439 protein-coding genes, 2 tRNA genes, 2 pseudogenes and 1 riboswitch (2 of these 444 only partly in view) are annotated in these 448,040 nt (G+C 67.6%); of the genes and pseudogenes, 167 read left to right on the top strand and 276 right to left on the bottom strand.

Annotated features, from left to right (window positions below; genetic code table 11):
* The 4 genes in view from WDLP6_RS03560 to WDLP6_RS03545 are tightly spaced (at most 12 nt apart) and all read right to left on the bottom strand, a layout consistent with a single transcriptional unit that may run on beyond the window.
* Positions 1–702 carry the start of a glycosyltransferase family 4 protein gene (locus WDLP6_RS03560; protein ID WP_162591237.1) on the bottom strand. Its footprint begins 1,446 nt before the window's first position, so 702 of the gene's 2,148 nt are visible here — the first part of the coding sequence; it begins with the start codon at positions 700–702; the stop codon falls past the left edge of the window.
* Complete coding sequence (locus WDLP6_RS03555; protein ID WP_162591236.1) at positions 692–1,651, bottom strand: GDP-L-fucose synthase family protein; 960 nt, start codon at positions 1,649–1,651, stop codon at positions 692–694. Before WDLP6_RS03555 ends, WDLP6_RS03560 begins: the two co-directional genes overlap by 11 nt.
* 12 nt (positions 1,652–1,663) lie before the next feature.
* A complete protein-coding gene (locus WDLP6_RS03550; RefSeq protein WP_162591235.1) occupies positions 1,664–2,785 on the bottom strand; it encodes a glycosyltransferase in 1,122 nt (373 codons plus the stop codon).
* Positions 2,786–2,790: 5 nt separating this feature from the next.
* A complete protein-coding gene (locus WDLP6_RS03545; RefSeq protein WP_162591234.1) occupies positions 2,791–5,109 on the bottom strand; it encodes a glycosyltransferase in 2,319 nt (772 codons plus the stop codon).
* 396 nt (positions 5,110–5,505) lie between these two features.
* On the opposite strand from WDLP6_RS03545, the gene gmd reads away from it, so the two are divergent.
* Genes gmd through WDLP6_RS03485 form a run of 12 tightly spaced genes read left to right on the top strand, consistent with a single transcriptional unit; the run spans position 5,506 to position 18,144 of the window.
* Entirely contained in the window at positions 5,506–6,543 is a 1,038-nt protein-coding gene (gene gmd / locus WDLP6_RS03540) for a GDP-mannose 4,6-dehydratase (RefSeq protein WP_162565819.1), read from the top strand.
* Positions 6,521–7,459, top strand: coding sequence for a hypothetical protein (locus tag WDLP6_RS03535; protein ID WP_162591233.1), 939 nt, complete (start codon positions 6,521–6,523; stop codon positions 7,457–7,459). Before gmd ends, WDLP6_RS03535 begins: the two co-directional genes overlap by 23 nt.
* Positions 7,456–8,088: an acetyltransferase gene (locus WDLP6_RS03530; RefSeq protein WP_162565817.1), complete on the top strand. Its 633-nt coding sequence runs from the start codon at positions 7,456–7,458 to the stop codon at positions 8,086–8,088. Before WDLP6_RS03535 ends, WDLP6_RS03530 begins: the two co-directional genes overlap by 4 nt.
* 4 nt (positions 8,089–8,092) lie before the next feature.
* Positions 8,093–9,196: a DegT/DnrJ/EryC1/StrS family aminotransferase gene (locus tag WDLP6_RS03525; protein WP_162591232.1), complete on the top strand. Its 1,104-nt coding sequence runs from the start codon at positions 8,093–8,095 to the stop codon at positions 9,194–9,196.
* Complete coding sequence (locus WDLP6_RS03520; protein WP_162591231.1) at positions 9,193–10,227, top strand: glycosyltransferase family 4 protein; 1,035 nt, start codon at positions 9,193–9,195, stop codon at positions 10,225–10,227. Before WDLP6_RS03525 ends, WDLP6_RS03520 begins: the two co-directional genes overlap by 4 nt.
* On the top strand, positions 10,224–11,261 hold the full coding sequence (locus tag WDLP6_RS03515; protein ID WP_162591230.1) for a glycosyltransferase family 4 protein: 1,038 nt from the start codon (positions 10,224–10,226) through the stop codon (positions 11,259–11,261). The genes WDLP6_RS03520 and WDLP6_RS03515 overlap by 4 nt, the downstream gene beginning before the upstream one ends.
* Complete coding sequence (locus WDLP6_RS03510; protein ID WP_162591229.1) at positions 11,258–12,580, top strand: glycosyltransferase family 4 protein; 1,323 nt, start codon at positions 11,258–11,260, stop codon at positions 12,578–12,580. The genes WDLP6_RS03515 and WDLP6_RS03510 overlap by 4 nt, the downstream gene beginning before the upstream one ends.
* Positions 12,577–13,668: a DegT/DnrJ/EryC1/StrS family aminotransferase gene (locus WDLP6_RS03505; protein WP_162591228.1), complete on the top strand. Its 1,092-nt coding sequence runs from the start codon at positions 12,577–12,579 to the stop codon at positions 13,666–13,668. The genes WDLP6_RS03510 and WDLP6_RS03505 overlap by 4 nt, the downstream gene beginning before the upstream one ends.
* An 11-nt stretch (positions 13,669–13,679) precedes the next feature.
* Complete coding sequence (locus WDLP6_RS03500; RefSeq protein WP_162591227.1) at positions 13,680–14,615, top strand: glycosyltransferase family 2 protein; 936 nt, start codon at positions 13,680–13,682, stop codon at positions 14,613–14,615.
* A 4-nt stretch (positions 14,616–14,619) separates the two neighbouring features.
* Entirely contained in the window at positions 14,620–15,570 is a 951-nt protein-coding gene (locus WDLP6_RS03495; protein ID WP_162591226.1) for a WxcM-like domain-containing protein, read from the top strand.
* Positions 15,571–15,578: 8 nt separating this feature from the next.
* Entirely contained in the window at positions 15,579–15,950 is a 372-nt protein-coding gene (locus tag WDLP6_RS03490) for a GtrA family protein (protein ID WP_162591225.1), read from the top strand.
* A gap of 28 nt (positions 15,951–15,978) precedes the next feature.
* A complete protein-coding gene (locus WDLP6_RS03485) occupies positions 15,979–18,144 on the top strand; it encodes a hypothetical protein (protein ID WP_162591224.1) in 2,166 nt (721 codons plus the stop codon).
* Positions 18,145–18,269: 125 nt separating this feature from the next.
* Here the strand turns inward: WDLP6_RS03485 and WDLP6_RS03480 are convergent, their stop codons facing one another.
* The 19 genes from WDLP6_RS03480 to rfbB all read right to left on the bottom strand — a co-directional run bounded on the left by WDLP6_RS03480 (position 18,270) and on the right by rfbB (position 38,552).
* On the bottom strand, positions 18,270–19,922 hold the full coding sequence (locus WDLP6_RS03480; RefSeq protein WP_162591223.1) for a hypothetical protein: 1,653 nt from the start codon (positions 19,920–19,922) through the stop codon (positions 18,270–18,272).
* A 40-nt stretch (positions 19,923–19,962) separates the two neighbouring features.
* Positions 19,963–22,902, bottom strand: a complete 2,940-nt coding sequence (locus tag WDLP6_RS03475) for a tetratricopeptide repeat protein (RefSeq protein ID WP_162591222.1) — start codon at positions 22,900–22,902, stop codon at positions 19,963–19,965.
* A 103-nt stretch (positions 22,903–23,005) separates the two neighbouring features.
* Positions 23,006–24,142 carry a non-hydrolyzing UDP-N-acetylglucosamine 2-epimerase gene (gene wecB / locus WDLP6_RS03470; protein ID WP_162591221.1) on the bottom strand — a complete coding sequence of 379 codons (1,137 nt, stop codon included), beginning with the start codon at positions 24,140–24,142 and terminating at the stop codon, positions 23,006–23,008.
* A gap of 5 nt (positions 24,143–24,147) precedes the next feature.
* The gene (gene wbjC / locus WDLP6_RS03465) at positions 24,148–25,275 is read right to left on the bottom strand and encodes a UDP-2-acetamido-2,6-beta-L-arabino-hexul-4-ose reductase (RefSeq protein ID WP_162591220.1); all 1,128 of its coding nucleotides are present in this window, start codon (positions 25,273–25,275) and stop codon (positions 24,148–24,150) included.
* Positions 25,276–25,279: 4 nt separating this feature from the next.
* The gene (locus WDLP6_RS03460) at positions 25,280–26,332 is read right to left on the bottom strand and encodes a polysaccharide biosynthesis protein (RefSeq protein ID WP_162591219.1); all 1,053 of its coding nucleotides are present in this window, start codon (positions 26,330–26,332) and stop codon (positions 25,280–25,282) included.
* A gap of 101 nt (positions 26,333–26,433) precedes the next feature.
* Positions 26,434–27,582 (bottom strand): dTDP-4-amino-4,6-dideoxygalactose transaminase, encoded by a 1,149-nt coding sequence (rffA, locus tag WDLP6_RS03455; RefSeq protein ID WP_162591218.1) that lies wholly within the window; start codon positions 27,580–27,582, stop codon positions 26,434–26,436.
* A 40-nt stretch (positions 27,583–27,622) separates the two neighbouring features.
* Positions 27,623–29,221, bottom strand: coding sequence for a hypothetical protein (locus WDLP6_RS03450; RefSeq protein WP_162591217.1), 1,599 nt, complete (start codon positions 29,219–29,221; stop codon positions 27,623–27,625).
* On the bottom strand, positions 29,214–29,591 hold the full coding sequence (locus WDLP6_RS03445) for an EamA family transporter (protein WP_232076950.1): 378 nt from the start codon (positions 29,589–29,591) through the stop codon (positions 29,214–29,216). The genes WDLP6_RS03450 and WDLP6_RS03445 overlap by 8 nt, the downstream gene beginning before the upstream one ends.
* Entirely contained in the window at positions 29,588–30,511 is a 924-nt protein-coding gene (locus tag WDLP6_RS03440; protein ID WP_162591215.1) for a hypothetical protein, read from the bottom strand. Before WDLP6_RS03440 ends, WDLP6_RS03445 begins: the two co-directional genes overlap by 4 nt.
* On the bottom strand, positions 30,508–31,173 hold the full coding sequence (locus WDLP6_RS03435; RefSeq protein ID WP_162591214.1) for an acetyltransferase: 666 nt from the start codon (positions 31,171–31,173) through the stop codon (positions 30,508–30,510). Before WDLP6_RS03435 ends, WDLP6_RS03440 begins: the two co-directional genes overlap by 4 nt.
* Complete coding sequence (locus tag WDLP6_RS03430; RefSeq protein WP_162591213.1) at positions 31,170–31,808, bottom strand: class I SAM-dependent methyltransferase; 639 nt, start codon at positions 31,806–31,808, stop codon at positions 31,170–31,172. Before WDLP6_RS03430 ends, WDLP6_RS03435 begins: the two co-directional genes overlap by 4 nt.
* On the bottom strand, positions 31,801–32,622 hold the full coding sequence (locus WDLP6_RS03425) for a methyltransferase domain-containing protein (RefSeq protein ID WP_162591212.1): 822 nt from the start codon (positions 32,620–32,622) through the stop codon (positions 31,801–31,803). The genes WDLP6_RS03430 and WDLP6_RS03425 overlap by 8 nt, the downstream gene beginning before the upstream one ends.
* A 13-nt stretch (positions 32,623–32,635) precedes the next feature.
* Positions 32,636–33,460 (bottom strand): phytanoyl-CoA dioxygenase family protein, encoded by an 825-nt coding sequence (locus WDLP6_RS03420; protein ID WP_162591211.1) that lies wholly within the window; start codon positions 33,458–33,460, stop codon positions 32,636–32,638.
* Entirely contained in the window at positions 33,457–34,401 is a 945-nt protein-coding gene (locus WDLP6_RS03415; protein ID WP_162591210.1) for a glycosyltransferase family 2 protein, read from the bottom strand. The genes WDLP6_RS03420 and WDLP6_RS03415 overlap by 4 nt, the downstream gene beginning before the upstream one ends.
* On the bottom strand, positions 34,398–35,096 hold the full coding sequence (locus tag WDLP6_RS03410) for a WbqC family protein (RefSeq protein WP_162591209.1): 699 nt from the start codon (positions 35,094–35,096) through the stop codon (positions 34,398–34,400). Before WDLP6_RS03410 ends, WDLP6_RS03415 begins: the two co-directional genes overlap by 4 nt.
* A 16-nt stretch (positions 35,097–35,112) precedes the next feature.
* Complete coding sequence (gene rfbC, locus WDLP6_RS03405; protein ID WP_162565792.1) at positions 35,113–35,670, bottom strand: dTDP-4-dehydrorhamnose 3,5-epimerase; 558 nt, start codon at positions 35,668–35,670, stop codon at positions 35,113–35,115.
* The gene (gene rfbA, locus WDLP6_RS03400) at positions 35,667–36,554 is read right to left on the bottom strand and encodes a glucose-1-phosphate thymidylyltransferase RfbA (protein ID WP_162591208.1); all 888 of its coding nucleotides are present in this window, start codon (positions 36,552–36,554) and stop codon (positions 35,667–35,669) included. Before rfbA ends, rfbC begins: the two co-directional genes overlap by 4 nt.
* 31 nt (positions 36,555–36,585) lie before the next feature.
* Positions 36,586–37,476: a dTDP-4-dehydrorhamnose reductase gene (rfbD, locus tag WDLP6_RS03395; protein WP_162591207.1), complete on the bottom strand. Its 891-nt coding sequence runs from the start codon at positions 37,474–37,476 to the stop codon at positions 36,586–36,588.
* Positions 37,473–38,552 (bottom strand): dTDP-glucose 4,6-dehydratase, encoded by a 1,080-nt coding sequence (gene rfbB / locus WDLP6_RS03390; RefSeq protein WP_162591206.1) that lies wholly within the window; start codon positions 38,550–38,552, stop codon positions 37,473–37,475. Before rfbB ends, rfbD begins: the two co-directional genes overlap by 4 nt.
* A gap of 226 nt (positions 38,553–38,778) precedes the next feature.
* Between rfbB and WDLP6_RS03385 the strand changes: the two genes are divergently transcribed.
* The 5 genes from WDLP6_RS03385 to WDLP6_RS03365 all read left to right on the top strand — a co-directional run bounded on the left by WDLP6_RS03385 (position 38,779) and on the right by WDLP6_RS03365 (position 43,061).
* The gene (locus tag WDLP6_RS03385) at positions 38,779–40,527 is read left to right on the top strand and encodes a hypothetical protein (protein WP_162591205.1); all 1,749 of its coding nucleotides are present in this window, start codon (positions 38,779–38,781) and stop codon (positions 40,525–40,527) included.
* Positions 40,528–40,603: 76 nt separating this feature from the next.
* Complete coding sequence (locus WDLP6_RS03380; RefSeq protein WP_162591204.1) at positions 40,604–41,116, top strand: phasin family protein; 513 nt, start codon at positions 40,604–40,606, stop codon at positions 41,114–41,116.
* A gap of 113 nt (positions 41,117–41,229) precedes the next feature.
* Complete coding sequence (locus WDLP6_RS03375) at positions 41,230–41,904, top strand: TetR/AcrR family transcriptional regulator (RefSeq protein ID WP_162591203.1); 675 nt, start codon at positions 41,230–41,232, stop codon at positions 41,902–41,904.
* 11 nt (positions 41,905–41,915) lie between these two features.
* Positions 41,916–42,746, top strand: a complete 831-nt coding sequence (locus tag WDLP6_RS03370; protein WP_174259843.1) for a hypothetical protein — start codon at positions 41,916–41,918, stop codon at positions 42,744–42,746.
* 60 nt (positions 42,747–42,806) lie between these two features.
* Complete coding sequence (locus WDLP6_RS03365; protein ID WP_162591202.1) at positions 42,807–43,061, top strand: acyl-CoA-binding protein; 255 nt, start codon at positions 42,807–42,809, stop codon at positions 43,059–43,061.
* Between the two features lie 16 nt (positions 43,062–43,077).
* Here the strand turns inward: WDLP6_RS03365 and WDLP6_RS03360 are convergent, their stop codons facing one another.
* From WDLP6_RS03360 to WDLP6_RS03345, 4 genes are read right to left on the bottom strand one after another with little or no spacing between them, the layout of a single operon-like run.
* Positions 43,078–44,319 carry a CaiB/BaiF CoA transferase family protein gene (locus tag WDLP6_RS03360; RefSeq protein ID WP_162591201.1) on the bottom strand — a complete coding sequence of 414 codons (1,242 nt, stop codon included), beginning with the start codon at positions 44,317–44,319 and terminating at the stop codon, positions 43,078–43,080.
* Positions 44,316–44,660 carry a polyhydroxyalkanoic acid system family protein gene (locus WDLP6_RS03355; protein WP_162565783.1) on the bottom strand — a complete coding sequence of 115 codons (345 nt, stop codon included), beginning with the start codon at positions 44,658–44,660 and terminating at the stop codon, positions 44,316–44,318. Before WDLP6_RS03355 ends, WDLP6_RS03360 begins: the two co-directional genes overlap by 4 nt.
* Entirely contained in the window at positions 44,653–45,810 is a 1,158-nt protein-coding gene (locus tag WDLP6_RS03350; RefSeq protein WP_162591200.1) for an aminopeptidase, read from the bottom strand. Before WDLP6_RS03350 ends, WDLP6_RS03355 begins: the two co-directional genes overlap by 8 nt.
* Positions 45,807–47,864, bottom strand: a complete 2,058-nt coding sequence (locus WDLP6_RS03345) for a molybdopterin-containing oxidoreductase family protein (RefSeq protein ID WP_162591199.1) — start codon at positions 47,862–47,864, stop codon at positions 45,807–45,809. Before WDLP6_RS03345 ends, WDLP6_RS03350 begins: the two co-directional genes overlap by 4 nt.
* 48 nt (positions 47,865–47,912) lie before the next feature.
* On the opposite strand from WDLP6_RS03345, the gene WDLP6_RS03340 reads away from it, so the two are divergent.
* Entirely contained in the window at positions 47,913–49,040 is a 1,128-nt protein-coding gene (locus WDLP6_RS03340; RefSeq protein ID WP_162591198.1) for an ABC transporter substrate-binding protein, read from the top strand.
* Here the strand turns inward: WDLP6_RS03340 and WDLP6_RS03335 are convergent.
* On the bottom strand, positions 49,037–50,143 hold the full coding sequence (locus WDLP6_RS03335; protein WP_162591197.1) for a M14 family metallopeptidase: 1,107 nt from the start codon (positions 50,141–50,143) through the stop codon (positions 49,037–49,039). The two genes, WDLP6_RS03340 and WDLP6_RS03335, sit on opposite strands and share 4 nt — an antisense overlap.
* Positions 50,140–51,324 (bottom strand): M20 aminoacylase family protein, encoded by a 1,185-nt coding sequence (locus tag WDLP6_RS03330; RefSeq protein ID WP_162591196.1) that lies wholly within the window; start codon positions 51,322–51,324, stop codon positions 50,140–50,142. The genes WDLP6_RS03335 and WDLP6_RS03330 overlap by 4 nt, the downstream gene beginning before the upstream one ends.
* Before the next feature lie 82 nt (positions 51,325–51,406).
* Here WDLP6_RS03330 and argE point away from each other — a divergent pair, with 82 nt between their 5' ends.
* Together argE and WDLP6_RS03320 are read left to right on the top strand one after the other, a co-directional pair.
* The gene (gene argE, locus WDLP6_RS03325) at positions 51,407–52,615 is read left to right on the top strand and encodes an acetylornithine deacetylase (protein ID WP_162591195.1); all 1,209 of its coding nucleotides are present in this window, start codon (positions 51,407–51,409) and stop codon (positions 52,613–52,615) included.
* A gap of 47 nt (positions 52,616–52,662) precedes the next feature.
* Positions 52,663–53,835: a DUF445 domain-containing protein gene (locus WDLP6_RS03320; protein WP_232076948.1), complete on the top strand. Its 1,173-nt coding sequence runs from the start codon at positions 52,663–52,665 to the stop codon at positions 53,833–53,835.
* On the opposite strand, the gene WDLP6_RS03315 is transcribed toward WDLP6_RS03320, so the two are convergent.
* The gene (locus WDLP6_RS03315; protein WP_162565776.1) at positions 53,832–54,605 is read right to left on the bottom strand and encodes a type III pantothenate kinase; all 774 of its coding nucleotides are present in this window, start codon (positions 54,603–54,605) and stop codon (positions 53,832–53,834) included. The genes WDLP6_RS03320 and WDLP6_RS03315 overlap by 4 nt on opposite strands.
* 123 nt (positions 54,606–54,728) lie before the next feature.
* Here WDLP6_RS03315 and lysM point away from each other — a divergent pair, with 123 nt between their 5' ends.
* Positions 54,729–55,202, top strand: a complete 474-nt coding sequence (lysM, locus tag WDLP6_RS03310) for a peptidoglycan-binding protein LysM (protein ID WP_162591194.1) — start codon at positions 54,729–54,731, stop codon at positions 55,200–55,202.
* A gap of 120 nt (positions 55,203–55,322) precedes the next feature.
* Here lysM and WDLP6_RS03305 read toward each other — a convergent pair whose 3' ends face one another.
* On the bottom strand, positions 55,323–55,739 hold the full coding sequence (locus WDLP6_RS03305) for a rhodanese-like domain-containing protein (protein ID WP_162591193.1): 417 nt from the start codon (positions 55,737–55,739) through the stop codon (positions 55,323–55,325).
* Positions 55,740–55,838: 99 nt separating this feature from the next.
* Here WDLP6_RS03305 and WDLP6_RS03300 point away from each other — a divergent pair, with 99 nt between their 5' ends.
* The 3 genes from WDLP6_RS03300 to gorA are packed head-to-tail and all read left to right on the top strand — an operon-like array spanning position 55,839 to position 60,010.
* The gene (locus tag WDLP6_RS03300; RefSeq protein ID WP_162591192.1) at positions 55,839–56,801 is read left to right on the top strand and encodes an extracellular catalytic domain type 1 short-chain-length polyhydroxyalkanoate depolymerase; all 963 of its coding nucleotides are present in this window, start codon (positions 55,839–55,841) and stop codon (positions 56,799–56,801) included.
* A gap of 42 nt (positions 56,802–56,843) precedes the next feature.
* Positions 56,844–58,601, top strand: a complete 1,758-nt coding sequence (locus WDLP6_RS03295) for a DUF6600 domain-containing protein (protein ID WP_162591191.1) — start codon at positions 56,844–56,846, stop codon at positions 58,599–58,601.
* A 56-nt stretch (positions 58,602–58,657) separates the two neighbouring features.
* Entirely contained in the window at positions 58,658–60,010 is a 1,353-nt protein-coding gene (gene gorA, locus WDLP6_RS03290; protein ID WP_162591190.1) for a glutathione-disulfide reductase, read from the top strand.
* A gap of 21 nt (positions 60,011–60,031) precedes the next feature.
* On the opposite strand, the gene WDLP6_RS03285 is transcribed toward gorA, so the two are convergent.
* Together WDLP6_RS03285 and WDLP6_RS03280 are read right to left on the bottom strand one after the other, a co-directional pair.
* Entirely contained in the window at positions 60,032–60,934 is a 903-nt protein-coding gene (locus WDLP6_RS03285; RefSeq protein ID WP_162591189.1) for a ketopantoate reductase family protein, read from the bottom strand.
* Positions 60,931–61,893, bottom strand: coding sequence for a LysR substrate-binding domain-containing protein (locus WDLP6_RS03280; protein WP_162565769.1), 963 nt, complete (start codon positions 61,891–61,893; stop codon positions 60,931–60,933). The genes WDLP6_RS03285 and WDLP6_RS03280 overlap by 4 nt, the downstream gene beginning before the upstream one ends.
* Positions 61,894–62,077: 184 nt before the next feature.
* Between WDLP6_RS03280 and WDLP6_RS03275 the strand changes: the two genes are divergently transcribed.
* The 6 genes from WDLP6_RS03275 to WDLP6_RS03250 are packed head-to-tail and all read left to right on the top strand — an operon-like array spanning position 62,078 to position 67,940.
* The gene (locus WDLP6_RS03275; RefSeq protein WP_162591188.1) at positions 62,078–62,842 is read left to right on the top strand and encodes an ABC transporter permease; all 765 of its coding nucleotides are present in this window, start codon (positions 62,078–62,080) and stop codon (positions 62,840–62,842) included.
* A gap of 58 nt (positions 62,843–62,900) precedes the next feature.
* Entirely contained in the window at positions 62,901–63,929 is a 1,029-nt protein-coding gene (locus WDLP6_RS03270) for an ABC transporter ATP-binding protein (protein ID WP_162591187.1), read from the top strand.
* A gap of 37 nt (positions 63,930–63,966) precedes the next feature.
* Positions 63,967–65,046 (top strand): extracellular solute-binding protein, encoded by a 1,080-nt coding sequence (locus WDLP6_RS03265; protein ID WP_162591186.1) that lies wholly within the window; start codon positions 63,967–63,969, stop codon positions 65,044–65,046.
* Positions 65,047–65,052: 6 nt separating this feature from the next.
* Positions 65,053–65,874 carry an ABC transporter permease gene (locus tag WDLP6_RS03260; protein ID WP_162591185.1) on the top strand — a complete coding sequence of 274 codons (822 nt, stop codon included), beginning with the start codon at positions 65,053–65,055 and terminating at the stop codon, positions 65,872–65,874.
* Positions 65,825–66,373, top strand: a complete 549-nt coding sequence (locus tag WDLP6_RS03255; protein ID WP_162565764.1) for a TIGR00725 family protein — start codon at positions 65,825–65,827, stop codon at positions 66,371–66,373. Before WDLP6_RS03260 ends, WDLP6_RS03255 begins: the two co-directional genes overlap by 50 nt.
* Positions 66,374–66,422: 49 nt before the next feature.
* Positions 66,423–67,940, top strand: coding sequence for an AMP nucleosidase (locus WDLP6_RS03250; RefSeq protein ID WP_162565763.1), 1,518 nt, complete (start codon positions 66,423–66,425; stop codon positions 67,938–67,940).
* Between the two features lie 12 nt (positions 67,941–67,952).
* Here the strand turns inward: WDLP6_RS03250 and WDLP6_RS03245 are convergent, their stop codons facing one another.
* Entirely contained in the window at positions 67,953–68,645 is a 693-nt protein-coding gene (locus WDLP6_RS03245; RefSeq protein WP_162591184.1) for an ArsR/SmtB family transcription factor, read from the bottom strand.
* 51 nt (positions 68,646–68,696) lie between these two features.
* On the opposite strand from WDLP6_RS03245, the gene WDLP6_RS03240 reads away from it, so the two are divergent.
* Positions 68,697–69,848, top strand: coding sequence for a cytochrome P450 (locus WDLP6_RS03240; RefSeq protein ID WP_162591183.1), 1,152 nt, complete (start codon positions 68,697–68,699; stop codon positions 69,846–69,848).
* Positions 69,849–69,870: 22 nt separating this feature from the next.
* On the opposite strand, the gene WDLP6_RS03235 is transcribed toward WDLP6_RS03240, so the two are convergent.
* A complete protein-coding gene (locus WDLP6_RS03235; RefSeq protein ID WP_162591182.1) occupies positions 69,871–70,845 on the bottom strand; it encodes a pyridoxamine 5'-phosphate oxidase family protein in 975 nt (324 codons plus the stop codon).
* Positions 70,842–71,486 (bottom strand): glutathione S-transferase family protein, encoded by a 645-nt coding sequence (locus WDLP6_RS03230; protein ID WP_162591181.1) that lies wholly within the window; start codon positions 71,484–71,486, stop codon positions 70,842–70,844. The genes WDLP6_RS03235 and WDLP6_RS03230 overlap by 4 nt, the downstream gene beginning before the upstream one ends.
* Before the next feature lie 109 nt (positions 71,487–71,595).
* Between WDLP6_RS03230 and WDLP6_RS03225 the strand changes: the two genes are divergently transcribed.
* From WDLP6_RS03225 to WDLP6_RS03210, 4 genes are read left to right on the top strand one after another with little or no spacing between them, the layout of a single operon-like run.
* Complete coding sequence (locus tag WDLP6_RS03225) at positions 71,596–72,486, top strand: LysR family transcriptional regulator (protein WP_162591180.1); 891 nt, start codon at positions 71,596–71,598, stop codon at positions 72,484–72,486.
* Between the two features lie 25 nt (positions 72,487–72,511).
* The gene (locus tag WDLP6_RS03220) at positions 72,512–73,456 is read left to right on the top strand and encodes an ATP-binding cassette domain-containing protein (protein WP_162565757.1); all 945 of its coding nucleotides are present in this window, start codon (positions 72,512–72,514) and stop codon (positions 73,454–73,456) included.
* 1 nt (position 73,457) lies between these two features.
* Positions 73,458–74,267 carry an ABC transporter permease gene (locus WDLP6_RS03215; protein WP_162591179.1) on the top strand — a complete coding sequence of 270 codons (810 nt, stop codon included), beginning with the start codon at positions 73,458–73,460 and terminating at the stop codon, positions 74,265–74,267.
* A 12-nt stretch (positions 74,268–74,279) separates the two neighbouring features.
* On the top strand, positions 74,280–75,491 hold the full coding sequence (locus WDLP6_RS03210; RefSeq protein ID WP_162591178.1) for a low temperature requirement protein A: 1,212 nt from the start codon (positions 74,280–74,282) through the stop codon (positions 75,489–75,491).
* A 14-nt stretch (positions 75,492–75,505) separates the two neighbouring features.
* Here WDLP6_RS03210 and WDLP6_RS03205 read toward each other — a convergent pair whose 3' ends face one another.
* Complete coding sequence (locus tag WDLP6_RS03205) at positions 75,506–76,735, bottom strand: DEAD/DEAH box helicase (protein ID WP_162591177.1); 1,230 nt, start codon at positions 76,733–76,735, stop codon at positions 75,506–75,508.
* A 37-nt stretch (positions 76,736–76,772) separates the two neighbouring features.
* On the opposite strand from WDLP6_RS03205, the gene WDLP6_RS03200 reads away from it, so the two are divergent.
* From WDLP6_RS03200 to WDLP6_RS03185, 4 genes are all read left to right on the top strand, one after another.
* Complete coding sequence (locus WDLP6_RS03200; RefSeq protein WP_162565753.1) at positions 76,773–76,988, top strand: DUF3820 family protein; 216 nt, start codon at positions 76,773–76,775, stop codon at positions 76,986–76,988.
* 230 nt (positions 76,989–77,218) lie between these two features.
* Positions 77,219–77,638 (top strand): RNA recognition motif domain-containing protein, encoded by a 420-nt coding sequence (locus WDLP6_RS03195; RefSeq protein ID WP_162591176.1) that lies wholly within the window; start codon positions 77,219–77,221, stop codon positions 77,636–77,638.
* A gap of 183 nt (positions 77,639–77,821) precedes the next feature.
* On the top strand, positions 77,822–78,310 hold the full coding sequence (locus tag WDLP6_RS03190; RefSeq protein WP_162591175.1) for a tripartite tricarboxylate transporter TctB family protein: 489 nt from the start codon (positions 77,822–77,824) through the stop codon (positions 78,308–78,310).
* 10 nt (positions 78,311–78,320) lie between these two features.
* A complete protein-coding gene (locus WDLP6_RS03185) occupies positions 78,321–79,832 on the top strand; it encodes a tripartite tricarboxylate transporter permease (RefSeq protein WP_162591174.1) in 1,512 nt (503 codons plus the stop codon).
* Positions 79,833–79,849: 17 nt separating this feature from the next.
* Here WDLP6_RS03185 and WDLP6_RS03180 read toward each other — a convergent pair whose 3' ends face one another.
* Together WDLP6_RS03180 and purT are read right to left on the bottom strand one after the other, a co-directional pair.
* Positions 79,850–80,800 (bottom strand): alpha/beta hydrolase, encoded by a 951-nt coding sequence (locus WDLP6_RS03180; protein ID WP_162591173.1) that lies wholly within the window; start codon positions 80,798–80,800, stop codon positions 79,850–79,852.
* Between the two features lie 24 nt (positions 80,801–80,824).
* Positions 80,825–82,027, bottom strand: a complete 1,203-nt coding sequence (gene purT, locus WDLP6_RS03175) for a formate-dependent phosphoribosylglycinamide formyltransferase (RefSeq protein WP_162591172.1) — start codon at positions 82,025–82,027, stop codon at positions 80,825–80,827.
* 157 nt (positions 82,028–82,184) lie between these two features.
* On the opposite strand from purT, the gene WDLP6_RS03170 reads away from it, so the two are divergent.
* From WDLP6_RS03170 to WDLP6_RS03150, 5 genes are all read left to right on the top strand, one after another.
* Positions 82,185–83,033: a 3-hydroxybutyryl-CoA dehydrogenase gene (locus WDLP6_RS03170; RefSeq protein ID WP_162591171.1), complete on the top strand. Its 849-nt coding sequence runs from the start codon at positions 82,185–82,187 to the stop codon at positions 83,031–83,033.
* A 12-nt stretch (positions 83,034–83,045) separates the two neighbouring features.
* Entirely contained in the window at positions 83,046–83,861 is an 816-nt protein-coding gene (locus tag WDLP6_RS03165) for a crotonase/enoyl-CoA hydratase family protein (RefSeq protein ID WP_162591170.1), read from the top strand.
* A 122-nt stretch (positions 83,862–83,983) separates the two neighbouring features.
* Positions 83,984–84,436: a MarR family winged helix-turn-helix transcriptional regulator gene (locus tag WDLP6_RS03160; protein ID WP_162565745.1), complete on the top strand. Its 453-nt coding sequence runs from the start codon at positions 83,984–83,986 to the stop codon at positions 84,434–84,436.
* Between the two features lie 32 nt (positions 84,437–84,468).
* On the top strand, positions 84,469–84,894 hold the full coding sequence (locus WDLP6_RS03155) for an organic hydroperoxide resistance protein (RefSeq protein WP_162591169.1): 426 nt from the start codon (positions 84,469–84,471) through the stop codon (positions 84,892–84,894).
* Between the two features lie 105 nt (positions 84,895–84,999).
* Complete coding sequence (locus WDLP6_RS03150) at positions 85,000–86,109, top strand: DUF2855 family protein (protein WP_162591168.1); 1,110 nt, start codon at positions 85,000–85,002, stop codon at positions 86,107–86,109.
* 96 nt (positions 86,110–86,205) lie between these two features.
* Here WDLP6_RS03150 and WDLP6_RS03145 read toward each other — a convergent pair whose 3' ends face one another.
* The 10 genes from WDLP6_RS03145 to WDLP6_RS03100 form a co-directional block, all read right to left on the bottom strand.
* Positions 86,206–87,663, bottom strand: coding sequence for a hypothetical protein (locus WDLP6_RS03145; protein ID WP_162591167.1), 1,458 nt, complete (start codon positions 87,661–87,663; stop codon positions 86,206–86,208).
* 153 nt (positions 87,664–87,816) lie between these two features.
* Complete coding sequence (locus WDLP6_RS03140) at positions 87,817–88,752, bottom strand: winged helix-turn-helix transcriptional regulator (RefSeq protein ID WP_162591166.1); 936 nt, start codon at positions 88,750–88,752, stop codon at positions 87,817–87,819.
* A gap of 10 nt (positions 88,753–88,762) precedes the next feature.
* Entirely contained in the window at positions 88,763–89,980 is a 1,218-nt protein-coding gene (locus tag WDLP6_RS03135) for an acetyl-CoA acetyltransferase (protein ID WP_162591165.1), read from the bottom strand.
* Entirely contained in the window at positions 89,977–90,975 is a 999-nt protein-coding gene (locus WDLP6_RS03130; protein ID WP_162591164.1) for an NAD(P)H-dependent flavin oxidoreductase, read from the bottom strand. The genes WDLP6_RS03135 and WDLP6_RS03130 overlap by 4 nt, the downstream gene beginning before the upstream one ends.
* A gap of 12 nt (positions 90,976–90,987) precedes the next feature.
* Positions 90,988–91,977, bottom strand: a complete 990-nt coding sequence (locus tag WDLP6_RS03125) for a Bug family tripartite tricarboxylate transporter substrate binding protein (RefSeq protein ID WP_232076947.1) — start codon at positions 91,975–91,977, stop codon at positions 90,988–90,990.
* Positions 91,974–92,699 carry an alpha/beta fold hydrolase gene (locus WDLP6_RS03120; RefSeq protein ID WP_162591163.1) on the bottom strand — a complete coding sequence of 242 codons (726 nt, stop codon included), beginning with the start codon at positions 92,697–92,699 and terminating at the stop codon, positions 91,974–91,976. Before WDLP6_RS03120 ends, WDLP6_RS03125 begins: the two co-directional genes overlap by 4 nt.
* A complete protein-coding gene (locus WDLP6_RS03115) occupies positions 92,696–94,438 on the bottom strand; it encodes a class I adenylate-forming enzyme family protein (RefSeq protein WP_162591162.1) in 1,743 nt (580 codons plus the stop codon). Before WDLP6_RS03115 ends, WDLP6_RS03120 begins: the two co-directional genes overlap by 4 nt.
* The gene (locus WDLP6_RS03110) at positions 94,438–95,883 is read right to left on the bottom strand and encodes a carotenoid oxygenase family protein (protein WP_162591161.1); all 1,446 of its coding nucleotides are present in this window, start codon (positions 95,881–95,883) and stop codon (positions 94,438–94,440) included. The genes WDLP6_RS03115 and WDLP6_RS03110 overlap by 1 nt, the downstream gene beginning before the upstream one ends.
* Before the next feature lie 11 nt (positions 95,884–95,894).
* Positions 95,895–97,619 carry a phenylacetic acid degradation protein PaaN gene (gene paaN / locus WDLP6_RS03105; RefSeq protein WP_162591160.1) on the bottom strand — a complete coding sequence of 575 codons (1,725 nt, stop codon included), beginning with the start codon at positions 97,617–97,619 and terminating at the stop codon, positions 95,895–95,897.
* Positions 97,616–98,086, bottom strand: a complete 471-nt coding sequence (locus tag WDLP6_RS03100) for a lipocalin-like domain-containing protein (RefSeq protein ID WP_162591159.1) — start codon at positions 98,084–98,086, stop codon at positions 97,616–97,618. Before WDLP6_RS03100 ends, paaN begins: the two co-directional genes overlap by 4 nt.
* Positions 98,087–98,173: 87 nt before the next feature.
* Between WDLP6_RS03100 and WDLP6_RS03095 the strand changes: the two genes are divergently transcribed.
* Positions 98,174–99,226, top strand: a complete 1,053-nt coding sequence (locus WDLP6_RS03095; RefSeq protein WP_443083390.1) for a serine/threonine protein kinase — start codon at positions 98,174–98,176, stop codon at positions 99,224–99,226.
* A gap of 7 nt (positions 99,227–99,233) precedes the next feature.
* Here the strand turns inward: WDLP6_RS03095 and WDLP6_RS03090 are convergent, their stop codons facing one another.
* A complete protein-coding gene (locus tag WDLP6_RS03090) occupies positions 99,234–99,479 on the bottom strand; it encodes a hypothetical protein (RefSeq protein WP_162565734.1) in 246 nt (81 codons plus the stop codon).
* 32 nt (positions 99,480–99,511) lie between these two features.
* Positions 99,512–100,390, bottom strand: coding sequence for a LysR family transcriptional regulator (locus WDLP6_RS03085; RefSeq protein ID WP_162565733.1), 879 nt, complete (start codon positions 100,388–100,390; stop codon positions 99,512–99,514).
* 103 nt (positions 100,391–100,493) lie between these two features.
* Between WDLP6_RS03085 and WDLP6_RS03080 the strand changes: the two genes are divergently transcribed.
* From WDLP6_RS03080 to WDLP6_RS03070, 3 genes are read left to right on the top strand one after another with little or no spacing between them, the layout of a single operon-like run.
* Positions 100,494–102,209, top strand: coding sequence for an acyl-CoA dehydrogenase family protein (locus WDLP6_RS03080; protein WP_162591158.1), 1,716 nt, complete (start codon positions 100,494–100,496; stop codon positions 102,207–102,209).
* 34 nt (positions 102,210–102,243) lie between these two features.
* Positions 102,244–103,218: a Bug family tripartite tricarboxylate transporter substrate binding protein gene (locus WDLP6_RS03075; RefSeq protein WP_162591157.1), complete on the top strand. Its 975-nt coding sequence runs from the start codon at positions 102,244–102,246 to the stop codon at positions 103,216–103,218.
* Positions 103,219–103,234: 16 nt separating this feature from the next.
* Positions 103,235–104,356, top strand: a complete 1,122-nt coding sequence (locus tag WDLP6_RS03070) for a CaiB/BaiF CoA transferase family protein (RefSeq protein ID WP_162591156.1) — start codon at positions 103,235–103,237, stop codon at positions 104,354–104,356.
* Positions 104,357–104,477: 121 nt separating this feature from the next.
* Here WDLP6_RS03070 and htpG read toward each other — a convergent pair whose 3' ends face one another.
* The 4 genes from htpG to WDLP6_RS03050 all read right to left on the bottom strand — a co-directional run bounded on the left by htpG (position 104,478) and on the right by WDLP6_RS03050 (position 109,222).
* A complete protein-coding gene (gene htpG / locus WDLP6_RS03065; protein WP_174259842.1) occupies positions 104,478–106,520 on the bottom strand; it encodes a molecular chaperone HtpG in 2,043 nt (680 codons plus the stop codon).
* Between the two features lie 260 nt (positions 106,521–106,780).
* Positions 106,781–107,098 carry a hypothetical protein gene (locus WDLP6_RS03060; protein WP_162591154.1) on the bottom strand — a complete coding sequence of 106 codons (318 nt, stop codon included), beginning with the start codon at positions 107,096–107,098 and terminating at the stop codon, positions 106,781–106,783.
* Positions 107,099–107,207: 109 nt separating this feature from the next.
* Positions 107,208–108,566, bottom strand: a complete 1,359-nt coding sequence (locus tag WDLP6_RS03055; protein ID WP_162591153.1) for a sensor histidine kinase — start codon at positions 108,564–108,566, stop codon at positions 107,208–107,210.
* Positions 108,563–109,222 (bottom strand): response regulator, encoded by a 660-nt coding sequence (locus WDLP6_RS03050; protein WP_162565721.1) that lies wholly within the window; start codon positions 109,220–109,222, stop codon positions 108,563–108,565. Before WDLP6_RS03050 ends, WDLP6_RS03055 begins: the two co-directional genes overlap by 4 nt.
* Before the next feature lie 149 nt (positions 109,223–109,371).
* Between WDLP6_RS03050 and WDLP6_RS03045 the strand changes: the two genes are divergently transcribed.
* Positions 109,372–109,899 (top strand): DUF3761 domain-containing protein, encoded by a 528-nt coding sequence (locus WDLP6_RS03045; protein ID WP_162591152.1) that lies wholly within the window; start codon positions 109,372–109,374, stop codon positions 109,897–109,899.
* Positions 109,900–110,022: 123 nt separating this feature from the next.
* Here WDLP6_RS03045 and WDLP6_RS03040 read toward each other — a convergent pair whose 3' ends face one another.
* From WDLP6_RS03040 to kdpF, 7 genes are all read right to left on the bottom strand, one after another.
* Positions 110,023–110,790: a pseudouridine synthase gene (locus WDLP6_RS03040; RefSeq protein WP_162591151.1), complete on the bottom strand. Its 768-nt coding sequence runs from the start codon at positions 110,788–110,790 to the stop codon at positions 110,023–110,025.
* A 130-nt stretch (positions 110,791–110,920) separates the two neighbouring features.
* Positions 110,921–111,613 (bottom strand): two-component system response regulator KdpE, encoded by a 693-nt coding sequence (gene kdpE / locus WDLP6_RS03035; RefSeq protein ID WP_162591150.1) that lies wholly within the window; start codon positions 111,611–111,613, stop codon positions 110,921–110,923.
* 11 nt (positions 111,614–111,624) lie between these two features.
* Complete coding sequence (locus WDLP6_RS03030) at positions 111,625–114,375, bottom strand: DUF4118 domain-containing protein (protein WP_162591149.1); 2,751 nt, start codon at positions 114,373–114,375, stop codon at positions 111,625–111,627.
* Between the two features lie 86 nt (positions 114,376–114,461).
* Entirely contained in the window at positions 114,462–115,037 is a 576-nt protein-coding gene (kdpC, locus tag WDLP6_RS03025) for a potassium-transporting ATPase subunit KdpC (RefSeq protein ID WP_162591148.1), read from the bottom strand.
* Positions 115,038–115,048: 11 nt separating this feature from the next.
* On the bottom strand, positions 115,049–117,148 hold the full coding sequence (gene kdpB / locus WDLP6_RS03020) for a potassium-transporting ATPase subunit KdpB (RefSeq protein ID WP_162591147.1): 2,100 nt from the start codon (positions 117,146–117,148) through the stop codon (positions 115,049–115,051).
* A gap of 8 nt (positions 117,149–117,156) precedes the next feature.
* A complete protein-coding gene (gene kdpA / locus WDLP6_RS03015; RefSeq protein ID WP_162591146.1) occupies positions 117,157–118,959 on the bottom strand; it encodes a potassium-transporting ATPase subunit KdpA in 1,803 nt (600 codons plus the stop codon).
* A 2-nt stretch (positions 118,960–118,961) separates the two neighbouring features.
* Positions 118,962–119,060 (bottom strand): K(+)-transporting ATPase subunit F, encoded by a 99-nt coding sequence (gene kdpF / locus WDLP6_RS03010; protein ID WP_162565713.1) that lies wholly within the window; start codon positions 119,058–119,060, stop codon positions 118,962–118,964.
* Between the two features lie 329 nt (positions 119,061–119,389).
* Between kdpF and WDLP6_RS03005 the strand changes: the two genes are divergently transcribed.
* Complete coding sequence (locus WDLP6_RS03005) at positions 119,390–119,659, top strand: hypothetical protein (protein ID WP_162591145.1); 270 nt, start codon at positions 119,390–119,392, stop codon at positions 119,657–119,659.
* Between the two features lie 109 nt (positions 119,660–119,768).
* Positions 119,769–120,731 (top strand): Bug family tripartite tricarboxylate transporter substrate binding protein, encoded by a 963-nt coding sequence (locus WDLP6_RS03000; protein WP_162565711.1) that lies wholly within the window; start codon positions 119,769–119,771, stop codon positions 120,729–120,731.
* 92 nt (positions 120,732–120,823) lie between these two features.
* On the opposite strand, the gene WDLP6_RS02995 is transcribed toward WDLP6_RS03000, so the two are convergent.
* On the bottom strand, positions 120,824–121,588 hold the full coding sequence (locus tag WDLP6_RS02995) for an SDR family NAD(P)-dependent oxidoreductase (RefSeq protein ID WP_162565710.1): 765 nt from the start codon (positions 121,586–121,588) through the stop codon (positions 120,824–120,826).
* Positions 121,589–121,688: 100 nt separating this feature from the next.
* On the opposite strand from WDLP6_RS02995, the gene WDLP6_RS02990 reads away from it, so the two are divergent.
* Positions 121,689–122,330 carry an SOS response-associated peptidase family protein gene (locus WDLP6_RS02990; protein ID WP_162591144.1) on the top strand — a complete coding sequence of 214 codons (642 nt, stop codon included), beginning with the start codon at positions 121,689–121,691 and terminating at the stop codon, positions 122,328–122,330.
* Positions 122,331–122,349: 19 nt separating this feature from the next.
* On the opposite strand, the gene WDLP6_RS02985 is transcribed toward WDLP6_RS02990, so the two are convergent.
* Positions 122,350–123,090, bottom strand: a complete 741-nt coding sequence (locus WDLP6_RS02985; protein WP_162591143.1) for a Crp/Fnr family transcriptional regulator — start codon at positions 123,088–123,090, stop codon at positions 122,350–122,352.
* A gap of 86 nt (positions 123,091–123,176) precedes the next feature.
* Here WDLP6_RS02985 and WDLP6_RS02980 point away from each other — a divergent pair, with 86 nt between their 5' ends.
* The 7 genes from WDLP6_RS02980 (at position 123,177) to WDLP6_RS02950 (ending at position 131,739) form a co-directional block, all read left to right on the top strand.
* Positions 123,177–125,147 carry an AMP-dependent synthetase/ligase gene (locus WDLP6_RS02980; protein ID WP_162591142.1) on the top strand — a complete coding sequence of 657 codons (1,971 nt, stop codon included), beginning with the start codon at positions 123,177–123,179 and terminating at the stop codon, positions 125,145–125,147.
* Between the two features lie 73 nt (positions 125,148–125,220).
* A complete protein-coding gene (locus tag WDLP6_RS02975) occupies positions 125,221–126,006 on the top strand; it encodes an ABC transporter ATP-binding protein (protein ID WP_162591141.1) in 786 nt (261 codons plus the stop codon).
* Between the two features lie 138 nt (positions 126,007–126,144).
* The gene (locus tag WDLP6_RS02970) at positions 126,145–127,074 is read left to right on the top strand and encodes a branched-chain amino acid ABC transporter permease (RefSeq protein WP_162565705.1); all 930 of its coding nucleotides are present in this window, start codon (positions 126,145–126,147) and stop codon (positions 127,072–127,074) included.
* Between the two features lie 2 nt (positions 127,075–127,076).
* Positions 127,077–128,141, top strand: coding sequence for a branched-chain amino acid ABC transporter permease (locus WDLP6_RS02965; RefSeq protein WP_162591140.1), 1,065 nt, complete (start codon positions 127,077–127,079; stop codon positions 128,139–128,141).
* A 114-nt stretch (positions 128,142–128,255) separates the two neighbouring features.
* The gene (locus WDLP6_RS02960) at positions 128,256–129,575 is read left to right on the top strand and encodes an ABC transporter substrate-binding protein (RefSeq protein ID WP_162591139.1); all 1,320 of its coding nucleotides are present in this window, start codon (positions 128,256–128,258) and stop codon (positions 129,573–129,575) included.
* Positions 129,576–129,682: 107 nt separating this feature from the next.
* Complete coding sequence (locus tag WDLP6_RS02955) at positions 129,683–130,495, top strand: ABC transporter ATP-binding protein (protein WP_162591138.1); 813 nt, start codon at positions 129,683–129,685, stop codon at positions 130,493–130,495.
* Entirely contained in the window at positions 130,492–131,739 is a 1,248-nt protein-coding gene (locus WDLP6_RS02950; RefSeq protein WP_162591137.1) for a phenylacetate--CoA ligase family protein, read from the top strand. Before WDLP6_RS02955 ends, WDLP6_RS02950 begins: the two co-directional genes overlap by 4 nt.
* A 313-nt stretch (positions 131,740–132,052) precedes the next feature.
* Here WDLP6_RS02950 and WDLP6_RS02940 read toward each other — a convergent pair whose 3' ends face one another.
* Entirely contained in the window at positions 132,053–133,492 is a 1,440-nt protein-coding gene (locus WDLP6_RS02940) for an MFS transporter (RefSeq protein ID WP_162591136.1), read from the bottom strand.
* Between the two features lie 75 nt (positions 133,493–133,567).
* Here WDLP6_RS02940 and WDLP6_RS02935 point away from each other — a divergent pair, with 75 nt between their 5' ends.
* Positions 133,568–134,446 (top strand): class I SAM-dependent methyltransferase, encoded by an 879-nt coding sequence (locus WDLP6_RS02935; protein ID WP_162591135.1) that lies wholly within the window; start codon positions 133,568–133,570, stop codon positions 134,444–134,446.
* A gap of 10 nt (positions 134,447–134,456) precedes the next feature.
* Here WDLP6_RS02935 and WDLP6_RS02930 read toward each other — a convergent pair whose 3' ends face one another.
* Entirely contained in the window at positions 134,457–135,251 is a 795-nt protein-coding gene (locus WDLP6_RS02930) for a DUF899 domain-containing protein (RefSeq protein WP_162591134.1), read from the bottom strand.
* 85 nt (positions 135,252–135,336) lie between these two features.
* On the bottom strand, positions 135,337–136,611 hold the full coding sequence (locus tag WDLP6_RS02925) for an MFS transporter (RefSeq protein WP_174259841.1): 1,275 nt from the start codon (positions 136,609–136,611) through the stop codon (positions 135,337–135,339).
* Between the two features lie 140 nt (positions 136,612–136,751).
* On the opposite strand from WDLP6_RS02925, the gene WDLP6_RS02920 reads away from it, so the two are divergent.
* Complete coding sequence (locus WDLP6_RS02920; RefSeq protein WP_162591133.1) at positions 136,752–137,303, top strand: GNAT family N-acetyltransferase; 552 nt, start codon at positions 136,752–136,754, stop codon at positions 137,301–137,303.
* A 1-nt stretch (position 137,304) separates the two neighbouring features.
* Here WDLP6_RS02920 and WDLP6_RS02915 read toward each other — a convergent pair whose 3' ends face one another.
* On the bottom strand, positions 137,305–138,765 hold the full coding sequence (locus WDLP6_RS02915) for an NAD-dependent succinate-semialdehyde dehydrogenase (RefSeq protein ID WP_162591132.1): 1,461 nt from the start codon (positions 138,763–138,765) through the stop codon (positions 137,305–137,307).
* A 195-nt stretch (positions 138,766–138,960) separates the two neighbouring features.
* Here WDLP6_RS02915 and WDLP6_RS02910 point away from each other — a divergent pair, with 195 nt between their 5' ends.
* Entirely contained in the window at positions 138,961–139,935 is a 975-nt protein-coding gene (locus WDLP6_RS02910; RefSeq protein WP_162565694.1) for a tripartite tricarboxylate transporter substrate-binding protein, read from the top strand.
* A 3-nt stretch (positions 139,936–139,938) separates the two neighbouring features.
* Here the strand turns inward: WDLP6_RS02910 and WDLP6_RS02905 are convergent, their stop codons facing one another.
* The 4 genes from WDLP6_RS02905 to xylF are packed head-to-tail and all read right to left on the bottom strand — an operon-like array spanning position 139,939 to position 144,123.
* Positions 139,939–141,093, bottom strand: a complete 1,155-nt coding sequence (locus WDLP6_RS02905) for an ROK family transcriptional regulator (RefSeq protein WP_162591131.1) — start codon at positions 141,091–141,093, stop codon at positions 139,939–139,941.
* Positions 141,094–141,105: 12 nt separating this feature from the next.
* Positions 141,106–141,897 (bottom strand): ATP-binding cassette domain-containing protein, encoded by a 792-nt coding sequence (locus WDLP6_RS02900; RefSeq protein WP_162591130.1) that lies wholly within the window; start codon positions 141,895–141,897, stop codon positions 141,106–141,108.
* Positions 141,894–143,084, bottom strand: coding sequence for a sugar ABC transporter permease (locus WDLP6_RS02895; RefSeq protein ID WP_162591129.1), 1,191 nt, complete (start codon positions 143,082–143,084; stop codon positions 141,894–141,896). Before WDLP6_RS02895 ends, WDLP6_RS02900 begins: the two co-directional genes overlap by 4 nt.
* 7 nt (positions 143,085–143,091) lie before the next feature.
* The gene (gene xylF / locus WDLP6_RS02890) at positions 143,092–144,123 is read right to left on the bottom strand and encodes a D-xylose ABC transporter substrate-binding protein (protein ID WP_162591128.1); all 1,032 of its coding nucleotides are present in this window, start codon (positions 144,121–144,123) and stop codon (positions 143,092–143,094) included.
* Positions 144,124–144,295: 172 nt separating this feature from the next.
* Here xylF and WDLP6_RS02885 point away from each other — a divergent pair, with 172 nt between their 5' ends.
* From WDLP6_RS02885 to WDLP6_RS02875, 3 genes are all read left to right on the top strand, one after another.
* On the top strand, positions 144,296–144,853 hold the full coding sequence (locus tag WDLP6_RS02885; protein WP_232076946.1) for a DUF3037 domain-containing protein: 558 nt from the start codon (positions 144,296–144,298) through the stop codon (positions 144,851–144,853).
* A gap of 349 nt (positions 144,854–145,202) precedes the next feature.
* Positions 145,203–146,246: a DGQHR domain-containing protein gene (locus tag WDLP6_RS02880; RefSeq protein WP_162591126.1), complete on the top strand. Its 1,044-nt coding sequence runs from the start codon at positions 145,203–145,205 to the stop codon at positions 146,244–146,246.
* Positions 146,247–146,248: 2 nt separating this feature from the next.
* On the top strand, positions 146,249–147,259 hold the full coding sequence (locus WDLP6_RS02875; RefSeq protein ID WP_232076945.1) for a hypothetical protein: 1,011 nt from the start codon (positions 146,249–146,251) through the stop codon (positions 147,257–147,259).
* Positions 147,260–147,461: 202 nt separating this feature from the next.
* Here WDLP6_RS02875 and WDLP6_RS02870 read toward each other — a convergent pair.
* The 10 genes and pseudogenes from WDLP6_RS02870 to WDLP6_RS02825 form a co-directional block, all read right to left on the bottom strand.
* Positions 147,462–147,602, bottom strand: a pseudogene (locus WDLP6_RS02870) (transposase); the annotation flags it as partial.
* 233 nt (positions 147,603–147,835) lie between these two features.
* Positions 147,836–148,687: a DNA adenine methylase gene (locus WDLP6_RS02865; RefSeq protein WP_162591124.1), complete on the bottom strand. Its 852-nt coding sequence runs from the start codon at positions 148,685–148,687 to the stop codon at positions 147,836–147,838.
* A gap of 42 nt (positions 148,688–148,729) precedes the next feature.
* Positions 148,730–150,049 carry a hypothetical protein gene (locus WDLP6_RS02860; RefSeq protein ID WP_162591123.1) on the bottom strand — a complete coding sequence of 440 codons (1,320 nt, stop codon included), beginning with the start codon at positions 150,047–150,049 and terminating at the stop codon, positions 148,730–148,732.
* Between the two features lie 341 nt (positions 150,050–150,390).
* Positions 150,391–151,473 (bottom strand): DUF4365 domain-containing protein, encoded by a 1,083-nt coding sequence (locus WDLP6_RS02855; RefSeq protein WP_162591122.1) that lies wholly within the window; start codon positions 151,471–151,473, stop codon positions 150,391–150,393.
* A 242-nt stretch (positions 151,474–151,715) separates the two neighbouring features.
* Complete coding sequence (locus WDLP6_RS02850) at positions 151,716–152,066, bottom strand: hypothetical protein (protein ID WP_162591121.1); 351 nt, start codon at positions 152,064–152,066, stop codon at positions 151,716–151,718.
* A gap of 157 nt (positions 152,067–152,223) precedes the next feature.
* Positions 152,224–152,613, bottom strand: coding sequence for a VOC family protein (locus tag WDLP6_RS02845; protein WP_162591120.1), 390 nt, complete (start codon positions 152,611–152,613; stop codon positions 152,224–152,226).
* An 11-nt stretch (positions 152,614–152,624) separates the two neighbouring features.
* Positions 152,625–153,653, bottom strand: a complete 1,029-nt coding sequence (locus WDLP6_RS02840) for an aldo/keto reductase (RefSeq protein ID WP_162591119.1) — start codon at positions 153,651–153,653, stop codon at positions 152,625–152,627.
* Positions 153,654–154,047: 394 nt separating this feature from the next.
* Positions 154,048–155,031: a Bug family tripartite tricarboxylate transporter substrate binding protein gene (locus tag WDLP6_RS02835; protein WP_162591118.1), complete on the bottom strand. Its 984-nt coding sequence runs from the start codon at positions 155,029–155,031 to the stop codon at positions 154,048–154,050.
* Positions 155,032–155,059: 28 nt separating this feature from the next.
* Entirely contained in the window at positions 155,060–156,325 is a 1,266-nt protein-coding gene (locus WDLP6_RS02830; RefSeq protein WP_162591117.1) for a DUF1254 domain-containing protein, read from the bottom strand.
* Positions 156,326–156,342: 17 nt separating this feature from the next.
* Positions 156,343–157,551 (bottom strand): CaiB/BaiF CoA transferase family protein, encoded by a 1,209-nt coding sequence (locus tag WDLP6_RS02825; protein ID WP_162591116.1) that lies wholly within the window; start codon positions 157,549–157,551, stop codon positions 156,343–156,345.
* Between the two features lie 89 nt (positions 157,552–157,640).
* Here WDLP6_RS02825 and WDLP6_RS02820 point away from each other — a divergent pair, with 89 nt between their 5' ends.
* Positions 157,641–158,600, top strand: a complete 960-nt coding sequence (locus WDLP6_RS02820; protein ID WP_162591115.1) for a LysR family transcriptional regulator — start codon at positions 157,641–157,643, stop codon at positions 158,598–158,600.
* A gap of 34 nt (positions 158,601–158,634) precedes the next feature.
* Here the strand turns inward: WDLP6_RS02820 and WDLP6_RS02815 are convergent, their stop codons facing one another.
* Entirely contained in the window at positions 158,635–159,477 is an 843-nt protein-coding gene (locus WDLP6_RS02815) for a LytTR family DNA-binding domain-containing protein (RefSeq protein ID WP_162591114.1), read from the bottom strand.
* Positions 159,478–159,587: 110 nt separating this feature from the next.
* Between WDLP6_RS02815 and WDLP6_RS02810 the strand changes: the two genes are divergently transcribed.
* Positions 159,588–161,390 (top strand): FAD-binding protein, encoded by a 1,803-nt coding sequence (locus WDLP6_RS02810; RefSeq protein ID WP_162591113.1) that lies wholly within the window; start codon positions 159,588–159,590, stop codon positions 161,388–161,390.
* On the opposite strand, the gene WDLP6_RS02805 is transcribed toward WDLP6_RS02810, so the two are convergent.
* Together WDLP6_RS02805 and WDLP6_RS02800 are read right to left on the bottom strand one after the other, a co-directional pair.
* Positions 161,371–161,841: a VOC family protein gene (locus WDLP6_RS02805; protein WP_162591112.1), complete on the bottom strand. Its 471-nt coding sequence runs from the start codon at positions 161,839–161,841 to the stop codon at positions 161,371–161,373. The genes WDLP6_RS02810 and WDLP6_RS02805 overlap by 20 nt on opposite strands.
* A gap of 101 nt (positions 161,842–161,942) precedes the next feature.
* A complete protein-coding gene (locus WDLP6_RS02800; RefSeq protein ID WP_162591111.1) occupies positions 161,943–162,839 on the bottom strand; it encodes an RNA polymerase sigma-70 factor in 897 nt (298 codons plus the stop codon).
* Positions 162,840–162,869: 30 nt separating this feature from the next.
* Here WDLP6_RS02800 and WDLP6_RS02795 point away from each other — a divergent pair, with 30 nt between their 5' ends.
* Together WDLP6_RS02795 and WDLP6_RS02790 are read left to right on the top strand one after the other, a co-directional pair.
* Complete coding sequence (locus WDLP6_RS02795; protein ID WP_197910132.1) at positions 162,870–163,832, top strand: SDR family oxidoreductase; 963 nt, start codon at positions 162,870–162,872, stop codon at positions 163,830–163,832.
* Positions 163,829–164,254 (top strand): nuclear transport factor 2 family protein, encoded by a 426-nt coding sequence (locus WDLP6_RS02790; protein WP_162591110.1) that lies wholly within the window; start codon positions 163,829–163,831, stop codon positions 164,252–164,254. The genes WDLP6_RS02795 and WDLP6_RS02790 overlap by 4 nt, the downstream gene beginning before the upstream one ends.
* Here the strand turns inward: WDLP6_RS02790 and WDLP6_RS02785 are convergent.
* Together WDLP6_RS02785 and WDLP6_RS02780 are read right to left on the bottom strand one after the other, a co-directional pair.
* Positions 164,203–164,799, bottom strand: coding sequence for a dihydrofolate reductase family protein (locus WDLP6_RS02785; RefSeq protein WP_162591109.1), 597 nt, complete (start codon positions 164,797–164,799; stop codon positions 164,203–164,205). The genes WDLP6_RS02790 and WDLP6_RS02785 overlap by 52 nt on opposite strands.
* Before the next feature lie 85 nt (positions 164,800–164,884).
* Positions 164,885–165,115, bottom strand: a complete 231-nt coding sequence (locus WDLP6_RS02780; RefSeq protein WP_162565671.1) for a hypothetical protein — start codon at positions 165,113–165,115, stop codon at positions 164,885–164,887.
* Here WDLP6_RS02780 and WDLP6_RS02775 point away from each other — a divergent pair.
* Together WDLP6_RS02775 and WDLP6_RS02770 are read left to right on the top strand one after the other, a co-directional pair.
* Positions 165,057–165,626, top strand: coding sequence for a hypothetical protein (locus WDLP6_RS02775; protein WP_162590689.1), 570 nt, complete (start codon positions 165,057–165,059; stop codon positions 165,624–165,626). The genes WDLP6_RS02780 and WDLP6_RS02775 overlap by 59 nt on opposite strands.
* A gap of 168 nt (positions 165,627–165,794) precedes the next feature.
* Entirely contained in the window at positions 165,795–167,063 is a 1,269-nt protein-coding gene (locus WDLP6_RS02770) for a D-alanyl-D-alanine carboxypeptidase family protein (protein WP_232076943.1), read from the top strand.
* Positions 167,064–167,086: 23 nt separating this feature from the next.
* Here the strand turns inward: WDLP6_RS02770 and WDLP6_RS02765 are convergent, their stop codons facing one another.
* Complete coding sequence (locus tag WDLP6_RS02765) at positions 167,087–168,007, bottom strand: LysR family transcriptional regulator (RefSeq protein ID WP_162591108.1); 921 nt, start codon at positions 168,005–168,007, stop codon at positions 167,087–167,089.
* A 56-nt stretch (positions 168,008–168,063) separates the two neighbouring features.
* Here WDLP6_RS02765 and WDLP6_RS02760 point away from each other — a divergent pair, with 56 nt between their 5' ends.
* Positions 168,064–169,584, top strand: coding sequence for an MFS transporter (locus WDLP6_RS02760; RefSeq protein ID WP_232076942.1), 1,521 nt, complete (start codon positions 168,064–168,066; stop codon positions 169,582–169,584).
* Between the two features lie 341 nt (positions 169,585–169,925).
* On the opposite strand, the gene WDLP6_RS02755 is transcribed toward WDLP6_RS02760, so the two are convergent.
* Positions 169,926–170,324: an FAD-dependent oxidoreductase gene (locus WDLP6_RS02755; protein ID WP_197910131.1), complete on the bottom strand. Its 399-nt coding sequence runs from the start codon at positions 170,322–170,324 to the stop codon at positions 169,926–169,928.
* A 39-nt stretch (positions 170,325–170,363) separates the two neighbouring features.
* Between WDLP6_RS02755 and WDLP6_RS02750 the strand changes: the two genes are divergently transcribed.
* Together WDLP6_RS02750 and WDLP6_RS02745 are read left to right on the top strand one after the other, a co-directional pair.
* Entirely contained in the window at positions 170,364–171,041 is a 678-nt protein-coding gene (locus WDLP6_RS02750; protein ID WP_162591106.1) for a methyltransferase family protein, read from the top strand.
* Between the two features lie 115 nt (positions 171,042–171,156).
* Positions 171,157–172,386: an MFS transporter gene (locus tag WDLP6_RS02745; protein ID WP_162565667.1), complete on the top strand. Its 1,230-nt coding sequence runs from the start codon at positions 171,157–171,159 to the stop codon at positions 172,384–172,386.
* A gap of 14 nt (positions 172,387–172,400) precedes the next feature.
* Here WDLP6_RS02745 and WDLP6_RS02740 read toward each other — a convergent pair whose 3' ends face one another.
* On the bottom strand, positions 172,401–173,321 hold the full coding sequence (locus WDLP6_RS02740; RefSeq protein WP_162591105.1) for an aminotransferase class IV: 921 nt from the start codon (positions 173,319–173,321) through the stop codon (positions 172,401–172,403).
* A gap of 77 nt (positions 173,322–173,398) precedes the next feature.
* On the opposite strand from WDLP6_RS02740, the gene WDLP6_RS02735 reads away from it, so the two are divergent.
* The 5 genes from WDLP6_RS02735 to WDLP6_RS02715 all read left to right on the top strand — a co-directional run bounded on the left by WDLP6_RS02735 (position 173,399) and on the right by WDLP6_RS02715 (position 177,499).
* Positions 173,399–174,169: a TetR/AcrR family transcriptional regulator gene (locus WDLP6_RS02735; RefSeq protein WP_162591104.1), complete on the top strand. Its 771-nt coding sequence runs from the start codon at positions 173,399–173,401 to the stop codon at positions 174,167–174,169.
* A 41-nt stretch (positions 174,170–174,210) separates the two neighbouring features.
* Complete coding sequence (locus WDLP6_RS02730; protein WP_162591103.1) at positions 174,211–174,909, top strand: HAD hydrolase-like protein; 699 nt, start codon at positions 174,211–174,213, stop codon at positions 174,907–174,909.
* Between the two features lie 93 nt (positions 174,910–175,002).
* Positions 175,003–176,022: a thiamine pyrophosphate-dependent dehydrogenase E1 component subunit alpha gene (locus tag WDLP6_RS02725; protein ID WP_162591102.1), complete on the top strand. Its 1,020-nt coding sequence runs from the start codon at positions 175,003–175,005 to the stop codon at positions 176,020–176,022.
* The gene (locus WDLP6_RS02720) at positions 176,019–177,026 is read left to right on the top strand and encodes an alpha-ketoacid dehydrogenase subunit beta (RefSeq protein WP_232077402.1); all 1,008 of its coding nucleotides are present in this window, start codon (positions 176,019–176,021) and stop codon (positions 177,024–177,026) included. The genes WDLP6_RS02725 and WDLP6_RS02720 overlap by 4 nt, the downstream gene beginning before the upstream one ends.
* Entirely contained in the window at positions 177,023–177,499 is a 477-nt protein-coding gene (locus WDLP6_RS02715) for a MarR family winged helix-turn-helix transcriptional regulator (RefSeq protein ID WP_162591101.1), read from the top strand. Before WDLP6_RS02720 ends, WDLP6_RS02715 begins: the two co-directional genes overlap by 4 nt.
* Positions 177,500–177,504: 5 nt before the next feature.
* Here WDLP6_RS02715 and WDLP6_RS02710 read toward each other — a convergent pair whose 3' ends face one another.
* Entirely contained in the window at positions 177,505–178,281 is a 777-nt protein-coding gene (locus WDLP6_RS02710) for an SDR family oxidoreductase (protein WP_162591100.1), read from the bottom strand.
* Between the two features lie 111 nt (positions 178,282–178,392).
* Between WDLP6_RS02710 and WDLP6_RS02705 the strand changes: the two genes are divergently transcribed.
* Both WDLP6_RS02705 and WDLP6_RS02700 read left to right on the top strand, forming a co-directional pair.
* On the top strand, positions 178,393–179,316 hold the full coding sequence (locus WDLP6_RS02705) for a LysR family transcriptional regulator (RefSeq protein WP_162591099.1): 924 nt from the start codon (positions 178,393–178,395) through the stop codon (positions 179,314–179,316).
* Between the two features lie 122 nt (positions 179,317–179,438).
* Positions 179,439–180,455, top strand: a complete 1,017-nt coding sequence (locus WDLP6_RS02700) for a Bug family tripartite tricarboxylate transporter substrate binding protein (protein WP_162591098.1) — start codon at positions 179,439–179,441, stop codon at positions 180,453–180,455.
* Between the two features lie 112 nt (positions 180,456–180,567).
* On the opposite strand, the gene WDLP6_RS02695 is transcribed toward WDLP6_RS02700, so the two are convergent.
* Positions 180,568–180,894, bottom strand: coding sequence for a DUF1840 domain-containing protein (locus WDLP6_RS02695; RefSeq protein ID WP_162591097.1), 327 nt, complete (start codon positions 180,892–180,894; stop codon positions 180,568–180,570).
* Between the two features lie 6 nt (positions 180,895–180,900).
* Entirely contained in the window at positions 180,901–182,169 is a 1,269-nt protein-coding gene (locus WDLP6_RS02690; protein ID WP_162591096.1) for a class I SAM-dependent methyltransferase, read from the bottom strand.
* 99 nt (positions 182,170–182,268) lie between these two features.
* On the opposite strand from WDLP6_RS02690, the gene WDLP6_RS02685 reads away from it, so the two are divergent.
* Genes WDLP6_RS02685 through WDLP6_RS02660 form a run of 6 tightly spaced genes read left to right on the top strand, consistent with a single transcriptional unit; the run spans position 182,269 to position 189,163 of the window.
* The gene (locus WDLP6_RS02685; RefSeq protein ID WP_162591095.1) at positions 182,269–184,632 is read left to right on the top strand and encodes a bifunctional salicylyl-CoA 5-hydroxylase/oxidoreductase; all 2,364 of its coding nucleotides are present in this window, start codon (positions 182,269–182,271) and stop codon (positions 184,630–184,632) included.
* On the top strand, positions 184,633–185,109 hold the full coding sequence (locus WDLP6_RS02680) for a MarR family winged helix-turn-helix transcriptional regulator (protein WP_162591094.1): 477 nt from the start codon (positions 184,633–184,635) through the stop codon (positions 185,107–185,109).
* Positions 185,106–185,960 (top strand): enoyl-CoA hydratase family protein, encoded by an 855-nt coding sequence (locus WDLP6_RS02675; RefSeq protein WP_162591093.1) that lies wholly within the window; start codon positions 185,106–185,108, stop codon positions 185,958–185,960. The genes WDLP6_RS02680 and WDLP6_RS02675 overlap by 4 nt, the downstream gene beginning before the upstream one ends.
* A 4-nt stretch (positions 185,961–185,964) precedes the next feature.
* Positions 185,965–187,164 (top strand): acyl-CoA dehydrogenase family protein, encoded by a 1,200-nt coding sequence (locus WDLP6_RS02670; protein WP_162591092.1) that lies wholly within the window; start codon positions 185,965–185,967, stop codon positions 187,162–187,164.
* Positions 187,161–188,774, top strand: a complete 1,614-nt coding sequence (locus tag WDLP6_RS02665; RefSeq protein ID WP_162591091.1) for an AMP-binding protein — start codon at positions 187,161–187,163, stop codon at positions 188,772–188,774. Before WDLP6_RS02670 ends, WDLP6_RS02665 begins: the two co-directional genes overlap by 4 nt.
* Positions 188,771–189,163, top strand: a complete 393-nt coding sequence (locus tag WDLP6_RS02660; protein WP_162565651.1) for a RidA family protein — start codon at positions 188,771–188,773, stop codon at positions 189,161–189,163. The genes WDLP6_RS02665 and WDLP6_RS02660 overlap by 4 nt, the downstream gene beginning before the upstream one ends.
* 22 nt (positions 189,164–189,185) lie before the next feature.
* On the opposite strand, the gene WDLP6_RS02655 is transcribed toward WDLP6_RS02660, so the two are convergent.
* Entirely contained in the window at positions 189,186–189,686 is a 501-nt protein-coding gene (locus WDLP6_RS02655; protein WP_162591090.1) for an Lrp/AsnC ligand binding domain-containing protein, read from the bottom strand.
* Positions 189,687–189,757: 71 nt separating this feature from the next.
* On the opposite strand from WDLP6_RS02655, the gene putA reads away from it, so the two are divergent.
* The gene (putA, locus tag WDLP6_RS02650) at positions 189,758–193,537 is read left to right on the top strand and encodes a trifunctional transcriptional regulator/proline dehydrogenase/L-glutamate gamma-semialdehyde dehydrogenase (RefSeq protein WP_162591089.1); all 3,780 of its coding nucleotides are present in this window, start codon (positions 189,758–189,760) and stop codon (positions 193,535–193,537) included.
* A gap of 84 nt (positions 193,538–193,621) precedes the next feature.
* Here the strand turns inward: putA and WDLP6_RS02645 are convergent.
* From WDLP6_RS02645 to rplN, 19 genes and pseudogenes are all read right to left on the bottom strand, one after another.
* Positions 193,622–193,698: transfer RNA gene (locus WDLP6_RS02645), tRNA-Met, on the bottom strand.
* Positions 193,699–193,716: 18 nt separating this feature from the next.
* Positions 193,717–194,118: a 50S ribosomal protein L17 gene (gene rplQ / locus WDLP6_RS02640; protein ID WP_162565648.1), complete on the bottom strand. Its 402-nt coding sequence runs from the start codon at positions 194,116–194,118 to the stop codon at positions 193,717–193,719.
* A gap of 79 nt (positions 194,119–194,197) precedes the next feature.
* A complete protein-coding gene (locus WDLP6_RS02635) occupies positions 194,198–195,187 on the bottom strand; it encodes a DNA-directed RNA polymerase subunit alpha (RefSeq protein WP_162565647.1) in 990 nt (329 codons plus the stop codon).
* 130 nt (positions 195,188–195,317) lie between these two features.
* Positions 195,318–195,941, bottom strand: coding sequence for a 30S ribosomal protein S4 (gene rpsD / locus WDLP6_RS02630; RefSeq protein WP_162565646.1), 624 nt, complete (start codon positions 195,939–195,941; stop codon positions 195,318–195,320).
* A 131-nt stretch (positions 195,942–196,072) separates the two neighbouring features.
* Entirely contained in the window at positions 196,073–196,477 is a 405-nt protein-coding gene (gene rpsK, locus WDLP6_RS02625; protein ID WP_162565645.1) for a 30S ribosomal protein S11, read from the bottom strand.
* A gap of 12 nt (positions 196,478–196,489) precedes the next feature.
* Complete coding sequence (gene rpsM / locus WDLP6_RS02620; RefSeq protein ID WP_019653977.1) at positions 196,490–196,855, bottom strand: 30S ribosomal protein S13; 366 nt, start codon at positions 196,853–196,855, stop codon at positions 196,490–196,492.
* A 23-nt stretch (positions 196,856–196,878) separates the two neighbouring features.
* On the bottom strand, positions 196,879–196,992 hold the full coding sequence (rpmJ, locus tag WDLP6_RS02615; RefSeq protein WP_038201958.1) for a 50S ribosomal protein L36: 114 nt from the start codon (positions 196,990–196,992) through the stop codon (positions 196,879–196,881).
* A gap of 34 nt (positions 196,993–197,026) precedes the next feature.
* A pseudogene (gene infA, locus WDLP6_RS02610) lies at positions 197,027–197,096 on the bottom strand (translation initiation factor IF-1); the annotation flags it as partial.
* A gap of 9 nt (positions 197,097–197,105) precedes the next feature.
* Positions 197,106–198,416 carry a preprotein translocase subunit SecY gene (gene secY / locus WDLP6_RS02605; RefSeq protein ID WP_162565644.1) on the bottom strand — a complete coding sequence of 437 codons (1,311 nt, stop codon included), beginning with the start codon at positions 198,414–198,416 and terminating at the stop codon, positions 197,106–197,108.
* A gap of 21 nt (positions 198,417–198,437) precedes the next feature.
* The gene (gene rplO, locus WDLP6_RS02600) at positions 198,438–198,869 is read right to left on the bottom strand and encodes a 50S ribosomal protein L15 (RefSeq protein ID WP_162565643.1); all 432 of its coding nucleotides are present in this window, start codon (positions 198,867–198,869) and stop codon (positions 198,438–198,440) included.
* A 24-nt stretch (positions 198,870–198,893) separates the two neighbouring features.
* Positions 198,894–199,079, bottom strand: coding sequence for a 50S ribosomal protein L30 (rpmD, locus tag WDLP6_RS02595; protein ID WP_009124818.1), 186 nt, complete (start codon positions 199,077–199,079; stop codon positions 198,894–198,896).
* Positions 199,080–199,093: 14 nt separating this feature from the next.
* Positions 199,094–199,612 (bottom strand): 30S ribosomal protein S5, encoded by a 519-nt coding sequence (gene rpsE / locus WDLP6_RS02590; RefSeq protein WP_028250822.1) that lies wholly within the window; start codon positions 199,610–199,612, stop codon positions 199,094–199,096.
* Between the two features lie 19 nt (positions 199,613–199,631).
* Complete coding sequence (gene rplR, locus WDLP6_RS02585) at positions 199,632–199,997, bottom strand: 50S ribosomal protein L18 (RefSeq protein ID WP_162570318.1); 366 nt, start codon at positions 199,995–199,997, stop codon at positions 199,632–199,634.
* Between the two features lie 14 nt (positions 199,998–200,011).
* A complete protein-coding gene (rplF, locus tag WDLP6_RS02580; protein ID WP_162591088.1) occupies positions 200,012–200,545 on the bottom strand; it encodes a 50S ribosomal protein L6 in 534 nt (177 codons plus the stop codon).
* 23 nt (positions 200,546–200,568) lie between these two features.
* Complete coding sequence (gene rpsH, locus WDLP6_RS02575) at positions 200,569–200,964, bottom strand: 30S ribosomal protein S8 (RefSeq protein ID WP_162591087.1); 396 nt, start codon at positions 200,962–200,964, stop codon at positions 200,569–200,571.
* Between the two features lie 20 nt (positions 200,965–200,984).
* A complete protein-coding gene (gene rpsN / locus WDLP6_RS02570) occupies positions 200,985–201,290 on the bottom strand; it encodes a 30S ribosomal protein S14 (protein WP_038118843.1) in 306 nt (101 codons plus the stop codon).
* An 8-nt stretch (positions 201,291–201,298) separates the two neighbouring features.
* Positions 201,299–201,838, bottom strand: a complete 540-nt coding sequence (rplE, locus tag WDLP6_RS02565; protein WP_162591086.1) for a 50S ribosomal protein L5 — start codon at positions 201,836–201,838, stop codon at positions 201,299–201,301.
* A gap of 12 nt (positions 201,839–201,850) precedes the next feature.
* Positions 201,851–202,168 (bottom strand): 50S ribosomal protein L24, encoded by a 318-nt coding sequence (rplX, locus tag WDLP6_RS02560; RefSeq protein ID WP_162565640.1) that lies wholly within the window; start codon positions 202,166–202,168, stop codon positions 201,851–201,853.
* 13 nt (positions 202,169–202,181) lie between these two features.
* Entirely contained in the window at positions 202,182–202,550 is a 369-nt protein-coding gene (gene rplN / locus WDLP6_RS02555; protein ID WP_093105273.1) for a 50S ribosomal protein L14, read from the bottom strand.
* A gap of 283 nt (positions 202,551–202,833) precedes the next feature.
* On the opposite strand from rplN, the gene WDLP6_RS02550 reads away from it, so the two are divergent.
* Both WDLP6_RS02550 and proC read left to right on the top strand, forming a co-directional pair.
* A complete protein-coding gene (locus WDLP6_RS02550; protein ID WP_162591085.1) occupies positions 202,834–203,925 on the top strand; it encodes an esterase-like activity of phytase family protein in 1,092 nt (363 codons plus the stop codon).
* 3 nt (positions 203,926–203,928) lie between these two features.
* Positions 203,929–204,786, top strand: a complete 858-nt coding sequence (gene proC, locus WDLP6_RS02545) for a pyrroline-5-carboxylate reductase (protein ID WP_162591084.1) — start codon at positions 203,929–203,931, stop codon at positions 204,784–204,786.
* Between the two features lie 15 nt (positions 204,787–204,801).
* On the opposite strand, the gene ubiA is transcribed toward proC, so the two are convergent.
* The 3 genes from ubiA to WDLP6_RS02530 all read right to left on the bottom strand — a co-directional run bounded on the left by ubiA (position 204,802) and on the right by WDLP6_RS02530 (position 207,418).
* Positions 204,802–205,641 (bottom strand): 4-hydroxybenzoate octaprenyltransferase, encoded by an 840-nt coding sequence (gene ubiA, locus WDLP6_RS02540; protein ID WP_232077394.1) that lies wholly within the window; start codon positions 205,639–205,641, stop codon positions 204,802–204,804.
* Between the two features lie 112 nt (positions 205,642–205,753).
* Entirely contained in the window at positions 205,754–206,347 is a 594-nt protein-coding gene (locus tag WDLP6_RS02535; RefSeq protein WP_162565636.1) for a Dps family protein, read from the bottom strand.
* 105 nt (positions 206,348–206,452) lie between these two features.
* Complete coding sequence (locus WDLP6_RS02530) at positions 206,453–207,418, bottom strand: LysR substrate-binding domain-containing protein (RefSeq protein WP_162591083.1); 966 nt, start codon at positions 207,416–207,418, stop codon at positions 206,453–206,455.
* Positions 207,419–207,520: 102 nt separating this feature from the next.
* Between WDLP6_RS02530 and WDLP6_RS02525 the strand changes: the two genes are divergently transcribed.
* A complete protein-coding gene (locus WDLP6_RS02525) occupies positions 207,521–208,513 on the top strand; it encodes a LysR family transcriptional regulator (RefSeq protein WP_162591082.1) in 993 nt (330 codons plus the stop codon).
* A 68-nt stretch (positions 208,514–208,581) separates the two neighbouring features.
* On the opposite strand, the gene WDLP6_RS02520 is transcribed toward WDLP6_RS02525, so the two are convergent.
* A complete protein-coding gene (locus tag WDLP6_RS02520; protein ID WP_162591081.1) occupies positions 208,582–209,514 on the bottom strand; it encodes an alpha/beta fold hydrolase in 933 nt (310 codons plus the stop codon).
* Positions 209,515–209,875: 361 nt separating this feature from the next.
* On the opposite strand from WDLP6_RS02520, the gene WDLP6_RS02515 reads away from it, so the two are divergent.
* From WDLP6_RS02515 to WDLP6_RS02500, 4 genes are all read left to right on the top strand, one after another.
* The gene (locus WDLP6_RS02515) at positions 209,876–210,835 is read left to right on the top strand and encodes a Bug family tripartite tricarboxylate transporter substrate binding protein (protein ID WP_232076941.1); all 960 of its coding nucleotides are present in this window, start codon (positions 209,876–209,878) and stop codon (positions 210,833–210,835) included.
* A 2-nt stretch (positions 210,836–210,837) separates the two neighbouring features.
* Positions 210,838–211,662: an alpha/beta fold hydrolase gene (locus WDLP6_RS02510; protein ID WP_162591080.1), complete on the top strand. Its 825-nt coding sequence runs from the start codon at positions 210,838–210,840 to the stop codon at positions 211,660–211,662.
* 154 nt (positions 211,663–211,816) lie between these two features.
* Positions 211,817–212,623: an enoyl-CoA hydratase/isomerase family protein gene (locus WDLP6_RS02505; protein WP_162591079.1), complete on the top strand. Its 807-nt coding sequence runs from the start codon at positions 211,817–211,819 to the stop codon at positions 212,621–212,623.
* Positions 212,624–212,753: 130 nt separating this feature from the next.
* Complete coding sequence (locus tag WDLP6_RS02500; protein ID WP_162591078.1) at positions 212,754–213,980, top strand: acyl-CoA dehydrogenase family protein; 1,227 nt, start codon at positions 212,754–212,756, stop codon at positions 213,978–213,980.
* Between the two features lie 50 nt (positions 213,981–214,030).
* On the opposite strand, the gene WDLP6_RS02495 is transcribed toward WDLP6_RS02500, so the two are convergent.
* Positions 214,031–215,002 carry a Bug family tripartite tricarboxylate transporter substrate binding protein gene (locus WDLP6_RS02495; protein WP_162591077.1) on the bottom strand — a complete coding sequence of 324 codons (972 nt, stop codon included), beginning with the start codon at positions 215,000–215,002 and terminating at the stop codon, positions 214,031–214,033.
* Between the two features lie 203 nt (positions 215,003–215,205).
* On the opposite strand from WDLP6_RS02495, the gene WDLP6_RS02490 reads away from it, so the two are divergent.
* Together WDLP6_RS02490 and WDLP6_RS02485 are read left to right on the top strand one after the other, a co-directional pair.
* Positions 215,206–216,435, top strand: coding sequence for a CaiB/BaiF CoA transferase family protein (locus WDLP6_RS02490; RefSeq protein WP_162591076.1), 1,230 nt, complete (start codon positions 215,206–215,208; stop codon positions 216,433–216,435).
* 11 nt (positions 216,436–216,446) lie between these two features.
* Positions 216,447–217,052 carry a glutathione S-transferase family protein gene (locus WDLP6_RS02485; RefSeq protein ID WP_197910130.1) on the top strand — a complete coding sequence of 202 codons (606 nt, stop codon included), beginning with the start codon at positions 216,447–216,449 and terminating at the stop codon, positions 217,050–217,052.
* Positions 217,053–217,072: 20 nt separating this feature from the next.
* On the opposite strand, the gene WDLP6_RS02480 is transcribed toward WDLP6_RS02485, so the two are convergent.
* The 3 genes from WDLP6_RS02480 to recG form a co-directional block, all read right to left on the bottom strand.
* Positions 217,073–217,894: an amidohydrolase family protein gene (locus tag WDLP6_RS02480; RefSeq protein WP_162591074.1), complete on the bottom strand. Its 822-nt coding sequence runs from the start codon at positions 217,892–217,894 to the stop codon at positions 217,073–217,075.
* Positions 217,891–218,463, bottom strand: a complete 573-nt coding sequence (locus WDLP6_RS02475; protein ID WP_162591073.1) for a carboxymuconolactone decarboxylase family protein — start codon at positions 218,461–218,463, stop codon at positions 217,891–217,893. The genes WDLP6_RS02480 and WDLP6_RS02475 overlap by 4 nt, the downstream gene beginning before the upstream one ends.
* 125 nt (positions 218,464–218,588) lie before the next feature.
* Positions 218,589–220,697: an ATP-dependent DNA helicase RecG gene (recG, locus tag WDLP6_RS02470; protein WP_162591072.1), complete on the bottom strand. Its 2,109-nt coding sequence runs from the start codon at positions 220,695–220,697 to the stop codon at positions 218,589–218,591.
* Between the two features lie 47 nt (positions 220,698–220,744).
* On the opposite strand from recG, the gene queA reads away from it, so the two are divergent.
* From queA to WDLP6_RS02455, 3 genes are read left to right on the top strand one after another with little or no spacing between them, the layout of a single operon-like run.
* Complete coding sequence (queA, locus tag WDLP6_RS02465) at positions 220,745–221,785, top strand: tRNA preQ1(34) S-adenosylmethionine ribosyltransferase-isomerase QueA (RefSeq protein WP_162591071.1); 1,041 nt, start codon at positions 220,745–220,747, stop codon at positions 221,783–221,785.
* A 2-nt stretch (positions 221,786–221,787) separates the two neighbouring features.
* Positions 221,788–222,960, top strand: coding sequence for a tRNA guanosine(34) transglycosylase Tgt (gene tgt, locus WDLP6_RS02460; protein ID WP_162591070.1), 1,173 nt, complete (start codon positions 221,788–221,790; stop codon positions 222,958–222,960).
* A gap of 20 nt (positions 222,961–222,980) precedes the next feature.
* Entirely contained in the window at positions 222,981–223,760 is a 780-nt protein-coding gene (locus WDLP6_RS02455; protein WP_162591069.1) for an SDR family NAD(P)-dependent oxidoreductase, read from the top strand.
* Here the strand turns inward: WDLP6_RS02455 and WDLP6_RS02450 are convergent.
* The 7 genes from WDLP6_RS02450 to WDLP6_RS02420 form a co-directional block, all read right to left on the bottom strand.
* Positions 223,733–224,812 carry a zinc ribbon domain-containing protein gene (locus WDLP6_RS02450; protein WP_162591068.1) on the bottom strand — a complete coding sequence of 360 codons (1,080 nt, stop codon included), beginning with the start codon at positions 224,810–224,812 and terminating at the stop codon, positions 223,733–223,735. The genes WDLP6_RS02455 and WDLP6_RS02450 overlap by 28 nt on opposite strands.
* Before the next feature lie 37 nt (positions 224,813–224,849).
* Positions 224,850–225,641, bottom strand: coding sequence for a DUF2145 domain-containing protein (locus tag WDLP6_RS02445; RefSeq protein WP_162594941.1), 792 nt, complete (start codon positions 225,639–225,641; stop codon positions 224,850–224,852).
* Positions 225,642–225,730: 89 nt separating this feature from the next.
* Positions 225,731–226,198: a hypothetical protein gene (locus WDLP6_RS02440; RefSeq protein WP_232076940.1), complete on the bottom strand. Its 468-nt coding sequence runs from the start codon at positions 226,196–226,198 to the stop codon at positions 225,731–225,733.
* An 11-nt stretch (positions 226,199–226,209) separates the two neighbouring features.
* Positions 226,210–226,695: a YiaA/YiaB family inner membrane protein gene (locus tag WDLP6_RS02435; RefSeq protein ID WP_162591067.1), complete on the bottom strand. Its 486-nt coding sequence runs from the start codon at positions 226,693–226,695 to the stop codon at positions 226,210–226,212.
* A gap of 103 nt (positions 226,696–226,798) precedes the next feature.
* On the bottom strand, positions 226,799–227,458 hold the full coding sequence (locus WDLP6_RS02430) for a phosphatase PAP2 family protein (protein ID WP_162591066.1): 660 nt from the start codon (positions 227,456–227,458) through the stop codon (positions 226,799–226,801).
* Positions 227,458–229,410: an MFS transporter gene (locus WDLP6_RS02425; RefSeq protein WP_162591065.1), complete on the bottom strand. Its 1,953-nt coding sequence runs from the start codon at positions 229,408–229,410 to the stop codon at positions 227,458–227,460. Before WDLP6_RS02425 ends, WDLP6_RS02430 begins: the two co-directional genes overlap by 1 nt.
* A 21-nt stretch (positions 229,411–229,431) precedes the next feature.
* Positions 229,432–230,277, bottom strand: coding sequence for a hypothetical protein (locus tag WDLP6_RS02420; protein ID WP_162591064.1), 846 nt, complete (start codon positions 230,275–230,277; stop codon positions 229,432–229,434).
* Positions 230,278–230,397: 120 nt separating this feature from the next.
* On the opposite strand from WDLP6_RS02420, the gene WDLP6_RS02415 reads away from it, so the two are divergent.
* Both WDLP6_RS02415 and WDLP6_RS02410 read left to right on the top strand, forming a co-directional pair.
* Positions 230,398–231,132, top strand: a complete 735-nt coding sequence (locus WDLP6_RS02415; protein ID WP_162565620.1) for a helix-turn-helix domain-containing protein — start codon at positions 230,398–230,400, stop codon at positions 231,130–231,132.
* 153 nt (positions 231,133–231,285) lie between these two features.
* Positions 231,286–231,393: riboswitch (glycine riboswitch) on the top strand.
* Between the two features lie 72 nt (positions 231,394–231,465).
* On the top strand, positions 231,466–232,710 hold the full coding sequence (locus tag WDLP6_RS02410; RefSeq protein WP_162591063.1) for an FAD-dependent oxidoreductase: 1,245 nt from the start codon (positions 231,466–231,468) through the stop codon (positions 232,708–232,710).
* A gap of 22 nt (positions 232,711–232,732) precedes the next feature.
* On the opposite strand, the gene WDLP6_RS02405 is transcribed toward WDLP6_RS02410, so the two are convergent.
* From WDLP6_RS02405 to WDLP6_RS02380, 6 genes are all read right to left on the bottom strand, one after another.
* Positions 232,733–234,001 carry an FIST signal transduction protein gene (locus WDLP6_RS02405; RefSeq protein WP_162591062.1) on the bottom strand — a complete coding sequence of 423 codons (1,269 nt, stop codon included), beginning with the start codon at positions 233,999–234,001 and terminating at the stop codon, positions 232,733–232,735.
* Between the two features lie 39 nt (positions 234,002–234,040).
* Complete coding sequence (locus WDLP6_RS02400; RefSeq protein ID WP_162591061.1) at positions 234,041–234,754, bottom strand: PhaM family polyhydroxyalkanoate granule multifunctional regulatory protein; 714 nt, start codon at positions 234,752–234,754, stop codon at positions 234,041–234,043.
* Positions 234,755–234,821: 67 nt separating this feature from the next.
* A complete protein-coding gene (locus WDLP6_RS35440; RefSeq protein WP_162591060.1) occupies positions 234,822–235,718 on the bottom strand; it encodes a copper chaperone PCu(A)C in 897 nt (298 codons plus the stop codon).
* A gap of 26 nt (positions 235,719–235,744) precedes the next feature.
* Positions 235,745–238,036 (bottom strand): TonB-dependent receptor, encoded by a 2,292-nt coding sequence (locus tag WDLP6_RS02390; protein ID WP_162591059.1) that lies wholly within the window; start codon positions 238,034–238,036, stop codon positions 235,745–235,747.
* 87 nt (positions 238,037–238,123) lie between these two features.
* Positions 238,124–238,486, bottom strand: coding sequence for a DUF2946 family protein (locus tag WDLP6_RS02385; protein WP_162591058.1), 363 nt, complete (start codon positions 238,484–238,486; stop codon positions 238,124–238,126).
* A gap of 27 nt (positions 238,487–238,513) precedes the next feature.
* Complete coding sequence (locus WDLP6_RS02380) at positions 238,514–239,380, bottom strand: TraB/GumN family protein (protein WP_162591057.1); 867 nt, start codon at positions 239,378–239,380, stop codon at positions 238,514–238,516.
* A gap of 270 nt (positions 239,381–239,650) precedes the next feature.
* Between WDLP6_RS02380 and WDLP6_RS02375 the strand changes: the two genes are divergently transcribed.
* Positions 239,651–240,817, top strand: a complete 1,167-nt coding sequence (locus WDLP6_RS02375) for a toxin-antitoxin system YwqK family antitoxin (protein WP_162591056.1) — start codon at positions 239,651–239,653, stop codon at positions 240,815–240,817.
* A gap of 135 nt (positions 240,818–240,952) precedes the next feature.
* Here WDLP6_RS02375 and WDLP6_RS02370 read toward each other — a convergent pair whose 3' ends face one another.
* The 3 genes from WDLP6_RS02370 to WDLP6_RS02360 are packed head-to-tail and all read right to left on the bottom strand — an operon-like array spanning position 240,953 to position 243,949.
* Positions 240,953–241,927, bottom strand: coding sequence for a Bug family tripartite tricarboxylate transporter substrate binding protein (locus WDLP6_RS02370; protein WP_162591055.1), 975 nt, complete (start codon positions 241,925–241,927; stop codon positions 240,953–240,955).
* 43 nt (positions 241,928–241,970) lie between these two features.
* Positions 241,971–242,198, bottom strand: coding sequence for a DUF2783 domain-containing protein (locus WDLP6_RS02365; protein ID WP_162591054.1), 228 nt, complete (start codon positions 242,196–242,198; stop codon positions 241,971–241,973).
* Entirely contained in the window at positions 242,195–243,949 is a 1,755-nt protein-coding gene (locus tag WDLP6_RS02360; protein WP_162591053.1) for an FAD-dependent monooxygenase, read from the bottom strand. The genes WDLP6_RS02365 and WDLP6_RS02360 overlap by 4 nt, the downstream gene beginning before the upstream one ends.
* Positions 243,950–244,023: 74 nt before the next feature.
* On the opposite strand from WDLP6_RS02360, the gene WDLP6_RS02355 reads away from it, so the two are divergent.
* A complete protein-coding gene (locus tag WDLP6_RS02355; RefSeq protein WP_162591052.1) occupies positions 244,024–244,791 on the top strand; it encodes a helix-turn-helix domain-containing protein in 768 nt (255 codons plus the stop codon).
* 46 nt (positions 244,792–244,837) lie between these two features.
* Here the strand turns inward: WDLP6_RS02355 and WDLP6_RS02350 are convergent, their stop codons facing one another.
* Positions 244,838–245,854 (bottom strand): fumarylacetoacetate hydrolase family protein, encoded by a 1,017-nt coding sequence (locus tag WDLP6_RS02350; RefSeq protein WP_162591051.1) that lies wholly within the window; start codon positions 245,852–245,854, stop codon positions 244,838–244,840.
* Between the two features lie 99 nt (positions 245,855–245,953).
* Between WDLP6_RS02350 and WDLP6_RS02345 the strand changes: the two genes are divergently transcribed.
* The 3 genes from WDLP6_RS02345 to WDLP6_RS02335 all read left to right on the top strand — a co-directional run bounded on the left by WDLP6_RS02345 (position 245,954) and on the right by WDLP6_RS02335 (position 248,435).
* Entirely contained in the window at positions 245,954–247,156 is a 1,203-nt protein-coding gene (locus WDLP6_RS02345) for a DUF3108 domain-containing protein (RefSeq protein WP_162591050.1), read from the top strand.
* Positions 247,157–247,278: 122 nt separating this feature from the next.
* On the top strand, positions 247,279–247,557 hold the full coding sequence (locus WDLP6_RS02340; protein WP_174259916.1) for a BTH_I0359 family protein: 279 nt from the start codon (positions 247,279–247,281) through the stop codon (positions 247,555–247,557).
* Between the two features lie 50 nt (positions 247,558–247,607).
* Complete coding sequence (locus WDLP6_RS02335) at positions 247,608–248,435, top strand: ChaN family lipoprotein (protein ID WP_162591048.1); 828 nt, start codon at positions 247,608–247,610, stop codon at positions 248,433–248,435.
* On the opposite strand, the gene WDLP6_RS02330 is transcribed toward WDLP6_RS02335, so the two are convergent.
* Complete coding sequence (locus WDLP6_RS02330) at positions 248,419–249,753, bottom strand: aminotransferase class III-fold pyridoxal phosphate-dependent enzyme (RefSeq protein WP_162591047.1); 1,335 nt, start codon at positions 249,751–249,753, stop codon at positions 248,419–248,421. The genes WDLP6_RS02335 and WDLP6_RS02330 overlap by 17 nt on opposite strands.
* An 86-nt stretch (positions 249,754–249,839) precedes the next feature.
* Between WDLP6_RS02330 and purU the strand changes: the two genes are divergently transcribed.
* From purU to WDLP6_RS02310, 4 genes are read left to right on the top strand one after another with little or no spacing between them, the layout of a single operon-like run.
* Complete coding sequence (gene purU / locus WDLP6_RS02325; protein ID WP_162591046.1) at positions 249,840–250,688, top strand: formyltetrahydrofolate deformylase; 849 nt, start codon at positions 249,840–249,842, stop codon at positions 250,686–250,688.
* Positions 250,689–250,723: 35 nt separating this feature from the next.
* Positions 250,724–252,229, top strand: coding sequence for an FAD-linked oxidase C-terminal domain-containing protein (locus WDLP6_RS02320; protein ID WP_162591045.1), 1,506 nt, complete (start codon positions 250,724–250,726; stop codon positions 252,227–252,229).
* 12 nt (positions 252,230–252,241) lie between these two features.
* Positions 252,242–252,583: a CidA/LrgA family protein gene (locus WDLP6_RS02315; RefSeq protein WP_162591044.1), complete on the top strand. Its 342-nt coding sequence runs from the start codon at positions 252,242–252,244 to the stop codon at positions 252,581–252,583.
* Between the two features lie 4 nt (positions 252,584–252,587).
* On the top strand, positions 252,588–253,316 hold the full coding sequence (locus WDLP6_RS02310) for an LrgB family protein (protein ID WP_162565599.1): 729 nt from the start codon (positions 252,588–252,590) through the stop codon (positions 253,314–253,316).
* 43 nt (positions 253,317–253,359) lie between these two features.
* Here WDLP6_RS02310 and WDLP6_RS02305 read toward each other — a convergent pair whose 3' ends face one another.
* The 13 genes from WDLP6_RS02305 to WDLP6_RS02245 all read right to left on the bottom strand — a co-directional run bounded on the left by WDLP6_RS02305 (position 253,360) and on the right by WDLP6_RS02245 (position 269,457).
* Positions 253,360–254,733, bottom strand: coding sequence for an FAD-dependent oxidoreductase (locus WDLP6_RS02305; protein WP_162591043.1), 1,374 nt, complete (start codon positions 254,731–254,733; stop codon positions 253,360–253,362).
* Between the two features lie 50 nt (positions 254,734–254,783).
* Complete coding sequence (locus tag WDLP6_RS02300) at positions 254,784–255,863, bottom strand: ABC transporter ATP-binding protein (protein ID WP_162591042.1); 1,080 nt, start codon at positions 255,861–255,863, stop codon at positions 254,784–254,786.
* Between the two features lie 57 nt (positions 255,864–255,920).
* Entirely contained in the window at positions 255,921–256,754 is an 834-nt protein-coding gene (locus WDLP6_RS02295; RefSeq protein ID WP_162591041.1) for a carbohydrate ABC transporter permease, read from the bottom strand.
* Positions 256,751–257,671, bottom strand: coding sequence for a carbohydrate ABC transporter permease (locus WDLP6_RS02290; protein WP_162565595.1), 921 nt, complete (start codon positions 257,669–257,671; stop codon positions 256,751–256,753). The genes WDLP6_RS02295 and WDLP6_RS02290 overlap by 4 nt, the downstream gene beginning before the upstream one ends.
* A gap of 2 nt (positions 257,672–257,673) precedes the next feature.
* Positions 257,674–259,059: an ABC transporter substrate-binding protein gene (locus WDLP6_RS02285; RefSeq protein ID WP_162565594.1), complete on the bottom strand. Its 1,386-nt coding sequence runs from the start codon at positions 259,057–259,059 to the stop codon at positions 257,674–257,676.
* 86 nt (positions 259,060–259,145) lie between these two features.
* A complete protein-coding gene (locus tag WDLP6_RS02280; RefSeq protein ID WP_162591040.1) occupies positions 259,146–260,480 on the bottom strand; it encodes an MFS transporter in 1,335 nt (444 codons plus the stop codon).
* Between the two features lie 64 nt (positions 260,481–260,544).
* On the bottom strand, positions 260,545–261,147 hold the full coding sequence (locus tag WDLP6_RS02275) for a DAK2 domain-containing protein (RefSeq protein WP_162591039.1): 603 nt from the start codon (positions 261,145–261,147) through the stop codon (positions 260,545–260,547).
* On the bottom strand, positions 261,147–262,145 hold the full coding sequence (locus tag WDLP6_RS02270) for a dihydroxyacetone kinase subunit DhaK (protein WP_162591038.1): 999 nt from the start codon (positions 262,143–262,145) through the stop codon (positions 261,147–261,149). The genes WDLP6_RS02275 and WDLP6_RS02270 overlap by 1 nt, the downstream gene beginning before the upstream one ends.
* A 38-nt stretch (positions 262,146–262,183) precedes the next feature.
* Positions 262,184–263,086, bottom strand: a complete 903-nt coding sequence (locus tag WDLP6_RS02265; protein ID WP_197910129.1) for a dihydrodipicolinate synthase family protein — start codon at positions 263,084–263,086, stop codon at positions 262,184–262,186.
* Positions 263,087–263,312: 226 nt separating this feature from the next.
* On the bottom strand, positions 263,313–264,113 hold the full coding sequence (locus WDLP6_RS02260) for an IclR family transcriptional regulator (RefSeq protein WP_162591037.1): 801 nt from the start codon (positions 264,111–264,113) through the stop codon (positions 263,313–263,315).
* Between the two features lie 206 nt (positions 264,114–264,319).
* Positions 264,320–264,688: a YXWGXW repeat-containing protein gene (locus tag WDLP6_RS02255; protein WP_162591036.1), complete on the bottom strand. Its 369-nt coding sequence runs from the start codon at positions 264,686–264,688 to the stop codon at positions 264,320–264,322.
* 97 nt (positions 264,689–264,785) lie between these two features.
* Positions 264,786–266,084, bottom strand: coding sequence for an SGNH/GDSL hydrolase family protein (locus tag WDLP6_RS02250; RefSeq protein WP_162591035.1), 1,299 nt, complete (start codon positions 266,082–266,084; stop codon positions 264,786–264,788).
* Positions 266,085–266,148: 64 nt separating this feature from the next.
* The gene (locus tag WDLP6_RS02245) at positions 266,149–269,457 is read right to left on the bottom strand and encodes a carboxyl transferase domain-containing protein (RefSeq protein WP_162591034.1); all 3,309 of its coding nucleotides are present in this window, start codon (positions 269,455–269,457) and stop codon (positions 266,149–266,151) included.
* A gap of 149 nt (positions 269,458–269,606) precedes the next feature.
* Between WDLP6_RS02245 and WDLP6_RS02240 the strand changes: the two genes are divergently transcribed.
* On the top strand, positions 269,607–270,263 hold the full coding sequence (locus WDLP6_RS02240) for a TetR/AcrR family transcriptional regulator (RefSeq protein WP_162565586.1): 657 nt from the start codon (positions 269,607–269,609) through the stop codon (positions 270,261–270,263).
* A gap of 96 nt (positions 270,264–270,359) precedes the next feature.
* Positions 270,360–273,587, top strand: a complete 3,228-nt coding sequence (locus WDLP6_RS02235) for a bifunctional cytochrome P450/NADPH--P450 reductase (RefSeq protein ID WP_162591033.1) — start codon at positions 270,360–270,362, stop codon at positions 273,585–273,587.
* Here WDLP6_RS02235 and WDLP6_RS02230 read toward each other — a convergent pair.
* The 4 genes from WDLP6_RS02230 to WDLP6_RS02215 all read right to left on the bottom strand — a co-directional run bounded on the left by WDLP6_RS02230 (position 273,584) and on the right by WDLP6_RS02215 (position 276,182).
* On the bottom strand, positions 273,584–274,363 hold the full coding sequence (locus WDLP6_RS02230; protein WP_162591032.1) for an esterase/lipase family protein: 780 nt from the start codon (positions 274,361–274,363) through the stop codon (positions 273,584–273,586). The two genes, WDLP6_RS02235 and WDLP6_RS02230, sit on opposite strands and share 4 nt — an antisense overlap.
* Before the next feature lie 72 nt (positions 274,364–274,435).
* Entirely contained in the window at positions 274,436–275,068 is a 633-nt protein-coding gene (locus tag WDLP6_RS02225) for a TetR/AcrR family transcriptional regulator (RefSeq protein WP_162591031.1), read from the bottom strand.
* A gap of 26 nt (positions 275,069–275,094) precedes the next feature.
* A complete protein-coding gene (locus WDLP6_RS02220; protein WP_232076939.1) occupies positions 275,095–275,556 on the bottom strand; it encodes a phasin family protein in 462 nt (153 codons plus the stop codon).
* A gap of 80 nt (positions 275,557–275,636) precedes the next feature.
* Positions 275,637–276,182: a hypothetical protein gene (locus WDLP6_RS02215; protein ID WP_162591029.1), complete on the bottom strand. Its 546-nt coding sequence runs from the start codon at positions 276,180–276,182 to the stop codon at positions 275,637–275,639.
* Between the two features lie 235 nt (positions 276,183–276,417).
* Here WDLP6_RS02215 and rocF point away from each other — a divergent pair, with 235 nt between their 5' ends.
* The 3 genes from rocF (at position 276,418) to WDLP6_RS02200 (ending at position 278,210) form a co-directional block, all read left to right on the top strand.
* Positions 276,418–277,329 carry an arginase gene (gene rocF, locus WDLP6_RS02210; protein WP_162591028.1) on the top strand — a complete coding sequence of 304 codons (912 nt, stop codon included), beginning with the start codon at positions 276,418–276,420 and terminating at the stop codon, positions 277,327–277,329.
* A gap of 112 nt (positions 277,330–277,441) precedes the next feature.
* Positions 277,442–277,675, top strand: coding sequence for a hypothetical protein (locus WDLP6_RS02205; RefSeq protein ID WP_162591027.1), 234 nt, complete (start codon positions 277,442–277,444; stop codon positions 277,673–277,675).
* Between the two features lie 139 nt (positions 277,676–277,814).
* On the top strand, positions 277,815–278,210 hold the full coding sequence (locus tag WDLP6_RS02200) for a response regulator (protein WP_162591026.1): 396 nt from the start codon (positions 277,815–277,817) through the stop codon (positions 278,208–278,210).
* A gap of 8 nt (positions 278,211–278,218) precedes the next feature.
* On the opposite strand, the gene WDLP6_RS02195 is transcribed toward WDLP6_RS02200, so the two are convergent.
* The 3 genes from WDLP6_RS02195 to WDLP6_RS02185 all read right to left on the bottom strand — a co-directional run bounded on the left by WDLP6_RS02195 (position 278,219) and on the right by WDLP6_RS02185 (position 281,064).
* On the bottom strand, positions 278,219–278,863 hold the full coding sequence (locus WDLP6_RS02195) for a DUF2242 domain-containing protein (RefSeq protein ID WP_162565578.1): 645 nt from the start codon (positions 278,861–278,863) through the stop codon (positions 278,219–278,221).
* Positions 278,864–278,982: 119 nt separating this feature from the next.
* The gene (locus WDLP6_RS02190) at positions 278,983–280,254 is read right to left on the bottom strand and encodes a Glu/Leu/Phe/Val family dehydrogenase (RefSeq protein WP_162591025.1); all 1,272 of its coding nucleotides are present in this window, start codon (positions 280,252–280,254) and stop codon (positions 278,983–278,985) included.
* A gap of 123 nt (positions 280,255–280,377) precedes the next feature.
* Positions 280,378–281,064, bottom strand: coding sequence for a YggS family pyridoxal phosphate-dependent enzyme (locus WDLP6_RS02185; RefSeq protein WP_162591024.1), 687 nt, complete (start codon positions 281,062–281,064; stop codon positions 280,378–280,380).
* A 39-nt stretch (positions 281,065–281,103) separates the two neighbouring features.
* On the opposite strand from WDLP6_RS02185, the gene WDLP6_RS02180 reads away from it, so the two are divergent.
* From WDLP6_RS02180 to WDLP6_RS02170, 3 genes are all read left to right on the top strand, one after another.
* Positions 281,104–282,147 (top strand): type IV pilus twitching motility protein PilT, encoded by a 1,044-nt coding sequence (locus WDLP6_RS02180; RefSeq protein WP_162591023.1) that lies wholly within the window; start codon positions 281,104–281,106, stop codon positions 282,145–282,147.
* A 152-nt stretch (positions 282,148–282,299) separates the two neighbouring features.
* A complete protein-coding gene (locus tag WDLP6_RS02175) occupies positions 282,300–283,436 on the top strand; it encodes a PilT/PilU family type 4a pilus ATPase (RefSeq protein ID WP_162591022.1) in 1,137 nt (378 codons plus the stop codon).
* A 40-nt stretch (positions 283,437–283,476) separates the two neighbouring features.
* Entirely contained in the window at positions 283,477–284,394 is a 918-nt protein-coding gene (locus WDLP6_RS02170; RefSeq protein WP_162591021.1) for an NAD(P)-dependent oxidoreductase, read from the top strand.
* A 107-nt stretch (positions 284,395–284,501) separates the two neighbouring features.
* Here the strand turns inward: WDLP6_RS02170 and WDLP6_RS02165 are convergent, their stop codons facing one another.
* The 3 genes from WDLP6_RS02165 to WDLP6_RS02155 form a co-directional block, all read right to left on the bottom strand.
* A complete protein-coding gene (locus WDLP6_RS02165; protein WP_162591020.1) occupies positions 284,502–285,239 on the bottom strand; it encodes a BON domain-containing protein in 738 nt (245 codons plus the stop codon).
* Entirely contained in the window at positions 285,236–285,850 is a 615-nt protein-coding gene (locus tag WDLP6_RS02160) for an SIS domain-containing protein (RefSeq protein ID WP_162565571.1), read from the bottom strand. Before WDLP6_RS02160 ends, WDLP6_RS02165 begins: the two co-directional genes overlap by 4 nt.
* Positions 285,851–285,935: 85 nt before the next feature.
* A complete protein-coding gene (locus tag WDLP6_RS02155) occupies positions 285,936–286,298 on the bottom strand; it encodes a YraN family protein (RefSeq protein ID WP_162594938.1) in 363 nt (120 codons plus the stop codon).
* A 34-nt stretch (positions 286,299–286,332) separates the two neighbouring features.
* Between WDLP6_RS02155 and rsmI the strand changes: the two genes are divergently transcribed.
* Entirely contained in the window at positions 286,333–287,271 is a 939-nt protein-coding gene (gene rsmI, locus WDLP6_RS02150; RefSeq protein ID WP_162565570.1) for a 16S rRNA (cytidine(1402)-2'-O)-methyltransferase, read from the top strand.
* A gap of 7 nt (positions 287,272–287,278) precedes the next feature.
* Here the strand turns inward: rsmI and WDLP6_RS02145 are convergent, their stop codons facing one another.
* Positions 287,279–288,007 (bottom strand): glutathione S-transferase, encoded by a 729-nt coding sequence (locus WDLP6_RS02145; protein WP_162591019.1) that lies wholly within the window; start codon positions 288,005–288,007, stop codon positions 287,279–287,281.
* Positions 288,008–288,105: 98 nt separating this feature from the next.
* The gene (locus WDLP6_RS02140; RefSeq protein WP_162591018.1) at positions 288,106–289,311 is read right to left on the bottom strand and encodes an ATP-grasp domain-containing protein; all 1,206 of its coding nucleotides are present in this window, start codon (positions 289,309–289,311) and stop codon (positions 288,106–288,108) included.
* A gap of 181 nt (positions 289,312–289,492) precedes the next feature.
* Here WDLP6_RS02140 and WDLP6_RS02135 point away from each other — a divergent pair, with 181 nt between their 5' ends.
* The 8 genes from WDLP6_RS02135 to WDLP6_RS02100 all read left to right on the top strand — a co-directional run bounded on the left by WDLP6_RS02135 (position 289,493) and on the right by WDLP6_RS02100 (position 297,934).
* On the top strand, positions 289,493–289,843 hold the full coding sequence (locus tag WDLP6_RS02135) for a hypothetical protein (RefSeq protein ID WP_162591017.1): 351 nt from the start codon (positions 289,493–289,495) through the stop codon (positions 289,841–289,843).
* Between the two features lie 244 nt (positions 289,844–290,087).
* Positions 290,088–290,858, top strand: a complete 771-nt coding sequence (locus WDLP6_RS02130) for a methyltransferase, TIGR04325 family (RefSeq protein WP_162591016.1) — start codon at positions 290,088–290,090, stop codon at positions 290,856–290,858.
* Between the two features lie 140 nt (positions 290,859–290,998).
* A complete protein-coding gene (locus WDLP6_RS02125) occupies positions 290,999–292,030 on the top strand; it encodes a LacI family DNA-binding transcriptional regulator (protein WP_162591015.1) in 1,032 nt (343 codons plus the stop codon).
* 38 nt (positions 292,031–292,068) lie between these two features.
* A complete protein-coding gene (locus tag WDLP6_RS02120) occupies positions 292,069–293,679 on the top strand; it encodes an FAD-dependent oxidoreductase (RefSeq protein ID WP_174259839.1) in 1,611 nt (536 codons plus the stop codon).
* A 41-nt stretch (positions 293,680–293,720) separates the two neighbouring features.
* Positions 293,721–294,992, top strand: a complete 1,272-nt coding sequence (locus tag WDLP6_RS02115) for an ABC transporter substrate-binding protein (RefSeq protein WP_162591014.1) — start codon at positions 293,721–293,723, stop codon at positions 294,990–294,992.
* A gap of 39 nt (positions 294,993–295,031) precedes the next feature.
* Positions 295,032–295,970, top strand: coding sequence for a carbohydrate ABC transporter permease (locus WDLP6_RS02110; RefSeq protein WP_197910128.1), 939 nt, complete (start codon positions 295,032–295,034; stop codon positions 295,968–295,970).
* Positions 295,960–296,802: a carbohydrate ABC transporter permease gene (locus WDLP6_RS02105; RefSeq protein ID WP_162591013.1), complete on the top strand. Its 843-nt coding sequence runs from the start codon at positions 295,960–295,962 to the stop codon at positions 296,800–296,802. The genes WDLP6_RS02110 and WDLP6_RS02105 overlap by 11 nt, the downstream gene beginning before the upstream one ends.
* Positions 296,803–296,824: 22 nt before the next feature.
* Complete coding sequence (locus tag WDLP6_RS02100; protein WP_162591012.1) at positions 296,825–297,934, top strand: ABC transporter ATP-binding protein; 1,110 nt, start codon at positions 296,825–296,827, stop codon at positions 297,932–297,934.
* A gap of 48 nt (positions 297,935–297,982) precedes the next feature.
* Here WDLP6_RS02100 and WDLP6_RS02095 read toward each other — a convergent pair whose 3' ends face one another.
* The 7 genes from WDLP6_RS02095 to WDLP6_RS02065 form a co-directional block, all read right to left on the bottom strand.
* Entirely contained in the window at positions 297,983–298,879 is an 897-nt protein-coding gene (locus WDLP6_RS02095; protein WP_162591011.1) for an aldo/keto reductase, read from the bottom strand.
* A gap of 152 nt (positions 298,880–299,031) precedes the next feature.
* The gene (locus WDLP6_RS02090) at positions 299,032–299,760 is read right to left on the bottom strand and encodes an SDR family NAD(P)-dependent oxidoreductase (RefSeq protein WP_162591010.1); all 729 of its coding nucleotides are present in this window, start codon (positions 299,758–299,760) and stop codon (positions 299,032–299,034) included.
* A complete protein-coding gene (locus WDLP6_RS02085) occupies positions 299,757–300,527 on the bottom strand; it encodes an SDR family NAD(P)-dependent oxidoreductase (RefSeq protein ID WP_162591009.1) in 771 nt (256 codons plus the stop codon). The genes WDLP6_RS02090 and WDLP6_RS02085 overlap by 4 nt, the downstream gene beginning before the upstream one ends.
* Position 300,528: 1 nt before the next feature.
* A complete protein-coding gene (locus WDLP6_RS02080) occupies positions 300,529–301,467 on the bottom strand; it encodes a polysaccharide deacetylase family protein (protein ID WP_162591008.1) in 939 nt (312 codons plus the stop codon).
* 19 nt (positions 301,468–301,486) lie between these two features.
* Entirely contained in the window at positions 301,487–302,404 is a 918-nt protein-coding gene (locus WDLP6_RS02075) for a polysaccharide deacetylase family protein (RefSeq protein ID WP_162591007.1), read from the bottom strand.
* A 22-nt stretch (positions 302,405–302,426) separates the two neighbouring features.
* The gene (locus WDLP6_RS02070; RefSeq protein ID WP_443083389.1) at positions 302,427–304,028 is read right to left on the bottom strand and encodes an ABC transporter substrate-binding protein; all 1,602 of its coding nucleotides are present in this window, start codon (positions 304,026–304,028) and stop codon (positions 302,427–302,429) included.
* Between the two features lie 41 nt (positions 304,029–304,069).
* Positions 304,070–305,605, bottom strand: coding sequence for a M81 family metallopeptidase (locus tag WDLP6_RS02065; RefSeq protein WP_162591005.1), 1,536 nt, complete (start codon positions 305,603–305,605; stop codon positions 304,070–304,072).
* A 131-nt stretch (positions 305,606–305,736) separates the two neighbouring features.
* On the opposite strand from WDLP6_RS02065, the gene WDLP6_RS02060 reads away from it, so the two are divergent.
* Positions 305,737–306,735: a LysR family transcriptional regulator gene (locus WDLP6_RS02060; protein WP_162591004.1), complete on the top strand. Its 999-nt coding sequence runs from the start codon at positions 305,737–305,739 to the stop codon at positions 306,733–306,735.
* Positions 306,736–306,771: 36 nt separating this feature from the next.
* Here the strand turns inward: WDLP6_RS02060 and WDLP6_RS02055 are convergent, their stop codons facing one another.
* The 4 genes from WDLP6_RS02055 to WDLP6_RS02040 all read right to left on the bottom strand — a co-directional run bounded on the left by WDLP6_RS02055 (position 306,772) and on the right by WDLP6_RS02040 (position 308,407).
* Positions 306,772–307,092, bottom strand: coding sequence for a hypothetical protein (locus tag WDLP6_RS02055; protein ID WP_162591003.1), 321 nt, complete (start codon positions 307,090–307,092; stop codon positions 306,772–306,774).
* Between the two features lie 147 nt (positions 307,093–307,239).
* The gene (locus tag WDLP6_RS02050; RefSeq protein WP_162591002.1) at positions 307,240–307,440 is read right to left on the bottom strand and encodes a hypothetical protein; all 201 of its coding nucleotides are present in this window, start codon (positions 307,438–307,440) and stop codon (positions 307,240–307,242) included.
* A 208-nt stretch (positions 307,441–307,648) separates the two neighbouring features.
* Positions 307,649–307,723: transfer RNA gene (locus tag WDLP6_RS02045), tRNA-Arg, on the bottom strand.
* A 33-nt stretch (positions 307,724–307,756) separates the two neighbouring features.
* A complete protein-coding gene (locus WDLP6_RS02040; RefSeq protein ID WP_162591001.1) occupies positions 307,757–308,407 on the bottom strand; it encodes a TetR family transcriptional regulator in 651 nt (216 codons plus the stop codon).
* Positions 308,408–308,571: 164 nt separating this feature from the next.
* Here WDLP6_RS02040 and WDLP6_RS02035 point away from each other — a divergent pair, with 164 nt between their 5' ends.
* The 4 genes from WDLP6_RS02035 to WDLP6_RS02020 all read left to right on the top strand — a co-directional run bounded on the left by WDLP6_RS02035 (position 308,572) and on the right by WDLP6_RS02020 (position 315,272).
* Positions 308,572–309,852, top strand: coding sequence for an efflux RND transporter periplasmic adaptor subunit (locus WDLP6_RS02035; protein ID WP_162591000.1), 1,281 nt, complete (start codon positions 308,572–308,574; stop codon positions 309,850–309,852).
* Between the two features lie 13 nt (positions 309,853–309,865).
* Positions 309,866–313,027: an efflux RND transporter permease subunit gene (locus tag WDLP6_RS02030; RefSeq protein WP_162590999.1), complete on the top strand. Its 3,162-nt coding sequence runs from the start codon at positions 309,866–309,868 to the stop codon at positions 313,025–313,027.
* Entirely contained in the window at positions 313,020–314,525 is a 1,506-nt protein-coding gene (locus tag WDLP6_RS02025; protein ID WP_443083388.1) for an efflux transporter outer membrane subunit, read from the top strand. Before WDLP6_RS02030 ends, WDLP6_RS02025 begins: the two co-directional genes overlap by 8 nt.
* A gap of 114 nt (positions 314,526–314,639) precedes the next feature.
* On the top strand, positions 314,640–315,272 hold the full coding sequence (locus WDLP6_RS02020; protein WP_162590998.1) for a c-type cytochrome: 633 nt from the start codon (positions 314,640–314,642) through the stop codon (positions 315,270–315,272).
* A gap of 68 nt (positions 315,273–315,340) precedes the next feature.
* On the opposite strand, the gene WDLP6_RS02015 is transcribed toward WDLP6_RS02020, so the two are convergent.
* From WDLP6_RS02015 to WDLP6_RS02000, 4 genes are all read right to left on the bottom strand, one after another.
* Positions 315,341–315,883, bottom strand: coding sequence for a DUF2946 family protein (locus WDLP6_RS02015; RefSeq protein WP_162590997.1), 543 nt, complete (start codon positions 315,881–315,883; stop codon positions 315,341–315,343).
* A gap of 4 nt (positions 315,884–315,887) precedes the next feature.
* Positions 315,888–316,871: a YheT family hydrolase gene (locus WDLP6_RS02010; RefSeq protein WP_162590996.1), complete on the bottom strand. Its 984-nt coding sequence runs from the start codon at positions 316,869–316,871 to the stop codon at positions 315,888–315,890.
* Complete coding sequence (locus WDLP6_RS02005; RefSeq protein WP_162565507.1) at positions 316,871–317,317, bottom strand: YybH family protein; 447 nt, start codon at positions 317,315–317,317, stop codon at positions 316,871–316,873. Before WDLP6_RS02005 ends, WDLP6_RS02010 begins: the two co-directional genes overlap by 1 nt.
* A 94-nt stretch (positions 317,318–317,411) precedes the next feature.
* Complete coding sequence (locus WDLP6_RS02000; RefSeq protein WP_162590995.1) at positions 317,412–318,179, bottom strand: hypothetical protein; 768 nt, start codon at positions 318,177–318,179, stop codon at positions 317,412–317,414.
* 45 nt (positions 318,180–318,224) lie between these two features.
* Here WDLP6_RS02000 and WDLP6_RS01995 point away from each other — a divergent pair, with 45 nt between their 5' ends.
* From WDLP6_RS01995 to WDLP6_RS01985, 3 genes are all read left to right on the top strand, one after another.
* Positions 318,225–318,821 (top strand): LemA family protein, encoded by a 597-nt coding sequence (locus WDLP6_RS01995; RefSeq protein ID WP_162590994.1) that lies wholly within the window; start codon positions 318,225–318,227, stop codon positions 318,819–318,821.
* 87 nt (positions 318,822–318,908) lie between these two features.
* The gene (locus WDLP6_RS01990; RefSeq protein ID WP_162590993.1) at positions 318,909–319,847 is read left to right on the top strand and encodes a TPM domain-containing protein; all 939 of its coding nucleotides are present in this window, start codon (positions 318,909–318,911) and stop codon (positions 319,845–319,847) included.
* 2 nt (positions 319,848–319,849) lie between these two features.
* Positions 319,850–320,368 (top strand): TPM domain-containing protein, encoded by a 519-nt coding sequence (locus WDLP6_RS01985; protein ID WP_162590992.1) that lies wholly within the window; start codon positions 319,850–319,852, stop codon positions 320,366–320,368.
* 21 nt (positions 320,369–320,389) lie between these two features.
* Here WDLP6_RS01985 and WDLP6_RS01980 read toward each other — a convergent pair whose 3' ends face one another.
* From WDLP6_RS01980 to WDLP6_RS01970, 3 genes are all read right to left on the bottom strand, one after another.
* Complete coding sequence (locus WDLP6_RS01980; RefSeq protein WP_162590991.1) at positions 320,390–320,965, bottom strand: Crp/Fnr family transcriptional regulator; 576 nt, start codon at positions 320,963–320,965, stop codon at positions 320,390–320,392.
* Positions 320,966–321,166: 201 nt separating this feature from the next.
* A complete protein-coding gene (locus WDLP6_RS01975; RefSeq protein ID WP_162590990.1) occupies positions 321,167–321,703 on the bottom strand; it encodes a DUF3617 domain-containing protein in 537 nt (178 codons plus the stop codon).
* A 100-nt stretch (positions 321,704–321,803) separates the two neighbouring features.
* A complete protein-coding gene (locus tag WDLP6_RS01970; RefSeq protein ID WP_162590989.1) occupies positions 321,804–326,642 on the bottom strand; it encodes an NAD-glutamate dehydrogenase in 4,839 nt (1,612 codons plus the stop codon).
* A gap of 110 nt (positions 326,643–326,752) precedes the next feature.
* Here WDLP6_RS01970 and WDLP6_RS01965 point away from each other — a divergent pair, with 110 nt between their 5' ends.
* On the top strand, positions 326,753–327,772 hold the full coding sequence (locus tag WDLP6_RS01965; protein WP_162590988.1) for a class I fructose-bisphosphate aldolase: 1,020 nt from the start codon (positions 326,753–326,755) through the stop codon (positions 327,770–327,772).
* 4 nt (positions 327,773–327,776) lie between these two features.
* Here WDLP6_RS01965 and WDLP6_RS01960 read toward each other — a convergent pair whose 3' ends face one another.
* From WDLP6_RS01960 to WDLP6_RS01915, 10 genes are all read right to left on the bottom strand, one after another.
* The gene (locus WDLP6_RS01960; protein WP_162590987.1) at positions 327,777–328,343 is read right to left on the bottom strand and encodes a YbhB/YbcL family Raf kinase inhibitor-like protein; all 567 of its coding nucleotides are present in this window, start codon (positions 328,341–328,343) and stop codon (positions 327,777–327,779) included.
* A 52-nt stretch (positions 328,344–328,395) separates the two neighbouring features.
* The gene (locus WDLP6_RS01955) at positions 328,396–329,028 is read right to left on the bottom strand and encodes a class I SAM-dependent methyltransferase (RefSeq protein ID WP_162590986.1); all 633 of its coding nucleotides are present in this window, start codon (positions 329,026–329,028) and stop codon (positions 328,396–328,398) included.
* Between the two features lie 14 nt (positions 329,029–329,042).
* The gene (locus WDLP6_RS01950; protein WP_162590985.1) at positions 329,043–329,483 is read right to left on the bottom strand and encodes a CBS domain-containing protein; all 441 of its coding nucleotides are present in this window, start codon (positions 329,481–329,483) and stop codon (positions 329,043–329,045) included.
* A gap of 167 nt (positions 329,484–329,650) precedes the next feature.
* Entirely contained in the window at positions 329,651–330,805 is a 1,155-nt protein-coding gene (locus WDLP6_RS01945; protein ID WP_443083387.1) for a Gfo/Idh/MocA family protein, read from the bottom strand.
* A 144-nt stretch (positions 330,806–330,949) separates the two neighbouring features.
* Positions 330,950–331,912: a substrate-binding domain-containing protein gene (locus WDLP6_RS01940; RefSeq protein ID WP_162590983.1), complete on the bottom strand. Its 963-nt coding sequence runs from the start codon at positions 331,910–331,912 to the stop codon at positions 330,950–330,952.
* A gap of 74 nt (positions 331,913–331,986) precedes the next feature.
* Entirely contained in the window at positions 331,987–333,003 is a 1,017-nt protein-coding gene (locus tag WDLP6_RS01935) for an ABC transporter permease (RefSeq protein WP_162590982.1), read from the bottom strand.
* Positions 332,996–334,543, bottom strand: a complete 1,548-nt coding sequence (locus tag WDLP6_RS01930) for a sugar ABC transporter ATP-binding protein (RefSeq protein WP_162590981.1) — start codon at positions 334,541–334,543, stop codon at positions 332,996–332,998. The genes WDLP6_RS01935 and WDLP6_RS01930 overlap by 8 nt, the downstream gene beginning before the upstream one ends.
* Positions 334,540–335,709: an ROK family protein gene (locus WDLP6_RS01925; RefSeq protein ID WP_162590980.1), complete on the bottom strand. Its 1,170-nt coding sequence runs from the start codon at positions 335,707–335,709 to the stop codon at positions 334,540–334,542. The genes WDLP6_RS01930 and WDLP6_RS01925 overlap by 4 nt, the downstream gene beginning before the upstream one ends.
* 145 nt (positions 335,710–335,854) lie before the next feature.
* The gene (locus tag WDLP6_RS01920; protein ID WP_162590979.1) at positions 335,855–336,766 is read right to left on the bottom strand and encodes a TauD/TfdA dioxygenase family protein; all 912 of its coding nucleotides are present in this window, start codon (positions 336,764–336,766) and stop codon (positions 335,855–335,857) included.
* 46 nt (positions 336,767–336,812) lie between these two features.
* Complete coding sequence (locus tag WDLP6_RS01915) at positions 336,813–337,790, bottom strand: Bug family tripartite tricarboxylate transporter substrate binding protein (RefSeq protein ID WP_162590978.1); 978 nt, start codon at positions 337,788–337,790, stop codon at positions 336,813–336,815.
* 140 nt (positions 337,791–337,930) lie between these two features.
* Between WDLP6_RS01915 and WDLP6_RS01910 the strand changes: the two genes are divergently transcribed.
* Positions 337,931–338,950: a LysR family transcriptional regulator gene (locus WDLP6_RS01910; protein WP_162590977.1), complete on the top strand. Its 1,020-nt coding sequence runs from the start codon at positions 337,931–337,933 to the stop codon at positions 338,948–338,950.
* On the opposite strand, the gene WDLP6_RS01905 is transcribed toward WDLP6_RS01910, so the two are convergent.
* From WDLP6_RS01905 to WDLP6_RS01860, 10 genes are all read right to left on the bottom strand, one after another.
* Positions 338,929–339,720 carry an HpcH/HpaI aldolase family protein gene (locus WDLP6_RS01905; RefSeq protein WP_232076938.1) on the bottom strand — a complete coding sequence of 264 codons (792 nt, stop codon included), beginning with the start codon at positions 339,718–339,720 and terminating at the stop codon, positions 338,929–338,931. The genes WDLP6_RS01910 and WDLP6_RS01905 overlap by 22 nt on opposite strands.
* 137 nt (positions 339,721–339,857) lie before the next feature.
* Complete coding sequence (locus WDLP6_RS01900) at positions 339,858–340,277, bottom strand: F0F1 ATP synthase subunit epsilon (protein ID WP_162565487.1); 420 nt, start codon at positions 340,275–340,277, stop codon at positions 339,858–339,860.
* A gap of 12 nt (positions 340,278–340,289) precedes the next feature.
* Entirely contained in the window at positions 340,290–341,705 is a 1,416-nt protein-coding gene (gene atpD / locus WDLP6_RS01895) for a F0F1 ATP synthase subunit beta (protein ID WP_162590975.1), read from the bottom strand.
* Positions 341,706–341,751: 46 nt separating this feature from the next.
* Positions 341,752–342,627: a F0F1 ATP synthase subunit gamma gene (gene atpG, locus WDLP6_RS01890; RefSeq protein WP_162590974.1), complete on the bottom strand. Its 876-nt coding sequence runs from the start codon at positions 342,625–342,627 to the stop codon at positions 341,752–341,754.
* 24 nt (positions 342,628–342,651) lie between these two features.
* Positions 342,652–344,205, bottom strand: a complete 1,554-nt coding sequence (gene atpA / locus WDLP6_RS01885) for a F0F1 ATP synthase subunit alpha (protein WP_162590973.1) — start codon at positions 344,203–344,205, stop codon at positions 342,652–342,654.
* 36 nt (positions 344,206–344,241) lie between these two features.
* Positions 344,242–344,775 carry a F0F1 ATP synthase subunit delta gene (locus tag WDLP6_RS01880; RefSeq protein ID WP_162590972.1) on the bottom strand — a complete coding sequence of 178 codons (534 nt, stop codon included), beginning with the start codon at positions 344,773–344,775 and terminating at the stop codon, positions 344,242–344,244.
* Positions 344,776–344,780: 5 nt separating this feature from the next.
* Positions 344,781–345,251: a F0F1 ATP synthase subunit B gene (locus tag WDLP6_RS01875; RefSeq protein ID WP_162565482.1), complete on the bottom strand. Its 471-nt coding sequence runs from the start codon at positions 345,249–345,251 to the stop codon at positions 344,781–344,783.
* A gap of 69 nt (positions 345,252–345,320) precedes the next feature.
* Positions 345,321–345,584: a F0F1 ATP synthase subunit C gene (atpE, locus tag WDLP6_RS01870; protein ID WP_162565481.1), complete on the bottom strand. Its 264-nt coding sequence runs from the start codon at positions 345,582–345,584 to the stop codon at positions 345,321–345,323.
* 59 nt (positions 345,585–345,643) lie between these two features.
* On the bottom strand, positions 345,644–346,531 hold the full coding sequence (gene atpB / locus WDLP6_RS01865) for a F0F1 ATP synthase subunit A (protein WP_162590971.1): 888 nt from the start codon (positions 346,529–346,531) through the stop codon (positions 345,644–345,646).
* A gap of 4 nt (positions 346,532–346,535) precedes the next feature.
* On the bottom strand, positions 346,536–347,036 hold the full coding sequence (locus WDLP6_RS01860; RefSeq protein WP_162570306.1) for an ATP synthase subunit I: 501 nt from the start codon (positions 347,034–347,036) through the stop codon (positions 346,536–346,538).
* Between the two features lie 172 nt (positions 347,037–347,208).
* Here WDLP6_RS01860 and WDLP6_RS01855 point away from each other — a divergent pair, with 172 nt between their 5' ends.
* The 8 genes from WDLP6_RS01855 (at position 347,209) to WDLP6_RS01825 (ending at position 354,967) form a co-directional block, all read left to right on the top strand.
* Positions 347,209–348,114 (top strand): D-amino acid aminotransferase, encoded by a 906-nt coding sequence (locus WDLP6_RS01855; protein WP_162590970.1) that lies wholly within the window; start codon positions 347,209–347,211, stop codon positions 348,112–348,114.
* Entirely contained in the window at positions 348,111–348,416 is a 306-nt protein-coding gene (locus WDLP6_RS01850) for a YbeD family protein (RefSeq protein WP_162590969.1), read from the top strand. The genes WDLP6_RS01855 and WDLP6_RS01850 overlap by 4 nt, the downstream gene beginning before the upstream one ends.
* An 8-nt stretch (positions 348,417–348,424) precedes the next feature.
* The gene (gene lipB, locus WDLP6_RS01845; protein WP_443083441.1) at positions 348,425–349,093 is read left to right on the top strand and encodes a lipoyl(octanoyl) transferase LipB; all 669 of its coding nucleotides are present in this window, start codon (positions 348,425–348,427) and stop codon (positions 349,091–349,093) included.
* Positions 349,094–349,110: 17 nt separating this feature from the next.
* Positions 349,111–350,109 carry a lipoyl synthase gene (lipA, locus tag WDLP6_RS01840; RefSeq protein WP_162590968.1) on the top strand — a complete coding sequence of 333 codons (999 nt, stop codon included), beginning with the start codon at positions 349,111–349,113 and terminating at the stop codon, positions 350,107–350,109.
* A gap of 225 nt (positions 350,110–350,334) precedes the next feature.
* On the top strand, positions 350,335–351,381 hold the full coding sequence (locus WDLP6_RS01835) for a threonine ammonia-lyase (protein ID WP_162590967.1): 1,047 nt from the start codon (positions 350,335–350,337) through the stop codon (positions 351,379–351,381).
* 70 nt (positions 351,382–351,451) lie between these two features.
* Positions 351,452–352,996, top strand: coding sequence for a class I adenylate-forming enzyme family protein (locus WDLP6_RS34965; RefSeq protein ID WP_162590966.1), 1,545 nt, complete (start codon positions 351,452–351,454; stop codon positions 352,994–352,996).
* Positions 352,977–354,104, top strand: coding sequence for an SLC13 family permease (locus tag WDLP6_RS01830; protein ID WP_232076936.1), 1,128 nt, complete (start codon positions 352,977–352,979; stop codon positions 354,102–354,104). The genes WDLP6_RS34965 and WDLP6_RS01830 overlap by 20 nt, the downstream gene beginning before the upstream one ends.
* An 8-nt stretch (positions 354,105–354,112) precedes the next feature.
* Entirely contained in the window at positions 354,113–354,967 is an 855-nt protein-coding gene (locus WDLP6_RS01825; protein ID WP_162590964.1) for a DMT family transporter, read from the top strand.
* 6 nt (positions 354,968–354,973) lie between these two features.
* On the opposite strand, the gene WDLP6_RS01820 is transcribed toward WDLP6_RS01825, so the two are convergent.
* The 23 genes from WDLP6_RS01820 to WDLP6_RS01710 form a co-directional block, all read right to left on the bottom strand.
* Entirely contained in the window at positions 354,974–356,005 is a 1,032-nt protein-coding gene (locus tag WDLP6_RS01820; protein WP_162590963.1) for an NADP-dependent oxidoreductase, read from the bottom strand.
* Positions 356,006–356,108: 103 nt separating this feature from the next.
* The gene (locus tag WDLP6_RS01815; protein ID WP_162590962.1) at positions 356,109–357,413 is read right to left on the bottom strand and encodes a HAMP domain-containing sensor histidine kinase; all 1,305 of its coding nucleotides are present in this window, start codon (positions 357,411–357,413) and stop codon (positions 356,109–356,111) included.
* Positions 357,414–357,419: 6 nt separating this feature from the next.
* On the bottom strand, positions 357,420–358,103 hold the full coding sequence (locus tag WDLP6_RS01810) for a response regulator transcription factor (protein WP_162590961.1): 684 nt from the start codon (positions 358,101–358,103) through the stop codon (positions 357,420–357,422).
* Between the two features lie 163 nt (positions 358,104–358,266).
* On the bottom strand, positions 358,267–358,713 hold the full coding sequence (locus WDLP6_RS01805) for a Spy/CpxP family protein refolding chaperone (protein ID WP_162590960.1): 447 nt from the start codon (positions 358,711–358,713) through the stop codon (positions 358,267–358,269).
* A 133-nt stretch (positions 358,714–358,846) separates the two neighbouring features.
* Positions 358,847–360,208 (bottom strand): sigma-54-dependent transcriptional regulator, encoded by a 1,362-nt coding sequence (locus tag WDLP6_RS01800; protein ID WP_162565468.1) that lies wholly within the window; start codon positions 360,206–360,208, stop codon positions 358,847–358,849.
* A gap of 7 nt (positions 360,209–360,215) precedes the next feature.
* Complete coding sequence (locus WDLP6_RS01795; protein ID WP_162590959.1) at positions 360,216–362,015, bottom strand: sensor histidine kinase; 1,800 nt, start codon at positions 362,013–362,015, stop codon at positions 360,216–360,218.
* 52 nt (positions 362,016–362,067) lie between these two features.
* A complete protein-coding gene (locus WDLP6_RS01790) occupies positions 362,068–363,063 on the bottom strand; it encodes a cytochrome d ubiquinol oxidase subunit II (RefSeq protein ID WP_197910205.1) in 996 nt (331 codons plus the stop codon).
* Positions 363,064–363,068: 5 nt separating this feature from the next.
* Complete coding sequence (locus WDLP6_RS01785; protein WP_174259838.1) at positions 363,069–364,478, bottom strand: cytochrome ubiquinol oxidase subunit I; 1,410 nt, start codon at positions 364,476–364,478, stop codon at positions 363,069–363,071.
* 36 nt (positions 364,479–364,514) lie between these two features.
* Positions 364,515–365,261, bottom strand: coding sequence for an acetoacetyl-CoA reductase (phbB, locus tag WDLP6_RS01780; RefSeq protein ID WP_162565465.1), 747 nt, complete (start codon positions 365,259–365,261; stop codon positions 364,515–364,517).
* A 34-nt stretch (positions 365,262–365,295) separates the two neighbouring features.
* Complete coding sequence (locus WDLP6_RS01775; RefSeq protein WP_162590957.1) at positions 365,296–366,480, bottom strand: acetyl-CoA C-acetyltransferase; 1,185 nt, start codon at positions 366,478–366,480, stop codon at positions 365,296–365,298.
* 58 nt (positions 366,481–366,538) lie between these two features.
* Complete coding sequence (gene phaC, locus WDLP6_RS01770; protein WP_162590956.1) at positions 366,539–368,029, bottom strand: class I poly(R)-hydroxyalkanoic acid synthase; 1,491 nt, start codon at positions 368,027–368,029, stop codon at positions 366,539–366,541.
* Positions 368,030–368,063: 34 nt separating this feature from the next.
* Positions 368,064–369,398, bottom strand: a complete 1,335-nt coding sequence (locus WDLP6_RS01765) for an NAD(P)/FAD-dependent oxidoreductase (protein WP_162590955.1) — start codon at positions 369,396–369,398, stop codon at positions 368,064–368,066.
* Positions 369,399–369,423: 25 nt separating this feature from the next.
* A complete protein-coding gene (locus WDLP6_RS01760) occupies positions 369,424–370,821 on the bottom strand; it encodes a dicarboxylate/amino acid:cation symporter (RefSeq protein ID WP_162590954.1) in 1,398 nt (465 codons plus the stop codon).
* Complete coding sequence (locus WDLP6_RS01755; protein ID WP_162590953.1) at positions 370,805–371,377, bottom strand: hypothetical protein; 573 nt, start codon at positions 371,375–371,377, stop codon at positions 370,805–370,807. The genes WDLP6_RS01760 and WDLP6_RS01755 overlap by 17 nt, the downstream gene beginning before the upstream one ends.
* A gap of 7 nt (positions 371,378–371,384) precedes the next feature.
* Positions 371,385–373,682, bottom strand: coding sequence for an NADP-dependent malic enzyme (locus tag WDLP6_RS01750; RefSeq protein ID WP_162590952.1), 2,298 nt, complete (start codon positions 373,680–373,682; stop codon positions 371,385–371,387).
* 42 nt (positions 373,683–373,724) lie between these two features.
* Positions 373,725–374,525, bottom strand: coding sequence for an alpha/beta fold hydrolase (locus tag WDLP6_RS01745; RefSeq protein WP_162590951.1), 801 nt, complete (start codon positions 374,523–374,525; stop codon positions 373,725–373,727).
* A 9-nt stretch (positions 374,526–374,534) separates the two neighbouring features.
* Positions 374,535–376,295: a dihydrolipoyl dehydrogenase gene (lpdA, locus tag WDLP6_RS01740; protein ID WP_162590950.1), complete on the bottom strand. Its 1,761-nt coding sequence runs from the start codon at positions 376,293–376,295 to the stop codon at positions 374,535–374,537.
* A gap of 17 nt (positions 376,296–376,312) precedes the next feature.
* Positions 376,313–377,605 carry a dihydrolipoyllysine-residue acetyltransferase gene (locus tag WDLP6_RS01735; protein ID WP_162590949.1) on the bottom strand — a complete coding sequence of 431 codons (1,293 nt, stop codon included), beginning with the start codon at positions 377,603–377,605 and terminating at the stop codon, positions 376,313–376,315.
* Positions 377,606–377,613: 8 nt separating this feature from the next.
* Positions 377,614–380,286, bottom strand: coding sequence for a pyruvate dehydrogenase (acetyl-transferring), homodimeric type (aceE, locus tag WDLP6_RS01730; protein ID WP_162590948.1), 2,673 nt, complete (start codon positions 380,284–380,286; stop codon positions 377,614–377,616).
* Between the two features lie 257 nt (positions 380,287–380,543).
* The gene (ptsP, locus tag WDLP6_RS01725) at positions 380,544–382,355 is read right to left on the bottom strand and encodes a phosphoenolpyruvate--protein phosphotransferase (protein ID WP_162590947.1); all 1,812 of its coding nucleotides are present in this window, start codon (positions 382,353–382,355) and stop codon (positions 380,544–380,546) included.
* Positions 382,352–382,621, bottom strand: coding sequence for an HPr family phosphocarrier protein (locus tag WDLP6_RS01720; RefSeq protein WP_162565453.1), 270 nt, complete (start codon positions 382,619–382,621; stop codon positions 382,352–382,354). The genes ptsP and WDLP6_RS01720 overlap by 4 nt, the downstream gene beginning before the upstream one ends.
* Positions 382,590–383,045: a PTS sugar transporter subunit IIA gene (locus tag WDLP6_RS01715; RefSeq protein ID WP_162565452.1), complete on the bottom strand. Its 456-nt coding sequence runs from the start codon at positions 383,043–383,045 to the stop codon at positions 382,590–382,592. The genes WDLP6_RS01720 and WDLP6_RS01715 overlap by 32 nt, the downstream gene beginning before the upstream one ends.
* A 77-nt stretch (positions 383,046–383,122) precedes the next feature.
* Positions 383,123–383,656, bottom strand: coding sequence for a hypothetical protein (locus WDLP6_RS01710; protein WP_162590946.1), 534 nt, complete (start codon positions 383,654–383,656; stop codon positions 383,123–383,125).
* A gap of 103 nt (positions 383,657–383,759) precedes the next feature.
* Here WDLP6_RS01710 and WDLP6_RS01705 point away from each other — a divergent pair, with 103 nt between their 5' ends.
* Positions 383,760–384,257, top strand: coding sequence for a TlpA family protein disulfide reductase (locus WDLP6_RS01705; protein WP_162565450.1), 498 nt, complete (start codon positions 383,760–383,762; stop codon positions 384,255–384,257).
* A gap of 31 nt (positions 384,258–384,288) precedes the next feature.
* On the opposite strand, the gene WDLP6_RS01700 is transcribed toward WDLP6_RS01705, so the two are convergent.
* Positions 384,289–384,738 carry a c-type cytochrome gene (locus tag WDLP6_RS01700; RefSeq protein WP_162590945.1) on the bottom strand — a complete coding sequence of 150 codons (450 nt, stop codon included), beginning with the start codon at positions 384,736–384,738 and terminating at the stop codon, positions 384,289–384,291.
* A gap of 181 nt (positions 384,739–384,919) precedes the next feature.
* Between WDLP6_RS01700 and WDLP6_RS01695 the strand changes: the two genes are divergently transcribed.
* Positions 384,920–385,609 (top strand): cytochrome b/b6 domain-containing protein, encoded by a 690-nt coding sequence (locus tag WDLP6_RS01695; protein ID WP_162590944.1) that lies wholly within the window; start codon positions 384,920–384,922, stop codon positions 385,607–385,609.
* Entirely contained in the window at positions 385,606–386,190 is a 585-nt protein-coding gene (locus WDLP6_RS01690) for a GNAT family N-acetyltransferase (RefSeq protein WP_162590943.1), read from the top strand. Before WDLP6_RS01695 ends, WDLP6_RS01690 begins: the two co-directional genes overlap by 4 nt.
* Here WDLP6_RS01690 and WDLP6_RS01685 read toward each other — a convergent pair whose 3' ends face one another.
* The 22 genes from WDLP6_RS01685 to WDLP6_RS01580 form a co-directional block, all read right to left on the bottom strand.
* Positions 386,191–387,018, bottom strand: coding sequence for a hypothetical protein (locus WDLP6_RS01685; RefSeq protein WP_332105431.1), 828 nt, complete (start codon positions 387,016–387,018; stop codon positions 386,191–386,193). It lies immediately after the preceding gene.
* A gap of 74 nt (positions 387,019–387,092) precedes the next feature.
* On the bottom strand, positions 387,093–387,599 hold the full coding sequence (locus WDLP6_RS01680) for a peroxiredoxin (protein ID WP_162590941.1): 507 nt from the start codon (positions 387,597–387,599) through the stop codon (positions 387,093–387,095).
* Positions 387,600–387,665: 66 nt separating this feature from the next.
* Positions 387,666–387,935 (bottom strand): 30S ribosomal protein S17, encoded by a 270-nt coding sequence (gene rpsQ, locus WDLP6_RS01675; protein WP_162565445.1) that lies wholly within the window; start codon positions 387,933–387,935, stop codon positions 387,666–387,668.
* Positions 387,936–387,944: 9 nt separating this feature from the next.
* The gene (gene rpmC / locus WDLP6_RS01670) at positions 387,945–388,154 is read right to left on the bottom strand and encodes a 50S ribosomal protein L29 (protein ID WP_162570302.1); all 210 of its coding nucleotides are present in this window, start codon (positions 388,152–388,154) and stop codon (positions 387,945–387,947) included.
* A gap of 60 nt (positions 388,155–388,214) precedes the next feature.
* The gene (gene rplP / locus WDLP6_RS01665; protein WP_028250943.1) at positions 388,215–388,631 is read right to left on the bottom strand and encodes a 50S ribosomal protein L16; all 417 of its coding nucleotides are present in this window, start codon (positions 388,629–388,631) and stop codon (positions 388,215–388,217) included.
* 28 nt (positions 388,632–388,659) lie between these two features.
* Positions 388,660–389,586: a 30S ribosomal protein S3 gene (gene rpsC / locus WDLP6_RS01660; RefSeq protein WP_162590940.1), complete on the bottom strand. Its 927-nt coding sequence runs from the start codon at positions 389,584–389,586 to the stop codon at positions 388,660–388,662.
* 15 nt (positions 389,587–389,601) lie between these two features.
* Entirely contained in the window at positions 389,602–389,934 is a 333-nt protein-coding gene (gene rplV / locus WDLP6_RS01655; protein ID WP_019657678.1) for a 50S ribosomal protein L22, read from the bottom strand.
* Positions 389,935–389,943: 9 nt separating this feature from the next.
* On the bottom strand, positions 389,944–390,222 hold the full coding sequence (gene rpsS, locus WDLP6_RS01650) for a 30S ribosomal protein S19 (protein WP_007838132.1): 279 nt from the start codon (positions 390,220–390,222) through the stop codon (positions 389,944–389,946).
* A gap of 11 nt (positions 390,223–390,233) precedes the next feature.
* Positions 390,234–391,058, bottom strand: a complete 825-nt coding sequence (gene rplB, locus WDLP6_RS01645; protein ID WP_162565443.1) for a 50S ribosomal protein L2 — start codon at positions 391,056–391,058, stop codon at positions 390,234–390,236.
* A 2-nt stretch (positions 391,059–391,060) separates the two neighbouring features.
* Positions 391,061–391,387 (bottom strand): 50S ribosomal protein L23, encoded by a 327-nt coding sequence (gene rplW, locus WDLP6_RS01640; protein ID WP_174259914.1) that lies wholly within the window; start codon positions 391,385–391,387, stop codon positions 391,061–391,063.
* 5 nt (positions 391,388–391,392) lie between these two features.
* Complete coding sequence (gene rplD / locus WDLP6_RS01635) at positions 391,393–392,013, bottom strand: 50S ribosomal protein L4 (RefSeq protein ID WP_162565441.1); 621 nt, start codon at positions 392,011–392,013, stop codon at positions 391,393–391,395.
* A gap of 12 nt (positions 392,014–392,025) precedes the next feature.
* Positions 392,026–392,703 (bottom strand): 50S ribosomal protein L3, encoded by a 678-nt coding sequence (rplC, locus tag WDLP6_RS01630; protein ID WP_162565440.1) that lies wholly within the window; start codon positions 392,701–392,703, stop codon positions 392,026–392,028.
* A 225-nt stretch (positions 392,704–392,928) separates the two neighbouring features.
* Complete coding sequence (gene rpsJ, locus WDLP6_RS01625) at positions 392,929–393,243, bottom strand: 30S ribosomal protein S10 (RefSeq protein ID WP_028250951.1); 315 nt, start codon at positions 393,241–393,243, stop codon at positions 392,929–392,931.
* Between the two features lie 23 nt (positions 393,244–393,266).
* Complete coding sequence (gene tuf, locus WDLP6_RS01620; protein ID WP_162565439.1) at positions 393,267–394,460, bottom strand: elongation factor Tu; 1,194 nt, start codon at positions 394,458–394,460, stop codon at positions 393,267–393,269.
* A 239-nt stretch (positions 394,461–394,699) separates the two neighbouring features.
* Positions 394,700–396,799 (bottom strand): elongation factor G, encoded by a 2,100-nt coding sequence (fusA, locus tag WDLP6_RS01615; protein WP_162565438.1) that lies wholly within the window; start codon positions 396,797–396,799, stop codon positions 394,700–394,702.
* Between the two features lie 86 nt (positions 396,800–396,885).
* The gene (gene rpsG, locus WDLP6_RS01610; RefSeq protein ID WP_093104188.1) at positions 396,886–397,359 is read right to left on the bottom strand and encodes a 30S ribosomal protein S7; all 474 of its coding nucleotides are present in this window, start codon (positions 397,357–397,359) and stop codon (positions 396,886–396,888) included.
* 149 nt (positions 397,360–397,508) lie between these two features.
* Positions 397,509–397,886 (bottom strand): 30S ribosomal protein S12, encoded by a 378-nt coding sequence (gene rpsL / locus WDLP6_RS01605; RefSeq protein ID WP_028249584.1) that lies wholly within the window; start codon positions 397,884–397,886, stop codon positions 397,509–397,511.
* Positions 397,887–398,261: 375 nt separating this feature from the next.
* The gene (locus WDLP6_RS01600; protein WP_443083440.1) at positions 398,262–399,374 is read right to left on the bottom strand and encodes a D-alanyl-D-alanine carboxypeptidase family protein; all 1,113 of its coding nucleotides are present in this window, start codon (positions 399,372–399,374) and stop codon (positions 398,262–398,264) included.
* 83 nt (positions 399,375–399,457) lie between these two features.
* Positions 399,458–400,090: an alpha/beta hydrolase gene (locus WDLP6_RS01595; protein ID WP_162590938.1), complete on the bottom strand. Its 633-nt coding sequence runs from the start codon at positions 400,088–400,090 to the stop codon at positions 399,458–399,460.
* Between the two features lie 10 nt (positions 400,091–400,100).
* Positions 400,101–400,454 carry a (2Fe-2S) ferredoxin domain-containing protein gene (locus WDLP6_RS01590; protein ID WP_162590937.1) on the bottom strand — a complete coding sequence of 118 codons (354 nt, stop codon included), beginning with the start codon at positions 400,452–400,454 and terminating at the stop codon, positions 400,101–400,103.
* A 24-nt stretch (positions 400,455–400,478) separates the two neighbouring features.
* Positions 400,479–401,591, bottom strand: a complete 1,113-nt coding sequence (locus WDLP6_RS01585; RefSeq protein WP_162590936.1) for a VanZ family protein — start codon at positions 401,589–401,591, stop codon at positions 400,479–400,481.
* Between the two features lie 5 nt (positions 401,592–401,596).
* Positions 401,597–402,025, bottom strand: a complete 429-nt coding sequence (locus WDLP6_RS01580; protein WP_162565433.1) for a CopD family protein — start codon at positions 402,023–402,025, stop codon at positions 401,597–401,599.
* A gap of 328 nt (positions 402,026–402,353) precedes the next feature.
* Between WDLP6_RS01580 and hemB the strand changes: the two genes are divergently transcribed.
* Both hemB and WDLP6_RS01570 read left to right on the top strand, forming a co-directional pair.
* Positions 402,354–403,358 carry a porphobilinogen synthase gene (gene hemB, locus WDLP6_RS01575; RefSeq protein WP_162590935.1) on the top strand — a complete coding sequence of 335 codons (1,005 nt, stop codon included), beginning with the start codon at positions 402,354–402,356 and terminating at the stop codon, positions 403,356–403,358.
* 33 nt (positions 403,359–403,391) lie between these two features.
* Complete coding sequence (locus WDLP6_RS01570; protein ID WP_162590934.1) at positions 403,392–404,534, top strand: magnesium transporter CorA family protein; 1,143 nt, start codon at positions 403,392–403,394, stop codon at positions 404,532–404,534.
* 70 nt (positions 404,535–404,604) lie between these two features.
* On the opposite strand, the gene WDLP6_RS01565 is transcribed toward WDLP6_RS01570, so the two are convergent.
* Positions 404,605–404,970, bottom strand: coding sequence for a DUF4148 domain-containing protein (locus WDLP6_RS01565; protein WP_162590933.1), 366 nt, complete (start codon positions 404,968–404,970; stop codon positions 404,605–404,607).
* 222 nt (positions 404,971–405,192) lie between these two features.
* Complete coding sequence (locus tag WDLP6_RS01560) at positions 405,193–405,543, bottom strand: alpha/beta hydrolase (protein WP_162590932.1); 351 nt, start codon at positions 405,541–405,543, stop codon at positions 405,193–405,195.
* Between the two features lie 212 nt (positions 405,544–405,755).
* Between WDLP6_RS01560 and WDLP6_RS01555 the strand changes: the two genes are divergently transcribed.
* Complete coding sequence (locus tag WDLP6_RS01555; protein WP_162590931.1) at positions 405,756–406,691, top strand: LysR family transcriptional regulator; 936 nt, start codon at positions 405,756–405,758, stop codon at positions 406,689–406,691.
* Between the two features lie 31 nt (positions 406,692–406,722).
* Here WDLP6_RS01555 and WDLP6_RS01550 read toward each other — a convergent pair whose 3' ends face one another.
* Together WDLP6_RS01550 and WDLP6_RS01545 are read right to left on the bottom strand one after the other, a co-directional pair.
* Positions 406,723–407,406 (bottom strand): dienelactone hydrolase family protein, encoded by a 684-nt coding sequence (locus tag WDLP6_RS01550; protein ID WP_162590930.1) that lies wholly within the window; start codon positions 407,404–407,406, stop codon positions 406,723–406,725.
* 2 nt (positions 407,407–407,408) lie between these two features.
* Entirely contained in the window at positions 407,409–408,029 is a 621-nt protein-coding gene (locus tag WDLP6_RS01545; protein ID WP_162590929.1) for a 2-hydroxychromene-2-carboxylate isomerase, read from the bottom strand.
* A gap of 74 nt (positions 408,030–408,103) precedes the next feature.
* On the opposite strand from WDLP6_RS01545, the gene WDLP6_RS01540 reads away from it, so the two are divergent.
* Together WDLP6_RS01540 and WDLP6_RS01535 are read left to right on the top strand one after the other, a co-directional pair.
* Entirely contained in the window at positions 408,104–408,850 is a 747-nt protein-coding gene (locus tag WDLP6_RS01540; protein WP_162590928.1) for an SDR family oxidoreductase, read from the top strand.
* Complete coding sequence (locus tag WDLP6_RS01535) at positions 408,850–409,512, top strand: MarC family protein (RefSeq protein WP_443083386.1); 663 nt, start codon at positions 408,850–408,852, stop codon at positions 409,510–409,512. The genes WDLP6_RS01540 and WDLP6_RS01535 overlap by 1 nt, the downstream gene beginning before the upstream one ends.
* A gap of 10 nt (positions 409,513–409,522) precedes the next feature.
* Here WDLP6_RS01535 and WDLP6_RS01530 read toward each other — a convergent pair whose 3' ends face one another.
* From WDLP6_RS01530 to WDLP6_RS01510, 5 genes are read right to left on the bottom strand one after another with little or no spacing between them, the layout of a single operon-like run.
* The gene (locus WDLP6_RS01530; protein ID WP_162590927.1) at positions 409,523–409,999 is read right to left on the bottom strand and encodes a metallophosphoesterase family protein; all 477 of its coding nucleotides are present in this window, start codon (positions 409,997–409,999) and stop codon (positions 409,523–409,525) included.
* 12 nt (positions 410,000–410,011) lie between these two features.
* The gene (locus WDLP6_RS01525; RefSeq protein ID WP_162590926.1) at positions 410,012–410,689 is read right to left on the bottom strand and encodes an ABC-type transport auxiliary lipoprotein family protein; all 678 of its coding nucleotides are present in this window, start codon (positions 410,687–410,689) and stop codon (positions 410,012–410,014) included.
* A gap of 11 nt (positions 410,690–410,700) precedes the next feature.
* Positions 410,701–411,687: an MlaD family protein gene (locus WDLP6_RS01520; RefSeq protein WP_162590925.1), complete on the bottom strand. Its 987-nt coding sequence runs from the start codon at positions 411,685–411,687 to the stop codon at positions 410,701–410,703.
* 5 nt (positions 411,688–411,692) lie between these two features.
* Positions 411,693–412,559 (bottom strand): ABC transporter ATP-binding protein, encoded by an 867-nt coding sequence (locus WDLP6_RS01515; protein WP_162590924.1) that lies wholly within the window; start codon positions 412,557–412,559, stop codon positions 411,693–411,695.
* Positions 412,556–413,725 (bottom strand): MlaE family ABC transporter permease, encoded by a 1,170-nt coding sequence (locus tag WDLP6_RS01510; RefSeq protein WP_174259836.1) that lies wholly within the window; start codon positions 413,723–413,725, stop codon positions 412,556–412,558. The genes WDLP6_RS01515 and WDLP6_RS01510 overlap by 4 nt, the downstream gene beginning before the upstream one ends.
* A 166-nt stretch (positions 413,726–413,891) precedes the next feature.
* Between WDLP6_RS01510 and WDLP6_RS01505 the strand changes: the two genes are divergently transcribed.
* The gene (locus WDLP6_RS01505) at positions 413,892–415,520 is read left to right on the top strand and encodes a GMC family oxidoreductase (protein WP_162590923.1); all 1,629 of its coding nucleotides are present in this window, start codon (positions 413,892–413,894) and stop codon (positions 415,518–415,520) included.
* Positions 415,521–415,752: 232 nt separating this feature from the next.
* Here WDLP6_RS01505 and mrdA read toward each other — a convergent pair whose 3' ends face one another.
* The 4 genes from mrdA to WDLP6_RS01485 all read right to left on the bottom strand — a co-directional run bounded on the left by mrdA (position 415,753) and on the right by WDLP6_RS01485 (position 420,474).
* Positions 415,753–417,717 (bottom strand): penicillin-binding protein 2, encoded by a 1,965-nt coding sequence (gene mrdA / locus WDLP6_RS01500; protein ID WP_162590922.1) that lies wholly within the window; start codon positions 417,715–417,717, stop codon positions 415,753–415,755.
* A 54-nt stretch (positions 417,718–417,771) separates the two neighbouring features.
* Positions 417,772–418,293 carry a rod shape-determining protein MreD gene (gene mreD, locus WDLP6_RS01495; protein ID WP_162565418.1) on the bottom strand — a complete coding sequence of 174 codons (522 nt, stop codon included), beginning with the start codon at positions 418,291–418,293 and terminating at the stop codon, positions 417,772–417,774.
* A complete protein-coding gene (gene mreC, locus WDLP6_RS01490) occupies positions 418,290–419,279 on the bottom strand; it encodes a rod shape-determining protein MreC (protein WP_162590921.1) in 990 nt (329 codons plus the stop codon). The genes mreD and mreC overlap by 4 nt, the downstream gene beginning before the upstream one ends.
* 151 nt (positions 419,280–419,430) lie before the next feature.
* Positions 419,431–420,474, bottom strand: coding sequence for a rod shape-determining protein (locus tag WDLP6_RS01485; protein ID WP_162565416.1), 1,044 nt, complete (start codon positions 420,472–420,474; stop codon positions 419,431–419,433).
* Between the two features lie 227 nt (positions 420,475–420,701).
* Between WDLP6_RS01485 and gatC the strand changes: the two genes are divergently transcribed.
* Genes gatC through gatB form a run of 3 tightly spaced genes read left to right on the top strand, consistent with a single transcriptional unit; the run spans position 420,702 to position 423,978 of the window.
* Entirely contained in the window at positions 420,702–421,001 is a 300-nt protein-coding gene (gene gatC, locus WDLP6_RS01480; protein ID WP_162565415.1) for an Asp-tRNA(Asn)/Glu-tRNA(Gln) amidotransferase subunit GatC, read from the top strand.
* A complete protein-coding gene (gene gatA, locus WDLP6_RS01475; RefSeq protein ID WP_162590920.1) occupies positions 420,998–422,491 on the top strand; it encodes an Asp-tRNA(Asn)/Glu-tRNA(Gln) amidotransferase subunit GatA in 1,494 nt (497 codons plus the stop codon). The genes gatC and gatA overlap by 4 nt, the downstream gene beginning before the upstream one ends.
* A complete protein-coding gene (gene gatB / locus WDLP6_RS01470; protein ID WP_162590919.1) occupies positions 422,488–423,978 on the top strand; it encodes an Asp-tRNA(Asn)/Glu-tRNA(Gln) amidotransferase subunit GatB in 1,491 nt (496 codons plus the stop codon). Before gatA ends, gatB begins: the two co-directional genes overlap by 4 nt.
* 38 nt (positions 423,979–424,016) lie before the next feature.
* Here the strand turns inward: gatB and WDLP6_RS01465 are convergent, their stop codons facing one another.
* Together WDLP6_RS01465 and pyrE are read right to left on the bottom strand one after the other, a co-directional pair.
* A complete protein-coding gene (locus WDLP6_RS01465) occupies positions 424,017–424,688 on the bottom strand; it encodes a DUF4124 domain-containing protein (RefSeq protein ID WP_232076934.1) in 672 nt (223 codons plus the stop codon).
* Between the two features lie 25 nt (positions 424,689–424,713).
* Positions 424,714–425,415, bottom strand: coding sequence for an orotate phosphoribosyltransferase (pyrE, locus tag WDLP6_RS01460; protein ID WP_162590917.1), 702 nt, complete (start codon positions 425,413–425,415; stop codon positions 424,714–424,716).
* A 13-nt stretch (positions 425,416–425,428) separates the two neighbouring features.
* Here pyrE and WDLP6_RS01455 point away from each other — a divergent pair, with 13 nt between their 5' ends.
* Entirely contained in the window at positions 425,429–426,232 is an 804-nt protein-coding gene (locus WDLP6_RS01455; RefSeq protein WP_162590916.1) for an exodeoxyribonuclease III, read from the top strand.
* Here WDLP6_RS01455 and WDLP6_RS01450 read toward each other — a convergent pair.
* Positions 426,214–427,359, bottom strand: a complete 1,146-nt coding sequence (locus WDLP6_RS01450) for a flavin-containing monooxygenase (protein ID WP_162590915.1) — start codon at positions 427,357–427,359, stop codon at positions 426,214–426,216. The genes WDLP6_RS01455 and WDLP6_RS01450 overlap by 19 nt on opposite strands.
* Positions 427,360–427,447: 88 nt before the next feature.
* On the opposite strand from WDLP6_RS01450, the gene WDLP6_RS01445 reads away from it, so the two are divergent.
* Together WDLP6_RS01445 and WDLP6_RS01440 are read left to right on the top strand one after the other, a co-directional pair.
* Positions 427,448–427,909 (top strand): GNAT family N-acetyltransferase, encoded by a 462-nt coding sequence (locus tag WDLP6_RS01445; RefSeq protein WP_162590914.1) that lies wholly within the window; start codon positions 427,448–427,450, stop codon positions 427,907–427,909.
* Positions 427,910–428,132: 223 nt separating this feature from the next.
* Positions 428,133–428,588 (top strand): hypothetical protein, encoded by a 456-nt coding sequence (locus WDLP6_RS01440; protein ID WP_162590913.1) that lies wholly within the window; start codon positions 428,133–428,135, stop codon positions 428,586–428,588.
* Here WDLP6_RS01440 and WDLP6_RS01435 read toward each other — a convergent pair.
* Entirely contained in the window at positions 428,560–429,465 is a 906-nt protein-coding gene (locus tag WDLP6_RS01435) for a LysR family transcriptional regulator (RefSeq protein ID WP_162590912.1), read from the bottom strand. The two genes, WDLP6_RS01440 and WDLP6_RS01435, sit on opposite strands and share 29 nt — an antisense overlap.
* A gap of 110 nt (positions 429,466–429,575) precedes the next feature.
* On the opposite strand from WDLP6_RS01435, the gene WDLP6_RS01430 reads away from it, so the two are divergent.
* The 4 genes from WDLP6_RS01430 to WDLP6_RS01415 are packed head-to-tail and all read left to right on the top strand — an operon-like array spanning position 429,576 to position 434,892.
* A complete protein-coding gene (locus WDLP6_RS01430; protein ID WP_162590911.1) occupies positions 429,576–430,835 on the top strand; it encodes a flavin-dependent oxidoreductase in 1,260 nt (419 codons plus the stop codon).
* A gap of 46 nt (positions 430,836–430,881) precedes the next feature.
* A complete protein-coding gene (locus WDLP6_RS01425; RefSeq protein WP_162565404.1) occupies positions 430,882–431,844 on the top strand; it encodes a tripartite tricarboxylate transporter substrate binding protein in 963 nt (320 codons plus the stop codon).
* 5 nt (positions 431,845–431,849) lie between these two features.
* The gene (locus WDLP6_RS01420) at positions 431,850–433,289 is read left to right on the top strand and encodes an alpha/beta hydrolase (protein WP_162590910.1); all 1,440 of its coding nucleotides are present in this window, start codon (positions 431,850–431,852) and stop codon (positions 433,287–433,289) included.
* A gap of 16 nt (positions 433,290–433,305) precedes the next feature.
* Positions 433,306–434,892: a tannase/feruloyl esterase family alpha/beta hydrolase gene (locus WDLP6_RS01415; protein ID WP_162590909.1), complete on the top strand. Its 1,587-nt coding sequence runs from the start codon at positions 433,306–433,308 to the stop codon at positions 434,890–434,892.
* Here the strand turns inward: WDLP6_RS01415 and WDLP6_RS01410 are convergent.
* The 11 genes from WDLP6_RS01410 to WDLP6_RS01360 all read right to left on the bottom strand — a co-directional run bounded on the left by WDLP6_RS01410 (position 434,889) and on the right by WDLP6_RS01360 (position 446,425).
* Positions 434,889–435,638: a GntR family transcriptional regulator gene (locus WDLP6_RS01410; protein ID WP_162590908.1), complete on the bottom strand. Its 750-nt coding sequence runs from the start codon at positions 435,636–435,638 to the stop codon at positions 434,889–434,891. The two genes, WDLP6_RS01415 and WDLP6_RS01410, sit on opposite strands and share 4 nt — an antisense overlap.
* A gap of 10 nt (positions 435,639–435,648) precedes the next feature.
* Entirely contained in the window at positions 435,649–436,314 is a 666-nt protein-coding gene (locus WDLP6_RS01405; protein ID WP_162590907.1) for a cysteine hydrolase family protein, read from the bottom strand.
* Positions 436,315–436,334: 20 nt separating this feature from the next.
* On the bottom strand, positions 436,335–437,975 hold the full coding sequence (locus tag WDLP6_RS01400) for an ABC transporter ATP-binding protein (RefSeq protein ID WP_162590906.1): 1,641 nt from the start codon (positions 437,973–437,975) through the stop codon (positions 436,335–436,337).
* Between the two features lie 14 nt (positions 437,976–437,989).
* Positions 437,990–438,697 carry a biuret amidohydrolase gene (gene biuH, locus WDLP6_RS01395; protein WP_162590905.1) on the bottom strand — a complete coding sequence of 236 codons (708 nt, stop codon included), beginning with the start codon at positions 438,695–438,697 and terminating at the stop codon, positions 437,990–437,992.
* Between the two features lie 8 nt (positions 438,698–438,705).
* A complete protein-coding gene (locus tag WDLP6_RS01390) occupies positions 438,706–439,749 on the bottom strand; it encodes a formamidase (protein ID WP_162590904.1) in 1,044 nt (347 codons plus the stop codon).
* Positions 439,750–439,767: 18 nt separating this feature from the next.
* On the bottom strand, positions 439,768–440,688 hold the full coding sequence (locus tag WDLP6_RS01385) for an ABC transporter permease (RefSeq protein WP_162590903.1): 921 nt from the start codon (positions 440,686–440,688) through the stop codon (positions 439,768–439,770).
* Entirely contained in the window at positions 440,685–441,770 is a 1,086-nt protein-coding gene (locus tag WDLP6_RS01380; protein ID WP_162590902.1) for an ABC transporter permease, read from the bottom strand. The genes WDLP6_RS01385 and WDLP6_RS01380 overlap by 4 nt, the downstream gene beginning before the upstream one ends.
* 27 nt (positions 441,771–441,797) lie before the next feature.
* Positions 441,798–442,910, bottom strand: coding sequence for a BMP family ABC transporter substrate-binding protein (locus WDLP6_RS01375; protein WP_162590901.1), 1,113 nt, complete (start codon positions 442,908–442,910; stop codon positions 441,798–441,800).
* 116 nt (positions 442,911–443,026) lie between these two features.
* Positions 443,027–443,407 carry an oxalurate catabolism protein HpxZ gene (gene hpxZ / locus WDLP6_RS01370; RefSeq protein WP_162590900.1) on the bottom strand — a complete coding sequence of 127 codons (381 nt, stop codon included), beginning with the start codon at positions 443,405–443,407 and terminating at the stop codon, positions 443,027–443,029.
* Positions 443,404–445,122 (bottom strand): allophanate hydrolase, encoded by a 1,719-nt coding sequence (gene atzF, locus WDLP6_RS01365; protein WP_162590899.1) that lies wholly within the window; start codon positions 445,120–445,122, stop codon positions 443,404–443,406. Before atzF ends, hpxZ begins: the two co-directional genes overlap by 4 nt.
* Before the next feature lie 82 nt (positions 445,123–445,204).
* Entirely contained in the window at positions 445,205–446,425 is a 1,221-nt protein-coding gene (locus WDLP6_RS01360; protein ID WP_162590898.1) for an MFS transporter, read from the bottom strand.
* A gap of 140 nt (positions 446,426–446,565) precedes the next feature.
* Here WDLP6_RS01360 and WDLP6_RS01355 point away from each other — a divergent pair, with 140 nt between their 5' ends.
* Positions 446,566–447,930, top strand: a complete 1,365-nt coding sequence (locus WDLP6_RS01355) for an AmpG family muropeptide MFS transporter (protein ID WP_162590897.1) — start codon at positions 446,566–446,568, stop codon at positions 447,928–447,930.
* A 22-nt stretch (positions 447,931–447,952) separates the two neighbouring features.
* Positions 447,953–448,040, top strand: partial view of a FitA-like ribbon-helix-helix domain-containing protein gene (locus WDLP6_RS01350; protein WP_162590896.1) — the beginning only. 233 nt of this gene lie beyond the right edge of the window; the window shows 88 of its 321 coding nt (coding positions 1–88); it begins with the start codon at positions 447,953–447,955; its stop codon lies beyond the right edge, outside the window.

Here is a 448,040-nt window from a genome sequence, read left to right as displayed (position 1 = left end):
CGCGTAGGCGAGCATCAGTTCGCGCTCGGGATCGTGCGCGGCGTCGAGAAACAGCCACCAGACCTCCTCCAGCCGAAGCTGGCATTCGTCCCTGCCAGTGCGCATGAACCATCGAAAGAGGCGGCGCATGCCGGCCGGCGTGAGGCCGTGCGGCAGGACGGACCCGATGCGCTCGTGCGCCAGATAGGCCTGGCGCGCCCTCTTGCCCGGGCCTGCGTCCAGCGCATCGGCGAGGTGCCTGGCGGCGTCTTCACCGAGCTCAGTGGCGCCATCGCGCCGAAGCCACAGTCCGAGCGCCTCGGGGCTGCCGCCGATCGGCGCTCCCGGGCAGCGCGCCTGGAGATCACCGCGTCCGCGCCGGAGATCGATCAGAAAACGTGCCGCGGACTCAGGGTCGCGGACGTCGCCAGGCGAGAGCGGCGCCCAGAGCAGCGCGCCGAGAGGCAGGCCTGCGGCATCGGACACATCGTCGTCGGAGAAGAGATCGAGCACGCGGTCCGGCGCAACGCCTTCGCCTCGCCGCCGCGTGGCCGCGCGTGCCTCCTCATGCCGAACGAGCAGCCGCAGCTCGGCCGTGCCGGCCGCGGCGATCGCCTGCCTTCGCCTGAAAGCGAGCCGCTCACGCAGGCGCCATGGCGTCGCCAGCCACCACGCCCCTTTCGCCGCCTTGAGCACATAGCGGACGACCGGGCTATGAGGCATGGTGCTGCAGATAGGCGGCGTAGGCCGCTCGAAGGCCTGTGTCGAGGTCCGTCGAGGCTTTCCACCCCAGTTCGGACATGCGGCTGACGTCGAGCAGCTTGCGCGGCGTTCCGTCGGGCTTGCTGGCGTCGAACGCCAGCTCGCCCCGGTACCCGACCGTCGCCCTGATGCGTTCCGCCACCTCGCGGATCGTGACGTCTTCGCCCACACCGATGTTGATCAACGGCGCCTGTTCGGGACGCGTCAGGTGCGTGAACTGCGGATCCGGCAGCGCGAGCAGGAAAGCGATGGCATCGCCGATGTCCGAGGAGAACATGAACTCTCTTCTCGGCGTGCCGGAACCCCAGACCGTCACGGACGGATCGCCCCGGACCTTGGCCTCGTGGAAGCGCCGGATGAGCGCCGGCAGGACATGCGAGTTCTGCGCGTGAAAATTGTCGCCCGGCCCGTACATGTTGGTCGGCATGACGGCGAGAAAGCGGCGGCCGTACTGGCGGTTGAATGCCCAGCAGGACTCGACACCCGCGATCTTGGCCAGCGCATAGGGCCGATTGGTGGCCTCCAGCGGCCCGGTCAGCAGATATTCTTCCTTGATCGGCTGCGGACAGTCGCGGGGATAGATGCACGAGGAGCCGAGAAAGATCATTCGATCGACGCCCGCCTCGTAGGCGGCGTCGAAGACGCTGAGCTGGATGCCCAGGTTCCGGTGCAGGAAGTCGACCGGCTCGTTCGAGTTGGCAAGGATGCCGCCCACCTTGGCCGCGCACATCACGATGTGATCGGGCCGCTCGTCGAGGAGGAACGCGCGGGTCGCGCCGCGGTCCTCGAGGTCGAGTTCGGCATGCGTGCGGGTCAGCACCTGCAGGCGCGGATCGCCGCTCAACGCACGCAGCGTGGCGGAACCCACGAGCCCCGAATGACCGGCAACGAATACTTTCCTGGTTTCCATGAAGAGCCTCCGTCAGTGCCCCGAGAGCTGCCGCATCCAGCGGACCATCGGGTGCCAGATGAATCGCGTGCAACGAAAGACCGCATAGCGCTGCGCCGCGCCGCGCAGGCCGCCGACGGCCGGCGTCTGCACCGCCTGCCGCGCTGCGACACCGGCGAACGAATGCTGGTACTTCCCGTGGTACAGCGCCTCGCTCGGCGTCAGCAGGAAGCGCACGAGTTCGGCCTCTGCAGCCTCCCAGCGCGCACGGCCCGTGGCTGCACTGTCCCTGCCACGCGCGCCCAGCTCGGCCGCCGCAGAGAAATCGAGCGGCCGCGGATCGTGGACGTCGTAGAGCAACCCGTTGAGCCCCGGCACGATGTACTCGTTCATCGTGCCCTGGTTGGGCGCCACCACGCATTGGCCGCGGCCCATCGCCTCGAGGAATGACTGCCCGATGCCCTCTTCCGGGCGCGGCGCGAAGAAGACGTTGGCACGGTCGAGCACGGCCTCGAGATCCGCCTTGTCGTCGAACCATGTCGACAGGGTGATGTGGTGCTTCGCGATGTCCTCGGCCGTCGGCGGTTCCGGCGGCGGGGTGCCCGGATCGGTCGCCAGATGGACATGGAAGCTGTCGAATGCTTCGTTTTCGATCAGCTTGCGAATCGACCGCCAGGGCAGCTCCAGTTCGCGGCGCACCCAGAAGAAGCCATGCAGCCCTTCGGCCGGCGGCGGAGGCCGCTCGCGCGCAGGCTGGTAGTAGCGCACGAAGTGGCTGGCGATGCCGAAGGCCTGCGTCATGCAATGCGCGGCATTGGAGAAATTCAGGACCTTGGAACCCTGGAACGGCTCCCAGAAACCGGAGAAGTCGTGGTGCGGTCCGTTCCAGAACCCGAACTGATCGAGCATGGGCACGTACACGACGTTCGGATGCCTGTGCCTGAAGTACCGGCCCTCCGGCGGGCAGTAGGACTGGAACATGATCACGGCATCGTGCGATGCCACGTCCGCGAAGCGCACCGGCGCGCCTCCGCGCCAGGCCTCGTCCCAGAAATGGTCGACCGCATGGCCGTGGCGCGTCAGCAGGTCCGGCAGGAAAGCGGTCGAGAGCGTGGTTTGATGAAAGGAGTGATCGACATAGGCGATGCGAGCCATCCCGGTCACCCCTTCAATCGACGATACCCGCCTGCGGCAGCGTCGTAGAGCCAGGGATACTTGCCCAGCACGCTCTTGGCAGCGTCCTTGAGGGCTCGCGCGATGGAGGATTCGTCCCTGGCGGTGTCGACCGTCGGCGCGTCGAGCGGATGCTTCAGCGTCGTGATGGATGCCCAGCCGAAGGCATTCAGCAGCTCGGGCTTGTCGCTGTACTTCGTGAAGAGGGCCTGCAGGAAGTGAATGTGATCGACGGTGCGATCGGACCGGGTGCCAAGCTCCACGCCCGGCAGCGAAAAGAAGCAGTCGTAGAGGCCGTCGACCTCGGCGGGCAGGAGACAGGGAAAGCGATCCGCCACCACCCGCTTGCACTCGATGCTGTGCCTGCCGGTATCGCTCGATGTGCCGCCCAGCGAGTAGTTGACGGTCGCCTCCTTCGAATAGACGAATCTCACGCCGGCGTCCAGGCACGCCATGATCCATTTGAAGTCGGCCGCGATCTTGTAGGAGGCGTCGTAGGGCCCCGTGCGTTCGTAGGCCGCGCGGGTCGCGTAGATCGCATTGTGGCAATCGTGCGCGCAGGTGAAGTAGCTGCCCGGATGGACGAATGCGGGCGGCCACGGGTGGAGGACATCGCTGGCCTCCACGAGTGCGGCAGACAGCAGCATGGCGGGCTGCGAACTCTCCGCGCGCATCCGGTGGGCCGCGATTTCCGCCGCATCCGGCTCCAGCCAGTCGTCCGAATTCAGAACGCAGATCAGTTGCCCGCGCGCCAGCGGTATGACCTTGTTGAGCGCGTCATAGAGCCCGCCATCGGGTTCCGATGCAAAGTAGTCGAGCCGGTCGGCATGCTGCTTGATGAGTTCCAGCGTGCCATCGGTCGACGCGCCATCCAGCACGATGTGCTCGACGTTCGCGTAGCTCTGCAACTGCACGCTCTCGATGGTTCGAGCCAGCGTTGCCGCGTTGTTGCGCACGATGGTGACATAGCTGACCAGCGGTTCGTCCGGCGTGCCTCGCTTCAGCTGTCCTCGCATGCGCAAGCCGCCCTCCGTCCGGTGAGGTGGGCACGGGGCGGCCAACCCATGGCGCCAGAGCGGCCAGGCGCCGTCGCACCGATCGGGCACAGCCGGGCCGCAGGCGGCAAAGGCGGGTCCCCTGCTACCGTTCTTGTAACCGGAGAAGCCGGCTTCATGATGGGAAGGCTGGGCGGCATGGCGCGCGTAGGCGGCGGCGAGCGTGTCGGCCACGATCTGCGCGCAGCGATCCCAATCGAAGAGCCGCGCTCTCCGGAGGCCCTTGCGAGAGAGTTCGTCCCTGAACAGGTCCGAGCCCGCGATGCGCTGGATGCCTTGCGCGGCCGCCTCCACGTCGTCGGCATCCACGGCGATGCCGGCATCGCCGACGACCTCGGGCAGCGACGAGTTGTCGGCACAGATCACGGGCGTACCGCAGGCCATCGCCTCCAGCGGCGGCAGGCCGAAGCCTTCGTAGCGCGACAGGTAGATGAAGCAGGTCGCATCGCTGTAGAGCGGCGAGAGTTCGGCATCCTCGACGAAGCCGGTCAGGATGATCCGGTTGCGCCACGTGCCCGCGGCGGCCAGGGCTTCGTTCAACTTCTCGAGCTTCCAGCCCGACATGCCGGCCAGGACCAGGCGCATGGCACTGGTCGGATTCAGCTCGAGAAAGCGGACGAAGGCGCGCACCACCTGGTCGAGGTTCTTGCGGATCTCCAGCGTCGCGAGGCTCAGGACGTAAGGAACATCCGAAGGAATTCCGTGCTTGGCGCGTACGGCGGCCTTTTCGCTGCGGTCCTCGCAGGGCTTGAACCAGGCGCCGGCGGCGAGCGGGATCACGGTGACCTGCTCGGGGCGAAGGTCCGGCCGATAGGCGAGCAGTTCCTCCCGCGTGTGCTCGGAGATCGCGAAGATGACGGTTTCTTCGTCCAGGCTGGCGATGATGCCGCGGACCTCGGCCGAGGCCTCCGGGGTGAAATAGTCCGGCCGATGGATCGCGATCAGGTCGTAGACGAGGTGCGCCCGAAGCAGCTGCGCATCGTCCAGCCATGGGCGCGGCGCCACCCCGAAGGGCGAGAAGAGGATGTCGGCATCAGCAGGCTTCGCGGCGCGATCGGCGCGCAGGCCCTTCGCTTCGATGTACTCGGCGGCACGGTCTTCGTCGCCCTCCCGGATGAGCGTGCGGACATCGAAGCGCGGCGACGCCGCCAGGCGTGCAAAGAGTTCGTCGCAGACCCGGTAGACGCCCGTCTTGATGCCCTGGGCCAGCACGTACATGTCCAGCGCAAGCCGTGGTTTGTATTCGCTCATCATCGAAAAATAGTCATCTCAAAAGCATAGAGGATCGAAGCCGAGCGCGCGTCCACCAAATGGGGAAAGAGACGCCACGTGAGGCGCCAAACCACAAGGATGGAAAAAAATGTATCCAGCGGTGAGGAATGAAGCGCTGTGGCTCATTCCGGCTCGGACCGGGTCGCAGTCCGACGGATTGCCGCATGAAGGCCGCTCTCCCGTCGAAGGACTGACGCACCTGCACGAGCTCCCCCAGAAGCATTCCACCGGATTTTACGGTGGCCCATCCGGGTGTCTGTCAGCCTCCGCGCCGCGTTTCAAGGGTCCCGGGGTGAAAGTACCCTGCCCGCTTCAGGCAAAATCCCCGGGTTCGGCGTCGCGCAGGCGGCGCTTCGTCCCTATCGGAAAGTCTTCATGAAGAAACGCGCAGTAGTCACAGGTATCACCGGCCAGGATGGCGCCTATCTGGCCGAGCTCCTGTTGAGCAAGGGCTACGTGGTCTATGGCACCTATCGCAGGACCAGCTCGGTCAATTTCTGGCGCATCGAGGAACTGGGTATACAAGACAACCCTGACCTGCATCTGATCGAGTACGACCTCACCGACCTCGGCAGCTCGATGACGCTGATGAAGGAGGCCGTACCCGACGAGGTGTACAACCTCGCCGCCCAGAGCTTTGTCGGCGTCAGCTTCAACCAACCCGACGCCACGGCGCAGATCACGGGCATGGGCGCGCTGCATCTGCTCGAGGCCATCCGCCTGACCAATCCGAAGATCCGCTTTTACCAAGCCTCCACTTCCGAGATGTTCGGCAAGGTGCAGGCCATTCCGCAGGTCGAGGAGACGCCCTTCTACCCCCGCAGCCCCTATGGCGTCGCCAAGCTGTTCGCGCACTGGATGACCATCAACTACCGCGAGAGCTACGACATCTTCGGCTGCAGCGGCATCCTGTTCAACCACGAAAGCCCGCTGCGGGGACGCGAGTTCGTGACGCGCAAGATCACCGATGGCGTGGCGAAGATCAAGCTGGGCAAGCTCGACGCGCTCGAACTCGGCAATCTGGATTCCAAGCGCGACTGGGGCTTTGCCAAGGAATACGTGGAAGGCATGTGGATGATGCTGCAGGCCAAGGAGCCCGACAGCTTCGTGCTCGCCACCAACCGGACCGAGACGGTTCGGGAATTCGTCGACATGGCCTTCAAGGCCGCGGGCTACGAACTTCGCTTCGAGGGCGCGGAACAGAACGAAGTGGGCATCGACGTCAAGACCGGCAAGACCCTGGTGAGCGTCAATCCCAAGTTCTATCGGCCGGCCGAAGTGGATCTGCTGATCGGCAATCCGGCCCGGGCCAAGGAAAAGCTGGGCTGGGAGCCCAAGACCACGCTGGAAGAGTTGTGCGCGATGATGGTGAAGGCCGATCTGCGCCGGAATGCCGAGGGGCGTTCGTTCTAGGGCGTCGCTCGGGTTGCCAGCATCGATGGGGAGCCGCGGCCAGGGTGGCGCGCGGGTGGGTCTCATGTTTTGTGCCGCAACAGGCGTTTCGATGGAGACCATGAAGAACACTGAAAGAACCGGCGTGGACATCCGCGTCGCGCTGTCGTCGAGAGCCAAGGCAATTTCCGCGCAGGCGCATCACCTGCGGGCCGGCAGCGCGGCGCAGGCCGGCACAGGTGCTGGCGGCCAGGGTTTTCGCGCGCGAATCAAGCGCTGGATCAAGCCCTTCGCGCGAGGGGTCTACAAGATCTTCCGCCCCGTGGGCAGCCCCCTCGCGTTCCGCACCCGCGCCTATCTCATGGCGCCTCTGGTCACGGAGATCCACCAGATTCGCCAGCAGATCGCCAAGGATCTGGCTACGCACAAACGCGCCCAACAGGAAGCGACGGAACGCCTGCTGTCGGCGCACACCATGAGCGTCAAGCGCGAACTCAAGGCATCGCAGGACGCGCTGCGCTCTCGCCTCGCAACTCGCGCCACCAGCGCCCTGATTCAAAACCTGCTGCAGCCGGCCGGAACGTTCGCCGAATTCGGGGCCCATGCGGAGGTGCAAGGCGCGATCGCGGTGCTGAAGATCGATGCCGCGCGTTTCGAACAGGGCATGCTGGACGAGATCGCATCGATCGTGTCCCGCAACCCGCACATGGCGCTGATCGTCGCCTTCGATGCATCGCATCATCCCAACGCACGGCATTCGAATCCCGACTGGCCACGGGTGTTCGCACACCTGGGCCTTGTCGCCAAGGCGATCGACCCTGAATCCGGTGTCCTGCAGGACGCCTCGATGCACAGCGCGGACGATGCGCTGCCGCACAACCTGCTCCTTGCCCGCGAGGGCGCAAATGCCTGGCGCCGGGCACAAGGCGCGCTGTGAGGCAGGATGTCATCGTCATTGGCGCGGGTGGCCATGCCAAGGTGTGCATCGAACTGCTGCGCGCCATGGGGGTATCGGTGGCCTGCTGCATCGGCGGTGCCGAAAGCGGCGACCGATGCCTGGACGTGCCGGTGCTGCGCGGCGACGAGCACCTTGCCCGGCTGCGCGCGGAGGGCCACGCCCTTGCCTTCGTCGCGATCGGCGCCAACGCGATCCGGCAGCGCCTGGCGGCGTCGGTGACTGCACTCGGCTACGAACTGGTCAATGCCATCAGCCCGGCTGCCGTGCTGTCCCCGACCGTGCGGCTCGGCAAAGGTATCGCGATCATGGCCGGCGCGGTCGTCAACGCGGACACAACGATCGCCGACCTCGCGATCATCAACACGTCGGCGAGCGTCGACCACGATGGCCGCATCGGCGAGGCGGCGCATGTCGCGCCGCAATGCGGACTCGCAGGCAACGTCACCGTCGGCCCACGCGCGTTCCTGGGGATCGGCAGCAAGGTCATTCCGGGCGTGTCCATCGGGCCCGACGTGGTGGCAGGCGCAGGTTCCATCATCATCTCGGACATCGAGCCGAACATCAGAGTTGCCGGCGTGCCTGCGAGACAAATAAACCGAAGAGGGTAGACCTATGAACCGAATCGCAGTGGCCCAGCCGAAACTGGCAGGCAATGAACGCAAGTACGTGCTCGACTGTCTCGACACCAGCTGGATCTCGTCGAACGGCAAGTACATTGCCGCCTTCGAGGAATCCTTTGCGGCGTTCTGCGGCGTGAAGCACGCGGTCGCCGCCAACAACGGAACGACCGCGCTCCATCTCGCGCTGGTCGCGCTCGATCTGAAGCCGGGCGACGAGGTCATCGTTCCCACGGTGACCTACATCGCCACCGCCAACGCCGTCAAGTACTGCGGCGCGACGCCGGTGCTCGTCGATGTGAGCGCCGACACGATGAACATCGATCCGAATCAGATCGAACGCGCCATCACGCCCCGCACGCGCGGCATCATTCCGGTGCATCTCTACGGACACCCGGCCCAGATGGAGGCGGTGATGGCGATCGCGCGCAAGCACAAGCTCTGGGTGCTCGAAGACGCCGCCGAAGCCCACGGCGCCGAAGTGAACGGCCAGCGTGTCGGGGGCATCGGCGACTGTGCGATCTTCAGTTTCTTCGGCAACAAGATCGTCACGACCGGCGAGGGCGGCATGGTGACGACCAATGACGACGAGATCGCAGCCAGGCTGCGCCTCTATCGCGGCCAGGGCGTCGACCCGAAGCGACGCTACTGGTTTCCGGTGATCGGCTACAACTACCGCATGACGAACATCCAGGCTGCGATCGGACTGGCGCAGATGGAGACGATCGATGCGGCGCTGAGCGAACGCCAGGCGCTCGCGCGCATCTATGACAAGGCACTTGCCCCACTCGCCGACGCCTTGGTGTTGCCGACCACGCAGCCAGGCATGCAGCATGTCTACTGGATGTACACGGTCTACCTGCGTGAAGGCGGCGAAGAGCGGCGCGACGCGGTCATGCGGGCACTCGACGAACAGGGCATCGAGACGCGGCCGGTGTTCTACCCGATGCACGTTCTGCCGCCCTATCTGGAAGACAAGACCTATCCTGTGGCCGACGAGTGGGCTCAGCGCGGCATCAACCTGCCGACGCACCAGGACCTGACCCAAGACGACGTCAACCGCATCGCGGCTGCGTTGCGCCAAGCCGTGGGCCGATGAAGATTGCGCTTTGTTCGTCCTTCGTTCCATTCGTCAACGGCGGCTACAGGAACATCGTCGAATGGCTCGAGGCCATGCTTCTCGAAGCAGGGCATCGGGTCGAGCGCGTCTATCTTCCCGAGGCGGACGAGCCGGAATTGCTCTTCAAGCAGATGGCGGCCTATCGCTTCGTCGACCTTTCCGCGGCAGACCGGATCATCTGTTTTCGGCCGCAGTCCCATCTGATCCCGCATCCGCACAAGATCGTCTGGTTCATCCATCACCTGCGCGTGTTCTACGACTTGTGGGACAGTCCCTACCGCAGCTTCCCCGATGATGCGAAATACCGCGGGATCCGCGACGCATTGCGCGCCGCCGATACCGCGGCGCTGGCCGAGGCGCAGCGTGTCTTCTCGAATTCGAGTGTCGTGTCGGAACGCCTGCGTCGCTACAACGGTGTGGACAGCGAGCCGCTCTTCCCTCCCGTCTACAAGCCGGAGCGCTTTCATCACCGGTCGATGAACGACGAGATCGTCTGCATCTGCCGCATCGAGCACCACAAGCGCCAGCATCTGTTGATCGAAGCCCTGAGCCAGTGCAGGACGCCCGTGCGACTGCGCATTGCGGGACGCAGCAGCGGGCCGGACTACCCGCAGCAACTGGCACGGCAGGTTGCGGCACACGGCCTCGGCGACAGGGTCGTGCTGGACGAACGCTGGATCAGTGAGGAGGAAAAGGAGAACCATCTCGCCGACTGTCTTGCCGCCGCCTATGTGCCGCTGGATGAGGACTCGTACGGCTATCCGATCCTGGAGGCCGCGCATGCACGCAAGCCGATCCTCACCACCACCGACGCCGGGGGACCGCTCGAGTTCGTGAGACACGGGCATGACGGACTGGTGTCCGATCCGGCCCCCGACGCCCTCGCGGCGGCCATGGACCGGCTCTACGCGGACCGCGCTGAAGCACGCCGCATGGGCGAAGAAGCGAATGCGAGGATCGACGCCCTGCACATCGGCTGGCCGCACGTGCTCGAAAGGCTTCTCGCGTGAAGGTCCTCGTCGTCAACAACATGGCGCCCTTCGTCTCCGGCGGCGCCGAAGCCATGGCCAGCCATCTGCAGCGGCAGCTCCAGATCGCGGGCCACGAGGCGGAGGTGCTGCGCATTCCTTTCCAGTGGGAGCCGGCGACCCGCATTCCCTCGCAGATGCTGATGGCACGTGCCTTTGAGATCCCGAATGTCGACCATGTGATCGCATTGAAATTCCCGGCCTACCTGGCACCTCATCCGCGCAAGACGATGTGGCTGGTGCACCAATACCGGCAAGCCTACGATCTCTACGATGCAGGCCAGACGAACCTGCCCGCGGGCGAACTCGGCGACGACATCCGCCGATTGATACGGAACGCCGACGACGAGTGCTTCAGAAGCGCGCATCGCATCTTCTCGATCTCGGACGTGACCCAGAAGCGCCTGGCGCACTACAACGGCTTCCGGTCGGAGGTGTTGCGCGCACCGATCAATGATCCGGAAATCTTTGTCGGCGGTGCAGCCGATGGCTATGTCTTCGCAGGTGGCCGCGTCAACGGCGCAAAGCGCCAGCACCTGCTGGTGGAAGCCATGGCGCACGCGGCCGCGAACGTGCGGCTCGTCGTCGCCGGTCCGCCCGACACGGACGCCGACGCCGAACGCCTGCGATCGACGGTCGAGCGTCTCGGCATTCAGGACCGGGTGCGCCTGGATCTGCGTTTCCTCACGCGCAGCGAATACGCGGACTACGTCAATCGGTCGTCGGCCGTCGCGTCGCTGCCCTTCGACGAGGAATCGTTCAGCTACGTGGCCATGGAAGCCGCGACTGCGTGCAAGGCACTGATCAGCACCACCGACAGCGGCGGCGTGCTCGGCCTGGCAAGGGATCGCGAGACCGGCTGGGTGGCCGAGCCTTCAGCGCAGGCGCTGGCGCAAGCGATGAGCGCTGCCTGCGCCAATGCCGCGCGCTCGCGCGAGTTCGGCCAGGCCGCGCACGCGCGCTGGAAGAGCTTCGGCATCGACTGGCCTTCGACGGTGCAGGCGCTGTTGTCATGAAGCTGGTCTTCTTCACGCCCTTCGGAACGGCCTCGGCGATCGGTCGCGTGACGGCGCTGCTCCTGACCAGCCTCGAGCGTCTGGGCCACACGGCCATCATTGTGCGCACGGAGCGCGACGACCTGCTCGACACCGTGCCGCATGCATGCACGGTCCCGGTGCTGCGGTGGAACGACGAAGCCGACGTGGAAGAGGTGACGCGCGATGCCGATGCGCTCGTCTACCAGATCGGCAACAACTACGCCTATCACTGCGGTGGTCTGCACTGGCTCGGCCGCCTGCCCGGGATCGTGTGTCTGCATGACTTCCTCTTGGCACACATGTTTTCGGAATGGTCGCATCGCCGACCCACAGAGGCCGCGTCGGTGCTCGAACGTTGGTATGGAGAACAGGCCCCCCTCGAGTTCTTCGAGGCCTCGGCCTCGACGCCACAAGCCTTCATGGACATGGCCAGCCAGCTCTATCCAATGACCGAATGGGTCTGCGCGGAAGCCCTGGCGGTCGTGTCGCACAGCCACTGGGGAATGCACCGCGTGGCTGCGTCCTGCGCCGGGCCGCTGAGCGTGCTGGCGCTGCCCTACGACGCGCCCGGTGCGGTGCCGGCTGCCATACGCGACGACGAAAGACTGCGCATCGTGACGGTCGGCCATGTCAATCCCAACAAGCGGGTCGACAGCGTGATCCGCGCGATCGGTACCAGCGAACGCTTGCGCGAGACGGTCAGCTACCGGCTCTGCGGCCTGATTCAATCGCACGTCGCGGACGAGCTCTCGGCATTGGCACGGACGCTCGGCGTCGACTTGACCATCTCGGGCGAGATGAGCGACCCTGCGCTGCAGCAAGCGATGGCAGAAGCCGACGTGGCATGCTGCCTGCGCTGGCCCAGCTTCGAAGCCGCCTCCGCCACCACGATCGAGGCACTCCTCTATGGAAAGGCTGTCGTGGTCACCGACGCCGCCTTCTACAGCGAGCTGCCCGACGATTGCGTGCGCAAGGTCGCACCGAGCAGCGAGATCGCCGACCTGCGGGCCGTTCTCGAGGAACTTGCGGCCGACACCGGCGCAAGGCGAGGGATGGCGCGGCGCGGCCAGGCGTGGGCCAAACGGACCTTCAGTGCCGATGCCTACGTTGCCAACCTGATCGAAATGTCGCGACTCGCCGCTGCGGCGCGGCCGGTGCTCGCGATGGTGAAGACGATGGGCGAGTTACTCGGCGGCTGGCAGGCCTCGCCCGCACTGCTCACGGCCGACGAGATCGCCGAGCCGCTGGCATTGTTCCAGACTACCCCCAGGCTCCCAAGTCCAGAAAACATTCCATGATTCCCCTCTTTTCTGCCAAGGCCGCGAACGCAGGCCTGGATCTCGAGTCGGCCCTGCTTCGCGTTCTCCGGAGCAACTGGTATGTCCTGGGCGCTGAGGTCACTGCGTTCGAACAGGAGTTCGCCGCCCATGCCGGCGCGGCCGAGTGCGTGTCGCTCGCCAACGGTACCGATGCGCTCGAACTTGCACTGCGCGCCGTGGGCGTCGCAGCCGGCGACCACGTCGCCTGTGTCGCCAACGCCGGCTTTTACGGGAGCACGGCGATCCATGCCATCGGCGCCAAACCGCTGTATGTCGATATCGACGCAAAGACATTGAACATGTCGGCCGCCGCGTTCGAGCGGGCCATCCAGCAAGGCCCCAAGGCCGTCATCGTGACCCATCTCTACGGCCAGATGGCCGACATCGAAGCGCTTGCGGCGATGGCGAGCAAGGCGGGCATCAAGCTGATCGAGGACTGTGCTCAATCGCACGGTGCCCTGCGCAACGGCCGCCGGGCGGGCAGCATCGGCGACATCGGCTGCTTCAGCTTCTACCCGACCAAGAACCTCGGCGCGTTGGGCGACGGTGGTGCGGTCGTCTGCAACGATCCCGCCATCGCGAAGGCCGTGCGCACGCTGCGCCAATACGGCTGGTCGACCAAGTACCACGTCTCGACGCCACACGGCGGCAACAGCCGCCTCGACGAAGTTCAGGCCGCGGTGCTGCGCGCGAAGTTGCCGCATCTCGACGCCGCCAACAACGAAAGGCGCCAGATCGCGGCCCGATACAACGCGGCCTTCGCCGACTTGCCGCTCGGCCTGCCGCCGTCGACGCAGGAAGACTATGTCGGCCACCTGTACGTCGTGCGCATCGATGGGCGGGATGCGTTCCGGGAGCATCTGCGCTCGCGGGATGTCGCGACCGACGTTCACTATCCGCTGGCCGATCACCTTCAGACCGCCTATCCCGATGCGCAGGTTTCCGGCACGCTCGAGCAGACCGAACGCGCGTGCGACATGGTGGTTTCGCTGCCGTGCTTTCCCGGCCTTGCCGACAGTGAGGTCACTCAGGTGATCGACGCGGTACGCGCGTTCTTCGCGCATTGAGGTCGACGGGCATGCTGACTCTCGTCATCCCCGTGTATCGCAATGAAACGTCTATCCCGGACCTGCTCGATGCGGTGAGCGGTCTGCACCGCGACCTGCACGGCGAGATGGAAGCGGTCTTCGTGATCGACGGCAGTCCCGACCGGTGCTTCGAGCTGCTGCGCGATGCACTTCCCGCACGCCCGTTTCCGTCCAGGCTCGCGCTCCTGTCGCGCAACTTCGGTTCCTTCTCTGCCATTCGCGCCGGCCTGGAACTGGTCGAAAGCGATCGCTATGCGGTGATGGCGGCCGACCTGCAGGAGCCGCCGGAACTCGTGCTCGAGATGGACAAGGTGCTGCGCGAAGAGCCGGTCGATGTCGTGGTCGGCACGCGTGAGAGCCGCGAGGATCCGCTGATGAGCCGCCTGCCCGCCCAGATGTTCTGGTGGCTTTACAGGAAGTACGTGGTGCCCGAGGTACCGCCCGGCGGCGTCGACGTCTTCGGATGCAACCGGGAGTTCCGCGACAACCTGCTGCGCCTCGACGAACGCCACAGCTCGCTGATCGCCCAGCTTTTCTGGCTCGGCTTCCGTCGCAAGCTGATCCACTATTCGCGCAAGTCCCGGCAGCACGGGAAGTCGGCGTGGACACTTCGCAAGAAGGTCAACTATTTGATGGACAGCGTGTTCTCGTTCACGGACCTGCCGATCCGGTTGCTGGTACGCGGAGGGGGCATCACCGCTGCGCTCGCCGGCCTCCTCGGTGTCATCGTGGCCATCGGCAGGCTGGCCGGACTCATTTCGGTGCCCGGCTACGCGATGACCATTCTCACCATCGTCTTTCTCGGCGCAATGAATCTGTTCGGGTTGGGTGTTGTCGGCTCGTATGCCTGGCGCACCTACGAAAATACGAAAGGCCGGCCGCACACGGTCATGATGCGAATGCACGAATTCAATCAGGCGGAATAAGACCATGGATCACTTCGCGCATCCCAATGCGCTCTGCGAAAGCAGCCAGATCGGTGCCGGCACCCGGGTGTGGGCCTTTGCGCACGTGCTGCCGCAAGCGCGCATCGGCGGCGAATGCAATATCTGCGATCACGTCTTCATCGAGAACGACGTGGTGATCGGCGATCGTGTCACCATCAAATGCGGCGTTCAGGTCTGGGACGGCGTGCGGATCGAGGACGATGTCTTCGTCGGCCCCAACGTCACCTTCACCAACGACCTCTTCCCGCGCAGCAAGCAATACCCCGAGGCCTTCGGCCGCACCACGATCCAATCGGGTGCCTCGCTGGGCGCCAATTCGACGATCCTTCCCGGCATCACGGTCGGCCGCAACGCGATGGTCGGCGCCGGCGCGGTGGTCACGCGATCGGTGCCGCCGAATGCGATCGTGGTCGGCAACCCGGCGCGCATCACGGGCTACGTGGACGCGGCTGCACGCACGGTCGCCGCGAGCGATCCACAACAGGGCATCAGGGCACCCGGCGTAACCTCCACATCGGTCCGGGGCGTCACGCTGCACACGCTGCGCGCGGTGCCCGACATGCGCGGCAGCCTTTCGGTCGGCGAATTCGAACGCGAGATCCCATTCAAGCCCGCGCGCTACTTCATCGTCTACGACGTGCCCACGGCCGAGACGCGCGGAGAGCATGCGCACCACAAATGCCATCAGTTCCTGGTCGCGGTCAAGGGCGAGGTGAGTGTGGTCGCAGACGACGGCCTGAAGCGCGAGGAATTCAAGCTCGACAAGCCCTCCGTCGGCATCTACCTGCCGGCGATGACCTGGGGCATCCAGTACCGGTATTCGGCGGATGCCGTCTTGCTCGTGTTCGCATCCGACTATTACGACGGTGCCGACTACATTCGCGATCACGCGGAGTTCCTGCGCCTCAAGCTCGGCGACGCGAACCGGGCCTGATTGCGCCCATGGTCGCGAGACAGATCACTTCCCCTTTCGTTCGGTTCCTGGTTTCTGGGGGGGTGAACACCTTCGGCACTTACCTGCTGTACCTTGCGTTGCTTCAGGTTCTGCCGTACTGGCAGAGCTACGCGATCGCATTCGTATCGGGCATCGCGCTCGCGTACGTGCTCAACAGGTTCTTCGTCTTCGGCGCGCCGCGCAGCGAGAAGAAGGCGGCGATGCTACCGCTGGTCTATCTTGCGCAATACCTTCTGGGTGCGTTGATCGTCTATCTGTGGGTCGACCTGCTGCATCTGCCGGTGGCGTTGGCACCCGTGGCGAGCATCCTGATCACCATCCCGCTGATTTTTGCGGCAAGCCGATGGCTGTTCCGCTGATACAAGACACATTGCAAATCGTCGCTCGATGAATTTCTTGAGAAGATCCTGGCTCGGCTTTGCCCTGCCGTCCGCCATCCTCGTGCTGCTGCTCTGGCTGCCCTTCGGCTTCAGGCTTCACGGATTGATCGAGGAATGGGGCGTGCTCGGGATCTTCTCGAACATCGGCCCCGTGCTCTTCGTGAAGTCGCACACGGCCCTGGAGGCGCACCGGCTCCGGCCGCTCACGGTGTTCGCCCATGCCATCGGCTTCCTGCTGGATCGCGATTCGTTCGATGGCTGGCATTGGGTGCTGATCGCGACGCTCGTCCTGAAAGGCGCAGCCGCCTCGTACCTCGCCGCTTTCGCCACGCGCTCGCCACGCTGGGGCGTCTTCTTCGGACTGCTCGTGCTCCTGTACCCGGCCGACACGATGCAACTGTCGTTCCGCAGCCAGCATATCAACCTGTCTCTGGCAGCGCTGATGCTGGGCGCTGCGCTGTTGGTTCGCGCGCAGGGTCAACGCACGGGATGGGTTCGATGGATCAGCGTACTGGTGGGCGCCTCGTGCATCCTGGCGGCGCAGATGATGTACGAAGTCGCGCTGATGATGGTGGTACTGCCGCTCTTCGTTCTCTGGTGTCGCATTGGAACCCGGCCGACCTGGCTCGAGGTGCGGAAGAATCCCGCGCCGACCCTGGCGTGGATCGCCGCAGCGCTCGCGTACGTGCTCTTCGTTCTCTACGCTTCCGCGTCGGGCGGAGCCGCCTATCAGGAGACCATCACCGACCGCCACTCCCCGTTCAAGCTTCTCTTTCACGCGCTTCCGAGGCTCTTCGACGTAGCGCTCGTGCGGGCCCTGGTCGGAGGGTGGTACGACGCCTGGGGCATGGGTGTCAAGGAATTCCATCGCTACGGGTACCTCTTCGCCTTCGGCTTGATCTGTTCGGCCTGCGTTGTCGTTTTTCCCCGCAATGAGCAGACAGCTCCGCCTGCCGACGGCGTCGCGGGAACGTTCAGCGAGCGCTATTTGCGGCTTCGCCTTGTCATCTCCGGCCTGATCCTGCTGATGCTTGGCTATGTGCCGTATCTGTTCTCGGGCTCGCACGTCCTCATCTCCCAGCGCACCTTCCTGTTCGCGACCTTTGGCGCGGCCTTGGTGGTCGTGGCCGTGGTGATGAGCCTGGCGAGAGTGTCGAAGCTGCTGGCCTGTGCCGCCGTGGTGTTCTTCATGACGGCCGGTGCGGCAGCACAGCTGTATCAGTTCCATCACTACGTGAACATTTCGGAGGCGCAACGCAAGGTCTTGCGCGCCATCGTCGAGAACTTCGACGGCGACACGCAAGGCGGCAAGACACTGGTGATCCTTGACCATTCGGACCAGCTGTCCCATACCTGGCTCCTGCGCGACAACCTCGATTCGGCGCTGACCTATCTCTACGCAAGGCCCATTTCCCTGCCCGACATCTGCTTGATGCCCGACGGCGACTGGCAGCGGCTGGATTCCATAGGGCGCTCCGGTCGTTGTATCGAAGACTCGCAGAATTGGACCTTCAAGGCTGCGGGTCCACTACCGAACACGGCCACCCCGCCTGCCGCGGACATCGTGCGGCCCAGGTCGCGTGTGATCCAGATCGTGATCAATGAGGATGGCAGTGTGGTTCCCGACAGGGCGCTGGACGCGTACCGCGAGCAACTCGCATCGGCCGATACGCCCGCAGCGAGGCGCTACCGCAATATCTTGAATCCCGCGTCACAGAGGGTGCATCTCGATCTGTTCAAGGTTGCCACACTCGGCGCGAGCTATCGCTGGGATTTCGGAGATTGGTGGAGCCTCGAGCAACCGTTTCGAGGCAGCGGCTGGCGGGAGGCAGACTGGACCCCTACGGGCTATTTGCACCACGACGCGGCCGCCTGGAAGTCGCAGGAGAAGTCCAGGCTGCTCTTCGACATATCGCCTGTTGGCAAGATGTACCGGCTGACGGGACACTTCGACATGATTCGCAATGCCGCGATCAAGGACAGCATGCGCGTACGCATCAACGACGTTGAGGTGCCGCTGGTCTGGTCGCCGCCTTTCGGATTCAGCGCAGCCGTTCCAAAGGGAACGCTGCACGGCGGCACCAATTCAGTCGAATTCGACTCGGCCATCGACAAGACCTTCTACGGTCTTTCGGCGAGGCTGAGCGACATCGATATCCGGCCCGCAGACTAGGAAGGTCCAGTGATTTTTTCCGCCCCTGGCAAGCCACTCAATTCAGACGGAGCTTTGCAATCGAACCGGCCGGTCGCCTGCCTCACGCAGTTGACTGGATGGCGTTGCAGCAGGCGCCATTGGCGCTAGCGTAAAGCTGCTCTGGGTACACAGCACATCGACCCGGAGTGCGTGGCCCGCTCCAGGAGTTCTGCCGGCAGGTATTCGCAGCGGGCGACGACGCCGGCGCTGCTTTTCTGCGCAAGGAACTCGGGCAGACGACTGCCGATGTCGCCACCAAAGGCATAGCTCGATACGTAGAGCACATTGATGGGCTTTTGCCCATGCTGGAAAGCGAAATAGCCGGAGCCGTCGATCATCAGCCGGTCGTCGCCATCCCGGATGCGGCACTGCGCCGCGAGGCGCTGCATATCCGACCGCCGGGCTTTGCTCAAAAAGACCGGCGTCGACAAAGGCTGCCCCGCGATCACGAAATCGTCGGCGCGCGCAACCTGCACCAGGCGTGGCGTCACCACGCCGAGCAGGAGCGCCAGGCTTGCGACAGCGAGCACCCAGACCCAGCAGGCGACCGCGCGCGCGCCGATGCGCATCCAGCGCATGTTGCCGACAGGGCGATGCAGCACGAGCATCAGCAACAGGATCGCTGCGGGGACGATCAGCCCCGGGGTGTAGAAATGCCAGATGGCAGGGCTGTAGACGCTCGCATGAATCATTAGCGACGCGAGCAGCGCCAGCGCCAGCCAGGTCGCTTCGTTGGCGTGGAAGTGCCGCCACGACGACAAGGCCCGAAAGATCACGCCGGCGATCAAGAGCAAAAGCCCGCCCCACAGGCTGAACTTGAGCACCTGCCCGAAGACGGTCAGGACGGCTCCCGCCGATGCATTGTCGAGGGTCGGCAACCAGTTTGACTGGAAGCTGATCGTGACTGGCACGCGATCGATGACGAGCCTCGGCGCCGCGATGAGGTTGTGCAGGGCCGCGGCGACGAAGGCCGAGGGGTCACGCCCGATGAGGCTCAGGTCCAGCGTCTGCTGCGTCAGCATCTGCGACACGACCGGAGCGTTGGCGCACACGCCGATCGTCCGAGCGTGCTGAAAGGTCTGCGCGATCATGAAGCCGGTGATGAGCACCATGCCCATGCACAACCAGCGGTCGCGACGAAATACCAGCCAGCTGGACAGCAACATCATTGGCGCAAAGAACAGGGCCTTCGGATGCGCCATGAGAAAGACCGAATGCAGCGCAATGAAGAGCACCGTTTTCGCGGCCTTGCCGGCTGCGCCATCACGCGTGTCCACGGCGGCGTATAGCGGCAGCAGCCCATATGCGGCCAAGGCGATGACCATCAGTTGCTCCGATCGCGCGAGCACCAGGAGGAGCGGCATGACACCGAGCAGATTGAGCGACACCACCAGCGCCTGAAAACCTCGACGCGAAAGAAGCGTTTGGGGATGCCGGCCCGCCCAGATCCACAGCAGCGCCATCCAGACCAGGCACAGCGCGATACCGCGCAGGCGCAGGCCCCATTCGCTCGCGCCGGCATAGAGCAGCGCGTTCAGCACGGCGCCCGGTATCCAGGAGATCGGTACGTCCTGCCACACGTCGCCGCATTGCGGCAACAGACCGAGCAGATGGCCGCCTTCGGCGAAATAGCGCGAGCGGGCCATCTGCATCGCGATCTCGTCCGAATACAGCGGAACAAGAAACCCGACCGCGACAGCCAGCGCCGCCATCACGAGCACGGAGAGCGCGGCCCAGGTGCCGACTCGCGGGTTCATTGCGGATTCACGGTCGCAACGCCAGGCCTGCCCGCCGAATTCACTGCCAACGGCCATCCATCCAGTGCGCCGGCGGCGCCCCGGACGCGGCGCGGTCCCACGCCTGCAGCAGGAAGGACTGGAATTCGTCGCTGCTGGCCACGCTTTCCACGAACCTGGACGACTTCTCGCGAATCTCGGAACCGATGCGCGACCGCCAGGCCTCGTCGGAGGCCAGCCGCAGGGCGATGTCGACATACTCGTCGCGGCTTTGCGCCGTCAGCCCCTCGACCCCGATGTAGTCATAGATCGCCGCGGTCCAGTTGCCGAAGGGAATGCCTGATGGCAGGGTCACCGTCGGGATGCCCAGCATGGCGCCATCGAAGCTCGAAGACATGCCGCAGAGCGGGTACGAATCGATGCAGCAGTCCACCGATTGCAGCAGCAAATGGGCGTCGTCTTTGCCCATGGTCGTCAGAAAGACGACCCGCTCGTAGGCCGGCCCGAGCTTGTGCCTCAGCCGGCTACGCAGGGTCTTCGCAGGCGGGTACTCGCCGCGCAACAGAACCAGGATGGCATCCTGGTCGCGTCGCAGAATCTCCAGGAACATGGCGTCCATGTCGGGGTGGATCTTGGGCGGCGTATTCGCACAGAGATAGATGTGCGCGTCGGGCCGCGCGTTCAGCAGCCGCTTGCGAGTGGCGGCCCGCTCCTCAGGTGCGATCGGCCCCTTCTCCCGGAGCTCGGGCTTTTCGATCCAGTAGGGTGGATGCTCGAAATAGGACACCTTGGTCCGGTAGTAATCGGATGGTTGCGCAGGCTCGGCGGGCTTCCAGGAGATGTAATAGTCCGCATGGGACAACCCGTCGGTCCAGTTGGGTTCGAGCAGGACCATCTGCAGCGGCGCCAGCCGCGCCATCATCGGGTAATACACGGCCGCGATCGAGGGGCCTGACACGATGATGTCGAGTTCCTCGGCAGCGATCGTGCGGATCGCCGCGTCCATGTCGGAATCCGAATACTGGACCGTCTTGCCCGCGCGCTCGATCCAACCCTTGGCGGCCAAAGACTTGCCCGGCTTGCCGGGACGCAGGAAGACCGTCTCGAAGCGCGCGCTGTCCAGGCGCGGCAGGAAGCCGGACATCATCGGCATCGAATCATGGACGATGAAGCCCACCCGCAAACGCCGCTGCGCGCTGCGCGCCCGCGTGGCATCGGCGACATGCGGCGCCACCTGCTTCAGTTGGGGCCAGGTCCTGAAAGCCACTTGTTCGAAGGCGCTGATGGCCCGCCCGTAGGATTCGGGGGCGACCAGGCAAAAGATGTATTGCCAGGGGGTCCAGTTGTTGGTCATGTCTGCGATCGGCCCAGTGAGCTCGACCGCATCGACGGACAGCCGCAGCGCCGCGTCCGTGAAGGCGTCCACCACTTCGCTGGCATCGATCGGGTGGGCTGGAATCATGGGCGGCGTCATCTGGTGCAGGATCCGCAGCGACTGATGTTCCTGGCCCCGCGCCGGGAAATTCGCCTGCAGGGCGTCGAAAACACCCGCGCCGAATTCCGCAGGCAGGTGCAAGTACCCGCAGAAGAACACCAGCACCCGGGAGATCTTGATGGACTGAGGGAACTTTCGCAGGTAGGCGACGAAATCCTCCTGCAGTACCGCGAACTCGGCACCGGCCAGTCTCAATTCGATGTCCTGCAGATTGATCACGAAGTCGACAGGCGCACTCATGCTGGCCCGGTAGAAGTCCAGCATCGATCCCGGCTCGGGCATGTTCGGGGATTTCAGGGCGGCGAGGAAATCTCGATAGCGGTCGTACTCGAAGCGCTTGGCGCAAATCTTCATGTACAGCGACAGCAGTCTTCCTGCGGCCGGGTACGTGACCAACCCCTCTTCGAGCCGGACCAGACATTCATCCAGCTTGGACAAGCAGACATAAGCCAGACTGGAAAGGTGGAAATCCTCTTCGTCCTTGGCAACCCGTTCGGCCAACTTCCGATGGATCGCGTTGGCTTCCTCGATGCGCTCGAGCCTCAGCAAAAGTTCCGAGACCTGCCACAGGGCAAGGCTGTTGTCGGAGTGGTTCCTGATCCTGTCGATCTGAACTTCTGCAAGGCGATCGAACCCGACGGTCAGGCAATGGTCGATCAGAGCCACACTGATTTGCGGATCCGCGAACCGTTCGAAAAGCGCTTTGCAGGCTTCCTCCTCCGACCCGGCGCCGGGCGCTACAACGCGGATGAGGCGCGGCAGCTGGCCGAGCTGAGCGCAGATCAGCGCGTAGTGATCGACCAGTTCGGCGGCCTGGGGGAAGCGCTGAATACCGCTTTCGAACATGTCGGCGGCGCGAGCGAGTTGGCCCAGACGGAACGCAGCGAGCGCGGTATGCACAACGCCCAACGCGCTGTCGGCTGCCCGGCCGGAAAGCTGCCGGTAAATCTGCATGGCTTCATGATTGCGCTCGTGCAGCAACAGCACATCCGCCAATTGCCAAAGCAGGACGGAGTCAGCTCCACGCTCTAGCAAGCCTTCGATTTGCTGTTCGGCGAGGTCAGGGATGCCCTGCCGCAGGCAATAGGCGATGAGGCTGCATTGGACGTGGTAGTCACCAAAACGCTCGAAAAGCTCCAGGCACACGCGCCGTTCGTCGTCCTTCTCGACAGCCTCGCGCTTGATTACCCGGGCAATGTGCCCCCCCTCGGAACAGATTCGCACATAGTTGTCGAACAACGCTGGCACACCCGGAAACTTGGCAAGACCCGTCTCCAGCGTCTCGAGCGCTTTCGCCGGCCGGTTCAGCCGCAGTTCGGAAAGACCGGCATAGAGGAAATCCTCTGGGGTGATTCGCCGGCGGGCGGCCAATGCGCGACGGATCGATGCGGCCTTTTGCGCATCGCCGTCGGCCAACGCAGCATCCGCTTGCGCCCAACGCTCCGTCGGACTCGTCGATCGCCGGAACCACGGACGCAACCAGGACTTGATTTTGGGATGGATCATGTTTCGATGCGGGGGAAGCAAGACAGTGCAACAGACCCGGGCGGTTGCGAACACCGCTCGCGCAAGCCCTGCAGCAAGCGCAAATTTGGAGACTGTGGGCGCCTCAATATTTCTTCCACACGACGCGATTCACATAGTCGACATAGCTGTGAATGATCCGCAGCACCTTCTCCGACACGTTAGGCATGCTGTAGTCGGCCACCAGACGCAAGCTGCGCTGCTCCCCACGCGACTGCGAGGCGAGAATCGCAAGACCCTGTCGCACGCGCTCGGGCTCGAGCCCGACCATCATCACGGCCGCCTCCTCCATGCCTTCGGGCCGCTCATGGGCCTCGCGCAGGTTGAGCGCCGGGAAGTTGAGGATCGACGATTCCTCGTTGATGGTGCCGCTGTCCGACAACACGGCCCGTGCCGACTTCTGCAGCTTCACGTAGTCGTGAAAGCCCAGCGGCTTCAGCAACCGCACCCGGGGATGGAATGCGACCGCCATCGCGTCCACGCGCTTCTGCGTGCGCGGGTGCGTCGAGACGATGACGGGCAGGCCATAGTCTTCTGCGACGGCGTTGAGGGTGGCGACCAACTTCCCGAAGGAGCGGTCGGATTCAATGTTCTCTTCGCGATGCGCGCTGACCACGAAGTACTGGTCCGTCGTCAGCGACAGGCGCTGCAGGACATCGGATGCATCGATCTGCGGCAGATAGTGGTGCAACACCTCGTACATGGGGCTGCCGGTCTTGATGATCTGGTCCGGCGGCAGGCCCTCGCGCAGCAGATAGTCGCGCGCGATGGTGCTGTAGGTCAGGTTGATGTCCGAGGTGTGGTCGACGATCCGGCGGTTGATCTCCTCGGGCACGCGCAGGTCAAAGCAGCGGTTGCCGGCCTCCATGTGGAAGATAGGGATCTTGCGCCGCTTCGCGGGAATGACAGACAGGCAGCTGTTGGTGTCGCCCAGCACCAACACGGCCTCGGGCTGTTCCCGCGCCAGCACGCGGTCGACCTCGATGATGAGGTTGCCGATGGTGTGCGCCGCGCCCGTGCTGTTGGCCGCGCTGTTCAGGAAATGATCGGGCTTGCGGATCTTCAGATCGTCAAAGAAGACCTGATTCAGCTCATAGTCGTAGTTCTGGCCCGTGTGCACCAGCACGTGCTCGCAATGCGCATCGAGCGCCGCGAACACGCGCGACAGGCGGATGATTTCGGGCCGGGTGCCGACCACGGACATGACTTTGAGTTTCTTCATGGGATTCACACCGGGCAGGCGAAAGTGTCGGGCCGTTCGCGGTCGAAGAGCTCGTTGGCCCAGAGCATGACGACCATCTCGTCGTCACCGATGTTGGTGATGTCGTGGGTCCAGCCCGGTACGGTCTCGACGATCTCGGCCTTGTCGCCGCTCGTGACCAGTTCGTAGGTCTCTTGCGTCTGGATCTGGCGGAACTTGAATCGCGCCCGGCCCTTGATGACCAGGAACTTCTCGGTCTTGCTGTGGTGGTAGTGACCGCCGCGCGTGATCCCCGGATGGGCCGTGAAGTAGGAGAACTGGCCGCTGTCAGGGGTTCGCAGCATTTCGACGAAGACACCCCGCGGATCTCCATGACTGGGCACAGCGTACTTGAACTCTTCCACGGGCAGCGCGCTGACATAGGTGCTGTAGAGAGCTCGCACCAGGCCACTGCCGACGCGCTCCGTGACCAGTGTTTCCCTGCTTTTCCTGAATCGCTGGATCAGATCGGCGATCTCGCCCACGGTGGTCGTGTACTGCGGGGCTACCGTCGAGAACCCTTCGGCATCCACCGCGGCATCGGCGCCATCGAGCAGTTGGATAAAGCGCGCCACCAGGTCGTCGATGTACACCAGCGTGAGGGGCGCTGCAGGATCGCGCACCGTGATGGGCAAGCCGCGCGCGACGTTGTGGCAAAAAGTGGCGACGGCCGAGTTGTAGTTGGGGCGACACCACTTGCCGAACACGTTGGGCAGTCGAAAGACGTGCGCCTTGAATCCGTGGCTCGCGGCGGCCGCGATGACCGCTTGCTCGGCGCCCAGCTTGCTCTGGCCATAGGGATTGTCCTGCGCGGCCTGGATCGAAGAGGTTAACGCCACCGACACCTTCTTGCCGCCGGCGTCGATCTGGCGGCAGATCGCATCGCACAGCGCCTCGGTCAGGCCGCGGTTGCCGATGGCAAATTCCTTGGGATCCTGGGGCCGATTCACCCCAGCCAGATGGAAGACAAAGTCCACGCCCTGCAGCATCGCAGGCAACTCGGCCACATCGTTGTCGGCCTCGAAGGACACGAACTCCACGTCCTGGCGCTCCGCCAGGGCCTGGCGCAGGTTCTTTCCAATGAAGCCGTCGGCCCCCGTGACCAGTACCCTCACTGCCTTAGCCCTCCAGGATGGCGGGCTCGCCGCGCGTCACCTTCTGCATGAAATCGAGCTTGAGCAGCAATTGCTTCATGCCTTCCACATCCAGGCGAGTGGTATTGTGGGAGTTGTATTCTTCGCCGTGCAATGCACGCGTGATGCGGCTCTCGCCCTCCTCGACGAACTTGGCGTAATTCAGGTCTCGGCCATCGGGCGGCACGCGGAAATAGTCACCCAGATCCTCGGCGCAGGCACGCTCTTCCTTGCTGAGAAGAGATTCGTACAGCTTCTCGCCGTGGCGCGAGCCGATGATGTCGACCGGATGTTCCTTCTTTCCCATCAAGTCCAGGATGGCTTTGCTCAGGATCTCCATCGTCGCAGCCGGCGACTTTTGCACGAAGATGTCACCATTGCCCCCATGCTCGAAAGCGTAGAGCACCAGATCGACCGCGTCGGCCAGCGTCATCATGAACCGGGTCATCGCGGGGTCGGTGATGGTGATCGGGTGGCCCTCCATCACCTGCTGCACGAAGAGCGGGATCACGGAACCACGTGAAGCCATCACGTTCCCATAGCGCGTGCCGCAAAGGACAGTGCCCGTGCCTTCAAGATTGCGGCTGGCGGCGACCATCACCTTTTCCATCATCGCCTTGCTGATGCCCATGGCATTGATGGGATACACGGCCTTGTCGGTGCTCAAAACGACCACGCGCTTGACGCCCGCGTTGACGGCATGTTCGAGCACGTTCTCGGCACCCAGCACGTTGGTGCGCACCGCCTGCATGGGATAGAACTCGCACGACGGCACCTGCTTGAGCGCTGCCGCATGGAAAACATAGTCGACGCCGCGCATGGCAGAGACCAGGCTGCGGCCGTCGCGCACGTCGCCGAGGTAGAACTTGAGCTTGGCGTCGCTGTAACGCTTGCGCATGTCGTCCTGCTTTTTCTCATCGCGGCTGAAGATTCGGATCTCGCCGATGTCGGTGGTCAGAAAGCGCTTGATGACAGCGTTGCCAAAAGATCCAGTTCCTCCGGTGATCAGGAGGGTCTTCTTGTTGAATGGCTTTTGCATTTCTGTGTTCAGGAGGCTGTGATGAGAATTTCGGGCGGATTCTCACTTTAACTGAAGCGGTGCTCGGTACTTCACGCTGAGGCTCGCACCGCGGCGAGGCATCAGGAGCATGTCGATAACGCTTGCTCAAGCACGCCCACGACCTTGTCCTGCTGCTCTTTCGTCAATCCTACCCAGAGAGGCAGACGAATCAGACTCTCCGATTCCCGTTCGGTGATCGTCAGGTCACCGTGCGCACGGCCAAAGCGCCGACCAGCGGGCGAGGAATGGAGCGGAACGTAGTGGAACACGGCCGAAACATCGGCTCGTTTCAACGCATCGAGCACCCGCTGGCGATCGATGCTCGGTTCCAGAAGCACGTAGTACATGTGCGCGTTGTGCTGGCATCCCTCAGGCACCGTCGGCCGTCTAAGGGCGCCACGGGCCTCCAGCGGCTGCAACATGGCGTGGTACCGGCTCCATACGTCGAGCCGGACCTGCGTGATGCGCTCGGCCTCCTCAAGCTGTGCCCAAAGAAAGGCAGCGACCAGTTCTCCGGGCAGGAAGGACGAGCCGAGGTCCTGCCATGTGTATTTGTCGACCTCTCCGCGAAAGAAGCGGCTGCGATCGGTACCTTTTTCTCGAAGAACCTCGGCGCGAAGGGCCAGCGCCGGATCGTTGACCAGCAATGCGCCGCCTTCGCCGGAGATCACATTCTTGGTCTCATGAAAGCTGAAGGCTCCGAGGTCGCCGATGCTGCCCAATGCGCGCCCTTTGTAGCTGGCCATGACGCCCTGCGCCGCATCCTCGACGACCTGCAATCGATGCCGCGCAGCGATCGCCATGATCGCGTCCATCTCGCACGCGACACCGGCATAGTGCACCACTGCGATGCCTCGCGTACGTGCAGTGATCGCATCCTCGATCAGCTTTTCATCGATGTTCAGTGTGTCGGGCCGGATGTCTACGAACACCGGAACACCGCCACGCAGCACGAAGGCATTGGCCGTCGACACAAACGTGTACGAAGGCATGATGATCTCATCGCCGGGCTGGATATCGAGCAGCAGCGCGGCCATCTCGAGCGCCGCGGTACACGAATGGGTAAGCAGCGCCTTGTGGCTGCCGGTGCGCTCTTCGATCCACCGGTGGCAGCGCGCTGTGAAGGGCCCATCGCCGGCGAGGCGGCCGTTGAAATGCGCCTCTGCGATGTGGTAAAGCTCCTTGCCCGTCATGTGGGGCCAGTTGAAGGGAATCCTGTTGCTCGTCATGTAGTGTCCTGCTCGTCTGGATGTCGATCGCGTGGCGCCGCTACTGTACGGCGCAACGATAGTGCGGCGGCTGTGAGCCGAGCTGCACCTCCCGGTCGACCCGTTGCAATTCGCTGCGATGGTGTTCGCGGCAATAGTCGCCAAGCAAACGCAGCGACTTGTCGGTGGCCAGCAGCGGCACGCCCTCGGTGCTCAGGAGCCGCGCAACCATGCCGCGGCCGCGCCGCTCCTCGGCGCTCGCCACCGAGAAGGGCGCCAGCGTGGAGACGCCCAGGCCATATAGCTGGTAGTGCATGGCTTCCTGCGAGGCGCCGAAAACCCGGTAGACCGCCTCAAAGGGAAATCCTACGCCCCAGATCACCACGGGGTCGGTCGGAAAGCCGGCGATCTGGCTCCGGGCGGCCGCGTCCGCCGTCCGGGTCGCGCGCGATTCGTCGAGCACTTGGACGGCGTTCGCAACCGTCGCCAGCGCCAGGGCCGTGCTGAAGACCCGCCCGCGCACCCCTTGCAGTCGGACGCCGCGCAGCATCGGCGCGAGTGCCAAAAGACCGACGGCCGGCAGATAGACACGGATGATTCCTGGCCGGCCGAAAAAGCCGATCGCAACGATCGCGGCGAGGAAGACCGCCCAGGCCAGCAGCATCCGGCGGCTGGGCCACAGCACCGTGCCGAGCACCGCGACGAGCACCAGCATCCGGAGGGCGCCGTGCCCCAGGGCCTGCATGCTGGCGTCCACATGGAAGCGATCGTGCGCCGGGCGCTCCGAGGCATCTGCCAAGAGGGCTTTCAGGCGAGCCGGATCGGCGATCTTCGGATCGACGAAGAACCATTGCTCCACGAGTTCGACGTCGTTCAGGCTGTAGCCGTGCCGTGCGGCGATCTCCGGATGCTCGCGCAGCGAGTCGCCGGCATGGAAGTCCGTCAAGCGCGCCCGCGCCGGGTTGAGAGCATTGAAGGGCTGCCAGGCCTCGACGCGGTAGGACGCCTCGTCGATCCACACGGCGGCGCCTATCGCACACATCACCACCACGATCGCAAGTCGTGCGGCGCCAGGGCGCAGCATGCGCCAGGACAGCAGGGGCAGCGCCACGGCCAGCACGAGCATGAACTCCTGGCTGCGGATCAGGAAGCTCGCGAAGGCCAGCAATACCGCGGCCGCCAGCAGCCAGCGCCGGCCATCGACCGCGAAGGCCAGCCATAGCGCCAGCGCCGCGATCGCCAACAGGCCGGCGTTGAGCGTGAACTGCGGAAAGAGGATCGGCCGCGCAAAGACCAGCGCGGCAGCGGCCAGGCTGGTCCAGGCATCGATGCCGAGCCTTCGCAGGCCGTACAGCAGGCCGGCGCAGGCCAGGAAGATGACGGCGATCGTCGCGATCGAATAGCCGAGCAGGCCGCCGACCGTCGGGATGCTGCGGGCCAGGTAGCCCCACAGCAGGTTCGAGAACATGAGCTGCGGCGCAGCGCCCGGTGCGGCGATGCCGTAGCCGTGGACGATCATGGACATCGCAACGTCGTCGTTGGTCTCCCAGCGCGGCGCGCACAGGCTCCAGAGCACGCCCATCAGCGCGGCCGCCAGGGCAAGCCCCAGCGCCAAATCGACGTGCTCGGAGCGCCGGCTCTCCGGCCGGGAACTAGCCACGCGCAATGACCACCGTGCCGACCACGATCAGGGCCATGCCGACGAGCTTGGCTGGCGTGACGGGCTCGTTCAGCAGCCAGGCGCTCAAGACCAGCACCACGACGAAGTTCAGGCTCATGAACGGATACGCATGGCTGAGCTCGAACTTGGTCATCGCCGCGATCCAGGTCAAGGATGCGAGGAAGGCGGCCGCCAGGCCCGAGACGATCCAAGGGTCGATCAGGACGCCGAAGATATAGCTCGTCTTGTCGGCGAACTCCAGCGGCAGCGGCCCGTGCGAAGCCACGCGCCACTTGAGCACCAACTGGCCGTAGACGGTGAACGCGATCGTGGCGGCGATGTAGAGATAGTCGGCGAGCCGGGCCATCATGCAGCGTCCTGGATGGCGAGGCCGAAGCCGGTGCGGCCGTAGCCGTTGCCGTTGTAGAACATGTAGCGCGCGCCGCCATGCTCCAGCACGAAGGGGTATTCGATCATCTCGGCATCCCAGCCCGCGTCGGACACGTCGATGCCGGTGTCCTGCAGGCGCAGCGTCCAGCCCTCCCCGTCCGCGCTCCAGGCATAGCCGATGCGGTAGCTCTCGCCCGCGCCGCTGCGGTACGAGAACCACATGTGCCAGCCGGCGGCGTCCCGGGCCACAGTGGGCCGAGAGAAGGCCTGCGCCTCCCCCAGCGCATAAGGGACGGCCAGGCCCCCGCGCTGCCAGCGATCGCCATCGTCGGATACGGCCCCCTTGATCACATGCACCATCTCGCCGTTGCCGCTGTCCCAACTCTCGGTGGAGCCGTACCACATGCGCCACCGGGCATTCGGCTCATCATGCAGCACCCAGGGATAGGAAAGACTCACCGAATCATCGGCATCCAGCGGCATGAAGGGCCCGTCGCCGTCCAGCGTCAGCCGCAATCGGTCGTCGACCCGCAGACGCCCGATCTCGCCGCGCCAGTGCCCGTCGGGCGGGTTCAGCCAGCCCATGAAGAGGATGTAGCGGCCCGTGGGCGTGCGGTAGCAGTTGCCGATGCTGACGCCATCGGCATGGAAGCTGCCAGCCGGGCCGTGCTCGAAGAAGGGCTCCGCATGCTCGTGCACGATCCGGCGGGCCACGATGTCGATGTCGACCGCACCCACCGACGAACGGTTGGCCGCATCGCGCCCGCTGTAGAACACGCGGTAGACGTCGCCGTCGAGCTGCACAGGCAAAGGGTTTGCAGCATGCGTCGAGAGCTTCGGATGGCGCCCCTCGCGCTGGGGATCGTAGAGCAGCCCGAGCTTTCTCCAGGCGCCCGTCATAGGCCGCGCAACCGGTGGCTCGGCACTTTCGAGCGCTCGGTGGCGGCGCCGAGGTACACCCCGCCGGCTTCGGCATCGGCGAGCATCAGCGCACCGGCACCGATCACGCAGCGCTCTCCGATCGTGATGTGGTCCCGCAACGTGGCATTGACTCCGACAAAGCATTGCTCACCGATCACCACCCCACCCGACACCACGATGTGCGAGGCCAGGAAGCAATGGTCGTGGACCACCGAATGGTGCCCGATGTGATTGCCGCTCCATAACGTCACGTTGTTGCCGATCTGCGCGAACGGCTGAATGGTGTTGTCCTCGAGGATGAAACAGTTTTCGCCTACTCGGCCGTCATTGAGCACAGTCGCCTGGGGGCTCACATAGCTGGCGATGACGTAGCCCTTGGCTTTCGCGGCCAGATACTTTTCCTTCCGGACTGCATTGAGCTTTGCATAGCTCAGGGCCACGAACATCGCGTGGTTGCCGGGTGGACATCGGTCCACGATGTCTTCGAACGGGATGACCGGCAATTCGCAGAACCGCGAGGCGTCCATGTAGGCCGCATCGACCGTGAACGCGACCACCTCGAATCGGGAATCCCTCTTGAAGTAATAGTGAGCCAGCTGAGCGATCTCGCCGGTACCGAAGATCACGAGACGCTCGGTCATACGAGCTTCCTCACCAGGATCGTAAATTCGTAAAGGCCGTAATCATGAAGCAGGGCAACGTTCCTGGCGTAACGCCGCTTGCAGCGATCGAAAAGCTGGCACGGGTCCGCGTAGTAGAGGTCTGCCCGCATCCGCTCCGGGTCCGAATAGGACGTCAGACAATTGAACGCGAAGCCCAGCCGGCTGCCGCGATCGAGCTGGTCGAGCGTGTCTTCGATGTAAGCCCGCCATTCTGCGTCGGTGCGCCCGAGCTTCACGTTGAAGATGCCGCTCGCAATGCTGTAGTCGCTCACGTCGTCCGCCGAGTTCGCCTGCAGCAGTCTCACCTTGGCGCGAGCTTGCAGGCGCTCGCGCGCCGCCTGAATCATTGATTCAGCGACATCCACACCCAGATAGCTGAAGTTGTGACCTTTGGCGACCAGATGGTCATGGAGGGCGCCGTAGCCGCAGCCCAGATCGGTCACCGAGTAGGGTCGGCCGCCGTCTATCACACGGCATAACTCCTCGAAGCGCGCCCTCTGCCCTTTCTCGTCATTCCAGTCCACGCCGCAAGGACTTTGGCCGTGCTCGTCCAGCTTGCTCGAATAGTAGCTTGCCACCTCCGACAGGATCCCCATTCTTTCGGACTCAGCCATGAATTGACTCCTCGCTCGGCTTGGCTTCGAAGTATAGGACGAGCGCACTGTCCGAACGCGCAAACAACTTCTGGAGCCAATGCAGCGGACTCATAGTCACGCGGTTGAGGACCATGCCAAGCACCGTCGGAAATTTCGTCTTGAAACTGACTTCGCGTCGCCCGGATTGCTTGGTCCGCTCCAGCGCCGACAACGTCAGCTTCGCGCTCTCGCTCTTGCGGACCAGGTAGTTGGACAGCGGCAGCAACAAGTTGGAAACAGGAAAAGTTAGGCCCGCCATGTGCAGGATTCTCCATCGGTTGCTCGCCGTGAGCTCGGCAAAGCTGGATCGGGTATACCTTCTGCAGTGCCCGGCTATGTCGTCCTCGATGCCCCAGTGCGACGGCGAGCCCGGCACGAAACCGATCATCAAGCCGGCCGGCCTCAGGATGCGGCTCGCGACCCCCATGAACCGAGCCTCCGCAGCTTCGTCGAGATGTTCCATGACCATACACGAGATGACAAGGTCAACGGGTTCTAGCTGGCCGGTCGGCAAACTCAGGAAGTCGTCGTTGATCGCGGCGAAACGCTGCTGAGCAATCTCTTGAGCGAATCGCGCATCCAGCATGGCAATGGTTCCGGAATCCAGATCGTAAGAACTTCCGCTCCAACCTCTGTCCAGCAACACCTGCGTGATCTCGCCGCTGCCCGGGCCAATCTCGACGAAACGGCCCGGCGTAAGCGGTGCGAGCCTCTCTTCGAGGTACATCAGCTGAAGGAGCGTACCGGGCGGAAGAACCGCAGGGCGATGGTTGCGCGAAATGGGGGGCGTCATCGGAGCCTCTTCTTCAGCGCTTGCGCTCGGCAAGAAATTCGGCCACCGACGCAGGCTCCTGGAACTTGAACCCCAAGAGCTCCTGCTCGAAGGGCGAGAGTCCGGCGACATCCAGGTTGCCGGGGATGCGGATCTGCTGCTTGAAATACGGAATGTTGAAGACGTGGTTGACCGCCCGCCGCTCATGGTCACTGCCGTTGAATCCGCCGGAATGGAAAACCATGGCATCCAGCAGAATGAATTGGCCGGCCTTCGCTTCGATCTGCACGGCATTCTTACGGATGTACTCTGGCGAAGCCAATGCGGCCAGCTTGTGCGACGCCGGAAGCACGAAAGTTGCACCGTTCTCCCGCGTGAAGTCATCGATGCAATACAGTGCATTGACCGCGAGCGGCGTGGACGATACGAAATGCTGATAAGGCAGATCTCGATGCCAAGCCCCTTGGTTGTAGCGCTCCTTCGGGGGATTGACGACGCCGTTCTGCTGGTTCAGCACGAACTTTCCGACGATGAGCTGTTGCACGGCACGAAGAAGGATCGGATTCGTGGCCAAACGCAGGAAGATCCCGCCTCCGTGGCTCACCAGCAAACGGATGTTGTTGTATTCGTCGATCTCCCGCAGCAGCGCTGCGCCGTGGTGCCTTACGTAGCTCTCGCGAACGATTTCGAAGGCGTCGGCAATGTGCTTTATTTCTTTCTCGGCGTATTCGGCATCGATGACCGCATAGCCGAGCGCACGAACCTGCTCGATGGCTTCATCAAGCAGCGTGTCGACCTTCGATTGCTGCAAGACGCCATAGAAGTCCGATGGAACATTCTCGAAAGTTCGGACGCTCATCGAATGGTCCCTCGTTCCGGGTTCGAGGCAATGATCTCTCGAACAATGGTGTAAGGACGCTGCTTGACCTCGGAGAAGATCTTGGCAATGTAGATACCTTGTACACCCAGGAAGGAAATGATGAGACCTGAAAACAGCCAGATCGACGCAACGATCGAGGTGTAGCCATCGGGTGGAGACGAGGCCGAGAAGTAGCGCAACAACAGATACAGGATATAGACCAGCGCGGAGACCGAGATCAGCAAGCCTGAATAGAAAGTAAAGACCAGCGGCAGGCTGCTGAACGCAGTGACCGCATTGACCAGGTGACTGATTTTTCGCGACAGCGAATAGGTGGTCGGGCTCGACGAACGCTTCTGGACCATGCGACGCGTTTGCCGGAAACCCGTGATGATCCAGAGCCCGCCGATGTTCAGCTCCCGCTCGCGATGCCGAAGAAGGGCATCGACATATCGACGAGTCATCAGGCGTGCAGTCACGATGTTGTCAGGTTGCGCAATGCCGGTGAGCAATCGGAACAGCTTGTAGAACGCCGCTCCCGTCACCCGCTCAACGCTGCCGCCCTTGCGTTTCGCTTGCACTCCATAGACCACATCGCTGGCATCCTCAGCCAACTGGCGCGAAAAGGACAAGAGCCATTCGGGCTCCTCCTCTAGATCGCTGTCAATCAGGAAGACGAAGTCTCCGATGGCTACATCAAGTCCGGTCATCATGGCCTTGTGATGCCCGAAGTTGCGCGACAAGTCAATGACGACTACATGCGAGTCCTCTTGAGTGAGCTGCACCGCCATATCGAGGCTTCGGTCTGGAGATCCGTCATTGACGAGGACGATTTCGTAGTCCTCGCCAGCGATCTCGTGCGCAGCAGCGCTCGCGCGCTGGTGGAATTCAGCGATATACGGCTCGGACTGATAGAGCGTTGCGACGATGGACAGCTTCATTTGCCGATGTACCTCATGAAGCCCGGCGCTTCCCGACCGCAGTTGAACAGAAGGTCGAGTATGGTCACCTCGTGCGTGAATTCGCCCCACAGTTGTGGATACTCGCCATAGCCCGAATAGTCGAACCAATGCAAGCCGATGCCACGCTGCGCAAAGATCGATTCGTCGACATAGTCCCTTGCGGACGGACCTGAGAAGTATTCGCTGGCGCCAGCCTGAACGCAAATGTCCGCCAGCCGTTCGGTCTTGCCTTCGCTCAGCGCGTAGTCGGACGAACTGCTGATCTTGGTCTCGATCTTAAGATAACCGCAGATCGCCTCGATCAAACGGCGATTGAGGACCGACAAGTGCGTCGGCACATCGCTGGAAAAATAGTATGGCGCAAGCCAGTCTGCAACCTCGTTGAAGCAGGCCGCGCGCTTGTAGTTTTGCTCGAAGGCTTTCCAATGAAGTTCGGCCCATGCCGTGCCATCGATCTCGGTGTCCTTGATCTTTTGCGTGTACTTGCCCTTGGCTATGACGGGGACGGTAAGCCAGTGGAGGCCTTGCGGCGTCTTGATCTGATTGCGATTGCGCCAGTCTCGACGCGTGTACTGCATGTCGTCGTACAGCACGAATTCGTCGACCCGCGCAATCAGATCGAAGTATCCCTTCCAGGGGATGTAATTGGATTGAACGATTGCGATCTTTCTCATTGTGTCGATTGCAATCTCATCTAATTTCAACGAAGTGCTCGGCAACTTCAAGCGTCACCGCCTGTTGATCTTTCGCTGACAGTTGCGGGGGCGCACCCGTATCGGGCCATTGAATACCCAACTTGGGATCGTTCCAGCGAATCGCGCGCTCGTACTGCGGGGCATAGAAGTCCGTCGCTTTGTACAGAAAGTCCGCTGACTCGCTCACCACCAAGAAGCCATGCGCGAAGCCTTCGGGCACCCACAGTTGCTTCTGGCTCTCCTCGCTCAACTCGACCCCCACCCATTGCCCGAAAGTCGGCGACGACTTGCGAATGTCCACCGCCACGTCATACGCAGCCCCGCGCACGACCCGCACCAGCTTCCCCTGCGTTTGCTTGATCTGATAGTGCAACCCTCTCAGCACACCCTTGGCAGATCGCGAATGGTTGTCCTGCACGAACTCCACATGCCGCCCGATCGCCTCGTCGAATGCCTTCTGATTGAAGCTCTCGAAAAAGAATCCGCGCGCATCGCCGAACACCTTGGGCTCGATGACGAGCACGTCCGGAATCGCGGTAGGCGTCACTTTCATGACCGGACCTCTTCAGCCAAAAGGTGGTTCAGGTACTTGCCATACCCGCTCTTCTCCAGCGGCGCGGCAAGCTTCGTCAATTGCTCTGCATCGATGAACCCATGCCGCCACGCAATCTCCTCCGGGCAAGCAATCTTCAACCCCTGCCGATGCTCCAGCGTCGCGATGAATTGCCCGGCCTCCAGCAGGCTCTCGTGCGTCCCCGTATCCAGCCACGCATAGCCGCGCTGCATGATCTGCACATTGAGCTGATCGCGATCGAGATACGCCTGGTTCACCGCCGTGATTTCCAGCTCGCCCCGCGCACTCGGCTTCACGGCCTTCGCAATGTCGATGACCTGGTTGTCGTAGAAATAGAGCCCCGTCACCGCATAGCTGCTCTTGGGCCTGGCTGGCTTTTCCTCGATGCTGCTGGCCTTGCCGTTGGCATCGAAGGCCACCACGCCGTAGCGCTCGGGATCGTGCACGTGGTAGGCGAACACGGTGGCGCCGGCCTGCTTCGTATCGGCATCGGAGAGCAGATGCACGAAGTCATGTCCGTAGAAGATGTTGTCCCCCAGCACCAGCGCGCTCGGCGCATCCCCGATGAACTTGTCGCCGATGAGGAAGGCCTGCGCCAGGCCGTCCGGGCTCGGCTGCACCGCATATTGCAGGTTGATGCCCCATTGGCTGCCGTCGCCCAGCAGCTGCTGGAAGCGCGGCGTGTCCTGCGGCGTGCTGATGATCAGGATGTCGCGCATGCCGCCGAGCATCAGGGTGCTCAGCGGGTAGTAGATCATCGGCTTGTCGTACACCGGCAGCAGCTGCTTGCTCATCGCGAGCGTGGCGGGATGCAGCCGCGTGCCGGAGCCGCCGGCCAGGATGATGCCTTTGCGTTGCGTCATGTTGTCGTGGTCTTCTCTGTCTGCGTGAAGCTCAGAGCGTCTCGCGCAGCATGCGCGCGACGCCTTCCTGCCAGGGCGGCAGGCGGAGTCCGAAGGTCGATTGGAATTTGCTCGTGTCGAGCCGCGAATTGTGCGGGCGCACTGCCGGCGTCGGAAAGGCGCTGGTCGGCACGGGGTCTACTGCGGCGGGCGATGCCTTGAGCGCAACGCCCGCGGCCTCGGCCTGTTCGAGCACGAAGCGCGCGTAGCCATGCCAGGTGGTCTCGCCGTCGGCGACCACGTGATAGAGCCCTACTTTGGCCGGATCGCGCAAGATGTCCCGGATCGCATGGGCGGTCACATCGGCCAGCAGTTCGGCGCCGGTCGGCGCGCCGAACTGGTCGTCGATGACGGTGAGCCGCTCGCGCTCCTTGGCCAGTCGCAGCATGGTCTTGGCGAAGTTGCCGCCGCGCGCCGCGTAGACCCAGCTGGTGCGAAGGATCAGATGCCGTGCACAGTGCGCGGCCACCAGTTGCTCGCCTTCGAGCTTGGTGCTGCCGTACACGCTCAGCGGGCCGGTGGCATCGTCTTCGCGCCACGGCGTGCTGCCGCTGCCGTCGAACACGTAGTCGGTGGAATAGTGAACCATCAGGGCACCGACCTGCTGCGCCGCTTCGGCGACCACGCCCGGCGATGTCGCGTTGAGCTTGCGCGCGACATCGGGCTCGCTCTCGGCCTTGTCGACGGCGGTGTGCGCCGCGGCATTGACGATCACGTCGGGCCGCACCTGGCGCACGGTGTCCGCCAGTTGCTCGGGATGGCTGAAGTCGGCGTGCAGCTCGGTGCTGTCGAAATCCAGCGCCACCAATTCGCCCAGCGGCGCCAGGCTGCGCTGCAGCTCCCAGCCGACCTGGCCGCCCTTGCCGAGCAGCAGCAGCTTCATGCCGCGGCCTTTGCGGGTGCCGCGTCGTAGTGCTTCTGCACCCAGTCGCGGTAGGCGCCGCTTTGCACGTTGCGCACCCATTCGCCGTGGGCCAGGTACCACTCGACGGTCTTGCGGATGCCGGTGTCGAAGGTCTCGGCCGGCTTCCAGCCGAGTTCGCGTTCGAGCTTGCGCGCGTCGATCGCGTAGCGGCGGTCGTGGCCGGGACGGTCGGTCACATAGGTGATCTGTTCGCGGTAGGGCTTGCCGTCGGCGCGCGGGCGCAGTTCGTCGAGCAGCGCACAGACCGTGTTGACGATGTCGATGTTGGGCTTCTCGTTCCAGCCGCCGACGTTGTAGGTCTCGCCGAGTCGGCCCGCTTCGAGCACACGGCGAATCGCGCTGCAATGGTCCTTGACATAGAGCCAGTCGCGCACCTGCATGCCGTCGCCGTACACCGGCAGCGACTTGCCGGCGAGCGCGTTGACGATCATCAGCGGGATGAGCTTCTCGGGGAAATGGAAGGGGCCGTAGTTGTTGGAGCAGTTGGTCGTGAGCACCGGCAGGCCGTAGGTGTGATGCCAGGCGCGCACCAGGTGGTCGCTCGCGGCCTTGCTGGCCGAGTAAGGGCTGTTGGGCTCGTACTTGTTCTCTTCGGTGAAGGCAGGGTCCTTGGCGGACAGCGAACCGTAGACCTCGTCGGTCGAGACATGCAGCAGGCGGAACGCCGCTTTCGCATCGGCCGGCAATGCGCTCCAGTGGCCGCGCACGGATTCGAGCAGGCGGAAGGTGCCGAGCACGTTGGTCTGCACGAAGTCCTCGGGCCCATGGATCGAGCGGTCGACATGCGACTCGGCCGCGAAGTTGACGACCGCGCGCGGCCGGTGCTCGGCCAGCAGGCGGTCGACCAGGGCGCTGTCGCCGATGTCGCCCTGCACGAAGACGTGCTTCGGGTTGTCCTTCAGCGACGCCAGGGTCTCGAGATTGCCGGCATAGGTGAGCTTGTCGAGGTTGACGACCGCTTCATCGCCGTGGGCGAGCCAGTCGAGTACGAAATTGGCGCCGATGAAGCCGGCGCCGCCGGTCACGAGGATCATGCGGATTCCCTGCAGTTTGGAATGAACGACCGCCCGCCGACGATCGGGCGGGATTATCTCATCGCCCTCGGGATGGGCCGCCACGCTGACGGCATTGTCAGGCTCGCGTCATTGGAGGCGGCCCTTGGTTAAGCAACGGTAAAGCCTGGAACTCGATGCATCGGCGCCGGCTCCGAAATTGCAAAGCCGTGAAAAACGGCGAAGACCGACCTTCGAGGATGGAACCATGAGCGGCATGCGCTTCGACGAAATCGTGTTCGTCGACAATTTCTTTCGCTCGCCCGACAACGCATTGCCGTCGTATCCGGCGAACCGGCAATTTCTTTTCAAGGCCTTCGGGCTGCCGGCCGGACGGCTCGGCCTCCAGTGCCGGGAGGTCCATGCCCGCTCCGAAGGCGGTACGCTCGACGTCGGCGCGATGATGGATGCGCTGGCGCTGCCGCGCAGCGCGGCGGGCTGGGCCCGCACCTGCGCGGCGGACCTGGCGCCGCTGCTGGACGCGGGACTGCTGCCCCGGCTCGCGCCGCGCCAGTTGGTGATCGGCTGGGGCATGCCGCCCTCCCTCATGCATTGGGTCGACCGGCAGGGCGCCTCCTTCATCGACATCGAGATCTCGCCGGTCCGTTTCGCATCGCACCTGGCCTTCTGCGCGCGCACCAACGATCGGCAGATCGAAGCCGTACTCGCGGGCTGGCGCATCGACGAGGAAGCGTTCTGGAACGAAGCCACCGCGACGCACGGCTACTTCTCGCGCCGCAGCGCCTCGCAGCTCTTCCACCGCGGGCTGCGTGTCGGGCTGTTCTGCGGCCAGAGCGCGATCGACCTGGCGCTGGTGCGCGACGGCAGGATCGCGCGCCCGATCGAGGTGCTCGACCCGGTGCGGGAGCTGGCCCGGAGCGTCGATCTCCTGGTGATCAAGCCGCACCCCTACGAGCCCGACCTGCGGCACCTCGCCGAACTCGCGGCCCCGATCCCCAACACGGCCTGGACCGACGCCAACATCTACGCGCTGCTGTGCGCGGACAACGTCGAATTCGTCTGCGGACTCTCGTCGGGCGCGCTGCACGAGGCGACCTACTTCATGAAGCCGGCCGTGCACCTGATTGCCTCCGACAGGAACAGCCGCGGCCACCTGCCGGCAAGCTGCTCGGACTGGATGCCGGTCGGCCCGGGCATCATGTCGCTCGAAGCGCTCGCCGGCATCGTCGCCGGCGCGTCCGACATGCCGCCGCGCGCATCCCGCTTTCCGGACGACGCGCTGGACCGCGCGTTCGCCCTGCGCTGGGGGCGGGATGCGCAAAACCCGGGGCTGGTCACGCCACCCGTGCCGACGCTCGGCGCGGTCCACGATCTGCGGGCCGCCGGACCGGCGCGGAACTGGCTCAGCTTCGGCTGGCGCACGATCGACGGCGTCGGGGTGCTGACTGCCGGCGAACGCGCCTGCGTCGTCATCCCGCTGGAGGCCGGATCCCTGGCCGGCGCCTCTTTTCTTCACGCGCATGTCGAAGGCCTGCTGTCCGCGCCGGCAGCGGCACGGCGGCCGCTCGTGCGTGCCTGGATCGACGGGCACCGTGCCGACGTGCAGGCGATGCCGGGCGGCGGCGTGCGAGCCAAGGTGCGCCTCGACCTCTCGATCCGCCTGAATGCGGACCCTGCGCCGCGCGTGCTCGTGCTCGAGTTCGAGATGGCCGGCGATGGACGCGCAAGCTTCGAGCTGCAGCGCCTGGGCGTGCGGCCGACCGCAAGTCCGGCGGCCAGCGCCGCGATGCCCTCGGCCGCCTCGGCCATCGCGGTCATGGCGGCGCTCATCTTCCTGGGCGTGTTCAGCTCTGCGCTGCTGCGCGCCAGCAGCGCCGATCCCGAAGCCGAAGTGACCGGCGCGGCGCAATGGACCCAGATCAAGAGCACCCTCACGACCCCGGTCGAGTGGGTCCGCGACGACCTCCATCTGCTGCTGCGGCAGCATCGCGGCTGACGCATGGGCATCCCGCTCTAACAATGGGCCGCCCCGTGGCCTAAAGTCGAATGCTTCGCCCACCGAGATCACATCCATGGAAAAGCCCAACCCCAAGAACGAAGAGGCCACCGCGGCCGCCGATCGCATCAAGGACTCGGCCCAGCAGATCTGGCTGGCCGGCCTCGGCGCCTTCGCCAAGATGCAGCAGGAAGGCAGCAAGGCTTTCGAAGCGCTGGTGAAAGACGGCGCCGGCGTGCAGAAAAAGACCCAGCGCGCCGCCGAGGAAACGCTGGCCCAGGCGCAGGCCCGCATGGCCGGCCTCGCCAGCGAGTTCGGCACCAAGGCCGCGGGCGGCTGGGGCAAGCTCGAGACCATCTTCGAAGACCGCGTGGCACGCGCGCTCGACAAGCTCGGCACGCCTTCGGCCGAGCAGATGGCCGCGCTGCAGGCGCGCGTGGAAGCGCTCGAAGCCCAGCTGCGGCGCACGGATACGGCGGGCCATGCAGCGCCTCGACCGGCACGCAAGACCGCGGCACGCAAGTCGAGCGATGCCGCCGCGGCCAAGCCCCTGCGGCGCCGCGCAACGCGCGGCAGTTCGGGTACCTGAGGCGTCCTGAGCATCGCCTGACTGTCCCCGGCCGCCATCGACCTTCGACATCGATTGCCCGGCCGCCCGGGACTTGCGCTAGAGTGCCCCCAGAGACAACCAGGGGCTACGACATGGCCAAGAAAGCGCCACGCCGCACTGCGCAACGCATCCTCGAAGCCGCGCTTGACCTGTTCAACCGCTTCGGGGAGCCGAACGTCTCGACGACGCTGGTGGCGGGCGAGCTCAACATCAGCCCGGGCAATCTCTACTACCACTATCCCGCCAAGGACGAGCTGATCAACCGGCTCTACGAGGGCTACGAGACCGAGCTCAACGAGTTGCTGCACGCAAGCGAAGGCGTGCACGACGTCGAGGATGCGTGGTTCTTCATGCACAGCCTGTTCGAGCTGATCTGGCGCTACCGCTTTCTCTACCGCGACCTGAACGACCTGCTGAGCAAGAACCGGCATCTCGAGACCCAGTTCCAGCTGGTGCTGAAGAACAAGGCGCGCGCCATCCGCGCCTTGCTCGCGGGCATGAGCCACGCCGGGCACCTCGACATCGATGTGCACGAGGTCGACCCGCTGGCTCAAAGCATGGTGGTGGTGCTGACCTACTGGCTCAGCTACGAGTACGTGCGCAATCCGCGCGAGGCGCTGGAGCCCGCGCACGCGCAGGGCGCGCTGCTGCGCGGCGCGCACCATACGCTGCACCTGCTGGCGCCCTACCTTGCGACCGAACAGCGGCGGCATCTGCTGACGCTGAGCAATGCCTATTCCGGCGAAGATCAACCTGCAACGGTCTGACACGTCCACGCATGCCCCCTCCGGATCTTCAACCTCTCTCGCTGCTGCCGGCCGACCAGGCGGCCGATGCCCAACCGTGGACCCGGCTCCCATACCAGGACGTGCCCCGCTTCGACGCCGCCTCGCTGCTCGCGCAATGGACGCGGCTGCACGCAGGCCAGGGCCTGCAGCCGCCCGCGCCCGGACCGCTGGCGGAGGGCTGGGCCCACTACCACGGCGGCGACTTCGAGCGCGCCGCCGCCATCGGCCTGCAGCACGGCCACGACGGGCTCGCGCTCGCCAACCAGGCGACGGCCATCTATGCCAACTACCTCGAGCCGCGCGAAGCGGTGCGGCTGGCGCTGTTCAGGCAGGTGGCCGAACGTGCCACCGCGCAATCCGGCGAAGAGCCCGAGAACTGCCAGGCGCTCTACTGGCAGGCCTACGCGCTGGGACGCTACAGCCAGGGCATCAGCGTCGCGCGCGCGCTGGCGCAGGGCCTGGGCGGCAAGGTCAAGAATGCACTCGAACGCGTGATCGCGCTGCAACCGCACCACGCCGACGCGCACATCGCGCTCGCCTCGTTCCACGCCGAGGTGATCGACAAGGTCGGCGTGCTGGTGGGCCGCATGACCTACGGCGTGCGCACCGAGACCGCCATCCAGCTCTTCGAGCGCGGGCTGCAGCTCCATCCCCATTCGGCCTGCGCGCTGATGGAGTACGGCCGCGGCCTGCTGATGCTGCACGGCGATTCGCGCATGGCCGAGGCCACGCGGCTCTACGAGCGGGCCTCGGCGCTGGAGCCGGCCGATGCGCGCGAGCGGCTCGACGTGGAACTGGCGCGCGCCGGGCTCTTCGACTGAGTTCGATCGGCGGCGGCAGCGCCTTAAGATGCGGCTCCTTTTCCTGACGACGATGCCCGCATGTCCGATCTGAACGCCCTGTTCGAAACCGCCCAGGCCAACGCCAAACTGCTCGCCGAGCGCCCCGACAACCCGACGCTGCTCAAGATCTACGGGCTCTTCAAGCAGGCCACGGCCGGCGACAACACCGAGAAGAAGCCGAGCTTCGGCGACATCGTCGCGCGCGCCAAATGGGAGGCCTGGACCACCCGCAAGGGCCTCGGCGCCGACGAGGCCAAGCAGGCCTACGTGGACCTGATCGAGTCGCTGCGCTGACGCGCGCCGCGGCGCGCTAGCCGACGATGCCCCGCTCGCGCAGCGCGGCGATCTGCGCTTCGCTCAATCCCACTTCGCGCAGCACCGCATCGGTGTCTTCGCCCAGTGCCGGCGCGTTGCGCCGATGCGCGGCCGGCGTCAGCGAGAGCTTCGGCACGAAGCCCGGCACCGCAAGCGCACTGCCGTCGGCCATCTCGACCTGCCGCAGCATGCCGCGCGCCGCGTAGTGCGGATCGGCGGCGATGTCGGCGATGGTGTAGATGCGGCCGGCCGGCACCTGCGCCGCGGCCAGGGCATCGAGCACGGCATCGACCGTGCGCGTGGCGGTCCAGGCGCCGATCGCCGCGTCGAGCGTCGCCACCTGCGCCACGCGGCCCGCGTTGTCGGCCAGCGCGGGGTCGGCTGCCAGATCGTCGCGGCCGATGCAGCGCATGAGCCGGCGGAAGATGCTGTCGCCGTTGCCCGCGACGATCGCGTAGCCGCCGTCGGCACAGCGGTAGGCGTTGGTCGGTGCGATGCCCGGCAGCGCGCTGCCGGCGGCCTCGCGCACGGCGCCGAACGCGCTGTACTCGGGCAGCAGGCTTTCCATGCAGTTGAAGACGGCCTCGTAGAGCGCGACATCGATCACCTGTCCGCATCCGCGCGGATGCTGCACGCTCACCGTCGCGCGGCGATGCTGCAGCGCCAGCAGCACGCCGATCACGCCGTGCAGCGAGGCCAGCGTGTCGCCGATCGAGACGCCCACGCGCACCGGCGCACGGCCCGGCTCGCCGGTGAGATGACGCAGCCCGCCCATCGCCTCGGCCACGACGCCGAAGCCGGGCCGGTCGCGGTACGGGCCGGTCTGACCGTAGCCGCTGATGCGCAGCATCACCAGCGCCGGGTTGGCCGCCAGCAGTTCGTCGGGGCCGAGCCCCCAGCCCTCCATCGCGCCCGGGCGGAAGTTCTCGATCAGCACGTCGGCATCGGCCGCCAGCTGACGCACGATCGCCTGCGCCTCGGGCTCGCGCAGGTCGAGCGCGAGCGAGCGCTTGTTGCGCGACTGCACCTGCCACCAGACCGAGGTGCCGTCCTTCAGCAGGCGCCACTGGCGCAGCGGGTCGCCGCCCCGCGGTGCCTCGATCTTGATCACCTCGGCGCCGAAGTCCGCCAGCGTGCGGGCCGCGAAGGGGCCGGCGATCAACTGGCCGAGCTCGATCACCTTGAGCCCGGCGAGCGGCCCGGCCGCGGGGGGCGCCGTTGCGGGGCTGCTGTTCACTTCCAGTCTTTGTCGTTGTAGGCGTCGTCGTCGACGGATGCGTCGTCGGTGCCGGTGCCCATCAGCGCGTCGAGGTTCTGCGTCAGGCGCTGCTCGATCTGCTCGCTGAAGCTGCTGTAGAGAAAGCCCAGCGTCGCACGGAGGGTGATGGTGTCGGCCGTGACCTCGCAGGTGCCGTCGATGCCGGCGCGCGAGAACCGGGCGAGGTCGCAGCGCTCGCCTTCGTCGTAGCTGCATGCCACACCGTAATCCTGCTCGGCCTTCTGCACCCATTGCCGGGCGATGCCGCGGGCGGCAGCCAGTCCCAGCGTGTGCTGTCGTTCGATGTGGATATCAGGCACCGGGGCCTCCATGGTTGTTGTGGTTGTCGGAATCCGGGGCCGGCCGCGCGGCCGTGGACGCGGCGGCGGTCTCCGCCTTCAGCGCCGGCACGCGCTCGTCCTGCGGCAGCGCCGCCAGGCGCTTGACCTCGGCATAGAAGCGCGGCCAGTTCTCGTCCTCGTGCTCGAACAGCGCTTCGAATGCGGGCACCAGGTCGTCGTAGGCGGCCTGGGCGCCGAACAGGGCGTTGTTGGCGCGCGCGACCCAGCCATCGTAGGCGCCCTGGCGCGGGCCGGTCCAGGCGGCGCGCAAGGCGGCGTAGCGGCGGCGGAACGCGTCCATCGCGGCCTTCTTGCGGGCCTCGACGGCCGGCCAGTCCTGCGCCTTCGCTTCCCTGGAATCGTAGATGCCGGACAGCACGCGCCGCGTGTCGGCGGCCAGCGCGCGGAACTGCTGGCGCTGCGCATCGAACTGCGCGTATTCCGCGCGCGCGGCCTCACCGGCCTGGGTGCGCAGCCAGCGTGCGCCGCCAATGCGTTCGACCGCGGTCGCGTAGGACTCGTTGAACACGGTGTCGCCGGGCACGTACAGCACCTGGTGCGCCAGTTCGTGGAACACGATGCGCGCGAGCTCGCCCTCGGGATAGCCGATGAAGGTGGACAGGAGCGGATCACCGCCGAGCCAGTTCATCCAGCCGAGCGTCGAATAGGCCGGCACGGGATAGACGACGGCCTCCAGGCCCTGCGTCGTCTGGGCCGCCGCCTCGGCCTTGGCGGCCGCCTCGTCGTAGTAGCCGCGGTAGCCGACGCAGCCCACGATCGGAAAGCACCAGGTCTTGAGCGTGAGCGAATACGGCGGCGCGGCGACCACGTTCCAGACCGCGGCGGCCCGATGCAGATCGGCATAGCGGGTGTAGCTCGCGTTGTCGGGCAGGCCGAGTTCGGTGACGGCGAAGCGGCGGATGCGTTGCGTGAGCTCCAGCTTGGCCTTCAGCGCCGCCGAGGTGGACGGATCCTGCAGCCACTGCGGCACCGGGCGCGCGGCCCGCATCAGGTTCAGATGGCCGCTGGCCGACTGCCAGCAGTAGCTGGCGTCGGCACAGCCCGCGAGCAGCGTCGCGCACGCAACGCCGGCCAATGCCGCTGCGGCAGCCCAGCGGCGACGACTCATGATGCGGCGGCCTCGACCTGCACCAGGCAATCGTAGAAGGTCGGCCCGCGGCCGATGTCGGTCAACCGCTGGCTGGTGAGCTGGTTGACGTTGGTGCCATCGAGCCCGAGCTTGCGCCACCAGACGCCGAGGCCGTGCACCACGCCCGGCCGAGCGCGGCGCGAGATCTCGGCGCGGCAGCGGTACTCGCCGCGCGGGTTGAAGACGCGCACCGTCGCACCGTCCTCGATGCCGCGCGCCGCGGCGTCGGCCTCGTTGATCTCGAGCAGCGGCTCGCCCTCGATCGCGCGCAGGCTGCGCACATTGACGAAGGTCGAATTGAGGAAGTTGCGCGCCGGCGGGGAAATCATCGCCAGCGGAAACTCGGTGGAACTGCCCGCCGGCTCATGGTTGGGCACGTGGTCGGGCAGGCCGTCCTGGCCCTGCGCGGCCAGCCGCGCGCTGAAGAATTCGCAGCGGCCCGAGGGCGTGGGGAAGCGGCCTTCGGCATACGGCGCATCGGGCAGGTCCAGGCGGACGAAGCCTTGCGCCATCAGCTGGTCGAAGTCGATCGAGGCCTCGCGCGCGAACGCGAGGCGGCACAGCGTCTCGTCATCGTCGGAGAAACATGGCTCGACGAAGCCCATGCGCCGCGCCAGCTCGCGGAACACCCAGGTATTGCTGCGCGCCTCGCCGCGCGGCGCCAACGCGGGCCGGTTCAGCATCACGTCGGTGTGGCCATAGCTCGTGTGGATGTCCCAGTGCTCGAGCTGCGTGGTGGCCGGCAGCACGTAGTCCGCATAGTCGGCGGTGTCGGTCTGGAACTGTTCGAGCACCACCGTGAACAGGTCCTCGCGCGCGAAGCCCGCCACCACCTTGCCCGAATCCGGCGCCACGGCGACGGGGTTGCTGTTGTAGACCACGAGGGCGTCGACGGGGTTCGCCGTATCGAGCAACGCATCGCCGATGGCGCTCATGTTGAGGGTGCGCGGCCGCCGGCCCGCGAGCAGGTCGGGCCGCTGCAGCGCGGCGCGGTCCACCGGGAACTGGCCCGAGCTGCTCAGCAGCAGGCCGCCCGCCCGATCCCGCCATGCGCCGACCAGCGCGGGCAGGCAGGCGATGGCCCGCGCGGCATTGCCGCCGCCGTGCACGCGCTGCATGCCGTAGTTGAGGCGGATCGCCGCCGGCTTCGTGGTGCCGTAGGCGCGCGCCAACGCCGCGATCTGCGCCTCGGGCACGCCGCAGACCGCCGCCGCGCGGGCCGGCGGCCATTGCAGCGCACGCGCGCGCAGCGCGTCCCAGCCCAGGGTGTGGCGCGCGATGTAGTCGGGGTCGAGCCAGTCGTTCACGATCAGTTCGTGCATCAGCGCCAGCGCCAGCGCGGCGTCGGTGCCCGGCAGCAGGGCCAGGTGCTCGTCGCACTTGTCGGCGGTCTCGGTCCGGCGCGGGTCGATGCACACCAGCCGGGCGCCGGCGCGCTTGGCGGCCTGCGCATGGCGCCAGAAATGGAGATTGCTGGCGATCGAGTTGCTGCCCCAGATCAGGATCAGCTTCGCCTCGGCGAAGAACTCGACCCGCATGCCGACCTTGCCGCCGAGGGTGTAGCCCAGGGCCTCGCCGCCGGCGCTGGAGCAGATCGTCCGGTCCAGCAGCGAGGCGCCGAGCTTGTGGAAAAAGCGACGATCCATCGACTCGCCCTGCACCAGGCCCATGGTGCCGCAGTAACTGTAGGGCACAATCGTTTCGGGATTTTTACGTCTGTGGCGCTCCAGCTGCGCGGCGATGTCATCCAGCGCGGACTCCCACGAGACGGGCTCGAAGCGTCCACTGCCCTTGGGGCCGGAGCGCTTCAGCGGTCGAACGATGCGCTCCGGGTGGTCGTTGCGCTCGATGTAGCGCGAGACCTTGGTGCAGAGCACGCCGGCCGTGTGCGGATGCGCGGGGTTGCCCTGGAGCTTGACGGCGATCCCGTCCTGCACGGTCGTCACGAGCGCGCAGGTGTCGGGGCAGTCATGGGGGCAGGCGCCCCGTACTTGGATGAGGGAGTTCATGGCGTCGACCGGGGCAAGAACCATCGGGCGAGTCTAAGTTGTGCGTCGCGGATGCGCGTGAAGGGGTTTTCGATGATGGATCGCAGGCACTTTTCACTCGCCGTGGGCGCAGCGGCGCTCGGGGGCTTCGGCATCGCGCGGGCACAGGCCGAGACGCCGATCGTGCTCGGCCAGTCGGCGCCGTTCACCGGGCCGGCCGCGCAACTCGGCATCCAGTTCTACCAGGGCGCGAAGCTCTACCTCGATCAGTACAACGCGCAGCCGGGCCACCGCGAGGTCGTGATCAAATTTCTGGACGACGGCTACGAGCCCGATCGCTGCGCCGCCAACACGAAGAAGTTCATCGACGACGACGTGTTCTCGCTGTTCGGCTACATCGGCACGCCCACCAGCCTCGCCGCGCTGCCGCTGGCCGTCGATGCGAAGCTGCCCTTCATCGCGCCCTTCACCGGCGCCATGGCCCTGCGCGACCCCTTCCACAGAAACGTGTTCCACCTGCGCGCCTCGTACAACGACGAGACCGCCGTGATCGTGAAGCAGCTCACCAACCTCGGGCTCAGGAAGATCGCGGTGTTCTACCAGAACGACGCCTACGGCAAGGCCGGGCTGGACGGCGTGAATCTCGCGCTCGCCCAGCTCAACCTGAAGCCCATCGCGCTGGCCACGGTCGAGCGCAATTCGGTCGATGTCGCGGCGGCGGTGGCGACCATCACGGCCAAGGGCCCGGATGCGGTGGTCCAGGTGGGCGCCTACAAGGCCTGCGCCGCCTTCATCCGGGCGGCGCGCAAGGAGGGCTATGGCGGCACCTTCTTCAACGTGTCCTTCGTCGGTACCCAGGCGCTGGCGGACGAACTCGGCAAGGACGGCGCCGGCGTGGTCGTGACGCAGGTGGTGCCCTCGCCCTACAGCCCGGCCAACGCGATCACGCGCGAGTTCGTCGAGGCGGCGAGCAAGACCGACGGCGCGACCAAGGCCAACTACTCGAGCATGGAAGGCTATCTGGCCGCCAAGGTGCTGGTCGAAGGCCTGCGGCGCGCGCCCTCGGGCAAGGTCTCGCGCGACGGCTTCATCGCCGGGCTGGAAAGCATCGACCGCCAGCAGTTCGGCGGCTTCGAGGTGTCGTTCTCGCCGCGCAACCACGTGGCCTCGAAGTTCGTCGAGCTGTCGATGATCACGGGCGACGGAAGAGTCCGGACCTAGCCTGCCGCGCTCCCGGCGAGGCCGTCCACCGCCTGGAACATGGCCTGCCGGGCCTGGCTGATGATCTGGCCGCGCCAGGCGTCGCTGTCCGTGTAGAACGCCTCCAGCATCCGCGCGCGGATCGACGCGGCCAGTTCCGCCGGCGCCTCCGGATGCTTGTGCAGCCAGTGGTCGGCCCGCAGCGCGCCGGTCACCTCCAGGATCGGCAGGGTGCCGTATTCGAGCGCGATGCCGGTGTATTCGGCGCGCGGGCATTCCTCGTAGATCGCCGTCCACATCAGCCCGGTCAGGAAGGCCGAGGTCGAGGAGCCGTCGTAGATCGAGGTGACCGGCGCGGCGGGCGTGCCCCACCAGGCATTGGCGCGCTGGTAGGCCGGCTTGTCGTCGCTGCAGGCGAAGATGCGCTCGCCGACGCCGCTGGGGCCAAGACCCGTGTGCAGGTCGATCCAGGCCAGCCTGCGCGCGGCCTGCGCCTCTGCGCGCAGCACCTCGCGCAGCGTCGCGTTGCTCCAGGTCGGCGACTTGCCGCCGAAGAAGAGGCCTTCCTCGAACTGGTACTGGCCGCCGCTCACTGCGGCCTGGTAGGCGGTCACGCCGTGCTGCCCGATCCACGCCGAGATCGCGGCCTGATTGCCGGCATCGGGCGGCCACACCTCGGGCAGCAGCAGCGCGTGCAGTTCCGCATAGGCGGCGTTGACCGGCGCGGGCCGGGAGAAATCGATGAAGTTGCGGTTCAGGTCGACGTTCTCGTTCGTCACGCGCCGCCCATGCGAGAAGCCGTGGGGATTGAGGGCATGCACGTACAGCACCGCCACGCCTTGCGCGCGGGCCTTCTCGCGCCATTCGGCGTCGTGCAGCGCGAACACCTGGACGCCGCTGCCGCAGTAGCCCTCGACGCCGTGGCAGGCGCTGGTGACGATCAGCAGGCGCTCGGCATCCGCGTCGCCGTCGAGCGCGACATCCATCGCCAGCGCTTCGCCGTCGCGGCCCTTCAGCGGATGGGCATGCGAGCGCACGGCCAGCCCCGCGTCGGCGCAGGCCTGCAGGAATTTCTGGCGCGCCTGGGCATAGCGCGACGAGAAGGCTTCGGCAATTCCGATCATTGGAGGAACTCCTCGGCCAGCCGCACCCAGCAGGTGGCGCCCAGCGGGATCAGATCGTCGTTGAAGTCGTAGCTCGCGTTGTGCAGCATGCACGGGCCGCCGCCGTGCTGCGCGGCGCGGTGGCTGCCGTCGCCGTTGCCGATGAAGGCATAGGCGCCGGGCTTGGCCAGCAGCATGAAGGCGAAGTCCTCGGCCGTCATCGCCGGGTCCTGCACCAGCACGTTCTCCTCGCCGACGATGCCGGCCATCACGCGGCGCGCGAAGTGGGCCTCGTCGGCGGAGTTGAGGGTCGGCGGGTAGTTGCGGTGGAAGCGGAACTCGCACTGCGCGTCGTGGGCGGCGCACACGTGCTCGGCGACCTGGCGCATGCGCGCCTCGATCAAATCGAGCACCTCCAGCGAGAAGGTGCGCACCGTGCCCTGGAGCTGGCAGGTGTCGGGAATGACGTTGGTGGCCTCGCCCGCATGGATCATGGTGACCGAGATGACGCCGGCATCGGTCGGTTTCTTGTTGCGCGTGATGATGGCCTGGAAGGCCTGCACGATCTCGCAGGCCACCAGCACCGGATCGACGCCCGTGTGCGGCAGCGCAGCATGGCCGCCCTTGCCCCGGATGGTGACGAAGAACTCGTTGCTCGACGCCATCGCCGGCCCCGGGCTGACCGCGAACTGCCCGACCTTCATCCCCGGCCAGTTGTGCATGCCGAACACGGCGTCCATCGGGAACTGCTCGAAGAGCCCCTCCTTGACCATCTCGCGCGCGCCGCCGCCGCCCTCCTCGGCCGGCTGGAAGATCAGGTAGACCGTGCCGTCGAAATTGCGGTGCTTGGCCAGATGCTGCGCCGCCGCCAGCAGCATGGCGGTGTGCCCGTCGTGGCCGCAGGCGTGCATCTTGCCCTTGTGCTGGCTCGCATGGGCGAAGGTGTTGAGTTCCGTGACCGGCAGCGCGTCCATGTCGGCGCGCAGCCCGACGGCGCGGCCGCTGCTGCCGTTCTTGACGATGCCGATGACGCCGGTGGTGCCGAGCCCGCGATGGATCGGAATGCCCCACTCGGTGAGCTTGGCCGCCACCACGTCGGCGGTGCGGACCTCCTGGAAGCAGAGTTCGGGATGGGCGTGCAGATCGCGTCGGACCGCAGCGATGCCTGCCGCCTGGGTGACGAGGGAATCGATGAGTTTCATGGGCACAGTCTAGGCCCACTCCCACACGAAGTGGGTAGGTCTGGGGTGTGCGAAGAGCTTTGGGGTGTGCCAAGATGGTTTTATGGCCCATCCGCTTTCAGCCCGCAGCCTCGAATTCGCGCAGACCCTGGTGCGCATGAACACCGTCAGCGCGAACAGCAACCTCGAGCTGATCGACTTCGCGCGCGACCACCTCGCCGGGCTGGGCATCCGAAGCCGGCTCACCTACAACGCCGACCGCACCAAGGCCAACCTGTTCGCCACGCTCGGCGCCGGCAAGCCGGCCGGCGTGATTCTCTCGGGCCACACCGACACCGTGCCGTGGGACGGCCAGGACTGGAGCGTCGACCCGCTCTCGGCCATCGTGCAGGACTGGCCGCAGGACAACGACGACGACGAAGCAACTGCCGTGGAGCCACGGCTCTACGGACGCGGCGCGGCCGACATGAAGAGCTTCATCGCGATCGCGCTGGCCAATGCCGAACGCTTCATCGAAAGCGACTCGCCCTTCGCGGTGCACTTCGCCTTCAGCTACGACGAGGAGGTCGGCTGCTTCGGCGTGCGCGAGCTGATCGCCGACATGAAGGACCAGCGCATCCAGCCGCTGGCCTGCATCATCGGCGAGCCGACCCACATGGTGCCTGCGATCGCGCACAAGGGCGTCTACCGCTACCGCTGCTGCGTGCGGGGCAAGGAGGCGCATTCGTCGCTCACGCCGCAGTCGGTCAACGCCATCGAGATGGCCGCGCGCGTGGTCGGCAAGCTGCGCGACATGGCCGACGGCTTCGAGCGCGACGAGCCGCGCTACGAAGGCTTCGACGTGCCCTACAGCACTGCCAGCGTCGGCCAGTTCCACGGCGGCATCGCCGACAACGTGGTGCCGCGCGACGCCGAGTTCCGCTACGAATTCCGCAACCTGCCCACCGCCGATGCGCTGCTGATGCAAAAGGAGATCGCGGCCTATGCCGCCCGCATGGAGCCCGGCATGAAGAAGGTCGCGCCCGATGCCGGCTTCAGCTTCGAGACCCTCTGCGAGGTGCCGAGTTTCCTGGGCTCGGCCAGCGCCCCGGTGACGCGGCTCGCGCAGCGCCTGGCCGACGAGCCGCGCACCACGCTGGTCGCCTTCGGCACCGAGGCCGGTATCTTCAAGGGCGCGGGCATCCCGACCGTGGTTTGCGGCCCGGGCAGCATCGTGCAGGCACACCAGCCGGACGAGTTCGTGACGCTGGCGCAATTGGCACGCTGCGAGACGTTCCTTCAGCAGCTTGCGAAGACCAAGGAGATTCGCTGAAACGGATCGCACTGGGCCTGCTGTGCGCCGCCGCGCTGCTCTACGCGGTGGCAGCGGCGCTCGAAGCCAGGCACCCGGCCTGGGGTTACATCGCCGCCTTCGCCGAAGCGGCAATGGTCGGCGCGATCGCCGACTGGTTCGCGGTGGTGGCGCTGTTTCGCCATCCGCTCGGCCTGCCGATACCGCACACCGCGATCATCCCGGCCAACAAGGACCGCATCGGCGCCAGGCTCGCGGGCTTCATCGTCGACAATTTCCTCAGCACGCCGCAGGTGCTGGCCAAGCTCGCGCAGTTCGATCCCGCCGCGCGGCTGGCGGACTGGCTCGCGCGGCCCGAGCGCGCGGCGAAGCTGGGCGAGCTCGTGGTGGCTGCAGCGCGCTACGGCCTCGGCGCCTTCGACGATGCGCGCGTGCGCGACTTCCTCGGCCGCATCGCGAGCGCGGGGCTGGCGCAGGTCGACGTCGCGAAGCTGGCCGGCCAGGCGCTCGATGCGCTGACGGCCGGCGGGCGCCACCAGGCGCTGCTCGACGACGTGCTGGCGCAGGTCGTGCAGGTTGTCGAAGGCGACGACGTGCAGACGCAGATCGCCGACGCGATCGCGCGTGAGATCAAGGCGCTGCGCTACGTCGGCCTCGACCAGGTCGCTGCACGCCTGGCCACGCGCAAGATCGTCGCCGCGGCGGCGCGCACCATCGCCGAGCTGGCGGCCGAGCCCGCGCATCCGCTGCGGCTGCGCTTCGATGGCTACATGACGGATTTCGTCGAACGCCTCAAGACCGATCCGGATTTCCAGCGCCGCGGCGAGGCCATCCGCGACGAGCTGCAATCGCACCCGGCGCTCGGCGACTACCTGCACGGCTTGTGGAGCGAGCTGCTGGCCTGGCTGCACGACGATCTGGCCCGCGACGATTCCAGCATCCGCCAGCGCATCGTCGCGATGGCGGGCGCGCTGGGCGCACGGCTGCAGGCGGACCCCGCGATGCGGCGCTGGATCAACGAGCAGATCGTCGATGCCGCGCCGCGCGCGATCGAGCGCTACCGCGAGGACATCCGGCGCTACATCGTCGAGCGCGTGGCCGAATGGAACACCGGCGAGATGACGGTCGAGCTGGAGCGCCACATCGGGCGCGACCTGCAGTTCATCCGCGTGAACGGCACGCTGGTCGGCGGCCTGGTGGGGCTGGGCATCCATGCCCTGACCCAGGTCTGGAAGGGCTAGGAGGCGAGCGAACGCTGCTCGGCGATCACCAGCAGGCCGTCCATGATCAGGCCGTCGACGAGTTCGAAATCGCCGTTCATGCTGGGCGCCATCTTCCAGCCCGCGCCGCCGGTCATGTAGCAGGCCGGCTCCGCCGCGCAATGCGCCCGCACGTGCTGCACCATGCGCTCGACGGCGCCCGCAATCGCATAGGTGCCGCCGCTGGTCAGCGCATCGCTGGTGTTGGTCGGAAAGGGCCGCACCTCGCCGGTCGGGACATGCAGGCCGGCCGTGCCCGATTCGAGCGCGCGCAGCATGATGCCGTGGCCCGGCAGGATCAGGCCGCCCATGAACCGGCCGTCGGCGTCCACGGCCTCGACGGTGACCGCGGTGCCGATCATCACCACCACCATCGGACGCGCCGGCCCCTGCTGGAGCATGCGGTGGCGCGCGCCGATCATCGCCACCCAGCGGTCGGCGCCCAGGCGCGTCGGATGGTCGTAGCCGTTGACGATCCCGGCCTCGGCCGCGCTGGCGACGACCCACTGCGGCGAGCAATCGAAGCGCTCGCCCAGCTGTTCCTCCGCCCGGCGCCGCACCGCATCGCCGGCCACCACGCAGCCCAGCACGGACGCCGGCGCGGGCAGGTCGGCCCAGGGGCCTTCGGCCAGCCGCTCGATGTGGTCGAGGAACTCGGCCCCGTGCGCCTGCAGCACGGCGCCCGGCCGCGCCGCGTCGTAGAGGGACCACTTGAGGCGGGTGTTGCCGATGTCGATCGCGAGGAATGCCATGCGCGGGATTATTGCGAGTTGTGCTTACGGGCGCTTGCACATCGGAGAGCCGCCTGCGCGCAGCCGTCATGTTCAGACGTTAAAGTGCCTGCTCAACCTCAACCACGGCGCAAGGAGAACACCATGGGTTTGCTGAGTTTCATCAAGGAAGCGGGAGAAAAACTGTTCGGCGGCTCGACCGCCCAGGCCGCGGAACCGAGTCCGAATGCGGAGCAGGTGGCGGCCACGGCCATCAAGACCTACATCGAAACCCAGAACCTCGGCCTGACCGGCCTCGAGGTGGCCTATGCCGCCGCGACCGGCGTGGTGACGCTCTCGGGCCAGGCGCCTTCGCAGGAAGCGAGCGAGAAGGCTTCGCTCGCCGCGGGCAACGTGCACAACGTGACGCAGGTCGACAACAACCTGACGGCACCCGAGGCCGCTCCGGCGCAGTACCACGACGTGGTCCGGGGCGACACCCTGTCGGCGATCTCGAAGCAGTACTACGGCGATGCCAACAAGTACAACGCGATCTTCGAGGCCAACAAGCCGATGCTCACCAGCCCCGACAAGATCTACCCCGGCCAGAAGCTGCGCATACCTCCACTGGGCACGTAAGCACACGGGCCACCATTCGCCCCTTTCGTGGAACACCGCGGAACCGGCTTCGCCGGGCCGCAGGTGTTGCCCCCTGCAAGGGGGTTGGCGAAGCGACACGCAGTGCGCGAAGCCTGGGGGTTAGCTTTGTTTCCAGGGGAGACCTCGGAGGCGCCAGCCGCCTTTGCGGCCACGATGGCCCTCTGCATCGGCGTCGCCCTCGAAGCCTTCGAGGATGTTGTAGGCCTCGATGCCCAGCTCGGTGGCGCGCTTCGCGGCGGCGATCGAGCGCACGCCGCTGCGGCACAGCAGCACGGCCTTCTTGCCTGCCGGCACGGCGGCGCGAATGCCCTCGTCGAAGCCGGCGTTCGGCGCCATGCCCGGCCATTGCTTCCATGCGAGCGCGACCGCGCCCGGCACATAGCCGACCCATTCGCGCTCCGCGTCGCTGCGCACGTCGACCAGCACCGCCTGGCCGCTGTGCATCCACTCGGCGGCCTGCTCGGGCGTCACGTCGCCGGCATAACCTTGGGCCGGCTTCGAATTCTGCGTTGTCATGGCGATTCCCATCCTGATGGATCCTTGCGTTCATTGAGACTGCCGATTCTCGGCCCTTCATGAAACCCTCCCCGCCTCTCCACCCTTCCCACGCCTGCGATGAATTCATTTCTTGAACGCCTGGGCCGCGCGATCCGCCGCCTGCTGTCCGGCCTCGGACGCGCCGCGCCGCCGCTCGGCCCGGACCAATGGACCGACGGCACCTTCTCGCAGCAAGGCCGCGCCATCGCCTACAAGCTGTTCGTGCCGGCGCGAGGCACGGGCACGCCGCGGCCTCTGGTGGTGATGCTGCACGGCTGCACCCAGAACCCCGAGGACTTCGCCACCGGCACCGGGATGAACCGGCTGGCCGCCGAGCGCGGCTTCCTGGTCCTGTATCCGGCGCAGTCGCCGCGCGCCAACGCCGGCAAATGCTGGAACTGGTTCATCACCCAGCACCAGCGCGCGGATCGCGGCGAACCCGCCCTGCTGGCGGCACTCACGCGGGAGGTCATCGACCTGCACGCGGCCGACCCCGGCCGCGTCTACGTGGCCGGCCTGTCGGCGGGCGGCGCGATGGCCGACATCCTCGGGCGCACGCACCCCGAGCTCTTCGCCGCGGTCGGCGTGCATTCGGGCCTGACGGCCGGCGCGGCGCACGACCTGATGTCCGCGCTCGCCGTGATGAAGGACGGGCCGGCCGCAGCGCCGGCCGACGCCCCGGCCGTCGGCCCGGCGCCGCCGACCATCGTTTTCCACGGCGATGCCGATGGCACGGTGCATCCCCTCAACGGCGAGCGCGTGGTGGCGGCCGCGCTCGCACAGCGCGAGGGCGGCGCGGCGGTGCCGCAGCAGAGCGAAGGCCGTTCGCCGCAGGGCCAGGCCTTCACCCGCCGCCAATATGCCGATGCCCGCGGCCGCATCGATGTCGAAGCGTGGCTGCTGCACGGCGCGGGCCACGCCTGGGCCGGCGGCAGTGCCGCGGGCTCGTTCACCGATCCGGCCGGGCCGGACGCGAGCGCCGAGATGCTGCGCTTCTTCCTCGCGCATCCGATGCCGAAGCGCGCCGACAAAGACCGATAGGCCGACTCGCGCGTTGCATCCGCAGACAGGAAGGATCCGTCGATGCATCACCCTCTCGCTTCGAAGCCGCGACCGCGCACGGCATGGCTGCTCGGGCTCGCGCTGCTCTTCACCGGCCTGCAGGCCTTGGCGCAGCAGGATCCGCCCGGCCGCGTCGCCCAGCTGAATTTCCACCAGGGCACGGTGAGCTTCTCGCCGGCCGGCGACGACAGCTGGTACGACGCCGCGCCCAACCGGCCGCTCACCACCGGCGACCGGCTCTGGACCGACCGCGGCGCGCGCGCCGAGCTGTACATCGGATCCACCGCGGTCCGGCTCGACGACCAGACCGAACTCGCGCTCTCCGAGCTGAGCGACGACACCGCGCGCCTCACCGCGCTGCAGGGCAGTGTGGCCGCGCGGGTGCGCGACGATCTCGCGGGCCGACGCTTCGAGATCGACACCGGCAACCTCGCCGTGGTGATCGACGCAGCGGCCGACCTGCGCATCGATGCCGATCCGGACTCGGACATCACCCACGTCGCGGTCGCCTCGGGCAACGCGACGCTGTACGGAGAAGGCGGCGAATCCCTGCAGCTCGGCGGCCGCCAGCAGCTGACCGTGTCGGGCCGCCATCTCGCGGCCGTGAGCGGCACGCCGGTGCAGGCCGGCGCCGACGCCTTCGAGCGCTGGGTGGCCGAGCGCAGCCGGCTCGAGGACCAGTCGGTCTCGGCCCGCTACGTCTCGCGCGAAGTGGCCGGCTACCAGCAGCTCGACAACCACGGCGACTGGCAAAGCGATCCGGACTACGGCGAGGTCTGGTATCCGCGCGACGTCGACGCCGACTGGGCGCCCTACCAGGACGGCCAATGGGTCGACGTCGCGCCCTGGGGCTGGACCTGGGTCGACGCGGCGCCCTGGGGGTTCGCGCCCTTCCACTACGGACGCTGGGCGCGCATCGGCCGGCGCTGGTGCTGGGTGCCGGGCCGCCCGAACGCGCGGCCGGTGTATGCGCCGGCGCTGGTGGGCTTCATCGGGGGTGCCGGTGCTGCCCTGTCGATCGGCGGCGGCCGCAATGGCGTGGGCTGGTTCCCGCTCGCGCCGGGCGAAGCCTGGCAGCCGGGCTTTCGGGCCAGCCAACGCTACATCGACGAGGCCAACCGCTCGCTCGCCGCGAACCGCCAGGCCGCGGCGCGCAATGCCGAGTTCGCGAACCAGCGCGCACCGGGCGCGGTCACGATCGTGCCGTTGGACCTGTTCGGCCGCGCGCCGATCACGCGCCGCGACATCCTCCGGCTGCCGGATGCGCGCGTGCCGGCCATCGCGGCGGCCACGGCGCCGCCGGTTCCGCTGCGCGGCGAGCGCGGCACGGGCGCCCCCGGCCGTCCGGCCGGCGCGCTGCCGCCGGGCATCGCGCAGGGCCGGACGCTGCAGAGCGGCGGCCCGCCGCCTGGCCCGCTGCGGCTGCCGCCTGCGCCGCGGCCGCCACAGCTTCAGCCACGCGAAGCGATGCGGCAACAGCAGGAATTGCAGCAGCAGGCGGCGCAGATGCAGGCTCGGCAAATGCAGCTTCAGCAACAGCAGGCTCAGCAGATCCAGCTGCAGCAGCAACAAGCCCTGCGCGCGCAGCAGCAGATGCAGCAGGCCCAGCAGATGCAACAGCTGCAGCGGCAGAACACGCTTCGCCTGCCGCCCGGCCTTGCACCGCCCCAGCAACCGCCGCAACCGCGCGAACCTCAGCAGCAACAACAACAGCAACGTCGACCCGGCGACACCCGTTTCCAGAACGGCGCACAGGGCCGCGAACCGGGCGGCTCGTAGCCCTCCACGAGCGCGCGGGCCCGCGGCGCCGGTACAGTCGGTGCCAAGGAGCATCCATGCGCACATTCGACTTCGACCTCTTCGTGATCGGCGGCGGCAGCGGCGGTGTCCGCGCCGCGCGCATGGCGGCCCAGCGCGGCGCGCGCGTCGCGCTGGCCGAGTGCGCCGAGCTCGGCGGCACCTGCGTCAACGTCGGCTGCATCCCCAAGAAGCTCTACAGCTACGCGGCCGGCTATGCCGAAGCCTTCGAGGAAGCGGCGGGCTTCGGCTGGTCCATCGGCGAACCGCGTTTTGACTGGGCCACGCTGAAGGCGAACCGCGCGCGCGAGATCCGACGGCTCAACGGCATCTACCGCGGCCTGCTCGACGGCGTGGGCGTGACCCTCATTCAAGGCTGGGCGCAGCTGGCCGATCCGCACACGGTGCAGGTCGACGACAAGCGCTACACGGCGCGCCACGTGCTGATCGCCACCGGCGGCATGCCCTTCGTGCCCGAGCTCAGCGGCCGTGAGCACGTGGTCGTCTCGGACGCGATGTTCGACCTCGATCCCTTTCCGAAGCGGCTTGCGGTGGTCGGCGCGGGCTACATCGCCTGCGAATTCGCATCGATCTTCAATGGCCTCGGCGCGCAGGTCACGCATCTGTGCCGCGGTGCGCATCTGTTGAACGGCTTCGACGATGATGTGCGCCATTTCCTCGCCAAGGAGATGACACGCACCGGTATCGACATCCGCTTCAACACCGAGATCAACATGATCACGCGGCAGAAGGACGGCCTGTGCGCGATGCTGTCGCGCGGCCAGCGCGTCGAGGTCGACACCGTGCTCTATGCCACCGGGCGCGTACCCAACACCCAGGGGCTCGGCCTCGAAGCAGCGGGCGTGACGCTGGACGCGAAGGGCCGCGTGGCGGTCGATGCGCACTACCGCAGCTCGGTGCCTTCGGTCTACGCGGTGGGCGATGTGTCGACCCGCCAGCAGCTCACGCCGGTCGCGCTGGCCGAGGCGATGGTGGTGGTCGACACCCTGTTCGGCAAGGGCCGGCGCCAGCTCGACTACGAATTCACGCCGACCGCCGTCTTCACGCATCCGAACATCGGCACCTGCGGCTACACCGAGGCCGCGGCACGCATGAAGTTCGGCGAGGTCACGCTCCACTCGAGCGAATTCCGCGCGCTGCGGCACACGCTCTCGGGCAGCGGGGAGCGCACCTTCATGAAGCTGGTGGTCGACAAAGCCAGCGACCGCGTGGTCGGCCTGCACATGGTCGGCCCGGATGCGGGCGAGATCGTGCAGGGCTTCGCGGTCGCGATGCGCGCGAGCGCGACCAAGGCGATGTTCGACAGCACCATCGGGATTCATCCGACGGTGGCGGAGGAGTTCGTGACGATGCGCGAGCCGATGCCGTGAACAGGCTCGCCAACAGGCTGATCAGCGCGTTTGCTGCTTGCCTTCGAGCAGCTTGACCATCACGAACAGCACGCGGTTCGCGGGCGTGGGCACGCCGAGCGCCTCGCCGCGCCGCACGACCAGGCCGTTGAGGTGGTCGATCTCGCTGAGCTTGCCGCGTGCGAGGTCTTGCGCGGTCGATGAGTACTGCGACGGCATGGACTGCGCAATGCCGCGCACGGCCGCATCGATGTCGCTCGGAATGACGATGCCTTCGGCCTTCGCGACGGCCAGGCATTCGGCGACCACGTCGCGGATCACATCGCTCACGCCCACGCCCTTCACGAGCACGCCGTAAGGCAGCTGCGACACGGCCGACAACGCGTTGTACGCGCAATTCAGGATCAGCTTGGCCCAGAGCGAACCGCGCACGTTGTCGGACATCTGCGCGGGCACGCCCGCGGCGACCAGATGCCGTGCGATCGTCTCGCTGGCGTGGGACGACGCAATCACCAGCTCACCGCGGCCGTGGTGCTTCACGTGGCCCGGACCGGCCATTTCGGTGGCCACATAGACCACGGCCGCAATCACCGCGTTGGCGGTCAACACCGAACGCACGCGCTCGTCGTTGTCGACGCCGTTCTGCAAGACGAGCACCAGCGCACCGGGTGAGAGATGCGGCTTGATCTGCGCTGCGGCCGATTCGCTGTCCGTGGACTTGACGCAGAACAGCACGAGGTCGGCGCCCTGCACCGCGCTCGGCTCGGTGCTCGCATCGAGCCGCAGGTGTTCGTCGAAAGCCTTCGTCTCCAGCCGCAGCCCGTTCGCACGAACAGCCTCCACATGCAGGGGCCGGCCGATCAGCACCACCTCGTGACCCGCGCGCGCCAGCATGGCGCCGTAGTAGCAGCCGACTGCGCCGGCGCCCATGACTGCGACTTTCATCGATGCACTTCCCTGGTTGTTCGGTTTTCGAGGCTGACGGCGACCGGCACTTCACGCTTGCGCCCCCGCGACTTCAGCCCCTCGTCCATCAGCCATTCGCGAAAGGCCACGAAGGCCGGCAGGTCGAGCCGGTCCGGCCGGTAGCAGAGGTAGTGCCCCTGGTCCACGCTGACCGGCGTGCCGCAGGGGCTGATCAGCGCGCCTTCGGCCAGCTCTTCCTGCACCAGCAGCCTGGGCACCAGCCCGATGCCCAGGCCGTTGAGCGCCGCCTGGATCAGCGCCGAATATTGAGCGAAGCGCGGCCCCGCCATGGTCTTGACTTCGGGCACGCCGTGCTGCGCCGCCCATTGCCGCCAGGCCATCGGCGCACCCTCGTGATGCAACAGCGTGCGGCCCGCGATATCGGCCGGCTGCGCGATGCGATGGCGCCCTTCGACCAGCGCGCGCGCCGCGATCAGCACGAACTCGCGCCCTGCGATGTATTCGGAGACCACGCCCGGCCAACCGTCGGGGCCGTAACGGATCGCGGCATCGACGCCGGCCGGAATGCCGTCGTTCGGCTCCAGGTGGCGGCTGAAGCTCAGCATCACATGGCGGCTCTTCTGGCTGAAGGCCGGCAGGCGCGGAATCAGCCACTTGGTGAGGAAGGTGGGCACGCTCGCGAGCGTGAGCAGACCGGCGCCGGCATCGCCCGAGCGCGCCTCGAAGCTCGCGGTCTCGATGGCGCGCAGACCGCCCGAGATCTTCTGCCAGTACACGCGCCCCTGCGACGTGAGCTGCACGCCGCGGCCGTTCTTCTGCAGCAGCTCGCGGCCCAGGAAGGCTTCGAGCCCCGCGATCTGCTTGCTGACCGCGCTCACGGTGATGCACAGGGCGCCGGCCGCGAGCGTGATGCTCTGGTGGCGCGCCACGGCGTCGAAGGCCAGCAGTTCCTGGATGGTGGGGCAGTCGCGCTTCATGCAGGGCTCCGATGGATGAAAGCGTCGTGAAAAACACTGTCTGATTGCTCAAGCGTCGTCATCCAACTTTCACCCATGCGTTCGCTGTTGCTTCCTAGAATTCCCGGCAAGCGGCGGCTGGCCGTGCGCAAAAAGTAGAGCATCCGGAAAGTATGCCGATTGCACAAGACTTTTGGAGACAAACTTGGTTCGCGGCATCTCGCTCATCTACGGCCTGTACCTGCTGCTGCCGATCGCCCTGCTGCTGATCGGCAGCTTCGGCGGCAACTGGACCAACACGCTGCTGCCCACGGGCGTCACCGGACAGTGGTACCTCGACCTGTGGCTCGACACCTCGTTTCGCAAGGCGTTCGCGAGCAGCCTCGCGGTGGCCCTGTCGGCCTGCGTGATCAACACGGTGCTCGCACTGCCCCTGGCCTACGCGCTGTACCACGGCGCCCGGCGCGGCGGCAGCCTGGCCGCACGCGTCGTGAGCGCCACGCCGGTCGCGGTGCCGACCATCACGCTGGCCTTCGGCTACATGATCGCGTTCAACACCGACCTCACGCCCTGGCTGGGTTCGATGCCGCTGCTGATCGCGGCGCACGCGATCCTCACGCTGCCCTACCTCACCAACACGCTGCTGGCCGATCTGCGCCATCTGAACCTCGGGCGGCTCGAACAGGCGGCCGCGACGCTCGGTGCCTCGGGCTGGCAGCAGTTCACCGGCATCGTGCTGCCGAGCCTGCGGCAGAGCCTGATCAGCGGGCTGGTGATGGTGGCGGCCATTTCGGTGGGCGAGTTCGGGCTGTCGAACCTGCTCACGAGTTTCCAGAATCGCACCTACCCGGTGGTGCTGTTGCAGGCCTTCTATGGCGCGACGGGTTTTGCCTGCGCGGCGACCGTCATCCTTCTCGTGCTGGCGAGCGCGTCGGCCCTTCTTTCTTCCTCTCTGGTGAAGCAGCCGTGAGCCGCCGGGCCGCTCCCAAGGCGAACACCGCAGCGCGCAGCGCGAAGGTTACCCATCCATGAGCCTCCTTTTCGACAACGTCAGCTACAACTACCCGGGCAGCTCGCACGGCCTGCACGATGTATCGCTCGATGTGCGCACCGGCGAGCTGGTGGCGGTGATCGGGCCGAGCGGCTCGGGCAAGTCGACCATGCTCAAGCTGGTGTCGGGCCTGGAGACGGGTCACACCGGCCGCATTGCGCTCGGCGGCGAAGACATGTCCCGCACGCCGGTGCACGAGCGGCACATCGGCATGGTGTTCCAGAGCTATGCGCTGTTTCCGCACCTGAGCGTGCTGGACAACGTGGCCTACGGGCTCAAGTTGCGCAAGGTGGCCACGACCGAAAGACGCCGCCGCGCGCAGGAGTTGCTCGACATCGTGGGGCTGGGTGAATACGCCCAGCGCGCGGTCGCTCAGCTCTCGGGCGGCCAGCAGCAGCGCGTGGCCCTGGCCCGCGCGCTCGCCATCGACCCGCGCGCGCTGCTGCTCGACGAACCGCTCTCGGCGCTCGACGCCGGCGTGCGCGGCCACCTGCGCGACCAGATCCGCGCGATCCAGCAGCGCTTCAACGCGACCACCTTGCTGGTCACCCACGACCAGGAAGAAGCGCTCGTGATGGCCGACCGGGTGGCGATGCTCAAGGACGGCCGGCTGCTGCAGATTGCCACGCCGCGCGACATCTACGAGAACCCCGCGAGCCGTGCGGTGGCGGAGTTCGTCGGGCTCTCGACGATCCTGCCCGCGAAGGTGGCCGCGCCGGGTCGGCTGGACCTGGGCTTTGCCGAGCTTTTCGCCGCCACCGGCAGCCGCCCGTCCGGGACCGCGGTGCATCTGCTGGTGCGTCCCGAACACATCCGGCCCGACCCCGCGCCCGACAGCGTGAACCGCCTCGCGGGCCGCACCGGCGCGCAGCGCTACCTGGGTGCGCTCACGCGCTACGACTTCGAAGTGGCTGGCGCCCCCAAGGCCTTCCTCGCCGAGTCGGCTGCGCCGGCTGCCGAGGCCATTGCCATCGCCCCCGAACACCTTCGCCTGCTCGACCACTGAGCCGGCCCCTTTCGTCCTGTCTCTCCAAGGAGCCACCATGCAACGCAGACATCTGATCCAGGCCGCCGGCGCACTGCCGCTGGCCACGCTCGCGGTCCGCACCGCCTTCGCCTTCGACGGCCCCGAGCTCTATGCGGGCGAGAAGGCGCTGTACGCCGAGGCGCAGAAGGAAGGGCTGTGCGTCTCCTTCGACACCGGTCCCGAATGGGCCAACTGGAAGTCGCTGTTCCGCGACTTCAAGAAGCGCTACCCCGAGATCGAGCTGACCTACAACGACATCGGCTCCGCCGCCACCGTGGTCGCGCTGGAGAAGACCAAGCGCCGCCCGCAGGCCGACACGGCCTACTACTTCGCCGCCTCGGGCGTCGATGCCGCGAAGAAGGACGTGGTCGCACCCTTCAAGCCCGTCAACTTCGACAAGCTGCCGCCCGTGTTCCGTGAGGCCGAAGGCCGCTGGTTCACCATCCACACGCTGAACATCGCCTTCCTGGTCAACAAGAAGCTGGTGAAGAACGTGCCCACGAGCTGGGCCGACCTGCTCAAGCCCGAGTTCAAGAGCACGGTGGTCTACCTCGACCCGCGCTCCACCGGCATCGGCCAGGTGCTGGCCTTCGCCGCGGCCTACGCCAACGGCGGCAGCGTCGACAACGTGCAGCCCGGCACCGACTACCTCGGCAAGCTGCATGCGGCCGGCAACGTGCTGCGGGTGGAAGGCACCACGCCGTATGCCAAGTTCCTCAAGGGCGAGATCCCGGTGTGGATCAGCTACGAGAACGACGGCCTCAAGGCCAAGTACGTCGACGGCATGGGCGATGCGGTCGAAGTCGTGATTCCGAAGGAAGCCAGCGTGGCCGCGCCGTATGCGATCAGCCTGGTGAAGAACGGGCCGAACCCGAACGCAGGCAAGCTGTGGCTCAACTTCACCATGAGCGAGGCCGGCCAGTCGCTGTTCGCGCAGGGCTTCGTGCGTCCGGCCGTGCCGGGCACGCCGCTCAGTGCCGATGTCGCAGCGAAGATGCCGGCCGCACCGCAGATCCGTCCGCTCGACGTGGTGAAAGCCTCGGAGCGCAAGGCCGACGTGGACAAGCTCTGGGCGCAGGCCGCGCTGGGAAAGTAAGCCGCCATGCGACGCTTTGGCGCCTGGCCCGCATGGGCCTTCATGGCGCTGTTCTTCGCGGTGCCGCTGGCGGCCCTGCTGCCCGAGGCCTTTGCCGAGGGTGGCAGCGCCTTCGGGCGGCTGTTCGGCAATCCGCTGTTCCTGGGCGCGCTGCGCAACACGCTGGGCCTGGGCCTGGCGGCGGGCGCGATCTCGGCGCTGGTGGGCACCTGCATCGCCATCGAACTCGCGCGCCAGCCCGAAGGCCGGCACCAGTGGATGATGACCCTGCTGGGCCTGCCGCTGGCCTTCTCGGGGTTGGTGATCGCCTACGGATTCATCCTGGCCTTCGGGCGCGCGGGCTTCGTGACGCAGCTGCTCGCGGGCCTGGGCGCCGACCCGGCGGTCATCGGCAGCTGGATCTACAGCGTGTCGGGCCTGGGTTGCGCCTATGCCTACTACCTGATTCCGCGCGTGGCGCTGTCGCTGTACCCCGTGTTCGCGAACCTCGACCTGCGCCCGGCGCAGGCGGCGCGCACGCTGGGTGCTTCGCGTGCACGGGCCTTCCGGGACACGGTGGTGCCCGAGGTCATGCCCTCGGTGCTGTCGAGCGCCTGCATGGTGGCGGCGATCGCGATGGGCACCTATGGCACGGCACTGGCACTGGTGGGCACGCAACTCAACATCCTGCCGCTGATGCTGCTCGCGCAGCTGGGCGACGGTGGTTCCGATTTCTCGGTGGCGGCGGCCTTGTCGCTGGTGCTGATGGTGGCGTGTGTGATCGTGATGGGAGTGGGCGATGTCGTTACGCGAAGGCGCGAGCGCGGTGCTGTCGGCACCGGTCACTGAGGCGCTGACGCGCCTCGCGCAGAAACAACGGGGGCCGGCCCGCCACCGCCAGCCCGTGGCCATCCTCGGCCCGGGCGACGGCGGCCCGGCCGAATGCGAAGCGGCCTACGCCGTGGCGCATGCACTGGCCGGTGCAGGCATGGCGGTGATCTGCGGCGGGCGCGGCGGCGTGATGGCCGCAGCCTCGCGCGGCGCCACCGCGGCCGGCGGCATTGCCGTGGGCATCCTGCCCGAAGAGGATGACCGCAACGCCAACGACTGGCTCAGCGTGGCCATTCCCACCGGCATGGGCGAAATGCGCAACGCGATCATCGCGCGCAGTGGCGTATGCCTGCTTGCCATCGGCGGCAACATGGGCACGTTGTCGGAGATGGCCATGGGACTCAAGTGGGGCAAGCCGGTCTTCGTGATGCATGGGGATGTGGCGCTGCCGGGCGCGGTGCAGACTGCCGACGTGAACGACATGCTCGCCAAGGTGCTGGACTGCCTGCTCGCCTGAGTCCCGCAGCGACAACGTGGCCGACACAGCCGCATTGCACAATGACGGCATGCCCTACATGCCCGCCTTCGTCGCCCCCGCCCGCTTCACCGATCCCGACGCCGCGTTCGAACAGGTGCGACTCATCTACGACGGCGGCCTGCAGCACCTGCGCGAGGCGATGCTGCGCTTCGTGGCGGGGGACAGCCTCACGGGGCGGGTGCGGGCCTGTTATCCCTTCGTTCGCGTGCACACGCACACGGTCTCGCGCCGCACGCCGGTGGCCAACGCGGGCCTGAGCTACGGCTTCGTGTCGGGGCCGGGGCGCTTCGAGACGACGCTCACGCGGCCCGACCTGTTCAGCCGCTACTATCGCGAGCAGTTCCGGCTCTTGCTCGAGAACCACCAGGTCGAGCTCGAGATCGGCACCAGCACGCAGCCGATCCCGATCCACTTCTCCTTCGCCGAGAACGACCACATCGAAGGCAACATGAGTGCCGAGCGCCGCGCACTGATGCGCGACGTGTTCGACCTGCCCGACCTCGGCGCGATGGACGACGGCATTGCCAACGGCACCTTCGAGGCGCGGCCCGGGGAGGCGCAGCCGCTCGCCCTCTTCACCGGCGCGCGCGTCGACTACTCGCTGCACCGGCTGCGCCACTACACCGGCACCGCGCCCGAGTGGTTCCAGAACTTCGTGCTGTTCACCAACTACCAGTTCTACATCGACGAGTTCGTGCGGCTCGGCCTCGAGGCGATGACCGACGCGCACAGCGAATACGTCGCCTTCATCCAGCCCGGCAACGTGATCACCCGCCGGCGCGGACTGGCCGCGGGGTCGAGCAAGACCTTCGGTGCCCTGCTCGACGGCACGCAGGGCACGCCGCCGCCGCGGCTGCCGCAGATGCCGGCCTACCACCTGGTGCGCGAGGATTGCAGCGGCATCACGATGGTCAACATCGGCGTCGGCCCGGCCAATGCCAAGACCATCACCGACCACGTCGCGGTGCTGCGCCCGCATGCGTGGATGATGCTCGGCCATTGCGCCGGCCTGCGGCAGGGGCAGCAGCTGGGCGACTACGTGCTCGCGCATGCCTATGTGCGCGAGGACCACGTGCTCGACGAGGAGCTGCCGCTGTGGGTGCCGATCCCGGCGCTGTCGGAGATCCAGCTCGCGCTCGAGAAGGCGGTGGCGCAGGTCACCGGCACCGAGGGGCCCGAGCTCAAGAAGATCATGCGCACCGGCACCGTCGCGAGCACCGACAACCGCAACTGGGAGCTCTTGCCCGGCAACCGGCCGCAGCGCCGCTTCAGCCAGAGCCGCGCCGTGGCGCTCGACATGGAAAGCGCCACCATCGCCGCCAACGGCTTTCGCTTTCGCGTGCCCTACGGCACCCTGCTGTGCGTGAGCGACAAGCCGCTGCACGGCGAGATCAAGCTGCCCGGCATGGCCAACCAGTTCTACCGCGAGCGCGTCGAGCAGCACCTGCGCATCGGCATGGCCGCGATCGACGTGCTGCGCAGCGAAGGCACGAGCCGGCTGCACAGCCGCAAGCTGCGCAGCTTTGCCGAAGTGGCGTTCCAGTAGCCGGCGAAGCGCTCAGTTCGATTCGAAGAGTTCCGGCATTTCGCGCTGCGCCTTGGGCGTGAGCGTCAATGCGCGGCCATCGAGTTCCTGCCGCACCCAGCCGCGCCGCAGCGACAGCTGCAGCCAGGCCGCGCCGAGCGCGCCGCCCAGGTGCGCACGCCGCTCGCTCCAGTCGAGACAGGCGCAGGCAAAGCGGCGGCGCGAACCGCGCGCACCGTCGACATCGATGCCCAGGCTTTCGAGCGCGACCGCACCGTCGGGCGTGAGTTCGTAATCGCCGTCCTCGGCCTTCTGCTGCAGCCAGCCCTGTGCATGCAGCCGGTCGTGCAGCGCGACGCCGGCCATGCCGGCGATGTGGTCGTAGCAGGTGCGCGCCGCGCGCAGGCGGCTCGGCGCGGTGGGCTTGAATTCGCCGCGCGGCGCACCGGCCACCACCAGCAGGCCTTCGAGCGCGGCGCCGACCTCGGGGCTGGCGAGGCGGAAGTAGCGGTGCTTGCCTTGCGCGACCGATTCGACCAGCCGCTGCTCCCTGAGCCTTGCCAGATGCGCGCTCGCGGTCGAGGCGGCGACCTCGGCCACGGCCGCCAGCTCGGTCGCCGTGCGCGCATGGCCGTCGAGCAGGCAGCACAGCATGCGCGCGCGCGCCGGCTCGGCGATGGCGCCGGCCAGGCGCGCGAGGTGGGTGTCGGCAGTGATTGCATCCATACTTCGATGCTAAACGAAGTGTGAACGCAAAGGAAGCGGCACACTGCAGGCATGAAACCGCCCGCCTCGCCCGCCGACGTGATCGCCGCCGTCACGCATCCGAATCCCTATCCCTGGTATGCGGCCCTGCGCAACGGGCCGCCGCTGGTCTTCGACGAGCACCTTCGGTTGTGGGTCGCGAGCCGCGCCGAGGTCGTGTGCGAGGTGCTCGCGTGCGAAGCACTGCGCGTGCGCCCGCCGGCCGAGGCGGTGCCGCGCGCCATCGCGGGCACGCCGGCCGGCGAAGTATTCGGCCATCTGGTGCGGATGAACGACGGCGCGCCACACGTGGCGCACCGGCCGCCGCTGCAGCGCGCACTGGCCGGGCTCGACCGGCAGGCCGTGCACGCGGCGGCGCTGAAGATTGCGGCCGGGCTGCCTGCTGCGCCGGTGTCGGATCTCTGCTTTGCCATGCCCGTCTGCGCCGTCGCGCACCTGCTCGGGTTCGCCGACGACATGCTGCTGCGCGTGACGGACTGGATGCGCGACTTCGTCGCCTGCCTTTCCGCGCTGTCGAGCGTGCCGCAGCTGCAGGCCGCGAGCGAGGCCGCTGCCGCGCTGATGATGCGCTTCGAACAGCTGGTCAGCGCTCAGCCGGCAACCGGCGCCAGCCTGCTCGCCGCGGTGCAGGCCGAAGTGCCGGGCGATGGGTCCCGTGTGACGCTGGCCAATCTGGTCGGCCTGCTGTCGCAGACCTGCGAAGCCACGGCAGGCCTGCTCGGCAACAGCCTGATCGCACTGACCCGCGAGCCTGGGCTGCGCCGCAAGATCGGGTCGCGCGCCGAACTGCTGCAGCCGCTGGTGGACGAGGTCGCGCGGCACGATCCTTCGGTCCACAACACGCGCCGCTTCGTGGCCGAGCCGACGGTCCTCGCCGACACGCCGCTCGCGCCCGGCGACGCCGTGCTGGTGGTGCTCGCCGCGGCGAATCGCGATCCCTCGCTCAACCCGGCGCCCGCGACCTTCGAGTTGCTGCGCGCCGAGCGCCGGATGCTGGGCTTCGGCCATGGCCCGCACGCGTGCCCCGGCCAGGCCCTGGCCTGCACCCTTGCGGCGGCTGGCGTACAAGCCCTCCTGGCCGACGGACTCGACATCGACATGCTGATGGACCGCGGCTGGGACTACCGGCCTTCGGCAAACGTCCGCATTCCCGTCTTCCGCTGAGGGCCGCGACGCGCGGGCCCGGTCAGGCCGCCTGCGCCCAGCGCCCGGTCGCCTCCAGATGCGGCGACATCTGCGCGCGCCCCCAGCGCAGCGGCAACGCAGCCGGCATGCGCCGCGCCGCCAGCACCTGCATCCGAAGCAGCCGGCGCGCGCCCTCGAAGGCGTCCACCTCGGGTCCGTTCCAGATGACTTCGGCGCTGACTGCGACTTGCAGCAGGTCGCCGGTCTCGAAGTCGATGAACAGCAGGCCCGCGCGCGGATGCACGACGATATTGCCGAGCGTGTTGAAGAAGAGATTGCCGTCGAAGTCCGGCACCGTCAGCGTGCCCTCGCCGCTCAGTCCCACGAAACCGGGCCGGCCACCGCGATGCGACACGTCGACGCCATGCGACGGCTCGCCGTCGACGCCCGAGCCGGCCACCGACGGGTAGGCAGTGGCGATGAAGAAGGTGTCTGCATGGGTCACCATCCGCCTCGCATTCGCGTCCAGCCGACCGCCGAGCTGCACGACCTTTGGCGCGGCGTCGCACGGCACGAAGACAGCCTCCCGCGCCTGGATGTACCGGGGGCAGTTGCCGAAGCTTTGCCGCACCTCGACCGAGAAGCCTTCTGCATCGACCACGTCGATCACGCCGTTCATGCGGTTGCGGCGGCGCGTGTGCGGCTCGATGCCGAGCAGGCCGATCGATGCGCCCGGGACGAGGGCCGCAGCCAGCGGATCGCCGGCAAGCGGCCGCGCGTCGACGCGCAGATGCTGCGGATCGGGCGAATGCACGAAGCCGGGTGGCGCGGCCAGCACGCTGGCCCAGGGTTGATGCCGGTCATCGATGCTCCCCGCCACCAAAAAGGGCAGTTGCGGGAAGAAGAGCCGATGCTGTTCGGGCATGTGGTCGCGCAGTACGCGCGGTCCGAGCTCCGCCATCCGCTCGCCGACGCCGGCGAGATTCTGCAGGGCGCGCTCGCCCTCGTGCCACGGCACGCGTTCCGGCGCGTTCATGCGGCCAGCCCGATCCGCTGCGGTGCCATCGGCACGAAGCCCGGCAGCGCCTCGATGCGCGCCAGCCAAGCGCGCACCTGCGGATAGGCGTCGAGCGAGACATTGCCTTCGGGCGCATGCGCGACGTAGCTGTAGTTGGCGATGTCGGCCAGCGTCGATTGCCGGCCGGCGAGGAAGGGCCGCCCGGCCAGCTCGGACTCCATCACGCGCAGCAGGTCGTGCGAGCGCGCGATCGCCTCGGCCGGTTCCCGGTGCAGACCGAACATCACGATCACGCGCGCCACCGAAGGCCCGGACGCCAGCTGTCCGGCCGCGACCGAGAGCCAACGCTGCACGCGCGCCGCGCCGAGCGGATCGCGCGGCATCCAGCGCGCCGGGTCGGGCGCATAGCGCTCGTTGAGATAGGCCAGGATCGCATTGGAATCCGGCAGGGTCACTTCGCCATCCTCGATCACCGGCACCTGGCCGAACGTGTTGCGACGCAGGAACTCGGGCGTGCGCTGTGCACCGGCGCGCAGGTCGACCTCGATGGTCTCGAAGGGCAAGCCGAGCAGCGAAAGAAAAAGCCGCACCCGGTGCGAATGGCCGGACACGGACGAGCCGTAGACCTTGATGGGCTGTGCGGGGCGAGCGGCTGTCATGGGGTTTCTCCGGAGGTGTGGCTGTGGGAGTCGATTCTGTGTTGCTCCATCTTTCGAAGTAATGGCATCAGTCGTATTTGACTGCTCCGATTTCCGGTTTAATCACGCCATGGACCGCCTCAAGGCCATGCACACCTTCATACAGATCGCCGAGCAGGGCAGCCTGACCCGCGCGGCCGACGTGCTCGACAGTTCGCTGCCGGCCGTGGTGCGTGCGCTGGCGGCGCTGGAGGCGCACCTCGGCGTGCGGCTGTTCCACCGCACCACGCGCCGCATCTCGCTGACCGAGGAAGGCCGGCACTACCTGGACAGCGCACGCGAGGTGCTGGCCGCGGCCGACGCCGCCGATCGCGCGCTCGCGGTCGAGGCGGCCGAGCCGGCGGGCCGGCTCACGGTCACGGCGCCCGTGCTTTTCGGGCACATGTACGTCGCGCCCGCCATCGTGCGTTTTCTCCAGCGTCACCACAAGGTGCGTTGCAGCGTGCTGCTGCACGACCGCACGGTCAACCTCCTGGAGGAAGGCATCGATGTCGGCATCCGCATCAGCGCACTGGAGGACTCGTCACTGGTCGCGCAGACGCTGGGCAGCATCCGCCGCGTGGTGGTCGCGAGCCCGGCGTATCTGAAGCAGCACGGCACGCCGGCGCATCCGCGCGAACTGCTGGACGCCAACTGCGTGTGCCTGCAGCCCGGCAGTTCGGCGCACTGGGCCTTTCGCGAACAGGGCCGGCCGCTGAAGATCGCGGCCCGGGGCAACATCGACTTCAACCACATTGCACCCGCGGTCGAAGCCTGCGCGGCGGGGCTGGGCTTCGGCAACTTCTTCTCGTACCAGGTACTGCCGATGGTGGCGCAAGGCCGGCTCGCGATCGTGCTCGAAGACTTCGAGCCGCCGCCGCGGCCGGTGAGCGTGATCTATCCCCATGCACGGCTGCTGCCGGCGCGCGCGCGTGCGTTCATCGAATGGATGAAGGCGGAGTTCACGGGGCTGCGGCTCTGAGCGTCACGGGCAGGATCTGCAGCGCATGGGCCACAATGCCCCGGTGCCGACGCCCCTCTTCCACGCCAGCCATCTGCGCAAGCACTACGGATCGACCCTCGTGGTCGACGACCTCTCCTTCGAGATCGCACCCGGCGAATGCCTCGGCGTGATCGGCCCCAACGGCGCGGGCAAGACCACCACCATCCGCATGTGCCTGGGCCTCACCACGCCCGACAGCGGCACGATCGAAGCGCTCGGCGGGCTGTCGATGCCGCGCGACGCGCGCGCGATCAAGGCGCAGCTCGGCGTGGTCAGCCAGTTCGACACGCTCGATCCCGACTTCAGCTGCGCCGAGAACCTCAGGGTCTACGCACGCTACTTCGGCATGCGCCGCGCGGAGATCGCGCCGCGCATTCCCTATCTGCTCGACTTCGCGGCGCTGACGCACAAGGCCGATGCGAAGCCCGGCGAGCTCTCGGGCGGCATGCGCCGGCGGCTGTCGCTCGCGCGGGCGCTGGTCAACGATCCGAAGCTGCTGATGCTGGACGAGCCGACCACCGGCCTCGATCCGCAGGCGCGGCACCTGATGTGGGAGCGGCTGCAACTGCTGCTGCAGCAGGGCAAGTCGATCCTGCTGACGACGCACTTCATGGACGAGGCCGAGCGGCTGTGTTCACGCCTGCTGGTGCTGGACCACGGCCGCAAGATCGCCGAGGGCCGGCCGCGCGACCTGATCGCCGAGCACCTCGAGCCCGACGTGGTCGAGGTGTACGGCAACGGCGCGCTCGCGCTGGCCGAATCGCCACTCAGGCAGTACGCGGCACGGGTCGAGGTCAGCGGCGAGACGGTGTTCTTCTACACGCAGGATGCGCGCGGGCTGATGGAGGCGCTGGCCGGCCACGCCGGGCTGCGCACCTTCCACCGACCGGCCAACCTGGAAGACCTGTTCCTCAAATTGACGGGCCGGCAGATACGAGAGGACGGATAGCATGACGCCCACTCCTGGCCCCTCGGTCTGGCGCCCGCCCGAGCTCTCGATGCGCTGGTGGCCGGTGTTCCTGCGCAACCTGCTGGTGTGGCGCAAGCTCGCGATCCCGAGCCTGATCGGCAACATCGCCGAGCCGCTGATCTGGCTGGTGGCCTTCGGCTACGGCATGGGCGCGCTGGTCGGCCGGATCGAGGTCGACGGCATCAGCGTGCCCTACATCCTGTTCCTGGCCAGCGGCTCGGTGTGCATGAGCGCGATGAACGCAGCGTCGTTCGAGGCGCTCTATTCGGCCTTCTCGCGCATGCATGTGCAGAAGACCTGGGACGGCATCATGAACGCGCCGGTGGGACTGGACGACGTGGTGCTGGCCGAGATGCTGTGGGCCGGCTTCAAGGCGATCTTCACGACCACGGCCATCCTGTTCGTGATGCTGGCGCTGAACATCAGCCACAGCCCGAAGCTGTTCGTCGCCTGGTTCGTGCTGGTGGGCGTGGGCATCACCTTCTCGTGCATCGCGCTGATCTTCAACGCGCTGGCGAAGGGCTACGATTTCTTCACCTACTACTTCACGCTGTTCATGACGCCGATGATGTTCCTGTCGGGCGTGTTCTTTCCGCTCGAGCAGTTGCCCACGGTGGTGCGGCGGATCGCGGACTGGCTGCCGCTGGCGAACGCGGTGGCGCTGGTGCGGCCCTTGTTCATGGACCGCTGGCCCGGCGACTGGGAACGCCATGCGCTCGTGCTGGTGGCCTACACCGTGGTCGCGTTCTGGATCGCGCTGGGGCTCACGCGCAAGCGCTTTCGGGCTTGAGGGAGAACCTGCATGCATGACCCGTCGAAGGTGGCCGAACCCGCAGCCTTGCGGCAGCGCGACGGCGCCGAGGCCAGAGTCACCTACGAAGAGCTGTTCTTCGATCTGGTCTATGTCTTCGCGGTCACCCAGCTGTCCCACTACCTGCTCGGCCACCTGACGCCGCTCGGCGCGCTGCAGACGCTGCTGCTCTGGTTCGCGGTCTGGCTGGGTTGGCAATACACCTGCTGGGTGACGAACTGGTTCGACCCGCGCTCGGCACCGATCCGGTTGCTGCTGTTCGGCGTCATGCTGGCGGGGCTGGTGATGTCGGCGGCCATTCCGGGCGCGTTCGCCGAGCGCGGCGTGGTGTTCGCGGTCGCCTTCGTCGCGATCCAGGTCGGGCGCTCGGCCTGCGTCTGGCTGCTGCTGCGGCGCGAACGCCATGCGCTGGCGGCGAACTTCGCGCGCATCCTCGGGTGGAATTGCATCGCAGCGGTGTTCTGGATCGCCGGCGCCGCGACGGCGGGCGGTACCCGCATGGCCTGCTGGGCCGTCGCGGTGGCCTGCGAGTACGTGTCGCCGATGTTCGGCTTCCGGCTGCCGGGTCTGGGACGCTCGCGCACCGCCGACTGGACCATCGAGGGCGGCCACCTGGCCGAGCGTTGCCAGCTGTTCGTGATCGTGGCGCTGGGCGAATCGATCCTGCTGATCGGCGACACCTTCGCCAGGACGCAGACCTTGACCAGCCTCTCGACGCTCGCCTTCCTGATCGCCTTCGCGGGCAGCCTCGCGATGTGGTGGCTCTACTTCGACGCCGGCAGCGAGGACGGCAGCCACGCGATCGCGCATTCGGACGATCCGGGCCGCATGGGCGCCTATTTCCACTACGTCCACGTGCTGATCGTCGGCGGCATCATCGTCACCGCGGTGGGCAACGAGCTCGTGATCGCGCATCCGCATGGCCATCTGGATCTGCCGGGCATCATCGTGATGCTCGGCGCGCCGGTCGCCTACCTGTTGGGCAACGGCATCTACCGGCGCATCGTGTATGGGTCCTTCCCTGCTTCGCACGTCGCCGGCGTGGCCGTCGCCGCGGCGCTGCTGGCGCTCGTTGCCCGGATCGATCTGCTCACGCTGAACGGGCTGACCACGCTCGTGATGCTCGGCGTGGCTGCGTGGGACACGCTGCGCGCGCGATCGGGTGCGGTCCGCCGCAACGCGTCGCACGCGCGCAAGGCCTGAGCCCGGGCCGGGGTTCAGCGCGCGGCCGCGGCGCGCAGCTTGTCCTTCTTGCTCGGACGCTTGCCCTTGATGCCGCCCGTGCCCTTGTCGGCGGGCGGCGCGGCCTCGACGGGCTCGAAGCCCGGCACCTGCTCGCGCGGCACGTTCAGGCCCTGGCGTTTCTCGATCAACCTGAAATGCGCGTCGGTCGCGCCGCTGACGAAGCTGACGGCGACACCGCGCTCCCCGGCCCGCCCGGTGCGGCCGATGCGGTGCACATGGTCGACCGCCGAGCGCGCGAGGTCGTAGTTCACCACCGCCGGCAGCTGCACGACGTCGATGCCGCGCGCAGCGAGGTCGGTGGCGATCACCACCTGCACGCGCGAGGCCTTGAAGTCGGCGAGCACCTGCGTGCGCTTGCCCTGGCTGAGCAGGCCGTGAAAGGGCTCGGCATGGATGTCGGCCTTGCGCAGCTTGTCGGCCACGATCTCGGCCGCATGCTTGGTGGCGACGAAGACCAGCACCCGCGCCCAGCCCTCGTCCCGGACCAGATGGCGCAGCAGCTGCGTGCGGCGTCCGGGATCGACCTCGATCGCGCGCTGGGCGATGTCGGGTTGCCCGGCCGCTTCGGACTGCACCTCGACCCGCACGGGGTCGTGCAGCAAGGCCTCGGCGAAGGACTGGATCGCCGGCGGGAAGGTCGCCGAGAACAGCAGGTTCTGCCGCCGCGCGGGAAGCAGCGCGAGGACGCGCCCGAGTTCGTCGGCAAAGCCGAGGTCGAACAGGCGGTCGGCCTCGTCCAGCACCAGCATGTCCACCGCGTCCAGCCGCACTGCGCGATGGTCGATCAGGTCCAGCAGGCGGCCCGGCGTGGCGACCATGATGTCCGCGCCGCCGCGCAGCGCCATCATCTGCGGATTGATGGAGACGCCGCCGAAGGCGACCGCGATCCTGGGCGGCGCCGTCAGGTGCTGCGCGAGACCGCGCATCGACTCGCCGACCTGCGCCGCGAGTTCACGCGTGGGCACGAGGATCAGCGCACGCAGCCGGCGCGGCGCGTGCCGGCCCCCGGCCGCCACGCGTTGCAGCAGCGGCAGCGCGAAGGCCGCCGTCTTGCCCGAGCCGGTCTGCGCTGCGCCGAGCAGATCGCGGCCCTGCAGAATCGCGGGGATGGCTTCGGCCTGGATGGCCGTGGGCGCGGCATAGCCTTTGTCGGTGGCGGCGCGCACCAGGGCGGGGTCGAGGCCCAGGGAATGGAATGGCATGGAATGAAGATCGCGAAGATGAAGGAGCATAGCCAGCATGAACCCCGATGACCTCGAACGTCTGCTGACCCGCGAGATGCCCTTCGGCAAATACAAGGGCCGGCTGATCGCCGACCTGCCCGGCAACTACCTGAACTGGTTTGCCCGCGAGGGCTTCCCCGAGGGAGAGATCGGCCGCCTGCTGGCGCTGATGCACGAGATCGACCACAACGGGCTCAAGGGGCTGCTGGAGCCGCTTCGCAAGAGGCGCTGAACGGGCCGCCAGTGACGCTTTTCCGCCTCATTTCGGCCCGGTCTGCCTAAAAATCAAAGCATTTCACCCAAAAGTCAAATAGTGAACGACAATGCCGGAGCGATCCAGCGGCCCTGCTGCCTGGTTCGCGATCCGGTGATCGGTCAGTTTCGCGCCACAGCGCCTGTTTAGTTTGTTGTGATACTGGGACTCCATCGCTTTGTTTTTTTGGTTTGATTAGGAGTCCCTCCATGGGCAAGAAACTCTACGTAGGCAACCTCGCTTACTCCGTGCGCGACAACGATCTGGAGCAGGCTTTCGCCGCTTACGGCTCGGTCGCCAGCGCCAAGGTCATGATGGAACGCGACAGCGGTCGCTCCAAGGGCTTCGGCTTCGTCGAAATGGGCACCGATGCGGAAGCACTCGCTGCCATCGAAGGCCTGAACGGCCAATCGCTCGACGGCCGCAGCCTGACCGTCAATGAAGCCCGTCCGATGGAGCCCCGTTCGCCCGGCGGCTTCGGCGGTGGTGGTGGTGGCCGCAGCGGCGGTGGCGGCGGCTACGGTGGTGGCGGCGGCGGCGGTGGTTACGGCGGCGGCGGCGGTGGTGGCGGCAATCGCAGCGGCGGTGGCGGCTACGGCGGCGGCGGCGGTGGCCGCGGCGGCTACTAAGCCCTTCCGGCATCCAGCACAAGGCTCCTTCGGGAGCCTTTTTCTTTGGCTGAACCGGCTCCCTCGGGCGCCTTTCCTCATGGGGCACGGCCCCCTGGTACGTGGAAGTCCGTACAGTCCTGGTCAGCAACCAGTCAGTCTCAGGCGACGACCCTCGATGCCACTACAACGAGGAGCGAGACAATGCGCATCAAGAGTCAGGCCGACTTCTTTTCAGGAGTCATGTTCGCTGCGGTCGGGGGCGCCTTCGCCGTCGGCGCCACCACCTACAACATCGGGGACGGCGCCCGCATGGGGCCCGGTTACTTTCCGCTCATGCTGGGGATCCTGCTGGCGATCCTCGGCGCGGCGATCATGTTCCAGGGGCTGGTGGTCGAGGCCCTCGACGGCGGAAAGATCGGCAAATGGGCCTGGAGGCCGCTGGCCTTCGTGCTCGGCGCCAACCTCGCGTTCGGCGTGCTGCTCGGCGGATTGCCGAGCATCGGCCTGCCGGCCATGGGGATGATCCTCGCGATCTACGCACTGACCCTCATCTCGAGCCTGGCCGGTGAGCAGTTCAAGCTGCGCGACGTGCTGGTGCTCGCGACCATCCTGGCAGCAGGCAGCTACGTGGCCTTCATCTGGGCGCTCAAGCTGCAGATCCAGGTCTGGCCGACCTTCATCACGGGTTGAGGAGCGCGCCATGGATCTGATTCACAACCTGAGCATCGGCTTCGGTGTCGCCTTCACCTTCACCAACCTGCTGTACTGCCTGATCGGCTGCATCCTGGGCACGCTGATCGGCGTGCTGCCGGGCATCGGCCCGGTGGCCACCATCGCGATGCTGCTGCCGGCCACCTATGCGCTGCCGCCGGTGTCGGCGCTGATCATGCTCGCGGGCATCTACTACGGCGCGCAGTACGGCGGCTCCACCACCGCCATCCTGGTCAACCTGCCCGGCGAATCCTCGTCGGTGGTGACTTGCATCGATGGCTACCAGATGGCACGACAGGGCCGCGCCGGCCCCGCGCTCGCCGCCGCCGGCCTGGGCTCCTTCTTCGCCGGTTGCGTGGGCACCTTGATCCTGGCGGCCTTCGCGCCGCCGCTGACCGAGCTGGCCTTCAAGTTCGGGCCGGCCGAGTACTTCTCGCTCATGACGCTGGGCCTGATCGGTGCCGTCGTGCTGGCCTCGGGCTCGCTGCTGAAGGCGGTCGCGATGATCGTGCTCGGTCTGCTGCTGGGCATCGTGGGCACGGACGTCAACTCCGGCGTGGCGCGCTTCAGCTTCGACATCCCGGAGCTGACCGACGGCATCGGCTTCGTGGTGATCGCGATGGGCGTGTTCGGCTACGGCGAGATCATCGGCAACCTGTCGCAGCCCGAGGACGAGCGCGAGGTGTTCACCGCCGACGTCAAGGGCCTGTGGCCCACGCGGGACGACTTCAAGCGCATGACGCCGGCCGTGCTGCGCGGCACCGCGCTCGGCTCGGCCCTCGGCATCCTGCCGGGCGGCGGCGCGCTGCTGGCAGCCTTCGCGGCCTACGCACTGGAGAAGAAGATCCGGATGAAGCCCGGCGAAATCCCCTTCGGCAAGGGCAACATCCGCGGCGTGGCCTCGCCCGAATCGGCCAACAATGCCGGCGCGCAGACCTCCTTCATCCCGCTGCTCACGCTGGGCATTCCGCCCAACGCGGTGATGGCGCTGATGGTGGGCGCGATGACCATCCACAACATCCAGCCCGGCCCGCAGGTCATGACCAGCAACCCCGAGCTGTTCTGGGGCCTGATCGCTTCGATGTGGATCGGCAACGCGATGCTCATCGTGCTCAACCTGCCGCTGATCGGCATGTGGATCAAGCTGCTGACGGTGCCCTACAGGTTCCTGTTCCCGGCGATCGTGCTGTTCTGCGCGATCGGCGTGTACTCGACCAACAACAACACCTTCGACGTCTGGATGGTCGGCGCCTTCGGCTTCATCGGCTACCTGTTCCTCAAGCTCAAGGCCGAGCCGGCGCCGCTGCTGCTGGGCTTCATCCTCGGGCCGATGATGGAGGAGAACCTGCGCCGTGCGCTGCTGCTGTCGCGCGGCACCTGGAGCGTGTTCGTCACGCGGCCGCTGTCCGCCGGCCTGCTGTTGGCGGCCTGCCTGCTGCTGGGCATCGTGCTGCTGCCTTCGATCAAGGCCAAACGCGAAGAGGCCTTTGTGGAGGAGTAGCTCGCCCCAGAGGCGTGTTAGCGGCGAGCGGAGGTCAGGGCGCGGCGCAGTTCGACCGCGCACAGCGCCACGGCGGTGTTCGCCTCGTCGAGCACCCGGCCCATCGTGATGAAGCCGTGGATCTGGCGCTCGAAGCAGACGTAGCTCGCGCGGTTGCCGGCCGCGGTCAGCGCACGCGCGTAGTCCAGCCCCTCGTCGCGCAGCGGGTCGTAGCCGGCGGTGAGCACCAGTGCCGGCGGCAGGCCCGCGAGCTTGTCTTGCAGCAGCGGCGAGGCACGCCACTCGAGGTCGTGCTTCGGATCGGCGATGTAATGGTCGTGGAAATACGTGATCGAATCGCTGGTGAGCAAATAGCCCTGGCCATTGGTGGTGTGCGACGCGTGGCCGCGGCGCATGTCGGTCGCGGGATAGATCAGCAGCTGGAACGCGATCGGCAGGTCGCCCGCATCGCGCGCCGCGATCGCCACCACGGCGGCCAGGTTGCCGCCGGCGCTGTCGCCGCCGACCGCGAGCCGGGTGGCATCGAGCCCGAGCGCGCCCGCTTCCTTGCGCACCCAGCGCGTGGCGGCGAGCACGTCGTCGACCGCGGCGGGAAAGCGGTGCTCCGGACCCATGCGGTAGTCGACGGCGACCACGGCGCATCCCGACAGATTGGCGAGCTCGCGGCACAGCGTGTCGTGCGTGTCGAGGTCGCCGATAACCCAGCCGCCGCCGTGGTAGTAGACCAGCACCGGCAGCAGCGCCGCACGGCTCGTGCCCAGCGGACGATAGAGCCGCAGCGGGATCGTGCCGTGCGGGCCGGTCGCGGCGAGTTCGCGCACCTCGGCGACCTCCCCGGGTTCGGGCTGCGTGACGCTGCGCCGTTCGCGGTAGAAGGCGCGCGCGTCGGCCGGCGACAGGGTGTGGGTCGGCGGGACGCCGCGCTGTTCCATGAGGTCGAGCAGCGCGCGGGCTTGAGGGTGCAGCATGGGGAGTCTCCGGAGGTGTGAAGTTCAGGCCCGGCGAGGGCGGATGCGCGACGCGGCTTCCTTGGCATTGCGGCGCGCGGTGTCGATGTCGGCCGCATGCGCCACCGCCACGCCCATGCGGCGCTTGACGAAGCTCTCGGGCTTGCCGAACAGGCGCACATCGGTGCCGGGCACGCGCAGCGCATCGGCCACGCCGTCGAAGACGATGCCGGCCGCATCCACGCCGCCGTAGACCACGGCGCTCGCGCCCGCGCTCTTGAGCGTGGTGTCGACCGGCAGGCCGAGGATCGCGCGCGCATGCAGCTCGAACTCGTTCTGCCACTGGGTCGCCAGGGTCACCAGGCCGGTGTCGTGCGGCCGCGGGCTGACCTCGCTGAACCAGACCTGCTCGCACTTGACGAACAGCTCGACGCCGAAGAGTCCCTGCCCGCCGAGATCGGCCGTCACCGCCTGCGCGATCTGCTGCGCCTTTTGCAGCGCGGCCGGCGCCATCGGATGCGGCTGCCAGCTCTCGACATAGTCGCCATGGACCTGCAGGTGGCCGATGGGCTCGCAGAAGCGGGTCTGCACGGCGCCGGCCTCGTCGAGCGCGCGCACCGTGAGCAGCGTGATCTCGTAGTCGAAATCGATGAAGCCCTCGACGATCACGCGGCCGTGGCTCACCCGGCCCCCGGCCATCGCACAGTCCCAGGCCTTCTGGACGTCGGCCGGCCCGTCGATCTTGCTCTGGCCCTTGCCCGAGCTGCTCATCACGGGCTTGACGATGCAGGGATAGCCGATGCCTTCGTCGATCGCCGCCTGCAGCTGGGCCAGCGAATCGCAGAACTTGTAGGGGCTGGTCGGCACGCCCAGCGTCTCGGCGGCCAGGCGGCGAATGCCTTCGCGGTCCATCGTGAGGCGCGCGGCGCGCGCGGTCGGGATCACGCGCACCACGCCGGCATCCTCGAGCTGCTGCAGCACCGGCGTGGCGATGGCCTCGATCTCGGGCACCACCAGCAGCGGCCGCTCGGCCTCGATCAGCGCTTTCAGCTGCACGGGATCGCTCATCGTGAGGGTGCGCGCATGGTGCGCCACCTGCTGGCCCGGCGCATTCTCGTAGCGGTCGACCGCGATGGTTTCGACGCCGAGGCGCTGCAGCGCGATCAGCACTTCCTTGCCGAGCTCGCCCGAGCCGAGCAGCATCACACGGGTGGCGGAAGGAGACAAGGGGGTGCCGAGGGTGGTCATGGGTACGGGTTCGTGCAGAAGAAGGAGACGGGTACGCAGGACTGTAAATCAAGCCCGCTGTCACACGCGGCAATGCGGCGCCCGCGCGCGTGTTTCACAATGCCGTGATGGGCGACTTCGGAGCGTCCCTCCCTTTTTTTCTTCAGGAGCATTTCTCATGGCAATCCACACAGTCGGCATCATCGGCGCGGGCACGATGGGCAACGGCATCGCGCAGGCCTGCGCCGTCGCGGGCGTCAAGGTCGTGATGGTCGACATCGCGCAGGCCGCGGTCGACAAGGGCCTCTCGACGGTCGCCGGCAGTCTCGACAGGCTGATCAAGAAGGACAAGCTCAGCACGGCGCAGAAGGATGCCGCGCTGGCGCTGATCAAGGGTTCGACGAACTACGACGAGCTCAAGGCGGCTCAACTCGTGATCGAGGCGGCGACCGAGAACCACGCGCTCAAGCTCAAGATCCTCCAGCAGGTCGATGCCCTGCCCCCGCCCGAAGCGATCATCGCCTCGAACACCTCGTCGATCTCGATCACCCAGCTGGCGGCGGCCACCTCGCGCGCCGACCGCTTCATCGGCATGCACTTCTTCAACCCGGTGCCGATGATGGCGCTGGTCGAGATCATCCGCGGCTACCTCACCAGCGACGCCACGCACGATGCGGTGAAGGCGCTGGCGGTGACGCTGGGCAAGTCGCCGATCACGGTGAAGAACGCGCCCGGCTTCGTGGTCAACCGCATTCTGGTGCCGATGATCAACGAGGCCTTCTTCGTGCTGGCCGAAGGGCTTGCGACGGCCGAGGACATCGACGCCGGCATGAAGCTGGGCTGCAACCAGCCGATCGGGCCGCTGGCACTGGCCGACATGATCGGGCTCGATGTCTGCCTGGCCGTGATGGAGGTCTACCTCGAACAGTTCGGCGACTCCAAGTACCGGCCCTGCCCGCTGCTCAAGGAGATGGTGGCGGCCGGACAGCTGGGCCGCAAGACGGGCCGCGGCGTCTACAGCTACTGAACGAGGTCGTCCATGACCGCCACGCCCACCACGCCGCCGCCCGAAGGCTGCATCGACACCCAGGTGCTCGACCACGTGCTGCTGATCGGCATCAACCGCCCGACCAAGCGCAACGGCTGGACGCCGCGCATGTTCCGCGAACTGGCCGAGGCCTACACGCGGCTCGACGACGATCCGGCGCTGCGCGTGGGCGTGCTGCACGCATTCGGCGATCACTTCACCGCCGGGCTGGATCTGCCCGCGGTGGCCGAGTACATGAAGCGCGGCGAGAAGGCGATTCCCGCAGGACTGGTCGAGCCGCACGACTACGGCCTGCCCGGCTACCGGCGACGCAGCAAGCCGATGGTGGTGGCGGTCAAGGGGATCTGCTTCACGGTCGGCATCGAGCTGATGCTGGGCGCCGACATCGTGGTCGCGGCCGACAACTGCCGCTTCTCGCAGATGGAAGTGCAGCGCGGCATCATGGCCACCGGCGGCGCGACGCTGCGCATGGCGGAGCGCGCGGGGCTGGGCAACGCCATGCTGCATCTGCTGACGGCCGACGAGTTCGGCAGCGCCGAGGCCTTCCGGCTGAACTTCGTGCAGAAGGTGGTGCCGGCCGGGGAGGAACTCGACGAGGCTTTGCGCATCGCGCAGCGCATCGCGGCGCAGGCGCCGCTGGCGGTGGTGGCGACACGGCTCAATGTAGTGAAGGCGATCGAACAGGGGCCGGCGGCAGCCGTCGCGGATTTCATTCCGGTGCAGCAGCGGCTGGCGAACAGCGAGGATGCGGCCGAAGGGGTACGGTCCTTTGTCGAGCGGAGACCTTCGCGGTTCAGTGGGCGATGAGGGGGCCTTTGCGGAGGTCCGGCGCGCTCACCCCAGCCCTCTCCCGGAGGGAGAGGGGGGCAAGACAACAATTCTCACAAATTACATTGCACACAATTTAATTGGAGGCTATACTTCCGGCCATGCGCACCCAGCCCCCATCGACCGACGAGATGCTCCGGCTCGACAACCAGCTCTGCTTCGCGGTCTACTCCGCCTCGCTGGCGATGACCAAGCTCTACAAGCCGCTGCTCGACAAGCTCCATCTCACCTACCCGCAATACCTCGTGATGCTGGTGCTGTGGGAGCGCGACGGGCTCATGGTGTCCGAGCTCGGCGAGCGACTCTCGCTCGATTCGGGCACGCTCACGCCCTTGCTCAAGCGGCTCGAAGCCAGCGGCCTGGTGGCGCGCATCCGCGATGTCGATGACGAGCGCCGGGTCCGCGTCACCCTCACCGCCGCGGGCCGCAAGCTCAAGGCGCGCGCCGCCGGCGTGCCGGGCTGCCTGATGGCCGCCACGCAGTGCTCGGTGCCCGAACTCATCGCCCTCACGCAGCAGATCCAGACCCTGCGCGATCGCGTCAAGGCTGCCTAGTCTTTTTCCCCCAACCAACCGAAGGAACCACCATGGTCAAGAAACTCGACAAAGTGCTCTACACCGCGCAGTCCCACACCATCGGCGGCCGCGACGGCGCCGGCAAGACCAGCGACGACGCGCTCGACGTCAAGCTCAGCTCGCCCGGCACCGGCAAGCCCGGCACCAACCCCGAGCAGCTGTTCGCGGTCGGCTACTCGGCCTGCTTCATCGGCGCGATGAAGGCGGTCGGTCCCAAGATCAAGGTCAAGGTGCCGGACGACGTGGCCATCGACGCCAGCGTTTCCCTCGGCCCGACGGACGGCGGCGCGGCCTACGGCATCGCGGTCAAGCTCGCGATCACGCTGCCGGGCCTGGACGATGCGCAGAAGAAGCAGCTGGTCGAGGCCGCGCACCAGGTGTGCCCGTACTCGAACGCCACGCGCGGCAACATCGACGTCGAACTCTCGATCGTCTGATCGCGGCCGGCCCGTTTCGCGAAAGGCCCGGTGCGGCGTCGCCCATGCGACGCGGCACCGGGCTTTTTTCAAGCAAGCGACGCAGGTCTGCGGTAACGTGATTTCATGAGCACCATCGAACTGCAGATCCGCAAGGACGATCTCTCGATCACTCGCCTTCACGAGGCCGATGACACGCGCCTGGCCGACGGCCAGGTCCGCGTGCGGATCGACAGCTTCGCCCTCACGGCCAACAACATCACCTACGCCGCCTTCGGCGAGGCCATGAACTACTGGCAGTTCTACCCGACCGGCGAAGACGGCTGGGGCACCATCCCCGTGTGGGGTTTCGCGACCGTCACGCACTCGCTGCATCCGGGCGTCGCGGTCGGCGAGCTCCTGTACGGCTACTTCCCGATGGCCTCGGCGGTCGTGCTCACGCCCGAGCGCCTGTCGCCGGAGCGCTTCGCCGACGGCACCGCCCACCGCGCCGCGCTGCCCGCGGTCTACAACCAGTATTTCCGCAGCCAGGCCGACCCGCTCTACACCGCCGGCACCGAAGACATCCAGGCGCTGCTGCGCCCGCTCTTCATCACCTCGTGGCTGATCGACGACTTCTTCGCCGACAACGATTTCTTCGGCGCCGATCCCGGCGTCGCGTTGCTCTCGAGCGCATCGAGCAAGACCGCCTACGGCACCGCCTTCCAGCTCGCGCAGCGCGACGGCATCGAAGTGGTCGGCCTGACCTCGGCCGCCAACAAGGCCTTCTGCGAATCGCTGGGCTGCTACGAGCGCGTGCTGGCCTACGAGGAACTCGACCAGCTGGCGGCCGACATGCCGTGCGTCTACATCGACTTCGCCGGCAATGGCGCGCTGCGGCACGCCGTGCACACGCGCTTCACCCGGTTGAAATACAGCGCCTCGATCGGCGGCGCGCACGTGGACCAGCTCGCGCCCAGCGGCGCGGGCCGCGACCTGCCCGGCCCGCGCGCCACGCTCTTCTTTGCGCCGGCGCAGATCAAGAAGCGCAGCGCCGAATGGGGCGCAGAGCGCTTCGGCGAACGCATGGCGCTGGCGTGGAACGCCTTCACCACGCAGGTGACGGATCCACGCGCGCCCTGGCTGCGCGTCGAGCACCATCACGGCGCTGCGGCGGTGCAGGCGGCCTACGCGGCGGTGCGCTCGGGCCGCGGCGATCCGCGCAGCGGCCACATCCTTTCGCTCTCGCGCGGCTGAGCGGCGCCCGCTGGCCGCCGAAGGACGGCGACCCATCGCCGCACCTCACCGGCCGCCGGGCGCCCCATCCGGACGCTGCGGCTCGTCCTGCCGCCGTTATTCGTCCTGCTGCCGCTTCTTGTCCCAATCCTGCTTGGCTTCTTCGGCATCCGCCCAGGCTGCCCTGTTGAGGACGGCCAAATGAAGGGCCGACTCCCGGTCTAGCTCGTATGCCACCGTGGCCGCAAAGTTGGCGAGATCTTCATACATCCGAACCTGACCACTGTTCAGCAGCACCCCCATGCCACCCTGTATATAAGAAACGTTAGGAACTTTCATCCGCTGGTACATCAGCTCGCGATTGCGGTGGCCATATGCCTGGAGCTGCTGCACCTCCTCCGGATGTCTTTCCGCGTCGAGCACGTTGATTTCCTGCAGGGTTTCGTTGAACTCCATGGCCTCCATCAGAAGCTTGACGCCTTCGGCATTCCAACTGATCGTGAGCCGGGTCAGCGTCGTGTTCTGTTTCAGAGCGATCGCCAGTTCTTGGAAACAAAGAGGGCCTGCGGCGGTTCGATACAGGTTCAACTCCCGCAACTTCGTCTTGCCGTCTCGCAGCATCTGGACAGTCTGCGCCAGGATCGAGTCATGTATGTAATAGTTGTTCTTGAGATTAAGTACGCGAAGACCGTTGATTTGCGTCAGTCTGGCGAGGTGGATCGTTTTGTCGCCGAGAGCGTCGGAAACGTCGGCGTCCTCCAGCGAAAAACTGGTCAGCGAGTTCGCGTTCTTCTCACAGACGTCGATCAGCAATTTGACGGGCTCCGGGAAGCAGCTGGCAGGAGCCCACCAGAGCGCCTCGATCCCTTGCTGGTGCTCCTTCAGCGCTTGGACCACATGGAGCTGTGGAACATCGTTTAGGTCGCAGCCATGCATATTCAACTCGCGAAGCTGGGTTTTCTCCACGATTTTGAGCACCATGAGTTCCGATTTATATCCACCGTAGACATCGAGCAGGAGGGGCTTGCTCAGACACAGACAATCCACACCCTCGAAGTCTTTGTCCTGCAGCGTCACCTTGAATAAACGGATGTTGTTCAAGGCAGGCATTCGATGCATGACCTCGAACACTACCTTGCACTGGGAGCCGTCGATGGTCGTATTGGCGATAAAAAAATTGGGGGCAGCGAAATCCTTTGGCAGCGCATCCCGCAATGTTTCCCAGCCCTGCAGCGACATGCCTACTTTCCTGCCGTAAACGCCGAGTGTGTTGATCCGCTCGTTCGTGAGGAGAATATGAAGCGCCTCGGTCTCGCCATGAAGCATGCATTCCGAGATCACCGTCGCCAGCAGCTCTATTCGATATACCTGATCTTCTTTCGAACCTTCCGGCGAGTCTGGCGACAGCTCCATATAACGGGCAACCAGCCCATTGAAGCCGCGCTGCCTGAAATGGGAATTGGTCTTCAATGCCGAGAGAAATTCAATCTTGAAATCCGACGACGACCTTGATCCGACCGCGATCTGCGTCGTGGGAGACGGGCGGATTCCGAAAATGTTGCGAAAGGCATCCATGTATTGCTTCCTTTGACTGTGAGTGACGTTCCTGGACCGGAACCGTCATGAGTCACGTTGGCACGCCGGCCGTGAGCGTGCTGATCTCGCCGATCGTGAAAAATGTCTCGATCGCACGGGAAGCCACAGGCGGCGAATGGCCATCGCCGCGCCTCACGGCGCGCTCGCCTCGAAGCGGACCTCGCGCGCTTCCAGCACCCGCCGGCAGTGGCTGCACACGACCTCGGGTACGAACGGATGTCCGCAGGCCCGGTGCGTGGGGCGGATCGAGCTCGGCTCCTGGAAATGATGGCGCGCCGCCCAGCTCGAGAAGCAGAGGATGTAGCCGAACAGATCGCGGCTCGCCGGCGTGAGCCGATAGACCCGGCGCCGCCCGTCGACCAGATCGTCCTGGCACAGCAGCAGCCCGGCGTCGACCATGTCGCCCAGACGGCGCGACAGCACGCTGCTGCCGATGCCCAGCACGTGGCTGAGTTCGTCGAAATGGTGGCAGCCGAGCAGCACGGCCGAGATGATCAGCAGCGCCCAGCGGTCCACGCGCAGGCCCCTGCTCGAGCCGTCGCCTTCGGCCTGCGCGAGCCGGGGCGCGCGGCCGCGGGCGGGCGCGCGCGCGCGCAGCGCCGCGTTCGGCTGCAGCGTGAAGCCCAGGTCGCCGATGCCGACCTTCTCGTGGCAGGCGCCACAGGCGAGCCAAGGCACGAAGGCGTGGCCGCAGCCGGCGTGCACCAGCCGCTGCGGCAGGTCGGTCGCGCGCGTGCCCCAGCGCCGCTCCCACGACCACATCATCAGCACATGCGGATAGAGCGACAGGCCCTTGGCGGTGAGATGGTAGGCATGGCGCAGCGGCCGTTCCTGATACGGCCGCTGGCGCAGCAGGCCGAGCGCGGTCAGCGCGCGCAGGCGCTGCGCCAGCGTATGGCGCGGTATGGCGAGCCGGCTCTGCCATTCGTCGAAGCGGCGCACGCCGAGGAAGGCGCCGAGCACGACCGCCATGGTCCAGCGGTCGCCGAGCAATTGCAGGCCGTGGTCGAGCGTGCTGGTGGCCAGCGCTTCGCGGCGCAGGTCGAGTTCTTCCGGGGTGAGTGCCACCGCAGGATTGTCAGCGCTCGACCACGAAGCTGACGACGGTCGCGCAGGAGCCGCCGATGTTCAGCGTCTGGATGCGCCGCGCGCCTTCGATCTGGCACTCGCCCGCCTCGCCCGTCACTTGCCGCGCGGCATCGAAGAGCATGCGCGTGCCGGTGGCGCCGACCGGATGGCCGCAGCCGATCAGGCCGCCGCTCATGTTGACCGGGCAACGCCCGCCGGGATCGATACTGCCGTCCTCCACCGCCTGCCAGCTCTGCCCCGGCGTGCTGAGGCCGAGGTGGTCGATGGCCATGTACTCGGTGGTGGTGAAGCAGTCGTGCGTCTCCACGCCGTCCATCGCGTCGATGCCGCCGACGCCGGCGCGCCGCCACGCGTCCTCGATGGTCTCGCGCACATGCGGGAACACATAGGCCGCACCGCGGCTGCGCTCCAGCTTGTCGAGCAGGCGCAGGCCCGCGGTGCGATGGCCCCAGCCCGCGATGCGCGGCGGCGCGGCGCCGTCGCGCCGGTGTTCGCGCAGGAAGTGGCCCGAGGCCAGCACCACGGCGCAGGCGCCGTCGGTGACCTGGCCGCAGTCCTGCCGGCGCGTGCCGGGCTCGATCAGCGGATTGGCCTCGTCGTCGTCGGTGAAGCTGCGTTCGTCGAACTGCCAGCGCCGGGTCTGCGCCAGCGGATTGCGGCGCGCGTTGGCATAGTTGAGTTCGGCGATGCGGTTGAGATGGCGCCGGTCCAGCCCGTAGCGCTCTTCGTATTCCTGCGCCACGCGGCCGAACGCGGCCGGCCACATGAAGGTGCAGGGGATGTCCTCGCGGCCCTGCCAGGCGGCGGCATTCTGGTTCTGCGAGGCGAGGTTGCCCGGCAGGTTCTTGAACTCCTCGACGCCGAGCACCAGCACACAGTCGTAGCGGCCGGCCTCGATCTCGGCCATCGCGGCGAGCACGCCGAGCGAGGACGAGGCGCAGGCGCCCTCGTGCCGCATCGCGGGCACGCCCCATAGTTCGGGCACCACCTGCGACACCATCGCACCCAGGTGCGCCTGCTGGCGCTGCAGCTCGGCGAAGGCATTGCCGACATGGATGCTCTGGATCTGCGCCGCATCGACCCGCGCCGCGGCGAGTGCGCCGAGCGTGCCCTCGCGCACCATGTCCGAGATGTCCTCGCCGGTGCGCGACCAGGCCTTGGCGAAGTCGGTCTGGCAGCCGCCGAGGATGTAGACGGGTTCGGTCATGCAGCTCTCCTCCAGGCCGCCGTCTCCTGCGACGGCGGATAGCGAAGCCCGGCGAAGCGCGCGGCGGCCTGCGCGTACTCGCGTTCGAGCCGGTCCACCACGGCGGCCACCGGCTCCACCTCGCGGATCGCGCCCACGCCCTGCCCGGCCGCCCACACGTCCTTCCAGCGCTTGGCCGCGATCGACTGGCTGCTGTCGTACTGCCGCGCGGGCGCGTCGGGCATGTGATCGGGGTCGAGCCCGTTGGCGCGCAGCGAGGGCTTGAGCCAGCTCGCCGGCGTGCCGGTGATGCCGGCGCTCACCACCAGGTCATCGACCGTGCTGTCGACCAGCATCTGCTTGTAGGCCTCGGGCGCCAGGCTCTCGGCCACCGGGATGAAGCGCGTGCCCATGTAGACGAAGTCCGCGCCGGCCGCGATCGCGCCGGCCACGCCCCAGCCGTCGCTGATGCCGCCGCCGGCGATCACATGGCCGTCGAAGAATTCGCGCACCGCACTCACGAAAGCGAAGGGCGAGAGAAAGCCCGTGTGCCCACCGGCGCCGGCCGACACGCAGGCCAGCCCATCGGCGCCGGCCGCGACCGCCTTGCGCGCGAGCTGCAGGTTGATGACATCGGCGAACACCAGCCCGCCATAGCGGTGCACCACCTCGATCGCCGGCTTGGGACTGCCCAGCGCCGTCACGACGATCGGTGGCTTGTACTTGGCAACGAGTTCGAGGTCTTCCGGCAGCCGCGTGTTCGACGAATGCGTGACCAGGTTGGCGCACCACGGGCCGAGGGTCGACGCGGGTTGCTCGTCGCGCGCGCGGGCCAGCCCTTCGGTGATCTCGCGCATCCATGCATCGAGCGTCTCGATGGGGCGCGCATTGGGCGTGGGAAAGGCGCCGACGATGCCGGCCCTGCAGGCGGCGAGCACCAGCGCGGGGCCGGAGATCAGGAACATGGGCGCCGCGAAGACGGGCAGCCGCAGCGCAAAGGGAATGCGTGAGTTCATGAGGGTCATCGACTACTCGCTGGCCTTGAAACCGGAAATCTTCACCGCCTCGGCCCAGCGCTTCGAGTCGGCCCGTTCGAACTGCGTGAACTCCTGTGGCGTGGACGGCAGCGGCTCGAAGTCGAAGACCTTCCACTTCTCCCGGATCTCGGGCGTGCGCAGGATCTTCACGAACTCGGCGTTGAGCCGGCCGATCGCCGCATCGGGCGTGGCCGCGGGCGCGACGATCGCGGCCCAGATGTAGATGTCGAGGTCCGGATAGCCCTGCTCGCGGAAGGTCGCGACCTGCGGCAGCTGCGGCGAGCGCTGCGGACTGGTGACGGCCAGCACCTTGACCTTGCCCGCATCCACATGCGGCTTGACGGCCTGCAGCGGCAGGAAGGCCGCATCGACCTCGCCGCCGACCAGGTTGGTCACCGCCGGCGGCGTGCCGTTGAAGGGCACGTGGAGCATGTCGATGCCCGCGCGCTGGTTAAGGATCACGCCCGCGAAATGCGAGGAGTTGCCGGCGGTGAACGAGGCGAAGGACACCTTGCCCGGCCGCGACTTGGTCCAGGCGACGAACTCCTTGATGTTGTTCGCGGGCACGTTGTTGTTGACCGCCATCACCATCGAGGCGCCGAGGAAGTTCGTGACCGGACGGAAGTTCTTCTCGGGGTCGTAGGGCAGCTTCGAGAAGGTGTGCGGATTGATGGTGAACATGCTGGTGTTGGCCAGCAGCAGCGTGTAGCCGTCGGCCGGCGCCCCCATCACGTTCTGCGCGGCGATGATGCCGGAGCCGCCCGGCCGGTTGTCGATCAGGAGCGGCTGCCCGGTGTTCTTGTCGAACACCTCGGCCACCTGGCGCAGCGCCGTGTCGAGCGTGTTGCCCGCCGCGAAGGGCACGACGATGCGCACCGGCTTGTCGGGAAAACTGCCCTGGGCCTGCGCGCGGGCGATGGGCAGGCTGCCCAGCAGCGCGAGCGCGCCGAGCTGCCGGAAGGTGTCGCGTCGGTTCATCATGGTGTGTCTCCTTGGGTCATGTCGAGCAGCGATGCGAGCAGCGCGGCCACGCGCGCGGGCTGCTCGATCGGCGTCATGTGGCCGGCGTCATCGATCCATTCGAGGCGCGCGGCAGGCATCAGCGCGGCCAGTTCCTCGGACAGCGCGGGCGGCGTGATGCGGTCGTTGCGCCCGCACATGACGAGCGTCGGAAGACGCAGCGCTGCGAGCGCGCCGCGATGGTCCGCGCGCGCGACGATGGCGCGGTTCTGCCGGATCGCGGCCTCGGCGCCGATCTCGCGCAGCAGCGCGCGCAGCGCGGCCATGAAGTCCTCGTCGCCATGGCGCGCGGGATCGGTGGCGAACTGCGCGACGCCGGCGCTCACCTTGTCGAAGTCGCGTTCGATCGCGGCGATGGTCTTCTCGCGCAGGGCGGCGCCTTCCACGCTCTCGGGCCGGCACGAACTGTCGAGCAGGCCGAGCGCACGCACCGGCCGGCCGCCGCGCGCCAGCATCTCGATCGCGACATAGCCGCCCATCGAGAAGCCGCAGAGCGCGACCGGCACATGGTCGGGCACGTCGGCGATGCGCGCCCAGGCATCGCGCGCCATCGCGGCGATGCTGTCCTGCGTCTGCACGTCGGCGATGCGCACTTCGGCGCGGCCTTCGAGCAGCGGCGTCACGCGGCGCCAGACCGCGGCCGTGTTGAGCATGCCCGGGATCAGCAGCAGCACCGGCTTCATGCGGCCGCCTTCGCCGTCGCGGCGAGCGTGCGCGCACGGTCGCGCAGCTCGCGCTTGAGGATCTTGCCCACCGGGTTGCGCGGCAGTTCGGCCAGCGGCAGCAGGTACTCGGGCAGCTTGTAGACCGCCACGCGCTTGTGCTCGCGCAGGAAGGCCGTGATCGCGTCGAGCGTGACGGCCGGCGCGCCTTCGGCCGCGACGATGCAGGCGCAGAGCTTCTCGCCCAGCAGCGCGTCCGGCACGCCGACCACGGCCGCCTCGCGCACGCCGGGACAGGCCATCAGCAGGTTCTCGATTTCTTCCGAGGAGATGTTCACGCCGCCGCGGATCACCAGGTCCTTCGAGCGGCCGACGTAGTGGTAGTACTGCGCGCGGTCGCCGGCGATCTCGAACAGGTCGCCGGTCTTGTAGAAGCCCTGGGCGTCGAAGGCGCGGCGGCTCAGTTCCGGCGCGTTGTAGTAGCCGCTGAAGATGGTCGGGCCATCGAAGCGGATCTCGCCGGGGCGGCCGGTCTCCTCGATGTCCTCGCCGGTCTCGGTGTCGACCAGGCGCGTGCGGATCTTGCGCGTGGTCGAGATGCTCCACGCGTGCCCCGGCACGCCGGCGCGCGGAAAGAACTGGGCGCGCAGCCCGGGGTCGGGGATGTCGACGTGGTTGCCCGACAGCGCCGCGCCCTCGTTGGAGCCGAAGTAGTTGACGATCTGCACGCCATGCTTCTCGGCGAAGCCGCGCACCATCCAGTCCGACAGCGGCGCCGAGCCCGAGCCGATGCGCGCGAGGCGCGCGAAGTCGATGCCGGCGAGCAGTGCGTCGTTCTGCAGCAGCATGTTGAGAATCGCCGGCGGCGCCACCGTGTAGTCGATGCGCTCCTCGCGCAACTGCTGCAGGAAGATGGGCAGCGCGAAAGGCTGGTGCTGCACCACGGTGCCGCCCAGCACCAGCCAGGCCGCCATGGCGGTGGAGAAGCCCGCCATGTTGACCAGCGGGAACGGATTGAGCAGGCGCGCATGCAGCCGGATCTCGCCGGCCTCGATGATCGAGGGCGCGATCACCAGCCATTCGTTGTGGCTGCGCGGCACGCCCTTCGGCGTCGCCTCGGTGCCGGAGGTCCAGCAGATGGTGAGCACGTCGTTGGCCGTGACGGCCGCCTCGCGCTCGGCCTGCGCGAGGCGCTCGAGGTCGGGCGCGGCGCGCAGCTGCGCGGCGACGTCGACCACGCCAGCGTCCACGGTGTCGCCCCAGGCCAGCACCACGCGCAGCGAAGGATGCGCGGCGCGCAGCTCCGCGAACATGCGCGCCGCCGCGTGGCCGCTGTCCGGCTTGCCGATGCGCGAGAAGCTCACCGCCGCGACGGCGCGCGTGATCTCGAGGATGTGCGCCAGCTCGTGCTCGCGGTACTGGATCGGCACCGGCGTCACCACGATGCCCAGGCGCGCGCAGGCGAGGTAGACGACGAACTGCTCGACGCCGTTGGGCATCTGCACCACCACCACCTCGTCGCGCCGGATGCCGGCCGCACACAGCAGCAGCGCGAAGCGGTCGACCTCGTCGCCGAGCTGCGCCCAGGTGAGCCGGCGCGGCGCGCCGTGCGCGAAGTCGGCGCGGTTCGGCGCGTCGACCACGGCCTCGTCATCGGGCCGCTCGCGCCGGTGGCGCGCGAACAGCGAGCCCATGGTTTCGCTGCCCCACCAGCCGCGCGCGGTGTAGGCGTCGATCTTGTCTTGCGGGACCAGGATCATCAGTAGCCTCGTGCGAGGCGCTCGCCGCTGACCCAGGTGGCATGGAAGCCGTTCGGCACGCGGTGCGGCAGGCGGATGCGCGCGACCGGGCCTTTCGCGATGTCGCTCGCATCGAACACCGTGACGAAGGAGGCCTTCTTCTCGTCGTCCCACAGGAAGCCGACCAGGTAGCCGTCGTCCTCGGCCTGCCAGCGGTCCTTCGGCGCGAAGGGCGCCTCGCTGAACCACTTGTGCACGCCCTCGTGGTAGCTGGTGCTGATGCCGCGCTCGAGGTCCTGCCGCACGAAGCCGCAGAAGCGCGGATCCTCGGCGCGGTTGCTGCGGCCCATCAGCACGTTCCATGCGTAGCGCGTCTTGCGCCCCTGCATCCACGAGTTGATGACCGGGAACTCCTGGTTGACGATGTCGTCGAGCACGCGCTCGCGCGTCTGGCCGGTGCGCAGGTTGAAGCGCCACTCGTAGAACATGAAGTCGTGCTCGAGGTTGGCCAGCATCTTCGGGAAGCGGTCGACCTCGACGTTGCCGCGCCAGTCGCGCGGCAGCCGGAAGGGCGTGCCGGTCATGACGATCTCGGTGCCGCCGCGGCCGTCGTCCTCTTCCCACGCATTCGACACGTGGTACATGTAGGTCGGGCTGGCCTCGAACCAGCGGATCTGCTCGGGCGTGCCGTGGCGCGGGATGACGCCGAAGCGCGACGGCAGCGTGTGATGGAACTTGAGCTTGTGGCGGCCGGCCGCGAACGCGTCCATGTCGTAGAACAGCGGCAGGTCGTGCACCACGGTGTAGTTGGGCGTGATCGCCATGTCGTGCGGCAGGCGCGGGCCGGGCAGCTGCACCGGCATGAAGGTCTGCAGCGCGCCGTGGCGGTCCATCACGCCGTAGTGCATGTAGGGCGCTTCCTTGCCGTAGGCGAAGAACAGGAATTCGCCGGTGCGCTCGTCGACCTTCGAATGCGCCGACACCGGCAGGCCCTTCATGCGCGGATCGAACTCGAGCTTGCCGAGCGTCGAGAGGTCGTCGGGGCTGCAGCGGTAGACCGAGCCGCCGAGGTACCACATCGACACCAGGTTGCCGCCGTAGAACTTGACGTCGGTGTTCGAGGTGTTCTTCACCGGCATGTCGGGCCGGTCCTTGCGCGGCGGATCCTTGATGCCCTGCCACAGCGCGCTGCCGGCCGCGAGCTCTTCCTGCAGGCTGTCGGTCATGACCCAGCGGTTCAGGTACTGCACGCGGCCGCCCTCGAAGCGCACCGCATGCAGCATGCCGTCGCCGTCGAACCAGTGGTAGCGGCCGGGCGCCTCGAAGCGGCGGTTCGGGCCGTTGCGCACGTGCATGCCGGTCAGGTCCTTCGGCACCTCGCCCTCGATGTCGGTGAGGTCCAGCGTGACTTCGCGCTCGATCGGCGCGAAGCCGCCGGTCAGCACCGGAATGTCGTTGTGTCCCATGCGTGTCTCCTTCAGGTCGATGAGGTGTCGGGCGCCGCGGGCCGGCGCGATTGCGAGATGCGGAAACGCCCGGCAACGAAGGCGAGGTCGGTCAGGCTCGCGTTGCCGGCGGGATTGAGGCCGGTGACGTGGTAGTCGCTGTAGGCGGCCGCGAAGTTGAGCGGCATCGGCCCGGTGAGGTTGATGGTGAGCTGCGCGCCGGCCTTCGCGTAGGCCGCTTCGGCGGACGCGATGCAGGTCTCGTCGGTCGAGTAGAGAAAGGCTGTGAGGCCGCCGAACTGCTTCACGTCGCGCACGGCCTGCGCGAGCGCATCGGCCGCGTCGTCGCAGGCGATCACGAAGCTGATCGGGCCGAAGCGTTCCGCGCCGTAGAGATCGCGCTCCGCCTTGCCGACCTTGAGCATCAGCGGCGTGCTGGTGCGCGCGTCGGGATACTCGGGATGCAGGTAGCGCTTCGGCCGCAGCAGAACCTGGCCGCGCTGTTCGCCCTCCTCGGTCATCTGCGCCAGCAGCGCGAGCGTCTGCGGCGACTGCAGCGTCGCGAGGATCATCGCGGCCTTCTTCGCATCGCCGGTCAGCGCGGCCACCGCATCGGCCAGCCGGCGCGCGACCGCGTCGAAGGCCACCACGCCCTGGGGCGTGCGCACGCCCTGCGCCGGCACGTAGATGTTCTGCGGGCTGGTGCACATCTGGGCGCTGAACATGCACAGCGTGGTGGCCAGGCTGCGCAGCGCGGCATCGAGGTCGTCGGCCGATTCGAGGACCACGGTGTTGCAGCCCGCGGTCTCGGTGAAGACCAGCGCCGGATGCGCGTTGCGCTCGACCCACTGGCCGAAGGCGACGCTGCCGGTGAAGTCGACGATCGCCGTCTTCGGATGCTGCACCAGCCGCTTGCCGATGGGTTCTGCCGAGGTGTCGAGCGCCAGCGTGACGAGGTTCGGATCGAAGCCCGCGGCGGCCAGCACGCGGCGGAACGCGCGCACCGAGATCGCCATCGGCAGCACCGTGGCCGGATGCGGCTTGACGATCACCGCGTTGCCGGTGGCCAGGCTCGCGAGCATCGAGGGCCAGGCGTTCCAGGTCGGAAAGCTCGCGCAGCTGAAGCACACGGCGACGCCGCGCGGCACCAGGCGGTAGGTCTTGTCGAGCGCGATCCGCGCGCTGCCGAAGGCGCGCTCCCAGCGGGCCGTGGGCGCGATGGCGTCCATCGCCTGCTTCGCATGGACCAGGGCCTCGATGCCGCGGTCGAGCGCGTTGACGCCCGAGCCCGCGTAGGCCATGTTGAAGCTCTGGCCGGCGGTGTGCATCACCGCGTGCGCGATCTCGAACAGGTGCTCGCGGTAGATCGTGTCCAGCGCTTCCATCAGCACGCCGATGCGGGTGTCGACGCAAGCCGCGGCCCAGTCGTCGATCGCGGCTTCGGCGGCATCGAACAGCGTGTCGATGTCGGCCTGCGGATAGCGGATGCGAAGCGCCTGCTGCGTACAGGGCGAGATCTCCTCGCCGGCTTCGCCGACGGCGCCCGGCTGGTCGAGCGCGAAGCGCTGGCCGAGGTGCGCGCGGAACGCCGCGGCACCGTCGGCCTGGGCCTGCGCCGCATTCGGGTACTTGGCGGGCAGCTCCGGGTACGGACTCCAGCAGTGCCGTTCGCGGCAGGCCAGCGCGGCGCGCTCGAAGGTGGCGCGATGGCGCTCGAACAGCGTGCTTGCCGCGGATGCCTCGCGCACCGCGCTCACGCCGCCGCTCCCTGCGCGCAGCGCGCCCAGATCAGGCGATGGTGGCGCGCCACCGCGCTGCCCGGCACGGTGTCCGAGGCCGACAGCGTGAGCCGGCCCTCGGTGTCGAAATGCATGTCGCGCACCTGCTGCGTGCCGACGAAGTTCGGATTGAGCGACTGCGTGACGCTGTGCACCACCTGCTGGCGGCCGGGCTCGCCGCGGACTTCGTAGCGCCCGGCGTACTGGAAGAAGCTGCCGAAGGCCGCGAGCCGCTCGGATTCCGGCGCGCTGCGCATGCTCTCGCTGGACAGCGGCGGCCGGCCGGCGCGCGCGATGCAGGCGTTCATCCAGCCGTCGTGGCTGTAGAGGATCAGGCCGGTCGCCGCTTCGCCGAAGGGCAGCGTGGCCGGTCGCCCGTCGCCATAGGCGATCTCCCAGCGAACGAGTTGCCAGGTGCCCATCAGGGGGTTGTCGCGAGCCGCCACGCCGTCTCCTTTTCACTTTCTTAATTGAACTTAGTTTAGGCCGCTTGCCGATCTCCTGCAACAGGGCCGACCCGCGACAATGTCGCCGTGGTGTCACCTCCTTCCTTTTCTCCCGACGAACCGGCGCACGCCGGCCATCCCTACGAATCGCTCACGCCCGACGTGGTGCTGGACGCGCTCGCCACACTCGGCCTGCACGGCGACGGCCGGCTGATGGCGCTCAACTCCTACGAGAACCGCGTCTACCAGGTCTACCTGGAGGACCGCAGCGCCGTGGTGGTGAAGTTCTATCGCCCCGGGCGCTGGAGCGATGCGGAGATCCTCGAGGAACACGGCTTCGCGCTCGAGCTCGCCGCCGCCGAGGTGCCCGCGGTGGCGCCGCTCGTGGTCGAGGGCAACACGCTGCACCGGCATGGCGGCTTCGGCTTCAGCGTCAGCCCCTACCGCGGCGGGCGCGCACCGGAGCTGGACGACTTCGAGGTGCTCGAATGGGTCGGCCGCTTCCTCGCGCGCATCCACGCCGTCGGTGCGCAGACGCCTTTCGCGGCGCGGCCGGCGCTCGACCTGCAGAGCTTCGGCATCGCCTCGCGCGACTGGCTGCTGGGCCACGAGCGGGTGCCGCTCGATGTGCAGCGCGAATGGGAGACGGCCTGCAACGCGGCGTTGGACATGATCGCCGCGACCGCCCTCTCGCCCACCCACGCGAGCGACAGCGAGACGCCGGCGCGCAAGATCCGGCTGCACGGCGACGTGCATCCCGGCAACATCCTCTGGACGCCGACCGATCGTCCCGACGGCGGCCCGCACTTCGTCGACCTCGACGACGCGCGCACCGGCTTCGCGGTGCAGGACCTGTGGATGCTGCTGTCGGGCGATCGCGCGCAGCGCACCGCGCAGCTGAGCGGCCTGCTCGACGGCTACGAGCAGTTCCGCGACTTCGACCGCCGCGAGCTCGCGCTGATCGAGCCGCTGCGCACGCTGCGCCTGATCCACTACAGCGCCTGGCTGGCGCGGCGCTGGGAAGACCCGATCTTCCCGATCAACTTTCCCTGGTTCGGATCGAGCGACTACTGGAAAGGGCAGATCCAGATGCTGCAGGACCAGTGCGAGGCGATGGCGGAAGCGCCGCTGTACGCCTGACGGCGGTTCAGTCGCGATCGATCGCGATGCCCGCGCACAGCGCGAAGCCGAGCAGGTAGAGCAGCCAGGTCTGCGGCACCACGTAGGGATAGAGCATCAGCGCGAGGCCGAGCCACCGGGTGCGCGGCCGCCCGACGCGCTTGCCGTAGCGCCAGGCCACGATGCCCGCGATGCCGAACAGGAGGGTGCCGGCGATGTAGGCCGGGCTCGGCAGCGAGATGCCGAGGGTCTGCAGGGCTTCCAGGTTGTCCATGTCGTTCGGGTGCTTCGGCGACGGATTGTCGCTCAGGGCCGGCCGCGCACATCGCGCAGGAAGCCCTGCACCACCGCATTGACCGGACCCTCGCGCCAGACGCCGTACGTGTCCGAGCGCGCCACCTCTTCCTCGAGCGGACGGAACACCGCGCCGCGCAGCGCCGCATGGCGAAGCGCGCTGGGCACCAGTGCGACGCCCATGCCCTGCGACACCAGCGACACCACCGACAGCCAGTGGCGCACCTCATGGCGCACCTCGGGCCGGAAGCCGGCGCCGGCGCAGATGGCGAGGATGCGCTCGTGGTAGTCGGGCGAGGCGCTGCGCGAGAACAGCACGAAGGGCTCGCCCTGCAGGCTGGCCACCGCCACCGTGCGCCGCCGCGCCAGCTTGTGGCCGACCGGCAGGCAGGCCACGAAGGCCTCGGACACCAGCAGCGCATGGCACAGCTCGGCCGGCATGCGGCTGGTGTGCACGAAGCCGAGGTCCAGGCGGTCGTGCAGCAGCTCGGCGATCTGCTCGCCGGAGTTGAGTTCGGCCAGCGTGACGCGCACCGCCGGATGCCTGGCCTGGAACTTGCGCAGCGCCTGCGGCAGCCCGCGGTAGAGCATCGCGCCGACGAAGCCGATGCGCAGTCGGCCGGCCGCGCCCTGCGAGACGTCGCGCGCCTCCAGCGCGGCCTCTTCGGCTTGCTTCAGCAGCAGGCGCGCCGAACTCTGCAGCGCCTCGCCGGCGGGCGTCAGCCGCACCTCCTTGCTGTTGCGCTCGAACAGCCGCGCGCGCACCGACTCCTCGAGCTGGCGAATGGCCACGCTCAGCGGCGGCTGCGAGATCGAAAGACGGCGCGCGGCGCGGCCGAAATGCAGCTCCTCGGCCAGCACGACGAAATAGCGCAGGTGACGCAGCTCCATGCCGTTCTCCATCGATAGCCAGATCGGATCGACCCAGTGTTATTCGATATTAGACAAGAATCATCGAGCGATTGAAAAATACGGCGACAAGGAGACCAGAGACATGACCAGCACCGCTTCGCCCACGGCCGACACCGCCGTCCATCCCGTGCCCGACCGCCACGGGCAGAACCTCTACGCCACCGACGGCGAGCTGCAGCGGCTGCTGGCGCTCTACCTGCCGCCCGAGCTGCTGCGCCACATGCAGCCGCACTTCGAACGCCTGGGCGCGCTGGCCGGCGGCCCGCTCGACGAGCTCGCACACACGGCCGACTGCAACCCGCCCACGCTGTCGCTGCGCACGCGCACCGGCATCGACGACCAGCGCGTGATCAAGCACCCGGCTTACGTCGAGATGGAGCGCCTCGCACTGAGCGAATTCGGCCTGGCCGCGATGTCGCACCGCGACGAGACCCTCGGCTGGAAAGGCAAGATGCCGCCGCTGGTCAAGTACGTGCTGACCTACCTCTTCGTGCAGGCCGAGTTCGGCCTGTGCTGCCCCGTGTCGATGACCGATTCGCTGGCGCGCACGCTGAAGAAGTTCGGCAGCCCGGCGCTGGTGCAGCGCTTTCTGCCGCGCTTCCAGTCGCTGGACTTCGACGCGCTCGCGCAGGGCGCGATGTTCATGACCGAACAGGCCGCCGGCTCCGACATCGCCGCCACGCTCACGCAAGCGGCGAAGGACGCCGACGGCCAGTGGCGCCTCTCCGGCGACAAGTGGTTCTGCTCCAATCCCGACGCCGACTTCGCGATGGTGCTCGCACGCGTGGAGGGCGATCCGGCAGGCATGAAGGGCGTGTCGCTGTTCCTGCTGCCGCGCGAGCTCGACGACGGCACGCACAATCACTACCGCATCATCCGCCTCAAGGACAAGCTGGGCACACGCTCGATGGCCAGCGGCGAAATCCGGCTCGAGGGCGCCATCGCCTACCTGATCGGCGAACAGGGACGCGGCTTCGTGCAGATGGCCGACATGGTCAACAACTCCCGCCTCTCCAACGGCGTGCGCGCGGCCGGCCTGATGCGCCGCGCCTGTGCCGAGGCCGAGTACATCGCCGATGAGCGCCGTGCTTTCGGCAAGCGGCTTTCCGACATGCCGCTGATGCAGAAGCAATTGACCAAGCTGCGCCTGCCGGCCGAGCAGGCGCGCACCATGGTATTCCAGACCGCGCTCGCGCTGGCGCGTTCCGACGGCGGCGATGCGTCTGCCTATCCGCTGCTGCGCATCCTCACGCCGCTCATCAAGTTCCGCGCCTGCCGCGATGCGCGCAAGGTGACCGGCGACGCGATGGAAGTGCGCGGCGGCTGCGGCTACATCGAGGAATGGGCCGACCCGCGCCTGGTGCGCGACGCGCACCTCGGATCGATCTGGGAAGGCACCAGCAACATCGTCGCGCTGGACGTGATCCGCGCGGTGAAGCGCGAGGCCTCGCTGCCCGCGCTGCAGGCGCACTTCGGCGCGCTGCTCGACGAAGCGGCACTGGCGCCTGCCTTCGCGACCGCGCTGCGTGATGCACTCGCGCGCGCGTCGGCATTGGCCGGCACCGCGGCGCAGGAAGGCGGCGACGTGATCGCGCGCCAGGCCGCCTCGGCGCTCTACCACACCTGCAGCGCGATCGCGATGGCGTGGGAAGGCGCGCGCACCGGCTCGGCCCAGCGCATCGAATGGGCGCAAGGGGTGCTGCTGCACCGCGTGCTGCCGCGCGATCCGCTCGCGCCCGCCACTGTGCCGGCCGGCTGGAACGCGAACACCGCTTCATCGGCGCTCGCCGCGGCCTGACTTTCATTCCATCGATTCACAGGAGACAAACCCCATGCGACTGCTCGCCACCCTCGTCCTCGCCTGCGCCGCGGCCCTGCCGCTGCTGCCCGCCGCGCACGCCGACACCTTCCCCGACAAGCCCATCACGCTGGTGGTCCCGTTCCCGCCGGGCGGACCGACCGATGCGATGGCGCGCACGCTCGCCGCGGAGATGAAGAACACGCTCGGCCAACCCATGATCGTGGAGAACCGCGCCGGCGCCGGCGGCAACATCGGCGCCGAGTACGTGGCCCGCGCCACGGCCGACGGGCAGACACTGCTGTTCGGCACCTCGGGGCCGCTGGCCATCAATGCCAGTCTCTACCGCAAGATCGGCTACGACCCGGTCAAGAGCTTCGCGCCGGTGATCCAGGTCGGCCATCTGCCGAACATCCTGGTGGTGCATCCCTCGGTGCCCGCGAACAACGTGAAGGAACTGATCGCCTACGCGAAGGCGCATCCGGGCAAGCTGAGCTATGCCTCGTCCGGCAACGGCGCCTCGTCGCATCTGGCGGGCGTGCTGTTCAACGCGATGGCCGGCACCGACCTGCAGCACGTGCCCTACAAGGGCACCGGCCCCGCACTCAACGACCTGCTGGGCGGACAGGTCAGCATGAGCTTCACCGACGTGCTCACCGCGCTGCCCTATGTGAAGGCCGGCAAGCTGCGCGCGCTGGGCGTCGCCACCGCGGCGCGCTCGCAGGCGCTGCCCGATGTGCCGACCATCGCCGAGCAGGGGTTGCCCGGCTACGACGTGAGCGTGTTCTTCGGCATCGTGGCGCCGGCCGGCACGCCGGCAGACCGCATCGCGAAGCTCAACCAGGCCTTCGTCAAGGTGCTGGCCTCGCCCCGCGTCAAGCAGCTCTTCGCCGCGCAGGGCCTGGAGCCGGCGCCGGCCTCGACGCCCGAACAGCTGGGCCAGTTCATCCCGGTGCAGATGCACAAGTGGGCGGCCGTGGTGAAACAATCGGGCGCCCAACTCGATTGAACCGCAGGACATCGTCATGACCACCCCTCCCGGCACCGGCGCCCTCGCGGGCATCCGCGTCCTCGATCTCTCGCGCATCCTGGGCGGCCCTTACTGCGGCCAGGTGCTCGGCGATCACGGCGCCGACGTGCTCAAGATCGAGCCGCCGCAAGGCGACGACACGCGCACCTGGGGCCCGCCCTTCAGGGACGGCGTGGCCTCCTATTACCACGGGCTCAACCGCAACAAGCGCGTGCAGCACCTGGACCTCGGATCTGAAGAAGGCCGCGCCACGCTGATGGCGCTGCTGCCCGAGGCCGACGTGCTGATCGAGAACTTCAAGACCGGCACGATGGAGCGCTGGGGCATCGGCTACGAGCAGCTCTCGCAGCGCTTTCCGCGGCTGGTGTGGTGCCGCGTCTCGGGCTTCGGCGCCGACGGCCCGCTCGGCGCCTTGCCGGGCTACGACGCGGCGGTGCAGGCGATGACCGGGATCATGAGCATCAATGGCGAAGCCGACGGCGGTCCGCTGCGCGTGGGCCTGCCGGTGGTGGACATGGTGACCGGACTGAACGCCACCATCGGCGTGCTGCTGGCGCTGCAGGAGCGCACCCGCAGCGGCCGCGGGCAGTTCATCGAGGCGGCGCTCTACGACAGCGGGCTGTCGCTGCTGCACCCGCACGCCGCCAACTGGTTCATGGACGGCGCGACGCCCAAGCGCACCGGCAATGCGCATCCCAACATCTACCCCTACGATGCGCTCGCCACAGGCACCGACCCGGTCTTCGTCGCCGTCGGCAACGATCGCCAGTTCGCGAGCTTCTGCCGCTGCATCGGCGAGCCGGCGCTGGCCGAGGATCCGATGTACCGCGACGCCCGTTCGCGCTCGGTGAACCGCGAAACGCTCAAGCCGAGGCTCGAGGCCCTGCTGGCGAAGTTCGACGGCCGCGCGCTGGTCGAGACGCTGATGGCCGCCGGCGTGCCGGCTGCGCCCGTGCTGCCGGTGGACGCGGCACTCGCGCATCCGCACACCGCGCACCGCGGCATGGTGGTCGAGCTCGAGGGCGGCTACCGCGGCATCGCCTCGCCCGTCAAGCTCAGCCGCACGCCGGCCAGCTACCGGCATGCGCCGCTGACCCCCGGAAGCAAGTTCGACTGAGGCCGGCCGGCCCAGCCAGGCCCCTTCGTGAAACACCGCGGAACCGGCTCCGCCGGGCCGCTGGTGTTGCCCCCCGAAGAGGGGGAAGGCGAAGCGACACGCAGTGCGCGCAGCCTGGGGGTCAGACCAACAATGCGTTGACGCGCCGCACGTAGGCCGCCGGATCCGCCGGCAAGCCGCCCTCGGCCAGCAGCGCCTGATCGAACAGGATGTTCGCGAGGTCGTCGAAGTGCGCCGAGCTTTCGAGCTTGCGCACCAGCGGATGGTCGGCATTCACCTCCAGCACCGGCTTCAGGTCGGGTGCCGGCTGGCCGGCCTGCTTGAGCATGCGCGCGAGTTGCGTGCTCATGCCGCCGTCCTGCACCACCAGGCATGCGGGTGAGTCGACCAGGCGCGTGGTCACGCGCACGTCCTCGGCCTTGTCCTTGAGCGCTTCCTTGAGGCGTTCGAGCATCGGCTTGAAGGATTCGGCCGCTTCCTCGGCCGCCTTCTTCTCGGCCTCGTCCTGCAGCTTGCCGAGATCGACCGCGCCCTTGGCCACGCTCTGCAATGGCGTGCCGTCGAATTCGGTGAGGTAGTTGAGCGCCCACTCGTCGACCCGGTCGGTCATGAGCAGCACCTCGATGCCCTTCTTGCGGAAGATCTCGAGCTGCGGGCTGTTCTTCGCGGCCGCCGGCGTGTCGGCCGTGATGTAGTAAATCGCGTCCTGCCCTTCCTTCATGCGCGACTTGTAGTCGGCAAAGCTCACGCTGACCGTGTCGCTGGTGCTCGACGCGAAGCGCAGCAGCTTGGCGATGCGCTCGCGGTTGCCGAAGTCCTCGCCCAGGCCTTCCTTGAGGACCGCGCCGAACTCGGCGTAGAACTTGGCGTACTTGCCCGATTCGTCGCTGTACTCGGCCGCGGCCTCGGCGGCGGGCGTGGTGTCGGCGGCCTTCTTGTCGACCACGTCGGTCACGCCTTCGGTCGGCGCGGGTGCGGGCACCGATTCGCCGGAGCCGACGTCGATCTTGCCCTCGATGCTGTCACCCGTGGTCTTCTGCTTCTTCGCCAAGTCTTCGAGCGTGCCGAGCACGCGGCGGGTGGAGCCTTCGCGGATCGCCTTCACGTCGCGGCTTTCCTGCAGCAGCTCGCGGCTCACGTTGAGCGGCAGGTCGGCCGAATCGATCACGCCCTTGACGAAGCGCAGGTAGCTCGGCAACAGCGCTTCGGCATCGTCCATGATGAAGACGCGCTTGACGTAGAGCTTGACGCCCGCGCTCTTGTCGCGGTTCCACAGGTCCATCGGCGCCTTGGCCGGGATATAGAGCAATTGCGTGTACTCGGTCGAGCCTTCGACGCGGTTGTGGCTCCAGGCCAGCGGCGCTTCGAAGTCGTGGCTGATGGTCTTGTAGAACTCGGCGTACTGCTCGTCGGTGATGTCCTTCTTGGGCCGGCTCCAGAGCGCGTTGGCTTGATTGACCGGCTCCCATTCGCCGGTCTTGACCATCTCGCCGCCCTTGCTGTCTTCACCCTCTTTCCACTCTTCCTTTTCCATCAGGATGGGCAGCGAGATGTGGTCGGAGTACTTGCCGATCACGGACTTGAGCTTCCACGCGTTGAGGTACTCGTCGGCATCGTCGCGCAGGTGCAGCGTCACGCCGGTGCCGCGCTCGGCGCGCGTGATGGTGTCGACCTCGAAGTCGCCTGCGCCGCTGCTCGTCCAGCGCACGCCCTCTTCATTCGGCAGCCCCGCACGGCGCGATTCGACGGTGATCTTGTCGGCCACGATGAAGCCCGAATAGAAGCCCACGCCGAACTGGCCGATGAGCTGCGCATCGGCCTTCTGATCGCCCGAGAGCTTGCTCATGAATTCCTTGGTGCCGCTCTTGGCGATGGTGCCGAGATTGTCGATGGCTTCCTGCTCGCTCAGGCCGATGCCGGTGTCGGTGATGGTGAGGGTCTTGGCGGCCTTGTCGAAGGCCACGCGCACCTCGAGCTTCGGCTGGTCGCCATAGAGGTCGGGCTTGTCGATGGCTTCGAAGCGCAGCTTGTCGCAGGCGTCCGACGCGTTCGAGATCAGCTCGCGCAGGAAGATTTCCTTGTTGGAGTAGAGCGAATGCGTGACGAGGTGAAGCAGCTGGGCGACTTCGGCCTGGAAGGGGAGTTTGGTCTTGGAAGTGGTCATGACGAAAGCGGTCGGAATGGACATTCGCCACATGGGGCGAACCAGCGACTTTACAAGACGCAGCGGGCATCAGCCAACGAGAGAAGGCACGCAGTTCGAGCCCGCCATGACGCAAGGCGCGGCGGCGTGATGGGGGCCCAAGCAACGGCGGCTGCGAACTTTTGTCAACGAAAGTGCAGAGAGAACATTTCGCGCCTCGAGAGCGCCAACGTGCGTGTGAACTGGCCGATCTGCCGCTGCCGTGGAGCAGCCCCGGGCCCTCAGTCGATGCCCGTGTCCACCCGCCCGGACGGGATCTGCCCGTCGCGCTGCGCCTCCTCGGCCGCCGCGGTGACGCCCGCGCGGTCCAGGCCGGAGCGCTCGGTCGGCGGCGCGGTCTCCTGCGACAGCAGCGGCGCGGTCGTGGCATTGCGCGTCGCATCGAGCGCGCCCGCATGCAGGTCGGCGCGCGAGAGCTCCGAGTGAAAGCGCAGCACGTGCTGCGAGCCATCGGCTTCGTCGGCACGCGCGGCGGCCGGGCCGAGTGCGACGGCAGCGCCGAAGGTGCAGGCGAAAAGGAGCTGGAAGGATTTCGGCATGGGGATTCCTTGCGATGTCGGGGTCTCGCGCCGCCTGCCGCATGCAGAACGGCGGACCCGCCACCACTCTAGGAAGTCCGACTGAGCACAGCTTGAGCGAAAACTTCGCTCAGGATGAGCCGCCGCGCAGATGCACGCGCGCGATCAGGCCGGGGCCGTCGGTGCGGTTCGCGAGCACGATGCGCAACCCATGCCGCGCCGCCACCGCCTGCGCGATCGCCAGGCCGAGCCCGCTGCCGCCGACGGGCGCGCCCGAGACGCGGAAGAAACGATCGAACACGCGGCCGAGCAGTTCGGGCGGAATCCCCGGCCCGTTGTCCACCACGTCGACCACCGCATGCCCGCCGACCTCGTGCAGCCGCACGTCGACCACGCCGCCCTCCGGCGCATAGCGCACCGCGTTGTCGATCAGGTTGTCGAACACGCTGCGCAGCTCCGCGGCCGATGCCGACAGCACCGGCGCGATGCGGCCCTCGAAGCCGATGTCGACGCGCCGCTGGTCCGCCAGCGCCATCAGCTGGCCGACGCTGTCGCGCAGCAGCGCGGCGACATCGACCGTGCTCGGCGGCCCGATTTCCGGCGCCGCGTGCCGGGAGAGGCTCAGCAGCTGCTCGATCAGATGCTGCGCACGCGTCACGCCGCCTTCGAGCTGCGCGAAGCGCTCGGCGGCATCGCCCGGCGGCACGTGGGCGCGCAGGTTCTCGATCTGCAGCCCGATCGCGGCCATCGGCGTGCGCAGCTCGTGCGCCGCGTCCTGCATGAAGTGGCGCTGCATCGACAGCGTGTTGCGCAGCCGCGCGAGCAGGCTGTTGAAGGCAGTCACCAGCGGCGCGATCTCTTCGGGCACCCGCGCGACCGAGAGTTCGTCGATGCTGCCTTCGTCCTGCGCCGCCACGTCGCGGGCCACCGCACGCAGCGAGCGCGAGACCGCCGAGACGATGCCCCAGAGGATCAGCAGCGTCACCGGCAGCAGCAGCAACAGCGGCAGGCTCTCCAGCAGCGCGCGGCGAACGATGCGGTTGCGCCGGAAGGCGCCGTTCTGCACCACCTGCACGCGCGGCGCGTCGGCCAGCTCGCCGCGCGGGGCCGTGTAGACGCGCCATCGGTCTTCGTCGGCGGCGCCCGTGCGAACCTCGCCGAAGCCCATCGCCGGTTGCAGCGCAACGCCGAAGCCGGGCCAGGAGGCGGCCAGCAGCGTGCTGCCGTCGGCGCTCCAGATCTGCACGACGAAGGCGCCGCGCCGCAGCGCGTCCTCGCGGCTCACGGGCTCCAGCGCCGGCAGCCGGTGATGGGTCGCGTGCGACTCCGCCACCAGCCGCATCTGGTCGTCCATGAAGTTGTTGACCAGCCGGCCGTAGGCGACGTAGGAGAACCAGGCCGTGGTCGCGATCGCCACCAGGTACAGCGCGATCAGCCACACCAGCAGCTGGCCGCGCAGCGAGGCTCGCCGCAAGCCAACGACGCTCATCCCGCCGCGACCCGCCAGCCGAGCCCGCGCACGTTGCGAATGGCGTCGGCGCCGAGCTTGCGTCGCATGCCGTGGATCAGCACGTCGACGGCATTGCTGGTGACCTCCTCGCCCCAGCCGTAGATGCGGTTCTCCAGCTGCTCGCGCGACAGGATCGCGCCGGGCCGCTCGAGCAGCGCATGCAGCAGCGCGAACTCGCGCGCGGTCAGCACCTCGCGCACGCCGTTGACCAGCACGTCGCGCGTCGTCAGGTCGAGTTGCAGCGCGGCGGTACCGATGAGCGAATGCGCGGCGCCGTCGCGGCGGCGCACCACGGCGCGCATGCGCGCGAGCAGTTCGCGCAGCGCGAAAGGCTTGAGCAGGTAATCGTCGGCGCCGAGATCGAGCACGTTGATGCGGTCGTCCAGGCCGTCGCGCGCGGTCAGCACCAGCACAGGCGTCGCATCGCCGCGCTCGCGCGCGCGGCGCAGCACCTCGGTGCCGTCCTGGCGCGGCAGGCCGAGGTCGAGCAGCACGCAGGTGTAGTCGCCGTCGGCGAAGGCGCTGTGCGCCAGCGCGCCGTCGCGCACCCAGTCGACCGACCAGCCGGCGCCCTCGAGCGCCTGCATCAGGCTGCGGCCGATCATTTCGTCATCTTCCACCAGCAAGGCGCGCACACGGTCTCCTTGTGCCCCGGGCACAGTTCTCACTGAGGCTACGCCCGATTTCTTAGACGCGCATGAGCGGCAGCCCGGATGGTCAGCTTGTGCTGGGATCGGATCCGCACCATGATCAACTCTTCATACAGTTTTCAGGAGTATCCAGGATGAATCTCTCCCTCAAGGCATTGCTGGCCGCGGCCGGTCTTCTTGGCGCGCTCGCTGCCCAGGCACAAGCGCTGCCGGCCGACGCGCCGGCCGGCACCACGGTCCAGTGCAAGGACGGCAGCTACGCCGCGCCCGACAGCAAGTCGGGCGCCTGCCGCGGCCACAAGGGAATCAAGACCTGGTTCGGCAAGGCCGGCGCTGCCGCACCCGCGGCGGCCGCGGCACCGGCGGCAGCCGCGGCACCGACCGCCCCAGCCGCAACCCCGCCGGCAGCAATGAGCAAGGCCGGCGCCGCACCGGCGGCCGCCACCGCGGCGGCCAAGACGACCGCGCGCCCCGATCCCTCGACCATGGCCGCCGCACCCGGCGGCGGCGCGGGCAAGGTCTGGGTCAATGAGTCGAGCAAGGTCTACCACTGCATGGGCGACCGCTATTACGGCAAGACCAAGAAGGGCGAGTACATGAGCGAGGCCGATGCCAAGGCCAAGGGCGCGCACGCATCGGGCGGCAAGGCTTGTGCTGCATAGGCTCGCCCCCAGGCTTGCTCACTTCGTGTAGCCGCCCACCCCCTGCCGGGGGCAACACCGGCGGACCGGCGAAGCCGGATCCGCGGTGTTTCGCGAAGGGGCCTGGCTGCGCCGGCCAGGCGGCTAGAAGCGCTCGTCCGGGCCCAGGTAGCGCCACTGGCCGACGGGCAGCCGGCCCAGCAGCACGCGACCGATGCGGATGCGCTTGAGGCCGACGACCTTGAGCCCGACCAGCTCGCACATGCGGCGGATCTGGCGCTTCTTGCCTTCGGTCAGCACGAAGCGCAGTTGCTCGGGGTTCTGCCATTCGACCTGGGCCGGCTTCAGCGGCTGGCCGTCGAGGCTCAGGCCGTGGCGCAGCCTGGCGAGCCCTTCGCGCGGGAAGGCAGCCTGTGAATTCTCGGCCACCGGTCCGTAGGCCACGCGCACCAGATACTCCTTCTCCATGCCGGAGTCCTCGCCGATGAGCTGGCGCGCGACGCGGCCATCCTGCGTGAGGACCAGCAGCCCCACCGAATCGATGTCGAGCCGGCCCGCCGGTGCGAGCCCGCGCAGCTGCGGCGGCGAGAAGCGGTTGCGGCTCGGGTCTTCGCGCCAGTGCGTGCGCGGGTTGATCAGCACCACCGCGGGCTCGTGCCCGTCCTCGGCCTGGCCGCTCACATAGCCCATCGGCTTGTGCAGCAGGATTGTGACCTGTTGCTGCTGCTGGTTCTGCGCCTGGCGGTCGACCTCGATGCGATCGGCCGGCAGCACCTTGACGCCCATTTCGGCGACCCGGCCGTTGACCTTGACCCAGCCCTGCGCAATCCACTCGTCCGCTTCGCGGCGCGAGCACAGGCCAAGCTCGGCCATGCGTTTGTTGAGACGGGAAGGTGCGGCGGCGTCGGTCATAGAGACGAATTGTCGCGGACCACGGACCAGGCCAGGAACACCGCGGAACCGGCTTTGCCGGGCCGCTGGTGTTGCCCCCTGAAAGGGGGTTGGCGAAGCGACACGAAGTGCGCGAAGACTGGGGGTTCGCTTAAGCCACCAACCGGTAGCCGACGGCGGTCTCCGTCAGCAGGTGCCGCGGCTGCGCCGGATCGGCCTCCAGCTTCTGCCGCAGGTGCCCCATGTAGATGCGCAGGTAGTGGCTCTGCTCGGCATGCGAAGGCCCCCACACCTCGCGCAGCAGCTGGCGTTGCGTGAGCACGCGCCCGGCATTGGCGATCAGCACCGACAGCAGCCGGTACTCGGTGGGCGTGAGATGCACCTCGCTGCCCGCGCGCCGCACCAGCCGTGCGCTGCGGTCGACCTCGACCTCGCCGAAGCGGAACACCGGCTCGGGCTCATCGCCGCCACCGGACGCGCGCGGCCGGCGCAGGTTGGCGCGCACGCGCGCCAGCAGTTCGCCGGTGCCGAAGGGCTTGGTCAGGTAATCGTCGGCGCCGGCATCGAGTGCGGCGATCTTGTCGGCCTCGTCGGTGCGCGCCGAGAGCACGATGATCGGCACGCCCGACCAGCCGCGCACGTCGCGGATCAATGCGACGCCGTCGCCATCCGGCAGACCGAGGTCGAGCACCAGCAGGTCGGGCTGCCGCGTGCCGGCCGCCGCCAGGCCTTCGCGCAAGGTGCCGGCCTCATGCACCAGCCAGCCCTCGGCCTCGAGCGCGCCGCGCACGAAGCGGCGGATCTGCGGTTCGTCCTCGATGACGATGGCGGTGGGAGCGGGCATGGACGTGGCGATCAGTCGCCGCTGTCGGCCACCGGTTCGGGCGGCTCGCGGCGCGGCAGCGTGACCGCGAATTCTGCACCGCCATCGACGGCGTTCGTGGCCGCGATGTCGCCGCCGTGCGCGCCGACCACCGCCTTGCAGATGGCGAGGCCCAGGCCGACGCCCGGCGTGGCCGACTCCGCCTGGCCGCGGGTGAATTTCTCGAACAGCAACTGTTCCTGGCCCTGCATCGACGGCGGCAGGCCCGGCCCGTGGTCGCGCACCGTGAGCACCAGCGTCTTCGGCGTGACGCGCGCGCCGACCACGACGGGCGGCCGGCCGTACTTGGCCGCGTTCTCCAGCAGGTTGACCAGCACGCGCTCGATCAGCACGGCGTCGAACTCGACCAGCGGCAGCTCGGCGGGCAGATCGGTCCGCACCGGCATGTCGCCGAGCGCGGGCCGTGCCGCGCGGATGGCGGCGCCGACCACCTCCTCCACCGACTGCCATTCGCGGCGCAGGTTGACCGCGCCGCCGGCGATGCCGCTTTCGAGCCGCGCCATGTCCAGCAGGTTGTTGACCAGCGCGTGCAGCTGGTGCGCCTGCGCGACGATGGCGCGCGCCACCGCGCGCGGATCGGCCGCGGCATCGGACGGCGCCTGCAGCGATTCGGCCAGCGCGATGAGCGCGGTCAACGGCGTGCGCACGTCGTGTGAGATCGCGCCCAGCAGCGCGTTGCGCAGCCGCTCCGATTCCATCTCGACCAGGGCCTGCTGCGCCACCTCGACATAGTGCACGCGCTCCAGCGCGATCGCGATCTGCCGCGCCAGCGTGTCGAGCTGCTGCACCTGCTCGGGAATCAGCAGCCAGCGCGGCCGTGCGGGCTCGAGCGCGAGCACGCCGCGCACCCGCATCGGCGCCTTGAGCGGCACGTAGTGCCAGGGCTGCGCCGCCAGCGTCGCAGTCGCGAGGCCGGCCGGCTGCCCCTGGCGAAAGGCCCAATCGGCCACCGAGGCATCGAAACCCGCGGGCGGCTCGCCGGGCATCACGAGCCGGTCGCCGGCATCCGGCACCAGCACCAGCGCCTGGCCGCCGAAATGGCTTTGGACCGCCGCCGCGCCGAGCGCGATCACCTGCGTGCTCTGGAGCGCGGCCGACAGTTCGCGCGTGAGCTCGAACAGCGATTGCGCGCGCCGCTCGCGGCTGGCCGACACGCCGGCCGCGAAGCGCAGCCCCGCGGTGAGCTGGCCGACCAGGAGGCCGACGCCGAGCATGACGACGAAGGTCAGCAGGTACTGCACGTCACTGACGCTGAAGGACAGCCGCGGCGGCACGAAGAAATAGTCGAAGGCCGCGACGTTGAGCAGCGCCGCGAAGGCCGCCGGCCCGCGCCCGAAACGCAGCGCCACGCCGACCACGCCGAGCAGGAACAGCATCACGATGTTGGTCAGCTCCAGCACGTGCGACAACGGCGTCGCCAGCAGCGTGATCGCCACGCTGATCGCCGCGGTCCACGCATAGCCGGGCCAGCGCGCCCGGGGTCGGTCGGCATCCTCGACATCGTCGAGCTCGCCACTGCGCCGGCCGGCCTGTGCATGCGCGAGCCGCCGCGCGCTGTCGGCGCGCGCGACCTCGACGATGTCGATGCCCGGCGCATGGCGCGCGAGTTCGCCCGCCAGCCCTTTGGAAGGCCACCAGCGCCGCCATCCGCCCGCCGGCTCGGCGCGGCCCACGACCAGTGTCGCGCAGTTGAGCCGCTGCGCCTGGCGGGCCAGCTCCGCCGCGACATCGATGCCGGTCAGCACCGCCGTCGCCGCGCCCAGCTCCTCGGCCAGCTTGAGCAGCGCGAGGATGCGGTCGCGCTGCGCCGCGTCGAGCCGCTGCAGGCGCGGCGTCTCGACGTAGGCCGCATGCCAGCGCACGTTGAGCTGGCCGGCCAGGCGCGCCGCAGTGCGCACCGTCTGGCCGGCGCCCTCGTGCGGGCCGACGCACGCGAGGATCGCGCCCGAGGTGTTCCAGGCCGGCGGCCCGGCATCGCCGCGCGCGCCGGACTGCTCGACGCGCCAGCCGCGCACGTCGTCCTCCACGTGCTCGGCGGTGCGGCGCAGCGCGATCTCGCGCAGCGCGATCAGGTTGCCCTTGCGGAAGAAGTTCTGCGCCGCGCGCTCGGCCTGCTGCGGCAGGTAGACCTTGCCGGCCGCCAGCCGCGCAGTGAGTTCGTCGGGCGTGACATCGACCAGCACCACCTCGTCGGCCTCGTCGAGCACGCTGTCGGGCACGGTCTCGTGCACGCGCACGCCGGTGATCGCGCCGACCGTGCCGTTGAGGCTTTCCAGATGCTGCACATTGATGGCCGACCAGACATCGATGCCCGCGGCCAGCAGCTCCTGCACGTCCTGCCAGCGCTTCGCATGGCGCGAGCCGGGCGCGTTGGTGTGCGCGAGCTCGTCGACCAGCAGCACCGCGGGATGGCGCGCGAGCGCGGCATCGAGGTCGAACTCGGCCAGCGTGCGGCCGCGGTACGCGATCTCGCGAAGGGGCAGCGTGCCGAGCCCGGCCAGCAGCGCCGCGGTCTCGCTGCGGCCATGCGTCTCGACCACGCCGACAGCCAAGTCGCGGCCCGCCGCGCGCTCGCGCTGCGCCGCGCTCAGCATGGCCCAGGTCTTGCCGACGCCGGCGCTGGCGCCGAAGTAGATGCGCAGCTTGCCGCGCCGCGTGCGCTCGTCCTCGGCGCGCAGCTGCGCCAGCAGCGCGTCGGGATCGGGGCGAACGGCGTCTTGCATGGACAGGACAGGTTAGCGCACTGCCGGGTCCTTGCGCCGGCCATGGCGGCGCTCGTCGGGCGTCAAGCGGGCAAGCCTGGGGTGTTTCATCTGGCTGCCTGGTCGAGCGCCAGGTTGAGCGCGAGCACGTTCACGCGCCGCTCGCCGAGCAGGCCGAGGAATGCACCCTCGGTGTGGTCGTCGATCAGCTGCTCGACGCGATCGGGCGGCAGCTTGCGCAGCCGCGCCACGCGCGCCGCCTGGTAGCGCGCGGCGGCCGGGCTGATGTGCGGATCGAGCCCGCTGGCCGAGGCCGTGACGAGGTCCGCCGGCACCGGCGCGGTGTTGCCCGGATCGGCGGCGCGCAAGGCCTCGATGCGGCCCTTGACCGCGTCGACCAGCGCGGGGTTCGACGGCCCCAGGTTGGAGCCGCCCGACGCGGCCGCGTTGTAGGGCATCGGCGCGGTGGCCGATGGACGGCCCCAGAAATGCCCGGGGTCGCTGAAGTTCTGGCCGATCAGCGTCGAGCCGATCGCGTGGCCGTCGCGCACGACGAGGCTGCCCGCGGCCTGCGACGGAAAGACCGCCTGCGCGGCACCGGTGACGACCAGCGGATAGACCAGCCCGGTGAGTGCGCTCAGCAGCGCGAAGAGCACGAGCGCGGGACGAAAGATGCTTGTCATGATGAAGATCCTCAGACGAGACCGACCGCCACCAGCAGCCAGTCGATGAGCTTGATGCCGATGAAAGGGACAACCAGGCCGCCAAGGCCGTAGATCGCCAGATTGCGCCGCAGCAGCACCGCCGCGCCGACCGGCCGGTAGCGCACGCCCTTCAACGCCAGCGGGATCAGGAACACGATCACCAGCGCGTTGAAGATCACCGCCGACAGGATCGCCGACGACGGGCTCGCGAGCCGCATCACGTTGAGCGCGCCGAGCTGCGGGTAGGTCGAGACGAAGATCGCCGGGATGATCGCGAAGTACTTGGCGACATCGTTGGCGATCGAGAAGGTGGTGAGCGAGCCGCGCGTCATCAGGAGCGCCTTGCCGGTCTCGACCACTTCGAGCAGCTTGGTCGGATTGGAGTCCAGGTCGACCATGTTGCCGGCCTCCTTCGCGGCCTGCGTGCCGCTGCCCATCGCCACCGCGACATCGGCCTGCGCGAGCGCGGGCGCGTCGTTGGTGCCGTCGCCGGTCATCGCGACCAGCCGCCCTTCGGCCTGGTACTGGCGGATCAGCGCCAGCTTGTCCTCGGGCGTCGCCTCGGCGAGGAAATCGTCGACGCCGGCCTCGGCCGCGATGGCCGCAGCGGTGAGCTTGTTGTCGCCGGTGATCATCACCGTCTTGATGCCCATGCGGCGCAGCTCGGCGAAGCGTTCCTTGATGTCGGTCTTGACGATGTCCTTGAGCTCGACGATGCCGAGCACGCGGCTGCCCTCGGCCACCGCCAGCGGCGTGCTGCCGCGGCGCGCCACCGCATCGGCCGCGCGCATCACCTCGGTCGCCATCGCGCCGCCGAGCGCCTCGACGTGGCGGCGCAGCGCGTCGACAGCGCCCTTGCGCAGGGTGACGAATTCGGCATCGAGGCTGTTCGCGGCCGGCGGCAGGTCGACGCCGCTCATGCGCGTCTGCGCGGTGAAGGGCACGAAGCGCACGCCCTCAACCGGCGCGTCGTCGGTGCCGCCGCGGCGTGCGAGCTCGACGATGCTGCGGCCTTCGGGTGTCTCGTCGGGCAGCGAGGCCAGCAGCGCGGCGCGCGCCAGGCGCTCGGCCGTGACGCCGGGCGCCGGCAGCATCGCGCTGGCCTGGCGATTGCCGTGCGTGATGGTGCCGGTCTTGTCGAGCAGCAGCACGTCGACGTCGCCTGCGGCCTCGACCGCGCGGCCGGAGGTGGCGATCACGTTGGCCTGCATCATGCGGCTCATGCCGGCCACGCCGATGGCCGACAGCAGGCCGCCGATGGTGGTCGGGATCAGGCACACCAGCAGCGCCACCAGCGCGGTCAGCGACACCACCGTGCCCGCGCCCGCCGCGCCGACGCTGAACACCGAGTACGGCAGCAGCGTCGCGGTGACGATCAGGAACACCAGCGTGAGCGCGACCAGCAGGATGGTGAGCGCGATCTCGTTCGGCGTCTTCTGGCGCTTGGCGGCCTCGACCATGCCGATCATGCGGTCCAGGAAGGATTCGCCCGGGTTGACCGTGATGCGCACCACCAGCCAGTCCGACAGCACGCGGGTGCCGCCGGTGACGGCCGAGAAGTCGCCGCCCGATTCGCGCACCACCGGTGCGGATTCGCCGGTGATCGCGCTCTCGTCGACCGAGGCGACGCCTTCGATCACCTCGCCGTCGAGCGGAATCACGTCGTGCACTTCGACCAGCACCACGTCGCCCTTGCGCAGGTTGGGCGCCTGCTCCGGCAGGAACGTGGCGCCATGGAAGGGCTCGACGAGTTTCTTGGCCCAGGTGTCCTTGCGCAGGCCGCGCAGCGAGGCGGCCTGTGCCTTGCTGCGCCCTTCGGCCAGCGCCTCGGCGAAGTTGGCGAACAGCACGGTGAACCAGAGCCAGACCGCGACCGCGAGCACGAAGGCCGGCGGCATGCCGGTGTCGCCCGGAAAGCTGCGTGCATGCACCCACAGCAGCGTGGTGAGGATGCTGCCGATGTAGACGATGAACATCACCGGGTTGCGCCATTGCACGCGCGGATCCAGCTTGGTCACCGAAGCCCACAGCGCGGGGCGCAGCAGCGCTGCATCGAACAGCGAAAGAGGAGAAGCAGTCTTGCCAGTCATGATCGATTTCACTTCCACAGCATCAGGTGCTCGACCATCGGGCCCAACGCGAGCGCCGGGACGTAGTTGAGCAGGCCCACCAGCAGCACGGTGCCGATCAGCAGCGTGACGAACAGCGGCCCGTGCGTGGGCATGGTGCCGGCCGTCACCGGCAGCCGCTTCTTGGCCGCGAGCGAGCCCGCGATGGCCAGCACCGGCACGATCACGCCGAAGCGGCCGAACCACATCACCACGGCCAGCAGCGCGTTGTAGAAGGGCGTGTTGGCCGAGAGCCCGGCGAAGGCGCTGCCGTTGTTGTTGCCGGCCGAGGTCAGCGCGTAGAGGATCTCGGAGAAGCCGTGCGCGCCGGGGTTGGCGATGCCCGCCTTGCCCGCGTCCGCGATCACGGCGGCGGCCGTGCCGGCGAGCACCAGGATCGGCGTCACCAGGATCGCGATCGAGGTCAGTTTCATCTCGTAGATCTCGATCTTCTTGCCGAGGTATTCGGGCGTGCGGCCGATCATCAGCCCGGCGATGAAGACCGCGAGCACGGCGAAGATCAGCATGCTGTAGAGCCCCGTGCCGACGCCGCCGAAGACGACCTCGCCGAGCTGCATCAGCACCATCGGCACCATGCCGCCGAGCGGCGTGAAGGAGTCGTGCATCGCATTCACCGCGCCGCAGGACGCAGCGGTGGTGATGGCCGCGAACAGCGCCGAGGCGTCGATGCCGAAGCGCACTTCCTTGCCTTCCATGTTGCCGCCGGCCTGCAGCGCGCTCGACATCTGGTCGACACCGAGCGGTGACAGGAGCGGATTGCCGGCCTGCTCCGCGGGCGTGACCACGATCACCGCGACCACGAACATCAGCGTCATGGCCGCCAGGATGGCCCGGCCCTGGCGCGGGTCTCCCACCATGCGGCCGAAGGTGAAGCACAGGGCGGCGGGGATCAGGAAGATCGCGAGCATCTGCACGAAGTTGGCGAGCGCGGTCGGGTTCTCGTAGGGATGCGCCGAGTTGGCGTTGAAGAAGCCGCCGCCGTTGGTGCCGAGCATCTTGATTGCTTCCTGCGAGGCGACCGGGCCCATGGCCAGCGTCTGCGTGGTGGCCTTCGCGTCTTCCGTCACCGGGTTGCCCTGCGCGTCCTTGAGCGGCTGGCCCGCGGCATCCAGCTTGGGGTTCTGGTAGGCCGTGGCCTCGACCGTGGTCACGGTCTTGTAGGCATCGAAGTTCTGGATCACGCCCTGGCCCGCCAGCAGCATGGCGATGACGAACGAGAGCGGCAGCAACGCCCACATGGTGATGCGCGTCAGGTCGACCCAGAAGTTGCCGACGAAACCGCGGCCGTCGGTGCGTCGCGCCGCGAAGCCGCGCGCCAGCGCGAACGCGACCGCGATGCCGGTCGCGGCGGAGAAGAAGTTCTGCACCGTGAGCCCGAGCATCTGCGTGAGATAGCTCATCGTCGATTCGCCGGCATAGCCCTGCCAGTTGGTGTTGGTCACGAAGGCGACCGCGGTGTTGAAGGACGAGTCGGGCGACACGGCCGTCATGCCGGCCGGATTGAGCGGCAGCAGCGCCTGCAGGCGCTGCAGACCGTAGACGGCGAAGGCGCCGATCGCATTGAATGCGAGCAGCGCCAGGGCATAGCTGCGCCAGTGCATGGCGTTGCCGGGCGCAACGCCCGCGAGCCGGTAGAGCGGCGCTTCGACGCGCAGCATCCAGCGCGGCAGATGGCCTTCGGAGAGCGCCGCAAGGTAGCGCCCGAGCGGCCATGCGAGCAGCAGCAGCACGACGAGGTAAAGGGCCAGCAGACCCCAGGCCGACGTGTTCACGGTCAGAATTCCTCGGCGCAGATGAGCGCGAACACGAGGTAGGCGAACAGGATCACGGCGATCAGTCCGGCGAAACCGTAGAGGACGTCGAGGCTGATCACGAGCGCGCTCCCCTCGGCGCGTCGAGCTTGTGCAGCCCGACCGCCATCCCTGCCATCACGACCCACATCGCCGCCATGGCGACGATCCAAACGATGTCCATCTCATCACTCCTGCACACGAAACAAGGACACCAGTCTCGGCAGGCGCGCGTAAAAACAGGGAACAGAGTGGAGGGGGCGCCGTAAAGAAAGCGTAAAAACGCGCGCCGTGCGTTTTGCACACAAGCGCCCGTTTTCCGGATGCCGTGCGCCGCGTTGTGAATTCGTTGCTATCCGTTCGTCTGCTGCGTGCGTACAACCGATCACACGCAACGAACGAAAGGCAAATCATGGACGCGGAAGCCATCGCACTGGTCGTGGACGAACCGATCGACGGCCATTTCTACTGGGTGCTGCAAAAGCAGGACGGCGCCAGCTGCCGGCCGATCGATGCGGCCGAAGGGCCGATGCCGACCTATGGCGCGGCGATGATGGCCGGCATCGCCGCCCTGCAGCGCCGCGCCGATGCGCGCGGACCCTGCGCGGCGGCGCGCAGCGTGCCCGTGGTGACGGCCTTCGTCAACCGGGATGCCGACTGCGGCCCGGCAACGCTGCACTGAAACGGCCGCCCCTTCACGGGGACTCGCGATTCGATACGACGCTCATCTCGAATTGCGACTTCTTCGCTTGCCCCGTTCCGGCACACTCGCCGCAACCAGAGACAAGCCCATGATCCGCAAACTGCTTTCTTCTTTCGCGCTCGCGCTCGTGTTCACCGCCGCGCAGGCGCAGCCTTTTCCCGCCAAGCCCGTGCGGCTGATCGTGCCCTTCCCGCCCGGCGGCGGCACCGACATCCTGGCGCGGCTGGTGGCCAGCAAGCTGACCGAGGTGGACAAGTGGACTGTGGTGGCCGACAACCGCGCCGGCGCGGGCGGCACCATCGGCATCGCCGAAGCCGCGCGTGCAGCGCCCACCGGCTACGACATGGTGATGGGCCAGAAGGACAACCTCGTCGTCGCGCCCTGGATCTACAAGCACCTGAGCTACGACCCGGTCAAGGACCTGACCGCGGTGGCGCATGTGGCCTACACGCCGGTGGTGATCGTGACCCGCGCCGACTCGCGCTTCAAGACGCTGGCCGACGTGGTGAACGCGGCGCGCGCGGCACCCGACCAGATCACCTTCGGCTCGCCCGGCAACGGCACCACCATCCACCTGGCCGGCGTGATCTTCAACGACGCGGCGCACATCAAGATGCGGCATGTGCCCTACAAGGGCTCCAACGCCGCGATGATGGACGTGCTGGCCGGCAACGTCGACCTGATGGTGTCGTCGATTCCGTCGGCGATGGGCCAGATCAAGTCGGGCAAGCTGCGCGCGCTGGCCGTGACCTCGGCGCGCCGCAGCAGCTCGCTGCCCGAGGTGCCGACCGTGGCCGAGTCGGGCTACAAGGGCTTCGACGTCAGCACCTGGTACGGCCTCTTCGTGCCGGCCGGCACGCCGAAGGCGATCGTGACCCAGGTCAATGCCGAAGTGAACAAGCTGCTCGCCACGCCCGAGATGAAGGCCGCGATCGTGGCCCAGGGCGCGGAGCCGCAGGCGATGACGCCGGAGCAGTTTGCAGCGCTGCTGAAGACGGACTACGAGAAGTGGCGCAGCATCGTCGAGGCTTCCGGAGCAACCATTGAATGACCCCCAGGCTTGCTCGCTTCGCGTAGCCGCCAACCCCCTTTCAGGAGGCGCTGCCTGCGGCCCGGCATAGCCGGTTCCGCGGCAGCTTGCGATCAGGCCGGGTCCCGCACATCGGCAACGGGATTGCTGCCGAAATCCTTTCGCGCCAGATACTTCAGCACTTTCTCCGCCGCCGTGGCCGGGCTGTCGAGCAGCCCCTCGGCCTTCATGCGCTCGAAGCGCACGCGGTCGGGGAACATGTCGGCCTCGCTCTCGCGCAGCTGCACCTGCATGTCGGTGTCGATGACGCCGGGCGCCAGCGAGACGATCGCGGCGCCGTTGGGCGCGGCCTTCTCCTCGAGTGCGACGGCGCGCGAGAAATGATCCATGCCGGCCTTGGCCGCGCAGTACGGCGCCTGGCTGCCCATCGCATGGCGGCCCAGGCCCGAGGAGATGTTGAGCACCTTGCGCTGCGCGCGCCAGGCCTTGGTCGCGCCCAGGAATGCGGAAGTCAGCAGCATCGGCGCCTCCAGGCCGATGCGCAGCGCCTGCGCCAGTTCCGCGGCCACGGCCTCCGACAGCGGCCGCGTGCGCCCGACCGTGCCGGCATTGTTGATCAGCGTGGCGCTGTCGAAGGCCTGTGCATCGAGGCCCTGCAACCATGCCGCCAGGCGCGCCGCCGCAGCCACCGGATCGGCAAGATCCTGTCGCCATTGCTCCAGCGTGGCACCGGCCTCGCGCGCCTGCGCGGCAAGTGAGTCGTCGCTCTGGCGCGAGATGCACAGCACGAAGCGTCCGGGCTGCAGCAATTGCTCGGCCATGGCACGGCCGAGGCCACGCGATGCGCCGGTGATGATGGCGAGGTGGGATGACGTCATGGGCGGTCTCGTGAACAAATCGTCGCAGCGCAGCGGCGCCGCAGCCCTCCATGGTATCGGCGAGTTGACGAAACTCCGCCCCCCTTCTTAAAGTCACCCCATGCCGATCCAATACCAACCCGCCACCGAACGACGCCACTTCAAGGACCGGTTCGATCTGTCGTGCGGCGCGGAGACCGGCGTCGTGCGGCCCGGCGAACAGGGCGTTTTCGTGCGCCGGCCGCGTGCCGACGGGCTGGGCACCAACGCATCGGCACGCTACGAGGCGGCCTCGGGCCGCTGGGGCCTGATCCCGCTGTTCTCCAAGGACGGGCAGGATGCCGGCACGGCCGAGGCGCGCAGCGAGAGCGCGGCCACCGAGCGCAATTTCTACCAGCCGTGGAAGCGCGGCCATCGCTGCGTGGTGCTGGCCGACGCGCTGATCCGCCACGGCAACAGCGACGACGAGGTGGTGCGCGTCTCGCGCGCGGACGGGCAGCCGCTCGCGATCGCCGGCCTGTGGAACGGCTGGCGCGCGCCCACCGGCGAATGCGTGGAGAGCTTCGCGCTGCTGACCCTGGCCGCTGCGGACCAGCCCGGGCGGCGCTGGGCCGCGTTCCTTCGCGATGCATGGGTCGACGACTGGCTGCATTGCCCGGTCGAAGAGACCGCGGCCTTCCTGCGCCCTTACGCGCTCGACAAGCTGGTGCGCGAGACGATGCCGCGCGAGACGCTGATGCCGGCGGCGACGCTGGCCGGCTGAGTCCGGCGCGCGGCCGCCGCTACAGCGCGCCCTTTCCCGCCATGCCATTGGCCCTGAGCGCCGCGAGATCGAGCACGCGCAGGCCGCCGTATTCGACCCGCAGCACGCCCTGCTGCTCGAGCGAGCGCAGCGCCTCGTTGACGCGCTGGCGCGAAAGCCCGATCAGGTAGGCCAGCTCCTGCTGCGTGATGCGCAGCACTTCGCCGACGCGAGGAAACAGCACCGGGTTGAACAACGCCGCGAGGTTGCGCGCCACGCGCGCGTCGGGATTGTTCAGGCGGTCGATCTCCAATGCCGCGATGAACTGGCCGAGCCGCTCGTTGAGCTGATTCATCACGAAGCGGTTGAAGCCGATCGAATGGTCGAGCAGCCAGTGGAAACTGTCGATCGGCAGCCCCGCCACCACGCTGCGCCGCAGCGCCTGGATGTTGTAGCGGTAGGGCTCGCGCTTCATTGCCGTGCCTTCGCCGAACCAGCCGCCGGGCGGCACGCCGGTGTAGGTGACCGAGCCGCCGTCGGCGTTGTCGTTGCTCATCTTGAGCAGGCCTTCGATGACGCCGAACCAGTAGGTCGGCGGGCGGCCGACGCGGCACACGAGGTCGCCGATCTCGGCCTCGCCGACCACGATCGCCGATTCGGCGCGGCGCCGCTCGGCGGGCGCGAGCGCATCGAGCCACGGGATGCCTTCGAGTTCCGCCGCCGTGGCCGGCCTGACGCGGTCGCGAATCGAATTGCCGGCGGGTACGGCGCGGGAAGCCATCGGGTAAGTCCGGGGGAGTAGTCTCCCTTAGATTGTCGTCGGAACGACAACATGGCGTCAAAGTTGGTCCTACAGTCCGCCCCATCGTGCAGACCACCGCCACCACCTTTCCCCGCCTGCTGCTCGCCCACGCGGCCAGGCAGCCCGACGCGCCGGCCGTGCGCGAGAAGGATCTCGGCATCTGGCAGACCTGGAACTGGACGGCCGTCGCGCGCGAGGTGCGCGAGTTCGCCTGCGGGCTCGCGAGCCTGGGCTTCGAAGCCGGCGGCAACCTCGCGATCGTCGGCGCCAACCGCCCGCATCTCTACATGGCGGTGCTCGCGGCGCAGAGCCTGCGCGGCGTGCCGGTGCCGCTCTACCAGGACGCGGTGGCGAGCGAGATGGTCTTCATGCTGGAGGACGCGTCGATCGAGTTCGTGATCGCGGAAGACCAGGAGCAGGTCGACAAGCTGCTCGAATGCCGCACGCTGATGAAGAACGCATCGGGCCTGCGGCACATCGTCTACGACGATCCGCGCGGGCTGCGCCATTACGACCAGCCGGGCCTGATCGGCTACGAGCAGCTGCGCGAACTCGGCCGCGCATGGGATGCGGCCCACCCCGGCTTCTTCGACCAGAGCGTGGCCGCCGGCGAGCCCGGCGACGTGGCGGTGATCCTCTACACCTCGGGCACCACCGGCCGGCCCAAAGGCGTGTGCCAGACGCACGCGAGCTTCATCGCGGCCGGCCGCGGCGGCGTCGAGACCGACCGCCTCGGCCCCGGCGACAACATCATGAGCTACCTGCCGATGGCCTGGGTCGGCGACCATCTGTTCTCGGTCGCGCAGTGGCTGGTCGGCGGCTTCACGCTCAACTGTCCGGAGTCGACTGCGACGGTGATGAACGACATGCGCGAGATCGGGCCGAGCTACTACTTCGGCCCGCCGCGCACCTTCGAGGGCCTGCTCACCACCGTGTCGATCCGCATGGAAGATGCGGCCGCGCCCAAGCGCTGGCTCTATGCGAAATTCATGGCGCTGGCGCGGCGCGTGGGCGCGGACATCCTCAACGGCGCGCCGGTCGGCCTCGTCGATCGCTGGCTCTACGCGATCGGCAACCTCGTGGTCTACGGGCCGCTGCGCAACGTGCTCGGCATGAGCCGGATCCGCGTCGCCTACACGGCCGGCGCGGCCATCGGGCCCGACCTGTTCCGCTTCTACCGCTCGATCGGCGTCAATCTCAAGCAGTTCTACGGCCAGACCGAGACCTGCGCCTACGTCTGCCTGCAGCAGGACGGCAAGGTCAAGCTGCAGACCGTGGGCAGCGCGGCGCCGGGCATCGAGCTCAAGATCGCGCCCGACGGCGAGGTGCTGGTGCGCGGCGTGTCGGTGCTCAAGGAATACTACAAGCGGCCCGAGGCGACCGCCGAGGTGCTCGATGCCGACGGCTACTTCCACACCGGCGATGCCGGCGTGCTCGACAGCGAAGGCCATCTGCGCATCATCGACCGCGCCAAGGACGTCGGCCGCATGGCCGGCCCGGGCGGCAGCTGCGCGGGCGCGATCTTCGCGCCCAACTACATCGAGAACAAGCTCAAGTTCTTTCCGCAGATCAAGGAGGCCGTGTGCTTCGGCCACGAGCGCGATCAGGTCTGCGCCTTCATCAACATCGACTACGAAGCCGTGGGCAACTGGGCCGAGCGGCGCGGCCTGGCCTACGGCGGCTACGTCGATCTCGCGGGCAAGCCCGAGGTGCTCGCGCTGGTGGCCGACTGCATCGCGCAGGTCAACGCCGACCTCGCGAGCGAGGACGGCATGGACGAGACGCAGATCGCGCGCTTCCTGGTGCTGCACAAGGAACTCGACCCCGACGACGACGAGCTCACGCGAACGCGCAAGGTGCGGCGCGGCTTCATCGCGCAGAAGTACGGCGTGCTCGTCGACGCCTTGTATGGCGGCAAGGCGGAGCAGTACGTCGAGACGCAGGTCAAGTTCGAGGACGGCCGCACGGGCGTGGTGAATGCGACGCTGAAGATGGTCGAGGCGAAGACCTTTCCGCCGGTGAAGGCTGCAGCATGAGCGCCGCGCCGGGCCGCCCCGAGCAAGCTCGCTCCCGCCTGGCGGGAAGGCGCGAAGCGCCAAGGGTGCACCAATGATTTCCCGCAAGGTCGGCGACGTCATCCTCGACGTGCAGAACATCTCGCTGCGCTTCGGCGGCGTCAAGGCGCTGACCGACATCAGTTTCGACGTGCGCGAGCACGAGGTGCGCGCCATCATCGGCCCCAACGGCGCGGGCAAGAGCTCGATGCTCAACTGCATCAACGGCGTCTACCAGCCGCAGGAAGGCTCGATCACTTTCCGCGGCCGGCAGTTCAGGCACATGAACTCGCGCCAGGTGGCCGAGATGGGCGTGGCGCGCACCTTCCAGAACCTGGCGCTGTTCAAGGGCATGAGCGTGCTCGACAACATCATGACCGGGCGCAACCTCAAGATGAAGAGCGGCCTGCTGGCCCAGGCGCTGCGCTGGGGGCCGGCCGAGCGCGAGGAGCTCGCGCAGCGCGAATTCGTCGAACGCATCATCGATTTCCTCGAGATCCAGCTCTACCGCAAGACGCCGGTGGGCCGCCTGCCCTACGGGCTGCAGAAGCGCGTCGACCTCGGCCGCGCGCTGGCGATGGAGCCGCAGGTGCTGCTGCTCGACGAGCCGATGGCCGGCATGAACGTGGAGGAGAAGCAGGACATGAGCCGCTTCATCCTCGACGTCAACGACGAGTTCGGCACCACCATCGTGCTGATCGAACACGACATGGGCGTGGTGATGGACATCTCCGACCGCGTGGTGGTGCTCGACTACGGCAAGAAGATCGGCGACGGCACGCCGGATGAGGTGCGCAACAACGAAGACGTGATTCGCGCCTATCTGGGAACAGAACATTGAACCCGCTCGCACACGTTCCGGGGCGTTGCTCCTTCCCCCTCCGGGGGAAGGCCGGGATGGGGGCGCGTCACCTTGCGCGCGCCGCTGGCCCCCACCCCAACCCTCCCCCAAAGGGGGAGGGAGAAAGAAGGAACTGACATGGGCTTTTTCCTCGAGACACTGTTCGGCGGCCTCATGGTCGGCATGCTGTATTCGCTGATCGCGATCGGCTTCGTGCTGATCTACAAGGCCTCGGGCGTCTTCAACTTCGCGCAGGGCGCGATGGTGCTGTTCGCGGCGCTCGCGATGGCGCGCTTCGCCGAGTGGTTTCCGCTGTGGTTCGGCTTCGAGAGCCTGATCCTCGCCAACGTGCTGGCCTTCATCGCGGCGATGGCGGTGATGGTCGCCGTCGCCTGGCTGATCGAGCGGCTCGCGCTGCGCCGGCTGGTCAACCAGGAAGGCATCACGCTGCTGATGGCCACGCTGGGCATCGCCTACTTTCTCGACGGGCTGGGCCAGACGCTGTTCGGCAACGACATCTACAAGATCGACGTCGGCATGCCCAAGGAGCCGATGATGGTGCTGCAGAACGTCTTCGAGGGCGGCCTGCTGCTGAGCGGCGAGGACCTCGTCGCCGCCCTGATCGCGGCCGCGCTGGTCGCGGTGCTCGCGCTGTTCTTCCAGAAGACCGCCACCGGCCGCGCGCTGCGCGCGGTGGCCGACGACCACCAGGCCGCGCAGTCGATCGGCATTCCGCTCGGCCGCATCTGGGTCATCGTGTGGTCGGTCGCGGGCTTCGCGGCGCTGGTGGCCGGCATCATCTGGGGCTCCAAGCTCGGCGTGCAGTTCTCGCTCTCGCTGGTGGCGCTGAAGGCGCTGCCGGTGGTGATCCTCGGCGGGCTCACCTCGATCCCGGGCGCGATCCTCGGCGGCCTCCTGATCGGTGTCGGCGAGAAGCTGTCGGAGATCTATCTCGGGCCGATGCTGGGTGGCGGCATCGAGATCTGGTTCGCGTATGTGCTCGCGCTGGTCTTCCTGATCGTGCGCCCGCAGGGTTTGTTCGGCGAGAAGATCATCGATCGGGTCTGACCATGCTTTATAGAGAAAACGGTCAGTTCAAGTCGACCTACCGCGCCGACCAGCAGATCTTCCCGATCCTGCAGGACCGCGTGCTGATGCTCGCATTCCTGGCCTTCGCCTTCGTGGTCGTGCCGCTCGCGGTGTCGGAATACTGGTGCCGCGCGATCCTGATCCCCTTCCTGATTCTTTCGCTCGCGGCGCTGGGCCTCAACATCCTGGTCGGCTACTGCGGCCAGATCTCGCTCGGCACCGGCGCCTTCATGGCCGTGGGCGCCTACGCGGCCTACAACTTCCACGTGCGCATCGACGGCATGCCGCTGATCGTGTCGCTGCTGCTGGGCGGCCTGTGCTCGACCGTGGTCGGCGTGCTGTTCGGCATTCCGAGCCTGCGCATCAAGGGCCTCTATCTCGCGGTCGCGACGCTGGCGGCGCAGTTCTTCGTCGACTGGGCCTTCCTGCGCATCAACTGGTTCACCAACAACTCGTCCTCGGGCTCGGTCAGCGTGTCGGGGCTCAACGTGTTCGGGCTGCCGATCGAGAGCCCGGCGCAGAAGTACCTGTTCTGCCTGGCCTTCGTGGTGGTGTTCGCGGTGCTGGCCAAGAACCTCGTGCGCAGCGCGATCGGCCGCGAGTGGATGGCGATGCGCGACATGGACGTGGCCGCCGCGGTGATCGGCATCCGGCCGGTCTACGCCAAGCTCACGGCCTTCGCGGTCAGCAGCTTCATCGTCGGCGTGGCCGGCGGGCTCTGGGGCTTCGTGCACCTGGGCGCGTGGGAGCCGGCGGCCTTCAGCATCGACCGCTCGTTCCAGTTGCTCTTCATGGTGATCATCGGCGGGCTGGGCTCGATCATGGGCAGCTTCTTCGGCGCCGCCTTCATCGTGCTGCTGCCGCTCTTTCTCAACCAGCTGCCGGGCTGGCTCGGCTTCTCGATCTCGACCGCGCTCGCCTCGCACCTCGAATTCATGATCTTCGGCGCGCTGATCGTGTTCTTCCTGATCGTCGAACCGCATGGCCTCGCGCGCCTGTGGTCCACCGCCAAGGAGAAGCTGCGCCTCTGGCCTTTCCCGCACTAGATATGCACCCCCAGGCTTGTTCACTTCGTGTAGCCGCCAACCCCCTTGCCGGGGGCGGCGCTGCTTGACGACGTTTTTGCGTGACCCTTCCTTTCATCCAATGAGGAGACAACCATGAAGCTGAAGTCCATCGCCATCGTGCTCGCCGCAGTGTCGGCATTCACGGGCGCCGTATCTGCGTTCGCGCAAGCCAAGGAGCAGTTCTTCCCGCTGCTGGTCTATCGCACCGGGCCCTATGCGCCCAACGGCACGCCCTGGGCCAACGGCAAGCAGGACTACATCAAGCTCGTCAACGCGACCGGCGGCATCAACGGCGTGAAGATCGGCTACGAGGAATGCGAGACCGGCTACGCGACCGACAAGGGCGTCGAATGCTACGAACGGCTGAAGAGCCGGCCCGGCGTCGCGCTCTTCGATCCGCAGGCCACCGGCATCACCTTCGCGCTGACGGACAAGGTACCGGCCGACAAGATACCGCTGATCACGCTGGGCTACGGCCTGGCCGCATCGCAGGACGGCGGCGTGTTCAAGTGGAATTTCCCGCTGATGGGCTCGTACTGGACCGCGGCCGACATCCTGATCCAGCACATCGCCAAGAAGGAAGGCGGCGAAGACAAGCTCAAGGGCAAGAAGATCGCGCTGGTCTACCACGACTCGCCCTTCGGCAAGGAGCCGATCCCGCTCCTGCAGGAGCGCGCAAAGATGAACGGCTTCGAGCTCTCGCTGATCCCTGTCACCGCGCCCGGCGTCGAGCAGAAGTCGGCCTGGCTGCAGGTGCGCCAGCAGAAGCCCGACTACGTGCTGCTGTGGGGCTGGGGCGTGATGAACTCGACCGCGCTCAAGGAAGCGGTCGCCACCGGCTACCCGCGCGAGAAGATGTACGGCGTGTGGTGGGCCGGCGCCGAACCCGACGTGAAGGACGTCGGCGCCAATGCCAAGGGCTACAACGCGCTGGCGCTCAACACCGCGGGCACACAGCCGAAGGTGATCCAGGACATCCTGAAGAGCGTGCACGACAAGGGCCAGGGCACGGGGCCGAGGGAGGAAGTCGGCTCGGTGCTCTACACGCGCGGCGTGATCATCCAGATGCTCAGCGTCGAAGCCGTCAAGCGCGCGCAGGAACGCTTCGGCAAGGGCAAGGTCATGACCGGCGAGCAGGTGCGCTGGGGCCTGGAGAACCTGGCGCTCGACCAGAAGAAGCTGGATGCACTCGGCTTCTCCGGCGTGATGCGGCCGATCAGCACCTCCTGCCAGGACCACATGGGATCGACCTGGGCCCGCATCGAGACCTGGGACGGCGCCAAGTGGAACGTCGCGCCCGAGTGGTACCAGGCCGATGAGCAGATCATCAAGCCGATGGTGAAGACTGCGGGCGAGAAGTACGAGGCGGAGAAAAAGTTGAGCAAGCGCGACGTCGCGGACTGCAGTTCCTGACGCTCGCCCCCAGTCTTCGCGCACTTCGTGTCGCTTCGCCAACCCCCTACCGGGGGCAACACCTGCGGCCCGGCAAAGCCGGTTCCGCGGTGTCCCCGGCTAACACCATGAACGCATCCAAAGTCTTGCTCGAAGTCAACGGCATCGAGGTGATCTACAACCACGTGATCCTCGTGCTGAAAGGCGTGTCGCTCACGGTGCCTGAGCGCGGCATCGTGGCGCTGCTCGGCGGCAACGGCGCGGGCAAGACGACCACGCTGCGCGCGGTCTCCAACCTGCTGGCGGGCGAACGCGGCGCGGTGACCAAGGGCAGCATCGAGCTGCGCGGCGAACGCATCGAGGCGCTCACGCCCTCGGAGCTGGTGCGCCGCGGCCTGATCCAGGTGATGGAAGGACGCCATTGCTTCGCCCACCTCACGATCGAGGAGAACCTGATGACCGGCGCCTATACGCGCAGCGACGGCAAGGCCGCGGTCGCGCAGACGCTCGACAAGGTCTACGCCTACTTCCCGCGCCTGAAGACGCGGCGCGCGTCGCAGGCCGCCTACACCTCGGGCGGCGAGCAGCAGATGTGCGCCATCGGCCGCGCGCTGATGGCCAATCCGAACATGGTGCTGCTCGACGAACCCTCGATGGGCCTCGCGCCGCAGATCGTGGAGGAGGTGTTCGGCATCGTGAAGGATCTCAACGAGAAGGAAGGCGTGACCTTCCTGCTCGCCGAGCAGAACACCAACATGGCACTGCGCTATGCCGACTACGGCTACATCCTCGAGAACGGCCGCATCGTGATGGACGGCGAGGCGAAGAGCCTGCGCGAGAACGAGGACGTGAAGGAGTTCTACCTCGGCGTCGGCGGCGCCGACCGCAAGAGCTTTCGCGATGTCAAAAGCTACAAGCGCAGAAAGCGCTGGCTCGCATGACCGACTACTACGACAAGCTCGAGGTGCGCGATCCCGAAGAGCGCGAGCGCGACCTGCTCGCGGCGCTGCCGAAACAGATCGCGCAAGCGCAGACGGCAGCGCCGGCCTTTGCGAAGATTCTCGACGGCGTTGCCGCGGCCGATGTCGACAGCCGCAATGCCCTCGCGAAGCTGCCGGTCACGCGCAAGTCCGAGTTGCTCGCCCTGCAGCAGGCGCATCGCGCCGAAGATCCCTTCGGCGGCTTCTCCGCGATCGCGCGCGGGCCTCGCATGCTGCGCATCTTCGCAAGCCCCGGCACGATCTACGAACCCGAGGGCGAGGCACGCGACTACTGGCGCACGGCACGCGCGCTGCATGCGGCCGGCTTTCGCGGCGGCGATCTCGTGCACAACAGCTTCAGCTACCACATGACACCGGCCGGCGCGATCATGGAAAGCGGTGCACGCGCCCTCGGCTGCACCGTGTTCGCGGGCGGCACCGGACAGACCGAGCAGCAGATCGAAGCGATCGCCGACCTGCGGCCCGCGGGCTACGCCGGCACGCCGAGCTTCCTGAAGATCCTGCTCGAGAAAGCCGCCGAGAAGAACATCGCGCTGCCGACGCTGACCAAGGCGCTGGTCTCCGGCGAAGCCTTCCCGCCCTCGCTGCACGACTGGATCGCCGAGCGCGGCGTGGCCGGCACGCAGTGCTACGCGACGGCCGACCTCGGCCTCGTGGCCTACGAAACCAGCGCGCGCGAAGGGCTGGTGCTCGACGAGGGCGTGATCGTCGAGATCGTGCGCCCCGGCACGGGCGATCCGGTGCCCGACGGCGAGGTCGGCGAGATCGTGGTCACCACGCTGAACCCCGACTACCCGCTGATCCGCTTCGGCACCGGCGACCTCTCGGCCGTGCTGCCGGGCCGCTGCCCGACCGGCCGCACCAACCGCCGCATCCGGGGCTGGCTCGGCCGTGCCGACCAGACCACCAAGGTGCGCGGCATGTTCGTGCACCCGGGCCAGGTCGCCGACATCGCGCGCCGCTTCGCCGAGGTGCGGCGCGCGCGCCTCGTGGTCAGCGGCGAGACCGGCGACGACCGCATGACGCTGCAGCTCGAATGCACCGGCGACCTGCAGGGCCTGCGCGAACGCGTGGCCGAGGCCGCGCGCGAAATCACCAAGCTGCGCGCCAGCATCGAGTTCGTCGCAGTGGGTGCGCTGCCGAACGACGGCAAGGTGATCGAGGACGCGCGCAGCTATCGGTAAGCGGCGAAGGCTCCTGCCGACCCAATGGCTTGTGGCTCGGCTGTGCGCCGCATTTCTCTTTGCGGCTCACCCCCGATCCGCAACCGTCTGCCACCCTTCTTCCCGCGCCGTGCAAATTCGAATCCTTGCACCCGTTTCTGGACGGCAATGGCCAGGTGGGCCGGATGCTGGTGCCGCTGTACCTGTGGCATCGACAACCGATACGGGCACCGCTGTTCTACGTGAGTGCACGCGCTGGATTGGATGTTCGCGCGTCCGATTTTCAAGAGCACCGACTTCGTGGCGAACGCAGGCATTCCCCCGCCCAGCCAGGTCAGGCCGGCGCGCTGCTGCGATGCCCGCTCACGCGCGCACCGGCATCGTGCGGCAGCGCGAACGCGTCGAACAGCGCCACGAGTGCCAGCACCGTCACCAGGCCGAAGGCGATGCGGAAATCCGCGACGCCGGGCGTGCCGGCGTGGCCCGTGAACTGTTCGGCCAGGCGCAGCGCGATGGCGCCGAAGGCGATGCCGATGCCGGCGCTCAACTGCTGGCACATGCTGAACAGCGTGGTCGCGCCGCTGGTCTGCGTCGGCGTGATGTCGCAGAACACCAGCGTGTTGAAGCCGGTGAACTGCATCGAGCGGCAGACGCCGCTCGCCACCATCACCACGATCATCACCCAGAGCGGCGTGTCGGGCGACAACGCCGCGCAGGCGGCGAAGCCGAGTGCCACCAGCACGCCGTTGCCAAGCAGCGTGCCGCGAAAACCGAAGCGCCGCAGCACGAAGCTGGTGGCCGGCTTGATGCCGAGGTTGCCGGCGAACAGCGCCAGCATCAGGAAGCCCGAGGCCACCATGCTGAAGCCGAAGGCCAGCTGGAACATCAGCGGCAGCAGGAAAGGCGCGCTGCCGATCGCGATGCGGAACAGCGAGCCGCCCGCCACCGAGGTGCGGAAGGTGCGCACGCCGAAGACCGAGAGGTTGACCAGCGGATGCGCGGCGCGCCGCATGTGCCACAGCGCATAGCCGAGCGCGCAGCTGCCGATCACCGCGAGCGCGCCGGCCATGGCCCAGTCGATGGGCGAATGGCTCATCAGGTCGAGGCCGTACATCAGCGCGGCGAGTCCGACACCGCTGGCGACGAAACCGGGCCAGTCGAAGGGCCGCCGGCCGCCCGGCGCGCCGTCGATCCAGCGCAGCGCGAAGAAGATCGCGCAGGCGCCGAGCGGCACGTTGAGGAAGAAAATCCAGTGCCAGCTCCAGGTGCTCGCGATCCAGCCGCCCAGCGGCGGCCCGAGCACCGGCGCCGCGAGGCCGGGCCAGGTGATGGTGGCGATGGCCTTGACCAGTTCGCTCTTCGGCGTGCTGCGCAGCACGATCAACCGCCCGACCGGCACCATCAGCGCACCGCCGACGCCCTGCGCGATGCGCGCCGCGACGAACATCGGCAGGCTCTGCGACAGGCCGCAGGCCACCGAGGCCAGCGTGAAGATGAGGATGGCGGTGGCGAACACCTGGCGCGGGCCGAGGCGGTCGGCCACCCAGCCGCTGACCGGAATGAAGACCGCCAGCGCCAGCAGGTAGGCGCTGATGCCGGTGGACAGCGCCACCGGCGCGACGCCGAAGCTCTGCGCCATCGCAGGCACCGCGGTGGTGATGACCGTGGCGTCGAGGTTCTCCATGAAGAAGGCGGCGGCGACCAGGAACGCGATCCAGCGGCCGTGGGAAGGAAAGGATTCGGCCGCCGGATGCAGGGGAGAGGGTGTGGGCATAGACTGGGAGCGGAGCGCCGGCGCCGCGGGCGCCGCGCACGTCCACATCATATGGAAGCCTGCCAGGCCGAGCCGATGCCCCTCTCCCTTTCCCCTCTTCGACGCGCCGCCCGCGCAGCCGCCCTGATCGGCGCCGCCTGCGCGCTCGCCGCCTGCACGGCCCCCGGGCCGCGCGCACCCGCGCAGCCGGTGCTGTCGCACGCCCGCATTGCCGAGATCGTCGCCAGCCCCGACCGCAGCGAGGCCGACCGCCGCAACGACGTGCGCCGCAAGCCGCAGGAGATGCTGGCCTTCATCGGCGTGCGCCCCGGCATGGTGGCGCTCGACCTGAGCGCGGCCGGCGGCTACACGACCGAGCTGATCGCGCGCGCCGTCGGCCCGACCGGCCGCGTCTACGGACAGAGCCCGCCGCGTCCGCCAATGAGCCGCCCGGCACAGCCCGAAGGCGCCGCCGCGCCGATGATGCCGATGCCGATGGGCGCCGCTGCCGCGCCCGCCGGCGCGCCGCGGCCCTCACCGGTGGCGCTGGCCGAACGCGCGAAGAATCCGAACGCGGGCCACATCGTGGCCGACGTGCGGCCCTTCGAGGATCCGGTGCCGCCGGAGCTCGCATCGAACGGGCTCGACCTCGTCACGCTGATGTTCAACTACCACGACTTCGGCCACATGGGCGTGGACCGCGCGGCGGTCAATCGCGCCGTGTTCGCCGCGCTCAAGCCCGGCGGCATGTACGTCATCGCCGACCATGCGGGACGCCCGGGCACGGGCATCTCGGAATCGGGCACGCTGCATCGCATCGAGGAATCGTTCCTGCGCGCCGAGGTCGAGCAGGCCGGCTTCAAGCTCGCGGCCGAGGGCACGTTCATGCGCAACCCCTCGGACCCGCGCGATCGCAACACACCCGAGCCGCCGCAACCCAAGGACGAGTTCGTGCTGAAGTTCGTCAAGCCCTGAGCGCGGGGGCTCAGGGCTTCGCGCTCGTGCTCTCGTCGCGGAAGGCCTTCTCTCCGGCGTCCGACACCTCGACCCATTTCTTGTCGGGCGCTGCGCCTTCCGCATAGCTGTCGTGCCAGTTCCACCACTTGTAGGTCGGCGTCTGCGGATAGCCTTCGGGTGAATCTTCCCAGAGCTCCTGCCGGCCCAGCGGGGTGATGTCGAGGTAGTTCCAGGTGCCGCCCATCTGCTCGTCGCCGCGGCTCTTGATGAAGTAGGTGCGGAACACGCGATCGCCGTCGCGAAAGAACACGTTGGTGCCGTGCCATTCGTCCACGCCGAAGTCGGCATCGAAGCTGTCGGTGACGGTGAACCACGGCATCTTCCAGCCCATGCGCGCCTTCAGCCGCGCGATGTCGGCCTGCGGTGCGCGCGAGACGAAGACCAGGGTGGTGTCGCGCGCATTCAAGTGCGCGACATCGGCGACCTGGTCGGCCACCATCGAGCAGCCGCGGCAGGCATGGTCGGGCCAGCCGAACACGCCGGGCTCGAAGAAGGCGCGGTAGACGATCAGCTGGCGCCGGCCATCGAACAGATCGAGCAGGCTGCGCTTGCCCTGCGGCCCGTCGAATGCATAGCGCTTGTCCACGGCCATCCATGGCATGCGCCGGCGCTCGGCGGCCAGTGCGTCACGCGCGCGGGTGTGGATCTTCTCCTTCACGAGCAGTTGCTCGCGGGCTGCTTCCCATGCCTGCGCCGACACGACCGGTGGTGTGTGCATGGCGGGTTGTGCGCCTTGTCGTGCGCTCTCGGTGGACGTCGTCATGGTTGAAATCTCCTGGGTGGGTGAAGCGAGTTTGGCACCGGGAGCCGGACGTCGGGAGTAACAAGTTTGGCGGGATTCCGGGGCGCTATCCCTCTTCGTGCACGGCCGGGTCGCGCGGCCTGCGCGCGCGCCAGTTCCAGGCGGCACCGATGGCCAGCAGCACGCAGGTGCCGAGGAACACGGCGCGCATGCCGTAGTGCCCGCCGACGAAGCCGCCGAGCAGCGGCCCCGCGACCTGCCCCGCGTACTGTGCCGAGATCGAGTAGCCGAGCATCTGGCCGGCCACAGCCACGGGCACGTTGTGCCGGATCACGCTCGCGATGCAGGGCAGGAGGCCGCCGAGCGCGAGCCCCATCAGGAAGCGCAGCGCCACCAGCTGCCAGCCGGCATCGACGAAGGCCTGCGGAATCAGCAGCAGCGCCGACACCGCGAGGCAGCCGGTGATCACGTTCCAGTGGCCGACGCGATCGGCCAGCCGCCCCAGGCGCGCCGCCGACAGGATGCTGCCGAGGGCCGCCGCCGCCATCACCAGCCCCGCGACCATCGTGACGTGGACCGGGTTGGCGACCAGCTGCGCGACGTAGACGGTGATGATCGGCTCGATCGACATGTTGGCCAGCATCAGCAGCATGCCGGTGAGGTACATCGCGATCACGGGGCGCCGGTCGCCGATCGCGGCCCAGCCGCCGCGCGGCTTGGGGCTGCCCTTCGGCACGGCCGGGCGGCGCTCTTCGCGGACCAGGAAGGCGGTCGCCAGGAAGGCGGCGAAGATGACCGCGCCGGCGGCGAAGAAGGTCCAGCGGATGCCGATCAGCGGCGGCAGCAAGCCGCCGACCAGCGGCCCGACGAGGTTGCCCGCCATGATCGCGGAGGACAGCGTGCCCAGCGCCCAGCCGGAGCGCTCCTTGGGCGTCTGCGTCGCGATCAGCACCATCGAGCCGGACGCATAGCCGCCGAGCAGCCCGGCCAGCAAGCGCAGCCCGACCAGCTGCCAGACGTCGTGCGCCATGCCGATCAGCGCCATGGCCAGCGCCATGCCGAGACTGGCGCGGATCAGCATCAGCTTGCGCCCGTAGAGATCGGCCAGCCGCCCCCACAGCGGCGCGACCAGCGCGGCCGAGAAGAAGGTGGCGCCATAGGCGACGCCGGACCATTGCACGATCGCCGCCGAATCCTTCACGCCGAGCTGCTCGACGTAGAGCGGCAGGAAAGGCAGCAGCAGCGTCATTGCCACGATGGTGGTGAAGGAGCCGAACATGCACACCACCAGGTTGCGCCGCCAGTGCAGCGAGGCCGCGTGTTCGGGCGGAGCGGTGGCAGCGGGATCGACGCGGGTCGATGGCGTGGTGGACAGCTTCATGCGGAAGCCGCCATTGTCCTGCCGCGGCACCTCGCAGAGCCTTGCCGATTCGCGCTGACCCCCATCGCGCCGCTGCGGCGACCGGCGTATTCTGCAAGGCCGCCGACCGCATCCGCTCGCTTTGATGGAGGCACAGGCTCATGACGAGCGACAAGAAGCGCGACTACCCCGCGCACCTGATCGAGGACTTCGCCTTCGCCGACGGCACGCCGGTGCGCATCCGGCCGATCCGCGCCGACGACCTGGCCTCGCATGCGCGCTTCGTCGGCGGCCTGTCCTTCGAGACCGGCTATGCGCGCCTGCTCTCGCCGCGCAAGCCGCAGCCGGACGAACTGCGTCGCATGACCGACATCGACTACGACGCCGAGCTCGCGCTGGTCGCGACCGTCGTGCAGGACGGCGTCGAGCAGGAGATCGGCGTCGCCCGTTTCGTGAAGAGCGAAACCAGCGATGCGGAAGTGGGGAGCGCCGAGTTCGGCATCGTGATCGCCGATGCATGGCAGCGCCGCGGCCTCGCCGAGAAGCTCATGCGCAGCCTGATCGCGGCCGCGGCCGGCGCCGGCGTGCGCGTGCTCTCGGACATCACGCTCTACGACAACCGCGCGATGCTGGGCCTGGCGCGCAAGCTCGGCTTTCGCCTGCGGCGCGATCCGGGCAACCCGAACCTGACGCGCCTGACCCTTTGGCTCTGAGCTACTTGTCGAGCCCCGCGAGGCACACGTACTTGATCTCGAGGAAATCATCGAGCCCGTACTTCGAGCCTTCGCGTCCGAGGCCCGACTGCTTGACGCCGCCGAAGGGCGCCTCGGCCGTCGAGATCAGGCCGGTGTTGACGCCGACGATGCCCGATTCGAGCGCCTCGGCCACGCGCATGATGCGGCCGATGTCGCGGCTGTAGAAGTACGAGGCCAGGCCGAACTCGGTGTCGTTGGCCGCCGCGATCGCCTCGGCCTCGGTGTCGAAGGCGAAGATGGGCGCCAACGGGCCGAAAGTCTCTTCGTGCGCGAACAGCATGTCGGGCGTGGCGCCGCCGATCACGGTCGGCTCGTAGAAGCGCCCGCCCAGCGCATGCCGCTTGCCGCCGGCCAGCACCTTGCCGCCCTTGGCGAGCGCATCGGCCACGTGCTCCTCGATCTTGGCCACGGCCTTGTCGTCGATCAGCGGCCCCTGCGTCACGCCGGCCTCGGTGCCGTCGCCGACCTTGAGCGCGTTGACCTTGGCGACCAGCTTCTGCGTGAAGGCTTCCAGCACGCCGCGCTGCACGTAGAGGCGGTTGGCGCAGACGCAGGTCTGGCCGGTGTTGCGGTATTTGGAGACCATCGCGCCCTCGACCGCGGCGTCGATGTCGGCGTCGTCGAACACGATGAAGGGCGCATTGCCGCCGAGTTCGAGCGACAGCTTCTTGATGGTGTCGGCCGATTGCTTCATCAGCATGCGGCCGACCTCGGTCGAGCCGGTGAAGGTGAGCTTGCGCACGATCGGGCTGCGCGTCATCTCGCCGCCGATCTTCGAAGCCGAGCCGGTGAGCACCGACAGCAGCCCCTTGGGCACGCCGGCGCGGTCGGCGAGCTCGGCGAAGGCCAGCGCCGAGAACGGCGTCTGCGTCGCCGGCTTGACGACCATCGCGCAGCCGGCGGCCAATGCCGGGCCGGCCTTGCGCGTGAGCATCGCGGTCGGGAAGTTCCACGGCGTGATGGCCGCGGTCACGCCCACCGGCTGCTTGAGCGCGAGGATGCGGCGGTCGGCCTGCGGCGCCGGGATGGTGTCGCCGTAGACGCGGCGCGCCTCCTCGGCGAACCATTCGATGAAGGAGGCCGCGTAGGCGATCTCGCCCTTGGCCTCGGCCAGCGGCTTGCCCTGCTCGGTCGTCATGATCAGCGCGAGGTCGTCGACATTGGCCAGCATCAGGTCGTTGAGCTTGCGCAGGATGGCCGAGCGCTCCTTGGCCGGCACCCTGGCCCAGGCCTTCTGCGCCGTCTCGGCCGCGGCGATGGCGCGCACGGTCTCGTCGGTGCCGCACATCGGCACGGTGCCGATCTGCTGGCCGTTGGCCGGGTTGATGACGGGAACGGTCTCGCGGTTGTCCGCGTCCGCCCATTCGCCGGCGATGAAGACCTGCTGGCGCAGCAGGGTCGGGTCTTTCAGTTTCAGCATTTCGCGCACTCCATGGTCTCTGTGGGTTCGATGGCGGTCGCCGGGCAGCAGGTGCGGCTGCGCGCTGCGAACGTCGCCGGGCAGCACGATACCCGCGATAGGCGCCTGCCATTCTTCTTAAGGGCAATTCGCTAGAAGCCAGGGCAGCGCAAGCCGATAAGATCGCGGCTCTTTTGTGTAACCAGTGGAGAGTCAATGAGAAAATTGTTAATTCTTGCAACGCTCGCGGTCTCGGCATTCGGCGCTCAGGCACAGGACTATCCGGCCGGCCGACCCGTGACGCTTGTCGTGCCTTTCGCAGCCGGCGGCCCGACCGACCACGTCGCACGGGACTTGGCCCAGGCACTCCAGAAAACGCTGAACACAACCATCGTCATCGAGAACACCGTGGGCGCCGGAAGCTCCATCGGCACGGCCAGGGTCGCGCGCGCCGCACCGGACGGCTACACGCTGCTGGTCAATCACATCGGCATGGCGACCATGCCCGCGCTCTACCGCAAGCTGCCCTTCAACGTCGAGACCGACTTCGAAGACCTCGGCATGATCAACGACGTGCCGATGACGCTGATCGGCCGGCCCACGCTGCCGGCCGGCAACTTCAAGGAACTCCAGGCCTGGATCAATGCCAACAAGGGCAAGATCAACCTCGGCAATGCCGGACTCGGCGCGGCCTCGCACCTGTGCGGCCTCTTGTTCCAGAGCGCGATGAAGGTCGAGATGACGCCGGTGCCCTACAAGGGCACGGCACCCGCGATCGCCGATTTGATGGGCGGCCAGATCGACCTGCTGTGCGATCAGACCACCAACACCACCTCGCAGATCTCGGGCAAGACCGTCAAGGGCTATGCCGTGACAACGCTGCACCGCCTGAGCACGCCGGCGCTGAAGGATCTGCCGACGCTGGACGAATCCGGCCTGAAGGGCTTCGAGGTCACGATCTGGCACGGCCTCTACGCGCCCAAGGGCACGCCGCCGGCCGTGACCAAGAAGATCAACGACGCGCTCAGGGCCGCGCTGAAGGATCCGAAGTTCATCAAGAGCGAGGAAGACCTGGGCGCGGTCGTGATGACCGACAAGCGCCTCGATCCGGCCGAACACAAGAAATTCCTCTCCGCCGAAGTCGCGAAGTGGGGTCCGATCATCAAGGCGGCCGGGGTCTACGCCGACTGAGGACTACGCCGCCGCGTCCGCTGCCGCGCGCTCGCGGCGCGCTTCCGAATTCGGATGCAGCGGACGCAGGTACTCGTGCAATGCGAGTGCCGCGGCCCCCACCGCCGGCGCCCACGCGCCGTAGCGGGCCCCGCGCACGATGGGCGGCGGCATGCCGGCGGATTCGGCATAGCGCTGCACGGTCGCGATCGCCTCGGGCAGGAAGCCCGCATGCGCCGCGCACGACTTGCCGCCGACCACGATCGCGCGCGGCTCGAAGGTGACCCACAGGTTCTGCAGCAGCACGCCGAGGAAGCCGGCAGCGCGGCGCAGGTCGGGCGCCTCGCGGTCCAGCACGCGCGAGCCGAGGAAGACTTCCGCGCAGCCGTGGCGGCCGCACGAGCAGCGCGGCCCGTCGATCTGCAGCACGGTGTGGCCGATCTCGCCGGCCATGCCGCGGGCGCCGATGAACAGGCGGTCGTTGAGCACGATGCCCGCACCGACACCGACGTCGCAGCTGACGAAGATCAGCGGGTCCTCGCCCTCGCCGTCCGAGAATTCGAATTCGCCGAGCACCGCGGCATCCGCATCGTTCTGCAATTGCACGGCCGCGCCCGCCAGGCCTTCGGCGGCCAGCGCGGCGGTGAGCCCGGGCAGCAGGTTCACGTCGCGCCAGCCGAGGTTGGGCGCGAAGCGCACGATGCCGGTCGCATCGTCCACCGCGCCCGGCACGCCGACGCCGATGCCCGAGAGCTGCAGTCCCGAGGCCAGCAGATGCCGGTGCGCCGCGACCACCTGGCGCGCGACCTGCGCGCAGACCGCAACCGGCGCATGGTCGCGCAGCGGCTGCGCATCGGCATGCAGCACCTCGCCCTGCAGCGAGACGCAGACCACGCGCACTACCTCGATCGCGATCTCGACGCCGATCAGCGCGCGCAGCCTGACGTTGATCTGCAGCGGGATCGACGGCCGGCCGAGGCCATCGACCGCGCGCGCGCCGGCCTCGTCGAGCCAGCCGTCGTCGAGCAGTTCGCGCACCAGCCCGCTCACGGTCGATTTGGTGAGCCCGCTTTCGGCGGCCAGCTGCGCACGCGAAAGCCCGGGCCGCGCGCGCAACAGGCGCAGCAGCACGCTGCGGTTGATGCGCTTGACCAGCTGCTGGTCGCCGATGGTCTTCATCGCGGCCCCAGTTCAGGCCGTCGCGTGTTCGGCCTGCGCCTTGCCCTCGGGCCGCTTGCCGGCAATGATCATGCCGAGCACCTCGTCCTCGGTCACGTCCGCGGTGCGGTAGGTGCCGACCAGCCGGCCGTTCTTCATCACCGCGAGGCGGTCGCTGAGGCCGAACACGTCGGGCATGTCGTGCGTGATCAGGAAGATGCCGACGCCATCGGCCTTGAGCTGCTTCACCAGCCCGCCGACCATCGCCGTTTCCTCCGGCCCGAGCGCGGCGCAGGGCTCGTCCATGATCAGGATGCGCGCATTGAAGTAGAGCGCGCGCGAGATCGCCACCACCTGCCGCTGGCCGCCCGACAGGCGCCGCACCGGCACGCGGATGTTGGTGAAGTTCTTGTTGAGGCGCTGGAACACACGGCGCGCCTGCTTCTCCATGAAGTGGTCGTCCAGCGTGCGCCAGGGCGTGAGCTTCTCGCGGCCGAGGAAGAGGTTGGACACCGAATCGAGGTTGTCGGCCAGCGCCAGCGTCTGGTAGATGGTCTCGATGCCCTGCGCCTGCGCGTCCGAGGGCGTGCGGATGTGGACCTTCTCGCCCGCGATCAGCGTGTCGCCCGAATCGACCGGGTAGGCGCCGGCCAGCATCTTCATCAGCGTCGACTTGCCGGCGCCGTTGTGGCCGAGCAGCGCGACCACCTCGCCGGGATAGAGATTGACGCTCACGCCATCGACCGCCTTCACGCCGCCGAAGGCCTTGCGGATCTCGCGCAATTCGACCAGCGGTCCGGCGGTGGTGTTGGTGGCGGTGCTCATGAGCTCTCGCCCACGTACTTGCGATAGAGCACGTCGAACACGACGGCCACGATCAGCACCTGCCCGATGATCACCATGCGCTTGCCGATCGGCACGTCGAGCAGCAGCATGCCGCTGTCCAGCGACTGCATGATCAGCGCGCCCAGCACCGAGCCGAAGATCGAGCCGCTGCCGCCCGCGAGCGCCGTGCCGCCGATCACCGCGGCGGCGATCACGTAGAGCTCCATGCCGGTGCCGAGCGAATTGGTGCCGGCGTTGAGCCGCGCGATGGAGACGATCGCCGCGATGGTCACCAGCACCGCGAGCAGCGCGAACAGCATCAGCGTCACGCGCTTGACCGGAATGCCGACCAGCGCCGCCGCATCCGGGTTGCCGCCCATCGCGAACACATAGCGGCCGAAGCGCGTGCGGTGCACGAGGAAGGACAGCACCACCGCCACCACCGCCCAGATCAGCACCGGGATCGGAATGCCCTGCGGCGCGGTCTTGGACGGGATCTGGTAGTGGTTCATGGTCGCGGCGAAGGCGATCACCACCGCCACCGGCACCGCCGTCAGCAGCACATCGAGCCACAGCGGCTCGACCGCCATCTCGTGCCGCTGGCGCGCGCTGCGCTTCTGCAGCATGCGCGCGAACAGCGCGAGGCCGACCAGCGCGGCGAGCACCCAGGTCGCGGTGACGCCGATGCCGCCGTCGTAGCCGCCGCCGAGGGTCTGGAAGAACTCGTCGTTGACCGGCTGCGTCTTGCCGTCGGCCACCAGAAAGGCCGCGCCGCGAAACGACATCAGCCCGCCCAGCGTGACGACGAACGAAGGCACGCCCAGCAGCGCGGTCAGCCCGCCTTGATAGAGCGACACCAGCAGCGCCACCGCCAGCCCCGCGAGACAGGACGCCGGCCAGGACCAGCCGGCCGTGTACTGCAGGTAGGCGATCAGCACGCCGACGAAACCCATCACCGAACCGACCGACAGATCGATGTGGCGCGCCACGATGATCAGCACCATCACCGTCGCCACGACGCCGACCACGGCGGTCTGCTGCGCGAGGTTGTAGAGGTTCTCGGGCGTGAGGAACAGGCCGCCCGACATCACGTGGAAGACGATCGCCATCACGACCAGCAGCACGCTCATCAACAACAGGCGCAGATCGACACCGCTCCTGCGCCAGAGCCCGGGAGAGTCGCTCATCGCGAACCTACTTGCAGGCCGCAGGCGCCTTGTCGCCGGACACGCCCTTGCAGAGTTCGTCCTTCTTGATCCAGCCGGCCTTGACCACGACATCGAGGTTGTCGCGCGTGATCGCCACCGGCGTCAGGAAGCGCGACGAGATCGAGATCTTCTTCTGGCCCTGGTTCCAGTTGACCGCCTTCTCGGCCGGCTTGCCTTGCGCCAGCGCGACGGCGGCGGAGGCGGCGTCCTTGCCGAGTTCGCGCGAGTCCTTCCACACCGTGACGGTCTGCGTGCCGAGCGCGACGCGGTTGAGCGCCGCGAAGTCGGCGTCCTGCCCCGACACCGGAATGCCGCGAATGCCCTTGGCCGAGAGCGCGGCCACCACCCCGCCGGCCGTGCCGTCGTTGGCCGCCACCACCGCATCGACCTTGTTGCCGACCTTGGTGAGGATCTGCTCCATGTTCTTCTGCGCCACCTCGGGCTTCCAGCCTTCGGTGTACTCGTCGCCGACGATCTTGATGTCGCCCTTCTTCACCGCGTCGGCGATCACCTCCTGCTGGCCGGCGCGCAGGAAGTCGGCATTGGGATCGCTCGGCGAGCCCTTGATCATCACGTAATTGCCCTTGGGCTGGACCTTGTAGACCGCGCGCGCCTCCATGCGCCCGACCTCGACGTTGTCGAAGGTGATGTAGAACACGCCGGGCGTCTCGATCAGGCGGTCGTAGGCCACCACCGGAATCTTCTCCTTCAGCGCCTTGTTGACGGCCGGCAGGATCGCGTCCTTGTCCATGGCGAGCACGATCAGCGCCTTGGCGCCCTTCGAGATCAGCCCATCGATGTCGCCGAGCTGCTTCTCGGGCGAGCCGCCGGCATCGGCGCTGATGTACTTGGCGCCGAGCTTCTCGAGCTGCGCCTTGATCGCGGCCTCGTCCGTCTTCCAGCGCTCTTCCTGGAAGTTGGACCAGCTCACGCCGACGACGGTCTGGGCGGCGGCGCCGATGGCGGTCAGGCTCAAGGCCAGGGTCGCCGCGGAAGACAGGATGCGATTGAGCTTCATGAGTGCGAGCCTCCAAGGGAGTTAGTTCGAGTGCCGAACTAACTATGGCAGGCGGCGCGGGGGGCGGGTATCGGGGGAATCCCTGCGGGCGAAGGCGTTACACCCGGGTTGGAACGCGTTGGTCTACGTTATTCGTAGAGCGGGCGGGCGGGCGTTCCTTCAACATCGACGAATGATTGCAAGGACTGGGAAAGCCACGACACCGTTGTTCGGCACGCATCTTCACGAAGCGCGTGAGTTGGCCGGCATTTCCGAGCAAACCGCGATGGTGGACGGTTCCTATACCTACACGGTCCTGCGCTATGTGCACGATATCGGCACTGGCGAATTCCTCAACGCAGGTGTTGTGGTCGCGTCGTGCGATGCGCCTTCCATCGCGGCAAAGTTCAATACGACCTGCAATCGCATTCAAGGCGCCTTCCCGTCTCTGGACGCCGAGATTTTTCTCGTCCGCATGAGGCGTCTACAAGCGTGCTTTGACGGCATTGACGCGGCCCAGTGCGCTGAGCTCCACGCTCGCGAGGGCCCGTCCATCGCCGCATGGATTCGTTTTGTGCTGCCTGTGGAGGACCGCGCACTTTACTGGTCGCCGCCCGGCAACGGCGGCGGCGGCCCCCTGGCTGCGACGCTGCACTCGCTGTACGAGCGTTGCGTCATTCGCCATGACAGGGCATGCGTCGCGACGAGCATCTCACTTGAATCGCGAGCTAGGTCATACCGACGGCTCTAGCGCAGATAGTTCGATGAGCGATTGCGTCGAAGATAGCGCAAGGCTTAGAGTCTGCTTCCAATCAAAAGCTGCCGGTCGCCAAGGTCAGGTATCCGGCGACTCACCGACCGATTTTCGAACAGTGCGGCGTCCTCACCCGGCGGCGACGTTCCCTGGTTAGCGGACCTCGGCAGTGTCTAAATGGCCGTCGGCAAGCGGTTGAAATACCTCGCGGCCACCGCGCCAAGCCCGTTCGCCGCCTTGCTTTCGCTACGCAGGCGCGCAAACGTCAGCGAGCCTGAAGTAGCATGCCGGTCGCGAGCCCGGCGCCGAAGCTAGCTCTTGTAGACTGCTCTCAACAGAGCGCCAGATGAACTGCGTGCTGAAGGAGAAGAATTTGGCAACCCAATCCGCATCCGCGCCGACAAAGAAGATTGCCCGGAAGAAGGCGACGACCTATCCCGCCTTGCTGATGACACAGAATAAGCATCGGTTCTACTTCACAACAATCCCAGTCGACGATCTATTCAAGTACTGCTTCGTGGCAAAGCGAGACGAGGATCCTGTGGCAGGATTTCAGCGCGCCCTGAATGAGTCGCGTGCCGACGACATCGCAAGCTATCTAGCTGCTGGCACTGGATCTATTCCGAGCAACATCGTCTTGTCTGCTCAACCGAATGCCGCCTTCGTCTACGACCGGAAAACAAAGTCTATTTCCTTCGCGCGTCAGCCGTCAGTCTTCTTGGTTCTGGACGGGCAACACAGACTTTGGGGGTACCAGAAGTGCTCTGTTCGCCACAGAGTTCCGGTCGCGATCTATGAAGGCCTGACGCGTGCAGAAGAGACGAAGCTATTCATCGACATCAACACAACGCAGAGAGGCGTACCTGCAGCGCTACTGCTTGACATCAAAGAACTCGCTGACGTCGAGGACGCAAAAGAGCATACCTTACGCCAGATTTTCGACAGATTGAACACCGATTCGCAATCACCACTCGCTGGAAAACTTAGCGCATCCAAGTCGCTTGCCAAGCGTATCTCGAGGGTAACGTTCAACCGCGCGGTGGGCCCGATTCTGACTTCGGGTGTTGCGCTCGACGCGGGCGCGGAGAACAGGTACAAGCTGATTCTGAACTTTCTCAACGCTTGGGATGCCGAAGTTCCGGACAAATCACTGCTTCTGCGGTCGGCCTTTTTTGAGTCAATATTTGAACTCTTTGGCGAAGTGATTCAGAGCACGCTGAGCTCGAAGCGAAGCGCTAAGCAGGTCATGATCCAGGCAACCATTCGACCCTTGGCCCGCCTTAGCTACTTCGGAACAGGTGGCAGGGTATTGTTGTCTAAAAAATCGATCGTTGCGATCATGCAGTCCACCCTGAGAAAAACGGCGCCCATTTCTGCTGAAATGCTGTGAGCTTGCCTCAAAGCGCTCTTTGGCAGCGAGTTCGCCAACGAGCTTTAGACGCTGTACCGCCCGGGGCGAACGTTGATTTCAAGAGCCCACTGACGCTGGCTGCGTGGCAAGCGCGCGGCACTTATACAGTCGCGTCAACGACAGCAACCAAGTTCACGATCGCCGCCTCTCCGACGGATTTTGGTGGGGCATTGATCTCTGATGCTGCGTACCACTTGGATCATGCGCTTGAGCATCAGGTTTCGCTGATGAAGACTTTGGCGAGCCCAGCATGGAACAGCCCAGCGTGGCAAGCAGTTACGTTCTACTACTGGGCATACTTTGCAGCGATGGCCTTTTCCAGAATGCTTGGACATGCTCTCTGGTTCGTCACTTCCGACGTCGCCAAGCAATTCACCAAGCTTGCGCCGGCGGGCGCAGCCTCAATGGGCAAAGGAACCTATGAGGTCATCTGTGGCCCCGCGATGAGCGCTGGAACACGCAGTATTCTTCTCGTGAAGCGTCAGCGTCGCATTCACGAACAACTTTGGACCACTGTCTTCGGACTGTTCAGTGAAATCTACGCGGAGGTCGGAGCAGGCGTAGCCTCTCCCCAAGAGGAGAGGCTTTTTATGGCGATCATCGCGTCTGCGGCAGTTCTTGGAGACGACTGGCCAAGCGCGCTGCGCAATGTCGTCAACTACAGGCCTGGATTTGCATATGCCGCGCCGCGCTTCAAGAGTAGCCTGGATACGTTCACCTACCTTTCCACGGGAGCGCAAACCGTCGATGGGCTAGTTGATCGATTGGAAAACAACACGATTTTGATGCGGCTCGATCCGAGTATTGAGCGGCAGCCGAAGCTCGCGGCGAGGATGCTCATAGATCTGACGATTCTCTTGAGTCGTATTGCGCATTCGCTGCATGACGAGATCGTCGACCGAAGTGGTCTAGATCGGCGCTGGCTTGTTAGCAAGAACCGGTTCGCACAACAACGTGGACTGATCACTGCCGGCGCGCCATGGCCGTGTTGACATAACATGTCATCACGGCTTGTAGAAAGTAGATCAGTGGACTGGGGAAGGTCTGCAAAACACGTGCAGCATGAGCAATTGAAGCCAATGACCGAGCATGAAGCAAAGTCGCATTGAGGAACACGCAGATCTGGAGTCTGCATGTCGCAGAACATGGCGCTCGCGATGCCCGCGCTGTGCGATTGGCGCGTTTCGAACGCACTCATCCCCGCGCTCCCATCAACTTCCTTCGCGCCATCCAAAGATTCGACAGCGCGAACAGCGTGACGAGTTGCGCTGTATTCTTGGCGAGTCCGCGGTAGCGCAACTTCTTGAATCCGAACTGCCGCTTAATCACTCGGAAGAGCTGGTGCTCTCGACCACAGGTACCGGTCGAGATCGGATGCAGTCGTCCCGCTGCCAAACGTCCAGATTGGCGGCGTGCTATCGGCTCAGTTGGATGGCGGTCACAAGCGTCATGGGCACCTGCCAAAGGCCGCAGGGATCTGGGCTCAGGAAAGGTGCGCCCTTAGTCAGCCAGGAGCCACGGTATCCTGCGGTCTGATCGATTTCATCAGTCGGAAATACACTGACGACTCACGCAGCCTGCTGATAGAGGCTCTGAGGGGCCGCGAGCGCTGGCGCCAGCACCACTAGTTCATTGGCTCGACGCTTGACCTGAGCATAGTAAATGAGTCCCTTGCGATACATCGGCATTCCCTTATATAGCCGCTCAATGTCTTCGACGTCGTCGTAAGTCAACATCCAAGGGCACTTCAATTTCCGAATCATGACCGACAGATCCCTGTGGTCAGACCCAGTGTAGAAGTTAGTGTAGAGACCCCGACCTTTGGCAAAGTAAGGCGGATCAATGTTCATCAAGCCGCGCTTGGGCATCTCGTTCGCCCATTTTGGGATGCAGAGCATGGCATCAAGGCGAGTCAGCGTAACCACATCGCGGTATGAGGCAATGCGTCGAATTCTCTCGATCAAAGCCGCACGATTGAATCGGCAGTCGAGCTTGTAATTGCCGGTTTGATCCTTGCCTCCGATCACACCGCCGCTGATGATGCCAGAGCGATTGGTGCGGTTGAGGAACAGCGCGGCGAACCCCAACTTGAGCGGGCCGACACGTCCTCTGCCCATGATCCCACGCTGACGATGCCACTCCTCCATGTTCACAGGCGTTGTCTCAATCAACTCGCATAGGTCGTCCGTCTGATTGAGTACAGAGTGCCAAAATCCGTAGATTGCGGGGTCAATGTCGTTGAGCCAGACCTCAGAAACATGGCCTGCGAGAAGGAGGCGCCAAGCCAGACCAGCCCCACCTGCAAAGGGCTCGGCATAGACGCCGCCAAGTAGTCGGTTTGCTCTGAGCAGGTCGATGACGAATGGTGCAAGCTGCGTTTTGCCGCCAGGGTAACGCAATGGTGTTTCTGTCGTAGGCATGAGCTGAGGTTATCGAAATCGCATCACTTTGGCCAGCCCTACCTACAGCCGATCTAGCATATGACGCACCGTCGGCGCCCAGTTGTCCCACACGGCGATCAACCCCTTTCGTGTAGGCAAGTGCGCGGCGTGCACCGCGGCGCCGAGCGTCTGGAGACTCAAGGGCGAGTCGTCGGTCGAAAAAGCGATGCGCAGGTTCTTTAACTCATGCGAACTGACGCCAGAGGCTTCCAACGCGCTGTTGCATGCACGAGTAAGCGCTCTGTCATCCAGGTTCTGCTTCCAGACACCGGCCTTCTTCGCGTAAAGGACCATGACGCGCTCAAGGACGGCGCGAAGCAAGTAGTTCGCCGCGAAGGGAAACCCATCGTCAGGTCTGATGCCCTTGAGTTCGGCGGTCAGCCGTTGGAGTGCGGGATCCCTGTGTTTGACCACGAAGTCCGATGGCATGACGTTTGGGCGCTTGTCCGGGTGCCGCGGACCACGCGCTCTTGGCGTTACGGTCTTGGTGGGCGCCGGCGGGACAACAGGGCCTGGCAGAGCGGTTGTGGGTGAGAAGCCCTCCGTGTGTAATTGGCGTCCGTAGGCTTTCCAATCGGCTGCTTTCGTCCGCGAGTTGACCGGCGCCTCGGTACCGCCCTTGCGTGGGATGGCATCGGTGACGAACTTCTTGAGGGCGACGTCGACCTCCGCCGGTTCGTGCGTGAACGTTAGGTTGCCACGTTCTCCGATGCCGAGCGCGGTCCGCACCACAGGATTTCCGAGATACCGCGTCAGCGTCGTGATGCCAATCTTCTTCCTTGTTTCAGCGTCGATCCATCCAGCCGCTTCGGCTCGTTCCAACACTGCCAGGGCGAGAGTATCCGGCGAGGCGCCGCGGGAAAAGCGAGTCTTCTGAACAGCATTCCAAGACTTCATTCCCGCGCCATCTTGCGGCCCCAAGTGCCGCAGTTCCATCCAGGGCCTCGCAGCCTCCTTGTCTGGAAACACGACAACCGAGAACTTCTGCGGTAGGCTGGCTCTCTGAACCAACGATTGAAAGTACTTTTGAGCCGTGATGGAAGGCGCCTTCTTTGGGTCGTTCAAGACCTTGAGGGCGCAAGTGCGTCGATTGCCCTCGGCAACAATGAAGTGCCCGGGGTTGTCCGCCATCTCGACTACACCAATCGCATCAAGTGGGCTGATCCCGCCGTTCTCTACGATGCTCTTCGCTAGCGCCTGTACCTTCTCCGTCCGCATTAAGTGGCCGATGATCTTGTCTTCGTCCTCGATCGGATCGTGGCGAGGGTTCTCGGGGTCGAGATGAAGTCTCGCCAAAGAGATCCCATCGCGTCGCTCATATTGGCGTGCAGCAGTTACCATATTGTTTTCCCCTTTTTTTGGTCCGATTGCAGCCCCAATTGCATTAGCTTCGGCTTGAGGTGACTTTGCGCATCTGCAACTCGATTGTAGTCGGCGATGCTCGCGATGCATCCGCAGCCTCAGGTCGATAACTTCGAGTTCATTTTTCTGAATTGTGCAATCGAGCAGCAAAGGCGAAAACGCGGCATAGCTGTTCCCCTAGGAAAAGGGATTTCGGGTCCGGGCTTCGAATTCCGTTTCCGTGGGTAGTTCGCGCAGTGCATGACGTCCTACTCACCTGATGCCAGTCCAGCATTCGTCGCTTGAAACGGATGTCGACCCATTTGCCACCGCCGCCAAGTCTAGTAGAACGATACGCGGCCGTACTGCATCAGATCGCCTGCCAACCAGTCGACCACGGCGCGCAGTTCGTCATCGCTGGCAATTGAAACCCGTATTCGATCCAAGAGATCAAGAGCGACCGCAGGGGATTGCCATTGGGCCGAGTCGGTTGCGAATAGGATCGCGCTGTGCCGAACGCGCTCACTCTGACTCTGATCGATTGCAATCGATTCCATCACTGCCGGCACATCTGCCATGGTGTCCACCAGCGCGTGTACCGCCTGCCCGATGGTTCCCCGGTCAATGCCCGAATCGTCGATCACCGAGAGCATGGTGAGCGCGTCCCTGCGGTCAAACAACTGGTGCATTAGTCGAAGTGCCTCCTGACGGACCTCTGCGTCGATGATGTTCTGTTGGCTCCAGAAGATGTCTCCATGCGCGGGGATATGGCAGAGACATGCAACGAGAGGGCGCAGGACTCTGTGCCCCTGGCAGTTGGAGAGACACGAGATCAGGTAATACCAGGTAGCTACCTGCTGCCTATGGAACGCAAACAGTGCCCGTAGTCCGTCAAAGCAGCGTTCATTGTCCGCTCGATCGGCAAAGGCCGTCAAAGCCCTCCCGAAGTTCTGCTCGCGACTGTATGGGTCGAGGTAGGTCAGGCAGTGCTGCCGAAACTCAGCAAACGAAGACGCTGAAAAGCCTTGGTCAGCGTAAATGCTGAAGGGTCCTTCCTTAACCGCCGCAGGGTTGCGTCGAAGATGGTCGGTGATGTCAACCCAGGCCGCCCTGCTCGCTTCGGGGTCGACAATGATTGCAAGCACGGGCAGCGTGTGAGAGGCCCAGTACTCGAAGTGGTCGCTATCGGACTGGAACCCGTAGCGTCCACCGGCAGCGCGGTATGAAGAACCCGACTTTATTTGCAGCGCTACGCAGCAACCCGTAGCACTTTCCTCGGCCACAAACTCGACGTACGCATCGTTTCCAAGGTCGTTTTGTAGATCGATCTCTTGGAAGGTGCAGTTATGGCGCTCGACCAGCGTACGCACGAAGTTGATCCCGTCTCGGCTGGTCGCCTGGGAACGCTTTCTCTTGGTAGTCATATCCCACCATGCATCAGCATGTCCCTCAGGTCCAACGCCCGGAAGCTCGCCTCTTTCTGGAAGTGCATTAACTTCTCCAACTGGACTTGGACTTGCCCCGTTTCCACGGACGGTTGTTGGCTTGATTCTCAAGCGTGAATCGGACGCGCCGGCCATAAGTTGGCGTTGCGCGGCGGAAAGTACGGCTCATGTGTTCAGCAGGCCCAGTTCTCGCGCCGAACCACGCCAGCGAAGTTCGGCGTTCATCGGTTCGACAAAGGTTGCGATCCCACGTCTTGACGGTTGCCGAGAGGAACCAAGGCCAATAAGAATGGGTATCGCTCGTTGTAGCAAATTTCGACGCGATCGCCCATCTTGAGTTTTCGAGATCCATAGATGAGCTTCGAGTATCTCGAACTCTCGGACGCACCGAGCGGAGTAAAGCTGAATACGATGCACTGGCTCTTGCCGCCCCCACCCGTTGAGTACTCGAGAATTTCTGCGGACGTTCGTTTTCCGGTTGCCATCAACTTGGCAATCTCCTTTCGCCTCGCTGCCCTTTCGACAAGGAGAGGGATGCCCATCAGCATGAACAGGGCCAGGATCATCAGCATCAGGCCGATGGCTCCGCTATGTTGACTCATAGGTTCAAAACGTGCAGATGAATAATATCGGTCGCGCAGCCAGGACGACTTCGGCCAAGCGGATTTTCAATCGATGCATGGGGCGATGTGCTTCTTGCCGGCGACGCCTCATTCGCCATCCTGATCATCAAGCAGTGATCTCGATCCGATTGCCATCCGGATCGAGCACCACGCTCTCGTAGTACCCATCTCCAGTCTTGCGAGGCCCATCCAGCACCGGATACCCATCGTCCTTCAACCGTCGAGTGAGCTCATCAACCCGCCCCTGCGACCCCAGCGACACCGCGAAATGCGCGAGCCCCATCCGCTGCGCTCCCGGCTCGATGACCAGCGGATGCAGCGTCGTCGTCTTCATCACTTCGATCCGCGCGCCCTCCTTGAAACTCAGAAAGCACGACTCGAATCCCTTGGCCGCATTGACATACCCGCTGCCGGGCCGGGCGTCGAAATAGCGAATGTAGAACTGCTTGCAGCGTTCGAGGTCGTCGGTCCAAAGGGCAATATGTTCGATGCGCATTCGGGTCTCGATCACACCGGGTTGGGATTGCGCTCGAGAAAGCCCTGTTGATGCCAGTAGGGATAGGCCCGCGTCGTCGTGCTTGCCGCGTCGAGCTCGGCCACCTGCGCCTGCGTGAGGTTCCAGCCCACCGCGCCGAGGTTCTGGCGCAGCTGTTGCTCGTCGCGCGCACCGATCACGACGCTGGACACGGTCGGGCGCTGCAGCAGCCAGTTCAGCGCGACCTGCGGCACGGTCTTGCCGGTCTCGCCGGCGATCTTGTCGAGCGCGTCGACCACGCGGTAGAGCAGCTCGTCGGGCACCGGCGGCCCCATGTCGGCCGTCACGTGCAGGCGGCTGTTGGCGGGCAGCGGTTGGCCGCGCCGGATCTTGCCGGTGAGCCGGCCCCAGCCGAGCGGACTCCACACCACCGCGCCCACGCCCTGGTCCTGCCCCAGCGGCATCAACTCCCATTCGTAGTCGCGGCCCACGAGCGAGTAGTAGGCCTGGTGCGCGACGTAGCGCGGATAGCCGTAGCGCTCGGCGACCGCCAGCGACTTCATCAGGTGCCAGCCCGAGAAGTTGGAGGCGCCGACGTAGCGCAGCTTGCCGGCGCGCACGAGATCATCGAGTGTGGAGAGCGTCTCTTCCACCGGGGTGGCGGCATCGAAGCCGTGGAGTTGGAACAGGTCGATGTAGTCGGTGCCGAGGCGCCGCAGCGCCGCGTCGACCGTGCTCACCAAGTGGTGGCGCGAAGCGCCGATGTCGTTGGCGCCCTCGCCGCTGCGGAAGGTGGCCTTGGTGGAGATCAGCAGCTTGTCGCGGGGCCGGCCCTTGATCGCCTCGCCGAGCACCGACTCGGCCGCGCCGCCGGAGTAGATGTCGGCGCTGTCGAACATGTTGACGCCCGCCTCGAGGCAGATGTCGATCAGCTTGCGGGCCTCGGCCACATCGGTGTTGCCCCAGGCCTGGAAGAACTCGCCCTTGCCGCCGAAGGTGCCGGTGCCGAAGCTCAGTGCCGGGACGCGAAAGCCTGATTTGCCGAGAAAGCGGTATTCCATGGGGTACTCCGTGTGGGGAATCGACCGAATGGGTCTGGCGCCGAAGCCGCGTTCGCCGTGCTCTGGCGGCTCCTCCCCGATTCGACGGGTTTGGTCACTTTTCGGCACTGGGGAAGCGGCGATCGGCCCGATTCTAGGCAGACCGAACGCGTGCTGTCGCCGGTGACCAATCACCGCGTCTTCCAAGGTTTCTCGACCAGGCGCTGCATGAATTCGGGTTAACCCTGACAATTGCCCCTCTGTTAGGGAAACTCCGATGCTCGTCTTGCTTTTCGTTTTGGGTGCCGCCGGCGGCCTGGTGGCGCATGGTCTTTACATCTCGGATTCGACCAGTTTCTAGGCGCTTCGCTGGTCGCGACAATGGCCAGCGCCACCCATGCCAAACGCCGGGCGATCACTCGGCCGTGATGTTCGCGACCTTGATGATCTGCGCCCACTTGCGCGTTTCGCTGGAGATGAAGGCGCTGAATTCGGCTGCGGTGCCACCCCGCAGTTGCAGTCCCGCGGCCTCCGCCTTGCGGCGGACCTCCGCGTCGGCCACTGCGGCATTGATCTCCGTATTCAGCCGCTCGACGATATTGGCCGGCGTTCCGGCGGGCGCGAGCATGCCGTACCAGCCGTAGCCCACGACCGATTGGAGCCCCTGCTCGCGGAAGGTCGGCGCGTCGGGGTAGAGCGGCGTGCGCTCTTCATTGGCGACGGCCAGCACCCGCAGCTTGCCGGCCTGTATGTGGGGGACCGCGGTCGAGATGGCCGTCAAGGTGGCGTCGATTCGCCCGGCAAGCAACTCGGTGTAGGCCGGCGCATCGCCGCGGTACTGCACGACGATGCCTTTCGCACCGGAGGCACGCAACAGGAGTTCGGCCGTCAGGTGCGGCGCGGAGCCTGCCCCGGGCGAGCCGAAGGTCAAGCCCTTGGGGTTCGTCTTGCCGTACTGGACGAACTCCGCGAGCGTCTTGTAGGGTGCTTGTGCATTGACGATGAGGAACAAGGGCGCGATCGCCGTGCTGCCGATCGACGTGAAGCTCTTGTGCACGTCGTAGGGCAGGTCCTTGTACAAGGCCTCGCCGATCGCGATCGGCGCTGCGGCATGGAGCAGCGTATAGCCGTCGGGCGGCGCCTTGGCCACGAAGTCATTGGCAATGCGCGTACCGGCGCCCGCCTTGTTCTCGACCACGACGCCCTGGCCCAGCTTGCGCCCGAGGAACTCGCTGAGGACACGCGTCAGGATGTCGTTCGAGCCGCCGGCGTTGTAGGGCGACACCATGCGGATGGACCGTGCCGGCCATGTCTGCGCGTGACTCGATGCGCTCCAGGGCAGCGCGAGGCCGGCTGCGGCGGCCGTGAGAAGGTGTCGGCGGTTCAGGTTCAGTGTCATGCTGGCTTGTCTCCGTTGTGTTGGGGTCTCAGATCGGCTGGATCGGCGGATAGTCGAATCGCAGTTCCAGGTGGTCGGCATGCGGTTGATAGAGCCGCAGGACGACGTAGAACAACTCGCCCCCCGGCGCCGGAAGCCAGTTGAGGCCAGGGCCCGGGTCCTCGGCCTGAAGGCGGATGGCGAGGCTGCCATCGGCATCGTGGCGCAAGCCGGGCGTGCGATCGCCGATCGAGTAGCGGTGGATGGGGTTGGCGACGAAAAGGCAGTCGCTGCGGCGGTACATGGTGAGCGACCAGAAGGCGCCGACCTTGAGGCCCCTGCCCGGCGCGAACCGCAACTCATAGCGCTTCGATCCATCCAGCGGCGCGCCGTGCGCGTCGACCTCCGCCGTGGGATACATCGCCTCCTCGACGCCCAGCGCGCCGATGAAGTTGCGAGCGATGCGGGCGCGCGTCAGGTGGTCGTCGCCCCAGTGGGTCTTCACCAGGACCGGGATCGCCCAGCCTCCGCCCAGCTCGTGCGGCTGATGGCCCGTTCGCAGCCGCTCGTAGACGGCAGGCAGCGAGGCCGCGAGATCAACGGCCGCGCCAGGCCAGGCCAGGCGTTCGCCCGGCAACGGCGGATTGCGCCGCAGCGCGGCGCTCACGGTGGACAGATAAATGTCCGCAGACGGGATGCCGGTGTCGCGGCCATCGATCCAGGTGTCCACGCGCAGGGCTGCGTCGGTGCCGCCGAGGCGAACGAGCCGCATCGCGGACTGCGACTTGCGCACGCGCGCAGCATCCTCGCCGTCGTCCTCGACGAGGTGGCGGCCGATCAGCCACACGTCGTCGCCCGGCGCGGCCACCGTCCCCGTGATGTCCGGCGGGACCGCACCGTGCCAGCCGGGTCCATGCACCAGGGTGCGCTGGGGCCGGTTGCCGGTCGTCCGGCGCCCCACGTAGGCGAAGGGATTGGTCCAGGCATCCAACAGCCCGAGGGTCCAATAGCGCTCGCCCATGTCGGGCGTGTCGATGATGACCGGTCCTTCGGAGAGGTCCAGCCAGGCATTGCTGTAGACCGTGTCGTTGTTCGGGCTGACGACCTCCTTGTCCTCTGGCCCGAGTCGACGGTGGGTATGGGTAAAGAGGTTGACCCATCGCAGCGTGGATTGCGGATTCGGCGCTGCGAAGCCGAGAACGGGGTGGCGGCGCGGGGTGGTCGCCGCGCGCATGCGCATCATCTCGAACAGCGGCAGCGTCTGGATCACCACGGCCTCGCATCCGTGCGCGACGGGATTCGTCTTCGAATTCATGGGCATCTTCTCCGGGGTCACGCGACGGCGCCGGCACGGCGAAGTTCGTCGATCTCGTGCGCCGCGAGTCCGAGTTCGGCCAGCAGCCGATCCGTGTCCGCGCCGCACGCAGGCGCAGCCGGCGGCCTGGCACGGGGCGCATCACCCAGCCGATAGGGCAATGCCAGGGACGGATAGGCGCGGCCATCGGTGTCCATGGCATCGACCAATATTCCGCTGGCCTGGACATCGGCACTTTGCAGCACCTGCCGGTAGCTGCGAACAAAGCCGACCACGATCTGGTTGCGGCTCAGCAGCGCCACGCATTCCTCGCTGGTGAAGGCCGAGAGACATTCACGCAACACCGCGCGAAGTTCGGCGCGGTGCTGCACCCGCAGGGCGTTGGTGCAAAAGCGCGGGTCGGTCGCGAGCGGCTCGCGCCCCATCACGCGACAGAAGCGCACCCAGTGCTCGTCCGCGTAGGCCGACAGAACGATGTGCCCGTCGCGCGTGGGCACCACCTCCGCGGCGGGCGCATTGTTGGGCTGGCCGTCGCCGATGCGCGTGGGCTCGGGGGCGCCGCCCAGGTAGTCGCACCACGTGGTGGCCTGAAGATGCATGGCCACCTCGAGCAGCGAGGTACGCAGCGTCTCGCCGGTCCCCGTCCGCTCGCGGCCGTAGAGCGCGGCCAGCACCGCCTGCGCGCCGAGGTGCGCAGCGGCCGCGTCGATGATCGGCACGCCCACCTTCTGCGGCAGGCGGTCCGGCTCGCCGGTGACCGACATCAAGCCGCTCTCGGCCTGAGCGGCGATGTCGTAGCCGGGACGTTCGCTCGACGGTCCCAGGTCCCCGAAGCCCGAGATCGACAGGTAGATGACCCTGGGGAATCGCTCGCGCACGGCGGACGGCCCCAGTCCCAGTGCCTCCACCGCGCCGGGGCGCAGGTTCTGGATGACGATGTCGCTTTTCTCGATCAGGCGCCACGCGATCGCCCGGCCGGCCTCGCTCTTCAGGTCGAGCGCGATGGACTGCTTGCCGCGGCTGTAGGCGCGGATCATCGACTCGCCGTAGCGGCCGATGTGCCGGGCCTGGTCGCCTGCCGGCGGTTCGATCTTGATCACCTGCGCGCCCAGCTCGGCCAGGACCATGGCCGCGCCGGGGCCGGCGATGTATTGGCCCAGGTCGATCACGCGCACGTTCCTCAACGGGACGGCGGGCCCGGTTGCCTCTTCGGATTCGAATTTCATTGACGCGAAGTTAGCGCTTTCGCCGATGCTTGAAAATTCGAGAATCGTGAGGGGGCGATCACGATTGGCTATATCCTTCGGGCACTGAAATGGACACGAAGACAGACCGTCTCATCCGCAAGCTGCGCCTGCGGCATCTCGAGCTGCTCGTGACGCTTTCAGAGACGCCCACGATGCGCGGCGCAGCGGTGCGGCTGCACCTGAGCCAGCCCGCGATCAGCAAGATGCTCGGCGAAATCGAAGACTGTTTCGCAGCCCGGCTGTTCGAACGCAGCCATCAGGGGATCGTTGCGAACGCGCTGGGTGCGAGTGCCGTATTTCGCGCCCGCGCCGTGCTGAATGAACTGGCCCGCGCCACCGAGGACGTCGACGCCATGCAAAGCGGCGTGACGGCGGTTCTGCGCGTGGGTGCGCCCTCGGTCACCGCCGCCGTTCCGGCCGCCATCGTCAGGCTTCGCAAGCGGATGCCGGGAGTCGCCGTGCAGTTGCGCGAGGGCCGCGTCCACGAGCTCATTCATCGCCTGCTCGAAGGGGAGCTCGACTGCGTCTTCGGCGCCATCACGCCCGAGCTGATCGCCAGCGACATGATCCCCTTGCTCGAACCCGTCGTGCTGCTGAAGGACGCGTTGTGTGTGCTGGCTTCCGCTTCGAACCGGAGCGTCGCGGGACGCAGAAGATGGCAGTGGGCCGATCTGCAAGCCGCGGCGTGGGTGGTGCCGCCCAAGGAGACACTGGTCAGGCAGGCCTTCATCACGGCCTTCCTGAACAGCGGCGTGACGCCGCCCGAGCCGGTCATCGAGGCCATGTCCTCGGTGACGATCGGCACCGTGCTTCGCAAGGATCCCTCGCTGCTGTGCGCGGTGCGGCTGGAGCATGCGCTGGACGAAGTCGCCAGGGGCGGCGTGCTGAGGATCAAGGTCCTGCCGCAGGTCGTCCTGCCGTCGTTCGGCCTTTTCTTTCGACGAGACGGAATGGCAAGGCCCGCGATCCTCACGGAGTTCGCGGATGCAATCCGGTCCGTGAGCGGAGCCATCGCCTCGAAGAGATGACCGGCGACGCAACGCTTTTGGATTGCGGGCGGGTTCAACCCGCCAGCACCAGCCGCAGCACCTCGGCCCGCCGGCTCTCGCTCAGCGGCGCGATGTCGCCGCCGCTGAGCCGGACGCCGAGTTCGCCGTGCTCCGGCGGAATGATCGCCTGCATGCGCTGGCGATTGACCAGGGCGCGGCGGTGGGTGCGGATGAAGCCGTGCTCGCGCAGCCGGGTCTCCATCTCGGACAAGGTCTGGCGCAGCAGGCGCGTGTCGGCGCCGACATGCAGCGCCACGTAGTTGCCCTGGGCCTCGATCCAGTCGATTTCGTCGGTGCGAACCAGCACGTCGCCCTGGGTCGCGGTCCTGACCATGAAGGTCGGCGGCGGCGGCGACGCGGGCGCGGCCGGTGGTGGCGGCGCGTCCGCCGGCACCGGCCGCTGGCGTTCGCGCAGCAGGCCCAGCACGGTCGCGGCGGTCAGCATCAACGCGAAGGTCAGGACGTCCTTGCGATATTCGTAGAGCAGGCCGGGCAGCCAGGGACCGAAGCCGTAGGACCGGCCCATCGCCTGGTAAGCGAGGTGGCGCAGCGCCACCATGGTCAGCACATGGCCCACGCAGAACACGACGCTGGCCGGCACCACGAGCGGCAGCCGGCGCGCGAACCCGGGCCGCCGGAACTGCAGGCGACCGGCGAACCACAGCGTGGGGATCAACCAGATCAACAGGGCCAGGGCGCTGCTGAATTCCCAGATCCAGGGTTCGATGGGCTGGAAGGCAATGCCGCGGCGCGTGAGGTCGCTGGTCACCGAGGCGCTGTTGACGCTCGCCTGCACGGCCATCCAGCCGGCCGCCAGGACGAAGACCCAGGCCCAGCCCGGGCGCCGGCCGGTCACGGGAGGGGCGGGGTTCGTCCCGGATTCGGCGGGTTTGGTCACTTTCGGCACGGTGGAGGCGGCGATCGGCCCGATTCTAGGCAGACCGATCGATTCACGAGGCCTTTCCCATGGACCGAAGACGACTCCTTCAAGCCGCCGCGGCGGCGCCCTTTTTCATCACTTCGACCCGGGGTGCCGCGGCCGCCACCGGCGTCCCGGCCCTGCGCCCGCGCGTGCGGCCCGGCGACGCCGACTGGCCCGACCCGGCGCGATGGTCCGAGCTCGACCGGGCCGTCGGCGGCCGCCTGGTCAAGGTGGAATCGCCGCTGATCGCGAGCCGGAGCGCCGACGCCGCCAGCCGCGACGCGCTGTTCGCCACGCTGCGCAACCCCTGGTTGCTGGGCGACAGCGTGGGCCTGACGCAGACCCTCGCATGGGTCGATGCCTGGACCTCGCAGCCGAGCGCCTACGCGGTCGCCGCCACGTCGTCGGCCGACGTGGCGGCGGCGGTCGACTTCGCGCGCCGCCATCGCCTGCGGCTGGTGGTCAAGGGCGGCGGGCACAGCTACCAGGGCACGTCGAACGCGCCCGATTCGCTGCTGGTCTGGACGCGGGCGATGAACCGCATCGAGCTGCATGAGGGCTTCGTCGCGAGCGGCTGCGCGGACGCGCCCCAGCCCGCCGTGACGGTGGGCGCCGGCGCGGTCTGGGGCCCGGTGTACGACGCGGTCACAACCCGGGGCGGGCGCTACGTGCAAGGCGGCGGCTGCCTGACGGTCGGCGTGGCCGGGCTGGTGCAGAGCGGAGGCTTCGGCAGTTTCTCGAAGGGCCACGGCACGGCGGCCAGCAACCTGCTGGAGGCCGAGGTGGTGACGGCCGACGGCCAGGTCCGCATCGTCAACCGCTGCCGCGAGCCCGAGCTGTTCTGGGGCCTCAAGGGCGGTGGCGGCGGCAGCCTCGGCGTGGTGACGCGGCTGACCTTGCGCACCCATCCGCTGCCGGACGGCTTCGGCACGGTCAACATGCGCATCGCGGCGAGTTCGGACGCGGCGTACCGGCGGCTGGTCGGGCGGGTGGTGGCCCACTGCCGCGACCACCTGGTCGACCCGCACTGGGGCGAGCAGATCATCTTCCGGCCCGGCAACGTGCTGTCGGTGGCGATGCTGTTCCAGGGCATCGGCCGGGGCGAGGCCTCGGCGATCTGGCAGCCTTTCATCGACGCGGTCATGGCCGCGCCGGGCGACTTCCGCTTCGAGGCCGCGCCCTTCATCCTCGGCCTGGATGCGCGCCGCTTCTGGGATCCCGAGCACTGGCGTCCGCCGGGCGTGGTGGTGCGCGACGCGCGGCCCGGCGCACCCGCATCGAACATGGCCTGGAGCGGCGACGTGAAGGATGCGGGCCAGGTGCTGAATGGCTACCAGTCGGCCTGGTTGCCGGCCGCGTTGCTGCGGGAAGGGAACGGCACGGCCCTCGCCGAGGCGCTTTACCGGGCGAGCCGCCAATGGGGCTTCGCGCTGCACCTGAACAAGGGCCTGGCCGGCGCGCCGACGTGGGCGCTCGACGCCACGCGGGACACGGCCACGAACCCCGCCGTGGTCGATGCCTTCGCGCTGATGATCTGCGCCTCCAATGCGCCCCCGGCCTACCCCGGCGTGCCGGGCCACGCGCCCGACACGGCCGCGGCGCGCGGCCATGCCCGCGCGGTCGCCGCCGCCATGGATCCGATCCGCCGCCTCGTGCCCGACGCCGGCGCCTACGTGTCGGAGAGCGACTATTTCCAGCCCGACTGGGCCCGGGCCTTCTGGGGTGCCAACCACCCGCGGCTGCAGGCGGTCAAGGCGCGCCATGATCCGGACGGCCTCTTCTTCGTCCACCACGGCGTGGGCAGCGAGCGCTGGCAGGACAACGGTTTCACGCCGGTGATCGAATAGGTGCCGCAGAAGATGGCGCGCCGAGCTGCTCGGCCAGCCCGACAAGGATGCCCTCGGGCCCGCGGAGATAGGCCAGGCGGTACGTGTCCGCGTACTGCATTTCGCCAATGAGCTCGGCCCCGTGGTCGCGCATGCGCGCGACGAGGGCGTCGATGTCATCGACGGCGAACATGATGCGTCGGATGCCCAGCGTGTTCACCGGCAGGTCCACGGGACCCCACCTGATCGCATCGGGCGTGTGGAACTTGTCCAGCTCGATGCCCTGTCCATCGGGCGTCCGCATCATCGCGACGGTGGCGCGGACATCCTTGAGCCCGATCAGCTGTCCGACCAAAGGCCCTTCGACTGTCGTTTCGCCCTCGAGCCTGAGGCCCAGTTCGATGAAAAACGCCTTGGTGGCTTCGAGATCGTCGACAACGATAAGGACGTTGTCCATGCGTCTGAGCGTCATACCCTTTCTCTCCTCACTTCACTTCATTGATGAGGCCGTTGCCACAGGTGGTGTCATTGGAGCTCGAGGCGCGTCGAAGTCGACTTTCGCCACGCACCCACCTATGCCCCAGCCAAAGCCCGATCGGCCACCCCACTCATCTTCCCCGGATTCGCCACAATGCCGATGGACAGGATCCGATCCCCAGCCGTCTCGAACGCAAGCACCGAATGCGGCACGTCATTGAAGAGCCGCAGCAAACCCAACTCGCCATTGACCCGCACCAGCCGATGGTCGAGTCGCGCGCCATGCGCGGCCACCTGGCGGGCGACCGCGTGGAAGAGCCGCGCAATGCGGTGCGCTCCGTGCAGAGGCTTGAACACCACGCGCGCCTTGCCGCCGCCGTCTGCCACGAGCTGCGCATCCTCCGACAGGAGCGCGACGACGCGGTCGATGTCGCCGGCGGTCGTGGCGGCGACGAACTGCTCCAGCAGCGCGCGATGCTGGGCTGGTGATGGACGGAACCGGCCGCGGGCCTCGCCCAGCCGCTGCCTGGCACGGTAGACCAGCTGACGGCAGGCGCCCTCGCTGCGTTGAAGCGCGTCGGCGATCTCGGCGTAGTCGAAGTCGAGCACCTCGTACAGCAGAAAGGCGGCGCGCTCTTCCGGACTCAGCCGCTCCAGCATCAGGAGAAAGGCAATGGACAGATGCTGGGCCTTCTCCAACTCGGCCTCGGGCGACGTCACTTCCGCGACGATGGGCTCGGGCAGCCACGGCCCCACATAGGCCTCGCGCTCGACCTTCAAGCTGCGCAGGCGATCGATGCACAGGCGCGTCGTCACGCTCACGAGCCACGCTTGCGGCGAACGCAGGCTGCGGGCATCGGCCTCGCGCCACCTGAGGTACGCCTCCTGCACGGCGTCTTCCGCGTCCTGCGTGGTTCCGAGCATCCTGTAGGCGATGCCGAACAGGCGCGGCCGCAGGTCCAGAAAGGTCTGGGTCTCTGAGGGTGGTGACAAAACTGCAGCCTCGAACGTCTTGGAGGAATGATGAAGGGAATCACCGAAGGCTCTTCGGCGAGGACCCGGGTTCGATCAACCTTACTGCGGGAAGGAAAGATGATCCAGCAAACCAGCGTTGATGAAGAGCGCATTCTTGTCACCGGCGGCACCGGCCACCTGGGGCGCGACATCGTGAGCCAGTTGCTCGATCGGGGCAAACGGGTGCGCGTCCTGGCGCGGCTGCCGGGCACGGATCCGAGCGTCGAATGGGCGCGCGGCGATCTTTCGACAGGCGCCGGCCTGCGCGAGGCGCTGGCCGGCATCACCACGGTCATCCATGCCGCGACCTTCTCTCCGATCGCGCAGCGCGGCGGGATCCGGCCCGTGGACTTCTTCACGACGCCCTCGGCCGTCGACGTGGACGGAACTCGCCGCCTTCTGGCGGAGTGCCGGCGCGCAAGGGTGCGGCACTTTCTGCACGTGTCGATCGTCGGCCTGGACGGAGCCGCTTCCCTTCCCTACAGCAAGGTGAAGCTGCAAGGCGAGACCCTGGTTCGGCAGTCGGATCTGCCCTGGTCGGTGGTGCGCGCCGGCCCGTTCTACTACCTGCTGGCACGGCTCTTCGGCGGCATGCGATGGATGCCCTGGTGGATCCTGCCCCATGCCGTCATGGACGCCGTGGACACCGCCGACGTGGCGTCGTATCTGATCGAGTGCGTCGACGACGGCAGGCTCGGCCTGCGCGAAGAGATCGGCGGCCCGGCGGCGCTGCCGCTCCCGGCGCTTGCGCGCGAGTATCTGCAGGCGCGCGGACTGAACAGGCGCGTGATCGGCATCAACGTCGCGCCCCGGACAGCGGCCCGGCTGGGCTTTGCCGAAGCGCGCGGCCGCAAGGGCGTCACCACATGGCGCGAGTGGCTCGCTGCCAACGCCGACGAGCCGAAGGGCCGCGTCAGGCACAGGCCCTTGCCTGCCACCGCATTCACTCCCAACCGACGAGGTGCAAATTGACGGCCAACCCTCTTGAAACCTGGCATCGCATCGTGGTGACCCAGGATCCGAGCGGCCTGCAAGACCTGCTCGCGGACGACGTGGTGTTCCACTCCCCCGTCGTCCACACGCCCCAACGCGGCAAGCAGATCGTGACACGCTACCTGGACGCGGCATTGCATGCGTTCTTCAGCCCGAGCTTTCGCGTCACCCGCAAGCTCTTCGGCGACACGGACGCCATGCTGGAATTCGAAAGCGAGATCGATGGCGTGATCCTCAACGCCGTGGACATCGTCCAATGGAACGACGCGGGCCAGATCATCGAGTTCAAGGTGATGGTCAGGCCGCTCAAGGCGATCGGCGTGGTGCAGCAGAAGATGGCGGAGCGGCTTCAGACCGGTGCGCAAATGGCACGCGATGGCGAGGGCCCCGCGGCCTTGTAAACACTGAGGATGACGCCGGACGGCATGGCCTTGGTGCTGACGAGTTCGAAGGCGCGTGCCGGGGATCCCTCGGCAAAGAAGCGCTTCCCGGCGCCCAGCAGGACGGGATAGACGATGAGCATGACCTCGTCCGCGAGCCCATGTTCGAGCAGCATCGACGTCAGCGTGGAGCTGCCCCAGAGGACAAGCTTCGGACCATCCTGCGACTTGATGCGACGTATGCCCTCGACGATGTCCGGCCCGACGCCCTCGAACGGGCCCCATTCGAGACTTTCCGGGCGATGGGTCACCACATATTTGGTCGCCGCGTTGATGCCGTCGGCCATCGGACCGCTCGGCGCCTTCGGCCAGTAGCCCGACCACATGTCGTAGGTGCGACGGCCGAGCAGCAGGTCGAAGCGCTCGCCGTGCGCAGCGAGGACTTCATCCCGGCCGGCGGGGGTCCGATAGGGCACGGTCCAGTCGGCGTAGGGGAAATCGTCTTCGCCGGAGGACTGGATCACGCCGTCCAGCGAGATGTGTTCCATGATCTTGAGCTTTCTCATCGAGGTCTCCGTGCTGGGGGTTGGAATCAGCGGAACGCAGCCGTGTCACGGCTCGGACGTACCGTAGCAGGCTTGTTCACGGCCGTCAGTGGATCTCGTCCGCGACGCAGACTGCATCACGGCCGGACTGCTTGGCCTTGAGCATGGCGAGGTCCGCGCGGTGCAGCGTTTGCAGGACGGATTCGTCGACTCGCATGCCGGCGACGCCGGCCGAAACGGTCAGCCGCCCGTCGGGCCTCGGCACCGCGGCCAGCAGGATGCGCAATCGATCCGCCAGCGTCCGGACCAGGGCTTCGCCCTGGTCGGGCAACAGCACGCAGAACTCTTCCCCGGCCGGACGCGCGCGCACTGGCAGCCGCCTTTTCGGCCTGCTGGAGGAACTCGGCTCGGCTGAGCGCACCGGTGAGCGTGTCGGTGACGGCGAGTTCGGCGAGTCGGCACTCCTGATCGTAGGCGCGGCGTTGGGAGTCCTGTATTCGCAAGTGGCTGACAAAGCCCGTGACCAGCGCCATCGCCGCGAACAACAGGCTGAAAACCGTGTCGGCCCGGTTGGCTGCGTGATCGACCACGAAGGGCAGGAAGAAGGCATGGCAGGCCAGCGCGCGGACGATGATGTAGGCGAACAGCGCCGTCAACGGCAGCAGCAGCAGGCGCAGCCCAAGGTATTCCGGCGTGGGGATCAGGAGCCGCGCCAGGAGAGCGACCGCCGAGCCCAGCACGGCCGTCACGCCCATCTTCTCGAGGGCAGTGAGCTGCAAACGCCTGAGCGTCTGCTCGCGACAGGCGCCGCCCCGATCGGCGGCAACGGGCTCGTGGGATCTCAATGACACGCTTCACTCCGTACGAGACATGGATTCCGCCAGACGCGCGGCAAGCGGTCGCTGGCAATCATAAAATCAGGGCCAACCCCGGGCTCACCGCTCGATGAGCTCCACACCCGCCGAAGCCGCCTCAGCCTCGGCGTCCACGCCCACCCCCACAAACGATCCGCCACAATGTTCGTTTTGCCCCTGATCATCGTGCAAACCAAGCGCCTCACCACCCTGTCTCTCGCCCTCGCAATCTCCGCGGGAGCCCTTGTACCGTACTCGGCGTCGTACGCGGCCGCGAACCATGCCGCCAAGCCCGCAGCCCACCACAAGCCCGCGGCTCGCGCGCCTGCCTCGGCGCCCGCGGCAGCACCGGCCACCGCGGGCGGCGGCCTCCCGGCGCTGCCCGCCAAGGCATGGCTGCTGATGGACTTCGACTCCGGCGAAGTGCTCGCCTCGGACAACCCCGACGAACCGCTGCCGCCGGCCTCACTGACCAAGATGATGACCAGCTTCCTGGTCGAGCAGGCACTGCGCTCGGGCAAGCTCAAGAAGGAAGATCTTGTGTCGGTCAGCCAGAACGCCTGGTGCCGCGGCTCGAGCACCGAGTCGTGCATGTACCTGCCGCTCAACAGCCAGGCCACGGTGATCGACCTCCTGCGCGGCATCATCATCCAGTCCGGCAACGACGCGTCCAAGGCGATCGCCGAGCACATGGCCGGCTCCGAAGAGAACTTCGCCAAGCTCATGAACGCCGAAGCCCAGCGCATCGGAATGACGCACACGCATTTCGTGAACGCGACGGGCCTGCCCGACCCGGAGCACAAGTCGTCTGCGCGCGACCTCGCGATCCTGGCGCGCACCATCATCCGCGACAGCGCCGACTACTATCCGATCTACGCGGAGCGCGAATTCAAGTACAACAACATCAAGCAGGGAAACCGCAACGCCCTGCTCTACACCGATCCCACGGTCGACGGACTGAAAACCGGCCACACCCAGGAAGCGGGCTACTGCCTCGTCACTTCGTCCAAGCGCAACGGGATGCGCCTCATCACGGTGATTCTCAACACCAACAGCGCGCAGGCGCGTGCCGACGAGACGCGCACGCTGCTCGGGTGGGGCTACAGCAACTTCGAGAAGGCCACCCCGATTCAACCGAACACGGTGGTGACGGCGGCCAAGGTCAGCTTCGGCAAGGCCGACACGGTGCCCGCGGTGCTGCAGTCGGCATGGTCGGTGACCGTGCCGCGCGGCCAGCAAGTGCAGACCTCGGTGCAGATCAAGCCGGACCTGGAAGCGCCGGTGACCAAGGGCACGGTGATCGGCAAGGTGGTCGCGAACGCGAATGGCAAGCCGGTGGGAGAAAGCCCGCTGGTCGCGCAGGCCGATGTGGAGCGAGCGGGGCTGATGCTGCGTTCGTGGCAACACGTGACCAGGTTGTTCGGCAAGTGAACGCAGCGCCGGCGAGGCAATATTCAGGGCCCCTTCGCGCCGTGATGGCGGCACACCTCGAGCACGACGCCGCGCAGCCATCGGTGCGCTGAATCTCGATCGAATCGGGGGTGCCACATCTGCGAGATGGTGATGTGCTCGGTCGGCACCGGCAGCTCGAACGAGCGCAGCGCGGTGCCTGCTCTCTGGTATTCGAAGTACGAGGCGGGTATCAGCGCCACCATGTCGGTGGCGGCCGCAGTCGACAGCGCAGTGCCGAAGCTGGGAACGACGACCGCGACGTTGCGCGTCAATCCAGCGGCGGCGAGGGCGTTGTCCACGGGACCCGCGATCTGTCCTCGGCGTGAGGTGACCACATGGTCGCAAGCCGCATATCGCTCCGGCGTGATCTCGCCTTCTGCCAGCAGCGGGTGCCCCTGTCGCACGACGGCGACGAAGTGGTCGCGGTAGAGGGATTGAATGCGCACCTCGGGGCCCGACTCGCCAAGAACGCCGACGTCGAGATCGATCAATCCCTCCCGGAGCGGTCGCACGTCCTTGTCGGGCTTGGGTGCGAAGCGCAGGCGCACACCGGGCGCTTCGCGCGCGGTGCGCGCCACGAGCAGATGCGCAAAGGCCTCGGTGAAGCCGTCATTGGCCCGCACGGTGAAGGTCCGCTTGAGCGTGCCCAAGTTCAGGTCGGGGCCGGCCGGCTGCAGTACGGCATTGGCTTCGTCGACCAGCGCCTTGACGCGGTCGCGCAGCGCCAGCGCCCGCGGTGTGTGGACCATGGCCCGGCCCGCACGCACGAGGAGTTCGTCTCCCGTCGCTTCACGCAGTCGCGCCAGCGTGCGACTCATGGCCGATTCACTCAGGCCCAACCGCTCGGCCGCTCTGGAGACGCTGCCCTCGGAGAGCAGGGCGTTCAACGCGATGAGAAGGTTGAGGTCGGCATCCGCGGGCATGGGCTGAAACTAGCACGATTCGTGAGCGCGGGACGGGCGCCGCATGCAGGAACAAGATGCGCGCCACGCTCTGTGCGGGCCAGGATCGTCGACCTATGCTGAGGTGGCGCAATCGAGCGCGCCCTCCGGTCCTCCACATGCTGTCACCTGTCCTCGAACCCAATGCCCCCACGGTCTCTCGCCGCACCGGATCCGGCACGGAAGACGAGCTCGATGGCCTGCCACTGCCGCGGCGCTACGCAGCCGTCGCCGCGATCCTCGGCGCGGTCGTGCTGGTGGTGCTCGACGGCGCGATCGCCAACGTGGCATTGCCGAGCATTGCGCAGCAGTTGCACGCTGCGCCGGCCGACGCGGTCTGGATCGTCACCGCCTATCAGCTCGCGGTCGTGATGTTCCTGCTGCCCGCTGCCGCTGTGGGCGAGAGACTGGGCTATCGCCGTGTTTTCGCCGCGGGCATCGCGCTGTTCACCGCGGCGTCGGTGTTGTGCGCGCTGGCGCCGTCATTGCCATGGCTGGTGGCGGCAAGGTGCCTTCAGGGCCTGGGCAGCGCTGCGGTGATGTCGCTGGGTCTTGCGCTGTTGCGCTTCACCTATCCGCGTCGATTGCTGGGTCAGGCGATTGCGTGGAACGCGCTGGTGATCGCAGGCGCCTCGGCGGCCGGGCCGGCCGTCGGCGCAGGCTTGCTGTCCGTCGCGAGCTGGCCGTGGCTCTTCGCGGTGAACCTGCCGCTCGGCGTGCTGGTACTGGCCGCCTGTGCCGGGTTGCCACGTCCGCAAGTCAGCGGGCGTCGCCTCGACGTCGTGAGCATCGCGCTCAACGCGATCATGTTCGCCGCCTTCGTGCTGGGCAGCGACCGGCTGCCGTCGTCTCCGTGGTACGGCGCTGCATTGTTGGCCGCGTCGGTCGTCTCCATGGTTCTGCTGGTGAGGCGCGAGATGCCGAAATCGGCGCCGTTGATCCCGCTGGATCTTCTTCGGGTGCCGTCGTTTCGGGTGTCGATCGTCGCGTCGGTGTGCTGCTTCACCGGGCAGATGATGGGCTATGTGGCGCTGCCGTTCTACTTCCAGCACGAGCTGGGTCTGAGCACGATGGACACCGGCCTCCTGATGACACCGTGGCCCCTGGCGGTGATGGTGGCTGCGCCGTTGTCGGCGCGCCTGGCCAGGCGCGTGCCGACCGGGTGGCTCTGCGCAGTCGGCGGTGGGTGCCTCGCGCTCGGCCTGGCGCTGTGCGCCGCGTGGCCGATTCACGGCAACGCCTGGCTGCCGATGGCGATCTTCACAGGTCTGGCAGGTCTCGGCTTCGGATTCTTTCAGACACCCAACAATCAGAACATGCTGTTCTCCGCGCCCAAGGAACGCAGTGGAGCGGCTGGAGGTGCCCAGGGCACCGCGCGGCTGACCGGGCTGACGCTCGGCAGCCTGTGGATAGGACTCCTGTTCGCGCTGTTGCCCTCGCTGCGCGCCGTGCACTGGGGCTTGACGTTCGCGGCATTGGCTGCACTGGCCGGTGGAGCGGTGAGCCTGCTGAGAATCGACTGGCCGCAACCGCTGCCAAGACGCAGTTCGTGGCCTTAGGCCAGGGCGCGAGTTCTGCGCTGACCTCACCGAGCAGCGCCGTCCCGCCGATCCGGCCCAGTTCGTCCGAACACTTCGCGCTCTTGCCGTAGCAGCCGAATGCAACGGCCACGCGCGCGGACAGAAGTCCGATGCGGGGCAGGCCCGAGTCGCCAAAGGTGGCCATGCAAGGCACGACGCGGCGTTCTTCGAAATGGAGGTCGCGAATGCGATCGAGGATTTGTTCTTGAAGGCCATCGGCAACGTGGACAGATCCGCCCGAACGGAACCAGTCCCTGATGTCCGTCTCGCTTTCGAGCGGAGTGTCGACCGGATCGCTGTCGTCGATCTCAAAACGGAAATCACTCTGCGAGCCCTGCTGCATCGTAGGCTTCGCAAAGGATCCCGGCCTCGGCGGCAACTTGGCCAATCGTTGCAACGTCGCTGCTTTCGCGAGGGCCGACATGAAGCACGCCGACTTCCCGGTAGAACGCCATACCGCTTTCCGCCGCGATCTCGCCGTAACGCGAGATCGCAGCGCGGTTCGCTTGCATCCAGAACGGGTTCGAATCCAGACTCCGCGTGATACGGCCCTCGTCGTAGTGGCTTGCGAAGACGCCGCCGTGGCGCGAATAATCTGCCGGCTCATCGGGCCCGATCAGTGCGACATCGTGGCCCATCCTGGACAGATGTCGCGCAGCCACCGACCCGATCAGACCACGTCCGATCACCGCAAGTCTGGCCGCCTTACGATGGCTCACTCTCGACTCCGATCCCCGGCGTCTGCTCGACACGTATCCATGGATCCGCTCTACAAGAAAGCCATCGCGCATGGGGTTGCGGGGATGGCCGTGTTCGTCGCCTTCATTTTCCTGCCCGCGGGCACGTGGCGGTACTGGCAAGGCTGGCTTTTTATCGCCGTCTTTTCCGTCTCGACCATCGGCTTCACCGTCTATCTCGCTCTCTACGACAGGCCGCTTCTCGAGCGCCGCATGAATGCCGGACCACAGCATGAGAAAGAGTGGTCGCAGAAGATCATCGTGTCGCTCATCATCTTCGCGTTCTTTGTTTTCATTATCCTGCCTCCGCTCGATCACCGCTTTGGCGTCTCGCCGGTGCCCGCGTACCTGTCCCTTGCAGGGAACATCGTGGTCGTATTGTCATTCCTCTTTATCTTCTGGGTGCTGAAGGTCAATAGCTATGCAGCAGCCAACATCAGTGTCGCGGACGATCAAAGAGTGATCGACAGCGGCCCCTACGCGCATGTGCGTCATCCCATGTACGCCGGCGCACTCTGGCTTTTCATCGGCATGCCGCTGGCACTCGGCTCGTGGCTCACGATCTGTCTCGTCCCGCTCGTCCTGCCGGTGCTTTTCTGGCGGCTTCTTGATGAGGAAAGGGTCTTGCGCCGCGATCTTCCCGGCTACAGCGACTACGCAAGCCGTGTGCGCCATCGCCTCATTCCGTATGTCTGGTAGGCGGGGGGGGCGGCCATTCCGAACTCGACGCTTCAGTCGAGTGAGATGACCGAAGCCTCCGATGGGTTATCGCTGAAGACAATAAAATAAGGGTTAACCCCAGGATCACCGCTCAATGAGCCCCGCACCCGCCGAAGCCGCCTCCCCCTCCGCGCCCACCAGCGAATCCCGCATGCTGCGGGCGATCCTCGCCCTCGGCGTCGGCGGTTTCGCCATCGGCACCGGGGAGTTCGTCATCATGGGCCTGCTGCCGGAGGTGGCGCGCGACATCGGCGTCAGCATCCCGCAGGCCGGCCATGCGATCAGCGCCTATGCGATGGGCGTGGTGATCGGCGCGCCCGTGCTGGCGGTGCTGGCCGCCGGATGGGGCCGGCGCAACCTGCTGATGGCTTTGATGCTGGCCTTCGCGATCGGCAACTTCGCGAGCGCGGCGGCGCCCGGCTACCCTTCCCTGCTGTTGCTGCGCTTCGCCAGCGGCTTGCCGCACGGCACTTACTTCGGCGTGGCGGCACTGGTCGCAGCCGCGTTGGCACCGCCCGGGCGGCGCGCGCGCGCGGTCGGGCTGGTGATGCTGGGGCTCACCGGTGCGACGCTCGCGGGCGTGCCGATCGCGGCCTGGCTCGGGCAGCACTACGGGTGGCGCGCCGCCTTCGTCTTCGTGGCGGTGATCGCGTTGCTGGCGGTGGCGATGATCTGGCGCGACGTGCCGAACCTGCAGCCGACGCAGGGCGCCAGCCCGCTGCGCGAGCTGGATGCGCTCAAGCGCAAGCAGGTCTGGCTCACCCTGGGCATCGGCGCCATCGGCTTCGGCGGCATGTTCGCGGTGTTCAGCTACATCAAGCCGACCCTGACCGAGGTGGCGGGCATGAGCGTGGAGCATGTGCCGCTGGTGCTGGCGCTCTTCGGCGTCGGCATGGTGCTGGGCAACCTGGTCGGCGCGCGCCTGGCGGACAAGGCGCTGATGCGGACCATCGGCGGCGTGATCGTCTATTCGGCCGTGGTGCTGCTGGCTTTCATCTGGTCGTCGCACCACTGGCTCACGGCATCGATCAACGTGCTGCTGCTCGGCACCATCGTCGCCATCGCGCCGGCCTTGCAGATCCGCCTGATGGACGTGGCCGGCGACGCCCAGACCCTGGCCGCGGCGCTCAACCATTCGGCCTTCAACCTGGCCAATGCGCTCGGCGCATGGCTGGGCGGCGTGGCCATCGATGCCGGGCTTGGCTGGACCTCGACCGGCTGGGTCGGCGCGCTGCTGGCGGTGGCGGGCATGGGCGTCTTTGCATGGGCCGTGACGGATGCGCGCGGTCGGCGCGGGGCGGACTTGGCGAGTGCGGGGGCTTGAGAATGTGACGCGCCTCACGCGGCGTAGTCCACCGGGTCGCTGAAGGCGGGCTCGTCGTGCAGGGCCCAGTAGCCGTCTCGAAGGCGGGCGGTGACGGGACCGGGAAAAGCAGGCAGCGGCCGTCCATCGATCTTCGCGATGGGCAGCACGCCGCCGCCGCTTGATGTGAGGAAGACCTCGTCCGCGTCGCGCAGCAAGGCCACCGGCAGAGGCTCGATGCGAAGCGGAATGTCCAGGCGCCGACACAGCTCGATGGCGGTTCGGCGCGAGATGCCTTCCAGCACACCGCGCCCGGCCGTGTGCACCACGCCGTCCTTGACCGCGAAGACATTGAATCCCGGGCCTTCGGTGACGTTGCCGGCGGCGTCCAGCACGCAGCTGGTGTCGTGGCCACGGTCGTAGGCGTCGAACATCGATTGCACCAGGTCGATCCAATGGTAGTTCTTGACCGTCGGATCGACCGACTCGGGAGCGATGCGCAGGCGTTCGCTCACATGCAGGTCGATGCCGGCCTGCTGCTTCTCGCGCGACGCGATCCAGACGTAGGGCAGCGCATAGGCATAGAAGCGGTTCTGCGCCTGCCGGGGATCGCGCGCGCCACGCGGGGGCACGCCGCGCGTGCAGACCATCGCCACGTAGGCATCCTGGAGGCCGCCGGCGCGCACGCAGCCGTGCAGGATCTCGCGCAGCTCGGCACGGTCGAAGGGTATTGCCAGATGCATCTTGCCCAGGCTCTCGAAGAATCGGTCCATGTGCGCGTCGAGGCGGAAGAAGCTGCCGCGCCAGGCGGTCGCGACGTCGTACGTGACGTCGGAGCGCGTGAAGCCCCAATCGAACATCGAGATCTTGGCTTCCGAGAGCGGCGCGTAGGCGCCGTCGATGAAGACGCAGCCGCCATCGAACTGATGGACCGGCAGCTTGGGTGGCACTGGCATGGCGGGACTCCTTCATGTGAATTGAACGAAGTTCAATTAAAATTGAACACGGCTCAATAAGCAACTAGAATCGACCGATGCCGGCCACCGCCACCAGAAAGAAGAAGCCGCCGCGAGCCGGTCCGGGCCGCCCGCGCGCGGATGCCAATGGGCCGAGTCTCGGTCGCGATCGCATCCTGCATGCAGCGCTGGCGCTGATCGGCGAGAAGGGCCTCGCCAACTTCGGCATCCGCGATCTGGCGGCCGCGCTGGGCGTCTTCCCGGCCGCCATCTACTGGCACGTGCCGAACCGCGAAGCGCTGGTCGCCGGCGCCATCGGCATCGCACTCGAAGGCGTGGCCGACGATCTGCCGGCAGGCGATTGGCAGCTTCGGCTGGGCGCGCTGCTGAGGAAGTTCCGCGCCGCGCTGCGCCGCCATCCGACGCTGGCGCCTGCGGTGGCCAGCCAGTTGGCGTACAACGCCGCATTCGACGCGCCACTGCTGGAACATGTGGTCGCAGCGCTGGAGGATGCGCGCTTCGAGGGTGACGCACTGGTCGACGCCTTCAATGTCGTGATCGCCGCGATGTGCGGCTTCGCGACCCTCGAGTTGTCGACGGCGCCCGACGGCGCGGACGCGTCGTGGGAAGCCGATTGCCGCGCGCGGATCGACGCCATCGACCCGCTGCACCATCCGCGGCTCGGCGAACATGCGGCGACGCTTCGCAATCGCACCTTCCTGCTGCGTTGGTCGAGCGGTCAGGAGCGGCCGCTCGACAGCAGCTTCGACGCCTGGGTCGATGTCGTACTCAGGGGATTGGAATCGCGCAGCCGTGCCTTGCGCAGGATGACGCCCCGGGCACGCTGAGGCCGAAGACGAGAGCGGTTGACTCACCTACAGGAGCTGACATGGACAAGTGGATCACGTTCGACTGCTACGGCACGCTGGTCGACTGGCGCACCGGCATGGGAAATTCGCTGGAGATCGTTGCACCTGGCCGAGGTGCCGACATGCTCTCCCTGCACCGGAAGATCGAAGGCGAGATCGAGATGCAGGAGGCTTACAGGCCCTACCGCGAGGTCCTCGCGGAGTCGGTGCGGCGCATGGCCCGAAGCCTTCAGCTGCCGCTGGGCCCAGGCGACGAAGAGATCCTGGCCGCGACCCTGCCCTTCTGGCCCGTCTATCCCGACACCAACGAGGCATTGCTCGAACTGAAGCGGGCGGGGTGGAAGCTGGCGATCCTGTCCAACGTCGATCGCGACCTCATCACCGGCACGCTCAGGCACTTCAGCTGCCTGATCGACCTGGTCGTGACCGCGCAGGACGTGCGGTCCTACAAACCGGCCGATGCGCACGCGAGAAGATTTCTCGAGCTGACGGGCGTCTCTTCCGATCGCTGGCTGTACGCGGCCGTGAACCTCCAGTACGACTTGAGGCCGGGCAGGGCGCTGGGGGCGAACTGTGTCTGGATCAATCGGGAGCGCGAACCGATGCCGGACGATCCGGACATCCTGTTCGGCGAGTCGGCAGGCATGTCGGGATTGCCGGGGATTGCTGCGCAATTCGAGATGAGCAGGTCGGTGAGCCAAGCCGGCGAGAGGAAATAGACCATTCCCTGCGGGTAAATGCGCTACGGCGCGCTCGGTCACGGCCGATACGATTTGCAGCCGAACGCCCACCGGGCGTACCCCGGAAACAGGATGGACTTCGCGAATTCCGCTGCCGAGTGGCTGGCGCTCTACCGCACGATGGCGCGCATCCGCGCCTTCGAGAACGCCGCCGAAGCCGCCAGCCAGGGCGGCGTGAGCGCCTATGGCCAGGAGGCCGCGGGCGTGGCCAGCGTGCGCGGGCCGCTGCATCTGTCCACCGGCCAGGAGGCAGTGCCGGCGGGCGTCTGCGCCCATCTGCGCATCGCCGACTGCATCACCTCGACCCATCGCGGCCACGGCCACACGCTGGCCAAGGGCGCCGACCTCGCGCGCATGATGTGCGAGCTGTTCGGCAAGGCGACCGGCTTCAACGGCGGCAAGGGCGGCTCGATGCACATCGCCGATTTCTCGGTCGGCATGCTGGGCGCCAACGGCGTGGTCGCGGCTGGCCTGCCGATCGCGGTCGGCGCGGCGCATGCACAGAAGCTGCAGAAGAAGGACGCGATCACGGTCTGCTTCTTCGGCGACGGTGCGATCAACCGCGGACCTTTTCTCGAATCGCTGAACTGGGCGCGCGTCTACGCGCTGCCGGTGCTGTTCGTGTGCGAGGACAACCGCTGGAGCGCGACCACCGCCAGCGGCCCGATGACCGCCGGCGACGGCGCTTCCGCGCGTGCGGAGGCATTGGACATTGCCGCCACGCAGGTCGACGGCAACGACGTGTTCGCCGTGCATGCGGCCGCGCGACAGTTGATCGCCGAGGTGCGTGCCGGGGCAGGCCCGCGGCTGCTGCATGCGCTGACCTATCGCGTGAAGGGCCACGTCTCGGTCGATCCCGCGGGCTACCGCGATGCGGGCGAGCTGGCCGCTGCGCTCGAGACCGATCCGATCGCGCGGGCACGCAGGCGGCTGATCGCCGATGGCATCGATGCGGCGTCGCTCGATGCGCTCGAGCACGCGGCGCATGCCGAGGTCGAGGCCGCGCTCGCGGTCGCCGATGCCGCGCCCTGGCCGGATGCGAGCACGGCCTTCACCGACGTGCAGACCACGGGAGCCGGGCAATGGACATGAGCAGCGGCATGGCGGAAGAGCGTACCGGTCGCGCGGCGATGGCCACCGTCCACGAACTCAGCTATGCCGACGCGGCCATGCTCGCATTGCGGCGCGAGATGGAAGCCGATCCGCGCGTGGTCGTGCTCGGCGAGGACGTCGGGCGCGGCGGCATCTTCGGGCAGTACCGAGGTCTGCAGCAGCACTTCGGCAGCGAGCGCGTGATCGACACACCGATCTCGGAAGCCGCGATCATGGGCGCCGGCGTCGGCATGGCGCTCGCGGGGCTGCGCCCTGTGGTCGAGATGCGCGTGGTCGACTTCGCGCTGTGCGGCATGGACGAGCTGGTGAACCAGGCGGCCAAGAACCGCTTCATGTTCGGCGGCCAGGGCCGCGTGCCGCTGGTGGCGCGCATGCCGGGCGGCATCTGGGATGCGTCGGCGGCGCAGCATTCGCAATCGCTCGAAGCCTGGTTCACGCATCTGCCGGGCGTGGTGGTGGTATGCCCCTCGACGCCGCAGGACAACCATTCGCTGCTGCGCGCCGCGCTGCAATGCGGCGACCCGGTGGTCTACATCGAGCACAAGACCTTGTGGAATGTGCGAGGCCCGGTGAGCGAAGCGGTCGAGGTGCCGCTCGGCAAGGCCGCGCGCGTGCGCGAAGGCGATGCGCTGACCCTCGTGAGTTGGAGCAGGCAGATGCAGGCCTGCAGCGCCGCCTGCGAAATGCTGGCGGCCGAAGGCATTGCCGTCGACCTGATCGACCTGCGCACGCTGTGGCCCTGGGACCGCGACACGATGCTCGATTCGTGCGCCCGCACACGTCGTCTGCTGGTGGTGCACGAGGCGGTGCAGGCCGGCGGCTTTGGCGCCGAGATCGCGGCCAGCGCGGCCGAAGCGACCGGCTGTCGTGTCGCGCGCCTGGGTGCGCCGCGGATTCCGGTCGGCTACTCGCCCGTGCTCGAAGCGCAGTCGCGCGTGAGCGCGCAACAGATCGTGAAAGCGGCCCGGGCCCTGCAGCCATGAGCACCGAAAAAGCCACCGGCTCGGATGCAGCGCCCGAGCGCAGGGCCGAGGACTCGGTCTTCTTCAAGCTGGTGCGTGTGGTCAACCTGACGGCGCGTCCGTTCCAGCAGCGCGTCGGCCGCCAGCATCAGCTCACGCTCAACGAATGGCGCACCATGGCCGTGCTGGGCAAGCAGCCGGGTCTCACGGCCACGCAGGTCGCGGAACTGACCGGCCTGGACAAGATGGCGGTGAGCCGCGCACTGGCAGGACTGCAACGCCACAGGCGGCTGCATCGCCACGAGGATCCGGCGGACCTGCGCCGCAGCCGGCTCTATCTGAGCAGCATCGGCAAGGCGCTGTTCGCGGTGCTCGGCGTGCAGGCCCGCGAGCGCGAGGCCGAACTCTTCAGCGGCGTCGAGGCCGAGGAACTGCGGCAGTTGAACACGACGCTGGACAAGCTGATCGCATCCATCTCCGAAAACGCCGAGTAGGAGGCTCAGGCCGCGAAGCCGCCGTCGATGCTCAGGCTTGCGCCGGTCACGAAAGCCGCTTCGGGGCTCGCGAGGTACGCGACCATGCCGGCGATCTCGCCGCCGCTGCCATGACGCTGCAGCGCCATGAAGCTGTGCATGGTGGCCGCCATCGGGCCATCGGCCGGGTTCATCTCGGTGTCGACCGGGCCGGGCTGCACGTTGTTCACCGTGATGCCGCGCGGCCCCAGATCGCGCGCGAGTCCGCGGGTCAGGCCGGTGATGGCGGACTTGCTCATCGCATAGGCGGCGCCGCCCGCGAAAGGCATGCGCTCGGCGTTGGTGCTGCCGATGGTGATGACGCGGCCGCCCTCGCCCATGTGGCGCACGGCCGCCTGCGTGGCGACGAACACGGCGCGCACGTTGACGTCGAGCGTGCGGTCGAGGTCTTCGAGCGACATCGCGTCGATCGTGGCCAGCTTGAGCACGCCCGCACTGTTGACGAGGATGTCGATGCGGCCGAGCGTCTTCGCCGCCTGGTCCACGGCCGCGACCAGAGCCGCCGCATCGGCGCTGTCGACGCGCAGGGGCAGCGCGCTGCCGCCGGCCGCTTCGATGCTGCCGGCGAGTTCGCGGGCCGCGGCCTCGTTGCTCGCGTAGGTGAAGGCGACGGCAGCGCCATCGCGTGCCAGCCGGCGCACGATGGCGGCGCCGATGCCGCGCGATCCGCCGGTGACGAAGGCGGCCTTGCCGGCAAGCACCGGCTGCGAAGAAGATGAAGTAGACGAAGTGGAGAGTGACATGGCGGGCTCCTGAAGTGGTGTGGCGATGGCTTCAGTGTCGGGTTTCCACTGCCCTTCGAATAGCCGCCCGAGTGCCCTATCACATTCAACCCTGGGTTGAAAATAAGCGCCATGCAGCCCTTGAGCCATCTCGAATCCTTCGTCCGCAGCGCCGAGGCCGGCAGCTTCTCCGCCGCCGCGCGCCAGCTCGGGCTGACGCCGGCCGCCGTGAGCAAGAACGTGGCGCGGCTCGAAGCCGGCCTCGGCGTGCGCCTGTTCCAGCGCAGCACGCGCCGGCTGACCCTGAGCGAGGGCGGCGAGCGGCTGCTGCGCGAGATCGGCGGCGCGCTGAGTACGCTGTCGGATGCGGTGGCCAGCGTGGCCAAGGACGATGGCCAGCCGGCCGGCACACTCAAGGTCAGCATGGGCCAGGCTTTCGGGCGTGACTACGTCGTGCCCTTGCTCGACGGATTTCTCGCGCGCTATCCGGCGGTGCTGCCCGACTGGCATTTCGACAACCGGCAGGTCGACCTGATCGGCGAGGGTTTCGACGCGGCCATCGGCGGCGGCATCGAGCTCACGCCGGGTGTGGTGGCGCGCGAACTGGCGCGCATCCACATCGTCGCTGCGGCGGCACCCGGCTACATGGCGGGCAAGCCGATGCCGCGGCGCCCCTCGGACCTGGCCGCGTTCGACGGCATCGTGCGGCGTTCGTCCCCCACGGGACGCATACGCAGCTGGACCCTGCGCAACAAGGCCGGCGAAGAGGGCGCCGTCGACACCCGGGCGCGCGTGATCTTCAGCGACCCCGAGGCGATGGCCCAGGCGGCCGTGATGGGCCTGGGCATCGCGCTGCTGCCGATGCCGTTCGCGCTGCCGCGGCTGCAAAGCGGCACGCTGGTGCGCGTGCTGCCCGGGTGGTGGGCCGACTCCGGGCCGATCTCGCTCTACTACCCCAGCAAGAAGCTGTTGCCGGCGAGGACACGCGTGTTCGTCGATTTCGTGGTCGAGCATTTCCGCAGCCGGCACTTCGCGCGCGACATGCAGGGCAATTGAGCGCACGGGGTTTTCACCCGCGACGAACGGGGCACGCGCCTGTACAACACAGCGCCATGCGGGCGACTTCCTGCGTGATGGTCACGCGTCACCGAAGACCGCCGGCCCACCAAGGAAAAAGCATGCCCGTCCTGTCCCTGCCCCGCCGCCGCACCGTGCTCGCGCTCGCCGCCTTCGGCACAATGGTGTTCGCCGCCCACCCCGCGGGCGCGCAAGCCGCCTGGCCGACCAAGCCGGTGCGCATCGTGGTGCCCTTCGCGCCGGGCGGCACCACCGACATCCTCGCGCGCGCCGTGGCGCCCGAACTGGCGAAGGCCTTCGGCCAGCAGTTCTTCGTCGACAACCGCGCGGGCGCGGGCGGCAACGTCGGCGCCGAGATCGTGGCCAAGGCGCCGAACGACGGCTACACGCTGCTGATGGGCACCGTCGGCACGCACGGCATCAACCGCGCGCTGTACCCGAAGCTGCCCTTCGATCCGATCAAGGATTTCGCGCCGATCACGCTGGTGGCGGCCGTGCCCAATGTGATGGAGATGAACGCCGACAAGGCCCGCGCGCTGAAGATCAACAACGTCGCCGACTTCGTGGCCTATGCCAAGTCGCATCCGGGCAAGCTCAACATGGCGTCGAGCGGCAGCGGCACCTCGATCCACCTGGCCGGCGAACTCTTCAAGAGCATGACCGGCAGCTACATGGTGCACATTCCCTACCGCGGATCGGCGCCGGCCCTGCTCGACCTCGTGGGCGGCAATGCCGATGTGATGTTCGACAACCTGCCCTCGTCGATGGCCCAGATCAAGGGCGGCAAGCTCAAGGCGCTCGCTGTGACCAGCGCCCAGCGCTCGCCGGCGCTGCCCGACATCCCGACCGTCGAGGAAGCCGGCGGCCCGGCCCTCAAGGGCTACGAGGCCAGCTCCTGGTTCGGCCTGCTCGCGCCCGCCGGCACCTCGCCCGACATCGTCAACCGCATCCAGCAGGAAGTCGCCAAGTCGCTCGGCACTCCGGCCATCAAGGAGAAGATGCTGGCCCAGGGCGCCCTGCCGAGCGGCAACACCCCCGCCGAATTCTCGAAGCTCATCGCCAGCGAACACGTCAAGTGGGCGAAAGTGGTGAAGGCGTCCGGCGCAACCGTCGACTAGCCTGCGACCCCTTCCAGGAATACCGCGGAACCGGCTGGGCCGGGCCGCAGGTCTTGCCCCCGGTAGGGGGAAGGCGAAGCGACACGAAGTGCGCGAAGTCTGGGGGCGAGCTCTAAACCCCCCAGACGATGTCCTTGCTCTCGGCCTGGGAGCGCTTGAGCATGTCGATCAGCGGCGCGGCGCGCTGGTGCAGGCCCACGTGCTGCAACTCGGCCTCGCTCGCATGGTTCTCCACCGCGAAGGCATCGTGGTTGTGGCGGTTCTGGACGGCATCGTCCTTGATCGCCGCTTCGAGCGCGGACACGGCGGCCGACATCTGGTCGACCGTGATGATGCCCTTGGGCGCGGAAGACTTGCCGATGATCTCCAGCAACTGGCGGGCATTGGCTTCGAGCATCACGACATCGGCGGTCGCTTGTGATTTGAATCGATAGAGCATGGCGGCTTAGTTGTAGATGTAGTCCCGGACAAAAGGGTACACCGATTGTGAGCCGCGCAGCGTACGACCTTGCGCCTTGCCATCGGGCCGGGTCGACAGCATCTGGTGCAGCGAGATCCAGCCCTGCTCGAAGCTCATCGCCGAACCCGCCAGGTACAAACGATAGGCCCGCAGGATGCGCTCCGCGTTGGCGCCCTGCCGGCCGCCGGCGCGCTGCAGCACCTCGCGCGCCTGGTCGAGCTTGGACTCGAGCGTGTCCGACCACGCCCAGAGCGTGCGCGCATAGTGCGGTCGCAGGCTCTCGGTATCGACCATCTCGAGGCCGGCCGCCGCCGTGTCGCGCAGCAGATGCGTCACGTGCAGCAGTTCGCCGCCCGGGAAGATGTACTTCTCGATGAAATCGCCCATGCCGGCGCCGAGCTGCCGGTAGTCGAGTTGACCCGAGGTGATGCCGTGGTTGAGCACCAGCCCGCCGGGTTTGAGCAGCGCATGGAGCTTGCCGAAGTAAGTCGGCATGTTGGCGCTGCCGACGTGCTCCAGCATGCCGACCGAGGAGATCTTGTCGAAAGGCCGCGCTTCGTCGAGCTTGCGGTAGTCGAGCAGTTCGACACGCACGCGGCCCTGCAGGCCCTTCTCTTCGATCAGGCGCTGCACGTGCGCGTGCTGGTTCTTGGAGAGCGTGATGCCGGTCGCGTCGACGCCGTAGTGCTCGGCCGCCCACAGCAGCAGGCCGCCCCAGCCTGAGCCGACGTCGAGATAGCGGTCGCCCGGCTGCAGCATGAGCTTGCGGCAGATATGGTCGAGCTTGGCCTCCTGCGCCTGCGCCAGCGTCAACTCCGGCTCGCGGAAGTAGGCGCAGGAATAGACACGCCGCGGATCGAGCCACAGCGCGTAGAAGTCATCGGAGACATCGTAGTGGAACTCGATCTGCGCCGCATCCTTGCGCAGTGAGTGCGCACCGTGGGACTTGGCACGCCGCTGAAGGCGGGACCACCAGCCGGTGTTGGTCTCGGCCGGATTGCCCGGCAACATGCCAACCGTGGCGTCGATCAGGTCGCGCATCGCGCCCTCGATCTGGACCCGGCCTTCGACATACGCCTCGCCGATCGCACCGACCTGCTTGGCCGCCAGCTTGGCGAGCACGGACCATTCGGTGAAGGCCAGGGTGACGCGCGAGCCCGGCTTCGCCACCCGTCTGCCATCGGGCAATTGCAGCGTGATCGGCACCGGCAGGGATGAAAGCTGGGACTCTATTTTTGGTATCAGGCTTTGCATGCCGGGGATTTTTCCCAGCGCGCGGGCGCTCGTCAACCGGCCCCTTCAAAAGACCTTTTGACGTTGACATTTGATTGTTTAGGTCTAAACTATTTATCCATGAATAGCTCAACGGCAGAACTCCAGCGTGTCCTGTGCATCGGTGGCGGCCCCGCCGGCCTCTACTTCGCGCTCCTGATGAAGGCGCGACGACCCGAGTTGCAGGTCACCGTCATCGAGCGCAATCGCCCCTTCGACACCTTCGGCTGGGGCGTGGTGCTGAGCGACCAGACGCTGGCCAACCTCGCGGCCGCCGATGCCGAGACCGCGGCGATCATCGGCCGGGAATTCCATCACTGGGACGACATCCAGGTGTTCTTCAAGGGACGGCAGGTGCGCTCGGGCGGCCACGGCTTCTGCGGCATCGGCCGCAAGCGCCTCCTGAACATCCTGCAGGAGCGCTGCCTCGCGCTCGGCGTCGACCTGGTGTTCGAGACCGACGCGACCGACGACCAAGCGCTGGCCGCGCAGTACGGCGCCGACCTCGTGATCGCCAGCGACGGCCTCAACAGCCGCATCCGCCAGCGCTACCAGGAGGTGTTCCAGCCCGACATCGATCTGCGCCAGTGCCGCTTCGTGTGGCTCGGCACGCACCAGACCTTCGATGCCTTCACCTTCGCGTTCGAGCAGACCGAGCACGGCTGGTTCCAGGCGCATGCCTACCAGTTCGACGACAAGACCTCGACCTTCATCGTCGAGACGCCCGAAGCGGTGTGGCAGGCGCATGGCCTCGACAAGATGGAGCAGCCCGAGGCGATCGCGTTCTGCGAGCAGCTGTTCGCCAAGTACCTCGACCGCCATGCGCTGATCAGCAATGCCACCCACCTGCGCGGCTCGGCCAACTGGATCCGTTTCCCGCGCGTGGTCTGCCAGCACTGGACGCACCGCGTCGACGTCGGCGGCAGGTCGGTGCCCGTGGTGCTCATGGGCGATGCGGCCCACACCGCGCACTTCTCGATCGGCTCGGGCACCAAGCTCGCGCTCGAGGATGCGATCGACCTGGCCGGCGAGTTCGAGCGCGGCGGCAGCGTCGACCAGGTGCTCGAGGCCTACGAGGCGCGGCGCAGCGTCGAAGTGCTCAAGATCCAGAACGCGGCGCGCAACTCGACCGAATGGTTCGAGAACGTGCCGCGCTACACCGGCATGCAGATCGAGCAGTTCGCCTATTCGCTCTTGACGCGCTCGCAGCGCATCAGCCACGAGAACCTGCGCCTGCGCGACACGCAATGGCTGGGCGGCTACGAGCAATGGCTGGCCGGCGGCAAGCCGCTGGCACCGATGTTCATGCCGCTCACGGTGCGCGGCCTCACGCTCAAGAACCGCATCGTCGTCTCGCCGATGGCGACCTACAGCGCGGTAGACGGCGTGCCGCAGGACTTCCTGCTGGTGCACCTGGGCGCGCGCGCGCTCGGCGGCGCGGCGATGGTGTGCGTCGAGATGACCAGCCCGACCCCCGAAGGCCGCATCACGCCGGGCTGCACCGGCCTGTACAACGACGCGCAGTCCGCCGCCTTCAAGCGCATCGTCGAGTTCGTGCACACGCAGTCGAGCGCGAAGATCGCCATGCAGCTCGGCCACAGCGGCGCCAAGGGCTCGACGCGCCTGGGCTGGGAAGGCACCGACGAGCCGCTGGAAGAAGGCAACTGGCCGCTGCTGTCCGCCAGCGCATTGGCCTACGGCGAACAGAACCAGCTGCCCGCCGAGATGACGCGCGCCGACATGGACCACCTGCGCGACCAGTTCGTCGACTCCACGCGGCGCGCGGCCGAGGCCGGCTTCGACTGGCTCGAACTCCACTGCGCGCACGGCTACCTGCTGTCGTCCTTCATCAGCCCGCTGACCAACCTGCGCAGCGACAAATACGGCGGCGACATCGGCAACCGCTGCCGCTATCCGCTCGAGGTGTTCCGCGCGATGCGCGCCGTATGGCCGGCCGAGCGGCCGATGAGCGTGCGCATCTCGGCCCACGACTGGGCGCCCGGCGGCAACACCGATGCCGACGCGGTCGTGGTCGCGCGCCTGTTCAAGGAAGCGGGCTGCGACTTCATCGACGTGTCGTCGGGCCAGACCACGCGCGCGGCCAAGCCGGTGTACGGGCGCATGTACCAGACGCCCTTCGCCGACCGCATCCGCAACGAGGTCGGCATCGCGACCATCGCGGTCGGCGCCATCACCGACGCCGACCAGGCCAACAGCATCATCGCGGCCGGCCGTGCCGACCTGTGCGCGATCGCGCGGCCGCACCTGGCCGACCCTGCATGGACGCTGCACGAAGCCGCCAAGCTGCAGAGCCACGATGTCGAGTGGCCGAAGCAGTACCTGAGCGGCCGCGACCAGATGTACCGCGAGATCGCCAAGCAGCAGGCGCTGGCGGCGGCCATGGCCGACGCAGCCCCGCAGCGCAACACCGAGGAGGAACACTGAATGGACCTCGAAGCAAGAGCCCACAGCGAACACCCCGACGAGTTGCGGCTCTGGCTGCGCCTCATGACCTGCACCCAGCTGGTCGAGAAGCAGGTGCGCAACGGCCTGCGCGAACAGTTCGCCACCACCCTGCCCCGCTTCGACCTGATGGCGCAGCTGGAGCGCTCGCCCGACGGCCTGAAGATGAACGAGCTGTCGCGCCGGATGATGGTCACGGGCGGCAACGTCACCGGCATCACCGACCAGCTGGTGGCCGAAGGACTGGTCGAGCGCGTGGATGTCGCGGGCGACCGCCGTGCATGGCGGGTGCGCCTCACCTCGCGCGGCCGCAAGCTCTTCAACGACATGGCACAAGCGCACGAGGACTGGATCGTCGATGCCTTCGCGGCGCTGAACGGCAAGGAAATCGCGCAGCTGCACCGGCTGCTCGGCAAGGTCAAGCAACACTCCCATCAACAAATGGCGGAGGCCACATGAAGCATTACATCGGCGCGGACAATCCCATGCGCGCCCAGTTCGAACCCAAGGCCGGCTATGCGGCGAAGCATTTCTCCTGGTCCTTCGACGCGGGCGTGGGCACGGTCACGCTGAACCGCCCCGAACGCAAGAACCCGCTGACTTTCGACTCGTACGCCGAACTGCGCGACCTGTTCCGCGCGCTGAACTACGCGACCGATGTGAAGGCGATCGTCGTCAACGGCGCCGGCGGCAACTTCTGCTCGGGCGGCGATGTGCACGAGATCATCGGGCCGCTGACGCGCATGCGCATGCCCGAGTTGCTCGAGTTCACGCGCATGACGGGCGACCTGGTGAAGGCGATCCGCCATTGCCCGCAGCCGATCGTCGGTGCGATCGACGGCGTCTGCGCCGGCGCCGGCGCGATGATCGCGCTGGCCTGCGACCTGCGCTATGGCACGCCTGCCACGCGCACGGCCTTCCTCTTCACGCGCGTCGGGCTGGCGGGCGCCGACATGGGCGCCTGCGCGCTGCTGCCGCGCGTGATCGGGCAGGGCCGCGCATCGGAGCTGCTCTTCACCGGCCGCGCGATGACGGCGCAGGAAGGCCATGCCTGGGGCTTCTTCAACGCGCTGCACGAAAGCGATGCGCTGCTCGGCGCCGCGACCGCGATGGCGCGCGAACTCACCGAAGGCCCGGGCTTCGCGCACGGCATGACCAAGACCATGCTGGCGCACGAATGGGCCATGACCATCGACCAGGCCATCGAGGCCGAGGCGCAGGCGCAGGCGATCTGCATGCAGACCGAGGACTTCAAGCGCGCCTATGAAGCCTTCGCGGCCAAGCGCAAGCCGGTGTTCGGCGGAGACTGACGCGATGGCTGCTGCGGCTTTCGACCCTTCGACGGCGCACCTCGCGCTGCCCTTCTTCGACGATGCGCACCGCGAGCTCGCGCGCACGCTGCTGCCCTGGGCCCGTTCGCAATCGGTGGACGAGCGCGACGACCGCGCGGCCTGCCGCGACTGGGTGCGGCGGCTGGGCGACGGTGGCTGGCTGCGCTACTGTGTGCCGGCGGCTTCGGGCGGCGCGCTGGAGCGGCTCGATTCGCGCGCGCTCGTGCTGCTGCGCGAGACGCTGGCCTTCCACTCGCCGCTGGCCGACTTCGCTTTCGCGATGCAGGGGCTGGGCAGCGGCGCCATCACGCTGGCCGGCAGCGCCGAACAGCAGAAGAACTACCTCGCGCCCGTGGGACGCGGCGACAAGATCGCGGCCTTCGCGCTGAGCGAGCCCGAGGCCGGTTCCGATGTCGGCGCGATGGCGATGCGCGCCGAAGCCACCGCCGACGGCTGGCGCCTCGGTGGCGAGAAGACCTGGATCAGCAATGGCGGTATCGCCGATTTCTACTGCGTGTTCGCCAAGACCGATCCGGCCGCCGGCTCGCGCGGCATCACGGCCTTCATCGTCGACGCGGCGACACCTGGCCTCGATACCTCGGCGCACATCGAGGTGATGGCACCGCATCCGCTTGCCACGCTGCGCTTCGACGGCTGCGTCGTGCCGCGCGACGCGCAACTCGGCGAACTGAACGGCGGCTTCAAGCTCGCGATGCGCACGCTCGACATCTTCCGCGCCTCGGTGGCCGGGGCCGCGCTCGGCATGGCGCGCCGCGCGCTGGCCGAGGCGATCCACCATGCGCAGACGCGTCGCATGTTTGGCCAGACGCTGGCCGACTTCCAGCTCACGCAAGCGAAGCTCGGCGAGATGGCCGCGCTGATCGACAGCGCCGCGCTGCTGACCTACCGCGCCGCCTGGATGCGCGACGACAGCGAGCGCCGCGGTGCACCCGCGGTCGGCGATCTCACGGCCGCGGCCGCGATGGCCAAGATGTGCGCGACCGAGAACGCAAGCCGCGTGATCGACATGGCGCTGCAGATGCACGGCGGCCTCGGCGTGAAGGTAGGCACCAAGGTGGAAAGCCTCTACCGCGACATCCGCTCGCTGCGCATCTACGAAGGTGCGACGGAGGTCCAGCAACTGATCATCGGCAAGGCCGTGTTGAGGAGCCCCCAAGCATGAGCGCGCAGATCGACCGTTTCGTCCATGACCGCCTGCCGCCGGCAGCGCAGTTGCCCATCTTCCGCTACGACCTGCCCGAGCTCCAGTTGCCAGACCAGTTGAACCTGGTGGAGGAATTGCTGGACAAGGCCGCGGCCAAGGGCTTCGCGGACAAGCCGATGCTGCGCTCGCCGGGCCGCACGCTGAGCTATGCAGAGGCCGGTGTCGAAGTCGACCGCATTGCGAAAGTGCTGGTCGAAGACCTCGGGCTGGTGCCGGGCAATCGCGTGCTGCTGCGCGGCGGCAATTCGATCGGCATGGCGCTCGCGTGGCTCGCGGTGGTGAAGGCCGGCCTGATCGCGGTCGCCACCATGCCGTTGCTGCGCGCCAAGGAACTCGGCGACATCATCGAGAAGTCGCAGCCCGTGGCCGCGCTGTGCGACGGCAAGCTGCAGGACGAACTGCGCATTGCGCAGCAGGCACATCCCGTGCTGAAGGCGATCGTCGCCTTCAACCAGCCCGATGCGCCCGATTCGCTGGAGTCGCGCGCCGCCACCAAGCGCGGCGTGTTCGCGCCTTGCCCGACTGCGGCCGACGACATCGCGCTCCTGGCTTTCACCTCCGGCACGACGGGCAAGCCCAAGGCGCCGGCGACCACGCACCGCGACGTGCTCGCGATGTGCGAGACCTGGCCGCGCCACATCCTGCGCGCGACCCCCGACGACATCGTGATCGGCTCGCCGCCGCTGGCCTTCACCTTCGGCCTCGGCGGGCTGCTGATCTTCCCGATGTGGGCCGGTGCCTCGGTCTACTACGCCGACGGGCCCTACACGCCCGAGTCGATGGTCAAGGCGATCCGCGACATCGGCGCCACCCTCTGCTACACGGCGCCCACGTTCTACCGGCAGATGGCACCCTTTGCCAAGGCCCTCGGCGTGCCGACGCTGCGCATCAGCGTGAGCGCGGGCGAGGCGCTGCCGGATGCGACGCGGCAGCTGTGGAAGGAGGCCACCGGCATCGAGATGCTGGACGGCATCGGCGGCACCGAGGTGTTCCACATCTACATCTCGGCCGCGGGCAACGAGGTGCGCCGCGGTGCGGTCGGCAAGGCGGTGCCGGGCTTCACCGCCAGGGTGGTGGACGACGAAGGCCGCGAGGTGCCGCGCGGCACCGTCGGCAAGCTGGCGATCATCGGACCGGTCGGCTGCCGCTACCTCGACGATCCGCGCCAGGCCAACTACGTGAAGGACGGCTGGAACTATCCGGGCGACGCGTTCGTGCAGGACGAGGACGGCTACTTCTTCTACCAGTCGCGTGCCGACGACATGATCATCACCTCGGGCTACAACGTCGGCGGGCCGGAGGTGGAGGATGCGCTGCTGAAGCATCCGGCCGTGGCCGAATGCGGCGTGATCGGCAAGCCCGATGCGGAGCGCGGCATGATCGTCAAGGCGTTCTGCGTACTGAAGCCAGGCCATGCGGGCGATGCCGCACTGGTCAGGGCGCTGCAGGACCACGTGAAGGCGACCATCGCGCCCTTCAAATACCCGCGCGAGATCGAATTCGTCGCGAGCCTGCCGCGCACGGAAACCGGGAAACTCCAACGATTCAGACTGAGGCAATCCACATGATCAAACTCCTGCAACCGCCCGGCTGGGCAGCTCCCAAGGGCTATGCGAACGGCGTGGCCGCGCGCGGCACGATGGTGTTCGTCGGCGGACAGATCGGATGGAACGCGCAGCAGCAGTTCGAGTCCGACGACTTCATCGAGCAGACCGGGCTGGCGCTGCGCAACATCGTCGAGGTGCTGCGCGAAGCGGGCGCCGGACCGGAGCACATGGTTCGCATGACCTGGTATGTCGTCGATCGCGACGAGTACACCCGCCGGCTCGCAGAGCTGGGGCCGGTGTACCGCGATGCGATGGGACGGAATTTTCCGGCGATGACCTGCGTGCAGGTCGCTGCGCTGGTGGAGCCGCGCGCCAAGATCGAGATCGAAGTGACGGCCGTAGTTCCTTAGCTCGCCCCAGGCTTGCTCGCGGCTATCGCGGCAGGTGCAGGTGCGTCGAGTTCTTGACCTCTTCCATCACCGCGTAGGTGCGGGTTTCCCGCACGCCCGGGAGTTGCCACAGCACGTCGCCGGCGAAGCGGCGGTAGTCGTTCATGTCGGCGCTGCGCGTCTTGAGCAGGTAGTCGAAGCCGCCCGCGACCATGTGGCATTCCAGGATCCCTGGCTGCACCTGCACTGCGGCCTTGAATTGATCGAAGACGTTGGGGGTCGTTCTGTCCAGCAGGACTTCCACGAAGACCAGCATGCCGGCCCCGAGTTTCCGCGGGTTCAACCGTGCCTCATAACCCAGGATGTAGCCGTCGCGCGTCAGGCGCTGGACCCGCGCCAGCACCGCGGTCGGCGACAGGCCGATCGCTTCGGCCAGCTTGAGGTTGGCGATGCGGCCGTCTTCCTGCAGGCTGCTCAGGATGCGCAGATCGATGCGATCGAGACCCAGCCGCTCGGCAGCCGCCTCTAGTGAATTGTTCGGCATAGGCAGTCGATTTCGAACAGTAAGTCGATAAATGTAGCTGCATCATCCAACATGTCACCACAGAGGTTCACATGTCGGATCTTGCCATCGCACCCGCTCTCCACCGCCCGTTCGAGGCCTTCGCCGACGGCATGGGCGAACGGTCGTCGCTGCGGGAGCAGATCACCGGCGCATGCCGTCTGCCCGAGGAAGAGGTGCTTCCGGCCTTGCTCGAGCAGGCACGCCTGCCGGGCGGCAAGGCGAGCGAGGCGCACGCCCTCGCCCACCGCATCGCTGGACAACTTCGCACCCGCAAGGCCTCCACGGGCCGGGCCGGGCTGGTGCAGGGCCTGTTGCAGGAATATGCGCTGTCGTCCCAGGAAGGCGTGGCGCTGATGTGTCTGGCGGAGGCGCTTCTTCGCATTCCCGACACCGCGACGCGCGACGCATTGATCCGCGACAAGATCGCGCACGGCCAGTGGCAGTCGCACACGGGCCGCAGTCCGTCCGTGTTCGTGAATGCCGCCACCTGGGGATTGCTGCTGACGGGCAAGCTGGTCGCCACGCACAGCGAGGCCGGCCTGTCCGCGCTGCTCACGCGCCTCATCGGCAAGGGCGGGGAGCCGCTCATCCGCAAGGGCGTCGACATGGCCATGCGCATGATGGGCGAGCAGTTCGTGACGGGCGAGACGATCCGGCAGGCGGTGGATCACGCGAGGCTTCTGGAGTCGCAGGGATTTCGCTATTCCTACGACATGCTCGGAGAAGCGGCGTTGACCGCGCACGATGCCGAGCGATACCGCGTCGCCTACGAGCAGGCCATCCATGTGATCGGCAAGGCGTCCGCGGGCCGCGGCGTGTACGAAGGGCCCGGCATCTCGATCAAGCTGTCGGCGCTGCATCCACGCTACTGCCGCGCACAGTACCGGCGCGTGGTGAACGAGCTCTATCCCGTGCTGCGCGATCTCGCCTTGCTCGCGCAGCGGTACGACATCGGCCTCAACATCGACGCCGAGGAAGCGGATCGCCTCGAGCTCTCGCTCGATCTGCTCGAGCGCCTGTGCTTCGAACCCGGCCTGGCCGGATGGGATGGCATCGGGTTCGTGATCCAGGCGTACCAGAAGCGCTGTCCATCCGTCATCGACTTCGTGATCGACCTCGGGCGCCGCAGCCGGCACCGGCTCATGATTCGGCTGGTGAAGGGCGCCTACTGGGACAGCGAGATCAAGCGCGCACAGGTCGACGGGCAGGCGGGCTATCCCGTCTACACCCGCAAGGCCTACACGGATGTCTCGTACCTCGCCTGCGCGCGTCAGTTGCTCGCGGCGCCGGAAGCCGTCTATCCGCAATTCGCCACGCACAACGCGCACACGCTGTCGGCGATCTACGTGATGGCGGACCCGGCTGCATACCAGCCCGGGGAGTACGAATTCCAGTGCCTGCACGGCATGGGCGAGCCGCTCTATGAACAGGTCGTCGGCCGCGCCGAAGCCGGCAAGCTCGGACGGCCGTGCCGCATCTATGCGCCGGTCGGCACGCACGAAACCCTGCTCGCCTACCTGGTGCGAAGGCTGCTCGAGAATGGCGCCAACACCTCGTTCGTCAACCGCATCGCCGATCCCACGATCTCGCTGGAGACCCTGGTCGAAGATCCGGTGCTGACGGTCGAACGCATGGCCCTGGCGGAAGGTGCGATCGGCAAGCCGCATCCTTCCATTCCATTGCCAGCGGACCTGTACGGAACGCGGCGCCGCAACTCGAAGGGGCTCGATCTTTCGAGTGAAGCGTCGTTGCGCGAACTGGGGCACGCGCTGGCGGAGAGCGCCCACGCGGCATGGACTGCCGAGCCCATGCTGGCCTCGGCGTCACCGGGTGCGCTCGCGGCAGATGCATGGCATCCGGTGCTGAACCCGGCCGATCATCGCGATGGGGTCGGCCAGACGCGGGACGCGAGCGACACCGAGGTCGACGAGGCGCTGGACCATGCCCAGGCCGTTGCCGAGGAGTGGGCCGCCACGTCGCCGACGCGCCGCGCCGACTTGCTCGACCGCACTGCCGCTCTGCTGCAGGCGCGCGAGCAACAGCTGCTGGGCCTGCTCGCGCGCGAGGCGGGCAAGACCTTTGCCAACGGCATTGCCGAAGTCCGCGAAGCCATCGACTTCCTGCGCTTCTATGCCGCGCAGGCACGCAACGATTTCAGGAACGAGACCCACCGCGCGCTCGGCCCCATGGTGTGCATCAGTCCCTGGAACTTCCCGCTGGCGATCTTCGTCGGCCAGGTCGCTGCGGCGCTGGCTGCCGGCAATCCGGTCCTCGCCAAGCCGGCGGAGCAGACACCTCTGGTCGCCGCCGAGGCAGTCCGCCTGCTGTGGGAAGCAGGCGTTCCTCGCGCGGCGGTTCAGCTGCTGCCCGGCCGCGGCGAAACCGTGGGCGCCAGGCTGGTGGCCGACGCACGCACGCAGGGCGTGATGTTCACCGGATCGACCGAGGTCGCGCGGATTCTGCAGAAGACGCTCGCCACGCGGCTCGGAGCCGGTGGCGAGCCGATTCCGCTGATCGCCGAGACCGGCGGCCAGAACGCCATGATCGTCGACTCCTCGGCGCTGATCGAACAGGTGGTCATGGATGTGATGGCATCGGCGTTCGACAGTGCCGGGCAGCGCTGCTCCGCGCTGCGCGTGCTCTGCGTGCAGGAAGAAGCGGCGGACCGGCTCATCGACATGCTCAAGGGCGCGATGGCGGAGGCCTGTCTCGGCGATCCCGCACGGCTGTCGGTGGATGTCGGCCCGGTCATCGATGCAGAGGCCCGCGCCGGGATCGAGCAGCACATCTCGGAGATGCGCAAGCGCGGTCGCCACGTGCACCGGCACGGGCGCGAGCTGGATCACGCGACGCAGCACGGCACTTATGTCCTGCCGACGCTCATCGAACTGGAAAGCCTTTCCGAACTCCGGCGCGAAGTGTTCGGCCCCGTGCTGCATCTGGTCCGCTACCGCCGCCGCGACCTGGGCGCGCTGCTGGGGCAGATCAATGCCACGGGCTATGGATTGACCCTGGGCGTTCATACGCGCATCGACGAGACGATCGCACAGGTGGTGGACGCGGCGAACGCCGGCAATGTCTACGTCAACCGCAACATGGTGGGCGCGGTCGTCGGGGTGCAACCGTTCGGCGGCGAGGGCTTGTCGGGCACCGGCCCCAAGGCCGGCGGGCCGCTGTACATGTACCGCATGCTGGCAGCGCGTCCGGACGACGTGCTCGCGCGCGCACTCGACGATGCAGATCCCGGACATGCCGCGGACATTGCGGGCCACGTCAGCCATCCCGCGCTCGATGCATTGGCCGCGTGGGCTTCGGCCGCAGGAAAGCCCGATCTCGCCCGGACATGCGATCGCTTCAGGCGACTCACCCGCAGCGGTCGTGCGCGCACGCTCGCGGGTCCGACCGGCGAGCGCAATGTCTATACGCTGCATGCACGCCATGCCGTGCTTTGTCTGGCAAGCAACGATGTCGATCGGCTGACCCAGCTTGCCGCCGTGCTCGCCGTGGGCAGCACCGCGCTGTGGCCGGCAGGCCAAGGCACGGACGCGCTGCTCGCCACGCTGCCCGCTGCGGTCCGACCGTCGATCGTCATCGCTCAGGACTGGGCTGCGCCGACCGTGACCTTCGATGCCGTGCTCCATCACGGCGATGCCGGGACATTGGCTACGGTGGTCCGCCGTGTGGCGGAGCGCGACGGCCCCATCGTGAGTGTCAGGGCCTTCCGGCCCGGGGCCATCGACGTCCCGCTCGAAGCGCTGGTCGTCGAGCGTGCCCTCAGCGTGAACACCGCAGCGGCCGGCGGCAACGCCAGCTTGATGACGATCGGCTGAGCCTCGGAAGGCCGCAAGTGAGGCACAAAGCAAAACGCCCACATCAAAGTGGGCGTTTTGTGTCAGCGGAGACCGCTGTCGTGTTGGTTGCGCGAGCAAGATTTGAACTTGCGACCTTTGGGTTATGAGCCCAACGAGCTACCAGGCTGCTCCATCGCGCGGCAAGATGGAATTATAGCTTATTCGGCACCGTTCTGCTCATCCGCAGCGGCTTCATTCACCTCGGGGCGATCGACCAGTTCGACCAGCGCCATCGGTGCGTTGTCGCCCACGCGGAAGCCCATTTTCAGGATGCGCGTATAGCCGCCCGGACGTGCCTGGTAGCGCGGGCCGAGTTCGGCGAAAAGCTTGACGACGCTGTCGCGGTCGCGCAGACGGTCGAAGGCAAGGCGCTTGTTGGCAACCGTGGGCTTTTTCGCCAGCGTGATCATCGGCTCGATGACGCGACGCAATTCCTTGGCCTTGGGGACCGTGGTCTTGATCGCTTCATGTGCGATGAGCGAGTTCATCATGTTCTGCAGCATCGCGAGGCGGTGCGAGCTGGTGCGGTTGAGTTTGCGGAGTCCGTGTCCGTGACGCATGGTGCTTTTCCTTTACTTTATAAAAACAGGCAGCCGTGTCAGGTACTGCCTGGTGCAACACACAGGTGTGGTGATCTTCTTAACGCTTGTCGAGGCCGGCTGGCGGCCAGCTTTCGAGCTTCATGCCCAAGGTCAGGCCACGCGAGGCGAGCACTTCCTTGATTTCGTTGAGCGACTTGCGACCCAGGTTGGGGGTCTTGAGCAACTCATTCTCGGTGCGCTGGATCAGGTCACCGATGTAGTAGATGTTTTCGGCCTTGAGGCAGTTGGCCGAACGCACCGTGAGTTCGAGCTCGTCGACCGGACGCAGCAGGATCGGATCGAACTGCTGGGCACTGCGCGGCGCCGGCGTGTCGAACGCAGCGAGTTCGCCACCTTCGAGCTGCGCGAACACGGCCAGTTGCTCGACCAGAATCTTGGCCGAGGCGCGCACCGCGTCTTCGGCGGTGATCGCACCGTTGGTCTCGATTTCGACGATCAGCTTGTCGAGGTCGGTGCGCTGTTCGACGCGCGCGCTTTCGACCGTGTAGCTCACGCGCTTGACGGGCGAGAACGACGCGTCGAGCACGATACGGCCGATCGACTTGGTCGGCTCGTCCGCATAGCGGCGCATCGTGCCGGGCACGTAGCCGCGACCCTTCTCGACCTTGATCTGCATGTCGAGCTTGCCGCCTTGCGACAGGTGCGCGATCACGTGATCGGGGTTGATGATCTCGACGTCGTGCGGCGTCTGGATGTCGGAGGCGAGGACCGGGCCTTCGCCGTCCTTGCGCAGGCTCAGCGTGACCTCATCGCGGTTGTGGAGCTTGAACACCACGCCCTTGAGGTTGAGAAGGATGTTGACGACGTCTTCCTGCACGCCATCGATCGACGAGTACTCGTGCAGCACGCCGGCGATCGTGACTTCGGTGGCTGCGTAGCCGACCATCGACGACAGCAGGACGCGGCGCAGCGCATTGCCGAGCGTGTGGCCGTAGCCGCGCTCGAAGGGTTCGAGCGTGACCTTTGCCTTGTTGGGCGCCAGTTGCTCGACCTGGATGGTCTTGGGTTTCAGCAGGGTGGTTTGCATGCAGACTTCCTCTCAATACCCCCGGCTCGTTACACCGGTAAGGCTGGTGAAGCACCCGACGGGAATGGAGCCCCGGCGGGAACAAAAAAATACACAAGTACGAGCCGCGAAGCGGCGCGTCATCGTCCGTTTAACGCGAATACAGTTCGACGATCAGCGATTCGTTGATGTCGGCGGCGAATTCGTCGCGATCGGGAACCTTCTTGAAGGTGCCTTCGGCCTTGTCGGCATTCACCTCGACCCAGGCCGGGATGCCGACTTGCTGGGCCAGCTGGAGCGCCTCGGCCACACGGGTCTGCTTCTTCGACTTGTCGCGAACCGCGATCACGTCGCCGGTCTTGACCAGGTACGACGGGATGTTGACCGACTGGCCGTTCACCGTGATCGCCTTGTGCGACACCAGTTGGCGTGCCTCGGCGCGGGTCGAACCGAAACCCATGCGATAGACGACGTTGTCCAGGCGGGCTTCGAGGATGAACAGCAGGTTGGCGCCCGTGTTGCCACGGCGGCGATCGGCTTCTTCGAAATAGCGGCGGAATTGCTTCTCGAGCACGCCGTACATGCGCTTGACCTTCTGCTTTTCACGCAGTTGCAGGCCGAAGTCGGACGTGCGTTGACCCGAGGTGCGGCCATGCTGGCCGGGCTTGGAGTCGAATTTGGCCTTGTCCTGGATAGAGCGGCGTGCGCTCTTGAGGAACAGGTCGGTGCCTTCGCGGCGGGAGAGTTTGGCCTTGGGGCCGAGGTAGCGTGCCACTTGATCTTCCTTTGTGTCATCTACCGCAGTTGCCTGCGGGAGCCATCAGCGGCGTGCCGATGGCGGTGGGCTTCAACATAAAAACAAAATGCGCAGCCGCTGTGAAGCAGGCTGCGCCGGACGTCGAACGCTCAGATGCGACGGCGTTTCTGCGGACGGCAGCCGTTGTGCGGCACCGGGGTCACGTCGGCAATGGAGTTGATCCGGATGCCGAGCGCGGCCAGCGCGCGCACCGACGATTCGCGACCCGGGCCCGGGCCCTTGATCTCGACGTCCAGGTTCTTGATGCCCTGGTCGACCGCTGCGCGGCCTGCGACTTCGGAGGCGACCTGCGCGGCGAAAGGCGTCGACTTGCGCGAACCCTTGAAGCCCTGGCCACCCGAAGACGCCCACGACAAGGCATTGCCCTGGCGGTCGGTGATCGTGATGATCGTGTTGTTGAAAGATGCGTGCACGTGCGCGATGCCGTCCGCAACGTTCTTGCGAACCTTCTTGCGAACGCGCTGTGCGGCGTTGTTGGCAGGAGCTTTGGCCATGCTGTTCTATCCTTATTTCTTCAGGGACTGCGCGGCCTTGCGCGGACCCTTGCGGGTGCGGGCGTTGGTGCGCGTGCGCTGGCCGCGCATCGGCAGGCCACGGCGGTGACGGAAGCCGCGATAGCAGCCGATGTCCATCAAGCGCTTGATGTTCATCGTCGTTTCGCGACGCAGGTCACCTTCGATGGTGAAGAGCGCGATCTGGTCGCGAATCTTCTCGAGATCGGCGTCCGTCAGATCCTTGATCTTCTTCGAATACTCGATGCCGCTCGCTTCGCAGATCTTGCGAGCGCGCGTGCGACCGATACCGAAAATGGCGGTCAGGCCGATTTCAGCGTGCTTGTGCGGCGGAATGTTGATGCCAGCAATACGTGCCATGTGCGTCCTCTAATACTCTTCAATCAACCCTGGCGCTGCTTGTGGCGCGGGTCGGTACAGATCACACGCACCACACCCTTGCGGCGGATGATCTTGCAATTACGACAAATGGTTTTGACCGAAGCCGAAACTCTCATTTCATTCTCCTAAAACTCTGTCCAACCCGGCGATTCATTTCGCCCGAAACACAATGCGCCCGGCTCAAGTCATAGGGCGTCAACTCGACAGTGACCTCGTCACCAGCCGCCGTCTACGAAGTCTTGAAATTGGCTTTCTTCAACAGCGATTCGTACTGCTGCGACATCATGTAGTTCTGTACCTGGGCCATGAAGTCCATCGTGACGACCACGATGATCAACAGGGAAGTGCCGCCGAAATAGAACGGCACGTTGTATTTGAGGATCAGGAACTCCGGCAGCAGGCAGACGAAGGTGATGTACACCGCGCCGGCCAACGTCAGGCGAACCAGGATCTTGTCGATGTAGCGCGCCGTCTGGTCACCCGGACGGATGCCTGGAATGAAGGCACCGCTCTTCTTCAGGTTGTCGGCCGTCTCGCGGCTGTTGAACACGAGCGCGGTATAGAAGAAGCAGAAGAACACGATCGCACTGGCGTACAGCAGCACGTAGATCGGCTGCCCCGGACGCAGCGCGCTCGCAATGTCCTTGATCCATCGCATGCTTTCGCCGGTGCTGAACCAGCCCACCACCGTGGTCGGCAGCAGGATGATCGACGACGCGAAGATCGGCGGGATCACGCCCGACATGTTGAGCTTCAGCGGCAGGTGCGACGACTGGCCGCCGTAGACCTTGTTGCCGACCTGGCGCCGCGCATAGTTCACGAGGATCTTGCGCTGGCCGCGCTCGACGAACACCACGAAATAGGTCACCAGCGCAACAACGGCCACGATGAACAGCGCCACGATCACGTTCATGGCGCCCGTGCGAACGAGTTCCAGCAGACCGCCCACCGCATTCGGCAGCCCGGCGGAGATGCCGGCGAAGATCAGGATCGAGATCCCGTTGCCGAGCCCGCGCTCGGTGATCTGTTCGCCCAGCCACATCAGGAACATCGAACCCGCGGTCAGGCTGACCATGGCGGTAATGCGGAAGCCGAAGCCGGGCGAGATCACGAGACCCGCCGAAGACTCGAGCGCCACCGCAATGCTGAACGACTGAAACAATGCCAGCCCGAGCGTGCCGTAGCGCGTGTACTGCGTCACCTTGCGGCGGCCGGCTTCGCCTTCCTTCTTGAGCTGCTCCATGCTCGGCACCACGTAGGTCATCAACTGCATGATGATCGACGCCGAGATGTACGGCATGATGCCCAGCGCGAACACGGTGAAGCGCGACAGCGCACCACCCGAGAACATGTTGAACAGACTCAGGATGCCGCCCTGCTGGCCCTGGAACAACTGAGCCAGCTGGTCCGGGTTGATGCCTGGCACGGGAATGTGCGCACCGACGCGATAGACCACGAGCGCGAGCAGCAAAAAGACGAGCCGGCGACGCAGGTCACCGAACTTGCCTGTTTTTGCGAGCGTTGCTGCGTTGGTTGCCACGAAGAACTTCTCTCAGTCCGCTCAGGCGACGCTGCCGCCGGCAGCTTCGATCGCGGCCTTGGCACCAGCGGTCGCGCCAACGCCCGTCAGCTTGACGGCCTTGGTGAGCTCACCCGACTTGATGACCTTGACGACCTTCGCGATCTGACCGACCAGACCCGCTTGCTTCAGCGCAAGCACGTCCACTTCAGCCAGGCCGAGCTTTTCGAGGGCGCCCAGCGTCACTTCGGCGTTGTACTTGAGCAGCTGCGACTTGAAGCCGCGCTTGGGCAGCCGACGCTGCAGCGGCATCTGACCGCCTTCGAAGCCGACCTTGTGGAAACCGCCTGCGCGCGACTTCTGACCCTTGTGACCGCGACCCGCGGTCTTGCCGAGGCCGGAGCCGATGCCGCGGCCGACACGGCGCTTGGCGTGCTTGGCGCCATCCGCCGGCTTGATGCCATTGAGTTCCATATGCGTCTCTCTCAGCGACTCTGTTTAGAGCACTTTGACCAGATAACTGATCTTGTTGATCATGCCGCGTACCGCGGGCGTGTCCTGCAGCTCGCTCACGCTGTTGAGCTTGCGCAAGCCGAGGCCGCGCACGGTCGCGCGATGCGATTCCTTGGTGCCGATCGGGCTCTTGACCAGTTGCACCTTGAGCGTTTGTTGTTGCGTCGTCATGTCGATGCTCCGGTTCAGGCGAAGAGTTCTTCGACCGTCAGGCCGCGCTTGGCAGCGACTTCGGATGCGGTCGTCGAGTTCTTCAGGCCGTCCAGCGTGGCACGGACCATGTTGTAGGGATTCGACGACCCATGGCTCTTGGCCACGATGTCGGTGATGCCCATGACCTCGAACACGGCGCGCATCGGGCCGCCGGCGATGATGCCGGTACCCTTCGGGGCCGGGATCATGACCACGGAGGCAGCGCCATGGTGGCCTGTCACACGGTGATGGAGCGTGCCGTTCTTGATCGAGATCTTTGCGAGGTTGCGGCGCGCCTCTTCCATCGCCTTCTGCACGGCGGCCGGCACTTCCTTCGACTTGCCCTTGCCCATGCCGACGCGGCCGTCACCGTCGCCCACCACGGTGAGTGCGGCGAAACCGAGGATACGACCACCCTTCACCACCTTGGTGACGCGGTTGATCGCGATCATCTTCTCGCGCAGACCGTCTTCGGGGCCTTCGTTCTGCGTTCTTGCCTGAATCTTTGCCATTTTTGAATCTCGTGTCCGGTTAGAACTGCAGGCCGGCTTCGCGAGCGGCTTCGGCCAGCGCCTTGACGCGGCCGTGGTATGCAAAACCTGCGCGATCGAAAGCGACCTTGTCGATGCCGGCAGCCTTCGCCTTTTCGGCGATGCGCTTGCCGACGGCGGTGGCCGCAGCGGCATTGCCGCCCTTGCCGGAACCGCCCAGCGAGGTGCGCATCTCGGCTTCGGCCGTCGATGCGGTGGCGATCACCTTCGAGCCGTCGTCGGAAATGACGGTCGCGTAGATGTGAAGGTTGGTGCGGTTCACCGTGAGGCGAGCCACACCCTGCGTCGCGATGCGGATGCGGGTCTGGCGCGAACGGCGAAGACGCTGTGCTTTTTTGGTCAACATCATTTTGCTGCCCCTTATTTCTTCTTGGTCTCTTTGATCACGATCTTCTCGTCCGAATAACGGATGCCCTTGCCCTTGTAGGGCTCGGGCGGACGAATAGCGCGGATCTCGGCGGCCACCTGGCCGACGCGTTGACGGTCGGCACCCTTGATCACGATTTCGGTCGGGGTCGGGGTCGCCACCGTGATGCCCTGCGGCATGTCGATGTTGACCGGATGCGAATAACCCACCTGCAGGTTGAGCTTCGCGCCCTGCGCCGCAGCCTTGAACCCGACGCCGACCAGAGCGAGCTTCTTCTCGAAGCCCTTGGTCACGCCGAGAACCATGTTGTTCACCAACTGGCGATGCGTTCCGGCCATCGCATCGGCTTCACGCGATTCGTTGGCGGGTGCAAAGCTCAGCTTGCCGTCCTTGCTGACGACGGTGACCAGCGCGTGGCGTTGCAGGTTGAGCGTGCCGCCCTTGCCCTTCACGCTGATCTGGTCTTCCTTGATCGACACATCCACGTCTGCGGGGACGGTGACCGGCATTTTTCCTACTCGGGACATTCAGTTTCTCCTCGATGTCTCGGTCAGGCGACGTAGCACAGCACTTCGCCACCGACACCGGTAGCGCGCGCCTTGCGATCGGTCATCACGCCCTTGGGGGTGGTGACGATGGCGACGCCAAGGCCGTTCTGGACTTGTGGAATGGCGGTGGTGCCCTTGTAGACACGCAGGCCGGGGCGGCTGACGCGCTCGATGCGCTCGATGACCGGACGGCCAGCGTAGTACTTCAGCACGATTTCGAGCTCGCTCTTGCCGGCTTCGGTCTTGACCTGGAAGCCGTCGATGTAGCCCTCGTCCTTCAGGACTTGCGCGATCGCGACCTTCACCTTGGAAGACGGGACCGACACGGTGGGCTTCGCCACCATCTGCGCGTTACGGATACGCGTCAGCAGGTCGGCAATGGGATCACTCATGCTCATGTTGTTTGCTCCTGCCTGGCTTACCAGCTGGCCTTGGTGACACCGGGGATGTCGCCGTTGAAAGCCAGTTCACGGATCTTGGCGCGGGCCAGACCGAATTGACGGAAGGTGCCGCGCGGACGGCCGGTGATTTCGCAGCGATTGCGCTGGCGCGTCGGATTGGCATTGCGCGGAAGCTTTTGCAAGCCCAGACGCGCAGCAGCGCGCTCTTCGTCGCTCTTCTTCGCGTCGTTGGCGATTGCCTTGAGTTCCGCGTGCTTCGCGGCGTACTTGGCGACCAGGTTGTCGCGCTTGAGTTCGCGCTGGATCAGAGATGCTTTAGCCACGGGTCGCCTCAGTTCTTGAACGGGAAACGGAAGCCGGCGAGAAGCGCCTTGGCTTCCTCGTCGGTCTTGGCCGTCGTCGTGATGCTGATATTGAGACCGCGCAGGGCATCGACCTTGTCGTATTCGATCTCGGGGAAAATGATCTGCTCTTTCACGCCGATGTTGTAGTTGCCGCGGCCGTCGAACGCGCGGCCGGAGATGCCGCGGAAGTCGCGAACGCGCGGCAGCGCCACGGTCACGAAGCGATCCAGGAACTCGTACATCTGCACGCCGCGCAGCGTGACCATGCAGCCGATCGGCTGGTTCTCGCGGATCTTGAAGCCGGCAATGGCCTTCTTCGACTTGGTGACGACCGGCTTCTGGCCGGCGATCTTGGTGAGGTCGGCGACGGCGTTGTCGAGAACCTTCTTGTCGGCGACCGCTTCGCCCACACCCATGTTGAGCGTGATCTTGGTCAGACGGGGAACCTGCATCGGCGACCTGTAGCCGAACTTCTCGGTCAGGTCCTTCGCGATCTTTTCGCGGTAGTGCTGTTGGAGACGTGCCATTGTGAGTACCCCTTAGGCGATCTTGATTTCGTCGCCGCTGGACTTGAAGACGCGCACGCGCTTGCCGTCCGTGACCTTGATGCCCACGCGATCGGCCTTGCCGGTCGCGGCATTGAAGATCGCCACGTTGGATTGGTGAATCGGCATGGCCTTCTCGACGATGCCACCGGTGGTTCCCTTGAGCGGGTTCGGCTTGGTGTGCTTCTTGACGATGTTGATGCCGTCGACGATCAGATGCGAATCGTCCTTGCGCAGCGACACCGTGCCGCGCTTGCCCTTGTCGCGCCCGGCCAACACGATGACCTGGTCGCCTTTGCGAATCTTGTTCATGGCGTTGTTGTCCTTACAGAACTTCGGGAGCCAGCGAGACGATCTTCATGAACTTCTCGGTGCGCAGTTCGCGCGTGACCGGTCCGAAGATGCGGGTGCCGATGGGCTCCAGCTTGGCATTGAGCAAGACGGCGGCATTGCCGTCGAACTTGACGAGCGACCCGTCGCTGCGACGGATGCCCTTGGCGGTGCGGACCACCACTGCGCTGTAGATCTCGCCCTTCTTGACGCGACCCCGCGGAGCGGCTTCCTTGATGCTGACCTTGATGACGTCGCCCACGCTGGCGTAACGCCGCTTGGAGCCACCGAGCACCTTGATACACAGGACGGATTTCGCGCCCGTGTTGTCGGCCACATCGAGCCGGGATTCAGTTTGGATCATTTCGTGATATTCCCAACTTGTACCGCCTCCCCTCCTTGCGGAAGTTCTGCAGTCAGTCTTGGGCCCGTCGTCCACACACCAAAACCACTCTGGTGCGCTTCCGTTGGGCAGAAAGCATTCGCCTTGGATCGCCTTTGGAAAAGCGAAGCCCGCGATTGTTGCATGACGCCAGGGGGCTGTCAACCACCCTGCATTCGAGATGTCACGCGGCGCCCATAGACTGCGCCGCGTGCAAACTTCCACCACGGCGCATTTGCCCCGCCGCCAGGCGATATTCGCAGCCATGGCACTTGGAGGCAGCCTGGCAGCTTGCCGCAGCGTGGCGCCCGCCGTGATCGGGCCGCCGCGCCTGCGGCTGCTGGCCGAGGCGCGCTGGCCGCACCGTCTCGCATCTCGGGGAACCACGATCGGCGGTCTGTCCGGCATCGACTACGACACCGATCGAGGTGAGTACCTGCTTATCAGCGATGACCGATCAGACATCAATTCTGCCCGTTTCTACGGCATGCGCTGGTCGGTCGGCAGCGCGGCGCCCGAACCCACCGACGTCACCACGTTCAGGCAAGCGAATGGCGAGTCCTGGCCTGCACGGCCGCAGGCGCGCGCGGGTGTGCCCGTGCCGGATCCCGAAGCGCTGCGGTGGCGTCGCGACAGCGGCACGGTTCTCTGGACCAGCGAGGGCGACGAGGCCCGGGGTTTCGGTCCGGCCTTCTACGAATCGCGGCGCGACGGCTCCTTGCTGCGCGAGATCCCGCTGCCGGCGATGTTCCAGCCCAGCCCCGACGGCCGGCGCGGCGCGCGCGACAACCTCGCCCTGGAAGGCCTGACGCTGACACCCGACGGCCGCCACGCCTGGCTCGCCATGCAGAACGCCCTGATCCAGGACGGCCCCGTTCCGACCCTCTGCGCGCCGGGGGGGCCTTGCCGATTCATCCGGATCGAACTCGCGACCGGGCGCGCCACACGCCAGATCGCCTACCTGCCGGATGCGATCCCGCAGCGACCCCTGGTTCCGGGTGCCTACGCGGACAACGGCGTCAGCGAAGTGCTGATGATCGATGCCGATCGCATGCTGGTGCTCGAGAGCGCCTACGCGACCGGCGTCGGCAACTCGCTGCGCCTCTACGAGATCGACACGCACAACGCCAGCGACACGCTGCCGCTGGAAGCGCTCGTCCCGGGCAGCTACCGGCCGGCGCCGAAAACCCTGGTCGCCGACTTCGCCACGCTCGGCCTCTCGCGCCTGGACAACACCGAAGGCATGTGCTGGGGACCCTCCTTGCCGAACGGCCATCGCATGCTGGTGGTGGTGAGCGACGACAATTTCAATCCCCTGCAGATCACGCAGTTCGCCGCATTCGAATTCACGGGATAAGTCATGAACATCGCAGTCACCTTCCTGCCCCGCCGCGAGGCGGCCCCCTTGCCGCCGATCGCCTTCATCGGCGGCGGCAACATGGCGAGCGCCATCATCGGCGGGCTCGTCAAGCAGGGAACGCCGGCCGACGCCTTCGAGGTCGTCGAACCCTTTGCAGAAGCCCGCGCCCGGCTGGCGCACGACTTCGGCATCGTCGCGCAAGCGCAGGCAGGCAGCGCGCTCGCCCGCTGCGAGGTGATGGTCTGGGCCGTGAAGCCGCAAACCTTTGCCGAAGCCGCACGGCCGGTACGCGCCATGGGTGGGGACGCGCTGCATCTGAGCGTTGCCGCGGGCATCCCCTCCGACAGCATCGCCCACTGGCTCGGCACCGAACGCATCGTGCGCGCGATGCCCAACACGCCGGCCCTGATCGGCCGCGGCATGACCGGGCTCTACGCCCGCGCGGCGGTCGACGGCGATGACCGAAAGCGGGTCGAGCAGGTGCTGGACGCCACGGGCGATCTTCTGTGGGTCGATGCCGAAAGCGCACTCGATGCCGTCACCGCGGTGTCGGGCTCGGGCCCCGCCTATGTGTTCTATTTCATCGAGGCCATGACCGAGGCCGGCGTCGAGCTGGGCCTGTCCGCGGACCAGGCGCATCGACTCGCGGTGGGCACCTTCGCAGGCGCATCGGCCCTGGCAGGCGACGCCACCGATCCGCCGGCGGTGCTGCGCGAGCGTGTGACCTCCAAGGGCGGCACCACCCACGCCGCCATCAGTTCTCTGGAAGGGGCCGACGTCAAGGCGAAGTTCAAGGCCGCGATCCGCGCCGCACACCAGCGTGCCGGCGAACTCGCGCACGAGTTCGGCCGCGGCTGAGGACCGGCGCCGGCCTCAGCGCAGCGCGTAGCCGGCCGCGACGCCGGCGAACACCGCGAAGCCGAGCCAGTGGTTCAGGCGAAAAGCCTTGAAGCAGCCATCGCGCGTGCGCGCTCGAATCAGCCGCCAGTGCCACAGCGCCTGCGCGGCCGCGATGCCGATGGCAATGAAAAAGACCACGCCCAGCGACCGGCCCGCGCCGGCCGCTGCCCAGGCGGCCAGGAAGATCGCGTAGCTCGCCATGACGATGGGCACATCGAAGCGGCCGAAGGTGATGGCCGAGGTCTTCATGCCGATCTTGAGGTCATCGTCGCGATCGACCATGGCGTACTCGGTGTCGTAGGCCAGCACCCAGAACAGATTGCCCGCCAGCAGCCACCAGGCCAGCCCGGGCACGCTGCCGCGCACGGCGGCGAATGCCATCGGAATGCCGAAGCTGAAGGCAACGCCCAGCACCGCCTGCGGCACCGAGACGAAGCGCTTGGCAAACGGATAGACCAGCGTGATGGCCAGCGCCGCGAAGGACCACAGCACCGTGACGCGGTTCGTCGTGAGCACGAGCCCGAAGGCAGCCAGCGCGAGCACGGCACCGAGCGCGAGCGCCTCCTTGACCGAGACGGCGCCGCGGGTCACCGGACGCTGGGCCGTGCGCTTGACGTGGCGGTCGAAGTCCCGATCGGCCACGTCGTTGATACAGCAGCCTGCGCTGCGCATCAATACCGTCCCCGCCACGAAGACGATGAGCAAATGCCAGCCCGGCCAGCCGTCGGCGGCGAACCACAGCGCGCCCAGCGTGGGCCAGAGCAGCAGCAGCCAGCCCGCCGGGCGGTTCCAGCGAATGAGATCGAGGTACAAACCCACCCCCGTTGCTTGCTCACTTCGCGTAGCCGCCTCCCCCCTCAAGGGGGCAACACCAGCGGCCCGGCGGAGCCGGTTCCACGGTGTTTCCGGCTTCAATGGCAACACCTCAATCTTCCAGAAGCGAGCGCAGCATCCAGGCCGTCTGGTCATGCACCGTGCAGCGCGCGGTGAGCATGTCGGCGGTCGGGTCATCGCCGGCCTCCTCGGCAACGGGAATGAATTCGCGCGCAATGCGCGACACGGTCTCGTGGCCCTTGACCAGGATGCGCACCATCTCCATCGCCTTGGGCGGGTTCTGCGGCACGTCGGGCACCGTCGCGATCTTGCTGAATTCGGCGTACGAACCCGGCGCGTAGTGGCCGAGTGCGCGAATGCGCTCGGCAAGGATGTCGGTCGAGCCCCAGAGCTCCGTGTACTGGTTCATGAACATCGCATGCAGCGAGTTGAAGTGCGGGCCGGTCACGTTCCAGTGGAAATTGTGCGTGGTGAGGTAAAGCGTGTAGGTGTCGGCGAGCACGCGGCTCAGGCCTTCGGCGATGGCCGCGCGGTCCTGCCGGTCGATGCCGATGTTGATGATCGGCGCGTTGCGGCTGCCGGATTCCTGTGCGACCACGGCACCACCCTTCTTGGGCACCTTGCCAGCCGAAGCCGACGGCGCGGCGGAAATGGTGGACTTGGTTTTCTTCACGACTTTGGCCATGTGATGGATTCTCTTTGGGGATGATGGACACGCAAACTTTAGAGGCCGCATCCGGCCTGCGCAACAGCCGCACTCTATCGCAGCGATACGCTCTCGACCCGCTTGCTACGAGAGGCGCGTGACGCCCGGCAATTCGCAGGCGTAGATGGCATTGCGCAAGGCCGCGATCGCTTCATAGCGCGTGAAGCTGCGGCGCCAGGCCAGCGCGACGCGCCGCGTCGGCGGTTCGCCGCCATGCGCATCGCGCACCGGCAGATAGCGCACGATCTGCTCCGGCTCCTTGCGGCCCTTGGCTCTGGGCTTGAGCGCATTCGCCGGCACCGAAAGGCGCGGCACCAAGGTCACGCCCATGCCCGAGGCCACCATGTGCTTGATGGTCTCGAGCGACGAGCCCTCGAAGCTTTTGCGGATGCCCTCGGCGTTGCTCGAGAAGCGCGCGAACTCAGGACACACCTCGAGCACATGGTCGCGAAAGCAGTGGCCGGTGCCGAGCAGCAGCATGGTTTCCTTCTTGAGCTCCTCGGAACTCACCGACTCGCGCTGCGCCAGCGGATGGTGCGCCGGCAGCGCGGCCATGAAAGGTTCGTCGTAAAGCGCGGCGGTCGCCAGGCCGGCATCGGGAAAAGGCTCGGCCATGATCGCGCAATCGATCTCGCCGGCGCGCAGCATCTCCAGCAGCTTGACGGTGAAGTTCTCCTGCAGCACGAGCGGCATCTGCGGCGTGCGCGCGATGTTCTGACGCACCAGGTCCGGCAGCAGGTAGGGGCCGATGGTGTAGATCACGCCAAGGTTGAGCGGACCCGACAACGGATCCTTGCCGCGCTTGGCGATCTCCTTGATGCTGGCCGCCTGGTCGAGCACGCTCTGCGCCTGCTGCACGATCTGCTCGCCGAGCGGGGTCACCGTGACCTCACCCGCGCTGCGCTCGAACAGCTTCACCTCGAGCTCGTCTTCCAGTTTCTTGATGGCGACCGACAGCGTGGGTTGCGATACATAGCAGGCTTCGGCCGCCTTGCCGAAATGCCGTTCGCGTGCGACCGCGACGATGTATTTGAGTTCGGTGAGGGTCATAGCTCGCGTCAATTATGCGCATGCCCTCCAACCCTCGCCGGCCCCTGCGAATCCACCGACCCTGGCACATAATCCTTCGCCTGTACAGGAGACACCCAGCGCATGCAATCCGGCAAGGCCACCGACATCCAGTTGGATTTCGCCGGCGATCTGACGATCTGGCGTGCGTTCCTCGCGATCGCCGAACTCGGCAGCCTGACGCGCGCAGCGCTGTTCCTGGACAGCAACCAATCCCTTCTGAGCCGGCAGATCAATGCGCTGGAGCGGCAATGCGGCTGTCGCTTGTTCACCCGGACGGGTCGGGGTGTGGAACTGACCGAGACGGGCGCGCAGATCCTCGGCCCGGTGCGCACCTTGCTGGAAGACGCCCAACAGCTGGAAGCACAGATCCGCAGCAACGCGCAGGAGCCATCCGGTCGAGTGACCGTCGGCCTCCTGCCGTCGATTGCGCATCCGCTGATCGGGCGCTTGTTTTCGCAATTGCGCGCCCGTCATTCCGGCATCAGCCTCAAGGTGCTCGAAGGCTCCAGCGGCCAGGTGGAAGAGTGGCTGACCGACGCACGGGTCGACCTCGCGATCCTCTACCGCTACGGCGCATCACGACCCGAGCACGAACAATTGCTCGCCACCGTCGACAGCTACCTGATCGGCGCGCGAGGCGACAAGGTCACCCAAGCGCCGGACATCAGCTTCCGCGCGATGCACGGCCTGCCCTTCATCCTGCCGAGTTCGCCCAACGGATTGCGCAACGCACTCGACGCGACCGCCCGGCAAGAGAGGGTCACGGTTTCCACGGTGATCGAAGCCGACTCGCTGCCGCTCTTCAAGTCGCTGGTGGCCCAGGAGCGCGTCTATACGGTGCTGCCGCTGCATGCGGTCTGGACGGAAGTGGAAGAGGGGCGCCTCCAGGCCGCGAGAATCATCGATCCGCCGTTGCAGCGCAGCATCTCGATGGCCATGTCCAAGACCAAGGGCCCGCGCAAGGCCGTGCAGTCCGTGGCTGCAGCCATCGTGGACATCGTGGACGACATGGGCCGCAGCGGCATGTGGCATTCGACGGAGCCGGCGAGCCCCTCTGACGCCTCGGCCGCGTAGGGGTCGGCCGATGCCGGCGGTCGCCGGTGCAGTCCGGAGCGCCCGGATCTCCGATCTCCGATCTGCGGTCAGTGCGTCATCGCGGTCGCGGCATCCACGAACGCGGCCAGCTCGGCATTGAAGCGCGGCGCGTCGTCGAAGAACAGCGAATGCCCGCCATGGTCGTACCAGGAGACCTTGGCGGCCGGAAGAATCCGCCCCGCTTCCTGCGCCACGTCGGGCGAGATGACCTGATCCAGCCGGCCATGCGAGATCAGCACCGGTACCTTGGTGCGAGGCAGCGCAGCGGCAAAGTCCGTGCCGCCGCTCCACTTGAGCGTCGCGGCACGCGCGAACACCGGACTGGCCATGTTGTAGCCGAGCATGAGTTCGAAATCCGCCGGCGACAGCGGTGTGGCGACGCAGGCACGAACGAAGCTGGCCGTCGCGCGGATGTTTTCCTCGAGCTTCGGCGAAAGCATGGTCCGGATGTAAGCGGCGCCGGGCATGCGTGCCGGTGTGCCCGGCGGCTGCGCGATGCGCGCACCGACGAAGTTGACCCCGCTGATCTCGGCATCGCCGTAGTCGCTCAGGTATTGGGCAACGATGATTCCGCCGAGCGACCAACCCACGAGCACCGGCTTGTGGACGCCGGTCGCTGTCATCACGCTTCGCAGGTCGTCGGACATGCGACGGCCATTGACATAGGCCTCTTCGCTCGTCGGCTTGTCGGATTCGCCGTGGCCTCGAAGATCGTAGGTGACCAGGTGGTATTTCTTTGCCAGCTCGCTGTGAACCTGGCGGTCGAACGAAAGTTGGCTTTGCGCGATGCCGTGCACGAACACGATGGCGGGTCCCTGGAGATTGCCGTACTCGCGCACCGACAGACGGACGCCATCGCTGGCCGTGACCCAGGACGCCTTGAATTCGTCGGCAGCCCGTGCCAGGCCGGCGCCGAGCATGCCCATGCAGATGACCGCGACGCCGAACAGGCGCCGCGAGAGACTGGTTGTGGTTTTCATCTGATTTCGCATGGTTGTCTTCATTCCTGCAGTAACGGGGCCCCGGAACTCTAGGCACGTTGCCTGCGCGTGCCTACGCAGCCAGGGGCAATGCTGTGATGCGGCTGGACGCATAGCTCGGGCGCCGTGCTGAACAGCGCGCCAGGCCGCAGACATACCGCATCTGCATAGCAGGCTTGCCTGCGGCAGGCATGGCCCGGATGCGCGCGCCTACCTACACTCCCGCTGTCCGGAACAGACGCGGCGGGCCGCCGCCTGCCGTCCACAGAGAGCCCACGGAGTTGCCATGCCAGAGACACGCCCTTTTCACTTCTCTGGGCTCGTACGCTCGTTTCGAGAACGCGTTGGGGGCCATGCGTCCTTGATCCTGCACGCGCTGATGCTCGTTGCCGCCGTCACCGGCGTCTCGCACGCGCACGCCGAATTTCCCCAGAAGCCGCTGCGCCTGATCGTGCCGTTCACCGCCGGCGGCGCCGCCGACATCATGGCCCGTGGCCTGGCAAAGGGACTGCAGGCCGACCTGGGGCAGCAGGTCATCGTGGACAACCGCGGCGGCGCCGGGGGCATCAGCGCTGCCGATGCCGTCGCCAAGGCCCCCGCCGACGGCTACACGCTGCTGTTCGGCACCATGGGAACGCAGGCCATCAACCCCGCGCTCTATCGGCAACTGCCGTACGACCCGGTCCGGGACTTCGCCCCCGTGGGCCTGACGCATCTCACGCCTCGCGTTCTGGTCGTCGATGCCAGGCTGCCGGTCACCAACGTCGCCGAACTCATCGCGTTGGCGAAAAAGAAGCCGGGCAGCCTGACCTACGGCTCTGCCGGCAGCGGAAGCTCCGGCCATCTTTCGGGCGCCTTGTTCGAAAGCATGGCGGGAGTTCGTCTCCTGCACGTGCCGTACAAGGGAAGTGCCCCCTTGCTGACGGATCTGCTGGGCGGCCGGATCGACATGGCCTTCGACTCCTACACGGTGTATGCGCCGCACATCCAGACCGGGCGCGTACGTGCACTGGCCGTGACGTCGATCAAGCGCATGGGCGCCCTGCCCGACGTGCCGACGCTGTCGGAGTCCGGACTGGCAGGCTACGACGTTTCCAACTGGCTCGGCGTGTTCGCTCCGGGCAAGACGGCGCCGGCGATCATCGCGCGGCTGAACGCCGCGCTGGTCCACACGATGGCCGACCCGGCGCTGCGCCGTCAGCTGACGGCACTCGGCATCGAGCCCGAGTCCAGCTCGCCCGAGGCCTTGGCCGCGCTGCTGCGCACCGACATTCCCAAGTGGGCCGAGATCGTCAAGCGCTCCGGCGCCAGCGTGGAGTGAGCATGGCCGCGGCCCCGGCCGCCTGCGCCGTGCACGAGCGCCGGCGCAAGTTGCTCGACACCGGTTGCGCGACGATCGACGTGGTGATCGATACGGCCGCTCCCGGTCCGCGACCCGCCATCGTCCTGTTGCCCTCGTCGTTGCGCGACTCGCTCGACTTCGATCCCTTGGCACGAGGCCTGGCCTGCGCCGGCTTCCAGGTCCTGCGACCCCAGCCCCGCGGCATGGCGCGCAGCCACGGGCCGATGGGTGGGCTCGACCTGGCCGCACTGGCACAAGACGTGGTGCACACCATCGACACCTTCGGGGACGGGCGCGCGGTGATCATGGGTCACGCCTTCGGTCACTTCGTCGCGCGCGTGGCCGACCTCTTGTACCCGGACAAGGTACGCGGCGTGGTGCTGGCCGCTGCGGCAGCGCGGACCTTTCCCGCCGGCATGGCCGAGGCCCTGGTGATCGCTTCCGATCCGGCCCAGCCCGATGCATTGCGGCTGCGGCAGTTGCAACACGCCTTCTTCGCGCCGGGCAACGATCCCTCCCCCTGGCTGTCGGGTTGGTACCCCGCATTGCGCGAGATCTACCGGGCGGCAGGCAGCACGCCACCCAAGGCAGCGTGGTGGCCCGTCACCCATGCACCGCTTCTCGATCTGCAAGGCGCGCAGGATCCCTGGAGGCCGCCGGAGAGTCGGGAAGAGCTCCGGCAAGCGCTCGGACGCGACCGGGTCGAAGTCCGCCTCGTGCCCGATGCAAGCCACGCGCTGCCCGTCGAGCAGCCCGAGAGGGCGGCGGCGGCGATTGCCGAATGGGCGCACGCCCTGGCGCCCTGAGCCGACATGCGAGCGCATCCTCCGGCGCCCGCGGCCATGCGCACCGGGAAATAGCTGTCCTGCGCCGACCCGACTGGCGGCCGACCCGGGCCTTGCCTAGACTCGTCGACAGCGACAAGCCACCACCCACCCCGATCCTCCGCGAGCAAGCACGATGCAACCACAAAATCCAGCGCAACTCTTCCAAGGCCTGACCGAGCTCGGGGTGGAAGTCGTCGACACCCACATCGCAGTCCTGACGCTGAACAGCCCCCCGGTCAACGCGCTGACGCGCCGGCTCAATGACGAGCTGACCTCTGTGCTCGACCGCATCTCGGAGTTGGACGACATCCGCGTGGTCGTCCTGACCGGTGCGGGCAAGGTGTTCTGCGCAGGCGCCGATCTCAAGGGGCGCGCCGAGGTCGTCAAAGAGCCCGGGGATCTGCTGGCCCATTCGCGCCGCACGCGGGAATGCTTCCACGCCATCCGCGAATGCGCCAAACCGGTGATCGCGGCCATCAACGGCCCCGCGCTGGGGTCGGGCCTGGCGATGGTCGCCTCCAGCGACATCCTGCTGGCCGCGGAGAAAGGGTCGCTCGGCCTGCCGGAAGTCGACGTCGGCCTGCTCGGCGGCTGCCGCCACGCGATGCGCTTGTTCGGCCATTCGCGCGTGCGTCGAATGATGCTGACGGGCTACCGCGTCTCCGGCGCGGAACTGTACCGCCTGGGCATCGTCGAGGCTTGCACGACCGCTGAAGAGCTCATGCCCGCCGCGATGGCACTGGCCGCGACCATCGCGTCCAAGAGCCCGGTCTCCACCCGCATGGGCAAGCACACGCTCAATGTGATCGAAGACATGAGCTTGCGCGACGGCTATCGCTATGAACAGGACATGACGGCCGCCATCGGTCGCACCGAAGACGCGAAAGAGGCCCAGCTCGCCTTTCGCGAGAAGCGGCCGCCGGTCTTCGTCGGCCGCTGATCGGGGACTCGGCCGGCTGATCGGGGCGCTGCCTCGTCACACGCGCGACGGCTTCTCTCCGTCGGCAGCGTTCTAATCTCGAACGGCCTGCGCCAGGATCGGGCGCAGCCATCAAGACACAAGGACAGCCATGCTTGCCGAACCATCCCCCAAGACACGCGACCTGCTGCAGCGCCTGCAGCAGTTCTTCGAACAGCACATCTATCCGAACGAGATGCGCTACCACCAGGAGATGGACGCCTTCCGTCGCCAGGGCAATGCCTGGCAGGTCTCGCCGCTGATCGAGGAACTCAAGCCGCTGGCCCGCGCCGCCGGCCTCTGGAACATGTTCCTGCCGCACGAGCACCGCGGCGTGCCCGGCATTTCCAATCTCGACTACGCGCCGCTGTGCGAGATCATGGGCCGCGTATCGTGGTCCGGCGAGGTCTTCAACTGCTCGGCACCCGACACCGGCAACATGGAGACCATCGAGCGCTACGGCACCGAGGCGCACAAGGACGAATGGCTCGAGCCGCTGCTGGCCGGCGAGATCCGCTCCGGCTTCCTCATGACCGAGCCGGCCGTCGCCTCGTCGGACGCCACCAATATCCAGTGCACCATCACGCGCGACGGCGACGAATACGTCATCAACGGCCGCAAGTGGTTCTCCTCCGGCGCCGGCAGCCCGCGCTGCAAGATCTTCATCGTGATGGGCAAGACCGACCCCGATGCGCCGCGCCACGCGCAGCAGTCGATGGTGCTGGTGCCGCGCGACACGCCCGGCGTCAGCGTGCTGCGCCACCTGTCGGTGTTCGGGTACGACGACGCGCCGCACGGCCACATGGAAGTCCTGCTGGAGAACGTGCGCGTGCCGGTCGGCAACATCCTGCTGGGTGAGGGCAGGGGCTTCGAAATCGCCCAGGGCCGCCTCGGGCCGGGGCGCATCCATCACTGCATGCGTTCCATCGGCGCTGCCGAACGCGCGCTCGAGATGATGTGCGACCGCCTGCGGGAACGCGTCGCCTTCGGCAAGCCGCTGGCGGAACAATCGGTCTGGCACGAGCGCATCGCCGAGTCACGCTGCCTGATCGACCAGGCGCGCCTTCTCACGCTGAACGCAGCCTACAAGATGGACACGATCGGCAACAAGAATGCGCGCGCCGAAATCGCGATGATCAAGGTGGTCGCGCCCAACATGTCCTGCAAGGTGGTCGACTGGGCGATCCAGGCCCACGGCGCGGCTGGCGTGAGCCAGGATTTCTGGCTTGCCGAGGCGTATGCGCACCAGCGCACCGTGCGCATCGTCGACGGGCCCGACGAAGTGCACCGCAACGCCATCGCGAAGATCGAGCTGGCCAAACGACCCTCGGCCGCATAGACAAGGAAGGCCGCGCGGGACATCGGCGCGGCCGCCTCGTCGGCAGGCGCTCATTCCATCCTGGCGCCCACCGCCTTCGCCAGCACGCCCCAGCGCTGCGACTCCGCGGCGATGAAGGCGGCGAATTCCTCGGGCTTGCTGCCGACGACCTCCACGCCCTGTTGCTCGAACTGCTTCATCAGCTCGGGCGAGTGCAAGGCGGCGCCGACAGCGCTGTAGAGCTTGCCGATGATCTCGGGCGGCGTGCGAGCCGGGGCGAGCACGCCGTACCAGTTGTAGGCCTCCGCCTTCGGCAATCCGAGTTCACTCACCGTGGGCACATCCTTCAACACCGGAATCCGCTTGCCGTTGGTCACCGCCAGCGCCCGCAACTTGCCCGACTGGATGAGCGGCAACGCGACGGGAATGTCCACCATCATCATGTCGACCTGGCCGCCCATGAGATCGGTCAGCGCAGGCGCGGCGCCTCGGTACGGAATGTGGGTGATGTTGAGCTTGGCTTCACGCTTGAGCAACTCGGCCTGGAGGTGCGGCGTCGTCCCGCTGCCCGCGGAGGCGTAGTTGATCTTGCTCGCATCGCCGGTGGCGGCGGCCTTCAGGTCGGCAAAGGTCTTGAACGCCGAATTGGCGGATACCACGAGCACCGCAGGCACCTTGAGCGCCTGCGTCACCGCCGCCAGGTCCTTCTTCGGGTCGTAGGGCATCGAGGGCACGATGTGCGGCACGATGGCCAACGCACCCGCAGAGGAAAGCAGCAGCACGTAGCCGTCGGGCGGCGCCTTGGCCACCACGTCGGCGCCGAGCAGGCCGCCGGCCCCTCCCCGGTTGTCGACGATGACGGACTGGCCGAGCGAGCTGCTCAACCTGGCGCCGAGCTCGCGCGCCGTCTGGTCCACCGGGCCGCCCGCAGGAAAAGGCACGACCAGGCGGATCGCCTTGGTCGGATAGGCCTGCGCCCATCCCGCGCTTGCGGCCAACGCGAGAGCGAGTGCCGCGGCGGCAGATCTGAAAAATTGATTCATCGTCGATGTCTCCGGTTCGTGGTGAACGGACTTTAAGAAGCTCCGCATCACGTGGCACCGGCCTCATGCACATAGCTGCTATGCAGCGCCGGGCACTTCGCGGATCGGCGATATGCGTCGCGGCGCATCACAGCGTTGCCGCTGGGCCGCTAGTCCAAAAAACATCGCAATTCCAGAATCGCCTCCAACCAAGGAAGCTTTGCATGACCACCGCCAAGGGCCCGCTGTCGCACGTCAAGGTGCTCGACCTGAGCCGCATCCTCGCGGCCCCATGGGCCAGCCAGATCCTCGCCGACCTCGGTGCGCAGGTGACCAAGGTCGAACGACCCGGCGCCGGCGACGACACGCGCACCTGGGGTCCTCCGTTCCTGAAGGACGCTGAAGGCAGGGACACGAAGGAAGCCGGCTACTACCTGGCGGTCAACCGCGGCAAGCGCTCGATCACCGTGAGCCTCGAAAAGCCGGAAGGCCAGGAGATCGTCAAGGCATTGGCGGCCAAGGCCGACATCGTGTTGGAGAACTACAAGGCCGGCACCCTGAAGCGCTATGGCCTCGACGAGGCTTCGCTGCGCAAGATCAACCCGGGGCTCATCTATTGCTCGGTGACCGGATTCGGCCAGACCGGACCCCGCCGCGACCAGCCGGCCTACGATTTCCTGATCCAGGCCATGGGCGGCCTGATGAGCGTGACCGGCGAGAAGGACGGTCGCCCGGGCGGCGGCCCGCAAAAGGTGGGCATCCCGATCGTCGACTTGATGACGGGCATGTACGCCGCAGTCTCGGTACTGGCCGCACTGGCGCGGCGCAACGAGACTGGGGTCGGCGACAACATCGACATCGCGATGCTCGACGTGCAAGTGGCCACGCTGTCCAATCAGGCCATGAACTACCTCGTCTCGGGCAACGTGCCGCGTCGCAACGGCAATGCCCATCCCAACATCCAGCCGCAGGACGTCTACCGTTGCGCGGACGGCGACGTCATCCTGGTGGTCGGCAATGACCGCCAGTTCGCCAAGCTGTGCGAGGTCTTCGGCCGGCAGGATTGGATCGCCGATGAACGCTTTGCCACCAATGGACAGCGGGTGCGCAACATCGGCGAGCTCTCGGCCGGGCTGCGGGAGGTGTTCGCCGAATGGGAACGGGACAAGCTGATCGACGCGCTCGACAAGGCGGGCATCCCTTGCGGCCCCATCAACACCGTGGCCGACGTGTTCAAGGACCCGCAGGTCGAGGCGCGCGGCATGCTGCGCCACGTGCCGCATCCCACTGGCGTGGACGTGCCGCAAGTGGCCAGCCCCATGCGCTTCGCCGAAGCGCCGCTGCAGACGCAAACGGCGCCGCCACTGCTGGGGCAGCACAGCGACGAGATCCTCGCCGAGCTGGGCTACAGCACGGCCCGCATCGACGCCTTGCGCACCGCCGGGGCGATCTGATGACAGCCAGGATGAAATTGCACTGGTCGCCCAAGTCGCCCTATGTGCGCAAGGTCATGATCTGCGCGCATGAACTCGGCATCTCGGACGAACTCGAGCTCGTGCGCTCGGTCGCCGCGATGCGCAAGCCGAACACGGCCATCATGGCGCACAACCCGCTGTCGAAGATCCCGACGCTGGTGCGCGAAGACGGCTCGGTCCTGTTCGATTCGGTCGTGATCTGCGAGTACCTGAACGAGCGCGCCGGCGGCGTGCTGTTCCCCTCGCAGGGCGAGGATCGCTGGCATGCGTTGCGCTGGCATGCCTTCGGCGACGGCCTCCTGGACGCGCTGATCCTCTGGCGCAACGAGCGCGAGCGCGAAGCGCCGCTGCAAGTCCTGCTGGAGGCCTTCGATCTCAAGACGCGCGCCTCGCTCGAGATGCTTGATGCCGAGGCGCAAGCCCTGCGCGCCGCACCGTTCTCGATCGGCCATGTGACGCTCGGCTGCGCGCTCGGCTACCTCGACTACCGGTTCGACGCGCTCGGCTGGCGCGCCATCGCGCCGGCCCTTTCAACCTGGTTCGAGACGCTGCGTGCCCGGCCTTCCTTCGCGGCCACGGAGCCCATCGAGGGCTGAGCCGGCCAGGGCACGCAGGATCATCCGTACAGGATCCCCGGGTTGACGCTGAGCACCTGACGCACGAGGGCTTCGTCGCCGGCCCAGTCCTCGAACATGGCCAGGAGCTGTGCGGCGTCGGGCGTCGGCGCTACGCGCAGATGCGGCCAATCGCTGCCCCAGACCAGGCGCTCGGGGTGGATCTCGATCATCTTCTGCTGGAACGGCCGGCCCCGCTGCCCATCGGTCGCGTTCAGCAGGTTGCGGTAGGCGCAGAGCTTGATCCACACCTTGCCCGATGCGAGCAGGTCGAGCAGCGTGCGAAAGCCGGGATCGTCGACACCGGCATTCACGTCGAAGCCGCCCATGTGGTCGATGACGACCGGGACGGGCAATTGCTTCAGCGCGTTGGCGATGTCTGGCAACGCCTGGCAGTCGGTCCACAGTTCGGCGTGCAGGCCGGCGTCTGCCAGCGCGGGCGCCAGCGCCCGCAGATCGTCGAAGGACGCACTGCCTGCGAAGTTGGCGCCGGCCCCGCTGCGGTGGCTGAAGCGCGCGCCGCGCACGCCCCGCGCGTGCAGGCCGGCGAGGGCCAGCGGACTGCCGGGGCGCACGACGACGACGCCACGCAGCGTGCGCTGTGCCGACAGGGCGTGCAGCAGCAACGAATGGTCGTCGCCATAAGCGCTGGGATGGACCAGGACACCGTGCGTGAACCCAAGCCGCGCGAGGAGCGCGCGGTACGCGGATTCGGTGGCCTCGGGCGGCGTATAGCTGCGCTCGGGTGCGAGCGGAAAGCGATCGTAGGGGCCGAAGAGGTGGGCATGGCAATCCCAGCGCTCGACGGCAGCGGCGGCGCTCACTTCGCGTCCGCGTGCTGCGGCAGCGCAAAGGCCGGCACGACGCCCTCGGGCAGCGGTATCTCGTGGCAGTTGAGCGTCATCGCGACCATCGTGTAGTAACCGATCAATGCCGTGAGCTCGACCACGGCACGCTCGCCGAACAGCGCCAGCGCCGTGGCGTAGGTCGGGTCGGAAACGGAGTTGTCGCGATTGAGTTCGACCGCGTAGCGATAGACCGCCGCCTCTTCGGGCGAAAGCCCGGGGGGTTCGCGCTCGGCAAGGAGCGCCTCGATGACGGCTTGCGGGACGCCGGCCTTTTCAGCCTCGGCGCGATGCGCATACCACTCGAAAGGGGAGTTGCAGGCTCGCCCCGTCGTGAGGATCGCGATCTCGGACAGCCGCGGCGGCAGCGTGGTGCCGTAGCGCAGCAGCGCGCCCAGCGCCTGCCACTTGTCGGCGAGTTCGGGGTTGTGCAGGGCCGCCCGCAGGGGCCCTTGGATCCTGCCGCGGGGGCCGGCCACGATCTTGTCGTGGACGGCGCGCTGTTCGGGGCTCATGAACTCAGGGGCGGGCAGGGAAATGCGTGGCATCGATGTGGTGTCTCCGATTCGTCGCCGCCTTCAACGCGGGGGCGACGCAGGCAAGCTTAGCGAGGAAGCCATGCTGCGCGTGCCTGCCCGGCGCAACGCTGCTATGCCAGCGACCGCAAGACTGATTAGGCCTTGAGGTACTCCGCCTTGCTTCCGAGCCAACGGTCGACATGCCGCTGTGCGAGTTCCGGATGACCGTCGAGCATCCGCGGCGCCAGTTCGCGCGCCCAGTCGAGCAGCATGACATCGGTGGCCAGGTCGGCGAAGCGCAGCAGCGGCGCGCCGGACTGCCGCGCGCCGAGGAACTCGCCGGGCCCGCGGATCTCGAGGTCGCGCCGTGCGATCTCGAAGCCGTCGCCGGTCTCCACCATCGCCTTCAGCCGCGCGCGCGCCGCCTCGCCGACACGGCCGCCCTCGTTCGGCGCATAGAGCAGCACGCAGGCCGATGCCGCCGCGCCGCGCCCGACCCGGCCGCGCAGCTGGTGCAGCTGCGAAAGCCCGAAGCGCTCGGCATGCTCGATCACCATCAGCGAAGCGTTCGGCACATCGACGCCGACCTCGATCACCGTCGTGCTGACCAGCACCTGCAGCCGGTTGGCCGTGAAGCTCTCCATCACCGCCTGCTTCTCGGCCGTCGGCATGCGCGAATGCAGCAAGCCGACGCCGACGCGCGGGCCGAGCGCGGCGGCCAGCTCGTCGCGGGTCTCGGTCGCGTTGCGCAGGTCGACCGCCTCGCTCTCCTCGATCAGCGGGCAGACCCAGTAGACCTGGCGCCCCTGCGCGAGCTGCGCCCGGATACGGTCGACGACCTCGTCGCGCCGGTGTTCGGCCACCAGCTTGGTGACGATCGGCGTACGGCCCGGCGGCAGCTCGTCGAGCGTCGAGACATCGAGGTCGGCGTAATAGCTCATCGCCAGCGTGCGCGGAATCGGCGTGGCGCTCATCATCAGCAGATGCGGCTCCAGCTCGCCCACGGCCTTGCCGCGCAACGCGAGGCGCTGCGCGACGCCGAAGCGATGCTGTTCGTCGATGATCGCGAGCGCGAGCCGTTGGAAGCGCACCTTCTCCGAGATCACGGCATGCGTACCGATCACCAGCGCCGCTTCGCCGCTCTCGACCGCGGCCGACATCGCATCGCGTTCCTTCTTCTTCTGGCTGCCGGTGAGCCAGGCGACGCGCAGCCCGCGCTCGGCCAGCAGCGGATCGAGCCAGCCGACCAGCTTGCCGAAATGCTGGGCCGCGAGGATCTCGGTCGGCGCCATCAAGGCGCACTGGTAGCCCGCATCGATGCAGCGCGCGGCCGCCAGCGCGGCGACCACGGTCTTGCCGGAGCCGACGTCGCCTTGCAGCAGACGGTGCATCGGAACCTCGCGCGCGAGGTCGCGCGTGATCTCCTCGCCGACACGGCGCTGGGCACCGGTCAGCGCGAAGGGCAGCACGCCCAGCAACTCGGCGTGCAAGGAGGCTCCGGACGCCCCCGCATCGAGGACCGGCGCGCGCTGCGCGGCACGCGCGCGGCGCGCCTGCAATTGCGACAGCTGCTGGGCCAGCAGTTCGTCGGCCTTCAGCCGCTGCCATGCCGGATGGCTGCGATCCTCCAGCGTGGCGAGCGCAACGTCAGGCGCGGGGTAATGCAGAAAGGACAGCGCGCGGCGCAGATCCCAGGCGCCATGCGGCGCCGTGCCGGCCGGCAGGGTCTCGTCGAGCACCGCGCGCGCCAGGCCCGAGCGCACCTCGCGCCGCAGCACCGGCTGGGCCAGCCCCGCGATCGTCGAATAGACCGGCGTCAGCGCCTCCGGCAATTCGGTGCCCGCGGCCTTGACCGCCGGATGCATCATCTGCCGCCCGAGAAAACCGCCGCGCACTTCGCCGCGCACGCGAACCCGCGCGCCCACCGCGAGCTGCTTCTGCTGCGAGGGATAGAAGTTGAAGAAGCGCAGCTGGCAGGTATCGCTGCCGTCGTCGACGGTGACGACCAGCTGGCGCCGCGGCCGGAACACCACTTGGCTCTCGGTGACCACCGCCTCGACCTGCGCCATGTCGCCGTCGCGCGTATCGGTCAGCCGCACGATGCGCGTCTCGTCCTCGTAGCGCATCGGCAGGTAGAGCGCGAAATCGACATCGCGCAGCAGGCCCAGCTTGCGCAGCGCCCGCTGCACCAGGCTCAGCCCCGTGCCCGGCGCGGGCGCCGGTGCGGGCTTTTCCGGTGTCGAAGGCTTGGCGGCGGCGGGCATGGGACAATTCTGGCACTTGGCACGGGTCCGTCCGACCCTCGAGCAGCATGCGAACCTTCACCCTCTCCGATTTCGACTTCGATCTGCCGCCCGAACGGGTGGCCCAGCATCCCGCCGCCGAACGCAGCGCCTCGCGATTGCTCGACGGCACCGGCCCCAGCGCGATCGACCGCATCTTCAAGGATCTGCCTTCGCTGTTGCGCGCCGGTGACCTGCTGGTCTTCAACGACACGCGCGTCGTCAAGGCGCGGCTCTTCGGCGAGAAGCCGACCGGCGGCAAGCTCGAGTTGCTGGTCGAGCGCGTATTGCAGGACAACGAGGTGGTCGCCCACATGAAGGTCAGCAAGAAGCCGCAGGTCGGCACCACGCTGACGATGCACGGCGGCTTCAACGCCACCCTGCTGGGCCGCTGGCCCGACGAAGACGGCGCACTCTTTCGCCTGCGCTTCGACAACGCCGCGAACGAAGATCCCTATGCGCTGATGGCGCGCTGCGGCCATGTCCCGCTGCCGCCCTACATCACGCACACCGACTCGTCCGACGACGAGCGCCGCTACCAGACAGTGTTCGCACGCGTGCCCGGTGCAGTCGCTGCACCGACCGCGGCGCTGCATTTCGACGAGGCCCTGCTCGACCAGCTCGAAGCGCGTGGCGTGCGGCGCGCCAGCGTCACGCTGCATGTCGGCGCCGGCACCTTCCAGCCGGTCAAGACCGAGAACATCGCCGAGCACGCGATGCATGCCGAGCGCTACGAAGTGCCCGAGGCCACGCAGCGCGCGATCGCCGAGGCCAAGGCGCGCGGCGGCCGCATCGTCGCGGTCGGCACGACCACCGTGCGCACGCTCGAATCGTGGGCCAAGAGCGGCGAAGCCCGCGGCGACACGCGCATCTTCATCACGCCCGGCTTCGCGTTCGCGCATGTCGACCTGCTGATCACCAACTTCCACCTGCCCAAGAGCACGCTCATGATGCTGGTCAGCGCCTTCGCGGGCTACGAGCACGTGATGGCGCTGTATGCCCATGCGATCCGCGGGCACTACCGCTTCTTCAGCTACGGCGACGCGATGCTGCTCGCACGACAACCCTGAACATGTTGAATTTCGAACTCCTCGCCACCGACCCCGCGAGCCATGCGCGGCGCGGCACGCTCACGCTCAACCACGGCGTGGTGCAGACGCCGATCTTCATGCCCGTGGGCACCTACGGCACGGTCAAGGGTGTGATGCCGCGCAGCCTCGAGGAGATGGGCGCGCAGATCATCCTCGGCAACACCTTCCACCTGTGGATGCGGCCCGGCCTCGACGTGATGGCGAAGTTCGGCGGCCTGCACGCCTTCGAGAAGTGGGACAAGCCCATCCTCACCGACTCCGGCGGCTTCCAGGTCTGGTCGCTGGGCGCGATGCGCAAGATCAGCGAGGAAGGCGTGAAGTTCGCCTCGCCGGTCAACGGCGACAAGCTCTTCCTCACGCCCGAGGTCTCGATGCAGATCCAGACCATTCTGAACAGCGACATCGCGATGCAGTTCGACGAATGCACGCCCTACGACATCGACGGCCAGGTCACGACCGAAGCCCAGGCGCGCCAGTCGATGGAGCTCAGCCTGCGCTGGGCACGCCGCTGCCAGACCGAGTTCGCCCGGCTCGAGAACCCGAACGCGCTGTTCGGCATCGTCCAGGGTGGCATGTTCGAGAACCTGCGCGAGGCATCGCTGGCGCAGCTGGTCGAGATGGATTTTCCGGGCTACGCGATCGGCGGCGTCAGCGTCGGCGAGCCCAAGGACGAGATGCTGCGCATCATGGCGCACACGCCGCACCGGCTGCCGGCGCACAAGCCGCGCTACCTGATGGGCGTGGGCACGCCGGAAGACCTGGTGGAGGGCGTGGCGCAGGGCGTCGACATGTTCGACTGCGTGATGCCGACCCGCAACGCGCGCAACGGCACGCTGTTCACGCGCTTCGGTGATCTCAAGATGCGCAACGCGCGCCACAAGAGCGATCCGCAGCCGATCGATCCGAGCTGCACTTGCCATGCCTGTGCGGGCGCGTCCGGCGTGCCATGGAACGAAGGCGGCCGCGACGGTTTCAGCCGCGCCTACCTGCACCATCTCGACCGCTGCGGCGAGATGCTGGGCCCGATGCTCACGACCATCCACAACCTGCACTACTACCTGAACCTGATGCACGAGATCCGCACCGCGCTCGATGCGGGGCGCTTTGCCGAATTCCGGGCGCAGTTCAAGGCCGAACGCGCACGCGGCGTCTGATCCGGATCAGAATCTTCGCCATGACCGCATCCACCACCTCCTCGGCTTCGGCGCGCTATCCATCGCTGTCGGGACGCACCGTGTTCATCTCCGGCGGCGCCTCCGGCATCGGCGAGACGCTGGTGCGCTTCTTCCATGCGCAGGGCGCGCGCGTCGGCTTCTGCGATCTCGACGCGGCCGCGGGCCACGCATTGGCAACCGAACTGGCCGCAACGAACGCACCGCTGTTCTGTCAATGCGACGTGACCGATGTGCCCGCATTCCAGGCCGCGATCGATGCCGTGCGCCAGCACTTCGGGCCGATCGCCGTGCTGCTCAACAACGCGGCCAACGACCGGCGCCACGAGATGGCCGATGTCACGAGCGACGACTTCGACCGTCTCGTGGCCGTCAACTTCAAGCACCAGTTCTTCGCCGCGCAAGCGGTCGCACCCGACATGCGCGCGCTCGGCGGCGGATCGATCATCAATTTCGGCTCGATCAGCTGGATGATCAAGGGCGCCGGCTATCCGGTGTACCAGGCCTGCAAGGCGGCTGCGCGCGGGCTCACGCGTTCGCTCGCGCGCGACCTCGGCAAGCAGAACATCCGCGTCAATTCGATCGTGCCGGGCTGGGTCATGACCGAGCGCCAGCTGCGCCTGTGGGTCAAGCCCGAATCGGAAGCGCAGATCGACGCGGCCCAGTGCCTGCCGGGCCGGGTGATGGCCGAGGACATCGCGAGCATGGCGCTGTTCCTCGCGGCCGACGATTCGAAGATGTGCACCGCGCAGGACTACGTGGTCGACGCCGGCTGGACCTGAGCCGGAAGCTCCGGCGCGCCCGGCGCATCGGCCGCCGTGCCGCAGGCATGGCAGAAGCGCGAGAAGGCGCTCTTGCGCGCCGTGCACACGCGGCAATGGTCGAACAGGCCGATGCCGCAGTGCGGGCAGAAATCGATCTCGGTGTTCTTCAGATCCACCGGCCGCTCGCAGCCCGGGCACACGCCCTTGGCCAGGCGCGCGAGCGCCGTGTCGTAGCCCAGTTCTTCGCGGCGCACCAGGTCCGGTTGCGCCTCGGCCAGCTTCTGGCGCGCGAGGTAGCGGTTGAGCGCGACGATGGCATAGCGCCCGACGAGCACGGTCAGCACGATGCCGACCACGTACCGGACATAGCCGCCATAGCTCGGCAGGTAGGGCACCAGCTCGACGAAGAAGGCGAACAGCGCGAAGTAGATGAAGCCCCAGACGAAGGGCCAGTACTGGCTCTTGCGCTTGCGCACGAACAGCCAGCCGGCGACGACCAGGAGCGGCAGCGTGAGCGCGAGGCGATAGCCGAACACGCGCAGCTCGACGCGGCGGTTCTCGGCCTCCAGCCGGACATTGGCCTCGTCCTCGAGCACCGCGAGCTTCTGTTGCGCCTGCTGCTGCGATTGCCGCGCATCGAGCGCGATCTGGTTCTGCGCGCCCAGATCGCGCTGGGCCTCGTCCTCCTTCTGCTTGAGCGCATCCAGCGCTTTGGTGCGCGCGATCAGTTCGCCATCCTGGTCCGGCTGCGCGGTGGCATGGCGCGTCGCGAGCCAGTTCGCGAAGGTTTCGCGCGCCGCGCGGCTGGCCTGTCGTGCGGCCGTGAGCTTCAGCTCGGCCTGTTCGCGCTCGGCCTGCTGCCCGCTGCGCTCGGCCGCGGTGATGGTGGCGCGCAAAGGGTCGGCGGCCGATCGATCGATGAAGTCCTTGGGCCCGAGCGTGCGCTCGACCCGTGGCAGATCGCCCACGATCGTGCTGCCGAGGCCGATCAGGAAGCCGGCGAAGGCCAGCGCCACCAGCCACAGACCGCGTCGAAACCATTTTTCCGAAAGCCGCAAGGACTTGCTCATCTCGTTCCTCCTGACAGGGATTGCATGACGGTGCGCGCTACAGGCCGAGCACCACCGGCGCGGCGCCGAGTCCGGCGCGCGGCAGCCATTCGAACACCGAGTCGGCCGTCACCGTTTCGATGCGATCGGCAAAGCGCTTCTCGTTCGGATGATCGTCGAAGGTGACGTTGGCCGCGCTGATGCGTCCGCCGAGCCGCGCGAGCGGGCCGAGCTTCAGCGTGGTCGGCTCGTAGCCCTTGAACTGCAGCCAGGCCTGCGCCTGTTCGCGCGTGCGGATGGTGGCGGGCTCCATGGCGGCGGCCATCGTCTCGATGGCCCACTGGTTCGACTGCTGGTATTTGCGGCCCCAGACATAGCTCACGATGCTGTAGGGCTCGACATGCAGCCGGGTGATGCGCGCCGGTGTCTCGTTGAGCGCGGCCAGCATCTGGGCCTGCACGGCCGGCGTCGGCACAGACCACGCGGTCTCGTAGCGCCAGGGATCGTCGAGGAAGAATTGGCCCAGCCCCTGGCGATAGACCTCGGCCACCGCAGTGCCGCACTGGTTGAGCTTGTGCACCACGCGCCACGGCCCCGCCTCGGTCTTGTAGGCCCATCCGACGTGCGAATAGCGCAGGCCGTACTTGCTCAGGTCCTGCCCGGCGCGGGCCAGCAGCACCACGCGCGCGCCGCTCGCATCGAGCGCCTCGGACGTGCGCTGTGCGAGCGCCATGCCCTTGGCGATCGCGGCGGCACTCGGCCTCACCTGCTCGCACGACCGGCCGGCGTGCGCGTTGAGCGGGAACAGGAAGATGCTCGCCAGGATCACGGCCGCCACCGTGGCGGTGATCTGCAGCGTCGTCTTCAGCAGACGCCGCGCTCGCGGCACGTGGGCCTGGGTCTCGGCCTCGTAGGGGCCGAAGTTGGTCGGGATGCGCTTCACGACAGCCTCTCGTCGTAGAGCAGTGCGCGGCCGATCGCGTTGGGGATGAAGGCCAGCACCTCGCCCGCCGCCGACAGCACGACGCCGGTGCCGATCACGCTGATCGCGACCGCCGAGCCGACGCCGACCGAAGCCGCATGGGCCGCGCGGCCCGTCAGCCGAATGCTGGCCCGCGCACCGTCCGAGGCGCGTTCGAGCACGTAGACCGTGCCCTCCTCCACGCTTTCGACGGCGACCACCGACAGCGCCGCGCCGCCGACCGAGAGCGCCGCAGGGAGCGCCACCACGGCGCCCGCCGCAGCCCCGGTCGCCGAGGCAGCGCCGACCACCGACGCGACCGGCATCAGCGAGAGCCCGACCGAGGCTTCGCTTTGCGCGTGGGCGCTGAGCGGTGCGACAAGGCTGCCGGCCGCGAAACACGCCGCCATCCAGACAGCCAGAGCGATGAGGGACTTGTTGATCATGATGCGGCCCCTCATTCGTCTTGTGCGGCTTCGAGGCGGCCTTCACGGCGCCCCTGCACGCGCGCCTCGGCAAGATCGGCCTCATGGCGATCACGCAGCGTCTTGGCGAGCGTGAACGCACTGCTGATCAGGAACAGCCAGCTGACGCCGAGGAAGGCACGGTAGGTTTCGCTGATCTCCATCCGCAGCAACCCCCAGCCGGTCAGCCCCATGGCGGTGAGGAAGCCGCCCCACACCACCAGCTTCCACATCGGCGTATCGCCGGCGCCGGGAATGGCGCCGCGCTGGCTGTCGCGCACAAACTTCGCCAGCACGAAGGCCGCCGACAGGCAGAACACGTAGCCCATCACCATGAACGCGCGCTCCAGCGTGGCGCCCGGCAGCCAGGCCAGACCGGTCGCGCAGAGGAAACCGGCGAGCCCGAACGAGACCCAGACCTGGGCCTGCCAGGCGCGCGTATCGCGCTGAATGGATGTGGCGAAAGATGAGGATTGCATGCGTGCCTCGCGGCGTAGTGAAGGAGCGCGAATGATGGTTCGCAGTCCGCCGCAAAGGTGCAGATAAGTGCACCGGTGGCGATCTACAACGCTGGCAGTATCCCTATTTGATACTCGAATGCAGCTGGCGCCGGGCCAGCAGGTCATCGCGCGTGAACGCCCGCTCGGTGCCCGCCAGACGGATCGCGATCAGTTCGAGCGCGTCCTGGGCCGGCGCGGGCGTCCCGGGCTGCAGGAAGATCATCGGTGTGGCCAGGCTGACCAGCACCAGCGTCCAGTTCAATCGCGGATGCGGCCGCCGGTGCTGCAGCCAGAGAAAGCATCCGCTGACAGCGAGACCGAGCGCGAAGCCCGCCACCACTTCGGATTTGGAATGCGCATAGAGCGCGAGCCGCGAGAGGCCGATGAGCATCGCGAACAGCAGGCCGAGCGAGGCCGCCGTCACGCGCACGCGGTGCTCCCAGTGCGAAGCCGTGAGCCAGCACGCGACCGGCCAGACGCTGGCAGACAGCGCCGTGTGGCCGCTGAAGCCCGTGAAGTTGAAGGTCGCGCTGCCGATGCCCCAACCCATGAACGCGATCTTGGATGCGGCGATCATGGCGCCGCCGAAACCGAACAGCAGGATCCAGATCAGCGCGGTCGGCCGGGTCTTGCGCCGAATGCCGAGCCACACCGCGATCCACAAACCGGCGGGCAGCAGGAATCCGCTGTCGCCGAACCAGGTGACGACCTGCCAGAACCCGACCGGAAACGGCAACGCCATCAGGTGCTCAGGAGTCCGCTCACGCGCGCCTGGAGCGCATCGGGCGCGACGTCGGCCGGCCGCATCGCGCTGCCGACGTGGAGCCCGACACGGCTGAACCAGCCGCGCCGGAACGGACGCACCATCGCCACGTTCTGCCCGCCGCGGACCTCGACGCGGCTGAAGTACGAACCCCAGAGGTTGGTCAGTGCCATCGGGACCGCGGGTACCTCGAGGCCTTGCGCCCGCGCGCCGTCGAGGATCTTCATCACGCCGCCCTTGAACGGCTGCAGCTGGCCGTCGCGCGTGATCGCGCCTTCGGGGAAGATGGCCAGCAGGTCACCCTCGCGCAGCACCTGCACGGCCTGCGCGAAGGCGGCTTCGTACGCCGCGGGGTCTTCCTTCTGCGGCGCGATCGGAATGGCCTTCGCCAGCCGGAACAGCCCGCCGAGCACGGGCACCCGGAAGATCTGGTGGTCCATGAGGAAGCGGATCGGCCGCGGGCTCGCCGCCATCAGCAACACCGCATCGATGAAGCTCACGTGGTTGCACACCAGCACTGCGGGCCCTTCGATCGGGATGTGCTCGCTGCCCCGGACGTCGAAGCGGTAGACGAAGCGCGTCAGCACCCAGGCCACGAAGCGCAGCAGGTACTCGGGCATCAGCATGAAGATGTAGAACGCGACCACGGCGTTGGCGATGCCGGTGAAAAGAAAGATCTGCGGCACGGTGAAGCCAGCCTTCAGCAGCGCGCCGGCAATGACCGCGCTGGCGATCATGAACAGCGCGTTGAGGATGTTGTTGGCCGCGATGATCCGCGCCCGGTGCGTGGCCTGGCTGCGCAGCTGGATCAGCGCATACATCGGCACGCTGTAGAGCCCCGCGAAGAGGGACAGCAGGCCGAGATCGGCCATCACATGCCAGTGCGCCGAGCGGCCGACGAAGGCACCGAGCCCCATCTCCGCCGAGGCAGGCAGCGCGCGCGAGGCGAAATACAGGTCGATGGCGAACACGCTCATGCCGATCGCGCCCAGCGGCACCAGGCCGATCTCCACCTGGCGCCGGCTCAGCGTCTCGCACAGCAGCGAGCCGATGCCGATGCCGACCGAGAACACCACCAGCAGCAGCGATGCCACCTGCTCGTCCCCATGCAGCACTTCCTTGGCGAAGCTCGGGAACTGGCTCAGGAACACGGCACCGAAGAACCACATCCACGAGATGCCGAGCAGCGAGCGGAAGACCACCAGGTTGCCGTGGGCGAGCTTCAGGTTGTGCCAGGTTTCGCTGACGGGATTCCAGTTGATTCGCAGGCCCGGGTCGGTGGCCGGGGTGCGCGGGATTGCCTGCGCCACGCCGCGCCCCGCCAGCGCCAGCAGCACACAGGCCACCGCCACCGCGGTATGGCCGATCTGCGGCACCGCGACCAGGAGGCCGCCGGCCACCTGCCCGAGCAGGATGGCGACGAAGGTCCCCATCTCGACCACGCCGTTGCCGCCGGTGAGTTCGTGCGCCTCCAGCACCTGCGGCAGGTAGGCGTACTTGACCGGACCGAAGAGTGTCGAATGCAGCCCCATCAGGAACACACAGCCCAGCAGCACCGCGGCATCCGCACGCATGAAGCCCCAGGCCGCGATCCCCATGATCACGATCTCGAGGTTCTTCACGAAGCGGATCATCTTCGTCTTGTCGTACTTGTCGGTGAGCTGGCCCGAGGTCGCGGAGAAAAGCAGGAAGGGCAGGATGAAGAGCGCACCGATCGCCAACCCCGCCATCGCCGGCGGCATCCAGCCGAGCTGGAGTTGGTAGGTCACCATCACCGTGAAGGCGAACTTGAACAGGTTGTCGTTGGCCGCGCCCGCGAACTGGGTCCAGAAGAAGGGTGCGAAGCGTCGCTGCCCCAGCAACGCGAACTGGTTGGCGTGCGCCGGCGCGTCGGGCGCGAGGACGAGGGAAGCGTCGGCAGGGATGGTCATGCGAATGCCCTTGCGGGTTCCTCAGGCCGTCACTGCGGCCGCGCCCGGATTGTGCCGCAGCGTCCGACGACCCATGGCCTGCAGTGCATGGAGCACGGGCAATCCCGCCAGCGCGGCCGTCAGATGCTTGAGCGTGTGGCCGGATACCAGCTGATGCGTGGCCTGGAAGATCGCGCCGTCCGAGAACTCGAAGAACTTCGCCAACGCATAGAAGAAGACCACCCAGCCGAGCCTGAGCCCGACCGCGCCATGCATCGGCCTGCCGAGCGCCAGCGTCAGCACCAGCGCCATGCCGCCGAACTGGACCAGTCCCCATGGCAGCATGTTGCCCGTCTCCTCGCAGACACCCACCGCCAGCAGCCCGGCCGCCAGCACGAACCACGCGGCCGGCCAGCCGGCGCGTGCACTGACCCGTTCGCAGACGGCGAAGCCGACCAGCCCCGCGAAGGCGACCGCCATGCCGGCGCGGTCCGCCGCCAGGCGCAGGTCGTCGGGCTGCAGGTGGTAGAAGGCCGAGCCGGCGGCGGTGAGGATCAGGCCGGCGAAGAACATCCAGGCGCAATCGAGGGCATTGACCGGCGGATGGACCATCGATGGCGGCAGCGGCACCGCATCCAGCACGTCTTCATGCGCCCGGTCGAGCCAGTGCAGCCAGCGCAGGCCCCAGAGCCCGATGACCAGGAAGGGCAGGTTGCTGAGCACATCCATCGCGTTCGGCAGCCCGTGCCAGGCCTGGGTATCGGCGAACACGGCCGGCGGCAGTTCGGTCGCTTGCAGATCCGGCCCGGCGACCGCAACCAAGGTCAGCAACGCGAACACGGACAGCAGGCCGCGCTCGCGGCGGGAAAGGGAAGACAGCAGGGACATGGCGGACTCCGTGGGGTGGCGGTGGGGCGGAATGTAGGTTGCCAACCCCCTCTCGGGCATCGAAAATCGATACGGAGCAATTTCCAACGCCCCTTGGTATCAACAGGCAATACTCTTCCCATGAGCACCACCGTCGACCTCGTCCAGGCCCTGAAGAACGAACTCAAGAATGCCCGCATGACCTATGCGGATCTCGCCAAGTCGCTCGACATGGCCGAGTCCAGCGTCAAGCGCATGCTCGCCAAGGGCGACATGCCGCTCACGCGGGTCGACGCGATCTGCCGCGCACTCAAGATCGATTTCGCCGAACTCGCCCGCCGTGTGGCCGACGATCAGCCCTTGCTGAAGGAGCTGACGCTCGAGCAGGAAAATGCCGTGGTCAAGGACAAGAAGCTGCTGCTGGTGGCGATCAACGTGCTGAGCCAGTGGACGCTGGAGCAGATCGTCACCGCCTACCGGATCAGCCAGGCCGAGTGCATCGGCTACCTGGCCCAGCTCGACCGCATCGGCATCATCGAGCTGCGTCCGCTGAACCGCTACCGCCTCAAGCTGGCCAAGACCTTCCGCTGGCGCCCGCATGGCCCGGTGATGGATTTCTTCCGCGAGAACGTGGTGCTCGACTACTACAAGGGCGGCTTCGACGGGCCGGCCGAAGGCCTGCTGCTGGTCCACGGCTCGATCAGCCGCTCGCTGGCGCCCGCCTTCCTCGAACGCCTGCAGCGCGTGGCCCAGGACTTCGCCCAGCAGCACCAGACCGACCAGAAGCTGTCGCCCAAGGAACGCGAGGGCTATACCTTGCTGCTCGGCATGCGCAACTGGGAATTCGAGCTTTTCACGCGCCTGCGCCGGGCTTGAGCGGGTCGCCCACATGATTCAAGAAACCGGTTTCTGCGCTGGACTACCGATCGCAGAAAAGCGGATGATCCCCACCATCCCACCGATGGCGCAAACTCCCATGAACGCTCAGGTGAATCGCCGAAGGCGATTCGGTCACTGCATCGTTGTTGATCAATCGCCGACTGGAGAGCCGCCGCGGCACGCGGCGCTCCGAAGGAGCAAGCCCGCTGCGGGTCGCACGCGGGTGAATCTCTCAGGTACAAGGACAGGGGAGCGGCAGTCTGAACCCCGGGTGAAGGCCGCCATCCGCGCCGCCACCCGCCGTTCGTGCCATCCCCAAAGGATACGGACATGCGCGTGATTGTTCTGGGCGCCGGCCTGCTCGGCGTCGCATCGGCCTACTACCTGCAACAGCTGGGCCACGAGGTGACGGTGGTCGACCGGCACGCGAGCCCCGCGGCCAAGGCGCGCGGCCGCGTGAACCGCCATGAGGAAGGCGCCGCAGCGCAGCCGGCGGCACTGTCCTCATCCCCTGCCGGCACGAAGCGCAAGGAATCGGCGCTGTACAGCCGCCTGCGAAGGCACTTGGCCCGGCTGCTCGACCGTGCCATCGGCGAACGCCGCAAGTCCGATCCGTTCGAGCATCTCGTTCGCCTGGCCGCCTACAGCCGCGAAAGCGTGCGCGCGCTGAGCGACGAAGCCGGCATGCCCCAGAGCGCGCGCACCGCAGGCCTGCTGAGCCTTTACACGGACGCTGCCGCTTTCGAGGACCGCACGGCCCGCGCCGCGCACTGGAACAGGCTGGGCTGCGAAGAACGCCTGCTCTCGCCCGAGGACGCGCTGCGCATCGAGCCGGCGCTGCAGGCGATGCGCATAGGCCTCGCCGGCGCGGCCTATACGCAGGACGACCCGGCGCGCGATCCGGCCCAGTTCGCGGCCAGCCTCGTCTTCCTGTGCCGCGCGGCCGGGGTCCGCTTCGCGATGAAGCACACGGTGGTGTCGCTGCACGAGCGCGAGGGCCGCATCGACCACGTCGAACTGCGCGATGCCGGCGGCCGGCCCACGGCCATGCGCGCCCAGGCCTATGTGCTCGCGCTCGGCGCGGCCGGCGCGCCGCATGCGCAGCAACTGGGCATCGCGATGCCGCTGCGCCACCTGCGCGAGTACATCGTCACGATGCCGATCAAGGATGCCGCCCGCGCTCCGCGCGTAACCCTGCGGGACCGCCAGGGCAAGCTGCGCATCACGCGCATCGAGACGCCGGCGGGCGATTCCCTGCGGGTCTCGGGCTTCGCGCGCGACCGCCTCGACGAGGAAGGCGAAGCCGACTCCGATCGCTTCGACGCCATCCTGCGCCGCTTCGAGCAGTTGTTCCCCGGCGCCGCCGACACGGCGCACGCCACGCTCGAAACCGTCGGGCATGCGGTGAGCCGGAACGGGCTGCCCATGATCGGCAAGACGCGGCTGCCCAACCTGTTCCTCAACACCGCGCCCGGCGCGCATGGCTGGGTGCACGTCTGCGGCGCCGGCAAGTCGATCGCCCGGATCATGAGCGGCCTGCGGCCCGAACTCGAGTTCGCCTTCCGCGGCATGTAGGCCGGCGCAGGCCGCCTCGCGCTCAATCGGCGCCGATGAAGACCGTCAGCACGCCGGTGTAGCCGTACAGGTGATGCCGCGCGATCTCGCCGGCCGCGAAGAAGCCGACCAGCGGCACGTCGCCGAGCGCATGCCGCACGATCTGCAGCTCCGCGCCGGGCGCGCCGAAATGCGGGCCGCCGCGGCCGGAGCAGCTCACGTACACCGCGCCCGCGATGCGGCGTGCGGGATGGGGCGCGGCCTCGGCCTCGCCGGCCGCGACCGCGCGCGCCGTCGCCAGCGTCTGCTCCTCGGGTTCGAGTTCCTCGCGGATCTCGGCACAGACACGCATGAGATCGGCGCGCGCCGCCTGCGCATTGCGGCGGCAGAAGGTCATGCGCATGCCGGCTTCGGCGACGTCGGCGATCGCCACGCCGCGACGCGTCGGATCGAGCCCGATGATGTGCCGCACCAGCACGTCGGCGCCCAGGTCGCCGGTGCGCCGGATGCCGTCGCTGCCCGCATCGGCGAGACCGACCAGCGTGGCGCGCACCGCGTCGATCGCCTGCTGCGGCATGTCGAGCGACACATGCAGATCGGCCAGCAGCACGTCGAGCGCCGGTTCGCCGTCGAGCTTGAGCAGCAGGTTGCCGTCGGCTTCGGTGATCTCGCGTTCGCGCGACACCGGCTGACAGCCCTGCGTGACGCGCGAGACCAGCCGCACGCCTTCGCCGAACACCACGCCCGAGAGGCCGCCCGAGAACACGCCGCCCGCCGCGCCATGGCCGCGGATGTTGCCGTTGCCGCCGATGGCGAACTGCAGGGCGCCGCCACGCCCCGACGACAGACCGCCGAACAGATAGCCGGTGTCGGTGCGCCCGGCCATTTCCGCGATCAGCTCGGTGAGATCCTGCGTGGCGGGGTCGGCATGCACGAGCGCCGTGTGCGGCGCAAAGCCGCTCGTCTCGGAACTGGCCAGAGGCGCGACGCCGGAGAACACGCGGTACTGGTCGCTCGGCAGCTGGCACAGCATCACGCTCAACGCGGGTTCGTCGAAGTACTCGGCATTGTTGGCCGCCACGCCCACGCCCACCGTGCCGGACCAGTCGGTGATCTCGGGCAGCTCGGCGCCGAGGTGATCGAGGATCTCCTGCGCATCGGCCGCGTAGTGGTCGGTGATGTAGAGCAGGCCCAGCGTGGGTGCGCGTGCGTAGTCGGGCAGCGCCATCTGCGCGCGCAGCTGGGCGAGCACGAGCCCGGCCGCCATGCGCCACTGCGGATGGGTGGCATGACCGGAGGGAAACAGTTTCATGGCCTCGGCTTTCTCTGTCTGGTCCGTTCGACCTCTTCGTCAGCGCTTGCGCGCCGCCGGCCTGGCTGCGGCGGATGGCTTCTTCGCGGCGGCCGCGGGCGTCTTGCGTGCCGGCTTGCCGGGTGCGGCGCCCATGGCCTTGCCGACCGCATCGGCCAGCGGCTGGGCCATCGCGGGCACCTTCAGCTGGGAGGCGTCCTGCAAGGCCGAACTCGCGATCTGCTGGAACTGCTGCGTGAGCGCGCCCCACCATTGCAAGGGGTCGACGACGCCGGCGGCGTCCGGTGCTGACGCGGCAGCAGCCGGCTTCCGGGGGTGCTCGGTGTGCTTCGCTTCAGCGGCCGGCGCTTCCTCGGCCTTCGCCTCGGGCGCTGCCGCCGGCCGCGGCGCCGGGGCTGCTGCAGGCGATGGCGATGGCGCGGCAGCCTGCCGCGTGAAGACGCTCGCGAGATCTTCCATGCGCACGTTCATGCCGCGCAATGTCGAGAGCGTCATCTTCTGCACTTCGAGCGCCTGGATCGTGGCCTTGAGCGCATGGCCGTTCTGCTCCAGCCAGTACTGCACGGTCTTGAGTTCCTGGATGCGCTTGTCGACCTCTTCGACACTCAGCGTCGGTGCCACCCAGCTCGACAGGCTCGGCAGGCCCGGCACCGCGCTCGGGCCGGCCGATGCGCTGGCGCCCGCAAGGTTCTTGAGGAAATCGAAGCCCGGAACGAACTGGCTGAAGGCAAAGGGTTTGCTCGCATCGCTCATGGGAGATCTCCTGGCAGGTGGTTCTTGTGCAGGCAGCTTACTCCAAGGCATGGCGATTTCGAGACCCTCACTTCATGTGCATGTGATCGTGCGCCGACGCCCCGGCATCCGCGCCCGTGCCCACCGGCAGCTGGACCTCGAGCGAGCTCGATGCGCCCTTGGCATCCTCGAAGCGCAGCGTCATCGGCACGGTTGTGCCCTTCACCAGCGGCTGCTTCAGGTCCATCAGCATCACGTGGTAGCCGCCGGGTGTCAGCTCGACCGTCTTGCCGGCCGGCAGCTCGAGCACCGGCATCGCGCGCATGCGCATCGTGTCGCCGTCCATCTTCATCTCGTGCACTTCCGCCACGCCGGCCGCGGGTGTCGACACGCCGACCAGCCGGGCGCCCGTCGGCGCGGTGAGTTTCATGAAGGCGCCGCTGCCGCTCTGGCCCGGAACGGATTGCCGAACCCAGCCGTCGCGCACGTCGACCGTGGCCACGCCGGCCGCCACCACCTCGAGCCTGGCCGCGGGGTTCTCCAGCCCGGCGGTCGAGCTGCCCGAGGCCGGCACCTGCGCCCAGTCGGCCTGCCCCACGTCGCAGGTCTGCAGCACCTTGAACCACAGCACGCCGGGCTTCGCGGGCACCTTGCCGCGCAGCACGAACTCGGCATGCTCGGCCGTAGGCACGGCGGTGCCCGGCGACTCGGCGCTCCAGCGGACTTCGCCGGCCGCGCGCTGCACGTCGAGCTTCCATCCCGGCCGCGCCTGCGCATCGGCCAGCACGAAGCCGGCAGGCAGGCGCACGGCGATGCCGCGGGTCGCGGTGGCGTCCTTGCAGGCATGGCCGACACGGAATGCGGCGGTGTAGTCGCTGCCCACGGTGGCGGCACCCGGCGGCAGGGTCACGTGGGCCATGGCGCCGCCGGCGCCGGCGGCGAGGGCGCATGCGGCAAGGGTCTTGAGAAGGGATGAGGAGGTCATGAGCGTTCCTTGGTGAGAAGTGGGAGTCAGAGGTCGAAGCGGAGTTCAGCGCTGAAGGTGCGCTGCGGATAGGGATGGAAGTTCCAGTACGGGTCGTTGTTGGCGTTGTCGATGCCGAAGGCGGCGGACCACTGCTTGTCGATCTGGTAGCGCACGCGCAGGTCGACGGTGAAGTACTTGCTGGCGCCGAAGTAGGCGAAGGCGTTGACGTCGCTGTTGTCGAGCGTCGAGTACTGCCGCCCGCTGTAGCGCGCCGCGACCGTGAAAGCCCAGCGCGCATCGGGCTTCCAGGTCGCGAACACGGTCGAGCGCCAGCGCGGCACGCGCGGCTGCCACTTGCCCACGGCGGCCGGGAAGGCGGCATCGGCCACGGTCTTCGAATCCGCAAAGGTCAGGCTGCCGCCGAGGTCCACGCCCTTCATGAACACGTCCTGCCCGGTATAGGCCAGCTCCAGCCCGGTGGTGCGCACCTTGTCGATGTTCTGGACCGCCGACACCGTCGTGCCCGGGATGAGCTGGCTGAAGAGCGCATCCCGGGTGGTCTCGTGGAACAGCGTCGCGCGGGCGAGTCCGTTGCCGAGGTCCTTCTCGAGCGAAAGCTCGCCGGTCCACGACTTCTCCGGCTTGAGGTTCGGATCGTTGATGAAGGACAGCGCGCCGCCCGTGGTGGCGCCATACAGCTCGCCCACGGTGGGATAGCGCACGGCACGGCCGACCGAAGCCTTGAGCACGGTGTCCTGGGTCCATTGATAGGCCAGCGCGGCCTTGGGCGAAAGATCCGACTCGCTGCGAGCCGCATAGGACTGCGAATTGATCCCTGCGGACGTGAAGCCGTCGCGGGCCTCCCAGTGCCCGTAGCGCAAGCCCAGCACGGCCTTCCACTTCGGCGCAAAAGACCAGACGTCCTGCGCCCAGGCGTTGTACGTTTGCGTGCGACCGCCGACGTCGCTGACCGGCGAGGATCCCGGGCCGTCCTGCCAGTTGCCCAGCACATTGGTCTTCAGGATGTCCAGCTCATAGGCATCGCGCCCGACGCCGAAGTCGACGATGTGCGCACCGCCCACACCCTGCGGGCGCCAGGTGCCCTTGGCCGCGAGGGTGTTCCAGCCGGTGCCGCCCTGGTCCTGCAGCGTGCCGGCGCCGCCGATGGCCGCCAGCGGCAAGGCGACGGTGGGTGCGCGTTCGGTGTCCTTGGCATAGTCGTACAGGCTGGCGGTCACTTCCCAATCGAACACGCCCTGCGTGTTGCTCTTGACCGAAAGGCCGTGCATGTAGTGCGTCTGCGCATCGTCGGCGAGCGGGAACGCCGTCGGCGCGAGCGTGAAGCTGCGGCCACCGATGTTCACCGCGCCCGCATAGACCGGCAAGCCCGCCGCGTTGGTCAGATAGCTGGCCGGCCGGGCTTCGGCGCTGTTCTGCCAATAGCCCAGCGTGTAGGTCGCGCGGACGGTGGGCGAGAAGTCGTAGGCCAGCTTGAGCTTGGCATGGTCCTGTTCCGTGTGGTACTGCGTGCCGGTGCCCAGGATGTACCACGGCGTGTTGGTCGTGTTCAGCCCCGGGACGAAGCCGGTCACCGGCGTGCCGGCCGCGCCCGGTGTGCCCGAGGCGATGGTCGCCGTCGTGAAGGTCAGCGGCTGGCTGTTGCTGGTCGTGCGGTTGACGTCGATCCACCATGACCAGTCGCCGCTCCGGCTGCCGATCGAGGCGCTGGTCTGCCAGCTGTCGAAGCTCTGATGCGTGTTGTACAGGTCGTTGGGTTGCGACGCATAGCCGGCCTTGACGTGCGCCTCCAGTTGCGTGGGCATGCGGGTCACGTAGTCGACCACGGCGCCCGCCGAGTTGCCCGGATAAGCCGCAGAGAAAGGGCCATACATCACGTCCACACGCTCGATCTCCTCGGGCGTCACCAGTCCCCAGCGCGGCGCGAAGTTGGTGCCGTTGGCGATGCCGTTGCCGAGGTAATTCGACAGCAGGATGCCGTCGGCATACACCGCCGAGCGTGCGCTGTTGCCGGTACCCGAGGCGCGCGTGGACAGGATGGCGTGGTTGTAGTCCCCGATGTAGCGCTTGCGCACCAGCAGGCTCGGAAAGTACTTGAGCGCGTCCTCGCTGTCGGTGGCATTGACCGTGGTTTCGATCTGCTCGCCGGTGATGCCTTCGATGGTGGTCGGGATCTGCGTCGGCAGCGAGGTCGGGCGGCCGCCGGTGACGGTCACCACGCCGAGCGACTTGGCGAGTTCGGGCACGTCCTGCGCGAAGGCGGTCATGCTCCATGGGCAGGCGGCGCTGCATGCGAGCGCCAGCCACGTTCTCTTCATTGGGGTTCTCCTCGGCCCGCGCGGGGCCGTGACTGCGAAGCACCACGCCCGTTCAGCGGGCGCCGTGCGGCGATAGCTACAGCAGGGTCAGAGGAGAACGGGAGGCCCGCGCGCCGGCAAGGGCGCAGCGGTGGCCGCGGCGATGCGCGCGGCCGGAATCGGCTGGACTGCGTGGGCCAGCGGCAGGATCGAGGGCATCGAGACGGCCGGCGTCGTCGGCGGCGGCGCGCCGGCCAGCATGCACAACGGGCAATCCATGTGGCCCATGCCCATGTCCTGCGCGCCGTCGTCCGTGTGCACGATCACCTTGACGGCGCCGGCCGCGGAGCAGACCAGCTCCATCGCACGCGGATGCACCACCGGCGAGGCCATCGCCACGCCCAGCGACGCGACGAACCACAACAGCACAAAGCTGCAGAGGCGGCGAAGGCGGCGCGGGACGGCGGTCATGAGACGGGGATTATCGGCCAGTCCGGCTCAGGGCCGGGGCAACATTCGTGTCACGCGAAATCCGCGCGCTGCCATCAGCGCCGGAAGGCCGAGCGGCCCGATCATGTGCAGCGCGCCGACGGCGCCGAACACGCGCTGGCCTTCGGCATGCAGCCGCGCGATGCCGTCGGCCAGGTGCGGGTTGCGGTCGTCGAGCAATCGCCGGAGCATGCGGCGGTCGGCGGCCGTGTCCATGCAGCCGCACCACTGCGCATAGCGGTCCAGCTTGGACCCATCGCTGTGCGCCCAGGCCTGCGCGAGTTCGCTGGTCTTGGCCGCGCTCTGGCCGGCCTCGAGCTCGTCGAGCGCTGCGTCGACCTGCTCGCCCTGGTCCGCTTCGGAACCGCCGATCAGGGCCTTCCATTGCGCCGCCGCGGTTTCGAGGGCCACGACGGGCTTGCCGCGGCCGCGTGCCAGACCCGACAGAAAGGCCTCGGAACCGAACTGCGCATACAGGCCGTCGGTGCGTGCGCTGAGCAAGGCCAGCGTGGTGGCCTGCAGCACAGGCGGCATCCTGGCGAGCGTCGCTTCGGGCACGCAGGCGCGCGCGGCCTGCCGGTCGAGCCGGCGCCGGCGTTCGGGCGTGAGCACGCGGGCCGCGGCAGCCTCGTCGATGGGCGCGGCGAAGGCGGCTTGCGTCGCCGGGTCGAGCGGGTCGAGCTCGAGCGCCACCGTGTCGCTCTCCGCCATGGCGCGCCGCACGGTCGGCCCCGGGAACATCCAGTCGGCTTCGCCCAGATGCAGCGTGCCGTAGAGCCACGAGCTGTGGCCGTCCTTGTCGATGCGCCAGAGAATCCCGCGGTCGACGGCACGCTGCATCGCCGCGGCCAGCCCATCCCGGGACAGATCGGGCATCACAGCGGCCGGCGGGCAGGCAGGGCTCGCGGACTCGCCGGCCGGTGCGGCCTGGGCTGCGCCCGCAGCAAAGACCAGGCCTGCGCCACAGAACACGGCCCCTGCACGCAAGCACCGGGGCAACGTGCGGAGAAACGAGAAAAAGGTCACGGATGATCGGGCTTTGCGGGCCGCGGCGAGAAACGGAATGCGCATTCTGTCAGCGTCCCGCGACGGATAATTCGCGGCCATGCCTGGCCTCTATCCACGCGCCCTTCGCGTCCACGCAGCATGAGCGCTGTCGGACCGATCGCCTTCCGCCTGGCCGCGCTGATCGTCGGCGGCCTTTTGCTGGCCAACGCCGCGCAGGCGGTGCAGGACTGCGAACTCGACGGCCGGAGCGTCAATCCCGCCAATGGCGACACGATCGCCGGCAAGTCCGGCCTGATGCGCTGCAAGGACCGCGACACCGGCGTGCTGATGCGCGAACAGCAGTTGCAGAACGGTGTCTTCATGGGCCTGGTGCGCTTCTACGAAAAAGGCAAGCTGGTCAAGGAACAGAGCGTGAACGAGCGCGGCAACATGGATGGCCCCGCGCGCGAGTTCTCGCCGACCGGCCAGGTGCTGCGCGAAGCGGTCTACGACGACGGCCGCGAGACCGGCCTGGTGCGCAACTTCTATCCCGGCGGCTCGCTGCGGCGCGCCGCTTTCTATGCGGAGCCGGGCGGCGAACGCGCGGCCGTCGACTTCACGCCCTCGGGCCGCCTCGCGTTGCTGCGCTGCGGCGACAAGCCGATGCTGGCGCCGGCGGCCGACGACGCGCGGCTGTGCGGCTTCACCGACGGCCCGTCGCAGGTCGAGCTCTACGACAGCAAGGGAACGCTGCGCTCGCGGCTCTCGTACGCCGCGGGCAAGCGGGTGCGCAGCGAGGACCTCTACGACAACGGCAGGCCCGCGGCGCAGGACGAAATCGTCGGCAACCAGCGCACCGAGCGCAGCTTCTCCTCCGAAGGCATCAAGCGGCGCGAGGTGGTGTCCACGCTGAGCGAGCGCGGTGCGATCAGGCAGCGCGTGCAGGAGTTCTCCGAGCGGGGCACGCTGGTGCGCGACCAGCGATGGAACGCCGCCGGCGATCCGCTCAGCGACGACAGCTACTACCTCAACGGCCAGCCGCGCACGAAGGCGATCTACAGCGAAGGCGATGCGCCGCGCACCGTCGAGATCAACGAGTTCCACGACAACGGCCAGCCCGCGAGCTCCGGCCGCTTCCTGGTCATCGACCGCTTTCGCCGCACGGCCGTGGGCGTGCATCGGCGCTTCAACGACAAGGGCACGCTGATGGCCGAATCGGTCTACGACGGCAAGGGCCGCATCACGCGCGAGCGCACCTGGGACGAGAACGGCCAGGTCCAGCGCGACGACGAGGTCTTCGCCGACGGTTCCCGCAAATCAAAATAGAGCTCGCCCCCAGGCTCGCGCACTTCGTGTCGCTCTCCACCCCCTGCCGGGGGCAACACCGGCGGACCGGCGAAGCCGGATCCGCGGTGTTTCACGAAGGGGCCTGGCTTCGCCGGCCACTGCTGCTGGATTCGATCAGTCCAGCTTTATGTTGGCGGCCTTGATGATGGGACCCCAGCGTTGCGACTCGGCACGCGACAAGGCCGCGAACTGCTCAGGACTTCCGGGCATCGCTTCCATGCCGAAGTCGTTGAAGTGCTTCTGCACCGCGGGCGCGCCGAAGGCACGGTTGAGGTCGGCATTGAGCCGGTTGACGACCGCGGGCGACAGCCCGGCCGGGCCGAGGATGCCCTGGAACGCGAACACCTCGGTATGGGGCACGCCCACTTCGGCCAGCGTCGGCACGTCGGGCAAGAGCTTCGAGCGCGCGCCCGAGCCGATGGCGAGCACGCGCACCTTCTTGCTCTGCATGATCGACAGCCCCGACGCCAGGTCCAGGAACATGCACGGCACCTGGCCGCCCATCACGTCGGCCATCGCGGGCGCCGCGCCGCGATAGGGAATGTGCGTGATGAAGGTGCGGGTATGGTTCTTGAACAGCTCCATCGCGAGATGGTGCGGCGAACCGTTGCCGGGCGAGGCGTAGTTGACCTTGCCCGGGTTGGCCTTGACGTAGGCGAGGAAAGACTTGAAGTCCTGCGCCGGAAAGGCCGGGTTCACCACCAGCGCGAGCGGGAACTTGCCGATCGCGCCGATGTAGCTGAAGTCCTTGGCAGGGTTGAAAGGCAGCTTGCTGTACAGGTACTCGTTGAAGGCCAGGAGCGCGTTGTCGGCCGACAGGATGGTGTAGCCGTCGGGCTTGGACTTGGCGACCAGGTCGGCACCGATGTTGGTCGACGCGCCGGGCCGGTTGTCGATGATGATCTGCTGGCCCAGCGTCTGGCGCATCGCCTCGGCCAGCGTGCGCGCGATCACGTCGGTTCCGCCACCTGCCGGGTACGGCACGATCCAGCGGATGAGCTGCTCGGGATAGCCTTGCGCGCGGGCCCATGGCGCGGCGGCGGCCGTCGCGCCGGCGGCAAGGGTGGTGAGCAGTGTTCTGCGATCCATCGGTCAGTCTCCTGGTGGTTGGAAAAATTCTTGTCGAAGAAACTCAGCCCGCGCGTCCCGTCGCCGCCGCGGCGGACAGCGATGGCATCGGCAGACCGTCCAGCGCCTGCGCCAGCGCGGTCCGGCAACGCGCCTCGTCGCCGATCTGCTCGAACAGCAGCAGCGCGAGCCGTGCGAGGAACAACGATTCTCGCTCGGCACCCGCCTCGCTGATGGCGCGCGCGCAGTCGGCATACAGCCGGTCGCGCGCATCCGGATTCAATGCCGTCATGCGGATTCCCTTTCTGCGAGCGCCGCGGCGCGCGCCAATGCCAACCTGAACGCGCCGACGGGCACACGGCGCCAGCGCGCGGCCACGTGGCCATCCGGACGCAAGAGGTAGACGGCGCCCTGTTGCGCGCCCAGCGCAGCGAAGACCGCCTCGGGCGCGGTGCCCGGAGGGAGCTCATGCCGCACGACCTGCAGCGGACCCGTCCGGGCCTCGGCGATCTCGGCGGCCAGCGCGGCATCCATACGGTCCATGTTCAGCACGAGCACGGTGAACGCCGGCCCCAGCCGATCGCTCAGATGCAGGTCCGGCGCGAGCCACTGCTCCGGCATCGCCTCACCGGGCACCGGCCCGGCCGCAAGCGCATCGCTTTCGCTGGACAGCGGCGAGCCCTCATAGCGCACCGCCTGTGTCTGCCGCGGATTGATCAGGTTGGCGATGCCGCGGTGCGCGCCCGACAGCGACAGCGCCGCCTCGCGCAGCAGATCGAAGCCGCGCGACGGCGGCGACATGAACTCGGTGCTGCGCATCGCGCTCTCGGCGTTGATGTGGAAGGCCGCGATGCGCTCCTGCGAATAGCTGTCGAGCAGCGACGCATCGGCCACGCCGCGCGCCACCAGCGCCAGCTTCCAGGCCAGGTTGTCGGCATCGTCGAAGCCCGAGTTGAGGCCGCGCACGCCGAAGATTGGCATGGCGTGCGCCGCGTTGCCGGCAAACAGCACGCGGCCGTGGCGGTAGTTTTCCAGCGTCATCGCGCCGGCGCGGTAGACCGAGGTCCACACGGTGTGCCACGGCAGGTGGCCTTCGCCGATGGCTTCCAGATGGCGCTGCACGAAGGCCTGCACCGCGGCCGGCTGCAGCGCCTCCTCGGTGCTCTGCCCCGCGCGCAGCTGGTAGTCGATGCGCCAGATGTCGTCGGGCTGGCGGTGCATCAGCACGGTCGAGCCCGGGTTCCACGGCGGATCGAACCAGGCACGGCGCTCGGTCGGATGCGTGCTGTGCAGTTCGATGTCGATGATCACGTAGCGGCCCTCGTAGGCCGTGCCTTCGAGCTCGAGGCCGAGCGACTTGCGCACGAAGCTCTGGCCGCCATCGCAGCCGGCCAGCCATCCGGCATGCAGCGCATAGTCGCCCAGTGCATTGCGCGCCTGCAGCGTCAGGCCCGCGGCGTCCTGCGTGAAGCCGGCGAGCTCGGTGCCCCAGCGGATGTCGATACTTCCGGGCGCGGCCTCGTTGCGGCGCACGATCTCGTCCAGCAGGTACTGTTCGATGTAGTACTGCTCGAGGTTGATCATCGGCGGCAGCTTCTGATGCGCGTCGTGCGGCATCTCGAAGCGGAACACCTCGTCGGTCTTGTAGATGCTGCGGCCGACTGTCCAGGGCAGGCCCTTCGCCAGGAAGGCAGGCAGCGCGCCGAGGCGCTCGACGATCTCCAGGCTGCGGCGCGAGATGCAGCACGCGCGGCTGCCGACACAGACCGTGTCGTCGGCTTCCAGGATCACGCTGTGCACGCCGTGGTTCGCGAGGCCGAGCGCGAGCGACAGGCCGACCGGCCCGCCGCCCGCGATCACGACCGGATGGCGGCCCGGCTCGATGCCCTCTTCCAGCGCCGGCAGCCGGGGCGCGAAGCGCGTGTAGTGGAACGCGCCGATCGAGGGCGGCAGTGCGCCGGCCTCGGGTGGCAAGGGCCCGGTCGCGGCATCGCCTGCACGCGCTGCCGGCGAAGAAGAGGAAGCGGTGATCGCGGTGTCCATGCGAAGGGATTGTCCGCATGCGCTCGCGAAGCCGATGTCGTAACTTCGTACGAAGTGACAACCCTTGGATGCCGATGAAGCGCTGGCCTCTGCATGCCGCCGACCGCGACCTGGCGGCGCCCGTGGTCCGCGACGTGCTCGCCGGCATCGGCACGGCGCACCTGGCGGCCAGCTACCTTGCGGCCATGCAGCGCGTGCTGCCGGTCACCTTCTGCACCGTGTTCGCGGTGGGCGGCAGCGGCCGCATCGAGACCGTGTCGGCCGCGAGTTCCTATGGCAACACGGCCGAGCGCACGGCCGAACGCTACGTGGCGCAGCGCTTCGACCTGCTCGATCCCAACATGGTCTGGCTCGCCGCGCGCAAGCTGCCCCAGCGCGCGCAGCTATGGCTCGGGCACCACCATGCGGCGGACGTGGCGGACCCTGCTTATCGCGCGGCCTGCTACGGCGACGTCGGCATCCGCGAGCGCGCCTCGGTGTTGCTGCTGCTGCCGACGGGTCAGCGCGCAGCCGTGAGCTTTTACCGAAGCCTCGCGCAGCCCGATTTCAGCGCCGCCGATTTCGCGCTGCTCGAAGCACACGCCGCGCTGCTGGCCGATGCGACGGCCGCGCACGGCCGCAGCGCCGTCGCCGCGCGCGAGGCCGCCTCGCCGGCCATGGCCTCGCGCCTGCTCGTGCTGAGCCTGCGCGAACGCGAGGTCGTCGGCCATCTGCTGGCCGGCAAGACCGCCAAGGAAACCGCGCGCGACATCGGCATCGAGCTCACGACGGTGCGCACGCATCAGTACCGGGCGTTTCGGCGGTTGGGGATACGCACGCTCAAGGAATTGCTGATGCTCTGAAGGGCCGGCCCGCGACGAACCCGCAACGGGCAGGCTGCAACCGACGCTACTTGGCAGCGCCCGGCGCCACCACTTCCTGATCGATCGCCCCGAAGATCGAATGCCCATCCGTCCCCTTCATCTCAATCCGGATCGTGTCGCCGTACTTCATGAACTCGGTGCTCGGCTGCCCGTCCTGGAGGGTCTCGGTGCAGCGCTTCTCCGCGATGCAGCTGTAGCCCTTGGGCCAGTCCATGCGGCCGTTCTTCTCGACGCCCTTGTTGCTCACGGTGCCGCTGCCGACGATGCTGCCGGCGCGCACGTTGCGCGTCTTCGCGATGTGCGCGATCAGCTGGCCGAAGTGGAAAGTCATCTCCTCGCCCGCATCGCACATGCCGACCTTGCGGCCGTTCCAGGTGCTCTGCAGCGCGAGATGCACGCGGCCACCTTGCCAGGCTTCGCCGAGCTCGTCGGGCGTGACGGCGACCGGGCTGAAGGCGGTCGCGGGCTTGCTCTGGAAGAAGCCGAAGCCCTTGGCGAGTTCGGCCGGGATCAGGTTGCGCAGGCTGACGTCGTTGGCCAGCATCAGCAGGCGGATGCCGTCGAGCGCCTGCGCGGGCGAAGCGCCCATCTTCACGTCGCCGGTGACGACCGCGATCTCGGCCTCGAAGTCGATGCCGAAGGCCTCGCTGCCGGCCACGACCGGATCGCAGGGGCCGATGAAGTCGTCGCTGCCGCCCTGGTACATCAGCGGGTCGGTGTAGAAGCTTTCGGGCACCTCGGCGTTGCGCGCCTTGCGCACCAATTCGACATGGTTGAGGTAGGCCGAACCGTCGGCCCACTGGTAGGCGCGCGGCAGCGGCGCCATGCATTGCGCGGGATCGAAGGGAAAGGCGTGGCGCGCGCGACCGGCGTTGAGCGCGTCGTACAGGTCCTGCAGCTGCGGGCTCATGAAGCCCCAGTCGTCGAGCACCTGCTGCAGGCGGCTGGCGATGCCGGTGGCGTAGTGGGCGCTGGCAAGGTCACGCGAGACGACGACGAGCTGGCCGTCGCGCGAGCCGTCCTTGAGTGTGGCGAGTTTCATGGGTGGCCTCGGATGCCGGTGCGGCATCGCAACTAAACTGGTTGAACGGGCGGCAGTGTACCGAGGTGAACCTCGGGGCCGGCGTCCGATCCACTCCCGATGCCGACGCTCGCCGCCCCTGCCCTGCCCGCCGCCCCGCGCCCGCCCTGGCGCGGGATCGCGGCGCTGACGGTGGCGGTGGTGCTGGTGCACCTGGTGTTGCTGGGGCTGACGCCGGCCGCCGTCGGGCCACGGCCCTCGCCGCTGGCCAACAAATTCATCACGCGCACCATCGTGATCGGGCCGCCGGCCGCTGCGGAGCCGGCGCCGGCGGCGCCCGCAGGGGCCGAGGCCCGGCCGTCGCCGCCGAGGCCCCCGCGTCCCCGGCCCGCGGCGCGGCCGCGCGCGCCGGCACCGGCTCCGTCGCCCGCGCCGCAGCCCAGCCCCACGCCGGACAGCGTGGCGACGCCCGACATTCCGCTGGAGCAATTGATTGCCCAGGCCAATGCGGCGGTCGCGGCGGAGCAGGCGGCATCGGCCGCCGCGCCGCCGGCCGTCGCGGCAGCGAGCGGCCCCGCCGCGGTCAGCGGCGCAAAGGGCGCATCGGGTTCGGCGTCGACATCTGCAGCCACGGCCAGCGGCAATGCCTCAGGCAACGTGGCAGGTCCGGTCGCGTTGCGCATCCCCGGCTCCGTCAAGCTGGCCTTCGCGGTCACCGGCCAGCAGGGCACTTCGCCGATGCAGGGCGTGTTCGGCGAGCTGGCATGGCTGCAGGACGGCCAGCAGTACGACGCCCGCCTGTCGCTCACCTTCCTGTTCCGGACGATCCGCACGCAGCACAGCGCCGGCATGATCGGCCCCACGGGGATCGAGCCGGCGCGCTTCTCGGAAACGCGCAAGACCGAGGTGGCCTCGCACTTCGTGCGCGACCAGGGAACGATCGTCTTCAGCAGCAACACGCCGAGCGCGCCGCTGATGGCCGGCGCGCAGGACCGCCTGAGCATCGTGATGCAGCTCGGCGCCCTGCTCGCGGGCGATCCGGCGCACTACCCGCAGGGCGCGGTCATCGCCATCCAGACCGTCGGACCGCGCGATGCCGACATCTGGACCTTCAACGTCGAGGGCGAGGAAAAGCTGAGTCTGCCGGCCGGCGACTACACGGTGCGCAAGCTCACGCGCAACCCGCGCAAGCCCTTCGACGACAAGGTGGAGCTCTGGGTGGCGCCGGAACTGGGCTACCTGCCGGTGCGCATCAAGCAGACCCAGGCCAATGGCGACTTCGCCGACCTGCAGCTGCGGGAAATCCTGCCATTGCGGCAGTGAAACGCCCAAAACAGCACAAAAAATCCCGGTCCGTGCCTACAAGACGACAGCCGTCTTGAAACTGGCGCGTTGATTGCTATCTAGACACCATGAATGCCATCGACATCCTGACTGGACCCGAAATGCAAATGCTCTACGACTCCGACTCCTTCGTCGTCGTGCACGTGCAGCCGACCGAAGGCGAAGCGCCGATCGCACCGCACGTGCCCGTGCTGGCGCGCCATGGCTTCGAGATCGTCGACAAGCGCTCGGGCAAGGAGGTCTACCTCGACGGCTCGTGGGCCGAACTGTTCCAGCAGCAGATCACCGCCTGGCAGCTCAAGACGCCGACCCAGGAAGAGGTCGAGGACACGCTCGAAGGCTACGCCGAGCTGGCGCACACGCCGGTTCTGGTGCACTGAGCTTCACAGGCCGGCTGCATGCCGCGGCGGGCTGGCATAGGATGAACCGGATGCCGCCCAGCCCATTTCCGTTGCTCCCCTCTTCGCCGCGCTGGGCGCTGCTGCTCGGCGCGATCGCGCTGGCCGGCTGCAGCGCCTTCGCGCCGGCCGACGATGCGCCGGTGAGTCGTCGCATCGCGTCCCTGCTTCCCGCCGACGCGCTGCTGATCGGCGAACAGCACGACGCACCCGCGCATCACCTGATCGAGCGCGAAGCGGTCCAGGCGCTGGTCGAGCGCGGCCGGCTCGCGGCGCTCGCACTCGAAATGGCCGAAGAGGGCAACAGCACCGGCTACCTCGACCGGACGGCCAGCGAGTCGCAGGTGCGCACCGCCCTGAGCTGGGATGACAAGGCCTGGCCCTGGAGCGACTACGGCCCCGCCGTGATGGCCGCGGTGCATGCGGGCGTGCCGGTGGTCGGCGCCAACCTGCCGCGCGAGCACATGAAGGACGCGATGGCCGATGTCTCGCTCGATGCGCAGCTCGGCGACGCAGCCCGCGCCGCGCAGCAGGACGCCGTGCGCGCGGGCCATTGCGACCTGCTGCCCGAATCGCAGATCGTGCCGATGACGCGCATCCAGATCGCACGCGACCGCGCCATGGCACAGGCCATCGTCAAGGCGCGCGTGCCGGGCAAGACGGTGCTGCTGCTGAGCGGCTCGGGCCACACCACCAAGGCGCTCGGCGTGCCGCAGCATCTGCCGACCGACCTTCGCGTCAGGACCGTGCAGCTGCAGGCCGGCGCCGCGGGCGAACGCAGCGCCGCCTTCGACAGCGTGTGGCAGACGCCCGCGCTGCCCGAGAAGGACTACTGCGAAAGCCTCAGGCGTTCTTCTTGATGGAATCCGCGAGCGTGTTGACCAGCGTGTCGATGTGCGACTTCTCGACGATGTAGGGCGGTGCGATCACCAGCACATCGCCGGCCGGTCGCACCAGCGCGCCCTTGTGGTAGCAGTCCAGGAAGATGTCGTACGCGCGCTTGCCGGGTGAACCGGCGATGGGCGCGAGTTCGACGGCCGCGGCCAGGCCCAGGCTGCGGATGCCGATCACGTTCGGCAGGCCCTTGAATGTGCCGTGGAACGCATCGCCCAGCACCTTGCCCATCTCGCCGGCGCGCGCGAAGAGCTGCTCCTTCTGGTACAGCTCGAGCGTCGCGATCGCGGCCGCGCAGGCGACCGGGTGGCCCGAGTAGGTGTAGCCGTGGAAGAACTCCACCACGTGCTCCGGCGCCGAGGTGTTCATCATCGCGTCGTACAGCTTGTCGCGGCAGATCACGCCGCCCAGCGGAATGACGCCGTTGGTCACGCACTTGGCGAAGTTCAGCATGTCGGGCACGACACCGAAATAGTCCGACGCGAAGTTGGTGCCCATGCGCCCGAAGCCGCTGATGACCTCGTCGAAGATCAGCAGGATGCCGTGCCTGTCGCAGATTTCGCGCAGCTTCTGCAGGTAACCCTTCGGCGGCAGATACCAGCCGGCCGAACCCGCGATCGGCTCGACGATGATCGCGGCCACGTTGCTCGGATCGTGCAGCGGCAGGATGCGCTGCTCGAGGTCGGCCAGCGCATCCTCGGCCCATACCGGCAATTCGTTGTGGATGTAGGCGTGGTTGACCGGATCGTGGATGAAGCGCATGTGATCGACGCGCGGCAGGAAGGCCGAGCCGAACACCTTGCGGTTGCCCGGGATGCCGCCGACCGACATGCCACCGAACCCAACGCCGTGGTAGCCCTTCTCGCGGCCGATGAAGACGTTGCGGTGCCCTTCGCCGCGCGCGCGGTGGTAGGCCAGCGCGACCTTGAGCGAGGTGTCGGCCGCCTCGCTGCCCGAGTTGCAGAACAGCACCTTGTTGAGGTCGCCGGGTGCCATCGCGGCGATCATCTCGGCGGTGCGAAAGGCCTTGTCGTTGCTGACCTGGAAGGCGGTCGCGTAGTCGAGCGTGTCGAGCTGCTTCTTGATCGCCTCGTTGATGGGCTTGCGGTTGTGGCCCGCGCCCACGCACCACAGCGACGAGATGCCGTCGATCACCTTCTTGCCGTCGTGCGTGGTGAACTCCATGCCGTCGGCGGCGACGAAGACGCGCGGGTCCTTCTTGAAATGCCGGTTGGGGGTGAAGGGCAACCACTGGTTGTCCATGTTGAAGTCGTTGAAGGCCATGGGTCGCTCCTGCAGATTGCGTGCTGGGGAATGGCGATTCTGGCACCGACCGCATTTCCCGGCCGCCCTGCGACAATCGCCGCCCTATGACTCCCGCGTATATCCTGACCCTGTCCTGTCCCGACCGCATCGGCATCGTCCACGCCGTCTCCGGCTTCCTGCTCGAGCGCGGCGGCAACATCGAGGAAGCGGCCCAGTACAACGACCGCGGCACCGGCCTGTTCTTCATGCGCGTGCGCTTTGCCTGCGGCGAGCACGGCGAAGCCGCGCTGCGCGAGCAACTCGCGGGCTTCGCCACCGGCTTCGGCATGAACTGGAAGCTGCATGCGGCCGCCGAGCCGATGAAGACCGTGATCCTGGTGAGCCGCGAAGGCCACTGCCTGAACGACCTGCTGTTCCGCTGGAAGAGCGGCCTGCTGGCAATCGACATCCGCGCCATCATCTCGAACCACCGCGACTTCTACCAGCTGGCGGCCAGCTACAACGTGCCCTTCCACCACATCCCGGTCACGGCCGCAACCAAGGCGCAGGGCGAGGCGAAGCAGCTCGAGATCATCGAGGCCGAGGGCGCCGAGCTCGTGGTGCTGGCGCGCTACATGCAGATCCTCAGCAACGACCTGTGCGGCAAGCTGGCTGGGCGTGCGATCAACATCCACCACTCCTTCCTGCCGAGCTTCAAGGGCGCCAAGCCCTACTACCAGGCGCACGACCGCGGCGTGAAGCTGATCGGCGCCACCGCCCACTACGTGACCGCGGACCTCGACGAAGGCCCGATCATCGAGCAGGACGTGGCGCGCGCCGACCACACCGACACGGTCGACGACCTCACGGCGCGCGGCCGCGACACCGAGAGCCAGGTGCTGGCGCGCGCGGTGAAATGGCACAGCGAACACCGCGTGCTGCCGAACGGGCATCGGACGGTGGTCTTTCGCTGAGTGCGGCCGGCATCGGGCTTGTGGACAATGACGCGATGACCCTCGTGCCAGCCGATTCCGCCCCCCCGGCCTGCGAGCGCAGCGCGCTGCAAGCCAAGGTCGTGCGCGCCCTGCAGGCCGTGCTGGCGCCGCACGCCGTGCTCTCCACCACCGAGGACGTGACCCCCTACGAATGCGACGGGCTGACCGCCTACCGCCAGCGCCCGCTGGCCGTCGCCCTGCCCGAAACCGAGGCCCAGGTGCAGGCCGTGCTCCAGGCCTGCCACGCGATGGGCGTGCCCGTGGTCGCGCGCGGCGCGGGCACCGGTCTGTCCGGCGGCGCCATGCCCCATGCGGGCGGGGTCACGCTCTCGCTGGCCAGGTTCAACCAGATCGTGCACCTCGACCCCGTCGGGCGCACCGCGCGCGTGCAGTGCGGCGTGCGCAACCTCGCCATCAGCGAGGCCGCCGCGCCCTACAACCTCTACTACGCGCCCGATCCTTCCAGCCAGATCGCCTGCACCATCGGCGGCAACGTGGCCGAGAACTCCGGCGGCGTGCATTGCCTGAAATACGGCCTGACCTTGCACAACGTGCTGCGCGTGCGCGGCTTCACCGCCGAAGGCGAGGCGATCGAGTTCGGCAGCGAGGCGCTCGACTGCCCCGGGCTCGATCTGCTGGCGCTGGTGATCGGCAGCGAAGGCATGCTGGCCGTGACCACCGAGGTCACGGTGCGGCTGATCCCCAAGCCGCGCCTGGCGCGCTGCATCATGGCCAGCTTCGACGACGTGCGAAAGGCCGGCGACGCGGTGGCCGCGGTGATCGCCGCGGGCATCATCCCCGCGGGCCTGGAGATGATGGACAAGCCCATGACCGCGGCGGTGGAAGACTTCGTGCACGCGGGCTACGACCTCGATGCCCAAGCGATCCTGCTGTGCGAATCCGATGGCACGCCCGAGGAGGTGGAGGAAGAGATCGCACGCATGACGGCGGTGCTGCGCGAGTGCGGCGCGACGGCCATCGCCTGCAGCGAGAACGAGGCCGAGCGGCTGCGCTTCTGGAGCGGGCGCAAGAACGCGTTCCCGGCCTCGGGGCGCATCAGCCCCGATTACATGTGCCTGGATTCGACCATTCCGCGCAAGCGGCTGGCCGATATCCTGCTGGCGATCCAGCAGATGGAGAAGAAGTACGGCTTGCGCTGCTGCAACGTGTTCCACGCGGGCGACGGCAACCTGCATCCGCTGGTGCTGTTCGATGCCAACGATGCGGACGAGTTGCACCGCTGCGAGCTGTTCGGCGCCGACATTCTGGAGACCAGCGTGGCGATGGGCGGCACGGTGTCGGGCGAGCACGGGGTGGGGGTGGAGAAGCTCAACAGCATGTGCGTGCAGTTCACGGCCCAGGAGAACGCGCAGATGGCAGGGGTCAAGCGCGCCTTCGATACGACGGGGCTGCTCAATCCGGGCAAGGTGATCCCGACGCTGCAGCGCTGCGCGGAGTATGGCAAGCAGGTGGTGCGCGGCGGGCAGACGCAGCGCTTCGCGGATCTGCCGCGGTTCTAGAGCGAGAACACGATGAACGGCTTGCGCGGCATGGCCTGGCTGCTGGTGTTCCAGACGATCGGCGAGCTGCTGTCGCGCGGCTTGTCGCTGCCCCTGCCCGGGCCGGTGCTCGGGCTGGTGCTGCTGCTCGCAGGCCTGCGCTTCGCGATCGTGCGCGAACCGGTCGGCGAGTGCGCGAATTTCCTGCTCGCGCATTTGTCGCTGCTGTTCGTGCCGGTCGGCGTCGGCGTCATGACGCATCTCGCGCTGCTGAGCCAGTACGGCGGCCGCATGCTGCTCGTGATCGTGCTGTCGACCTGGATCGGGCTGGCGGTGACGACGCTGCTGCTCTACGGCACCCGCAAGAAAGCCTAGCCGCATGCCGCGCTTCGTCGAACTCTGGATCTATCTCTCGGCCACGCCGCTGTTCGGCCTCACGGCCACGCTGGTGGTGTACCTGCTGGCGAACGCGGCCTATGCGCGGCTCGGCAGTCCACCCTGGGCCAATCCCGTGCTGTGGTCGGTGATCGCGCTGGCGAGCGGGCTGCTCGCGACCGGCGTCGACTACCCGACCTATTTCGCGGGCGCGCAGTTCATCCATTTCCTGCTCGGCCCCGCCGTGGTCGCGCTGGCCTGGCCGCTGTGGCAGCGGCGCATCGAACTGCGCCAGCGCTTCGGCCGGCTGATGCTCGCGGCGCTGCTCGGCGGCGCGGCCGCCTGCGGATCGGCCGTCGCGCTGGGTTGGGCCGTCGGCCTGCCGCACGACGTGGTGCTGTCGCTGGCGCCCAAGTCGGTCACGGCGCCGGTGGCCATGGGCATCTCGGAAAAGATCGGTGGCATCCCGGCCCTGTCGGCCGTGTTCGCGGTGCTCACCGGCATGGTCGGCGCACTGTCGGCCAAGTATCTGTTCGATGCGCTGCGCATCGGCACCGATGCTGAGGGCTTCGCGGCGCGCGGTTTCGGCCTCGGCACCGCGGCGCACGGCATCGGCGCGGCGCGTGCGCTGCACGTCGATGCCGATGCGGGTGCCTATGCCGGGCTTGCGCTGGGCCTGCAGGTGGTGCTGGCGGCGCTGCTGATGCCGCTGGTATTCCGGCTCTTCTTCTGACGGCTGGCGCGCGGCGCCGCGGCATCCCGCGGACCGCCGTGGCTCATCGCAGGATCGCGCCCTGCTCGGCCAGCACGCGCTGCAACTCGCCGATGTCCAGCGCCGGCAACGGCTTGCCAAGACGCGACGCCATCGCAGCCGCCGTTCCGGCGGCTTGTCCCATGGCCATGCAGGTGCCGGAGATGCGCGCACTCGCCAGCGCCTTGCGCTCCGCCGAGATGCAGCGTCCTGCAACGATCAGCCCGTCGACATCCGCAGGCACGAGCACCGACAGCGGTATGTCGTAGCCGCTCGCCAGATGCTCGGCCGAATCGAGGCTTGCGCCCTTCGGGTCGTGGCTGTCGATCGGGAAGCCGCCGCGAAGAACGGCATCCTCGAACCGGCGTCCGGTCCGGACGTCGTTGTCGGTCAGGATGTTGCGGCCCTTGATGCGCCGGCTCTCCCGCACCCCGACGCACGACGCGCTGGCCGACAGAAAGCAGTTCTGCGCGCCGGGGATGTAGCGTCGAAAGAACTCGGTGAACTCGAGCACCTGGCGGCGCAGCGCGATCTCGGCCTCCGCCAGGGCTTCCGACCGGGTGGCGTCGGCCGCGAAGCGCGTCACGTTGATCACCGCCTCGCCGCTGCGCACCCAGCCGCTGTAGTGCAGTTCGCTTCGCTTCAGGGACACCGTGCCGTCGTCGAATGCCCGCGCGAGCTCCGGTCCGAATCCCCAGAGATTCACATGGTCCTCGCCGACCAGAGCGGCCGTGGCGACGCCGAGCTTGAAGTCCTGCTCGTTGGCGGCGACGTGCTTGAGCAGGGCCTGGTGGTCGATGCCGCCGAGCTTGAACAACAGGCTGACCGGCTGGGTCGGCGCATCGGCCTCCGACAGGAATGCGCAGCCCGCTCTTTCGGCGACGTCCGCATCGCCGGTGCAGTCGATCACCACGTCGGCACCGTAGGCCGTGCGCCCCGACTTGTTCTCGACGATCAGGCCCGAGACCTTGTCATCGTCCTTCAGGACACCCACGACGGGCGAGAAGAAGAGAAGATCGACACCCGCCTGCGCGACCATCCCGGTCACGATCGACTTGAACATCTCGTGGTTGACCGGCACGCGCGACAGCGTATAGCCGGTGTCGTCGCGCACATGGCCGGGCGATGCGCCGGCACGCACCAGCCGGTCGACCAGTTCCTGCGGAAGCCCGGCGACGATGCGCCGGCCCGCGGCATCGAACCAGCCCGCGCTGTGTTCCAGCAATTGCGATGCGATGTGTCCGCCCAGGAAGCCGCTGCGCTCGACGAGCAGTGTGCGCGCGCCATTGCGCGCCGACGCGATCGCGGCGATCACGCCGGCGGTTCCGCCACCGGCAACGATGACGTCATAGGTTTCGACCAGCGGTGTCTGGCGGGCGGCTTCGGTGATGGTCTTCATGGGCGGATGAGGTGCGAGAAACTGGATGCGAACCGTGGAAGAAGGAAGACTCAGCGCGCGATCAGTCGCATGCCGGTCGAGACGTCGAACACATGGGTGAGTTGCGCATCGACGGCCAGGAAGACCCGGTCACCGGGTCGCGCCGCAAGCCGGCCGTGGATCGACATCACGATCCGCGCCTCGCCGACCTGCACGTGAAGCTCGGTTTCCGACCCGGTCGGCTCGACCACCACGATCTCGCCGGCCACGGCCCCGCTGTGTTCCGGGCCGACGAGGCGCAGGTGCTCGGGCCGCACGCCGTAGGCGACACGCTGGCCGTCCGTGCCCGTGCCCGCGGGCGCGGGCCAGCGCGCGCCGCCGGCCGCTTCCACGCAGGGGTCGGCACCGGTTCTCATCGTGCCTTCGACGATGTTCATGGAGGGAGAGCCGATGAACTGGGCCACGAACAGATTCACCGGCGCGTCGTACAACGCGAGCGGCGTTCCGATCTGTTCGATCCGTCCGTTCTGCATCACCACGATCCGGTCGGCCATCGTCATGGCTTCGATCTGGTCGTGCGTGACATAGACCGTGGTGGTCTTCAGCCGCTGATGAAGCGCCTTGATCTCTGCGCGCATCGCCACCCGCAGCTTGGCATCCAGGTTCGACAGCGGCTCGTCGAACAGGAACACCTTCGGATCCCGCACGATCGCCCGCCCCATCGCGACGCGCTGGCGCTGCCCGCCCGAGAGTTCGCGCGGGCGCCGCGCGAGATAGGGTTCGAGGTTGAGGATGGCAGCGGCCTTCGACACCCGCGCCTCGATCAGCGCCGGATCGAACTTCCTGAGCTTGAGACTGAAGGCCATGTTCTCGCCGACGGTCATGTGCGGATAGAGCGCATAGCTCTGGAAGACCATCGCGATGTCCCGGTCCTTCGACTCGAGCTCGTTCACGGTCCGGCCGTCGATGGCGATGCTGCCGCCATCGATGTCCTCGAGGCCCGCGAGCATGCGCAGCAGCGTCGACTTGCCGCAGCCCGACGGCCCCACGAGCACCACGAACTCGCCGTCGTCGATGGAAAAGCTGATGCCCTGAATGATCCGGGTGTCGCCGAAGGCCTTTTCGACGCCTTCGAACACTACTGATGCCATGGATGGTTTTCCGATTCTGTGGGTGTGGCGAAGCACGGGGCTGCGCCGTGTTCGACGCTAGCCCTTCACCGCGCCGGCCAGGACGCCGCGCAGGAAATATTTCTGCGCGCCGAGAAAGAGGACGACCACCGGAATGGTCGTCAGCGTGCCGAGCGCCATGATCTCCCCCCAGCGGATGTCGAACGAGGTGATGTATTCGGCGATGCCGACGGGGATGGTCTTGTTGATGCCGGAGGTGGCGAGGATGCTGGCGAACAGGTACTCGTTCCACGACAGCGCGAAGACGAAGATGCCGACCGAGAAGATGCCGGGCAGCGTCAGCGGAAGAATGACGAGGATGAAGGTCCGCAAGTAGGAAGCGCCGTCGACCCAGGCCGCTTCGTCGATCTCCTTCGGAATGCCGAGGAAGAAGGAACGCAGCATCCAGACGGCCAGCGGAAAGGTCAGGACCGTGTGGGCCAGCACGATGCCGGCCAGCGTGTCGACCAGGCCGATGGCGTTGAGGATGAAGAAGATGGGCACGAACAGCACGATGGCCGGAAACACGTAGCTCACCAGCGCGCCGATCATGAAGGTCTGCTTGCCGGGAAAGTCGAAGCGCGTGACGCTGTAGGCGGCCAAGCAGCCGCCCGTCAGGCAGATCACCGTGGTCCAGATCGCGACCAGGAAGCTGTTGAGGAACAGGCGCGGCGCTCCCGACGAGAACGCGACCGACCGATACCATTCCAGCGTCAGGCTGCCGCTCCAGAACTTCGGCGGCGAGGTGAACAGCTGCGCCGAGGGCTTGAGCGAGGACAGCAGCATCCAGATCAGCGGAAAGCCCACCGACAGCAACAGCAGGAGCGCGGCGAGATAGACCACGCCGGCCCTGATTCTTCGATGGCGTCTCATGCGTTCACCTTCTCGCGCGTCGAACGCAGATAGAGCAGGGCGAGCAGCATCAGCCCCGCCGCCAGGGTGGTGGCCAGGGCCGCGCCATAGCCGAACCGGAAGAAGCCCATCGTCTCCTGGTAGATCCAGATCGGCCAATGCTCGGTGGAGCCGCCCGGTCCGCCGCGCGTGATCAGCCAGATCAGGTCGAAGTAGGTGACGGTCCAGATGACCCGCAGCACGATCAGCGTGCGCGTGACTTCGGCCAGGTTCGGCAGCGTCACGTAGCGGAACTGCTGCCACCAGTTGGCGCCGTCGACGGACGCGGCCTCGTACTGGTCCTTGGGAATGTTCTGCAGCGCCGCCCAGTAGGAGATCATGACGAAGGAGAAGCCGCGCCAGATGTTGGCGAGCACGACGCTCGTCATCGCGCCCGCCGGCAGGGCCAGCGGCGACTGGTTCGGCGCCAGCAGGGCCGCGGATTGCAGCCCGTAGCTGACGATGCCGTAGGTGCCGTCGAGCATCCAGCGCCAGAACAGCGCGACGGTGATCACCGGCACCACGTAGGGAATCAGCAGCACCGAGCGCACGAAGCGCATGCCGGGCAGGTCCTGGTTGATCACCAGTGCGGCGCCGAGACCCAGCGCGAACTGCCCGACCAGCGAGCCGAGCGACCAGACCAGCGTATTGAGCAGGACCGTCCCGAGCTTCGGCGACTGGAAGATCTCGGCGAAGTTCTGCACGCCGACGAAGCGCTCGGCCCCGGTGACGAAGTCGATCTCCAGGAAGCTCAGACGGATGGCATCCACGATCGGATACGCAACGAAGACGAGCAGGAACAGGATCGCGGGTGCCGCGAACAGGAAGCCGGTTCGCGCACCCCGGCCGCGGAAGCTCCTGGCAAGGGTCGCGCCCGGCATCTTGCGTGCTGCGTCCATGGTTAGCGCGACATCGCCGCGACTTGCTGCTTGAGCTGGTCGTTCATCTGATCGACGGCCTTCTCCACCGTGATCTTGCCGAGCGCCGCATTCTGCAGCGCATCGCCGATGAAGGTCGTCGCCTCGATTTGCCCCGCCAGCGGATTCAGGCCCGCTTCCATGCCGTAGCGGTACCAGTTCTGCATGACGTCATTGAAGATGGTGTCCATCTCGGGCTTGAAGCGCTTGACCATCTCGTTGGACTGGTAGCCCGCGCTGTTGAACGCGCTCTTGGTCGAAGGCACCGCGAAGATGGGACGCGTGTTCGCGCGCTCGACGACGCGATCGACCTTGTACAGGCACTTGAGCAGTTCCTTCGAAGCCGCCACCTTGGCCGGCGTCGAATTGCCGACCACGTAGTAGTAGCCGCCGTTGAGCGCCGCCGCCGGCTTCTTGTCCGCGCTCGGGCCGGGGAAGGGAAAGACGCTCATCTGCTTGAGCATGTCCGGGTTCTGTTCGACGGCCATCTGGACCACGGCGCCCCATTCGTTGGTCATCGCGACCTGGCCCTTGACGTAGGCGGTGCGGTATTCGTTCCACGACCATTCGACGCTGGACGGCGGCGAGGCGGCCTTGTAGAGATCCACGAGGAACTGCAGCGACTTGACGGCGATGTCCTTCTGCTTGTCGAACACATAGGCGCCGGTCTTCGGATCGAACACGGTGCCGCCGGCCGAATAGAAGATCTGGAAATAGGTCTGCGGCCCGACCAGCGCGCTGCTCATCGGCACGGCGAATCCGTAGGTCGCCGGCTTGCCGTCCTTGGCTTCGCGATTGAGCGCCTTGGCTGCCTGCAACAGCTCGGGCCAGGATTTCGGCGGCTTGAGGCCGGCCTGCGCGAACAGATCCTTGCGATACCAGACCTCCTGGTGCAGCGCCCAGTCCGGCACGCCCCAGATCTGGCCGCCCTTGCTGGCGGCATGCAGGTAGGCGGGAATGAAGTCGTCCTGGCCGAGGCCGTTGACGACATCCGTGACCGGCACGATGCCGTTCTTGGCCTGCAGGAAGGCCACCGCGCCCTCCAGCGTGTTCATGACGTTGGGCGGATCGCCCTTGCGCAACGCGGTGACGAGCCGCGTGTACATCGAGGAGAACGGCACGGTCTCGAAGTGCACCTTGACGTTGGGCGTGGCCGCCGTGCAATCGTTGACCTGCTTCTGGATCACATTGGCCTGCGCGGCCGTCGTGAGGTTGGTCCAGAACGAGAGCTCGGTGTCCTCCGCGGCGGCCAGACCCGGCAGGACGAGCGCGGCGCCGATCAGCGCACAGCGCCTGGCCATCGGGCCGCAGCCTCGACGAAGCGGTTGCGCCGCGCCCGGTTCGCGCGAGGTGACGGTGCTGGTATTCATGGGCATTCTCCGAAGTGATGGGCACAAAGAGTCAAAGGCAATGAAAGACGGGCCGCTGGCGTCGCCGCCCTGCCCCGGGATATCGCTCATCTCGACGCGCGGCCCGCACGGGAAGCCAGGGAGCTGCCGGAGGTTTCCCTCGACAGCAGCACGCAGCCGACCGTGATGAGCGATGCGAGGGCCAGAAAGGTCGAGATCGGCCAGGACTTGCCGCCGGCCGCCGCGACCAGCGAGGTCGCGATCATCGGCGTCAGCCCGCCGATGACGTTGGCGAGCTGGTAGCCCAGCGACACGCCCGTGTAGCGGACGTTGGTGTCGAAGGCCTCGGAGAAGAAGGCCGGCTGCACCGAGAACATGGCACCCAGCGCGATCGCGTAGCCGAAGATGATGGCGAAGAAGAACAGCGCCGGCACCTTGGCATCGATCAGCCAGAAGAACGGAAATGCGAAGACCGCGGCAATGACGGCGCCGATCAGGTAGACCGGCCGGCGGCCGATGCGATCGGACAGCGCGCCGAACAGGGGGAAGGTGAAGAGCCCGAGCCCGCTCGCGCCGAGGATGGCGTAGAGCACGTCGTTCGAGCTGAACCCGACCGTCTTCGTCGCATAGGTGAGCAGGAAGCCGATCACGAGCCAGCCCAGCACGATCTCGCCGGTCCGCATGCCCATGGCCAGCAGCACCGCCTTCTTGTGGTGGCGCAGGACGTCCACGATGGGCGTTCGCCGCACCTCGGATGTCTTCAGCTGCGCGAAGATCGGCGTCTCCTCGATCTTCGAGCGGATCACGAGACCGACGCCGAGCATCAGGATGCTGGCCAGGAAAGGAAGCCGCCACCAGCCGTCGAGCAGGGTGTCCTTGGGCAGCAGCGCGAAGACCAGGGTCGCGATGAAGAGGCCCAGCACGTTGCCCAGCTGCACGAAGGAGCCGAAGAATCCGCGGCGCGCGGGCGGCGCGTATTCGACCACCATCGTCGTCGCCCCGCCCCATTCGCCGCCGAGCGCGAAGCCCTGGACGAGACGCAGCACGATGATCAGGATCGGCGCGGCCACGCCGATGGATTCGTAGGTCGGCACCAGGCCGATCGCGAAGGTCGCGAGGCCCATGATCATCAGCGACAGGATCAGCATCTTCTTGCGACCCAGCTTGTCGCCGTAGTTGCCGAACACGATCGCGCCCAGCGGCCGGGTCAGGAACGGAATCGCCAGCGTGGCGTAGGCAGCGAGGATCCCGACCAGCGGCGACAGGGTCGGAAAGAACAGCTTCGGGAAGACCAGTGCCGCGGCGGTCCCGTAGATGAAGAAGTCGAAGAATTCGATCGTCGTGCCGATGAGGCTCGAACCGACGACGGTTCTCAGCTTCTGATTCCGATCGTTCGCGCCGCCCATGGAACGGTCGGCGGCGACGGTTGCGCTCATGTTCATTGGTTGTCTCCATGTCGCGGCGCGGGCGATGGCGCCGCGATCCGCTGGTTCAATACGCCAGGCTTCAGGCCTGAAGGCTTTGGGTCATCCGGTGAATCGCCACCATCCCCGGGTCGTCCATGCCGATGCTCTTGTCCGCGAACATGCGGGCGCGGCCGATCCGGTTGGGTTTCGATCTGTACGTGTCGAGGGCTTCACGGGCGGCGTCGATGGCCACCGTGCGCAGCTCGGCACCATCGGGCGCGGCTTCCAGCGCGCGCGCAATGGCGTCGATGCTGTCGAGCATCGTCTTGTCCCCGAAGGCCGCGCCGCCACGCGCGCCGAGCGACGTCGTCACGGCATCGAGCAGGCGCACGAGCGCGGGACGGTCGAGGCGCTCCACGCCGCTCACGTGCTTGGACGCGGTCATGAAGGCGAGCGCCAGCAGCGTGCCGAAGCTCGAGCCCGAGGCCTTGGCACACGCCGCAGCGCAGGACCTGAAGATGCCGGCGAAGTCCTGCGGCAGCGCGGGCAGCGCCTCGCGCACGTTCGCTGCGCACTTGCCCAGGGTCGTGCCGAGGTCGCCATCGCCGAGCCGTCCGTCGAGCGCGTTGAGCTCGTGAGTCGACTGGTGCAGCGCGGTCGCCCAGCGCGCGAGGCCTTGGTGCAGGTCGATCGGACTCGGCATCACACGCTCCAGAACGGGCACGAGGCCGGCGCCTTCAGCAGCGCCTCGAGTTCCGAGTCCAGCGGCATCAGCGTCAGGGATGCGCCCGCCATTTCCATCGAGGTCGCGTAGCGTCCGACCAGCGGCATGACCGGCGTCACGCCCTGCTGCGCGAGCGCGGTCGCGACATGGCGGTACAGGATGTAGAGCTCTTCGAGCGGCGTCGCACCAAGGCTGTTGACCAGCACGGCCACGCGGTCGCCGCGCGCGAGCTTCAGTTCGGCCTGCAGGCGCTCGAGCATTTCCGCGCTCAGCGAGTCTGCCGACTTGAGCTTGCCGCGCCAGATGCCGGGTTCGCCATGGATGCCCATGCCGAACTCCACTTCGTCTTCGGCAATCTCGAACGAGGCTTTGCCCGACTCCGGGATGACGCAAGGCGTCAATGCCACGCCGATCGAGCGGCAGGCGTCGGCGGCCTTGGCCGCGGTGGCCGCCACCTCGTGCAGGCTGGCGCCGGCAGCCGCCCTGGCGCCGGCGATCTTGAACGCGTAGACCATGCCGGCGACACCCCGGCGCTTGGCGCGCTCCGCGAGCGGCGCGCTGGCGACGTCGTCGCTCACGCGCACGGAGCGCACGTCGAGGCCTTCGAGTTCCAGCAGCTCCTGCGCCATGTCGAAGTTCATCCGGTCGCCGCCGTAGTTGCCGTACAGCTGCAGCACGCCCGCGCCGCCATCGGCCGCGCGTGCCGCCTCCTGGCAGTCGGAGGCGCGAGGACCCGCGAACACGTTGCCGACCGCGCAGGCATCGAGAAGGCCCTCGCCGACATAGCCCAGGAACACCGGCAGGTGGCCCGAGCCACCGCCCGTGACGATGCCGACCTTGCCCTTGTGGGCGCCCGCGGCGCGGGCAAGGACGCGGCCGTCGGGCCCGACGCGCCGCAGGCTCTCCGGGTGCGCGAGCACGAGGCCGTCCAGCATCTCGTCGACGTAGTCGTCCGGTCGATTGAGGATTTTTTTCAAGCCGGTGTCTCCCGCAAGGAATCCGCGCCGTTGGAAGCTCAAGCCAGCAGCGGCTGGAGAGCGACCTTGATCGCGGCCTTCTGGGCCTCGGTCACGCGCATCATCGGAGCGCGCGGCTGGAACATCGGCACGCCCTGCAGATGCTGGATGTACTTGACGCAGGCCGGCAGGTTGTCGTGCGGCAGCGTGTTCCACAGCGCGTTGAGCTTGAAGTGGATGTCTTTCGCGAGCGCGTGGTTGCCGGCCTCGACGGCCCTCTGCATGGCCACGACGACGCCGGGAACGGCGCTGGTCAGCGCGCTGATGGCGCCATGGATGCCGAGACAGAAGCCGGGATAGAGGAGCGCATCGACGCCCGACAGGACCAGGCTTTCCGGCTTGCAGCGCAGCAGCAGGTCGGAGATCGACTTGAGATCGCCGCCGCTTTGCTTCATGCCGATCACGCCCGGCACTTCTTCCATGATGCGCAGCATCAGGTCGACGCTCAGGTAGTTCCAGGGGATGACGTTGTAGATGATGATCGGAATGCCGGTCGCCGCATGGATGGCCCGGAAGTGCTCGACGGTCGCGTCGGCATCGGGCTTGAAGAGGTAGTGGACCGGCGTGACCTGCAGCGCCGCGATGTCGAGGCCCTTCAGGCTCTTGGTGCGCTCGATGGCATCGCGCGTGCTCTGGACGATCAGGCCGGCCACGAACGGCACGCGGCCCGCGGTCGCGTCGAAGGCTTCGCGCATCACCATCTCGTATTCGGCCGCCGTCAGCGTATGGCCCTCGCCGGTGCTGCCGCCGGCGACGACGGCACGCGAACCCTGCTCGATGATGAAGTCGATCTGCTTGCGCAAGCCGCCCTTCACGAGGTCGCCCTGGTCATCGAAGGGCATGGTGATGGGAGGCAGAACGCCGGTGAGCTTGCTTCGCAGGCTGGAGGCGGGATGGGTCATGTCGCAGTTCCTTTGAGTGGGGCGAAGGGATTTCGTCGGGTCGATGTCATTCCGGAATCCGGTACATCATTTCGACAAATATAGGCGATAAGAAAGTCCGACCTGCAAAGGGTTTTCCCGTATTTCGATCGAAGGCGCGCAGACGCGCGCGCCCCCGTGCGAGGTCTCGCGGATGCAGGATGGAAGGCGGCCGCGGCGACAGGCGCGAAAGCGCCTCGGCCCAGTGTCAGCCCGGTATTTCGTAACCCAGTTGGCGGGCGATCGTGTCGGCCGTCTGGACGACGACCGGCGCCAGCTGAACGATGCGATCGGCGGTCATTCGATCGGCGGCCCCGGTCACGCTGATCGAGGCGAACACGTGGCCGGAGGCGTTCCGGATCGGGGCCGCGACACAGTTGGTCCAGAGCTGGTGCTCGGAATCATCGGTGGCATAGCCGCGCGCACGGATGGCCTCGAGTTCCGAGCGCAGGCGCTCGGGCGAGGTGATGGTGTTGGTGGTGAAGGCCTTCAGGCCGTTCGAGATCACGCGCTCGATGACCTCCGGTTTCTGGAACGCCAGCAACGCCTTGCCCACGCCCGTGCAGTAGGCCGGCGACGATTCGCTGGGCTGCACCCCGCGCAGCGGCCGGTCGACCGGCTCCTCGCGCTCGACCACGATGACTTCGAAGCCGTTGAACACGCCGAGGTGGGCCGACTCGCCCGACAGCCGCGACAGCCGGTCCATGTACGGCTTGGCTTCGCGCAGCAGGTCGAGGTTCGCCAAGGCAAGGCTTCCGAGCTCGAACAGCCGGATGCCGAGGCTGTAGCTTCCGTTGCGTCCGTCCTGTTCGACGAAGCCGATCTCGCGCAGCGCCGACAGCATCCGGTGCGCCGTCGGCCGCGGCACGCCGGCCGATTTGGCGATCTGCCCGAGGGTCAGGTGGCGCGAGGTGGTGGAAAAGCAGCCCAGGATGTCCATCATCTTGCCGATGGACTGGATCCTGCTCTTGTCGTCAGGCGCGCGTTCGAGTTCCGGGGACAAAGCCATCGTTGCAAATCACTCCTGGGCGGCATTCTATCGAATCGTTCCGGAATCCGGTCAATACAGCGCAAATTCGCGATCGACTCTCGATCCCCGATGGTACGCGGCCCCGCCCAGTCGCGCCCTGCGCGTGCGGCGTCTCGTTGTCTTCGCTGCCCAACGAAAACGCCCGCCGGATGAGGGCGGGCGTTCTTCATGCCGGGGTGCCTGCGTCAGCGGCGGTAGGGATTGTTGGGCCTGCGGTCATAGCGGTCCGGCACGCCATCGCCGTCGCGGTCCCAGCGGCCGCCGGAGTATTCCCAGCGGCCACCGTGCTGCCGCCACTCCGGCGCACGGTAGACGTAGCCCGGCCGCGCCGGCACCCAGAAGCCGCCCACCCACACATGCCGTCCGCCACGCCACTTGTAGTGGCCAGGCGCCCACACGAAGCCGCGGCGCGGCGGTGGAACGCGCTCGAAGCGCGGCGGCGGCGGCGCCTGGATGACCAGGGGCTGCGCCTGCGCGGCCGTCGGCACGACCACGGCCCCCACCGACAACAGGGATGCGGCTCCGACGGCCAGGGTGACAGCGAGTTTTTTCATAGGATGCTCCTCATGAGTGGTTGAAGACTTCATCCTCTCGCGCCCGTGTGAATCGCATGTAAGCCGCGCGCGAAGTCTTGTGTAAAGCTGTGTCGCCTCATTCCCTCAGCTCCTGCGGATCGACCGCGCCGGCCATGGCGGCGTAGCCGGCATGGCTCGGATGCAGATGATCGCCGCTGTCGTACAGCGGGTTCAATGCCGCGGGGTCGGCCGGGTCGCGCAGCGCGGCATCGAAATCGACCACCGCTTCCACATCCTGGCGGCCGCGGATCCACCGGTTCACCGCCTGCCGGCGCGCCTCGCGCTCTCCGCTCCAGTACGGCGCCGGCATGCCCTTGAAGGGCAGCAGCGTGCCCAGCAGCACCTTCACGCCCTTGTCGCGAGCCTGCCGGATCAACTGCTGCAGTCCTGCAGTGATCTGCTCGACGCCGGGGATCTCCGGCAAGGGCTTGCCGCCTTCGGCCAGGCCAGGCGACTGGCCGAAGAGCAGGTCGTTGATGCCGATCAGGATCAGCACGTGCGTGACGCCGCTCTGCCCCAGCACGTCGCGCCCGAAGCGCGCGATGCCGCCGGGGCCGATCCGGTCCGCGAGCAGGCGGTTGCCGGCGATGCCGGCATTGATCACCGCGAAGGAGGTCCTGCCGCCCGGTTGGCCGCGAAGCCGCGTCGCGAGCTGATCGGGATAGGACCCCGGCTGGCCCTGCGCATCCCGGCCGCCCACGCCTTCGGTGATCGAATCGCCGAAGGCGACGACCACGCGCGGCGCCGTCGCGCTCGCAACGTCGAGCCCCGTGACGACATGGTTCCATGGCGAGGGCGCCGCATCGCGCCATGACGTCCGCATCACCGCACGGCCCGGCAGCATCCAGGTCGCATCGGGCGGCAGATGGTGCGCTGTGGCGAACGACGTCGGCGCACCGACCTCGAAGCTCACCGCCGCCGCCTGGCCGGGCTCGAGGCTCAGGCGGGCCGCGTCGCTCCATGCCTCGGCACCCGGCGCGAGGGTGATGTCGGTGCGGCCGCCGAATTGCAGTTGGCGCAGCGTGGCGGGCGAGACGGCGGCACCGCCGGTGCTGCGCGCCACGCTCGCGGCGGCGATGTGCAGCGGCATCTTGCCGAACACGTTCGAGAAACGGATGCGCACACGGCGACCGCCCAGCGTCGGCAGCAGGCGCTCGCGCAAGGTCTGCGCGCCGGACGCGGCCAGCGCCTCCGGCGGCGCGGCGCGCAGCGCAGGCGGCAGCTGCTGGTAGTCCTGCGGCGCCGCGGCCCAGCTCGCCGCCCATCGCACATCGGCGGCCTGCGCGGCCATCATCGGCAACAGCAGCAACGCACCGGCGCAACAGGCCAGTGCCGCCGCACCCGCGCGGCTGAAGAATCGTGAAACCAGGTTCATGCGCAAAAGCGCATCAGTTTACGAAGGCGCTGCGCGATCCATGTCGGACATCGGCCCGCGCGCGTTACCAAGTGTCGACAAAGGTTGCCGCCGGCCGTTGCGCCGCCATGCGCGCCGACGACGCGAGCCCGCGCACCAGCCAGGCGCGCGTGTCGGCCGGATCGATCACGGCATCGATCTCCAGCGTCTCGGCCATCGGAATCGCTTCGCCGTTCGCATACTGCTGCGCAACCAGCGACTTGAACAGCGCGTCGCGCTCGGCGCCTTCGGCCGCGGCCTCGAGCTCCTTGCGAAAGCCCAGCCGCACCGCGCCTTCGAGCCCCATGGCACCGAACTCTCCGGTCGGCCAGGCGACGGTGAACACCGGCGCATCGAAGCCGCCGGCCGTCATCGCCTGCGCACCCAGCCCGTAGCCCTTGCGCAGCACCACCGCGAAATACGGCACCCGCAAGTGCGAGGCCACCATGAACATCCGGCACACGTGGCGCACCTGCGCCTGGGCCTCGATCTCGGGGCCGACCATGAAGCCCGGCGTGTCGCACAGTGCCACCAGCGGCAGGCCGTGCGCATTGCACAGCTGCATGAAGCGCGCGGCCTTGTCGGCCGCATCGACATCGATCGCGCCGCCGAGATGATGCGGGTTGTTGGCCAGCAGGCCGATGGGCTTTCCCTCGATGCGCGCCAGCGCCGTCACGATGCCGGCGCCGAAGCCCGCGCGCAATTCGAGCAGCGAGCCGCTGTCGGCCAGGTCGTGCATCACAGCGCGCACGTCGTACACGCGCAGCCGGTTCTCGGGCACGGCACGGCGCAGCCGGCGCGGGTCGGCGCACTGCCACTCATGCGTCGCGCCCTGGAAGTAGGACAGGTAGTGCTTCGCCACGTCGACCGCCTGCGCTTCGTCGCTGACCAGGATGTCGATCACGCCGTTGCGCGACTGCACGCCGCTCGGCCCGATCTGTTCGGGCGCGAAGCGGCCGAGGCCGCCGCCTTCGATCATCGCCGGGCCGCTCATGCCGATGTTGCTGGCCTCGGTGGCGATGATCACGTCGGCGCAGCCGAGCAGCGCGGCATTGCCCGCGAAGCAGCGCCCATGCGCGATGCCGACCACCGGCACCTGGCCCGAGAGCGCGGCGAAGCGGCTGAAGGTGTGGTTGTTCAGGCCGGCGACCACCGGCATGTCGGTGTCGCCCGGCCGGCCGCCGCCGCCCTCGGCGAACAGCACCACCGGCAGCTTCAGCGCGTGCGCGATGCCCAGCATGCGATCGGTCTTCTGGTGGTTGCGCATGCCCTGGGTGCCGGCCAGCACCGTGTAGTCGTAGGCCATGACGACGCAGCGCGAGCTTTCAGCGCCGAACTGCCTCGCATTGACGCTGCCGATGCCGGTCACCATGCCATCGGCCGGCGTGTGGGCGATCAGATCTTCGCGCGAGCGGCGGCGCGTCTGCGCGGCGATCGCGAGCGCGCCGTACTCGGTGAAGTTGCCGGGATCGTCGGCCGTGTCGCAGAGATCGGCGATGTTGGCGCGCGCGCTGCGGCCGCCCTGCGCATGGCGCTTTGCCATGGCGGCGATGCGGTTGGCATCGAGCGTCGGCGCATGGCGGTCGATCACTTTGCGCAGGTCGGGCCGGATCTCGTCGAGGTCCGGTTCGGCCTGCGCTTCGACCGCGGCCGCCTGCGTGTCCACCGCTTCGAGCCGCACCAGCGACTGCCCCTCGACCAGGTAGTCGCCGGCCACGGCCAGCAGCGCGACCACGCGGCCGGCCGCGGGCGCAGGCAGCAGATGCTCCATCTTCATGGCCTCGAGCACGCCGAGCTGCGCGCCGGCCGGCACGACATCGCCGAGCTCGACCTCGAACTGCACCAGCCTCGCAGGCATCGGTGCCCTGACCACCAGGCCGCCCTCTTCGCCCTGCGACGGCGCAGCGACACTTTCGACGAAGGCGGCCGGCCGCGCGTTCTTCGCGGCCGCGGCGTCGATGTGCGCGGCCGCAGCCAGCAGATCGGCCAGGTTCTCTTCGACGAAGCGCGTGTGCACCGCCTGCGTCGCGAACTCGGGCCGCGCCGCGATCGCGCGCAGCAGCGCCAGGTTGGTCGCCAGGCCGTCGATGTGGCATTCCGCCAATGCGCGCAGCGAGCGCCGCACTGCATCGCCGAAGCGCGGCGACGGCGAGTGCACGATCAGCTTGGCGAGCAGCGTGTCGTAGTGCGGCGAGGGCGCGAGCCCCGCATGGCCGTGCGTGTCGACGCGCACGCCGGGCCCCGACGGCAGTTCGAAGCGCGCCAGCGTGCCGGCGGACGGCCGCGCATGGCCCTGCGCGTCGAGTGTCTCGGCATTGATGCGCCACTGCACCGCGAAGCCGCGCTGCGCCGCCGTGCGCACGTCATCGATGCCCAGCTCGGCCAGGCTGCGCCCGGCGGCAATGCCGATCTGCAGCTGCACCAGGTCGAGCCCCTTGACGGCTTCGGTCACGGTGTGCTCGACCTGCAGCCGCGGATTGGCCTCGATGAAGACGAAGGGCAAGGTCGGCGAATGCAGGTCGATCAGGAACTCGAAGGTGCCGAGGCTGCGATAGTGCACCGCCCGCGCCATGCGCAGCGCGGCCTGCGTGATCTGGTCGCGCAAGCCTTCGGGCAAGGACGGGCTCGGCGCGATCTCGACCAGCTTCTGGAAACGCCGCTGCAGCGTGCATTCGCGCTCGCCGAGGCTCGCGACCGCTTGCCCATCGCCGAGCACCTGGACCTCGATGTGGCGCGCATCGCGCATCAGCCGCTCGACGTAGACGCCTTCGATGCCGAATGCGGCGCGGGCTTCGGACATGCAGCGCGCATGCGCTTCCGTCAACTCGGACGCATTCGACACCGCGCGCATGCCGCGGCCACCGCCGCCACCGAGCGCCTTGACCATGATGCCGGCGCCCTCGGCCTGCTGGACCGCGAAGAAGGCCTGCGCCTCGGCCAGCGTCACCGCGCCGGTGCTGCCCGGCATCACAGGCACGCCGCATCGTTGGGCCAGCGCGCGTGCTTCCGCCTTGTCGCCGAACAGCGCGAGCTGCGACGGTGTTGGCCCGATGAAGCACAGCCCCGCGGCCTCGCAGGCGCGCGCGAAATCGGCGCGCTCGCTGAGGAAGCCGTAGCCCGGGTGCACCGCGTCGCAGCCACGCTCGCGCGCGACGGCGATCAGCGCCGCGATGTCGAGGTAGGCCGAGGGGCCGGCCGCGGCGAGCGGCGCGACCTCGTCCGCCAGCTGCACGTGCAGCGCAGCCGCATCGTCCTTCGCATGGACGGCGACGCTCGCGATGCCGAGGTCGCGCAAGGCGCGCGTCAGCCGCACGGCGATCTCGCCGCGGTTGGCCACGAGGATCTTCTGGAACACCCGGGGTCCTTCTTCAGGCCCTGCCCATGCGCCGCGGATCGCGAAGCGGGGAGCTTGTCTCCATGGCGTCAGTCTCTCAGGGTTATCGATAGCCGGTGCAGCGACCGGCTCGCTTGCCAGCCCCGCATGGTGCACCAACAATCCTACCGATGGGTAGAACATCGGAGACACCGCACAAACCCCACCTGCCGCGGGGGACGGGCCGCCAGCGCGCCGCCACCGAGGCGACCGACGTGCAGCGCGAACGCATCCTCGCCGCGGCCACCGATCTGTTCGCGCGCCAGGGCTATGCCAACACCACGATGGCGCAGATCGTGCGCGCGCTCGGCGTCACCAAGCCCTTCGTCTACTACTATTTCCGCGACAAGCAGGAAATCTTCGAGACGCTTTCGTGGCGGCCCACGGTCGACTGCCTGACCGCGATGGACTTCGCGCCCGACGACCGGCGCAGCGCGCGCGAGAAGGTGATGGAAGGCATCGAACGGCTGATCCGCGCCACCGTCGCGCACCATCCCTGCGCCTTCTTTCCCTACCGCGAGCCGCAGGTCTATCGCCCCGAATACAAGGCTGCGCAGATGAAGCTCGCGCACCATTTCTACGACCGGCTGTTCCCGTTGCTCGAGGAAGGCCGGCGCGACGGCGACTTCGACTTCGACGACACCCGCATCACCGCGCTCGCCGCCTGCAGCCTGCCGGGCTTCCTCTACACCTGGTACCGCCCGGGCGGGCGCCTGTCGCCGGACGAGGTGGTGGCGCAACTGTCGAAGCTGGCCTGGCGCGTGTTCGGCCTTCGCACGCACCGCTAAGGGAATACCCCGGCCCGCCGCACCCCTCCACCATCGAGATACTGCGAGACCGCATCGGCGGTCCGTGATCGGTTTCACGCGAAAGGCACGAAGACCATGGCAGGCAAGAACGCGCTCTACCCGATTCCGCATCCGGCGAAGAAGCCCTTCGTCGGCAATATCCTGTCGATCGGCTCCGATTCGCCGGTGCTGGACATGTGGAAGATTGCACAGGAGCTCGGCGCCATCTACTGGCTCGACATGCCAGGCATGCCGGTGATCGTGGTGTCCTCGGCGGCGCTGGTGGACGAACTCTGCGACGAGAAGCGCTTCGACAAGAGCACCAAGGGCACGCTGCGCCGGCTGCGCGCACTGTCGCACGGGCTCTTCACCTCGGACACGCACGAGTCGACCTGGTCGAAGCCGCACAACATCCTGCTGGCCAACTTCAGCCAGCGCGCGATGCAGGCCTACCATCCGATGATGCTCGACATCGCCGGGCAGCTCGTGACCAAGTGGGAGCGGCTGAACTTCGACGAGGAGGTCGACGTGGTGCGCGACATGACCGCGCTCACGCTCGACACCATCGGCCTGTGCGGCTTCGGCTATCGCTTCAACTCGTTCTATCGCGAGGGCTTCCATCCCTTCGTCGATGCGATGGTGCGCACGCTGGAAACGGTGCAGAACCGGCGCGGCCTGCCGCTCGAGGAGCTGATGCTCAAGAAAGAGCTGGCGCAGCAGCGCAAGGACGTGCGCTACATGCACAAGATGGTCGAGGACATCGTGCGCGAGCGGCGCGCGAGCGGCGCCGACATCGCGACCAAGCCCGACTTGCTGAGCTACATGATCGCCGGCGTCGACAAGAAGACCGGCGAGCAGCTGGACGACCGGCAGATCCGCGACGAGTGCATCGAGTTCCTGATCGCGGGCCACGAGACCACGAGCGGGCTGCTGTCCTTCGCCATCTACTTCCTGCTGAACAATCCGGACGCGATGGCCAAGGCGCAGGCCGAGGTCGACCACGTGCTCGGCCCCGATCTGTCGGTGAAGCCGACCTATGCGCAGGTCAACCGCCTCGGCTACGTGCTGCAGGTGCTGAAGGAATCGCTGCGCATGTTCCCGACCGCGCCGGCGATCGCGATGGCCGCGAAGGAAGACACGACCATCGGCGGCCAGTACACGATCAAGAAGCGCAACATGATCATCATGCATGCGCTGGCGCTGCATCGCGACAAGACGGTATGGGGCGAGGATGCCGACCGGTTCAACCCCGACCACTTCAGCCGCGAAGCCGAACGCGAGCGGCCGGTCAATGCCTTCAAGCCTTTCGGCAACGGCCAGCGCGCCTGCATCGGACGGCAGTTCGCGCTGCAGGAAGCGGTGCTCACGCTCGGCATGATCCTGCAGCGCTTCACGCTGGTGGACCACACCGGCTACAAGCTGAAGATCAAGGAAGCGCTGACGATCAAGCCCGAGGGCTTCAGGATCAAGGCGCTGTTGCGCGACCCGGCCACGCGTTCGCGCGGCGACGACGCATCGCAGCCAGTGCCGGCCGCGGCCAGCGGGAAGCCGGCCGCATCCCGCAGAACGCAGGCGGCGCGCCACGGCACCTCGCTGCTGGTGCTGCAGGGCTCCAACCTCGGCACCGCCGAAGATCTCGCGCGCCAGCTGGCCGAAGCCGGCGAGCTGCGCGGCTTCTCGACCCAGTTGGCCTCGCTCGACGACTATGCCGAGCGCCTGCCGGCGAACGGCGCCGTGGCCATCGTCTGCGCCTCGTACAACGGCATGGCGCCGGACAACGCGGCCGAGTTCCATCGCTGGCTCGACAAGGCAGACGACGCGCTCAACGGCGTGCGCTTCAGCGTGTTCGGCTGCGGCAACACCGACTGGGCCTCGACCTACCAGGCCGTGCCGCGCCGCATCGACGAACGGCTCGCGATGCTGGGCGCGACGCGCCTGCATGCACGCGGCGAAGGCGATGCGCGCGAGGACATGGACGGCGCCTTCCAGGATTGGAGCGATGCGCTGTGGCCGGCGCTGGTCGCGGCCTTCGACCTGAAGACGGGCGCGGACGCGCCGGCGCAGAGCGAGCCGCTCTACACGCTCGAAGAGCTGCCGCCGCCGCAGAAGAATGCGCTGGTCGATGCGCTCGGTGCGGTGGCGATGCGTGTGATCGAGAACCGCGAGTTGCAGAGCGCAGGTGCCGCTGCAGCGGCCGATGCGCGCTCGACGCGCCATGTCGAATTGCAGTTGCCCGAGGGCGTAAGTTATCGACCCGGCGATCACCTGAGCGTGGTGCCGCGCAACGGGCCGGCGCAGGTCGAGCGCGCGATGGCGCGCTTCGGCTTCGCGCGCAACGCCCACCTGCGGCTGCAGGCCGCGCCGGGCCGCAAGGCGGCGCTGCCGGTCGACCAGGTGATCGCGATCGACCGCCTGCTCGGCGATTACGTCGAGCTGCAGGACGTGGCCACGCGCAAGCAGATCGCGCAGCTCGCGGCGCAGACCGAATGCCCGTTCACGAAGCCGAAGCTGGCGGCGCTCTCCGGCGCGGACGAGGCCTCGGCGGCGCTCTACAAGAGCGAGGTGCTGCACAAGCGCAAGTCGGTGCTCGACCTGCTGGAGGAATTCCCGGCCTGCCAGATCCCGTTCGCGCTGTTCCTCGAGATGCTGTCGCCGCTCACACCGCGCTACTACTCGATTTCGTCGTCACCGAGCGCCGATGCGGCGCGCTGCAGCGTCACGGTGGGCGTGGTGGACGGGCCGGCGCGCTCGGGGCTGGGCCGTTTCGAGGGCGTGTGCTCGAGCTATCTCGCACGCGCCGAGGCCGGCGACATGGTGCATGGCGTGGTGCGCGAGACCACGGCCGAGGGCTTTCGCCTGCCCGACGATCCGGCGCGGCCGGTCATCATGGTCGGGCCGGGCACCGGGCTTGCGCCCTTCCGCGGCTTCCTGCAGGAACGCGCGGCGCAGATCGCCGAGGGCGCGGCGCCGGGCGAGGCGATGCTCTTCTTCGGCTGCCGGCATCCCGGGCAGGACTTCATCTACCGGGACGAACTCGAGCGCTGGGCCGACAGCGGGTTGATGCAGTTGCACACCGCCTTCTCACGTGCGGGCGAGCGCAAGGTCTATGTGCAGGATCTGATCCGCGAACAGGCCGCGCAGGTCTGGCGCTTGCTGGACCAGGGCGCGATCGTCTACGTGTGCGGCGATGGCTCGCGCATGGAGCCCGACGTGCGGCGCACGCTGTCGGACATCGCGCGCGAGCACGGGCAGGATGGCAGCGCATGGATGGAGCGGATGATCGCCCAGCAGCGCTACGTGCTCGACGTCTGGGCGGGGGCCTAGCTTCGGTCCGGACGCGCCGGGTCGGGGAAGATCAGCGGGCCGAGCATCCCGCGGTCGAAGGGCTTCCAGGTGCCTTCGGGTTGGGCGAGGCGGTCTGCCAGCGCGTACAGCACCGCGGGATGCGCGCCCAGGCCGAGATGGCTGGCCACGACCTCGATGTTCTCCGCGTTCGGTCCCGGCTGCTCGACGCTGCAGCGCCACGCGACGACGCCGTCGCTGCGGCTGAAGATCGAGGTGGTCGGCACCGAGGGCGTGGGCTCCACTTGCCGCATGCGGCGCGGGTCTTCCGAGCTCTGGCCGCTCACGCCTTCATAGACGCGCCAGGCGTTGGTTGCGCGTGCGCTGCCGGTGAAGGGGCTGCCCAGGGTGATGACGCTGCGCACGAGTTCGGGCCGGCTCGATGCGAGCAGGCGCGCGTAGACGCCGCCCAGGCTCCAACCCACGAGGCTGACCTTGCGGCCGGTCTCGGCATGCAGCGCTTCGAGCCGCTCGAGCATTCCTTGCTCGATCCCCTTGCGCGGGCCGAAGTTGCGGCCCAGGCCCCAGCCGTGCGCCTCGTAACCGCGGCTTTGCAGGTAGCGTCGCAGGATCTTGGTGGAGAGATCGCTGGCCACCAGCCCGGGCAGCACCAGCACGGCATGGCCATCGCCGCGCGGCGTCAGCTGAAGCAGCGGCCACAGGGCCACGGCAGCGCCGGCCTCCCAGAGCGCGCGGCCTTCGGCCAGGAGGAGCAGCTTCGAGGGCGGCTTGATCGGATCGTGGGCGGCGGCGGTCATGGCAGGCTCCTGGGTCGTTCTTGTGGAATGTAGGGTCGAGGCTTCGAAATGCGAGTCGGACAGGCGACTCATTTATCGGAGGTATTTGCCCCGCAGGTAATCGAGGTAAGCCCTCGACTCGGTGGAGACGTAGGGCGAAACCAGCGTCAGCGTGTAGAAGGCCGCGAGGCCCGGATCGGCCTGCTGCAAGGCGTCGCGCCCGGGCACCAGGCGCTCGAAGGACAGCCAGCAGGTGGTGGTGAAGACCATCTGCAGGGCCAGCATCTGCGCCTCTTCGGCTGTCGCATCGATGACACCGGCGCCGACCAGCGTCTCGCACAGCGCCTGCGCCGCCAGCAGGTTCTGCGCAGTCAGCGCCTGGGCGCGCTGGCCGAGCGCGGGATATTCGCTCGCGAGATAGGCCATGTCGCGGTAGACGAAGCGAAAGGCCTCGATCGCCTCGAAGCGCAGATGCAGCGCGAGCCAGAGGTCGTCGATCGCGCGCACGGTGGCGGCAGAGCCGTTGAGCAGTGCGAGCCTGTCCTCGAAGCGCCGGAACAGGCGATCGACGATGAGTTGCTTGGCCTTGAAGTGGTAGTGCAGGTTGCCGGGGCTGATCTCCAGCTCCGCTGCGATCCGGTGCGTCGACACCGCCGCCAGCCCTTGTGCGTTGAACAACGCCAGGCTGACCTGCAGGATGCGTTCGCGCGTGTTGGAGCTGGCCACGACGAGGGATGCGGACCGCGCCGGCCTCAGCGCTTGCGCCGGCCCGATTCGATGCGCTCGAGGTGCTCCTGCAACTGGCGCATCTGTTCGCGCAGTTCCTGGATTTCCTGGGCGCCCGGCATGCCGAGGCGCTGCAGCGCGGTGGCGACGCGCTGGTCGAAGACATCTTCGAACTTGCGGATGCCGAAGCTGTCGAGGCTCGGGAATCCGCGCGCGGGAGCGGCCTTGCCGCCCGCCGCGTCGGGCCTGCCTTGCGCGATGCCGAGCAGGCTTTCGATCACGTTGGTCTGGCGCTTGACGACGTCGTTGCGCACGTTGTCCAGGGCCTTCAGGCCGGCACGCAGGAGGGCTTGCGCGCCGGGCTTCTTCGCCGGCGGCGCGGCGGGGGTCGCATCTTGCGATCGGGTTTTCCTTGCCGCTGCGGTCTTGCGCACCGCGGCCTTGCGGGCCGGCGGCGCCTTGGCAGAGGCCGGCGCCTTCTTCTTCACGGCTACAGTTTCATCGCGGCGAGTCGCCATGCGTGGCTCCGAAAAGGCGTTGGGAAGAGAGGCCGCCGTCCGCCATCCGGTCAGGCCTTGCGCGTGGTGCGCGCCGCGCGGCGTGCGACCGGCTTGGCCTTGGCCTTGACGGTCCGGGCCGCCTTGGCGACGGGAGCGCCGGCCACGCGATCTTCGATTTTCTTGGCGCCGGCGACGATGCGGTCGGCGATCTGCACCGAGACCTGGGCGATCGGCATGTGGAGGCTGTTGAGCGTGCCGAGCACCGAGTTGCCCAGCGGCGATTCGACGCGCGCGGCCAGCTTGGAGACCGATTCGATGCCGGTGGTGGCGCCGGTGGCGACGCGGTCCATCACGTTGACGACGCGGCTGGTGTCGATGTCGAGGCGGTTGGCCAGGAAGCCGTTGACCTTTTCCTGCGCGCCGATCAGGCGGGCCTTGATGTCTTCGTTCAAGAGCGGCAGCTGGCGGTTGCCGAGGAACTGGCCGTAGCGCGAGGCGGCGCCGTTCAGCAGGCGATGCGCGCCGCTGCGATAGGCGCTGACGAGGGTCTTGCCGGCGTCGCTGTACTGGCCGACGACGTGAATGGCGGCGCTTGCGAAGTTCTGGGTGGACATGGTGGTTTCCTTGATGAAGTTGATGGGTCTCATCTTCTTCGCAAAGCCCTAGGCCTGAAAAACTAGAACGGTTCGATAGTTAGTCCAACTGCCCCAATTCCGACCCTGGCATGCTACGACGGCACGGCGCCCCATCCGTGCGGCGCGGCACTCGGGCTTACCCGCAAGCCGGCGCGCATGCTGTACCGTCGGCGCATCGCCGGCCGACACGACATCCTTCGCAAGGACTTCTGCCATGACCATCACCCTCCAACTCATCGGTGCGCCCACCGACATCGGCGCCAGCGTCCGCGGCGCCGGCATGGGCCCGGACGCGCTGCGGGTGGCGGACATCGCGGGCATGCTCGCGCGCCTGGGCTTCACCGTCGTCGACAGCGGCAATCTCGCCGGACCGGCGACGCCCTGGGCCGCGCCGATGGACGGCCTGCGCCATCTCGACGAGGTGGTCGTCTGGAATCGCGCGGTCTACGCGGCGGTCGACCAGGCGCTCGGCGCAGGCCGCCTGCCCGTCCTGCTGGGCGGCGACCATTGCCTGGCGATCGGCTCGATCAGCGCGATCGCGCGGCAGGTGCGCCAGCGTGGACAGAAGCTGCGCGTGCTGTGGCTGGATGCGCATTCCGACGTCAACACCGAGACCACCAGCCCGAGCGGCAACATCCATGGCATGCCCGCGGCCTGCCTGCTGGGCCACGGTCCGGCGGCGCTGACCGGCTGGAGCGGCGAGCGCGCCGCGATCGCGCACGACGCGATCCGCTTTCTCGGCATCCGCAGCGTCGACGCCGACGAGAAGGCGGCGATCCGCGCGCTCGGGCTCCAGGTGTTCGACATGCGCCACATCGACGAGCACGGCATGCGCACGACGATGACCGAAGCGCTGCAGGATGTCGACGACGACACCCACCTGCACGTGAGCTTCGACCTCGACTGCCTCGATCCGGACTACGCGCCCGGTGTCGGCACCGGCGTGCGCGGCGGCCCGACCTGGCGCGAGATGCAGCTGTGCATGGAGATGATCGCCGACACCGGCCGCCTCGGCTCGCTCGATGTGGTGGAGCTCAATCCGGCGCTGGATGTGCGCAACCGCACGGCGGAGGTGGCGGTGGAGCTGATCGAGAGCCTGTTCGGCAAGTCGACGCTTGCGCGTTGAAAACCGTTGACGGCCTCGCCAAAAGAGGCCCGACCGTGAATTTTCGAACACTTCAAATTAAACACATCGTCTTACATTCCTAAGCATTCGCTGCGGCTTATGGAGAACTGAGATGGGCGTTCGCAAAATTGGACTGCTGGTGGAACAACCGACCGATGGATCGTATTTCTGGGTCATCCACGAGGATGTCCGCCAGGACGGCCGTTTCGAGCCGCTGCACCGCGCAGAGCGCTCGTTCGCGACCTATTCGGCCGCGCTGGCCCAGGGCTACGGCGTGTTGCAGCGCCTGTGCGGGCTGACGGGCCTGCCCGCCTGCGCCGCGCGCTCGGTTGCGCTATCGCTCTAGCAGGCGCGCGGCAACATCGTTGCCCGGACCCGGTGCCCGGCAAAGGCAAGCGGCCCGGGTGGAAAAACAGGCGTGGCATGCAGGGTCTCGCCTTCGCCCGTACAGTGGGTCGTTTCACCGGACGACAACGACACACCGAATGACAGGCAACGCGCAAGTCCCGGCAGCCAGATCCCCGGGGCCGCTTCGCATCCTGGTCGTGGAAGACGACCCCGACACGCTGGCGGCCACCCTCGAGATGATCCGGTTGCTCGGCCACTGGGCCACCGGCGTCAGGAGCGCGGAGATCGCCAAGGACCGCTTCTTCGAAGGCGCCTTCGACGTGCTGATGACCGATGTCGGACTGCCCGCTTTATCAGGTCTGGACCTGGCCGAGATCCTGCGATCGCGGCACACGCTGGAAGTCATCTTCGCGACCGGGCAGCCGAGGCCGGCAAGGCCCATGCCCGGCACGGTCTGGCTGCGAAAGCCCTTCGATGTCGAGCAGCTCGAGGCGGCGCTCGGCCAGACACGGAACCGGGCCGCCGCGGCCTGAGCACGCCCTCAGCCGCGCGTGGCCGATGGCGGCACCGGCCGCAAGACCGGCTCGGACGGCGTCGTGGCCGCCGCCGGCGCGGGCGCCAGCGGCTCGGACGGCGTGATTTCGGCGGCCTCGGGCAGAAAGCGGTCGATCAGCGCGAAGAAGCGGTCGTAGAAGCGCTCGTCCGTCAACGTTTCGCTGGCGACCTTGACCAGTGCGTCGTCGCTGGACGAAAAAGGCAGCGACAGCGAGCCGATCGCACCGACGCCCACGCTGGCCGAGTTGTTGACTTTCTTGATGCCGTAGCGGTCCTGCAGCGCACTGGCGAAGGCGATCGTGTTGCGTGCGCCGCCCTTGCCGTCGCTTTCGCGCGCGCAGACGACGCGGAATTCGACTTCGACATGCACCTCGGTGGCCGGCTGGAAGCTCTTGCGCCCGGTCACCAGATCGGCGTTGCCCGCCGTGATCATGTAGCCCTGGCTCAGCAACGCACGCCGGGCCGCTTCGCAGGTCTGGGCCTCGCTGGCGCCGTAGGTGCGCGTGTGGGTGGTGGTGGAATCGAACTCTTCCGGTTCGTAGGAGACGCGCTTGGTGGGCAGATCGCCGCAGCCGGCAAGAACGAGCGGAAGCAGCAGCAGGAAGGAAGCGCGGGACAACGGCAAACGCATGGCGGCATCGGGTGGGTCAGGATCAGGGATGCTAGCGGCACCCCATCGCGCGGAACGAACCACCCTTTGACGATGCCGCGGGCCTGGCGTTCCCGCTCAGCCGCCGATGCGCAGTGCGATCACGGGTAGAGGCCACGCTCCTGGCGCGCCATCAGGATGCGCTCGCAAGCCACGGCGAAGGTGGCGGTACGCAGCGTGATCTTGTGCTTGTCGGCCGTGTCCCAGATGTTGTTGAGCGCGTTCATCATGATGCGGTCCAGCCGCACGTTGATCTCGTCCTCGTCCCAGAAGAAGGACGAGAAGTCCTGCACCCACTCGAAGTAGCTCACCGTCACGCCGCCGGCATTGCAGATCACGTCGGGCACGACCAGCACGCCGCGCTCGGCCAGAATGTCGTCCGCGACCGGCACCGTCGGGCCGTTGGCGCCTTCGAGCACCAGCTTGGCGGTGGTCTTCTTCGCGCGTTCGGCGGTGATCTGGCCTTCGAGCGCCGCGGGGATCAGGATGTCGCAGGCCACGTCCCAGAAGGCTTCGTTGGCGATCACGTCGCCGCCCTTGAAGCTCACCAGGCCGTCGGCGCGCGAGAGCGGGATCAGTGCCTTCAGGTCGAGGCCGTTCTCGTTGACGATGGTGCCCGTGTGGTCCTGCACCGAGACGATCTTCGCGCCGGCTTCGACGAACAGCTCCGCCGCGACCGAGCCCACGTTGCCGAAGCCCTGGACCGCGATGCGCGCGCCGCGCAGGTCGAGCCCGAGGCGCCGCGCGGCCTCGCGGCCGGTGACGAACACGCCGCGGCCGGTCGCCTTGACGCGGCCGAGCGAGCCACCCAGGTGCAAAGGCTTGCCGGTGACGACGCCGGTGGCGGTGCCGCCGATGTTCATCGAATAGGTGTCCATCATCCACGCCATGATCTGCGCGTTGGTGTTGACGTCGGGCGCCGGGATGTCGGTGTGCGGGCCGATGATGATGCCGATCTCGCTGGTGTAGCGGCGCGTGATCTTCTCGAGCTCCTTCTGCGACAGCTTCTTCGGATCGACACGGATGCCGCCCTTGGCGCCGCCGTAGGGCAAGTTCACCGCCGCGGTCTTCACCGTCATCCAGGCCGACAGCGCCATCACTTCTTCCAGCGTCACGTCCGGGTGGAAGCGCACGCCGCCCTTGCCCGGGCCGCGCGACATGTTGTGCTGCACGCGGAAGCCCTCGAAGTGGGCGATGGTGCCGTTGTCCATTTCGATCGGCACGTCGACGATCAGCGCGCGCTTGGGGCGCTTGAGCGTCTCGGCCCAGCGGGCCAGGTCGCCCAGGTAGGGCACGACGCGGTCGACCTGCGACAGGTAGGTGCCCCAGGGGCTGTTGGCGGTCGGATGAACGTAAGAGAGATCGGCGCCCATGGCAATCCTTGTGGTTGAACGAATGGCCGTGACGATAGACCTCCGATGCCCGGCGCGCCATGCCCTATGCGCGATGCGTTGCCGGTTATGCGCTTGCGGCAAGCGGCGCCGGACGCCCAACGTTCAGCGCGCGCCGAAGATCGCCGTGCCGATGCGGACCATCGTGCTGCCGGCCGCGATCGCCGCCTCGAGGTCGGCCGACATGCCCAGCGACAAGGTGTCCACCGCGAGCCCGGCCTCCCGCATGCCGCCGAAAACCGCGGCGGCGCGCAGGAACAGATCCCGCTGCGCCGCGAAGTCCGGCGCCGGCTCGGGAATCGCCATCAGCCCGCGCAACTGCAACCGCGGCAGTGCCGCCACGGCGCGCGCCAGCGGCAGCGCCTCGCTGGCCGGCACGCCGGACTTGTTGGCGCCCCCGTCCACGTTCACCTGCAGGCAGACCTGCAGCGGCGGCAGATGGGCCGGGCGCTGTTCGCTCAGGCGCTCGGCGATCTTGAGGCGGTCGATGCTGTGGACCCAGTCGAAATGCTCGGCCACGGTGCGTGTCTTGTTGCTTTGCAAGGGTCCGATGCAATGCCATTGAAGCTGGTCGCGAAGCCCCGCCAGGGCTTCGATCTTCGCAACGCCTTCCTGGACATAGTTCTCGCCGAAGGCCTGCTGGCCGGCGGCAAGGGCCTCGCGCACCGCGTCGGCCGCAAAGGTCTTGGACACCGCGAGCAAGTGCACGCTCGCCGGATCACGGCCGACGGCTGTGCATGCTGTCACGATCCGGGCGCGAACTTGTTGGAGCTTGTCGTCAATCATCGTCATAATCATCAAAAGCGTATCAAAACGTCACCGAGGAACTTCGTGGACATCACCCAACTGCTGGCCTTCAGCGTCAAGAACAAGGCGTCGGATCTGCATCTGTCGTCCGGGCTCCCGCCCATGATCCGGGTGCACGGCGACGTGCGGCGCATCAATGTCGACGCGCTCGACCACAAGGCCGTGCACGCCATGGTGTACGACATCATGAGCGACACGCACCGCAAGCACTACGAGGAATTCCTCGAAGTCGATTTCTCCTTCGAGATCGAGGGGCTGGCGCGCTTCCGGGTCAACGCCTTCAACCAGGCGCGCGGCGCGGCCGCGGTGTTCCGGACCATTCCCTCGAAGATTCTCACGCTGGAGCAGCTCAACGCGCCCAAGATCTTCGGCGACCTCGCGCTCAAGCCGCGCGGTCTCGTGCTGGTGACCGGCCCGACCGGCTCGGGCAAGTCGACCACGCTGGCCGCGATGATCAACTTCCTCAACGAAACCGAGTACGGCCACATCCTCACGGTGGAAGACCCGATCGAGTTCGTGCACGAATCGAAGAAGTGCCTGATCAACCAGCGCGAGGTCGGGCCGATGACACTGTCCTTCGCGAACGCGCTGCGCTCGGCGCTGCGCGAAGACCCGGACGCGATCCTGGTCGGCGAAATGCGCGACCTCGAAACCATCCGCCTCGCGATGACCGCGGCCGAAACCGGCCACCTGGTGTTCGGCACGCTGCACACCTCGTCGGCCGCCAAGACCATCGACCGGATCATCGACGTGTTCCCGGGCGAGGAAAAGGAAATGATCCGCGCCATGCTGTCGGAGTCGCTGCAGGCCGTGATCTCGCAGACGCTGTGCAAGACCAAGGACGGCCAGGGCCGGGTGGCGGCGCACGAGATCATGCTGGGCACCTCCGCGATCCGCAACCTGATCCGCGAAGGCAAGGTGGCGCAGATGTATTCGTCGATCCAGACCGGCAGCGGCCAGGGCATGCAGACGCTGGACCAGAACCTCACCGATCTCGTGCGCCGCAACGTGATTTCGGCCGCGGAAGCGCGCGGCAAGGCCAAGATCCCCGAGAATTTCCCTGGATGAAGCACACCCCCAGGCTGCGCGCACTTCGTGTCGCTTCGCCAACCCCCTTGCAGGGGGCAATATCGGCGGACCGGCGAAGCCGGATCCGCGGTATTTCTGGAATCGGGGGGCGGCCGCCGCCGTCTCTCAACAGTTGAAGTAGGAGTTGTCAGATGGAACGCGATCAAGCCAGCCAGTTCATCAACGATCTGCTCAAGCTCATGGTGAGCCGCAACGGCAGCGACCTGTTCATCACGGCCGACTTCCCGCCGGCGATCAAGGTCGACGGCAAGGTCACCAAGGTCTCACAGCAGGCGCTCGGCGCGCAGCACACGCTGGCGCTCACGCGCTCCGTCATGAACGACCGCCAGACGGCCGAGTTCGAGCGCACCAAGGAATGCAACTTCGCGATCTCGCCGACCGGGATCGGGCGCTTCCGCGTCAATGCCTTCGTGCAGCAGGGCAAGGTCGGCATGGTGCTGCGGACCATTCCGGCCAAGCTACCGACCATCGATGGCCTCGGCATGCCGCAGGTGCTCAAGGATGTGTCGATGACCAAGCGCGGCCTGACGATCCTGGTGGGCGCGACCGGCTCGGGCAAGTCGACCACGCTGGCCGCGATGATCGACTGGCGCAACGAGAACTCCTACGGCCACATCGTGACGGTCGAGGATCCGGTCGAGTTCGTGCACCCGCACAAGAACTGCGTGGTGACGCAGCGCGAGGTCGGCATCGACACCGACAGCTGGGAAGCCGCGCTGAAGAACACGCTGCGCCAGGCGCCCGACGTGATCCTGATGGGCGAGATCCGCGACCGCGAGACCATGGAGCATGCGGTCGCCTTCGCCGAGACCGGGCATCTGTGCATGGCCACCCTGCATGCCAACAGCGCCAACCAGGCGCTCGACCGCATCATCAATTTCTTCCCCGAGGAACGCCGGGCCCAGTTGCTGATGGACCTGTCGCTGAACCTGCGCTCGCTGATCTCGCAGCGCCTGATCCCGACCGAGGACGGGCATGGCCGCATCGCCGCGGTCGAAATCCTGCTCAACACGCCGCTGATCTCCGACATGATCTTCAAGGGTGAGGTGGGCGAGATCAAGGAGATCATGAAGAAGAGCCGCAACCTCGGGATGCAGACCTTCGATCAGGCGCTGTTCGACCTGTTCGAGGGCAACGCGATCACCTTCGAGGATGCGATCCGCAACGCGGACTCGGCCAACGACCTGCGACTGCAGATCAAGCTCAACAGCCAGCGCGCGCGCACGCCCGATCTGTCGGCAGGCACGGAACATTTCGCAATCGTGTGAGCGCGCGGCGGCCACGGCTGCTGCGCGCTAAGCTCGGGGCATGAGCAGCCTCAACCCCAAAACCTACGACTCCGTTCCCTCGCAGAAGGTCGCCTTCCTCGGCCTCGGTGTGATGGGCTATCCGATGGCCGGCCATCTCGCGCTCGCGGGGCACGCGGTCACGGTCTACAACCGCAGCGCCGCCAAGGCGGCGGCCTGGCAGGCCGAGATCGCAGCGCAGGCGAAGGCGGCCGTGGGCCACGCGCCGACGCCGCGCGAGGCGGCCTCGAAGGCCGACATCGTATTCTGCTGCGTGGGCAACGACGACGACCTGCGCGCAGTGGTACTGGGCGACGACGGCGCCTTCGCGGGCATGGCGAAGGGCTCGGTCTTCGTCGATCACACGACGGCTTCGGCCGACGTGGCACGGGAACTCTCCAAGGCCGCGCTCGACCGTGGCCTGCAGTTCATCGATGCCCCGGTGTCCGGCGGCCAGGCCGGCGCCCAGAACGGCGCGCTGACGGTGATGTGCGGCGGCGATGCGGCCGCCTTCGAGCGCGTGCGGCCCGTGGTCGCGGCCTTCGCGCGGGCCGTGACGCTGCTCGGTGCCAGCGGCGCGGGACAGTTGGCGAAGATGGTCAATCAGATCGCGATCGCGGGCCTGGTCCAGGGCCTGTCCGAGGCGATCGCCTTCGGCCAGCGCGCCGGCCTCGACATGAACGAGGTGCTGGGCGTGATCGGCAAGGGTGCCGCGCAGAGCTGGCAGATGGACAACCGCGGCAGGACCATGATCGAAGGCAAGTTCGATTACGGCTTCGCGGTCGACTGGATGCGCAAGGACCTGGGCCTGGTGCTCGACGAGGCCAAGCGCAATGGCGCCCGGTTGCCGGTGACGGCGCTGGTCGATCAGTTCTATGCCGACGTGCAGCAGATCGGCGGCGGGCGCTGGGACACTTCGAGCCTCATAAAACGGCTTTAGCTCGCCCCCAGGCTGCGCGCACTTCGTGTCGCTTCGCCAACCCCCTACCGGGGGCAACACCAGCGGCCCGGCGAAGCCGGTTCCGCGGTGTTTCTGGTATTGCCGCCCTATCGGACGGGGGTGGCGACGGCGCCGCCCTGCGGCGGCGAGCCTGCGGGTGGCAGGGGCTCCATCGGCGGCAGCGGCACGTTGGAGCGCGATGACGACGCGGCGCCGGTGCCGCCTTGCGGCACCTGGCCGGCGAGTTCGGCCTCGCTGACGATCTCGACCACGCGCACGACCTTGCGCACGCCGGAGACGCCGCGCGCGATCTCGGTCGCGCGGTCGGTTTCGCGGCGGGTGGCCAGGCCCATGATGTAGACCACGCCGCGCTCGGTCACGATCTTGAAGGAGTTGGCGAAGATGTCCTTGGCATCGAGCAGCGAGGCCTTGACCTTGCCGGTGATGTAGGTGTCGTTCGACCGTTCCGGGAATGTGCTCGACGGCCCCACCGCCAGCTCGTTGACGACCGAGCGGACGTTGTCCATGCGCTGGATCACGTCCTCGACCCGGCGGCGATCGGCCTCGCTGCCGACCGTGCCCGTCAGCAGCACTTGCCGGTTGAAGCTCGTGACGCTGACGTACATCTCGTCGTTGGCGATGTCGCGCACCCGCGCGGCGCCGCGCAGCTCGATGGTCTGGTCGTCCAGCTGCGCGCCGGAGCTGCGGCGATCGGTCGCGACCAGGCCGACCCCGGCCGCCGCCGCACCGCCGACCACCAGCGGCACGCAACCGGAAAGCCCGGCCACCAGGGCGGCACTGGCACTCAGTGCGAACGCGATGCGTTGGAGGGATGTCGTCGTCATATGGAACCTTCCTGTTCTCCGAGTAACTGGGCGTCCACGCCGTCGCACAGGCAATGCAGCGCAAGCAGATGGACTTCATGAATTCGGGCCGCGCGCTCGTGCGGCACGCAGACCTGGACATCGGTTTCGCGCAAAGCCCGGCCCACCGCCCCGCCGGCAGCGCCGCCGGCCGCATTGCCGAGCAGCGCGACCACTGTCATGTCGCGCGCATGCGCCGCTTCCACCGCGGCCAGCACGGCTGCGGATTGGCCGCTCGCGCTCAAGGCCAGCAGCACATCGCCGGCCTGCCCCAGCGCACGCACCTGGCGCGCGAAGCGGTCGGCGTCGAGCGCATCCGCGGTATCGGCCGCGGGGTCGGTCGCATCGCCGGGCAAGGCGATCGCGCCAAGCTCGGGGCGATCGCGCTCGAAGCGGCCCACGAACTGCGCGGCGAACTGCGCCGCCAGGAAGCCCGAGACGCCCGCACCGCAGGCCAGGATCTTGCCGCCGCTGGTCACGCAGGCCAGCAGCGCCTGCATGGCCTGCGAAATCGGCTTTCCAAGCAACGGGCCTGCCTGGTATTTGAGGTCGGCGCTGTCGATGAAGTGCTGCTGGATCCGTTGCTCGAGCATGGGCCGGGATGATAACTGCGCGGGGTGAAACAAGACGTGTGTTGCGTTGAGCCCGATCGGCTGCGGCAGTTCCCTCGTCGATGCATCAACCGGCGTCGAAGGCGCCTTGCAGCCATTCGATGCCCGCCTCGACCAGCACCACATCGAAGCGGCAGGGCGGCAGCGCCGGCAGCCGGCCGAGGTAGTGCCGCGCGGCGAACACGATGCGGCGCTGCTTCACGCCGGTGATGCTGCCCGCGGCGCCGCCATGCGTGGTGCCGGCGCGGTGCCGCACCTCGACGAAGACCAGCGTGCCGTCCTTCGGATCGCGCATGATCAAATCGATCTCGCCGCCGCCGCGGCCGGGGGTTCGATAATTGCGCGCACGCAGCGTCAAGCCCGCCGCCAGCAGATGGGCGAGCGCGGCGTCTTCCGCCGCGTCGCCGCGTTCCTTGGTCGTCACCGAGATGGCCTCCCTGCCGTCCTGTTATGGAGTCAGTCCGTTGAATTCACTCGCTCCCGCTTCGTTCGGCGCCGCCCTGCAGGCGGCACGCGATGCCGCGGGTGCGCAGCATTATCCGCAGGCCACGCTCTACGTGGTCGCCACGCCGATCGGCAACCTGGCGGACATCACGCTGCGTGCGCTGCAGGTGCTGCAGCAGGTCGATGCGATCGCCTGCGAGGACACCCGCCACACCCAGAGCCTGCTGCGTGCCTACGGCATCGACCGCCCGGGCGCGCAGTTGCTCGCCATCCACCAGCACAACGAAACCGAAGCGGCGCAGTCGGTGGTCGCGCGGCTCGCGCGAGGCGAACGCATCGCCTACGTGAGCGATGCCGGCACGCCGGGCGTGAGCGACCCGGGCGCGCGCCTGGTCGCCGCCGTGCGCGAGGCGGGCCACCGCGTGCTGCCGCTGCCGGGCGCCAGCAGCGTCACCACGCTGATCGGCGCGGCCGGACTGGTCGCGGCCGGCGACGACAGCAGCGCCTTCGTGTTCGCCGGCTTCCTGCCGAGCAAGGCCGGCGAGCGCGATGCGGCCGTGCTGCGGCTGGAGCGCGAGCCGCGCAGCGTCGTGCTGCTCGAGGCACCGCATCGCATCGAGGCGCTGGCGCGCGCACTGGCCACGCTGGGCGAACGGCGGGTGACGGTGGGCCGCGAACTCACCAAGCAATTCGAGGAGATCGCGACCGTCACGGCCGCCGCCCTGCCGGACTGGTTCGCGGCCAGCCGCGACCGCACGCGCGGCGAATTCGCGCTGGTGCTGCATCCCAAGGCCGTCGTCGCCGACGACGGTGCCGAGGGCGAACGCGTGCTGCGACTGCTGCTGGCCGAGCTGCCGCTCAAGAGCGCAGTGCGTCTCGCGGCCGAGATCAGCGGCGCGCCGCGCAACGCGCTCTACGACACCGCGCTGCGCCTGCGCGAGCAAGCCGGGAACGGGTAGCCGCTGCTCAGCCGTCGAGCTCGGGATAGGCGCGGAAGATGCCGTCCTCGTTGAACGCGATGCGGCGCGGGCTCTGCAGATAGTCGTGCACGCGCTGGCGGCGGCTCACGTTGAGGTGCAGCTTCGCCACCGCCGGCGTCTTCGCCATCGCATGCGCCGTGGCCTTGGGAAATGCATAGCGCAGCCCCGCCACCAGCTGGAACAGCGACAGGTCCGCATAGGTCAGCGCATCGCCGACCAGATGCAGGTCGCCCGCCGGATTGCGCTGCAGCACGCGCTCGAACCAGCCGAGGAACTTCGGAATGCGTGCTTCGCGAAAGGCACGCGCCCGCTCCAGCGCCGCGTCGCGCTGGTCTTCGTAGTAGGCACCGGTCGACAGCGGATGGTGCGTGTCGTGCGCCTCGGCCACGGCGTCGGCGATGGTCAGCTGCAGCTGATGGGTCCAGAGCGCGTCGGCCTCGCCGGCGCCGACGAGGCCGAGGCGCGGGCCGAGGTACAGCAGGATCGCGGATGTCTGCCCGATCACGATATCCCCGTCGATCAGGAAGGGCGGGGCGAATGGGGGGCGCGGGTTGTGCGGATCGCCGAGGCGCCGCCCGAGCGCGGCCTCGCCGCCGCCCTTGGGGGGCGGCTCGCGCGCCACGTCGACGTATTCGGCACCGGCGGCTTCGAGCGCCAGGCGCACGAACTCGCCGCGGCCCTGGATGGTGGGCCAATAGTGAAGTTGATAGGCCAAGACGGGAACCTCCACGCGGTCAGAGCTGCGCATTCTGCCGCCGCCGGCAGACCGCGGTGCGTGGTCGCGGGCCGGCTGCGCGTGTGATCCGGGTCCGACTATGGACGGGCGCCGGTCGCGCGCGCCAGCATCGCGCGAAACGCGTCGAAGATCCTGGCCATGTGCGGCAGCTTGTAGGGAAAGAGATCCGGCGGATCCATCGCATGCACCACCGCACCGGTGCATACCTCGAACACCAGCAGTTCGCCGTCCGGCGTCTCTGCGCAGTCGATCACCAGATAGTCCAGCCCGAAGCGCTCGGCGACCGTGCGCAAGGCCTCGGCATGGCGCCGGCCGAAGCCGTGCGCGAAGTCGCGCATGAAGGCTTCTTCCTCTGCGCGCTTGGACGCGCTGTCGGTCATGCCGGCGTTGAGATAGTGAATCATCCAGTGCGCGGACACGCCCATGTGCGCCGGATAGGGCACGCCATCCACGAGCACGATGCGGTACTTGCGGAACAACCCGTCTTCGCCGCGGTAGTCGATGAAGCGGGAGATGAAGAACTCTTCGCCGGCCGTCGCCTGCAGATAGGCGGCCATGTCGTGCGCCGCATCGACCCTGGCCAACCCGCGGCCCGCATGCGAGTTGACCGGCCGCACGATCACCGGAAAGACGCCGTCCGACAGCAGCTCGCCGATGGCCAGTCCGTCGATCGACAGCCGCTCCAGCGCGTCGCGTGGGGTCCGGGTGGTCATCGGAATCGAGACGCCCGCGGCCGCATCCAGCAGCTGGTAGGCCTGCGTGCGCGAGGTGTTCACGATCCGGTCGGGCAGGTTGAGGACCGGCTTGCCCCATGACCCGACGCTGCCGGCGAGCCGGCGATGGAGGCCGCGCACCGAATCCGATTCGGCGACGGCAATGAAGACGGCATCGCAGGCCGGCAATTCGGTCGGGATCGGCTCGCCCGGCAACAGGTAGAGCATGCCGAGCGAGACATCCGAGTCCTCGAGCAGGAAGGGCAGCGGCGTGTTCGTCATCAGGTCGCCCGGCGCCATGATCGCGAGCAGGCGGATGGCGGCGTCGCCACGGGCCGGCAGCTCGTACAGCCGCTTGATCTTCAACGCATGCGCCTGCGCCGCGAGACCGACCTCCCGCTTGCCTTGCAGCTGCAGCAGCGTCGACAGGTCCATCAGCGCCTCGGCATCCTGCTCGTCGGCGCTCGCGCGCGCGATCAGCTTGACGGCGATCGGCGCGAGGTCGATGCCGTCGAAGGCCATCTTCATGAGGCGGGCCATGCCCGCCAGCGAAATTCCGTCGTCGACCATGCAGGTGGGCTCTGGGGTTGAAGTTGCCTTGGAGGTACGGCATCGATCCTAGGGCGCGCAGGCCGGTTTCAATGGGCCGAACAACGCGGTGATGGGGGCTCAGTCCGAGCGTTCGGCGAGGCCGGCCCGCCGCGTCGCCGTGCATGCTGGCCGATGGGCTGCCTTGGACTAGACTTGCCCGATGCCACGTCGGTTCGCGCTCGTTCTGCTGTGGGTCTCTGCCTTCTGGCAGGCATTGACCATGGGCGGCTATGTCCTGACGATCGGCGGCGCGACGGACATCGGGCATGCCGTCCTTCACTGGCAAGAGAAGCCGCACCATCACCATGCGGATGGCTCTGTCTCGCAGAACAGCTCCGCCGAGTCGGCCCATCACATGGCGGCCGATGGATCTCTCGGGGACGCAGCGGTTCCGCCCACGCGCTTGATGCTGCCGCGCATCGACCCAGTCCGTCCCGTCGCGGCGGAAGAGCCTGCCCTGCCCTGGCCCTATCTCGACGGCCTTCAGCGGCCTCCTCGCCAGGCCACCTGAAGACGCATTCGCCCGCCGCGCCTCGGCGCGCGCGGACTGTCTTCATGTTGCCGATCGGCTGCGGATCGCACGCTGCACGCGTGCCTGACTTTCCGCGCCGATAGCCACGCCGGCCAGGAGTCCACCTCCTGCAGAACGCCGACCCCATCTGCTCGGCGCCCTCTTCCCCGTCCAAGCCGGGGAATGCCGCGCCTGGACCCGGGCGGCGGCGCCTTCTTCATCCTCACACGAATGAGAAACACACATGATCTCGACTCTTCTGGCGGCGCCCTGGAGCGTCGCCTCGTACCGTCGGAAGTTCCTCGCCAATCGCGAAGACAACCTGTTCATGGGGTCGTTCGACAGCTTCGCCGCGGCCGAAGCCGCCGCCCCTGCCTCGAAGGCCGTCGGCTATGACAACGCCGAGGCTGCAAAGGCCTTGTACAGCCATCAGATCTACTTCTGGGACTACCCCGCGCTGTTCTGGATCAAGCGCTCGATCGAGGACGGCATGCGCAGCTTCTTCGACCTCGGCGGCCATGTGGGCATCAAGTACTACGCCTTCCGGCGCGTCGCGAACTACCCCGCCGAACTCCGCTGGCGGGTGTGCGACGTGCCGGGTGTCGTGCAAGCCGGCGGGGCCTTGGCCATCGAACGGGAAGCGACCGCGCAGCTGAGCTTCTGCACGGACTTCCGCGAGGCCAGCGGCCACGACGTGCTGTACGCATCGGGCACGCTGCAATACCTGCCCACGCGCATCGGCGAGATCCTCGCCGCGCTTCCGGTCAAGCCCCGACGCATCGTGCTGAACACGACGGCCGCGCACCCGGACCGCACGATGCACACGCTCAACAGCGTCGGCTTCGCGGTGTGTCCCTATCGCATCCAGCGCCATGACGAACTCATGGGCGAGCTGGCATCGGCAGGCTACAAGCGTGTCGATGGCTGGCGCAACGAGGGCAAGCCCATCAAGGTGCCATTCGTCGAAGGGGGCGACAAGGCCTACTACGCGGGAGGCTGTTTCGACAGGCGTTGAGCGGCAGGACGGCCGCTATCCGACAAGTCGCAATGAGGGGGGGGAAATCCCTCCCCCTGTTTCTCTTGATTATTAAATCGATCTTCTGATAATGCGCATTATCTATTCGGTAATACGCATCAGCAATCTTCTTCGGCACCATGGCCACGACCCGTCGCCTGACACAGCACCACATCGCCAAGCTCGCCGGCGTGAGTCAGGCCACGGTGTCGCTGGTGCTCAACGGGGCCGATCCTGCGCTGGTGCGTATTCCTGCGGAAACCCGCGATCGGGTGCAGAAGATCATTCGCGACACCGGCTATGTACCCGATCCGATCGCCCGCCGCATGGCCAACGGGTCGAACCGGATCCTGGGCGTCTTCACCTACGAGCCGGCCTTTCCCAGCGCGCACGCCGACTTCTTCCTGCCCTTCCTGTTCGGCATCGAGGAAGAAGCGCAGGCCCGCGGCTACGACCTGCTGCTGCTCACCGGCGCGGGCCAGGAGGCGCAGCGCAAGATATTCGCCGAGGAGAGCCGCCTGCGCATCGCCGACGGCTGCATCGTGCTGGGCAAGAACTTCGATCGCGATGAACTCGCTCAGCTGATCGCGGGCGACTACCCCTTCGTCGCGATCGGACGGCGCGAGGATGCGGGCGGCCCGGTGCCCTTCGTGGGCGGCGACTACGCGACCGCCACCGGCGCGCTGGTGCGGCAGGCGCGCGAGCTGGGGCATCGGCGTCTGGCCTACCTCGGGCCCATCGGTCCGGCCGAGTCGACGGCGGACCGCTGGGAGGGATTCACCGCGGCCCTCGGCACCGACTTGAATCTGGTCCTGCAACTGCAGGACCTGCCGCCCGCGGACGGCGAGCTGCTCGATGCATTGCTGGCCAGCGGCGCCACCGCGGCCTTCTGCGTCGAGCTGGCCGACGCGGTGCGCCTCGAGCGCGCGGCGCAGGCGCGCGGGCTGGGGCTTCCGGCCGATCTCTCGCTGCTGGCATTGGGTTCGCACATCCGCACCGAGGGCAGCGGCACGCGCTTCGCCTCCTTCGCGATTCCGCGCGAGGAGATGGGACGCCAGGCCACCGCCATGCTCGTTCGCCGGGTGGAAGGCCGCAGCGCGCAGACGCCGCAGCAGGTCCTGCTGCCCTGCGAGCCGATCCGCGGCGAAACGCTCGGCCCGGCGCCGCGCTGACGCGCCAACCCAACCTTCCACTGCAACAACGACGACGCATGCGAGAACTGAAGACGGACATCCTGGTGGTCGGCGGCGGCCTGGGCGGCGTTGCCGCGGCGCTGGGCGCACTCGAAGCCGGCCGCACGGTGGTGATGAGCGAGGAATACGACTGGATCGGCGGCCAGCTCACCAGCCAGGCCGTGCCGCCCGACGAGCACAGCTGGGTCGAGCAGTTCGGCGTCACGCGCCGCTATCGCGCGCTGCGCGACGGCATCCGCCGCTACTACCGCGACCACTATCCGCTGACCGCGGCCAGCCGCGCATGGAATGAACTCAATCCGGGCGCCGGCTGGGTCAGCCGCGTCTGCGCCGAGCCGCGCGTGGGCCTGGCCGTGCTCGAAGCCATGCTGGCCCCTCACCGCGGCAGCGGCCGGCTGACGGTGCTGCAGCCCTACCGCCCCGTGGCCGCCGAGACGCAGGGAGATACGGTGCGCGCCGTGTCGCTGCGCCATCGCGACACCGGCGACACCGTCACGGTGGCCGCTGCCTTCGTGATCGATGCGACCGAGCTGGGCGACCTGTTGCCGCTGACCGGCACCGAGTACCTGACCGGCTTCGAGAGCCAGGACGACACGGGCGAGCCGAGCGCACCCGCCATCGCCCAGCCGCGCAACGTGCAGGCGGTATCGATCTGCTTCGCGATCGACCACGTGGACGGCGACCACACGATCGACAAGCCGCGCAACTACGACTTCTGGCGCGGGTACCAGCCGCACTTCTGGGGCGGGCCGCTGCTGGGCTTCAAGGCGCCGCATCCGCGCACGCTGGAGATCGTCGAGCGCTCCTTCACGCCCAATCCGGACGACGATCCGCTGCAGGTGGACGCCGACCAGCGCAAGGGCGGCGGCGACGAGAACCTCTGGACCTTCAGGCGCATCGCAGCGCGGCGCAACTTCGTGCCGGGTGCCTATGCCTCGGACATCTGCCTCGTGAACTGGCCGATGATCGACTACATGGAGGGCACGATCATCGACGTGCCCGAAGCCGAGAAGGCGCGCCACCTCGAGGCCGCTGCCGAGCTGTCGCACGCGGTCTTCTACTGGCTGCAGACCGAGGCGCCGCGCGCCGACGGCGGCACGGGCTTTCCAGGTCTGCGGCTGCGCGGCGACATCACGGGCACGGCGCACGGATTGGCCATGGCGCCGTACATCCGCGAGAGCCGGCGCATCCTCGGCGTGACGCGCATCGTCGAGCAGCACCTGTCGCATGCCGTGCGCGGCGACCAGGGCGCGCTGCGCTACCGCGACAGCGTGGGGGTCGGCATGTACCGCATCGACCTGCACCCTTCGACGGGTGGCGACAACTACATCGACGTGCCGTCGTGCCCCTTCGAGATCCCGCTCGGCGCCCTGCTGCCGCGGCGCATGACGAACCTGCTGGCCGGCGGCAAGAACATTGCCACCACGCACATCACCAACGGCTGCTACCGGCTGCACCCGGTGGAGTGGAACGTCGGCGAAGCGGCCGGCATGCTGGCCGCGCATTGCCTGGACACCGGCACCACGCCGCACCAGGTGCAGGCCGGCGATGCACGGCTGCTCGCCTTCCAGGCGATGTTGCACCGCGCCGGCATCCAGACGCACTGGCCCGACGTGCGCGCCTACTGAAGCATCGACCGCATCGAAGACAAGACCAGGAGACCCTCACCATGTTCCACCGCAAGACCTCCGCCCTGCTCCGCGCGATCGCCGGCGGGATCGTCCTTTCATTGACCCTCGCGGCCGGCGCGTCGGCCGAGCAGATCAAGCTGCGCATGACCATCTGGAGCGCCAACGAAGCGCACCTGAAGGTCTTCAACGGCATCGCCGAAGGCTTCAGGAAGGAGCACCCCGACGTCACGGTCAGCTTCGAGCCATTGCCCTTCGAGACCTACACCACGGCGCTGACCACGCAGATCGCCGGCGGCAATGCGCCCGACATGGCCTGGATCTTCGAGACCGCCGCCTACGACTTCGTCAACTCGGGCGCGCTGGTGCCGCTGTCGAAGACGCTGGCCGCCACGCCCGGCTACAACGCGGGCGAGATCAGCCCGGCCGCGACCGAGCGCTGGTCGCGGGACGGCGTGCTCTACGCCTATCCCTTCTCGACCTCGCCCTTCGCGGTGTTCGTCAACAACGACCTCATCAAGAAGGCCGGCGCCAAGACCCCGGCGGAGCTGATCGCCGCCGGCCAGTGGACCTGGCCGAACGCGATCGCGACGGCCGAGGCCGTGGCCAAGAGCGGCAAGGGCGGTCTGGTGGTGCGCGACTTCAACTACCAGGCCTGGCAGTACCTGTCCTCGGTCTGGAACGGCTGGGGCGCCATGCCGTGGAGCGCCGACGGCAAGCGCTGCGGCTTCGCCGACAAGCCCATGGTCGATGCGCTGGGCTTCATCCACGACGCGATCTACGCGAAGAAGGCGATGCCCGGGCCGGGCCAGAACCTCGACTTCTTCGCCGGCGATGCCGCCATGACCATCACGCAGATCAGCCGCGCCTCGCTGCTGCCCAAGGACAAGCGCTTCGACTGGGATCTCGTGCCGTTGCCCAAGGGCCCCGCGGGCGACTACGCGATCGTCGGCCAGGCCGGCATCGGCGTGCTGAAGGCCGGCAAGAATTCGGCGAGCGCGGCGGCGTTCGTGGCCTACATGACCAACCCCGAGAACTCGGCCAGGCTGGCGCAGTTCTTTCCTTCGGCACGCAAGTCGCTGCTCAACGCCGACGTGCTGGCGAAGACCAATGCGCTGCTGTCGCCCGCGCAGCTCGACAAGGTCGTGGTCTCGGGCATCGCGACCGGCAAGGTGATGCCGGCGCACACGGATTTCGCACGCCTGCAGCAGGTCGTGCGCGCAGGGCTCGATGCCGTGTGGCAACCGCAGGCCGACATCCCAGCGGCGACACGTGCGATCTGCGATCAGCTCGGACCGCTGCTTGCGCCATAGCGCAGCGCCTGAAGCACCGAGACTCGCCGAGCCACTGCCGTGATCCGTACACAGGACGAATCCGCGACCGGGCGGGCGCCCGTCAAGCCCCGGCCCTTCTGGACCATGGCGCGGCGCGATGGCCTGGCGGGCTTGCTGTTCGCGGCGCCGCAGCTGGCGGGCACGCTCGTGTTCGTGCTGGCGCCCCTGGTCCTCGTGTTCTGGTATTCGCTGCACGAGTGGAACGTGCTGGCCAACACCTTCACCTACACCGGCGGCCGCAACTACGCGCAGCTGCTCGGCGACCCTTCGTTGCCGCGCGTGCTGCTGGCCTCGGCGCTCTTCTCGGCCGGCCTCGTGGTCCTGAACATGAGCCTGGCCCTGCTGCTGGCCGTGCTGCTGAACCAGAAGCTCGCCGGCATCGCGGTGTTCCGCACGCTGTTCTTTTCGCCGGTGGTGGTGTCGCTGGTGGCCTGGACCATCGTCTGGGGCTTCCTGCTGCAGAACAACGGTGGCATCAACGGCCTGCTCGCGCTGCTCGGCATCGAGGGGCCGAACTGGCTGCGCACGCCCACCACCGCCATGCTGTCGGTGATCGTGGTGCAGGTGTTCAAGAACGTGGGGCTCAACATGGTGCTGTTCCTGGCCGCGCTGCAGGGCGTGCCGCGCGAGCTGTACGAGGCGGCGCGCATCGACGGCGCGCCGGTCTTCAAGCAGTTCCGCCGCATCACGCTGCCGCTGATCAGCCCGACCATCCTGCTCACATCGATCATCACCATCGTCGGCTCGCTGCAGGTGTTCGCGCAGATCGCGGTGCTGACGCAGGGCGGCCCGGGCGTGTCGACCACGGTATTGGTGTACTACCTGTACCAGCAGACTTTCCAGTTCCACCGCTTCGGCTACGGCTCCACGCTGGCGATCGTGCTGTTCGCGATCGTGGCGCTGCTGACGCTGGCCCAATGGCAGATGCGCAGGCGTTTCGTCTTCCATGAACAGTGAGATCTCCGTGCGGACGAAGGTCGCGCTCTACGGCGCAATGTGCGTGCTGCTCATCCCCTTCGTGTTTCCCACCTGGTGGATGGTGACTTCGTCGCTCAAGCCGATCAGCGACATCTTCGTGTTTCCGCCGCCGCTGTTCCCAACGCACCCGGACTGGAGCAGCTACAGGCAGGTGTTCACGATCCAGCCCTTCGCGCAGCAATACTGGAACTCGGCCTGGATCGCAGCGGTGGTCACGGCCTGCACGCTCGCCGTGTCGTCGATGGCGGGCTATGCCTTCGCGCGCATCCGCTTTCCCGGCGCCGACCTCTTGTTCATCGTCGTGCTGACGGGGCTGCTGATCCCCGCCGAAGTGACCATCGTGCCGCTGTTCCAGATGTTCCTGAAGCTCGGCTGGGTCAACACGCACTGGCCGCTGGTGCTGATACCGGTCTTCGGTGCGCCCAGCGTGTTCGCCACTTTCATCATGCGCCAGTTCTTCATCGCGCTGCCGCAGGAACTGGAAGAGGCCGCGCGCGTCGACGGCCTCGGGCGCTTCGAGATCTTTCGCACCATCGCGCTGCCGCTCGCGCGGCCGGCGCTGGCGTCGGTGGGCATCTTCACTTTCCTGCAGAGCTGGAACATGTACCTGGAGCCGATCGTGTTCCTGTCGACGCCGACCAAGTTCACGCTGCCGCAGGCGCTCACGCAGTACACCGATGCCTACGGCGGCCCGATGTGGAACATCCAGCTCGCCGCCGCCACGCTCACCGCGCTGCCGGTGCTGATCGTCTTCGTGCTGGCGCAGCGGCAGTTCGTCGAAGGCCTGGCCCATACGGGGCTCAAGGGCTGATCGTCCTCATCCATCCTCATTCATGGCCGAAGTCATCCTCTCCCAAGTCCGCAAGCGCTTCGGCGCCGTCGACGTCATTCACGGGCTCGACCTGCATGTTCGCGACGGCGAATTCCTTGCGCTGGTGGGCCCTTCGGGCTGCGGCAAGTCGACCTTGCTGCGCATGATCGCCGGGCTGGAAAGCGTCACGCACGGAAGCATCGGCATCGGCGCGCGCGATGTGACCGAGCTGGACCCCAAGGACCGCGACATCGCGATGGTGTTCCAGAACTACGCGCTCTACCCGCACATGACGGTGGCCGCCAACATGGGCTTCTCGCTCGAGCACCGCGGCAGCCCCAAGGCGGAGATCGCCGAACGCGTGCGCCGGGCCGCCGAGATCCTGGGCCTGTCGCAACTGCTCGAACGCCGTCCGCGCCAGCTCTCCGGTGGCCAGCGCCAGCGGGTCGCCATGGGCCGCGCCATCGTGCGCGATCCGCAGGTGTTCCTGTTCGACGAGCCGCTGTCCAACCTCGATGCGCAACTGCGCATCGTCATGCGCGGCGAGATCAAGAGCCTGCACCAGCGGCTCCGGACCACCACCCTCTACGTCACCCACGATCAGGTCGAAGCCATGACCATGGCCGATCGCATCGTGGTGCTCAACGCGGGACGCGTCGAGCAGGTGGGGTCGCCGCTGGAGCTCTTCGATCGGCCTGCCAATCGCTTCGTGGCGGCCTTCATCGGATCGCCTGCGATGAACTTCATTCCCGGGCGCTGCACGGCCGAAGGGTTCGCGGCCGGCGGCGTGCTGCTGCCGCTTCCTGCGGAATCCGGCGCGGCGCATGCGGGACGCGAGGCCGTCTACGGCATCCGGCCCGAGCACTTCGAGCGCTGCGCGGCCGGCGAGGGGCTGCCCGCACAGGTGATGCTGGTGGAGCCGCTGGGTTCCGAGACGCAGCTGGTGCTGCGCCTGGGCGACGCGCAGGTGATCGCGCTGTTCCACGAGCGCCTGAGCGCAGCGCCTGGCGACGTGTTGCACCTTCGGCCCAAGGGGCACGCGGCTCATCTCTTCGACGCGCGCAGTGGCGTGCGGATGGTGGCGTTTCCGGACCCGGTCGAAGCCGCTGTGGGAATGCCGCGCGTGGCGTGAGATGGATTCGGCGCGACGCAGCCGTGCGCGCCCGCGCTTGCGCGGGCGCTACAGGCTCTGGACAAAGGCAGCCATCTTCTTGCGCTCTTCGGCATCCGGCAACCGGCCGCGCATGGCACCGAGGTTGTCCGCCATGTGCGCCGGATCGGAGGTGCCGGGAATCACCGTCGTGACGCGCGCATCGCCCAGCAGGAACTTCAGGAAGAACTGCGACCAGCTGCCCGCGAAGTCCGCGGCCCAATCGGGTACCGGCCTGCCGCGCACCGCGCGGAAAAGGCGGCCGCGGCCGAAGGGCAACGCCGTCAGCACGCCCGCATGCACGTCCGCGGCCGCCGGCAGGATGCGCACCTCGGCCTCGCGGTCGTCGAGCGAATAATCGATCTGCACGAAGTCGGGCTTCTCGCGCTGGAGCACCGCCTCGATCGCCGCGAAGTCGCGGTGCGAGGTGGACGTGATGCCGATGTAGCGGCAGACGCCCTGCGCCTTCCAGGCCTTGAACTGCGACAGCGACTGGCGCGGGTCGCGCACGTTGTGGAGCTGGAGCAGGTCGATGCGTCGCGTCGCGAGCCGCGTCTGCGAGCGTTCCAGTTCGGCCGCGTCCGGCGCCTCCAGCTTGGTCGCGACGAAGACCTTGTCGCGCCAGCCGCCGGCCGCCATCACCTGGCCGAGCACCTGTTCGGCATCGCCATAGACCGACGAGGTATCGATGAGGCTTCCGCCCGCATCGAGCAAGGTCCGCACGACCTGCGTCGCGGCATCGCGGGTGCGCGGATCGTCGCGGTCGAACACCTGGGCGGTGCCGAGGCCGACCGCGGGCAGCAGTTCGCCGCTGCGCGGGATCGCGCGCCGGAGGAGCGGGACTGACCTGTCCTGCGCGAGCGCCGGAGCTGGCAGCAGAGCCGCGGCGGCCAGCTCGGAAAAACGTCGCCGGGTCATGCGTGTCATGGCAGGTCTCCTTGCGCGCGGCGGCCCCGGAAGAACGGATTCCCCAAGGGCCATGCCTTGTTTTCATTCTATTTTGGGAACCCGGCCATGGCGAACCGGCGGCCGCGCATCACCGTGACCGGCCGGCGCACAAGGCCGGCTGGCCTGCCGGCTCAGGCGTGCGTGCGAGCAGCCAGCCAGCCGCCGTCGACGGCAATGATCTGGCCATTCACGAAGGCCGCCTCGTCGGTGCAAAGAAAGACGATGACTGCCGCGACCTGCTCGGGCGTGCCGATGCGCGCGAGCGGCGTGCCGCCGACCATGGCCTTGCGGTAGGCCTCGTCGCCGTCGATGCGCGCGGCCGTCATGGCGGTGCGGATCACGCCGGGCGCCACCGCGTTGATGCGCACGCCGCGGGGCGACAGGTCGGCCACCAGCTGGCGCGTCAGCTGCGAAATGCCGGCCTTCGTGACCGCGTAGGCGGTCGAGGTCGGATAGCCCGTTTCACCGAAAGCCGAGCCGACGTTGACGATGCTCGCATCCGGATCGAGCAGGGGCAGCATGTCGCGCGTGAGCCGCAGCACCGCGCGCAGATTGGTCCCGAGCACGCGGTCGATGAGCGCGTCGTCGCTGTCCGCGAGCGAGCGGGCCGCGCCGATGCCGGCGTTGTTGACCAGGCAATGCACGGGCCCCAGCGCGCGCGCCTCGGCCGCGACCCGCGAGGGACCGTCGTCCGACGCGAGGTCGACCGCGAGCCGGTGGACCGGAAGGTGGCCGATCTCGTGCACGTCCAGATCGACCGCCAGCACGCGTGCACCCTCGGCCAGGAAGCGCTCGACGGTGGCACGGCCGATGCCACGGTTCGCACCGGTGACGACGGCGGTCCGTCCCTGCAGTCTCATGCGAGGCGGCCCCCGTCCACCGGCAGCGCCACGCCCGTGAGGTACGAAGCGCCGGGGCTGGCGAGGAACAGCGCGGCCTCGGTGATCTCGGCCGCGCGGCCGAAGCGGCCGAAGGGGATGCGTTGCAGGTACAGGCTCTCGCGGGCCTGGCGCGCCTGCGGGTCGCCGCTCGCATCGAAGACGGCATCGAGCATCGGCGTCTCGATCGAGCCCGGGCACACGCAGTTGGCGCGAATGCCCTCGGCCGCGTGCACCACCGCGACGCTGCGCGTCAGCATGACGACCGCGCCCTTGGAGGCGGAATAGGGCCCGAGTGCCGTGCTGCCGGCGAGACCGGCGGTGGAACCGAAGGTCACGATGCAGCCCTTCTTGCGCCGCAGCCGCGGCAGCGCGTGCTGGATGGCGAGGAAGGTGCCGCGCACATTCACGTCGAAGATGCGGTCCCACTCGGCCACGCTGCAGTGTTCGATCGAGCTGCCGTCGCCGATGGTGCCGGCGGCCGTCATCAGCACGTCCAGCTCGGCCGGAACCTCGCGGCGGCCCCAGGCATCGGCCGTCTGTTCGGGCGAGGACGTGTCGCAGACGATGGTGCATGCCGCCGGGCCGATGCACTCGGCCGTCTCGTGCAGGCCGTGCGCACTCAGGTCCATGAGGATCAGCTGCTTCGCACCTTCCTGCGCGAGGCGGATGGCTGCATCACGGCCGAGGCCGGAGCCCGCGCCGGTCACGACCACGGACATGCCTTCGAATCTTTTCTGCTGGGTCATCTCAACTCAGGCTGCCGGCATGGTCCTGCCAGATGCTGTTCTCGAGCTGCAGCGTGGCGCTCGCGGGATAGGCGCCGAGCCAGTAGTCGGCACAGGCCTGGCTGGTGGGATTCCAGATGTCGCCGGCGCGGCGCATGTGGCGCAGAAACTGTTCCAGCGCGTGCAGGCGATGAAGCCAGCCCGAGCTCTTCGGATGAAGGGTCATCTCGAAGAAGCGGCCGCGCTCGTGCTGCGCGGCGAATTCGTGGCGCCGGTTGCGGTCCAGGAAATCCGGGTTCTCCAGGCCCGAGCCCTGGCTCGGATACAGCATGAAGAACTGGTCGTCGAAATGGTAGTAGTAGGGCAGCGCCAGGATGCTCTTGCGGCGCGCGAAATCCACCACCCAGTGATGCGGAATGTCGTCCGCCAGGCTGTTGCCCATGTACGAATAGCCTTCGTCGATCAGCAGATCCATGGTGGACTCGCTGATGGTACCGACGGCGAACGCATCGCCCGGCCTCGGCAGCGCGAACCATCCTGCCGGACGCTGGCCCGTCACCTCGGCCAGCAGCGCGGTGGTGCGGCGCAGCCGCTCGTGCTCGTCGGCGCGGTCGAGGCCGCTCACATCCTCGTGCGCGAGCCCTTGCGCGGCGATCTCGTGGCCGGCGGCGAGGATCTCGCGGATCCGCGCGGGCCAGGCTTGCGCGACCCGCGCGGGAACGGCGAAGGTCGCCTTGAAGTCGTGGCGCGCGAGGCAGCCGAGCAGCGCATCAAGGCCCTCGCCCATCGTGAAGTACGCGTCGTCGGTGCCGAAGTCCGCGGGACGCACGCCGGCCGGGCCTTTCGCGAGGCTGAGGTTGACCACGATCTTCACGCAGCATCGCGCGCCGCCCGGCCAGCGGATCGACGCATCGGCCAGCGTTCGCTCGTCGGTGATGGTGTAGCCCTCTTTCCACGGCATGGTGTCGTTGTCCTTCGACCTAGAATTTCAGGGACTTGGGCGGGAACTCGGCGAGCACGTAGCGCGCCAGTTGCGCGCAGGTCGGGAACCAGACGCCCGGCTTTTCCTTCATGCGCTCGATCAGCTGCCCCAGCAGGCGCGTGCGCAGCGCGCGGCCCGAGACGAAGGGATGCAGGCAGATGTTCAGGTAGCCGTTGCCCAGCGCGTACTGCTGTTCGAAGGCGCTCCACCACATGTCCATGATCCGCTCGGGATCCGTCAGGCGCTGCGCCTGCGGTTCGCTCTTGAGCCAGCCGAAGTTGTAGAACTGCGCATCGTCGATCGCGTAGTGGAAGGGCAGGATCAGGAGGCAGTTCTCCCGCTTTTCATCGGCCGCGTAGTAGGGCAGGCGGCTCGACGTGCCTTCGCTGTTGTAGAGATGGCCGGCGTCCTTGAGATGCGCCTGCCGGTAGTAGCTGCGCGTGCCGACCGGCCGCTCGCCGCAGATCTCGGCCAGCGCCGCCGCGGTCCTTTCGATGTGGTCGCGCTGCAGTTCGTCGCTCTCCGGTGTCAGGTGCTCCCACATGTGGTCGGCCAGTTCATGCCCGCTCGCGGCGGCGGCGCGCAGCGACTGCGGATAGAGCTCGCAGATCCGGCCGGGCGTGAAGAAGGTCGCCTTCACGCCATGTGCATCGAAGAGTTCGATCAGGCGCCAGATGCCCACGCGGCCGCCGAATTCGCCCTTGGCCTTCTGCATCGGCGGCTCGTTCAGTGCGCGGCGAAAGAGCATCGCATCGAAGTCGGCCGTGAAGTTGACGGCGATCCGGATTCCGTCGGGATAGTGGAAATCGTCGAGGGTCTCGTGGCGCGCCTCGAACGCGCGGGCCGCCGCGGCTGCGGCGCGACCGTCGTCGTCGGTGTTCGCCGCGCCGGCATCCTGCGGGGGTCTGGCCGTCATGTCGCTGTCACCGGACGGAGGGTCATGCGGGCTTGAAGTAGATCTCGTCGTAGGGCGACAAGGCGCCCCAGATCGAGGTCGGCGGATTCACCATGCGGCTGCTGACCACCGTGCGGTAACCCTGCGTCGTCAGGAAAGCCTGCGGCAGTTCGTCCGTCACGATCTTCTGGAACTCCGCGTACTCGGCCTTGCGTTTGGCCAGGTCGACTTCCTTGCCGGCCTGCTCGAGCAGCTGGTCGACCTTCGGGTTCTTGTACGACTGCGTGTTGGACCAGACGATCGGCTTGATGTTGGTCGAGAGGTAGGTGCGGTGCACGCCGATCACCGGATCGCCCCAGTTGAAGACGCCGTCGAGCGAGACGTCGAAGTCGTGCTCTCCCATGCGCTTGGCCCAGGTCGGGAAGTCCGGCTCCGGCCGGATCTCGACCGTGATGCCGATCTTCTTGAGCTGGCTGCGCGCGTATTCCGCGCCGTTCCTGGACCACTCGTCGGCGCCCGGGAAGTAGTCCATCACCATCTTGAATCGCTCGCCGTCGGCGCCGGGCTTGTAGCCGGCGGCGTCGAGGATCTGCGCGGCCTTCTTGAGGTCGAGCGGGTAGTGCACCAGGTCCTTGGTCGCAAACGGACTCGAGGGATGGAGCGGGCCTTCGAGCGGTTCGGCATAGCCGCCCTGCAGCGCCTTGGCGATGAAGTTGCGGTCGAGGGCGTGGGCGATCGCCTTGCGCACCGCGATGTCCGAATAGGGCTTGCGCGTCAGGTTGAAGGCGAGCCAGGTGACGCCGCCGAAACCCTCGTAGCCCTTGGACAGCACGGCCACCTTCTTGTTGCCGGCGAGGCGGTTCAGGTTCGCCGGCTTGGAGGAGAAGGGCATCATCTGCGCATCGTCGCGTTCGACGCCGAGCGTGGCGGTGGTCGCATCCGACGACATCGCGAAGATGACCTTGTCCAGGTAGGGCTTGCCCTCGAGGAAGAACTTGTCGAAGCGCTCGAGCACGATGCGCTCGTTCTGCTTCCATTCGACCAGCTTGAAGGGACCCGAACCGACCACGTCCTTGCTGTTGCGCGGGTGGGTCTTCAGATCCTGGCCGTCGCCGTAGATGTGCTTGGGCAGGATCGGGCAAAGCCCGGGCGACATCGCCAGCAGAAGCGCGGGATGGGGCGTGCGCAGCCGGATGATCGCCGTGTGCGCATCCGGCGTGTCCACCTTCTCGACCGGCGCCAGCATGGTGCTGAACGGATGATTGGCCTTGATCGCCATGATCGAGAACGCAACGTCGGCCGAAGTGAGCGGCTGGCCGTCGTGGAACACGGCGTTCTTGCGCAGGTTCAACGTGAGCGAGAGGCCGTCCGGCGCCAGCGACCACTTCTCGGCCAGGTAGGGCTGCGGCTTCCACTGGTCGTCGTAGCGCAGCGGGCTCGCGAACAGCTGCGTGGAGGGCATGCCGGTGGCCCAGCCGGACTGCACGGCGCCATTGAGATGGCGCGGCGAGTCGATGGTCGCGACGACCAGGGTGCCGCCCTTCTTGATCTCCTGCGCGCTGGCAGAGAAGACCGTCGCGGGCGAGGCCAGGGCGAGGCCGGACAGGACGAGCGACGCGCGGCGCGTCAGGGGCTGGTTCAGCATGGACATCCTCTTTCTTCAGAACACTTCGATGACTTCGACGATCAGGCAGTTTCGATGGCGGGCGCCTCGTAGCACAGGGTATGCGCCAGCGCGGCGTCCGCGTCCAGCGGATAGATGGGACGCCGCAGGTGCCGGAAGGGAAACAGTGCGTAGTCGGAACTGCAGACGCCGGGGCCGGCCACCATCAGGATGTGCTTCGCACCCTGCTCGAAACCCGCGCGGAAATGCTGCCGCGACTTGATCAGCACGTAGCGCGCCTTCGCCGGATCGAGGCCCGCGTGCGTGAACACGCCGGCATCGAAGGGCTCCTGCGGCTTCTCGCAGACCATGACCGACACGCCGCGCACGTCGATCACGGCGGTGCGCCCGAGACTCAACTGCACGCCGGTGAACATGGGACCGGTGACGCGGTAGTTGCCGTCCGTGATGCAGCGGACACGGCCGCTGAGCTTCAGCGGCTCGCCCTTCAGGCCCAGCGCCGGCATGTCGGTCTTGCCGCCGACCTCGAGCGCGAGTTCGCTGCCCGTTCCGGCCTCGATGATCCGGGCCACGGCCTGCGGATCCCAGAAGGGCCCGGCGATGACATCGTCCAGCCCCTGGTCGAACACCTCGCGCAGCACGCGCATGTTGTCGGTGGGCCCGCCCGCGCCGCAGTTGTCGCCGTGGTCGACCAGCAGGATCGGCCCGTCCCGCAGCGTCTTGGCGTGGGCGATGGTGCGCTCCAGCGCTTCGCCGGCATAGACGAAGTCCTCGCGCCGCGCCCAGGCCATCTCGGCCAGTTCGTCCAGAAGACGCCGCGCGGCCTCGAGGCGGCCGGCCTCGGCCACGACGACCAGGCCCAGCCCCACGTGCGGGATGTCCGCCAGCGGAAATCCGCCGAAGACCGAGGCGTTCAGCACCTCGCCTTCGGCCTCGGCCCGCATCGCGCGGTCCATGATGTCCTTCATCGGCTGGCGGCTCGGCGTCTGGCACAGCATGTGGGTGAGCATCGGCAAGGTGCGCCACAGGATGCGCGGCTCGGCATTCCCGCGCAGGCTGGCCATCAGGGTGCGGGCTGCGCGCACGCCGGTCTCGTACATGTCCGTGTGGGGGTAGGTGCAGTAGCCGGTGATCACCGTGGCGTGGGCCATCAGCACCGCGCTGAGGTTGGCGTGGAAGTCCAGCGCCACCGCGATCGGCATCGTCGGCGCGATGGCGCGGATGCGCCGCAGCAACTCGCCCTCCGCATCGGGAAAGCCTTCGGCCACCATGGCGCCGTGCAGGTCCAGCATCACCGCGTCGCAGCCTTCCCCGATCGCCTCGAGGACGGTGGCGGCCATCGATTCGAAGGCTTGTGCCGTCACCGTGCCGCTCGGGACCGCGCTCGCCAGCAGCGGCATCACGAACTCGTCGCCCTGCGCGCGCGCGATGTCCATGAACGCGGCCGCCGCACAGGCCGTCCCGCGGCAGGCCGCGACCGCCGCTTCGCCATAGGCCGGGCCGGCGACGCCAGTGCCGCGCGAGAACGCGCCGAGGGGCGTCGGGATCGGCGAGAAGGTATTGGTTTCGTGCCGTATCACGGCAATCACAAAGCGCATGGAAACTGACTTCGGCGTGAAAAGAAGTCCAGTCTAGAACCAGCAGGAAACAACCAGAAGTGAGATTTTCTGCAGGAGAGTTGAGCATTTGGTTAACATCCAAAGGCTCCTACCCTGCTCCGCTGCGCGCCATGCCACTCCGTACCTCGGTCGACTCCCTCGTCTCCCGGCTCAAGCTGCGCCACCTGCGGATCGTCGTCGCGCTGAGCGAGCTCGGCAGTCTCGCGCGAGTGGCGGAACGCTTCCACGTGAGCCCGGCGGCCATCTCGAAGACCCTGGCCGAGATCGAAGAGATCGCGGGTGCCGAGCTGTTCGAACGCGGCCGCCGCGGCATGCACCCGACCGAGTTGGGCGAGGAGGTCATTCGCTGCGCCACCTTCGTCGGCGCCCAGCTGACGCAGATGGCGGAGTTCGTGCAATCGACGCGCGAAGGAACCCGGGGCCGGCTGACCATCGCCTACCGGACGCTGTCGGTGCAGCCGCTGCTTGCGCAGGCCGTGTGCGAATTCCACGAGGCCAATCCGCTCGTCAGCGTCAACGTGGCCGAAGGCGCCGTGGACGACCTGATCGACCAGATCACGGAGGGCGAACTCGACCTGCTGTTCGCCTACAAGGATCCGCGCTTCGAACGCAGCGAGCTGCTGAGCACGCCGGTGGTCAACGGGCAGCGGCTGGTCGTCGTCGCGAGCCCCGGCCATCCCCTGCTGCGCAGCCCGAAGATCAGCGCCGAGGCGCTGACGCAGCAGCAATGGGTGCTGCCCGCATGGGGCTCGCGGCTGCAGTATCACCTGGAGGCCGCCTTCCAGGCGCACGACCTGCAGGCGCCGACACGCGGCATCCGGACCAGCGATGTTCCGATGACGCTCTATGTTCTGCGCAACGCGAACTTCCTGGCCGTGCTGCCGGCGCGGATTGCGGCGCAGCTGGTGTCGGCGGGCATGGCGAAGACGCTGCGCTTCGATCTCGCCAGCCGCGTCGAGCCCGTGATGGTGGTCCGCAACGCGGTGCTGAGGCCGCGCAGGTCCGCTGCGGCATTCATCGACTTCATCATGCGGCGGGCGAAGCACGCGGGGCTTCTCACGACCGATGTGCGGCACGAGCCGGCGGAGATCGGAAGCCACCACGGTTGAGTGGGCGGGTGGCACGCGCGTCCGCCAGGGCCGGTCTCACGCGCGAACATAGATCCAACCTTCGCGCTGCAGCAGGGCGAGCGCCAGAGCGGCCGCGTGCGGCAACACGGTCATCGAGGCTGCCGCCTCGCGGGACAGGCGACGCAATGTGTTTGGACACACCCACGTCCGCGCATCGGCCGCCGGATCCGGCTGGTCCAGCGCGGCCGCCACGGCCTCGGCATTGACCACGATGCGCACGTCCGCCCTGGAATCATCCTTGAGAATGTTCGCCGCGTTGTTGCGAGCTCGCTGCAGGGCGCTGCCCGTCGGTGCGTGCAGCACTATCCGTATCGTGGGCTTTTCGTCGGTTGTCATATCGCATGCATGGACCGACCCATTTCGAATCTGTGATGGCGGAATCGTTGGCCATGTCGACCAACGTGCCCTGGCTCTCACCGGAGCGGACGTTCTCGCGCCGGTCCGGCGCCCGATCACGGGCGCCGCGGGGGATCCGCAATCAAATCAGGTGGAAGGAGGCTGCTGATCCGTGGCACCCGCCTCGTCCTGGTTCTCCAGCTTGTCCTTCAGCAGCTCTGCGCCTTTGTATCCGGCCACGGCCGCAGCAGCTTCCGTCAGGATGGACGCATTCGGATCCAATTTCTTCAGACCTTCGACGGCCACGACGGCGCCAGCGACTTCTTCCAACTTGTCCAGGATGCCCATGATGTCCTCCAGAAGAAAGAGAAGCAAAACGAGATCCTCATCGCGTGTTCGATGAATACGATCTCATCATACGGCGCTATTCGCTGGTGCTGCCGTCGATCGCGTTGACGAAGGCGTCTCGGAAATTGAATGCCGAAGATGCAGCGGCGTACCGCCGAAGGAGAAATAAAAAAGGCCGGACACTTTTGGAAGTGTTCGGCCTGCTAGTTGGTCCCGCCGCCAGGAATCGAACCTGGATCTCAGCCTTCGGAGGGCCGAATTCTATCCGTTGAAATACAGCGAGAGGATTGCACCCGATCGGTTCGGGAGCCCATCATTATCGCCGATCAGGCGCCGCGCTCGCCAGCGGCCGCACAAAGCCCAGTCCGGCGAGGTACACGCGGAAGGTGCGGCGGCCGCAGCCCACGAGGTCGAACGCGCTCGGGTCGAGCAGCCAGTTCTGGATCAGCCCGCTGATCAGGGCATGCAGCCCCTGCGCCGCGACCGCGGCGGGCAGCGGCAGGCGGATGCGGGCGCGGCGCGCGGCCCCCAGCATGGCCTTCTCGAAATCGAGCACGCAGGCGTTGCGCGCGGCCAGGTGGCGCTCCTGCACCGACGCCATGTCGTGCGTGTATTCGACCTTGTGCGTGGCGACCTCGAACACGCGCCGCACCTGCGGGTCGGTGGTCATGATCTTCAGCGCCTCGACCATCATGCGTTCGACCTCGTCCATCGGGTCGGCGTCGATGCCGCCGGCTGCCTTCTGCACGGCCGCCTCGAGCGGCAGCTTGACGCGCTCCATCATCGCGTTGAACAGATCCGCCTTGTCCTTGAAGTGCCAGTAGATCGCACCACGCGTGGCGCCGGCCTGCTGCGCGATCTGCTGCAGCGAGGTCTGCGAAACGCCCTGGGCCTGGAACAGCACTTCGGCCGCATCGAGCAAACGATGCCGCGTCTCCAGCGCTTCTTCCTTGGTGCGACGAACCACTGGGTCTCCTTCTTGAAATCAAATCAACACGCTGCGCAAGGTCGGGACTATACATCCATGAATGTATGTAAACTACGGCCCTTTCCGATGGCCACATTCGCCGTGCTGCTTCAGGCACGCGCCATGCGTCGCGCCGTCTCCCGTCTTTGCCTCAAAGGAATCGCATGCCCGTCCTGCATGTCTCGCGTCATTCGTTGTTCTCGCCGCGCCGTGCGGCCGTCACGGCCGCGGTCGCCGCGGTGCTGGTGCTCGCGGCCTGCGGCAAGAGCGATCCGCCCGCTGCCGCAGGCGGCGGCCAGGCCGCGCCGCCGCCGGAAGTAGGCGTGGTGGTCGCGGCGCCGGGCGACATCGGCCTGGTGACCGAATTGCCCGGCCGGCTCGAAGCTTCGCGCGTGGCCCAGGTGCGCGCACGGGCCGCCGGCATCCTGCAGGAGCGGCTGTTCCGCGAGGGCAGCGACGTGAAGGCGGGCCAGCCGCTGTTCCGCATCGACCCCGCGCCCTTCGCCGCCGCCGCGCAGAGCGCCCAGGCCAGCCTGGCGCGCGCCGAGGCCAATGCGGTGCAGGCCAAGGCTCTGGCGGAGCGCTACAAGCCGCTGGTCGAGGCCAATGCCGTGAGCAAACAGGAATACGCGAACGCGGTGGCGGCGCAGAAGATCGCCGAGGCGGACGTCGCCGTCGGCCGCGCCGCGGTGCAGACCGCGAAGATCAATCTCGGCTATGCGAGCGTGACGGCGCCCATCTCGGGCCGCATCGGCCGCGCGCTGGTGACCGAGGGCGCGCTGGTCGGCCAGGGCGATGCGACGGAGCTGGCGGTGATCCAGCAGATCGATCCGATCTACGTGAACTTCACGCAGTCGGCCAACGACGTGCTCAAGCTGCGCCGCGCCATGGAAGGCGGGCAGTTCAAGCGCGCCAATGGCGCCGATGCGGCCATCATCCGCGTGGTGCTGGAAGACGGCAGCGAATACGCGCTGCCCGGCAAGCTGCTGTTCTCCGACCTGACCGTCGATGCCACCACGGGCCAGGTCATGCTGCGCGCCGAGATTCCCAACCCGAAGGGCGAGCTGCTGCCCGGTCTGTATGTGCGCGTGCGGCTCGAGCAGGCACAGGCCACCAATGCGATCACGCTGCCGCAGCAGGCGGTCACGCGCACCCAGCAGGGCGACACGGTGACGGTGGTCGGCGCCGACGGCAAGCTGAGCAAGCGCGACGTGAAGATCAGCGCCGCGCGCGACAACCAGTGGGTGGTGCTCGATGGCCTCAAGGCCGGGGAGCAGGTCATGGTCGACGGCTTCCAGAAGCTGCAGATGATGCCGCCCGGCACGGCGGTGAAGGCGGTGCCGTGGAAGGCCGCGGCCGCCGCGCCCGCCGGCGCTGCCCCGGGTTCCGCACCGGCCGCGTCGGCCGCTTCCGCGCCGGCGTCGGCCGCGGCGGCGAAGTCCTGAGGAGCGCGCCCGCATGGCCAAGTTCTTTATCGACCGACCGATCTTCGCATGGGTGATCGCGCTGTTCATCATCGTGATGGGCAGCGTGGCGATCACGCAGTTGCCGATCTCGCAATACCCGCCGGTGGCACCGCCGGCCATCGTCATCAACGTGGCCTATCCCGGCGCCTCGGCCCAGACGCTGGAAGACAGCGTGCTGTCGGTGATCGAGCGCGAGATGAACGGCTCGCCCGGTCTCATCTACATGGAATCGGTCGCGCAGGCCGACGGCACCGGCACCATCACGATCAGCTTCGAGACCGGCACCAACCCCGACCTCGCGCAGGTCGACGTGCAGAACCGGCTGTCGCGCGCGACGCCGCGGCTGCCGGCTGCGGTGACGCAGCAGGGCGTGCGCGTGGACAAGTCGCGCAACAACTTCCTGCTGTTCACGATCCTGTCCTCGGACAATCCGGCGATCGATCCGACCGCGCTGGGCGACTACGCTTCGCGCAACGTGCTGCCCGAACTGCAGCGCGTGCCGGGCATCGGCCAGGCGCAGCTGTTCGGCACCGAGCGCGCCATGCGCATCTGGATCGACCCGGCCAGGCTGCAGGGCCTCAACCTCTCGGCGGCCGACGTCAACGCGGCGATCCGTGCGCAGAACGCGCAGGTGTCCTCCGGCACCATCGGCGACCTGCCCAATGTGCCGGGCCAGGCCATCGCGGCCACGGTGGTGGTCAACGGCCAGCTCACGTCGGTCGAGCAGTTCGGCAACATCGTGCTGCGCGCCAACACCGACGGCTCGACCGTGCGATTGAAGGACGTGGCGCGCATCGAGCTCGGCGGCCAGGCCTATTCGACCTCGGCGCGGCTGAACGGCCAGCCGGCCGTCGGCATCGGCGTCCAGCTGGCACCGAGCGGCAATGCGCTGGCCTCGGCGAAAGCGATCCGCGCCAAGATGACCGAACTCGCCAAGTACTTCCCGCAGGGCGTGAAGTGGACCATCCCCTACGACAGCTCGCGCTTCGTCAGCATCTCCATCACCGAGGTGGTCAAGACGCTGCTGGAAGCGGTGGCGCTGGTGTTCCTGGTGATGTTCCTGTTCCTGCAGAACTGGCGCTACACGATCATCCCGACCATCGTGGTGCCGATCGCGCTGCTGGGCACCTTCGCGACGCTGCTCGCGCTGGGCTTCTCGATCAACGTGCTCACCATGTTCGGCATGGTGCTGGTGATCGGCATCGTGGTGGACGATGCGATCGTGGTGGTCGAGAACGTCGAGCGCATCATGAGCGAGGAAGGCCTGTCGCCGCTGGAAGCCACGCGCAAGGCGATGCGGCAGATCTCGGGCGCCATCATCGGCGTGACGGTGGTGCTGATCTCGGTGTTCGTGCCGCTCGCCTTCTTCGCCGGCTCGACCGGCAACATCTACCGCCAGTTCGCGGCGGTGATGGTGGCGTCGATCAGCTTCTCGGCGACCATGGCGCTGTCGCTCACGCCGGCGCTGTGCGCCACGCTGCTCAAGCCGGTCGAGGCCGGCCACCATCACGAGAAGCGCGGCTTCTTCGGCTGGTTCAATCGCGGCTTCTCGCGCACCGCCAAGGGCTACGAGAGCTTCGTCGCGCGGCTGCTGCGGCGCGCGGCGCGCTACCTGGTGGTCTACGCGGCCATCATCGCCGCCGTGGTGCTGGTGTACCGCCAACTGCCGACCTCCTTCCTGCCGCAGGAGGACCAGGGCAACATCCTGGTCAACGTGCAGCTGCCGCCGGGCGCCACGCAGGAGCGCATGCTGTCGGTGATCAAGCAGGTCGAGAGCTACATCCTCAAGCAGCCCGAGGTGGAGAGCATGGTCGGCGTGCTGGGCTTCAGCTTCTCGGGCCAGGGACAGAACGCGGGCCTGGCCTTCGTGACGCTGAAGGACTGGAAGCAGCGCGAGGATCCGGCGCATTCAGCGGACGCGCTCGCGGGCCGCGCCTTCGGTGCGCTGTCGGGCATCCGCGATGCCTTCATCTATCCGCTGAGCCCGCCGCCGATTCCCGAACTGGGCAACGCCAGCGGCTTCACCTTCCGGCTGCAGGACCGCAACGGCGCGGGCCACGAGGCGCTCATCAACGCGCGCAACCAGCTGCTCGGCATGGCCAGCAAGAGCCCGATGCTGACGCAGGTGCGGCCGGACGGCCTGGAGGATGCGCCGCAGCTGCAGATCGACATCGACCGCGACAAGGCGAACGCGCTGGGCGTGAGCTTCGATTCGATCAACACCACGCTGTCGACCGCGCTCGGCTCCACCTACGTGAACGACTTCCCGAACCAGGGCCGCCTGCAGCGCGTGATCGTGCAGGCCGATGCGCCGGCGCGGATGCAGCCGGAGGACATCCTCAAGCTCAACGCCAGCAACAGCCAGGGTGCGCCGGTGCCGCTCGCGACCTTCGCGACCACGCGCTGGGTCAACGGCGCGCAGCAGACGGTGCGCTACAACGGCTATCCGGCGATCCGCATCTCGGGCTCGGCCGCACCGGGCTACAGCTCGGGCGCGGCGATGACCGAGATGGAGAACCTGGCGGCCAAACTGCCGGCCGGCTTCGGCTATGAATGGACCGGCCAGTCGCGCGAGGAAAAGCTCGCGGGTTCGCAGGCCATCATCCTCTATGGCTTCGCGGTGCTGGCGGTGTTCCTGAGCCTGGCCGCGCTCTACGAGAGCTGGTCGATCCCGCTGGCGGTGATCCTGGTCGTGCCCTGCGGCGTGCTGGGGGTGCTGCTGGCCACGCTGTTCCGCTCGTATTCGAACGACGTGTACTTCCAGGTCGGCCTGATCACCATCATCGGCCTGTCGGCGAAGAACGCGATCCTGATCATCGAGTTCGCGAAGGACCTGCAGGCGCAGGGCAAGGGTGTGATCGAGTCGGCGCTGGCCGCCGCCCATCTGCGCTTCCGCCCGATCGTGATGACCTCGCTGGCCTTCGGGCTCGGGGTGATGCCGCTGTTCCTGGCCTCGGGCGCGGGCTCGGCCAGCCAGCGCGCCATCGGCACGGGCGTGCTCGGCGGCATGGTGACGGGCACCGGGCTGGCGGTGTTCTTCGTGCCGATATTTTTCGTCATCGTGCGCACCTTCTTCAAGGGCAGCGCGCGCCAGCACGAAGCCGACAAGCGCCATGCGCAAGCCGCTGGCATCGAGGAAAGTCATGATGAATAGGCTCACCCCCAGTCTTCGCGCACTTCATGTCGCTTCGCCAACCCCCTTGCAGGGGGCGATACCGGCGGACCGGCAGAGCCGGATCCGCGGTATCTCACGCAATGGCCTTGCGCTGGCTGCTGCGCTGTTCGTGGCGGGCTGCTCGTTCATTCCGACCTACGAGCGTCCTGCCGCGCCGGTGCCGGCCACTTTCCCGAACGCGGCGCAGGCGCCTGCCGCGGGACAGGCACCTGCGTCCACGATCGCATGGCAGAACTTCTTCACCGATGCGCGGCTGCAGAAGCTGATCGAGACGGCGTTGGCCAACAACCGCGATCTGCGCGTGGCGGTGCTCAACATCGAACAGGCGCGAGCGCAGTTCCAGATCCAGCGTTCGGCGCTGTTCCCGGCGGTGGGGGTGACGGCGAGCGGCTCGCGCTCCGGGCCCAATCCCTATCAGGCGGTCGACCCCAGCCTCGGCAGCGTGCTGTCGCAGTACAGCGTGAATCTCGGCGTGTCGGCCTGGGAGCTCGATTTCTTCGGCCGCGTACGCAGCCTGAAGGATGCGGCGCTGGCGCAATACCTCGCGACCGACGAAGCGCGCAAGGCCACGCAGATCAGCCTGGTGAGCGCGGTCGCCAGCGGCTGGCTCACGCTGCTGGCCGATGACCAGTTGCTCGAGATCACGCGCCAGACGCTGGCCACGCGCGACGAATCGCTCAAGCTCACGCGCCTGCGCTTCGACAATGGCGTGGCCTCCGAGATCGATTCGCGCCTGGCCGAGTCGCTGGCCGAGACGGCGCGCGCGGCCTATGCCCAGCAGCAGCGCCAGCGCATGCAGGACGAGAACGCGTTGACGCTGCTGCTCGGCGCGCCCGTGCCGCCCGAAGCCACCGCAGGCGACGAACGCGGCCTCGAGGCCGCCGCGCCGATGGCGGACCTGCCGGCCGGCCTGCCCTCCGACCTGCTTGCCGACCGGCCGGACATCCGCGCGGCGGAGCAGCAGCTGATCGCGGCCAACGCCAACATCGGCGCCGCGCGCGCGGCCTTCTTCCCGCGCATCACGCTCACCTCGTCGATCGGCACCGCGAGCACCGAGTTCTCGGGCCTGTTCGACAAGGGCACGAAGGCATGGTCCTTCGCGCCGCAGATCACGCTGCCGATCTTCGATGCCGGGCGCAACCGGGCCGGGCTGGAATCGGCGCGCGCCGGCCGCGAGATCGCCGTGGCCCAGTACGAGAAGACCATCCAGACCGCCTTCCGCGAAGTCGCCGACGCGCTCGCGGGCCGCGCGACCTTCGGCGAACAGGTGCGCGCCCTGCGTGCGCAGAGCGATGCCGAGGCAGTGCGCTTCAAGCTGGCCGACCTGCGCTATCGCAACGGCATCGCCAGCGGACTCGACCTGCTCGATTCGCAGCGCTCGCTCTTCGCGGCGCAGCAGGCCGCGGTCGAGACGCGGCTGCTGCAGTTGCAGAACCAGGTGGTTCTCTACAAGACGCTGGGCGGAGGAGCGGGTTGAAGGCAGCCGGGCAAGGCCGCCTCGGCCGTGTCCGGCGAGCAAGTCCATGGGTCTCTCTATAATCCCCGGTTGATCCGACAAGCCCCCGAAGAGCCCCCCGATACTGAGGACGCAATGAGCGACGCGCACAACCAGGCCACAGAAGATGCCCACACCGGCCCGATCAAGAACCCGAAACAGCTGCTGCTGACGGTATTTTTTGCGTTCGTCGCACCCATCTTCATCATCATGGGCCTCGTCTCGTACGTGGTCTCCGGCAACCATCCCTCGAGCCTCGCGCAAGGCGAGAGCATGGCGCTGTACGGCGTCTCGAAGGAAACGCGCGACCGCGACGTTGCCGCCCGGCTCGAGAAGATCGGCTCGGTCGAGATCCGCGATGCCAACCGCCCGCTGGCCACCGGCGAGGCGGTGTTCAAGGCGCAGTGCTTTGCCTGCCACGGCACGCCCGGCATTCCGGCCGCACCGCACTTCAGCGACGCCGCAGCCTGGGCCCCGCGCATCGGCCAGGGCTATGCCACGCTGCTCGACCATGCGCTGCATGGCAAGGGCATGATGCCCCCGCAGGGCGGCGGCGACTTCGAAGACACCGAGATCGGCCGCGCCGTGGTCTACATGGCCGATGCCGGTGGTGCCAAGTTCCCCGTGCCGGACCGCCCGGCGGCTGCCGGCGCAGCAGGCGCGGCCTCCGCACCGGCGGCCGACGCTTCCGGTGCGACGCCGGCACCCGCAGCGGCCGCAAGCAAGTAAGCGCCCCGGCGATCGATCCCCTCAACGAAAAGAGCCCCAGCGGGGCTCTTTTTCTTTTGGGGACCGAGTCAGGCCGACGCAGGCTTGACGGGCTGCGCCGCCGCCGGACTCATCACATGGCCGAAGCGCGCCGGCAGGTCCGCAGCGCGCACGTTCTGCGGCACCCAGCGTCCCTCTTCGACCGCGCCGGCCGCGACGCCGACGTCCTGCGTATGGACCAGGCCGAGCCCGATCGGCGCCGCCAGATAGAGCTTGCCGTCCTCGTCGAGCAGGCAGGCGCCCGGCTCGACGGCCAGGCCGGTGTGCGCGCGCACCGAGAAATCATCGCCCACGCGCCAGATCCAGGGCGCGGCCTCGAGCTCGACGTACACGCGCTGCGGACCGTTCTGGAAGAACCACTGGCCCTGCTCGTCGTGGTCGTAGTTGCGATGGATGAATTCGATCAGCTTGTCGTGCCGCAGCAGCGATCCCTTGGCCGAGGCAAAAGGCCCCAGCGCCTGCGTGCGGTCGTCGCGCATGTACCAGTTGCCGCGCGCATCGAGCCCGAGCCAGCCGTAGCAATGCGGTACGTTGGGCCACTTGGCCAGCGCCTGTCGAACAATGTCGTCCATCGAGCTATTCTGCTCCCGCCAGCCATGCGCCGACACGCTCCGGCAATCCGCGCACGTGGCCGGGCGGCAGCCCCATCGCGAAGCCGACATGGCCGCCATGCGCGGGCTGCCAGAGCGTGACGTGATCGCCGACCTCGCCCTGCCGCGGCAGGCTCTCGCCCGGCACGAAGGGATCGTTGACGGCATTCACCACCAGCGCGGGAATCCGGATCGCGTGCAGGTGCGGCTTGGCGGAGCCGCGCGTCCAGTAATCGTCGGTGTCGCGAAAGCCGTGCAGCGGCGCGGTGAAGACGTTGTCGAAGGCGTAGAGGTCGTGCGCCGCCAGCAGGCGCTCGCGATCGAACAGGCCCGGATGCTGCGCCAGCTTGGCCAGCGCCTTGGGCTTCATGGTCGCGAGGAACATGCGCGTGTAGACCAGCCGATTGAAGCCGCGCCCGATCGCCGCGCCGCCGGCCGCGAGGTCGAGCGGCGCCGAGATCGAGGCCACCGCGCGCACCGTCTTCGCCGCCGCTTCGCCCGCCTCTTCCGCCCAGCGCAGCAGTGCATTGCCGCCGAGCGAGACGCCCACGGCCAGCATCGGCCCGCCGCCGGTCGTGTCCCTGTGCGCCCGCAAGCGCGCGAGGATCCAGCCGATCTCCTCGAAGTCGCCCGAATGGTAGGCGCGCGGCGCGAGGTTGATCTCGCCGCTGCAACCGCGGAAATGCGGCACCGCATAGTCCCAGCCCCGCGCGGCCGCAAAGGATGCGAAGGCCTCGGCATAGTGGCTGCGCGAGGAGCCTTCGAGCCCGTGGAACAGCACCAGCAACGGCCGCGGCCGCGCGCCCGCGGCATCGAGGAAATCGACATCGATGAAGTCGCCGTCCGGCGTGGTCCAGCGCTCGCGCCGGTAGTCGGGCAAGGGGGCGTCGGCGCGCCGCGCCCACAGCGCGGGCCAGATGGTCTGCAGGTGGCCGCCCGGCAGCCAGCGGGGTGCGACGTAGTCCTGCATCAGTGCAAGGTCTGAGGCACGTCGCTCCCGTCCGCGGGCTCGTGCGCGGTGCCCGGGCTCGCATGGTGCGCGACCATGCGCCAGCCCTGGGCGGTCTGGTGATAGACGTTGGTGGCCAGCACGAAGGCATGGCGCGGTCCTTCGGCGGTGAGCACCTCGATGCGTTCGAGCACGTTGTGCACCGCGCTCGCGATCGACTCGATCTTGCGCACGCGCGCCGGCGTGGCATGGATGGCGCCGTTGGCGAACATGTGCTCGAAAGCGGCACGAATCGCGGCCGGCCCGACCAGCCGCGGGCCGCCGGGATGAACGCAGAACACTTCGTCCTCGTCGGCCCAGCAGGCCATCAGCGCATCGACATCGCCGCGCTGCAGCGCTTCGTAGAAGGCCGCTTCGATGTCGTCGGCGGTGCCGGTTGCAGCGGTACGGGGTTTGGTCTTGGGCATGGCAAAAATCCGGACGGATGCCGGTGATTGTGCAGCGTGCAGCCTCCGGCTTGGCGGCCGCGCGGCGGGCCTGCGATCGCGGCGCCTCGGCGGGTCAGCGCGGCACGCCGAGCCAGGCTTCGGCCACCGCGCGCAGCGCATCGCCCTGCGAGGCCTGCCACACCATTTCCGGCGCGGCGATGTGCACGCCGGGCGGCGCCAGGCGCAGTGCGATGTCCACCAGCTCCGCCACCTTGGACGCGCGCGCCGGCTGCTCGCTGGCCGGCACCATGAAGCGCGCGGCCGACAGCATCCAGGCCGCCAGCCGCTCGGCCGGATTCGCGAAGCGCGCAGCAGCCGGCTTCTGTGCCGAGCGCACCAGGATCACGCGCTCGAAACCCAGCGCCACCACCGCATGCTCGTCGAGCGTGGCCAGCCCGCGCTTCAGCGCCTCGGGCAGGCGGCCCTGTTCGTGCGGCTGCACGATGGCCAGCGTGCGCACGCCACAGCGTCGCAGCCATGCGGCCAGTGCCGGCAGCTGCGCCGGATCGGGCGTCCAGAGCGCGCGTTCGCGGTCATGGTAGAGGCGCGGCGGCTCGAACTGCACGAGTGCCGTATCGGCCGCGATGGGCAGCCATTGCGCGATCGGCAAGGCCGGCGCCGGCACGGCCTCGACATCGCGCAGCGCAGCGCGCATCGGCTCGCGCGCCAGCACGCGGGTGCGCGCGAAGCGATGCCGGCCGACGAGCCGCCGCACCAGTTCCTGGCCCAGCGCGCCGGTGGCGCCGGCGATCAGCAGGGTGCCGGCCGCGGCAGCGTCGGCAACGGCCGGCGCGGGCGGCCGGTTCGCGGCCTGCAGCGCTTGAAGAGGATCGACCGCCATCCATCTATGCTACCTTCGCCCACTTCGCACGGAGGCTCCGACATCATGGTGAAACGCTGGTTCCTGATCATCCTTGCAGCCCTCTCGCTCGCAGGCTGCGGCTACAACGACTTCCAGCGCCTGGACGAGGCCAGCAAGTCGGCCTGGAGCGAAGTGCTCAATCAATACCAGCGGCGCGCCGACCTGGTGCCCAACATCGTGGCCACGGTCAAGGGCGAGGCGAGCTTCGAGCAGGACACGCTGACCAAGGTGATCGAGGCGCGCGCCAAGGCGACCTCGATCCAGGTCACGCCCGAGACGCTCAACAACCCCGAGGCCTTCAACAAGTTCCAGCAGGCGCAAGGCGAACTGTCGAGCGCGCTGTCGCGGCTGATGGCGGTGTCGGAGAACTATCCCAGCCTCAAGGCCAACCAGGCCTTCCGCGACCTGCGCGTGACGCTCGAAGGCACCGAGAACCGCATCACCGTGGCCCGCAACCGCTACATCCAGACGGTGCAGGAATACAACGTGCTCGCGCGCAGCTTCCCGACCAACCTGACGGCCAAGGTCTTCAGCTACGCGCCCAAGCCCAACTTCACGGTGCAGAACGAGGCGCAGATCTCGACGCCGCCAACCGTCGATTTCAGCGCACCGAAAAAATAGCTCCCCCCAGTCTTCGTGCACTTCGTGTCACTTCGCCAACCCCCTCGCCGGGGGCAACACCTGCGGCCCGGCAAAGCCGGTTCCGCGGTGTTCCGCGAATGGCTGTCCGCCCTGCAGAGCGTTGCGGCCCGTATCGCCGCGCTCTTCCTGATCGCGCTCACCTTCAGTGCGGCGGCGCACGCGCAGGACCTGCAGCCGGTGCCCGTGCTGAACGCGCGCGTGATCGACCAGACCGGCACGCTCGATGCGTCGCAGCGCCAGGCGCTCGACGCCAAGCTGCAGGCCTTCGAGCAGAAGAAGGGTTCGCAGATCGTGATGCTGATGGTGGCGACCACGCAGCCCGAGGACATCGCGAGCTATGCCAACCGAGTCGCCAATGCCTGGAAGATCGGCCGCAAGGCGGTCGGCGACGGCGTGCTCGTGCTGGTCGCCAAGAACGACCGCAAGATGCGCATCGAGGTCGCCAAGACGCTCGAAGGCGCGGTGCCCGATCTCGCGGCGGCGCGCATCATCGACGAGGCGATGGCGCCGCGCTTTCGCCAGAACGATTTCGCGGGCGGCCTCGATGCGGCGGCCGACCAGCTGATCGCGCGCATCAGCGGCGAGCCGCTGCCCGAGGTCGATGCGAAGAGCGGCGACTTCGGCGAGCGCGGGGCGGCGAAGGGCTTCGATTGGCAGGACCTCGCCGTCTTCCTCTTTATCGCGGTGATGGTCGGCGGGCCGATCGCGCGCTCGGTGCTCGGCCGGATCCCGGGCTCGCTCGCGATGGGCGGGCTGACTGGCGTGATCGCGATGCTGCTCACGTCGAGCCTCATGATCGCAGTGCTGGCCGGCATCGGCGCGCTGTTCTTCACGCTACTGTCGCTGGCCTTCGGCTCGGGTCTCGGGCGCGGCGGCCGTGGCGGCGGATTCGGGGGTGGCTTTGGCGGCGGCGGCTTCGGCGGTGGATCGTCCGGCGGCGGTGGCGGCTTCAGCTCGGGCGGCGGCGGCGATTTCGGTGGCGGCGGCGCCTCGGGGAACTGGTAGCCATGGCCTCTCTTCTTGCCAGGCTCGGCCGCTTGTGGCGCCATCGCTGGGTCGACGAGGCCGAGGTCCGGCGCGCGCTGCCGCCGGCGCTGCTCGATCGCCTCACGCGCCGCGTTGCCGCGAGCGAGCGCCGGCACAGCGGCGAGATCCGCGTCTGTATCGAGGCCGGGCTGCCGCTGTCCTACCTGTGGCGCGGCGCGCCGGTGCGCGAGCGCGCGATCATGCTGTTCGGCAAGCTGCGCGTCTGGGACACCGAGCACAACAACGGCGTGCTGATCTACCTGCTGCTGGCCGAGCGCGCGATCGAGATCGTGGCCGACCGCGGCATCGATTCGCACGTCAGCACCGAGGAATGGGCCGCGATGGCGAAGCGCATGGGTGCCGCGTTTCGCGAAGCGCGCTTCGAGGACGGACTCACGCAGGCGCTGGAGGAAGTGTCGGCGCTGCTGGTCGCGCACTTCCCGCTGCCCGAAGGCGAAGCCAACCGCAACGAACTGCCGGACGCGCCCGTCGTGCTCTGAAGCGCAGCGCCGGCGCCGCGCTCAGGAGCCTTGCGCGTTCAGCAGGCGGTGGTTCACCGCATGCACCGCATCCAGCTCGGACTGCAGTGCGCGCGAGACCTGCGACAGCGTGCGCAGCCGCCGGTTGCTGTCGCGCAGCCGGTCCGCCATGCCCTTGCACAGCCCCAGCATCAGCCGCGCCGCCACGACCGGGCGCGTGCCGACCAGCTCGAGCAGCGCGGCGCGCGACAGGATGCCGAGCTTGACCTCGGTGAGCGTGGTGCAGCTGGCCGAACGCGGCGCGCCGTCGATCACGCCCATCTCGCCGATCAGGCTGCCCGGGCCGACGACCGAGATCACGACTTCCGCGCCCGGCACGCTGGCGGCGGAGACAACGCGCACCTGTCCTTCGAGCACCAGCGCCATGTAGTCGCTGCCGGCCGCGTCGCCCTCTTCGAACAGCAGCGTGTCCGGCAGCAGGTGCAGGGGCTTCATCGCATTGACCACGATGCGGGCCTCGTGCGCGGCCATGTGGGCCATCGGCGCCGCGGTGATCAGCAGATGGACCGCATGTTCGCGCAGGTCGATGCGCAAGGACGATGAGGTGGACGGATTCATGGCCGCTGCTTCAGGCCGGAAAGGCGTTCGACGGGCTGACCTGCGAACTCGAAGCGACAAGGAGGGAAGGAAGAGGACACGCGGCCAGTTTCTCAGAGGCCCCGAGTCCCAAAACTCGCACTTTCTCGCGGCGCGCGCACAACGGCGGCAGTGGGCGAGAAGTTTTTCTCTTTCTGCCGGCCACGCGCGCGAGGCAACGCGCTACTTCTTGCCGCCCATCTTGTCCAGCAGGTTCATCTTCATGCCATTCGACATGATCATGTCGCCCGGCTTCTGCCCGGGCTTGCAGGGCCCGACCCACTTCGCGTCGATGACGATCGAGCCCTCGGCACGGCCCATCATCGGCGGGCTGTAGCTGGACTTGCTTTCCACGTGGTAAGTGCTGTTGAAGTCGCCCGACATGACGGAATGGGTGGTGGCCACCGTGTTGCTCGGCCCTTCCAGTTTGCAGACGGTGTCGACGATGATCTTGCCGCCTTCGTTGCGCATGTCCTGCTTGGAGCACCGGTCCTTGCTCATGCCCTCGCCCATCTCGCGCATGGCCTTGTCGCTGGCGGCATCCATGCACTGCTGCGTCACCTGGACCGGGAGTTTCGATGCCGTGGCACCCAGGTTCATCGACATCTCCCACAGGCCGGGCTTGCGTGCCGGAAAGTCGAGCGAGAACGCGGCGCCGGCCAGCGAAAGGCCGGCTGCGAATGCGACGGCGATCCGAGCGGACGGGATGAAAGAGGTCATTGCAGGCTCCGGCGCAGGGGTGGAGGAAAAGCCAGCCGCTTTCTACCCTGCACGCCGAATCAACGAAATAGCGCGATCGGCATAGGCCCTGCCCACGCCGCTATCCCAAGGCCCGCAATTCCCTCAGCGCCACCGACAGCATCGCCGCATCGGGCGCTGCCACCGCGCGCAGTTCGCCCAGCAGTTGCGCCGCCCGTTCGAGCGTGCGGCCGTTGCCGGCCTGCCAGGCCTCGACCAGCGCGGCCGGGGATTCGCTCTCGCCGCCACCGGCCAGCACCGCGCCGGTGATCGAGCGCTGAAGGCCCGCCAGGTCATCGAGCATCGCGCCCTTGGCCAGCATCTGCCAGTGCTGGTCGCCGGGCAGCGCCGCGATCCGGTCGCGCAGCCACGGCATGCCGAGCCGGTTGGCGAGGTCGAAGTAGATCGCGGCCACCAGTGCGACCGGCCAGCGGGCGCCGCCCGCGATCTCGGCGATGTCGAGCGTGGCGTAGAGCGTGTCGAAGGTGACCACGCGTTCGGCCAGCTTGCGCGGCACGCCGCTGGCAGCGTAGCGCACCACCGCGGCATCGACGCGGGCGCGCTCGTCGGCGTCGAGCAGTTCGGACAGCCGCGCCGACAGGGTCTCGACGTTCGGCGTGAAGTGCTCGATCGTCGCGGCCATGTCTTCGCCCAGGCGCCGCGAGCGCAGGAACCACATCGTCCCGCGCTCGAGCTGGCGGCTGGTGTCGATCAGCATGCTCGACTGCACCGCATCGTCGACCTGGTTGTCGAGCGCCTCGATCGCCTGCCACAGCGTCACCATGCCGAAGATCTCGCGGCTCATCAGGTAGGCGCGCACGATCTCGAAGGCGCGCGCGCCGGTGGTCTCGCCCAGCCGGTGCACGAAGGTGCTGCCCACGCGGTTGATCATGCTGTTGGTGACGTGGGTGGCGATGATCTCGCGCCGCAGCGGATGGCGCTGCATGTAGGCCTCGAACCTGTGCTGCAGCAGCGGGGGGAAATAGCGCTGCAACGCGGTCGCGACCCATGGGTCGTCGGGCAGCGGCGAGGCCAGCAGCTCGTCGTAGAGCCAGATCTTGCTGTACGCCAGCAGCACCGCGCTCTCGGGGCTGGTCAGGCCCAGGCCCTGGGCGCGGCGCTCGGCCAGCGCTTCGTCGGAGGGCAGGTATTCGATCGCGCGGTTCAATCGCCCGGCCTTCTCGAGGTACTGCATGAAGCGCGTTTGCGCATCGAGCAACTGCGGCGCGATGCGGCCGGTGACCGACAGCACCTGGGTCTGGAAGACGTTGTCGCGCAGCACCAGCGCGGCCACGTCGTCGGTCATCTCCGGCAGCAGCGCATTGCGCTGCTTCTCGGTGAGCTCCCCTTCCGTGATGGGCAGGCCGAGCAGGATCTTGATGTTGACCTCGTGGTCCGAGGTGTCCACGCCGGCCGAGTTGTCGATGGCATCGGTGTTGATGCGCCCGCCGGCGAGCGCGTATTCGATGCGCCCGAGCTGCGTGCAGCCGAGGTTGCCGCCTTCGACGAACACCTTGCAGCGCAGCTCGCGGCCGTTGACCCGCAACGCGTCGTTGGCGCGGTCGCCCACTTGCGCGTGGCTCTCGCTGGTCGCCTTCACATAGGTGCCGATGCCGCCGTTGTAGATCAGCGCGACGGGCGCCTTCAGGATCGCATTCACGAGTTCGGTGGGCGTCAGCGCATCGGCCGCGAGTCCCAGCATCGCCTTGACCTGCGGCGTGAGGACGATCGACTTGGCGCTGCGCGCATGGATGCCGCCGCCCTCGGAGATCAGCGACGCGTCGTAGTCGGCCCACGACGAACGCGGCAGCTTGAACAGGCGCTCGCGCTCGGCGAAGCTGCGCTCGAGGTCCGGCGCCGGGTCGAGGAAGACGTGGCGGTGGTCGAACGCCGCCAGCAGCTGGATGTGCCTCGACAGCAGCATGCCGTTGCCGAACACGTCGCCCGACATGTCGCCGATGCCGGCGACGGTGAAGTCGGTGGTCTGCGTGTCGATGCCCATCTCGCGGAAGTGCCGCTTCACAGACTCCCAGGCGCCGCGCGCGGTGATGCCCATGGCCTTGTGGTCGTAGCCCACCGAGCCGCCGGAGGCGAAGGCGTCGCCGAGCCAGAAGCCGTATTCCTTGCTGATGCCGTTGGCATAGTCGCTGAAGGTGGCCGTGCCCTTGTCGGCCGCGACCACCAGGTAGGGGTCGTCGGTGTCGTGGCGCCGGACCTCGGGCGGCGGCACGATCGCCTCGCCGACCCGGTTGTCGGTGATGTCGAGCAGGCCGCGCAGGTAGTCCTGGTAGCAGGCCACGCCTTCGCGCAGGTAGGCATCGCGGTCGCTGGCCGACGGCGCGCGCTTGAGGACGAAGCCGCCTTTCGACCCGACCGGCACGATCACCGTGTTCTTGACCATCTGCGCCTTCACCAGGCCCAGCACCTCGGTGCGGAAGTCTTCCGGCCGGTCCGACCAGCGCAGCCCGCCGCGCGCGGCGCGGCCGCCGCGCAGGTGCACGCCTTCGAAGCGCGTCGAGTACACGAAGATCTCGAACATCGGCTTGGGCGCCGGCAGGTCGGGCACCTGCGCCGAATCGAACTTGAAGGAGGCGTAGCTGCGCCGCCGGCCGGCCGCATCGCGGCGCCAGAAGTTGGTGCGCGTGGTGGCCAGCATCAGCGCGAGGTACTGGCGCAGCACGCGGTCTTCGGAGAGGTTCGCCACCTGCTCGAGCGCGGTCTCGATCTCGCGCACCTTCTCGCCGCAGCGCGCGTCGATGCCGGCATCGGCGGCCAGCGCCGGATCGAAGCGCAGCTTGAACAGCTCGACCAGCGCGCGCGCCACGGCGGCGTTGCCTGCCAGCGTGCTTTCGATGAAGGACTGCGAGAGCGCGAAGCCGATCTGCCGCATGTACTTCGCATAGGCGCGCAGCACCACGATCTCGTGCACCGGCAGGCGGGCCGCGAGCACCAGGCGGTTGAAGTCGTCGTTCTCGACCTCGCCGCCGAGCACCGCGCCGAAGGCTTCCTCGAACACAGGGCGCAGCGTGTCGACCTCGATGTCGACATCGCCGAGCGCGCTCTGCAGGCCGAAGTCGTGGATCCAGATCGGCGCCGCGCCCTCCGGTGCGACGCGGTGCGGATGCTCGTCCAGCACCTTCATGCCCAGGTGTTCGAGCATCGGCAGGCTGGCCGACAGCGTGAGCGGCTCGCCCTGCCGCAGCAGCTTGAAGCGCAGCGTGCCGGGCGCCGCCTCGAGCGGCCGGTAGAGGTTCATGCCGAGCGGCTGCTTGTCGCTCAGGTGCGCCATCAGCTCGATGTCGTGCACCGCAGCGCGCGCCGCGAACTCGTCGCGGTAGCCGGGCGGGAAGGCAGCGCCGAAGCGGCGCAGCAGCGCATTGCCGCGCGCCTCGCCGGCCGCCTCGATCAGCGCCGAGCGCAGGTCGTCGGCCCAGCGCCGGGCCGCCGCCACCAGGCGCTGCTCGAGCTCACGCACGTCGAAGGGCGGGATGCTGCCGGGCTTGGTGCGCACGGTGATCTGGACCCGCGCCAGCACCGATTCCGACAGGTGCACGTTGAACTCCGAACCGATGCCGTTGAACTCGCGCAGCAGGATGTCCTGCCACTTCTGGCGCAGCTCGGTGGTGTAGTTCTCGCGCGGCGCGTAGATCAGGCACGAGAGAAAGCGCTCGAAGGGATCGCGCCGCACGAACAGGCGAAAGCGCTGGCGTTCGCCCAGGTGCAGGATGCCCATGGCCGTCTGCAGCAGGTCGTCGTCGCCGGTCTGGAACAGTTCGTCGCGTGGGTAGGTTTCGAGGATGTTGATCAGCGCCTTGCCGGAGTGGCTGCCCGCGGGCAGGCCGGCGCGCTCGACGACGCTGGCCACCTTGCGCCGCAGCAGCGGAATCTCGGCCGGGCTGGCGCTGTAGGCGGTCGAGGTGAACAGGCCGAGGAAGCGGTCCTCGCCGCAGACGCTGCCGCCGGCATCGAAGCGCTTGACGGCGACGTAGTCGAGATGGCCGGGCCGGTGCACGGTGGAGCGCGAGGTGGACTTGGTCACCACCAGCAGCTCGGGCCGGCGCGCATGGGCCCGCACCTCGGGCGGCAGCGCGGCGAACGCGGCGTTGGCGCTCGGCGCCGGGCCGTCGCGCAGGATGCCCAGGCTCGAATCGGGGACGATCTTCAGCGCGTCTTCGCCGTCGACCGTGACCAGCTCGTGGCTGCGATGGCCGAGAAAGGTGAAATGGTTGTCGGCCAGCCAGCGCAGGAAGGCCTGGCCCTCGGCGAGTTCCTGCGGCGGGATCGGCGGCGCGTGTTCGTCGAGGTGGGCGACGATGGCCAGCACATGGTCCTGCATCTTCTTCCAGTCGGCCACGGCCAGCCGCACGTCGCCGAGCACGCGCACCAGGTCCTCGGCCAGCGCGTCGAGCCGGGCCGGCTCGGGCACGCGGTCGACCTCGACATGGATGAAGGATTCGCGCCGCGCATCGGGCGACGCGCCTTCGCCCGCCAGGCCCTGCAGGATGCCGTCGCCGCCGCGCTTCACGGCCACCAGCGGATGGATGATCAGGTGCAGCGTGAGCCCGTGGCGGTTGACCTCCATCGTCACCGAATCGACCAGGAAAGGCATGTCGTCGTTGACGATCTCGATGATGGTGTGCGTGGACTGCCAGCCATGCTCGGCGATCGTCGGGTTGAAGGCGCGCAGCTTGGCGCGGCCCGGCTCGCGCTGGCGCGCGAAGCTCCATTGCGAGAGCGCCGCGCCGTACAGGTCGGCCACCTGGCGCTCGGCCAGATCCTCCGGGTCGACCTGGCCGAAGTATTCGCGCGCGAAGGCGACGAGTTCATCCGCCGTCGCGGCCGCCACCTTGGCCCGCACCAGTTGCACCACTTCGTCCAGGCGCTCGTCCCTGCGCCCCGTCTCTCTCGTATGGGTCTGCATGATTGCCTTTCGAGTTGGCATTCGTAATCTACATCGCCGAGCGCCCAAAAGGGGCTTGCGCCAGACCGCCTCGCGGCAGCAGACTGGACGGCTCGAACGGAGTACACGCCATGACCACCGAACTTCAAGCCACTGTGGACGCACTGGTCCAGAAGGGCAAGGGCATTCTTGCCGCCGACGAAAGCGGTCCGACGATCGCGAAGCGCTTCCAGGCGATCGCGCTGGACTCGACCGAGGAAAACCGGCGCGCCTACCGCAGCCTGCTGCTGACGACGCCGCAGGCCGGCCGCTACCTCAGCGGCGTCATCTTCTACGAAGAGACACTGACGCAGAACGCCGACGACGGCGAGCCGCTGCCGCAACTCGCGGCGCGGCAGGGCATCGTGCCGGGCATCAAGGTCGATGCCGGCAAGATCCCGCTGGCCCTGTCGCCGGGCGACGAGATCACGCAGGGCCTGGACGGGCTCGCCGAGCGGCTGCAAGGGTACAAGCAGCACGGCGCGCGCTTTGCCAAGTGGCGCGCGGTCTACAACGTCTCCGCGACGCTGCCGAGTCGGGCCGCGGTCGAAGCCAATGCCGAAGCGCTCGCGCGCTATGCAGCGATCTGCCAGGCCGAGGGCGTGGTGCCGATCGTCGAGCCCGAGGTGCTGATCGACGGCGGCCATACGATGGCGCGCTGCGCCGAGGTCACGCAGGCCGTGCTGCAGGAAGTGTTCCGCGCGCTGCAGCGCCATCGGGTGGCGCTCGAGCACATGCTCTTGAAGCCGAGCATGGTGGTGCCCGGCAAGACCCACGCGCAACAGGCGTCACCGGCCGAGGTGGCCGCCGCGACGCTGCGCGTGCTGCGGCGCACGGTGCCCGCGGCGGTGCCCGGCATCAACTTCCTGTCCGGCGGCCAGTCGCCCGCCGAAGCGACGGCCAATCTGGACGCGCTGAACCGGCTCGGCGCGCAGCCGTGGTCGCTGAGCTTCTCGTACGGGCGCGCGTTGCAGGATCCGGTGCTGCAGGCCTGGCAGGGAAAGGCCGCGCAGGTGCGCCCGGCGCAGGACGCGCTGCTCCAGCGCGCCCGGCTGAACGGCGCAGCCAGCGAAGGCAAGTACGAGGCCGCGATGGAGGCGGCCTCCGCCTAGCCGTTCAGTTCTTGCGGCCGTAGCGCGCGCTGAACTTCGCTTCGCCGAGCATGTTGGCGTGCACGGCGAAGCCGACCAGCGCCGCCGTGCCGTCGGCCGGCACCTCGAGCTTGTCGACCTTCAGCGCGTAGACCGTGAACACATAGCGATGTGGCTTGTCGCCGGCCGGCGGGCAGGCGCCGCCGAAGCCCGCCGCGCCGAAATCGGTGCGGCCCTGCACGCTGCCGGCCGGCAACCCCTTGCCGTCGCCGTTGCCCGCGCCCTCGGGCACACCGCTGGCCGTGGCCGGGATGTCGTAGACCACCCAGTGCCACCAGCCGGAGCCGGTCGGCGCGTCCGGGTCATAGAGGGTCAGCGCGAAACTCTTGGTGCCGGCCGGCGCGCCGCTCCACGACAGCGCGGGCGAGATGTTCTTGCCGCTGCAGCCGAAGCCGTTGAAGACCTGGGCGTCGCTGAGCGTGCTGTTCGGCTTGATGGTGGGGCTGTGCAGCGCGAAGCCGTCAGCATGCGCGCCGAGAGCGCTCGCGAGCAGCACGCCGCTCACGGCCAGGGACCGACGAAATGAACTCATGGCAGTGTCTCCGTTGAACTCAGGGACGGCCATGGTGCCAGTTCGCGCCCGCTCAGGATATCGGCTTGCGCCACACGCTGGCCAGCCACGGCTGCTGCTCGCGCGGCAGGCCGGCGGGGCGGTAGTAGTGGCCGAGCTCGACGAAGCCGGCGGCCGTCATGTGCTGTCGCCATGCCGCCAGATCGTGGAAGGCGCCGTAGCGCTCGCCGCGCCAGCCCTCCTGCCCGTCGCCGCGCGGATTCGAGCTGAACAGCACGCCGCCCGGCTTCAGCGCCGCATGCAGCTCCCGCAGCACGCGCGGCAAGGCCTGCGTGGGCACATGGAACAGCGCCGCGTTCGCGAACACGCCGTCGAAGCGGCCGGCCGGCAGATCCAGCCAAAGGAAGTTCTGCTCCAGCACCTCGCAGCCACTGTCTGCGCGCGCCATCTGCGCGAGCTGCGCGGATCCTTCCAACCCGGTCGCGCGATGACCGAGCCGCCTGAACGTGAGAAGGTCGCGCCCCGGCCCGCAGCCGAAATCCAGGATCTCGAACGGCGGCGGCGCCTCGATGGCCGCGAGCAGCGCCGAGATGTTCTGGCGCACGTCGTGGTCGCGCGTGGCGGCCCGGAAGTCTTCCGCCTGCCGGTCGTAGTGCGCAAGCGTGCGCGCGCTGAGGTGCGCGAGGTCTTCGGGCGTCAGGTCCATGGGTGCGCCGAAGCTCAGCTGCGCTCTCCGGAAATGTAGTGCTCGAGCTGTTCGATGATGAACTTCTGCTCCGAGATGATGCCCTTGACGAGGTCTCCCATTGAAATCAGGCCCGTCAGCCTGCCGCCGTCGATGACCGGCAGGTGGCGCACCCTGTTCTCGGTCATCAGTGCCATGCATTCCTCGGTGGTCTGGTCGGGACGCACGTACATGACCGAGGTGGTCATCACCTCGTGCAGCGACGTGTCCTTCGACGCGCGCGAAAGCAGGACGATCTTGCGTGCATAGTCGCGCTCGGTGAACATCCCGACGATCCGGTCGTTCTCCAGGATCAGGAGCGCGCCGATGTTCTTCTGCGCCATCAGCGCGACCGCGTCGAACACCGAGGCCGTGGGCGCCATGGCATGAACCGCCTGGTCGCCTTTCGCCTTGAGAATCTGCGCGACGGTCTTCATGGTCGTTCCTCCGGGAAGGACGCGGGAACCCGAAGTCCGGGCGATGCCGCGCGCCAGGTCAGCTGGCATCAAAGCATAGGCGATCGCGGCTGATTTCTCCACGCCCCGGCAAGGGATGGCCGCGCTTCGCCGAGGCTGGTGCGCCGGTCATCCGTGTCGCCGGCGGCTCACCAGGCCGTCCATTTGAGCCCGCTCGTCGCCGAGGCCAGCGTGCGCTCGATGAAGCGCACACCGCGCGCGCCTTCTTCGACGCGCGGATAGTCGGCGGCCAGCGGATCGGCCTGCATGCCCGCGAGCCGCGCGCGGATGTCCGCCGCCACGCCGGCATAGACATTGGCGAAGGCCTCGATGAAGCCCTCGGGATGGCCGCTCGGCAGGCGGCTCGCGCGCTGTGCGGCTTCGCACAGCCAGGGCGCGCCGCGCGTGAGGATGCGCTTCGGGCCGTCGTGCGGCAGGTGCGTCAACTGGCTCGGCCGCTCCTGCCGCCATTCGAGCGTGCCGAGCGTGCCCGAGACGCGCAGGCGCAGGTCGTTCTCGAGCCCGGTGCTGATTTGCGAGGCCACCATCACGCCACGCGCGCCGCCGCGAAAGCGCAGCAGCACGCCGGCATCGTCGTCGAGCGCGCGGCCGGGCACCAGCGCGCTCAAGTCGGCGCAGAGGCTTTCGATTTCGAGGCCGGTCACACTGGCGACGAGGTTCTCGGCATGCGAGCCGATGTCGCCCATGGCACCGGCCGCGCCGCTGCGCGCCGGGTCGCTGCGCCACGCGGCCTGCTTGTGGCCCTCGGCCTCGAGGCGTGTCGCGAGCCAGCCCTGGTTGTACTCGACCACCACCTTGCGAATCTCGCCGAGCGCGCCCGCGCGCACCATCTCGCGCGCCTGGCGCACCATCGGATAGCCGGTGTAGTTGTAGGTAACGCCGAACACCGTGCCCTGGCGCGCGACCGCCGCGACCAGCGCGTCGGCCTGTTCGCGCGTGTGCACCAGCGGCTTGTCGCACACCACGTGGAAGCCCGCATCGACGAAGGCCTGCGCCACCGGGAAGTGCAGGTGGTTCGGCGTGACGATGGAGACGAAGTCGATGCGCTCGTCCGGCGCACGCCGAAGCTCGTCGCCGAGCAGACGCTGCCAGTCGCCATGGTTGCGGTCGTCGGCAAGGAACAGGTCGCGGCCCGAGGCGCGGGCCTTCTCGGCGCTCGACGACAACGCGCCGGCGACGAGATCGACCTGCCCGTCGAGCGCGATCGCCTTGCGGTGCACCGCGCCGATGAAGGCATCGCGCCCGCCGCCGACCATGGCGTAGCGCAGCTTGCGGGGGAACATAGAGTCAGTCATGGATACCGATCAGCCGCGAGCCCGAGCCCCTTTCGCGGGACGCCGCGGATCCGGCTTCGCCGGTCCGCCGGCGTCGCCCCCGGCGAGGGGTTGGCGAAGCGACACGAAGTGCGCGAAGCCTGGGGGAGAGTCTTAGAACGGCGAGTTGGGGTGGTAGAACTCCTTGGCGTTGTCCTTGGTGATGAGCACCGAGGGAATGATCGTGGTCGCCGGCAACTTCTCGCCCTTGAGCCGCGCCTCGGCCGTGAGCTTGATCGCGTCGTAGATGAACTTGGGCGAGTAGCTCACGTCGGCGTCGATCATCTTGTTCTTGCCGTCCATGATGGTTTTGACCATGTCCTTGGCGCCGGCACCGCCGAACACGATCTTGATGTCGTTGCGCTTGGCCTGCTCGATCGCCTTGAGCACGCCCACCGTCATGTCGTCGTCGGCGGCCCAGATGGCGTCGATGTCCTTGAAGCGCGTGAGGTAGTCCTGCGTGACCTTGAAGGCGTCGTCGCGATTCCAGTTGGCGTACTTGGCGTCGAGCAGCTTGATGTCGGGATAGTTCTTGAGCACCGAGTTGAAGGCATCCATGCGTTCGTTGTCCAGCGTGGTCGCGATGCCGCGCAGCGCCACCACGTTGCCCTTGCCGTTGAGCTTCTTGGCGATGTACTCGGCCGGGATCTTGCCGAAGGCCGTGTTGTCGCCGGCCACGTAGGCGTCCTGCGCGCTGGTGTCGGTGAGGCCGCGGTCGACCACCGTCACGTAGGCACCCTTGGCCTTGACCTGCGCCACCGGCTTGGTCAGCGCGGCCGACTCGAAGGGGAACACGACCAGCGCGTTGATCTTGGTGACGGTCGACAGATCCTGCAGCTGGTTTGCCTGCTCGGGCGCGTTGGCCGCGGTCTTGATGGTGATCTTCAGGTCCTTGTGCGCCTTCTCGAGATCCTTCTTCGCCTGGTTGGCCCAGTAGTTGATGCCGCCCATGAAGCTGTGCGTGGCGGCCGGGATCGAGACGCCGAGATTGACCTTCTCGTCGGCCAGCGCGGGCAGCGCGGCGAAGGCGGCCGCGGCGACGGCGGTGAGTGCAAGGCGTCGTGTGATGGATGTCATGCTGCTTGTCTCCTGGTGGTTGAGTGAAACGGGAACGGGCCGATGAAATGAATGCGCGTAGCCAGTGGGGCGGGTCATCGCTTTCCCCTTTGAAGGAAGGCGACGATGATGATCACGAAGCCCTGCACCGCGGCGTTGAGGTACACGCTGATGATGCTGGTGAGATTCAGGATGTTGCTGATGACCGAGAGAAGAATCGCGCCGACCACGGTGCCCGTGATGCTGCCCGCGCCGCCCTTGAGCGCGGTACCGCCGACGATCACCGCGGCGATCGCCTCCAGCTCCCACAACAAGCCGGTGGTCGGCGAGGCCGAGCCGAGCCGCGGCACGTAGAGCAGCGTCGCAATGCCGACGCAGACGCCGAGCAGCACGTAGGTGAGGATCTTCACGCCGTCCACATCGACCGCCGCATAGCGCGCCACCTGCTCGTTGGAGCCGATGGCCTGCACGTAGCGGCCGTACGCGGTGCGGTTGAGGATCAGCCCGCCGATCAACGCGACGATGAAGAACACCCACACCGGCACCGGGATGCCGAGCAGGCTCGCGTAGTAGACCGGCGCATAGAGGTCCGACAGGTCGTTGTCGAGCGTGAGCGCGCCGCCGTTGGCGAAGTAGGTGAGGTAGGCGCGGAAGATGCCGAGCGTGCCGAGCGTCACGATGAAGGGCTCGATGCGGCCCTTGGTAATCAGCAGCCCGTGCGCGAGCCCGAACACCGCGCCCAGCACCACGGCCAGCACGGCGCCGAGCACCACCGCCGCCAGCGGCGAGCCGAGCAGCGGCCCCATCTCGTTGATGAACATGATCACGCAGCCGGCGATCAGCGCCGCCATCGAGCCCACCGACAGGTCGATGCCGCCCGAGATGATCACGAAGCACATGCCGACCGCGATGATGCCGATGAAGGCGGTGCGCGTGAGCACGTTCATTGCGTTGTCGAAGGTCGCGAAGTCGCTGTTGAGCAGCGTGCCGGCGATGCACAGCAACACCAGGCCGATGACCGGGCCGAGGCCATACAGGCGGTGCAGCCAGCGGGCCTTGTCCGGCGCGCGGTGCGCGGCGGCGGTGGAGCTTTCGGGCGTGGTCTCAGGCATGGGCGGGGGCGGTTCCGGTGGCGTGGGCGATGAGCTGCTCTTCGGTCAGCTGCGCGGCGTCGAGCGTGGCGACCAGCCGGCCGGCGCGCATCACCGCGACGCGGTGGCACAGCCCGATCAGTTCCACCAGCTCCGACGAGACGACGATCACGGCCAGCCCTTCGCGTGCGAGCCGCTGGACCAGGAAATAGATGTCGCGCTTGGCGCCGACGTCGACGCCGCGCGTGGGCTCGTCGAGCACCACCACCTTCGGCTTCGGCTGCAGCACCTTGGCGAGCGCGAGCTTCTGCTGGTTGCCGCCCGACAGCGACGAGGCGCGCGCGTCGAGGTCGCCGGTGCGGATCCCGTAATCCTTCACCGCCTCGGCCAGCGCGCCGCGCTCGGCCTCGGGGTGCAGCCATGGCGTCGCATAGCGTTCGAGCGCCATCAGCGTGAGGTTCTGGCGCAGGCCGAAGTGCACGTGCAGGCCCTTGCCCTTGCGGTCCTCGCTGAGGTAGGTGAGGCCGTCCCGTGCCGCATCGCGCGGCTTGCGCCAGCCTTTGCCGGTGGAAAGGGACCGGCCCAGGATCTCGACCTGGCCGCTCGCGGGCCGCAGGCCGAGCAGGCCTTCGAAGAGCTCGGTGCGGCCAGCGCCGACCAGGCCGGCGAAGCCGAGGATCTCGCCGGGCCGCACCTCGAAGCTCACGTCCTCGGCCCAGCCCGGCACGCTGAAGCCGCGCACCTGCAGCGCCGGTGCAGCGGACGCCACGACCGGATCGCGCGGCGGATACAGGTCGGCCAGTTCGCGGCCGACCATCAGGTTCGCCATCTGGTGGCGGGTGAGTTCGGTGGTCGGCGCGCGCGCCACGAAGCGTCCGTCGCGCATCACGATCACCTCGTCGGTCACGCGCTCTACCTCGTCGAGCTTGTGCGAGATGTAGACGATGGTCACGCCATCGGCGCGCAGCTGCGCGATCAGCTTGAAGAGGCGCTCGGTCTCGCTGCGGGTGAGCGTGGCGGTGGGCTCGTCCATGATCAGCAGGCGCGCGTGCCGCGAGATCGCCTTGGCGATCTCGACCAGCTGCTTCTCGGCGACGATCAGGCGGCGCACCTTGGTGGCCGGGTCGATGTGCAGGCCGACCTGCGCCAGCGCCGCGGCCGCCTCGCGGTCCATGGTCGCGTCGTCGAGCAGCCAGCCGCGCTTTCTTTCGTGGCCGAGGAAGATGTTCTGGGCCACGCTCAGGTCGTCGGCCAGATTGAATTCCTGGTGGATCAGCACGATGCCCAGCGCCTCGGCATCGCGCGAGCCGGCGAACTGCCGCGCCTGCCCGTTGACGCGCACGCTGCCGCCGCTCGGCGCCTCGTAGCCGGCGAGGATCTTCATCAGCGTCGACTTGCCGGCGCCGTTCTCGCCGAGCAGGCCGTAGACGCGGCCGGGCGCGAGCGCGAAGCTCACGCCATGCAGCACCTGCACCGGGCCGAAGGCCTTGAGCACGCCGTCGAACTCGACGGCGACCGCGGCCTTCGCGGCCGGCGCGGCAGCGACGGCGCTCACGGTCATGGCGCGACCCCGCGCACCTTGAGCGTCTCGTGCATCGCCAGCACGCCGGCGCCGATCAGTCCGGCCTGCGTGCCGAGCGGCGTGTACTGGATCTCCAGGTGCCGCGTCGACAGCGCGAGCGAGCGCTGGTAGACGCTCTGGCGCACCGCCGCGAGGAACAGCGGCCCGATGCGCGTGATGCCGCCGCCGATGAACACATGCGAGGGATTGAAGAAGTTGACGATCGACGCCAGCATCTGGCCGATCAGGCTGCCGGCGCGCTGCACGATGGCATTGGCCGCCGCATCGCCGGCACGGCTGGCTTGCCCGACATCGGTGGCCTCGATGCGGCCCTGGACGCGCAGGCATTCGGCCAGCGCGGCGCTCTCGCCGGCTTGGGCCGCCTGCATGGCCATGCGCGTGATCGCCGGGCCGGCGGCCATCGCCTCGACGCAACCCAGGTTGCCGCAATGGCAGCGCGGGCCTTCCTGGTCGACGCAGATGTGGCCCACGTCACCGGCCGATCCGGCCGCGCCGCGGTACACCTCGCCGTGGCACACGATGCCGCAGCCGATGCCGGTGCCGACCTTGATGACGAGGAAGTTGGACAGTGAGCGCTTGAGCCGCCAGAGCTCGCCCAACGCCATCAGGTTCACGTCGTTGTCGACGAACACCGGCGCCGCATAGTCCTCGCGCAGGTAGTCGCGGATCGAGAAGCTGTCCCAGGCCGGCATCAGCGGCGGATTCACCAACTGGCCGATCTCGAAGTTGACCGGGCCCGGCACGCCGATGCCGATGCCGATCACCTGCTTGGCGTCGAAGCCGCTGCGTGCGAGCAACTCGCGCATCAGCACCCGCACGCGCGCCAGCAGCACGCCCGGGCCTTCGCGCACGTCGGCCGGTTCGCCGTGATGGGCCAGCACGGTGAGGTCGGGCCGCAGCACCGCGACGTCGAGGCTGGTGGCGCCGATGTCGACGCCGAGCAGCACGCCCAGTCCCGCATGAAGCTGGAGGTTTTCGGGCCGACGACCGCCCGACGAACGCTGCAGGCCTGCTTCGGCCAGAAGCCCCTGATCGACGAGTCCGGCGATCAGCGCGTTGGCCTTGCTCTTCGAAAAGCCCAGCCCTTCGGCCATGCCATGGCGTGAACCGCCGGCCGACCAGAAGGTCGTTTCCAGCAGCTGCATCTCATCGGCAGTGAGTCGGCTCCAGGGGGCCAAGCGCTTGTCTCCGTATTCGGAAGGCGAATACTAGGCGCTGTGCTTCAGCCCAACAAGATTGAACTTCGACCTGTTTCCGGCCGATCGGAGCGCCGCGCGGCGCGGCGTCGACTCAGAACGGGACTTCGCCCTTCACGATGGTGCGGTTCATCAGCCGCGGCTGGTGGGGCCCGTAGTTGGGGATGCCCTGGTGGATCGTCAGGCAGTTGTCCCACATCACCAGATCATGGGTCTGCCACTTGTGCCGGTAGATGTAGCGGGGCTGCGTCATGTGGTCAAACAGGCGGTGCAGCAGCGCGCGGCCCTCCTCGGGCGGCAGGCCATCGATCGCCGTGGTGAAGCCTTCGTTGACGTAGAGGCATTGGGCGCCGCTGTCCTTGTGGGTGCGGACGATCGGATGGCTCACCTGTTGCAGCCGCTGGTCGACGTCGACGCTCAGCGGCCGCGTGAAGTGAGAGCCCGGCCGGGGCTTTACCTTCTTGGCGTCGTGGAAGGCGCGCCGTCCTGCCACGAGCGCCTTGGTCGATGCGTTCAGGTCTGCATAGGCCTGGGCGGTGCTGGCGAATTCCGTATCGCCGAGCGGGCCGGTCTCGTCCTGCGGCACCTTCAGCGCATAGAGCAGCGAGACGCGGCTGGGCGTCGGCGAATAGGACAGGTCGGTGTGCCAGTACTGCGCCGCATCGGAGGCACCCAGCGGGCGACCGTTTTCGACGATGTTGCTCAGCACGAAGATCTCGGGATGGCCGGGCTTGGCGAACTGCGTCAGCGCATGGATGTCGAGTTCGCTGCCGAACAGGCGGCTGAAGGCCATCAGCGATTCGTCGTCAAGGTCCTGGCCGGGAAAGTAGAGCATGCCGAAGCGGCCGAGCGCGTCCACGATCGTGTGGAGCTGCTCCGGGTTCACGCCGGCGCGCAGGTCCACGCCTTCCACCCGCGCGCCGACTGCGGCACCGGTGGGCGTAACCCTGATCGCGCTCGTTGCGGCCGTCGCGCCATCCCTGGCCTGCATCGCTTGTACGCTCATGAAATCGCCTTTCGTCTTTCGTGTATCTGATTGAACTTGCACCGTGTCAGTCGAAGCGCAGTCCGCGCTCTTTCACGAGCCGCTGCAGGCCTTCGATCTCCGCGCGCACGCGCGCCTTCAATGCAGCGGGTCCGGCGGCCAGCACGTGATTGCCGGCGTCCTCGAAGATCTTCGCGACCGCGGGCTTGTGCAAGGACTGAACGAAGGCGTCGTCGAGTTTGCGGATCACCCCGGGCGGCGTGCCCTTGGGCGCCCAGACGCCGAACCAGGTGCCCGAGACATAGCCCGGCACGCCCGACTCGATCACCGTCGGGATGTCGGGAAAGAGCGGGCTGCGCTGGCGCGCGCCGACGCCGAGCGCCTTGACGGTCCGTGCCTTCAGGTAAGGCACGACGTTGGGCAGGGTGTCGAAGGTGATGTCGATCTCGCCGGCCAGCAGCGCCGTCATGGCCTGCGCCGCGCCGCGGTAGGGAATGTGGGTGATGTTCGCGCCTGACAGCGCCTTGTAGAGTTCGGCGGCCAGGTGGTTCGAACTGCCGATGCCGTAGCTGCCGAAGTTGACCTTGCCGGCATGCGCGTTGGCGTAGGTGTTGAGCTGCGCGATGCTGTCGTACGGCACCGACTTGTTGGCCACCAGCACGTAGGGGGCTTCCATCAGCAGGCTGATCGGCTCGAAATCCTTGACCGGGTCATAGGGCAGGTCCTTCTGGACCACGTAGTTCGAGCCGTGCGTGCTGGCGGTGCCCATCAGCAGCGTGTAGCCGTCCGGGTTCGCGCGCTTGACCGCGCCGGCCCCGATCGCGCCGCCCGCGCCGCCCTGGTTGTCGATCACGACCGACTGCCCCAGCGCCTGCGACAACTGCGGGCCGAGGATGCGCGCGATCTGGTCGACGCCCCCCCCGGGCGGAAAGGGCACGATGAGCCGGATCGGCTTCTGTGGAAAGTCGCTGCCCGAGGCGGCATAGCCCAGCGGTGCAAGGGGCGCCAGGGCGGCGGCAAGCAGGAAAGTGCGGCGTGCAGTCATCGTCGGATCTCGTCGCTGTCGTGGAAGGGAAGACTTGGGCAGGACCGTCGGTTGCGCGCCGCCTTGAACTGCCGATGTCGAGTGTGGAGCAATTGATGCGCCCCGAGGGCGCCGCGGCATGAATAATGCGAAGCACCGCCATGAAGATCATTCATTCCAGCCTTCGGGCTTCACGCGCCGGCTCGGTGGCGGCCGACGCGCCGCGGCCGTTCGGCATCGAGATCCAATACCTGCTGGCCTTTCTTGCCGTCTACGAGGCGCGCAACGTCACCACGGCGGCGCGCCGCATTCACCGCAGCCAGTCGGCGATCAGCCATTCGCTGTCGAAGATGCGGGCGTTGATGGGCGACGAGTTGTTCGTCGTGCGCGGCGGCGAGATGCAGCCGACAGCGCTTGGCGAGGCGCTCTATCCGACGATCGCGCAAGCGGTTTCGCTGATCGATTCGCTGCGCGGGCGGCAACGCGGCTTCGATGCGCAGCGCGACAGCTTCGATCTGCGCATCGGCATGACCGACTACGAGGAGCAGTTGCTGTCCCCGCGACTGTGGATGGAGATCGAACGCCGTACGCCGGGCGTGCGCCTCGTGGTCCGTTCGATCAATCGCTACGCGGCCGAGCCGATGGTGCTGTCCGGCGCACTCGACCTCGCGATCGTCGGCAACCCGGTTTGCCGGCACCCGGATCTCGAATGCCGGGTGCTGCTCTCGGAGCCCTATGTCGTCGCCTGCTCTCAAGAGGTGGAACTGCCGGCACTGACGCTGGAACGCTATCTGCAGGCCGACCATCTGAGCGTCGAAGTGGGCAGCGAGCAATTCGGTTCGGTGGACGAGGCCTTGCGCGCGATCGGCTGCGCTCGGCGGGTGCGCTGTGTGGTGCCGACCTACTCGCGCGTGCCCGATCTGCTGCGCCATTCCACGCTGTTCGCCACCCACAGCCAGGGCGTGTTCCTGCGCGATGCGGCCGCTCACGAAGGGCTTCAGTTGCATGCGCCGCCCTTCGAGTTGGCGCCGGTGCAGATCGGCATGGTCGCGCTGCGGCATGCCAAAGCTTCTGGGGCGCAGCGCTGGGCCTGCGACCTGGTCCATGCGCTGGTCAGCCGGCCGCACGGCGCGGGCCTCACGCGCCCGCGCCCGCGGACTCAGTCCGGGCGAGCGGCGTAGCCGGCGCGCAGGGCGTCGAAGGCACCCGCCATGACCGCCATATCGACGCCGACGATGAAGAAGCTGCACCCCAAGCGCAGGTAGCGCGCCGCGGCATCGGGGTCGCGCACGAAGATGCCGGCGGCCTTGCCGCCGGAGAGGGCTGCGGCCACGGCCTCGGCGATCTGCGCTTCGACCTCCGGATGGGAAGGCTGGCCGAGATGCCCGAGGCTGGCCGCGAGATCGGAAGGGCCTATCAGCAGGGCATCGATGCCGTCGACCCGCGCGATCTCGCCGGCGCAATGCACGCCGGCGGCCGATTCGATCTGCGCCACGATGCAGAGTTCGGCCGCGCTGCCCCGCAGAAAGTCCGCGTCGCGTCCCCAGCCGGCCGCGCGTGCGAGCGCAGTGCCGACGCCGCGCGTGCCCGCCGGCGGAAAGCGCGTCGAGGCGACGAGCCCATGGGCCTGGCTCACGCTTTCAACCAGCGGGGCCACGAGGGTCTGCACGCCGATGTCCAGACAGAGGCCGCACGCTGCCTTGTCGAGGCTTCCCGGTCGCAGCGCGGCGCTGGCTCCGGAAGCGGCGATCAGCGCAAGCTGCTGGGGCAGCGCCGCCATTTCGCGCGCCGAATGCTCGCCGTCGAGCAACAACCAGTCGAAGCCTGCGCCCGCGATGATCTCGAGCACACTGGGATCGCCGGTACCGAGCACGAGGCCGTATTGCGGGCGGCGGGCGGCGAGGGCCGCTTTGAATTTGTTCTTCGACGGCATGGGGTTCGCGGCGAGCATACGCCCGCAAGAAAAAGGCCGCCCCGAAGGCGGCCTTGATATTTGGATGCGCCGCGGAACCGGCCTAGCCGGTCCGCTCGTGTTGCCCCGGCAGGGGTCAGGCGAAGCGACACGAAGTGCAAGAAGCCTGGGGACAGCTACTTCTTTTGCCGGTACTTGCGAAGCGCGGCAAGCTGCGCGGCCATGACCGCCAGCTCCGACTGCGCCATCGCGATGTCGATGTCCGTCTTGGCGTTCTTCAACGCTTCCTCGGCCGCCGCCTTCGCGACATTGGCCTTCTCGTCGTCGAGATCCTTGCCGCGGATCGCGGTGTCGGACAGCACGGTGACCGCATGCGGCTGCACTTCGAGAATGCCGCCGGCCACGAAGACGAATTCCTCGCCGCCGTCGGCCGTTTCGATGCGCACGGCGCCGGGGCGGATGCGCGTGATCAGCGGCGTGTGGCGCGGATAGATGCCGAGCTCGCCGGCTTCACCGGGCAGCGCGACGAACTTGGCCTCGCCGGAGAAGATCGACTCCTCCGCGCTGACCACGTCCACATGAATGGTGCCTGCCATGGTGATTCCTTTTTAAGCGACCTTCTTGGCCTTCTCGAAAGCCTCGTCGATGCCACCCACCATGTAGAAAGCCTGTTCCGGCAGGTGGTCGGCTTCGCCGTTGACGATCATCTTGAAGCCGCGGATGGTTTCGGCCAGCGGCACGTACTTGCCGGGCGAGCCGGTGAACACTTCGGCCACGTGGAAGGGCTGCGACAGGAAGCGCTGGATCTTGCGCGCGCGGGCCACGGCCAGCTTGTCGTCGGGCGCCAGTTCGTCCATGCCCAGGATCGCGATGATGTCGCGCAGTTCCTTGTAGCGCTGCAGCGTGCCCTGCACGGCGCGGGCCGTGTTGTAGTGCTCTTCGCCGACCACGTTGGGGTCGAGCTGGCGCGAGGTCGAATCCAGCGGGTCCACGGCCGGGTAGATGCCCAGCGAGGCGATGTCGCGCGACAGCACCACGGTGGAATCCAGGTGGGCGAAGGTGGTGGCGGGCGACGGGTCGGTCAAGTCATCGGCCGGCACGTAGACGGCCTGGATCGAGGTGATCGAGCCGACCTTGGTCGAGGTGATGCGTTCCTGCAGGCGGCCCATTTCCTCGGCCAGCGTCGGCTGGTAGCCCACGGCGGAAGGCATGCGGCCCAGCAGTGCGGACACTTCGGTGCCGGCCAGCGTGTAGCGGTAGATGTTGTCGACGAAGAACAGCACGTCGCGGCCTTCGTCGCGGAACGATTCGGCGATGGTCAGGCCGGTCAGCGCCACGCGCAGGCGGTTGCCCGGGGGCTCGTTCATCTGGCCGTAGACCATGGCCACTTTCGACTCGCCGAGGTTCTCGAGATTCACGACGCCGGAGTCGGCCATCTCGTGATAGAAGTCGTTGCCTTCGCGGGTGCGCTCACCGACGCCCGCGAACACCGAGAGGCCCGAGTGCGCCTTGGCGATGTTGTTGATGAGCTCCATCATGTTCACGGTCTTGCCGACGCCGGCGCCGCCGAAGAGGCCCACCTTGCCGCCCTTGGCGAAAGGGCAGACCAGGTCGATCACCTTGATGCCGGTTTCGAGCAGGTCGGTCGACGGCGAGAGTTCGTCGTACTCGGGTGCCTTGCGGTGGATCGAGGCGGTGAGCTCCTGGCCCACTTCGCCGCGCTCGTCGATCGGACGGCCGAGCACGTCCATGATGCGGCCGAGCGTGGCCTTGCCGACCGGCACCGTGATGGGCGCGCCGGTGTTGGTCACGATCAGGCCGCGGCGCAGGCCGTCAGACGAGCCGAGCGCAATGGTGCGCACGACGCCGTCGCCGAGCTGCTGCTGCACTTCCAGGGTCAGGCCACCGCCTTCGAACTTCAGGGCGTCGTAGATCTTGGGCATCTTGTCGCGCGGGAATTCCACGTCGACCACGGCGCCGATACATTGAACGATCTTGCCTTGAACTGCATTTGCTTGAGCCATCTTCTGCTCCGATAAAAATTGAATCTGTTGGACGTCGAGCGAAGGCTCAGACGCCGGCGGCCGCCGCGGCGCCCGAAACGATCTCCGACAGCTCCTTGGTGATACCGGCCTGGCGGGTCTTGTTGTAGATCAGCTTGAGTTCGTCGATCACGTTGCCGGCGTTGTCGGTGGCGGACTTCATCGCGACCATGCGCGCCGACTGCTCGGAGGCCATGTTCTCGGCCACGGCCTGGTAGACCAGCGACTCCACGTAGCGCACCAGGAGTTCGTCGATCACGCTCTGCGCATCGGGCTCGTAGATGTAGTCCCACGCATGCTGGCCCTTCTCGAGCTGCAGCGAATCGGCCGCCAGCGGCAGCAGCTGCTCGACCACCGACTCCTGGCGCATCGTGTTGATGAACTTGGTGTAGCAGAGGTAGACCGCGCCGAGCTTGCCTTCGGCATACGCATCGAGCAGCACCTTGACCGGGCCGATCAGCTTGTCGAGGTGCGGGGTGTCGCCCAGCTGAGTGACATGCGAGACCACGCGGGCGCCGATGCGGTTCAGGAAGCCCAGGCCCTTGTTACCGATCGCCACCGCCTCGATCGAGGCGCCGGCGCTCTGCAACTCGCGCAGCTTGGTCGTCACGGCACGCAGCACGTTGGTGTTCATGCCGCCGCACAGCCCCTTGTCGGTCGAGACCACGATGAAGCCCGCGGCCTTGACGTCGTGGGTCTTCATGAACGCATGCGTGTACTCGGGGTTCGCCTGTCCGAGATTGGCCGCGATGTTGCGGATCTTCTCGCTGTAGGGACGGGCGGCGCGCATGCGTTCCTGCGCCTTGCGCATCTTCGACGCGGCCACCATTTCCATGGCCTTGGTGATCTTCTTGGTGTTCTCCACCGATTTGATCTTGCCGCGGATTTCCTTGCCAGCTGCCATTGGGACTCCTTGGGTCGTCGTCGATCAGGCGAACGACTTCTTGAACGCGGTGACTGCTGCGAGCAGCTCGGCCTCGGCATCCTTGTCGAGCGCCTTGGCTTGTTCGATCTTGTCGAGCAGCGGACCGTGGCTGGACTTCAGGAACTGATGCAGGCCGTGTTCGAACGGCAGCACCTTCTTCACGTCGATGTCGTCCATGAAGCCCTTGTTGACCGCGAACAGCGACGCGCCCATCAGTGAGATCGGCAGCGGGCTGTATTGCGCCTGCTTCAACAGTTCGGTCACGCGGGCACCGCGGTCGAGCTGCTTGCGGGTCGCTTCGTCGAGGTCGGAGGCGAACTGCGCGAAGGCGGCCAGTTCGCGGTACTGCGCGAGGTCGGTACGGATACCGCCGGACAGGCCCTTGATGACCTTGGTCTGCGCCGACGAGCCCACGCGCGACACCGAGATACCGGCGTTGATGGCGGGCCGGATGCCGGCGTTGAACAGGTTGGTTTCCAGGAAGATCTGGCCGTCGGTGATCGAGATCACGTTGGTCGGCACGAAGGCGGACACGTCGCCCGCCTGCGTTTCGATGATCGGCAGCGCGGTCAGCGAACCGGTCTTGCCCTTGACCTCGCCCTTGGTGAAGTCCTCGACGTACTTGTCGTTGACGCGCGCGGCGCGTTCAAGCAGGCGGCTGTGCAGGTAGAACACGTCGCCGGGATAGGCTTCGCGACCCGGCGGGCGGCGCAGCAGCAGCGAGACCTGGCGGTAGGCCACGGCCTGCTTGGACAGATCGTCATAGACGATCAGCGCGTCCTGGCCGCGGTCGCGGAAGTACTCGCCCATCGTGCAGCCCGAATAGGCGCTGACGTACTGCATCGCGGCCGATTCGGAGGCCGAGGCGGCGACGACGATGGTGTAGTCCATCGCACCGGCCTGCTCGAGCGCGCGCACCACGTTCTTGATCGACGAAGCCTTCTGGCCGATCGCGACGTAGACGCAGGTCATGTTCTGACCCTTCTGGTTGATGATCGCGTCGATCGCCACCGCGGTCTTGCCGGTCTGGCGGTCGCCGATGATCAGCTCGCGCTGGCCGCGGCCGATCGGCACCATCGAGTCGATGGACTTGAGGCCGGTCTGCATCGGCTGGTCGACCGACTTGCGGGCGATCACGCCGGGCGCGACCTTCTCGATCACGTCCGTCATCTTGGCGTTGACCGGACCCTTGCCGTCGATCGGCTGGCCCAGCGCATTGACCACGCGGCCGATGAGTTCGGGGCCGACCGGCACTTCCAGGATGCGGCCCGTGCACTTGACGGTGTCGCCTTCCGAGATGTGCTCGTACTCGCCCAGAATCACGGCGCCGACCGAGTCGCGCTCGAGGTTCAGCGCCAGGCCATACGACGGCGTGCCGTCGGCGCTGGGCGGGAACTCGAGCATTTCGCCCTGCATCGCGTCCGACAGGCCGTGCACGCGCACGATGCCGTCGGTCACCGACACCACGGTGCCCTCGTTGCGGATGTTCGCGCTGACGCCGAGACCCTCGATGCGGCTCTTGATCAGTTCGGAAATTTCTGCGGGATTGAGTTGCATGACTCTTTCCTTCTTTCTTGGTAAGGGCTGACGGCCTCAGGCGGCTGCCAGCGCAACTTTCATTTGTTCGAGGCGCGCCTTGACGGAGGTGTCGAGCACCTCGTCGCCGACCACCACGCGAATGCCGCCGATCAGCGAGGGATCCTGCTGCACCGTGAGCTGCAGCTTGCGGCCGAAGCGCTTTTCGAGCGCCGAGGACACAGAGCCGAGCACCGCGGCGTCGATCGGAAAGGCGCTGTACACCACCGCATCGGACGAACCGCTCTGCGCATTCGCCAGCGTGCGGAACTGCTTGGCGATCTCGGGCAGCACGGCGAAGCGGCCGTTTTCCAGCAAGGCCATCAGGAAGTTGTTCGCCGCCGGCGGCAGCGCCGAACCGTGGGCACCGGCGATCACGCCCAGCACCTGCTCGGGCGTGGCCATCGGGTTGTCCGCGAACTGCTGCAGCTCGGGATTGCCGGAGATGGCCGCGACACGGTCGAGCCAGGCAGCCGTGCCCTGGAGGTCCGACGAAGACGCCTTGAACAAGGCTTCGGCGTAGGGACGCGCAATGGTGGCGAGTTCTGCCATGGCGATCAGAGTTCGGTCTGCAGGCGGGCCAGCAAATCGGCGTGGACGGCCGGATTCACTTCCTTGCGCAGGATCTGCTCGGCGCCCTTGACGGCCAGTGCGGCGACCTGCTCGCGCAGCGCCTCGCGCGCCTTCACGGCCTGCTGCTCGGCCTCGACCCGGGCGGCCGCGACGATCTTGTTGCCTTCTTCGGTGGCGCGGGCCTTGGCCTCTTCGACGATGGCCTGGCCACGGCGTTCGGCATCGGCCAGACGCTGCGCGGACTCGTTGCGCGCCTGGCCCAGTTCGACTTCGACGCGCTTGTTGGCGGCGGACAGTTCGGACTTCGCCTTCTCGGCGGCTGCCAGCCCTTCGGCGATCTTATGGGCGCGCTCGTCCAGTGCCTTGGCGATCGGCGGCCACACGAACTTCATCGTGAACCCGATCAGAATCAGGAACACGATCATCTGAACGATCAGGGTACCGGTAATGCTCACTTTTCACCCTCTTTGGGATTGACCTAAGCCGTTCCGCGGGAATGACGACGCGGGTCCGACGGGAAAGCCTTACTTCGGCAGGTTGGCGATTTGCGACAGGAACGGGTTGGCCGTGGCGAACCACAGGGCGACACCGGTACCGATGATGAACGCGGCGTCGATCAGGCCGGCCAGCAGGAACATCTTGGTTTGCAGTTCACCCATCAGCTCGGGTTGGCGTGCAGCGGATTCGAGGTACTTGCTGCCCATGATGCCGATCCCGATACACGCGCCGACCGCGCCCAGACCGATGATCAGGCCGGCGGCCAGTGCGACAAAGCTGATAACTTCCATGATGACTCCTAGAGGACTTTGGTTGATTGAAGAGAAAGGAAAACGCGAGAAAAAGCGGGTCAGTGGTGGTCGTGTGCCTGACCGATGTACACCAGTGCCAGCATCATGAAGACGAAAGCCTGGATGGTGATGATCAGGATGTGGAAGATCGCCCAGGCCGTGCCGGCGATGATGTGGCCGATGGCCAGACCCACGCCGGTCGCCGAGGCGGTCCAGGCGCCGCCCATCAGGGCGATCAGCAGGAAGATCAGCTCGCCGGCATACATGTTGCCGAACAACCGCATGCCGTGCGACACGGTCTTGGCGACGAACTCGACCATCTGCATCGCGAAGTTGCAGATGCCGAGGACGATCGCGACGATCGGGTTCTTGCTGGTGCCGAAAGGCGCGGTGACGAGTTCATGGGCCCAGCCGCCGGCGCCCTTGATCTTGACGTTGTAATAAAAGCAGATCAGCAGGATCGAGACCGACAGGCCCATGCAGACCGAGAGGTCGGCGGTGGGCACGACCCGCAGGTAGGCGTGGTGAGGATCTTCGCCGGTGGCGCCGACGACCTTGCCCCAGAGGGCGGGGAACAGGTCGACCGGGAACAGGTCCATCGCATTGAGCAGCATGATCCAGACGAAGATCGTGAGGCCCAGCGGCGCGACGAACTTGCGGCTGACCGCGTTGTGGACCAGACCCTTGGCCTGGTTGTCGACCATCTCGACCAGGATTTCCACCGCGGCCTGGAAGCGGCCCGGCGCGCCCGACGTCGCCTTGCGCGCGCCGAGCCAGAGCAGCCAGCAGCCGATCACGCCCAGCAGGATCGAGAAGAACAGCGAATCGAAGTTGAAGACCGTGAAGTCGACGACGCCCGAAGGCTTGTGGCTTTGAAAATACGTCAGATGGTGAATGATGTATTCACCAGCGGTCTGACCTTGTTCCGCAGCGTTTTCAGCAGCCATCCGTTTACTCGTCTCTCAGTTTCAGGCGCCTGGGGGCCAGCATCACCGCCACCCAAGCTGCCTTCATTGTCACCACCAAGCCGATCAGCATCGCCGGCCAGCTCAGCGCCGTAATCAGCCTTGGCGCGGCAATCAGCATTGCCACCGTCAAGGCCATCTTGACCATTTCCCACAAAAGGAATCCGAACATCGCAGTGCCCGGATTCAGGGATGAAAACCGTCCAGTCAGCCCCCGTGCGAAGACCGCAGCGGGAACGACCACTGCCAGCGCACCGTATCCGGCGGACCACCCCAGATTTTGCCTTCCCGTCAGACCCCAGGTGACCAATGCCACCAGCAGCCCCCCAACGACCTGAACCGCGATCACGCGCCAAGGCGAGATCGATGGCTTCCTGTCGCGCAGCCGCCGAGCCTCATCGGCTGTCAGCGGCTTGAAGTCATCGTCCGGGTCCTGAACTTCCTCAGGGACTCTCGCATTCAGGGCATCTCGGGCGATTGTTTTCATTTCGAATGAAGCCCGGATGACGACCCAGATTTTGACAAAGCCATTGATTATAAATAAAAAACACTCGCTCTCCGGCATGTTCCTGCGCCCGACTCGGAAAAGAGGCTCGGCCATCGACGCGGCCATGGCGGCGCGCTTGGAAAGCGCCGGCATGCCCCCACCATAATTGCTCATGCATCCGATCCTCGACGCCCTCCCCGAGTCCCTGTGCTACCTCGACGGCGACTACACGCCGTTGCGCGATGCGAAAGTCAGCGTGCTCGACCGCGGCTTCATCTTCGGCGACGGCGTCTACGAGGTCGTGCCTGCCTATGGCGGCCAGCCTTTCGGCTTCGAGGAGCACATGGCGCGCCTCGACCGCTCGCTGGCCGAGTTGCGCATCGCGAACCCGCTCACCCATGCACAGTGGCGCGAGGTGGCGATGCGGCTGATCGAGGCGAGTGCGCCGGCTGCGCGCAGCGGCGCGCAGGCCGTGTACTTCCAGGTCACACGCGGCGTCGCGCCGCGCGACCACGCGATGCCCAAGGGCCTGACGCCGACGGTCTTCGCGATGATCAACCCCCAGAAGCCGATCTCCGACGCCGTGCGCGCCGCGGGCGTCGCCTGCGTCACCGCGCACGACTTCCGCTGGCAGAAGGCGCACATCAAGAGCACCAGTCTGCTCGGCGCCGTGCTGGCACGCCAGATCAGCGTGGAGGCCGGAGCGGCCGAAACCATCATGTTCCGCGGCGACTGGCTCAGCGAGGCGTCGTCCAGCAACGTCTGGGTCGTGAAGGACGGTACGGTCAGCGGTCCGCCCAAGGACGAGCTGGTGCTCGCCGGCATTCGCTACGGGCTGATCGAAAGGCTTTGCGCCGACGCCGGCATCCCGTTTTCGCTGCGGCGCATCGCGCGCGACGAAGTATTCGGCGCCGACGAGTTGCTGCTGTCCTCGGCCAGCAAGGAAGTGCTGCCGGTCGTCGCGCTCGACGGCCAGACCATCGGCAGCGGCCGTCCGGGTGCGATCTACCAGGCACTGTATGCCGGCTACCAGCGGGCCAAGCAGCGCAGCACGCAAGACAAGGGAGTTCCCGCATGAGCATTTCGCCCGACACAGAACCCGGCGCGCCGGTGGACGCGCGCAAGGAATCGCTGATCGAATACCCCTCGCAGTTCCCGATCAAGGTGATGGGCGCCAAGGCCGACGGCTTCGTGCACGCCATCACCGCCATCGCCGAACGCTTCGATCCCAACTTCGATGCCAGCACCATCGAACTGCGCAACAGCAAGGCCGGCAACTACCTGGGCGTGACCGTCACCGTCACCGCCACCAGCCGCGAGCAGCTCGATGCCATCTACATGGCGCTGTCCGCGCATCCGATGGTGAAGGTGGTGCTCTGAGCACGGGCCTGCAGGTCGAGCTGCTCGGCCGCGCCGATTACGCCTCGACCTTCGAGGCCATGCAGCGCATGACCCAGGCCCGCACGCCCGAGGTCGCCGATGCGCTCTGGATCTGCGAGCACGCGCCGGTCTACACGCAGGGCCTGGCCGGCAAGGCCGGCCATGTGCTGAACCCGGGCGACATCCCCGTGGTCCAGACCGACCGCGGCGGCCAGGTCACCTACCACGGCCCCGGCCAGGTGGTCGCCTATCCGCTGATCGACCTGCGCCGCGCCGGCTACTACGTGAAGGAGTACGTCTACCGGATCGAGGAATCCGTGATCCGCACACTGGCGCACTTCGGCGTCACGGGCCATCGCGTCGCGGGCGCGCCGGGCATCTACGTGCGGCTCGACGATCCGTTCTCGCATGCGGCGCTCACCGGCCCGATGATGGCTTTGGACCCGTTCCGCGGTCTCGGCAAGATCGCCGCGCTCGGCATCAAGGTCAGCCGCCATTGCACCTACCACGGCGTCGCGCTCAACGTCGCGATGGACCTGGAACCCTTCTCGCGCATCAACCCCTGCGGCTACGCGGGCCTGAAAACCGTCGACCTTTCTACAATCGGCGTTCAAACAACCTGGGACGAAGCGGCGCGGGTGCTGGGCAACAAGCTCGGTGTCTACCTCGCACCCTGAGCCCCGACAAGGAAGTCATGAGCACCTTCGACGTTGTCCGCGACGCACAGAGCGCCGAGAACTACAACCCCCTGGCCAAGCAGAAAGCCGCGGCCAAGCTGTCACGCATCCCGGTCAAGGTGGTCCAGGGCGAGGTGCTCAAGAAGCCCGACTGGATCCGCGTGCGCGCCGGCAGCCCCACCACCCGCTTCTACGAGATCAAGCAGATCCTGCGCGAGAGCAATCTGCACACCGTCTGCGAAGAGGCCTCCTGCCCCAACATCGGCGAGTGCTTCGGCAACGGCACCGCCACCTTCATGATCATGGGCGACAAGTGCACGCGGCGCTGCCCGTTCTGCGACGTCGGCCACGGCCGGCCCGATCCGCTCGACAAGGACGAGCCGCTCAACCTCGCGAAGACCATCGCGAAGCTGCGCCTCAAATACGTCGTCATCACCAGCGTCGACCGCGACGACCTGCGCGACGGCGGCAGCCAGCACTTCGTCGACTGCATCCGAAACATCCGGGAGCTCTCGCCGCAGACGCAGATCGAGATCCTGGTGCCCGACTTCCGCGGCCGCGACGACCGCGCGCTCGAGATCCTCAAGGCCGCGCCGCCGGACGTGATGAACCACAACCTCGAGACCGCGCCGCGCCTCTACAAGGAAGCGCGCCCCGGCAGCGACTACCAGTTCAGCCTCAACCTGCTCAGGAAATTCAAGGCACTGCACCCCGAGGTGCCGACCAAGAGCGGCATCATGGTCGGCCTCGGCGAGACCGACGACGAGATTCTGCAGGTGATGCGCGACATGCGCGCGCACGGCATCGACATGCTGACCATCGGCCAGTACCTCGCGCCCAGCAGCAGCCATTTGCCGGTGCGCCGCTACGTGCATCCCGATACGTTCAAGATGTTCGAGGACGAGGCCTACAAGATGGGCTTCAGCCACGCGGCCGTCGGCGCGATGGTGCGTTCGAGCTACCACGCCGACCAGCAGGCGCACGCCGCCGGGGTACCTGACACGACGCGCAATTGACCCTGTTCCAGCTGCGATAAATTGCGCGTGACCCCCTGTCCCCTCCACCCCGACTGCTTGCGATGCGCCGCTGCGCGCGTCTCTCGCATGCACGGTGCGGTGCGGGACTTCTCCATTCGAATTTGCCTGGGTCGTTGAGCTACGGCCTCGGCCGGTGCTCGGCGATCCGACCGCACCAGGCACGGCGAGAACGCTCGCCGATTCAACTCGAATGGAGATTTTTGGATGAATTCATTGTTCAAGGACGCGTGCACGTCCAGCGTCGCTGACGGGCCCTCGCTGCACGAGATCCAGCAAACCGCCAAGCGCCTCGACGGCCTGATCGTCGAAACACCCGTGTGGCGCTGGCAGTCCGGCATCGTCGAGCAGGTGCTCAAGCCCTCGACCCGGGTCTGGCTCAAGCTGGAGCTTTTTCAGCACACCGGCAGCTTCAAGCTGCGCGGCGCCATGAACTGCGTGGCCTCGCTCGATGCGCCTGCGCTTCGCCAGGGTGTGGCGGCCGCGAGCGCAGGCAACCATGCGATAGCGGTGGCATATGCCGCCCATTCCGTCGGCACCCACGCCAGACTGGCGATGCCGCGCCATGCCAGCCCGGTGCGCATTGCCGCCTGCAAAGCCCATGCCGCAGAAGTCCACCTGACTGACACGGTGCACGAGGCATTTGCGCTCGCGAGGCGCTGGGTCGACGAGGAAGGCCGCACCATGGTCCATCCTTTCGACGGGCCGCAGATCGCGCAGGGAACCGCCACTGTCGGCCTTGAGCTGATGCGCCAGGTGCCGCAGCTGGATGCGGTCGTGGTGCCCGTCGGCGGCGGTGGCCTGATCGGCGGGATCGCCGCAGCGGTGAAGCAGATCAATCCGGATTGCATCGTGCTGGGCGTCGAGCCTTTCGGAGCGGACGCGATGTACCGCAGCTTCCATGCTGGCCACACGCAGACACTGGAGCGCGTCGCCACCATCGCCGACAGCCTGGGTGCGCCGTACACGCTGCCTTACAGCTTCAGCCTATGTCAGCGGTATGTCGACGCGATCGTGCGTGTGTCGGACGACGAACTCGCGCGCGCAATGCATTGGCTGTTCCGCGACATGAAGCTCGTGGCCGAGCCGGCCGCCGCCGCGGCCACGGCGGCGTTGTTCGGGCCGCTGAAGGCGCAACTCGACGGCATGCGGGTCGGGCTGCTCGTTTGCGGCACGAACATCGATGCACCTCGCTTCGCCGAGCATGTAGAACGTGGCGCGGCTCTGAATTCGGAGCCGCAGATGGCTGAGTAAGCCTTCGAGATACCCGTTCTTGTCATGCGAGAGATATCCTGCGGACCATGCATATTTTCTTGGAAGCGGCATGAGCCCGATCCTGGCGGCGATGGACCGCGACTTCAATCTGATCGCCGACCTGGTCCGGCTCCAGGCGCAGCATCGGCCCGAGCGGCCTGCGCTGGTCGATGCGACACGCGAACTGAGTTGGGGCGCGCTCGACGCGCTGATGGACCGGATCGCCACCAGCCTGCAGCGCGACGGCCTGCAGGCCGGTGATGCGATCGCGATCTGCGCCGCCTCGAGCGTGACCTATGCAGCGTTGTTCCTCGGCGCGCTGCGGGCCGGCGTGGCGGTCGCGCCGCTGGCGCCCGGCTCGACCGCGGCCAGCCTGGCGCGCATGATCGACGACGCCGAGGCGCGCATCCTGTTCGTCGATGCGGCCGCGGCCGAACTCATCGCAGCGGCCGGCGACGGCGCCATCCCCCGCATCGCGCTCGACGGATCAGCAGCCGGCGCCGACTTCGACGCCTGGCTGGCACCCGCCGAAGCGCGGCCCGCAGCGGTCGCACTGCAGTCCACCTCGCCCTTCAACATCATCTATTCCTCCGGCACCACCGGCGAGCCCAAGGGCATCGTGCAGGGCCACGGCATGCGCTGGGCGCACGTGCGGCGCGGCGCAAAGTACGGCTATGGACCGGACACGGTCACGCTGCTGTCCACGCCGCTCTACGCCAACACCACGCTGGTCGTTTTCTTCCCGACGATCGCCTATGGCGGCTGCGTCGTGCTGATGCCCAAGTTCGATGCCGCCGGCTACCTGAAGCTGGCGCAGCACCATCGCGTGACCCACACGATGCTGGTGCCCGTGCAGTACCAGCGGCTGATGGCGCATCCCGATTTCGACACCTTCGACCTGTCGAGCTTCCACGCCAAGTTCAGCACCAGCGCGCCTTTCAACGCCGCGCTCAAGGCCGACGTGCTGAAGCGCTGGCCCGGCGGCCTGATCGAGTTCTACGGCATGACCGAAGGCGGCGGCACCTGCATCCTCGAGGCGCACCTGCACCCGACCAAGCTGCACACCGTGGGCCGGCCGGCCGAGGGCAGCGACATCCGGCTGATCGACGATGCAGGCCGCGAGGTCGCACGCGGCGAAGCAGGCGAGGTGGTGGGCCATTCAGCCGGCATGATGGTGGGCTACCACCGCCAGCCGGAGCGCACGCGCGAGGCCGAGTGGTTCGACCCCGACGGCAAACGCTTCATTCGCACCGGCGACGTCGGCCGCTTCGACGAGGACGGCTTCCTCGTGCTCTTCGATCGCAAGAAGGACATGATCATCAGCGGCGGCTTCAACATCTATCCGAGCGATCTCGAAGCCGTGCTGCGCGGGCACGCGGCGGTGGCCGACGTCGCCGTCGTCGGCGTGCCTTCCGTGCAATGGGGCGAGACGCCGGTGGCCTTCGTCGTGCGGCATGCCGGCGACGACACCAGCGCCGAGGCGCTGCTGCAATGGACCCACGCGCAAGTCGGCAAGACCCAGCGCCTCGCGCGCCTGCAGTACATCGACGAGCTTCCGCGCAGTGCCATCGGCAAGGTGCTCAAGCGCGAACTGCGTGAACGTGACGCGCGCTGAGGCTGCCCCGCAGCCGTCCGAGCACGGCGGCGGCGGCAACGGGCTGCTGTGGGTTCTGGTGCTGGTCGCGATCGGCTTCGCGATCCTGCGTCCGCGTGCACTGCCCGACTATCCGAAGCTGATCGACTGGCAGACCCTCGGCGCACTGGCCGGCCTGCTGGCCATCACGCAGGGCGTCGAGCAGAGCGGCATGCTGCAGGCGGCCGCGCAGCGGCTGCTCGCGCGCGCGACCCATCTGCGCGGACTGGCGCTGATGCTCACCGCCAGCGCGGCCCTGCTGTCGGCGCTGGTCACCAACGACGTGAGCCTGTTCCTGCTGGTGCCGCTCACGCGCGTGCTGGCGGCGCAGGCCCATCTGCCGCTGGGGCGGCTGGTGGTGCTCGAAGCGCTGGCCGTCAATGCCGGCTCGGCGCTGACGCCGATCGGCAATCCGCAGAACCTCTATCTCTGGCACCGCTCCGGCGAAAGCTTCGCGGGCTTCATCACCATGATGGCGCCGACGGTCGCGGTGATGCTGTTCTGGCTCTTCGTCGCCGTCTGGCTGCTGGTGCCGCGCACGCCGATCGCGCTCAAGCCATCGGCCGATGCGACGCCGGTGCAGCCGCGGCTGCTCGCGCTGTCGGGCGCGCTCTTCATCGGCTTCGTGGTCGCGCTCGATCGGCACTGGCTGTTGGCCGGACTCGGCGTGGTGCTCGCCGCCTTCCTGCTCTTTCGGCCGCGCGTGCTGCTCGGCATCGACTGGGCGCTGCTGGCGATCATCGCGCTGATGTTCGTCGACCTGCGGCAGCTGGCGGATCTTCCCGCGGTCTCGGCGCTGCTGCAGGCATGGCCGATCGCCGAAGGCTGGCGCGCCTACCTCGCGGCGATCGTGAGCTCGCAGTTCATCAGCAACGTGCCGGCCGCGATCCTGCTCGACCGCTACGTGCACGACCTGCCGGCGCTGGCCGCCGGCGTGAGCGTGGGCGGCTTCGGCTGCGTGCTGGGCTCGCTGGCCAATCTGATCGCGCTGCGACTCGCGAAGGTGCCGCACGGGCTGCGCGAATTCCATCGCATCAGCATTCCCTTTCTTCTGGTCTGCGCCGCCTCGGCGCTGCTGCTTCGGCTTTGATTGAATTCATGTCGCCCACGCTGAACGCCCTCGTCGCCATCGCCCTCTGGGCCTCGCTCGCCTCCTTCGGCACCGCGCTCTCGCATGTGCCGCCTTTCCTGCTCACGGGGCTGGCGCTGCTGGTCGGCAGCGTGCTGAGCTGGCCATCGGTGCTGCGCGACCGCCAGGCATGGGCCATCCCGGCGCGCACGCTGGCACTCGGCGTCTATGGCCTGTTCGGATTCCACTTCCTGCTTTTCATCGCGCTGCGGCATGCGCCGCCGGTGGAGGCCAACCTCGTCAACTACCTGTGGCCGCTCTTCATGGTGGTGCTGGCGCCGCTGCTGCTGCCGGGCCTGTCGCTGCGTCCGATGCACGTGGTCGCGGCGCTGCTGGGCTTCGCGGGCGCGGCGATCGCGATCCTCGGCGCGCGCGGCGGCGATGCGTCGACAGTTGGCGCGGGCGTGAGTTACTGGGGCTTCGCGCCGGCGCTGGGCTCGGCCTTCATCTGGGCCAGCTACTCGCTGTGGACGAAACGCGTGCCGGCGTTTCCGACCACGGCGATCGGCCTGTTCGGACTGATTTCAGGCGTGCTGTCGCTGGCTTGCCATGTGCTGCTCGAACCCTCGGCCGCGCTATCGCTGCGCGACGGGCTGCTGATCGTTCTGTGCGGCCTCGGTCCGCTGGGCGCGGCCTTCTTCTTCTGGGACATGGCGCTCAAGCGCGGCGATGCGCGCCAGCTCGGCATCCTGAGCTACATCACGCCGCTGGCCTCGACCGCACTGCTGATGCTCGTGACAGGCCGGCCGTTGAGCTGGAGCATCGCGCTCGCCGCCGCGCTGATCATCGCGGCCGCGGTGATGGGCTCGCGCATCCGCGCGTGACCGCGCTCAGTCCTTCGCCACCTGCAGCACCAGCTTGCCGAAGTTCTCCCCCGTGAAGAGCCGCGTCAGCGCTTCGGGGAACGTGTCGATGCCCTCGACCACGTCCTCGCGGCTCTTCATGCGGCCGTCCTTCAGGTAGCCTGACAGTTCGGCGATGGCCACGGGATAGCGGTCGGCATAGTCGAACACCACCATGCCCTGCATGCGCGCGCGGTGGACCAGCAGGCTCAGGTAGTTCTTCGGACCCTGCACCGGCGTCGTGTTGTTGTACTGGCTGATCGCGCCGCAGATCACGATGCGCGCGCCGCGCGCGAGCCGCGCCAGTGCCGCGTCGAGGATCTCGCCGCCGACGTTGTCGAAGTAGATGTCGATGCCCTTGGGACAATGCGTCTTCAGTCCGTCGCGCACGGCCGAGGGGCCGGCCTTGTAGTCGATGCACGCATCGAAGCCGAGCTCCTTCACCACCCAGTCGCACTTGGCCTGACCGCCGGCGATGCCGATCGCGCGGCAGCCCTTGATCTTGGCGAGCTGGCCGACAGTCTGGCCGACCGCGCCGGCCGCGCCCGAGACGACGACCGTCTCGCCGGCCTTCGGCTGGCCCACATCCATCAGGCCGAAGTAGCCGGTCATGCCGGGCATGCCGAGCACGTTGAGCCATTGCGTGATGGAGCCGGCGCGCAGGTCGATCTTCGCCAGGCCCTTGACCTGTTCCTGCGCGACGAGCAGGTATTCCTGCACGCCGAGCGTGCCGTAGACCGTGTCGCCGACCGCGAAGCCCGGGTTGCGCGAGGCCACCACGCGGCCGACGCCGCCCGCGCGCATGACGGCGCCGATCTCGACCGGCGCGATGTAGCTCTTGCCCTCGTTCATCCAGCCGCGCATCGCGGGGTCGAGCGAGAGCGACAGCGTCTTGACGAGCACGCCGCCCTCGGCCGGCTCGCCGACCGGCTCGGTGGTGAACTGCCAGTTGTCGCGCGTGGCCAGGCCTTCGGGCCGCTTGGCGAGGCGGACCTGGTGGTTGCTGAGGTTGCTGCTCATGAAGATCTCCTTGGAGGGGGCTGACGGTGGATGCGCATGCTAGCCCCGGCGCGCGACGACCACGGTAGCGGACGCGACAGGCGCGCGCTTCGGTGCCGGCGAGTCAGTGGAGCGACACGTCGATCTGCAGCCCCGGCTGCGCATTGCGCACCGCGAGCGAGCCGCCGTGCGCCTCGGCGATCAGCCGGCACAGGTACATGCCGAGCCCGACGCCGCCGGTCGCGCGCTGGCGCGCGCTGTCGGTGCGGTAGAAAGGCTCGGTCAGCCGTTCGAGCTGCGCCGCGTCGACGCCGGGGCCGAAGTCGCGCACCTCGAGCGCGATGCCGCCGCCGGCCGCACGCAGCGCGATGCGCGGCGGCCGCGCGGCGCCGCTGCTGTAGCGCAGCGCGTTGTCCAGCAGGTTGCGCACCAGGAGGCGGGTGCGCGTGCGGTCGAGCGCGAGCACGGGCAGGCCAGGCGCGAGCTCGCGTGTCACGTCCGCGCCGCCGGGCAGATCGCCAAGCACCTCCTCCACCAGCGCGGCCAGATCGACCGGCTCGCGATGCAGCGCCGCATGCGGGCTGGCGAGGCGCTCGCTTTCGAGCAGGTCGCTGATCAGGTCGCGCATCTCGCCCAGGTCGCGCAGCAAGGCTTCGCGCTCGGTGCGGCCCTCCGGCGTGGTGGGCAGCAGCTCGGCATTGAGCCGCGCGCGGGTCAGCGGCGAACGCAGTTCGTGGCTCAATGCCAGCAGCAGCGCGCGCTTGGCATCGAGCATGCCCTGAAGGTCGTGCGCCATCGTGTTGATGCGCTGCGCGAGATCGCCCAGTTCGTCGCGCCGGCGCAGCGGAATCGGCGCGTCGAAGGCGCCGCGGCCGAAGCGCTCGGCGCCTTCGCGGATGTCGTCGAGCGGGCGCAGCAGCCGTCGCACATAGGCGAACGCGCAGGCGATCAGCAGCAGCAGCAGCGCCAGCGTGGTCCAGCCGATGCCGCTCGCGCCTTCGTGCCACGGCAGCGTGCCGATGCCGAAGCTGATGCGATGGCCGTCGGCCGTGGTGCGGCTGAGCAGCTCGTTGCCGCGCGGTCCGAAGCCGCGCCGGTCCATGCGCCCGGGATGCGATGCCCAGTTCACCACCGGCCCCTGGATGCGGATCGAGATCGGCAGGCGCGTGGTCAGCGCCTCGGCCCGCGCGACATCGGGCGGCGTGCCGATCTCGGCGACCAGGCGATCGACGTAGTCCTTGATCAGCGGCCGGCCGGCCTCGCGCCATCCGCCCGCCAACGTGCCCTGCATGCCGGCGATGAACACCGCTGTCATTGCCAGCGCCAGCAGCACGAACACGGTGACGAGCCGCAGGCGCAACGAATGGCGCCAGCGATGGCGCCAGCGGCGGCGGCCGCTGCCGGCGCTTGCGTCGAGCCCGCGCCGCATCACGCGCTAGCCCTTTCCGACCGCGAGCGCATAGCCCGCGTTGCGCAGCGTCTTGATGCAGTCGAGCGGCTCCAGCTTCTTGCGCAGCCGGCTCACCACGATGTCGACCGCGCGCGTGTAGAGATCGGCTTCGTGGCCGCGCAGCCGGTTGAGGATGTCGTCGCGGCTGAAGACCTTGCCCGGCTCGCCGGCCAGCAGCGCGAGCAGCTCGAACTCGGTGCCCGTGAGCTCCACGCGCTCGCCCAGGCGCAGCACTTCGCGCTTGTCGAGGTCGATGGCGAGGCCTTCGAACACGCGGCGCTGCGCGGATGCGGGCTGCGCCGGCGCCGTGCGCTGACGCCGCAGGATGGTCTGCACCCGCGCCACCAGCTCGCGCGGCTCGAAGGGCTTGGGCAGGTAGTCGTCGGCGCCCAGCTCGAGGCCCACCACGCGGTCCATCACGTCGCCGCGCGCGGTCAGCATCACGATCGGGATGTCGCTCTCCTTTCGGATCTCGCGGCACAGCGCGAAGCCGTCCATCTCGGGCAGCATGACGTCGAGGATGGCTGCGTCGTAGCTTTCGGCGCGCAGCTTGGCCAGCCCTTCGCTCGGCCGCGATGCGCTGTCGAGCACGCAGTCGAAGCGCGCGAAGTAGCTTGCCAGCGGCGCGGCCAGGTGTGCGTCGTCGTCGATCAGCAGGATGCGAGCCATGAGGCGATTGTGCCCACGAGCAAGGAGGTGGCTAACGATGAGGCCGGCCGGCAAGGCCGGGCCCGTTCGGGGAACACCGTGGAACCGGCTTCGCCGGGCCGCTGGTGTTGCCCCCGGCAGGGGGTGGGCGGCCACACGAAGTGGGCAAGCCTGGGGGCGAGCTTTATCCTCTCCAACGGCGACCACGCTCCATGAATTCCCGCACCTTCTGCTGCTGCGCCGGATTCAGGTTGTCGAAAAAGTCGGCCGCCGCCGCGATCACTTCAGGACTGCCCGCCTGCAGCGCCGCCATCTTGTCGTCGGCCAGCTTCTTCGCGCGCTCCTGGTCGAGCTTGGCGCCGGCGAACAGCGCGCGGAACTCGGCGCGCGGATCGCCGCCGCCGCGCAGTGCCGCGCGTTGCGCCTGGATCTTCTCGGTCAGCACGGCGAGCTTCTGCTTCTGTACCGCGTCGAGGTCGAGCCGGCTGCCGACGCGCTCGACGATGCGGGCGCGGAATTCGGCGGAGTCGCCGCTCCAGCCGTGGCGGGAACCGGCACAGCCGGCCAGGCTGCCGGCGAGCAGGGCCGCGCCGGCGATACCGAAGAGGGAACGCTTGAACCAGTGTTTCATGAGGGTCTTCCTTCAACAACAACGATCGGAATCGATCAGGGAGACCCGATGGTGCGGCGCGCGCGCCGCGAAGTCCTTTCGCGGCGGTTTCGGCGTGTTTCGTTTTATTGCGGCGCAGCGCCGCGGCGTGTTGTCACTTGAAGTCCTCGGCCGACACGCCGAGCTTTCGCAGCTTGTCGTACAGCGTCTGCCGCGCGATGCCGAGTGCGCCTGCGGTGGCGGGCTGGTCGCCGCGATGGCGGCGCAACTCCTCGACGATCACGGTGCGCTCGAAATGCTCGACCTGCTGCGGCAGCCCGTGCGGCAGCGCGGATGGCCCCTGGCCCATGCTGCGCGCCTGCGTCAGGCGTTCGCCGAGGAGGCCGAGCACGAAGCGGTCGGCCACGTTGCGCAGCTCGCGCACGTTGCCGGGCCATGCATAGGCCATCAGATCGGCGAGCTGCGCGTGGGTGAGCATCGGCGCGGCGCGCTCGTAGCGGCTGGCCGCCAGCAGCGTGAAGTGCTCGAACAGCAGCGGAATGTCCTCACGCCGTTCGCGCAGCGGCGGCAGTTCGATGAAGGCGACGCCGATGCGGTAGTACAGGTCGGCCCTGAACTTCTGCTGGTCGCTCAGCGACTTGAGGTCGTCCTTGCTGGCCGCGACGACGCGGCAATCGAAGGGGATGGGCTTGTTCGAGCCGATGCGTTCGATGCAGCGCTCCTGCAGCGCGCGCAGCAGCTTGATCTGCACGGCCATCGGCATGCTCTCGATCTCGTCGAGGAACAGCGTGCCGCCGTGCGCGTATTCGAACTTGCCGATGCGCACGCGGTTGGCGCTCGTGAAGGCGCCCGCTTCGTGGCCGAAGAGTTCGCTCTCGGCGAGCGATTCGGGCAGACCGCCGCAGTTGAGCGGAACGAAGTGCTGCCGGCGCCGCTCGCCATGGTCGTGCAGGCAGCGCGCGACCAGTTCCTTGCCGGTGCCGGTCTCGCCGTAGATCAGCACGTCCGCCGAGGTGCCGGCCAGCGTCATGACGGTGGCGCGCACCTGCTGCATCTGCGCAGAGCGGCCGATCAGCACGCCCTGGATGCCGCTCCAGTTCTCCAGCGCATCGCGCAGCGCGCGCACCTGCAGCGTGAGCTGCCGCCGTTCCACCGCATGGCGCACGATGGCGTTCATGCGCTCGGAGGTGAAGGGCTTCTCGATGAAATCGTAGGCGCCGTCGCGCATCGCATGCACCGCCATCGCGATGTGGCCGTGGCCGGTGATCAGGATCACCGGGATCTCGGCGTCGATGGTGCGGATCTCGGGCAGCCAGTCGGTGCCGCTCGAGCCGGGCAGACGCACGTCGCAGACCACCACGACGGGCGCGCCCAGCACGATCTGCGCGCGTGCGCGCTCGACGCTCGCGAACGATTCGACCGCGAAGCCCGCCAGGGTGAGCGCCTGCGCGGTGCTCTGGCGCACGTCGTCGTCGTCCTCGATCAGCAGCACACGGATGGAAATGGCTTCACTCACTGTCGGGTCACTCCTGTTCTGCGGCGATCGGCAGATCGACGGTGAAGCAGGCGCCGCCGCCTTCGCGGTTGGCCGCCTGCAGCGTGCCGCCGACGCCGCGCACCGATTGTGCCGAGATGACCAGGCCCAGCCCGAGACCGGCGCCAGCCGACTTGCTGGTGACGAAGGGTTCGAACAGGCGCGGCAGGATGTCGGCGCGGATGCCCGGGCCGGTGTCGCTGACCGTCAGGATCGCGCGTGCGCCCTGCGGCCGGGCCTCGATGCGCAGCACGCGCCGCGGTGCGTCCTGCATCGCATCGATCGCGTTGCGCATCAGGTTGACCAGCAGGCTTTCGATGCCCGCGGCGTCGGCCATGACGCTGAGTCCGGCGGGCTGCACGTCGACCTCGACGGCGATCGCATGGGCCTTCGATTCGGCACCGACGAGGGCCTGCGCATCGGCGATGCTGCGCGCCAGCGGCACCGGCGCGAGCGGCGCGTCGCTCCTGTGGGCAAAGGTCTTCAGCTGCGAGGTCAGGCGTGCCAGGCGGTCCACCATGCCGGTGATGCGCTGCAGGTTGCCGCGCACTTCGTCGGGGCGGTCGTGGTCGAGCAGGATGCCGGCGCTGTCCGACAGCGTGCGCAGCGCGGTGAGGGGCTGGTTCAGCTCGTGCACCATGCTCGCCGACATCTGGCCGAGCGCGGACATCTTGCCGGCATGCACCAGCTCGCTCTGGGCCGCGCGCAGTTGCGCGGTGCGCGCGACGACGGTCGATTCGAGGTTGTCGTGCGCCGCCTGCAGCGCGGCCTGGTTCGCCAGCTTCTGGCGCACCGCGCGCCGGCGCTGGCGCAGGGTCACGGCCAGCAGCAGCAGCACCGCCATTGCGAGGCTTGCGGTGATCGCGCCATAGCGCGCCGCCGCGCGCGCGGGCGCGAGGTCGTCCAGCACCACCAGCCGCCAGGGCGCCTGCGGGAGCATGCGCGCCGATGCGAGCGCGGGCTGGCCGTCGAGCAGGGCCACGCTCGCATCGGCGGCCAGGGTCTGCACGGGCGTCCAGCGCAGCGGCATCAGATCCGCTGCACCGTAAGGACGCGACCGCAACACCTCGTCGAGCTGGCCGGCGCCCAGCGGCGCCAACGGCCTGAACTTCAGATCGTCACGCGTGGACAGGATGACGACGCCACGCTCATCGACCAGCAGCACGTCGCCGGGCAGCTTGCGCCAGGCGCGTTCGTCCTCCTCGAGATTGACCTTGACCGTGACCACGCCACCCGTGCCCTCGCGACGCCGCAACGCATACGAGAGGTAGTAGCCCGGCTTGCGGCTGGTGATGCCGACGCCGTAGAAGCGGCCCCGCCCGAGCCTCAGCGCATCGATCACATAGGGTCGAAAGGAAAAATTCTGTCCGACCGTGGTGCCGGGCCGGTCCCAGTCGGACGCTGCCAGCGAAGTGCCGCCGGCATCGAGCAGGTAGAGCATCTCCGCGCCCGCCGTGGCATTGACGCCGCCGAGGTAGCGGTTGACGGCATCGCGCAGCTGCGCGTCGGACGGCGCATCGAGCAGCGCGGGAACGACCGGCGTCATCTGCAGCAAGGCCGGCAGGTAGTCGAAGCGGGCCAGGTCGGCGCCGAGCGCGGTGGCCAACATGTCGAGACGATGCTCCTGCGCCTCGCGCAGGTTCTTCAGGCTCGCCTGCATCGTGAGCCGGTGACCCGCGTAGGCCGCGGCCGCGACGAGTGCCAGTGCGCCGCACCAGCGCAGCAGGCCACGCCAGCGGCGCGAAGCTTCCGTGCGGGATGCGGGGCGGAGATCGGGCGCGAACGGCATGGGACCGTGTATCGCACAAGGCACCGCCGCACGCATCAGTGTCAATCCCCGCTCATGCGTATTTGAGTTCGCCGATCTTGCCCCGGAAGACCCGATAGGAGAACACCGTGTAGCCCGCGATGGCCGGCACCGAAATGCATGCGCCGACACCGATGACCTTGAGCGCCTCCGGGCTGCTGGCGGCCTGCCAGAGGGTCAGTTTGTCGATGACGACGTAGGGATAGATGCTGTACGCGAGGCCGAGGAAGCCGAGCACGAAGACCACGATCATCAGCGCGAAGGGCAGCCAGCACAGCGGGCCGCGCACGGCACGCACGTTGAGCACGCCGGCCACCGCGATCAAGGCCACGCCGGACATCAGCGGGATCGCCATCAGCGCGATGATCTCGGGCAGCGCGAACCAGCGCTCGCGCACCGTCGCGCTGATCCACGGCGTCGCCATCGAGATCAGCAGCAGGCCGCCGATCATCGGTGCCCATGCGATGCGCGCCCATTGCACGGCGCGCGCCTGCAGCTCGCCGTCGGTCTTCATGATCAGCCAGGCCGCGCCCATCAGCACGTAGGCCATCGGCAGCGCCGCGGCGATGGCGGCCGCGAACAGCGTGAAGTTCCAGCCGGTGCCGAAGCCGCTCACATAGCGCCCGAGCATCCAGCCCTGCGCCACCGAGGCCAGCGTCGAGCCGGCGAAGAAGAGGCGGTCCCAGGTCCGCTTGTGCGCGTCGCGCGCCTTGACGCGGAAGTCGAAGGCAACGCCGCGCAAGGTGAGCCCGACCAGCATCAGCGCGACCGGCAGGTAGAGCTCGCCCAGCACCAGCCCATGCGCCTTCGGGAACGCGACCAGCAGGATGCCGACGCCCAGCACCAGCCAGGTCTCGTTGGCATCCCAGAAGGGACCGATGGAGGCGACCATCACGTCCTTCTCGGCATCGGTGGCGCGGTGCATCAGCATGCCGACGCCGAGATCGTAGCCGTCGCTGACCACATAGACCAGCATCGAGACGCCCATCAGCGCCATGAAGATCACCGGCAGCGCGGCATCGAAGCCCATCCAGGTCATGACGAGGCTCCTGCCGGCAGCTGTCCGGTGATGGCGCCGGCCGGCGTCGCGATCTCTTCGGCGGCCTCGATCTCGAGCACCGCATCGGGCTTCTCGGCCATGTACTTCAGCACCGAGACATAGGCGACGATCAGGGACAGGTAAAGCGTCACGTACAGCGCCAGCGTGAGGCCGATCATCGAGGGTGCCACCGCCGAGGCCACGTCGGCGGTGCGCACCAGGCCATAGACGATGAAGGGCTGGCGCCCGATCTCGGTGACGTACCAGCCGGCCACGGTCGCGACCCAGCCCGAGAAGGTCATGCATGCGAAGCCCCAGAGCAGCGCGCGCGGCAAGCGTGCCGGTTGCCACTTCGCGCGCCGGTACAGCCACCAGCCGACCCAGCTGGTCGCCAGCATCAGCAGGCCCATGCCGACCATGATGCGAAAGGCGAAGAACAGCGGCAACGGCGGCGGATGCGCGTCGGGGAACTCGTTCAGGCCCTTGATCTCGCCATCGGCCTGGTGCGTGAGGATCAGGCTCGCGACGCCCGGCACCGCGAGCTCGAAATGGTTGCTGCGCGTCGCCGCATCGGGGATCGCGAACAGCAAGAGCGGCACGCGGCGCTCGGTCTGCCACACGCCTTCCATGGCGGCGATCTTGGCCGGCTGGTGTTCGAGCGTGTTGAGGCCGTGCGCATCGCCGACCACGATCTGCAGCGGCACCAGCATCGCTGCGAGCGTGAGGCCGACGCGCATCACCGGCGCCGCCGACCGCCGGCCCACGCCGCGCAGCAGCTGCCAGGCCGAGAGGCCGGTCAGCAGGAAGGCGCAGGTCAATGCCGAGGCCAGCAGCATGTGCGTGAAGCGGTAGGGAAATGACGGGTTGAAGATCACGTCGACCCAGCTCTTCACGTGATAAATGCCATCGACGATCTCGTAGCCGGCCGGCGTCTGCATCCACGAATTCAGCGCCAGGATCCAGAACGCCGACAGCGTGGTGCCGAAGGCGACGAAGAAGCTCGACATCAGGTGCACGCCTTCGCTCACCTTGCCATGGCCGAACAGCATCACGCCGAGGAAGCCGGCTTCGAGGAAGAAGGCCGTGAGCACTTCGTAGCCGAGCAGCGGGCCGGCGATGTTGCCGACCTTCTCCATGAAGCCCGGCCAGTTGGTGCCGAACTGGAAGCTCATGGTGATGCCGCTGACGACGCCGAGCGCGAAGCTGAGCGCGAACACCTTGGTCCAGAAGCGGTAGGCATCCAGCCAGGCCTGCGCCAGCGCAGGCTCGCCGCGCCGCGTCGCGCGGCGCCAGCGCAGCCGGAAGAACAGCAGCACCCAGCCCAGCGCGATGCTGATGGTCGGGAACAGGATGTGGAAGGTGATGTTGGCCGCGAACTGCATGCGGGCCAGGATCAGGGCGTCCATGGCTATTCTTTCGGCATCGCTGTCAGGGTGCTGCGCTCACTGCATGTGCTGGCCGCCGTTGATCGCGATGTTGGCGCCGGTCACGAAGGCCGCCTCCTCGGAGGCCAGGTAGATGATCAGGCCCGCCACTTCCTCCGGCTTGCCCAGGCGCCCCACCGGAATGTGCGGCAGGATCTTGCTGTCGAGCACTTCCTTCGGAATCGCCGTGACCATCTTGGTGCCGATGTAGCCGGGCGAGATGGTGTTGACGGTCACGTTCTTCTTCGCCACCTCGAGCGCGAGCGCCTTGGTGAAGCCGTGCACGCCGGCCTTGGCGGCCGAGTAGTTGGTCTGGCCGAACGCGCCCTTCGAACCGTTCACCGACGAGACGTTGATCACGCGTCCCCAGCCGCGCTCGACCATGCCGTCGGCGACCTGCTTGGTCATGTTGAACAGGCTGTCGAGGTTGGTGCGCATGACCGCGTCCCAGTTGACCTTGTCCATCTTCTTGAAGGTGGTGTCGCGCGTGATGCCGGCGTTGTTGACCAGCACGTCGACCGGGCCGAGCTGGCGCTCCACGTCGGCCACCGCTGCCGTGCAGGACGGGAAGTCCGCCACGTCGCAGGGCACGGCGAGGATGTCATAGCCACGCTCCTTCATCTGCGCCACCCACTCGGCATGCGTCTTGTTGCCCGGCGAATAAGTCACCGCGAGCCGGTAGCCCGCATCCACCATCTTGGTCGAGATGGTCTCGCCCAGGCCGCCCATGCCGCCCGTCACCAGCACCACGCGTTGCTTGCTCATGTTCTTGCTCCTGTTGTCGTTGAAGAATGGGTTCTCAGGCTCGCTCGACAGCAAGGGCCACGCCCATGCCGCCGCCGATGCACAGCGAGGCCAGGCCCTTGTTCGCGCCGCGGCGGCGCATCTCGTGCAGCAGCGTCACCAGCACGCGGCAGCCGGACGCGCCGATCGGGTGGCCGATGGCGATGGCGCCGCCGTTGACGTTGATGCGGCGGGTGTCCCAGCCCATCTCCTGGTTGACGGCGCAGGCCTGCGCGGCGAAGGCCTCGTTGATCTCCATCAGGTCGAGGTCCTGCGCCTTCCAGCCGGCCTTCTTCAGGCACAGCTGCGATGCGGGCACGGGGCCCATGCCCATCAGCGAGGGATCGAGCCCGGCGCTCGCACAGGCGCGGATCACGGCCAGCGGCTGCAGGCCCAGCGACGCGGCGCGCGCGGCCGACATCACCAGCACCGCGGCCGCGCCGTCGTTCAGGCCCGAGGCATTGCCGGCGGTCACCGAGCCGGTCTTGTCGAAGGCGGGGCGCAGGCCGGCCAGCGCATCGGCGTTCGTCTTGCGGTTTACGAACTCGTCGGCCTTGAAGACGATCGGGTCGCCCTTCTTCTGCGCGATGCTGAAGGGCAGGATCTCGTCGTCGAAGCGGCCCGCGTCCTGCGCGGCCGCGGCCTTCTGCTGCGAGGCCAATGCGAGCGCGTCCTGCATCTCGCGCGTGATGCCGAATTTCTTCGCCACGTTCTCGGCCGTGGTGCCCATGTGGTACTGGTTGTAGACGTCCCACAGGCCGTCGACGATCATGGTGTCGACCAGCTTCCAGTCGCCCATGCGCTGGCCGTTGCGCGAGTTGGGCAGCGCATGCGGCGCGGCGCTCATGTTCTCCTGGCCGCCGGCCACCACGATCTCGGCATCGCCGCACTTCACGGCCTGCGCCGCCAGCATCACGGCCTTGAGGCCCGAGCCGCAGACCTTGTTGATGGTCAGGCCCGGCACGCAGATCGGCAGCCCGGCCTTGATGACCGTCTGCCGCGCCGGGTTCTGGCCCGAGGCCGCCGTGAGCACCTGGCCCATGATCACTTCGGAGACCGCATCGCCGGGCACGCCGGCCTTGGCCAGCAGGCCCTTCACCACATGCGCGCCGAGATCGGGCGCCGCCGTGCCGGCGAGCGCGCCGCCGAATTTACCGACCGCCGTGCGTTGTGCGGCCACGATGACGATTTCATCTGTCATGAGAACTTCCTTCAGGGTTGGGATAGGGATGGAGGGATGAAATGACGACGGCTCGCGCTCAGGCCGCCTTGGTCTTCACGTAGCGCCCGGGTGCGGGCTCGATGACGGGAAACTCTGAACTGCCAGCCGCCGCCGGTGCTGCGATGCGCGTGCCGGCGTGCGTGCCCAGCCACTCGCTCCATGCGGGCCACCAGCTGCCGTCGATGCCCTGTGCGGCTTCGAGCCACGCGCCGGCATCGGCCGCGAGATCGCCGACCCAGTGGTTGCGCTTCTTCTTCGCGGGCGGGTTGATGACGCCCGCGATGTGGCCGCTGGCGCCGAGCACGAAGCGCGTCTGGCCGCCCAGCAGCGCCACGCTCGCGTAGGCGGTCTGCCAGGGCACGATGTGGTCCTCGCGCGACGCATAGACGAAGGCCGGCGCCTCGATGCGCGACAGGTCCACCGGCACGCCGCACTGCACCGTCCCGCCGGGCTCGCGCAGGCGGTTCTCGAGGTAGGTGTTGCGCAGGTACCAGCAGTACATCGGGCCCGGCAGGTTGGTGTCGTCGCCGTTCCAGAACAAAAGGTCGAAGGCGCGCGGCGCCTGGCCCTTGAGGTAGCCGTTGACGACATAGGGCCAGATCAGATCGTTGGCACGCAGCGCCGCGAACACCTGCGCCAGCTCGCGCCCGCGCAGCAGGCCCTCCTTGCCGATGGCCGCTTCGCGCGCGGCCACCAGCGCCTTGTCCACCATCAAGCCGAGCTCGCCCGTGTCGGTGAAGTCGAGCAAAGTCGTGAGCAGCGTCAGGCTGGCCGCCGGCTGCGTGCCGCGCGCAGCCGCGACCGCCAGTGCACTGGCGAGCAGAGTGCCGCCGATGCAAAAGCCCAGCGTGTTGACCTGCTCGCTGCGGCCGACGCCGCGCGCCACCTCGATCGCCTGCAGCACGCCGTGCTCGACGTAGTCGTCCCAGCCGAGCCGGCCCTGTCGCGCATCGACGTTGCGCCAGGAGATCAGGAACACTGTGTGCCCCTCGGCCACCGCATAGGCGACCAGCGAACTCTCGGGCTGCAGGTCGAGGATGTAGAACTTGTTGATGCAGGGCGGCACGATCAGCAGCGGCCGGCGATGGACCTTCGCCGTGCTCGGCGCGTACTGGATGACCTGCATCAGCTCGTTCTCGAACACCACGCTGCCCGGCGTGGTGGCGACGTTGCGGCCGACCTCGAAGGCGCTCTCGTCGGACATTGACACCCGCCCCTTCGCCACGTCCTCGAGGAACAGGCGCGCGCCTTCGCGCAGGCTCTCGCCGCCGCTGTCGAGCGCGGCCTGCAGCGCTTCGGGATTGGTCGCGAGGCAGTTGGCCGGGTTCATCGCATCGATCACCTGGCGCAGTGCGAAGCCCCAGCGGCCCTTGTCGCGCTCGTCGAGCGGCGCGGCATCGAGCGCGCTGCGCATGGCGGTCGCGAACTGCAGATGGCCCTGCGTCAGGCTCTGCTGCCACGCCTGCATCAGGGCAGGCGCATCGAACCAGTTCGCGGCGTCGAATCCGGGAGCGGCAGAGGAGTTCATGGCGGGATGAGAAGAAGAAAGAGAAAGCGCCGCTTCAATGCAGCTTGACGTGCGGCTCGGTACGCCGCGTGATGAGGCGGGCCAGCGTGTCGAGCGAGACCTTGACGATGCCGTGCAGCGCCAGCTCGTGCATCTTGTAGAGCGACATGTACATCAGGCGCGCGAAGGCGCCTTCGATCATCAGGCTGCCGCCGATCAGGCCGCCCATCATGTTGCCCACGGTGCTGTATTCGCCGAGCGACACCAGCGAGCCGAAGTCGCGGTAGCGATACGCCTTGAGCGGCTTGCCCGCCAGCCGGTGCCGGATCTGCGCGGCCACGTGCGAGGCCTGCTGGTGCGCGGCCTGCGCGCGCGGCGGCACGAACCCGCCCGCGCCGCCGTTGGCCTCGGGCCAGGCGCAGGCCGAGCAATCGCCGATCGCGAAGATGTCTTCGTCGCGCGTGGTCTGCAGCGTGGGCCGGACCACCAGCTGGTTGCTGCGGTTGGTCTCGAGGCCGGCGATGTCGCGCAGCAGGTCCGGGGCCTTGACACCCGCGGCCCACACCACCAGCTCGGCGGGCAGGACGCGGCCGTCGGCCAGGCGCATGCCGGCCGGCAGCACCTCGGCTACCTTGGCCGCGGTATGGACCTCGACACCCAGCTCGCGCAGCAGGTCCTCGGTGGCCTTCGACAGGCGCGGCGGCAGCGCGGGCAGCACGCGCTCGGCGGCCTCGATGAGGCTGACCTGGATGTCCTTCTCGGCATCCACGCGGTCGAGCCCGTAGGCGACCACCTGGCGCGCCGTGCGGTGCAGCTCGGCCGCGAGTTCCACGCCGGTGGCGCCGGCGCCGATGATCGCCACATGCAGCTGCTCGGGCCTGAGCGGCGTGGTCTGCGCATGGGCGCGGATGCAGGCGTTGACCATGCGCGCATGGAAGCGCTGCGCATCGATCTTCGATTCGAGCCGCAGCGCATGCTCGCGCACGCCGGGCGTGCCGAAGTCGTTGCTGAGGCTGCCGATGGCGATGACCAGCGTGTCGTAGCCGAAGCTGCGGTCGGGCGTGACCTCGCGGCCTTCGTCGTCGAGGTAGGGTGCGACGCGGACCTCGCGCCGCGCGCGGTCGATCGCCGTCAGCTCGCCGAGCCGGAAGCGGAAACGGTGCCAGTGCGCCTGCGCCAGGTAGTCGACCTCGTGCGCGCTCATGTCCATGCTGCCGGATGCAATCTCGTGCAGCTTGGGCTTCCAGACGTGGGTGCGGTGCTTGTCGATCAGCGTGACCTCGGCGCGGCCGCGCCTGCCCAGCGTGTCGCCCAGGCGGGTGGCGAGTTCGAGCCCGCCCGCGCCGCCGCCGACGATCACGATGCGATGCGCCGATGGGGAGCTGCTCATGGTGCGGGCCTCGAAGCGATGCGCATCAGCGTGCCGGGCTGGCCGGCATGCGGGTCTCGGTCGCGTCGAGCACCAGCTCGGGCTCGTCGGCCTCGGTGCCGCTTTCCCGGTTCAGGTGGCGGTGCAGGCGCTCGATGTCGAGGTCGCCGGTCCAGCGCGCGACGACGAGCGTCGCCACGCCGTTGCCGATCAGGTTGGTCAGCGCGCGCGCTTCCGACATGAAGCGGTCGATGCCGAGAATGAGCGCGAGCCCCGCGACCGGCACATGGCCTACCGCCGACAACGTGGCCGCCAGCACGATGAAGCCGCTGCCCGTAACGCCCGCGGCGCCCTTCGAGGTGAGCAGCAGCACCAGCAGCAGCGTGATCTGCTGGCCAAGGGTCATCGGCGTGTTGGTGGCCTGGGCGATGAACACCGCCGCCATCGTGAGGTAGATCGAGGTGCCGTCGAGGTTGAACGAATAGCCCGTCGGGATCACCAGCCCGACCACCGACTTCTTGGCGCCCAGGTTCTCCATCTTGACCATCATGCGCGGCAGGGCGGCCTCGCTCGACGAGGTGCCCAGCACGATCAGCAATTCTTCCTTGATGTACTTGATGTACTTCCAGATCGAGAAGCCGTTGAAGCGCGCGATGGTGCCCAGCACGACGAAGATGAAGAACAGGCAGGTCGCGTAGAAGGTCGCCATCAGCGCGCCGAGCGAGACCAGCGAGCCGACGCCGTACTTGCCGATGGTGAAGGCCATCGCGCCGAACGCGCCGATGGGTGCGACCTTCATGATGTAGCCGACGATCGTGAACAGCACGTGCGAGCCCTTCTCGATCACGTCGAACACCAGCGTGCCGCGGCCGCCGAAGCGGTGCAGCGCGAAGCCGAACATCACGGCGATCAGCAGCACCTGCAGGATCTCGCCCTTGGCAAAGGCATCGACCACGGTGTTCGGAATGATGTTGAGCAGGAAGTCCGTCGTCGAGGTCATCTTGCCGGGCCCGGTGTAGGCGGCGATGGACTTGGTGTCGAGCGTGCTCGGGTCGATGTTCATGCCGCTGCCGGGCTGCACGAGGTTGATGATCACGAGGCCGACGATCAGCGAGACGCTGCTGACGATCTCGAAATACAGGAGCGCGAGGCCGCCCGTCTTGCCGACCTTCTTCATGTCCTCCATGCCGGCGATGCCGACGACGACGGTGCAGAAGATGATCGGCGCGATGATCATCTTGATCAGCTTGATGAAGCCGTCGCCCAGCGGCTTCATCGCCTCGCCGGTCGACGGATAGAAATGCCCGACCACGACACCGATGACGATGGCCGTGATGACCTGGAAATAGAGCGACCGGTAGAAGGGTCTGGATACGGGTTGATGGTCCACGATGTCTCCTTGGTTCCTGGGTATTCGGATGGCGGCTTCAGATACCGGCGGCATGCGCCTGGCGGTCGGCGTGGTAGCTCGATCGCACCAGCGGCCCGCAGGCCGCGTGCGAGAAGCCCAGCGCCTCGAACTGCGCGGGCGCGACATAGCGCTCGACCGCGAGGTTGCCCGGCCGCGGCTGCAGGTACTGGCCGGCGGTGAGCACGTCGACGCCGTGCGCGGCGCCGCTGGTGATGACGACGTACTTGAGGTCGAACCGCGCCACCGTGTCGGCCAGGTGCTGCGGCTCCAGCGGGTCCGGCGGCGACGGCCGGCCATGGGCCACGTCGCAGAACGGACAGCGGCGCGTGCACAGATCGCCCAGCACCATGAAGGTGGCGGTGCCCTTGCCGAAGCACTCGCCGATGTTCGGGCACGAAGCCTCTTCGCAGACGGTGTGCAGATTCGCTTCGCGCAGCGTGCGCTTGACTTCGCGGAAGCGCTCGCCCTGCGACAGGCGCACGCGGATCCAGTCGGGCTTGGTCAGCGCCGCAGCCGCGTCCACGTGGATCGGGATGCACCGGGTCTTGGCGGCGCCGCGCTGCGGCGCCTTGGCGAGGAACTCGTTCATCGCCGTGTCAGTCGATCGCCGCTGCCGCGGCGCGCTGCGAAGCCGCATCGACCACCGCGAGCGCCGTCATGTTGACGATGCGGCGCACGGTCGAGGACGGCGTGAGGATGTGCACCGGCCGTGCGGCGCCCAGCAGGATGCCGCCCACCGTGATGCCGCCGCCGGCCGCGATGCGCAGCAGGTTGTACGAGATGTTGGCCGCATCGACGTTCGGCATCACGAGCACGTTGGCTTCGGTGACGAGGCCGGAGTCGGGGAACTCGTGGTCGAGGATGGTCTTGGACAGCGCCGCGTCGCCGCGCATCTCGCCCTCGACCGCGAGCTTCGGATCGCTGGCCTTGATGAGCGCCAGCGCCTCGCGCATCTTCACGGCGGAGGCCGCATCCGAGCCGCCGAAGTTGGAGTGCGACAGCAGCGCCACGCTCGGCGTGACGCCGAAGCGGCGCACCTCCTCGGCGGCGAGCAGCGCGATCTCGGCCACCTGCGCGGCGTCCGGGTCGCGGTTGACGTGCGTGTCGCAGATGAAGAGCTGGCGGCCGGGCAGCATCAGCATCTGCATCGCGGCCAGCGTCCGCGTGCCCGGCCTGAGGCCGATCACGTCGCGCACATGGCGCAAGTGTTCGCCGTAGTTGCCGAAGGTGCCGCACAGCATCGCGTCGGCGCGGCCCTGGCGCACCAGCATCGCCGCCAGCAGGGTGCAGCGGCTGCGCATCTCGGCGCGTGCGGCGGCGCGCGAGACGCCATCGCGGCGCCGCAGCTGATGGTAGTCATCGGCCGCGTCGCCGTAGATGGCCGGGTCGAGAAGGTTGATCGCCTCGCAGTCCTTGCCGAGTTCGAGCCGCAGGCCGAACTGTTCGATGCGCTGCGCGATCACGTCGGGGCGGCCGAGCAGCAACGGCCGCGCGAGCTTTTCGTCGACCACCACCTGCGCGGCACGCAGCACGCGCTCGTCTTCGCCCTCCGCATAGACGACGCGCTTCGGCGACTGCTTCGCAGCCGCGAACAGCGGCTGCATGCTGCTGCCGGACTGGTAGACGAACTGCGTCAGGCGCTGCCGGTAGGCCGCCATGTCGGCGATCGGCCGGGTCGCGACGCCGCTGTCCACCGCGGCCTGGGCGACGGCGGGCGCGACCGCTTCGATCAGGCGCGGATCGAAGGGCTTGGGGATCAGGTAGTCGCGGCCGAAGCGCAGGCCCACCGCGCCATAGGCCTGCGCCACCACTTCGGGGATCTCGGCATGCGCGAGCTCGGCGATCGCGCGCACGGCGGCGAGCTTCATCTCCTCGTTGATGGTGGTGGCGCCGACGTCGAGCGCGCCGCGGAAGATGAAGGGAAAGCACAACACGTTGTTGACCTGGTTCGGATAGTCCGAACGGCCGGTGCCGAGGATCGCGTCGGGCCGCACCGCGAGCGCGTCCTCCGGCAGGATCTCCGGCGTCGGGTTGGCCATGGCCAGGATGATCGGATCGCGCGCCATCTCCTTCACCATCCCGGGCTTGAGCACGCCGCCGGCCGACAGGCCGAGGAAGATGTCCGCGCCGCCGATCACGTCGGCCAGCTGGCGTGCCGGGGTCTGCTGCGCATAGCGGGCCTTGTTCGGATCCATCTGCTCCTTGCGGCCCGTGTAGACCACGCCGAGGCTGTCGGAGACGAAGATGTTGCCCATCGGCAGGCCGAGGCTGACGATCAGATCCAGGCAGGCCAGCGCCGCGGCGCCGGCGCCGGAAGCGACCAGCTTGACCTCGGTGATGTCCTTGCCCACGTGCCGCAGCGCATTGAGGATGGCCGCGGCGGCGACGATCGCGGTGCCGTGCTGGTCGTCGTGGAACACCGGGATCTTCATGCGCTCGCGCAGCTTCTTCTCGATGTAGAAGCACTCGGGCGCCTTGATGTCCTCGAGGTTGATGCCGCCGAAGGTGGGTTCCATGCGCGCGATGGTGTCGATCAGCGCGTCGGGGTCGTTCTCGTCGAGTTCGATGTCGAACACGTCGATGCCGGCGAACTTCTTGAACAGGCAGCCCTTGCCTTCCATCACCGGCTTGCCGGCCAGCGGGCCGATGTTGCCCAGGCCCAGCACCGCGGTGCCGTTGGTGATGACGGCCACGAGGTTGGCGCGCGAAGTGAGGTTCATTGCCTCGGCCGGATCGCGCACGATCTCCATGCAGGCATCGGCGACGCCCGGCGAATAGGCGAGCGCGAGATCGCGCTGCGTGGCCATCGGCTTGGTCGGCGTCACCGAGATCTTGCCGGGCGTCGGATAACGGTGGTAGTCGAGCGCGGCTTCGCGGAGCTTGTCGTCGGACATGGTGTCGTCTTTCGTTCGTGGTCTGTCGAGAAGGATGCGGCGTCAGCGCGGCGCAAGCGCACGCGCTTCGGCGAGCCAGTCGTTCAAGGCGCACAGCAGCGCCTGGGGCTGGTCGGCATGCACCCAGTGGCCGGCGTCGGCAATGCGCACCAGCTCCGCACCCGGAAACAGTTCGAGGATGCGGGGCAGCGATTCGGGCCGCACGTAGTCGGACTCCGCGCCGGCCAGGAACAGCGCCGGCCCGTCGTAGCTTGCGTGCGGGAGTGCCTCCGGAAACGCACAGAGCTCGCGCATGCAGACTGCAGTCGCCATCAGGTTGAGCCGCCAGTCGAAGCGGTCCTTGTGGCGGCGCAGGTTCTGCATCAGGAAGTCGATCGGCGCATCGCCGACCAGGCTGTCGGCCAGCGCGCGGCGGATCTCGCTGCGGCTGGTCGCGGCGGCCAGGTCGAGGTGGCGCATGGCCGACACATAGGACGAGAACTGGTCGGCATAGCTCTCGGGCGCGATGTCGATCACCGCGATGCCGCCGATGGCCTCCGGATCCTCCAGGCCGAGTGCCAGCGCCATCGCGGTCTTGCCGCCCATGCTGTGGCCGACGATGAAGGGCCGCTCGAGCCCTTCGCGCGCGATCAGCGCCCGCACGTCGAGTGCCATCTCCTCGTAGGACATGGTTTCGGCCCAGGTCGATGCGCCGTGGTTGCGCGCGTCGGGGAGGTAGACGCGGTAATCGGCAGCCAGCGCATGCGCAATCTGCGCCCAGTTGCGCCCGGCGCCGAACAGGCCGTGCAGGATCACCACCGCAGGACCGTCGCCGACGGCCTCGAACGCGAGTTGGACAGGCATGGCGCAGCCCTACTTCTTCTTCACCGGCGGCAGGTCGGTGCAGTGGCCTTCGAACAGCTCCGCCGTCAGGCCGATCGATTCGCCGAGCGTCGGATGCGGATGGATGGTCTTGCCGATGTCGCCGGGCTCGCAGCCCATCTCGATGGCCAGGCACACCTCGCTGATCAGGTCACCCGCATGCGTGCCGACGATGCCGCCGCCGACGATGCGGTGCGTGGCCTCGTCGAAGATGAGCTTGGTGAAGCCCTCGTCGCGGCCGTTGGCGATGGCGCGGCCCGATGCGGCCCAGGGGAACACGGCGCGGCCGACCTTGAGGCCTTCGGCCTGGCACTGCTCCTCGGTCTTGCCGGCCCAGGCCACCTCGGGGTCGGTGTAGGCGACCGAAGGGATCTGCCGCGCATCGAAGAAGGACGCTTCGCCATGCGCGGCTTCGGCCGCGACGTGCGCCTCGTGCACCGCCTTGTGCGCGAGCATGGGCTGGCCGACGAGATCGCCGATCGCGAAGATGTGCGGCACGTTGGTGCGCATCTGCTTGTCGACGTGAATGAAGCCGCGATCGGTCACGGCCACGCCGGCCTTGTCGGCGCCGATCTTGCCGCCGTTGGGGCTGCGGCCCACGGCGACCAGCACGAGGTCGTAGACCTGCGCGTCCTTGGGCGCTTTCTCGCCTTCGAAGCTGACCTCGATGCCGGCCGGCGTCGCCTTGGCACCGACGGTCTTGGTCTTGAGCATCACGTGGTCGAAGCGCGCGCCGTTGAACTTCTCCCACACCTTGACGAGGTCGCGGTCGGCGCCCTGCATCAGCCCGTCGAGCATCTCGACCACGTCGATGCGCGTGCCAAGCGTCGAGTAGACGGTGGCCATCTCCAGGCCGATGATGCCGCCGCCGATCACCAGCATGCGTTTCGGGATGCTCCTGAGCAGCAGCGCGCCGGTGGAGTCGACGACGCGCTCGTCCTCGGGCATGAAGGGCAGCTTCACGGCCTGCGAACCGGCGGCGATGATGGCCTTGGCGAACTTCACGACCTTCTTTGCGCCGCCCTCGATCGCGACTTCGAGGTGGTGCGGATCGAGGAAGCGGCCGACGCCGGTGACGACCTCGACCTTGCGTCCCTTGGCCATGCCCGCGAGACCGCCGGTGAGCTTCTTGACGACGCCGTCCTTGAAGCTGCGCAGCGCGTCGATGTCGATCTCGGGCGGGGCGTACTTGATGCCGTGGCGGCCGAGCGTCTTGACCTCGTCCATCACGCCGGCGGTGTGCAAGAGCGCCTTCGACGGGATGCACCCGACGTTGAGGCAGACGCCGCCGAGCGAGGCGTAGCGCTCGACCAGCACGGTCTTCATGCCGAGATCGGCGCTGCGGAACGCGGCCGAGTAGCCGCCGGGGCCGGCGCCGAGCACGAGCACTTCGCATTCGATGTCGGCCGACCCTGCGTGGTGCGCCGTCTGCGGCGCCGCTTCACTCCCTCTCCCGCTTGCGGGAGAGGGTTGGGGTGAGAGTGCGGCCGCAGGGAAAGGGGAGGCAGATGCGGCGGCCTCGAGCTCGAGAATCACCGACCCTTCGCTGACCTTGTCCCCGAGCGCGACCTTGAGCGCCTTCACCGTCCCGGCATGGCTGGACGGAATCTCCATCGACGCCTTGTCCGACTCGACCATGATCAGGCCGGTATCGACCGCGATCACCTCGCCGGGCTTGACCAGCAGTTCGATGATCGCGACATCCTTGAAGTCGCCGATGTCCGGGACCTTGACTTCCACCGTGTGGGCCATGGGAGCTTTCCTTCAGTTCAGAACAGCACGCGCCGCAGATCGGCGAGCACGTTGGCGAAATGGACGTTGAAGCGCGCGGCGGCGGCGCCGTCGATCACGCGGTGGTCCCATGACAGGGACAGCGGCAGCGTGAGGCGCGAGGTGTAGCTCTTGCCGTCGGCGGAGTGCTGCTTCCAGTAGCTCTTGCACACGCCCATGATCGCGACCTCGGGCGCGTTGATGATCGGCGTGAAGTAGATGCCGCCGATGCCGCCGAGCGAGCTGATGGTGAAGGTGCCGCCCGACATCTGGTCGGGCTTGAGCTTGCCGTCGCGCGCCGACTTGGCGAGTTCGCCCATCTCCTTGGCGATGTCGGGCACCGTCTTCTTGTCGACGTCGCGGATCACCGGCACCATGAGGCCGTTGGGCGTGTCGGCCGCGAAGCCGATGTGCCAGTAGTTCTTCAGCACCAGCGCATCGCCGTCGAGGCTCGCATTGAACTCGGGGAACTTCTTGAGCGTCGCGACCGCCGCCTTCATCATGAAGGGCAGCATGCTGATCTTGACGCCGGACTTCTCGAGTTCCTTGTTCATCTGCACGCGGAAGGGTTCGAGGTCGGTGATGTCGGCCTCGTCGTGCGTGGTCACGTGCGGAATGACGACCCAGTTGCGGTGCAGGTTGGCGGCGCTGATCTTCTTGATGCGCGACAGCTCCTTGCGCTCGGTCGGGCCGAACTTGGCGAAGTCGACCTTGGGCCAGGGCAAGAGGTCGATGCCACCGACCCCGCCGCCCGCGGGTGCCGGTGTGGCCTTGCCGGCGGTCGGTGCGGCCGCCGCGCCGCCGCCCTTGGCGAAGGACTCGACATCGGCGCGCACGATGCGGCCGTGCTCGCCCGAACCCTTGAGCTTGCCAAGGTCGACGCCGAGTTCGCGTGCGAGCTTGCGCACGGCGGGGCCGGCGTAGGCGAGTGCGAAGGCGGCTTCGTCGATCGCGCTGCCGGTGCTGGCGGCATCGCGCACCGGCGCTGCGGTTGGAGCAGCTGCAGTGGCAGGCGCAGCCGGTGCGGCTGCTGCCGTCGCTGCCGGCGCATCGCCGGTTGCCAATGACAGGATCACGCTGCCCTCGCTGACCTTGTCGCCGAGCTTGACGGTGATGGCCTGCACCACGCCCGACAGCGGCGCGGGCACATCCATCGTGGCCTTGTCGGATTCGAGCGAGACCAGCGGATCCTCGGCCTTCACGGTGTCGCCGACCTTGACGAAGATCTCGATGACCGGCACGTCGCTGAAGTCGCCGATGTCCGGAACCTTGATGTCGATTGCGTTGCTCATGTCGTGCCTCAGACGGTCCAGGGGGCTGCGCGCTCGGCATCCAGCCCGTATTTCTTGATGGCCTCGGCGACGACCGCGTGCTTGATCACGCCGTCGTCGGCCAGCGCCTTGAGCGCGGCCACGGCCACGTGCCAGCGGTCGACCTCGAAGAAGCGGCGCAGCTTGCGGCGGTAGTCGCTGCGCCCGAAGCCGTCGGTGCCGAGCACGGTGTAGCGGCGGCCTGCGGCCTGCACGTATTCACGCACCTGGTCGGCGTAGTTGCGCATGTAGTCGGTGGCGGCGACGACGGGGCCGTCGTGGCCTTCGAGGCATTGCTCGACGTGGCTCTTGCGCGCGGGTTCGGTCGGGTGCAGCCGGCTCCAGCGCTCGGCGGCCATGCCGTCGCGGCGCAGCTCGTTGTAGCTGGTGGCGCTCCAGACGTCGGCGGCGACGCCGAAGTCGGTCTTCAGCAGTTCGGCCGCGGCCATCACCTCGCGCAGGATGGTGCCGCTGCCCATGAGCTGCACGCGGTGGCCCTTCTTCGGCGTCTTGCCGCCGTCGCTGAGCCGGTAGAGGCCCTTGAGGATGCCCGCCTCGCTGCCCTCGGGCATGCCGGGGTGCGGGTAGTTCTCGTTCATGAGGGTGATGTAGTAGTACACGTCCTCCTGCTCGGCATGCATGCGGCGCATGCCGTCGCGCACGATGGCGACCACCTCGTAGGCGAAGGTGGGGTCGTACGAGACGCAGTTGGGGATGGTGCCGGCCAGGATGTGGCTGTGGCCGTCCTCGTGCTGCAGGCCTTCGCCGTTGAGCGTGGTGCGGCCGGCGGTGCCGCCGAGCAGGAAGCCGCGCGCGCGGATGTCGCCGGCCAGCCAGGCGAGGTCGCCCACGCGCTGCAGGCCGAACATCGAGTAGTAGATATAGAACGGGATCATCGGCACGTTGTTCGTGCTGTACGAGGTGGCCGCGACGATCCAGCTGGACATCGCGCCGCCTTCGTTGATGCCTTCCTGCAGCACCTGGCCGTCCTTCGATTCGCGGTAGTACATGAGCTGGTCGGCGTCCTGCGGCTTGTAGAGCTGGCCGAGCGAGGACCAGATGCCGAGCTGGCGGAACATGCCTTCCATGCCGAAGGTGCGCGACTCGTCGGGCACGATGGGCACGATGTGCTTGCCGATCGCCTTGTCGCGCACCAGCGTGCCGAGCATCTGCACGAAGGCCATGGTGGTGGAGATCTCGCGCTCGCCGGTGTCCTTGAGCAGACGCTCGAAGGTGGCCAGCGGCGGGATCTCGAGCGCGCTCGACTTGCGCCGGCGCTGCGGCAGGTAGCCGCCGAGCGCGGCGCGGCGCTCGCGCAGGTACTTCATCTCCGGGCTGTCTTCGGGCAGCTTGACGAAGGGCACGTTGGGCAGGTCGGCGTCGGACACCGGGATCTGGAAGCGGTCGCGGAAATTGCGCAGCGCGTCCTGCGTCATCTTCTTGGCCTGGTGGGCGATCATCTGGCCTTCGCCGGATTCGCCCATGCCATAGCCCTTGACCGTCTTGGGCAGGATCAGCGTGGGCTGGCCCTTGTGTTTGACGGCGGCGGCATACGCGGCGAAGACTTTCTGCGGATCGTGGCCGCCGCGGGTCAGCGCCCAGATGTCGTCGTCGCTCATGTCGGCGACCAGTGCCTTCGTCTCGTCGTACTTGCCGAAGAAATGCTCGCGCACGTAGGCGCCGCTCTTGCTCTTGAAGTCCTGGTACTCGCCATCGACGCATTCCTCCATGCGCTGCAGCAGCTTGCCGCTGTGGTCCTTGGCGAGCAGCGCGTCCCAGCCGCTGCCCCACAGCACCTTGATGACGTTCCAGCCGGCGCCGCGGAACACGCTCTCGAGTTCCTGCACGATCTTGCCGTTGCCGCGCACCGGGCCGTCCAGGCGCTGCAGGTTGCAGTTGATGACGAACACGAGGTTGTCGAGGCTCTCGCGGCCGGCCAGCGAGATGGCGCCGAGGGATTCGGGCTCGTCCATTTCGCCGTCGCCCATGAAGGCCCAGACCTTGCGCGGCGCGGTGTCGGCCAGGCCGCGGCCGTGCAGGTACTTGAGGAAGCGCGCCTGGTAGATCGCCATCAGCGGACCGAGGCCCATCGAGACGGTGGGGAACTGCCAGAAGTCGGGCATGAGCCACGGATGCGGATAGGACGGGATGCCGTGACCATCGGCTTCCTGGCGGTAGTTGAGCAACTGCTGCTCGGTGAGGCGGCCTTCGAGGAAGGCGCGGGCATAGATGCCGGGCGAGCTGTGGCCCTGGATGAAGAGCAGGTCGCCGCCGTGCGTGTCGGTGGCCGCGTGCCAGAAGTGGCCGAAGCCGATGTCGTAGAGCGTGGCGGCCGACTGGAAGCTCGCGATGTGGCCGCCGAGTTCGGACGAGTCCTTGTTGGCGCGCAGGATGATCGCCATCGCGTTCCAGCGGATGATCGAGCGCAGGCGGTGCTCGATCGCGCGGTCGCCGGGGTTCTTCTCTTCGCGCTCCGGCGCGATGGTGTTGCGGTAGGCGGTGTTGAGCGAACGCGGCGTGTAGACGCCGTCGCGCCGGCCTTCGTCGACCAGGCGATTGAGCAGGAAGTTGGCCCTCTCATTGCCACGGTGTTGCTGGACCGCGCTGAGTGCGTCCACCCATTCGCCTGTCTCGGTGGGATCGAGGTCGCCCGTCGTGCTCATCGTTGTCTCCTGTGTCATGGACTCGTGCCGCATCGGGTGATGCGACCGGCCCATGGACAGAGCAACGGGTGTGCCATGCCTCGACCGAGGCAAGCGGCGAGCTAAGTTATTGATTTATCAGGGCTTCATGCACGCATGCGGGACGGCGTTGCCGGCAACCCGTGCGCAGGGTGAGCGCGGCGCCCGGACCACCGGATGCGCGACTGCGTGCAAACCCTGAGAGAGGCGCGACGGCGGCGCCGCGCGCGCGGTCGCGACTAACGCGCCGGCACCGGCACGAGCGCGGCGGCGGGATCCTCGGCCTCGAGCACCTGCTGCGCCCAGGCCTCGAGCTTGCCCGCGTCGGCGCGCAGCACTTCCTGCTTGACCGCGAGGATCTGCGAGGGGTGCATCGAGAAGCTGCGCAGGCCGAGGCCGAGCAGCAAGCGCGTGAATACGATGTCGCCGGCCATTTCGCCGCACACGCTGACGCCCTTGCCCTGGCGCCGGCACTCGGCGATGGTGTCGGCGACCAGGCGTAGCACGGCCGGATGGGCCGGGTCGTAGAGATGCGCCACCGATTCGTCGGCGCGGTCGATGGCCAGCGTGTACTGGATCAGGTCGTTGGTGCCGATCGACAGGAAATCGAAGTGCTTGAGGAAGGTCTTGAGCGTGAGCGCGGCGGCCGGGATCTCGATCATCGCGCCGAGCTTGACCGCGCCATGCACCGCGCCGCGGTTGTCGAGCTCGGCGCGTGCGAAGTCGATCAGCGAGATGGTCTGGCGAATCTCGCTCGCGTGCGCGAGCATCGGGATGAGCAGGTGGATCTCGCCGTGCGCGGCGGCGCGCAGGATGGCGCGCAGCTGCGTGAGGAACATGGCCGGGTCGGCCAGGCTCCAGCGGATCGCGCGCAGGCCGAGCGCCGGATTCAGGTGCGCGTCGTCGCGCACCGACTTGCCGTCGAGCGGCTTGTCGGCGCCGACGTCGATGGTCCGGATGGTGACCGGCATGCCCTGCATGCCCTCGACCGCGCGCTTGTAGGCCTGGTACTGCTCCTCTTCGTCGGGCAGGCGCGTGAGACGCTGCGCCTCGCGGCCCATGAAAAGGAATTCGCTGCGGAACAGGCCGACGCCGACGGCGCCCGCCTTGACGGCGCCGATCGTGTCCTCGGGCATCTCGATGTTGGCCAGCAGGTCGACGCGCTGGCCGTCGAGCGTGACGGCCGGCTTGTGGCGCAGCCGGGCCAGCCGGCCGCGCTCGAGGTCGCCCTGGCGCTGCTTGAAGCCGTACTCGGCCAGGATGATCGGCGAGGGGTCGACGATCATCACGCCGGTGTCGCCGTCGATGATGACCCAGTCGTCCTGCCGCACCAGTTGGCTCGCGCTGCGCGCGCCGACGACGGCCGGGATGTCCATGCTGCGTGCGACGATCGCGGTGTGCGAAGTGCGCCCGCCGACGTCGGTGACGAAGCCGGCGAACACGCTCTTCTTGAACTGCAGCATGTCGGCCGGCGAGAGGTCGTGCGCGATCAGCACCAGCGGTGCATCGATCGCCTCGCTGGCGACCGGATCGTCGCCGCCCTCTTCCGTCTCGGCCGCACGCTTGCGCCGCGGCGGGGTCGGCGCCAGCACCGCGGCCGTGCCCTTCATGCGGTGCAGCAGGCGCTCGACGACCTGCTCCAGGTCGGCCTTGCGTTCGCGCAGGTACTCGTCCTCCATCTCGTCGAACTGGCGCGCGATCACTTCGAGCTGCGTGGTCAGCGCCCATTCGGCGTTGTAGAGGCGCTCGGTGATCCAGTGCTTGACGCCGCCGGTGAGGACTTCGTCCTGCAGCAGCATCTGGTGCACATCGAGCAGCGCGGCGAGTTCGTGCGGCGTGTCGTTCGGCCCCATCAGCGCAACGCTGGCCTGCAGCTTCTGCAGCTCCTCGGACACCGCGTTGCGCGCCGTGCGCACACGGTCGATCTCGGTCTCGATCTGCTCGGGCTTGATGAAATAGTGGGCCACGTCGATGCGGCTCGAGACCACCAGCACGGCGCGGCCGATGGCAATGCCACGGGCAACCGGGAGCCCGTGGACGGCAAAGGTCATTCGCCTTCTCCGAATTTGTCGTTCATCAAGGCAACGATCGCGTCCAGCGCCTCCTGCTCGCGCTCGCCCTGCGTCTCGACCTCCACCACCACGCCGAGGCCGGCGGCCAGCATCATCACGCCCATGATGCTCTTGGCATTGACGCGGCGATCATCGCGCGCGAGCCAGACATCGCAGGGGAAGCTCCCTGCGAGCTTGGTGAGCTTGGCCGACGCGCGCGCATGCAGGCCCAGCTTATTGCTGATGGTCACGGATGTCTTGGTCACTGTGCTTTCTTCTTGCCTGGTTTTGCGGTGCCGTGACCGCCACTTGCATCACACCCGCCGTCCCGCCGGTGAGCGCCCGCTGCACGAGGGTGTCGAGCGGTTCGTTGCGGTAGCTTACCGCCCGCAGCAGCATCGGCAGGTTGACGCCGGCCACCAGCCGCGAACGGATGCCGTCGACCAGCTTCTGCGCCACGTTGCAGGGCGTGGCGCCGAACACGTCGGCCAGCACCAGCACCTGGGAGCGCGGCGTGGGCAGCAGCTGCGCCAGCGTGATGCGCGCGGCACCGAGCGTTTCTTCGGGCGACACGTTGGGCAGCACGTCGAGCGCGACGATCGAGGGTTCGCAATCGGGGAACACATGCAGCGCACATTGCCGCAGCGCCTGTGCGAGCGGTGAATGGGCGATGATGAAGATGCTGTTCATGCGGATCGAAGGGGCCTGTCGATTATGCGGGGACACCCATGGGAGCAAGTGACCAGGAGACAACGCGCGGCCGGCACTCAGGGAACACGCAGGCCTTCGAAGAAAGTCTTGATCGCTTCGGCCGACGAGGGCTTTCCCAGCACGGTCGCCTGGTAGAGCGAGACCTTGCCTGCGCCCTGCTGGGCGAACCAGAGCACATGGGTCGGCGTGGCACTGGCCCCTGCGCCCTGCGCGTCGAGCCGCCCGGGCGCCGGGGAGGATGCCGCGCGCTGCACGACGGCTGCGGCTTCCTGGATCGATGCACCGGCCAGGCGGGTGCGAGTCGCTGCGCGCCAGGCGCTCATCCAGGCCTCGGCCTGCACCGTGCTGGTGGCCGTGGCATGCGCGACGGCGAAAGTGGCGCCGCCGGCCTCGCAGCCGCTCACATCCACAGCAACCGACTCCGCGCCACCGAGCGGCAGCGCGCGCGTCGCATGATCGGCCTTGCAGGGCAGAAGCGCCACCACGCCGTCCTCCCCGATCGGCACTTCACGCCAGTTGAAAGTGGGACTGCATGCGGCAAGAAAGGCCAGCGCGAGTGATGCGAAATGGGGACGGAACAGGGATGGCATGGCAAAGGCCATTATCGAGGGCGTCCTGCCCATGGCATTCCGGCGCCAAGCACGATCCTCGAAGCGGAACTAAAATGGCCGGGGTTCCTCCATCCGTCTCCCCATGAAAAAAATCATCTACGTCGCCGCAACCGCGATTGCCCTGGCCATCGGTGTGGGCGTGTATCTGAACACGGGAGCCACGGCAGCGCCGGCATCGACCTTCGTGCTGCTCGACGGCAGCAAGAAGAGCACGGACGACCTCAAGGGCAAGGTGACGCTGGTCAACTTCTGGGCCACCAGCTGTGTCACCTGCGTGGGCGAGATGCCCAAGGTGATCGCAACCTACGACAAGTACAAGAGTCAGGGCTTCGACACGCTGGCGGTCGCCATGAGCTACGACCCGCCCAGCTACGTGATCAACTATGCCGAGACGCGCAAGCTGCCGTTCAAGGTGGCGATCGACAACACCGGCGCGGTGGCCCAGGCCTGGGGCGACGTGAAGCTCACGCCGACCAGCTATGTCGTGAACAAGCACGGCGAGATCGTGAAGCGCTATGTCGGCGAACCCGACTTCGCCGAACTGCACAAGCTGATCGAGAAGCTCCTCGCCGAAGCCTAGGCTTCGCGGCTGCAGCCGCGGCGCCGCCCGTTCAGCGCTTGCGGAAGCTGTCGTGGCAGGACTTGCAGGTCTCCCCGACAGCAGCGACCGAGGTCTTGATGGCGTCCAGGTTGTTGGACTTGGCGGCTGTCGCCAGCTTGCCGGTTTCGTCCACCAGCGTGTCGCTCAATTCCTTGAACTTGGCCTGTTCCGTCCAGATTTCGGGCTTGGCCTTGCCGCCTTCGGTTCCCTGCGCATAGGCGCCGCTCCATGGCAGCTTGGCGATGGTGGCCACCAGGTCCGCATTCGCCAGTGCCGCCGCAGCGTCATAGGGCACCCGGCCATTGGCCATGGTGGCGATGCGGCCGAAATGCTGGTTCTGCAGGAACATCACGCTCTGGCGATATTTGATGGCGTCTTCGGGCTTGGCAAACTGGGCGGCCGCCGGCACGGACAGCGCGGCACAGGCGGCCGCCAGCATGAACGGGACAAGGCGATTCATCGTGATTCCTTCGTCTGCTGAGCCGTCCGTGGGCCACGGCGCCGCCGGCGAGTTTAGGGGAACACGCGATTCTGCGCTCGGGACCAGGCAAGCCATTACGCGCGCCACCGCTGAAATTTGCTAATCTGCGCATCGTGCCGCCTCGCCAACCTCTTCGATGACAGCCCCCTTCGAGCCCTCCATGCACAGCGCAGGCCGGGATCGCGCCAGCCTGCCCCGCACGCGGGTCTGGGACTTGCCGACGCGGCTCTTCCACTGGATCCTGGCGGTGGCCGTGATCGGCCTGATCGCGACCGGGCTCGGCGACATCATGGAATGGCACTTTCGCCTGGGCTACGCCGTGCTGTCGCTGCTGCTGTTCCGGCTGATCTGGGGTTTCGTGGGCGGCCGGTGGTCGCGCTTTCACGCCTTCGTCTATGCGCCCTCCTCGCTCGTCGCGTATCTGGGCGGCCGCGGCCATCCGGATCACCTCATCGGCCACACGCCGCTGGGCGCGTTGTCGGTGTTCGGCGTGCTCGGCATTCTGGCGGTGCAGGTCTCGACCGGGCTGGTGTCGGACGACGAAATCTCGGCATCGGGGCCGCTCACCCGCTTCGTCTCCGACGCCGTCGTCAGCGCGGCGACGGGCTGGCACAAGGCGCCGGGCAAGTGGATCGTGATCGCGCTGGTGAGCCTGCACGTGCTGGCGGTGCTCTACTACGTGTTCGTCAAGCGCCGGCCGCTGGTGCGGCCGATGATTTCAGGCGACAAGCTGATCACCGAAGGCGCGGCCCCCTCCAGCCGCGACGACGCTGCGTCGCGCCTGGTGGCGCTCGTGGTGTTCGCGCTGTGCGCGGGTTTCGCGGCGTGGATCGCCTCCCTCAGAGCATGAGCAACCCGGTTTCACGTCCGCTGCCGCTCGCCGGCACCCCGGCGGTGATCCTGATCACGCCCGACGAGGCGCATGAGATCGAGGCGACGCGCGCGGTCTTTCGCGACTACGCCGCATCGCTGGGCATCGATCTCGGATTCCAGAACTTCGACGAGGAGTTGGCACGCCTTCCCGGGGACTATGCGGAACCGCGAGGCGCGCTGCTGCTGGCGCTGGTCGACACGGCCCACGCATCGGGTGCGGTCGATGCGCCGCTGCTGCCGCGCGCACAGGGAGGGTTCGCGCACGTCGCAGGCTGCTGCGCGCTGCGACCGCTCGACACGACCGACTATCCGAATGCCGCCGAGATGAAGCGCCTCTATGTGCGTCCCGCCTTCCGCGGTCTCGGCCTGGGACGGCAGTTGGCCGAGGCCATCCTGGACGCAGCGCGCAGCGCGGGCTACGCCTGTGTGTTGCTGGACACACTCGACGACATGGAGTCGGCGCGCGCGCTCTACGAGGACCTGGGCTTCGTGGAAGTGCCACCCTACTATCACAACCCGATCGCAGGGTCGCACTACCTCAAGGTCGACGTCGGCTGATCAAAAGCCCGGGAACGCGTTCGGCTTCAGGTGCTCGGCGCCGTGAAGGCGCAGGGTGGAGCCGGCAGGCGCGCCAAGGGCATTCGGCAGAAAGGTCTTCAGCGAAGTGGCGAAGTCGCCGCGGTAGGTCTTCGAGCCCTGGTGCGTCAGGTTCGAATTGGCATCGATGTAGATCGATTCGCCAAGACCCGACCAGAGGCGGCAGAAGCCGTAATCCTCCGACAGGTAGCGCCGTGTCACCGGGTCCACCATGACGTCGAAGAATCTGTAGTGCCGGCCTTCGTCTGGAACGCCCAGGCTGTCGGGAACATAGCGCATTTCGGGATAGCTCTCGATCAGGCGCTCGAACACGCGGCGTTTGATGACCATGAAGCCCGTCGGCGCCTCGGTCACGCGCATGAAGCCATCGGGCTGCACGATCAGGTCGACCATGTTGGGCGTGCCGCCGGGCATCACATCGGTGTTCGCGGCGTAGCGCGTGTACGTGGCCTCGAACTGCTGTCGCGTGGTGCTGGCCGGCACACCCTCCGCTGGCCATTCCTCGCGCTTGAGCGGATAGACGCCGCACGCGATGTCGTAGTCCGACAGCAGCAGCCGGGTCGCGGCTTCCGCAGAGAAGCCGATGTCGGCATCGATCCAGAAGAGGTGCGTCCACTCGGGATGCGAAAGAAAGGTCGCGACGCAGTTGTTGCGCGCACGGGTGACCAGGCTCTCGCCTTGCTGCAGGCACAATTGCAGCCGCATGCCGGTCTGGTTGGCCAGACCGATGAAGTGCATCAGAGAGACGACATAGTTCTGGAAGAACTTGCCGTCGTGGCTCGGCGTCATGATCGCCGGCCAGAAGTTTTTTAGCTCCCTGGAATCAAGCATTTCGATTCGACGTCGTTCGTCGCTCCGAAAACTCAGGCGCGTGCCTGTGCCAACAGCGTGGCGGCGTCGCTGACTTCGAATTTGCCGGGCGCCTCGACGTTGAGCATGGCGACCTTGCCATCCTTCACGAGCATCGAATAGCGGTTGCTGCGCACGCCCATGCCGCGTGCCGTCAGGTCGAGCGTGAGGCCGGTGGCGTTCGCGAAGGCCGCGCTGCCGTCCGCCAGCATGCGCACCTTGGTACCGGTCTTCTGGTCGCGTGCCCATGCACCCATCACGAAGGCATCGTTGACGCTCACGCACCAGATCTCGTCGACGCCGGCGGCCTTGAGTTCGTCGTAATGCTGTACATAGCCCGGCACGTGCTTGGCCGAGCAGGTCGGCGTGAATGCGCCGGGCAGCGCGAACAGCGCAATGGTTTTGCCTGCAGCAGCCTTGGTCACGTCGACCGGGTTCGGGCCGATGCTGCAGCCTTCGCCTTCGACCTCCGAGTATTCCTGCAGGGTGGCCGAAGGAAGGGCGTCGCCAACTTTGATCATCAAAATGCTCCCAAAAAAAATGAGCCCACATTGTGGGCTCATTTTGCGAGGCCGTGGCGCCGGCGATCAGACCAGAACGGCCTTTTCCACCAAACGGGTCACGATCCAGTTCTTTGATTTCGAGATCGGCCGGCTCTCGGTGATCTCGATGGTGTCGCCGAGCTTGTACTCGCCCTTTTCGTCGTGCGCGTGGTACTTGCTCGTCTTCGCCACGATCTTGCCGTAGAGCTCGTGCTTCACACGGCGCTCGACCAGCACGGTCACAGTCTTCTCGCGCTTGTCGCTGACCACCTTGCCGATCAAGGTGCGCTTGAGGGATTTTTTAGCTTCCGTCATGTTCACTCCTTACTTGGCGGCTTGGGTTTCTTGCTGCTTTTGCGCAAGAATGGTCTTGGCACGCGCGATGTCGCGGCGCGTGACGCGCAGCGTCGACGTGTTCGACAGTTGTTGCGTGGCTTTCTGCATGCGCAGGCCGAAATGGGCCTTCTGCAGATCCTTGATTTCAGTCTGCAAGCCGGCGACGTCCTTGTCGCGCAGCGTTGCAGCCTTCGACACCTTGACCGGCTTGGCCGCGGCGTCCTTCTTCTTGCGTGTTGCCATCAGTGTTCTCCTCGATCAGGCGCCGAGCTGGCGCGCGACGAAGGTGGTGCGCAGCGGCAGCTTGGCGGCAGCCAGGCGGAACGCTTCGCGTGCGAGTTCTTCGGGAACGCCGACGATCTCGTAGATCACCTTGCCGGGCTGGATCTCGGCGACGTAGTACTCGGGGTTGCCCTTGCCGTTACCCATCCGCACTTCGGCAGGCTTGTGCGAGATCGGCTTGTCGGGGAACACGCGAATCCAGATGCGGCCACCGCGCTTGACGTGGCGCGAAATGGCGCGGCGTGCGGCTTCGATCTGGCGCGCCGTCAGGCGGCCGCGGTCGATCGACTTCAGGCCGAAGTCACCGAACGACACCGCGTTGCCGCGGGTCGCGATGCCGGTGTTGCGGCCCTTTTGCTCCTTGCGGAACTTTCTGCGTGCAGGTTGCAGCATTTTTCTTACTCCGTAGTTCTAAGACCGATCACTCGGTCTTGGCACCGTCAGCTGCTGCAGCTGGCGCGGCTTTGCGTACGCGCTTAACGGCGGGTTTCGAGTCTGCACCCGGGGCGCCAGGGGCTACCCCGGTGGCTTCTGCGGGCTTGTCGCTGCCATCGGCCGGCGCGACGTTGCCGCCGATCGGGCCTCGGGCACCGGCGCGCGGGCCGGGGCCACGGCGGTCGGAACCGGGACGGTCGCCACCCGGGCGGCCATCGCGGCGCGGACCGCGCGGGCGACGCTCTTCGTCGGGACGCGGCGTCTCGACGGCGGGCAGGTCGTTGCGGCCCAGCGTATCGCCCTTGTAGACCCAGACCTTGACGCCGATGACGCCGTAGGTGGTCTTGGCTTCCGAGGTGCCGTAGTCGATGTCGGCGCGCAGCGTATGCAGCGGCACGCGGCCTTCGCGGTACCACTCGGTGCGCGCGATTTCGATGCCGTTCAGGCGGCCGGCCGACATGATCTTGATGCCCTGGGCACCCAGACGCATCGCGTTCTGCATCGCACGCTTCATGGCGCGGCGGAACATGATGCGCTTCTCGAGCTGCTGCGTGATGCTGTCGGCGATCAGTTGGGCATCGATTTCGGGCTTGCGCACTTCTTCGATGTTGACCGCGACCGGCACGCCGAGCTGGCGGCCGAGTTCACGCTTGAGGTTCTCGATGTCTTCGCCCTTCTTGCCGATCACGACGCCCGGACGTGCCGAGTAGATCGTGATGCGGGCGTTCTTGGCGGGACGCTCGATCAGCACGCGCGAAACGGAGGCATTCTTGAGCTTCTTCTTCAGGTACTCGCGCACCTTGATGTCTTCGGCCAGCATGCCCGCGAAATCACGGTTGCTCGCATACCAGCGGCTGGACCAGTTACGGCTGACCGCAAGGCGGAAGCCGGTGGGGTGGATCTTCTGTCCCATATTCTTCCAGGCCTCTTAGTTGCCGACCGTCACGTACACATGGCACGTGGGCTTGCTGATGCGATTGCCGCGACCCTTGGCGCGCGCGGTGAAGCGCTTGAGCGTGGCGCCCTGCTCGACGTAGATGGTCTTGACCTTCAGCTCGTCGATGTCGGCGCCGTCGTTGTGCTCGGCGTTGGCGATGGCCGATTCGAGCACCTTCTTGACGATCACAGCGGCCTTCTTCTGCGTGAACTGCAGGATGTTGAGCGCTTGATCGACCTTCTTGCCGCGGATCAGATCGGCGACCAGACGGCCCTTGTCGACCGAAAGGCGGACGCCGCGGAGGACTGCACGTGTTTCAGACATGGTCGTTCCTTACTTCTTCTGGACTTTCTTGTCCGCGGGGTGCCCCTTGAACGTGCGCGTGAGCGCAAATTCGCCGAGCTTGTGGCCGACCATCTGGTCGGTGATGTAGACAGGCACGTGCTGCTTGCCGTTGTGGACGGCGATGGTTAGGCCGATGAATTCGGGCAGCACCATCGAACGGCGCGACCAAGTCTTGATCGGCTTCTTGTCCTTGGTCGTCACGGCCTTGTCGGCCTTGGCCACCAGATGGTGGTCGACGAACGGACCCTTTTTGAGAGAGCGAGTCATTGTGCTGTCCCTTACTTCTTGCGACGCGACACGATGAAGACTTGCGTGCGCTTGTTGTTGCGGGTGCGATAACCCTTGGTGAGATTGCCCCAGGGGTCGACAGGATGGCGGCCTTCGCCGGTCTTGCCTTCGCCGCCACCGTGCGGGTGGTCGACCGGGTTCATCACCACGCCGCGAACGGTCGGGCGAATGCCCATCCAGCGCTTCACGCCGGCCTTGCCGAGTTGACGCAGGCTGTGCTCTTCATTGGCCACTTCGCCGATGGTCGCGCGGCATTCGACGTGAATGCGGCGGACTTCGCCCGAGCGCATGCGGACCTGGGCGTAGACGCCTTCGCGCGCCAGCAGCGTGGCCGACGTGCCAGCCGAACGAGCGATCTGCGCGCCCTTGCCGGGCTGCAGTTCGATGCAGTGGATGGTCGAGCCCACCGGGATGTTGCGGATCGGCAGCGTGTTGCCGGCGCGGATCGGGGCTTCCGAACCGCTCAGCAGCGTTGCGCCGGCTTCCAGACCGCGCGGGGCGATGATGTAGCGGCGTTCACCGTCGGCATAGCATACGAGCGCGATGTGGGCGGTGCGGTTCGGGTCGTATTCGATGCGTTCGACCTTGGCCGGGATGCCGTCCTTGTTGCGCACGAAGTCCACCACGCGGTAGTGATGCTTGTGCCCACCGCCCTTGTGACGGGTCGTGATGTGGCCGTTGTTGTTGCGGCCGGCCTTCTGGAATTGCGGCTCCAGCAGGGCTGCATGCGGCGCACCCTTGTAGAGGTGGTCCCGCGAGATCTTCACCGCGCCGCGTTGGCCCGGCGAAGTGGGTTTCATCTTGATGACGGCCATGATTAAGCGCCTTCCCCAGCGAGGTTGAGCTCTTGACCGGCCTTGAGCGTCACATAGGCCTTGCGAATGTTGTCGCGGCGGCCGATGGACTTGCCAAAGCGCTTGGTCTTGCCCTTGGTGTTGAGCACCGACACGCCCTGGACCTCGACCTTGAACATCAGTTCGACGGCGGCCTTGATCTCGGGCTTGGTGGCGTCCTGCAACACCTTGAAAGTGACTGCGTTCGACTTCTCGCCGACCATCGTGGCCTTCTCGGACACGATCGGGGCGACCAGAACGCTCATCAGGCGACCTTCGTCGAACTGACGTTGTTGCGGCGTCGGATTCATGCGGCTCATGCGAACATCTCCTTGAGCTTGTCGACGGCGCCCTTGGTGACCAGCACCTTCTTGTAGTGCACCAGCGACACCGGATCGGCGTAACGCGGTTCGACCACGAGCACGTTGATCAGGTTGCGCGAAGCCAGATACAGGTTCTCGTCGACTTCCTCGGCGATCACGAGCACGGAGTCGAGATTCATCGCCTTGAACTTGGCGGCCAGTGCCTTGGTCTTGGGCGAATCGACCTTGATCGAATCGACCACGGCCAGACGGCCTTCGCGGGCGAGCTGCGAGAAGATGGAGGCCATGCCGGCGCGGTACATCTTCTTGTTGATCTTCTGCGAGAAGTTTTCGTCGGGCATGTTCGGGAAAATCCGGCCGCCCCCGCGCCACAGCGGCGAGGACGTCATACCGGCACGGGCGCGGCCCGTTCCCTTTTGCTTGAACGGCTTCTTGGTCGAGTGCTTGACCTGTTCGCGGTCCTTCTGGGCACGGGTGCCCTGGCGCGCGTTGGCCTGGAATGCGACGACGATCTGGTGCACCAGGTCCTCGTTGTAGTCACGGCCGAACACGGTCTCGGGGGCGTCGTACTTCGACGCGGCCTGGCCCTGTTCGTTCAGGAGTTCGAGTTGCATTGCTTTCGCTCCTTAAGCCGCAGGGGCCGCTTGCGACTTGGCCTTGACGGCCGGGCGCACGGTGACGAAGCCACCCTTCGAGCCCGGAATCGCGCCCTTGATCAGTAGCAGCTGACGGGCTTCGTCGATGCGGATCACGTCGAGGTTCTGGGTGGTCACGGTGACGTCGCCGAGATGGCCCGTCATGCGCTTGCCCGGGAACACGCGGCCCGGATCCTGCGCCATGCCGATCGAGCCCGGAACGTTGTGCGAACGGCTGTTGCCGTGCGACGCGCGTTGCGAGCTCATGTTGTGGCGCTTGATCGTGCCGGCGAAGCCCTTGCCGATCGAAGTGCCCTGCACGTCGACCTTCTGGCCGACCGCGAACACGCTGCTCACCGCGATCGCGCCGCCAGCCTTGTGCTGGGCGGCCGCATCGGCGGTGACACGGAATTCCTGGATGATTTCGCCAGCTTCGACGCCCGCCTTGGCGAGGTGGCCGGCTTGCGGCTTGGTCACGCGCGATGCCTTGCGCGAACCGAACGTCACTTGCAGCGCGACGTAGCCATCAGTCTCTTGGGTTTTGATCTGGGTCACGCGGTTGTTGGACACATCCACCACCGTGACGGGAACTGCATCCCCGTCATCGGTGAAGAGACGCATCATCCCCACCTTGCGGCCCAGCAACCCGAGGGAGTTGCTCAGACTCATTTTTTTCTCCAAAAATGGAATCCTCTCCCGCCGCTGCCACTTCAATTGGCGACAGCGTTTGGTATGCGAGAGAAGGTTGATAAAGCCCTGCACCAAGAAGCGCCCGCAAAGGACGCAAGTTAGGCAGAGCCGGCGATTATAGCCCGGCTACCAACATAGGCGCAACACAAAACAAAGCCCGCATGCATCGCTGCATGCGGGCTTCATGAGCTCAGCGCCGTGGGCTTACTGCAGCTTGATCTCGACGTCCACGCCGGCCGGCAGGTCGAGCTTCATCAGCGCGTCCACGGTCTTGTCGGTGGGGTCGACGATGTCCATCAGGCGCTGGTGCGTGCGGATCTCGAACTGGTCGCGGCTCGTCTTGTTGACGTGCGGCGAACGCAGGATGTCGAAACGCTTCATGCGGGTCGGCAGCGGCACGGGACCCTTGACGATGGCGCCGGTGCGCTTGGCGGTGTCCACGATCTCGGCCGCCGACTGGTCGATCAGCTTGTAGTCGAACGCCTTCAGGCGGATGCGGATTTTTTGCTTGGTGGCCATGGTGATTCCTTTGTGCGTTCGAATCAGATGTCGAGGATCTTCGCCACCACGCCCGAGCCCACGGTGCGTCCGCCTTCGCGGATCGCGAAGCGCAGGCCTTCTTCCATGGCGATCGGGTTGATCAGCTTGACCGTGATGCTCACGTTGTCCCCGGGCATGACCATTTCCTTGTCCTTGGGCAGCTCGATGGCGCCGGTCACGTCGGTCGTGCGGAAGTAGAACTGCGGGCGGTAGTTGTTGAAGAAGGGCGTGTGGCGGCCGCCTTCGTCCTTGCTCAGCACGTACACCTCGGCGGTGAAGTGGGTGTGCGGCTTGATGGAGCCGGGCTTGCACAGCACCTGGCCGCGCTCGACTTCTTCGCGCTTGGTGCCGCGCAGCAGCACGCCCACGTTGTCGCCCGCCTGGCCCTGGTCCAGGAGCTTGCGGAACATCTCGACGCCGGTGCAGGTGGTCTTGACGGTCGGGCGGATGCCCACGATCTCGATTTCCTCGCCGACCTTGATGACGCCGCGCTCGACGGCGCCAGTCACCACGGTGCCGCGCCCGGAGATGGAGAAGACGTCTTCGACGGGCATCAGGAAGGTGCCGTCGACCGCGCGCTCGGGCGTGGGGATGTAGCTGTCGAGGGCGTCGGCCAGCTTCATGATGGCTTCTTCACCGAGCTTGCCCTTGTCGCCTTCGAGGGCGAGCTTGGCCGAGCCGTGGATGATGGGGGTGTCGTCGCCGGGGAATTCGTACTTGTCGAGCAGCTCGCGCACTTCCATTTCGACGAGCTCGAGCAGTTCGGCGTCGTCGACCATGTCGCACTTGTTCAGGAAGACGATGATGTAGCCGACACCGACCTGGCGCGCCAGCAGGATGTGCTCGCGGGTCTGGGGCATGGGGCCGTCGGCGGCCGAGCACACCAGGATGGCGCCGTCCATCTGGGCGGCACCGGTGATCATGTTCTTGACGTAGTCGGCGTGGCCCGGGCAGTCGACGTGCGCGTAGTGGCGGTTGGCCGTTTCGTATTCGACGTGGGCGGTGTTGATGGTGATGCCGCGCGCCTTTTCTTCGGGCGCCGCGTCGATCTGGTCGTAGGCCTTGGCTTCGCCGCCGAACTTGGCAGACAGCACGGTCGCAATGGCCGCCGTCAGCGTCGTCTTGCCATGGTCAACGTGACCGATCGTGCCCACGTTCACGTGCGGCTTCGTGCGGGTGAATTTTCCTTTTGCCATTTTCTATCCTTGAAAGAGCAGTGCCCGTGTACGGTTTAACGTCTGCACCATGTTGCTGATTCCCTCGCCACGGGCAACGAGAGGCACACGATCGCAGACAACAAAAACAACCCAGTCTCGTCACACCTCCGCCATCCCTTCGCAAGACACCGCGGATCCGGCTTTGCCGGTTCGCTGGTGTCGCCCCCGGAAGGGGGTTGGCGAAGCGACACGCAGTGCGAGCAGCCTGGGGGGCGAACCTATTTCGCGCGGGAAGCGACGATCGCCTCGGCCACATTGCGCGGCGCTTCGGCGTAGTGCTTGAACTCCATCGTGTAGGTGGCACGACCCTGGGACATCGAGCGCAGCGTCGTCGAGTAGCCGAACATTTCCGACAGCGGCACTTCGGCCTTGATGGCCTTGCCACCGCCCATCATGTCTTCCATGCCCTGGACCATGCCGCGGCGCGAGGACAGATCGCCCATCACGTTGCCGGCGTAGTCTTCCGGCGTCTCGACTTCCACGGCCATCATCGGCTCGAGGATCACTGGGTTGGCCTTGCGGCAGCCTTCCTTGAAACCGAAGATCGCGGCCATCTTGAACGCCATTTCGTTCGAGTCCACGTCGTGGTACGAGCCGAAGTGCAGCGTGACCTTGACGTCGACCACCGGGTAGTTGGCGAGCACGCCCTGGCCCAGCGCTTCGATCACGCCCTTCTCGACGGCCGGGATGTATTCGCGAGGAACCACACCGCCCTTGATGGCGTCGACGAACTCGAAGCCCTTGCCGGCTTCCTGCGGCTCGATCTTGAGCACGACGTGGCCGTACTGGCCCTTGCCGCCCGACTGGCGCACGAATTTGCCTTCGGCGTCTTCGACCGTCTTGCGAATGGTCTCGCGGTAAGCCACCTGCGGCTTGCCGACGTTGGCCTCGACACCGAACTCGCGCTTCATGCGGTCCACGATGATTTCGAGGTGCAGCTCGCCCATGCCGGCGATGATGGTCTGACCCGATTCCTCGTCGGTCTTGACGCGGAAGGACGGATCTTCCTGAGCCAGGCGCTGCAGCGCGATGCCCATCTTTTCCTGGTCGGCCTTGGTCTTGGGCTCCACGGCCTGCGAGATCACCGACTCCGGGAAGACCATGCGCTCGAGCGTCACGATCGAGGTCGGATCGCACAGGGTCTCACCCGTGGTCACTTCCTTCAAGCCCACGCAGGCAGCGATGTCGCCGGCGCGGATTTCGCTGACTTCTTCGCGGTTGTTCGCATGCATCTGGACGATCCGGCCGATGCGCTCCTTCTTGCCGCGCACCGGGTTGTAGACGCTGTCGCCCTTGCTCAGCACGCCGGAATAGACGCGCACGAAGGTCAGTTGGCCGACGAACGGGTCGGTCATGAGCTTGAACGCCAGTGCCGAGAATTTCTCGTTGTCGTCTGCCTTGCGGGTGACGGGGGCCTCGTCCTCGTCGGTGCCGGTGACGGGCGGAATGTCGGTCGGCGCGGGCATGTATTCGATGACCGCGTCAAGCATCGCCTGCACGCCCTTGTTCTTGAAGGCTGAGCCGCACAGCATCGGCTGGATCTCGCCGGCGATGGTGCGCTGACGGATGCCCGCCTTGATTTCGGCCTCGGTCAGCGCCTCGCCTTCGAGGTACTTGTTCATGAGCTCTTCGCTCGATTCGGCAGCGGCCTCGACCAGCTTTTCGTGGTACTCGGCGCAGACCTTGGCCAGATCGGCCGGAATCTCGCCATACTTGAAGGTCACACCCTTGTCTTCGTCCCAGATGATCGATTTCATCTTGACGAGGTCGACCACACCCTGGAAGCGCTCTTCGGCGCCGATCGGAATCTGGATCACGACAGGATTGGCCTTCAGGCGGTCGACCATCATCTGGCGCACGCGCAGGAAGTCGGCACCGGTACGGTCCATCTTGTTGACGAACGCGAGACGCGGAACCTTGTACTTGTTGGCCTGGCGCCAGACCGTTTCGGATTGGGGCTGGACGCCGCCGACGGCGTCATACACCATCACGGCGCCATCGAGCACGCGCATCGAGCGCTCGACTTCGATCGTGAAGTCCACGTGGCCCGGGGTGTCGATGATGTTGATGCGATGTTCGTCGAACGTGCCGGCCATGCCCTTCCAGAAGCAGGTGGTGGCCGCGGACGTGATCGTGATGCCGCGCTCCTGCTCCTGCTCCATCCAGTCCATCGTCGCGGCGCCATCGTGCACTTCGCCGATCTTGTGGTTCACACCGGTGTAGAAAAGGATGCGCTCGGTCGTGGTGGTCTTGCCGGCGTCGATGTGCGCGGAGATACCGATGTTGCGGTATCGCTCGATGGGGGTCTTGCGTGCCATGAAAATACTCCGTTAACGGATGAAAGCCCGCCCACCGCGCTCGGTGGGTCGGGCTTCCAGCCTGTCTTGATTTGGGGGGACGGCTCTTAGAAGCGGAAGTGGCTGAAGGCCTTGTTCGCTTCGGCCATGCGATGCACCTCATCGCGCTTCTTCATGGCGCCGCCACGACCTTCCGTGGCTTCCATGAGTTCGTTGGCCAGACGCAGGGCCATCGACTTCTCGCCGCGCTTGCGCGCTGCTTCCTTGATCCAGCGCATCGACAGCGCCAGGCGGCGCACGGGACGCACTTCGACGGGCACCTGGTAATTCGCGCCACCGACGCGGCGCGACTTCACTTCGACCATCGGCTTCACATTGTTGATGGCCATGGTGAAGGCTTCGACCGGGTCCTTGCCGGGGTTCTTCTTCTCGATCTGGTCGAGCGCGCCATAGATGATGCGCTCGGCGATCGCCTTCTTGCCGCCTTCCATGATCACGTTCATGAATTTCGACAGCTCGACATTGCCGTACTTCGGGTCCGGCAGGATTTCACGTTTGGGAACTTCGCGACGACGTGGCATTTTTCTAACCTCTTTGCTTCAGTTGGCACCGCTTTTTGCGGCACCGCGAGAGCCAACAAGAACTCTCACTTACTCGACCCAACAGCGGGTCACTTCGTCCGATGCGCCCGCCAAGGCACGCCGAACACCGTGGATGAAACCTGAAAGCCTTAAGCCTTCTTGGGGCGCTTTGCGCCGTACTTGGAACGCGACTGCTTGCGGTCTTTCACGCCTTGCAAGTCGAGCGAACCGCGCACGATGTGATAGCGCACACCGGGCAAGTCCTTGACACGACCGCCGCGAACCAGCACCACGCTGTGTTCCTGCAGGTTGTGGCCTTCACCGCCGATGTAGGAGATGACTTCGAAGCCGTTGGTCAGGCGCACCTTGGCGACCTTGCGCAGCGCCGAGTTCGGCTTCTTGGGGGTCGTGGTGTAGACCCGGGTGCAGACGCCACGACGTTGCGGCGAGTTCTGCATGGCAGGGCTCTTCGACTTGATCTTTTCGACCTCGCGACCCTGACGCACCAGTTGATTGATGGTTGGCATGAATGAATAAGTCCCAAAACTCCGGCCATGTAACCCTCATCGTGACATGAGGTACCGGAAGATGACGAAAACGTGAAACCCTTCGGATTTTTCCGAAAAGCCAAAGATTATAGCTCGCCCCCAGACTACGCGCACTTCGTGTCGCTACGCCTTCCCCCTACCGGGGGCAACACCGGCGGACCGGCGGAGCCGGATCCGCGGTGTTTCACGAATGGCGCCGTCCCAACCGTTGGGGTGTTTGGGGTCGTTCGGGCGGCCGCGCGTAGCGCGCTGCATTCGGGAGCAGCCGCGGATCCGGCTTCGCCGGTCCGCTGGCAGCGCCCCCGGTAGGGGGAAGACGTAGCGACACGAAGTGCGCGTAGCCTGGGGGCGAGCCTACTTTATCCAGAGTCGTACGGCATCCCAGGCGCGACCCAGCACGCCTGCCTGCTCCACGGGCTCGAGCGCGACCAGCGGCACTTCCGCGATCTGCTGGTCGGCCAGGCTGACCTTGAGCGAACCGACCGGCTGATAGCGCGCGAATGGCGCGACCAGCGGATCAGGACGTGCGACCTGGGTCTTGATCTTCCCTGCAGACCCTGCGGGAACGTCCACCACGATGGCTTCCTGACGGCCCAGCTTGATGGTGTTCGCCTTGCCCTTCCAGACCGGAGGCGTCGCGACGGCTTGATTGGCGTCGAACAGGCGGACCGCGTCATAGGCGGTATAGCCCCAGTTCAGCAGCTTCTGCGACTCGTTGGCTCGCATGTTTTCGCTCGACGCTCCCAGGAGAATCGCGAGCAGACGCCGGCCACCGCTACCGAGATTCGGGAATTCACGCTTGGCGGTCACGACCATGCCATAGCCGGCCGCTTCGGTATGGCCGGTCTTGAGGCCATCGACGGTCGGGTCGCGAAACAGCAGCACATTGCGGTTGGTGTCATTGGTCGACGGCGTGCCGGGATAGCGGTACTTCTTGATGGCGGAATAGTGCGTGTATTCCGGAAAATCCCGGATCAGATGGCTCGCCAGAATGCTGAGGTCACGCGCTGTGGTGGTGTGTCCCGGCGCCGTGGTGCCTTCAGGGTTCTTGTAGGTCGTGTTCTTCATGCCGAGCGCCTTGGCCTGCTCGTTCATGAGCTCGACGAAGTGCTCGACCGTGCCGCCGACCGCCTCGGCCAGAACGATCGTCGCATCGTTGGCCGACTGCACGACCAGCCCCTTGACGAGATCCTCGACCGGCACCTGCATCTTGGGGTCGATGAACATCCGCGAACCGGGCATCTTCCAGGCGCGGGTGCTGACCGGCAAAGTCTGTTCCAGCGTGATTTTCCTGGCCTTGAGCGCGTCGAAGACCAGGTAGGTGGTCATCAGCTTGGTGAGCGAGGCGGGCTCGACGGGACTGTCGATGTCCTTCTGCGTCAGGATCTGGTTGGCCGTCACGTCGAGCAGCAGATAGCTCCGCGCGGCGACTTCGGGCGGCACCGGCGTCTGGGCCCCCACGAGCATGCAAAAAGATGCAGAGGCGGCACATATCAGCGCGCGCAACACGCCGGAAAAACGATGCATGGGGGATGGGAGGAGACGAAAGGCTAGCCCGCGCGAAGGTGGCGGACGACGAGATTCTTGAGCAGCGGCAATTGTCCGTGAAAGAAATGGCCGCCTCCGGGGATGACTGTGACGGGAAGTGACTGCGGGCGCGCCCAATCCATCACGGCAGCGAGCGGCACCGTATCGTCCTGTTCGCCGTGCACGATGAGCGCGCGTTCATGCGATGCCGCCGGCAAGGTCGCAACCGGGAAACGCGAAGCCGCCGTTCCGACGAGCACCAGATGGCGGACATCGCGCGCCACCCACAGCCTCTCGACAGCGCAGCTCGCAACGAAGGCGCCGAACGAGAAGCCGGCGATGGCCAGGGGGCCTTCGGGCGCTATTTGCTCGACGACGGCCAGTATGTCCTCGCACTCGCCGCGTCCTTCGTCATGAACGCCTTCGCTGGCACCGACCCCACGGAAGTTGAAGCGCACCGCATTCCATCCGCAGGCAACGAACGCCCGCGCCAGCGTCTGCACCACCTTGTTGTCCATGGTGCCGCCGAAGAGCGGATGTGGATGGGTGATCAGCGCCACACCGAGTGCCGGCGCGCCTTCGGCCGCCGAATCGCGAAGTGCTTCGATGGCGCCCGCTGCGCCATGCAGCCGAAGCTTTTCGGTATGGGAGTTCATGGACGCCTGCTCAGCGCCCGACATCCGGCGGCAGCAACAAACGCTCGACCACCTTCCCGTGCTTCAGATGCGATTCGACGATCTCGTCGATGTCGTCCTCGTCGACGAAGGTGTACCAGACCGCCTCGGGATAGACCACGGCCACGGGGCCGCCCGCGCAGCGGTCGAGGCACCCCGACTTGTTGACGCGAACCTTGCCGGGCCCGGCCAGCCCGGCCTCCTTCACCCGCGACTTGCAGCGATCGAAACCTTGCTGTGCATCATGCTTCGAGCAGGAGTCCTCTCCATTCTTGCGTTCGTTCAGGCAGAAGAAGATGTGGCGGCCGTAGTAGCCGCGCGGGGAGGAAATGCTGGAACTGGACATCGGATCCTTCTGTGGAGCAACAGTCTAGTGGGACCTCGCGCGGCGCGACAGCGCAACGAGCACATAGCCGAGCGTTGCGAATGGCCAAACCCAGCCGAGCCATTGCGCCAGACCATGGAAGCGGATGAAGCGGCCTTGCTCCCAGGTCGCCAGCGTCTGCGCGAAATAGGCGCTTTCCGGCGCTTGATTCAACAGGCTCAGGTGCACCACGAGTGCGACGAGCAGCAACGCCGCGCAGAGCCGGCGAGGCACCGCCAGCAGCAGCACTCCGACGAACAACGCGGCCGCGATCCCGGCCTGCACCGGCAGGCTCAGCCATGCCCAGGCGTGCGAGGGTCCATAGCTCAATGCCGCGGACAGGGCCGTGACCGCCACGCCGGTCAGCAACGTCAGCGGAAGCAAGATGGCGCGCCGCGCGATCGAACGGGTCACCAGGAAGGCCAGCAGGCACGGCACCAGCGCGCCCAGCATGACGCACAGCAGTTCCACGCCCGGCACCAGCGGCTCCAACTCGAACTGGCGCAGCGGCATCCAGTCGATGAAGGGGGTGTCCAGAAGCCATTCGGCGATCGCCGTTTCCAGGCGCTCGAACACCTGTCCCAGCCCGAAAGTGACGGCAGCCGGGAAGAGCAGCGCGATCGGCCACAACGCGAGCAACACCAGCCCACCGCGCGCATCCTCGATGAACCAGTTGGCACGGGTCCGGTGCCAGTGCGCCACGGCCCCCACACGCTCGAGCGCCGCCGCCAGCACTGCGCCGACCAGCGTGCCGAGGCTGTTCAGCCCGAGGTCGACATTGGAGGGAATGCGCGCCGGAAGATAGCTCTGCAATGTCTCCATGCAGAACGAAATCGCCACGCCTGCGACGGTGGCGCGCAATACGGCGCGCACGCCGCCTGCGGCCGGCCGGGTGCGCAGCACGACGATCGCAGCCAGGAAACCGAGCGGCATGTAGCCGACGACATTGATGCCGAAGTCGAAACCGGTCCAGTACTTGGGCCACGGCGCCGCAAGGTAGGCCCAGGGCGCGATGCCCTGATCGCGCCAGTCGGCGAAGGGATAGAGGCTCGCATAGACGATCAGCGCGGCGTATGCGAGCGCAAGAGGCAATGCCGCGGACTTGTGCTGCGTTGCCACGGCGCTCAGAAAGGCTTGACCACGACCAGGATCACGATGCCCAGCAGCAGAAGCACCGGCAACTCGTTGAACCACCGGTACCAGCGGTGACTGCGCCGATCGGTTCCCGCGATGAAACGGCGCAGCAGCACGCCGCAGCCGTGGTGATAGCCGATCACCACCAGAACCAGCGCCAGCTTGGCATGCATCCAGCCATTGCCCGGTCCGCGCCCGATCCCGTAGCCGAGCCAGAGCCACAGCCCGAAGCCGAGGGCCGGTACGGCCAGGAAGGTGGTGAACCGGAACAGCTTGCGCGCCATGAGGAGGAGCCGCGCGCGTTCAGCGACCGATTCGGGCGCCACCATCGCCAGGTTGACGAAAATCCGCGGCAGATAGAAAAGTCCCGCGAACCAACTCGCGATGAATACGATATGCAGCGACTTGATCCAAAGCATGGGGGCAGTTTAGTGGCGCAACCCGCCGGGAGCCCGCGCAGTATTTTGGCCTGACAGGTCAAAAAAAAGCCCGGCGTCAAAACGCCGGGCTGGGAAGCCCTTTTGCTGTCACACATCAAGGCACCCGCTCAGGGAGGAAAAGCGGGGAGCGGCAAGCCGCCCAGGGCAGAATTTAACAAAGGCAAAACAACCTATCAAGCAAGTTGCGGAATTTTTTGCCTTTTTGTCGTACAAAAAATAATACGAACCGCTTCAGATTAACAAGTGCTCCCCAACGCAATGGGCCATGCGAAATCCCGCATCAGACAGTTCGGGCACAATTTTAGGCATGACCCTTCATTCGCCCTTTCCATCGGGCCGGCCGCGTCGGCTGCGCCGTGATGCGTTCACGCGCGATCTCGTACGCGAGCACACACTCTCTGTCAACGACCTGATCTATCCCGTTTTTGTCCAGGAGGGCACGAGGCAGTGCCACGCAGTGCCGTCGATGCCGGGCGTCGACCGGCTGAGCCTCGATCTCCTGCTGCCCGTCGCCGAGCAATGCGTGGCGCTCGGTATCCCGGTGATGGCACTGTTCCCCGTTATCGACGCCGGCCTGAAAACGCCGGCAGGCGACGAAGCATTCAATCCCGACGGCCTGATCCCGCGCGTGGTTGCAGCGCTCAAATCGCGCTTCCCCGAACTGGGCGTGATGACCGACGTCGCGCTCGACCCCTACACCAGCCATGGCCAGGACGGCCTGCTCGACGACAGCGGCTACATCCTCAACGATCCGACGGTCGAGATCCTCGTCAAGCAAGCCCTCGCCCAATCGCAGGCCGGCGTGGACATCGTGGCGCCCAGCGACATGATGGACGGCCGCATCGGCGCGATTCGCAACGCACTCGAATCGCGCGGCGACATCCATACCCGGATCATGGCCTACAGCGCCAAGTACGCGAGCGCCTTCTACGGCCCGTTCCGCGATGCCGTCGGCTCTGCCGCCAACCTGGGCAAGAGCAACAAGAAGGTCTACCAGATGGACCCGGGCAACAGCGACGAGGCCCTGCGCGAAGTGGCGATCGACATTGCCGAAGGCGCCGACATGGTGATGGTCAAGCCCGGCATGCCCTATCTCGACATCGTGCGCCGCGTGAAGGATGAATTCCACGTGCCGACCTTCGCCTACCAGGTCAGCGGCGAATACGCGATGCTCAAGGCCGCGGCGCAGAACGGCTGGCTCGATCACGATGCGGTGATGCTTGAGAGCCTGCTCGCCTTCAAGCGCGCAGGCGCCGATGGCGTCCTCACCTACTTTGCGCTCGACGTCGCGCGGCTGCTGAAAAAACCATAGCGCCACGGGTGCGGTCCGCAGTTCAGCCACCTCATGCGCATCTTCAAGATCGAAGCCTCGCGGGTCACCGAGCACGACGCGCTGGCGCCGATGGCCGCGCCGGATGCATGCGGTCAAGGCTATCTGTGGCTGTCACTCACGCGGGACGAATTCCGTACGTCGCTGGCCGAGGTGCAGGCCGTTCTGCAGTCGCTGTGCAACACGCATCTGGTCGACCTTCACGTGAGCGATCTCCTGAACGACCAGCTGCCTTCACGCTACGACTACACCTCGCAATACGACCTCCTCGTTTTTCGGCGGCTTGCCGCGTCGAACGGCAACGCCCTCGTGCCGAAGGCCGACGAGCTGGCGCTGCCGCGCACGGGGCCACCCGTCCTGCGTCGCATCGACACACGACCGGTCGGCTTTGCGGTGTTCGAGCGCGTGCTCCTGTCCGTGCATCCGGAAGACGGCACAGTGCGCGATACCTTCGCGGCCAAGCTGCTGGCCGCCGCCACGCCGGACGCGCTCAGCCACGCAGTGCTCCCTGCGATCGATGTCCGCGCCGTTTCCTCTCGTCTACCGACCGGACCCGCGGATCTGATGCTGCGCGTGATCAACCAGATCGTCGATGCGTACCTCGAATTGCGGCGCGAACTGACCCGGCAGCTCGACCACTGGCAGGCCGAGCTGATCGACCCGCGCAGCCGCTTCACCAACTGGAGCGCCTTGATGGGTGCCCAACAGTCCCTGCACCATCTGGACGAGATCTGCGAAGACCAGCGTGCCTGCATCCAGGACTGGATCGACGCCCTCGAAACGCTGCCGGCGCCGACCGGCGCCGTCGAACTGCGCGAACGCGAGCTCGTCATGGTCCGCAGCCGCGACGTGCTCGAACACATCGAGCGCGTGGTGCATCACGTGCGGCGACTCGAACAGAATGCCGAAGCCGCGGTCCAGATGCACTTCAGCGTGCAGAGCCACCGCACCAACGACATCATGCGGGTGCTCACGGTGCTGACCGCGGTCTTCCTGCCGCTCAATTTGATCGCCGGCATCTTCGGCATGAACTTCGAGTTCATCCCGCTCGTGCACAAGACCGATGGGTTCTGGATCGCGATGGCCTCGATGGGCGTGATCGCGGTGCTGCTGGTCGTGGTGTTCTGGCGCAAGCGTTACCTGGCACGGGCGCGCTGAGAATCGCCCGGCCAACGAAAAAGCCGGCCGGCGCTCGCACACCGGCCGGCTTCGCGTGACCGCGTCCGTATCACTTGGCCGTGGTCGCGCCCTCTTGGGCCTGGACACGCACTTCGGCGGGACGGGCCATGGTCGAGATCACGCGGCTGTTGACGCGCGAGCCGCCGACCACGTTCTGATCCGGCGCATTCGCCGTCGCGATGGCCTGCGCATGCACGGCAGCCGGATCGGCCACCGACTTGAACGGTTCGGCGCCGCGCGAACCGCGCACCACGTTCTGGTTGGGTGCTGAAGCGGTGCGGACCGCTTCTTCGTTGACCTCGGTCCGGCTCTTGGCCGACACGGAGGTTTGCACGCCCTGGTAGGTTTCAGCTTGCGCGCCGGCGGCAGCGAGGACGGACAGAGCGGCAGCAGCGAGGATGTAGGAGGTCTTCATTTCAGTTCCTTTGGATTCTTGGCAGTGGTTTTCAAACCAGGCTTGCTATCGATATGGCTGGCCTGTGGAACGCAGTTTCCTGGCGATTGACCTCGGGAAAACACCGAGAAAGGAGACACCGTGTTTCCGGTACCGAAACAATCCTGAACGCGTGATGAAGCACCACAAAAAAGCCGGCCCCGCTCTCGCGGGGCCGGCTCGTCACGCGACCGTTGTGTCGGCTTACAGGCCGGCTTGTTGCGTCACCGGACGAACGATCTTGTATTGCGCGGGAATCACGCTGTTCACGAAAGCCTTGCGATCCAGGTTCTGGTTCGCCTCGTGCGCGGTGGCGACCGCTTCGGCACGCACCGTGGCGCGGGCGACCGAACTGTTCAGGCTCGCCGCAGGACCGGCAGCATAACCTTCGGCATACGGGTTGGCACTGTGGGCGGCTTGCGTGGCTTGCGCACTCACGTTGGCGCGGTTGTTGGCCGACACCGGCGCGTGCACGCCTTCATAGGTTTCGGCTTGAGCGCCGGCGGCGGCGAGAATGGAAAGAGCGGCTGCGGCGATGATCTTCGAGGTGTTCATTTTCAATGTCCTTCAATTGGCTTTGGATGATGTCGAACCGGTCTTGGTTGGGTCACCGTCCCGTTGGGGTCGCGGCCACCTCGCTCGGAGTCCTGTTCACCCAGATCAGCCTGGCGGCCGGTCTGTGCCTTGAAGTTTGCCTTGAATGAGTAGGTGAAAACCCTTGGATTTCGAACCGCGGTGTTCATCAAATCGAAACAATGGAAGCCTGAATGGACGGCCTGGACCTGCTGAGAACCTTTCGTGAAGTCGCCGAGCGCGGCAGCTTTTCCCGCGCAGCCACCGTGCTCAACATGTCGAAGGCGAATGTGAGCAAGTACGTGGCCCAGCTCGAAGCGCGCTTCGGCGTGCGTCTGCTCAATCGATCGACCCGCTCGGTCAGCCTCACCGACGCGGGCCAGCTGCTGCTCGAGCGCAGCAAACCGCTGATGGAAATGATCGAGCTCACCCAGAGCGAGCTGCAAGAGCACGCAGGCCATCCGCGCGGCCGGTTGCGCGTGACCGCACCGCACGGCCTGGGACAGAGTTCATTGCCCAGCATCCTCGGTGAATTCATCGCCAGCTACCCCGACGTGCACGTGAGCCTGCAGCTGAGCAACCGCGTGATCGACCTGGTCGAGGAAGGCGTCGACATCGCCGTGCGGCTCGGCCGCATCCGCGACGAGAACCTGATCGTCCGGCGCCTGCGCCTGATGGACCTCGTGCTCTGCGCAACCCCGGCCTACTGGGCTCGGCGCGGGCTGCCGAAGAAACCCGACGACATGCGCGCGCACGACGTGCTCACCTATTCGCTCGCCGGACCCACGCCGCACCTGCCCTTCGAAGTCGATGGCCAGCCCTACAGCGTGCCGGTGCACAGCCGCATGGATGCCAACGACGCCGCGCCGCTGATCGGCGTGGCGCTCGCCGGGCTCGGCGCCGTGTGCGTGCCGGCGATGATGGCGCAGTCCCACATCGAGCGCGGCGCGCTGGTGCCGGTGCTCAAGGAATACATGCCGCGCGACCTCTGGCTGTACGCGGCCTATTCGCAGCGCCGCCACAACAGCGCCGCGCTGCGCGCGCTGCTGGATTTTCTGGAAGCCCGGATTCGCACGGCACCTGCCGCCGCGCCGGCCCCGAAGCGCTCGCGGCAAGCCGCCCTCGCCTGAGGGCGTGCGGCGCGGACGCGGGATCGATCGATCAGGCCAGATGCTTGCCGAAGAACGCCAGCGTGCGTTCGCGGGCCAGCTTCGCGGCCGCGGCATCGTACGAGCCGCGCTGATCGCAATTGAAGCCATGGTTGGCTTCGTAGATGTGGACCTCGACCTCCGGATGCGCCTTCTTGAAGGCCTCGACCGTATCGAGCGGAATCCAGTGGTCCTGGCTGCCGAAATGCGCCAGCACCGGCACCTTGGGGCTGCGTGCGATTTCTTCCGGCGTGGTCATCCCGCCGCCGTAATAGGGTGCGGCCGCTGAAAGCCCCGTGACGCCTGCCGCAGCGCGCCAGGTCAGCAGGCCGCCCCAGCAATAGCCCACGATGCCGACCTTGCCTGCCTTCGCCGCGAAGTCGACCGCGGCTTGCACGTCCTGCAGCACGCCGGGCGCGGGCAAGGCTTCGACGGCCGTCTTGAGCCCGAAGCCGGTCTTCATGTCGTCCTCGCTGTAGCCGAGCTCCACGCCGGCCTTCACGCGATGGAAGGTCGAAGGCGAGACCGCGAAATAGCCGTCGGCCGCGTAGCCGTCGGCCACCGAGCGGATGTGCGAATTGACGCCGAAGATCTCAGGCACCACGACGACCGCGCCCTTCGGCTTGCCCGCGGGCTCGGCCACATAGGCAGGAAAGGTGAAGCCGTCCTTGGCGGTGAGATCGATGAATTGACCCATGGTCATGCTCCTTGGCGGGGTGGTTGGGATTTCAATGCGCGCTCGACGAAGTCCAGGCGGTCCTGCCCCCAGAAGATCTCTCCGTCGATCACGTAGCTCGGTGCACCGAACACCTTGGCGTCGATGGCTTGTTGCGTGTAGTCCTCGTACAGCTCCTGCACGGTCTGGCTCAGCGACTGCGCCATGCGCCGCCCGGAAAGGCTGCATTCGTCCAGCAGCGCTTCGAGCACCTTCGGGTCGGCAATGTTGCGCTGGCGGACCCAGACCGATTCGAACAGCGCGGCGCAGATCTTCATCGCCGCATCGGTGCCGTCGTTGAGGTCGACGGCGATGATGAGCTTGGCCGCGTCATCGCCCACCACCGGAAAGAACTTCGGCGTCGGATTGAGCGGCATGCCGAGGTATTTCGAGATCCGCGCCAGATCGACCAGCCGATAGGCCTGCCGCTGCGGCGCGCGCTTGCCCAGCGGCAGTCCGCCCGAGACCGGAAACACGGCGCCGAAATCGATCGGCCGCACCCGCACGGCGACGCCGGCTGCCTTCGCGATCTCGGCGAAGCGCGCATGGCCCAGGTAGGTCCAGGGGCTTTGGGGCGTGAAGTAGTAGTCGATGCTGCGGCTCAAGGGCGTCTCCTCGATGATGTAATCCATCCGCACGCGTTTTAACTGAGGCACAGCTTCTGTGCAGGAGGCGGGATTTGAACCAGGTTCTCTTGATCACCGGCGGCGGCCGCGGCATCGGCGCCGCCACGGCGCTGCTCGCGGCGCAGCGCGGCTATGCAGTGGCCGTCAACTACGCGAACAACTCGCTGGCCGCCGACGAGGTGGTGCGCACGATCCGCGCCGGCGGCGGCAGCGCGATCAGCGTCCAGGCCGACGTCGGCGACGAGGCGCAGGTGATGGCCATGTTCGACAAGGTCGACGCCAAGTTCGGCCGCCTCGACGCGCTGGTCAACAACGCCGGCGTGGTCGACCTGCAGGCACGGGTCGACGCCATGAGCGTGGCGAGGCTCGAGCGCATGTTCCGCATCAACGTGATCGGCAGCTTCGTCTGTGCGCGCGAGGCCGTGCGGCGAATGAGCACGAAGCAGGGCGGCCGCGGCGGTGCGATCGTCAACCTGTCGAGCGCCGCCGCGCATCTCGGCTCGCCGGGCCAGTACGTCGACTACGCGGCCAGCAAGGGCGCGATCGACACGTTCACCATCGGCCTGGGCAAGGAGGTCGCCGACGAAGGCATCCGCGTCAACGCCGTGCGGCCCGGCCTGATCGACACCGACATCCATGCCTCCGGCGGCCTGCCCGATCGCGCGGCCCAGCTCGCACCGGGCGTGCCGATGAAGCGCACCGGCAGCGCCGAGGAAGTCGCCCGCGCCATCCTGTGGCTGCTCTCGGCCGAGGCCAGCTACACCACCACCTCGATCCTCGACGTCGCGGGCGGGCGCTGATGGCAACGCCCGCGATGGACCTGATCAAGCCGCTGATCACGCTGCTGGCCATCGTGAATCCGCTGGCGATCGTTCCCTTCTTCATCCACTACACGCAGGGCTACACCGACCGCCAGCGCCAGCGCACCGCCTGGATCGCGGCCTTCAGCGCCTTCGTGGTCATTGCGATCAGTGCGCTGATCGGGCTTCAGCTGCTGTCCTTCTTCGGCATCTCGATCGCGAGCTTCCAGGTCGGCGGCGGCATGCTGCTCCTGATCAGCTCGCTGAACATGCTCAATGCGCAGCCCGCCGAAGCCAAGACCAACCAGGACGAGATCCGCGCCGCGGAGGTGAAGGCTTCGCTCGGTGCGTCGATCGCGGTGGTGCCCCTGACCATTCCGCTGCTGACCGGGCCGGCCACCATGTCCACCGTGGTCATCTACGCCGAGAAGACGCAGCACCTCTGGGAGCTCGCGGTGCTGGTCGGCTACGGCGTGGTGATCGGCCTGGCGACCGGCGTCGCGTTCTCGCTCGCCGAGCCGATCGCCCGCGTGCTCGGCAAGACCGGCATCAACGTGATGACGCGGCTGATGGGCCTGATCCTCGCGGCGCTGGCGGTCGAGGTGATGGCCGACGGGCTCGGCAAGCTGTTCCCGATCCTGAGCCGCGCGGCCGGCAGCTGAGGTCGGCGCTTCAGCACGCAGGGGAGGCGGTATCCATCTCCACGATTCGGGGTGTGATGGCGCCGCCTTCGATGATCAGTTCGCCGATCGAGATCGGCAGCCTGAAACGCCGCGGGCCGGCACTCCCGGGGTTGATGTACAGCACGCCTTCGCGCTCCTCGATCACAGGCCGGTGCGAATGCCCCGACACCACGACCCGGATGCCTTCGGCGGCGGGGTCGATGTCCAGCCGCGCAAGGTCGTGGATCGCGTAGAGCCACACGCCGCCGAGCTCGATGCGCTCCGTCTCGCGAATCGCATCGGCCCAGGCCGCGCCATCGTTGTTGCCGCGCACCGCGGTCAGGGGCGCGATGGCGGCCAGCGCGTCGAGCACGTGCTGCGCGCCGATGTCGCCGCCATGCACGATGTGGTCGCAGCCGCGCAGAAACTCCATGGCTTGCGGACGCAGCAGGCCGTGCGTGTCGGAGATCAGGCCGATGCGCTGCATCCGGGACGTGAATCAGCGAGCCTGGTCTACCCACGCGACCAGATCGGCGACCACGGCATCGCTCGCGGCAGCGAGCGCCTTCACGCCGCCGGCCGCGTCTGCACTCGGCGCGGGCCGCCGGGCCGTGAAGCTGCGCTGGGCCACCACCCGATCGCCGCCGGGGCCGCTGCGGATCAGGGTGGCGCGCAGGCGCACCAGGCCGACGCTGCTGGCGGCCGACTCGAAGTACTGGCTGAACTCGTCGAGCGACACCTGCAGCATGTCGGGCGCCTTGCCCTGCGTGCGCGCGATGGTGGCGCTCTCGTCCGGACCGAGCACCGTGCGCCGGGCTGACAGCACGTCGCCCAGGCGCTGGCGCAGCAACTGCGCGGGCGCCACGCTCCAGCGCGCCTGGCCATAGGGCCGCAGCTCGTTCGCGTCCGCATAGCCCAGGCGGTAGAGCACCTGCGTGCCTTCGAGCCGCGCACTGGCCTCGATCTCGGCCAGCGCGATCGGCGACAGCGTCGTCGCATCGGCCGGCGCCGGCGCGGTGTTGGCAGTCCCGGGGCCGAAGTCGTACAGCGTGGTGCGCGAAGGCTTGTCGGGCAAGGCGCCGCAGCCGCCCGCCAGCAGCACGGCGGCGGCGAATCCCCCAAGGCCGAAGCGGCGCGCCCGGCGAGCGCAGGCGGCGAGCGAGTGCAATGTGTTCATCGTGTTCACCATCAGGGCCGCGCCGGCGCAGCGGTCGGCGCGGAAAAGCCGGGCTCGCCCGGGCCGGGCGCCACGCCGCCGTTGCCGAACAGCAGCGATTGCGGGTTGTCGTTGATGTTGTCCGCGGTGCGGCCGAGCCGGCGCACGGCGTGCGAGGTGTCGTCGGCGACGCGGTTCAGGCGCGGCAGCGTCGCGCCGTTGAAGGCTTCGACCGCCTGCGACAGCGCCTTGGTGCCGTCACCCAGCCGCTCGACCGGACCGTCCTTGGCATTGAGCCGGCCGACCGTGGTGTTGAAGTTGTTGGCCACGCGCGAGACGTCGCTGGCCGCCTTCTTGACTGTGCCCATGGTGTCCTTCGTGCGGTCCACCATCGCGGGCAGCGCGGCGAGCGTCGGGTTGAGGCCGGTCTTGACCGTGTTGTCGAGCGAGCGCGTGAGCTGGTTGGCGCCGGCCGCGGCCTCGGAGATGTTCTCCAGCGCGCTGGCGAAGCGCTTCTGGTTGTCGTCACTCAGCAGCGTGTTGGCGCGGTGGGTCACTTCCTCGACCTGGTTGAGGATGGCTTCGCCGCGGTCCTGCAATTGCGCCAACAACGAGGGCTTGAGCGGGATGCGCGGCGGGTTGCCGTTGTCGGGCTTCAGCGCCACCTGCGACTCGCCCTTGTCGTCGAGCGCGATGAAGGCCAGCCCCGTCACGCCCTGGTAGCTCAGCGAGGCGAAGGTCGAGGTGGTGAGCGGCACGCGCTCGTCGACGCTGATGCGCACGCGCACGTTGCCCTTGACCTTCGGGTCGAAGTCGATCGACACCACCTTGCCGACCGCGATGCCGCGGTAGCGCACCATGGCCTGCGGCTGCAGGCCGCTCACCGCGTCGCGCGTCGAGAGTTCGTAGATGTTGCGGACCGTGCTGTCGTGCGTCAGCCAGACCACCAGCGCCACCAGCGCGGCGATCAGGCCCAGCACGAAAACGCCGGCAGCGAGGGCATGGGCCTTGTTTTCCATGGCGGCTACCTTTCAGTGGATGGGGACCGGCTTCCGCCGTTGCGCCCCGCGGCGATCGCCGGCGTGGCGTGCTCGTGGAGGGCTTCCATGGCGCGCTGGCCACGGCCGCCGAGGAAGTACTCGTGGATGAACGGATGCGGATAGGCGATCACGTCGCGCGCGGTCCCGGTGACGATCACCTTCTGGTCGGCCAGCACCGCGATGCGCGTGCTCAGGTCGAACAGCGTGTCGAGATCGTGCGTGACCATCACCACCGTGAGCCCCAGCTCGCGGTGCAGGCCGCGCAGCAGATCGCAGAAGCCGTCGGCGCTTTCAGGGTCGAGCCCGGCGGAGGGCTCGTCGAGCAGCAGCAGCGGCGGGTCCATGATCAGCGCCCGCGCCAGCGCCACGCGCTTGATCATGCCGCCCGACAGATCGGCCGGGCTCTTGGTGGCCTGCTGCGGGCTGAGCCCGACCATCTGCAGCTTGACCAGCGCCGCGTCGCGGATCAGCGCATCGGGCAGGAGCTTGAGCTCGCGCAGCGGAAACGCGATGTTGTCGAGCACGGTGAAGGCCGAGAACAGCGCGCCGTGCTGGAACAGCATGCCGACGTTGGCCGCGCCCATCGCGCTGAGCTGTCCGGGCGGATGGCCGAGCACCGTGACCTCGCCCTTCGTGGGGTGCTCCAGCCCGAGGATCTGGCGCAGCAGCACGGTCTTGCCGGTGCCCGATCCGCCGACCAGCGACAGCACTTCGCCGCGCACGATCGTGAGGTCGAGATCGCGATGCACGACCTGGTCGCCGTCGGGCGACTCGAACACCGTCCACAGCTTGCGGATCTCGACCACGTTCGTCGCGACGCTCGAGTGGCCGGAGATGTCGTTGCCATTCATCCGCGAAATCCTATGCCCTTGAACAGCACCGCGAACAATGCATCGACCAGGATCACCACCGTGATCGAGGTCACCACCGACGAGGTGGTGCCACGCCCGAGGCTCTCGGTGTTGGGCTTGACCTTCATGCCGAAATAGCAGCCGATCAGCGCGATCAGGATGCCGAACACGGCCGACTTGGACATCGCGAGCCAGAGATTCGACATCGGCACCGCGCGCGGCAGCGCCGACATGAAATAGGCCGGCGAGATGTCGAGCGAGAGATCGGCCGCCAGCATGCCGCCGAACAGCGCCGCCATCGAGGTCCACATGCTGATCAGCGGCATCGCGATGGCCAGCGCCAGCACGCGCGGCATCACCAGCCGGAAGCCGTGCGGAATGCCCATCACGCGCATGGCGTCGAGCTCCTCGGTCACGCGCATCACGCCGATCTGCGCCGTGATGGCCGAACCCGAACGCCCCGCGATCAGCACCGCGGCCAGCACCGGCCCGAGCTCGCGGATCAGCGACAGGCCGAGGATGTTGACGATGAAGGTCTCGGCGCCGTACTGGCGCAACTGCTGCGACGTGAGGTAGGCCAGCACCACGCCGATCAGGAGGCCCACCAGCGCGGTGATGGGCAGCGCGGTGGCGCCGAAATGGTAGAGATGGCCCGAGAAATCGCGCCACGGACCGCGGTGCGGTGCGCGGATCAGCTTGCCGATGTCCAGCGTGAGCTGGCCGATGAGGCGCAGGAAATCGCGCGCCACGAACATCATGCGCGGGCCGTTGTGCGCGAAGGCCTTGAAGCGGTCGGCCAGCGTGGGACGGGCCTCGCCCGGCAGGCTGCAGGTGTACTGGGCGACCTGGTCCAGCACAGCCTTGTGCTGCGAGTCCATCTCGAGTTGCGCCGGCCAGGCCTGGCGCCAGTGGTTCCACAGCAGCTGCGCGCCGATGTGGTCGAGCTGCTCGATGGGGCGCAGGTCCCAGGCCCGATCGTCCTTCGGCGGCACGCCGTCGAGGTTCAGCGCGAGCGCATTCCAGGTGCTCGGATAGGACATTGCCAGCGCGGTCCAGCGGCCGCTCGCGACGGCCCAGTCGCGCCCCTCCTCGTCATGCTGCTGGACGCGCGGCAACGCAGGGTCGGCGTCTTGCGCGTCGGCGGGCGGCGACGAGGCGATGGGCATGGAACGGTGCGAAGGGCCTGGCGGTGATGAACACAACATCGTAACCGCGTGCGTCGACGCCACCGCTGCCGATCGCCGGCACTTCGCGCAGGCCGTCGCGCAATCCGCGGGTTTGCCACAATCGGCCTCGGGCAGCAGAACCATTGCGACAACGAGACAAGGCGCCATGAGCGACACCACCTTCGACTACATCATCATCGGCGCCGGCACCGCGGGCGCGCTGATGGCCAATCGCCTGAGCGCGGACCCGCAGAACCGCGTGCTGCTGGTCGAAGCCGGCCCCAAGGACGACTACCACTGGATCCACATCCCGGTCGGCTACCTCTACTGCATCGGCAACCCGCGCACCGACTGGCTCTACAACACCGAGCCCGACGCCGGCCTCAACGGCCGCGCGCTGCGCTATCCGCGCGGCAAGACGCTGGGCGGCTCGTCGAGCATCAACGGCATGATCTACATGCGCGGCCAGTCGCGCGACTACGACCAGTGGGCGCGCCTCACCGGCGACGACGAATGGCGCTGGGACCGCGTGCTGCCTGCGTTCAAGAAGCACGAGGACCACTATCTCGGCGCCGACGAACTGCACGGCGCGGGCGGCGAATGGCATGTCGACAAGCAGCGCCTGCGCTGGGACATCCTCGATGCCTTCGCCGAGGCCGCGGTGCAGGCGGGCGTCCCGCACAGCACCGACTTCAACCGCGGCAGCAACGAGGGCGTGGGCTACTTCCAGGTCAACCAGAAGAAGGGCTGGCGCTGGAACACCGCCAAGGCCTTCCTGCGGCCCACCTGCTACGGCCGTCCCAACTTCGAGCTCTGGACCAGCGCGCAGGTGTCGCGCCTGTTGTTCGACATCGGCGGCGACGGCGGCCGCTACTGCACCGGCGTCGAGGTCTGGGATGGCCACGAGAAAGTCCATGCCCATGCGCGCCGCGAGGTGATCCTGTGCGCGGGCAGCATCGGCTCGCCGCAGATCCTGCAGCTCTCGGGCATCGGCCCGGCCGATCTGTTGCGGCAGCACGGCATCGAGGTGCTGGTCGACGCGCCGGGCGTCGGCGCCAATCTGCAGGACCACCTGCAGATCCGCGCGGTCTACAAGATCGACGGCGCGCCGACGCTCAACGTGCTGGCCTCCTCGCTGTACGGCAAGGCGAAGATCGGCCTCGAATACCTGCTCAGGCGCACCGGCCCGATGAGCATGGCGCCTTCGCAGCTCGGCGCCTTCACGCGCAGCTCGCCCGAGCACGAATGGCCCAATCTCGAGTACCACGTGCAGCCGCTCTCGCTCGATGCCTTCGGCGAGCCGCTGCACAGCTTCCCGGCCTTCACCGCCAGCGTGTGCAACCTGAACCCGACCAGCCGCGGCACGGTGCGCATCAAGAGCCCGAAGTTCGAGGATGCGCCCGCGATCGCGCCCAACTACCTCAGCACCGACGAGGACCGCCGGGTGGCCGCCGATTCGCTGCGCGTGACGCGCCGCATCGCGGCGCAGCCGGCGCTCGCGAAGTACCGGCCCGAGGAGTGGAAGCCGGGCGTGCAGTACCAGAGCGACGACGAACTGGCGCGGCTGGCCGGCGACATCGCGACCACCATCTTTCATCCGGTCGGCACCACGAAGATGGGCGCCGACGACGATCCGATGGCCGTGCTCGACGCCCGGCTGCGCGTGCGCGGCATCGCGCGGTTGCGCGTGGTCGATGCCGGCGCCATGCCCACCATCACCAGCGGCAACACCAACAGCCCGACGCTGATGATGGCGGAGAAGGTCGCGGGCTGGATCCGCGAAGCCCCGCGTTAACCCTGGGTTCGTTGCCAGCCGTGGCCGAGTGACGGGTAATCCCCGATGCACTGCCGCGGTGCACCGCCTAAAGTCGCGCCACTCGCAAACGGGCCAGCCCGCTGCGCGGGGGACCGAGGAGACATCTTTCGGAGAATCAGAACAATATCCAGACAAGGCATCCGCACGAGATGCCGTTTTTTTGAACAAGGCGCCGCCGGTCGGCGCCTTTTCTTTTTTGCGCCGCCCGCTTTCAGGGGGACGGCGGCGCGGGCGGCGCAGGCCATGCGACCTCGCTCGCCACCAGCGGCTTGCCGATCGGCGCGGTCGCCTTGCCGGCCCGGACGGCCGCCATGTCGGCATCGTTCGGATACTGGTTCATCAGCCAGTAGTCGAACACGCGGCGCGCGATCGGGGCGGCGGCACCCGCGCCCCAGCCGGCGTTCTCGACGATCAGCGCCACCGCGATCTTCGGATCGCTGGCCGGCGCGAAGGCCATGAAGAGCGCGTGGTCGCGCTGGTGCTCCTCGAGGGCGTGCGCGTTGTACTTGGTATTGGCCGCCTGTGTCACGGCCTGCGCCGTTCCGGTCTTGCCCGCCGCCTGGTAGCCGGCACCGGCGAACACGGCGCGTGCGGTGCCGCCGGTGACCACGGCTACCAGCCCATCGCGCACCACGCCGACGTTGGCCGGCGTGAAGCCCAGGTTCTCTGCAGGGGGCTGCGCGACCGGCTTCACCTCGCCGCTGACCGTGTCGCGCGTGGCGAGCACGAGGTGCGGACGGTGCTTGATGCCACCCTCGGCCAGGATCGAGGTGGCCTGCGCGAGCTGCAGCATCGTGAAGGCGTTGTAGCCCTGACCGATGCCCAGCGAGATGGTCTCGCCCGCATACCACTTCTGCTGCTCGGGCCGCTTGTAGGCATTGCGCTTCCACTCGGTGCTCGGCAGCACGCCGCGCAGCTCGCCGCCGAGGTCGATGCCGGTGATCTGGCCGAAGCCCAGCGGCTTCATGAAGTCGTGGATCATGTCCACGCCCATCTCGTTGGCCAGCGAGTAGAAGTAGATGTTGCTCGACAGCTGGATCGCGCGCCGCATGTCGACACCGCCCAGGTTGCCCTCGGGGCTGCCGAAGCGATGGCCACCGAAGTTGAAGTAGCCGGGATCGTTGACGACCACGCTCGGCCCGCGCTTGCCGGTCTGCAGCGCGGCCATCGCCATGAAGGGCTTGTAGGTGGAACCCGGCGGATAGGTGCCGCGCAGCGCGCGGTTGAGCAGCGGCTTGTCGATCGATTCGCTGAGCTCCTTCCAGCTCTCGGAATCGATGCCTTCGACGAACAGGTTGGGGTCGAAGTTCGGCTTGCTCACGAAAGCCAGCACCTCGCCGGTCTTCGGATCGATCGCGACCAGCGCGCCGCGGCGGTCGCCGTACATGTCCTCCACCAGCTTCTGCAGCTTGATGTCGAGCGAGAGCATGACCGTGTTGCCAGGCGTCGCCGGATGGCTCGCGAGCCGGCGCACCGCGCGCCCGCCGGCCGAGGTTTCCATCTGCTCGACGCCGGTCTGGCCGTGCAGGGTCTTCTCGTAGCTCTGCTCGACGCCGAGCTTGCCGATGTACTCGGTGCCCTTGTAGTTGGCCAGGTCCTCGTCATCCCAATCTTCCATGGCGGCTTTTTCCGCCTGGTTGATGCGGCCGATGTAGCCCAGCACGTGGCTGGCGGTCTCGCCGTTGGGATAGTTGCGGAACAGCCGGGCCTTGATCTCGACGCCCGGGAAGCGATAGCGCTGCGCCGCGAAGCGCGCGACCTCTTCGTCGCTCAGGCGGGTGCGGATCGGCACCGAGTCGAAGCTGCGCGAATCCTCGCGCAGCCGCTTGAAGCGGCGCCGGTCGCGCGGTGAAACTTCGATCACCTGTGCGAGGCCGTCGATGGTCGCCTCCAGGTCGTCGACCTTGGAAGGCGTGATCTCGAGCGTGTAGGCCGAATAGTTGGACGCCAGCACGATGCCGTTGCGATCGAGGATCAGGCCGCGGTTCGGCACGATCGGCACGATCGCCGTGCGGTTGCTCTCGGCCTGCTCGGCAAGATCCTCGTGGCGCGTCACCTGCAGGTAGACCAGCCGCGCGCACAGCAGACCGAAGGCCGTCAGCACCACGACACCGATCACGATCACGCGACGCTTGAAGCGCAGAAGGTCGGCAGCGACATTGCGAATCTCTGTCATGGGGGAAGAAGCTTAGGCCGCTTGAACACTCGACGCAAATCGCGCCGTCAGCACTCAGAGTGGTCGATTGGCATCCGGTTCCGGCGTGCGGCGCTGCGGCGCCAGCAGCAGCGCGCTCACCACCGGCCACAGTGCCGCCTCGATGGCGGGCGAGATCAGGATCGTCCAACCCGGAAAGATCCCGCCGCCGATCATCCGGATCGCGAGTTCGATCAGGTGCGACAGGGCGAACAGCGGCAGCACCTGGAGCGCCTGCGAGAGCACCGGAAACCACAGCAGGCGCCGATGGATCATGATCGCGAAGAAGCCGAGGGTCGTATAGGACAGCGCATGCTGGCCGAGCATGGCGGCCTGATGCACGTCCATCAGCAGGCCGAACACGAAGGCCGCGCCGATGCCGATGCGCGTCGGCTGGTGCACGCTCCAGAACACGATCACCAGCGCCAGCAGATCGGGCGTCCAGGCGGCGCGGCCGACCGGCACCATGTCGAGCAGCAGCGCGACGACGAGGCTGCCCCACATGAACACGGGGCTCAAGGGCAGCAGGAGCTGCTGCTGGCCGGGACGCATGATCATCGCGTGCGCCTTTCCTTCTTGTCGGCCCTGGCGGCCGGTTTGTCGGCCTTGGCATCCGCGCGCTCGGCCCGCTCGGCCTTCTTCCTGGCGGCCGGGGTCAGGTCGGCTGCGGCCGCCGGAGGGCGCGGCGCCACGCTGGCGGGGGCCAGCACCAGCACGTAGCGCGCCGCCGTCACGTGGGCCAGCGGCACGCAATGGATGCGCGCGAAGGCGGAATCGGCACGCCGTTCGATGCGGTCGATCTTCGCGACCGGCAGCCCCGCCGGGTAGACGCCGTCGACGCCACTGGTGGCGAGGATGTCGCCTTCCTGCAGGTCGGCATTGGCCGCCATGAAGCGCAGCTCCAGCCCGCCGCCATGCGCACTGGCATCGCCGAAGGCCACGCTGCGCGCGCCGGTGCGCGTGTTCTGCACCGGCATCGACAGATCGCGGTCGATCACCAGCGTGATCTCGCTGGTGAAGGGCAGGACCTGGGTGACCTGGCCGATCACGCCGTATTCGTCGATCACCGGCGAGCCGGCGGCGATGCCGTTGGTCATCCCCTGGTCGATCACCACCTTGCGCGTATAAGGATCGGCGGTGTCGTAGAGCACCTCGGCGGCCCGGCCGGGCGTCTGCGTGGTCTGGCGCAGTTCGAGCAGCGAGCGCAGCCGCGCGTTTTCCTGCGCCAGCGTGTCGGCCTGGCTCGCGCGCTCGGACTGCAGCGCCAGCGCCTTGCGCGCCTGCGCCTCGTTGTTCTGCGCGGCCTGCAAGTCTTCGAGGTAGCGCCCGCCGCCCACCATCAGCTGCACCGGCTTGAGCGCCAGCCACTGGATCGGATAGAGCACCGCCCCGATCCCCGCACGCAGCGGCTGCACGATGTTGAAGCGCGCATCGGCCACCATCAGGAACAGCGCCAGCGCGCTGAAGAAGATCAGCTTGCTGAGCGCCGACGGCCCCTGGTTGAACAGGGGCGGGGCAGTGCGATCAAGAGTGCCGAGCGGCATGATGCTTTATGCCACGAGAGTCGCCGAGAAGGCAGCGCTATTTATTGGTATGTTCGGGAGGTGCCGCGGAACCGGCTCCGCCGGTCCGCAGGCGCCGCCCCCGGCAGGGGGAAGGCGCAGCGACACGAAGTGCGCGAAGCCTGGGGGCGAGCTACTCACTCGTGAAAATGCTGCCGAGACGGTCCATGCGTTCGAGCGCGATGCCGCAGCCGCGCACCACGCAGGTCAGCGGGTCTTCGGCCACCAGCACCGGCAGGCCGGTTTCCTCGGCCAGGAGGCGGTCGAGGTCGCGCAGCAGCGCGCCGCCGCCGGTCAGCATCATCCCGCGCTCGGCGATGTCGGCGCCCAGCTCGGGCGGCGTCTGCTCGAGCGCGTTCTTGACCGCCGAGACGATGTTGTTGAGCGGATCGGTCAGCGCTTCCAGCACCTCGTTGCTGCTGATGGTGAAGCTGCGCGGCACGCCTTCGCTGAGGTTGCGGCCCTTGACTTCCATTTCCTTCACCTCGGAGCCCGGAAAGGCCGAGCCGATGGTCTTCTTGATCACTTCGGCCGTCGGCTCGCCGATCAGCATGCCGTAGTTGCGGCGGATGTAGTTGATGATGGCCTCGTCGAAGCGGTCGCCGCCGACACGCACGCTGCCCTTGTAGACCATGCCGCCGAGCGAGATCACGCCGACCTCGGTGGTGCCGCCGCCGATGTCGACCACCATCGAGCCGCTGGCCTCCGACACCGGCAGGCCGGCGCCGATCGCCGCGGCCATGGGTTCCTCGATCAGGTAGACCGAGGTGGCGCCGGCAGCCTCGGCCGCGTCCTTGATGGCGCGGCGCTCGACCTGGGTCGAGCCGCAGGGCACGCAGATGATGATGCGCGGGCTCGGCGTGAGCAGCGAGCGCGGATGGACCATCTTGATGAACTGCTTGATCATCTGCTCGGTGATCACGAAATCGGCGATCACGCCGTCCTTCATGGGACGGATCGCCTCGATGTTGCCGGGCACCTTGCCGAGCATGGCCTTGGCTTCGCGGCCCACGGCCTGGATCACCTTCTTGCCGTGCGGGCCGCCTTCGTGGCGGATGGCGACGACCGAAGGCTCGTCCAGGACGATGCCCTTGTTGCGCGCGAAGATCAGGGTGTTCGCGGTGCCGAGGTCGATCGCGAGGTCGGTAGAGAAGTACCGACGGAAAGCTCCAAACATGGTGGAATCCTCTGGAGCACGGCATGCGCGTCGGCATGTCGTCGCCCTCTTGCTGGGTCGTTTGACGGGGTGGTTTGAAACGTTTTTGCGGCAAAGGCCGCCGCGTTCGCGGGGGTTGCGGCAAAGGCGGGATAATACCCGAATCCCCCTGTCGCTCCAGTGTTCGGTGCACCTCTTTATGGGGTCTGTCGTACTGTTGTACGCCGTTCGTTCTCTCGTTTTTTTCGATGTCCCTCACTTCTTCCGATATTGCGCGCATCGCCTCGCTCGCCCGGTTGCAGCTTGCACCCGAGGAGAGCGAACGCATGCGCGGCCAGATCAATGGCTTCTTCGACCTGGTCGAGCAGATGCGGGCGGTCGACACCGCCGGCATCGAACCGCTGGCCCATCCGGTCGCCGCGGTCCAGGACGTGACGCTGCGCCTGGCCGACGACGTGGTGAGCGAGCCGGACAACCGTGAAGCCAATCAGCGCAGCGCGCCGGCGGTCGAGAACGGGCTGTTCCTGGTGCCGAAGGTGATCGAATGAGCGCAGCGTTGCATCAATTGGGCGTGGCGGGGCTGGCCACGGCGCTGCGCGAACGCAAAGTCTCGGCGGTCGAGGCCGCACAGCACCACCTGGCCCGCATCCGCCGCCATCAGGACCTGGGTGCCTTCGTCGCCATCGACGAAGACCTCACGCTGGCCCGGGCCCGCGCGGCCGACGCACAGCTCGCCGCCGGCAACGCGCCGGCCCTGGCCGGCGTGCCGATCGCCCACAAGGACATCTTCGTCACCACTGATTTCCCGACCACCGCAGGGTCGCGCATCCTGGCCGGCTACCGCTCGCCCTTCGACGCCACCGTGGTACGCCGGCTGGCCGAGGCCGGCGCCGTGACGCTGGGCAAGCTCAGCTGCGACGAATTCGCGATGGGCTCGGCCAACGAGAACGTCGCCGTGCCCGCCGTCGGCTTCGAGCGCGCGGTGCCGGTGCGCAATCCCTGGGACCCGCGGCGCATTCCGGGCGGCTCCTCGGGCGGCAGCGCCGCCGTGGTCGCCGCGCGCCTCGCGCCAGCCGCGACCGGCACCGACACCGGCGGCTCGATCCGCCAACCGGCCTCCTTCTGCGGCGTGACCGGCATCAAGCCGACCTACGGGCGCGCCTCGCGCTACGGCATGGTCGCGTTCGCCTCCAGTCTCGACCAGGCCGGGCCGATGGCACGCTCCGCCGAGGACTGCGCCCTGCTGCTGTCCGCGATGTGCGGCCCGGACCCGGACCGCGACTCGACCTCGCTGGACCGGCCGGCCGAAGACTTCTCACGCGCATTGGACGGTTCGATCGAAGGCCTTCGCATCGGCGTGCCGACCGAGTTCCTCGGCGAGGGCGTGGCCCCGGGCGTGCGCGCCGCCATCGAGGCCGCGCTGGCCGAGTACGAAAAGCTGGGCGCCCGGCGCGTCGAGATCACACTGCCGCGCACCGAGCTCTCGATCCCCGTCTACTACATCATTGCGGCGGCCGAGGCCTCGAGCAACCTGAGCCGCTTCGACGGCGTCAAGTTCGGCCACCGGGCGCGGGATTACCGCGACCTCGCCGACATGTACGGCAAGACCCGCGAGGAAGGCTTTGGCGACGAGGTCAAGCGCCGCATCATGATCGGCACCTATGTGCTTTCGCACGGCTACTACGACGCCTACTACCTGCAGGCGCAGAAGGTGCGCCGCATGATCGCCGACGATTTCCAGCAGGCCTTCGCGCAATGCGACCTGATCGCCGGCCCGGCCGTGCCGAGCGTCGCCTGGAAGCTCGGCGAACACGGCGACGATCCGGTGGCCGACTACCTGGCCGACATCTTCACGCTGCCCGCCTCGCTCGCCGGCCTGCCCGGCATGAGCGTGCCGGCCGGCTTCGACGGCGGCATGCCGGTGGGCCTGCAGCTCATCGGCAACTACTGCGGCGAGTCGAGGCTGCTGAATGCGGCGCACCGCTTCCAGCAGGCCACCGACTGGCACCTGCGCACGCCCGGAGGCTTCGAGCAATGAGCACGACCACCACCTCCTTCGAACAGATGCAGGAAGGGCGCCCGACCGGCCCGCTGGTGCAGGGCTATGAAGTCATCATCGGCTTCGAGACGCACGCCCAGCTGTCCACCGCATCGAAGATCTTCAGCCGCGCCTCCACCGCGTTCGGCGCCGCGCCCAACACGCAGGCCTGCGCCGTGGACCTCGCGCTGCCCGGCACGCTGCCGGTGATGAACAGGGGCGCCGTCGAGCGCGCCATCCGCCTGGGCCTCGCGCTCGGCTCGACGATCGCGCCGCGCAGCGTCTTCGCGCGCAAGAACTACTTCTACCCCGACCTGCCCAAGGGCTACCAGATCAGCCAGTTCGAGATCCCGGTCGTGCAGGGCGGCACGGTGAGCTTCTTCCTCGGCGACGAGCCCAAGACCGTGCGCCTGGTGCGTGCGCACCTCGAGGAAGACGCGGGCAAGTCGCTGCACGAGGACTTCGTCGGCCAATCGGGCATCGACCTGAACCGCGCCGGCACGCCGCTGCTCGAGATCGTGACCGAGCCCGACATGCGCTCCACCGCCGAGGCCGTGGCCTATGCGCGCGAGCTGCACAAGATCGTGACCTGGATCGGCATCTGCGACGGCAACATGCAGGAAGGGAGCTTTCGCTGCGACGCCAACGTGTCGGTGCGCAGGCCCGGCGCGCCGCTGGGCACGCGGCGCGAGATCAAGAACCTCAACAGCTTCAAGTTCATGCAGCAGGCGATCGACTACGAGATCCGCTGGCAGATCGAGGAGATCGAGGAAGGCCGCGCCATCCAGCAGGCCACCGTGCTGTTCGACCCCGACAGCGGCGAGACGCGTGCGATGCGCACCAAGGAAGACGCGGCCGATTACCGCTACTTCCCCGATCCCGACCTGCCGCCGCTGGCGATCGCCGCCGAATGGATCGAGCGCGTGCGCGCCGCGATGCCCGAGCTGCCACGCGCGATGGCCGAGCGCTATGTGCGCGACCACGGACTGTCGGCCTACGACGCCGCGCAGCTCACGCAGAGCCCGGCCTTCGCGCACTACTTCCAGAGCGCTGTGGCGGCCGGCGCCCATGCCAAGCTCGCCAGCAACTGGATCACCGGCGAGATCGCGCGCCGGCTCAACCAGCAGGACATGGCGATCGATGCCGCGCCGGTGACGGCCGCGCAGCTGGCCGCGCTGATCGGGCGCATCGGCGACGGCACGGTCTCGAACAATGCCGCACGCCAGGTCTTCGATGCGCTCTGGACCGGCGAAGGCCGGGACGTCGACGCACTCATCGAAGCCAAGGGCCTGAAGCAGATGAGTGACACCGCCGCACTCGAGAAGATCGTCGACGGCGTTCTGGCCACGAACCAGAAGAACATCGACGAATACCGCGCCGGCAAGGACAAGGCCTTCAACGCACTGGTCGGCCAAGTGATGAAGGCCAGCCAGGGCAAGGCCAATCCCGCGCAGGTCAATGCGCTGCTGAAAGCACGGCTGGGCTGAACGAAGCGGCCCGTCGGCAGCCGCGCGGCGGGCCCGGCTCAGCGCGCGGCCGAGCCCGTCGCGGTCGCCCACAAGGGCCGAAGGCGCGCGCGCTCCTCGTCGAAGCGGTTATTGACCCGCTTCTTCTCCTCCATCTGGTCGCTGATGAAGTGGTTCTGCACCGCGGCGCTCTTTGCGTTGTCGTCGGCCTTGCGGCGCAGCGAATCGGGTGCCTTGGTCGGGTCCTTCTTGTAGAACTCGAGCTCGTCGTCGATCGACTTGCGCTCGTCGGACAGCTCGCCCAGGCGCTTCTGCGCCGCCTGGATCACCGCGTCGATCTGGACCAGCGCCTCGGCGCGCTCGCGGTCATGCGCCGCCGGGTTGGGGTAGCGCATCAGCAAGGCGCGCTCGCGGCGTCGCTCCTCGACCTGCCGCGAGGCCGCGAGCGCCGCCTGGCGCGCAGCCTCGTCGCGCTCGGCCTGCTCGCGCGCCGTGTAGGTGGGTTCGATCTTGCGGCGCACGGTGCCGCTGGGGCCGAGTTCGCGCTGCTCGCGGTCGTTGCAGTCCGCGATCGGTCGGTCGGCCGTGATGGTGCGGCCCCGCGCATCGGTGCAGGTGTAGATGCCGGCAGCCGGTGGGGCGCCGGGAGCCGGCGCCTTTTGTGCGTGGGCCGTGCCGGCTGCGGCCAACAGCAAGGCCCATGATGCGATGAATGCTCGGGTGCGCGCCAACGTCCGCCTCCAGACAGGGGTTGAATCAAGCGACGCCGTAGCGCGCCCTGTAAGCCAATACTCCCTGCCGGTGGGCGCCCAGTTCGCTGTCTGCGCGGCCCGAGAGGTACTGTAGCAAGTCATCGAGCGTGGCGATCGCGATCACCTCGAGTCCCAGCCGATTTCGTACATATTGCACGGCGCTGTGGGCCACATCGATGCCATCTTCCGTCGCCTTCTCCTGTCGGTCGAGGGCGATCGCGACCGCATGCGGCGTGGCGCCGGCACTGCGGATGGCGGCGATCGACTCGCGCACGGCGGTGCCGGCCGACATCACGTCGTCGACGATCAGCACGCGGCCCCGCAGCGGCGCGCCGACCAGCGTGCCGCCCTCGCCGTGGTCCTTGGCTTCCTTGCGGTTGTAGGCGAAGGGCACGTTGCGGCCGCGCCGGGCGAGCTCGGCGACCAAGGTCGCGCCCAGCGGAATGCCCTTGTAGGCCGGGCCGAAGATCATATCGAATTCGAGGCCGCTGGCGATCAGCCGGTCTGCATAGAATCCAGCCAGCCGCGCAAGCTTGGCGCCGTCGTCGAACAGGCCCGCGTTGAAGAAATAGGGGCTCATGCGGCCGGCCTTGGTCTTGAACTCGCCGAAGCGCAGCACCCCCGACTCCAGCGCGAACTGCACGAATTCCTGCGCCAACGCGCCGCCTGCGTCCTGCCCTTCAACTCCGGAAACCGCCTCAGTCATCGGAAATATCCTCGTGTTCAAACTGACCAGCCTCAACCTCAATGGCCTGCGCTCGGCCGCCACCAAGGGCGTCGCCGACTGGGTGGCCGAACTCGCGCCGGATTGTATTTGCATGCAGGAGATCCGCGTCCAGGCGAGCGACATCGAAGGCCGCTTCGAGGAGATGGCGGAGCTGAAAGGCCACTTCCATTTCGCCGAGAAGAAAGGCTATGCCGGCACCGCGATCTACACGAAGCACGCGCCCAGCAAGGTCGTGGTGGGTTGGGGCGATCCGGAATTCGATGCCGAGGGCCGCTACCTCGAGCTGCGCTTCGACACGCCCCAACGCAAGCGCTCCATCATCAGCTGCTACTTTCCGAGCGGCTCCTCGGGCGAGGAGCGGCAGGCTGCGAAATTCCGCTTCCTCAAGGGCTTCTTTCCGCACCTGGTCGCACTCAAGCGCGAGCGCGACTTCATCCTCTGCGGCGACATCAACATCGCGCACCGGGAGATCGACCTCAAGAACTGGCGCAGCAACCAGAAGAACAGCGGCTTCCTGCCCGAGGAACGCGCCTGGATGACGAACCTGCTCGACACCGGCGCCGAGGGTGCCGGCCTGGTCGACGTGTACCGCATGCTCAAGCCCGACACCAGCGACGAGGCCTACACCTGGTGGAGCAACCGCGGCCAGGCCTATGCGAAGAACGTGGGGTGGCGGCTGGACTATCACCTCGCGACGCCGGCGCTGGCGAAGCTCGCGCGCGACGAGCAGATCTTCAAGACGCTCAAGTTCAGCGATCACGCGCCGATCACGGTGGATTACGACTTCACGCTCTGAGGCCTGCCCGCGTACGCAGCGAGCGCGCGGGCGACCCGCCGCGCCTCGATCGCGATCTCGCGCAACGCGCCGGTCGGCGGATTCCTGAACCCGACGAAGAACAAACCCGGGATCGCGCTCTCGGCGCCGAAGCGATCGGGCCGGCCGTGCCCATCGGCGATCGCATCGAAGCCCTCGACGATGCGCTGCAATCCTGGCGTATAGCCGGTGGCCAGCACGATGGCCTCGAACGGATGCACGGCACCGTCCGCGAAACGCCCGCCATCGGCAAGCACCTCGTCGACCGCGGGCAACACGCGGATCCTGCCGGCCTTGATCATCGCGATCGTCCCGATGTCGAGGAGGGGTATGCGCCCCGATGCCTCGATCATCCGGTTGAGCCCGGTGCGCGGCCGGACGATGCCCCATCGCGACAGATCGCCGACGGCCATGCGCATCACCGCGGCGACGATCGCGTCGCGCAGGCCCAGCGGCAGCACCGACAGCAGCACGCCGATCTGCTGCGTCGACACGCCGAGCAGATCGCGCGGCACGACGTGCACCGGCCCGCGCACCACCATCGCCACCTCGACGCCCTGCTCCGCGAGGTCGAGCGCGATCTCCGCGCCCGAGTTGCCGCAGCCGACGACCAGCGTGCGCTTGCCGATGAAGGGCGATGGATTTCGATAGGCCGCTGCGTGCATCACGCTGCCCTCGAAGCGCTCGAGGCCGCGCAGCGCAGGCCGGTTCGCGATCGCATTGGAACCGGTCGCGATGACGACGAAGCGAGGCGACAACGCGCCATCGCTGGTGTCGATCGCAAAGCGTTCCCCCCGGCGCCGGATGCGGCGCACCTCGATACCGAAGCGCGGCGCGATCGCGTGCTGCGACGCATAGCGCGCCAGATAGCCGACCACCTGCTTGCGCGAGGGATAGCGCGGCGCATCGGCCGGCCATGGCGCGAACGGCAGGCCCGAACTCCCCTTGGCCGTATGCAGATGAAGGCGGTCGTAGTGGCGGCGCCAGGCAAAGCCTACGTCGGCCTCGCGCTCCAGCACGCGATGGACGAGCCCTTGCGCGCGCAGGCACGCGGAAACCGCCAGCCCGGCCGGCCCGGCACCCACCACCACGATGTCCTCGTCGCTCATCCGGGTTGCCTCCACGATGCCGATCTTAGTGAGGGATCGGCACCTTGCCGCGCCGCGCTATCCTGCGGATTTTCCAAGGCAGCCACGCATGAATGACCCTGTCCTTGTCCGATCCGTCGCCGAAGACGACTACCCGGCCTGGAAGACGCTCTGGGACGGCTACAACACTTTCTATGGCCGGCATGGCGACACCGCCTTGCCGGCCGCGGTGACGGCCATGACCTGGTCGCGCTTCTTCGATGCCTACGAGCCGGTGCATGCGCTCGTCGCGGAACGCGGTGGCGCGCTGGTGGGCCTGGCGCATTTTCTTTTTCATCGCAGCACGACGCAGATCGGCCCGAGCTGCTATCTGCAGGACTTGTTCACCACGGCGGCCGCACGCGGCCAGGGCGTCGGCCGCGCGCTCATCGAGGCGGTCTATCGGCGCGCGCAGACCGCGGGCGCCCCGCGCGTCTACTGGCAGACGCAGGAGACCAACACGGCGGCGATGAAGCTCTACGACAAGGTGGCCGACCGATCAGGCTTCGTCGTCTACCGGAAGATGCTCTGAGCACGGCGCCGAAGTCCCGAAGCAAAAGGCACGCATGACCACCATCCTTTCGCACTCTTCAGGTTGCGCCTGAGTCACGAGGGCGCCGTGGCCCATGCGCCCGCAACGCTCTTCCTGAAGGCCGCAGCTCGGCGATCGGCTCTCGCCCGAGCGCCGCGACTTCCATGCGCGATGGCTCGACGCCATGCCGCGCCCGATGGCGTGCTACCACACGCATCGGCACATGACCATCGTCCAGGGCGATGCGCATGTCTGGAACTGCTTCCTGCCGAAGGCCGGCAGCGCCGACGATACGCGTCTGTTCGATTGGGGCGCCTGGCGCATCGACGTCGGATCGGACGACCTCGCCTGCATGATGGCGGTCCACTGGTATCCCGATCTGCGGCGCCGGTTCGAGCAGCGCCTGATGGACTGCTGCCACGACGAGCTGCTGGCGCGCGGCGTGCGCGGCTACGACCGCCGCGCGCTGCACGAAGACTACCGCCTGTCGGTGCTGTGGCAGACCACGACACCGATCCACCAGCAGGCGATCGACATTCCTTCGGTGATCTGGTGGAACAACTTCGAGCGCGTCCATCTCGCGGCCGAGGATCTGGGCTGCCGCGAACTGCTCGCCGGTTGGCGGACAGCCGGCGCGCAACGCCAGAAGCTCATCGCGAGAGCGCCGGCAGCGCCTTGACCAGCGTTGCGGCAAAGGCCTGCATGGCCTCGGTCTCGTGCGTGCCGCGCCGGGTGATGCGATAGAAGTCCATGCCCACCTTCGGCTTCATCAGCACGTCGGTGCGCACCCGATGGCGCCGGCAGGCGGCGAGCGCGAAGGTCGGCATCACCGCGGTGCCGAAGCCGGCTTCGACCATCGAGATCAGCGTGCCGAAGAAGTTGAAGGCCGGCCGCTGGGCGTCCGCGCGGCCGATGGTCGCCAGGTGCTGGTCGATGACCTTCTGGATCGGATTGCTCTGCGGCAGCCCCAGCAGTGGCGCCGCGCGCAGCGAGGCCCAGGGCACGCTGCCGGTGGACGCCGGCGCCTGCTGCGTCTCGGCGGGTGCCACGCGCATCAGATGGAAGCGGCCGACCGGCGTGCGCTCCAGCCCCGGTGCGGCCTTGAAGAAGAAGCCCAGGCCCATGTCGGCCTCGCCGGCCGTCACCATCGCCTCCACGTCGCGCAGGTCGGCATCGAAGAGCTTGACGCTGACCGTCGGATGGCTCTCGCGGAAGCGATGGAAGACCTGCGGCAGCAGATGGGACGAGACCAGCGGCGTGGCCGCGACACGCAAGGTCTGGCGCGCTTCGTCGCCCTCGATGCCGAGGTGCGCCGTGACATCGTCGAGGTCGGTCACGACGCGCTCCACCACCGGCAGCAGCCGCCGGCCCGCCGCGGTGAGCACGACCATGCGCGTGGTGCGGTCGAACAGCCGGCAGCCGAGCTGGCGCTCCATCTCGCGCACCAGCGTGCTCAGGCCGGCCTGCGTCATGTGGGCCTGCTCGGCGGCACGCGTGAAGTTGCCGATGTGCGCGACATGCAGGAAGGCGCGCATCTGGCGGATCGACAGATTCATACGGCTTCATGATAAATCCATACGACATCTAAATTTCCCAAATGACCACGGCACCGGTCTAATCCCATCCACCGGAAACGCCGGGGCCTGCCGAACGGCGAGACAAAGACATGAGCGAAAACACCGAAGTCATCGTGCTGGGCGCCGGCATCGGCGGACTGACCCTGGCGCTGAGCCTGCACCAGGCGGGCATCGCCTGCCGCGTCTACGAGGCAGTCGCCGAACTCAGGCCGCTGGGCGTGGGCATCAACCTGCTGCCGCATGCGACGCGCGAGCTGAGCGAACTGGGCCTGTTGCCCGCGCTCGATGCGATCGGCGTGCGCACGCAGGAATCGGTGTTCTTCAATTCCCACGGCCAGCTGGTGTTCCGCGAAGCCGCCGGCATCGCGGCCGGCTACGACTGGCCGCAGTACTCGATCCACCGCGGTGACCTGCATGCCGTGCTGCTCGCCGCAACGCTGGAGCGCCTGGGGCCCGGCAGCGTGGTCTGCGGCCACCGCTGCACCGGCGTCGAACAGGATGCGAGCGGCGTCACGGCCCGCTTCGCCGCACCCGGCGGCGCCGCGCTCGCGAGCGTGCGCGGCGCGGTCGCGGTGGGCTGCGACGGCATCCATTCGGCGCTGCGCCGCCAGCTCTATCCGAACGAAGGGCCACCGCGCTATTCGGGGATCAACATGTGGCGCGGCACCGCGAAGCACAAGGCCTTCCTGTCGGGCGCGAGCATGGTGCGCGCCGGCTGGCTGGACCTCGGCAAGATGGTGATCTACCCGATCCGCGACAACGTCGATGCCGAGGGCAATCAGCTGGTCAACTGGGTCGCCGAGATCCATGCGCCGCAACCCGCGCAGCAGGACTGGAGCCGGCCCGGCAAGCTCGAAGACTTCCTGCCGGCCTTCGTGGACTGGCACTTCGACTGGCTCGACGTGCCGGCGCTGATCCGCTCTTCCGATGCCATCCTCGAGTACCCGATGGTCGACCAGGAGCCGCTGCCGAAGTGGACGCATGGCCGCCTCACGCTCCTGGGCGACGCGGCGCATCCGATGGTGCCGCGCGGCTCCAACGGCGCCGGGCAGGCGATCATCGATGCGCGCTATCTCGCCGGTGCCCTGCGCCGGTTCGGCGTCGGCGCGCAGGCGCTCGAAGATTACGACGGCGTGCGCGTGAAGGCGACCACCCACGTGGTGCTGACCAACCGCAGCAATCCGCCCGACACCATCCTGCGCGAGGTGTTCGAGCGCACCGGCGGCAAGCGCTTCGACCGGCTGGACGAGATCGTGACGCAAGCGCAGTTGCAGGCGATCTCCGACAACTACAAGCGCGCCACGGGCTTCGATCCGGCCGCGCTCAAGGCCCGCGCGTCCTTCCTCTGAGTGCGAGCCATTCGACTTTCCATCCAAGAACAATGCGGAGACCTTCATGCGCCTTTTGACGAAGACCCTTGCCACGCTGCTCGTCGCGGTCAGCGCGGTAGCGGCCCATGCCTGGCCCGACCAGCCGATCACGCTGGTGGTGCCCTACACGCCGGGCACCGGCATCGACCTGGTCGCGCGCCAGCTGTCGGCGCGGCTGCCGGCGCTGCTCGGGCAGCCGGTGGTGGTGGAGAACGTGGCCGGCGCCAGCGGCAACATCGGCAGCGAGCGCGTGGCGCGTGCCAAGCCCGACGGCTACACGCTGATGGTGCAGGTCAACACGCTGGTGATGAACAAGAGCCTCTACAAGTCGCTCGCCTACGATCCGGTCAGTGACTTCACGCCCGTGACGCTGACCTCCTGGGGCACGCTGCTGCTGGTCACCAATCCGACGGTGCAGAAGGCGACGACCGTCGCGCAGATGGTGGCCGCGGCGAAGGCGCAGCCCGGCAAGCTCACCTATGCGACGCCGGGCGTCGGCACGCCGCACCACCTCTCGATGGCGCTGCTCCTGCAGAGCACCGGCGCCGAGATGCTGCACGTGCCGTACAAGGGCACCGCCGGCGCGGTGACCGACATGCTCGGCGGCCGCATCGACTACATGTTCCTGCCGGTGCACGTCGCGCTGCAGCATATCCAGGCCGGCAAGCTGCGCGCGATCGCGACCGGCAGCAGCCGGCGCCTGCCGCAGCTGCCCGAGGTGCCGACGCTGGCCGAGGCCGGCGTGAACACCGGCAACCTCGACATGTGGTACGGCGTGCTGGCGCCCAAGGGCACGCCGGCCGACATCGTCGACCGGCTCAACAAGGCGATCGCGACCGTGCTGAAGCAGCCCGAGGTCGCGACCTCCTTCGAGGCCCAGGGCATGGTGCCGGCCTCATCGACGCCGGCCGAATTCGGCGCGCTGGTCGCCAAGGACGCGCAGCGCTGGGCCGACGTGGTCAAGCGCGGCAACATCACGGCGGAGTGAGGGCGATGCCGCACCGTACCGGGCGCCCGCTCGCGCGTGCCGCCGCCGCGCTGTGCCTGGCCCTGTCGCTGGGGCTGCCGTCGATGTCTGTAGCGCAGACGCCGTCGGTCGAGAACCACTTCGTTCGCATCGCGCCGCGCGTAGCGGGTGTGCTGTACACGCCGGTCGCCGCATCGCCGCACCGGCATGTGGCGGTCGTCGTGATGCATGACAACAACGACTTCCTCGACCATCCCTCGACCGTGCAACTCGCATCGCGCGGCTTCACGGTGCTCGCGGCCAACCCGCGCTATGCGCCCGACCTCGACGACCGCGACATGGACTGGGACGCGGCACTGCTCGATCTCGCCTCGGCGGTGCGCTATGCGCGCGGCCTCGCGGGTATCGACCGCGTGGTGCTGCTCGGCCACAGTTCGGGCGCGCCGCTGGCGGCGGCCTACCAGAACATCGCCGAGAACGGCGTCAAGGCCTGCCAGGGTCCGGAGAAAATTGTCCCCTGTCCCGATGCGATGGCGGCGCTGCGCCCGGCCGATGCGCTGGTGCTGCTGGACCCGATCTTCGGGCTGGGCGCGAATGTGCTGACCTCGGTCGATCCCTCGCTGGCCGACGGCAGCACGCCGGCCGACCCGTCGCTCGACATCTATGCGCCGGCCAATGGCTTCACGGCCACGGGCGCGACCTACTCCGACGCCTTTCGCAAGCGCTTCCTGAAGGCGCAGGCCGCACGCAATGCCGTGCTCGTCGAGCGCGCGCTGCAGCAGCGCCAGGCGATCGCCGAGGGCCGCGGCGCCTTCGCCGACGACGCGCCCTTCGTGGTGCCCGGCGCCACGCGCACGCCCCGGCTGTGGCGGCCGGACCTCCATCTGCTGTCGCACACCCAGGGCAGCTACACGCTGCTGCGCGGCGATGGCACGCACAGCACCGAGGTGATCCACACGCTGCGCGTGCCGTCCGGCCTCACGCCCACGGTGGTCGCGCGCAACGATCGCGAAGCCGACCGGCCGGCCAGCGCGGCCTCGAATGCCGGCGCCGGCGCCGGCGCGGCGAGCGCACAGGCGCGCCCGCTGCTGCTCGGCGGCTCGCTCGACACCACCGTGAAGCGTTTCCTGAGCACCTTCGCCACGCGCGCCACGGCCGACTACGACATTACCGAGGATTCGGTGAGCGGCATCGACTGGAACTCTTCGTACACCAGCACGCCGGGCAATGTCGAGGGCGTCAAGGTGCCGCTGCTGGTGATGGGCATGACCGGCCACTACTGGCTGGTCTCGGCCGAGACCGCCTACCGGCATGCGGCCAGCAAGGACAAGTCGATCGCCTTCGTCGAAGGGGCGACGCACGGCTTCGCGCCCTGCCAGCCCTGCGCGAAAGCGCCGGGCCAGTTCGGCGACACCGCGGGCCGGACCTTCGCCTATGTGGCCGACTGGATCGGCGCGCATTTCTGATTCGAGGAGCACCGGCATGCATTCGCAGAGCGATTCCCACACGTCGACGGCGACGCGCTTCAGGTTCACGCTGGCGCTCCTCGCCTGCGCCACGGCCTGGTGCGGCAGCGCACGGGCCGCACCGATGGCCTGCGCCGAGCTCGAACAGCTCAAGCTGCCGCAAACCACCGTGCAGAGCGCGCTCGAAGTGCCCGCCGGCCCGCTGCCCTCGGGCACGCCGGTGCCGACCTTCCCGCCGAACACGCCGGCCACCCGACTGCCGGCGTTCTGCAAGGTCAAGGCCGTGGTCGCGCCGTCGATCGGCTTCGAGCTCTGGATGCCGCTCACCGGCTGGAACGGCCGCTTCGAAGGCGTGGGCAACCACGGCTTCGCAGGCACGCTTGACTATGGCGACATGGCCTGGCAGCTGGCGCGCGGCTACGCGGTCGCCAGCACCGACACCGGCCATGCGGGCAACGACCCGCTGCCCTGGATGCAGAACCCGCAGCAGCTGGCCGACTACGGCTATCGCGCCGTGCACGAGATGACGGTCAATGCCAAGACCCTCGTCAACGCCTTCTATGACCGTGCCGCGCACCATGCCTACTGGAACGGCTGCTCGACCGGCGGCAAGCAGGCGCTGACCGAAGCGCAGCGCTACCCGGCCGACTACGACGGCATCAGCGTCGGCGATGCGAACTTCGACCAGATCGGCAACCGCGCGCAGTACGTGTGGAACGGCCAGGCCACCTTCGCCAATCCGGCGACCAGGCTGTCGTCGGCGCAGCTGTCGCTCGTCAACAAGGCGGTGCTGAAGGCCTGCGACGCACTCGACGGCGTCACCGACAACTCCATCGAGGACCCTCGCCGCTGCGGCTTCGATCCTGCGGTGCTGCAGTGCCAGTCCGGCCAGGACGCGGCCGCCTGCCTGAGCGGCGAACAGGTCGGCGCATTGAAGAAGCTCTATGCCGGGCCGCGCAACCCACGCACCGGCGAAGAGATCTACCCCGGCCTCACGCCCGGCAGCGAGCTCGGCTGGGGCGGCGTGGTCAACGGCCCGAACATCTATGCGACGGCGGACCAGTTCTTCAAGTACATGGTCTTCAAGCGGCCCGACTGGGACTGGCGCAGCTATGACTTCGATGCCGACTGGGTCACATCGCGCACCGGCTTCGACCGCATCCTCAATGCCACCGACCCCGACCTGCGTGCCTTCGCGCAGCGCGGCGGCAAGCTGTTCCAGTACCACGGCTGGAAGGACACGGTGCATCCGGCGATGCGCAGCGTCGAGTACTACGAGTCGGTGCTGTCCGCGCTCGACGCGCGCGGCGACCGCGAGCAGGCGATCGCGCGCACGCAGAAGTTCTATCGCCTCTTCATGGTGCCGGGCTCCAATGGCTGCGCGAGCACGGGCGACCTGCCCGATGTGTTCGACCCGATGGATACGCTCACGCGCTGGGTGGAGAAAGGCACGGCGCCCGAACGCGTGCTGGTCACGCACAAGACCCGCGGCGCCGTCGATCGCACGCGTCCGCTGTGCGCCTATCCCAAGGTTGCGGTCTACGACGGCAGCGGCAGCAGCGACGAGGCGAAGAATTTCCGCTGCCAGGCGCCCGCCAGCTAGCGCGGCGCGCGGCCCGCGTGCCGCGCCATGTGCACCTGGTGCAGCGTGATCTTGCGCACCTCGGCCTGGCTGGTTTCGATGTGCGCGCGCAGCAGCATCGCGGCCTGGTCGCCGCGGTTGGCGCGGATCGCCTTCAGGATCTTCGCGTGCTCGTCGTAGGTCGCATCGATGCGCGGCTGCTGGGTGAAGTCGAGCCGGCGGATGATGCGGATGCGGTCGGTGACGTCGCGGTGCACGCGCGCCATCTCGCTGTTGCCCGCGGCCGCGACCAGTGCGCAATGAAAGGCCTCGTCCCATTGCGCGACCTGCACCGTGTCGGCGCTGCGCTGCGCGGCCGGCACCAGCCAGATGCCGGCCAGCTGATCGAGCAGGCTGCGATCGACGCGGTGATCGCTTTCGCACAGGCGGTGCACGGCCGTGGTCTCGAGCACCATGCGCAGATCGTAGAGCTGCTCGAACTTGTCGAAGTCGAAAGGCAGCACGCGCCAGCCGCTGCGGAACAGCACCTCGACGAAGCCTTCCTGCTGCAGCCTGAACAGCGCCTGGCGCACCGGCGTGCGCGAGACGCCGAGGCGCTCGCTGATCTCGTTCTCGGTGAAGCGGTCGCCGGGCACGAGCTGGAATTCGGCGACATCGCGCTTGAGCTGCGCGTAGACCTCGTCGGCGCGGGTGCGGAACGCGATCGGTTCTTCCACGGGCGCCGCCGCGGCGGGCCGGGACTTGGGGCGGGGTCGGACGTGGGGCACGCGAAGGATGTTAGTCGTTGCCGAGCGCGGCCCGCAGCGCGGCGCTCGGCGCGGTCCAGCCGACGATCGCGCCCTGGGCGCGGATCATCTCGAGGGCGGCCGTCTTGAAGGCGGGGAAGTAACTCTCGGTGCAGTCCTCCAGCAGCAGGCCTTCGTAGCCGCGGTCGTTGGCCTCGCGCATGCTGGTCTGCACGCAGACCTCGGTGGTGACGCCGCCGAACAGCAGGTGCGTGATGCCGCGCTGCTGCAGCGTCTCGTGCAGCGCGGTGGCGTAGAAGGCGCCCTTGCCGGGCTTGTCGATCACGAGCTCGCCCTCGATCGGCGCCAGCGCGTCGATGATCTGGCTGCCCGGCTCGCCGGCGACCAGGATGCGGCCCATTGGCCCGGCGTCGCCGATGCGCAGGCGCGGGTTGCCGCGGTTGCGCTTGGCCGGCGGGCAGTCGGCAAGATCGGGCCGGTGCGCCTCGCGCGTGTGGACCACGAGGCCGCCGGCGCGGCGCCAGGCCTGCAGCGTCCGGCGCGTCGCGGGCACGATGGCTTCGAGCAGCGAGACGTCGTTGCCCAGCGTTTCGCCGAAGCCGCCGGGCTCGATGAAGTCGCGCTGCATGTCGATCAGCACGAGCGCGGTGTGCGCAATCTCGAACTCGTAGGCGAAGGGCTGGGCGTCGATGCGCATGGGGGCTTTCGGTGGAACGATCAGTGGGGCAAGACACCATCGCTCGCAGGCGCGTGGTGATCGCCGCCGCCCATGTGCGCCCCGAGCACGTGCCGCTCGGCCGTCGCGGCAGCGGTCTCGAAGACGATCCGCCCTTCGCTCATCACGACGATGCGGTCGGCCATCTCGAGCAACTCGTCGAGGTCCTCGCTGATCAGCAGCACCGCGCCGCCCTTCGCGCGCACCTGCATGATCCGGCCGTGGATCTCGGCCACCGCGGCGAAGTCCAGGCCGAACACGGGGTTCGCCGCGATCAGCACGTTGATGTCGCCGGCCAGTTCGCGCGCCAGCACCGCGCGCTGCACGTTGCCGCCCGACAGGCTGCGGATCGGCGCGCCCTCGCCCTGGGTCTTGACGCCGTACTCGGCGATCCACGCACGCGCCCGGCGGCGCCACTGCGCGAAGTCGAGCAGGCCGGCGCCCATCGCGCGCCAGGCCAGCGGCGGCTGGTCGAAGTCGCGCAGCGCCATGTTCTCGGCCACGCTCAGATCGCCGACGCAGGCATTGCGCAGCGGCTCCTCGGGCAGGCTGCGCACCTTGAGGCGGCGGTTCTCCTCGCGCCGCGCGCGGTAGGGCTCGCCCATCACGCTGACCCGCCCGGCCAGCCGCGCGCGCTGGCCGACCAGCGCCTCGACCAGTTCGCGCTGGCCGTTGCCCGAGACGCCGGCCACGCCGAGGATCTCGCCCGCGCGCACCGCAAGGCTCAGGTCGTGCACGGCGAGCGTGCCGCGATCGCCCTGCGCCTGCAGGCCCTCGACCTGCAGGGTGATCGGCGCATCCGCCGCGGTGTCCTTCGCCGCATGCAGCGCGCGCCCGACCCGCGCCGCAGCGTCACCCTCCGGCGGCGGCGCATCGCCCTCGCCCATCATGGCCGCGGCCAGCCGCGCCGGCTCCGTGTCGGCCACGGCACAGTGATGCACGGCCCGGCCGCGCCGCAGCACGGTGACGCTGTCGGCATAGGCCATCACCTCGCGGAACTTGTGCGTGATGATCAGCACGGTGCACTGGCCGCTGCGTGCGAACGCGCGCACGTGGCCCAGCACCTCGTCGGCCTCCTGCGGCGTCAGCACCGAGGTCGGCTCGTCGAGGATCAGGAGGCGCGGCTTCAGGTACAGCTGCTTGAGCAGTTCGAGCTTCTGCTTCTCGCCGGCTGCGAGCTCCGATGGCCGCACATCGAGGTCGAGGCGAAAGGGCGTGGTCGCGAGGAAGTCCGCGAGCTCGATGCGCTTCGTCTTCCAGTCGATCAGCGCCGGCGTCTTGCCGCCGGCCAGCAGCAGGTTCTCGGCCACCGTCATGCCGGGCGCCAGCGTGAAGTGCTGGTAGACCATGCCGATGCCGAGCGCGCGCGCGACCACCGGGTTGGCGATGTCCTGCTCGCGGCCGTCGATCAGGATGCTGCCTTCCTCGGCGCGCTGGAAGCCGGCCACGCACTTGACCAGCGTGCTCTTGCCGGCGCCGTTCTCGCCCAGCAGCGCATGCACCGTGCCGGGCGCGACATTCATCGTCACGCGGTCCATCGCGGTGAAGCTGCCGAAGCGCTTGGTCAGTTCATAGGTGCCGAGTGCGAGCGCGCCGGTGCCGGCGGGCAATGCGCCGATCGGCGTGTGCGAGGCTTCGGACATGCGGCCCCCGTGCCTCACATCGCCGACAGCGCTTCGAGCAAGGCGCCCGAGGGCGCATGCGCGCCGAACACGCCGCCCTGCATGGTGATCATCTTCAGCGCGGCGAGGTGGTTGCCGTGGTCGGTCGCCGCCGTGCAGTCCGACAGCAAGAGGCATTCGAAGCCGCGGTCGTTGGCATCGCGCATCGTGGTGTGCACGCAGACGTCGGTGGTGATGCCGGCCAGGATCAGGTTCTGGATGCCGCGCGTGCGCAGGACCAGCTCGAGGTCGGTCGCATAGAAGGAGCCCTTGCCGGGCTTGTCGATCACGACCTCGCCGGCCAGCGGCGCCAGCGCGGGGATGATCTCCCAGCCCGGTTCGCCGCGCACCAGGATGCGGCCGCAGGGACCGTCGTCGCCGATGCCCACGCCGCCGGCGCCGATCTGGCGCGAGCGCCAGCGCTTGTTGGCCGGCAGATCGGCGAGATCGGGCCGATGGCCTTCGCGCGTGTGGATGACGTGGAAGCCGAGCGGCCGCAGGCGCGCCAGCGTGCGCGCGATCGGCGCGATCGGCGCCTGCACCAGCGACAGGTCGTAACCCATCACGTCGACGTAGCCGCCCTTGCCGCAGAAATCGGTCTGCATGTCGATCACGATCAGCGCCGTGTTGTCGGGCCGCAGCGCGCCGTTGTAGGGCCAGGCATAGGGTTCGGCGGCGACGAAGCATTCGGGTGACGATGGCATGGGCGTGTTCATGTGTCGTTGAGCGTTCGGGGAATCTGCGGCACCAGCGGATGCGCCTCGGGGCCCTGGTAGGCACGCAGCGGCGGCGCGAAGCCGAAGCCGCTGCCGTCGGTCACCCGGACCTGGTCGTGCCACGGCAGGCGGTAGCTGCCCGAGGCCATGTCCTGCATGTAGGTGTAGGGGAAGTCCTGGGCGCCGCCGCGCACCGCGACGTAGCCGCGGTGGTAGAGCTGGTAGATGTTGTTCTCCACGCCCCAGCCGGTGCGGGCCTCGCGCACGAGGTCGGGGCGCAGCTCGGCAGTGATGATTTCGTCGGCGCGGCCGCCGCCCTCGGCCAGCACGGTGCCGTCGAAGTTGCAGAACATGCCCTCGCCCATCGAATCGAATGTGCCGTCGCTGCCGCACATGCAGACGCTCGCGGTATAGGCGAGGTTGCAGAAGGCATTGGCCTGGTTGGTGATGCGCCAGGCGTGGCGGATCGGCGCCGTGTAGCCGGCCGTGCGCAGGATGATCTCGGCGCCCTTGTACGCGGCCTCGCGCGCCATCTCGGGCAGCATGCCGTCGTGGCAGATGAGGAGCGCGAGCTTGCTGCCGTTGGGGCCGTCGCACACCGGCACGCCGAGGTTGCCGGGCTCCCAGGGCTCGACCGGCACCCATGGATGCATCTTGCGGTAGTACAAGCGGATGGCGCCCTTGTCGTCGATGATCAGGCCGCTGTTGTAGGGGTTGCCGCCGGGGTTGGCCTCCATGATCGAGAAGCAGCCCCAGATCAAGTGGTCGATGCAGGCCTGCCGGAAGGCCGCGACCTCGGGCCCGTCGAGCGTGCACATGATCTCGGGCGCGGTGTCCATCGACAGGCCGTGCAGCGAATACTCCGGGAACACGACCAGGTCCATCGTGCCCTGATTGCGGCGCGCCTTGCCGACCAGTTCGCAGATGCGCCGCGTCTGCGCCGCCAGCTCCGCAGGCGTCCTGACCACCGGAAGTTGCAGCTGCACCAGGCCGACGACGACGCCGTGCTCGGATTTGTTCAGACCGCCCAGACCGCTCATTGCCGAGTTCCTTCTTCTTCAACGTGTGGACGAAAGCTCGCCGGGGCTGCCGACGGCCACGCTGCCCGGCTTGCAGGTCAGCACCAGGATCACCAGCGTGAGCACGTAGGGCACCGTGTTGAACAGGTGGTAGCCCCAGCCGACGCCGATCGATTGCAGCGCCGGCCCGATCGCGCCGGCGCCGCCGAACAGCAGTGCGGCGCCGATGCAGCGCAGCGGGCTCCAGCGCGCGAAGATCACCAGCGCCACGGCGATCAGGCCCTGGCCGCTGGAAATGCCTTCGTTCCAGCTGCCCGGATAGAAGAGCGTGAGCGAAGCGCCACCGAGCCCGGCGATCGCGCCGCCGGCCGTGGTCGCGGCGATGCGCAGGCCGGCGACCGAGTAGCCGAGCGCGCGCGTCGCATTGGCCGAATCGCCGGCCATGCGCACCAGCAGCCCGGCGCGCGTGTGCGCGAAGCCCCACCACAGCAGCACCGCCAGCAGGACGCCGACCGGCACCAGCGCATTGAGCTGCAGCGCCGAGCGGATCACCGGGTTGTCGCTCCAGTTGCCGAGCGGAATCGCCGGCAGCTGCGGCGCCTGCGGCTGGATCAGCGGCTTGCCGAGATAAAACGCGAGGCCGGTGCCGAACAGCATCAGCGCGATGCCGGTGGCGACGTCGTTGACGCGATCCAGCGAACACAGGAGGCCATGCAGCAAGGCGAGCAGCGCGCCGGCTGCGGCGCCGGCGAGCACGCCGAGCCAGGGCGACCCTGTCAGCCAGGCGCCGCCGAAGGAAGCCATCGCCGACAGCACCAGCACGCCTTCGAGCCCGAGGTTGATGCGGCCCGACTTCTCGGTCAGGCATTCGCCGAGGCTCACGAACAGGAAGGGCGCGCCGACGCGCAGCGCGCCGCCGACGATGCCGGCCACGAGCGCGATCCACTGGTCCGTGGTCATGGGGTTGCTTCCTCGGCCAGCGGCGCCGGCTGCGTCGGGCGCGGCGCGCGATTGCGCACCAGCGCCTTCCAGTCGATCATGCGCAGCCCTTCGCTGGCCAGGATCAGCACGAAGGCCATGCCCTGCAGCACCAGCACCGAGGCATCGGGCAGCCCGAGCCGGCGCTGCAGCAGGCTGCCCGCCGCGCCGAAGCCGCCGAACAGGATCGCGACCGGAATCACCGCGACGGGGTTGTGGCGCGCGATGAAGGACACCAGGATGCCGGAATAGCCGTAGCCCGCGATCAGCGCGGCATTGGCATTGGTGTGCACCGCCGCGACCTCGACCGCGCCCGCGACGCCGGCACAGGCGCCGCCGAGCCCGCAGGCCGCAAGCACCAGCCGGTTCGCCCGCAGGCCCACGAGTTGCGCGGTGCGCGGGTTGCCGCCCACCACGCGCACCGAGAAGCCCGAGGCGGTGAAGCGCAGCCACAGCCCCGAGGCCAGGCAGGCGACGATGCCGATCACCAGGCCCCAGTGCACGTCGGAGCCGCCGATGCCACCGATGCCCAGGCCGTCCGCGAGCGAATGCGTCGCGGGCTTGTTGAGGCTGGCCGGATCGCGCAGCGGGCCTTCGACGAGGTGCTTGAAGAGGCCGATCGCGATGTAGGCGAGCAGCAGGCTGCTGATGGTCTCGTTGATGCCGCGGTACTGGCGCAGCCAGCCCGCGAAGGCGATCCAGAGTCCGCCCGCGACCGCGCCGGCCACGCACAGCAGCACGGTGCCGGCGATGTTGGCCGGCAGCGGCATTGCATACGGCAATGCGGCGCACGCCAGTCCGCCCAGCACCAGCGCGCCTTCGCCGCCGATGATGACCAGGCCGGCGCGCGCGGGGATCGCAACGCACAGCGCGGTGAGCATCAGCGGCGCCGCGCGCTGCAGCGTGTTCTGCCACGAGAACCAGTCGCCGAACGCGCCCTTGAAGAGGATGACCCAGGTCTGGCCCGGACTCACCCCGGCGAACCAGACGAACACGCCGAACAGCAGCAGCGCCGCCGCGATGGCGAACGCCGGCAGCGCGGCTTCTTTCAATGCGTGGGTCATCGTCGGCTCGCGATGGAAGAAACCGGATCAGCCGGCCGAGCCCACGACGCCTTCGACGAGGTAGTTCATCTTCTCGAGCTCGAGGTCGGTCTGCTTGAGTGTCTTGCCGGCGGGGATCACGACCGCACCCTTGTTGTCCTTCAGGCCACCCTGGAAGATGTCGAAGTTGCCGGCGAGCATCTTCGCCTTGATCTCGTCGGCCTGCTTCTTCGCGGCGTCGGTGACCGTCGGGCCGTAGGCCGACATCTTCACGTAGCCTTCCTTCAGCCCGCCGCGCAGGAAGTTGGGATGGGGCTTGCCGGCCTGCGCCGCATCGACGACGGCCTTGTAGGCGGTGAGCCAGTTCCACTCGGCCCCGGTGAGATAGGCCTCGGGCGCGAGCTTCGCCTGGCTCGCGTGGTAGCCGCACACCATCTTGCCGCGCTTGGCCGCGGTCTCGACGATCACCTTGGGGCCGTCGACGTGCATGGTGAAGACGTCGCAGCCCTGGTCGGCCAGGCTGTTGGTGGCCTCGGCCTCCTTCACGGCCATCGACCAGTCGCCGGTGAAGATCACGCTGCAGGTGATGCCGGGCTTGACCGAGCGCGCGCCCATGGCGAAGGCGTTGATGTTGCGCAGGACCTGCGGGATCGGCTTGGCGGCGACGAAGGCGATCTTGTTGCTCTTCGTCATGTGGCCGGCGATCACGCCGTTGAGGTACTGGCACTCGTCGATGTAGCCGAAGAAGCTGCCGACGTTCTTCGGGTTCTTGTCGGTCCAGAGGCCGCCGCAATGCGCGAAGCGCACGTCGGGATGCTTGGGCGCCACGGCAAGGATGTGGGGATCGAAGTAGCCGAAGGACGTGGGGAACAGCAGCTTGGTACCGTCCTGCGCGATCATGCCGGTCATGGTCTTTTGCACGGCGGCGGTCTCGGGCACGTTCTCTTCCTCGACCACCTTGATGCCGGGCATCTTCTTGAGCTCGGCGGCGGCTTGGGCATGGGACTGGTTGTAGCCGTAGTCATCGCGCGCGCCGACGTAGATGACGCCGACGGTCAGCGGTGTCTGGGCATTGGCGTGCGTACGCCATCCGCCGAGCGTGCCGGCGGCGGCCAGCGCGGCCAGGGACTTGAGGGAATCGCGACGGTTGAACTGGCTCATGGGCGTGCTCCAGGTAATGAGGATGAAGTCGAAGGGAACGGGGGTGAAGTCAACTTGGATACAAGATGGTGTGCATAAACCGTACCAGCGCCGTGCCGGGGTTTTAGGGCCTGAAATCAGCCCAGCAGGCTCACGTGCGCGGCCACCACGCGCCAACCTTGGGCGGTGCGCATCCAGGTCTGGCTCTGACGCCCCGTCCTTGTGCTTCCTTCGCGCCGGAACTCGAGGTTGACGGTCGCGAAGTCGGTGCCGTAGGTGGTGATGACGGTGCGCAGCAGCGCGCGCTTCATGCCTTGCGGCGGTTGCGCCGCGCGGAAGGCGCGGATCTCGGCGTGGCCGTACTGATTGCCGCTGTCGCCGTAGCGCAGCGTGTGCGGGCTGTCCCAGAACAATTCGTCGAGCACCTCGGTCCTGTTGTGGACCAGTGCATCCTCGTAGCGATCGCTGGCGGCCGTGACCTCGGCGACGATGTCGGGAAAATTGATGGCGAGCGTCATGCGATGGCTCCGCTGGAGGCGATGAATGCGCGCCAGCCGCCGTGAGGGGTGATGTCGGCCGCGCCGGCCAGCGCGGCCGCTTCGCAGAGAAAGCCCTGCACGCTGCTGCCGTCCGCGAGCAGGATGCTGCCGATGCCCAGCGGCGACGGGACCAGCGCGACGAAGCCGCCGTAATGCGCGAGCGGCATCTCCCAGACCTCGACGGCGATCGCAGCGCCTTCGCCCGGTGCGACGCGAACGAGGCCGGGCTTGGGCGGCACGGTGCCGGGCAATGCATAGAGGCGGTAGACGGGCGCGGTCTCGGTGGCCGCGCGCAGGCACGCGCCGCGCTCGGTCAGTTGCGCATTCAGCGGCATGCCGCTGAGATGGGCGCCGACGACGGCGACCCGGGCCGTGGCTGCCGGCGCGATCACGGGCAAGGCCTCGGGCGCAGGCATCGGCTCGCCGGTCGCGCCGAGCGCGAGACCCGTCGCATGATGAAAGCGCTGGCCGAGCTCGGCGAGCTGGAAGTCGCTGCCGGAGCGGCCGATCAGCGTGATGCCGAAAGGCAAGCCGTCGGCGCGCAGGCTGCTCGGCACCGAGATCGCCGCATAGTCGAGCAGGTTGACGAAGTTGGTGTATTCGCCGAGCGCGCGGTTGAGCGCGACCGGATCGGCCTGCATCGCCGCGATGGTGCAGTGCGTGGGCGCGGTCGGCACCAGCAGCACGTCGATGTCGCGCCACATCGCACCGGCGCGCTGGCCCAGCGCATGCAGCCGGGTGCGCGCATCGACGTAGTCGGCGGCGCTGTAGTTGCGGCCCTGCGCAAGGATGCTGCGCACCGGCTCGAGCACCTCGGCTTCGTGCCCGTCGAAGAAGTCGCGCACGGCGGCGTAGCGCTCGGCGACGAGTGCGCTGTCGTAGAGCAGCGCCGCCGCTGCGGCCAGCGGTGCGTAGTCGACCGCGACCGGCGCCCCGCCGAGCGCGCGCATCTGTTCGATCGCGCGCTCGAAGGCCGCGGCGGAAAACGCCTCGCCGAAGAAGCGCGGTGCCGACGGCACGCCGAAGCGAAAGCGCGCCGGCAGTGCCTGCGTCGCAAGCGTCAGCTGGCGCGCGTAGGGATCTTCCGCATCGAAGCCCATCGCGGTCTGCAGCACACGCGCGGCAAGCCCGACGGTGCGCGCGAAGATCGACACGCAGTCCACGCTCTGCGCCGCCGGCACCACGCCGCGCGCACTGACCAGTCCGCGCGAAGGCTTGATGCCGACGATGTTGTTGAGCCCCGCCGGCACCCGGCCCGAGCCCGCGGTGTCGGTCCCCAGCGCGAAGTCGGCCTGTCCGGTGGCGACCACGTAGGCCGAGCCGGAGCTCGACCCGCCCGACACGCAGCGCGCATCGAAGCTGTTGGGCACTGCGCCATAGGGCGAGCGCGTGCCGTTCAGCCCGCAGGCGAACTGGTCGAGATTGGTCTTGCCGAGCAGGCTCGCACCGGCATCGAGCAGCCGCCGCACCACCGCGGCATGCACGTCCGGCGTGCGTGCGAAGGCCGGGCAGGCCGCCGTGGTCGGCACGCCGGCCACGTCGATGTTGTCCTTGGCTGCGAAGCGCAGCCCGGCCAGCGGGCCCGAGCTCGCGCCGTGCAGCGGCGGGTCGAGCCGCGTGATCCATGCCTCGGCGGCGAGTCCGCCGGCCGGGCCATTCGCCGCGCCGGGGCGCGGGCCTCCTTCATGCACCATCTTCAAGCATCCTGTCTTGTGTACAAGATGACTTGCAAACGGCGTGCCAGGCGACGCGGCCCGGCGGTATGCGCTGTCGGGATCAGCCGGCGGCTGCGGGCAGCTGCCGCAGCGTGCGAACCTGCGAGGCGAAGATCACCGCGGCCTGCAGCACGAAGCCCGCGCTGGCCAGGAACAGGCAGGCGGGCTCACCCCACCATGCACCGACCAGTCCGCCGAGTGCCGCACCGAGCGGCCGCGAACCGGCATTGACCGTGAGGAACATCGCCGACACGCGCCCCAGCATGGCGCCCGGCGTGACCGTCTGGCGCAGCGTGGTCGAGGTGATGGTCCAGATGATCGGACCGGCGCCGAACAGGAAGAAGGCCAGCGCCGCCAGCGCCGCGAACGGAAAGGCCAGCGTGAGCAGCATGGCCGCCGCCGCCAGCACCGACACGGCGGGCCCGAGCTGGATCGCGCGGCCGAAAGGCATGGCCGTGACGACGCGCGGCGCCAGCAGCGCGCCTACCACCATGCCGGCGCCGTAGCTCGCGAGCGTGACGCCCACGGTGCCGACGCTGAGGCCGAGCATGCGCATCGCATACGGCACGTAGGCCACCTGCAGCACGAACCACGAGATGTTCCACGCGACTGCCGTGAGCAGGATCGGCCGCAGCATCGCATCGCGCCACACCAGGGCCGCACCCTCGCGCAGCGCAGCCAGCGGCCGGTGCGCGGGCGCCGGCTTGCGCGGCGGCTCGACGAGCCGCAGCAGCAGCGCCAGCGCAGCCGCCGACAGCATCGAAGCCAGGATGAAGGCCGCCGAGGCGCCAGCCCAGGCAACGAGAGCGCCCGCAAGCGCCGGCCCGGCGGCAAAGGCCGCGCTGCGCACCAGTTCGAGCCGGCCATTGGCCTGCGCGAACGCCTCGCGCGGCACCAGCGCCGGCACGATGGCCGGCGCCGCGACACTGAAGGCCACGGTGCCGACGGCGCCGACGAAACCGAGCACGGCGAGCAGGCCGACCGACAGCCGGTTGCACAGCACCGCGGCGAGCAGGGCCAGCAGCGCGAGCATGCGCACGGCTTCGGCCCAGCGCATGAGCCGGGCGCGCGAAGTCCGGTCGGCCACGAGGCCCAGCGGAATCGACATCAACAGGAAAGGCAGCGTCTGCGCGGTGGCAAGAAAGCCGATCTCGCCGGGCCCTGCGCCCAGCAGCAGCACGGCCACGATCGGCGCGGCCGCGAGGCTCAGTTGTTCGGCGGATTGCGCCGCGAAATTGGCGCCGGCGAGGAAAGCGAAGGAACGGGGAAGGCGTGACGCCATGGCATGTCTGTTCGTTTGTGAGACCCGATGGTGCGCTCGAAGGCCGCGCGCGCCGGCCGTTTCCGGACATGCCACCGAAGCCTGCACGAAGGGCGCCGGTGCATGCGGGAATAATGGGCGGCCCTCAACGACCGTCGTCCATGTCCGCACCACCGGCTGCCGAAGCCTCCCCTGCCCCACCCTGGCGCGACGCGCTCAAGGTCTATCTCGAACCCGCAACCCTGCGCATGCTGGCGCTGGGCTTCTCCGCCGGCCTGCCGCTGCTGCTGGTGCTGGGCACGCTGAGCTTTCGCCTGCGCGAAGCCGGCGTCGACCGCGCCACCATCGGGTACCTGAGCTGGGTCGGCCTGGCCTACGGCTTCAAGTGGGCCTGGGCGCCGCTGGTGGACCGGCTGCCGATCCCGCCTCTGACCACCTTGCTCGGACGCCGCCGCGGCTGGCTGCTGCTGGCGCAGATGGTCGTGATCGCCGGGCTCGTCGGCATGGCGTCCAACGATCCGCGCGACGGCCTGCCGCCGCTGGTCTGGTGCGCGCTGCTGGTCGCCTTCGGCTCGGCCACGCAGGACATTGCGCTGGACGCCTTCCGCATCGAATCCGCCGCCACGCGCAAGCAGGCAGCGCTGGCGGCGGCCTACCAGACCGGCTACCGGCTGGCGATGATCTGGGCCGGCGCCGGTGTGCTCTGGATCGCGGCCTGGGCCGAGATCACCGGCGCGACGGGCTACCAGAACGGCGCCTGGAAGACCGCCTACCTCGTGATGGCGGCGTCGATGGCGGTGGGCGTGATCACCGTGCTGCTGTCGCCCGAGCCGGTGCGCGTCGCGCTGCCGGCGCCGAAGAACGCGACCGCATGGCTGCGCGAGGTGCTGGTCGAGCCCTTCGCCGACTTCATCCGCCGCTACCGCTGGCAAGCCGCGCTGATCCTGTCGCTGATCGCGATCTACCGCATCAGCGACGTGGTGATGGGCATCATGGCCAACCCCTTCTACGTCGACATGGGCTTCACCAAGGACGAGGTCGCCACCGTGAGCAAGATCTACGGCGTGGTGATGACGCTGGCGGGTGCCTTCGTCGGCGGCGTGCTGTCGGTGCGCCTGGGCGTGATGCGCGTGCTGATGCTGGGCGCGGTGCTGAGCGCGGCGAGCAACCTGCTGTTCGCCGGCCTCGCCTCGCGCGGGCACGACGTCACGGCGCTGGTGCTGGTGGTGTCGGCCGACAACCTGGCCGGCGGCATCGCTTCGGCGGCCTTCATCGCCTACCTGTCGAGCCTGACCAACATCAGCTATTCGGCGACGCAGTACGCGCTCTTCAGCTCGCTGATGCTGCTGCTGCCGAAGTTCATTGCCGGGTATTCGGGGGTTTTCGTGGATGCCTATGGGTACAAGGCCTTCTTCGTCGGCACCGCAGCGCTGGGGTTGCCGGTGCTGGTGCTGGTGGCGCTGGCGGCAAGGGCGAGAAACAGATCGACCACGCCGTCGGGCCAAGGATCCCAAATGGCGCCATAATGGCGCCATTTGGGAGATTTGGATGGTCAGCCTGTCCCTGAAAGACGTTCCCGAGGCCCTCGCCGAGCAGCTTCGCCAGCGCGCGGCGCGCAATCACCGCTCGCTGCAGG

The sequence above is a fragment of the Variovorax sp. PBL-E5 genome, from assembly GCF_901827185.1.
Taxonomy (GTDB): domain Bacteria; phylum Pseudomonadota; class Gammaproteobacteria; order Burkholderiales; family Burkholderiaceae_C; genus Variovorax.
The sequence above is the reverse complement of the archived record's forward strand: the minus strand, read 5'-3'. Positions and strand labels throughout refer to the sequence as shown.

Bases quoted from the DNA above. Each gene is read 5' to 3' on its own strand.
- WDLP6_RS03555 (WP_162591236.1), bottom strand. From the start codon at position 1,651: ATGGAAACCAGGAAAGTATTCGTTGCCGGTCATTCGGGGCTCGTGGGT.
- WDLP6_RS03550 (WP_162591235.1), bottom strand. From the start codon at position 2,785: ATGGCTCGCATCGCCTATGTCGATCACTCCTTTCATCAAACCACGCTC.
- WDLP6_RS03545 (WP_162591234.1), bottom strand. From the start codon at position 5,109: ATGAGCGAATACAAACCACGGCTTGCGCTGGACATGTACGTGCTGGCC.
- gmd (WP_162565819.1), top strand. From the start codon at position 5,506: ATGAAGAAACGCGCAGTAGTCACAGGTATCACCGGCCAGGATGGCGCC.
- WDLP6_RS03535 (WP_162591233.1), top strand. From the start codon at position 6,521: ATGCCGAGGGGCGTTCGTTCTAGGGCGTCGCTCGGGTTGCCAGCATCG.
- WDLP6_RS03525 (WP_162591232.1), top strand. From the start codon at position 8,093: ATGAACCGAATCGCAGTGGCCCAGCCGAAACTGGCAGGCAATGAACGC.
- WDLP6_RS03520 (WP_162591231.1), top strand. From the start codon at position 9,193: ATGAAGATTGCGCTTTGTTCGTCCTTCGTTCCATTCGTCAACGGCGGC.
- WDLP6_RS03510 (WP_162591229.1), top strand. From the start codon at position 11,258: ATGAAGCTGGTCTTCTTCACGCCCTTCGGAACGGCCTCGGCGATCGGT.
- WDLP6_RS03505 (WP_162591228.1), top strand. From the start codon at position 12,577: ATGATTCCCCTCTTTTCTGCCAAGGCCGCGAACGCAGGCCTGGATCTC.
- WDLP6_RS03500 (WP_162591227.1), top strand. From the start codon at position 13,680: ATGCTGACTCTCGTCATCCCCGTGTATCGCAATGAAACGTCTATCCCG.
- WDLP6_RS03495 (WP_162591226.1), top strand. From the start codon at position 14,620: ATGGATCACTTCGCGCATCCCAATGCGCTCTGCGAAAGCAGCCAGATC.
- WDLP6_RS03490 (WP_162591225.1), top strand. From the start codon at position 15,579: ATGGTCGCGAGACAGATCACTTCCCCTTTCGTTCGGTTCCTGGTTTCT.
- WDLP6_RS03485 (WP_162591224.1), top strand. From the start codon at position 15,979: ATGAATTTCTTGAGAAGATCCTGGCTCGGCTTTGCCCTGCCGTCCGCC.
- WDLP6_RS03480 (WP_162591223.1), bottom strand. From the start codon at position 19,922: ATGAACCCGCGAGTCGGCACCTGGGCCGCGCTCTCCGTGCTCGTGATG.
- WDLP6_RS03475 (WP_162591222.1), bottom strand. From the start codon at position 22,902: ATGATCCATCCCAAAATCAAGTCCTGGTTGCGTCCGTGGTTCCGGCGA.
- wecB (WP_162591221.1), bottom strand. From the start codon at position 24,142: ATGAAGAAACTCAAAGTCATGTCCGTGGTCGGCACCCGGCCCGAAATC.
- WDLP6_RS03460 (WP_162591219.1), bottom strand. From the start codon at position 26,332: ATGCAAAAGCCATTCAACAAGAAGACCCTCCTGATCACCGGAGGAACT.
- rffA (WP_162591218.1), bottom strand. From the start codon at position 27,582: ATGACGAGCAACAGGATTCCCTTCAACTGGCCCCACATGACGGGCAAG.
- WDLP6_RS03445 (WP_232076950.1), bottom strand. From the start codon at position 29,591: ATGATGGCCCGGCTCGCCGACTATCTCTACATCGCCGCCACGATCGCG.
- WDLP6_RS03440 (WP_162591215.1), bottom strand. From the start codon at position 30,511: ATGACGGGCGCCTGGAGAAAGCTCGGGCTGCTCTACGATCCCCAGCGC.
- WDLP6_RS03435 (WP_162591214.1), bottom strand. From the start codon at position 31,173: ATGACCGAGCGTCTCGTGATCTTCGGTACCGGCGAGATCGCTCAGCTG.
- WDLP6_RS03430 (WP_162591213.1), bottom strand. From the start codon at position 31,808: ATGGCTGAGTCCGAAAGAATGGGGATCCTGTCGGAGGTGGCAAGCTAC.
- WDLP6_RS03425 (WP_162591212.1), bottom strand. From the start codon at position 32,622: ATGACGCCCCCCATTTCGCGCAACCATCGCCCTGCGGTTCTTCCGCCC.
- WDLP6_RS03420 (WP_162591211.1), bottom strand. From the start codon at position 33,460: ATGAGCGTCCGAACTTTCGAGAATGTTCCATCGGACTTCTATGGCGTC.
- WDLP6_RS03415 (WP_162591210.1), bottom strand. From the start codon at position 34,401: ATGAAGCTGTCCATCGTCGCAACGCTCTATCAGTCCGAGCCGTATATC.
- WDLP6_RS03410 (WP_162591209.1), bottom strand. From the start codon at position 35,096: ATGAGAAAGATCGCAATCGTTCAATCCAATTACATCCCCTGGAAGGGA.
- rfbC (WP_162565792.1), bottom strand. From the start codon at position 35,670: ATGAAAGTGACGCCTACCGCGATTCCGGACGTGCTCGTCATCGAGCCC.
- rfbA (WP_162591208.1), bottom strand. From the start codon at position 36,554: ATGACGCAACGCAAAGGCATCATCCTGGCCGGCGGCTCCGGCACGCGG.
- rfbD (WP_162591207.1), bottom strand. From the start codon at position 37,476: ATGAAGCTGCTGCTGCTCGGCAAGGGCGGCCAGGTCGGCTGGGAGCTG.
- rfbB (WP_162591206.1), bottom strand. From the start codon at position 38,552: ATGATCCTCGTGACCGGCGGCGCCGGCTTCATCGGCGCCAATTTCGTA.
- WDLP6_RS03385 (WP_162591205.1), top strand. From the start codon at position 38,779: ATGAGCGGCATGCGCTTCGACGAAATCGTGTTCGTCGACAATTTCTTT.
- WDLP6_RS03380 (WP_162591204.1), top strand. From the start codon at position 40,604: ATGGAAAAGCCCAACCCCAAGAACGAAGAGGCCACCGCGGCCGCCGAT.
- WDLP6_RS03375 (WP_162591203.1), top strand. From the start codon at position 41,230: ATGGCCAAGAAAGCGCCACGCCGCACTGCGCAACGCATCCTCGAAGCC.
- WDLP6_RS03370 (WP_174259843.1), top strand. From the start codon at position 41,916: ATGCCCCCTCCGGATCTTCAACCTCTCTCGCTGCTGCCGGCCGACCAG.
- WDLP6_RS03365 (WP_162591202.1), top strand. From the start codon at position 42,807: ATGTCCGATCTGAACGCCCTGTTCGAAACCGCCCAGGCCAACGCCAAA.
- WDLP6_RS03350 (WP_162591200.1), bottom strand. From the start codon at position 45,810: ATGAGTCGTCGCCGCTGGGCTGCCGCAGCGGCATTGGCCGGCGTTGCG.
- WDLP6_RS03345 (WP_162591199.1), bottom strand. From the start codon at position 47,864: ATGGTTCTTGCCCCGGTCGACGCCATGAACTCCCTCATCCAAGTACGG.
- WDLP6_RS03340 (WP_162591198.1), top strand. From the start codon at position 47,913: ATGATGGATCGCAGGCACTTTTCACTCGCCGTGGGCGCAGCGGCGCTC.
- WDLP6_RS03335 (WP_162591197.1), bottom strand. From the start codon at position 50,143: ATGATCGGAATTGCCGAAGCCTTCTCGTCGCGCTATGCCCAGGCGCGC.
- WDLP6_RS03330 (WP_162591196.1), bottom strand. From the start codon at position 51,324: ATGAAACTCATCGATTCCCTCGTCACCCAGGCGGCAGGCATCGCTGCG.
- argE (WP_162591195.1), top strand. From the start codon at position 51,407: ATGGCCCATCCGCTTTCAGCCCGCAGCCTCGAATTCGCGCAGACCCTG.
- WDLP6_RS03315 (WP_162565776.1), bottom strand. From the start codon at position 54,605: ATGGCATTCCTCGCGATCGACATCGGCAACACCCGCCTCAAGTGGTCC.
- lysM (WP_162591194.1), top strand. From the start codon at position 54,729: ATGGGTTTGCTGAGTTTCATCAAGGAAGCGGGAGAAAAACTGTTCGGC.
- WDLP6_RS03305 (WP_162591193.1), bottom strand. From the start codon at position 55,739: ATGACAACGCAGAATTCGAAGCCGGCCCAAGGTTATGCCGGCGACGTG.
- WDLP6_RS03300 (WP_162591192.1), top strand. From the start codon at position 55,839: ATGAATTCATTTCTTGAACGCCTGGGCCGCGCGATCCGCCGCCTGCTG.
- WDLP6_RS03295 (WP_162591191.1), top strand. From the start codon at position 56,844: ATGCATCACCCTCTCGCTTCGAAGCCGCGACCGCGCACGGCATGGCTG.
- gorA (WP_162591190.1), top strand. From the start codon at position 58,658: ATGCGCACATTCGACTTCGACCTCTTCGTGATCGGCGGCGGCAGCGGC.
- WDLP6_RS03285 (WP_162591189.1), bottom strand. From the start codon at position 60,934: ATGAAAGTCGCAGTCATGGGCGCCGGCGCAGTCGGCTGCTACTACGGC.
- WDLP6_RS03280 (WP_162565769.1), bottom strand. From the start codon at position 61,893: ATGAAGCGCGACTGCCCCACCATCCAGGAACTGCTGGCCTTCGACGCC.
- WDLP6_RS03270 (WP_162591187.1), top strand. From the start codon at position 62,901: ATGAGCCTCCTTTTCGACAACGTCAGCTACAACTACCCGGGCAGCTCG.
- WDLP6_RS03265 (WP_162591186.1), top strand. From the start codon at position 63,967: ATGCAACGCAGACATCTGATCCAGGCCGCCGGCGCACTGCCGCTGGCC.
- WDLP6_RS03260 (WP_162591185.1), top strand. From the start codon at position 65,053: ATGCGACGCTTTGGCGCCTGGCCCGCATGGGCCTTCATGGCGCTGTTC.
- WDLP6_RS03255 (WP_162565764.1), top strand. From the start codon at position 65,825: ATGTCGTTACGCGAAGGCGCGAGCGCGGTGCTGTCGGCACCGGTCACT.
- WDLP6_RS03250 (WP_162565763.1), top strand. From the start codon at position 66,423: ATGCCCTACATGCCCGCCTTCGTCGCCCCCGCCCGCTTCACCGATCCC.
- WDLP6_RS03245 (WP_162591184.1), bottom strand. From the start codon at position 68,645: ATGGATGCAATCACTGCCGACACCCACCTCGCGCGCCTGGCCGGCGCC.
- WDLP6_RS03240 (WP_162591183.1), top strand. From the start codon at position 68,697: ATGAAACCGCCCGCCTCGCCCGCCGACGTGATCGCCGCCGTCACGCAT.
- WDLP6_RS03235 (WP_162591182.1), bottom strand. From the start codon at position 70,845: ATGAACGCGCCGGAACGCGTGCCGTGGCACGAGGGCGAGCGCGCCCTG.
- WDLP6_RS03230 (WP_162591181.1), bottom strand. From the start codon at position 71,486: ATGACAGCCGCTCGCCCCGCACAGCCCATCAAGGTCTACGGCTCGTCC.
- WDLP6_RS03225 (WP_162591180.1), top strand. From the start codon at position 71,596: ATGGACCGCCTCAAGGCCATGCACACCTTCATACAGATCGCCGAGCAG.
- WDLP6_RS03220 (WP_162565757.1), top strand. From the start codon at position 72,512: ATGGGCCACAATGCCCCGGTGCCGACGCCCCTCTTCCACGCCAGCCAT.
- WDLP6_RS03215 (WP_162591179.1), top strand. From the start codon at position 73,458: ATGACGCCCACTCCTGGCCCCTCGGTCTGGCGCCCGCCCGAGCTCTCG.
- WDLP6_RS03210 (WP_162591178.1), top strand. From the start codon at position 74,280: ATGCATGACCCGTCGAAGGTGGCCGAACCCGCAGCCTTGCGGCAGCGC.
- WDLP6_RS03205 (WP_162591177.1), bottom strand. From the start codon at position 76,735: ATGCCATTCCATTCCCTGGGCCTCGACCCCGCCCTGGTGCGCGCCGCC.
- WDLP6_RS03200 (WP_162565753.1), top strand. From the start codon at position 76,773: ATGAACCCCGATGACCTCGAACGTCTGCTGACCCGCGAGATGCCCTTC.
- WDLP6_RS03195 (WP_162591176.1), top strand. From the start codon at position 77,219: ATGGGCAAGAAACTCTACGTAGGCAACCTCGCTTACTCCGTGCGCGAC.
- WDLP6_RS03190 (WP_162591175.1), top strand. From the start codon at position 77,822: ATGCGCATCAAGAGTCAGGCCGACTTCTTTTCAGGAGTCATGTTCGCT.
- WDLP6_RS03185 (WP_162591174.1), top strand. From the start codon at position 78,321: ATGGATCTGATTCACAACCTGAGCATCGGCTTCGGTGTCGCCTTCACC.
- WDLP6_RS03180 (WP_162591173.1), bottom strand. From the start codon at position 80,800: ATGCTGCACCCTCAAGCCCGCGCGCTGCTCGACCTCATGGAACAGCGC.
- purT (WP_162591172.1), bottom strand. From the start codon at position 82,027: ATGACCACCCTCGGCACCCCCTTGTCTCCTTCCGCCACCCGTGTGATG.
- WDLP6_RS03170 (WP_162591171.1), top strand. From the start codon at position 82,185: ATGGCAATCCACACAGTCGGCATCATCGGCGCGGGCACGATGGGCAAC.
- WDLP6_RS03165 (WP_162591170.1), top strand. From the start codon at position 83,046: ATGACCGCCACGCCCACCACGCCGCCGCCCGAAGGCTGCATCGACACC.
- WDLP6_RS03160 (WP_162565745.1), top strand. From the start codon at position 83,984: ATGCGCACCCAGCCCCCATCGACCGACGAGATGCTCCGGCTCGACAAC.
- WDLP6_RS03155 (WP_162591169.1), top strand. From the start codon at position 84,469: ATGGTCAAGAAACTCGACAAAGTGCTCTACACCGCGCAGTCCCACACC.
- WDLP6_RS03150 (WP_162591168.1), top strand. From the start codon at position 85,000: ATGAGCACCATCGAACTGCAGATCCGCAAGGACGATCTCTCGATCACT.
- WDLP6_RS03145 (WP_162591167.1), bottom strand. From the start codon at position 87,663: ATGGATGCCTTTCGCAACATTTTCGGAATCCGCCCGTCTCCCACGACG.
- WDLP6_RS03135 (WP_162591165.1), bottom strand. From the start codon at position 89,980: ATGACCGAACCCGTCTACATCCTCGGCGGCTGCCAGACCGACTTCGCC.
- WDLP6_RS03130 (WP_162591164.1), bottom strand. From the start codon at position 90,975: ATGAACTCACGCATTCCCTTTGCGCTGCGGCTGCCCGTCTTCGCGGCG.
- WDLP6_RS03125 (WP_232076947.1), bottom strand. From the start codon at position 91,977: ATGATGAACCGACGCGACACCTTCCGGCAGCTCGGCGCGCTCGCGCTG.
- WDLP6_RS03120 (WP_162591163.1), bottom strand. From the start codon at position 92,699: ATGAAGCCGGTGCTGCTGCTGATCCCGGGCATGCTCAACACGGCCGCG.
- WDLP6_RS03115 (WP_162591162.1), bottom strand. From the start codon at position 94,438: ATGATCCTGGTCCCGCAAGACAAGATCGACGCCTACACCGCGCGCGGC.
- WDLP6_RS03110 (WP_162591161.1), bottom strand. From the start codon at position 95,883: ATGGGACACAACGACATTCCGGTGCTGACCGGCGGCTTCGCGCCGATC.
- WDLP6_RS03090 (WP_162565734.1), bottom strand. From the start codon at position 99,479: ATGGACAACCTGGAAGCCCTGCAGACCCTCGGCATCTCGCTGCCGAGC.
- WDLP6_RS03085 (WP_162565733.1), bottom strand. From the start codon at position 100,390: ATGGAGCTGCGTCACCTGCGCTATTTCGTCGTGCTGGCCGAGGAGCTG.
- WDLP6_RS03080 (WP_162591158.1), top strand. From the start codon at position 100,494: ATGACCAGCACCGCTTCGCCCACGGCCGACACCGCCGTCCATCCCGTG.
- WDLP6_RS03075 (WP_162591157.1), top strand. From the start codon at position 102,244: ATGCGACTGCTCGCCACCCTCGTCCTCGCCTGCGCCGCGGCCCTGCCG.
- WDLP6_RS03070 (WP_162591156.1), top strand. From the start codon at position 103,235: ATGACCACCCCTCCCGGCACCGGCGCCCTCGCGGGCATCCGCGTCCTC.
- htpG (WP_174259842.1), bottom strand. From the start codon at position 106,520: ATGACCACTTCCAAGACCAAACTCCCCTTCCAGGCCGAAGTCGCCCAG.
- WDLP6_RS03060 (WP_162591154.1), bottom strand. From the start codon at position 107,098: ATGCCGAAATCCTTCCAGCTCCTTTTCGCCTGCACCTTCGGCGCTGCC.
- WDLP6_RS03055 (WP_162591153.1), bottom strand. From the start codon at position 108,566: ATGAGCGTCGTTGGCTTGCGGCGAGCCTCGCTGCGCGGCCAGCTGCTG.
- WDLP6_RS03045 (WP_162591152.1), top strand. From the start codon at position 109,372: ATGAATCTCTCCCTCAAGGCATTGCTGGCCGCGGCCGGTCTTCTTGGC.
- WDLP6_RS03040 (WP_162591151.1), bottom strand. From the start codon at position 110,790: ATGACCGACGCCGCCGCACCTTCCCGTCTCAACAAACGCATGGCCGAG.
- kdpE (WP_162591150.1), bottom strand. From the start codon at position 111,613: ATGCCCGCTCCCACCGCCATCGTCATCGAGGACGAACCGCAGATCCGC.
- WDLP6_RS03030 (WP_162591149.1), bottom strand. From the start codon at position 114,375: ATGCAAGACGCCGTTCGCCCCGATCCCGACGCGCTGCTGGCGCAGCTG.
- kdpC (WP_162591148.1), bottom strand. From the start codon at position 115,037: ATGACAAGCATCTTTCGTCCCGCGCTCGTGCTCTTCGCGCTGCTGAGC.
- kdpB (WP_162591147.1), bottom strand. From the start codon at position 117,148: ATGACTGGCAAGACTGCTTCTCCTCTTTCGCTGTTCGATGCAGCGCTG.
- WDLP6_RS03005 (WP_162591145.1), top strand. From the start codon at position 119,390: ATGGACGCGGAAGCCATCGCACTGGTCGTGGACGAACCGATCGACGGC.
- WDLP6_RS03000 (WP_162565711.1), top strand. From the start codon at position 119,769: ATGATCCGCAAACTGCTTTCTTCTTTCGCGCTCGCGCTCGTGTTCACC.
- WDLP6_RS02995 (WP_162565710.1), bottom strand. From the start codon at position 121,588: ATGACGTCATCCCACCTCGCCATCATCACCGGCGCATCGCGTGGCCTC.
- WDLP6_RS02990 (WP_162591144.1), top strand. From the start codon at position 121,689: ATGCCGATCCAATACCAACCCGCCACCGAACGACGCCACTTCAAGGAC.
- WDLP6_RS02985 (WP_162591143.1), bottom strand. From the start codon at position 123,090: ATGGCTTCCCGCGCCGTACCCGCCGGCAATTCGATTCGCGACCGCGTC.
- WDLP6_RS02975 (WP_162591141.1), top strand. From the start codon at position 125,221: ATGATTTCCCGCAAGGTCGGCGACGTCATCCTCGACGTGCAGAACATC.
- WDLP6_RS02970 (WP_162565705.1), top strand. From the start codon at position 126,145: ATGGGCTTTTTCCTCGAGACACTGTTCGGCGGCCTCATGGTCGGCATG.
- WDLP6_RS02965 (WP_162591140.1), top strand. From the start codon at position 127,077: ATGCTTTATAGAGAAAACGGTCAGTTCAAGTCGACCTACCGCGCCGAC.
- WDLP6_RS02960 (WP_162591139.1), top strand. From the start codon at position 128,256: ATGAAGCTGAAGTCCATCGCCATCGTGCTCGCCGCAGTGTCGGCATTC.
- WDLP6_RS02955 (WP_162591138.1), top strand. From the start codon at position 129,683: ATGAACGCATCCAAAGTCTTGCTCGAAGTCAACGGCATCGAGGTGATC.
- WDLP6_RS02950 (WP_162591137.1), top strand. From the start codon at position 130,492: ATGACCGACTACTACGACAAGCTCGAGGTGCGCGATCCCGAAGAGCGC.
- WDLP6_RS02940 (WP_162591136.1), bottom strand. From the start codon at position 133,492: ATGCCCACACCCTCTCCCCTGCATCCGGCGGCCGAATCCTTTCCTTCC.
- WDLP6_RS02935 (WP_162591135.1), top strand. From the start codon at position 133,568: ATGCCCCTCTCCCTTTCCCCTCTTCGACGCGCCGCCCGCGCAGCCGCC.
- WDLP6_RS02930 (WP_162591134.1), bottom strand. From the start codon at position 135,251: ATGACGACGTCCACCGAGAGCGCACGACAAGGCGCACAACCCGCCATG.
- WDLP6_RS02925 (WP_174259841.1), bottom strand. From the start codon at position 136,611: ATGAAGCTGTCCACCACGCCATCGACCCGCGTCGATCCCGCTGCCACC.
- WDLP6_RS02920 (WP_162591133.1), top strand. From the start codon at position 136,752: ATGACGAGCGACAAGAAGCGCGACTACCCCGCGCACCTGATCGAGGAC.
- WDLP6_RS02915 (WP_162591132.1), bottom strand. From the start codon at position 138,765: ATGCTGAAACTGAAAGACCCGACCCTGCTGCGCCAGCAGGTCTTCATC.
- WDLP6_RS02910 (WP_162565694.1), top strand. From the start codon at position 138,961: ATGAGAAAATTGTTAATTCTTGCAACGCTCGCGGTCTCGGCATTCGGC.
- WDLP6_RS02905 (WP_162591131.1), bottom strand. From the start codon at position 141,093: ATGAAGACCATCGGCGACCAGCAGCTGGTCAAGCGCATCAACCGCAGC.
- WDLP6_RS02900 (WP_162591130.1), bottom strand. From the start codon at position 141,897: ATGAGCACCGCCACCAACACCACCGCCGGACCGCTGGTCGAATTGCGC.
- WDLP6_RS02895 (WP_162591129.1), bottom strand. From the start codon at position 143,084: ATGAGCGACTCTCCCGGGCTCTGGCGCAGGAGCGGTGTCGATCTGCGC.
- xylF (WP_162591128.1), bottom strand. From the start codon at position 144,123: ATGAAGCTCAATCGCATCCTGTCTTCCGCGGCGACCCTGGCCTTGAGC.
- WDLP6_RS02885 (WP_232076946.1), top strand. From the start codon at position 144,296: ATGATTGCAAGGACTGGGAAAGCCACGACACCGTTGTTCGGCACGCAT.
- WDLP6_RS02880 (WP_162591126.1), top strand. From the start codon at position 145,203: ATGAACTGCGTGCTGAAGGAGAAGAATTTGGCAACCCAATCCGCATCC.
- WDLP6_RS02865 (WP_162591124.1), bottom strand. From the start codon at position 148,687: ATGCCTACGACAGAAACACCATTGCGTTACCCTGGCGGCAAAACGCAG.
- WDLP6_RS02860 (WP_162591123.1), bottom strand. From the start codon at position 150,049: ATGGTAACTGCTGCACGCCAATATGAGCGACGCGATGGGATCTCTTTG.
- WDLP6_RS02855 (WP_162591122.1), bottom strand. From the start codon at position 151,473: ATGACTACCAAGAGAAAGCGTTCCCAGGCGACCAGCCGAGACGGGATC.
- WDLP6_RS02850 (WP_162591121.1), bottom strand. From the start codon at position 152,066: ATGCTGATGATCCTGGCCCTGTTCATGCTGATGGGCATCCCTCTCCTT.
- WDLP6_RS02845 (WP_162591120.1), bottom strand. From the start codon at position 152,613: ATGCGCATCGAACATATTGCCCTTTGGACCGACGACCTCGAACGCTGC.
- WDLP6_RS02840 (WP_162591119.1), bottom strand. From the start codon at position 153,653: ATGGAATACCGCTTTCTCGGCAAATCAGGCTTTCGCGTCCCGGCACTG.
- WDLP6_RS02835 (WP_162591118.1), bottom strand. From the start codon at position 155,031: ATGACACTGAACCTGAACCGCCGACACCTTCTCACGGCCGCCGCAGCC.
- WDLP6_RS02830 (WP_162591117.1), bottom strand. From the start codon at position 156,325: ATGAATTCGAAGACGAATCCCGTCGCGCACGGATGCGAGGCCGTGGTG.
- WDLP6_RS02825 (WP_162591116.1), bottom strand. From the start codon at position 157,551: ATGAAATTCGAATCCGAAGAGGCAACCGGGCCCGCCGTCCCGTTGAGG.
- WDLP6_RS02820 (WP_162591115.1), top strand. From the start codon at position 157,641: ATGGACACGAAGACAGACCGTCTCATCCGCAAGCTGCGCCTGCGGCAT.
- WDLP6_RS02810 (WP_162591113.1), top strand. From the start codon at position 159,588: ATGGACCGAAGACGACTCCTTCAAGCCGCCGCGGCGGCGCCCTTTTTC.
- WDLP6_RS02805 (WP_162591112.1), bottom strand. From the start codon at position 161,841: ATGACGCTCAGACGCATGGACAACGTCCTTATCGTTGTCGACGATCTC.
- WDLP6_RS02795 (WP_197910132.1), top strand. From the start codon at position 162,870: ATGAAGGGAATCACCGAAGGCTCTTCGGCGAGGACCCGGGTTCGATCA.
- WDLP6_RS02785 (WP_162591109.1), bottom strand. From the start codon at position 164,799: ATGAGAAAGCTCAAGATCATGGAACACATCTCGCTGGACGGCGTGATC.
- WDLP6_RS02775 (WP_162590689.1), top strand. From the start codon at position 165,057: ATGCGCAATCGATCCGCCAGCGTCCGGACCAGGGCTTCGCCCTGGTCG.
- WDLP6_RS02770 (WP_232076943.1), top strand. From the start codon at position 165,795: ATGTTCGTTTTGCCCCTGATCATCGTGCAAACCAAGCGCCTCACCACC.
- WDLP6_RS02765 (WP_162591108.1), bottom strand. From the start codon at position 168,007: ATGCCCGCGGATGCCGACCTCAACCTTCTCATCGCGTTGAACGCCCTG.
- WDLP6_RS02760 (WP_232076942.1), top strand. From the start codon at position 168,064: ATGCGCGCCACGCTCTGTGCGGGCCAGGATCGTCGACCTATGCTGAGG.
- WDLP6_RS02750 (WP_162591106.1), top strand. From the start codon at position 170,364: ATGGATCCGCTCTACAAGAAAGCCATCGCGCATGGGGTTGCGGGGATG.
- WDLP6_RS02745 (WP_162565667.1), top strand. From the start codon at position 171,157: ATGAGCCCCGCACCCGCCGAAGCCGCCTCCCCCTCCGCGCCCACCAGC.
- WDLP6_RS02740 (WP_162591105.1), bottom strand. From the start codon at position 173,321: ATGCCAGTGCCACCCAAGCTGCCGGTCCATCAGTTCGATGGCGGCTGC.
- WDLP6_RS02735 (WP_162591104.1), top strand. From the start codon at position 173,399: ATGCCGGCCACCGCCACCAGAAAGAAGAAGCCGCCGCGAGCCGGTCCG.
- WDLP6_RS02730 (WP_162591103.1), top strand. From the start codon at position 174,211: ATGGACAAGTGGATCACGTTCGACTGCTACGGCACGCTGGTCGACTGG.
- WDLP6_RS02725 (WP_162591102.1), top strand. From the start codon at position 175,003: ATGGACTTCGCGAATTCCGCTGCCGAGTGGCTGGCGCTCTACCGCACG.
- WDLP6_RS02720 (WP_232077402.1), top strand. From the start codon at position 176,019: ATGAGCAGCGGCATGGCGGAAGAGCGTACCGGTCGCGCGGCGATGGCC.
- WDLP6_RS02715 (WP_162591101.1), top strand. From the start codon at position 177,023: ATGAGCACCGAAAAAGCCACCGGCTCGGATGCAGCGCCCGAGCGCAGG.
- WDLP6_RS02710 (WP_162591100.1), bottom strand. From the start codon at position 178,281: ATGTCACTCTCCACTTCGTCTACTTCATCTTCTTCGCAGCCGGTGCTT.
- WDLP6_RS02705 (WP_162591099.1), top strand. From the start codon at position 178,393: ATGCAGCCCTTGAGCCATCTCGAATCCTTCGTCCGCAGCGCCGAGGCC.
- WDLP6_RS02700 (WP_162591098.1), top strand. From the start codon at position 179,439: ATGCCCGTCCTGTCCCTGCCCCGCCGCCGCACCGTGCTCGCGCTCGCC.
- WDLP6_RS02695 (WP_162591097.1), bottom strand. From the start codon at position 180,894: ATGCTCTATCGATTCAAATCACAAGCGACCGCCGATGTCGTGATGCTC.
- WDLP6_RS02690 (WP_162591096.1), bottom strand. From the start codon at position 182,169: ATGCAAAGCCTGATACCAAAAATAGAGTCCCAGCTTTCATCCCTGCCG.
- WDLP6_RS02685 (WP_162591095.1), top strand. From the start codon at position 182,269: ATGAATAGCTCAACGGCAGAACTCCAGCGTGTCCTGTGCATCGGTGGC.
- WDLP6_RS02680 (WP_162591094.1), top strand. From the start codon at position 184,633: ATGGACCTCGAAGCAAGAGCCCACAGCGAACACCCCGACGAGTTGCGG.
- WDLP6_RS02675 (WP_162591093.1), top strand. From the start codon at position 185,106: ATGAAGCATTACATCGGCGCGGACAATCCCATGCGCGCCCAGTTCGAA.
- WDLP6_RS02670 (WP_162591092.1), top strand. From the start codon at position 185,965: ATGGCTGCTGCGGCTTTCGACCCTTCGACGGCGCACCTCGCGCTGCCC.
- WDLP6_RS02665 (WP_162591091.1), top strand. From the start codon at position 187,161: ATGAGCGCGCAGATCGACCGTTTCGTCCATGACCGCCTGCCGCCGGCA.
- WDLP6_RS02660 (WP_162565651.1), top strand. From the start codon at position 188,771: ATGATCAAACTCCTGCAACCGCCCGGCTGGGCAGCTCCCAAGGGCTAT.
- WDLP6_RS02655 (WP_162591090.1), bottom strand. From the start codon at position 189,686: ATGCCGAACAATTCACTAGAGGCGGCTGCCGAGCGGCTGGGTCTCGAT.
- putA (WP_162591089.1), top strand. From the start codon at position 189,758: ATGTCGGATCTTGCCATCGCACCCGCTCTCCACCGCCCGTTCGAGGCC.
- rplQ (WP_162565648.1), bottom strand. From the start codon at position 194,118: ATGCGTCACGGACACGGACTCCGCAAACTCAACCGCACCAGCTCGCAC.
- WDLP6_RS02635 (WP_162565647.1), bottom strand. From the start codon at position 195,187: ATGCAAACCACCCTGCTGAAACCCAAGACCATCCAGGTCGAGCAACTG.
- rpsK (WP_162565645.1), bottom strand. From the start codon at position 196,477: ATGGCCAAAGCTCCTGCCAACAACGCCGCACAGCGCGTTCGCAAGAAG.
- rpsM (WP_019653977.1), bottom strand. From the start codon at position 196,855: ATGGCACGTATTGCTGGCATCAACATTCCGCCGCACAAGCACGCTGAA.
- rpmJ (WP_038201958.1), bottom strand. From the start codon at position 196,992: ATGAGAGTTTCGGCTTCGGTCAAAACCATTTGTCGTAATTGCAAGATC.
- rplO (WP_162565643.1), bottom strand. From the start codon at position 198,869: ATGGAACTCAATGGCATCAAGCCGGCGGATGGCGCCAAGCACGCCAAG.
- rpmD (WP_009124818.1), bottom strand. From the start codon at position 199,079: ATGACGACGCAACAACAAACGCTCAAGGTGCAACTGGTCAAGAGCCCG.
- rpsE (WP_028250822.1), bottom strand. From the start codon at position 199,612: ATGGCAAAGATTCAGGCAAGAACGCAGAACGAAGGCCCCGAAGACGGT.
- rplR (WP_162570318.1), bottom strand. From the start codon at position 199,997: ATGTTGACCAAAAAAGCACAGCGTCTTCGCCGTTCGCGCCAGACCCGC.
- rplF (WP_162591088.1), bottom strand. From the start codon at position 200,545: ATGTCCCGAGTAGGAAAAATGCCGGTCACCGTCCCCGCAGACGTGGAT.
- rpsH (WP_162591087.1), bottom strand. From the start codon at position 200,964: ATGAGCATGAGTGATCCCATTGCCGACCTGCTGACGCGTATCCGTAAC.
- rplE (WP_162591086.1), bottom strand. From the start codon at position 201,838: ATGGCACGTCTCCAACAGCACTACCGCGAAAAGATCGCGAAGGACCTG.
- rplX (WP_162565640.1), bottom strand. From the start codon at position 202,168: ATGAACAAGATTCGCAAAGGCGACCAGGTCATCGTGTTGGCCGGGCGC.
- rplN (WP_093105273.1), bottom strand. From the start codon at position 202,550: ATGATCCAAACTGAATCCCGGCTCGATGTGGCCGACAACACGGGCGCG.
- WDLP6_RS02550 (WP_162591085.1), top strand. From the start codon at position 202,834: ATGGCACTTGGAGGCAGCCTGGCAGCTTGCCGCAGCGTGGCGCCCGCC.
- proC (WP_162591084.1), top strand. From the start codon at position 203,929: ATGAACATCGCAGTCACCTTCCTGCCCCGCCGCGAGGCGGCCCCCTTG.
- WDLP6_RS02535 (WP_162565636.1), bottom strand. From the start codon at position 206,347: ATGGCCAAAGTCGTGAAGAAAACCAAGTCCACCATTTCCGCCGCGCCG.
- WDLP6_RS02530 (WP_162591083.1), bottom strand. From the start codon at position 207,418: ATGACCCTCACCGAACTCAAATACATCGTCGCGGTCGCACGCGAACGG.
- WDLP6_RS02525 (WP_162591082.1), top strand. From the start codon at position 207,521: ATGCAATCCGGCAAGGCCACCGACATCCAGTTGGATTTCGCCGGCGAT.
- WDLP6_RS02520 (WP_162591081.1), bottom strand. From the start codon at position 209,514: ATGAAAACCACAACCAGTCTCTCGCGGCGCCTGTTCGGCGTCGCGGTC.
- WDLP6_RS02510 (WP_162591080.1), top strand. From the start codon at position 210,838: ATGGCCGCGGCCCCGGCCGCCTGCGCCGTGCACGAGCGCCGGCGCAAG.
- WDLP6_RS02505 (WP_162591079.1), top strand. From the start codon at position 211,817: ATGCAACCACAAAATCCAGCGCAACTCTTCCAAGGCCTGACCGAGCTC.
- WDLP6_RS02500 (WP_162591078.1), top strand. From the start codon at position 212,754: ATGCTTGCCGAACCATCCCCCAAGACACGCGACCTGCTGCAGCGCCTG.
- WDLP6_RS02495 (WP_162591077.1), bottom strand. From the start codon at position 215,002: ATGAATCAATTTTTCAGATCTGCCGCCGCGGCACTCGCTCTCGCGTTG.
- WDLP6_RS02490 (WP_162591076.1), top strand. From the start codon at position 215,206: ATGACCACCGCCAAGGGCCCGCTGTCGCACGTCAAGGTGCTCGACCTG.
- WDLP6_RS02485 (WP_197910130.1), top strand. From the start codon at position 216,447: ATGAAATTGCACTGGTCGCCCAAGTCGCCCTATGTGCGCAAGGTCATG.
- WDLP6_RS02475 (WP_162591073.1), bottom strand. From the start codon at position 218,463: ATGCCACGCATTTCCCTGCCCGCCCCTGAGTTCATGAGCCCCGAACAG.
- recG (WP_162591072.1), bottom strand. From the start codon at position 220,697: ATGCCCGCCGCCGCCAAGCCTTCGACACCGGAAAAGCCCGCACCGGCG.
- queA (WP_162591071.1), top strand. From the start codon at position 220,745: ATGCGAACCTTCACCCTCTCCGATTTCGACTTCGATCTGCCGCCCGAA.
- tgt (WP_162591070.1), top strand. From the start codon at position 221,788: ATGTTGAATTTCGAACTCCTCGCCACCGACCCCGCGAGCCATGCGCGG.
- WDLP6_RS02455 (WP_162591069.1), top strand. From the start codon at position 222,981: ATGACCGCATCCACCACCTCCTCGGCTTCGGCGCGCTATCCATCGCTG.
- WDLP6_RS02450 (WP_162591068.1), bottom strand. From the start codon at position 224,812: ATGAGCAAGTCCTTGCGGCTTTCGGAAAAATGGTTTCGACGCGGTCTG.
- WDLP6_RS02440 (WP_232076940.1), bottom strand. From the start codon at position 226,198: ATGATCAACAAGTCCCTCATCGCTCTGGCTGTCTGGATGGCGGCGTGT.
- WDLP6_RS02435 (WP_162591067.1), bottom strand. From the start codon at position 226,695: ATGCAATCCTCATCTTTCGCCACATCCATTCAGCGCGATACGCGCGCC.
- WDLP6_RS02430 (WP_162591066.1), bottom strand. From the start codon at position 227,458: ATGGCGTTGCCGTTTCCGGTCGGGTTCTGGCAGGTCGTCACCTGGTTC.
- WDLP6_RS02425 (WP_162591065.1), bottom strand. From the start codon at position 229,410: ATGACCATCCCTGCCGACGCTTCCCTCGTCCTCGCGCCCGACGCGCCG.
- WDLP6_RS02420 (WP_162591064.1), bottom strand. From the start codon at position 230,277: ATGTCCCTGCTGTCTTCCCTTTCCCGCCGCGAGCGCGGCCTGCTGTCC.
- WDLP6_RS02415 (WP_162565620.1), top strand. From the start codon at position 230,398: ATGAGCACCACCGTCGACCTCGTCCAGGCCCTGAAGAACGAACTCAAG.
- WDLP6_RS02410 (WP_162591063.1), top strand. From the start codon at position 231,466: ATGCGCGTGATTGTTCTGGGCGCCGGCCTGCTCGGCGTCGCATCGGCC.
- WDLP6_RS02405 (WP_162591062.1), bottom strand. From the start codon at position 234,001: ATGAAACTGTTTCCCTCCGGTCATGCCACCCATCCGCAGTGGCGCATG.
- WDLP6_RS02400 (WP_162591061.1), bottom strand. From the start codon at position 234,754: ATGAGCGATGCGAGCAAACCCTTTGCCTTCAGCCAGTTCGTTCCGGGC.
- WDLP6_RS35440 (WP_162591060.1), bottom strand. From the start codon at position 235,718: ATGACCTCCTCATCCCTTCTCAAGACCCTTGCCGCATGCGCCCTCGCC.
- WDLP6_RS02390 (WP_162591059.1), bottom strand. From the start codon at position 238,036: ATGAAGAGAACGTGGCTGGCGCTCGCATGCAGCGCCGCCTGCCCATGG.
- WDLP6_RS02385 (WP_162591058.1), bottom strand. From the start codon at position 238,486: ATGACCGCCGTCCCGCGCCGCCTTCGCCGCCTCTGCAGCTTTGTGCTG.
- WDLP6_RS02380 (WP_162591057.1), bottom strand. From the start codon at position 239,380: ATGCCCGATCTGTCCCGGGATGGGCTGGCCGCGGCGATGCAGCGTGCC.
- WDLP6_RS02375 (WP_162591056.1), top strand. From the start codon at position 239,651: ATGAGCGCTGTCGGACCGATCGCCTTCCGCCTGGCCGCGCTGATCGTC.
- WDLP6_RS02370 (WP_162591055.1), bottom strand. From the start codon at position 241,927: ATGGATCGCAGAACACTGCTCACCACCCTTGCCGCCGGCGCGACGGCC.
- WDLP6_RS02365 (WP_162591054.1), bottom strand. From the start codon at position 242,198: ATGACGGCATTGAATCCGGATGCGCGCGACCGGCTGTATGCCGACTGC.
- WDLP6_RS02360 (WP_162591053.1), bottom strand. From the start codon at position 243,949: ATGGACACCGCGATCACCGCTTCCTCTTCTTCGCCGGCAGCGCGTGCA.
- WDLP6_RS02355 (WP_162591052.1), top strand. From the start codon at position 244,024: ATGAAGCGCTGGCCTCTGCATGCCGCCGACCGCGACCTGGCGGCGCCC.
- WDLP6_RS02350 (WP_162591051.1), bottom strand. From the start codon at position 245,854: ATGAAACTCGCCACACTCAAGGACGGCTCGCGCGACGGCCAGCTCGTC.
- WDLP6_RS02345 (WP_162591050.1), top strand. From the start codon at position 245,954: ATGCCGACGCTCGCCGCCCCTGCCCTGCCCGCCGCCCCGCGCCCGCCC.
- WDLP6_RS02340 (WP_174259916.1), top strand. From the start codon at position 247,279: ATGCAAATGCTCTACGACTCCGACTCCTTCGTCGTCGTGCACGTGCAG.
- WDLP6_RS02335 (WP_162591048.1), top strand. From the start codon at position 247,608: ATGCCGCCCAGCCCATTTCCGTTGCTCCCCTCTTCGCCGCGCTGGGCG.
- WDLP6_RS02330 (WP_162591047.1), bottom strand. From the start codon at position 249,753: ATGGCCTTCAACGACTTCAACATGGACAACCAGTGGTTGCCCTTCACC.
- purU (WP_162591046.1), top strand. From the start codon at position 249,840: ATGACTCCCGCGTATATCCTGACCCTGTCCTGTCCCGACCGCATCGGC.
- WDLP6_RS02320 (WP_162591045.1), top strand. From the start codon at position 250,724: ATGACCCTCGTGCCAGCCGATTCCGCCCCCCCGGCCTGCGAGCGCAGC.
- WDLP6_RS02315 (WP_162591044.1), top strand. From the start codon at position 252,242: ATGAACGGCTTGCGCGGCATGGCCTGGCTGCTGGTGTTCCAGACGATC.
- WDLP6_RS02310 (WP_162565599.1), top strand. From the start codon at position 252,588: ATGCCGCGCTTCGTCGAACTCTGGATCTATCTCTCGGCCACGCCGCTG.
- WDLP6_RS02305 (WP_162591043.1), bottom strand. From the start codon at position 254,733: ATGAAGACCATCACCGAAGCCGCCCGCCAGACACCGCTGGTCGAAACC.
- WDLP6_RS02300 (WP_162591042.1), bottom strand. From the start codon at position 255,863: ATGGCATCAGTAGTGTTCGAAGGCGTCGAAAAGGCCTTCGGCGACACC.
- WDLP6_RS02295 (WP_162591041.1), bottom strand. From the start codon at position 256,754: ATGAGACGCCATCGAAGAATCAGGGCCGGCGTGGTCTATCTCGCCGCG.
- WDLP6_RS02290 (WP_162565595.1), bottom strand. From the start codon at position 257,671: ATGGACGCAGCACGCAAGATGCCGGGCGCGACCCTTGCCAGGAGCTTC.
- WDLP6_RS02285 (WP_162565594.1), bottom strand. From the start codon at position 259,059: ATGAATACCAGCACCGTCACCTCGCGCGAACCGGGCGCGGCGCAACCG.
- WDLP6_RS02280 (WP_162591040.1), bottom strand. From the start codon at position 260,480: ATGAACATGAGCGCAACCGTCGCCGCCGACCGTTCCATGGGCGGCGCG.
- WDLP6_RS02275 (WP_162591039.1), bottom strand. From the start codon at position 261,147: ATGCCGAGTCCGATCGACCTGCACCAAGGCCTCGCGCGCTGGGCGACC.
- WDLP6_RS02265 (WP_197910129.1), bottom strand. From the start codon at position 263,086: ATGACCCATCCCGCCTCCAGCCTGCGAAGCAAGCTCACCGGCGTTCTG.
- WDLP6_RS02260 (WP_162591037.1), bottom strand. From the start codon at position 264,113: ATGGCTTTGTCCCCGGAACTCGAACGCGCGCCTGACGACAAGAGCAGG.
- WDLP6_RS02255 (WP_162591036.1), bottom strand. From the start codon at position 264,688: ATGAAAAAACTCGCTGTCACCCTGGCCGTCGGAGCCGCATCCCTGTTG.
- WDLP6_RS02250 (WP_162591035.1), bottom strand. From the start codon at position 266,084: ATGAACCTGGTTTCACGATTCTTCAGCCGCGCGGGTGCGGCGGCACTG.
- WDLP6_RS02240 (WP_162565586.1), top strand. From the start codon at position 269,607: ATGGGTAGAACATCGGAGACACCGCACAAACCCCACCTGCCGCGGGGG.
- WDLP6_RS02235 (WP_162591033.1), top strand. From the start codon at position 270,360: ATGGCAGGCAAGAACGCGCTCTACCCGATTCCGCATCCGGCGAAGAAG.
- WDLP6_RS02230 (WP_162591032.1), bottom strand. From the start codon at position 274,363: ATGACCGCCGCCGCCCACGATCCGATCAAGCCGCCCTCGAAGCTGCTC.
- WDLP6_RS02215 (WP_162591029.1), bottom strand. From the start codon at position 276,182: ATGTCCACCCAGAACTTCGCAAGCGCCGCCATTCACGTCGTCGGCCAG.
- rocF (WP_162591028.1), top strand. From the start codon at position 276,418: ATGACCATCACCCTCCAACTCATCGGTGCGCCCACCGACATCGGCGCC.
- WDLP6_RS02205 (WP_162591027.1), top strand. From the start codon at position 277,442: ATGGGCGTTCGCAAAATTGGACTGCTGGTGGAACAACCGACCGATGGA.
- WDLP6_RS02200 (WP_162591026.1), top strand. From the start codon at position 277,815: ATGACAGGCAACGCGCAAGTCCCGGCAGCCAGATCCCCGGGGCCGCTT.
- WDLP6_RS02195 (WP_162565578.1), bottom strand. From the start codon at position 278,863: ATGCGTTTGCCGTTGTCCCGCGCTTCCTTCCTGCTGCTGCTTCCGCTC.
- WDLP6_RS02190 (WP_162591025.1), bottom strand. From the start codon at position 280,254: ATGGGCGCCGATCTCTCTTACGTTCATCCGACCGCCAACAGCCCCTGG.
- WDLP6_RS02185 (WP_162591024.1), bottom strand. From the start codon at position 281,064: ATGACGATGATTGACGACAAGCTCCAACAAGTTCGCGCCCGGATCGTG.
- WDLP6_RS02175 (WP_162591022.1), top strand. From the start codon at position 282,300: ATGGAACGCGATCAAGCCAGCCAGTTCATCAACGATCTGCTCAAGCTC.
- WDLP6_RS02170 (WP_162591021.1), top strand. From the start codon at position 283,477: ATGAGCAGCCTCAACCCCAAAACCTACGACTCCGTTCCCTCGCAGAAG.
- WDLP6_RS02165 (WP_162591020.1), bottom strand. From the start codon at position 285,239: ATGACGACGACATCCCTCCAACGCATCGCGTTCGCACTGAGTGCCAGT.
- WDLP6_RS02160 (WP_162565571.1), bottom strand. From the start codon at position 285,850: ATGCTCGAGCAACGGATCCAGCAGCACTTCATCGACAGCGCCGACCTC.
- WDLP6_RS02140 (WP_162591018.1), bottom strand. From the start codon at position 289,311: ATGGTCGACGACGGAATTTCGCTGGCGGGCATGGCCCGCCTCATGAAG.
- WDLP6_RS02135 (WP_162591017.1), top strand. From the start codon at position 289,493: ATGCCACGTCGGTTCGCGCTCGTTCTGCTGTGGGTCTCTGCCTTCTGG.
- WDLP6_RS02130 (WP_162591016.1), top strand. From the start codon at position 290,088: ATGATCTCGACTCTTCTGGCGGCGCCCTGGAGCGTCGCCTCGTACCGT.
- WDLP6_RS02125 (WP_162591015.1), top strand. From the start codon at position 290,999: ATGGCCACGACCCGTCGCCTGACACAGCACCACATCGCCAAGCTCGCC.
- WDLP6_RS02120 (WP_174259839.1), top strand. From the start codon at position 292,069: ATGCGAGAACTGAAGACGGACATCCTGGTGGTCGGCGGCGGCCTGGGC.
- WDLP6_RS02115 (WP_162591014.1), top strand. From the start codon at position 293,721: ATGTTCCACCGCAAGACCTCCGCCCTGCTCCGCGCGATCGCCGGCGGG.
- WDLP6_RS02105 (WP_162591013.1), top strand. From the start codon at position 295,960: ATGAACAGTGAGATCTCCGTGCGGACGAAGGTCGCGCTCTACGGCGCA.
- WDLP6_RS02100 (WP_162591012.1), top strand. From the start codon at position 296,825: ATGGCCGAAGTCATCCTCTCCCAAGTCCGCAAGCGCTTCGGCGCCGTC.
- WDLP6_RS02095 (WP_162591011.1), bottom strand. From the start codon at position 298,879: ATGACACGCATGACCCGGCGACGTTTTTCCGAGCTGGCCGCCGCGGCT.
- WDLP6_RS02090 (WP_162591010.1), bottom strand. From the start codon at position 299,760: ATGAGACTGCAGGGACGGACCGCCGTCGTCACCGGTGCGAACCGTGGC.
- WDLP6_RS02085 (WP_162591009.1), bottom strand. From the start codon at position 300,527: ATGACCCAGCAGAAAAGATTCGAAGGCATGTCCGTGGTCGTGACCGGC.
- WDLP6_RS02080 (WP_162591008.1), bottom strand. From the start codon at position 301,467: ATGCCGTGGAAAGAGGGCTACACCATCACCGACGAGCGAACGCTGGCC.
- WDLP6_RS02075 (WP_162591007.1), bottom strand. From the start codon at position 302,404: ATGACGGCCAGACCCCCGCAGGATGCCGGCGCGGCGAACACCGACGAC.
- WDLP6_RS02070 (WP_443083389.1), bottom strand. From the start codon at position 304,028: ATGCTGAACCAGCCCCTGACGCGCCGCGCGTCGCTCGTCCTGTCCGGC.
- WDLP6_RS02065 (WP_162591005.1), bottom strand. From the start codon at position 305,605: ATGCGCTTTGTGATTGCCGTGATACGGCACGAAACCAATACCTTCTCG.
- WDLP6_RS02060 (WP_162591004.1), top strand. From the start codon at position 305,737: ATGCCACTCCGTACCTCGGTCGACTCCCTCGTCTCCCGGCTCAAGCTG.
- WDLP6_RS02055 (WP_162591003.1), bottom strand. From the start codon at position 307,092: ATGACAACCGACGAAAAGCCCACGATACGGATAGTGCTGCACGCACCG.
- WDLP6_RS02050 (WP_162591002.1), bottom strand. From the start codon at position 307,440: ATGGGCATCCTGGACAAGTTGGAAGAAGTCGCTGGCGCCGTCGTGGCC.
- WDLP6_RS02035 (WP_162591000.1), top strand. From the start codon at position 308,572: ATGCCCGTCCTGCATGTCTCGCGTCATTCGTTGTTCTCGCCGCGCCGT.
- WDLP6_RS02030 (WP_162590999.1), top strand. From the start codon at position 309,866: ATGGCCAAGTTCTTTATCGACCGACCGATCTTCGCATGGGTGATCGCG.
- WDLP6_RS02025 (WP_443083388.1), top strand. From the start codon at position 313,020: ATGAATAGGCTCACCCCCAGTCTTCGCGCACTTCATGTCGCTTCGCCA.
- WDLP6_RS02020 (WP_162590998.1), top strand. From the start codon at position 314,640: ATGAGCGACGCGCACAACCAGGCCACAGAAGATGCCCACACCGGCCCG.
- WDLP6_RS02015 (WP_162590997.1), bottom strand. From the start codon at position 315,883: ATGGACGACATTGTTCGACAGGCGCTGGCCAAGTGGCCCAACGTACCG.
- WDLP6_RS02010 (WP_162590996.1), bottom strand. From the start codon at position 316,871: ATGCAGGACTACGTCGCACCCCGCTGGCTGCCGGGCGGCCACCTGCAG.
- WDLP6_RS02005 (WP_162565507.1), bottom strand. From the start codon at position 317,317: ATGCCCAAGACCAAACCCCGTACCGCTGCAACCGGCACCGCCGACGAC.
- WDLP6_RS02000 (WP_162590995.1), bottom strand. From the start codon at position 318,179: ATGGCGGTCGATCCTCTTCAAGCGCTGCAGGCCGCGAACCGGCCGCCC.
- WDLP6_RS01995 (WP_162590994.1), top strand. From the start codon at position 318,225: ATGGTGAAACGCTGGTTCCTGATCATCCTTGCAGCCCTCTCGCTCGCA.
- WDLP6_RS01985 (WP_162590992.1), top strand. From the start codon at position 319,850: ATGGCCTCTCTTCTTGCCAGGCTCGGCCGCTTGTGGCGCCATCGCTGG.
- WDLP6_RS01980 (WP_162590991.1), bottom strand. From the start codon at position 320,965: ATGAATCCGTCCACCTCATCGTCCTTGCGCATCGACCTGCGCGAACAT.
- WDLP6_RS01975 (WP_162590990.1), bottom strand. From the start codon at position 321,703: ATGACCTCTTTCATCCCGTCCGCTCGGATCGCCGTCGCATTCGCAGCC.
- WDLP6_RS01970 (WP_162590989.1), bottom strand. From the start codon at position 326,642: ATGCAGACCCATACGAGAGAGACGGGGCGCAGGGACGAGCGCCTGGAC.
- WDLP6_RS01965 (WP_162590988.1), top strand. From the start codon at position 326,753: ATGACCACCGAACTTCAAGCCACTGTGGACGCACTGGTCCAGAAGGGC.
- WDLP6_RS01960 (WP_162590987.1), bottom strand. From the start codon at position 328,343: ATGAGTTCATTTCGTCGGTCCCTGGCCGTGAGCGGCGTGCTGCTCGCG.
- WDLP6_RS01955 (WP_162590986.1), bottom strand. From the start codon at position 329,028: ATGGACCTGACGCCCGAAGACCTCGCGCACCTCAGCGCGCGCACGCTT.
- WDLP6_RS01950 (WP_162590985.1), bottom strand. From the start codon at position 329,483: ATGAAGACCGTCGCGCAGATTCTCAAGGCGAAAGGCGACCAGGCGGTT.
- WDLP6_RS01945 (WP_443083387.1), bottom strand. From the start codon at position 330,805: ATGTTCCCCCGCAAGCTGCGCTACGCCATGGTCGGCGGCGGGCGCGAT.
- WDLP6_RS01940 (WP_162590983.1), bottom strand. From the start codon at position 331,912: ATGACATCCATCACACGACGCCTTGCACTCACCGCCGTCGCCGCGGCC.
- WDLP6_RS01935 (WP_162590982.1), bottom strand. From the start codon at position 333,003: ATGCCTGAGACCACGCCCGAAAGCTCCACCGCCGCCGCGCACCGCGCG.
- WDLP6_RS01930 (WP_162590981.1), bottom strand. From the start codon at position 334,543: ATGACCGTGAGCGCCGTCGCTGCCGCGCCGGCCGCGAAGGCCGCGGTC.
- WDLP6_RS01925 (WP_162590980.1), bottom strand. From the start codon at position 335,709: ATGCAGCTGCTGGAAACGACCTTCTGGTCGGCCGGCGGTTCACGCCAT.
- WDLP6_RS01920 (WP_162590979.1), bottom strand. From the start codon at position 336,766: ATGAGCGTACAAGCGATGCAGGCCAGGGATGGCGCGACGGCCGCAACG.
- WDLP6_RS01915 (WP_162590978.1), bottom strand. From the start codon at position 337,790: ATGACTGCACGCCGCACTTTCCTGCTTGCCGCCGCCCTGGCGCCCCTT.
- WDLP6_RS01910 (WP_162590977.1), top strand. From the start codon at position 337,931: ATGAAGATCATTCATTCCAGCCTTCGGGCTTCACGCGCCGGCTCGGTG.
- WDLP6_RS01905 (WP_232076938.1), bottom strand. From the start codon at position 339,720: ATGCTCGCCGCGAACCCCATGCCGTCGAAGAACAAATTCAAAGCGGCC.
- WDLP6_RS01900 (WP_162565487.1), bottom strand. From the start codon at position 340,277: ATGGCAGGCACCATTCATGTGGACGTGGTCAGCGCGGAGGAGTCGATC.
- atpD (WP_162590975.1), bottom strand. From the start codon at position 341,705: ATGGCTCAAGCAAATGCAGTTCAAGGCAAGATCGTTCAATGTATCGGC.
- atpG (WP_162590974.1), bottom strand. From the start codon at position 342,627: ATGGCAGCTGGCAAGGAAATCCGCGGCAAGATCAAATCGGTGGAGAAC.
- atpA (WP_162590973.1), bottom strand. From the start codon at position 344,205: ATGCAACTCAATCCCGCAGAAATTTCCGAACTGATCAAGAGCCGCATC.
- WDLP6_RS01880 (WP_162590972.1), bottom strand. From the start codon at position 344,775: ATGGCAGAACTCGCCACCATTGCGCGTCCCTACGCCGAAGCCTTGTTC.
- atpE (WP_162565481.1), bottom strand. From the start codon at position 345,584: ATGGAAGTTATCAGCTTTGTCGCACTGGCCGCCGGCCTGATCATCGGT.
- atpB (WP_162590971.1), bottom strand. From the start codon at position 346,531: ATGGCTGCTGAAAACGCTGCGGAACAAGGTCAGACCGCTGGTGAATAC.
- WDLP6_RS01860 (WP_162570306.1), bottom strand. From the start codon at position 347,036: ATGAAAACAATCGCCCGAGATGCCCTGAATGCGAGAGTCCCTGAGGAA.
- WDLP6_RS01855 (WP_162590970.1), top strand. From the start codon at position 347,209: ATGCATCCGATCCTCGACGCCCTCCCCGAGTCCCTGTGCTACCTCGAC.
- WDLP6_RS01850 (WP_162590969.1), top strand. From the start codon at position 348,111: ATGAGCATTTCGCCCGACACAGAACCCGGCGCGCCGGTGGACGCGCGC.
- lipA (WP_162590968.1), top strand. From the start codon at position 349,111: ATGAGCACCTTCGACGTTGTCCGCGACGCACAGAGCGCCGAGAACTAC.
- WDLP6_RS01835 (WP_162590967.1), top strand. From the start codon at position 350,335: ATGAATTCATTGTTCAAGGACGCGTGCACGTCCAGCGTCGCTGACGGG.
- WDLP6_RS34965 (WP_162590966.1), top strand. From the start codon at position 351,452: ATGAGCCCGATCCTGGCGGCGATGGACCGCGACTTCAATCTGATCGCC.
- WDLP6_RS01825 (WP_162590964.1), top strand. From the start codon at position 354,113: ATGTCGCCCACGCTGAACGCCCTCGTCGCCATCGCCCTCTGGGCCTCG.
- WDLP6_RS01820 (WP_162590963.1), bottom strand. From the start codon at position 356,005: ATGAGCAGCAACCTCAGCAACCACCAGGTCCGCCTCGCCAAGCGGCCC.
- WDLP6_RS01815 (WP_162590962.1), bottom strand. From the start codon at position 357,413: ATGCGGCGCGGGCTCGACGCAAGCGCCGGCAGCGGCCGCCGCCGCTGG.
- WDLP6_RS01810 (WP_162590961.1), bottom strand. From the start codon at position 358,103: ATGGCTCGCATCCTGCTGATCGACGACGACGCACACCTGGCCGCGCCG.
- WDLP6_RS01805 (WP_162590960.1), bottom strand. From the start codon at position 358,713: ATGAAACACTGGTTCAAGCGTTCCCTCTTCGGTATCGCCGGCGCGGCC.
- WDLP6_RS01795 (WP_162590959.1), bottom strand. From the start codon at position 362,015: ATGCCGTTCGCGCCCGATCTCCGCCCCGCATCCCGCACGGAAGCTTCG.
- WDLP6_RS01790 (WP_197910205.1), bottom strand. From the start codon at position 363,063: ATGGGCTTCGATGCCGCGCTGCCGGTGATCTTCATGGCGCTGATGGGC.
- WDLP6_RS01785 (WP_174259838.1), bottom strand. From the start codon at position 364,478: ATGGACGCCCTGATCCTGGCCCGCATGCAGTTCGCGGCCAACATCACC.
- phbB (WP_162565465.1), bottom strand. From the start codon at position 365,261: ATGAGCAAGCAACGCGTGGTGCTGGTGACGGGCGGCATGGGCGGCCTG.
- WDLP6_RS01775 (WP_162590957.1), bottom strand. From the start codon at position 366,480: ATGACAGATGAAATCGTCATCGTGGCCGCACAACGCACGGCGGTCGGT.
- phaC (WP_162590956.1), bottom strand. From the start codon at position 368,029: ATGAACTCCTCTGCCGCTCCCGGATTCGACGCCGCGAACTGGTTCGAT.
- WDLP6_RS01765 (WP_162590955.1), bottom strand. From the start codon at position 369,398: ATGAGCAGCTCCCCATCGGCGCATCGCATCGTGATCGTCGGCGGCGGC.
- WDLP6_RS01760 (WP_162590954.1), bottom strand. From the start codon at position 370,821: ATGCCGCCGGTATCTGAAGCCGCCATCCGAATACCCAGGAACCAAGGA.
- WDLP6_RS01755 (WP_162590953.1), bottom strand. From the start codon at position 371,377: ATGAACGAGTTCCTCGCCAAGGCGCCGCAGCGCGGCGCCGCCAAGACC.
- WDLP6_RS01750 (WP_162590952.1), bottom strand. From the start codon at position 373,682: ATGTCCGACGACAAGCTCCGCGAAGCCGCGCTCGACTACCACCGTTAT.
- WDLP6_RS01745 (WP_162590951.1), bottom strand. From the start codon at position 374,525: ATGCCTGTCCAACTCGCGTTCGAGGCCGTCGGCGACGGTCCTGCGGTG.
- lpdA (WP_162590950.1), bottom strand. From the start codon at position 376,295: ATGGCCCACACGGTGGAAGTCAAGGTCCCGGACATCGGCGACTTCAAG.
- WDLP6_RS01735 (WP_162590949.1), bottom strand. From the start codon at position 377,605: ATGAGCAACGCAATCGACATCAAGGTTCCGGACATCGGCGACTTCAGC.
- aceE (WP_162590948.1), bottom strand. From the start codon at position 380,286: ATGAGCACGACGGGCGACCTCGATCCCACCGAGACAGGCGAATGGGTG.
- ptsP (WP_162590947.1), bottom strand. From the start codon at position 382,355: ATGACCTTTGCCGTCCACGGGCTCCCGGTTGCCCGTGGCATTGCCATC.
- WDLP6_RS01715 (WP_162565452.1), bottom strand. From the start codon at position 383,045: ATGAACAGCATCTTCATCATCGCCCATTCACCGCTCGCACAGGCGCTG.
- WDLP6_RS01710 (WP_162590946.1), bottom strand. From the start codon at position 383,656: ATGCCATCCCTGTTCCGTCCCCATTTCGCATCACTCGCGCTGGCCTTT.
- WDLP6_RS01705 (WP_162565450.1), top strand. From the start codon at position 383,760: ATGAAAAAAATCATCTACGTCGCCGCAACCGCGATTGCCCTGGCCATC.
- WDLP6_RS01700 (WP_162590945.1), bottom strand. From the start codon at position 384,738: ATGAATCGCCTTGTCCCGTTCATGCTGGCGGCCGCCTGTGCCGCGCTG.
- WDLP6_RS01695 (WP_162590944.1), top strand. From the start codon at position 384,920: ATGCACAGCGCAGGCCGGGATCGCGCCAGCCTGCCCCGCACGCGGGTC.
- WDLP6_RS01690 (WP_162590943.1), top strand. From the start codon at position 385,606: ATGAGCAACCCGGTTTCACGTCCGCTGCCGCTCGCCGGCACCCCGGCG.
- WDLP6_RS01685 (WP_332105431.1), bottom strand. From the start codon at position 387,018: ATGACGCCGAGCCACGACGGCAAGTTCTTCCAGAACTATGTCGTCTCT.
- WDLP6_RS01680 (WP_162590941.1), bottom strand. From the start codon at position 387,599: ATGATCAAAGTTGGCGACGCCCTTCCTTCGGCCACCCTGCAGGAATAC.
- rpsQ (WP_162565445.1), bottom strand. From the start codon at position 387,935: ATGACGGAAGCTAAAAAATCCCTCAAGCGCACCTTGATCGGCAAGGTG.
- rplP (WP_028250943.1), bottom strand. From the start codon at position 388,631: ATGCTGCAACCTGCACGCAGAAAGTTCCGCAAGGAGCAAAAGGGCCGC.
- rpsC (WP_162590940.1), bottom strand. From the start codon at position 389,586: ATGGGACAGAAGATCCACCCCACCGGCTTCCGCCTTGCGGTCAGCCGT.
- rplV (WP_019657678.1), bottom strand. From the start codon at position 389,934: ATGTCTGAAACACGTGCAGTCCTCCGCGGCGTCCGCCTTTCGGTCGAC.
- rpsS (WP_007838132.1), bottom strand. From the start codon at position 390,222: ATGACTCGCTCTCTCAAAAAGGGTCCGTTCGTCGACCACCATCTGGTG.
- rplB (WP_162565443.1), bottom strand. From the start codon at position 391,058: ATGGCCGTCATCAAGATGAAACCCACTTCGCCGGGCCAACGCGGCGCG.
- rplW (WP_174259914.1), bottom strand. From the start codon at position 391,387: ATGAATCCGACGCCGCAACAACGTCAGTTCGACGAAGGTCGCCTGATG.
- rplD (WP_162565441.1), bottom strand. From the start codon at position 392,013: ATGCAACTCGAACTCCTGAACGAACAGGGCCAGGCCGCGTCGAAGTAC.
- rplC (WP_162565440.1), bottom strand. From the start codon at position 392,703: ATGAGTCTGAGCAACTCCCTCGGGTTGCTGGGCCGCAAGGTGGGGATG.
- rpsJ (WP_028250951.1), bottom strand. From the start codon at position 393,243: ATGGCCACCAAGCAAAAAATCCGCATCCGCCTGAAGGCGTTCGACTAC.
- tuf (WP_162565439.1), bottom strand. From the start codon at position 394,460: ATGGCAAAAGGAAAATTCACCCGCACGAAGCCGCACGTGAACGTGGGC.
- fusA (WP_162565438.1), bottom strand. From the start codon at position 396,799: ATGGCACGCAAGACCCCCATCGAGCGATACCGCAACATCGGTATCTCC.
- rpsG (WP_093104188.1), bottom strand. From the start codon at position 397,359: ATGCCACGTCGTCGCGAAGTTCCCAAACGTGAAATCCTGCCGGACCCG.
- rpsL (WP_028249584.1), bottom strand. From the start codon at position 397,886: ATGCCAACCATCAATCAACTGGTGCGTCAGGGTCGCGAGGTCGAAAAG.
- WDLP6_RS01600 (WP_443083440.1), bottom strand. From the start codon at position 399,374: ATGCTCGTGGGGGCCCAGACGCCGGTGCCGCCCGAAGTCGCCGCGCGG.
- WDLP6_RS01595 (WP_162590938.1), bottom strand. From the start codon at position 400,090: ATGAACTCCCATACCGAAAAGCTTCGGCTGCATGGCGCAGCGGGCGCC.
- WDLP6_RS01590 (WP_162590937.1), bottom strand. From the start codon at position 400,454: ATGTCCAGTTCCAGCATTTCCTCCCCGCGCGGCTACTACGGCCGCCAC.
- WDLP6_RS01580 (WP_162565433.1), bottom strand. From the start codon at position 402,025: ATGCTTTGGATCAAGTCGCTGCATATCGTATTCATCGCGAGTTGGTTC.
- hemB (WP_162590935.1), top strand. From the start codon at position 402,354: ATGACCCTTCATTCGCCCTTTCCATCGGGCCGGCCGCGTCGGCTGCGC.
- WDLP6_RS01570 (WP_162590934.1), top strand. From the start codon at position 403,392: ATGCGCATCTTCAAGATCGAAGCCTCGCGGGTCACCGAGCACGACGCG.
- WDLP6_RS01565 (WP_162590933.1), bottom strand. From the start codon at position 404,970: ATGAAGACCTCCTACATCCTCGCTGCTGCCGCTCTGTCCGTCCTCGCT.
- WDLP6_RS01560 (WP_162590932.1), bottom strand. From the start codon at position 405,543: ATGAACACCTCGAAGATCATCGCCGCAGCCGCTCTTTCCATTCTCGCC.
- WDLP6_RS01555 (WP_162590931.1), top strand. From the start codon at position 405,756: ATGGACGGCCTGGACCTGCTGAGAACCTTTCGTGAAGTCGCCGAGCGC.
- WDLP6_RS01550 (WP_162590930.1), bottom strand. From the start codon at position 407,406: ATGGGTCAATTCATCGATCTCACCGCCAAGGACGGCTTCACCTTTCCT.
- WDLP6_RS01535 (WP_443083386.1), top strand. From the start codon at position 408,850: ATGGCAACGCCCGCGATGGACCTGATCAAGCCGCTGATCACGCTGCTG.
- WDLP6_RS01530 (WP_162590927.1), bottom strand. From the start codon at position 409,999: ATGCAGCGCATCGGCCTGATCTCCGACACGCACGGCCTGCTGCGTCCG.
- WDLP6_RS01525 (WP_162590926.1), bottom strand. From the start codon at position 410,689: ATGAACACATTGCACTCGCTCGCCGCCTGCGCTCGCCGGGCGCGCCGC.
- WDLP6_RS01520 (WP_162590925.1), bottom strand. From the start codon at position 411,687: ATGGAAAACAAGGCCCATGCCCTCGCTGCCGGCGTTTTCGTGCTGGGC.
- WDLP6_RS01515 (WP_162590924.1), bottom strand. From the start codon at position 412,559: ATGAATGGCAACGACATCTCCGGCCACTCGAGCGTCGCGACGAACGTG.
- WDLP6_RS01510 (WP_174259836.1), bottom strand. From the start codon at position 413,725: ATGCCCATCGCCTCGTCGCCGCCCGCCGACGCGCAAGACGCCGACCCT.
- WDLP6_RS01505 (WP_162590923.1), top strand. From the start codon at position 413,892: ATGAGCGACACCACCTTCGACTACATCATCATCGGCGCCGGCACCGCG.
- mrdA (WP_162590922.1), bottom strand. From the start codon at position 417,717: ATGACAGAGATTCGCAATGTCGCTGCCGACCTTCTGCGCTTCAAGCGT.
- mreD (WP_162565418.1), bottom strand. From the start codon at position 418,293: ATGATCATGCGTCCCGGCCAGCAGCAGCTCCTGCTGCCCTTGAGCCCC.
- mreC (WP_162590921.1), bottom strand. From the start codon at position 419,279: ATGCCGCTCGGCACTCTTGATCGCACTGCCCCGCCCCTGTTCAACCAG.
- WDLP6_RS01485 (WP_162565416.1), bottom strand. From the start codon at position 420,474: ATGTTTGGAGCTTTCCGTCGGTACTTCTCTACCGACCTCGCGATCGAC.
- gatC (WP_162565415.1), top strand. From the start codon at position 420,702: ATGTCCCTCACTTCTTCCGATATTGCGCGCATCGCCTCGCTCGCCCGG.
- gatA (WP_162590920.1), top strand. From the start codon at position 420,998: ATGAGCGCAGCGTTGCATCAATTGGGCGTGGCGGGGCTGGCCACGGCG.
- gatB (WP_162590919.1), top strand. From the start codon at position 422,488: ATGAGCACGACCACCACCTCCTTCGAACAGATGCAGGAAGGGCGCCCG.
- pyrE (WP_162590917.1), bottom strand. From the start codon at position 425,415: ATGACTGAGGCGGTTTCCGGAGTTGAAGGGCAGGACGCAGGCGGCGCG.
- WDLP6_RS01450 (WP_162590915.1), bottom strand. From the start codon at position 427,359: ATGAGCGACGAGGACATCGTGGTGGTGGGTGCCGGGCCGGCCGGGCTG.
- WDLP6_RS01445 (WP_162590914.1), top strand. From the start codon at position 427,448: ATGAATGACCCTGTCCTTGTCCGATCCGTCGCCGAAGACGACTACCCG.
- WDLP6_RS01440 (WP_162590913.1), top strand. From the start codon at position 428,133: ATGACCATCGTCCAGGGCGATGCGCATGTCTGGAACTGCTTCCTGCCG.
- WDLP6_RS01435 (WP_162590912.1), bottom strand. From the start codon at position 429,465: ATGAATCTGTCGATCCGCCAGATGCGCGCCTTCCTGCATGTCGCGCAC.
- WDLP6_RS01430 (WP_162590911.1), top strand. From the start codon at position 429,576: ATGAGCGAAAACACCGAAGTCATCGTGCTGGGCGCCGGCATCGGCGGA.
- WDLP6_RS01425 (WP_162565404.1), top strand. From the start codon at position 430,882: ATGCGCCTTTTGACGAAGACCCTTGCCACGCTGCTCGTCGCGGTCAGC.
- WDLP6_RS01420 (WP_162590910.1), top strand. From the start codon at position 431,850: ATGCCGCACCGTACCGGGCGCCCGCTCGCGCGTGCCGCCGCCGCGCTG.
- WDLP6_RS01415 (WP_162590909.1), top strand. From the start codon at position 433,306: ATGCATTCGCAGAGCGATTCCCACACGTCGACGGCGACGCGCTTCAGG.
- WDLP6_RS01405 (WP_162590907.1), bottom strand. From the start codon at position 436,314: ATGCGCATCGACGCCCAGCCCTTCGCCTACGAGTTCGAGATTGCGCAC.
- WDLP6_RS01400 (WP_162590906.1), bottom strand. From the start codon at position 437,975: ATGTCCGAAGCCTCGCACACGCCGATCGGCGCATTGCCCGCCGGCACC.
- biuH (WP_162590905.1), bottom strand. From the start codon at position 438,697: ATGCCATCGTCACCCGAATGCTTCGTCGCCGCCGAACCCTATGCCTGG.
- WDLP6_RS01390 (WP_162590904.1), bottom strand. From the start codon at position 439,749: ATGAGCGGTCTGGGCGGTCTGAACAAATCCGAGCACGGCGTCGTCGTC.
- WDLP6_RS01385 (WP_162590903.1), bottom strand. From the start codon at position 440,688: ATGACCACGGACCAGTGGATCGCGCTCGTGGCCGGCATCGTCGGCGGC.
- WDLP6_RS01380 (WP_162590902.1), bottom strand. From the start codon at position 441,770: ATGACCCACGCATTGAAAGAAGCCGCGCTGCCGGCGTTCGCCATCGCG.
- WDLP6_RS01375 (WP_162590901.1), bottom strand. From the start codon at position 442,910: ATGAGCCAGTTCAACCGTCGCGATTCCCTCAAGTCCCTGGCCGCGCTG.
- hpxZ (WP_162590900.1), bottom strand. From the start codon at position 443,407: ATGACGCTCGCCATCAATTTTCCCGACATCGTCGCCGAGGTCACGGCC.
- atzF (WP_162590899.1), bottom strand. From the start codon at position 445,122: ATGGTGCATGAAGGAGGCCCGCGCCCCGGCGCGGCGAATGGCCCGGCC.
- WDLP6_RS01360 (WP_162590898.1), bottom strand. From the start codon at position 446,425: ATGGCGTCACGCCTTCCCCGTTCCTTCGCTTTCCTCGCCGGCGCCAAT.
- WDLP6_RS01355 (WP_162590897.1), top strand. From the start codon at position 446,566: ATGTCCGCACCACCGGCTGCCGAAGCCTCCCCTGCCCCACCCTGGCGC.